Annotated in this window: 418 protein-coding genes, 3 tRNA genes, 10 pseudogenes and 1 riboswitch (1 of these 432 only partly in view); of the genes and pseudogenes, 234 read left to right on the top strand and 197 right to left on the bottom strand. The window is 70.9% G+C overall.

Annotated elements, in window-relative coordinates:
* The 4 genes from O7621_RS02145 to O7621_RS02130 all read left to right on the top strand — a co-directional run.
* Positions 1-1,413 carry the 3' portion of a radical SAM protein gene (locus tag O7621_RS02145; protein ID WP_282232489.1) on the top strand. It extends 762 nt beyond the left edge of the window, so only the last 1,413 of its 2,175 coding nucleotides appear in the window; its start codon lies off the left edge, out of view; it ends in the stop codon at positions 1,411-1,413.
* 88 nt (positions 1,414-1,501) lie between these two features.
* Positions 1,502-1,930 (top strand): hypothetical protein, encoded by a 429-nt coding sequence (locus O7621_RS02140; RefSeq protein ID WP_282232488.1) that lies wholly within the window; start codon positions 1,502-1,504, stop codon positions 1,928-1,930.
* A gap of 53 nt (positions 1,931-1,983) precedes the next feature.
* Positions 1,984-3,432, top strand: a complete 1,449-nt coding sequence (locus O7621_RS02135; RefSeq protein ID WP_282232487.1) for a class II fumarate hydratase — start codon at positions 1,984-1,986, stop codon at positions 3,430-3,432.
* 19 nt (positions 3,433-3,451) lie between these two features.
* Positions 3,452-4,132, top strand: a complete 681-nt coding sequence (locus O7621_RS02130) for an HAD family hydrolase (RefSeq protein WP_282232486.1) — start codon at positions 3,452-3,454, stop codon at positions 4,130-4,132.
* Between the two features lie 29 nt (positions 4,133-4,161).
* Here the strand turns inward: O7621_RS02130 and O7621_RS02125 are convergent, their stop codons facing one another.
* Entirely contained in the window at positions 4,162-4,812 is a 651-nt protein-coding gene (locus O7621_RS02125) for a helix-turn-helix domain-containing protein (protein WP_282232485.1), read from the bottom strand.
* A 42-nt stretch (positions 4,813-4,854) separates the two neighbouring features.
* Here O7621_RS02125 and cysS point away from each other — a divergent pair, with 42 nt between their 5' ends.
* From cysS to O7621_RS02110, 3 genes are all read left to right on the top strand, one after another.
* Entirely contained in the window at positions 4,855-6,270 is a 1,416-nt protein-coding gene (gene cysS / locus O7621_RS02120; protein WP_282232484.1) for a cysteine--tRNA ligase, read from the top strand.
* The gene (gene rlmB, locus O7621_RS02115; RefSeq protein ID WP_282232483.1) at positions 6,270-7,385 is read left to right on the top strand and encodes a 23S rRNA (guanosine(2251)-2'-O)-methyltransferase RlmB; all 1,116 of its coding nucleotides are present in this window, start codon (positions 6,270-6,272) and stop codon (positions 7,383-7,385) included. Before cysS ends, rlmB begins: the two co-directional genes overlap by 1 nt.
* Before the next feature lie 89 nt (positions 7,386-7,474).
* Positions 7,475-10,072, top strand: coding sequence for an Hsp70 family protein (locus O7621_RS02110; protein ID WP_282232482.1), 2,598 nt, complete (start codon positions 7,475-7,477; stop codon positions 10,070-10,072).
* Here the strand turns inward: O7621_RS02110 and O7621_RS02105 are convergent.
* From O7621_RS02105 to O7621_RS02085, 5 genes are all read right to left on the bottom strand, one after another.
* On the bottom strand, positions 10,047-10,670 hold the full coding sequence (locus tag O7621_RS02105) for a hypothetical protein (RefSeq protein ID WP_282232481.1): 624 nt from the start codon (positions 10,668-10,670) through the stop codon (positions 10,047-10,049). The genes O7621_RS02110 and O7621_RS02105 overlap by 26 nt on opposite strands.
* Positions 10,671-10,675: 5 nt before the next feature.
* A complete protein-coding gene (locus O7621_RS02100) occupies positions 10,676-11,575 on the bottom strand; it encodes a carbohydrate ABC transporter permease (protein WP_282232480.1) in 900 nt (299 codons plus the stop codon).
* A complete protein-coding gene (locus O7621_RS02095; protein ID WP_281555815.1) occupies positions 11,575-12,456 on the bottom strand; it encodes a sugar ABC transporter permease in 882 nt (293 codons plus the stop codon). Before O7621_RS02095 ends, O7621_RS02100 begins: the two co-directional genes overlap by 1 nt.
* 223 nt (positions 12,457-12,679) lie before the next feature.
* Complete coding sequence (locus O7621_RS02090; protein WP_282232479.1) at positions 12,680-14,029, bottom strand: ABC transporter substrate-binding protein; 1,350 nt, start codon at positions 14,027-14,029, stop codon at positions 12,680-12,682.
* Between the two features lie 18 nt (positions 14,030-14,047).
* Positions 14,048-15,082 (bottom strand): LacI family DNA-binding transcriptional regulator, encoded by a 1,035-nt coding sequence (locus O7621_RS02085; RefSeq protein ID WP_282232478.1) that lies wholly within the window; start codon positions 15,080-15,082, stop codon positions 14,048-14,050.
* A 269-nt stretch (positions 15,083-15,351) separates the two neighbouring features.
* Here O7621_RS02085 and O7621_RS02080 point away from each other — a divergent pair, with 269 nt between their 5' ends.
* The 7 genes from O7621_RS02080 to O7621_RS02050 all read left to right on the top strand — a co-directional run bounded on the left by O7621_RS02080 (position 15,352) and on the right by O7621_RS02050 (position 25,811).
* Positions 15,352-16,680: a Gfo/Idh/MocA family oxidoreductase gene (locus O7621_RS02080; RefSeq protein ID WP_282232477.1), complete on the top strand. Its 1,329-nt coding sequence runs from the start codon at positions 15,352-15,354 to the stop codon at positions 16,678-16,680.
* An 86-nt stretch (positions 16,681-16,766) separates the two neighbouring features.
* The gene (gene uxaC / locus O7621_RS02075) at positions 16,767-18,236 is read left to right on the top strand and encodes a glucuronate isomerase (RefSeq protein WP_282232476.1); all 1,470 of its coding nucleotides are present in this window, start codon (positions 16,767-16,769) and stop codon (positions 18,234-18,236) included.
* Positions 18,233-19,543: an enolase C-terminal domain-like protein gene (locus O7621_RS02070; protein WP_282232475.1), complete on the top strand. Its 1,311-nt coding sequence runs from the start codon at positions 18,233-18,235 to the stop codon at positions 19,541-19,543. The genes uxaC and O7621_RS02070 overlap by 4 nt, the downstream gene beginning before the upstream one ends.
* Entirely contained in the window at positions 19,540-21,030 is a 1,491-nt protein-coding gene (locus O7621_RS02065; RefSeq protein ID WP_282232474.1) for a mannitol dehydrogenase family protein, read from the top strand. Before O7621_RS02070 ends, O7621_RS02065 begins: the two co-directional genes overlap by 4 nt.
* Positions 21,031-21,061: 31 nt before the next feature.
* Positions 21,062-22,246 carry a Gfo/Idh/MocA family oxidoreductase gene (locus tag O7621_RS02060; protein WP_282232473.1) on the top strand — a complete coding sequence of 395 codons (1,185 nt, stop codon included), beginning with the start codon at positions 21,062-21,064 and terminating at the stop codon, positions 22,244-22,246.
* Between the two features lie 240 nt (positions 22,247-22,486).
* Positions 22,487-23,845: a pectate lyase gene (locus tag O7621_RS02055; RefSeq protein WP_348775282.1), complete on the top strand. Its 1,359-nt coding sequence runs from the start codon at positions 22,487-22,489 to the stop codon at positions 23,843-23,845.
* 130 nt (positions 23,846-23,975) lie between these two features.
* Positions 23,976-25,811 (top strand): right-handed parallel beta-helix repeat-containing protein, encoded by a 1,836-nt coding sequence (locus O7621_RS02050; RefSeq protein ID WP_282232472.1) that lies wholly within the window; start codon positions 23,976-23,978, stop codon positions 25,809-25,811.
* A 123-nt stretch (positions 25,812-25,934) separates the two neighbouring features.
* On the opposite strand, the gene ugpC is transcribed toward O7621_RS02050, so the two are convergent.
* A complete protein-coding gene (gene ugpC, locus O7621_RS02045; protein WP_282232471.1) occupies positions 25,935-27,026 on the bottom strand; it encodes a sn-glycerol-3-phosphate ABC transporter ATP-binding protein UgpC in 1,092 nt (363 codons plus the stop codon).
* A 364-nt stretch (positions 27,027-27,390) separates the two neighbouring features.
* Here ugpC and O7621_RS02040 point away from each other — a divergent pair.
* Positions 27,391-27,467: transfer RNA gene (locus O7621_RS02040), tRNA-Thr, on the top strand.
* A 320-nt stretch (positions 27,468-27,787) separates the two neighbouring features.
* Here O7621_RS02040 and O7621_RS02035 read toward each other — a convergent pair.
* The gene (locus tag O7621_RS02035; RefSeq protein WP_282232470.1) at positions 27,788-28,150 is read right to left on the bottom strand and encodes a hypothetical protein; all 363 of its coding nucleotides are present in this window, start codon (positions 28,148-28,150) and stop codon (positions 27,788-27,790) included.
* 579 nt (positions 28,151-28,729) lie between these two features.
* Between O7621_RS02035 and O7621_RS02030 the strand changes: the two genes are divergently transcribed.
* Entirely contained in the window at positions 28,730-29,434 is a 705-nt protein-coding gene (locus O7621_RS02030; RefSeq protein ID WP_282232469.1) for a hypothetical protein, read from the top strand.
* 36 nt (positions 29,435-29,470) lie between these two features.
* Here O7621_RS02030 and O7621_RS02025 read toward each other — a convergent pair whose 3' ends face one another.
* Positions 29,471-31,039, bottom strand: a complete 1,569-nt coding sequence (locus O7621_RS02025; protein WP_282232468.1) for an FAD-dependent oxidoreductase — start codon at positions 31,037-31,039, stop codon at positions 29,471-29,473.
* 121 nt (positions 31,040-31,160) lie between these two features.
* On the opposite strand from O7621_RS02025, the gene O7621_RS02020 reads away from it, so the two are divergent.
* Complete coding sequence (locus O7621_RS02020; RefSeq protein WP_282232467.1) at positions 31,161-32,912, top strand: NAD-binding protein; 1,752 nt, start codon at positions 31,161-31,163, stop codon at positions 32,910-32,912.
* Between the two features lie 46 nt (positions 32,913-32,958).
* On the opposite strand, the gene O7621_RS02015 is transcribed toward O7621_RS02020, so the two are convergent.
* Positions 32,959-34,179: a DUF4032 domain-containing protein gene (locus O7621_RS02015; RefSeq protein WP_282232466.1), complete on the bottom strand. Its 1,221-nt coding sequence runs from the start codon at positions 34,177-34,179 to the stop codon at positions 32,959-32,961.
* Between the two features lie 150 nt (positions 34,180-34,329).
* Between O7621_RS02015 and O7621_RS02010 the strand changes: the two genes are divergently transcribed.
* The 3 genes from O7621_RS02010 (at position 34,330) to O7621_RS02000 (ending at position 37,187) form a co-directional block, all read left to right on the top strand.
* Entirely contained in the window at positions 34,330-35,100 is a 771-nt protein-coding gene (locus O7621_RS02010; protein WP_282232465.1) for a phosphatase PAP2 family protein, read from the top strand.
* Between the two features lie 345 nt (positions 35,101-35,445).
* Complete coding sequence (locus O7621_RS02005) at positions 35,446-36,195, top strand: NYN domain-containing protein (RefSeq protein ID WP_282232464.1); 750 nt, start codon at positions 35,446-35,448, stop codon at positions 36,193-36,195.
* Positions 36,196-36,635: 440 nt separating this feature from the next.
* Positions 36,636-37,187, top strand: coding sequence for an HD domain-containing protein (locus O7621_RS02000; protein WP_282232463.1), 552 nt, complete (start codon positions 36,636-36,638; stop codon positions 37,185-37,187).
* Positions 37,188-37,271: 84 nt separating this feature from the next.
* Here the strand turns inward: O7621_RS02000 and O7621_RS01995 are convergent, their stop codons facing one another.
* Positions 37,272-37,730 carry an NUDIX hydrolase gene (locus O7621_RS01995; protein WP_282232462.1) on the bottom strand — a complete coding sequence of 153 codons (459 nt, stop codon included), beginning with the start codon at positions 37,728-37,730 and terminating at the stop codon, positions 37,272-37,274.
* A gap of 50 nt (positions 37,731-37,780) precedes the next feature.
* Here O7621_RS01995 and O7621_RS01990 point away from each other — a divergent pair, with 50 nt between their 5' ends.
* The 3 genes from O7621_RS01990 to O7621_RS01980 all read left to right on the top strand — a co-directional run bounded on the left by O7621_RS01990 (position 37,781) and on the right by O7621_RS01980 (position 39,401).
* On the top strand, positions 37,781-38,545 hold the full coding sequence (locus tag O7621_RS01990; protein ID WP_282232461.1) for a GntR family transcriptional regulator: 765 nt from the start codon (positions 37,781-37,783) through the stop codon (positions 38,543-38,545).
* Positions 38,546-38,864: 319 nt separating this feature from the next.
* Positions 38,865-39,122, top strand: a complete 258-nt coding sequence (locus O7621_RS01985; RefSeq protein WP_282232460.1) for a hypothetical protein — start codon at positions 38,865-38,867, stop codon at positions 39,120-39,122.
* A gap of 21 nt (positions 39,123-39,143) precedes the next feature.
* The gene (locus tag O7621_RS01980; RefSeq protein ID WP_282232458.1) at positions 39,144-39,401 is read left to right on the top strand and encodes a hypothetical protein; all 258 of its coding nucleotides are present in this window, start codon (positions 39,144-39,146) and stop codon (positions 39,399-39,401) included.
* 7 nt (positions 39,402-39,408) lie between these two features.
* Here the strand turns inward: O7621_RS01980 and nagA are convergent, their stop codons facing one another.
* Genes nagA through O7621_RS01965 form a run of 3 tightly spaced genes read right to left on the bottom strand, consistent with a single transcriptional unit; the run spans position 39,409 to position 42,454 of the window.
* Entirely contained in the window at positions 39,409-40,536 is a 1,128-nt protein-coding gene (gene nagA, locus O7621_RS01975; protein ID WP_282232457.1) for an N-acetylglucosamine-6-phosphate deacetylase, read from the bottom strand.
* The gene (locus O7621_RS01970; protein ID WP_282232456.1) at positions 40,533-41,525 is read right to left on the bottom strand and encodes an ROK family protein; all 993 of its coding nucleotides are present in this window, start codon (positions 41,523-41,525) and stop codon (positions 40,533-40,535) included. The genes nagA and O7621_RS01970 overlap by 4 nt, the downstream gene beginning before the upstream one ends.
* On the bottom strand, positions 41,522-42,454 hold the full coding sequence (locus O7621_RS01965) for a sugar isomerase (protein WP_282232455.1): 933 nt from the start codon (positions 42,452-42,454) through the stop codon (positions 41,522-41,524). Before O7621_RS01965 ends, O7621_RS01970 begins: the two co-directional genes overlap by 4 nt.
* Before the next feature lie 251 nt (positions 42,455-42,705).
* On the opposite strand from O7621_RS01965, the gene O7621_RS01960 reads away from it, so the two are divergent.
* From O7621_RS01960 to O7621_RS01945, 4 genes are all read left to right on the top strand, one after another.
* Positions 42,706-43,491: a DeoR/GlpR family DNA-binding transcription regulator gene (locus O7621_RS01960; RefSeq protein ID WP_282232454.1), complete on the top strand. Its 786-nt coding sequence runs from the start codon at positions 42,706-42,708 to the stop codon at positions 43,489-43,491.
* A 60-nt stretch (positions 43,492-43,551) separates the two neighbouring features.
* Complete coding sequence (locus O7621_RS01955; protein WP_282232453.1) at positions 43,552-44,550, top strand: ATP-binding cassette domain-containing protein; 999 nt, start codon at positions 43,552-43,554, stop codon at positions 44,548-44,550.
* Complete coding sequence (locus O7621_RS01950; protein ID WP_282232452.1) at positions 44,547-45,554, top strand: ABC transporter permease; 1,008 nt, start codon at positions 44,547-44,549, stop codon at positions 45,552-45,554. Before O7621_RS01955 ends, O7621_RS01950 begins: the two co-directional genes overlap by 4 nt.
* Positions 45,555-45,649: 95 nt before the next feature.
* Positions 45,650-46,108: a DUF3263 domain-containing protein gene (locus tag O7621_RS01945; RefSeq protein ID WP_282232451.1), complete on the top strand. Its 459-nt coding sequence runs from the start codon at positions 45,650-45,652 to the stop codon at positions 46,106-46,108.
* A gap of 60 nt (positions 46,109-46,168) precedes the next feature.
* Here O7621_RS01945 and O7621_RS01940 read toward each other — a convergent pair whose 3' ends face one another.
* Complete coding sequence (locus O7621_RS01940; RefSeq protein ID WP_282232450.1) at positions 46,169-46,381, bottom strand: hypothetical protein; 213 nt, start codon at positions 46,379-46,381, stop codon at positions 46,169-46,171.
* Between the two features lie 161 nt (positions 46,382-46,542).
* Between O7621_RS01940 and O7621_RS01935 the strand changes: the two genes are divergently transcribed.
* Both O7621_RS01935 and O7621_RS01930 read left to right on the top strand, forming a co-directional pair.
* Positions 46,543-47,409, top strand: a complete 867-nt coding sequence (locus O7621_RS01935) for a hypothetical protein (protein ID WP_282232449.1) — start codon at positions 46,543-46,545, stop codon at positions 47,407-47,409.
* Between the two features lie 203 nt (positions 47,410-47,612).
* Positions 47,613-48,134: a GNAT family N-acetyltransferase gene (locus tag O7621_RS01930; RefSeq protein ID WP_281555819.1), complete on the top strand. Its 522-nt coding sequence runs from the start codon at positions 47,613-47,615 to the stop codon at positions 48,132-48,134.
* A 71-nt stretch (positions 48,135-48,205) separates the two neighbouring features.
* On the opposite strand, the gene O7621_RS01925 is transcribed toward O7621_RS01930, so the two are convergent.
* Positions 48,206-50,446 (bottom strand): AAA family ATPase, encoded by a 2,241-nt coding sequence (locus O7621_RS01925; RefSeq protein WP_282232448.1) that lies wholly within the window; start codon positions 50,444-50,446, stop codon positions 48,206-48,208.
* Positions 50,447-50,521: 75 nt separating this feature from the next.
* On the opposite strand from O7621_RS01925, the gene O7621_RS01920 reads away from it, so the two are divergent.
* From O7621_RS01920 to O7621_RS01910, 3 genes are all read left to right on the top strand, one after another.
* Positions 50,522-53,389 carry an alpha/beta fold hydrolase gene (locus tag O7621_RS01920; protein WP_282232447.1) on the top strand — a complete coding sequence of 956 codons (2,868 nt, stop codon included), beginning with the start codon at positions 50,522-50,524 and terminating at the stop codon, positions 53,387-53,389.
* On the top strand, positions 53,389-54,291 hold the full coding sequence (locus O7621_RS01915; protein ID WP_282232446.1) for an ABC transporter permease subunit: 903 nt from the start codon (positions 53,389-53,391) through the stop codon (positions 54,289-54,291). The genes O7621_RS01920 and O7621_RS01915 overlap by 1 nt, the downstream gene beginning before the upstream one ends.
* A gap of 75 nt (positions 54,292-54,366) precedes the next feature.
* Complete coding sequence (locus O7621_RS01910) at positions 54,367-55,071, top strand: hypothetical protein (RefSeq protein WP_282232445.1); 705 nt, start codon at positions 54,367-54,369, stop codon at positions 55,069-55,071.
* Positions 55,072-55,075: 4 nt separating this feature from the next.
* Here the strand turns inward: O7621_RS01910 and O7621_RS01905 are convergent, their stop codons facing one another.
* The 3 genes from O7621_RS01905 to O7621_RS01895 form a co-directional block, all read right to left on the bottom strand.
* Positions 55,076-56,896, bottom strand: a complete 1,821-nt coding sequence (locus O7621_RS01905) for a dynamin family protein (RefSeq protein WP_282232444.1) — start codon at positions 56,894-56,896, stop codon at positions 55,076-55,078.
* A gap of 175 nt (positions 56,897-57,071) precedes the next feature.
* A complete protein-coding gene (locus tag O7621_RS01900; RefSeq protein ID WP_281552956.1) occupies positions 57,072-58,703 on the bottom strand; it encodes a hypothetical protein in 1,632 nt (543 codons plus the stop codon).
* A gap of 165 nt (positions 58,704-58,868) precedes the next feature.
* Positions 58,869-61,199, bottom strand: a complete 2,331-nt coding sequence (locus O7621_RS01895) for a helix-turn-helix transcriptional regulator (protein WP_282232443.1) — start codon at positions 61,197-61,199, stop codon at positions 58,869-58,871.
* A gap of 397 nt (positions 61,200-61,596) precedes the next feature.
* Here O7621_RS01895 and O7621_RS01890 point away from each other — a divergent pair, with 397 nt between their 5' ends.
* Entirely contained in the window at positions 61,597-63,066 is a 1,470-nt protein-coding gene (locus O7621_RS01890) for a dynamin family protein (RefSeq protein WP_282232442.1), read from the top strand.
* A gap of 166 nt (positions 63,067-63,232) precedes the next feature.
* Positions 63,233-65,227, top strand: a complete 1,995-nt coding sequence (locus O7621_RS01885) for an Hsp70 family protein (protein WP_282232441.1) — start codon at positions 63,233-63,235, stop codon at positions 65,225-65,227.
* A gap of 123 nt (positions 65,228-65,350) precedes the next feature.
* On the opposite strand, the gene O7621_RS01880 is transcribed toward O7621_RS01885, so the two are convergent.
* Both O7621_RS01880 and O7621_RS01875 read right to left on the bottom strand, forming a co-directional pair.
* Positions 65,351-66,181: a DUF817 domain-containing protein gene (locus O7621_RS01880; RefSeq protein ID WP_282232440.1), complete on the bottom strand. Its 831-nt coding sequence runs from the start codon at positions 66,179-66,181 to the stop codon at positions 65,351-65,353.
* Between the two features lie 46 nt (positions 66,182-66,227).
* The gene (locus O7621_RS01875) at positions 66,228-66,449 is read right to left on the bottom strand and encodes a hypothetical protein (RefSeq protein ID WP_282232439.1); all 222 of its coding nucleotides are present in this window, start codon (positions 66,447-66,449) and stop codon (positions 66,228-66,230) included.
* A 284-nt stretch (positions 66,450-66,733) separates the two neighbouring features.
* Here O7621_RS01875 and O7621_RS01870 point away from each other — a divergent pair, with 284 nt between their 5' ends.
* The 5 genes from O7621_RS01870 (at position 66,734) to paaN (ending at position 72,485) form a co-directional block, all read left to right on the top strand.
* Positions 66,734-66,994 (top strand): hypothetical protein, encoded by a 261-nt coding sequence (locus O7621_RS01870; RefSeq protein ID WP_278171781.1) that lies wholly within the window; start codon positions 66,734-66,736, stop codon positions 66,992-66,994.
* Between the two features lie 50 nt (positions 66,995-67,044).
* Positions 67,045-67,863 carry an inositol monophosphatase family protein gene (locus O7621_RS01865; protein WP_282232438.1) on the top strand — a complete coding sequence of 273 codons (819 nt, stop codon included), beginning with the start codon at positions 67,045-67,047 and terminating at the stop codon, positions 67,861-67,863.
* Positions 67,864-67,997: 134 nt separating this feature from the next.
* Positions 67,998-68,139: riboswitch (SAM riboswitch) on the top strand.
* A gap of 10 nt (positions 68,140-68,149) precedes the next feature.
* Complete coding sequence (gene thrC, locus O7621_RS01860) at positions 68,150-69,454, top strand: threonine synthase (RefSeq protein ID WP_282232437.1); 1,305 nt, start codon at positions 68,150-68,152, stop codon at positions 69,452-69,454.
* A gap of 326 nt (positions 69,455-69,780) precedes the next feature.
* The gene (locus O7621_RS01855) at positions 69,781-70,794 is read left to right on the top strand and encodes a GNAT family N-acetyltransferase (protein ID WP_282232436.1); all 1,014 of its coding nucleotides are present in this window, start codon (positions 69,781-69,783) and stop codon (positions 70,792-70,794) included.
* Positions 70,795-70,808: 14 nt separating this feature from the next.
* Complete coding sequence (paaN, locus tag O7621_RS01850; RefSeq protein ID WP_282232435.1) at positions 70,809-72,485, top strand: phenylacetic acid degradation protein PaaN; 1,677 nt, start codon at positions 70,809-70,811, stop codon at positions 72,483-72,485.
* Between the two features lie 85 nt (positions 72,486-72,570).
* On the opposite strand, the gene O7621_RS01845 is transcribed toward paaN, so the two are convergent.
* Together O7621_RS01845 and O7621_RS01840 are read right to left on the bottom strand one after the other, a co-directional pair.
* Positions 72,571-73,110: a GNAT family N-acetyltransferase gene (locus O7621_RS01845; RefSeq protein WP_282232434.1), complete on the bottom strand. Its 540-nt coding sequence runs from the start codon at positions 73,108-73,110 to the stop codon at positions 72,571-72,573.
* Positions 73,111-73,222: 112 nt separating this feature from the next.
* Positions 73,223-74,149 carry a serine hydrolase gene (locus O7621_RS01840; protein WP_282232433.1) on the bottom strand — a complete coding sequence of 309 codons (927 nt, stop codon included), beginning with the start codon at positions 74,147-74,149 and terminating at the stop codon, positions 73,223-73,225.
* Positions 74,150-74,385: 236 nt separating this feature from the next.
* On the opposite strand from O7621_RS01840, the gene O7621_RS01835 reads away from it, so the two are divergent.
* Together O7621_RS01835 and groL are read left to right on the top strand one after the other, a co-directional pair.
* Positions 74,386-74,589: a cold-shock protein gene (locus O7621_RS01835; protein WP_067305333.1), complete on the top strand. Its 204-nt coding sequence runs from the start codon at positions 74,386-74,388 to the stop codon at positions 74,587-74,589.
* Positions 74,590-74,985: 396 nt separating this feature from the next.
* Positions 74,986-76,608, top strand: coding sequence for a chaperonin GroEL (gene groL / locus O7621_RS01830; RefSeq protein ID WP_278171770.1), 1,623 nt, complete (start codon positions 74,986-74,988; stop codon positions 76,606-76,608).
* 92 nt (positions 76,609-76,700) lie between these two features.
* Here groL and O7621_RS01825 read toward each other — a convergent pair whose 3' ends face one another.
* The gene (locus tag O7621_RS01825) at positions 76,701-79,172 is read right to left on the bottom strand and encodes a S8 family serine peptidase (RefSeq protein ID WP_282234826.1); all 2,472 of its coding nucleotides are present in this window, start codon (positions 79,170-79,172) and stop codon (positions 76,701-76,703) included.
* A 107-nt stretch (positions 79,173-79,279) separates the two neighbouring features.
* Between O7621_RS01825 and O7621_RS01820 the strand changes: the two genes are divergently transcribed.
* Positions 79,280-81,115, top strand: a complete 1,836-nt coding sequence (locus O7621_RS01820; RefSeq protein ID WP_282232432.1) for a glycerol-3-phosphate dehydrogenase/oxidase — start codon at positions 79,280-79,282, stop codon at positions 81,113-81,115.
* A gap of 39 nt (positions 81,116-81,154) precedes the next feature.
* On the opposite strand, the gene O7621_RS01815 is transcribed toward O7621_RS01820, so the two are convergent.
* Positions 81,155-82,549 (bottom strand): FAD-linked oxidase C-terminal domain-containing protein, encoded by a 1,395-nt coding sequence (locus O7621_RS01815; protein WP_282232431.1) that lies wholly within the window; start codon positions 82,547-82,549, stop codon positions 81,155-81,157.
* A gap of 99 nt (positions 82,550-82,648) precedes the next feature.
* Here O7621_RS01815 and O7621_RS01810 point away from each other — a divergent pair, with 99 nt between their 5' ends.
* Positions 82,649-83,815: an FUSC family protein gene (locus tag O7621_RS01810; protein ID WP_282232430.1), complete on the top strand. Its 1,167-nt coding sequence runs from the start codon at positions 82,649-82,651 to the stop codon at positions 83,813-83,815.
* A gap of 53 nt (positions 83,816-83,868) precedes the next feature.
* Positions 83,869-85,602: a PrsW family intramembrane metalloprotease gene (locus O7621_RS01805; RefSeq protein WP_282232429.1), complete on the top strand. Its 1,734-nt coding sequence runs from the start codon at positions 83,869-83,871 to the stop codon at positions 85,600-85,602.
* A gap of 7 nt (positions 85,603-85,609) precedes the next feature.
* Here the strand turns inward: O7621_RS01805 and O7621_RS01800 are convergent, their stop codons facing one another.
* The 3 genes from O7621_RS01800 to O7621_RS01790 form a co-directional block, all read right to left on the bottom strand.
* Positions 85,610-86,818, bottom strand: coding sequence for a helix-turn-helix domain-containing protein (locus O7621_RS01800; RefSeq protein WP_282232428.1), 1,209 nt, complete (start codon positions 86,816-86,818; stop codon positions 85,610-85,612).
* Between the two features lie 497 nt (positions 86,819-87,315).
* Positions 87,316-88,470, bottom strand: a complete 1,155-nt coding sequence (locus tag O7621_RS01795; protein ID WP_282232427.1) for a helix-turn-helix transcriptional regulator — start codon at positions 88,468-88,470, stop codon at positions 87,316-87,318.
* A gap of 396 nt (positions 88,471-88,866) precedes the next feature.
* Entirely contained in the window at positions 88,867-90,093 is a 1,227-nt protein-coding gene (locus O7621_RS01790) for a helix-turn-helix transcriptional regulator (protein ID WP_282232426.1), read from the bottom strand.
* 418 nt (positions 90,094-90,511) lie between these two features.
* On the opposite strand from O7621_RS01790, the gene O7621_RS01785 reads away from it, so the two are divergent.
* A complete protein-coding gene (locus tag O7621_RS01785) occupies positions 90,512-91,054 on the top strand; it encodes a tetratricopeptide repeat protein (protein WP_282232425.1) in 543 nt (180 codons plus the stop codon).
* Between the two features lie 112 nt (positions 91,055-91,166).
* Here the strand turns inward: O7621_RS01785 and O7621_RS01780 are convergent, their stop codons facing one another.
* The 3 genes from O7621_RS01780 to O7621_RS01770 all read right to left on the bottom strand — a co-directional run bounded on the left by O7621_RS01780 (position 91,167) and on the right by O7621_RS01770 (position 92,088).
* A complete protein-coding gene (locus O7621_RS01780; RefSeq protein ID WP_282234828.1) occupies positions 91,167-91,367 on the bottom strand; it encodes a hypothetical protein in 201 nt (66 codons plus the stop codon).
* A 125-nt stretch (positions 91,368-91,492) separates the two neighbouring features.
* Positions 91,493-91,627 (bottom strand): hypothetical protein, encoded by a 135-nt coding sequence (locus O7621_RS01775; protein WP_282232424.1) that lies wholly within the window; start codon positions 91,625-91,627, stop codon positions 91,493-91,495.
* Positions 91,628-91,749: 122 nt separating this feature from the next.
* Positions 91,750-92,088: a co-chaperone GroES gene (locus O7621_RS01770; RefSeq protein WP_123605868.1), complete on the bottom strand. Its 339-nt coding sequence runs from the start codon at positions 92,086-92,088 to the stop codon at positions 91,750-91,752.
* Positions 92,089-92,209: 121 nt separating this feature from the next.
* On the opposite strand from O7621_RS01770, the gene O7621_RS01765 reads away from it, so the two are divergent.
* Complete coding sequence (locus O7621_RS01765) at positions 92,210-93,553, top strand: AI-2E family transporter (RefSeq protein ID WP_348775281.1); 1,344 nt, start codon at positions 92,210-92,212, stop codon at positions 93,551-93,553.
* 55 nt (positions 93,554-93,608) lie between these two features.
* On the opposite strand, the gene O7621_RS01760 is transcribed toward O7621_RS01765, so the two are convergent.
* A complete protein-coding gene (locus tag O7621_RS01760) occupies positions 93,609-95,756 on the bottom strand; it encodes an ATP-dependent DNA helicase (RefSeq protein ID WP_348775280.1) in 2,148 nt (715 codons plus the stop codon).
* A gap of 111 nt (positions 95,757-95,867) precedes the next feature.
* On the opposite strand from O7621_RS01760, the gene O7621_RS01755 reads away from it, so the two are divergent.
* From O7621_RS01755 to O7621_RS01740, 4 genes are all read left to right on the top strand, one after another.
* Positions 95,868-96,374 (top strand): DUF402 domain-containing protein, encoded by a 507-nt coding sequence (locus O7621_RS01755; protein WP_281552984.1) that lies wholly within the window; start codon positions 95,868-95,870, stop codon positions 96,372-96,374.
* A 77-nt stretch (positions 96,375-96,451) separates the two neighbouring features.
* Complete coding sequence (locus tag O7621_RS01750) at positions 96,452-97,360, top strand: PPK2 family polyphosphate kinase (protein WP_282232422.1); 909 nt, start codon at positions 96,452-96,454, stop codon at positions 97,358-97,360.
* A 138-nt stretch (positions 97,361-97,498) separates the two neighbouring features.
* Complete coding sequence (locus O7621_RS01745; RefSeq protein ID WP_282232421.1) at positions 97,499-98,125, top strand: DUF47 family protein; 627 nt, start codon at positions 97,499-97,501, stop codon at positions 98,123-98,125.
* Between the two features lie 5 nt (positions 98,126-98,130).
* Positions 98,131-99,135: an inorganic phosphate transporter gene (locus O7621_RS01740; RefSeq protein WP_282232420.1), complete on the top strand. Its 1,005-nt coding sequence runs from the start codon at positions 98,131-98,133 to the stop codon at positions 99,133-99,135.
* 20 nt (positions 99,136-99,155) lie between these two features.
* Here O7621_RS01740 and O7621_RS01735 read toward each other — a convergent pair whose 3' ends face one another.
* The 5 genes from O7621_RS01735 to O7621_RS01715 form a co-directional block, all read right to left on the bottom strand.
* The gene (locus O7621_RS01735) at positions 99,156-99,509 is read right to left on the bottom strand and encodes an arsenate reductase ArsC (protein ID WP_282234824.1); all 354 of its coding nucleotides are present in this window, start codon (positions 99,507-99,509) and stop codon (positions 99,156-99,158) included.
* 85 nt (positions 99,510-99,594) lie between these two features.
* On the bottom strand, positions 99,595-100,410 hold the full coding sequence (locus tag O7621_RS01730) for an MIP/aquaporin family protein (protein WP_282232419.1): 816 nt from the start codon (positions 100,408-100,410) through the stop codon (positions 99,595-99,597).
* The gene (locus O7621_RS01725; protein WP_348775279.1) at positions 100,407-101,069 is read right to left on the bottom strand and encodes an arsenate reductase ArsC; all 663 of its coding nucleotides are present in this window, start codon (positions 101,067-101,069) and stop codon (positions 100,407-100,409) included. The genes O7621_RS01730 and O7621_RS01725 overlap by 4 nt, the downstream gene beginning before the upstream one ends.
* Positions 101,062-101,808, bottom strand: coding sequence for a helix-turn-helix domain-containing protein (locus O7621_RS01720; RefSeq protein WP_282232418.1), 747 nt, complete (start codon positions 101,806-101,808; stop codon positions 101,062-101,064). The genes O7621_RS01725 and O7621_RS01720 overlap by 8 nt, the downstream gene beginning before the upstream one ends.
* 91 nt (positions 101,809-101,899) lie before the next feature.
* Entirely contained in the window at positions 101,900-102,871 is a 972-nt protein-coding gene (locus O7621_RS01715; RefSeq protein WP_282232417.1) for a Gfo/Idh/MocA family oxidoreductase, read from the bottom strand.
* A 133-nt stretch (positions 102,872-103,004) separates the two neighbouring features.
* Here O7621_RS01715 and O7621_RS01710 point away from each other — a divergent pair, with 133 nt between their 5' ends.
* The 6 genes from O7621_RS01710 (at position 103,005) to pstB (ending at position 108,852) form a co-directional block, all read left to right on the top strand.
* Entirely contained in the window at positions 103,005-103,877 is an 873-nt protein-coding gene (locus tag O7621_RS01710; protein WP_282234822.1) for an NUDIX hydrolase, read from the top strand.
* Between the two features lie 104 nt (positions 103,878-103,981).
* Positions 103,982-104,506, top strand: coding sequence for a hypothetical protein (locus O7621_RS01705; protein WP_282232416.1), 525 nt, complete (start codon positions 103,982-103,984; stop codon positions 104,504-104,506).
* 229 nt (positions 104,507-104,735) lie between these two features.
* Complete coding sequence (gene pstS / locus O7621_RS01700) at positions 104,736-105,839, top strand: phosphate ABC transporter substrate-binding protein PstS (RefSeq protein WP_282232415.1); 1,104 nt, start codon at positions 104,736-104,738, stop codon at positions 105,837-105,839.
* Between the two features lie 117 nt (positions 105,840-105,956).
* On the top strand, positions 105,957-106,991 hold the full coding sequence (pstC, locus tag O7621_RS01695) for a phosphate ABC transporter permease subunit PstC (RefSeq protein ID WP_282232414.1): 1,035 nt from the start codon (positions 105,957-105,959) through the stop codon (positions 106,989-106,991).
* Entirely contained in the window at positions 106,988-108,052 is a 1,065-nt protein-coding gene (gene pstA / locus O7621_RS01690; RefSeq protein ID WP_282232413.1) for a phosphate ABC transporter permease PstA, read from the top strand. The genes pstC and pstA overlap by 4 nt, the downstream gene beginning before the upstream one ends.
* A gap of 20 nt (positions 108,053-108,072) precedes the next feature.
* Positions 108,073-108,852 carry a phosphate ABC transporter ATP-binding protein PstB gene (gene pstB, locus O7621_RS01685; RefSeq protein ID WP_282232412.1) on the top strand — a complete coding sequence of 260 codons (780 nt, stop codon included), beginning with the start codon at positions 108,073-108,075 and terminating at the stop codon, positions 108,850-108,852.
* A 38-nt stretch (positions 108,853-108,890) separates the two neighbouring features.
* Here pstB and mshD read toward each other — a convergent pair whose 3' ends face one another.
* The 3 genes from mshD to O7621_RS01670 all read right to left on the bottom strand — a co-directional run bounded on the left by mshD (position 108,891) and on the right by O7621_RS01670 (position 111,850).
* On the bottom strand, positions 108,891-109,805 hold the full coding sequence (mshD, locus tag O7621_RS01680; protein WP_282232411.1) for a mycothiol synthase: 915 nt from the start codon (positions 109,803-109,805) through the stop codon (positions 108,891-108,893).
* Between the two features lie 105 nt (positions 109,806-109,910).
* Positions 109,911-110,867, bottom strand: coding sequence for a polysaccharide deacetylase family protein (locus O7621_RS01675; RefSeq protein WP_282232410.1), 957 nt, complete (start codon positions 110,865-110,867; stop codon positions 109,911-109,913).
* A 266-nt stretch (positions 110,868-111,133) separates the two neighbouring features.
* Complete coding sequence (locus O7621_RS01670; RefSeq protein ID WP_278171736.1) at positions 111,134-111,850, bottom strand: response regulator transcription factor; 717 nt, start codon at positions 111,848-111,850, stop codon at positions 111,134-111,136.
* Between the two features lie 665 nt (positions 111,851-112,515).
* Between O7621_RS01670 and O7621_RS01665 the strand changes: the two genes are divergently transcribed.
* From O7621_RS01665 to O7621_RS01645, 6 genes and pseudogenes are all read left to right on the top strand, one after another.
* A complete protein-coding gene (locus O7621_RS01665; protein WP_282232409.1) occupies positions 112,516-113,346 on the top strand; it encodes a hypothetical protein in 831 nt (276 codons plus the stop codon).
* A gap of 108 nt (positions 113,347-113,454) precedes the next feature.
* Complete coding sequence (locus O7621_RS01660) at positions 113,455-114,267, top strand: DUF2993 domain-containing protein (RefSeq protein WP_282232408.1); 813 nt, start codon at positions 113,455-113,457, stop codon at positions 114,265-114,267.
* Between the two features lie 113 nt (positions 114,268-114,380).
* Positions 114,381-114,461, top strand: a pseudogene (locus tag O7621_RS29135) (Ms5788A family Cys-rich leader peptide); the annotation flags it as partial.
* A gap of 224 nt (positions 114,462-114,685) precedes the next feature.
* Positions 114,686-115,534: a sulfurtransferase gene (locus tag O7621_RS01655; RefSeq protein WP_278171731.1), complete on the top strand. Its 849-nt coding sequence runs from the start codon at positions 114,686-114,688 to the stop codon at positions 115,532-115,534.
* A gap of 2 nt (positions 115,535-115,536) precedes the next feature.
* A complete protein-coding gene (locus O7621_RS01650; RefSeq protein ID WP_282232407.1) occupies positions 115,537-115,878 on the top strand; it encodes a DUF1416 domain-containing protein in 342 nt (113 codons plus the stop codon).
* 361 nt (positions 115,879-116,239) lie between these two features.
* The gene (locus O7621_RS01645; protein ID WP_282232406.1) at positions 116,240-116,707 is read left to right on the top strand and encodes a lamin tail domain-containing protein; all 468 of its coding nucleotides are present in this window, start codon (positions 116,240-116,242) and stop codon (positions 116,705-116,707) included.
* Positions 116,708-116,812: 105 nt separating this feature from the next.
* Here O7621_RS01645 and O7621_RS01640 read toward each other — a convergent pair whose 3' ends face one another.
* The gene (locus O7621_RS01640) at positions 116,813-121,249 is read right to left on the bottom strand and encodes a S8 family serine peptidase (RefSeq protein ID WP_282234821.1); all 4,437 of its coding nucleotides are present in this window, start codon (positions 121,247-121,249) and stop codon (positions 116,813-116,815) included.
* A 404-nt stretch (positions 121,250-121,653) separates the two neighbouring features.
* Between O7621_RS01640 and O7621_RS01635 the strand changes: the two are divergent.
* Both O7621_RS01635 and O7621_RS01630 read left to right on the top strand, forming a co-directional pair.
* Positions 121,654-122,112: pseudogene (locus O7621_RS01635) on the top strand (winged helix-turn-helix domain-containing protein); the annotation flags it as partial.
* 309 nt (positions 122,113-122,421) lie between these two features.
* Positions 122,422-123,405: a hypothetical protein gene (locus O7621_RS01630; RefSeq protein ID WP_282232405.1), complete on the top strand. Its 984-nt coding sequence runs from the start codon at positions 122,422-122,424 to the stop codon at positions 123,403-123,405.
* Positions 123,406-123,466: 61 nt separating this feature from the next.
* Here the strand turns inward: O7621_RS01630 and O7621_RS01625 are convergent, their stop codons facing one another.
* Entirely contained in the window at positions 123,467-123,832 is a 366-nt protein-coding gene (locus O7621_RS01625; RefSeq protein ID WP_282232404.1) for a DsrE family protein, read from the bottom strand.
* A 25-nt stretch (positions 123,833-123,857) separates the two neighbouring features.
* On the opposite strand from O7621_RS01625, the gene mtfM reads away from it, so the two are divergent.
* From mtfM to O7621_RS01600, 5 genes are all read left to right on the top strand, one after another.
* On the top strand, positions 123,858-123,962 hold the full coding sequence (gene mtfM / locus O7621_RS01620; RefSeq protein ID WP_278171721.1) for a small membrane protein MtfM: 105 nt from the start codon (positions 123,858-123,860) through the stop codon (positions 123,960-123,962).
* Between the two features lie 15 nt (positions 123,963-123,977).
* Complete coding sequence (locus O7621_RS01615; RefSeq protein WP_123605847.1) at positions 123,978-124,607, top strand: FABP family protein; 630 nt, start codon at positions 123,978-123,980, stop codon at positions 124,605-124,607.
* Between the two features lie 75 nt (positions 124,608-124,682).
* Positions 124,683-125,105, top strand: coding sequence for a Fur family transcriptional regulator (locus O7621_RS01610; protein WP_278171720.1), 423 nt, complete (start codon positions 124,683-124,685; stop codon positions 125,103-125,105).
* Positions 125,105-126,193 (top strand): folate-binding protein, encoded by a 1,089-nt coding sequence (locus O7621_RS01605; protein WP_348775338.1) that lies wholly within the window; start codon positions 125,105-125,107, stop codon positions 126,191-126,193. The genes O7621_RS01610 and O7621_RS01605 overlap by 1 nt, the downstream gene beginning before the upstream one ends.
* 53 nt (positions 126,194-126,246) lie before the next feature.
* Complete coding sequence (locus tag O7621_RS01600; RefSeq protein WP_282234820.1) at positions 126,247-127,203, top strand: asparaginase; 957 nt, start codon at positions 126,247-126,249, stop codon at positions 127,201-127,203.
* An 81-nt stretch (positions 127,204-127,284) separates the two neighbouring features.
* Here the strand turns inward: O7621_RS01600 and O7621_RS01595 are convergent, their stop codons facing one another.
* Positions 127,285-128,094: an alpha/beta hydrolase gene (locus tag O7621_RS01595; protein ID WP_282232403.1), complete on the bottom strand. Its 810-nt coding sequence runs from the start codon at positions 128,092-128,094 to the stop codon at positions 127,285-127,287.
* A 142-nt stretch (positions 128,095-128,236) separates the two neighbouring features.
* Here O7621_RS01595 and O7621_RS01590 point away from each other — a divergent pair, with 142 nt between their 5' ends.
* The 4 genes and pseudogenes from O7621_RS01590 (at position 128,237) to O7621_RS01575 (ending at position 130,564) form a co-directional block, all read left to right on the top strand.
* The gene (locus O7621_RS01590; protein ID WP_282232402.1) at positions 128,237-128,830 is read left to right on the top strand and encodes a helix-turn-helix domain-containing protein; all 594 of its coding nucleotides are present in this window, start codon (positions 128,237-128,239) and stop codon (positions 128,828-128,830) included.
* Positions 128,827-129,219 (top strand): annotated as a pseudogene (locus O7621_RS01585) (hypothetical protein); the annotation flags it as partial. The gene O7621_RS01590 and the pseudogene O7621_RS01585, both read left to right, overlap by 4 nt.
* Before the next feature lie 146 nt (positions 129,220-129,365).
* Positions 129,366-129,674, top strand: a complete 309-nt coding sequence (locus O7621_RS01580) for a DUF2516 family protein (protein WP_281553011.1) — start codon at positions 129,366-129,368, stop codon at positions 129,672-129,674.
* Positions 129,671-130,564, top strand: a complete 894-nt coding sequence (locus O7621_RS01575; protein ID WP_282232401.1) for an alpha/beta hydrolase — start codon at positions 129,671-129,673, stop codon at positions 130,562-130,564. The genes O7621_RS01580 and O7621_RS01575 overlap by 4 nt, the downstream gene beginning before the upstream one ends.
* Before the next feature lie 50 nt (positions 130,565-130,614).
* On the opposite strand, the gene O7621_RS01570 is transcribed toward O7621_RS01575, so the two are convergent.
* A complete protein-coding gene (locus O7621_RS01570; RefSeq protein WP_282232400.1) occupies positions 130,615-131,901 on the bottom strand; it encodes an NAD(P)-binding domain-containing protein in 1,287 nt (428 codons plus the stop codon).
* 255 nt (positions 131,902-132,156) lie between these two features.
* On the opposite strand from O7621_RS01570, the gene O7621_RS01565 reads away from it, so the two are divergent.
* The gene (locus tag O7621_RS01565; protein ID WP_282234819.1) at positions 132,157-132,933 is read left to right on the top strand and encodes an EI24 domain-containing protein; all 777 of its coding nucleotides are present in this window, start codon (positions 132,157-132,159) and stop codon (positions 132,931-132,933) included.
* A gap of 22 nt (positions 132,934-132,955) precedes the next feature.
* Here the strand turns inward: O7621_RS01565 and O7621_RS01560 are convergent, their stop codons facing one another.
* Together O7621_RS01560 and O7621_RS01555 are read right to left on the bottom strand one after the other, a co-directional pair.
* The gene (locus O7621_RS01560) at positions 132,956-134,002 is read right to left on the bottom strand and encodes a hemolysin family protein (RefSeq protein ID WP_282232399.1); all 1,047 of its coding nucleotides are present in this window, start codon (positions 134,000-134,002) and stop codon (positions 132,956-132,958) included.
* Entirely contained in the window at positions 133,999-135,414 is a 1,416-nt protein-coding gene (locus O7621_RS01555) for a hemolysin family protein (protein ID WP_282234818.1), read from the bottom strand. Before O7621_RS01555 ends, O7621_RS01560 begins: the two co-directional genes overlap by 4 nt.
* 308 nt (positions 135,415-135,722) lie before the next feature.
* Between O7621_RS01555 and O7621_RS01550 the strand changes: the two genes are divergently transcribed.
* The 4 genes from O7621_RS01550 (at position 135,723) to O7621_RS01535 (ending at position 139,323) form a co-directional block, all read left to right on the top strand.
* On the top strand, positions 135,723-136,712 hold the full coding sequence (locus O7621_RS01550; protein WP_282232398.1) for a sporulation protein: 990 nt from the start codon (positions 135,723-135,725) through the stop codon (positions 136,710-136,712).
* A 104-nt stretch (positions 136,713-136,816) separates the two neighbouring features.
* Positions 136,817-137,035 carry a hypothetical protein gene (locus O7621_RS01545; protein WP_123605794.1) on the top strand — a complete coding sequence of 73 codons (219 nt, stop codon included), beginning with the start codon at positions 136,817-136,819 and terminating at the stop codon, positions 137,033-137,035.
* A 198-nt stretch (positions 137,036-137,233) separates the two neighbouring features.
* A complete protein-coding gene (locus tag O7621_RS01540) occupies positions 137,234-138,697 on the top strand; it encodes a family 43 glycosylhydrolase (protein ID WP_282232397.1) in 1,464 nt (487 codons plus the stop codon).
* Positions 138,698-138,759: 62 nt separating this feature from the next.
* Positions 138,760-139,323 carry an exonuclease gene (locus tag O7621_RS01535; RefSeq protein ID WP_281553018.1) on the top strand — a complete coding sequence of 188 codons (564 nt, stop codon included), beginning with the start codon at positions 138,760-138,762 and terminating at the stop codon, positions 139,321-139,323.
* A gap of 20 nt (positions 139,324-139,343) precedes the next feature.
* On the opposite strand, the gene O7621_RS01530 is transcribed toward O7621_RS01535, so the two are convergent.
* The 4 genes from O7621_RS01530 to O7621_RS01515 all read right to left on the bottom strand — a co-directional run bounded on the left by O7621_RS01530 (position 139,344) and on the right by O7621_RS01515 (position 141,068).
* On the bottom strand, positions 139,344-139,772 hold the full coding sequence (locus O7621_RS01530) for a PIN domain-containing protein (protein ID WP_282232396.1): 429 nt from the start codon (positions 139,770-139,772) through the stop codon (positions 139,344-139,346).
* A complete protein-coding gene (locus O7621_RS01525) occupies positions 139,769-139,978 on the bottom strand; it encodes a type II toxin-antitoxin system VapB family antitoxin (RefSeq protein WP_233606701.1) in 210 nt (69 codons plus the stop codon). Before O7621_RS01525 ends, O7621_RS01530 begins: the two co-directional genes overlap by 4 nt.
* Before the next feature lie 312 nt (positions 139,979-140,290).
* The gene (locus tag O7621_RS01520; protein ID WP_282232395.1) at positions 140,291-140,626 is read right to left on the bottom strand and encodes an HIT domain-containing protein; all 336 of its coding nucleotides are present in this window, start codon (positions 140,624-140,626) and stop codon (positions 140,291-140,293) included.
* A gap of 64 nt (positions 140,627-140,690) precedes the next feature.
* Positions 140,691-141,068 carry a DivIVA domain-containing protein gene (locus O7621_RS01515; protein WP_282232394.1) on the bottom strand — a complete coding sequence of 126 codons (378 nt, stop codon included), beginning with the start codon at positions 141,066-141,068 and terminating at the stop codon, positions 140,691-140,693.
* A 452-nt stretch (positions 141,069-141,520) separates the two neighbouring features.
* Here O7621_RS01515 and O7621_RS01510 point away from each other — a divergent pair, with 452 nt between their 5' ends.
* A complete protein-coding gene (locus tag O7621_RS01510) occupies positions 141,521-142,297 on the top strand; it encodes a helix-turn-helix transcriptional regulator (RefSeq protein WP_282232393.1) in 777 nt (258 codons plus the stop codon).
* Positions 142,288-142,485 (top strand): DUF397 domain-containing protein, encoded by a 198-nt coding sequence (locus O7621_RS01505; protein WP_282232392.1) that lies wholly within the window; start codon positions 142,288-142,290, stop codon positions 142,483-142,485. The genes O7621_RS01510 and O7621_RS01505 overlap by 10 nt, the downstream gene beginning before the upstream one ends.
* Before the next feature lie 87 nt (positions 142,486-142,572).
* Here O7621_RS01505 and O7621_RS01500 read toward each other — a convergent pair whose 3' ends face one another.
* The 4 genes from O7621_RS01500 to O7621_RS01485 all read right to left on the bottom strand — a co-directional run bounded on the left by O7621_RS01500 (position 142,573) and on the right by O7621_RS01485 (position 144,297).
* Positions 142,573-143,181 carry a PIN domain-containing protein gene (locus O7621_RS01500; RefSeq protein WP_282232391.1) on the bottom strand — a complete coding sequence of 203 codons (609 nt, stop codon included), beginning with the start codon at positions 143,179-143,181 and terminating at the stop codon, positions 142,573-142,575.
* Positions 143,178-143,561 (bottom strand): helix-turn-helix domain-containing protein, encoded by a 384-nt coding sequence (locus tag O7621_RS01495; protein ID WP_282232390.1) that lies wholly within the window; start codon positions 143,559-143,561, stop codon positions 143,178-143,180. Before O7621_RS01495 ends, O7621_RS01500 begins: the two co-directional genes overlap by 4 nt.
* A 146-nt stretch (positions 143,562-143,707) precedes the next feature.
* Positions 143,708-144,133: a type II toxin-antitoxin system VapC family toxin gene (locus O7621_RS01490; RefSeq protein ID WP_282232389.1), complete on the bottom strand. Its 426-nt coding sequence runs from the start codon at positions 144,131-144,133 to the stop codon at positions 143,708-143,710.
* Positions 144,130-144,297, bottom strand: a complete 168-nt coding sequence (locus tag O7621_RS01485; protein ID WP_282232388.1) for a hypothetical protein — start codon at positions 144,295-144,297, stop codon at positions 144,130-144,132. Before O7621_RS01485 ends, O7621_RS01490 begins: the two co-directional genes overlap by 4 nt.
* Positions 144,298-144,583: 286 nt before the next feature.
* Between O7621_RS01485 and O7621_RS01480 the strand changes: the two genes are divergently transcribed.
* Positions 144,584-145,081 carry a TetR family transcriptional regulator gene (locus O7621_RS01480; protein WP_348775278.1) on the top strand — a complete coding sequence of 166 codons (498 nt, stop codon included), beginning with the start codon at positions 144,584-144,586 and terminating at the stop codon, positions 145,079-145,081.
* A 326-nt stretch (positions 145,082-145,407) separates the two neighbouring features.
* Here the strand turns inward: O7621_RS01480 and O7621_RS01475 are convergent, their stop codons facing one another.
* The 7 genes from O7621_RS01475 to O7621_RS01445 all read right to left on the bottom strand — a co-directional run bounded on the left by O7621_RS01475 (position 145,408) and on the right by O7621_RS01445 (position 152,614).
* Complete coding sequence (locus O7621_RS01475; RefSeq protein ID WP_282232386.1) at positions 145,408-145,734, bottom strand: hypothetical protein; 327 nt, start codon at positions 145,732-145,734, stop codon at positions 145,408-145,410.
* A gap of 279 nt (positions 145,735-146,013) precedes the next feature.
* Positions 146,014-147,024 (bottom strand): LacI family DNA-binding transcriptional regulator, encoded by a 1,011-nt coding sequence (locus O7621_RS01470; RefSeq protein ID WP_282234817.1) that lies wholly within the window; start codon positions 147,022-147,024, stop codon positions 146,014-146,016.
* Positions 147,025-147,083: 59 nt separating this feature from the next.
* Positions 147,084-148,466 carry a GH1 family beta-glucosidase gene (locus O7621_RS01465; RefSeq protein WP_282232385.1) on the bottom strand — a complete coding sequence of 461 codons (1,383 nt, stop codon included), beginning with the start codon at positions 148,464-148,466 and terminating at the stop codon, positions 147,084-147,086.
* A complete protein-coding gene (locus O7621_RS01460) occupies positions 148,463-149,236 on the bottom strand; it encodes a carbohydrate ABC transporter permease (RefSeq protein ID WP_282234816.1) in 774 nt (257 codons plus the stop codon). Before O7621_RS01460 ends, O7621_RS01465 begins: the two co-directional genes overlap by 4 nt.
* A gap of 74 nt (positions 149,237-149,310) precedes the next feature.
* Positions 149,311-150,225: a sugar ABC transporter permease gene (locus O7621_RS01455; protein WP_282234815.1), complete on the bottom strand. Its 915-nt coding sequence runs from the start codon at positions 150,223-150,225 to the stop codon at positions 149,311-149,313.
* Between the two features lie 98 nt (positions 150,226-150,323).
* Complete coding sequence (locus O7621_RS01450) at positions 150,324-151,628, bottom strand: ABC transporter substrate-binding protein (protein WP_282232384.1); 1,305 nt, start codon at positions 151,626-151,628, stop codon at positions 150,324-150,326.
* A gap of 224 nt (positions 151,629-151,852) precedes the next feature.
* Complete coding sequence (locus O7621_RS01445; protein WP_282232383.1) at positions 151,853-152,614, bottom strand: maleylpyruvate isomerase family mycothiol-dependent enzyme; 762 nt, start codon at positions 152,612-152,614, stop codon at positions 151,853-151,855.
* 69 nt (positions 152,615-152,683) lie between these two features.
* On the opposite strand from O7621_RS01445, the gene O7621_RS01440 reads away from it, so the two are divergent.
* On the top strand, positions 152,684-153,805 hold the full coding sequence (locus tag O7621_RS01440; protein WP_282232382.1) for a UDP-N-acetylmuramate dehydrogenase: 1,122 nt from the start codon (positions 152,684-152,686) through the stop codon (positions 153,803-153,805).
* Here O7621_RS01440 and O7621_RS01435 read toward each other — a convergent pair.
* Together O7621_RS01435 and O7621_RS01430 are read right to left on the bottom strand one after the other, a co-directional pair.
* Positions 153,802-154,683, bottom strand: coding sequence for a class I SAM-dependent methyltransferase (locus O7621_RS01435; RefSeq protein ID WP_282232381.1), 882 nt, complete (start codon positions 154,681-154,683; stop codon positions 153,802-153,804). The two genes, O7621_RS01440 and O7621_RS01435, sit on opposite strands and share 4 nt — an antisense overlap.
* Positions 154,680-155,468 (bottom strand): SDR family oxidoreductase, encoded by a 789-nt coding sequence (locus O7621_RS01430; RefSeq protein WP_282232380.1) that lies wholly within the window; start codon positions 155,466-155,468, stop codon positions 154,680-154,682. The genes O7621_RS01435 and O7621_RS01430 overlap by 4 nt, the downstream gene beginning before the upstream one ends.
* Before the next feature lie 186 nt (positions 155,469-155,654).
* On the opposite strand from O7621_RS01430, the gene mshA reads away from it, so the two are divergent.
* The 3 genes from mshA to O7621_RS01415 all read left to right on the top strand — a co-directional run bounded on the left by mshA (position 155,655) and on the right by O7621_RS01415 (position 158,569).
* Positions 155,655-157,019, top strand: coding sequence for a D-inositol-3-phosphate glycosyltransferase (mshA, locus tag O7621_RS01425; protein WP_282232379.1), 1,365 nt, complete (start codon positions 155,655-155,657; stop codon positions 157,017-157,019).
* 11 nt (positions 157,020-157,030) lie between these two features.
* Positions 157,031-157,546 carry a YbjN domain-containing protein gene (locus O7621_RS01420; protein WP_282232378.1) on the top strand — a complete coding sequence of 172 codons (516 nt, stop codon included), beginning with the start codon at positions 157,031-157,033 and terminating at the stop codon, positions 157,544-157,546.
* A gap of 87 nt (positions 157,547-157,633) precedes the next feature.
* The gene (locus O7621_RS01415; RefSeq protein ID WP_282232377.1) at positions 157,634-158,569 is read left to right on the top strand and encodes a hypothetical protein; all 936 of its coding nucleotides are present in this window, start codon (positions 157,634-157,636) and stop codon (positions 158,567-158,569) included.
* Between the two features lie 321 nt (positions 158,570-158,890).
* Here O7621_RS01415 and O7621_RS01410 read toward each other — a convergent pair whose 3' ends face one another.
* Positions 158,891-160,231: an MFS transporter gene (locus O7621_RS01410; RefSeq protein WP_282232376.1), complete on the bottom strand. Its 1,341-nt coding sequence runs from the start codon at positions 160,229-160,231 to the stop codon at positions 158,891-158,893.
* A gap of 160 nt (positions 160,232-160,391) precedes the next feature.
* Here O7621_RS01410 and O7621_RS01405 point away from each other — a divergent pair, with 160 nt between their 5' ends.
* On the top strand, positions 160,392-161,150 hold the full coding sequence (locus O7621_RS01405) for a phosphoglyceromutase (protein WP_123605757.1): 759 nt from the start codon (positions 160,392-160,394) through the stop codon (positions 161,148-161,150).
* A 66-nt stretch (positions 161,151-161,216) separates the two neighbouring features.
* On the opposite strand, the gene phoU is transcribed toward O7621_RS01405, so the two are convergent.
* Positions 161,217-161,864: a phosphate signaling complex protein PhoU gene (phoU, locus tag O7621_RS01400; protein WP_123605756.1), complete on the bottom strand. Its 648-nt coding sequence runs from the start codon at positions 161,862-161,864 to the stop codon at positions 161,217-161,219.
* A 197-nt stretch (positions 161,865-162,061) separates the two neighbouring features.
* On the opposite strand from phoU, the gene O7621_RS01395 reads away from it, so the two are divergent.
* Positions 162,062-163,387 carry an ATP-binding protein gene (locus O7621_RS01395; RefSeq protein ID WP_282232375.1) on the top strand — a complete coding sequence of 442 codons (1,326 nt, stop codon included), beginning with the start codon at positions 162,062-162,064 and terminating at the stop codon, positions 163,385-163,387.
* Between the two features lie 34 nt (positions 163,388-163,421).
* Positions 163,422-164,105 (top strand): response regulator transcription factor, encoded by a 684-nt coding sequence (locus O7621_RS01390; protein ID WP_281553047.1) that lies wholly within the window; start codon positions 163,422-163,424, stop codon positions 164,103-164,105.
* Positions 164,106-164,154: 49 nt separating this feature from the next.
* On the opposite strand, the gene O7621_RS01385 is transcribed toward O7621_RS01390, so the two are convergent.
* Complete coding sequence (locus tag O7621_RS01385; protein WP_282232374.1) at positions 164,155-164,994, bottom strand: hypothetical protein; 840 nt, start codon at positions 164,992-164,994, stop codon at positions 164,155-164,157.
* Positions 164,995-165,070: 76 nt separating this feature from the next.
* Here O7621_RS01385 and O7621_RS01380 point away from each other — a divergent pair, with 76 nt between their 5' ends.
* Together O7621_RS01380 and O7621_RS01375 are read left to right on the top strand one after the other, a co-directional pair.
* Entirely contained in the window at positions 165,071-166,069 is a 999-nt protein-coding gene (locus tag O7621_RS01380) for a Ppx/GppA phosphatase family protein (protein WP_282232373.1), read from the top strand.
* A gap of 10 nt (positions 166,070-166,079) precedes the next feature.
* A complete protein-coding gene (locus O7621_RS01375; protein ID WP_281553050.1) occupies positions 166,080-166,919 on the top strand; it encodes a sugar phosphate isomerase/epimerase in 840 nt (279 codons plus the stop codon).
* A gap of 61 nt (positions 166,920-166,980) precedes the next feature.
* Here O7621_RS01375 and O7621_RS01370 read toward each other — a convergent pair whose 3' ends face one another.
* From O7621_RS01370 to O7621_RS01360, 3 genes are read right to left on the bottom strand one after another with little or no spacing between them, the layout of a single operon-like run.
* Positions 166,981-167,532, bottom strand: a complete 552-nt coding sequence (locus tag O7621_RS01370) for a CGNR zinc finger domain-containing protein (RefSeq protein ID WP_281553051.1) — start codon at positions 167,530-167,532, stop codon at positions 166,981-166,983.
* 18 nt (positions 167,533-167,550) lie between these two features.
* Positions 167,551-168,717 carry a glutathionylspermidine synthase family protein gene (locus O7621_RS01365; RefSeq protein ID WP_282232372.1) on the bottom strand — a complete coding sequence of 389 codons (1,167 nt, stop codon included), beginning with the start codon at positions 168,715-168,717 and terminating at the stop codon, positions 167,551-167,553.
* 2 nt (positions 168,718-168,719) lie between these two features.
* Positions 168,720-169,007, bottom strand: coding sequence for a hypothetical protein (locus O7621_RS01360; RefSeq protein ID WP_282232371.1), 288 nt, complete (start codon positions 169,005-169,007; stop codon positions 168,720-168,722).
* A gap of 110 nt (positions 169,008-169,117) precedes the next feature.
* Here O7621_RS01360 and O7621_RS01355 point away from each other — a divergent pair, with 110 nt between their 5' ends.
* The 6 genes from O7621_RS01355 to O7621_RS01330 all read left to right on the top strand — a co-directional run bounded on the left by O7621_RS01355 (position 169,118) and on the right by O7621_RS01330 (position 174,449).
* Entirely contained in the window at positions 169,118-170,038 is a 921-nt protein-coding gene (locus O7621_RS01355; RefSeq protein ID WP_282232370.1) for a proline dehydrogenase family protein, read from the top strand.
* 71 nt (positions 170,039-170,109) lie between these two features.
* On the top strand, positions 170,110-171,726 hold the full coding sequence (locus O7621_RS01350) for a hypothetical protein (RefSeq protein ID WP_282232369.1): 1,617 nt from the start codon (positions 170,110-170,112) through the stop codon (positions 171,724-171,726).
* Positions 171,727-171,921: 195 nt separating this feature from the next.
* A complete protein-coding gene (locus tag O7621_RS01345) occupies positions 171,922-172,134 on the top strand; it encodes a helix-turn-helix domain-containing protein (protein ID WP_123605749.1) in 213 nt (70 codons plus the stop codon).
* A gap of 221 nt (positions 172,135-172,355) precedes the next feature.
* The gene (locus O7621_RS01340) at positions 172,356-172,457 is read left to right on the top strand and encodes an AURKAIP1/COX24 domain-containing protein (RefSeq protein ID WP_007465623.1); all 102 of its coding nucleotides are present in this window, start codon (positions 172,356-172,358) and stop codon (positions 172,455-172,457) included.
* A 64-nt stretch (positions 172,458-172,521) separates the two neighbouring features.
* Positions 172,522-173,589, top strand: a complete 1,068-nt coding sequence (locus tag O7621_RS01335) for an NAD-dependent epimerase/dehydratase family protein (protein ID WP_282232368.1) — start codon at positions 172,522-172,524, stop codon at positions 173,587-173,589.
* Positions 173,586-174,449 carry a lysophospholipid acyltransferase family protein gene (locus O7621_RS01330; protein WP_282232367.1) on the top strand — a complete coding sequence of 288 codons (864 nt, stop codon included), beginning with the start codon at positions 173,586-173,588 and terminating at the stop codon, positions 174,447-174,449. The genes O7621_RS01335 and O7621_RS01330 overlap by 4 nt, the downstream gene beginning before the upstream one ends.
* 5 nt (positions 174,450-174,454) lie before the next feature.
* Here the strand turns inward: O7621_RS01330 and O7621_RS01325 are convergent, their stop codons facing one another.
* The 5 genes and pseudogenes from O7621_RS01325 to O7621_RS01305 form a co-directional block, all read right to left on the bottom strand.
* The gene (locus O7621_RS01325; protein ID WP_282232366.1) at positions 174,455-175,624 is read right to left on the bottom strand and encodes a hypothetical protein; all 1,170 of its coding nucleotides are present in this window, start codon (positions 175,622-175,624) and stop codon (positions 174,455-174,457) included.
* Between the two features lie 87 nt (positions 175,625-175,711).
* Positions 175,712-176,587 carry an HAD-IB family hydrolase gene (locus tag O7621_RS01320; RefSeq protein WP_282232365.1) on the bottom strand — a complete coding sequence of 292 codons (876 nt, stop codon included), beginning with the start codon at positions 176,585-176,587 and terminating at the stop codon, positions 175,712-175,714.
* 315 nt (positions 176,588-176,902) lie between these two features.
* Positions 176,903-177,787 (bottom strand): annotated as a pseudogene (locus tag O7621_RS01315) (DUF5667 domain-containing protein); the annotation flags it as partial.
* Between the two features lie 243 nt (positions 177,788-178,030).
* Positions 178,031-178,969 (bottom strand): ECF subfamily RNA polymerase sigma factor, BldN family, encoded by a 939-nt coding sequence (locus tag O7621_RS01310; protein WP_348775277.1) that lies wholly within the window; start codon positions 178,967-178,969, stop codon positions 178,031-178,033.
* Positions 178,966-179,097, bottom strand: coding sequence for a hypothetical protein (locus O7621_RS01305; RefSeq protein ID WP_278171633.1), 132 nt, complete (start codon positions 179,095-179,097; stop codon positions 178,966-178,968). The genes O7621_RS01310 and O7621_RS01305 overlap by 4 nt, the downstream gene beginning before the upstream one ends.
* A 255-nt stretch (positions 179,098-179,352) precedes the next feature.
* On the opposite strand from O7621_RS01305, the gene O7621_RS01300 reads away from it, so the two are divergent.
* Entirely contained in the window at positions 179,353-179,610 is a 258-nt protein-coding gene (locus O7621_RS01300) for a glutaredoxin family protein (protein ID WP_282232364.1), read from the top strand.
* An 84-nt stretch (positions 179,611-179,694) separates the two neighbouring features.
* Positions 179,695-180,342 (top strand): HAD hydrolase-like protein, encoded by a 648-nt coding sequence (locus tag O7621_RS01295; protein WP_282232363.1) that lies wholly within the window; start codon positions 179,695-179,697, stop codon positions 180,340-180,342.
* A 5-nt stretch (positions 180,343-180,347) separates the two neighbouring features.
* Here O7621_RS01295 and O7621_RS01290 read toward each other — a convergent pair whose 3' ends face one another.
* Positions 180,348-180,992, bottom strand: coding sequence for a response regulator transcription factor (locus O7621_RS01290; protein WP_282234813.1), 645 nt, complete (start codon positions 180,990-180,992; stop codon positions 180,348-180,350).
* Positions 180,993-181,016: 24 nt separating this feature from the next.
* Complete coding sequence (locus O7621_RS01285) at positions 181,017-182,315, bottom strand: sensor histidine kinase (RefSeq protein ID WP_282232362.1); 1,299 nt, start codon at positions 182,313-182,315, stop codon at positions 181,017-181,019.
* Positions 182,316-183,013: 698 nt separating this feature from the next.
* Between O7621_RS01285 and O7621_RS01280 the strand changes: the two are divergent.
* The 5 genes and pseudogenes from O7621_RS01280 to hemB all read left to right on the top strand — a co-directional run.
* Positions 183,014-183,691 (top strand): annotated as a pseudogene (locus O7621_RS01280) (redox-sensing transcriptional repressor Rex); the annotation flags it as partial.
* A gap of 155 nt (positions 183,692-183,846) precedes the next feature.
* On the top strand, positions 183,847-185,166 hold the full coding sequence (locus O7621_RS01275) for a glutamyl-tRNA reductase (RefSeq protein WP_282232361.1): 1,320 nt from the start codon (positions 183,847-183,849) through the stop codon (positions 185,164-185,166).
* A pseudogene (hemC, locus tag O7621_RS01270) lies at positions 185,163-186,074 on the top strand (hydroxymethylbilane synthase); the annotation flags it as partial. The gene O7621_RS01275 and the pseudogene hemC, both read left to right, overlap by 4 nt.
* Positions 186,075-186,189: 115 nt before the next feature.
* Positions 186,190-187,770, top strand: a complete 1,581-nt coding sequence (locus tag O7621_RS01265) for a uroporphyrinogen-III synthase (protein ID WP_282232360.1) — start codon at positions 186,190-186,192, stop codon at positions 187,768-187,770.
* 76 nt (positions 187,771-187,846) lie between these two features.
* Positions 187,847-188,818 carry a porphobilinogen synthase gene (gene hemB / locus O7621_RS01260; protein ID WP_282232359.1) on the top strand — a complete coding sequence of 324 codons (972 nt, stop codon included), beginning with the start codon at positions 187,847-187,849 and terminating at the stop codon, positions 188,816-188,818.
* A 61-nt stretch (positions 188,819-188,879) separates the two neighbouring features.
* On the opposite strand, the gene O7621_RS01255 is transcribed toward hemB, so the two are convergent.
* Both O7621_RS01255 and O7621_RS01250 read right to left on the bottom strand, forming a co-directional pair.
* Positions 188,880-189,899, bottom strand: coding sequence for a GNAT family N-acetyltransferase (locus O7621_RS01255; protein ID WP_282234812.1), 1,020 nt, complete (start codon positions 189,897-189,899; stop codon positions 188,880-188,882).
* Positions 189,900-189,972: 73 nt separating this feature from the next.
* Positions 189,973-191,193, bottom strand: coding sequence for a lytic murein transglycosylase (locus tag O7621_RS01250; RefSeq protein ID WP_282232358.1), 1,221 nt, complete (start codon positions 191,191-191,193; stop codon positions 189,973-189,975).
* Between the two features lie 108 nt (positions 191,194-191,301).
* On the opposite strand from O7621_RS01250, the gene O7621_RS01245 reads away from it, so the two are divergent.
* Together O7621_RS01245 and O7621_RS01240 are read left to right on the top strand one after the other, a co-directional pair.
* Positions 191,302-191,538 carry a zinc ribbon domain-containing protein gene (locus tag O7621_RS01245; RefSeq protein ID WP_278171620.1) on the top strand — a complete coding sequence of 79 codons (237 nt, stop codon included), beginning with the start codon at positions 191,302-191,304 and terminating at the stop codon, positions 191,536-191,538.
* A gap of 92 nt (positions 191,539-191,630) precedes the next feature.
* Complete coding sequence (locus O7621_RS01240; protein ID WP_282232357.1) at positions 191,631-194,414, top strand: adenylate/guanylate cyclase domain-containing protein; 2,784 nt, start codon at positions 191,631-191,633, stop codon at positions 194,412-194,414.
* Positions 194,415-194,484: 70 nt separating this feature from the next.
* Here the strand turns inward: O7621_RS01240 and O7621_RS01235 are convergent, their stop codons facing one another.
* Positions 194,485-195,015, bottom strand: a complete 531-nt coding sequence (locus tag O7621_RS01235) for a phospholipase (protein WP_282232356.1) — start codon at positions 195,013-195,015, stop codon at positions 194,485-194,487.
* Positions 195,016-195,246: 231 nt separating this feature from the next.
* A complete protein-coding gene (locus O7621_RS01230; RefSeq protein WP_282232355.1) occupies positions 195,247-195,405 on the bottom strand; it encodes a hypothetical protein in 159 nt (52 codons plus the stop codon).
* 337 nt (positions 195,406-195,742) lie between these two features.
* Between O7621_RS01230 and O7621_RS01225 the strand changes: the two genes are divergently transcribed.
* A complete protein-coding gene (locus O7621_RS01225; protein WP_282232354.1) occupies positions 195,743-196,762 on the top strand; it encodes a potassium channel family protein in 1,020 nt (339 codons plus the stop codon).
* A 22-nt stretch (positions 196,763-196,784) separates the two neighbouring features.
* Here the strand turns inward: O7621_RS01225 and O7621_RS01220 are convergent, their stop codons facing one another.
* Positions 196,785-197,849 (bottom strand): 2-oxoacid:ferredoxin oxidoreductase subunit beta, encoded by a 1,065-nt coding sequence (locus tag O7621_RS01220; RefSeq protein WP_278171615.1) that lies wholly within the window; start codon positions 197,847-197,849, stop codon positions 196,785-196,787.
* The gene (locus tag O7621_RS01215; RefSeq protein ID WP_282232353.1) at positions 197,842-199,689 is read right to left on the bottom strand and encodes a 2-oxoacid:acceptor oxidoreductase subunit alpha; all 1,848 of its coding nucleotides are present in this window, start codon (positions 199,687-199,689) and stop codon (positions 197,842-197,844) included. Before O7621_RS01215 ends, O7621_RS01220 begins: the two co-directional genes overlap by 8 nt.
* A 303-nt stretch (positions 199,690-199,992) precedes the next feature.
* On the opposite strand from O7621_RS01215, the gene O7621_RS01210 reads away from it, so the two are divergent.
* Positions 199,993-200,370, top strand: a complete 378-nt coding sequence (locus tag O7621_RS01210; RefSeq protein WP_123605728.1) for an NADH-quinone oxidoreductase subunit A — start codon at positions 199,993-199,995, stop codon at positions 200,368-200,370.
* A gap of 35 nt (positions 200,371-200,405) precedes the next feature.
* Here O7621_RS01210 and folP read toward each other — a convergent pair whose 3' ends face one another.
* Complete coding sequence (gene folP, locus O7621_RS01205; protein ID WP_278171609.1) at positions 200,406-201,275, bottom strand: dihydropteroate synthase; 870 nt, start codon at positions 201,273-201,275, stop codon at positions 200,406-200,408.
* A gap of 149 nt (positions 201,276-201,424) precedes the next feature.
* On the opposite strand from folP, the gene O7621_RS01200 reads away from it, so the two are divergent.
* From O7621_RS01200 to O7621_RS01185, 4 genes are read left to right on the top strand one after another with little or no spacing between them, the layout of a single operon-like run.
* On the top strand, positions 201,425-202,003 hold the full coding sequence (locus O7621_RS01200) for a DivIVA domain-containing protein (protein ID WP_282232352.1): 579 nt from the start codon (positions 201,425-201,427) through the stop codon (positions 202,001-202,003).
* Positions 202,000-202,485, top strand: a complete 486-nt coding sequence (locus O7621_RS01195; protein ID WP_282232351.1) for an SRPBCC family protein — start codon at positions 202,000-202,002, stop codon at positions 202,483-202,485. Before O7621_RS01200 ends, O7621_RS01195 begins: the two co-directional genes overlap by 4 nt.
* Positions 202,482-203,084, top strand: coding sequence for a DNA-3-methyladenine glycosylase I (locus tag O7621_RS01190; RefSeq protein WP_282232350.1), 603 nt, complete (start codon positions 202,482-202,484; stop codon positions 203,082-203,084). The genes O7621_RS01195 and O7621_RS01190 overlap by 4 nt, the downstream gene beginning before the upstream one ends.
* Positions 203,085-203,116: 32 nt before the next feature.
* A complete protein-coding gene (locus O7621_RS01185; RefSeq protein ID WP_282232349.1) occupies positions 203,117-203,743 on the top strand; it encodes a hypothetical protein in 627 nt (208 codons plus the stop codon).
* 52 nt (positions 203,744-203,795) lie between these two features.
* On the opposite strand, the gene O7621_RS01180 is transcribed toward O7621_RS01185, so the two are convergent.
* Positions 203,796-204,587, bottom strand: coding sequence for an enoyl-CoA hydratase-related protein (locus O7621_RS01180; RefSeq protein WP_282232348.1), 792 nt, complete (start codon positions 204,585-204,587; stop codon positions 203,796-203,798).
* Positions 204,588-204,635: 48 nt separating this feature from the next.
* Positions 204,636-205,448 carry a PaaX family transcriptional regulator C-terminal domain-containing protein gene (locus O7621_RS01175; protein ID WP_282232347.1) on the bottom strand — a complete coding sequence of 271 codons (813 nt, stop codon included), beginning with the start codon at positions 205,446-205,448 and terminating at the stop codon, positions 204,636-204,638.
* A gap of 190 nt (positions 205,449-205,638) precedes the next feature.
* On the opposite strand from O7621_RS01175, the gene O7621_RS01170 reads away from it, so the two are divergent.
* Both O7621_RS01170 and O7621_RS01165 read left to right on the top strand, forming a co-directional pair.
* Positions 205,639-205,806 carry a DUF3117 domain-containing protein gene (locus O7621_RS01170; RefSeq protein ID WP_007455245.1) on the top strand — a complete coding sequence of 56 codons (168 nt, stop codon included), beginning with the start codon at positions 205,639-205,641 and terminating at the stop codon, positions 205,804-205,806.
* 141 nt (positions 205,807-205,947) lie between these two features.
* Positions 205,948-207,501: a leucyl aminopeptidase family protein gene (locus tag O7621_RS01165; protein WP_282232346.1), complete on the top strand. Its 1,554-nt coding sequence runs from the start codon at positions 205,948-205,950 to the stop codon at positions 207,499-207,501.
* A 14-nt stretch (positions 207,502-207,515) separates the two neighbouring features.
* Here the strand turns inward: O7621_RS01165 and O7621_RS01160 are convergent, their stop codons facing one another.
* The gene (locus O7621_RS01160) at positions 207,516-208,088 is read right to left on the bottom strand and encodes an O-methyltransferase (protein ID WP_282232345.1); all 573 of its coding nucleotides are present in this window, start codon (positions 208,086-208,088) and stop codon (positions 207,516-207,518) included.
* Positions 208,089-208,489: 401 nt separating this feature from the next.
* On the opposite strand from O7621_RS01160, the gene O7621_RS01155 reads away from it, so the two are divergent.
* Together O7621_RS01155 and O7621_RS01150 are read left to right on the top strand one after the other, a co-directional pair.
* Entirely contained in the window at positions 208,490-209,752 is a 1,263-nt protein-coding gene (locus O7621_RS01155) for a trypsin-like peptidase domain-containing protein (RefSeq protein WP_282234810.1), read from the top strand.
* Positions 209,753-209,829: 77 nt separating this feature from the next.
* Positions 209,830-210,294 (top strand): preprotein translocase subunit TatB, encoded by a 465-nt coding sequence (locus tag O7621_RS01150; protein ID WP_282232344.1) that lies wholly within the window; start codon positions 209,830-209,832, stop codon positions 210,292-210,294.
* Between the two features lie 28 nt (positions 210,295-210,322).
* Here the strand turns inward: O7621_RS01150 and O7621_RS01145 are convergent, their stop codons facing one another.
* From O7621_RS01145 to O7621_RS01135, 3 genes are read right to left on the bottom strand one after another with little or no spacing between them, the layout of a single operon-like run.
* Positions 210,323-211,471 carry an Mrp/NBP35 family ATP-binding protein gene (locus O7621_RS01145; RefSeq protein WP_282232343.1) on the bottom strand — a complete coding sequence of 383 codons (1,149 nt, stop codon included), beginning with the start codon at positions 211,469-211,471 and terminating at the stop codon, positions 210,323-210,325.
* 38 nt (positions 211,472-211,509) lie between these two features.
* The gene (locus tag O7621_RS01140; RefSeq protein WP_282232342.1) at positions 211,510-212,112 is read right to left on the bottom strand and encodes a DUF1003 domain-containing protein; all 603 of its coding nucleotides are present in this window, start codon (positions 212,110-212,112) and stop codon (positions 211,510-211,512) included.
* The gene (locus tag O7621_RS01135; protein WP_278171595.1) at positions 212,105-213,370 is read right to left on the bottom strand and encodes a CBS domain-containing protein; all 1,266 of its coding nucleotides are present in this window, start codon (positions 213,368-213,370) and stop codon (positions 212,105-212,107) included. Before O7621_RS01135 ends, O7621_RS01140 begins: the two co-directional genes overlap by 8 nt.
* 32 nt (positions 213,371-213,402) lie before the next feature.
* Between O7621_RS01135 and O7621_RS01130 the strand changes: the two genes are divergently transcribed.
* Positions 213,403-214,299, top strand: coding sequence for a PhzF family phenazine biosynthesis protein (locus tag O7621_RS01130; RefSeq protein WP_282232341.1), 897 nt, complete (start codon positions 213,403-213,405; stop codon positions 214,297-214,299).
* Between the two features lie 28 nt (positions 214,300-214,327).
* Here the strand turns inward: O7621_RS01130 and O7621_RS01125 are convergent, their stop codons facing one another.
* Positions 214,328-214,843, bottom strand: coding sequence for a hypothetical protein (locus O7621_RS01125; protein WP_282232340.1), 516 nt, complete (start codon positions 214,841-214,843; stop codon positions 214,328-214,330).
* 147 nt (positions 214,844-214,990) lie between these two features.
* Here O7621_RS01125 and O7621_RS01120 point away from each other — a divergent pair, with 147 nt between their 5' ends.
* On the top strand, positions 214,991-215,947 hold the full coding sequence (locus O7621_RS01120) for a DMT family transporter (protein WP_282232339.1): 957 nt from the start codon (positions 214,991-214,993) through the stop codon (positions 215,945-215,947).
* Between the two features lie 49 nt (positions 215,948-215,996).
* On the opposite strand, the gene O7621_RS01115 is transcribed toward O7621_RS01120, so the two are convergent.
* Positions 215,997-216,458 carry a DUF4190 domain-containing protein gene (locus O7621_RS01115; protein WP_282232338.1) on the bottom strand — a complete coding sequence of 154 codons (462 nt, stop codon included), beginning with the start codon at positions 216,456-216,458 and terminating at the stop codon, positions 215,997-215,999.
* Positions 216,459-216,488: 30 nt separating this feature from the next.
* A complete protein-coding gene (locus tag O7621_RS01110; protein WP_282232337.1) occupies positions 216,489-216,968 on the bottom strand; it encodes a DUF4190 domain-containing protein in 480 nt (159 codons plus the stop codon).
* A gap of 133 nt (positions 216,969-217,101) precedes the next feature.
* On the opposite strand from O7621_RS01110, the gene O7621_RS01105 reads away from it, so the two are divergent.
* A complete protein-coding gene (locus O7621_RS01105; protein ID WP_282234809.1) occupies positions 217,102-218,031 on the top strand; it encodes an SDR family NAD(P)-dependent oxidoreductase in 930 nt (309 codons plus the stop codon).
* A gap of 5 nt (positions 218,032-218,036) precedes the next feature.
* Here O7621_RS01105 and O7621_RS01100 read toward each other — a convergent pair whose 3' ends face one another.
* The 3 genes from O7621_RS01100 to O7621_RS01090 are packed head-to-tail and all read right to left on the bottom strand — an operon-like array spanning position 218,037 to position 220,563.
* Positions 218,037-218,444, bottom strand: coding sequence for a CoA-binding protein (locus tag O7621_RS01100; RefSeq protein ID WP_282232336.1), 408 nt, complete (start codon positions 218,442-218,444; stop codon positions 218,037-218,039).
* A gap of 9 nt (positions 218,445-218,453) precedes the next feature.
* On the bottom strand, positions 218,454-219,482 hold the full coding sequence (locus tag O7621_RS01095) for an Rv2578c family radical SAM protein (protein ID WP_282234808.1): 1,029 nt from the start codon (positions 219,480-219,482) through the stop codon (positions 218,454-218,456).
* Positions 219,483-219,531: 49 nt separating this feature from the next.
* Positions 219,532-220,563, bottom strand: coding sequence for a LacI family DNA-binding transcriptional regulator (locus O7621_RS01090; RefSeq protein ID WP_282232335.1), 1,032 nt, complete (start codon positions 220,561-220,563; stop codon positions 219,532-219,534).
* A gap of 316 nt (positions 220,564-220,879) precedes the next feature.
* Between O7621_RS01090 and O7621_RS01085 the strand changes: the two genes are divergently transcribed.
* Together O7621_RS01085 and O7621_RS01080 are read left to right on the top strand one after the other, a co-directional pair.
* A complete protein-coding gene (locus tag O7621_RS01085; protein WP_282232334.1) occupies positions 220,880-222,052 on the top strand; it encodes a Gfo/Idh/MocA family oxidoreductase in 1,173 nt (390 codons plus the stop codon).
* Between the two features lie 91 nt (positions 222,053-222,143).
* Positions 222,144-222,902 (top strand): sugar phosphate isomerase/epimerase family protein, encoded by a 759-nt coding sequence (locus O7621_RS01080; RefSeq protein ID WP_282234807.1) that lies wholly within the window; start codon positions 222,144-222,146, stop codon positions 222,900-222,902.
* Between the two features lie 20 nt (positions 222,903-222,922).
* Here the strand turns inward: O7621_RS01080 and trxA are convergent, their stop codons facing one another.
* On the bottom strand, positions 222,923-223,285 hold the full coding sequence (gene trxA, locus O7621_RS01075; protein ID WP_278171577.1) for a thioredoxin: 363 nt from the start codon (positions 223,283-223,285) through the stop codon (positions 222,923-222,925).
* 552 nt (positions 223,286-223,837) lie between these two features.
* On the opposite strand from trxA, the gene O7621_RS01070 reads away from it, so the two are divergent.
* From O7621_RS01070 to O7621_RS01030, 9 genes are all read left to right on the top strand, one after another.
* Complete coding sequence (locus O7621_RS01070) at positions 223,838-224,521, top strand: RNA methyltransferase (RefSeq protein WP_282232333.1); 684 nt, start codon at positions 223,838-223,840, stop codon at positions 224,519-224,521.
* 140 nt (positions 224,522-224,661) lie between these two features.
* A complete protein-coding gene (locus O7621_RS01065; protein WP_348775337.1) occupies positions 224,662-225,360 on the top strand; it encodes a DUF6758 family protein in 699 nt (232 codons plus the stop codon).
* Positions 225,361-225,466: 106 nt separating this feature from the next.
* Positions 225,467-225,625, top strand: a complete 159-nt coding sequence (locus O7621_RS01060) for a hypothetical protein (protein ID WP_199757972.1) — start codon at positions 225,467-225,469, stop codon at positions 225,623-225,625.
* 6 nt (positions 225,626-225,631) lie between these two features.
* Complete coding sequence (locus O7621_RS01055; protein WP_282232331.1) at positions 225,632-226,516, top strand: PH domain-containing protein; 885 nt, start codon at positions 225,632-225,634, stop codon at positions 226,514-226,516.
* A gap of 103 nt (positions 226,517-226,619) precedes the next feature.
* Entirely contained in the window at positions 226,620-227,255 is a 636-nt protein-coding gene (locus O7621_RS01050; protein WP_282232330.1) for a SigE family RNA polymerase sigma factor, read from the top strand.
* Positions 227,256-227,373: 118 nt separating this feature from the next.
* Positions 227,374-228,660: a hypothetical protein gene (locus tag O7621_RS01045; RefSeq protein WP_282232329.1), complete on the top strand. Its 1,287-nt coding sequence runs from the start codon at positions 227,374-227,376 to the stop codon at positions 228,658-228,660.
* On the top strand, positions 228,657-229,514 hold the full coding sequence (locus O7621_RS01040) for a PHP domain-containing protein (protein WP_282232328.1): 858 nt from the start codon (positions 228,657-228,659) through the stop codon (positions 229,512-229,514). The genes O7621_RS01045 and O7621_RS01040 overlap by 4 nt, the downstream gene beginning before the upstream one ends.
* A 65-nt stretch (positions 229,515-229,579) precedes the next feature.
* Positions 229,580-230,194 (top strand): MarC family protein, encoded by a 615-nt coding sequence (locus O7621_RS01035; protein ID WP_282232327.1) that lies wholly within the window; start codon positions 229,580-229,582, stop codon positions 230,192-230,194.
* Positions 230,195-230,327: 133 nt separating this feature from the next.
* On the top strand, positions 230,328-231,182 hold the full coding sequence (locus O7621_RS01030) for a PD-(D/E)XK nuclease family protein (RefSeq protein ID WP_282234806.1): 855 nt from the start codon (positions 230,328-230,330) through the stop codon (positions 231,180-231,182).
* Here the strand turns inward: O7621_RS01030 and O7621_RS01025 are convergent.
* From O7621_RS01025 to O7621_RS01015, 3 genes are all read right to left on the bottom strand, one after another.
* On the bottom strand, positions 231,145-232,065 hold the full coding sequence (locus O7621_RS01025) for an oxygenase MpaB family protein (protein WP_282232326.1): 921 nt from the start codon (positions 232,063-232,065) through the stop codon (positions 231,145-231,147). The genes O7621_RS01030 and O7621_RS01025 overlap by 38 nt on opposite strands.
* Positions 232,032-232,451 carry a Fur family transcriptional regulator gene (locus O7621_RS01020; protein WP_282232325.1) on the bottom strand — a complete coding sequence of 140 codons (420 nt, stop codon included), beginning with the start codon at positions 232,449-232,451 and terminating at the stop codon, positions 232,032-232,034. Before O7621_RS01020 ends, O7621_RS01025 begins: the two co-directional genes overlap by 34 nt.
* Before the next feature lie 142 nt (positions 232,452-232,593).
* Positions 232,594-232,965 (bottom strand): translation initiation factor 2, encoded by a 372-nt coding sequence (locus tag O7621_RS01015; protein WP_282232324.1) that lies wholly within the window; start codon positions 232,963-232,965, stop codon positions 232,594-232,596.
* 118 nt (positions 232,966-233,083) lie between these two features.
* Here O7621_RS01015 and O7621_RS01010 point away from each other — a divergent pair, with 118 nt between their 5' ends.
* On the top strand, positions 233,084-233,266 hold the full coding sequence (locus O7621_RS01010; protein ID WP_282232323.1) for a hypothetical protein: 183 nt from the start codon (positions 233,084-233,086) through the stop codon (positions 233,264-233,266).
* A gap of 29 nt (positions 233,267-233,295) precedes the next feature.
* Here O7621_RS01010 and O7621_RS01005 read toward each other — a convergent pair whose 3' ends face one another.
* Positions 233,296-233,682: an FmdB family zinc ribbon protein gene (locus O7621_RS01005; protein ID WP_282232322.1), complete on the bottom strand. Its 387-nt coding sequence runs from the start codon at positions 233,680-233,682 to the stop codon at positions 233,296-233,298.
* A gap of 101 nt (positions 233,683-233,783) precedes the next feature.
* Positions 233,784-234,470 carry a 5-formyltetrahydrofolate cyclo-ligase gene (locus tag O7621_RS01000; protein WP_282232321.1) on the bottom strand — a complete coding sequence of 229 codons (687 nt, stop codon included), beginning with the start codon at positions 234,468-234,470 and terminating at the stop codon, positions 233,784-233,786.
* Between the two features lie 84 nt (positions 234,471-234,554).
* Here O7621_RS01000 and O7621_RS00995 point away from each other — a divergent pair, with 84 nt between their 5' ends.
* The 6 genes from O7621_RS00995 to O7621_RS00970 all read left to right on the top strand — a co-directional run bounded on the left by O7621_RS00995 (position 234,555) and on the right by O7621_RS00970 (position 241,061).
* Positions 234,555-236,942: a diguanylate cyclase gene (locus tag O7621_RS00995; RefSeq protein ID WP_282232320.1), complete on the top strand. Its 2,388-nt coding sequence runs from the start codon at positions 234,555-234,557 to the stop codon at positions 236,940-236,942.
* A gap of 9 nt (positions 236,943-236,951) precedes the next feature.
* Positions 236,952-237,911, top strand: coding sequence for a UTP--glucose-1-phosphate uridylyltransferase (locus tag O7621_RS00990; RefSeq protein ID WP_281553111.1), 960 nt, complete (start codon positions 236,952-236,954; stop codon positions 237,909-237,911).
* The gene (gene glp / locus O7621_RS00985; protein ID WP_282232319.1) at positions 237,908-239,227 is read left to right on the top strand and encodes a gephyrin-like molybdotransferase Glp; all 1,320 of its coding nucleotides are present in this window, start codon (positions 237,908-237,910) and stop codon (positions 239,225-239,227) included. The genes O7621_RS00990 and glp overlap by 4 nt, the downstream gene beginning before the upstream one ends.
* Positions 239,224-239,865 (top strand): GNAT family protein, encoded by a 642-nt coding sequence (locus tag O7621_RS00980; protein ID WP_282232318.1) that lies wholly within the window; start codon positions 239,224-239,226, stop codon positions 239,863-239,865. The genes glp and O7621_RS00980 overlap by 4 nt, the downstream gene beginning before the upstream one ends.
* A gap of 143 nt (positions 239,866-240,008) precedes the next feature.
* Positions 240,009-240,842, top strand: coding sequence for a hypothetical protein (locus O7621_RS00975; protein WP_282232317.1), 834 nt, complete (start codon positions 240,009-240,011; stop codon positions 240,840-240,842).
* Positions 240,843-240,984: 142 nt separating this feature from the next.
* A tRNA-Ala gene (locus O7621_RS00970) sits at positions 240,985-241,061 on the top strand.
* A gap of 14 nt (positions 241,062-241,075) precedes the next feature.
* On the opposite strand, the gene O7621_RS00965 is transcribed toward O7621_RS00970, so the two are convergent.
* The 6 genes from O7621_RS00965 to O7621_RS00940 form a co-directional block, all read right to left on the bottom strand.
* On the bottom strand, positions 241,076-241,915 hold the full coding sequence (locus O7621_RS00965) for an MOSC N-terminal beta barrel domain-containing protein (RefSeq protein ID WP_282232316.1): 840 nt from the start codon (positions 241,913-241,915) through the stop codon (positions 241,076-241,078).
* 77 nt (positions 241,916-241,992) lie between these two features.
* A complete protein-coding gene (locus tag O7621_RS00960; protein WP_282232315.1) occupies positions 241,993-242,742 on the bottom strand; it encodes an alpha/beta fold hydrolase in 750 nt (249 codons plus the stop codon).
* Positions 242,739-245,702 carry a type I polyketide synthase gene (locus O7621_RS00955; RefSeq protein ID WP_282232314.1) on the bottom strand — a complete coding sequence of 988 codons (2,964 nt, stop codon included), beginning with the start codon at positions 245,700-245,702 and terminating at the stop codon, positions 242,739-242,741. Before O7621_RS00955 ends, O7621_RS00960 begins: the two co-directional genes overlap by 4 nt.
* Positions 245,692-247,638 carry a non-ribosomal peptide synthetase gene (locus tag O7621_RS00950; protein WP_282232313.1) on the bottom strand — a complete coding sequence of 649 codons (1,947 nt, stop codon included), beginning with the start codon at positions 247,636-247,638 and terminating at the stop codon, positions 245,692-245,694. The genes O7621_RS00955 and O7621_RS00950 overlap by 11 nt, the downstream gene beginning before the upstream one ends.
* A 39-nt stretch (positions 247,639-247,677) precedes the next feature.
* The gene (locus O7621_RS00945; protein WP_282232312.1) at positions 247,678-249,246 is read right to left on the bottom strand and encodes an MFS transporter; all 1,569 of its coding nucleotides are present in this window, start codon (positions 249,244-249,246) and stop codon (positions 247,678-247,680) included.
* A gap of 97 nt (positions 249,247-249,343) precedes the next feature.
* Positions 249,344-249,940: a helix-turn-helix domain-containing protein gene (locus O7621_RS00940; protein ID WP_282232311.1), complete on the bottom strand. Its 597-nt coding sequence runs from the start codon at positions 249,938-249,940 to the stop codon at positions 249,344-249,346.
* A gap of 268 nt (positions 249,941-250,208) precedes the next feature.
* On the opposite strand from O7621_RS00940, the gene def reads away from it, so the two are divergent.
* On the top strand, positions 250,209-250,757 hold the full coding sequence (gene def, locus O7621_RS00935; protein WP_282232310.1) for a peptide deformylase: 549 nt from the start codon (positions 250,209-250,211) through the stop codon (positions 250,755-250,757).
* 53 nt (positions 250,758-250,810) lie between these two features.
* Here def and O7621_RS00930 read toward each other — a convergent pair whose 3' ends face one another.
* The 14 genes from O7621_RS00930 to O7621_RS00865 form a co-directional block, all read right to left on the bottom strand.
* Positions 250,811-253,048, bottom strand: a complete 2,238-nt coding sequence (locus tag O7621_RS00930; protein ID WP_282232309.1) for a condensation domain-containing protein — start codon at positions 253,046-253,048, stop codon at positions 250,811-250,813.
* A complete protein-coding gene (locus tag O7621_RS00925; RefSeq protein WP_282232307.1) occupies positions 253,045-254,667 on the bottom strand; it encodes an amino acid adenylation domain-containing protein in 1,623 nt (540 codons plus the stop codon). Before O7621_RS00925 ends, O7621_RS00930 begins: the two co-directional genes overlap by 4 nt.
* The gene (locus O7621_RS00920) at positions 254,664-254,939 is read right to left on the bottom strand and encodes an acyl carrier protein (protein ID WP_282232306.1); all 276 of its coding nucleotides are present in this window, start codon (positions 254,937-254,939) and stop codon (positions 254,664-254,666) included. The genes O7621_RS00925 and O7621_RS00920 overlap by 4 nt, the downstream gene beginning before the upstream one ends.
* A complete protein-coding gene (locus O7621_RS00915) occupies positions 254,939-256,285 on the bottom strand; it encodes a condensation domain-containing protein (protein ID WP_282232305.1) in 1,347 nt (448 codons plus the stop codon). Before O7621_RS00915 ends, O7621_RS00920 begins: the two co-directional genes overlap by 1 nt.
* Positions 256,282-258,033 carry an acyl-CoA dehydrogenase family protein gene (locus O7621_RS00910; protein ID WP_282232304.1) on the bottom strand — a complete coding sequence of 584 codons (1,752 nt, stop codon included), beginning with the start codon at positions 258,031-258,033 and terminating at the stop codon, positions 256,282-256,284. Before O7621_RS00910 ends, O7621_RS00915 begins: the two co-directional genes overlap by 4 nt.
* Positions 258,030-258,698 carry an FMN-binding negative transcriptional regulator gene (locus tag O7621_RS00905; RefSeq protein ID WP_282232303.1) on the bottom strand — a complete coding sequence of 223 codons (669 nt, stop codon included), beginning with the start codon at positions 258,696-258,698 and terminating at the stop codon, positions 258,030-258,032. Before O7621_RS00905 ends, O7621_RS00910 begins: the two co-directional genes overlap by 4 nt.
* A gap of 110 nt (positions 258,699-258,808) precedes the next feature.
* Positions 258,809-260,140: a SidA/IucD/PvdA family monooxygenase gene (locus O7621_RS00900; protein ID WP_282232302.1), complete on the bottom strand. Its 1,332-nt coding sequence runs from the start codon at positions 260,138-260,140 to the stop codon at positions 258,809-258,811.
* Between the two features lie 41 nt (positions 260,141-260,181).
* Complete coding sequence (gene asnB / locus O7621_RS00895; RefSeq protein WP_282232301.1) at positions 260,182-262,041, bottom strand: asparagine synthase (glutamine-hydrolyzing); 1,860 nt, start codon at positions 262,039-262,041, stop codon at positions 260,182-260,184.
* Positions 262,042-262,119: 78 nt separating this feature from the next.
* Positions 262,120-263,691: a 3-isopropylmalate dehydratase small subunit gene (gene leuD / locus O7621_RS00890; protein WP_282232300.1), complete on the bottom strand. Its 1,572-nt coding sequence runs from the start codon at positions 263,689-263,691 to the stop codon at positions 262,120-262,122.
* Positions 263,688-265,070, bottom strand: coding sequence for an aconitase family protein (locus O7621_RS00885; protein WP_282232299.1), 1,383 nt, complete (start codon positions 265,068-265,070; stop codon positions 263,688-263,690). Before O7621_RS00885 ends, leuD begins: the two co-directional genes overlap by 4 nt.
* Entirely contained in the window at positions 265,067-266,218 is a 1,152-nt protein-coding gene (locus tag O7621_RS00880) for a CoA transferase (protein ID WP_282232298.1), read from the bottom strand. The genes O7621_RS00885 and O7621_RS00880 overlap by 4 nt, the downstream gene beginning before the upstream one ends.
* Positions 266,215-267,195, bottom strand: coding sequence for an LLM class flavin-dependent oxidoreductase (locus O7621_RS00875; protein ID WP_282232297.1), 981 nt, complete (start codon positions 267,193-267,195; stop codon positions 266,215-266,217). The genes O7621_RS00880 and O7621_RS00875 overlap by 4 nt, the downstream gene beginning before the upstream one ends.
* Positions 267,192-268,334 carry a LeuA family protein gene (locus O7621_RS00870; RefSeq protein ID WP_282232296.1) on the bottom strand — a complete coding sequence of 381 codons (1,143 nt, stop codon included), beginning with the start codon at positions 268,332-268,334 and terminating at the stop codon, positions 267,192-267,194. Before O7621_RS00870 ends, O7621_RS00875 begins: the two co-directional genes overlap by 4 nt.
* A gap of 668 nt (positions 268,335-269,002) precedes the next feature.
* Positions 269,003-269,500 carry a VOC family protein gene (locus O7621_RS00865; RefSeq protein WP_282232295.1) on the bottom strand — a complete coding sequence of 166 codons (498 nt, stop codon included), beginning with the start codon at positions 269,498-269,500 and terminating at the stop codon, positions 269,003-269,005.
* Positions 269,501-269,647: 147 nt separating this feature from the next.
* Between O7621_RS00865 and O7621_RS00860 the strand changes: the two genes are divergently transcribed.
* From O7621_RS00860 to O7621_RS00850, 3 genes are all read left to right on the top strand, one after another.
* On the top strand, positions 269,648-270,382 hold the full coding sequence (locus tag O7621_RS00860; protein ID WP_282234805.1) for a helix-turn-helix domain-containing protein: 735 nt from the start codon (positions 269,648-269,650) through the stop codon (positions 270,380-270,382).
* A 188-nt stretch (positions 270,383-270,570) separates the two neighbouring features.
* On the top strand, positions 270,571-271,611 hold the full coding sequence (locus tag O7621_RS00855) for a MoxR family ATPase (RefSeq protein ID WP_347403735.1): 1,041 nt from the start codon (positions 270,571-270,573) through the stop codon (positions 271,609-271,611).
* Positions 271,612-271,619: 8 nt separating this feature from the next.
* Complete coding sequence (locus O7621_RS00850; protein WP_282232293.1) at positions 271,620-273,440, top strand: hypothetical protein; 1,821 nt, start codon at positions 271,620-271,622, stop codon at positions 273,438-273,440.
* A 30-nt stretch (positions 273,441-273,470) separates the two neighbouring features.
* On the opposite strand, the gene O7621_RS00845 is transcribed toward O7621_RS00850, so the two are convergent.
* The gene (locus tag O7621_RS00845) at positions 273,471-274,100 is read right to left on the bottom strand and encodes a TetR/AcrR family transcriptional regulator (RefSeq protein WP_282232292.1); all 630 of its coding nucleotides are present in this window, start codon (positions 274,098-274,100) and stop codon (positions 273,471-273,473) included.
* 124 nt (positions 274,101-274,224) lie between these two features.
* On the opposite strand from O7621_RS00845, the gene O7621_RS00840 reads away from it, so the two are divergent.
* Positions 274,225-275,244: an aldo/keto reductase gene (locus O7621_RS00840; RefSeq protein WP_282232291.1), complete on the top strand. Its 1,020-nt coding sequence runs from the start codon at positions 274,225-274,227 to the stop codon at positions 275,242-275,244.
* A 229-nt stretch (positions 275,245-275,473) separates the two neighbouring features.
* Here the strand turns inward: O7621_RS00840 and O7621_RS00835 are convergent, their stop codons facing one another.
* Positions 275,474-276,313 (bottom strand): alpha/beta hydrolase, encoded by an 840-nt coding sequence (locus O7621_RS00835; RefSeq protein ID WP_282232290.1) that lies wholly within the window; start codon positions 276,311-276,313, stop codon positions 275,474-275,476.
* A 106-nt stretch (positions 276,314-276,419) separates the two neighbouring features.
* On the opposite strand from O7621_RS00835, the gene O7621_RS00830 reads away from it, so the two are divergent.
* Together O7621_RS00830 and O7621_RS00825 are read left to right on the top strand one after the other, a co-directional pair.
* On the top strand, positions 276,420-276,770 hold the full coding sequence (locus O7621_RS00830) for a hypothetical protein (protein ID WP_282232289.1): 351 nt from the start codon (positions 276,420-276,422) through the stop codon (positions 276,768-276,770).
* Positions 276,767-277,174 (top strand): hypothetical protein, encoded by a 408-nt coding sequence (locus tag O7621_RS00825; protein ID WP_282232288.1) that lies wholly within the window; start codon positions 276,767-276,769, stop codon positions 277,172-277,174. Before O7621_RS00830 ends, O7621_RS00825 begins: the two co-directional genes overlap by 4 nt.
* A gap of 167 nt (positions 277,175-277,341) precedes the next feature.
* On the opposite strand, the gene O7621_RS00820 is transcribed toward O7621_RS00825, so the two are convergent.
* The 11 genes from O7621_RS00820 to O7621_RS00770 form a co-directional block, all read right to left on the bottom strand.
* Positions 277,342-278,877, bottom strand: a complete 1,536-nt coding sequence (locus O7621_RS00820; RefSeq protein ID WP_282232287.1) for a non-reducing end alpha-L-arabinofuranosidase family hydrolase — start codon at positions 278,875-278,877, stop codon at positions 277,342-277,344.
* A gap of 378 nt (positions 278,878-279,255) precedes the next feature.
* Positions 279,256-280,155 carry a sulfotransferase domain-containing protein gene (locus O7621_RS00815; RefSeq protein WP_282232286.1) on the bottom strand — a complete coding sequence of 300 codons (900 nt, stop codon included), beginning with the start codon at positions 280,153-280,155 and terminating at the stop codon, positions 279,256-279,258.
* 200 nt (positions 280,156-280,355) lie between these two features.
* Positions 280,356-280,889: a hypothetical protein gene (locus O7621_RS00810; protein WP_282232285.1), complete on the bottom strand. Its 534-nt coding sequence runs from the start codon at positions 280,887-280,889 to the stop codon at positions 280,356-280,358.
* Positions 280,890-280,983: 94 nt separating this feature from the next.
* Complete coding sequence (locus O7621_RS00805) at positions 280,984-286,785, bottom strand: ThuA domain-containing protein (RefSeq protein ID WP_348775276.1); 5,802 nt, start codon at positions 286,783-286,785, stop codon at positions 280,984-280,986.
* A 249-nt stretch (positions 286,786-287,034) separates the two neighbouring features.
* Positions 287,035-287,652, bottom strand: a complete 618-nt coding sequence (locus O7621_RS00800; RefSeq protein WP_282232283.1) for a hypothetical protein — start codon at positions 287,650-287,652, stop codon at positions 287,035-287,037.
* Positions 287,649-288,245, bottom strand: a complete 597-nt coding sequence (locus tag O7621_RS00795; RefSeq protein ID WP_282232282.1) for a CDP-alcohol phosphatidyltransferase family protein — start codon at positions 288,243-288,245, stop codon at positions 287,649-287,651. Before O7621_RS00795 ends, O7621_RS00800 begins: the two co-directional genes overlap by 4 nt.
* Positions 288,246-288,392: 147 nt before the next feature.
* The gene (locus O7621_RS00790) at positions 288,393-291,371 is read right to left on the bottom strand and encodes a glycine--tRNA ligase (RefSeq protein ID WP_282234804.1); all 2,979 of its coding nucleotides are present in this window, start codon (positions 291,369-291,371) and stop codon (positions 288,393-288,395) included.
* 154 nt (positions 291,372-291,525) lie between these two features.
* Positions 291,526-291,924 carry a PPOX class F420-dependent oxidoreductase gene (locus O7621_RS00785; RefSeq protein ID WP_282232281.1) on the bottom strand — a complete coding sequence of 133 codons (399 nt, stop codon included), beginning with the start codon at positions 291,922-291,924 and terminating at the stop codon, positions 291,526-291,528.
* A 76-nt stretch (positions 291,925-292,000) separates the two neighbouring features.
* The gene (locus O7621_RS00780; protein ID WP_282232280.1) at positions 292,001-293,626 is read right to left on the bottom strand and encodes a CotH kinase family protein; all 1,626 of its coding nucleotides are present in this window, start codon (positions 293,624-293,626) and stop codon (positions 292,001-292,003) included.
* Positions 293,626-294,303 (bottom strand): DUF4956 domain-containing protein, encoded by a 678-nt coding sequence (locus O7621_RS00775; RefSeq protein ID WP_282232279.1) that lies wholly within the window; start codon positions 294,301-294,303, stop codon positions 293,626-293,628. The genes O7621_RS00780 and O7621_RS00775 overlap by 1 nt, the downstream gene beginning before the upstream one ends.
* Position 294,304: 1 nt before the next feature.
* Positions 294,305-295,222 carry a polyphosphate polymerase domain-containing protein gene (locus tag O7621_RS00770; protein ID WP_281553138.1) on the bottom strand — a complete coding sequence of 306 codons (918 nt, stop codon included), beginning with the start codon at positions 295,220-295,222 and terminating at the stop codon, positions 294,305-294,307.
* Between the two features lie 201 nt (positions 295,223-295,423).
* Here O7621_RS00770 and O7621_RS00765 point away from each other — a divergent pair, with 201 nt between their 5' ends.
* Genes O7621_RS00765 through O7621_RS00755 form a run of 3 tightly spaced genes read left to right on the top strand, consistent with a single transcriptional unit; the run spans position 295,424 to position 299,717 of the window.
* Positions 295,424-296,179, top strand: a complete 756-nt coding sequence (locus tag O7621_RS00765; RefSeq protein ID WP_282232278.1) for a response regulator transcription factor — start codon at positions 295,424-295,426, stop codon at positions 296,177-296,179.
* Positions 296,179-297,780 carry a HAMP domain-containing sensor histidine kinase gene (locus O7621_RS00760; protein WP_282232277.1) on the top strand — a complete coding sequence of 534 codons (1,602 nt, stop codon included), beginning with the start codon at positions 296,179-296,181 and terminating at the stop codon, positions 297,778-297,780. The genes O7621_RS00765 and O7621_RS00760 overlap by 1 nt, the downstream gene beginning before the upstream one ends.
* A gap of 59 nt (positions 297,781-297,839) precedes the next feature.
* Positions 297,840-299,717, top strand: a complete 1,878-nt coding sequence (locus O7621_RS00755; RefSeq protein WP_282232276.1) for a PAS domain-containing protein — start codon at positions 297,840-297,842, stop codon at positions 299,715-299,717.
* Positions 299,718-300,036: 319 nt separating this feature from the next.
* On the opposite strand, the gene O7621_RS00750 is transcribed toward O7621_RS00755, so the two are convergent.
* Together O7621_RS00750 and O7621_RS00745 are read right to left on the bottom strand one after the other, a co-directional pair.
* A complete protein-coding gene (locus tag O7621_RS00750) occupies positions 300,037-301,545 on the bottom strand; it encodes a phospholipid carrier-dependent glycosyltransferase (protein ID WP_282234803.1) in 1,509 nt (502 codons plus the stop codon).
* A gap of 261 nt (positions 301,546-301,806) precedes the next feature.
* Positions 301,807-302,652 carry a hypothetical protein gene (locus O7621_RS00745; protein ID WP_282232275.1) on the bottom strand — a complete coding sequence of 282 codons (846 nt, stop codon included), beginning with the start codon at positions 302,650-302,652 and terminating at the stop codon, positions 301,807-301,809.
* Between the two features lie 138 nt (positions 302,653-302,790).
* On the opposite strand from O7621_RS00745, the gene metG reads away from it, so the two are divergent.
* Both metG and O7621_RS00735 read left to right on the top strand, forming a co-directional pair.
* On the top strand, positions 302,791-304,593 hold the full coding sequence (metG, locus tag O7621_RS00740) for a methionine--tRNA ligase (protein WP_282232274.1): 1,803 nt from the start codon (positions 302,791-302,793) through the stop codon (positions 304,591-304,593).
* 4 nt (positions 304,594-304,597) lie between these two features.
* A complete protein-coding gene (locus O7621_RS00735; RefSeq protein WP_282232273.1) occupies positions 304,598-305,236 on the top strand; it encodes a LysE family transporter in 639 nt (212 codons plus the stop codon).
* 58 nt (positions 305,237-305,294) lie between these two features.
* On the opposite strand, the gene O7621_RS00730 is transcribed toward O7621_RS00735, so the two are convergent.
* Entirely contained in the window at positions 305,295-306,581 is a 1,287-nt protein-coding gene (locus tag O7621_RS00730; protein WP_282232272.1) for a hypothetical protein, read from the bottom strand.
* 127 nt (positions 306,582-306,708) lie between these two features.
* Between O7621_RS00730 and O7621_RS00725 the strand changes: the two genes are divergently transcribed.
* From O7621_RS00725 to O7621_RS00700, 6 genes are all read left to right on the top strand, one after another.
* Positions 306,709-307,593, top strand: coding sequence for a TatD family hydrolase (locus tag O7621_RS00725; protein ID WP_282232271.1), 885 nt, complete (start codon positions 306,709-306,711; stop codon positions 307,591-307,593).
* Between the two features lie 4 nt (positions 307,594-307,597).
* Positions 307,598-308,482 (top strand): 16S rRNA (adenine(1518)-N(6)/adenine(1519)-N(6))-dimethyltransferase RsmA, encoded by an 885-nt coding sequence (gene rsmA / locus O7621_RS00720; RefSeq protein WP_282232270.1) that lies wholly within the window; start codon positions 307,598-307,600, stop codon positions 308,480-308,482.
* Positions 308,483-308,545: 63 nt separating this feature from the next.
* Positions 308,546-309,502, top strand: coding sequence for a 4-(cytidine 5'-diphospho)-2-C-methyl-D-erythritol kinase (locus tag O7621_RS00715; RefSeq protein WP_282232269.1), 957 nt, complete (start codon positions 308,546-308,548; stop codon positions 309,500-309,502).
* A complete protein-coding gene (locus O7621_RS00710; RefSeq protein ID WP_282232268.1) occupies positions 309,502-311,352 on the top strand; it encodes an ABC-F family ATP-binding cassette domain-containing protein in 1,851 nt (616 codons plus the stop codon). Before O7621_RS00715 ends, O7621_RS00710 begins: the two co-directional genes overlap by 1 nt.
* Before the next feature lie 91 nt (positions 311,353-311,443).
* Entirely contained in the window at positions 311,444-311,896 is a 453-nt protein-coding gene (locus O7621_RS00705) for a DUF4383 domain-containing protein (RefSeq protein WP_282232267.1), read from the top strand.
* Positions 311,897-312,056: 160 nt separating this feature from the next.
* Positions 312,057-312,539 (top strand): DUF4383 domain-containing protein, encoded by a 483-nt coding sequence (locus tag O7621_RS00700; RefSeq protein ID WP_282232266.1) that lies wholly within the window; start codon positions 312,057-312,059, stop codon positions 312,537-312,539.
* 29 nt (positions 312,540-312,568) lie between these two features.
* On the opposite strand, the gene O7621_RS00695 is transcribed toward O7621_RS00700, so the two are convergent.
* Entirely contained in the window at positions 312,569-313,174 is a 606-nt protein-coding gene (locus O7621_RS00695) for a TetR/AcrR family transcriptional regulator (protein ID WP_281555416.1), read from the bottom strand.
* 183 nt (positions 313,175-313,357) lie between these two features.
* Positions 313,358-314,323 (bottom strand): acyl-CoA desaturase, encoded by a 966-nt coding sequence (locus tag O7621_RS00690; RefSeq protein WP_282232265.1) that lies wholly within the window; start codon positions 314,321-314,323, stop codon positions 313,358-313,360.
* A gap of 237 nt (positions 314,324-314,560) precedes the next feature.
* Between O7621_RS00690 and O7621_RS00685 the strand changes: the two genes are divergently transcribed.
* The 8 genes from O7621_RS00685 (at position 314,561) to O7621_RS00650 (ending at position 322,172) form a co-directional block, all read left to right on the top strand.
* Positions 314,561-314,632: transfer RNA gene (locus tag O7621_RS00685), tRNA-Gln, on the top strand.
* Positions 314,633-314,722: 90 nt separating this feature from the next.
* Entirely contained in the window at positions 314,723-316,270 is a 1,548-nt protein-coding gene (gene glmU, locus O7621_RS00680; protein WP_348775275.1) for a bifunctional UDP-N-acetylglucosamine diphosphorylase/glucosamine-1-phosphate N-acetyltransferase GlmU, read from the top strand.
* Positions 316,271-316,334: 64 nt separating this feature from the next.
* The gene (locus O7621_RS00675; protein WP_282232264.1) at positions 316,335-317,315 is read left to right on the top strand and encodes a ribose-phosphate diphosphokinase; all 981 of its coding nucleotides are present in this window, start codon (positions 316,335-316,337) and stop codon (positions 317,313-317,315) included.
* A 325-nt stretch (positions 317,316-317,640) separates the two neighbouring features.
* Positions 317,641-318,267, top strand: coding sequence for a 50S ribosomal protein L25/general stress protein Ctc (locus tag O7621_RS00670; protein WP_282232263.1), 627 nt, complete (start codon positions 317,641-317,643; stop codon positions 318,265-318,267).
* A gap of 75 nt (positions 318,268-318,342) precedes the next feature.
* Complete coding sequence (pth, locus tag O7621_RS00665) at positions 318,343-318,930, top strand: aminoacyl-tRNA hydrolase (protein ID WP_282232262.1); 588 nt, start codon at positions 318,343-318,345, stop codon at positions 318,928-318,930.
* A 114-nt stretch (positions 318,931-319,044) separates the two neighbouring features.
* The gene (locus tag O7621_RS00660) at positions 319,045-319,887 is read left to right on the top strand and encodes a 3'(2'),5'-bisphosphate nucleotidase CysQ (RefSeq protein WP_282232261.1); all 843 of its coding nucleotides are present in this window, start codon (positions 319,045-319,047) and stop codon (positions 319,885-319,887) included.
* An 84-nt stretch (positions 319,888-319,971) separates the two neighbouring features.
* On the top strand, positions 319,972-320,883 hold the full coding sequence (gene cysD, locus O7621_RS00655) for a sulfate adenylyltransferase subunit CysD (protein WP_278171461.1): 912 nt from the start codon (positions 319,972-319,974) through the stop codon (positions 320,881-320,883).
* Entirely contained in the window at positions 320,883-322,172 is a 1,290-nt protein-coding gene (locus O7621_RS00650; RefSeq protein WP_282232260.1) for a GTP-binding protein, read from the top strand. Before cysD ends, O7621_RS00650 begins: the two co-directional genes overlap by 1 nt.
* Positions 322,173-322,247: 75 nt before the next feature.
* Here the strand turns inward: O7621_RS00650 and O7621_RS00645 are convergent, their stop codons facing one another.
* Both O7621_RS00645 and galK read right to left on the bottom strand, forming a co-directional pair.
* Complete coding sequence (locus O7621_RS00645; RefSeq protein ID WP_282232259.1) at positions 322,248-322,817, bottom strand: hypothetical protein; 570 nt, start codon at positions 322,815-322,817, stop codon at positions 322,248-322,250.
* A 23-nt stretch (positions 322,818-322,840) separates the two neighbouring features.
* Positions 322,841-324,010 carry a galactokinase gene (galK, locus tag O7621_RS00640; RefSeq protein WP_282234801.1) on the bottom strand — a complete coding sequence of 390 codons (1,170 nt, stop codon included), beginning with the start codon at positions 324,008-324,010 and terminating at the stop codon, positions 322,841-322,843.
* A gap of 225 nt (positions 324,011-324,235) precedes the next feature.
* On the opposite strand from galK, the gene trpS reads away from it, so the two are divergent.
* From trpS to O7621_RS00620, 4 genes and pseudogenes are all read left to right on the top strand, one after another.
* On the top strand, positions 324,236-325,261 hold the full coding sequence (gene trpS / locus O7621_RS00635; protein ID WP_282232258.1) for a tryptophan--tRNA ligase: 1,026 nt from the start codon (positions 324,236-324,238) through the stop codon (positions 325,259-325,261).
* A 2-nt stretch (positions 325,262-325,263) separates the two neighbouring features.
* On the top strand, positions 325,264-325,812 hold the full coding sequence (locus O7621_RS00630) for a 2'-5' RNA ligase family protein (RefSeq protein WP_282232257.1): 549 nt from the start codon (positions 325,264-325,266) through the stop codon (positions 325,810-325,812).
* A 119-nt stretch (positions 325,813-325,931) separates the two neighbouring features.
* Positions 325,932-326,747, top strand: a pseudogene (locus O7621_RS00625) (YhjD/YihY/BrkB family envelope integrity protein); the annotation flags it as partial.
* Positions 326,748-326,858: 111 nt separating this feature from the next.
* Positions 326,859-327,278, top strand: a complete 420-nt coding sequence (locus O7621_RS00620) for a hypothetical protein (RefSeq protein ID WP_282234800.1) — start codon at positions 326,859-326,861, stop codon at positions 327,276-327,278.
* 205 nt (positions 327,279-327,483) lie between these two features.
* Here the strand turns inward: O7621_RS00620 and O7621_RS00615 are convergent, their stop codons facing one another.
* Positions 327,484-329,178 carry a glycoside hydrolase family 13 protein gene (locus tag O7621_RS00615; protein ID WP_282234799.1) on the bottom strand — a complete coding sequence of 565 codons (1,695 nt, stop codon included), beginning with the start codon at positions 329,176-329,178 and terminating at the stop codon, positions 327,484-327,486.
* A gap of 96 nt (positions 329,179-329,274) precedes the next feature.
* Positions 329,275-330,330, bottom strand: coding sequence for a LacI family DNA-binding transcriptional regulator (locus O7621_RS00610; protein WP_282232256.1), 1,056 nt, complete (start codon positions 330,328-330,330; stop codon positions 329,275-329,277).
* 154 nt (positions 330,331-330,484) lie between these two features.
* On the opposite strand from O7621_RS00610, the gene O7621_RS00605 reads away from it, so the two are divergent.
* The 4 genes from O7621_RS00605 to O7621_RS00590 all read left to right on the top strand — a co-directional run bounded on the left by O7621_RS00605 (position 330,485) and on the right by O7621_RS00590 (position 336,131).
* Positions 330,485-331,741 (top strand): maltose ABC transporter substrate-binding protein, encoded by a 1,257-nt coding sequence (locus O7621_RS00605; protein WP_282232255.1) that lies wholly within the window; start codon positions 330,485-330,487, stop codon positions 331,739-331,741.
* On the top strand, positions 331,741-333,363 hold the full coding sequence (locus tag O7621_RS00600; RefSeq protein WP_282232254.1) for an ABC transporter permease subunit: 1,623 nt from the start codon (positions 331,741-331,743) through the stop codon (positions 333,361-333,363). Before O7621_RS00605 ends, O7621_RS00600 begins: the two co-directional genes overlap by 1 nt.
* A complete protein-coding gene (locus tag O7621_RS00595; RefSeq protein ID WP_282232253.1) occupies positions 333,360-334,220 on the top strand; it encodes a sugar ABC transporter permease in 861 nt (286 codons plus the stop codon). Before O7621_RS00600 ends, O7621_RS00595 begins: the two co-directional genes overlap by 4 nt.
* 69 nt (positions 334,221-334,289) lie before the next feature.
* Positions 334,290-336,131, top strand: coding sequence for a glycoside hydrolase family 13 protein (locus O7621_RS00590; protein ID WP_282234798.1), 1,842 nt, complete (start codon positions 334,290-334,292; stop codon positions 336,129-336,131).
* A gap of 221 nt (positions 336,132-336,352) precedes the next feature.
* Here O7621_RS00590 and O7621_RS00585 read toward each other — a convergent pair whose 3' ends face one another.
* Positions 336,353-337,549, bottom strand: a complete 1,197-nt coding sequence (locus O7621_RS00585; RefSeq protein ID WP_282232252.1) for a hypothetical protein — start codon at positions 337,547-337,549, stop codon at positions 336,353-336,355.
* 680 nt (positions 337,550-338,229) lie between these two features.
* Here O7621_RS00585 and O7621_RS00580 point away from each other — a divergent pair.
* Together O7621_RS00580 and O7621_RS00575 are read left to right on the top strand one after the other, a co-directional pair.
* Positions 338,230-340,320 carry a hypothetical protein gene (locus tag O7621_RS00580; protein WP_282232251.1) on the top strand — a complete coding sequence of 697 codons (2,091 nt, stop codon included), beginning with the start codon at positions 338,230-338,232 and terminating at the stop codon, positions 340,318-340,320.
* A 517-nt stretch (positions 340,321-340,837) separates the two neighbouring features.
* The gene (locus O7621_RS00575) at positions 340,838-342,667 is read left to right on the top strand and encodes a hypothetical protein (RefSeq protein WP_282232250.1); all 1,830 of its coding nucleotides are present in this window, start codon (positions 340,838-340,840) and stop codon (positions 342,665-342,667) included.
* Between the two features lie 139 nt (positions 342,668-342,806).
* Here the strand turns inward: O7621_RS00575 and O7621_RS00570 are convergent, their stop codons facing one another.
* Entirely contained in the window at positions 342,807-343,502 is a 696-nt protein-coding gene (locus O7621_RS00570; protein WP_282232249.1) for a 2'-5' RNA ligase family protein, read from the bottom strand.
* The gene (locus tag O7621_RS00565) at positions 343,499-344,830 is read right to left on the bottom strand and encodes a hypothetical protein (RefSeq protein ID WP_282232248.1); all 1,332 of its coding nucleotides are present in this window, start codon (positions 344,828-344,830) and stop codon (positions 343,499-343,501) included. Before O7621_RS00565 ends, O7621_RS00570 begins: the two co-directional genes overlap by 4 nt.
* 940 nt (positions 344,831-345,770) lie before the next feature.
* On the opposite strand from O7621_RS00565, the gene O7621_RS00560 reads away from it, so the two are divergent.
* From O7621_RS00560 to O7621_RS00535, 6 genes are all read left to right on the top strand, one after another.
* The gene (locus tag O7621_RS00560) at positions 345,771-346,184 is read left to right on the top strand and encodes a DivIVA domain-containing protein (RefSeq protein ID WP_282232247.1); all 414 of its coding nucleotides are present in this window, start codon (positions 345,771-345,773) and stop codon (positions 346,182-346,184) included.
* Positions 346,185-346,218: 34 nt separating this feature from the next.
* Positions 346,219-346,476, top strand: coding sequence for a hypothetical protein (locus O7621_RS00555; protein WP_282232246.1), 258 nt, complete (start codon positions 346,219-346,221; stop codon positions 346,474-346,476).
* The gene (locus O7621_RS00550; protein WP_282232245.1) at positions 346,473-346,730 is read left to right on the top strand and encodes a flavin reductase; all 258 of its coding nucleotides are present in this window, start codon (positions 346,473-346,475) and stop codon (positions 346,728-346,730) included. Before O7621_RS00555 ends, O7621_RS00550 begins: the two co-directional genes overlap by 4 nt.
* Entirely contained in the window at positions 346,727-347,455 is a 729-nt protein-coding gene (locus tag O7621_RS00545) for a GPP34 family phosphoprotein (protein WP_282232244.1), read from the top strand. The genes O7621_RS00550 and O7621_RS00545 overlap by 4 nt, the downstream gene beginning before the upstream one ends.
* A gap of 275 nt (positions 347,456-347,730) precedes the next feature.
* Entirely contained in the window at positions 347,731-347,988 is a 258-nt protein-coding gene (locus O7621_RS00540; RefSeq protein ID WP_282232243.1) for a hypothetical protein, read from the top strand.
* Between the two features lie 306 nt (positions 347,989-348,294).
* On the top strand, positions 348,295-348,759 hold the full coding sequence (locus tag O7621_RS00535; protein WP_282232242.1) for a hypothetical protein: 465 nt from the start codon (positions 348,295-348,297) through the stop codon (positions 348,757-348,759).
* A 39-nt stretch (positions 348,760-348,798) separates the two neighbouring features.
* On the opposite strand, the gene O7621_RS00530 is transcribed toward O7621_RS00535, so the two are convergent.
* A complete protein-coding gene (locus O7621_RS00530) occupies positions 348,799-349,641 on the bottom strand; it encodes a serine hydrolase domain-containing protein (RefSeq protein ID WP_282232241.1) in 843 nt (280 codons plus the stop codon).
* Positions 349,642-349,792: 151 nt separating this feature from the next.
* On the opposite strand from O7621_RS00530, the gene O7621_RS00525 reads away from it, so the two are divergent.
* Together O7621_RS00525 and coaD are read left to right on the top strand one after the other, a co-directional pair.
* Positions 349,793-350,476: an HD domain-containing protein gene (locus O7621_RS00525; protein ID WP_282232240.1), complete on the top strand. Its 684-nt coding sequence runs from the start codon at positions 349,793-349,795 to the stop codon at positions 350,474-350,476.
* Between the two features lie 5 nt (positions 350,477-350,481).
* Positions 350,482-350,991, top strand: a complete 510-nt coding sequence (gene coaD / locus O7621_RS00520) for a pantetheine-phosphate adenylyltransferase (protein ID WP_282232239.1) — start codon at positions 350,482-350,484, stop codon at positions 350,989-350,991.
* Here coaD and O7621_RS00515 read toward each other — a convergent pair.
* Positions 350,933-351,370, bottom strand: coding sequence for a MarR family transcriptional regulator (locus tag O7621_RS00515; RefSeq protein ID WP_282232238.1), 438 nt, complete (start codon positions 351,368-351,370; stop codon positions 350,933-350,935). The two genes, coaD and O7621_RS00515, sit on opposite strands and share 59 nt — an antisense overlap.
* Before the next feature lie 70 nt (positions 351,371-351,440).
* Here O7621_RS00515 and O7621_RS00510 point away from each other — a divergent pair, with 70 nt between their 5' ends.
* A complete protein-coding gene (locus O7621_RS00510; protein WP_282232237.1) occupies positions 351,441-352,385 on the top strand; it encodes an NAD(P)-dependent oxidoreductase in 945 nt (314 codons plus the stop codon).
* A 65-nt stretch (positions 352,386-352,450) separates the two neighbouring features.
* Here O7621_RS00510 and O7621_RS00505 read toward each other — a convergent pair whose 3' ends face one another.
* Both O7621_RS00505 and O7621_RS00500 read right to left on the bottom strand, forming a co-directional pair.
* On the bottom strand, positions 352,451-353,593 hold the full coding sequence (locus O7621_RS00505; RefSeq protein WP_282232236.1) for a hypothetical protein: 1,143 nt from the start codon (positions 353,591-353,593) through the stop codon (positions 352,451-352,453).
* 47 nt (positions 353,594-353,640) lie between these two features.
* Entirely contained in the window at positions 353,641-354,600 is a 960-nt protein-coding gene (locus O7621_RS00500) for an alpha/beta hydrolase (RefSeq protein WP_282232235.1), read from the bottom strand.
* Between the two features lie 63 nt (positions 354,601-354,663).
* On the opposite strand from O7621_RS00500, the gene O7621_RS00495 reads away from it, so the two are divergent.
* Entirely contained in the window at positions 354,664-355,611 is a 948-nt protein-coding gene (locus O7621_RS00495; protein ID WP_282232234.1) for a WYL domain-containing protein, read from the top strand.
* A gap of 7 nt (positions 355,612-355,618) precedes the next feature.
* Here O7621_RS00495 and O7621_RS00490 read toward each other — a convergent pair whose 3' ends face one another.
* Entirely contained in the window at positions 355,619-356,116 is a 498-nt protein-coding gene (locus O7621_RS00490; RefSeq protein WP_282232233.1) for a YcxB family protein, read from the bottom strand.
* A 44-nt stretch (positions 356,117-356,160) separates the two neighbouring features.
* The gene (locus O7621_RS00485) at positions 356,161-356,844 is read right to left on the bottom strand and encodes an alpha/beta hydrolase (RefSeq protein WP_282232232.1); all 684 of its coding nucleotides are present in this window, start codon (positions 356,842-356,844) and stop codon (positions 356,161-356,163) included.
* 104 nt (positions 356,845-356,948) lie between these two features.
* Here O7621_RS00485 and O7621_RS00480 point away from each other — a divergent pair.
* From O7621_RS00480 to O7621_RS29130, 5 genes and pseudogenes are all read left to right on the top strand, one after another.
* Positions 356,949-357,854 (top strand): annotated as a pseudogene (locus tag O7621_RS00480) (WYL domain-containing protein); the annotation flags it as partial.
* Between the two features lie 51 nt (positions 357,855-357,905).
* On the top strand, positions 357,906-358,661 hold the full coding sequence (locus O7621_RS00475; protein ID WP_348775336.1) for a DinB family protein: 756 nt from the start codon (positions 357,906-357,908) through the stop codon (positions 358,659-358,661).
* A gap of 171 nt (positions 358,662-358,832) precedes the next feature.
* Positions 358,833-359,006 (top strand): hypothetical protein, encoded by a 174-nt coding sequence (locus O7621_RS00470; RefSeq protein WP_282232231.1) that lies wholly within the window; start codon positions 358,833-358,835, stop codon positions 359,004-359,006.
* Between the two features lie 3 nt (positions 359,007-359,009).
* Positions 359,010-359,270, top strand: a complete 261-nt coding sequence (locus O7621_RS00465; RefSeq protein WP_348775335.1) for a response regulator transcription factor — start codon at positions 359,010-359,012, stop codon at positions 359,268-359,270.
* Positions 359,255-359,374 (top strand): hypothetical protein, encoded by a 120-nt coding sequence (locus O7621_RS29130; protein WP_348775274.1) that lies wholly within the window; start codon positions 359,255-359,257, stop codon positions 359,372-359,374. Before O7621_RS00465 ends, O7621_RS29130 begins: the two co-directional genes overlap by 16 nt.
* On the opposite strand, the gene O7621_RS00460 is transcribed toward O7621_RS29130, so the two are convergent.
* The 5 genes from O7621_RS00460 to O7621_RS00440 all read right to left on the bottom strand — a co-directional run bounded on the left by O7621_RS00460 (position 359,355) and on the right by O7621_RS00440 (position 362,130).
* Complete coding sequence (locus O7621_RS00460; RefSeq protein ID WP_282232230.1) at positions 359,355-359,954, bottom strand: NADAR family protein; 600 nt, start codon at positions 359,952-359,954, stop codon at positions 359,355-359,357. The two genes, O7621_RS29130 and O7621_RS00460, sit on opposite strands and share 20 nt — an antisense overlap.
* 90 nt (positions 359,955-360,044) lie before the next feature.
* Entirely contained in the window at positions 360,045-360,479 is a 435-nt protein-coding gene (locus tag O7621_RS00455; protein WP_282232229.1) for a VOC family protein, read from the bottom strand.
* 82 nt (positions 360,480-360,561) lie between these two features.
* The gene (locus tag O7621_RS00450; protein ID WP_282232228.1) at positions 360,562-361,071 is read right to left on the bottom strand and encodes a macro domain-containing protein; all 510 of its coding nucleotides are present in this window, start codon (positions 361,069-361,071) and stop codon (positions 360,562-360,564) included.
* A 45-nt stretch (positions 361,072-361,116) separates the two neighbouring features.
* Complete coding sequence (locus O7621_RS00445) at positions 361,117-361,470, bottom strand: SIMPL domain-containing protein (protein ID WP_282232227.1); 354 nt, start codon at positions 361,468-361,470, stop codon at positions 361,117-361,119.
* 123 nt (positions 361,471-361,593) lie between these two features.
* Complete coding sequence (locus tag O7621_RS00440; protein WP_282234794.1) at positions 361,594-362,130, bottom strand: helix-turn-helix transcriptional regulator; 537 nt, start codon at positions 362,128-362,130, stop codon at positions 361,594-361,596.
* A gap of 141 nt (positions 362,131-362,271) precedes the next feature.
* Between O7621_RS00440 and O7621_RS00435 the strand changes: the two are divergent.
* The 4 genes and pseudogenes from O7621_RS00435 (at position 362,272) to O7621_RS00420 (ending at position 367,174) form a co-directional block, all read left to right on the top strand.
* A pseudogene (locus O7621_RS00435) lies at positions 362,272-362,959 on the top strand (class I SAM-dependent methyltransferase).
* A gap of 243 nt (positions 362,960-363,202) precedes the next feature.
* Positions 363,203-364,510 (top strand): CehA/McbA family metallohydrolase, encoded by a 1,308-nt coding sequence (locus O7621_RS00430; protein WP_282232225.1) that lies wholly within the window; start codon positions 363,203-363,205, stop codon positions 364,508-364,510.
* An 85-nt stretch (positions 364,511-364,595) separates the two neighbouring features.
* On the top strand, positions 364,596-364,952 hold the full coding sequence (locus O7621_RS00425; protein ID WP_282232224.1) for a helix-turn-helix transcriptional regulator: 357 nt from the start codon (positions 364,596-364,598) through the stop codon (positions 364,950-364,952).
* Positions 364,949-367,174 carry a hypothetical protein gene (locus tag O7621_RS00420; RefSeq protein WP_282232223.1) on the top strand — a complete coding sequence of 742 codons (2,226 nt, stop codon included), beginning with the start codon at positions 364,949-364,951 and terminating at the stop codon, positions 367,172-367,174. The genes O7621_RS00425 and O7621_RS00420 overlap by 4 nt, the downstream gene beginning before the upstream one ends.
* 160 nt (positions 367,175-367,334) lie before the next feature.
* On the opposite strand, the gene O7621_RS00415 is transcribed toward O7621_RS00420, so the two are convergent.
* On the bottom strand, positions 367,335-368,372 hold the full coding sequence (locus O7621_RS00415; RefSeq protein ID WP_282232222.1) for an NAD(P)-dependent alcohol dehydrogenase: 1,038 nt from the start codon (positions 368,370-368,372) through the stop codon (positions 367,335-367,337).
* 357 nt (positions 368,373-368,729) lie between these two features.
* Here O7621_RS00415 and O7621_RS00410 point away from each other — a divergent pair, with 357 nt between their 5' ends.
* The 9 genes from O7621_RS00410 to O7621_RS00370 all read left to right on the top strand — a co-directional run bounded on the left by O7621_RS00410 (position 368,730) and on the right by O7621_RS00370 (position 378,819).
* Complete coding sequence (locus O7621_RS00410) at positions 368,730-369,554, top strand: alpha/beta hydrolase (protein ID WP_282234793.1); 825 nt, start codon at positions 368,730-368,732, stop codon at positions 369,552-369,554.
* 62 nt (positions 369,555-369,616) lie between these two features.
* Positions 369,617-369,958 (top strand): hypothetical protein, encoded by a 342-nt coding sequence (locus O7621_RS00405; RefSeq protein ID WP_282232221.1) that lies wholly within the window; start codon positions 369,617-369,619, stop codon positions 369,956-369,958.
* Between the two features lie 320 nt (positions 369,959-370,278).
* Positions 370,279-371,355, top strand: a complete 1,077-nt coding sequence (locus O7621_RS00400; protein WP_282234792.1) for a BMP family ABC transporter substrate-binding protein — start codon at positions 370,279-370,281, stop codon at positions 371,353-371,355.
* 155 nt (positions 371,356-371,510) lie between these two features.
* Positions 371,511-373,040, top strand: coding sequence for an ABC transporter ATP-binding protein (locus O7621_RS00395; protein ID WP_282234791.1), 1,530 nt, complete (start codon positions 371,511-371,513; stop codon positions 373,038-373,040).
* Positions 373,037-374,404, top strand: a complete 1,368-nt coding sequence (locus O7621_RS00390) for an ABC transporter permease (protein WP_282232220.1) — start codon at positions 373,037-373,039, stop codon at positions 374,402-374,404. The genes O7621_RS00395 and O7621_RS00390 overlap by 4 nt, the downstream gene beginning before the upstream one ends.
* A gap of 14 nt (positions 374,405-374,418) precedes the next feature.
* Positions 374,419-375,687 carry an ABC transporter permease gene (locus tag O7621_RS00385; protein ID WP_282234790.1) on the top strand — a complete coding sequence of 423 codons (1,269 nt, stop codon included), beginning with the start codon at positions 374,419-374,421 and terminating at the stop codon, positions 375,685-375,687.
* A 100-nt stretch (positions 375,688-375,787) separates the two neighbouring features.
* On the top strand, positions 375,788-376,579 hold the full coding sequence (locus O7621_RS00380; protein ID WP_282232219.1) for a cytidine deaminase: 792 nt from the start codon (positions 375,788-375,790) through the stop codon (positions 376,577-376,579).
* A gap of 114 nt (positions 376,580-376,693) precedes the next feature.
* The gene (locus tag O7621_RS00375) at positions 376,694-378,016 is read left to right on the top strand and encodes a thymidine phosphorylase (RefSeq protein WP_348775273.1); all 1,323 of its coding nucleotides are present in this window, start codon (positions 376,694-376,696) and stop codon (positions 378,014-378,016) included.
* A 122-nt stretch (positions 378,017-378,138) separates the two neighbouring features.
* Entirely contained in the window at positions 378,139-378,819 is a 681-nt protein-coding gene (locus O7621_RS00370; protein ID WP_282232218.1) for a DUF4272 domain-containing protein, read from the top strand.
* Between the two features lie 12 nt (positions 378,820-378,831).
* Here the strand turns inward: O7621_RS00370 and O7621_RS00365 are convergent, their stop codons facing one another.
* The gene (locus O7621_RS00365; RefSeq protein WP_282232217.1) at positions 378,832-379,779 is read right to left on the bottom strand and encodes a putative RNA methyltransferase; all 948 of its coding nucleotides are present in this window, start codon (positions 379,777-379,779) and stop codon (positions 378,832-378,834) included.
* A gap of 101 nt (positions 379,780-379,880) precedes the next feature.
* On the opposite strand from O7621_RS00365, the gene O7621_RS00360 reads away from it, so the two are divergent.
* From O7621_RS00360 to O7621_RS00340, 5 genes are all read left to right on the top strand, one after another.
* The gene (locus tag O7621_RS00360; protein WP_278171353.1) at positions 379,881-380,960 is read left to right on the top strand and encodes an adenosine deaminase; all 1,080 of its coding nucleotides are present in this window, start codon (positions 379,881-379,883) and stop codon (positions 380,958-380,960) included.
* A gap of 405 nt (positions 380,961-381,365) precedes the next feature.
* Positions 381,366-384,869: a nitrate- and nitrite sensing domain-containing protein gene (locus O7621_RS00355; RefSeq protein ID WP_282232216.1), complete on the top strand. Its 3,504-nt coding sequence runs from the start codon at positions 381,366-381,368 to the stop codon at positions 384,867-384,869.
* Complete coding sequence (locus O7621_RS00350) at positions 384,866-385,270, top strand: roadblock/LC7 domain-containing protein (protein WP_278171351.1); 405 nt, start codon at positions 384,866-384,868, stop codon at positions 385,268-385,270. Before O7621_RS00355 ends, O7621_RS00350 begins: the two co-directional genes overlap by 4 nt.
* Positions 385,271-385,387: 117 nt before the next feature.
* On the top strand, positions 385,388-385,765 hold the full coding sequence (locus O7621_RS00345) for a DUF742 domain-containing protein (protein WP_123605492.1): 378 nt from the start codon (positions 385,388-385,390) through the stop codon (positions 385,763-385,765).
* 1 nt (position 385,766) lies between these two features.
* A complete protein-coding gene (locus O7621_RS00340; protein ID WP_282232215.1) occupies positions 385,767-386,354 on the top strand; it encodes an ATP/GTP-binding protein in 588 nt (195 codons plus the stop codon).
* 271 nt (positions 386,355-386,625) lie between these two features.
* On the opposite strand, the gene O7621_RS00335 is transcribed toward O7621_RS00340, so the two are convergent.
* From O7621_RS00335 to O7621_RS00255, 17 genes are all read right to left on the bottom strand, one after another.
* A complete protein-coding gene (locus O7621_RS00335; protein WP_282232214.1) occupies positions 386,626-389,073 on the bottom strand; it encodes a transposase in 2,448 nt (815 codons plus the stop codon).
* 29 nt (positions 389,074-389,102) lie between these two features.
* Positions 389,103-390,128, bottom strand: a complete 1,026-nt coding sequence (locus O7621_RS00330) for a DNA primase (protein ID WP_282234788.1) — start codon at positions 390,126-390,128, stop codon at positions 389,103-389,105.
* 80 nt (positions 390,129-390,208) lie between these two features.
* Complete coding sequence (cydC, locus tag O7621_RS00325) at positions 390,209-391,975, bottom strand: thiol reductant ABC exporter subunit CydC (RefSeq protein WP_282232213.1); 1,767 nt, start codon at positions 391,973-391,975, stop codon at positions 390,209-390,211.
* Entirely contained in the window at positions 391,972-393,741 is a 1,770-nt protein-coding gene (gene cydD / locus O7621_RS00320; protein ID WP_282232212.1) for a thiol reductant ABC exporter subunit CydD, read from the bottom strand. Before cydD ends, cydC begins: the two co-directional genes overlap by 4 nt.
* Positions 393,738-394,700 carry a M56 family metallopeptidase gene (locus O7621_RS00315; protein ID WP_278171344.1) on the bottom strand — a complete coding sequence of 321 codons (963 nt, stop codon included), beginning with the start codon at positions 394,698-394,700 and terminating at the stop codon, positions 393,738-393,740. The genes cydD and O7621_RS00315 overlap by 4 nt, the downstream gene beginning before the upstream one ends.
* 7 nt (positions 394,701-394,707) lie before the next feature.
* Positions 394,708-395,088: a BlaI/MecI/CopY family transcriptional regulator gene (locus O7621_RS00310; RefSeq protein WP_282232211.1), complete on the bottom strand. Its 381-nt coding sequence runs from the start codon at positions 395,086-395,088 to the stop codon at positions 394,708-394,710.
* 85 nt (positions 395,089-395,173) lie between these two features.
* Entirely contained in the window at positions 395,174-396,040 is an 867-nt protein-coding gene (locus tag O7621_RS00305; protein ID WP_282232210.1) for a TylF/MycF family methyltransferase, read from the bottom strand.
* Positions 396,041-396,146: 106 nt separating this feature from the next.
* Positions 396,147-397,601 carry a hypothetical protein gene (locus O7621_RS00300; RefSeq protein WP_282232209.1) on the bottom strand — a complete coding sequence of 485 codons (1,455 nt, stop codon included), beginning with the start codon at positions 397,599-397,601 and terminating at the stop codon, positions 396,147-396,149.
* Positions 397,598-398,842, bottom strand: coding sequence for a glycosyltransferase family 4 protein (locus tag O7621_RS00295; RefSeq protein WP_282232208.1), 1,245 nt, complete (start codon positions 398,840-398,842; stop codon positions 397,598-397,600). Before O7621_RS00295 ends, O7621_RS00300 begins: the two co-directional genes overlap by 4 nt.
* Positions 398,821-399,783 (bottom strand): glycosyltransferase family 2 protein, encoded by a 963-nt coding sequence (locus tag O7621_RS00290; protein ID WP_282232207.1) that lies wholly within the window; start codon positions 399,781-399,783, stop codon positions 398,821-398,823. Before O7621_RS00290 ends, O7621_RS00295 begins: the two co-directional genes overlap by 22 nt.
* Positions 399,780-401,051 (bottom strand): O-antigen ligase family protein, encoded by a 1,272-nt coding sequence (locus O7621_RS00285; protein WP_282232206.1) that lies wholly within the window; start codon positions 401,049-401,051, stop codon positions 399,780-399,782. The genes O7621_RS00290 and O7621_RS00285 overlap by 4 nt, the downstream gene beginning before the upstream one ends.
* 2 nt (positions 401,052-401,053) lie before the next feature.
* On the bottom strand, positions 401,054-402,145 hold the full coding sequence (locus O7621_RS00280; protein WP_282232205.1) for a glycosyltransferase: 1,092 nt from the start codon (positions 402,143-402,145) through the stop codon (positions 401,054-401,056).
* 121 nt (positions 402,146-402,266) lie between these two features.
* Complete coding sequence (locus O7621_RS00275) at positions 402,267-403,610, bottom strand: glycosyltransferase family 2 protein (protein WP_282232204.1); 1,344 nt, start codon at positions 403,608-403,610, stop codon at positions 402,267-402,269.
* A complete protein-coding gene (locus O7621_RS00270; RefSeq protein WP_282232203.1) occupies positions 403,607-404,449 on the bottom strand; it encodes a class I SAM-dependent methyltransferase in 843 nt (280 codons plus the stop codon). Before O7621_RS00270 ends, O7621_RS00275 begins: the two co-directional genes overlap by 4 nt.
* An 11-nt stretch (positions 404,450-404,460) precedes the next feature.
* Positions 404,461-405,294 (bottom strand): class I SAM-dependent methyltransferase, encoded by an 834-nt coding sequence (locus O7621_RS00265; protein WP_282232202.1) that lies wholly within the window; start codon positions 405,292-405,294, stop codon positions 404,461-404,463.
* The gene (locus tag O7621_RS00260) at positions 405,291-406,895 is read right to left on the bottom strand and encodes an oligosaccharide flippase family protein (protein WP_282232201.1); all 1,605 of its coding nucleotides are present in this window, start codon (positions 406,893-406,895) and stop codon (positions 405,291-405,293) included. The genes O7621_RS00265 and O7621_RS00260 overlap by 4 nt, the downstream gene beginning before the upstream one ends.
* The gene (locus O7621_RS00255) at positions 406,888-407,661 is read right to left on the bottom strand and encodes a sugar transferase (protein WP_282232200.1); all 774 of its coding nucleotides are present in this window, start codon (positions 407,659-407,661) and stop codon (positions 406,888-406,890) included. Before O7621_RS00255 ends, O7621_RS00260 begins: the two co-directional genes overlap by 8 nt.
* A gap of 358 nt (positions 407,662-408,019) precedes the next feature.
* Between O7621_RS00255 and O7621_RS00250 the strand changes: the two genes are divergently transcribed.
* Positions 408,020-408,817 (top strand): peptidase E, encoded by a 798-nt coding sequence (locus tag O7621_RS00250; RefSeq protein WP_282232199.1) that lies wholly within the window; start codon positions 408,020-408,022, stop codon positions 408,815-408,817.
* 57 nt (positions 408,818-408,874) lie between these two features.
* On the opposite strand, the gene O7621_RS00245 is transcribed toward O7621_RS00250, so the two are convergent.
* The gene (locus tag O7621_RS00245) at positions 408,875-409,054 is read right to left on the bottom strand and encodes a DUF6767 domain-containing protein (RefSeq protein ID WP_282232198.1); all 180 of its coding nucleotides are present in this window, start codon (positions 409,052-409,054) and stop codon (positions 408,875-408,877) included.
* A 419-nt stretch (positions 409,055-409,473) separates the two neighbouring features.
* Here O7621_RS00245 and O7621_RS00240 point away from each other — a divergent pair, with 419 nt between their 5' ends.
* The 3 genes from O7621_RS00240 to O7621_RS00230 all read left to right on the top strand — a co-directional run bounded on the left by O7621_RS00240 (position 409,474) and on the right by O7621_RS00230 (position 411,541).
* Positions 409,474-410,142, top strand: a complete 669-nt coding sequence (locus O7621_RS00240) for an SRPBCC family protein (protein WP_282232197.1) — start codon at positions 409,474-409,476, stop codon at positions 410,140-410,142.
* Complete coding sequence (locus tag O7621_RS00235) at positions 410,139-410,810, top strand: DUF4166 domain-containing protein (RefSeq protein ID WP_282232196.1); 672 nt, start codon at positions 410,139-410,141, stop codon at positions 410,808-410,810. Before O7621_RS00240 ends, O7621_RS00235 begins: the two co-directional genes overlap by 4 nt.
* A 101-nt stretch (positions 410,811-410,911) precedes the next feature.
* The gene (locus O7621_RS00230) at positions 410,912-411,541 is read left to right on the top strand and encodes a TetR family transcriptional regulator (RefSeq protein WP_282234787.1); all 630 of its coding nucleotides are present in this window, start codon (positions 410,912-410,914) and stop codon (positions 411,539-411,541) included.
* 25 nt (positions 411,542-411,566) lie between these two features.
* Here O7621_RS00230 and O7621_RS00225 read toward each other — a convergent pair whose 3' ends face one another.
* From O7621_RS00225 to O7621_RS00205, 5 genes are all read right to left on the bottom strand, one after another.
* The gene (locus O7621_RS00225) at positions 411,567-412,037 is read right to left on the bottom strand and encodes a hemerythrin domain-containing protein (RefSeq protein ID WP_282232195.1); all 471 of its coding nucleotides are present in this window, start codon (positions 412,035-412,037) and stop codon (positions 411,567-411,569) included.
* A 759-nt stretch (positions 412,038-412,796) separates the two neighbouring features.
* Entirely contained in the window at positions 412,797-413,762 is a 966-nt protein-coding gene (locus tag O7621_RS00220) for a hypothetical protein (RefSeq protein ID WP_282232194.1), read from the bottom strand.
* A 309-nt stretch (positions 413,763-414,071) separates the two neighbouring features.
* Positions 414,072-414,632 carry a hypothetical protein gene (locus tag O7621_RS00215; RefSeq protein WP_282232193.1) on the bottom strand — a complete coding sequence of 187 codons (561 nt, stop codon included), beginning with the start codon at positions 414,630-414,632 and terminating at the stop codon, positions 414,072-414,074.
* Positions 414,629-415,399, bottom strand: a complete 771-nt coding sequence (locus tag O7621_RS00210; RefSeq protein ID WP_282232192.1) for an alpha/beta hydrolase family protein — start codon at positions 415,397-415,399, stop codon at positions 414,629-414,631. Before O7621_RS00210 ends, O7621_RS00215 begins: the two co-directional genes overlap by 4 nt.
* A gap of 43 nt (positions 415,400-415,442) precedes the next feature.
* Complete coding sequence (locus tag O7621_RS00205) at positions 415,443-416,327, bottom strand: AraC family transcriptional regulator (RefSeq protein ID WP_282232191.1); 885 nt, start codon at positions 416,325-416,327, stop codon at positions 415,443-415,445.
* Positions 416,328-416,330: 3 nt separating this feature from the next.
* Between O7621_RS00205 and O7621_RS00200 the strand changes: the two genes are divergently transcribed.
* Both O7621_RS00200 and O7621_RS00195 read left to right on the top strand, forming a co-directional pair.
* Positions 416,331-417,152: an NAD(P)H-binding protein gene (locus tag O7621_RS00200; RefSeq protein WP_282232190.1), complete on the top strand. Its 822-nt coding sequence runs from the start codon at positions 416,331-416,333 to the stop codon at positions 417,150-417,152.
* A complete protein-coding gene (locus tag O7621_RS00195; protein ID WP_282232189.1) occupies positions 417,149-417,595 on the top strand; it encodes a DUF4345 domain-containing protein in 447 nt (148 codons plus the stop codon). Before O7621_RS00200 ends, O7621_RS00195 begins: the two co-directional genes overlap by 4 nt.
* Positions 417,596-417,618: 23 nt before the next feature.
* Here O7621_RS00195 and O7621_RS00190 read toward each other — a convergent pair whose 3' ends face one another.
* Together O7621_RS00190 and O7621_RS00185 are read right to left on the bottom strand one after the other, a co-directional pair.
* Positions 417,619-418,221 (bottom strand): hypothetical protein, encoded by a 603-nt coding sequence (locus O7621_RS00190; RefSeq protein ID WP_282232188.1) that lies wholly within the window; start codon positions 418,219-418,221, stop codon positions 417,619-417,621.
* Complete coding sequence (locus O7621_RS00185) at positions 418,218-418,820, bottom strand: DUF1349 domain-containing protein (protein WP_282232187.1); 603 nt, start codon at positions 418,818-418,820, stop codon at positions 418,218-418,220. Before O7621_RS00185 ends, O7621_RS00190 begins: the two co-directional genes overlap by 4 nt.
* A 176-nt stretch (positions 418,821-418,996) precedes the next feature.
* Between O7621_RS00185 and O7621_RS00180 the strand changes: the two are divergent.
* From O7621_RS00180 to O7621_RS00165, 4 genes and pseudogenes are all read left to right on the top strand, one after another.
* Positions 418,997-419,738: pseudogene (locus O7621_RS00180) on the top strand (MerR family DNA-binding transcriptional regulator).
* An 84-nt stretch (positions 419,739-419,822) separates the two neighbouring features.
* Positions 419,823-420,413, top strand: a complete 591-nt coding sequence (locus tag O7621_RS00175) for a DUF1707 domain-containing protein (protein WP_282232186.1) — start codon at positions 419,823-419,825, stop codon at positions 420,411-420,413.
* Between the two features lie 400 nt (positions 420,414-420,813).
* Positions 420,814-422,922, top strand: coding sequence for a family 43 glycosylhydrolase (locus O7621_RS00170; RefSeq protein ID WP_282232185.1), 2,109 nt, complete (start codon positions 420,814-420,816; stop codon positions 422,920-422,922).
* 18 nt (positions 422,923-422,940) lie between these two features.
* On the top strand, positions 422,941-425,697 hold the full coding sequence (locus tag O7621_RS00165; RefSeq protein WP_282232184.1) for a beta-L-arabinofuranosidase domain-containing protein: 2,757 nt from the start codon (positions 422,941-422,943) through the stop codon (positions 425,695-425,697).
* Between the two features lie 89 nt (positions 425,698-425,786).
* On the opposite strand, the gene O7621_RS00160 is transcribed toward O7621_RS00165, so the two are convergent.
* From O7621_RS00160 to O7621_RS00150, 3 genes are all read right to left on the bottom strand, one after another.
* Entirely contained in the window at positions 425,787-426,716 is a 930-nt protein-coding gene (locus O7621_RS00160; RefSeq protein WP_282232183.1) for a YegS/Rv2252/BmrU family lipid kinase, read from the bottom strand.
* A gap of 84 nt (positions 426,717-426,800) precedes the next feature.
* Positions 426,801-431,105, bottom strand: a complete 4,305-nt coding sequence (locus tag O7621_RS00155; protein WP_282232182.1) for a S8 family serine peptidase — start codon at positions 431,103-431,105, stop codon at positions 426,801-426,803.
* Between the two features lie 141 nt (positions 431,106-431,246).
* The gene (locus O7621_RS00150) at positions 431,247-432,566 is read right to left on the bottom strand and encodes a hypothetical protein (protein ID WP_282232181.1); all 1,320 of its coding nucleotides are present in this window, start codon (positions 432,564-432,566) and stop codon (positions 431,247-431,249) included.
* A gap of 198 nt (positions 432,567-432,764) precedes the next feature.
* On the opposite strand from O7621_RS00150, the gene O7621_RS00145 reads away from it, so the two are divergent.
* From O7621_RS00145 to O7621_RS00135, 3 genes are read left to right on the top strand one after another with little or no spacing between them, the layout of a single operon-like run.
* Complete coding sequence (locus O7621_RS00145) at positions 432,765-433,400, top strand: GNAT family N-acetyltransferase (protein WP_282232180.1); 636 nt, start codon at positions 432,765-432,767, stop codon at positions 433,398-433,400.
* Positions 433,401-433,439: 39 nt separating this feature from the next.
* Positions 433,440-434,222: a trans-aconitate 2-methyltransferase gene (locus tag O7621_RS00140; protein ID WP_282232179.1), complete on the top strand. Its 783-nt coding sequence runs from the start codon at positions 433,440-433,442 to the stop codon at positions 434,220-434,222.
* A gap of 40 nt (positions 434,223-434,262) precedes the next feature.
* On the top strand, positions 434,263-434,625 hold the full coding sequence (locus tag O7621_RS00135; RefSeq protein ID WP_282232178.1) for a hypothetical protein: 363 nt from the start codon (positions 434,263-434,265) through the stop codon (positions 434,623-434,625).
* A 16-nt stretch (positions 434,626-434,641) separates the two neighbouring features.
* Here the strand turns inward: O7621_RS00135 and O7621_RS00130 are convergent, their stop codons facing one another.
* The 5 genes from O7621_RS00130 to O7621_RS00110 all read right to left on the bottom strand — a co-directional run bounded on the left by O7621_RS00130 (position 434,642) and on the right by O7621_RS00110 (position 438,530).
* Positions 434,642-435,490 carry an ABC transporter permease subunit gene (locus O7621_RS00130; protein ID WP_282232177.1) on the bottom strand — a complete coding sequence of 283 codons (849 nt, stop codon included), beginning with the start codon at positions 435,488-435,490 and terminating at the stop codon, positions 434,642-434,644.
* Positions 435,487-436,473 carry an ABC transporter ATP-binding protein gene (locus O7621_RS00125; RefSeq protein ID WP_282232176.1) on the bottom strand — a complete coding sequence of 329 codons (987 nt, stop codon included), beginning with the start codon at positions 436,471-436,473 and terminating at the stop codon, positions 435,487-435,489. Before O7621_RS00125 ends, O7621_RS00130 begins: the two co-directional genes overlap by 4 nt.
* Positions 436,470-437,576, bottom strand: coding sequence for a hypothetical protein (locus O7621_RS00120; protein ID WP_282232175.1), 1,107 nt, complete (start codon positions 437,574-437,576; stop codon positions 436,470-436,472). The genes O7621_RS00125 and O7621_RS00120 overlap by 4 nt, the downstream gene beginning before the upstream one ends.
* Positions 437,576-438,115 (bottom strand): sigma-70 family RNA polymerase sigma factor, encoded by a 540-nt coding sequence (locus tag O7621_RS00115; RefSeq protein ID WP_282232174.1) that lies wholly within the window; start codon positions 438,113-438,115, stop codon positions 437,576-437,578. Before O7621_RS00115 ends, O7621_RS00120 begins: the two co-directional genes overlap by 1 nt.
* Before the next feature lie 61 nt (positions 438,116-438,176).
* Positions 438,177-438,530, bottom strand: a complete 354-nt coding sequence (locus tag O7621_RS00110; RefSeq protein WP_282232173.1) for a nitroreductase/quinone reductase family protein — start codon at positions 438,528-438,530, stop codon at positions 438,177-438,179.
* Between the two features lie 565 nt (positions 438,531-439,095).
* On the opposite strand from O7621_RS00110, the gene O7621_RS00105 reads away from it, so the two are divergent.
* Positions 439,096-440,145 carry a hypothetical protein gene (locus O7621_RS00105; RefSeq protein WP_282232172.1) on the top strand — a complete coding sequence of 350 codons (1,050 nt, stop codon included), beginning with the start codon at positions 439,096-439,098 and terminating at the stop codon, positions 440,143-440,145.
* Positions 440,146-440,223: 78 nt separating this feature from the next.
* Here the strand turns inward: O7621_RS00105 and O7621_RS00100 are convergent, their stop codons facing one another.
* Together O7621_RS00100 and O7621_RS00095 are read right to left on the bottom strand one after the other, a co-directional pair.
* Positions 440,224-440,688, bottom strand: coding sequence for a hypothetical protein (locus tag O7621_RS00100; protein WP_282232171.1), 465 nt, complete (start codon positions 440,686-440,688; stop codon positions 440,224-440,226).
* Positions 440,689-440,947: 259 nt separating this feature from the next.
* Positions 440,948-441,436 carry a hypothetical protein gene (locus O7621_RS00095; RefSeq protein WP_282232170.1) on the bottom strand — a complete coding sequence of 163 codons (489 nt, stop codon included), beginning with the start codon at positions 441,434-441,436 and terminating at the stop codon, positions 440,948-440,950.
* Between the two features lie 182 nt (positions 441,437-441,618).
* Here O7621_RS00095 and O7621_RS00090 point away from each other — a divergent pair, with 182 nt between their 5' ends.
* The gene (locus O7621_RS00090) at positions 441,619-442,218 is read left to right on the top strand and encodes a TIGR03086 family metal-binding protein (protein ID WP_282232169.1); all 600 of its coding nucleotides are present in this window, start codon (positions 441,619-441,621) and stop codon (positions 442,216-442,218) included.
* A 152-nt stretch (positions 442,219-442,370) separates the two neighbouring features.
* Here O7621_RS00090 and O7621_RS00085 read toward each other — a convergent pair whose 3' ends face one another.
* A complete protein-coding gene (locus O7621_RS00085; protein WP_282232168.1) occupies positions 442,371-444,437 on the bottom strand; it encodes an alpha-glucuronidase in 2,067 nt (688 codons plus the stop codon).
* Positions 444,438-444,543: 106 nt separating this feature from the next.
* On the opposite strand from O7621_RS00085, the gene O7621_RS00080 reads away from it, so the two are divergent.
* Positions 444,544-445,044, top strand: coding sequence for a DUF456 domain-containing protein (locus O7621_RS00080; protein WP_282232167.1), 501 nt, complete (start codon positions 444,544-444,546; stop codon positions 445,042-445,044).
* A 31-nt stretch (positions 445,045-445,075) separates the two neighbouring features.
* On the opposite strand, the gene O7621_RS00075 is transcribed toward O7621_RS00080, so the two are convergent.
* Positions 445,076-446,089, bottom strand: coding sequence for an aldo/keto reductase (locus O7621_RS00075; RefSeq protein ID WP_282232166.1), 1,014 nt, complete (start codon positions 446,087-446,089; stop codon positions 445,076-445,078).
* 90 nt (positions 446,090-446,179) lie between these two features.
* On the opposite strand from O7621_RS00075, the gene O7621_RS00070 reads away from it, so the two are divergent.
* Positions 446,180-447,091, top strand: a complete 912-nt coding sequence (locus O7621_RS00070; RefSeq protein WP_282232165.1) for an AraC family transcriptional regulator — start codon at positions 446,180-446,182, stop codon at positions 447,089-447,091.
* 22 nt (positions 447,092-447,113) lie between these two features.
* Here O7621_RS00070 and O7621_RS00065 read toward each other — a convergent pair whose 3' ends face one another.
* Complete coding sequence (locus O7621_RS00065) at positions 447,114-449,021, bottom strand: heavy metal translocating P-type ATPase (RefSeq protein ID WP_282234785.1); 1,908 nt, start codon at positions 449,019-449,021, stop codon at positions 447,114-447,116.
* A gap of 114 nt (positions 449,022-449,135) precedes the next feature.
* On the opposite strand from O7621_RS00065, the gene O7621_RS00060 reads away from it, so the two are divergent.
* The 12 genes from O7621_RS00060 to O7621_RS00005 all read left to right on the top strand — a co-directional run.
* Complete coding sequence (locus O7621_RS00060; RefSeq protein ID WP_281551430.1) at positions 449,136-449,504, top strand: metalloregulator ArsR/SmtB family transcription factor; 369 nt, start codon at positions 449,136-449,138, stop codon at positions 449,502-449,504.
* A gap of 110 nt (positions 449,505-449,614) precedes the next feature.
* Positions 449,615-449,794, top strand: a complete 180-nt coding sequence (rpmF, locus tag O7621_RS00055) for a 50S ribosomal protein L32 (RefSeq protein WP_282232161.1) — start codon at positions 449,615-449,617, stop codon at positions 449,792-449,794.
* A complete protein-coding gene (locus O7621_RS00050) occupies positions 449,791-451,116 on the top strand; it encodes a GTP-binding protein (RefSeq protein WP_282232160.1) in 1,326 nt (441 codons plus the stop codon). The genes rpmF and O7621_RS00050 overlap by 4 nt, the downstream gene beginning before the upstream one ends.
* A 59-nt stretch (positions 451,117-451,175) precedes the next feature.
* Positions 451,176-451,862: a choice-of-anchor M domain-containing protein gene (locus O7621_RS00045; RefSeq protein WP_282232159.1), complete on the top strand. Its 687-nt coding sequence runs from the start codon at positions 451,176-451,178 to the stop codon at positions 451,860-451,862.
* A 31-nt stretch (positions 451,863-451,893) separates the two neighbouring features.
* Positions 451,894-452,547, top strand: a complete 654-nt coding sequence (locus tag O7621_RS00040) for a choice-of-anchor M domain-containing protein (protein WP_282232158.1) — start codon at positions 451,894-451,896, stop codon at positions 452,545-452,547.
* A gap of 177 nt (positions 452,548-452,724) precedes the next feature.
* Positions 452,725-454,308, top strand: coding sequence for an anchored repeat ABC transporter, substrate-binding protein (locus O7621_RS00035; RefSeq protein ID WP_348775272.1), 1,584 nt, complete (start codon positions 452,725-452,727; stop codon positions 454,306-454,308).
* Between the two features lie 55 nt (positions 454,309-454,363).
* Positions 454,364-455,242: a choice-of-anchor M domain-containing protein gene (locus O7621_RS00030; protein ID WP_282234784.1), complete on the top strand. Its 879-nt coding sequence runs from the start codon at positions 454,364-454,366 to the stop codon at positions 455,240-455,242.
* Positions 455,239-456,015: an anchored repeat-type ABC transporter ATP-binding subunit gene (locus O7621_RS00025; protein WP_282232157.1), complete on the top strand. Its 777-nt coding sequence runs from the start codon at positions 455,239-455,241 to the stop codon at positions 456,013-456,015. The genes O7621_RS00030 and O7621_RS00025 overlap by 4 nt, the downstream gene beginning before the upstream one ends.
* On the top strand, positions 456,015-456,932 hold the full coding sequence (locus O7621_RS00020; RefSeq protein ID WP_281551424.1) for an anchored repeat-type ABC transporter permease subunit: 918 nt from the start codon (positions 456,015-456,017) through the stop codon (positions 456,930-456,932). The genes O7621_RS00025 and O7621_RS00020 overlap by 1 nt, the downstream gene beginning before the upstream one ends.
* A gap of 95 nt (positions 456,933-457,027) precedes the next feature.
* A complete protein-coding gene (locus O7621_RS00015; RefSeq protein WP_282232156.1) occupies positions 457,028-458,497 on the top strand; it encodes a choice-of-anchor M domain-containing protein in 1,470 nt (489 codons plus the stop codon).
* A 90-nt stretch (positions 458,498-458,587) separates the two neighbouring features.
* Entirely contained in the window at positions 458,588-459,709 is a 1,122-nt protein-coding gene (locus tag O7621_RS00010) for a DUF916 domain-containing protein (RefSeq protein ID WP_282232155.1), read from the top strand.
* A partial coding sequence (locus O7621_RS00005) for a TIGR03773 family transporter-associated surface protein (protein ID WP_282232164.1) occupies positions 459,706-461,373 on the top strand: 1,668 nt, incomplete at its 3' end. The genes O7621_RS00010 and O7621_RS00005, both read left to right, overlap by 4 nt.

The raw sequence follows: 461,373 nt of genomic DNA, 5'->3' as shown, positions 1-461,373 counted from the left end.
GAGATCCTCACCGATTTCGACGCGATCGTCGTGGGCGAGGGCGAAACGGCGTACACCGAGATCCTGGACGCGGTGGCGGTCGGCACCCTGCCGGCGGGGCACCCGAACGTCCGGCTGCATCCGCGGTTCGGGGCGCAGCGGCTGCTGCCGCTGCGTTACGAGCGGCTGGCGCAGATTCCCACCCCGGACTTCTCCGGGCTGCCGTGGGATCTCTACCTCAGCCCCGAGCGGTTCGTCTACTACGCCCCGAGCCGGGGCTGCTACTGGAACAAGTGCACGTTCTGTGACTACGGGCTGAACACCGACGGTCCGACGAGCCCTTGGCGGCAGGACACTGCGGACACGATGGTGCGGGATGTCGCGCAGCTGTCGAAATTCGCGAAGTTCATTTATTTTTCGGTGGACGTGTTGGCTCCTGCGACCATCCTGCGTTTCGCCGAGAAAGTCATCGAACAGGACCTGGACTTCCGCTGGGGAGCCGAAATCAGGTTGGAGAAATACTGGTCCGACCAGCGGTGCGCGACGCTGCGGCGCAGCGGGTGCGTGGCGGTGTCGGTCGGTTTCGAGTCCGGCAACCAACGTGTTCTCGACCTCATCGACAAGGGCACCCGTCCCGCACAGGTACGTCAGACGATGCAGGCGATGGCCGGGGCCGGCATCGGGGTGCAGATGATGGGCTTCACCGGCTTCCCGACCGAAACCAGCGCCGAGGCGCTGGAGAGCATCGATTTCCTGGTCGACAACCGCGACCTGTGGACCTTCGGTGGACTGGGGGAGTTCAAGCTCACCCCGGGAGCGATCATCGCGAAGGACCCGGACCGGTTTGGCATCACCAATGTCCGGTCGCTGCCCGAATCCGACGTGGTACGGGTGCTCGACTACGACGAGCCGATCTCGGCGGCCGCCCGCGACGAGGTGACGGCCGCCAAACGTCAGCTCGATGGCGCCCACTACCAGCGGCCATGGCTGGGCAGCACGGACACTCCCCATTCGTTCTTCTACCACGACCGGTACGGCACTTCCGTCCGCGAGGTGATGGACGCCGAACGCCGACGCCGCCGATCCGACGACGAGCAGTTGTTCATCGCCAACGGCACCTTCGTCGAACCGCCTGAGGACGCGGAGCTGTGGCGGTTGTACCGGCGGATGGTGGCGATGCAACACGGTCTGGGCTCGGACGGCGAGGTGCCACTCAGCCGTCAACTGTTCCGTAGGGCGGACGCGGAAGTCTTCACCCTCAATCGCAGCAGCCGGTTGTTCCTGGACATCTTCGGCGAGCCGGTGACGCTGGCCGCCGCCCAGCAGCGGTCCTGGATGGTGCCGTCGACGGTCGCGGACCGACTCTGGGACACCTTCATCAGTCAGCGGCTGATCCGTCGATACCGGGACCCCGCAGACCGTCCTTCCCAGTGACCGACCGGCGGCTGTCGGCCGGCGCGGGTTTCGCCGCCGCTGATCGGGGCATCCGACCCGGGACGGGACGGACGGGAGAGGTGGCGACATGGCGCGTCGAGACGGTGACACCCGATGGGCCGGCGACGAGGGGCAGGCGTTCGTTGACGACCTGGAGCAGCGGTCGGCGTACCGCCAGGAGATCCTGGACGACGTCGTCGCGCCGCCGAACGACCCGGTCCGGGAGGTGAAGGAGCGCGACCTTGACGACCCGGCCGACGTGCCGATCCCGGCCGAGACGCTGCGCGACGGCGGCCCGACCCGCTCCGGTGGCGGCCTGACCACCACCGGTGGTACCGCCGGCCCGGCCAGCACCCGCCGCGCCACCGGCCCCGGTCGGGCCAAAGAGCCCGGCCGGGGGAAGAAGAGCCGCGGTCGGGGCAAGGTGGCGCCGACCACGACCGGTGACGCCACCAGCGGCGGCATGGGTACGCCGGCCGGCGGCACGACCAGCGACGCCACCACCCGCGAGGGGTAGCCCGCCGCCACCCGCGAGTAACCGCCCTGCGGGGTGCCGCCGGTCGGGGCAGGATGGGAAGGGTGACTGACGAGGGCATCAGCGACGGCGGGATCAGCGAGGACGGCGTCCGGGACAAGGGCTACCGGATCGAACGCGACACGATGGGCGAGGTGCGCGTCCCCGCCGACGCGCTGTGGCGGGCGCAGACCCAACGCGCGGTGCACAACTTCCCGGTCTCCGGCCGTACGCTCGAATCCGCCCAGATCCGCGCGCTCGCCCAGATCAAGGGTGCGGCCGCGCAGGTCAACGCCGACCTCGGGGTGATCCCGGCCGGGATCGCCGAGGCGATCGTCACCGCAGCCGCGCACGTCGCCTCCGGCGGCTACGACGACCAGTTCCCGGTCGACGTGTTCCAGACCGGTTCGGGCACCTCGTCGAACATGAACACCAACGAGGTGCTGGCCACCCTCGCCGCCCGTGAACTGGACCGGCCGGTGCACCCCAACGACCATGTCAACGCCTCGCAGTCCAGCAACGACGTCTTCCCGACCTCGATCCACCTGGCCGCCTCGCATCAGGTGGTGCACGAGCTGATCCCGGCCCTCGACGAGCTGGCGACCGCGCTGGAAGGCAAGGTCGACGAGTTCGCGACCGTGGTCAAGGCCGGGCGTACCCACCTGATGGACGCCACCCCGGTCACCCTCGGCCAGGAGTTCTCCGGCTACGCCGCACAGGTCCGCTACGGCCAGGAACGGCTGCGCTCGATCCTGCCCCGGCTGGCCGAGCTGCCGCTGGGCGGCACCGCCGTCGGCACCGGGGTGAACACCCCGCCCGGCTTCGCCGCCGCCGTCATCGCCAGGCTGGCCGACGCGACCGGGCTGCCGTTGACCGAGGCCCGCAACCACTTCGAGGCCCAGGGCGCCCGCGACGCCCTGGTGGAGACGTCCGGGCAGCTGCGCACCATCGCCGTCGGCCTCTACAAGATCGCCAACGACATCCGGTGGATGGGTTCCGGCCCGCGCGCCGGCCTCGGCGAGCTGCGCATCCCCGACCTGCAACCCGGGTCGTCGATCATGCCGGGCAAGGTCAACCCGGTGGTCTGCGAGTCGGTACGCCAGGTCTGCGCCCAGGTGATCGGCAACGACGCGACGATCGCGTTCGCCGGCAGCCAGGGCGACTTCGAGCTGAACGTGATGCTGCCGGTGATGGGCAGCAACCTGATCGAAGCGGTCCGGCTGCTGGCCGCCGCCAGCCGGCTGCTGGCCCAGCGCTGCGTCGCCGACCTCGCCGCCGACCCGGAGACCTGTCTGGCGTACGCCGAAGGGTCGCCGTCGATCGTCACCCCGCTCAACCGCCACCTCGGCTACGACGAGGCCGCCTCGATCGCCAAGCAGGCGCTCGCCGAGAACAAGTCGATCCGCGCGGTGGTGCTGGAACGCGGCCACGTCGACGCCGGCACGCTGACCGCCGCCGAGCTGGATGCGGCGCTGGACGTTCTGCGGATGACCCGGCCCAGCTGAGTCGGCATACCCTGGTGGGGTGATTACCACCGTGGTGTTCGACGTCGACGAGACCCTCGTCGACCTGCGGCCCGCGGTCACCGGCGCGCTGCAGACCGTCCTCACCGAGCTGCGCCGGCTGACCCCGCGCGCCGCCGAGCTGACCCTCGGCGACATGGCCGACGACTGGGCGGCCGCGTTCGCCGCCGACCCGTCCGCGCCGGTGATGCAGATCCGCCGGGGCGCCCTGGCCCGGTCGCTGGACCGGGTCGGCCTGCCCGAGCAGCTGGACCGGATCACCGCGATCTTCTTCGAGCGCCGGTTCGCGCTCAGCCGGCCGTACGCCGACACGCTGCCCGCCCTGGACCGGCTGCGCCGCCGGTACGCGGTCGGCCTGGCCACCAACGGCAACAGCCGCGCCGACCGGTGCGGGCTGCGCGGCCAGTTCGCCTTCGAGGTGTACGCCCACGTCGACGGCCTGCCGAAAAAGCCGGACCAGCGGTTCTACGACGCCGTACTGACCGCCGCCGGGGTCACCGCCGCCGACCGGGTGGTCTACGTCGGCGACTCGATCCCGCACGACGTGGTCGGCCCCCAGGCGGCCGGGCTGCGGGCCGTCTGGCTGAACCGGCGCGGCGAGTCGTGCCCGCCCGAGGTGCGTCCGGACGCGCAGGTCACCAGTCTGGCGCAGCTGCCCGACGCCCTCGCCGACCTGTTCTGAACGGCCCCGCGCATCCTCGGAGGAAGCGGTCACAGCTCGCTGGCGAGCAGCTGGGACACCGCCTCGGCGGTCGCCTGCACCTGCGCGCCGATCGCCGGCATGTCCAGGGTGCCCATCGTCACCACCCCGACGCTGGCCTCCAGGCCGGGCACGCCGAGCACCGGGGCGGCGACCCCGTACGCGCCGGGCTGCAACTCGCCGCTGCTGGTCACCGGTCCGGGCGTACCGTCACGGCCGGCCAGGATCGCGCGGCCGGCGGCACCGCGACCGACCGGGTGCCGCGACCCGGCCCGGTACGCCACGTGGAACGCCGTCCAGCTCGGCTCGACGACGGTCAGCGCCACCGCCTCCACTCCGTCGGCGACGGTCAGGTGGGCGGTGGCGCCGGAGGACTCGGCGAGCCGGCGCAGCGCCGGCAGCGCGGCATCGGCCAGCAGCGGCTGTGCCCGCCGGGCCAGCTGCAGCAGCCCGGCACCGAGCCGCAACCGGCCGGCGGCGTCGCGGCGCAGCATGCCGTGCGCGGCCAGGGTGGTGGCCAGCCGGTAGACGGCGGCCCGACCGATGCCGAGCCGGCCGGCGGCCTCGGTGACGGTGATCCCGCCGGTCGCCTCGGCGACCAGGCCCAGCAGGCGCAGCCCCCGGTCCAGGGTCTGCGCCGTCTCCGCCCCTCGCGCGTGCACACCGACAGAGTACGGACGGGTGCCAGTCGGTACCCTCGTAGCGTGACGCTCCGCTTGTACGACACCGCGACCCGGTCCGTGCGGGACTTCGTGCCCCGCCAGCCCGGCGAGGTCAGCGTCTACCTGTGTGGCGTCACCGTCCAGTCCGCCCCGCACATCGGTCACCTTCGCTCCGGTGTCAACTACGACGTGCTCCGTCGCTGGCTGACCCACCAGGGGCTGCGGGTCACCTTCATCCGCAACATCACCGACGTCGACGACAAGGTGCTGGACAAGGCAGCCGCCGCCGGTCAGCCGTTCTGGTCGATCGCGTACGCCAACGAACTGTTGCTGGCCGCCGCGTACCGCAGCCTGAACGTGCTGCCGCCGACGTACGAGCCGCGCGCCACCGGGCACATCCCGGAGATGCACCAGCTGATCGAGCGGCTGATCGACCGCGGCCACGCCTACCCGGCCGGTGACGGCAGCGGCGACGTCTACTTCGACGTCGCCTCGTACGCCGACTACGGCGCGCTGTCCGGGCAGCGCCCCGACGCGATGCAGCCGGCCGGCGACGGCGCCGACCGGGCCAAACGCGACCCGCGCGATTTCGCACTCTGGAAGGGCGTCAAGCCGGGGGAGCCCGCCGACGCGGCCTGGCGCTCGCCGTGGGGTCCGGGCCGGCCCGGCTGGCACATCGAGTGCTCGGCGATGTGCTGGCGTTACCTCGGCCCCGAATTCGACATCCACGGCGGCGGGCTGGATCTGACCTTCCCGCACCACGAGAACGAGGTCGCCCAGTCCAGGGCGGCCGGGTTGCCGTTCGCCCGCTACTGGGTGCACCACGGGCTACTCAACCTGGGCGCGGCGAAGATGAGCAAGTCACTGGGCAACGTCATCGACCTCGATCACGTCGCCCGGCTCGGGGTGCGTCCGGTCGAGCTGCGCTACTACCTGACTGCGGCGCACTACCGGTCCCGCATCGACTACTCCGACGACGTCCTACTGGAGAGTTCCACCGCGTACCGGCGGATCGAGGGTTTCGTCCGGCGGGCGGCGGAGCAGGTCGGCGCGGTCGCCGCCACCGGCATGCCGGCGGGGTTCGCCGCCGCGATGGATGACGACCTGAACACGTCGGCCGCGTTCGCCGTGCTGCACGACGAGATCCGCGACGGCAACAACCTGCTGGCCGGCGGTGATGATGACGCGGTCCGGGCCAGCCTGGGCCGGGTCCGCGCCATGCTGGGCGTGCTCGGCCTCGACCCGCTCGACCCGTCGTGGGGCGACGCCGCCCCGCGCGACGAACTGCGTGGCGCGGTCGACGCGCTGATCGCCCTCGCCCTCGACCAGCGGGCGCAGGCCCGCGCCCGCCGCGACTGGGCCGCCGCCGACGCGGTGCGTGACCAGCTCAAGCAGGCCGGCGTCACGGTCGAGGACACCCCGCACGGCCCCCGTTGGACCATTGGAGAGCAGACCTGATGCCCGGCAACTCGCAACGACGTGGCCGGCGGGTCACCCCCAAGAAGGGCACCACCCAGGGCTCCGGCGGCAAGAACCGGTCCGGCCTGGCCGGCAAGGGCCGCACCCTGCCGGCCGACGAACGGCCGTGGCACAAGGGCTACTCCGGCACCGAGAAGCTGCCGAACAAGACCGCCTGGAAGCAGGAGAAGGAACGCCGGGCGGCGGCCGCCGAGGGGCGCGCGCCGAAGATCGGCGTACCCGGGACGAAGGACACCACCTGGGGCGGCGGTGGCCGCAGCCGGGGCGGCCCGGCCACCGGCCGGTTGGCCCGCGGCGGTGCCCGGTCCGGGCCGCGGGTCTCCCCGGGCCGTAAGGCGCACCCGCCGAAGGACGCCCCGGAGCTGCTGGTCGGCCGCAACCCGGTGGTCGAGGCGCTGCGGGCCAACGTTCCGGCCACCGCGCTCTACGTCGCCCAGGGCATCGACGTCGACGACCGGGTCACCGAGCTGGTACGGACCGCCGGTGACCGGGGCATCGCGATCCTGGAGATCACCCGGGCCGAGCTGGACCGGATGACCGGCGGCGTGCTGCACCAGGGCGTCGGGCTGCAGGTACCGGCGTACGCGTACGAGCCGTTCGAGGACCTGCTGGCCGCCGCCGCCGAGCAGCCGGAGCCGCTGCTGGTCGCGCTGGACGGGGTGACCGATCCGCGTAACCTCGGCGCGGTGGTGCGCTCGGCGGCCGCGTTCGGCGCGCACGGCGTGTTCGTGCCGGAGCGGCGGGCCGCCGGGATGACCGCCACCGCGTGGCGGACCAGCGCCGGTGCGGCCGCCCGGACCCCGGTCAGCCAGGTGGTCAACATGACCCGGGCGGTGAAGAAGTGCCAGGCCGAGGGGTTCGTCGTGGTCGGCCTGGACGCCGACGGCGAGACCGACCTGTATGACCTGGAGGCTGCGGTGGGTCCGCTGGTCGTGGTGGTCGGTTCCGAGGGTCGCGGGCTGTCCCGGCTCGTCGGCGAGACCTGCGATCTGCGGGTACGCATCCCGATGCACTCCGACGTCGAGTCGCTCAACGCCAGTGTGGCCGCTGCGGTCACCCTCGCCGAGGTCGCCCGCCGCCGTTTGGTCGGCTGACCGGCCGATCGCTGATCAGCGGGTCAGTCACCCGTAGCATGCCCGGGGTCGGTGTCGGGCGGGTTCGGGGTGCGGTGGAGGAACAGCTGATGACCGGGCAGGACGAGGGCTTCGCCCTCGGTGTCGACCTGGGCACCTCCAACACGGTCGCGGTGCTGCGTTGGCCGGACGGGCGGACCCGACCGCTGCTCTTCGACGGCGTGCCGGTCCTGCCGTCCGGGGTGTTTCTCGGCGACCGGCTGCACGTCGGTCGGGACGCGCAGCGGCTCGCCCAGGCCGACCCGGCCCGGTTCGAGCCGAACCCGAAACGCCGGGTCGACGAGCCGACGGTGCTGCTCGGCGCGCATGACGTGCCCACCGCTGACCTACTGGCCGCGGTGCTCGCGGCGGTGGCCCGGTCGGCGGTGGAGGCGGTCGGCTTCCTGCCGCCGGCGGCGCTGACCTACCCGGCCGGCTGGGGGGCCCGTCGCCGGGAGGTGCTGGCGCACGCGGTGGCCCGTGCCGGCTGGCCGCCGGTCATCCCCGGCGGGCCGGCCACCTCCGGCCCGCCGCCCGTCGGGTCCGGCGCGCCCGCGACCCGGCTGGTGCCGGAGCCGGTCGCCGCGGCCCGCTACTTCGCCGACGTGCTACGCCGACCGGTGCCGGTCGGGCAGGCCCTCGCCGTGTTCGACTTCGGCGGCGGCACCCTCGACATCGCCGTGGTTCGCAACGACGGAGTCGACCCGCACGGGCGGGCCCGGTTCGCGGTGATCGGCTCCGGCGGCCTCACCGAACTCGGCGGTCTCGACCTGGACGCGGCGCTGGTCGAACAGCTCGGCGCGGTGCTCGATCCGCAGGTACGGCAGCAGTTGGCCGCTCCGGCCACCCCGGCGCAGTGGCGCAACCGCCGGCAGTTCTGGGACGACGTACGCGGGGCGAAGGAGATGCTGTCCCGGGCGTCGTCGGCGCCGGTCGCCGTGCCCGGCGTCGACCGGGCGGTACACCTGACCCGTGACGAGTTGGAGCGGGTCGCCACCCCGCTGATCGGCCGTGGCGTACGGGAGACGGCCCGGTTGGTCGCGGCCTGCGGGCTCGGGGTCGACCAGCTTGCCGGACTGTTCCTGGTCGGCGGCTCGTCGCGGGTGCCGCTGGTGGCCCGGATGCTGCACAGCGAGCTGGGGATCGCACCGACCGTGCTGGAGCAGCCGGAACTGCCGGTCGCCGAAGGCGCGCTGGCCGACCTGCCTGCGTCGGCATCCGTTCCGGCCGCGCCGTCCGCCGTCGCGTCACCCGTACCGCCGGTTGCAGCCGCACCATCCCCGGTCTCACCCGCACCGTCCGGCCCGGCGCGGCGGCGGCTGCCGTGGCTGGTCGGCGGCGCCGCCCTGGCCGTGGTCGCGGTGACCGTCGCCAGCGTCGTCTACCTGCTGCGGGATCCGGCCCGGCCGATCGAGTTCCGGGCGTTCAGCCAGGTGGGCAAGGCGATCACGGTGCCCGAGGACGCGGACGCCGACTTCACCCAACTGGTCGACGGCCGGGCGTACGGCGGCTACGTCCGCGACGACGGCCGGCTCGGCGTCGTCGCCGTCGACCCGGCGACCGGCGACGAGCGGTGGGACGAGGCGACGACCGTGCGCGCCGACCGGTGGTTCGGCGTGCGGGCCACCCCGGACGCGGTGATCGCCGTCGCCGACGCCTACAGCAGCGCCACCCGGCCGGTCGCGGTGCTCGACCCGACCGACGGCCGGCAGCTGTGGCACTTCGAGATTCTCGGCGAGGACCAGTTGTTCGTCTTCGACGACGTCCTCGTCTGGTCCGACGTGGATGGTGCCCGGCTGGTCGGGCTGGACCTGCGGGACGGCACCGAACGCTGGGCGCACGACAACCCGGCCGACCAGTACGACGACACCGACACCGCGGTGTACCCGGCGGTGAGCGCCGCCGACCTGACCGGCCCGGCCGGCTTCGACGGCGCCCCCACCACGCCCGACCTGGCCGACGACCGACGGATCGTGCAGCTCACCTCGACCCGGCACGCCCGGGTGTTCGACGCGGGCTCCGGCGAACTGCTCGGCGACCGGTCGAACGTGGCCGCGCCGACCGACCCGGCGCTGGTCTACGCGGGCCGGTTGGTGATCGCGCCGTCGGACAGCAGCGGGTACCGGCTGGCGTCGTACGACCTGTCGACGACCGGCGAGTCGGTCAACCTCTACACCCCGGCCGACGACCAGCGGCGGCTGCAGAGCCTCACCCCGTGCGGCGGCACCCGGATCTGCCTGCTGGAATCGACCGGCTTCGGTTCCGACACCAACGAACTCGTGGTGATCGACCCGGCCGAGGACGGCGTGCAGTGGCGGGTGCCGGCCGCCGACTTCGAGGTGGTCGTGCCGGTCGGCGACCAGATCCTGCTACGCCGTACGACGACTCCCTACCTGTCGCTGCTGCTCGACTCCGACGGCGAGGAACTGCTGCGTCGTGACGGGGTGGCGGTCCGGATCGACCGGGCGAACCTGCTGTGGTTCCTGGACGACCCGGGCAGCTACCCGGAGGACGCCAGCGTCGCCGGCGTACCGGCTGCCGCACCGGCCGACCGGCTCGAACTCGGCGTACTGCAGGGCGTACGTACCGTGGCCTGCTCGTGGGACCGTGCGGTGGTCTTCTGCCCGACGGCCGACGGTTTCGTCACGCACCGGTTCGTCGCCGGTTGAGCCGGCGTAGCACGGCGTGCAGGGCGAACAGGGTGTAGCCGAGCAGGATCGGCGCGAGGATCGGCATGACCAGCACGGTCAGTACGGCGGCGAGACCGACCACCCCGGCGGCGGCCGGCACCGCCAGCGGTCGCCGTTCGGCGATCCGCCAGCTGGCCCGCACCGCCGCCCGCCAGCCGCCGCCGGCCCGGCCGATCTCGACCACGACGAGGCCGGCGAAGCCGGCCACCAGCGCGGCAAGCAGCACGGTGCCGACCAGCAGCACGGTGCCGCCGGGCACCACCTCGGCCGAGATCAGCACGGCGTTGCCGGCGAGCAGGAGTGTGCCGACCACGGCGACCACGGTGGCGACGGCTCCGGGCAGCAGCCCGCGCCAGAATCGCCCGGCCAGGTCCCGCAGGTCCGGCCAGTGGCCGTCGACCGTCCACTGGTGGATCGCGGCGCTGGCGGTGGCCAGCGCCGCGCCGGCGGTCAGTACGGCCGCCGACGCGAGCGCGGTGACGATGCCGAGCAGCGCCAGGTCTGTGGCGGACCGCAGAGTGTCGCGCCAGTCGGCGCGGGCCGGTGCCGGGTTGTCCGGCCACTCTGCGGGAGCCATCGACGTCACCCCTTGAGGCCGCTGGTGTTGATGCCCTGTACCAGCATCTTCTGGAACGCCAGGAAGAAGAGGAAGACCGGCAGCAGCGACAGTACCGACATGGCGAACATCGGGCCGAGCGAGGTCTGCCCGGTGGAGTCGATGAACAGCCGCAGCCCGATCGGCACCGTGTAGCTCTCCACACTCGGCAGGTAGATCAGCTGGGTCAGGAAGTCGTTCCAGGTCCAGATGAACGAGAAGATCGCCGTGGTGACCAGCGCCGGCCGGGCCAGCGGCACGATGACGTACCGGAACACCCCGAACGGCGAACACCCGTCGATCTTGGCCGCGTCGTCCAGCTCCCGGGGGATGCCCCGCATGAACTGCACCATCAGGAAGACGAAGAACGCCTCGGTGGCCAGCAGCTTCGGCACGATCAACGGCAGCGGGGTGTCGATCCAGCCGAACGAGTTGAACATGATGTACTGCGGCACGATCAGCACGTGGCTGGGCAGCAGCAGCGTACCGATCATGATGGCGAACCAGAACCTGCGGGCCCGGAACCGCAGCCGGGCGAAGGCGTACGCCGCCAGCAGGCAGGAGACCGCGTTGGCGACCACGGTCGCCATCGAGATCACCGTGCTGTTCCAGAAGAACCGGCCGAACGAGATGTTGCTCAGGTAGTTCCAGCCGTCCGGGTAGTTCGCCCAGGTCGGGTCCTGCGGGATGACCGACAGGTTGCTGGCCACCTCGGTCGGTGACTTGAGTGACGAGCCCAGCACCCAGATCAGCGGGTAGAGGACCACGACCAGGATGGCGACCAGCACCGCCACCCGGGCGACGCCTCGGGCGGTGCCGCCGGCGGCCCGGCGGCGTGCGGCGCTGCCGCCGTCCGCCGTCGACATCGGAGCAGCTTCGGTAGCCATCAGTCGTTGTCTCCGTCCGAGTAGTGCACCCAGAACCGGCCGGTGCTGAAGAACAGCACCGTGATCAGGCCGATCGCGATCAGGAAGACCCAGGCCAGCGCGGACGCGTATCCCATCTGGAACTCGGTGAAGCCCTTGGTGTAGAGGTACAGCGTGTAGAGCATGGTCGAGTCGACCGGCCCGCCGGTGCCGTTGCTGATCACGAACGCGGCGGTGAAGCCCTGGAATCCGTTGATCGTCTCCAGCACCAGGTTGAAGAAGATCACCGGGGAGAGCATCGGCAGGGTGACGTTGAAGAACTGCCGGATCTTGCCGGCGCCGTCGACCGAGGCCGCCTCGTACAGCTCGGTCGGCACCTGCTTCAGCCCGGCCAGGAAGATCACCATCGGAGCGCCGAACTGCCAGATGGCCAGCACCATCAGGGTCTCCAACGCCCAGTCCGGGTCGTTGACCCACGGCTGTCCGGTGATGCCGAACAGCCCGAGGAAGTCGTTGAACGCGCCGTCGCCGCTGAACATCGCCCGCCAGATCAGCGCCAGCGCGACGCTGCCGCCGAGCAGCGACGGCAGGTAGAACAGGCTGCGGAACAGCCCGACCCCGCGGGTCTCCCGGTTGAGCAGCAGCGCGACGCCGAGAGCGGCGGCCAACTTCAGCGGTACGGCGACGAACGCGAAGATCAGCGTGACCTGCACCGAGTGGCGGAAGGTCTGGTCGTTGACGAACAGGTCCCAGTAGTTCTCGAAGCCGACCCACTCGACGAACTCCCAGGAGGACAGGATGTCGTAGTTGGTGAAGCTGAGGTAGAGCGAGAACAGCATGGGGAAGGCGGTGATTGCCATCAGCCCCAGCAGCCACGGGGACAGGAAGACGTACCCGGCCAACCCTTCGCCGTGCCGCCGGCTGCCGCCCTTGGCGCTGCCCCGCCGCCTGTTCGTGTCCGCCGGGGCAGTGTCGGTACTCGTGGCCGGGACGGGTTTCGTGGTCAGGGCCACGATCTGGCTCCTTTCTCGGATCACGGGTCGTGGTGCCCACGACCCGGATCACGGGTCGTGGTGCCCACGGCTGGCGCCGTGGGCACCACGACCGCGCAACGTCCGGCCCGGACTACTCGAGGGTGGCTTCGGCCTGTCGGAAGAACTCCGCGGCGGCGTCGGCCGGGCTGGCCTGGCCGTAGGTGACGCTCTCGGCGACCGTGGTCAGGGTCGACCGCAGCGGTCCGTGGCCCTGTGGCGGCGGTGCCGGTGCCGGGCCCATCTGCGGGATCAGCGCGTTCTCGAACTCGACCGTCGCGGTCATGTACGGGTCGTCGAGACCCGCCTGGACCGTCTCCCGGTTGTCGATGTTGGATGGCAGGCCCCGGTCGACGCCGAGGATCTGCGCCGCCTCCGGGTCGTTGGCCAGGAAGTTGATGACGTCGGCGACGACCTCCGGGTGCTCGGTGGAGCGCGACCCGGCCCAGTACAGCGACGCCCGCGCCCACTGGCCCTTCGGGTCACCGGGGTAGGCCACCATGCCGAGTTCGCTCTCGGTGGACTTGCCCAGCTCGGAGAGCTGGTTGGACCACATGAACGAGGTGGCGCCCCGGCCGGTCACCACCAGCTGGTCGGAGACGCCGCCGCCGACCGCCTCGTGCACCACGTCGGCCGGCGGGGTGGCCCCGGCCTCCCGGGCGTCCAGCCAGAACTGGAACCACTCGGTGAGGTCGGCCTCGGTGAAGGCGAGCTGCGGCCCGTCGTAGAACTCCTTGCCCTGTGAGCGCAGCCACAGCCAGAGCGCCTTGTAGTCGGAGCTGGGGTCCATCGCGCCCCAGTAACCGTCGCCGGCCGCCTCGGTCACCTGGGTGCCCCAGGCGATGAACTCGTCGTAGGTCCAGCCGGTCTCCGGCTCCGGCAGGCCGAGCTCGGTGATCTTCGTCTTGTCGTACACCAGGGCCGGGGTGTTCTCGCCGGCGGCTACGGCGACCTGCTTGCCGTCGATCTGCCCGTACTGGGTCAGGCTCTCCGGGTGGTTGCTCAGGTCGATGTCGCCGGATTCGACGAACGGGGTGAGATCCAGGGTGACGTTGCGGCCGGCGTACTCGGCCAGGCCGTTGTCGTCGATCTGGAAGATGTCCGGCGCGTTACCGCCGGCCGAGATGGTGGCCAGCTTGTCGTAGTAGCCGGTGAACGCCTGCCAGGTCGGGTTGATGGTGACGTTGGGGTTCTTCTCCTCGTACAGGTCGAGGGCCTGCTCGGTGAGTTCGGCGCGGGACTCGCCGCCCCACCAGAAGAACTCGATGGTGACCGGCGCGTCCGGGTCGCTCGACGCGTCGTCGTCGCCGCAGGCGGCGGCGCCGAGGACCAGCGGCACGACGGCGGTGGCGGCGATGCCGCGCAGCAGGCGGCGCCGGCCGAAGGGGGTACGGTGAGCACGCGTGGCAGGCGTGTTCGCCGTCGGTGATGTTGCGGGGTGCATTGCGCTCACTCCTTGGGGTTAGGAGGCGACATCGGCCGGCGCGGCGGCAGCCGCGTCGCCCGGGTCCGCATGGCTGTGCGGCCCCGGGCCCGTCGAGTCGCGGATGACCAACTCGGTCTGGAGCGTTACCTGGGCGGTGGTGCGACGGTCGTCGCCATGCTGGAGCAGCATGTCGACGGCCGCCCGACCGGCGGCCGCGTTCGGTGTGGCCACCGTCGTCAATTTGGGTCGGGTGAGCCGGCTCAGCGCGATGTCGTCGATGCCGACCACGCTGATGTCCCGGGGCACCGCGACCCCGTGTGCGTCGAGCCCTTCGATCAGGCCGATCGCCATCAGGTCGTTGTAGGCGAGCACGGCGGTCACCTCTGCCCGGCGGACCTGATCCGCCGCGGCGATGCCGCCGCCCTCGGTGGGCGGGTTGGGGCCGATCACGGTCAACGTGACGTCCGCCGAGCGGGCCGCCGAGGTGGCGGTCCGCCGGATCTCCCGGTTGGTCCACGATCCGCGCGGGCCGCCGAGCAGCGCGATCCGCCGGTGGCCGAGGCCGATCAGGTGCTCGACGGCGAGCCGGGCACCCTGGCCGACGTCGATCACCACGTTCGGCAGTCCGGTCACCTGCCGGTTGATCACCACCAGCGGTACGTCCCGGCTGAGCTGCTCGATCAGGCTGTTGCTCATCCGGGGGCTGCACAGCAGCACCCCGTCGACCTGCTTTGCGAGGGCGTGGACCAACTCCTCCTCGACCGCCGGGTCCTCGTTCGTGTCGGTGACGAAGATGTGGTAGTCGCGGTGCCGGGCCTGGCTTTCCGCCGCCTTGATCAGGGGCGGGAAGAACGGGTTGGCGATGTCGGCGACGATCAGCCCGATGTTGTGGGTCCGGCCGGTGATCAGCGCGCGGGCCGCCCGGTTGGGGCGGTAGCCGAGATGCTCCGCGCAGGCCAGCACCCGGCTGCGGGTCTCCGGGTTGACCAGATGCGGTGCCGAGAACGTACGGGACACGGTGGAGATGTGCACTCCGCAGGCCCGTGCGACGTCTCGAATGGTGGCTGGCACGCGTCGTCCTTCATCGATGTGGTCGCCGTCCGGTACGGGCGGCGACCGGTGTGGCTGGGGTCACGTTGGTTCGCCAATTAATGCAAACGGTTGCTCAGGTGTCAACGGTCTTCGATTGCGGATTTGTTGCGGCCGTGGGCATGTCAGGTGTTCGCAACCTCGCGTAACCTCTTAAACCGGGCGAGATGGTCCCCGGGCATTGACGAAGGTGTCCGTCTCATGGCAGCTTCTGCTGCAAACCTTTGCAGCCAACCCGGAGGCGGAGCAGGATGTCCCCAGAACCCGATCGGCGGCTGCGCTACGCGCTCGTCGGCACCGGCGCCCGCGCCGAGATGTTCGTCCGGTCCCTGGTCCTCGACTACCGGGACAGCACCGAACTCGTCGCCTTCGCCGACAGCAACCAGGCCCGGATGGACGCGCACAACGCCTGGCTGGAGGAGCTCGGTCGCGACGCAGTGCCCACCTACCCGGCCAGCGAGTTCGTGACCATGCTGAGCAAGGAACGGGTGGACGTCGTCCTGGTCACCACCGTAGACCGGGTGCACGACGAGTACATCGTCGCCGCCCTGGACGCCGGCTGCGACGTGATCACCGAGAAGCCGATGACCGTGGATGTGCCCCGTTGCCAGCGGATCCTCGACGCGGTGGCACGGACCGGGCGCACCGTACGGGTCGCCTTCAACTACCGGTACAACCCGCTGCACGAACGGGTCCGCCAGGTGCTCGCCGACGGCGAGATCGGCGAGATCGGCTCGGTGCACTTCGAGTGGCTGCTCGACGTGCGCCACGGTGCCGACTACTTCCGCCGCTGGCACCGCGACAAGGCCAACTCCGGCGGCCTGATGGTGCACAAGGCCAGCCACCACTTCGACCTGGTCAACTGGTGGCTGGACGCGGTCCCGGTGCAGGTCTACGCGGCCGGCCGGCTGTTCTTCTACGGCGAGCCCGGCCGCCGCCACGGCTACGCCCGCGACTACGACCGGGCACACGGCGAGGTCGCCGCCGCCGGCGACCCGTTCGCCCTGCAGTTGGCCGCCCACCCCCGGCTGCGCGCGCTCTACCTGGAGGCCGAGGCCGAGGACGGCTACCACCGTGACCAGAACGTCTTCGCCCCCGGCGTGACCATCGAGGACGACATGTCGGTGCTGGCCAGCTACTCCACCGGGGCCACGATGACGTACCACCTCACCGCGTACGCCCCCTGGGAGGGCTACCGGGTGATGTTCAATGGCAGCAGGGGTCGGCTCGAGCTGGAGGTGGTGGAGAGCGACTTCGTCAGCCCGTACGCCGCCGGCGAACTCAAGGGCGCCGCCCTGCACGGCGTCCAGGCGGCGGTGGAGGAGGGCTGGGCCAAGATCACCGTCCGGCCGTTCTGGGAGCAGCCCCGTCAGGTGCCGGTCGCCGGCTACACCCGGTCCGGGCACGGCGGTGCGGACGCCAAGATGACCGCAGTGCTGTTCGGCGGCGAGACCGACCCGATGGGCCGGGCCGCCACCGCCCGTGACGGTGCGCTCGCGCTGCTCACCGGGCTGGCCGCCAACCGGTCCTTCGAGACCGGCCAGCCGGTCCGGGTAGCCGACCTGCTCACCGTCGACTGACCGGCGGTCTGGCCACGGTGTACCGGCCGGCACCACCCACCGCACAGCGACGACCCCGATCCCGTACTCACGAGGAGCCTGCTTCCGTGTCCCCGCAACCCGACCGGTCGGACCAGCTGTTCCCGGCCGAACCCACCCAGCGGGCCATCGCCCGCGAGCTGTACGCGCACGCCCGGGACCTGCCGGTCATCTCGCCGCACGGCCACGTCGACCCGGCGTTGCTCGCCGACGACGAGCCGTTCCCCGACCCGGCGCGGCTGCTCGTCGTGCCGGATCACTACGTCACCCGGATGCTGCTCAGCCAGGGCGTCCCACCCGGCGAACTCGGCGTACCCGTGCGTGCCGGGGTCCGGCCTCGGCCACCGGCCGGCGACGGCGACTACGCCACCGAGGCCGACGGGCGGGCGATCTGGCGTCGGCTGGCCGCCAACTGGCACCTGTTCCGGGGCACCCCGTCGCGGCTGTGGCTGGAGAAGACGTTCGCCGAGGTGTTCGGGGTGACCGTCGGGCTGAGCGCGCAGACCGCCGACGAGGTCTACGACACCATCGCGGCACGGCTGGCCGAACCGGCGTACCGGCCCCGGGCGCTGTTCGAGCGCTTCAACATCGAGGTGCTGGCCACCACCGAGTCACCCCTGGACGACCTCGGCCGGCACGCCAAGCTGGCCGCGGACGGCTGGGGCGGCCCCGGCGGGCGGGTGATCACCACGTTCCGGCCGGACAACGTCGTCGACTTCGAGTTTGACGGCTGGTCCGACAACATCGCCGCCCTCGGGGCGATCACCGGCGCCGACACCGGCACGTACGCCGGCTTCCTCGACGCGCTGCGGTCCCGGCGGCAGGCCTTCATCGCTGCCGGAGCGACCAGCTCCGACCACGGTCACCTGACCGCGCTCACCCTGCGGCTGGACCGGCGCGAGGCCGCCGAACTGTACGACCGGGGGCTGCGCGGCGTCGCCACCGCCGCCGACGCCGAGGCGTTCCGGGCCCACATGCTGGTCGAGTTCGCCCGCATGTCCATCGAGGACGGCATGGTGATGCAGTTGCATCCAGGTTCGGTGCGCAACCACAACAAGTGGCTGTACGCCACCCACGGCCGCGACGTCGGCGGCGACATCCCGCAGGCCACCGAGTACCTGCACGCGCTGACCGCGTTGCTCGACGCGTACGGCAACGACCCCCGGCTACGGATCGTCGTCTACACCCTCGACGAGTACACCTTCACCCGCGAGCTGGCCCCGCTCGCCGGCGGGTACGCCGCCCTCTACCTCGGCGCACCCTGGTGGTTCCTGGACTCCCCGGAGGTGCTGCGCCGGTTCCGGGAAGCGGTCACCGAGACCGCCGGCTTCTACAACACCGCCGGCTTCGTCGACGACACCCGGGCGTTCTGCTCCATCCCGGCGCGCCACGACGTGGCCCGCCGGATCGACGCCGGCTTCCTCGCCCGGCTCGTCGCCGAGCACCGGCTCGGCCTCGACGAGGCGGCCGAGACCATCGTCGACCTGGCGTACCGGCTGCCCAAGCGGGTCTTCAAGATCGGGGAGAAGCTGCGATGACCGTCACCATCACCGGCGTCGACGTGCACGACGTACGGTTCCCGACCGCCGCGGCCGGCGACGGCTCCGACGCGATCAACCGGGGCGACTACTCGGCCACCTACGTCGAGCTGCGCACCGACTCGCCGAACGGACTCTTCGGCGCCGGCTTCACCTTCACCAACGGCCGGGGCAACGAGATCACCTGCGCGGCGGTACGCGCGTTGGCCCACCACGTCACCGGCCGGACCGTCGCCGGCATCGTCGCCGAACCGGTCGCCTTCTGGCGGTCGCTCACCGCCGACGTACAGCTGCGCTGGCTCGGCCCGGAGAAGGGCGTCATCCACATGGCGTCCGGCGCGCTGGTCAACGCCGTCTGGGACCTGCGGGCCAAACTGGAGGGCAAGCCGCTGTGGCGGCTGCTCGCCGAGATGCCGACCGACGAACTCGTCGCCAACATCGACTTCCACCACATCAGCGACGCGATCACCGCCGACGAGGCCGCCGCGATCCTCGACAAAGGGCTGACCGGTCAGGCCGATCGGCTCGCCGAGCTGCAGCGCGACGGCTTCCCGTCGTACACCACCTCGGTCGGCTGGCTCGGCTACCCCGACGACAAGGTCCGGGCGTTGACCCGGGCGGCGTACGCCGACGGCTGGCGGGCGATGAAGATGAAAGTCGGCGGCCCGATCGACGACGACGTCCGCCGCGCCCGGATCATCCGCGCCGAGATCGGCCCGGACGCGCTGCTGATGATGGACGCCAACCAGGTGTGGGACGTCGACGAGGCGATCACCAACATGGCCCGGCTGGTCGAGGTCGACCCGTACTGGATCGAGGAGCCGACGCACGCCGACGACGTGCTCGGCCACGCCCGGATCGCCGCCGCCGTCACCGAACTGTCCGACGGGCGCTGCCGGGTCGCCACCGGCGAGGTCGCCGCCAACCGGGTGATCTTCAAGCAGCTGATGCAGGCCGAGGCGATCCGGGTGTGCCAGATCGACTCCTGCCGGATCGCCGGGGTCAACGAGGTGCTGTCGGTGATCCTGATGGCCGCCAAGTTCGGTGTGCCGATCTGCCCGCACGCCGGCGGCGTCGGCCTCTGCGAGTACGTGCAGCACCTGGCGATCTTCGACTACCTGCGGGTCGGCACCTCGCTGGACGGGCGGATGGTCGAGTACGTCGACCACCTGCACGAGCACTTCGTCGACCCGGTCCGCACCCGGGGCGGCCGCTACCTGGTGCCCGAACAGCCCGGTTACAGCGCCACGATGAAGCCGGCGTCGATCGCCGAGTTCTCCTTCCCGGACGGGCCGGTGTGGCGGTGAACGACGACATCGCGCTGCTCGGCCTGGACACCCTGGGCCGGGTGCCGGCCGACGCCCGACCGGTGGTCCGCCCCGGCGACGTCGGCGCCGGCATCGTCCACCTCGGACTAGGTGCGTTCCACCGGGCCCACCAGGCGGTCTACACCGAGCAGGCGGTCGCCACCGCCGGCGGTGACTGGGGCATCATCGGCGTCGCACCGCGCAACATCGACGTGGTGCGGCGGCTCACCGACCAGGACTGCCTGTTCAGCGTCACCACGCTGTCCGCCGAAGCGGCCAGGACCCGGGTCGTCGGTGCGCTCACCGGGGTCCGGCACGCCGCCAGCGACCCGGCGGCGGTCGTGGCCCTGCTGGCCGACCCGGCGATCCGGGTGGTCACGCTGACCGTCACCGAGAAGGCGTACCAGCTGGACCCGGTCACCGGGCGGCTGCGGCCGGACGAAGCGGTCGCCGCCGACCTGACCACCGACCGGGCGCCGACGACCGTACCGGGCCTGCTGCTACGCGGGCTGGCCGCCCGCGCCGCCGCCGACGCCGGCCCGCTCGCCCTGGTCAGCTGCGACAACCTGCCGTCGAACGGACGCCGGCTTCACGGGCTGGTCACCGAGGCCCTGGCGTACGCGAAGGTGCCCGACGGGACCGCCGACTGGGTGCAGGCCAACGTCACCTTCCCCGGCACCATGGTCGACCGGATCGTGCCGGCCGCCACCGCGCAGACCCTGGCCGCCGCCCGGTCCGCGCTCGGCGTCAGCGACCTGGCGGCGATCGCCGGGGAGCCGTACACGCAGTGGGTGATCGAGGACGACTTCCCCGGCGGCCGGCCGGCCTGGCAGACCGCCGGGGCGGTGCTGACCAGCGACGCCGGCCCGTGGGAGCGGCTCAAGCTGCGCGGGCTCAACGGGGTTCACTCGGCCATCGCCTACCTCGGGGCGCTGGCCGGGCACGACACCATCGCCGAGGCGCTGGCCGGTATCCCCGGCCTGCCCGAGGTGCTGCGCCGGCTGATCGCCGAGGACGTCGCGACCAGCTTCACCCCGCCGGACGGGGTGTCGGTCGTCGGGTACGGCGAGTCGGTGCTGGAGCGGTTCGCCAACCCGGCGATCCGACACCGCACCATCCAGGTGGCGATGGACGGCTCGCAGAAGCTGCCGCAGCGGGTCCTGCACACGATCGCCGACCGGCGGGCGGCCGGCGACCGGCCGTACTGGTCGGCGTTGGTGGTCGCCGCCTGGATGCGGTTCGTCCAGGGGCGGGCCGACGACGGGGCCGAGTTGCCGCTGGCCGACCCACTCGCCGCGCAGATCCGGGCGACGCTGGCCGGGTCCGGGGGCACCCCGGCCGGTGTGGTGGCCGCGCTGCTCGGGCTCACCGAGGTGTTCCCACCCGAGCTGGCGGCCGACCCGGAGGTCCGCGAGATGATCACGACCTGGCTGACCGCGCTGGACCGGCACGGGGTGGTCGGCGCACTGACCGGCGCGGCCGGCTGACCGCGGTCGTCGACAGTTGGAGGTTCCCGACGTGAGGAACACCCCGCCCCGGGTGGCCCTGATCGGTGCCAACGGGCACGGACTGTGGCACCGGCGCCAGATCGCCCCGCTGCACGCCGCCGGCGAACTGCGCCTGGTCGGCCTGGTCGACGTACGGCCGGTCGAGCCGGCCCCCGACGCTCCGGTCCCGGACGGGGTGCAGGTCGAAACCGACCACCGGCGGATACTGGCGGACACCCGGCCGGACGTGGTGGTGATCTGCACGCCGCCGTACACCCATCTGCCGATCGCGCTGGACGCGCTGGCCGCCGGCGCGGACCTGCTGCTGGAGAAGCCGCCGGTGCTGTCGCTGGACGAGCACCGGCGGCTGACCGCGGCGCTGGCCGAGCACGGCCGGGTCTGCCAGGTCGGTTTCCAGGCGCTCGGGTCGGCCGCGCTGGCCAACCTGATCGCGGCAGCCGCCGGCGGTCGGCTCGGCCGGGTCACCGGTATCTCGACGGTCGCTTCCTGGCAGCGCGACGACGCGTACTACCGGCGGTCGCCGTGGGCCGGGCGGCGTACGGTTGACGGCCGCCCGTCGTTGGACGGTGCGCTGGCCAACCCGTTGGCGCATGCCACCATGCAGTGCCTGGCGGTGGCGGCGGCGGTGGATCCCAGCCCGCCGGTGCTGGTCGAGCTGGAACGTTACCGGGTGCGGCCGATCGAGGTGGACGACACCGCGTCGATGCGGGTCACCCTGGATTCGGGGCTGGCGATCGTGGTCGCGGTGACCCTGGCCGGGGAGGAGTTCATCCCCGGTGAGGTGCTGGTGCACGGCACGGCCGGCGCTGCGGTGCTGGAGTATCCGACGGACCGGCTGCGGCTGCCCGGCGAGCGATCGATGCGGCCGGTGCCGGGGCGGACCGGTCTGCTGGAGAACCTGCTGGCGCACCGGCGGGATCCGGTCGGCGTACCGCTGATCGCCCCGCTGGCCCGGACTGAGGCGTTCACCGCGCTGCTGGAGGTGGTGCAGGACGCCCCGGAGCCGTGTCTGCTCGGTCCGGACCGGACGGTCGCGGCCGGGGTGGCCGGAGCGGACCGGGTGCTGACGATCGAGGGCGTGAACGCGGTCGTCCGGCGCGGCGCGGCCGAGCTGGCGCTCTTTTCCGAGCAGGAGGTGCCATGGGCGGTCCGGCCGCACCGGGCCCGGCTGGCGCGGGGGGTGGTGGGCCGCTGACCGGGGTAGCGGAAAACGTACTGCAAATCGACGGCCGCCGCCGGTGTCGCGAAGTCGGACAGATCAGTCGTCCCCTCGGCAAACTGATGCCGGGTAAATAGGTCTCGCCCGAATGCAATGCAAACAATCTGCAAACAACTTGCATTGACACATTTCGTGATGAAATTTATCGTTTGGGTTCAGGAAGATTGCGTCAGTGTTACGTGATCGAGTCCAGACAATAGTTTGCGGAGTGTGGTAATGCGACTGAGGAGATTGACTGCCGCTGTTGCCGGAATCGCGATCGTGGCGGTGCTGCCGGCCCCGGCCGCCGCCGGCCGGGACACCAACTCCGACCGGCTGTCCTGGACGGCCCGGTCGCTGGGCCGGCAGGCGTTGCCGCCGAACGACGGCTGGGCGGCCGCCGGTGCCGGCACCACCGGAGGATCGGCGGCCAGCCAGGACAACGTTCACGTGGTCGACAGCCGAGCCGAGTTGATCGACGCCCTCGGCGGCGACAACGCCACCAACCGGAACAACGACACCCCGAAGATCATCTACATCAAGGGCACGGTCAACGGCTTCGAAGGCCCGGACGGCAACCTGCTGACCTGCGCCGACCTCGCCGACCCCGAGTACGACTTCGACGAGTTCCTGGTCACCTACGACCCGGCCGTCTGGGGATACGAGAACGACCCGAGTGGCCCGCTGGAGGACGCCCGTCGACGGTCGGTCACCAACCAGACCCGGTACACCCAGATCAACGTCGGAGCCAACACCACCATCATCGGGCTGCGCGGAGCCCGGCTGGAGAACCTGACCCTGATGGTGGACAGCGTCCGGAACGTCATCGTCCGCAACGTCGTCTTCGACGACGCGTACGACTGCTTTCCCGCCTGGTCGCCGGATGACGGCGACGCCGGCAACTGGAACTCCCAGTTCGACCTGATGTCGGTGCGTCGCTCGGAGAATGTCTGGGTCGACCACAACACCTTCACCGACGGCGACAACCCGGACAGCGCCCAACCGATCTACTTCGGCCGGCCGCTGCAGGTGCACGACGGAGCGCTCGACATCACCCACACAGCCAGCCTGGTGACCGTGTCCTACAACCGGTTCGACGGCCGGGACAAGGTCATGCTGATCGGCTCGTCGAACACTGTCGGCCCGGACGTCGGCCGACTCAACGTCACCCTGCACCACAACGTCTTCGACGGCAGCCTGCAACGGCTGCCCCGGATCCGGTTCGGTCAGGTCGACGTCTACAACAACCACTACGACCTGTCCGGCGACGATTTCGAGTACGCCGTCGGAGTAGGCGTACAGGGCGCACCGTACCTGGAGAACAACTCGTTCCGGCTGGGCTCCGGGATCGACACCGCCGACCTGCTGCACGACTGGGGCGGCACCGTGCTGACCGAGAAGGGCAGCTGGGTCGGGCAGGGTCACCGGCCGCTGCGCCCGGCCAGCCTGCTCGACGCGTACAACGCGGCGAACGAGCCGGACCTGGGCGACGACGCTGGCTGGACCCCGACCCTGCGGCACGGGGCGGCGCTGCCCACCGCGGTCGTCCCGATCTACACCCGGCTCACCGCGGGCGCCGGCAAGCTCCCGGTCTGACCTGTCGGCAGGCTACCGGTCTGACCGACCAGCCCGGCCGGGTCACAAGCGGGGTGGGCCGGCGAGACGCCCGCCGGCCCACCCCTTTCCCCGCACCGCCACCGGCGCGGTGCCAACCGAAGGAGTGCACGTGCAGCGCAGCACGAGTAGACGCCGTCGTGGCCTGTTGGCCACGCTCGGCGCGAGCGCGGTCGCCGCGACGCTGGTCCTCGCGGCGACCAGCGGCAACGCCCACGCCGCGACGTTGTTCCAGGCCGACTTCGAAAGCGGCGGCACCAGCGGCTGGTCCAAGTCCGGCGGCAGTTGGGAGGTCGTCTCCGACGGCAGCCAGGTGCTGCGGCAGGACAACACCGGCAGCAACCTGGCCCGGTTCTTCGCCGGCAGCACCAGTTGGACCGACTACCAACTGCAGGCCCGGGTCAAGCCGTTGTCGTTCAACGGTTCCGACCGATTCGTCGGCATCGCCTCCCGGGTCACCAGCAACACCAGGATGTACCGGTTGGCGCTGACCAGCAGCAACCGCGCCGAGCTGCAGGTGGTCAACGGCAGCCAGATCACTGTGCTCGGCTCGGCGGCACTGAGCGTGGCCACCGGCACCTGGTACACCCTGCGGATCGAGTCGAGCGGTAGCACCGTCCGCGGCTACGTCGACGGCAGCCAGATCGGCTCCGGCAGCGACGACTCATACGACTCCGGCCGGATAGCCCTGGTCACCGGCTACGCCGGGGCCAGCTACGACGACGTCAGGGTGGACACTCTCGGCTCCGTACCGGAACCGACGACCCCCGCGCCGACCACCGCACCCCCGACCAGCCCGCCCCCGACCACCGCACCCCCGACGAGCCCGCCGCCGACCACCGCGCCGCCGACCAGCCCGCCGCCGTCCGGTGACACCCTGTACGTTGCACCGAACGGTAGCGACAGTGCGTCCGGGACGGTGTCCAACCCGACGACGCTCACCTCGGCGATCACCCGGATCGCCCCCGGCGGCACGATCTACCTGCGTGGCGGCACCTACCGATACTCGCAGACCATCACCATCGCTCAGGGCAACAGCGGTACGTCCAGTGCCCGTAAGAACCTGTACGCCTACCCGGGCGAGACGCCGATCCTGAACTTCTCGGCACAGAGCGAGGACTCGGCCAACCGCGGGCTGGCGATCGGCGGGTCCTACTGGCACGTCTACGGCATCATCGTCGAACGGGCCGGCGACAACGGGATCCTGCTCGCTGGCAACCACAACATCATCGAACGGGTGGTCACCCGGCACAACCGGGACACCGGCCTGCAGCTGTCGCGGCTCATCGCCGGAGCACCGCGCGACCAGTGGCCGTCCAACAACCTGGTGTTGAGCTCGGTGTCGCACGACAATGTCGACTCCGACGGTGAGGACGCCGACGGATTCGCCCCGAAGCTCACCGTCGGTTCCGGCAACGTCTTCCGCTACACCGTGGCGCACAACAATATCGACGACGGCTACGACCTGTACACCAAGAGCGATACCGGGCCGATCGGCGCGGTGACGATCGAGCACTCCCTGGCGTACGACAACGGCACGCTCAGCAACGGTGGTCAGGCCGGCGACGGCGACCGCAACGGCTACAAACTCGGCGGCGAGGACATCGGCGTCAACCACACCATCCGGAGCAACATCGCCTACCGCAACGGCAAGCACGGGTTCACGTACAACCGCAACCTCGGCACGATGACGGTGTCGAACAACGTCAGCATCGGCAACGAGGAACGCAACTTCAACTTCGACGGCGGCAGCTCGGTGTTCCGTGGCAACACGTCGTGTGACAGCGGCTCGAACGACCGGATCATCGGCAACTCAGACAGCTCGAACCAGTTCTGGTCCGGCTCGAACGGCTCCCGGTGCTCGACATACTCGGGCTCGTTTGGCTGGTCGTTCGCCTTGGACGGTCGTCTCGTGGTCACCTTCGGGGGACGGGTCGTTACACCGTGACCGGCTTCGTCCACTGACCAGGACCGTCCACCAGAAAGCGGTGCGGCCGGTCTTCCCGGTAGGGAAGACCGGCCGCACGCGACGAACCAAATGTCGTGACTCGCCAGCCGGGGCGGCGGTCGGTCAGAGCCGTCGGCCGTTGGCGGCGTGGAACGCGTGGTGCTGGCCCGGCCGGGGTCGGACGAACACGGTGTCGTTCATCCGCGGCATGTGCCGGCGGTCGGTCCGCACCACGAACCGCTCCGAACTGCCGTCGAGCGTCGCGTAGCCGTAGACGTTGGCGTCCGAGCCGAGGTCCTCGACCAGCTCGACCGACATCGGCATGCCGCCCTCGGAGGCGCCGACCAGGTCGCAATCCTCGGGACGGAACCCGACGGTGACCTTGTTGCCGCCGCCGTTGGCCTTGGCCGCCTCGACCTGCTCGCGGCTCAGCTCGACGACCAGGTCGGCGAAGACGGCACCCTGCTCGGTCAGCGGGACGGTCTTGATGTTCATGGCGGGGGAGCCCATGAAGCCGGCGACGAAGACGTTCGCCGGTACGTCGTACAGGTTCCGCGGGGTGTCGACCTGCTGCAGCACGCCGTCGAGCAGCACCGCCACCCGGTGGCCCATCGTCATCGCCTCGACCTGGTCGTGGGTGACGTAGACGGTGGTGACCCCCAGCTTGGCCTGCAGCGAGGCGATCTGGGTACGGGTCTGCACCCGCAGCTTCGCGTCGAGGTTCGACAGCGGCTCGTCCATCAGGAAGACCTGCGGCTCCCGGACGATCGCCCGACCCATCGCGACCCGCTGGCGCTGACCACCGGAGAGCGCCTTCGGCTTGCGGTTGAGGTACTCCTCCAGCTGCAGCAGAGCGGCGGCTTCCTTGACCCGGCGGTCGATCTCCGACTTCGAGGTCCGGCGCAGCTTCAGCGCGAAGGCCATGTTCTCGTACACCGTCATGTGCGGGTATAGCGCGTAGTTCTGGAAGACCATCGCGATGTCGCGGGCCTTCGGCGGCAGGTGCGTGACGTCGCGGTCGTCAATGAGGATGCGGCCCTCGTCGACGTCCTCCAAACCGGCGAGCATCCGCAGGCTGGTGGACTTACCGCAACCGGAGGGGCCGACCAGTACGAGGAATTCGCCGTCGCCGATCTCGAGGTCGAGCTTGTTGACAGCGGGTCGCTCGGTGCCCGCGTAGATGCGGGACGCCTGGTCGTAGGTGACCGTAGCCATGGTCAGTGCTTCCTTTCACCGGCAGGAACGTGCCGGACGATCCGAGTGAAGGAGCGACCGGCGCTCTGAGCGCCGGCCCACGCGTACTCGCAGCCGCCAGGGCGACGTGTCGCACGTGTCACGCCACGGTAAACGGGATTTGCCTGGCTGCCAAGACCGGGACGGCCCGCAACTACCTCCGATAACCGACCAAAACGGACACAGGGGTGGGGTATGCCACTGTTTGTCACCCTCGGCCGGAGGTCGACGGCGACCGCCGGAGCGGCGGACACCCGTACGCAGAACGGGAAAGATCGATTGGACAGACCGGCCGATGCAGCGGTATCGCCACGTCAGTGGCTATGCTGACGCTGAACGAAGCGCTGCCCCTGTAGCTCAGTTGGCCAGAGCACTCGCCTTGTAAGCGAGATGTCGCCGGTTCGAGCCCGGCCGGGGGCTCCAGCACCGCCCCGCAGGTCCCGCCGTGTGACGCACGGCGGGACACGGCGAGAGCAACGCTGGTGACGACAGCAGTCCGCTGAGCTTGCCGGTGGCTTGGCGCATCACACGGCTGTCTGCTGGTGGTGCTGCAGGCAGAGGCCCTGCCTGCGACGTCCGGGCAGTACCAGATTCTCCCGCCGCTCGTTACCTCGTACTGCCATTGCTCCAGACCGTCGCCCTGGACCATGCGGCTTCCTGGCTCACCCTTTAGCCGATGCTGTCGGTGTGGCTTGTCCGGATCTGCTGGGCCGTAGGTCAGAGCCTCCCACGCCTGCCACAAGTTACCCGGCGTCCTCGGACACCATCGGCGCAGGTACAGGACCGAGGTCGGAGTCTACCGCGCGGGACAGTTCTTGGGCGAGCGCCGGGTCAGCGTGAATCGCCGCAGTCTGCTGCCATTCGTGAATCATCCACCCGAATGGAGTCCATACATCAAGATCGCTGCATGCTTCAAGGGTCCACATGAACTCCTTGACGAAGGTAATGCGATCTTTTTCGGGAAGGAAGTTGGTCCATGGGAAGGCGTCTACCAAGGCCTCCGTGATCAGCTCCTCGCCGCCAAGCTGGAAGAGATTGCGGAGTAACCGCGTGCTCGTCTCGATCCCCTGACGTGCCTGCTGGGCGCGATCTTCCCGCATGATCACGAAGGGAACGCCGTCCCCTCGGCGCTCCAGCCGAACTTCGCCTGACGACTCGACCGCAGATGCAACATCACGTGGTGCGCGTGCCGAGTCACTCCACTGCATGGTCTGCGTAGAGTCAATGCTGAACTAATTCAGCCCTGGTGCGCAATGCATTGAAAGTGATTTAGCTCACATCGAGCAGTGCCAGACTTGATCTGTCGCGACTGGTGCTGTAATGGCAGCGGCGGCAGCGTCGCTGCTGACTGTAAGGTGCTTCCGCAGAGCTGATGCCACAGGTGCATCCTGATTCGTGTCCGGCATCAAGCTGCACGAGTGCCTCGACCCCATATGTTGGCACCGCATACAGACCCGAGTCCGTCCGGCGACTGCGCCCCGGCCCCGGCTCCGGCCGTCGTGGGGTGGCTCCTGCCCCGGGTAACGGTTCGGTGGTGATTCCATCCCGTCGGTTCCTGTCGGGGGACTCAGTTGTCGCCGCCCACCGTTACGATCGGCCGGCCCCGCGTACAGCGGGTTGCCAGGAAAGCTCCGAGCCGCCTGCCGGTCAGGAGTCACGGGGCCCTCATCAGAAGTAGGTAGAACATGTCTGACCCCTCTCAGCCGCAGTACCCGGGCGCGCCCGCCGGGCAGCCGGTGCCGCCGGCTGGAGCCGCTCCCGGGCCGGCCTACGCCGGCCAGCCCGGCGTTCCGATGGCCCCGCCGCCCAAGAAGTCCAAGGCCGGCCGGATCATCCTGATCGTGATCGCCGCCGTGCTGGTGCTCTGCCTCGGCGGGGCGGCTGTCACCTTCTTCCTCGTCCGGGACACCGTCGGTGAGGTCATCGAAGCGACCCAGACCCGGCTGGTCGCCCCGGACACCCTCGCCGGCCGTGAGCTGAACACCGACCCGACCTTCCAGGGACTCGCCGAGGAGGTGGCCACCGGGCTGGCCGCCGACGTGCCCGAGTCGACCAGCAGCATCGGCGCCTTCTACGGCGACATCGAGCAGGAGAACCTGGTCATGATCGCCGGCGTCTCCGGCGTGATGGCCGACCCCGACCAGGAACTGGCCGACGCCACCGAAGGCGACGCGACGGGCCTCGGGATGACCAACGTCACCGACGTCGACGCCGGTCCAAAGGGCGGGTCGGCGCGGTGCGGCGACGCCGACCTCGAAGGCATCCCCGGCGGGGTCTGCGTCTGGGCGAGCCGCGGCGCGCTGGTGATGTACGTGTTCTACTTCAGCACCGGCGAGGAAGCCGCCGGCTCGCTCGTCGAGATCCGCGACGCGGTCGAGCAGACCAGCTGACGGACAACTGACCGACGTCGGCCCGCCGCACTACCACTACTGCGGCGGGCCGACGTCGGCCGGCGTTGACGGGTGTCGCTCCCGCGCCAACAGCCCGTACCGCCGAATTGTCCGCAGCGGCTCGGTGGCTGCGCCCTCCCGACGCAGGATGTGGTTCGCGGCCAGGATCCCGGTCACCGCTGCCCGTTCCATCAGAGCGCTCGGCAGATCAGTGTCGATCCCGTCGCCGGCCAGGAACAACCCGTCCGCGTCGGTGACCACGCCGGGCCGCCCCGCCGCCGCCCCGGGCGGAAACGCCGGGGCCTGCGCCTCGACCCGCGCCCGTGACTCCAGTACCGGCAGGTCGGCCACCTCCGGCCACAGCGCCGCCAACTCGGCACGCATCCGGTCGGCCAGCACCTCCGCCGGCACCTGCTCCGGGCAGGCGTACGCGTGGAGTTCGAGCACCGCGCCCCGGCTGCGCTGCGCCCACTGCCGCGCCTGACGCTCCAGCCGGTGGTAGAGGGTGACCGAGTCCAGGGTCGGCTGGCGGGAGACGCCGCTGAACACCGGCCGGTCAGGGGCGACATCGCCGCCCAACCAGAGCCGGGCCACCGCGTACGGAGGAGCGTCGACCAGCGAGCCGACCCGCTCGGCCAACGTCGGCGCGGCCTCGGCCAGCCGGGGCGAGTCAGCTAGCAGCGTGCGCAACGCCGGCGGGTCGACGGCCAGCACCACGTACCGGGCGGTGTGCGCGGCTCCGGAGGCGGACCGCACCTGCCACCCGTTGGCCCGCCGGGGGATGACGGTGTGCACCACGTCGCCGGTGACCACCCGGCCACCGTGCCGGCGCAGATGTTCGTGCAGCGGTTGCCAGATCGCGGCGTCGTAGTCCTGCTCCGGTGCGTCGAAGCCGAGCCCTTCTGGACTGCCCAGGAAGTAGAAGTGAAAGTTGGCCACCAGCTCGGCGGCGGACATCTCCCGCTCGTGGTTGAAGAACGAGTGGGAGAAGACCTCGAACAGCATGGCGCGGGCCCGGTCCGGCAGCCGCAGCGAGTCCAGCAGCTCGGCGGCGGACCGCTGGTCGAGCTCGGCGTACGTCCGGTCCGGATGGTAGGCCAGCAGCGGCATCGCCGCCCCACGGTCCATCTCGCGTAGTTCGCGCAGCCGCAGACTCGGGCTGCGCAGCAGCAGCGCGAGCAGGTTCAGCGGCGGTGTGGTCGGCAACCGGCCGAACTCCTCCGGCGGCCACTGCGCCGACCACACCGGATAGCCGTCGACCGGGCGCAGCATGCCGAGTGTCGGGTCGGCCCGGCGCAGGATCGCCCGCCAGTTGTAGTACTGGCGGAAGAACGCGTGGAAACCGTGGTCGACCGGCTGGACCGTACCGTCGGTCAGCGTCTCCGGCCAGGCGGCCAGCCGTCCGCCGAGCTGGGCGGCGCCTTCCAGCACGGTGACCCGTACGCCGCGTTCGGCGAGGACGATCGCCGCGCACATGCCGGCGATGCCGCCGCCGACGACCAGCGCGTCGGTGCCGGCGGCCACCCGGTCGGTGCCGGCCGGATCCGCCCGGACCAGCTCGGACCGTACGCCGAAGAGCCGGCCGACCGTTCGGGACAGTCCCAAGAGTTCGTCCTCCCAATCGCGATGATGGGCCGGGTGCCGGGTCCAGTGTGCCGGTCCGGTCGGGTGGGGAGGCGACTTTGGGGTCACCCCGCGCGTGCCGTCGGTGGCTACCATCCGGACCATGGCTGTCGACCCGTGGCGTGACCGCGCCCGCCGCGCCGTCGGCGGTCGGCTGCGCAGCAACGGCGACAACCAGCCGCACTACGTCGTCTGCGGACACGACCCGCTGGCCTATCGGCTGGTCGGCGAGCTGGTAGCGGCGGCCGCCACAGTCACGGTCATCGTGCCGACCCGGCCCCGACCGGACGGTCCGGACATGCGGTCGATCAAAGGCATCCGGCTGCTGCGGGCCGACCGGCTGACCGAGCAGACGTTCCGCAGCGCCGGGCTGGCCGGCGCGCGCGGCCTGGCGCTGCTCAACCAGGACGACGTCGGCAACATCAACGCCGCGCTGTGCGCCCAGGAGGTCGAGCCAGACCTGCGGGTGGTGATGCGGATGTTCAACACCCGGCTGGGCAGCCGGGTGAAGCGGCTTTTCGTCGACTGCGAGGTGTTGTCCGACGCGTCGATGGCGGCACCCGCCTTTGTCGCGGCCGCCCTCGGGGTGGTGTCGCCGACCCACTTCCGCCACGGCGGCCGGACGCTGCATGTGGCGCAGCGCGAAGAGGTCCGCCCCGAGCACGTCATCTGCGGGCTGGCCGACCTGAGCGACGCCGGCCGCCCCCGGGTGCTGCCGGCCGACCAGCACACCGCCGATCTGGTGTTGGCAGAGGCGGCCGGCAGCCAGCTGGCGCCGGTCCGAGCGGCCCGGCGGATCGTCCGCGCCCGCCAGCGCGCCCGGCTGTGGCGGGATCCGATGAGGGCGTTGCGGTCCTTCGCCACCCGCAAGATCGGGATGGCTACGCTCGGCGTACTGGCGGTGGTGGTGGTCTTCGGCATGCTGCTGTCACGTGCCGAGGGGGTGAGCGTCGTTGAGGCGGTCTACCTGACCGTGGTGATGACGCTCAGCGGAGCCGATCCGGACCTGGGCAAGTCGGCAGCCGTACAGGTGATGCAGGTGGTGCTCAGCCTGGCCGGGCTGGCGTTGATCCCGCTGCTCACCGCCGCCGTGGTGGACGGTCTGGTGAACGCCCGGCTGGCGATCGCCGACCGGCAGGCCCGGCCGGAGCGGGCCGGGCACGTGGTGGTCGTCGGACTCGGCAACGTCGGCACCCGGGTGATGTGGCAGCTGCACGACCTCGGCGTCGAGGTGGTCGGGGTCGACAAGGACCCGGACGCGCGGGGCGTGCCGGTCGCGCGGGAGCTGGACATCCCGTTGATCATCGGCGACGGCTCCCAGGAGGAGACGCTGCGCGCCGCCTCGGTGGCGACCTGCCGGGCGCTGGTGATCGTCTCCACCGACGACGTGACGAACCTGCAGGCGGCGCTGTACGCCCGGGAGATCCACAGCGACGTGCACGTCGTGCTGCGGCTGTTCGACGGCGATTTCGCCAGCCGGATCCAGCGCACCTTCAACATCGGCATATCCCGCAGCGTGTCGTACCTGGCCGCGCCGGCGTTCGCCGCCGCGCTGATGGACCGGGAGGTGATCGCCACCATCCCGGTCGGTCGGCACGTGCTGCTGGTCGCCGAGGTGATCGTCGCCGCCGGGTCGGCGCTGGACGGCGGGTCGCTCGCCGCCGCCGGCGACAATCCGGGCGTACGGGTGATTGCGTTCGCGCAGTTCGGCGAGCCCGGACCGGTCTGGCTGCCGGCGTCGGGTTTCCGGCTGCGGGCCCGGGACCGGATCACCGTGGTGGCCCGCCGGTCCGGGCTGAGTTGGCTGCTCAAGCAGGCCACGGAGCCGGTCGACGAGGCCGAGCCGGCGACCTGAACCGGGTCGGCGATCCGGGCCTACCCGTTGATCCCGGCCGGGCCGGTCAGGCGACCGGCACCTCGGTGCCGAGTACCGCCTGCTCGTCGGGGTAGTGCACCAGCACATCCGCCAGGAACGACTGGACCGCCGGGGCCAGCCCGACGTCCCGGCCGGCCTCCTCGGACAGCCGCCACCGGTGTTCGATGACCTGGGCGAACAGCTCCGACGGCTCGACCTTGCGGCGTAGGTGGGCCGGGACTGCCCGGACCACCGGCTCGAAAACCTCGGTCAGCCAGCGGTGCGCCGCCTGCTGCTCGTCGGTCAGGTCGCTCTCCGCCCGGTGCGCATCGAGGTCGTTGAGCAGCCGGCGGGCCTGGTTCTCCTCGGCGTCGAGGCCGGTCAGCCGCAGCAGCCGCCGACTGTGGTAGCCGGCGTCGACCACCTTTGGCCGGACCAGGTAGGAGCCGCGGTCGACGACCGACATCGCCACCTCGGCGACGTCGAAGCCGAGCTCGTTGAGCCGTCGGATCCGCCGTTCGATGTCGTGCCGGGACTCCCGTTCGATGTGCTGCTCGTAGGTGATCTCATGCCACAGCCGTTCGTAGCGGGCGACGACCTCGTCGGCGACCGTCTCCGGGTCGATCGACTCGTGCAGCAGGCCGGCGGCCTGCAGGTCGAGGGCCTCACCGAAGATGTTCACCCGGGCGATCTCCAGGTCCTCGCCGCGCTGCCCGTTGGACAGGCCCGGCCGCAGTGCGCCGGTCTCGGCGTCGACCAGGTACGCGGCGAACGCACCGGCGTCGCGGCGGAACAGCGTGTTGGACAGCGAGCAGTCACCCCAGAAGAAGCCGGTCAGGTGCATCCTGACGATCAGCGCGGCGAGCGCGTCGAGCAGTCGGGCCAGGGTCTCCGGGCGCAGCTGGTTGGAGAACAGCGCCCGGTACGGCAGCGAGAACTGCAGATGCCGGGTGATCAGCACCGGGTCGAGCGGTTCGCCGTCGGCGTCGGTGCGGTCGGCGACGATCGCCACCGCTTCGACGGCCGGGAAGTCGATGCGCTCCAGGGCGCGCAGCAGGTCGTACTCGCGTTCGGCGACCCGTTCGCCGGTCTCCTTCACGGCGTAGACGGTGCCGGCGAGTTTGACGAACCGGACGACGTGCCGGGAGATGCCCTGCGGCAGCGCCACCAGGTGGTCGGCAGGCCACTGCTCCAGCGGTGTCGACCAGGGCAGGTCGAGCAGCGCCGGGTCCACAAGGGCCGAGGTGATCCGCACGGGATCAAGCATGACGGGTACGACGCCCGGATGCCGCCTGCCGTGGCTCGGCTAACACTGTTGATTTGATCCATATTCAGCGTCTTCGTGGTGGTCCCGCCGTCAAGCTGTCGCCGCCCCGACACGACATCGTCACCGCACCGGTTCGGTAACCTGGCCGGCGTGCCCGAGCCGACCGCCACCTGCCCGTCCGCGCCGCCGGCCGACGCGCCGCGGCGACCCGGGCCGACGCCGGCCGGCTGGTGGTTCGACGCGGTGCTGCTGGCCGCGCTGGCCGGGCTGACCGGGTCGCTCGCCGCCGGGGTGTTCCTCGACACCGACCTGGCGGTACGGGACTGGGTCGACGCGCACCGGCCGCCGGTGGCCTACTGGGTGGCCCGGGTGCTCAACTTCTTCGGCCAGGGCGGCTGGGTGCTGATCCCGGTCTCCACCGTGCTGGCGCTCTGGCTGGCCCGGCGGGTCCGTTCGGTGCGTCCGCTGCTGCCGGTGCTCGGCGCGGTGGTGGCGACCTACCTCAGCGTCGGCGCGATGAAGGTGCTGCTGCCCCGGGGCTACCCGCACGACTTCGACGACCCGTTCCCGGAGCGGCTGTTCACCGAGGCGACCCCGGCGATGGCGTACCCGTCCGGGCACGTGACCAACGCGATCGTCTGGTACGCGGTGATCGCCCTGCTGATCACCGGTCTGCTACGGGCGTACGGCCGGCCGGTCCCGGCCCGGCGGCCGTTCCCCGGCTACCTGGCGCTGCGCTTGCTGCCGGCGGCGGTCCTGTTCTGCAGCACGGTCTACCTCGGCTACCACTGGCTGACCGACTCGGTCGCCGGGCTGCTGCTCGGCTGGCTGCTGCTGCGCCTGCTGCAGCGGGTGCCGTGGGACACCGTACGGCTACCGTGGGTGCGCGGCGGCCTGGACCGCCCCGCCGGGCTCTTCTAACCAGTAAGCCCCCGCTGTTCGGTGCCGCGTCGAGTTGCAGGCTGCACGCCTCACCCGGCCCCTGACTTGCACCGTTGGCGGGCTAGGGACGACGCCGTACGCTCCGGGGTATGTCGGGTCTGTCGCTTCCGCGTGGAGCCCCTGGCCGGACTCGAAGCGGCGACATCTCACTTTACAAGCTCTGCACACTCCGCCCGGCTTAGCCTTGTCTGTCTTTGATCGCCTACGATCGGAGTAGGCACCTTCACCACGGGGCATCGTATTGACCTCTGCTAGCCCACCGATCGGGCACGCAACGGGCACCGCAGAGTCGAAAGTCTTGCTCGTTACTGGCACCGTTCGCCGGTGCGCGTTGGTGTGTATGTCGATGGGTACAACCTCTACTACGGTGGAAGAGGGCTGTGCGGACAGGGAACTCCCGGCTGGCGCTGGCTCGACGTCCGGGCTCTTGCAGAGCGCTTGCTAGCGAACGTACCGAGCTGGGCAGGTGCCCAGGTTCACCGAATCGTTTACTGCACTGCTGTAATCGATGCTGCGAGCAATCCCTCAGGCTTCCGCGATCAAGACATCTACCTCAAGGCCCTCACGGCATCATCGAGCGTCGACCTCATCGAGTACGGCAGCTACGTCTCTCGCGTGAAGTACGCCCCGCTGGCAGTGCAGGCTCAGAGTCGTAGGGCTGGACCCCAGCTCGTAACCTCCCAGTGGCCGATAATGGTTCAGGACGCGCAGGGCAATCCGGTAGAGGATGCGACATTCATGGTGTCGTACGCCCATCGAGAGGAAAAGGGCTCCGATGTCAACGTGGCTTCTCACCTCCTGGTTGACGTCCTCACATCCCAGGTAGACGCAGCCCTCGTACTCTCCAACGACAGTGATCTTAAGTTTCCTGTGTCCTACGCGAGGACAAAGGTCCCTGTCGGCACGATCAACCCATTGCGGAACTACCTGGCAGGGGCGTTGAAGGGACAGCGAGGCGGGGGTGTAGGCGGGCACTGGTGGAGGCAGCTCACAGCTGCGGACTTCCAAACCTGCCAGCTCAGCGACCCGGTCGTCGGCCCCGCCGGGACCTACGTACGCCCGTCCGGCTGGTAAGAGCCCTGTCGCCAGTTTCAGTTGCAGGTCGGACCTGGCTGCGCTAGAGTTCACTACATATACCACCCGGTTCCCCTAGAGGGGCCGGGTTTTCTTTTGGATCGAGGCAGCAGGCGTCTTGGCACCTCCATACCGGTTTCCGGGTAGCCCACTGCGGAGGACGAGCCAAGATCACCGTCTCGGGGCATCCCTCTCTGCACCGCGAGAAGCGATAGGGGGCATCCACCTCTCGGCCACGCCGCGCCCCGGCCGGCGGCCGGCCCACACCACACGTTCGGAACGCTGACAGTCGGCAGCGGCCCGGTTGGTATCCGCTGTCCGCGCCAGCCGCCAGCCGCCGGGCGTGCTGCGCCGGAGCGGAGCGGTAGCGGAGTACAGGCCGCGCGCCCAGGCGGCGGCGCGTGCGGCCCGTTTCGCCAGGGACGCCGTACGCTCCGGGTATGTCGGGGCTGGTGGCGCGAGCGGCTGAGCTTGCCGAGGAACAGTTAGCGGCGGCTTTGCCTCGGCGTTGGCGTCATGTGCAGGCTGTTGCCGGGAAGGCCGGCGAGGTCAGTCACGTCCTGGACCCGACGGACGCTGAGGTTCTCGTCGCTGCTGCGTGGCTGCACGATGTCGGGTACGCCCCCGGGGTGGCCGAAACCGGCCTGCATGCTCTGGACGGCGGGCGGTGGCTACGTCGTGTTGGGGTGTTTGACCGAGTGGCCGCTCTGGTGGCTCATCACTCGTGCGCGCTGTTTGAGGCGGAGGAACGTGGCCTTCGGGACGAGTTGGCCGCTGAGTTCTCGCAGGAACAGTCGCTGACGGCTGATGCCCTCTGGTACGCGGACATGACGACCGGTCCGGACGGTCACGACGTCGCCGTGCTGGACCGTCTGGCGGAGATCGAGCAACGCTACGGCCCGGATCACCTGGTCACCAGGTTCCGGGGACGGGCCAGACCGACACTGCTGGAAGCCGTCGGGCGCACCCTGGATCGGCTCGCGGTGTCCTAACCGATGTACGGCTTCGAGAGTCTCTCGTAGCCGTGATCGATGCGCAGCCGCATGGCATCCAACTGCTGGCGGCTGTCGAAGGGGTCAGCGGGGCAGGGCGGCAACACCGGTAAGAAGCGCAACACCATCGTGGGCGCGGACGGCCGGGCCGTCCTCGCGCAGCGCGTCGAGCACCCGGACTGCGTAGGCGGGGTCCATCCGCTCTGCCACCGTTTCGGGTGTCCACCAGTCGATTTGGCTCGTCTCGTCGGACGTCGAGAGAGTTCCCCCGGTGACCTTGGCGCGGAACATCAGCGCGAGGATGCCACGGGGCATGTTCTTGTAGACGCCGGTGAGCCGAGTCGGCTCGACGACAAGGCCTGTCTCCTCCCAGACCTCGCGGCGTACGCCGTCCAGCACGGATTCCTCAAGCTCGAGCACCCCGCCGGGCGGTTCCCAGTGAGCGTTGTCGCGACGTTGCGTCACCAGCACTCGCCCGGCTGGATCGACGATCACGGCAGCGACGCTGACGGAGTGTCTCGGGCTGCCGGTGGCATCGGTCATGGACGCAGGTTAACATGTTGTCGACACATGTATACCTCGTGGAGTTTACGATGAGCATCCGCAGGATCGACCCTGCCAGTGACCGAGCGGTCTACCGGCAGATCGCGGACCATCTCCGCGAGGCGATCGAGCGGCATGATCTCGCACCGGGCGCACAGCTTCCCTCGGAAAGCGCCCTGGTCAACGACTACGGGGTCAGCAGGGTGACCGCGCGCAGGGCGTTGTCGGTCCTCGTTACTGACGGCCTGGTAGTAGCCGAGCACGGCAAGGGCTGGTTCGTCCGGCGTCGGCCGCCGGTCAAGCGGCTCTCGTCGGACCGGTTTGCCCGGCGGAAGGAAGGCAAAGCGGCTTTCACCGTCGATATGGAGGCGAACCAGCGCAGGTTCAGTGTCGAAGTGCTGCACGTCGGGACTGGTCAAGCACCGACTGAGGTGCTGGATCGGCTAGGGCTCCCACGCGGCAGTGAGGTGGTGGTCCGGCGCCGCCGGTACCTGGCCGAGGGTCAACCCATCGAGTACGCCACGTCCTACATTCCGACGGATATCGGTGCCGGTACACCGATCGCGGAGCCGAACCCTGGTCCTGGCGGAATCTACGCCCGCATGGAGGACCAGGGCTTTGTCTTCGAGCGGTACGACGAGGAGACAACCGCACGGATGCCCACTGAGGAAGAGGCAAGGATTCTCGCGTTGCCCGCCGGGTCGCCGGTTTTGCACCTCGTACGGACGGCGGTGGCATCCGGTAGGCCTGTCGAGGTCTGCGACACGGTGCTGGACAGCGCCGCATTCGTGCTCTTCTACTCTCTTCCGGCTTAACGGTAGAAATTGGACGACGTGCGAGACATCGTTGACCGCCTACGTAGACTCGTGTACACATGTATTTGAGTGCTTGATGCTTCGAGTTGTCGCCCGCAGGGGGTGCGCCCTGAACGGGAGGTCCATTGTGAACCCAACCAACTCGGAAGCCTGATGGTGGAGATCGGCGCGATGGTCGGGGCGGCGCTGCTCGGCTTCTGCGCGGGGCTGTGGTCGTTCCGAGTGAAGTCCAGATGGTGCCCCAGCTGCGGACGTACCACCTGGCCGATGGAGCGAGGCGCCGACGGTGTGGAAAGGCCATGTGGCGACGGATGACCCGGTGAACAACCGGCTGCTCCGGACCCCGGAACCGAGCCCAGGAGATGTGCTGCTGATTGGGCGGGAGGCGAGCGTCCAGTTCGCCGACGACCGCGGCATCCGATTCCGGGTGATCGCGGTGGACCGGAAATGGACGTACGACGGCTGGATCTGGCTCACCGGCTACGTGCTGGACCGCCACGGCAACGCCACCGATCGACGCGAGATCTTCGTCCAGCGTCACGGACTCTACCGATTTCCCAAACGTACCGCGACCTGACTGTTGACCAAGGAGAACAAATTGATCATCGACGTACTGCATGACTGGTGGCTGCGCTGGCTCGACTGGCGTTCCGGCCGGTCCACGGCTTCCCGGCGACTGCGCGCGCTACGGCTGAGGCAGACGACATCCGCCCGGCACCGCCGCCTCGACGGCAACCGGGGACACCACTGGCGATCGGAGACCACCACCCTGCTGCCGACCCTGCGCCCCCTGATGACCTACGGCCAGCAACTCGGCTATCGACTGCCGCCCACCAGCATTCTGACCAGCCGGTGACCGTGGCTCACTGCCAGACGCCGGCGCGCATCACTCGGCGTACCCGCAGGTCGTCGTCGAGCTCGACCAGGTCGGCCCGGTGACCGGGGGCGAGCGCGCCGACCGTGCCGGCCAGGCCGATCGTCGCCGCCGGGGTGGTGGCCGCCATCCGTACGGCGTCGACGATGTCGATGCCGGCGGTGACCGCCCGGCGCAGCGCCGCGTCCATGGTCAGCGTGCTGCCGGCGATCGACCCGTCGCGGGCCAGCCGGGCCACGGAGTCGGACACCGTCACCGCCTGCCCGCCGAGTTCGTACGCGCCGTCGGGCATTCCGGCGGCGGCCATCGCGTCGGTGACCAGCGCGGTCCGACCGGGGCCGCCGACCGACGCGGCGAAGGTGAGGGTGCCGTCGTGCAGGTGCACCCCGTCGGCGATCAGCTCACAGGTCACCCGGTCGTCGCCGAGCAGGGCGAACACCGGGCCGGGTTCGCGGTGGTGTGGTGGCCGCATGCCGTTGAACAGGTGCGTACCGGCGGTGGCTCCGGCGTCGATCGCCGCCCGGGTCTGGTCGTAGCCGGCGTCGGTGTGGCCGATCGCGGCGACCACCCCGGCGTCGACCAGCCGGGCGATCGCGGCCAGCGCGCCGGTCCGTTCCGGGGCCAGGGTGACCATCCGGATCACGCCGTCGCCGAGGTCGAGCAGCCCGGCCAGTTCGTCCGGCCCCGGGTCGCGCAGGTACGCCGGGTTCTGTGCCCCGCACCGCACGACCGACAGGTAGGGGCCCTCGAAGTGCAGTCCGGCGAGGGTGCCGTCGGCGACCAGCGGGGCGAACCGGGTGACGGCGTCGCGCATCAGCTCGACCGGCGAGCTGACCAGGCTGGCCAGCAGGGTGGTGGTGCCGTGGGCCAGGTGGAAGGCGGCGGTCCGCCGGGCCGAGTCGGGGTCGCCGGTGGTGAAGGTGTGTCCGCCGCCGCCGTGGTTGTGGATGTCGACGAAGCCCGGCACGATCCAGCCCGCCGCCGCCGACGCCGACGAGGGTGCCTCGGGCCGTCCGCCGTCCGCCGTCGTCACCTCGGTGATCGTGTCGCCGTCGACCGTCAGGCGGCCGTGGTCGCGTACCCCGTCGGGGGTGACCAGCCGGCCCTCGACCATCATCGGGCGGCCCGCTCGGCAGGCTCGGCGACCCGCTCGATCAGGTCCGACGCGAGCAGCGCGGCACCGAGGCAGCCGGCCTCGTCGCCGAGCGCAGCCCGGACCAGCCGGGGCAGCCGGTGGAAGGTGGCCCGGCGGCGGACGGCGGCGTCCAGTGGGACGAGCAGCTGGTCGCCGGCCTCGGCCAGCCCGCCGCCCAGCACCACCAGTTCGGGGTCGAACATCGCCTGACCGATCAGCAGGCCGTCGGCGAGCGCGTCGACCGCATCGGCCCAGATCCGGCCGGCGGTCGGGTCGCCGGTGGCGGCCAACCGGGCCACCTCGGCGGCACCGTCGGGCCGGTGGCCGGTCTGGTCGGCGTACCGGCTGGTGATCGCCGACGCCGACGCGACCGCCTCCAGGCAGCCGGTCTGCCGGCAGCCGCAGGCCGGCCCGTCGGGGCGGACCACCACGTGGCCGAGTTCGCCGGCCGCGCCGTGCGCGCCGCGGTAGCCGGTGCCGTCGACGACGGCGGCGGCCGCTATGCCGGTGCCGATCGCCACGAACAGCACGTGCCGGCTGCCCTGGCCGGCGCCGATCCGGGCCTCGGCGACCCCGCCGGCCCGTACGTCGTGGCCGAGCGCCGTCGGCAGCCCGACCCGGGCGGCCACCAGGTCACGCAGCGGTACGTCGCGGAAGCCGACGTTGGCCGACCAGACCGCGACGCCGGCCGACTCGTCGACGACCCCGGGTACGGCGACGCCGACCGCGACCGGGGTGAGCCCGTCGGCGCGGGCGGTGTCGGCGAGCTGCCCGGCGAGGTCGCAGATGGTGTCGACGACGGCGGCCGGTCCCCGGGCCGCCGCGGTCGGGCGCCGTTCGGTGTGCCGCACCGCCCGGTCGGTCAGCCCGACCAGGGCGCTCTTGATGCCGGTGCCGCCGACGTCCAACGCGATGACGACCTCGTCGGACGGTCCGGGCGTTGACGGGCCGGCTCCGCCGGGCAGCGTCACGTCAGCACGACCGACCGGGTCAGATGGCGCGGGTTGTCCGGGTCGAGCCCACGGCTTGCTGCGAGAGCCACCGCGAACCGTTGGGCGAGGATCAGGTCGGCCATCGGGTCGAGCGGGCGGCGTCCGGCGGCCCACCGGTCGAGGACGGCGTACACGCCGTTGGTCCGGCTGTGCACGAACGCCGCGCCCGTCGCCGCCACGTCGTCGGCCAGGTGGTCGGGGATCTCGCCGAACGCCCACACCATCCGGCCCGGCCCGGCGATCGCGATCGGCCCGTGCCGGTAGTCCATCGCCGGGTACGCCTCGGACCAGAAGACGGCGGCCTCGCGGCACTTCAGCGCCGCCTCGTGGGCCAGGCCGACGGTCCAGCCCCGGCCGAGGAAGGTGGCCTGGTCGATCAGCGCCGGGTCGATCGGCAGCCGGGCCCGGACGGCGACCTCGGCGTCGGCGGCGATCGCCGCGACGTCCGCGCCGAGGTGGGCCCGCAGCAGCGCCAGCACGCTGGTGGCGAAGCGGGTCTGCACCACGGACCGCTCGTCGGCGTACGGCAGCGCGACGACGTGGCCGGCGAGCTGGGCGGCGGGGGAGCCGGGGTCGCCGACGAGCACCGTTGTGCGCTGCGGGTCGTCGACGGCGGCGAGCAAATCGGTGATCTCGGTGGTGGTGCCGGATCGACTGATCGCGATGATCCGGTCGTAGTGCCGGCCGGCGGGGAACTCGGAGGCCTGGAAGGCGTCGGTCTCACCGTGGCCGGCCCGCTCCCGCAGCCCGGCGTACGCCATCGCCATGAACCAGGAGGTGCCGCAGCCGACCACGGCGACCCGCTCGCCGGTGCGGGGCAGCGCCCGGGCGGGGGTGTCAGCGGCCTGTGCGGCCGCCCGGCGCCAGCACTCCGGCTGGCTGGCGATCTCGGCGTCGACGTAGCTCATCGCGACACTCCTCGCTGACCACAAGCAGCGGTGCTCGTTCGGGCTCGAACTGGCACCTTTTCGCGCGTCATTGTGCGCGTTCTCGTGACCGGGTGGCAACAACCGGGCTGGGGTGATGCCCGATCGCGCAGCCGGTGGTTTTGCCTGGCGGGCGTTTCGCGCATTAGTGTGCAGCAAACTGGTCACGATCTGCGCAGCGAGGCGTGGTAAGCAGCGAGGCGCGGTAGCAGCGAAGCGTGGGAAGGGGCGGCATGGATCGGTACGCACGCTGGAACGCTCTGCTGGAACTGCTCACCGACAGCGGCCGGATCACCGTCGAGGACGCCGCCACCCGCCTCGACGTCTCCCAGGCCACCATTCGCCGCGACTTCGACCAGCTCGCCCAGCAACAGATGATCACCCGCACCCGGGGCGGGGCGGTCGCCAACGGCGTCTCCTACGACCTGCCGCTGCGCTACAAGACCGCCAAGCACTCGGCGGAGAAGCAGCGCATCGGCACGGCCGCCGCCGCACTCGTCGAACCCGGCATGGTCGTCGGGCTCAACGGCGGCACCACCACCACCGAGGTGGCCCGCGCGCTCGCCGTACGCCCGGATCTGAACACCAGCGCGGACGGCGCCCAACTGACCGTGGTCACCAACGCGCTGAACATCGCCAACGAGCTGCTGGTCCGTTCCCGGATGAAGATCGTCGTCGCCGGCGGCGTGGTCCGACCTCAGTCGTTCGAACTGGTCGGACCGCTCGGCGGCGCGCTGCTGCGGGAGGTCACCCTGGACGTCGCGCTGCTCGGTGTCGACGCGATCGACCCGCAGCTCGGGGCCGCCGCCCACCACGAGGGCGAGGCGTCGATGAACGCGCTGATGGTGGCCCGCGCCAAACGGGTGGTGATCATCGCCGACGGTTCGAAGCTGGGCGGACACGCCTTCGCCCGGATCTGCCCGATCGACCGGGTGGAGACCCTGATCACCGACTCCGGCGCCGAGTCCGGCACGGTCGCCGCCTTCCGCGAACTCGGCGTGACGGTGGTCACCGCCTGAGCGGTCGGTCCCGTATGGTGTGTCCGGGTTTCGACGGCGGGCGCGCGGCGGAGGTGGCGGATGACGGCCGTACTGGAGATCTCCGGGCTGCGTAAGACCTACCGCAGCCGTCGACGTGGGATCCGGCATGCCGTCGACGGCTTCGACATGCGGGTCGAGGCCGGCCAGGTGCACGGCTTCCTGGGCCCGAACGGATCCGGCAAGACCACCACACTGCGTACCCTGCTCGGCCTGGTCGCGCCGAGCGGCGGCCGGATGGCGATCCTCGGCCAGCCGGTCCCGCAGCAGCTGCCGGAGGTGATCGGCCGGGTCGGCGCCATCGTGGAGAGTCCACAGTTCTTTCCGCACTTCACCGCCCGGGACACGCTGTCGCTGCTCGCTCAGGCCGGCGGCTTGGCGCCGCACCGGGTGCCGGCGGTGCTGGACCTCGTCGGCCTCGCCGACCGGGCCGGCGAGCGGGTCCGCACCTACTCGCTCGGCATGCGTCAACGGCTGGCCGTCGCGTCGGCGCTGCTCAAGGAACCGGCACTGCTGATCCTCGACGAGCCGGCCAACGGCCTGGACCCGGCTGGCATCCGGGAAATGCGCACCCTGATGCGTGACCTGGTCGCCGCCGGCACCACCGTGGTGCTGTCCAGCCACATTCTCGGCGAGATCCAGCTGATCTGCGACTCGGTGACGATCATCTCGCGGGGCCGCCGGGTCACCGCCGGACCGGTCGCCGAGGTGCTGGCCGCGCACTCCGCCGGCGGTCTGCGGGTGCGCCTGGAGGCCGCCGCCGACCTGCCGGCCGCCGAGACGGCCCTGAGCGCCGTTGACGGCTCACCGGTCACTGTCACCCGGCACGCCGACCATCTGCTGGTGCACGGGGTCGACCAGCCAGCCCGGGTCACCCGTACTCTCGCCGCCGCCGGCCTGTACGTCAGCGAACTGACCCCGGTCACCGCCGACCTGGAAAGTGTCTTCCTTCAGCTGACCTCCGAGGCCGACCGCACCGAGGCCGACCGCACCGAGGCCGACCTGACGGCCGATGCCGACCAGACGGGAGCCGGGCGATGAATCTGTACCGGGCCGAGCTGCGCCGCCTCGGCAAACGGCGCTTCGTCCGCTACCTGGTGGCCGCCGCGCTGCTGCTGCTGGTCGCGATCGCCGTCGGGACGTTCCTCGGCAACCAGAAGATCGGCCCGGCGGCGTACGCCGAAGCCGAACGCACCGCCGAGGCCGAGTACCGGGCCGGGGTCGAATGGGCCGAGCAGTGGCGGGCCGAATGCGAGCGCAGCCAGAGCAGCGGCGCCGATACGAACCGGTTCCCACCGAACTGCGCCGACATCGTGGCACCGACCCGGGACATGTACCCGGCCGAGCCGTACCTGCCGGCGACGTTCACCTACCACAGCGATTTTCCAGCCACCCTGTACGTCTTCGCGACCCTGTCCACCCTGGTCTTCTTCGCAGCCGGGGCGTCGTTCATCGGAGCCGAGTGGACCTCCGGCGCGATGATGAACCTGCTGCTGTGGCGGCCACGCCGGCTCCGTGTCCTGTTCACCAAGCTGGCCGCGCTGCTGACCGGCGTACTGGCGGTGACCGTGCCCGCCGTGCTGATGTGGACGGCGGCGCACTGGGCGACCGCCGTGTGGCGCGGTTCGACCGCCGAGATGACCGCCGATGCCTGGCGGTCCGTCGCGTTGACTGAGCTACGGGTGGTGGTGCTGGTCGTCGCGGCGGCCACGGTCGGCTTCGGGCTGGCCGCGATCGGCCGGCACACCGCGTTGGCGCTCGGCGGCGTCCTCGCCGTACTGGTGCTGGGCCAGTCCGCGATGAGTTTCCTTGCCGACGTGACCGACGCCACCTTCACCGAGGCGTGGGTGCTGCCGGTGTACTGGATCGCCTGGATGGACTCGTCGATCGAGCTGACCAGCTGGCAGGCGTGCGACGGGCAGCCCGGCTGCGTACCGCCGACCACGGAACTGACCTGGCTGCACACCGGCGTGCTGATGGCGGCGGTGGTACTGCTGGTGTTGGTTGTCGCGGCGTGGACCGTGCGCCGGCGTGACGTCAGCTGAGTCGGCCGGGCCAGCTGACGGCGTCGTCGCCGACACACCGCAACGGCGCAAACCGGCGGATGCGTACCCGTGGGGTCGGCGATTACCCTGGTGAGGTGCCGGCTGCTGACGAACCCCGGACCGGACCCGGCGCTGGGCCGGTCCCCCGGACGACGGCCGGCGTTCCCCGGCAACGCAGCGAGCCGGCCGATTTCCGGGGCTCCGACGACGCCGGCACCGAGCCGCTCGACGCCGCCGGCCGCGACGTCGATGGGTCCGACGCCGGCACCGGACCGGGCGGTGCGGACACCGTCAGCGGTACGCCTGCAGCCGGTCCGGCCGCGACCGGGTTGACCGAGCGTGAGCAGCAGATTCTCGATTTCGAACGGCAGTGGTGGAAACACGCCGGTGCCAAGGAACAGTCAATCCGGGACACCTTCGGTCTCTCCGCCACCCGCTACTACCAGCTGCTCAACCAGTTACTGGACAACCCGGTCGCGCTGGCCGTCGAACCGGTGCTGGTGGCCCGGCTCCGCCGGCTGCGGGCGGCCAGGTCGCGGGCCCGGCGCGGCTGAACCGGTCCGCCGGTGGCGGGCCGGTAAGGATCGGCCCGTCGGCCCGTCGGCGCGGGCCGGTCACTTCTCGTACATCTTGAGCCCGTTGCCGAGCGCGATGAACGTCGGTGCCCATTCGCCGACGAAGATGCCCCACCGGTCGGCCCGGTCGACGCCCGCCGCCTCGAACCGCTTGGACAGCACCCAGCTGGTCAGCGAGATCCCGATGCTGACGATGCCGGCGACGTACATGTGTTCGGCCCGCAGGCCCTTTTCGTGCAGTTGACGCAACATCTGTGGTCCCCCCTGTGTCCCGGGCGCCGTTGTCACGTGCGCCGCGCGGCTCGCGATCCTCGACACCCACCTACCGGTCAAGCTACCGTCGGTGACGGACTGGATTCCGAGAGTTGGTGAGAGATGCTCAGGGTGATTCCCGGCCGACTCCGGCGCCGGCGGTGACGAGCCGGTCGTCGGCCCCGCCGGCCGACCTGCCGACGATGCGGGTGGACGCCTGCTCGGTCGCCGCGCCCGGACAATCGGACAACGAGGACCAGATCCTGCAGTACGGAGACCTGGTCGGAGTGCTGGACGGTGCCACCGCTCCCGCCGGCTTCGACACCGGCTGCAGCCACGGGCCGGCCTGGTACGTACGCCGGCTAGCCGCCCGGCTCGGGTTGGCCAGCGCCGCTACGCCGGCCGCGTCGCTGGCCGGGTTGCTCGCCGAGGCGATCCGGGCGGTCCGCGACGACCACGCGGCCACCTGCGACGTGGACCACCCGGGCACCCCGTCGGCCACGGTGTGCCTGCTGCGCCGCTCCGGTGGACACCTGGACTACCTGGTGCTGTGCGACAGTCCACTGGTCTTCGAAGCGGCCGGGCAGGTCGGTGTGGTGGCCGACAACCGGTTGGCCGACACCATGGCCAGGCTGCGCGGACAGCACGATCCGCCGGCCACCGACGACCCGCGGCACCGCTACCACCGGGCCGTACGGTGGCAGCGGCAGTGGATGAACCAGCCGGACGGATACTGGGTGGCCGCCGCCGACCCGGCCGCGGCCGACCGGGCGCTCTGCGGCACCCTGCCACTGACCGGACCGGGCCGGATCACCCGGGCGGCGCTGCTCAGCGACGGGGCGACCCGGGCCGTCGAACGGTTCGAGCTGTACAGCTGGCCGCAGCTCATGGATCTGCTCGCCGAAGCCGGGTCGGCCGAGTTGATCCGCCAGGTACGGGCCGCCGAGACCGCCGAGCCGGATCGGGCGACCGGGCACAAGCGGCACGACGACGCCACGGCGATATTTTGTCTTTTCGATACCCGCTGACTCGGTCTGTCGATGCGTACTGAGCTGGGACAACAGCTGGCGGGCTGGACCGGGGCCGCCAGCCGACGGGTGACCGGTGTCCCGAAGGCCGTTTCGGCAGCGCTGGAACTGAGCAAATATCCGTCCCAGGGGCCGGTAGCTGGGTAGACGGGAGGTGCGGAATGAGTAAGGCAGAGTCGGCACCGGCCTGGGAGACTACCGCCGTGCGGCACGACGTGCGGTTGACCCCGATGAGCGACGACCTGTTGGAGCCGTTGCTCTCCGCCGCCGTGGCTGAAGCCGAGCCGGGTGAGGTGATGCCGCCGGTGCCCGGCCCGGCCGGTTGGACCGCCGCCCGCCGGGACGCCTTTCGCACGTTCTACCGGTCCCACTTCGGCGGCGGGCAGTTCGGGCCCGCCGGCACCATCGTCTACGCGGTCACCGTCGGCGGGGACGTGGTCGGCGGCATCCGGCTCAGCCGGCTCGACACCCCTTCCGTCGTGGAGACCGGCATCTGGCTCGGCCGGTCCGCCCGTGGGCGGGGGGTCGGCTCCGCCGCGCTACGCGCGGTGCTGGACGAAGCGGTCCGGCTCGGTGCCCACCTGGTCATCGCCCGGACCACACCGGCCAACCGGTCGGCGATCAACCTGCTGCGGCGGTGCGGCGCGATCATCGGGGTCGAGCAGGGCCAGGTGCACGCCCGGTTCTGGCTGGACGAGGCGTTCACCACCGACCTGGCCGGCTGATCCGGGCGCGCCGATCCGGGTATACCGGCGCGTCTGGCGCGCAGCGGCACTTCAGGGGCGCGACGCCGTCCCTACCGGGCGGACTGCTGTTCGGCGTACGCGGCCAGCCAGGCCACCTGCGCCGGGTCCAGCGACGGCCGGATCCGGTCCCGGGCCGCCGCGACGTGCGCGGCGGTCACCGATGACGCCTCCAACGACTCCCGCATCGCGGCCAGCGCCGACTCGCGGACCAGCGCGGCGCAGTCCGCCGCCGAGAACCCGTCCAACGACGCGGCGAGCTCGGCCAGCTCCACATCGTCGGCGAGCGGCACCGATTTCGCCGCCGCCTTGAGGATCTCGGTGCGCGCGGCACCGTCCGGCGGCGGTACGTACACCAACCGTTCCAGCCGGCCCGGCCGTAGCAGGGCCGGGTCGACCAGGTCCGGCCGGTTCGTCGCACCGATCACCACGACGTTGCGCAGCGCCTCGACCCCGTCCAGTTCGGTGAGCAGCGCGGCGACCACCCGGTCGGTGGTGCCGCCGTCGGACGCCTGCCCGCGTACCGGGGCCAGGGCGTCCACCTCGTCCAGGAACACCAGGGTCGGCGCTGCCTCGCGGGCCCGACGGAACAGTTCGCGGACCGCCCGTTCGCTCTCTCCGACCCACTTCGACAGCAGCTCGGCGCCCTTGACCGACAGCACGTTCGCCTTGCCGGTGCCGGCCAGCGCGGTCACCAGGAACGTCTTGCCGCAGCCCGGCGGACCGTAGAGCAGCACCCCGCGCGGCGGCTGCACGCCCAACCGGGCGAAGGTGTCCGGGTAGGTCAACGGCCAGAGCACCGACTCGGTCAGCATCTGCTTGACCTCGGCCATGTCGCCGACGTCGTCCAGTGTCACCCGCGCCAGCTCCAGCGTGGACGTCGCCATCGAGGTGGGCCGGACCACCTCCAGCGCGGCCTCGAAGTCGGTGGCGGCCACCATCGGCGTCTCCGCCGACTTCTGCCGCAGCGCCGCCCGTACCCCGGCCTCGCGGGCCAGCGCGGCCAGGTCGGCGGCGACGAACCCGGGGGTACGCCCGGCGACGTCGTCGAGCCGGACGTCGTCCTCCAACGGCATGCCCCGGGTCAGCACGGCCAACTGTTCCCGGCGCATCGCGGCGTCCGGCAGCGGCACCGCGATCTGCACGGCCAGCAGGTCCGGGCCGCGCAGCCCGGGGTCCAGCGCCTCCGGGTGGCTGGTGGTGCAGACCACTGCCGCGCCGGCGGCCACCGTCTCGGCCAGCACCTGCCGGAAAACGGTCGACAACGGACCCGGCTCGTCGCGGGGCGCGACCGCGTCCACGTCGGCGATCAGCAGCACCGCGGCGTCACCACGGCGTACCGACTCGGCGGCCCGCCGCAGCCGCTGCGCCGCCGCGTCGTTGGTGAGCGCGGCGAGCTCCGGCGCCCAGAGCGTCTCCACCCGGGCGTCCAGGTCGGCGGCGACCGCACGGACCAGCGCCGACTTGCCGGACCCGGCCGGTCCGCTGAGCAGTACGCCGAGCGAGACCGTGGTGCCCAGCCGGTCCAGTACCTCCCGATGGTGGAAGCCGAGGTCGAGCAGCTCGGTCAACTCGTGTGCCTGGGCCCGCAGGCCGGGCAGGTCGTCCAGGCTGGGTGCCGGCTCGTCGACGAAGTCCGGTGCCGGTGCCGGCGACACCGGCCCGGCCGGGCGGACCTCCTCCCCGGACGACCCGTGGGTGGCCGGCCCGTGCCGCCAGGCCACCACGGTGTCCATCGTGACCAGCACCGGGTCCCCGGTCCCGGCCGGGCCGGCCGGCTCGGCGTCGGCGACCGTCAGCAGGGTGCTGGTCCAGGCGTACCCGACGACGTTGGCCAGACTGCGCCGGGCCGCCTCCATCAGGCCACGGTGCGCCGAGTCGGAGAAGACGTCCTGCGGCAGCAGCGATACGTCGTCACCGGCGGTGACCACCTTGCCGAGCAGGGCCAGCCGCAGCATCTCCGGGCTGACCACCGCGACGATCTCGACCGGTCCATCCAGGGTCAGCCGGCGGGCGGCGACCTCCGGTGCCGGGGCCACGGTCACCTGACCGCCGTCGCGGACACCGAGGTTGCCCAGGGTCAGGTCGTCGGCGTACAGCAGGGCGCGGCTGGCGCCGGCCTCGGCGTGGGCCGCGACCCCGGCGGTGCTGCGTCGCCCGGTCAGCCGCACCGGCGTGCCGGCGGTGACGCCGAGCGCGGCCAGCACCTCCGGGTGCAGTCGGACGATGCCCCGGCGGGCGTCCAATGCGGCGGGCCGTAGGCTCGCGGTCAAGGTCAGTTCGGGGTCGGCCACCCGCCGAGCCTATCCACTGCCGCGGCTGAGAGGGTTCACAGCTGGCCGGCGGGCGGTGGCCGTACCGTGTGGCACATGCCGACTCCCTTGTCCACGCGGCTGCGTCGGGTCCTGCCCGGGCCGAACCAGCGGCGGCTGACCGGCGGACTGCTCGCGCTCGCCCTGGTCGCCGGCGTGGTCACCTGGGCGGTCTGGCCCGAGTCGGTGCCGTACTCGGTGACCGAGCAGCGGCTCACGGTCCGCTCCGGCCCGGACGGTGACCAGCCGGTCGACCTGGACACCACGTTCTACCTGCCGGAGACGGCCTCGGCGGCCGATCCGGTGCCGGCGGTGCTGCTCGCCCACGGCTTCGGCGGATCCAAGCAGTCGGTGGCTGCCGACGCCGAGGAGCTGGCCACCCTCGGGTACGCGGTGCTGGCGTACTCGGCGCGCGGGTTCGGGGCCAGCGGCGGACAGATCCACTTGAACAGCCCCGACCACGAGGTGCGCGACGCCGCCCGGCTGCTCGACTGGCTGGCGCAGCGCCCCGAGGTACGCACCGACGCCGACGGCGACCCGCAGGTCGGGGTGGTGGGCGGCTCGTACGGTGGCGCGTTGGCGCTGCTGCTGGCCGCTGCCGACGACCGGGTCGACGCGATCGTGCCGATGATCACCTGGAACGACCTGGCCGGTGCGTTCCTGCCGGAGTCGACCGGCGGTGACCCGGTCGACGGGGTGTTCAAGAAGGGCTGGGCCGGGCTGTTCTTCGGCAGCGCCGGGGCTCCCGCCGGCGGGCCGGGGATGCCGGCCGACCCGGCTGGCCCGGGGGCGCCGACCGGCGTCGGCGGGCCGGGGGTGCCGGCGGATCTGGGTGGGCTCGATCCGCAGTGCGGAAGGTTCGCCGCCGACGTGTGCGCCGCGTACCTGCGGATCGCCACCGCCGGCCGGGGGGACCCGGCGGCGGTGGCGTTGCTGCAGCGGTCCAGCCCGGCCCGGGTGCTGGACCGGATCACCGCGCCGACGCTGCTGATCCAGGGCACGGCGGACACGCTGTTCCCGCTGGCCCAGGCCGACGCGAACGCCCGGGGCATCGCTGCGAACGGCACCCCGGTGCGGGTCGCCTGGTTCACGGGCGGTCATGACGGCGGCAGCGGTCCGCTGACCGACCAGGACCGGGTCAAGTTCCTCACCGCGCAGTGGCTGGACCACCACGTCGCCGGGGACGGCGAGGCTCCGGGCGGCAGCTTCACCTGGTCGCGGATCGCCGGCTTCGACGCGATGGACCGGGGACTGGTCGCCACCGGCTACCGGGTCACCGACTACCCCGGCACCGCCGGCACGGCAACGACGACGGTGACCGTCGACGGTTCGCCGCAGCCGATCGTCAACCCGCCGGCCGGTAACCCGGCGGCGGTCTCCTCGCTGCCGATGGCCGGCGGGCTGGCCGGTGCGCTCGGTGGCGTCGCCGGTGGCTTGGTCAGTGAGCTGCCCGGCCAGCACGGACACTTCGACTCGGCGCCGTTGGCCGACCCGGCCGATGTGGTCGGCGCGCCGACGGTGACGGTCCGGGCCGCGTCGCCGACCGGCGAGGCGGTGCTGTTCGTCAAGCTGTACGACGTCGACCCGGACGGCGCGATGAGCCTGCCCGGTGGGCTGGTCGCGCCGGTCCGGCTGACCGGCCTGCCGGCGGACATCGCGCAGGCACAACCGGTCGAGGTGACCCTGCCGGCGATCGTGCACCGGTTCGAGGCCGGCAACCGGCTGCGGATCGTGGTCGCCACCTCGGACCAGGGGTACGCCACCCCGGCCGAACCGACCGTCTACACGGTCGCGGTCGGCGACGGCACCGCGGCCGGGGGCACCGACGGCGCGCCGGTCGTCCTGCCGCAGGTGGCCGGTGAGCCGATCGCCACCTCGGCAGCGCTGTGGCGCTGGGTGCTCGCCGGGCTGGTCGCCGCGATCGTCGTCGGACTGGTCGTGGTCCTCGCCGTGGTGCGGCTCCGGCAGCGGCGCACCGACCACACCGTCGACGCCGCGCACGCGCAGACCCCGCTGGTGGTGCGGGATCTGCGTAAGGAGTACGCCGACGGGTTCGTCGCGGTCGAGCGGGTCGACTTCACCGTCGAACGCGGCCAGGTCGTCGGCCTGCTCGGGCCGAACGGTGCCGGCAAGACCACCACCCTGCGGGTGCTGATGGGGCTGACCCAGCCGACCCGTGGTGAGATCCTGGTCTTCGGTCACCGGCTGGTGCCCGGCGCGCCGGTGCTGTCCCGGATCGGGTCCCTCGTCGAAGGGCCCGGGTTCCTGCCGCACCTGTCCGGCATCGACAACCTGCGGGCGTACTGGCGGGCCACCGGACGCCCGGCGGCCGACGCGCACTTCGACGAGGCCCTGGCGATCGCCGGCCTGGGAGATTCGGTTCACCGCAGGATCCGCAACTACAGCCATGGGATGCGTCAGCGGCTGGCCATCGCCCAGGCCATGCTCGGGCTGCCGGAGCTGCTGGTGCTCGACGAACCGACCGACGGGCTGGACCCGCCGCAGATCGCCGAGATGCGCCGGGTGCTCAAGCGGTACGCCACCGGTGGGCGGGCGGTGCTGGTCTCCAGCCATCTGCTGGCCGAGGTCGAGCAGACCTGTACCCACGCGGTGGTGGTCAACAAGGGCCGGATCGTGGCCGCCGGGCCGGTCGACGACATCGTCGGGGATTCGCCGAGCGTGCAGTTCGACGTCTCGGACGTGACCGCCGCCGAAGCGGTGCTGAAGCGGCTGGCCGGGGTGCGTACCGTCGCCGCCGACAACGGCGGGCTGATCGTCGACGTCGATGGCACGTCGCGCAGCGAGGTGGTCGCGGAGCTGGTCCGGGCCGGGGTGGCGGTGGACCGGGTGGTGCCCCGCCGCCGGCTGGAGGACGCCTTCCTCGCCCTGGTCGGCGAGAACTCACGGGGAAGCGGGGACCGCTGATGGCTACCGTCGAATCACCGGGCGTGCGACAGCCGGACCGGCCGGCAGACCTGTCAGGCGCCGCCGCCGGCTACCGGGCCCGCGCCACCTTGCCGTTCTGGGCCGAGGTACGCCGCCAGGCGGCCCGCCGTCGCACCCAGCTGACCCTGGGCTTCATGGTGCTGCTGCCGTTGATCGTGCTGATCGCCTTCGAGTTCGACGACGGTGACGACGACAACGGCGGCGGCGAGTTCGCCAGCCTGGTCGAGCTGGCCACCACCGGCGGGTTGAACTTCGCCCTGTTCACCATCTTCGTGTCGTCGACGTTCCTGCTGGTGGTGGCGGTGGCGTTGTTCTGTGGCGACACGGTGGCCAGCGAGGCGAGCTGGGGGAGCCTGCGCTATCTGCTGGCCGTGCCGGTGCCCCGGGGCCGGCTGCTGGCGGTGAAGCTGGTCGCCGCGTTGGCGTACTCCGGGTTGTCGATCCTGGTCCTTGCCGCGACCGCGCTGCTGGTCGGCACCCTGCGGTACGGCTGGTCGCCGCTGCGTTCGACGGTGGCTGCCGAGATCCCGGCCGGGGAGGGCACGCTGCGGCTGCTCGGCATCCTCGGCTACCTGGCGGTGGTGCTGCTGATCGTGGCGTCGCTGGCGTTCCTGCTGTCGGTGTCGACCGACGCGGCGCTCGGCGCGGTCGGCGGCGCGGTGCTGCTGTGGATCCTGTCCAGCATCCTGGACCAGATCACCGCGCTGGGCGTGCTGCGGGACTTTCTGCCGACCCATTTCAGCACCGCCTGGCTGGGGCTGCTGTCGACCCCGATGCAGACCGACGACGTGGTACGCGGCTGCGTGTCGGCGTTGGCGTACGCCACGGTCTTCCTGTCGTTGGCGTTCTGGCGGTTCACCCGCAAGGACGTCACGTCCTGACCGTGGCAGGGTTAGGGGGCGGGGCGGGGATGTCCCCCTTGCCGGTCCGGGTGGTGCTCTTCTTACAGTGGTTACATGGCACCGGCGCGATCCCTGCATGAGATCTTCGCTGGGCTGCCCGGCGACGCCGCAGCCCACAGCGACGTCGCTGCCGTGCTCGATGCCAACGGCTACGCGGACCTTTCCCCGGAGTTGCTGGCACAGGCAGTGGTCAGCTTCGCGGACACCGCCCCGGCTGAGGTGGCCGAACATCTGGCCCCGTTCGTCACGGCGCACAGCCAGGTCGGCGGCGACGGCACCGTACCGGACGATCTGGCCTCGCCGCTCGACCTGCTCGCCACGGCTCCCGCCCCGGCGTTCGACGCTCCGACGCCGGATGATCCGGCGTTCGACCGGCTGGATCTGGACGGTCCGGGGTTCGACGCCGTGCCGCCGGACGGTCCGGGGTTCGACGACCCCGCCGGTTTCGACACCCCCGGGTTCGACACCCCAGCCGGGTTCGACGACCCGGGTTTCGCGGCCGGCCCGGAGATCGACGCGGCGTTCGGTCGCGGCGACGGCCCGACCGTCGACGATCGTGAGTCGGCAACGGTCGACCCGTCCCCGGCCGGCCCGACCGGGGACGACGTCGAACCGGCCAGCCACGACAGCCAACCGGACGCGGCGGATCTCCTGGACGGTCCGCTACCGTCGGGTGACCCGTGGGCGATGCCGTCGATCTCCGAGGGCACCGCCGGGGTGGACGGTGCCGCGGAGATCGACGACCTCGGGGCCGGCTGACCGGTCAGGCGCCGACGATCGCGGTGGCGTGTTCGCGCAGCTGACGCAGCCGGTCCAGCTCAGCGTTCAGATCGCGGAGCCGGCTCTCCCGCTCGGCCTTGGTGCGCTGGGCCGCTTCCGACGCTGCGGACAGCGCCTTGGCGTTCGATCGGGACAGCTCCTCGGCCAGCGCGCTGTAGTGGTCGCGGAGCTGGCGCTGAATCCGGCGCAGGGTGTCCCGGGAGTCCTTGGTCATCACGAAACTGACCTCGTCGCAGTACCGCCGGACGGCGTTCTTCGCCTGGTTCTGCCGGTTGACGCGTTGCCGCTTCTTCTCCTCGCGCAGGCCCTTGCGGCCCATCACCAGCCCGATCCCGATGCCGATCGGGCCGAGCGCGATCCCGGTCAACGAACCGAGCATGACGAACATGAGCGCGCCGCCGTAGGCGCTCTTGAGCGCCACCATCGCCTGCTTGCCCAGCTTCATCTTGGCCAGCTCGATCTTGTGGTCCACCTGTGCGGTGCCGACCAACGGGACCGGGTCGGGGATCGCGACGTGGCGTAGCACCTCGCCGGCGGCCTCCTGGAAGTGCAGGGCCACGTCGTCGCTGAGGTTCATCGCCCGGTCACGCAGCATCATGTAGTTGGCCAGCAGTTCGTTGGACACCCTGGCCTGCAACCAGCGTTCGGTCTCGTCCCAGGCGTCAGCGGGGTCGATCTCCTCGATCGCGGCGTCGGCCTCTTCGAGGATGCGCCGGAGCCGGCTGCGCAGGTCGTAGTCGACGTCGGCGTTGAGGTCGGAGATCCCGTCGCTCAGCGTCTGTTGCCACTTCGCCGCGGCCGCCTTGAGCGACTCGACCCGCTGCTTCACCGCGTTGAGCTCGGCCACCACCGTGGCGGCGGCCTCCGGGTCGGCGAGCGCGGCGTGCTCGGCCTTGAACTGGTTCTCCATCTGCTCGCAGATGCCGACGACCGACGCGGCGGCCTGTGTGGCGACCCGGGTCGCCGCTCCGCCGGCGACCCGCTGCGTCACGAACTTGACCAGATCCGGGAACCCGGACTCGGCGTTGAGTTCCTTGTCGTTGCCGGCGACTGCCCGCAGCCGCAGTGCGGACGACACCGGGATGATCGGCATTTCGACTTCGCGGCGCAGGTGGCCCTCGTCCAGGTCCCGGATCTTCCGCCAGTGTGGATAGAAGTCCGTCTTGGTGATCACGCACACCACCGTCGGGCACACCTCGTGGGCCTGCCGCAGAAAGTCCAGCTCGCTGCGGGTCAACTCCTGGGCGGCGTCGGTGACGAACAGCAGCGCGTCGGCCATTGAGGCGGCGGCCAGGCTGGCTGCAGCGTGGACCGAGCCCAGACCGCCGACTCCCGGGGTGTCGACCATGACGAGGCCGTTCGACAGGATGTTGCGCGGCAGCCGGACCTCCACCCCGGCGATCCCGGGTGGGGTGGCGTCGCCGGTGGCCCGTTCCAGCACCACATCCTGCACCTGGTCGATGGGCAGCGGCTCCCGCCGCGCGGGGTCGTCGCTGAACAGCAGCTGCGCTGACGGCTGCGGTCCGTGCCGGATGTAGGTCGGCAGGACGGTGGCCACGTCGTCGTCGACCGGGCAGATCTTCGTCCCGACCAGCGCGTTGACCAGTGAGCTCTTGCCCTGTTTGAACTCGCCGACGACCACGACGTGCACCACCGGGTCGGACAGGGTGTGCCGGATGGTGGCCAGCCGACCACCGAGGTCGGGGCGCTCGTACGCCTCGCAGGCGCGTACCGCGAGATCGACGATCTGTGTCGCCCGTTGCAGCGTGCCGTCAGCGTCAGGGGGTGTCGTTTTCGCGGTCAACGTCGCTCCTCGATCGAGGTTGGTGTCGGCAGGCGGTGATCAGCAGGCGGTGGTCAGCGGGGAAACGTGCGAGCGCCAACATGGCGTGGCAGGCCCCGGCCGGACCTGCCACGCCATGTTGGCGCTCACCGGGCCGGACGCCGTGCGACGTCCGGTCCGCTCTGTGGTTGTCCGGTCACGCTCCGAGGGTCGGGTCCGCAGTGGTGTCCGCCTCGGCGGTGCTGTTGTTGTTGAACGAGTCGTCGGTGGTGAACGAGTCCTCCGTGTTGAAGGAGTCCTCCTGGTTGAACGAGTCGTCGGTGTTCACCGAGTTGTCGGTCGACTGGTCGTTGAACGAGTCGTTGGTCGACTGGTCGTTGAACGAGTCCTGGGTGCTGGCCGAGTCGCCCCCGGAGGCCAGCGACGAGTCCTCGATCCTCGAGTCGGTGGTGTTCTGCTGGCTGCCGCCCCCGAAGTTGATGTTGATCGGCCCCAGCGCGCCGCCGTCGCCGCCGCTGGCGTTGCCGCCGGTGCCGGCGCCACCGGCACCGCTGCCCCCGGTCGCGGTGCCGCCGGCCCCGCCGGCCCCGCCGTCGCCGCCCTCGCCGTCACCCTCGCCCTTGCCTTCGCCCTTGCCGCGCAGCCCGACACCGACGCCGGCACCGACGCCGGCACCCGTCCCGCCGTCGCCGCCGTTGCCCCCGTCGGCGTCGGCGTCGCCACCGACGCCGCCGGCCCCTCCGGTGCCGCTGGCGTCGCCACCGGCCGCCCCGCTGGTGTCGATGTCGAACTGGGCAGCCTGGTTGTTGTCGCCGACCACGGCCTTGTCGACGTCGTCAGCGACGATCCCGGTGTTGTCGCCCAGCACCGTCCGGTCGACGTCTCCATCGGCGATCACGCCGGAGTTGGTGCCGGTGTTGACCACGCCGTCGATGTCGTCGCCTGCGGTGACGGCGTTGTCGCCGGTGTTGCCGACCACGTCGCCGGACTCGGAGTTGCCGAGGAACGCGCCGTCACCGGTCGCACCGAGCACGTCGCCGCCGCCGGTGCCGACCACCGCGCCGTCGTCGGCGATCACCTTGTCGCCGTCGACGAACTCCAGCGACGAGTTGTCGCCGGTGACGCCGAACGCATCGTCGCCGGCCGCCACCGACCCGCCGGTCGCGGCGACCTGGTCGCCGTCGCCCTGCTGCGCCACCGCCCCGTCGCCGGTGGCCGCGTTGACGTCCCCGTCACCGGTGTTGGCGACGTTGCCGTCCCCGGTCTGGTTGAGGTTCTCGGAGTCGACGTCGATGTCGCCCAGCACCGGACCGTCCACGTCGACGTCCACCGAGTTGTCGATTTCCGTGGAGTTGTCGGTGAAGGTCTGCGAGTTGTCGATGAAGTTCTGGTTGGTGAAGTTCTGCGTCACCTGGGTCACCTGCTGCACGACCTCCGGGGTCGGTACGTTGGCGGCGGCGCCGGCACCGAAGCCCCCACCGGCGCCGCCGCCCCCTCCAGCGAAGCCGCCGCCCCCTCCGGCGCCTCCACCGGCCCCCCCGCCAGCGAAGCCCCCGCCGCTGCCGCCGCCACCGGGCCCGCCGCCGGCGAAGCCGCCGCCCCCTCCGGCGCCCCCACCGGACGGGCTTGCGCTGCTGCCGAACGCCGCGTCGTTGACGATCTGGTCGACGTCGAGCTCGTTGAGCGTCTCTGCCTCGATCCCGTTGGCGGCGAACGCGCCCTCCGGGTCGGCCAGGAACTTGGCGGTCTCCTCTTCGCTGCTGAACACCTTGTCGAACAGCGCCTTGACCTTCTCGACGATCAACGGGGTGACTTCTACCGCGGCCATGATGTCTCCTGAATTCGTGGTTCGTAGGGGTTTTTGGTCCGTCCCGATCGGCCGGACAGGTACAAGACTGCGGGTCGACGCCCGCCCCTCGCATCGGGGCTTCCCCCCTGCCAGGTTCGGGGGTCTAGGGGGGTGCCACCAAGCTCAGGTCAGCTAACCGACAAGTCAGGACTCCTCGGGGAGCAGACTTCGCAGCGTAGCGACCATCTCGGCCCGGGTGGTAACCCCCAATTTGCCGCGGATCCGGGCCACATGGTGCTCGACCGTCTTGGGGGACAGGAAGAGTTGCGTCCCGATCTCCCGGTGGGTCCGGCCGGCCAGCACGAGCCGGGCCACCTCGACCTCCCGGTCCGACAGGCCACCGTGCGAAACCCCTGGCCGCGACTCGTCCGGCACCGGGTCCATCCGGGTCAGTTCCCGGGCCCGTTCCAGGAGCCGGCGGGCAGCCGACGCGTCGGTGGTACGGACCGCTGCCTGACCGATCAGTCTGGACGACTCCCAGGGCAGTTCGGCGGCGGCCAGTTCGGCGGCGTCCGCCAACACCGCCTCCGGGTCGACCTCGCCGGCGAGTACGGCGGCCCACCGGCCGGCGGCCCGGCACTGCGCCTGTTGCCGGAATCCGCCCGGGTCGAGTGAACCCAGCTCGTCGGCCGCTGCCGCAGCCGCCGCCGGCTCCTCACCCACGACCGCGATCTGCAACCGGATCCAGCTCAGCGACACCGTCCACGCCGTCGGTCGACCCAGCTGGTCGATGATGCCGGCCAGGTCGGCCAGGACCGGTGCGATCCGCTGGTGGTGGCGCAGCCGGGCGGCGGCGACCAGCAGTTCCTCGACCACTTCCAGCTGGGACAGGTCCACGGCCCGCCGGGCCAGCACCGGCTCGGCGACGGACCAGGCCGCCCGCAGCTGGCCGATGTCCCCGCTGCGGCGGGCGATCCCGGCGGTGAGGCCGGCGTAGGTCAGCCGTTCCCGGCCGGGCAGCATGGCACCGGACAGCCGGCGCAGTTCGGCGACGGCCGAGTCGTACCGGCCGGTGCGCATCCGGACCCAGGCCAGCAACGTCCGGTGCCGGTCCAGTGCGACGGGACCACCGGCCCCGCTGGTCGACGCCCGCTCCAGCAGATGCTCGGCGGTCGCGGAGTCACCGGCGACCACCGCGACCAGCGCCCCGACCGCGTGCGGCAGATCCGGTACGGCAACCGGGGGCGGTGCCTTTTCGAAGCTTTCGGCGGCCTCGATCAGCAACGGCAGCGCCGCCGCCGGATCCGTCATCGCCAGCGCGGCGTCGGCGAGTCGCCGCACCGGCAGCGGAGCCGATCCGGTCGCCGCCGTCCGCGCGGCGGCCAGCTGACCGGTGACCACCAGGGCCGGTACCGCGAGGACCGGGCCGGGGGCGTCGGCGCCCAGCAACGCCTCCGCCGCTCGAGCGGCGCGGCCGTCGTACGCCGCCGCCGCCCCGGCGACCAGCGCGATCCGGCCGGTGTCGGCCGGTGCCGCAGCTGGCCCGTCCAGGTCGACCGGCACCCCCAGCAGGGTGGCCGCCTCGGCCCGCCCGGCGGCCACGGTGGATGGCTCGGCGCCGGCGTCCAGCGCGTCGTCGTACCAGGTCAGCGCGCTGCCCGGGTCGGTGAACCGCAACCGGTCGCCGGCCTGTCGGTAGACGTCGGCGGCGGTCGGGGTCCGGGCCCGCGCGGCGCGTAGCTGTCCGGCGGCGCGGACTGGGTCGGCACCGGTGGCCAGCAGCGCCGTGGCCACGGTCTCGTGCAGCCGACGGCGCTCCGACGGGGGCAGGTCGAACAGCAACGCCCGGGCGACCGCCGGGATCATCCGTTCTCCGTCGGGGGTGAGCAGTCCCTCGTCGCGCAGCGACCGCATCGTGGCGGCCGCCTCGGCCGGGTCCAGGCCGGTCGCGGCGCAGACCACGTCGTCGGCCAGGTCCAGACCGAGAGCCAGGACCGCGGCCAGTCCGGCGACACCGCGTCCGGCGGTGGCGAATCGACGTTGTAGCCGGGCGACCAGGGCGGGCGGCGTGCCGGCCGGGTCGGCGGCGACCGCGACGGCGACTGCGGCCAGCCCGGCGGAGGCAACCTGGAGTGCGTCCAGCTGTTCCGCTGTGGCCGGTCGGCCGAGGACCTCCTCTGCCAGCTCGGCCAGGGCGGCCGGTGCGAGTGGGCCGAGCTGCTCGACCGGGCCCTGCCGGGAGACCGCCTCGTCCAGGTCGGCGAGTTCCGCAGCGGTGATCGTGGGACGCCGGGCGATCGCCATCGACACCCCGCCGTGAGCAGCCACGGTCAGTGACCGTAAGGTTGCCGGGTCCAGGTGGTGCGCGTCGTCGACCAGGACCAGGGCGTCGTCAGCTCGGGCCTGGTCGAGAAGAACCTGCAGGTCGTCGGTTGTCGCGGGCGTCACGCGTACGGCCGGTCGGCCGGCGGCTGCGGCGATCTCGCCTAGCCGCCGCGATCGCCCGGAACCGTCCACACCCACCACGACAGTCACCGGTGCAGCCCCTCCTTGCCCGCGTCAGTGAGGCAGTGTACGGACGGCTCCGCAGGCCGACGCATGGCCTGACCCCGTTCGCGTGTACCGTGTAGTCTCGGCACGACCTGGGCGCTGAGTGTGCCGTATCCCGTACGTGCGTTCCGCCGGCCGCCGAACGTGCGCTTGGTCAGCTGTGCTGTGCCTCCCGGCTGGGCTGTTCAGCCGGTCAGCAACTCGTTGATCGACAGGGTCGCCCGGGTGGATCCGTGGGCCGGTCCGATACCGATGACCGACTCCGACGAGCGAGACAAACACGACACATCCCCGGCGGACTAGAAAGTAGCGGTGTGACAAATGTGGAGTCCGAGTTGGTCTGTAGCCATATCCGCAGGCTGCGGTCACCGGCGGTGACCAGATGAGTCTGATCGACCGGACCCGCAGCGTGCTCGGCCACGCCGTCGAGGTCTACCGCGGCACCGCGTACGAGCGGCGGCTCAGCGCCGTCCGCGACCGGCTCGACGAGCCACTGCGAGTGGCCATCGCTGGTCGGGTCAAAGCGGGCAAGTCCACCTTGCTCAATGCGCTGGTCGGTGACCGGCTGGCCCCGACCGACGCCGGGGAGTGCACCCGGATAGTCACCTGGTACCAGGACGGACATACCTACCGGGTGCTGGCGACGCCCACCCAGGGCGAGCCACGACAGCTCCGGTTCACCCGCGAGGACGGCGCGATCGATGTCGACCTGGGCGATCTGTCCGTCGACGACGTCGCGCAGCTGGACATCACCTGGCCTTCGCAGGCCCTGCGTAACGTGACGCTCATCGATACCCCCGGTATCGGTTCGCTCTCCGAGCAGACTTCCCGGCGCGCCTGGGACCTGCTCGTCCCGGACGAGGAGGAGACCCCGGCAGACGCGGTCGTCTACCTGATGCGCCACCTGCACTCCAACGACGTCGACTTCCTGCGGGCCTTCCACGACGTGGAGGTGTCCCGGCCCAACCCGGTCAACGCCATCGGCATCCTGTCCCGGGCCGACGAGATCGGCGTCGGCCGCCTCGACGCGATGGCATCCGCGCGGCGAATCGCCGAACGGCTGAGCACCGACGCGAACGTGCGACGTCTGGTGCAGTCGGTCGTCCCGGTTGCCGGTCTGCTCGCCGAGACCGCCGCGACGTTGACCGAAGTGGAGGTCGCGCAACTACGCCGGGTCGCCGAACTGCCGGTGGCCCAGGCCGAACAGCTGCTGCTCTCCGCCGACCGGTTCGTGCAGAACATGCCCGAACTCGGGCTGACCACGATCGAACGGGAAGCACTGCTGGCCCGGCTCGGCATGTTCGGCCTGCGGCTGTCCGTCGCGATGCTGCGCCACAACGGCGCGGCGACCGCCACCGAACTTTCCCAGGAGTTGACCGAGCGCAGCGGGCTCACCCAGTTGCGCGAGGTCCTCGGCTCACTGTTCTTCGAGCGTCGGGACGTGCTCAAGTCCCGGTCGGCGCTGCTGGCACTCGCCGACGTCACCCGGCTCTGTGACCGACCCGGCAGTGAACAGGTAGCCGGCGCGGTCGAGGAGATCATCGCATCGGCGCACCCGTTCAACGAGCTGCGCGTGCTGTCCAGCCTGCGGGCCGGCTGGATCACCGGCAAGCCTGCGGTCGTCGCCGAGCTCGAGCAGGTGATCGGCGGCTCCGGCGCGGCGGCGCATCAACGGCTGCGGCTGCCGGCCGACGCGACCACCGCCGAGGTGACCGAGGGCGCGGTCGAAGCGCTGGGCCGTTGGCAGCGGCGCGCCGAGAGCCCGATGACCCCGTATGAGCTGGCGGTGGCCGCCCGGGTGGCGGTCCGGTCCTGCGAGGGCATCATCGCCGACCAGCGGCGATCCCGGTGACCGGGTGCCTGGCCGGGGTCAGCCGGCCCAGCGGTGCCGCCGGACGGTCGCCTCGTACCACTACCGTTTTCAGCAGTGATCCGACCCTGTGGTGTGCGGCACACCGCCGGTCGGCTACCCAGACCCGGCCATACCTGTCTCCACACACTTCATCGGAGCAACCCTGATGTACGCACTCGGCATTGACCTCGGCACAACGTTCACGGCGGCAGCGATCTGGCGGGAAGGCCGGGTGGAGACCGTCTCACTCGGCGGCCGGAGCTCCGCGATCCCATCCGTGGTGCTGCTACGGCAGGACGAAACGTTCCTCACCGGCGAGGCGGCGCACCGTCGTGGGCTCTCCGAGCCGCAGCGGGTGGCCCGCGAGTTCAAGCGGCGGCTCGGCGACACCACCCCGATCCTGCTGGGCGGCGTACCGCAGTCGGCCGAAGCGTTGATGTCCCGGCTGCTACGGTCGGTGGTGGAGGAGGTGGCCCGCCGAGAGGGTAGCTTCCCTGCGGCGATCTGCGTCTCGCACCCGGCCAACTGGGGGCCGTACAAGCTCGACCTGCTGCGCCAAGCGGTGCGGATGGCCAACCTCGATGTGCCGGTGACCTACACCACCGAGCCCGCCGCCGCAGCGATCAACTATGCCGAGCAGCAGCGGATCGAGCCGGGCTCCATCGTCGCCGTCTACGACCTGGGTGGTGGCACCTTCGACGCGGCGATGCTGCGTAAGACCCCCACCGGCTTCGAGATCATGGGCCAGCCGGAGGGCATCGAACGCCTCGGCGGCATCGACTTCGACGCAGCGGTGTTCAACCATGTCCGGGCAACGCTCGGCGGAAAACTTGAAGAGCTCGACGAGGAGGATCCGGCGGCGATCGCCGCCGTCGCCCGGCTGCGCGACGAGTGCATCCAGGCCAAGGAGGCGCTGTCGTCGGACACCGACACCTCGATCCCGGTGCTGCTGCCCAACATCTCCACCGAGATCCGGCTCACCCGAGCCGAGCTCGAGGCGATGGTCCGCCCGGTACTGCACGGCTCGATCGAGGCGCTGCACCGGGCCGTACGGTCCGCCGGCTGCTCGCCGGAACAGGTGCACTCGGTGCTGCTGGTCGGTGGCTCGTCGCGGATGCCGATCGTCTCCCAGCTGGTCGGCTCCGAGCTGGGCCGGCCGGTGGCGGTCGACGCGCACCCCAAGTACTCGGTCTCGCTCGGCGCCGCCTGGCTGGCCGCCGCGGAGCTGACCGGCCAGACGATGCCGGCCGGGCCCGCCCCGACCCCGACCCCGGCTCCGCCGGCTGCGACGACCGGCACCTACCGGGTGCCGCCGACCGCGCCGGTCCCGTCGACCGCGTCGACCGCACCGGTCTCCGCGGCGGGCTACCGCACGTCGTCGCCGCCGGCTGGCGTCACTGGCGTCGCTTCCGTCGGACGCGGCAGCCCGGACGCCGGCAGCGGCTATCCGTCCCGTACCGAGACGTTCGCTTCGGCGAACTCCATCGGCGCTGAAGACTCCCCGGGGCGCCGCGGTGGGGAGAAGTCGTCGGCGAAGCGGGGCCGAGGGCCGCTGATCGTGGCCGCCGCCGTGTTGGTGGTGCTGCTCACCGGCGGCGGGGTCACCTACGCGCTGACCAGCGGACAGGGCGACGACGGCCGGGAGGTCGCCAGCGGCCTGGACACGCCCGGCCCGGACCAGGACGACGGAGCGGAACAGCCGCAGGGCCAGCAGCCGGAGCAGACCGGCGAGCCGGAGCCGGAAACCCCGGACATTCCGGCCGACGAACAGTGCACTGACGAGATCAAGAGCAACTGGACCTGGGTCTGCCTCACCTCGGCCCGGGTCGCTGGCGGCAAACTGACCGTGGAGTACGAGGCCGAGTTCGGCGGGAACCAGCCGTCCACCAACGGCGGATGGCACCTGCACATCTACGGCAGCGACGGCACCAACCCGCCGGACCACGTGATGGGCAGCCACGTCCCCGACGGCCAGCGGGGATCCTGGTACGTCGAGGACCAGAACCCGTCGGTGGTCTGGACGAACGACCGGGCGTTCATCAACGCGATCGGCGACCAGCCGAAGGTGTGTGCCCGGATCGCGAACTCGGCCCACGAACTGGCGCAGCACGACAACGGCAGCTACACCACCGGCAACTGCGTCAAGATTCACTGGGAGTGACCCGGTAGCCGATCCGGACCGCGCGGGTGTTCCTGTGTGGAAGTGCTGTTAGGCACGGGAACACTCGCCGGGTGGCTGTCCGATGCCGGCGGGTCTGCCGGTGACCCTGGGACCGGGCGCCGGTCAGTCCGACCGGGTCGTGACGCTCGGCCGAGGGCGGTCGCCGTACAGCCGCCCCTCGGTCGCCTTCACCGACGCGACCAGGACGAACGACAGCGTCACCAGCAGCGACCAGGAGCCGAACTTGCCGGCGTGCACGAACGTCCAGACGTGCTGCTGGTCCGGGTAGGTCCAGGCGCCGAGGAACGTGGCGATGTTCTCGGCGACCCACAGGAAGAAGCCGATCAGCACGAACGCCAGAGCCAGTGGCATCCTTAGCCGGGCGTCGCCGACGGTGTAGTGCACCCAGGTCCGGCGGAGCGCGATCAGCAGCAGCACCGCGATCACCCAGCGGGCGTCGGGCAGGACGTGGTGGGTGAAGAAGTTGACGTAGACCGCGAGGGCGAGCCCGGTCACCGCCATCGCCGGGTAGCGGGTCACCCGCAGGTCGAAGCGGCGCCACGCCTGACAGATATAGGAGCCGACCGCCGCGTACATGAAACCGGAGTAGAGCGGCACCCCGGCGACCTTGGTCAGCGCATCCTCCGGGTACGACCAGGAGCCGACCTGCACCTTGAACAGCTCCAGGGCCAGCCCGATCAGGTGGAAGCCGGCGATCACGGCGACCTCACGGCCGGTCTCCCAGCCGATGCGCCACAACCCGATCGTCAGCGCGACCATGCAGATCAGCAGCGCGTCGTAGCGGGGGACCGGCGGCGGGACCACCGATGTCAGCGCCAGACAGGTGAAGACCGCGACCGCGAAGCCGCACGACTTCGCCTCGGTCCAGCCGAACCGCAGCAACAGGACGGCGCGTCGGCGCAGGTCCGCGCGGGCCCCAACGGCCGCCGTCATGCCGGTCACCCCGGAGCCGGGCCGCCTGGACCGGCTCCGGCGCTCGTCAGCGGCGGCCGACCCGGGACAGTCCCGGGTCGGTGTCGTGGTCGTCGATCTCGACCGAACCCAGCTGCATGAACCGCCGCAGCGCGTGTTCGACAGTCGCCCCGGTGTACGCGGCGACGTCGCGCCTGCGCAGCACCGGCCCGACCGGACGGACCGGCCCGACCGGGCGTCGGTGATCCGACTCGATCAGCGCGGATACCTGACTGTGACCCTGTCCCACAGCGACTCCATACCTTCGAGTGTGACCTTTGAGCGTGGTCTGCCCCACACGGCCGGGCCTACCCTACCGTTGCCGTCGGTGATCATCGAATGGTGCACCGGCGGGTCGGATGGGTGGCCGGGACCAGCGCCCACCGGCTGTTACTACGCCTTCACCGCTGCTACATCTTGACTTGTTGCGACAACTCTCCGTGATTACATCGTCTGGTCGGTGGACTTCGACAGTGGCTCAGCTCCGGTAGCGTCGTACCGGTCCGGTGGTCGTCCGATGGGGAGGGTTCAGGCATGAGCTCGGTCGAAGAGGTCAAGGCGGGAGTCGCCCGGTTCGGTGACGAGCTCGGCCAGCAGGTGGGGGCGATCCGGGCGAGTGCGGAGGCGCTGAGCACCAGCGGGGCCGCGCTACGGGCGATCACCAGCGGGTCCAGCCACTCGCAGGTGGCCGAGACGATCGCCAAGGTCGAGCAGGCCAAGCAGAAGCTGGCTGAAGCGGCCGCCCTCGCGCAGAGCGCGATCGAGTCGAGCCGCGGGTACGCGTCGAGCTTCTGACCAGCGGTCGACCGGCTGTCCCGGTTGGTGGTGTGTCTAGGGTTGGCGGCATGGCTGACGATTCGCTTGCCCTGGGCGACCTGCTCACGATCGCGACACAGGCCACCGCACGCGGTGCCGAGCTGATCCGTACCCGTGAGCCCGGACACCTGGCCGGCAAGGGCGACCGGGACTACGCGTCCGAGGTGGATCTCGCTGTCGAACGGGAACTGCGCGCCTTCCTGGCCGACGCCACCCCGCACGTCGGGTTCCTCGGCGAGGAGGAAGGTGTTTCCGGGGTCGGCGACGGGCCCCAGTGGGTGCTGGATCCGGTCGACGGCACGGTCAACTTCGCGCACGGCGTACCGCTGTGCGGGGTGTCGTTGGCCCTGGTCCGGGACCGGCGTCCGGTGGTCGGGGTGATCGAGTTGCCGCTACTGGGCAGCCGGTACACCGCGACCCTCGGCGGCGGCGCGTGGCGCGACGGCCAGCCGATCCGGGTGCGGGGCACGACGCGGCTGCCCGACGCATTGGTCAACCTCGGCGACTTCGCGGTCGGCGACGAAGCTGCGGAGCGTAACGCCGCCCGGCTCGCGCTCACCCAGCGGATGGCCCGGGGCGCGCTGCGGGTGCGGATGCTGGGCTCCGCCGCGATCGACCTGGTCTGGGTGGCCGACGGCCGTACCGATGTGTCGATCGCCCTGTCGAACAAGCCGTGGGACATGGCCGCCGGCACGTTGATCGCCCGCGAGGCAGGCGCCGCCGTCGTCGACATCGACGGTACGCCGCACAGCCTCGACTCGTTCGCGACGATTGCCGCGGCTCCACCGCTGCTCGACGAGGTGCTCGCGCAGGTGCGGGCGGCGGCTGACGACGGCGGGCTCACCTGACGACGACGGGCTCACCGACGGCGGGCTATCCGGTCGACGTTCGGTGGCGGCCGGTGCGGGCTTGCTCACACCCTGGGATCGCCGGGTGCCCGGTCCGACCAGCGCCCGTACACTCGCTGGAAACACAACTTCATACCTCATCCAGAGGGGCAGAGGGACACGGCCCGATGAAGCCCCGGCAACCACCCCCACCCGTCGCGCCGGTCGCAATCGGCCAGCCGGGGCAGGTGCCAATTCCGTCCCCGTCGCACCGCGCGGCGCAGGGAAAGATGAGAGGACAGCCGCCATGACGTCGCTGATCGACGCGAGCACCACCAGCCCTGACTCCGCCCCGGTGAGCACCACCAGCCCGGCCCGTGTCCTGGTCTGTCGCGGCTGTGGTGCCGAGTACCCGCTCGCCGCACAGCACGCCTGTTACGAGTGTTTCGGGCCGCTGGAGGTCGGCTACGACCCGGCGGCCCTCGCCCGCGTCACCCGGGCCGACATCGAGGCGGGCCCGGCCAACATCTGGCGGTACGCCCCGCTGCTGCCCGCCGGCCAGGACCCGGCCACCCGGGTCAGCCTGGATCCCGGCTTCACCCCGCTCGTCCCGGCCGCCGCGCTCGCCGCCGAGCTCGGCATCCGGGCGCCGCTGTGGGTCAAGGACGACAGCGCCAACCCGACCCACTCGTTCAAGGACCGGGTCGTTTCGGTTGCGCTCACCGCCGCCCGTACGCTCGGTTTCTCCCGGTTTGCCTGCGCCTCCACCGGTAACCTGGCCAACTCGGTCGCTGCGCACGCCGCCCGCGCCGGCGTACCGTCGATCGTCTTCATCCCCGGCGACCTGGAGCCCGGCAAGATCGTCACGACCGCGGTGTACGGCGGTGAGCTGGTCGCGATCGAGGGCTCCTACGACGACGTGAACCGGCTGTGCAGCGAACTGGTGGAAACCGACGAGTTCGAGGACACCGCGTTCGTCAACGTCAACGTGCGGCCGTACTACGCGGAGGGGTCCAAGACGCTCGGCTACGAGGTGGCCGAGCAGCTTGGCTGGCGGATCCCCGAGCAGGTGGTGATCCCGATGGCCAGCGGTGAACTGCTCACCAAGGTGGACAAGGCGTTCACCGAGCTGGTCGAGATCGGCCTGGTCGACGCGCCGGCGAACGGCTGGCGGGTGTTCGGCGCTCAGTCCGCCGGCTGCAACCCGATCGCGACCGCGCTGCACCGCGACACCGACCAGATCGTGCCGGTGAAGCCGACCGGGATCGCCAAGTCGCTCAACATCGGTGACCCGGCCGCCGGCCTGTATGCGTTGGAGGCGGTGCGGCGCACCGGTGGCTGGATGGACTACGCCGACGACGACGAGATCCGGGCGGGGATCCGGCTGCTGGCCCGGACCACCGGGGTGTTCGCCGAGACGGCCGGCGGGGTGACCACGGCGGTGCTGAAGAAGCTGGTCGGCAGCGGACGGCTGGACCCGGCCGCCGAGACGGTCGTCTACAACACCGGCGAAGGTCTGAAGACCATCGACGCGGTCGCCGGGCAGGTCGGCCCTACTCATCGGGTGAAACCGTCGTTGCGTTCGGTTCGTGAGGCAGGGCTGCTCGGCTGACCTTCTGAGCAGCGCACCCTCCACTGAATCGGCTGATCGGCCTACGCCGATCAGCCGATGTTCATGTGCGGTCCGTAGTCGGTGTTTTGCCGTAGGTCGAGAAAATTCGCCGGTGGGGTCTTGACGACTGCACTTGCACGGCGCAGGATGCTCCGTGCGGGAGGACGACTCGCCGTAAGGGCCCCGACCGAGCTTGGCAACAATCTCAACCCCGGGTCCCAACGACCGACAGCGCCGGAGGCGCTGTGCGAGCGTCCTCCCGACCAACCTTCCCCGACCGGTAATTCGGTCGCGCAGGGTGGCTTGGCCCCGTCACGCTCGACGGCATGGACATCACCATCACCCCGCTGGATCCGGCCGACGAGGCCGCCTTCGAGCAGGCGTACCAGATCAGGCGGTCGGCCCCCTTCGTCCCGGACATGCCGCCGACACCCCGGCAGTGGTTCGAGGCCCTGCTGCGGCATCAGCGGCACAGCGTACGGTTCGAGGCCGCGTTGGCCAGTGTGGACGGCGCGCCGGTCGGGTTGGTCGCCATGGAGTTCCCGCTGCTCGACAACCTCGACAACGTCGGCGTGGACATCCAGGTGGCCCCCGGGCACCGGCGGCGCGGCATCGGCCGAGCACTGTACGCGTACGCCGTGCGGCGGGCCCGGGAGACCGGCCGCACCCGGATCATGGGGCACTCGGCGGACACCATGCCCGGCGGCGTCGCCCGCGACCCGGCGCCGACCGCCTTCGCCCTCGCCATGGGGGTCAAATCGGCCCTGGTCGAAGCGCGCCGTCGGCTCGAGATCGACACCGTCGACCAGCCGGCGCTCGACGTGATGCTCGCCGAGGACTGGCGCCGCGCCCCCGGCTACGAGGTGCTGACCTGGGTCGGACCCTGCCCTGAGGAGTACCGCGCCGATCTCGCCTACCTGGACGGGCGGATGGTGACCGACTCGCCAATGGGTGACCTGGAGTGGGAGCCGGAAAAGGTCGACGCCGACCGGATCCACGAAGCGGATCTGGCCCGGGAGGCGGCCGGCACCCGCAGCTACCACACGGTGACCCGGCATCTGGACAGCGGCCGGATCGTCGCCTGGAGCAACATCACCCGGCAGGCCGAACCGGACTGGCACGCCTATCAACAGATCACCATCGTCGCCCCGGATCATCGCGGCCACCGGCTGGGCACCATCGTCAAGATCGAGAACCTGCGGTTCACCTTGCGCCACGAACCGGCGCTGCGGGTGATCGACACCTGGAACGCCGACAGCAACCAGCACATGATCGCGATCAACGAGGCGATCGGCTTCCGGGCGGTCGACATCTGGCAGAACTGGCAGCAGACCATCTGAGGCATGATGACGGCATGACGGAGACCCCGCACCCGCTGTACGTCACGCACGCCGACACCCTGGCCCGCGCGCTGACCGCGATCGCCGAACGCGACTACTGGTCGGCCTACCCCGAGTCGCCGAGCCCTCGGATCTACGGCGAGCACGCCGCCGCCGAGGGCGCGGCGGCTTTCCGCGCCTACCTGGGCAAGGATTTCCCCCTCGACCAGCCCACCGCCACCGGCGAACCGATCGCCACCGACGACAGCCCGTTCGGCATCGAACTCGGCGTCCGGTACCCCCGCGCCGACGCCGACCAGATGATCGCCGCCGCCCGGGCCGCGCTGCCCGCCTGGCGTGACGCCGGCCCGCGCAGTCGGGCCGGCGTCTGCCTGGAGATCCTCGCCCGGCTGCACGAGCACAGCTTCGAGCTGGCCAACGCGGTGCAGTTCACCACCGGCCAGGCGTTCGTGATGGCGTTCCAGGCAGGCGGGGCGCACGCGCTGGACCGCGCGCTGGAAGCCGTCGCCTACGCGTACGCCGAGATGACCCGCCACCCGCGGACCGCCGGTTGGGAGAAGCCGACCGGTCGGGGCGAGCCGCTGCGGATGACCAAGACGTTCCATGTGGTGCCGCGCGGCGTCGCCCTGGTGATCGGCTGCCACACCTTCCCGACCTGGAACTCCTACCCGGGGCTGTTCGCCTCCCTGGTCACCGGGAACCCGGTGCTGGTCAAGCCGCACCCGGGCGCGGTGCTGCCGCTGGCGATCACCGTCCGCTACGCCCGCGAGGTGCTCAGCGAGGCCGGCTTCGACCCGAACCTGGTGCAGCTCGCGGCCGAGGCGCCGGGCGAGCGCCTGGCGACCGTCCTCGCCGGCCGCCCCGAGGTGCGGATCATCGACTTCACCGGCTCCACCGAGTACGGCGACTGGTTGGAGGCGAACGCCCGGCACGCCACCGTCTACACCGAGAAGGCCGGTGTCAACACGATCATCGTCGACTCCACGGCGGACTTCGCCGGCATGTGCCGCAACATTGCCTTCTCCTTGTCACTCTACAGCGGACAGATGTGCACCACGCCGCAGAACATCCTGGTGCCGGCCGGCGGCATCGAAACCGATCAGGGGCGCAAGAGCCCGGACGAGGTGGCCGCTGGCATTGCCGCCGCGATCGGCAGACTGACCGGCGACCCGGCGCGGGCGGTCGAGCTCATCGGCGCGATCGTCGACGACGCGGTCCTCGACCGGCTCGCCGCAGCGGCCAAGCTCGGCGAACCGGTGCTGGAGTCGCGGGAGATCAGCCATCCGGCGTACCCGGACGCGGTGGTGCGTACCCCGCTGGTCGTCAAGCTCGACGCGGACGCCGACGACGGCTACGGCCGGGAGTGGTTCGGGCCGGTCACCTTCGTCGTCGCCACGGCGTCCACCGCGCACAGCGTCGAGATATTCCGGCGTACGGTGACAGCCCGCGGTGCGCTGACCGCCGGTGTGTACTCGACCGACCAGCGGGTACTCGCCGACGTGGAGGCCGCCGCGCTGGACGTCGGTGTGCACCTGTCGGCGAACCTCACCGGCGGCGTGTTCGTCAACCAGTCGGCGGCCTTCTCCGACTTCCACGCCAGCGGTGCCAACGCCGCGGCGAACTCGGCGTTGACCGACGGCGCGTACGTCGCCGGCCGGTTCCGGATCGTCCAGTCCCGCCGGCACGTCTGACCCGGCGCGGCACGGGAGCCGGGTCGGCTCCCGTGCCTGCCCGGTGTCGGGTCGGCTTCCGTGCCGGCTTGCGCCGGCCCGCCGGTCACGCCGGCCGGCGCATCTGCAACTCGGTCAGGTCCGGCCGGGTCGGGTGCGGCAGTCGTACGCCGGTGTCGGCGAAGCCGAGCCGCTGGTACGCCCGTATCGCCCGGTCGTTGCCGACCACCACTTCCAGCAGCAGCTCCGGCCGCCCGGCCGCGCGTGACCAGGCGGCGACCGCGTCGACCAGTTCGGCGAGCAGGTTCCGGCCGCGCCAGGCCGGGCTGATGTAGACGGCGAACAGGACGGATACCGACGGGTCGTCCCGCCAGACGTGTGCTCCCGCGTGCGCCACGAACGATGTCGGACCGGTCTCAGCCACGAACTGGGCGATCAGGTCACCGACGGCGGACCGGGCCGCCCGCTCGGCGTACTCGTGCAGCGGGCGGGCCGCCGCGTCGGCGAGCCGTTCGATGAACGCCAGCGGCGAATCGGCGAGCATCTCCAGCCGCAGCGCGCGCATCCGGGCGGCGTCGTCGGCCCGGATCCGCCGGACGGCGGCTACCGGCGGTACGACGTGGTCGGTGTCGGTCCCAGTTCCCATGCCGGCATGCTCGCCCGGCGTGGCCCGGCCGACAACCGGAATCCCGCCTTCGGCCCGGCCCGTACCGGTCACGCCACCAGCCGCCGACGTCATGCCCTCGCCGGCAGCGGGGTCACGCCACCAGCAGCAGGGCGGTGCCGAGTTGCCGGCAGTAGTCGACGCCGTGGTCGAGCCCGTGCCGCCCGGGGTAGCGGGCCAGCGCGCCGATCACCCAGGTCTCCCCGATCGCGAGGCAGCTGATGTGCCAGAGCCCGTCCTCGTCGCGCAGCAGCCAGCCGTTCTTGATGGCGATGGTGGCCGCGTACTCGGCGGTGAGCGCGTCCCGTGGGCCGAAGTCGCCCGCACCGCGGACGGCGCGCATCTCGGACAGCAGCCACGGCGTCCACTGCGGCCCGGCCGCCCGCCCGTCGGCGAGGCAGCGCCCCAGCCTGGTCAGATCACGGGCGGAGACGACCGTGTTGCTCCACCGGTCGCGCTCCGGGGCCGAGTCGGTCAGCCCGCAGAGCCGTACCATCCGCTCGATGGACTCCCGGCCACCGACCCGGTCGTAGGTGGCGTCCGCGCCGGGATTGTCGCTGTCCCGGATGATCGACGACAGCTGGGCCAGCTGAGGTGTCCGGAGCATGTGGCCCTGTTCGTCGGCGCGGCGCAGGTCGTCGGCGGCCAGCCACACCTTGATCAACGACATGGTGTCGCTCTGCGCGGTGAAGTTCGGTGACCCGGTGATCAGCCCGGTACGCCGGTTCAGCGCCGCCCAGGAGAAGAATCCGTCGGTCGGTGTCGGTACCGGGCCGGCGCGCAGCAACACGCTGCGCTGCTGGTGGTCGTGGTCCTGGTCGGTGACGGTCCAGCCCGGCTCGCGCGGCGGTGGTTTACCGGCGTCCCCGGGCAGGCCGCCGGTGAACGCCGACAGCACGATGAGTAGCCCGACGGCGGCGGCCGCAGGGTGGCGTTGGCGGACGCGGTCGTGTCGGGGCGCGGTGCGGTCCGACCGTCGGACGGCCCGGCTGCCAGGCGCGCGATGCCGTCCGGACTTCACGTTCTGCGGTGTACGGGACACACGTGGTCAACGAAATGTGGTGCCAGGGAGACTTGACTGGGGGTTGATGTCCCCTTTTGGGATAGTGCGGTGCCGTCAGACCTCGTGTAGCGTGCGATTCCGGCTGCTGTACTCGGGCAACCCGCACGGGAGTCCCGATCGGTGGCTCCGGCCGGCGAACACGCCGGTCAGAGGGCCGGCAGAGGCCCGGCACGACAGAAGTGAGGTAGTGCACCGTGGCGCAGGGCACCGTGAAGTGGTTCAACAGCGAGAAGGGCTACGGTTTCATCGCGGTCGACGGGGGTCAGGACGTCTTCGTCCACTTCTCCGCGATCGAGATGGACGGCTACAAGGCGCTCGACGACGGGCAGCGCGTCGAGTTCGAGATCGCTCAGGGGCAGAAGGGTCCTCAGGCGGAGAGGGTCCGGGTCATCGCATAGTCGACACAGTCTGCGTACCCGCAAGGCGTCGGTTCTCCTCGAGGAGCCGGCGCCTTTCATCGTCTCACCTGATCTTGACCGTGACGGCAGTCTGCGGCCGCGCGGCCCGAAGGAGTACGTCGGGCCGGCAAGTTGCTGTTCGCTTGCACTCGACAGGGGAGAGTGCTAAACAAGGATTGGCACTCGCCAACCGGGAGTGCCAAAGGTCGGGGCGGTGGGGCCACCGCCGTCGTCCCGCTTCGCGGGGTGGCGGAGATGGCCGGTCGTCGCGGGCTATCCGGCCCGGCCGGCGGACGTCACTGTCGTTAGGTAGCGACGTCCGAAGGTGCGTAGAGCAGGCGGCATGGCGGAGCTGACCGGCTCCGGTGCTGCGAGCGTCCAGGAGGACAACGCCGTATGGCCAAGATGATCGCGTTCGACGAAGAGGCGCGCCGCGGTCTCGAGCGGGGCATGAACACCCTCGCCGACGCCGTCAAGGTGACGCTGGGCCCGAAGGGCCGCAACGTCGTGCTCGAAAAGAAGTGGGGCGCTCCCACCATCACCAACGATGGTGTGAGCATCGCCAAGGAGATCGAGCTCGAGGACCCGTACGAGAAGATCGGCGCCGAGCTGGTCAAGGAGGTCGCCAAGAAGACCGACGACGTGGCCGGTGACGGCACGACGACGGCGACCGTCCTGGCCCAGGCCCTGGTCCGCGAGGGCCTGCGCAACGTCGCGGCCGGCGCGAACCCGATGGCCCTGAAGCGGGGCATCGAGGCCGCCGTCGCCAACGTCGCGGAGGAGCTGAGCAAGCTCGCCAAGGACGTGGAGACCAAGGAGCAGATCGCGTCCACCGCGTCGATCTCCGCCGGGGACTCCAGCGTCGGCGAGATCATCGCCGAGGCGATGGACAAGGTCGGCAAGGAAGGCGTCATCACCGTCGAGGAGAGCAACACCTTCGGCCTGGAGCTGGAGCTCACCGAGGGTATGCGCTTCGACAAGGGCTACATCTCGCCCTACTTCTGGACCGACCCGGAGCGGATGGAGGCCGTCCTCGACGACCCCTACATCCTGATCGTCAACAGCAAGATCTCCTCGGTCAAGGACCTGCTCCCGATCCTGGAGAAGATCATGCAGTCGGGCAAGCCGCTGCTGATCATCGCCGAGGACGTCGAGGGCGAGGCGCTGGCCACCCTGATCGTCAACAAGGTGCGCGGCACCTTCAAGTCGGTTGCCGTCAAGGCTCCCGGCTTCGGTGACCGCCGCAAGGCGATGCTGACCGACATCTCGATCCTCACCGGCGGCCAGGTCGTCAGCGAGGAGCTCGGCCTGAAGCTCGACGCGGTGACCATCGACATGCTGGGCCGGGCCCGCAAGGTCCAGGTGACCAAGGACGAGACCACGGTCGTCGACGGTGCCGGCGACGCCGAGCAGATCCAGGGCCGGGTCAACCAGATCCGGGCCGAGATCGAGAAGAGCGACTCCGACTACGACCGCGAGAAGCTGCAGGAGCGGCTGGCCAAGCTGGCCGGTGGCGTCGCGGTGATCAAGGTCGGCGCGGCCACCGAGGTGGAGCTCAAGGAGCGCAAGCACCGCATCGAGGACGCGGTGCGCAACGCCAAGGCAGCCGTCGAGGAGGGCATCGTCCCTGGTGGTGGCGTCGCCCTGGTGCAGGCCGGCAAGACCGCCTTCGACAAGCTCGACCTGGTCGGCGACGAGGCGACCGGCGCGCAGATCGTGAAGATCGCGCTGGACGCCCCGCTGCGGCAGATCGCCGTCAACGCCGGCCTCGAAGGCGGCGTCGTGGTGGAGAAGGTCCGCAACCTGGAGGCCGGCCACGGCCTCAACGCCGCCAACGGCGACTACGTGGACCTGCTGCAGGCGGGCATCATCGACCCGGCCAAGGTGACCCGGTCGGCGCTGCAGAACGCCTCGTCGATCGCGGCGCTGTTCCTGACCACCGAGGCCGTGGTGGCGGACAAGCCGGAGAAGACCCCGGCTCCGGCGGGTGCGCCGGGCGGCGGCGAGATGGACTTCTGAGTCCAGCCACGCCGCAGTAGCGACAAGACCGCAGGGCGGTTACCGGGCAGCTTCCCGGTAACCGCCCTGCGGCGTCTCCGGTCCCGCGCCGATCAGGCGGTGGACCGGGCGGCCTGCACCGCCGCGTACGCGTCGACCAGCCCGGCGCCGGTGAGGTTCGCCGGGTCACCGCAGGTGTCACCGCCCCCGGTGCCGGCCTCGGCGGCGGTCTGCCGCAGGATCCGCGCCGTGCCGTCCAGATCGCCGATCAGCTCCGGTTGCGCCGACCACAGCAGCGCCACCACCCCGGCCACCTGCGGGGTCGCCATCGACGTACCGTCCAGCGCCGCGTACCCGCCGCCCGGCATCGCCGACAGCACGTCGGCGCCCGGCGCCACCAGGTCCGGCTTGACGGTGCCGTCCGGTGCCGGGCCCCGGCTGGAGAAGTCGGTGACCTTCCGGTCGGCGTCCACCGCGCCGACGGTCAGCACATCGGTGTACGGGGCCGGTGGGTCGTCGACCGAGCTGCAGAACGGTCCGGTGTTGCCGGCGGCGGCCACCATCATCAGCCCGGCGGCGGCCAGCGCCTCGGTGGCCGGCCGCAGCGAACCCAGGTCGCAGCCTTCCAGCTCCGGGCAGCCCCAGGAGTTGGTGAGTACGTGCGGGGCGCGCTCCGGTCGGCCGTCGGCGAACGGGTCGCCCCCGGTCGGGAACGGGGCCAGCATGAACTGCAGGCAGTCCAGGTAGCGTGCCGGGTTGCCGAGGTTGCGGTCCAGGTTGACACACCCGACCCAGGACGCGCCCGGCGCGACCCCGATCGAGGTGTCGCCGACGGCCGAGCCGAGCGTGTGGGTGCCGTGCCCGTTGTTGTCGGTCGGGGTACCGGTGCCGTTCCACGGGTCGAACCAGGAGTCGCCGCCGCCCCGGAACCCGTCCGCGAGCGCCGGATGGTCGCCGTCCACCCCGGAGTCCGAGGCGCCGACCACGATGCCGGCGCCGTCGACACCAAGCTCCGTCCAGACCCGTTCGGCACCGACCATGGTGATGTTCCACGGCGGGGTACGCGGAGCGGGCTGGTCGCCCCGTTCGGGCTCGACCGTGGCCGGCAGCGGCCGCAGTTGCTGACTGATCAGCACCCGGTCGACGTCGTCCCGCCGGGTCAGCCATGGCCGCAGCGCCGGCCCGGCGTCCACCTCGATCGCGTTGACCAGGTAGTACGGCGTGTAGGACAGCCCCCACCCGTCCAGATCGTCGCGCAGGTCGGCCTGGCTGGCCTCGGCGGTGTCGACCAGCCGTTGGAAAACCGTACGGACCCGTTCGTCGCGGGCCTCCGGCCCGGTGCCGCGCGGCACGTCGGACAGGTCGGCCTGCTCCCGCAACACCACGAACAGCCGTTCGCCGTGCAGGCCCGGCTGCCCGACGGCGAGGTGCACGGCGGCACCGGCCACCGCCAGCACCACGACGGTGGCCACCGCCACCCACCGCAGTGGTCGACCTGCCAGCCGTGGTGGTCGACCCGCCCGCCGCAGACCGAGACCGAAGCCGAGGCCGACACCCGACGCGAGCGCCAGCGCCAGCCCGACGCCGGCACCGACCGACGCCCAGAACGGCAGGTCACGGCCGATGGCCAGGAGCAGCGAGACCTCTTCCGGGTCGAGCAGGGCCAGCGGTCCGCCGACGGACAGCCCGGCCAGTACGCCGAGCGGCGCGCTGGACCGGTCGGCGGCCCAGCCGATCGCCGCGGCCGCGTACCCGATCGGCGGCAGCACCAGGATGACGGCCAGGTGCCCGCCGGGTTGGCCGATGCCGGCGGCGAGCAGCAGCAGCCCGACCCCGGCGACCGTCCCGCCGAGCAGGATGGTGCGCACCGCCGAGCGCCCCTGCGGGCCGGCGCCGATCGCCGTCCAGAACCGGCGGGGCAGCAGTTCGGCGGCGTACCAGCCGATCGCGGCCGCTGCGGCGACGGCGAGTGCCGTCTCCGCCGCGCCGCCCAGCGCGCCGACCCACCACCAGGGCAGCAGCATGACCAGCCCGGCCGCGACGGCGAGCAGGACAGCCACCATCCGGTCCGCCTTGCCAGACTGAGCGTGAGCTGGCTCAGTGTGAGCTGGCTCGGCCTGAGCTGGCTCAGCCTGAGCTGACTGAAGCTGACCTGGTTCGGCCTCGCTCGGTTCGGCCCGGCGCCGTAGCGCCCGCAGCCCGGCGGCGCCGCCGGCGGCGAGCACGGTGAGCGTGGCCAGGTACAGCTCATGGTGGACGGTGGGTACGGCCCGCAGCAGCCCGAAACCGCCGAGGGCGAACGCGGCGACCAGCCAGGCCCGGCCGGTCGCCCGTACCGCCGGTGACCGGGGCACCAGCGCCAGCAGCATGGTGGGTACGCCGACCAGCAGTGCGTTGCCGAACGCGATCAGCGGCCAGACCACCGCCGGGGTGGGCAGCCCACTGGCCTGCAGGACCTGGTCGGTCAGCCAGCCGCCGGCCTGCGCGAACACCGTCACACCGACCGACCAGATCGCGATCGCCACCGCAGCGACCGTCGGCCACACGCTGGCCGGCGGCGGCCCGGCGGCGGCGGACGGCTGCATCGGGTACGGCGGCTGCATCGGATAGGGCTGACCGGGGTACGGGTAGCCGGGATGACCGGGCGGCTGCGTCATGTCCGCCACCCTAGGCGGCCGGATACGGTGGAGAGGTGCGTGACCCTGCCGTCTCCCGGTACGCCGCCGGCCAACTGTCCGTGACCCGCCGCGCCGCCGATCTGCGCCGCCTCCGTGGCGAGCGGTTCGACGTACTGGTGATCGGGGGTGGGGTGACCGGCGTCGGCGCCGCCCTCGACGCCGCGTCGCGTGGTCTGAAGGTGGCGCTGGTCGAGGCCCGCGACTACGCCGCCGGCACGTCCAGCCGGTCCAGCAAACTGATCCACGGCGGGCTGCGCTATCTGGAGCAGCTCGAGTTCGGGCTGGTGCACGAGGCGTTGACCGAGCGTGGCCTGCTGGCCACCCGGATCGCCCCGCACCTGGTCCGGCCGGTGCCGATCCTGGTTCCACTGCCGCAGGGCGGCGCCAGCGGGCCACGGGCGCTGCCCGGTCGGGTCTGGCGGCGGGCCTACTACGGCACCGGGGTCGCCGCGTACGACGCGTTCGCCGGGGTGTTCGGCGGCGGCCGGGGGATGCCGCTGCACCGGCACCTGTCCCGCGAAGGCGCCCGGCGGATCTTCCCCAGTCTGCGGCCTGACGTCGTCGCCGGCGCCGTGCGCTACTACGACGGTCAGGTCGACGACGCCCGGCTGGTGGTCACCCTGGCGCGGACCGCGGCCAGCCTCGGCGCGGCCGTGGTGACCAGCGCCCGCGCCGTCGGCCTGCTGCGCCAGGCCCGCGAGGTGACCGGGGTGCGGGTCCGCGACATGGAGGCCCGGCCCGGTGACCCGGACGCCGAGTTCGAGGTACGCGCCCGCACCGTGATCGCGGCCACCGGCGTGTGGAGCGACGACGTGTCGCGCATGCTCGGCGACGTCGGGGTCCGGCCCGGCCTGCGGGTACGCGCGTCGAAGGGCGTGCATCTGGTGGTGCCCCGGTCGGCGATCACCGGTGAGGCCGGGCTGATCCTGCGTACCGCCACCTCGGTGCTGTTCGTGCTGCCCTGGGGCGGGCACTGGATCATCGGCACCACGGACACCGACTGGCGGCTCGACCGCGCCCACCCGGCCGCCTCCGAGCGAGACATCGGCTACCTGCTCGACCAGGTGAACACGGTGCTGGACCGGCCGTTGACGCCGCGCGACATCGAAGGGGTGTACGCCGGGCTGCGGCCGCTGCTGTCCGGTGAGGCGGACTCGACGTCGCGGCTGTCCCGGGAGCACGCCGTGGTGGAGCCGATGCTGGGTCTGCTGCTGGTGGCTGGCGGCAAGTACACGACGTACCGGGTGATGGCCGCGGACGTGGTGGACCGGGCAGCGGCCCGGCTCGGGGTGAACCGGCCGTCGCGGACCGCCGACCTGCCGCTGCTCGGTGCCGACGGGTTCGCCGCGATGTGGCGGGACCGCGCCGACGTGGCCCGCCGGCACGGCGTACCGGGTGGGGTGCTGGAGCATCTGCTGGAGCGGTACGGCACCCTCGCGGTGGAGCTGCTGGCGATGCTCGACGACGATCCGCTGCTGGCCAGCCCGGTGCCCGGTGCACCCGAGTACCTGGCCGTCGAGATCGCGTACGCGGCCCGCGCCGAGGGTGCGCTGCACCTCGACGACGCGCTGACCCGGCGGACCCGCATCTCGATCGAGACGCCGCACCGGGGCAACGACTCGGCCGGGCACGCCGCCGAGGTGATGGGCCGGGTGCTCGGCTGGGACGACGCGGTGCGGGACCGCGAGGTGGAGCACTACCGGGCCCGGGTGGCGGCGGAGCTGCAGTCGCAGCGGATGCCGGACGACGCGACCGCCGACGCGGCGCGCCTCGGTGCGGCGGATGTCCGCGGCTTCGCCGCCGACCGGGGCGTGGACTGGCCGTCGGACTCCGACGTCACCGCCGGCTAACATCCGGCTGGCCGGCAGAGCCCGCCGGCCGGCTGCAGGTCAGAGCAGTTTCCCGGGGTTCAGCAGGTTCGTCGGGTCCAGCGCCTGCTTGATGGCGCGGTGCACCCGCATGCCGACCGGGCCGATTTCCTCGGCCAACCAGTCGCGTTTGAGCAGGCCGACGCCGTGCTCGCCGGTGCAGGTGCCGCCCAGGTCCAGCCCGAGTCGCATGATCGCGTCGAAGGCGGCCCGGCCGCGGGTCAGGCTGTCCGGGTCGGCCCGGTCGACCACGATGTTCGGGTGCAGGTTGCCGTCGCCGGCGTGCCCGACGACGCCGATCGGCACGGCGTGTTCGGCGGCGATCGCCTCGACGCCGTCGAGCATCCGGGCCAGCGCCGACCGGGGCACCGCCACGTCGTCGATGATCAGCCCGCCGTTGCCGGCGGGGAAGGTCCGCGCGGCGAGGCGTTCCATCGCCGGGTGAGCCAGGCGGCGGGCCTGCAGCAGGGCGGCGGCCTCGACCGCGTCGCTGGCGGCGTACACCTCGGCTGCGCCGGCGGAGGTGCACACCTGCGCGATCCGGTCCAGGTCGGTGCCGGCGGCGGCGCCGGTGTCGACCGAGGCGAGCAGCAGCGCGGCGGCGTCGGTGCGCAACCCCATCGGCCGGTACGCCTCGATGGCCTGCAGGTGGGTGCGGTCCAGCAGTTCCAGCAGGCTGGGGCTGAGCCCGCCGGAGGCGATGCCGGCGACGGCGGTGCCGGCGGCGGCGGTGGAGTCGAAGACGGCGACCAGGGTGAGCGAGGCGTCGGCGGCCGGCCGCAACGCGACGGTCACCTCGGTGATCACCCCGAGGGTGCCTTCGGAGCCGACGAACAGCCGGGTCAGGTCGTAGCCGGCGACCCCCTTGGCGGTGCGCCGACCGGTGCGCAGCACCTCGCCGCTGGCCAGCACCACTTCGAGCCCGATGACGTACTCGCCGGTGACGCCGTACTTGACGCAGCACATGCCGCCGGCGTTGGTGGCCACGTTGCCGCCGATGGTGGACGACTCCCACGAGCCGGGATCCGGCGGGTAGCGCAGCCCGTGCCGGCTCACCTCGGCGGCCAGGGTGGCGTTGACCACGCCGGGCTGGACGACGGCGGTGCGGTTGACTGGGTCGACGTCGACGATCCGGTCCATCGCGGCGGTGGAGAGCACCACCGCGCCGTCGACCGCGTTCGCCGCGCCGGCCAGCCCGGTCCGCGCCCCCTGCGGCACCACGGGTACGCCGTACCGCGCGGCGACCTTGACGGTGGCGACCACCTCGGCGGGCGTGCGGGGTCGGACCACGACGGCCGGGGTGCCGGCGGCGCACAGGTCGGCCTCGTCGCGCTGGTGGCCGCGCAGCAGGTCGGGGTCGGTGAGCACCGCGGCGTCGGGCAGTGCCGCGCGGAGCGCCTCGATGAGATCGGACATCTTCGCAGGCTAGCCAGCTCGTCGCCGGACCGGCCACCTCGGGCGTGACCGGATGGGCAATACCGCTTTAAGCCGCAAATTGCTCGGTACGCTGCCCGCATGGCCGACGCCGGGAAGCCACCACGTGCGGCGGCGGCACCCCGTCTCACCGGGCTGCTCACGCTGACCCGCAGCCGGGTCGGAACCGAGTTGCGGGAACGGTCGGACCGGGTCCGCGCCAACCTCGTACTCGCCCTGCAGGCCGGCCTGGCGGCGGCGCTCGCCTGGTTCATCGCCCGCCGGGTGATCGGCCACCCGGTGCCCTTCTTCGCCCCGATCGCGGCGGTGATCATCCTCAGCGCCTCGATCGGGCAACGGCTCAAACGCGCCGCCGAACTGGTGGTCGGGGTGGCGGTCGGGATCGCCATCGGCGACCTGATCGTCATCACCATCGGCACCGGCACCTGGCAGTTGCTGCTGATCGTGCCGCTCGCGGTGATGGTCGCCGTCTTTCTGGGCAGCGGTGCGGCCCTGGTCACCCAGGCCGCGTCGTCCGGAGTGCTGGTCGCCACCCTGACGTCGCAGTCGGAAAACCTCTACCCCGACCGGTTCATCGATGCCCTGGTCGGCGGATTGGTCGGGCTGGTGGTGCTGATCCTGCTGCTGCCGCTCAACCCGCTGGTCATCGTGCGCCGGGCCGCCGATCCGGCGCTGGACGTCCTGTCCGACATGCTGATCCTCAGCGGCAAGGCGTTGGCTGGGCGGGACCGCCGCCGGGCCGAGGCCGCATCGAAGCGGCTGCACGATGCGGAGAAGGAGTTGTCCGAGTTCCGGGAGGCGGTCGAGGCGGGACACGAGACGGCGGTCCTGGCGCCGGCGCGCTGGCGGGCCCGCGGCCCACTGGCCCAGTACGCCGAGAGCGCCGAGTACGTCACCCGAGGGCTGCGTAACTCGCGGGTGCTCACCCGGCGGGTGGTCTCCCTGCTGACCGAGGACGAGCCGGTGCCGTCCGCCCTGGCGGAGGCGGTCTGCCACCTCGGCGACGCGGTGCGCATCCTGCGCCACGAACTTGACGCGGGTACCGACCCGGTGCGCACCCGGCGGCGGGCGCTGGACGCCGCCCGGTGCGCCGGTGCGGCGTACGAGGCCGGGGTGGGGTTCAACGGCAGCGTGGTGGTCGCCCAGATCAGGGCTACCGCGAGCGACCTGGTCCGGGCCAGCGGCACCGAAGCGGGCGCGGTCGAGGAGATGGTCAGTGAGGCGTTCGGGCGCGACGGCCCGGAATGACCGGCCGGGCGACACGCTGCCCGCCGTTGGTCGGTGCTGGCTACGCTAGCCCAATGTCCGACACTGTCCCCGGTGGTCCATCCGGCTCCCGCCCTGCGGCGGATTCGACCGATCCGGCCGAACCGGTGGATGCGGTGTCTCTGCCCGAGCCGCCAGCTCCGGAGACGTCGGCGGAGCCGGCAGCTGCGGCGGACCCGCCAACCGCGGCGGAGTCGGTGGACGAAGTCGTGCCGGCCGGTCGGCTGCGCCGTAGCGTCTGGCTGCGCTGGCTGGCGTTGGCCGGCATCGTGGTGCTGATCGCCGGCTGCGGCGTCGCCATCCTGGTCTACCTCGGCACCGCGCTCGGCCCAGTCGCGTTGACCGTCGGCGTCATCGCGGCGGTGCTGCCCGTACCGGTGCTGGTCGCCTGTTTCCTGTGGCTGGACCGGTACGAACCGGAGCCGGTGCGCTACCTCGCCTTCTGCTTCGCCTGGGGGGCGTTCGTCTCCACGTACGCCTCGCTGAACGTGAACAACTTCTCGGCGGATCTGCTCTACAACCTGGGTTACTCGGAAGCGCTGGTGGCGGTGCTGGTGGCGCCGTTCATCGAGGAGCTGACCAAGACCCTCGGCCCGATCCTGCTGCTGCTGACCCGCCGCCGCGAATGGTCCGGCATCACCGACGGGATCGTCTACTGCGGCATGTCCGCGATCGGCTTCGCGATGGTGGAGAACATCCTCTACCTCGGCGGATACGGCTACGCCGCCGGCGCCGAGCAGTACGGCCCGGCGACCGGCGCGCAGAACGTCTTCGCCATCTTCATCGTCCGGATCCTGTTCACCGGCTTCGCCCACCCGCTGTTCACCTCGATGGCCGGTGTCGGTCTCGGGGTGGCCGCGCGCAGCGCCGACCGGCGGATCCGGGTGCTCGCGCCGACCGCCGGGCTGCTGCTGGCGATGATGCTGCACGGGGCCTGGAACCTGATCCCGACGCTGGTCGAGGCGACCGGCCAGACCCTGATCCTGCTGTACGGCTACATCGGCCTGATGGTGCCGATCTTCTTCGGCATGGTCGGCCTGGCGGTGTGGCTGCGCAGCTGGGAAGGGCGGCTGACCGAGCGGGTGCTGCCCGACTACGTCCGGGCCGGCTGGTTCACCCCGCCGGAGGTGGCGGCGTTGGGCAGCCTGGGCCGGCGGCACTCGGCGCGTCGCTGGGCCAGCCGGGTGGCCGGCGAGCCGGGCGTACGGGCGATGCGCGACTTTCAGGCCGCCGCCACCAAGCTGGCGCTGCTGCGCGACGGCCTGCTGCGCGGCCTGGAGAGCAAACCGAAGGAGCTGGCCCGGCACGCCAAGGAGGAGCAGCGGCTGCTGACCGCGCTGGCCGGCTACCGGCAGGCGTTCGTCGGCCGGGACCCGCAGGCGCCGCACGCGCTGTGGAACGGGGCGGACTACCAGATCACCTTCCCGGACGGCAGCCAGCGGCAGGTGCCCGCGCCGGATGAGCCGGTGGTGCCGATCCCGGTGGTGCTCACCGCGCCACCGCCGCCTCCGCCACCGACGTTCGCCGGCTACCCGGGCTGGCCCGGAGCCGGGCCGGGCACCCCGCCCGGTTACGGCCCACCCCCGTTCTCCGGCTACGGCCCCCCGCCCCCCGGTTACGGTCCACCGCCCCCGCCGGGCTATGGCGCTCCGCCTCCGCCTGGGTACGGCGCTCCGCCTCCGCCGGGCTACGGTCCGCCGTCCGGATATCAGTTCCGGCCCGGCTACTACAACCCACCGCCGCCCGGCTACGGCCCGCCCCCGGGCTAACGGGAGGTCAGCAGCGGGTCAACCCGAGCGCCGTCGCCAGCCGGGCGATGCCGGCGACCTGCGGTCCGTGGCGGGCAATCTCGACCACGAGGGTACGGGCGGAAGGCCGGGAGCGGATTTCAGCCGGTGCAACGCGGTCCGCCTCGACCACCCACCGTCCCGCCGCCGTGAAGTCGCCGACGTCGAGGTACGCGCGTGCGGCGTCCACCAGGTACGCCGCCCGGTGTTCGGCGGGCAGCCCGCGCCATGCCTGCTGCCTGCTGGCTGTCTCGTGTCGGCGTACCGCCTGCCCGGCATCGCCCGACTCCACCGCCGCCACGATGTGCGCCAGCTCGACGGCCGCCGGGCTGAAGCTCGCCGTCCGGTAGTCCTGCCCGTCGCCGATCCGCGCGGCGACGCCTTCGGCCTGCCGGAGCAGCTCACCGACACTGTGAGTGTCGCCGCAGCCGGCGGCGGCCAACCCGGCCTGCAGCAGCAACGTCCCGTACACCGCCCGGGAACCCGGTCTCGCCTGCCCATCGGTGGATGCGGCGACCCGGTCGGCGGCGGCGATCGTCGTGATCATCGCCAGCCGGCCTTGGCCCAGCCCGCGCAGCGCCTGCGCGAGCGGCGCCGCCGCCGACCCGGCCAGTAGCGGATCGCTGCCAGCCGTGGCGAGTGCCCGATCGGCGGCCAGCCAGGCCAGCTCCGACTCTCCCACTTTCACGAGCACGAGCGCGGTGACCCGGTACGCCTGCACCAGCAGATCCGTCCCACGTTCTGGTTGCGCGCTGTGCAGTCGCCGTGCGGCGTCCAGCAGCTCCGGCACCGTCCGCAGCAGCCGGGGATGGTCCCCGTGCCGGTACGTCGACCAGGCGTGCTCCACCCGCTGCGACACCTCCCCGGCATCGGGTGCCTGCCCGGCCGGGCCGGTGGCGAACACCTCGTAACGCGCGAGTGCCGCCCGGACCGCGTCGACACCGGCCACCGGGCCGCCGATCTGTGGCTGGCCGGTGTCGCCCAGCAACTCCGTCGGGTCGACCCGCAGCACGTCGGCAACCTGCTGGATCAGCGAGAACCGGTCCAACCGCCGGACCCCGCGCTCGACCTTCTCCACCCAGCTCTTCGACCGGCCGATCCGGTCGGCGAGCACCTGCTGGGTCATCCGCCGCCGGACCCGCCACAGGGCAACCCGACGCCCGACCGCCACACTCACGGTGCACGGCCGGGTGGGCACGGCCACGGCGTACCCACCGGGCACACCGCACAACACCACGACGGACGCACCGGCTCGTGCACCGGCCCACCGCCACCGGCCTGGGGCTTTCTCACCGCAGGTAGTGCCGGCCGGCGTTACCGCCCCGCCGCTCCGCGCGATCGGTCCGGGTCGCCGGCCGCCGGTCCGGTGGCGGCACAGTCCGGTCGGCGTACCGCCGCCGACCCGGCACCGGATACACCACATCGACCGGTATGTCCGCACGCTGAAATCACTTCCCGAACACAGACGTCCCCCTCGACGAGTGTGGAGGGCGGCGACCCGAGGTGGCTCTCCGTGTCGACCCCGGGCCGCCGCCGTAGACGGGCCCGACGCGCGAAAGGGCGATCACGGGTACGGCGTCGGGCCCAGCTGGCAGGTCGCTGATCCACAGGTGATGCGACCTGGTCTTAGCCTGACCGGCGCTCGGCCGACGGTCTACAGTGTCGCCGTCCGCCAGCGCTGGCTACTGTCCGCCGTCACATCGATGGCTGATGGTTCGCGCACAGCTCATCCAACTCGGCCGCCGGCACCCCTACCTCGGCCAGACCTCGGCGTACCCGGTCGACCCGCCACCAGTTCGACGCCGCGACCCGGCCCGAGGCGACCGCCGCCGCGACCTGCGCTATCGACTCGTGCGGGTCAATTGGCAGCGCGGCCTGGCCGAGATCCAACCGGGCCGACGCGATCCGCCGGGGGCGGCTGCCCTCGGCGAGTAGCCGGGCCAGGACATCGCTGGCCTCGGTGGCGGCGGCCGGATCACCGACCCACGCCAAGGTGGTCGCCACGTACGCTCGGGCTTTGCCCGGGTCGTAGCGGTAGTGGTGCTCGGGCCGCTCCGGCTGGCTCAGCGGCGACACCATCCGCTCCAGCTGGGCCAGTCGTTGTCCGGTGGCCGGTCGGTCGCCGAGCAGTGCCAGCGCCCGCCCGGTCTGCGCGGTCGCTTGCAGTTTGGCGCTGCTGCCGGTCGGAGCGATGTTCTGCGCGCCCTCGGCCAGGCCGAGCGCGGTCGCGGGGTCGCCGGCAGTGAGGGCCTCCCACGCGCGCGTTTCCAGGCACCATGCGCGAATTTCAGCGTGCTCGGTGTGGGCGGCCATCTCGCTGGCCGTGTGCAGGTGCCCGGCAGCGGCGCCGTTTCGGCGTAGATCGATCAGCACGGTAGCAGTCAGCAGCGACAGCCATCCTCCGGCGACGAGGATCCGTCGGTGCTGGTCCAGTGTCATTCGGCGGCCGGAGCTGATTAGGGTGGTGACGTAGGTCAGGTGTCGGCGGATGCGTGGCAGGAGGACGTGCGACGTGGTGGTTGGGTAGGCGACGGCAAGCTCGTCAACGGCTGCTTCCAGGCCGGCGAGGGTGCTACTGCTGATGTCCGTGGCCGCGACCCGGCGGGCCAGCTCGACGGAATCGTGTGCCCCGTCGTCGGTGAGCATCGCGGAGAGCACTCCGCCGGATTCGAGTACGTCGTCGAGCCGACCGGCGATCTCAGGCGTCGGTGTCTTGCGACCGGTTTCCAGATCATGCAGGTACGACTTGGCGTAGTGCGCCTTCGCGGCGAGATCACGCAGCGAGAGCCCGGCTTGCTGACGCAACCGGCGCAAGGTCGAAGGCCATCGTGGGTCGATGATGCGGGTCATGCGCGTCACCACCTTGTCTGCTGCCGGGTGGCACCGACCGAAATACTTCCGGCTCTTGCCGCCACACCAGACGTTACTCCGCGTATCCATCACCACACAGGCTCCCTCTCGACATAGAGCGTGGAGGGCGGCGACCCGAGGTGGCTCTCCGTGTCGACCCCGGGCCGCCGCCCAGCGGGCGGGCCCGACGCGCGAAAGGGGCGATCGCGGGATGCGACGTCGGGCCCAGCTGAGCGGACGGCGGGCCGGGCGGTGTTCCGCTGTGTGATGATGCGCGACCCGGCACCGCCGTCCTACGTAGAAGGATGCCGAGTTGATCACTGAGAGTGAATGCATGGGTTGTGCCCGTTGTCCGACAGACCCCAAAACCGGTACTCCCGGTACCGGTTGTGCAGGTCAGGCGGCCTGGCCGTCCATCAACGCGGCGAGCTTCGCCAGCTCCTGGCCCATCGCCCGACGTCGACTGGTGGTGATCATGCGGACGGTGTCGCGGGCGTACCGCTGGTGTCGCAGCCACACTGGAGCGTCGGCGGCCAGCTCGCTGAGCACCGCCGTCGCCTCCGACCAGTCCCGCAGCTCGGCGTGGGCACGGGCGACATCGAGCCGGTGTCGCCGCCACGTCGTCTTCTCGACACCACCACGACGGACGTTGGCCGCCAAGTCGAGCACCCGGCGAGGCTCGCCAGCGACCGCCGCCGCTTCGGCCCGCATCATGTCGACCATGCTCGACCGCATTCCACCGACGATGGTCAGATGATCAGCGCTCACCGGCCGGCTGCCCAGCCGGGCCGCCGCAGCCGCCGCCGCGTCGAGCTGGGCGGCGGCGTCGTCCGGCCGGTTGTCCCGCGCGGAAGCGGCGGCTGCCGCCACCAGCAGCCAGCCCCACACCGCGAGCTCATCCGGTGTGGCGCGGGAGAACCGTGGTTCGACGCTGTCAGCGGTGGCGATCGCCAGCCGCTCCGCGTCGGTCAGCCGGCCCTGGCGCAGCAGCAACCACGACATGCGCTTGACCGTCGTCGCGCTGAGCAGCTCGTCGCCGGCAGATGCGGCAGCGCCCTGGGCGGCGTTCACAGCCTGGTAGGCGAGGTCGACCGCGCGTACCTGGATCAACAGGCTGCTGGTCAGGTCATAGGTGCGGGCTAAGGTCCGGTACGCGGCAGGCCTGTTGGCGTCGTCGGCGTTCTCAGCGGCGTGCCGGGCTCCGGCGATCAGCGGCGGCAGCACGGCCAACGCGGCGGCGTGGTCGCCCCGGTGGTAGGCGCGGTCCGCCTCGGCCAGCCGACCCGGCACGCCCGCCGCCGGCAACGCCGGCACCTCGTCAGCTATGTAGCCGGCCGGGCCACGGGCAGGGATCAACACCCGACGCAGATCGAGCAACGCCAACGGACGATGACCGGGCTCCCGGCGGGCCGCCCCGGTGCTCGCATCGCCGAGCAGAGTCGTCGTCGGCACGCCCAGCGCCCGCGCGATCGCATGCAACGTCGCGATCCGAGGCGTCGTACGCTGATTCGTCTCCAGCTTCCGAATGGTCTCCGTACTCACCCCGGCCGCCGCCGCGAGCTGCTCCTGAGTGAGCGACTGCCGGCGCCTGACCTGCGCGATGTTGTCGCCGATGGTGGCCATCCGTGGTCCCTCCCCGTCAACGGTCTGGACAGCGGCACACCAGCCCGCGATCCCCGGCACACCACCACATCAGACCGTACTCCGCCCACCTGCTGCCATCCAGAATCGCCGATAGTCAGGCAAGCCTGATCAACTTCCTCCTGGTTGCAGTCATGGTCAACTCGCGATGTCAGATCATGGTCATTTCTGGCCGCCGGATCGGTGCCGCCCATATCCTGCTGGCCGTTGTAGAGGGTCTCGCCTTGCTGGCGACCAGTGGTGGTATCGAGACGATCGCCCTACACGGGACAGGGAGGGTGCCGGGTTGAAAGATCCAGCCTCAGTGGCGTCGGCCGGTCGTCTCGGGAACCTGGAAACGCCGGTACGCGGCAGGTCGACGACAACCGTCAGCCAGTTGGTGGAGGTGCACCGACTCGCGGTGGCTGGCCGGGAGGCGGCGATCGCCCGGAACGTCGGGCACCGGGTGGCGATGGGGTGGCTGCGTATGTCCCGGTTTGTCGACGTGGTGACCTTGGCGATAGCGACCTTGGCGCTCGGCGAGGACGCGAGCGCCTTTCACTATCTGGGCTGGGCCCAAAGGGCTACCGGGCAGCCTCGGCAGGCACTGGCCAGTTACGAGCAGGCGCTGCGTCTGTACCGGGAGGCCGGCAACCGTGGCAACGAAGCTGCGTCGCTTAACAACATTGGCGAGGTGTACGACGGGTTGGGGGATCGGCGGCGGGCGTTGGTGTTTTATGGGGAGGCGTTGCCGATTCGGCGGGAGGTGGGTGATCGGGCTGGTGAGGCGGTCACCCGGTACAACATCGCGATGGTTCACCGGGCGGAAGGGGACCTCGACAAGGCGATCGACGAACTCGAAATCGTCGTCGAGCTCGACCGTCAGGTGGAGCATCCGGACCTCGCCTCAGACACCGCCATGTTGGAACAGGTTCGCCAGGAACGAGCCGCAGCGCACGAGTGACCTGACCAGTGGAAAGCGAGTCGGCGCGGGATCGGATGCGGGTGATCTGAGGTGGCGTCGGCGTGTCGAGTTGATGGGGCGCATTGGATCAACGCAGAGCGGCGGTGTCAGGTCAGGCGGTCTGGCCGTCCATCAACGTGGCGAGCTTCGCCAACTCCTGGCCCATCGTCCGACGTCGACTGGTGGTGATCATGCGTACGGTGTCGCGGGCGTACCGCTGGTGCCGCAGCCACACTGGAGCGTCGGCGGCCACCGCGTGCCGCCGCAGCCTCGTGCACGACGTGCCGAGCGGGCAGACTTCCTGGCCAGCCACCGATCTCGATCGCGGTGTGCTCGGTCAGCCGGACTCGGCCTGGTCGAGCAGCTCGCCAAGCTCCCGGTAGCCGTTAAAGAGATCAATCAGCGCCGAGCCGTCGAAGACCCGTGGTGGGCGTAGCCTCACGCCGCTGCCTGCCCCCGTACGCCCCAGATCCGCTCAGCGTCGGCGTCCGCGCGGTCCTGCGCCGCTTCCAACTCCGCAAGCTCATCCGCGCTCAGCGGCAAGGGCGCCGCCTGACCCAGGGCAGCTGCCAAGGGCTGCACCGCCGTCAGCGGCTCAGGAGTGGTCTCATCTGGCGTCACACGCCGATCCTACTATCGGATGCCGCCGCAACGGGCCCCGCCGCTGGCGTGCAGAGACGGCGTGGGCTATTGAGCTACAGGTACAGGCCGGTGGAGTCTTCCTCGACCCGCTGGGCGGCCACCGCGTGCACGTCGCGTTCGCGGAGCAGGACGTAGCCCCGGCCGTGCAGCTCGACCTCGGAGCGGTCCTCCGGGTCGAACAGCACCCGGTCACCGGTGACGATCGAGCGTACGTTCGGTCCGACCCCGACCGTGGTTGCCCAGGACAGTCGCCGGCCCACCGACGCGGTGGCCGGGATCACGATGCCGGCGGTGGAGCGGCGTTCGCCCTCGCCGCCTTCGAGTTTGACCAGCACCCGGTCGTGCAGCAGGCGGATCGGCAAACCGTTGTCGTGTGGTGGGTCGGCGGTCACGACCGAACCGTACCGCGTGGGTGTGCCGGCCGGTCGCGGGTGGGTCGGCCGGATGGTTGCCCGATGCCCGTACGGGGCACATCGGGGAGAGTCCAGGGAGGTAGCGGCAGCAACGACGCACATGTGCCCGCTACCGTGTACGCACCGATACTCGACTCCGGGGGTTCGCTTGAGCCGGCTGCAACAAATGAGAGGGCGGCTACGCCAGGCGTACGAGGCCGGGCGGGAGTCGGTGCGGGCCGCCCGGGAGCGGGAACGGTCCCGCCGGGCCGCCGCGGCCGGTGCCGCCGACGAGCTGACCGGCGCGGGTGCCGACCCGGGCGCGGAGACCCCGCCGCCGGGTGACGGACATCTGTCGACCACGAGCCGCGACGACGCGGACGTGCCGCACGCGCTACGGATCGCCGCAGCCTGGTCGTGGCGGCTGATCGTGATCGGCATCGTCGGTTGGGCCTTGCTGCGGGTCATCGGCAACGTCCGGATCGTCATCATCCCGGTGCTGGTGGCGTTGTTGCTCGCCGCGCTGCTCGCCCCGGCGGTCGGCTGGCTGCTGCGGGCCCATGTGCCCCGCACCCTGGCCACGGCGGTGGTGCTGATCACCGGGCTGGCCGGGGTGGTCGGCACGCTGACCCTGGTGGTCAACGAGTTCATCACCGGCCTGCCCGACCTGAGCGAGAAGGCGGCCAGCGGCATCGGGGAGATTCAGAAGTGGCTGCGCACCGGGCCGCTGAAGCTCGACGACGGCCAGCTCGACCAGTACGTCGAGGCCGGTCAGAACTGGATTACCGAGAACACCCAGACGTTGACCAGCGGCGCGGTCTCCACCGCCGGTACGGTCGTGGAGCTGTTCACCGGTGCGCTGCTGGTGCTGTTCTCGACGTTCTTCTTTCTCCGGGACGGGCAGCGGATCTGGCGGTTCATCGTCGGCATGTTCCCGGTCGCCGCGCGCTGGCGGGTGGACGACGCCGGTAGCGCGGCCTGGACGACCCTGGTCGCCTATGTTCGGGCGACCGTGCTGGTGGCGTTCATTGATGCCGTGGGCATCGGGATCTTCCTGGTGCTGTTCGACATCCCGTTCGCGTTCGCGCTGGCCGCGCTGGTGTTCCTGGGGGCGTTCATCCCGATCGTCGGCGCGACCCTGTCCGGCGCGGTGGCCATCCTGGTGGCCCTGGTGGACAGCGGCTGGGTCACCGCGTTGATCATCCTGGGTGCGGTGATCGCGGTTCAGCAGCTGGAGGGCAACGTCCTGCAGCCGTTGATCATGGGGCGGGCGGTTGCGATCCACCCGCTGGCCGTGGTGCTCGCGGTGACCTCCGGTGTGGTGCTGGCCGGCATCGTCGGCGCGCTGGTCGCCGTACCGCTGATCGCGGTGCTGAACACGGCGGTACGCCGGCTGGCCCGCCGCCGCCACGTCCCGCCGCCGCCACCGCCGGAGTCCGTGGTGATCGGCACCAGCCCACCGTGATCTGAACGCTGCCGGCCGGCGGCCGACCCGCCTGACTCGCGGCGTTCGCGGCGGGTCAGCTGGCGGCGAGTCGACGCAGCGCGCCCTGCACCACCTCGGGCCGGGTGGTGTACCAGAACGGCGGCAGCGAGCGGCGCAGGAACGCACCGTAGCCGCGGGCGGTCTCCAGCCGGGAGTCCAGCACCGCCACGACACCCCGGTCACCGGTGGACCGGATCAGCCGACCGGCGCCCTGCGCCAGGCGTACCGCCGCGACCGGCACGCTGACCGCCGCGAACCCGGAGCCGCCGGCGGCGTCCACGGCGGCGGCGCGGGCGGCGGCCAGCGGTTCGTCCGGCCGGGGGAACGGCAGCCGGTCGATCACCACCAGCTGGCAGGCATCGCCGGGCACGTCGACCCCCTGCCACAGCGACATCACGCCGAACAGGCAGCTCGCCCGGTCCTCCCGGAACCGGCGGACCAGCAGCGGCAACGCCTGCTCGCCCTGCACGTGCACGGTCAGCCCGGTCCGCGCCCGGACCAGCTCCGCCGCCTGCTGCGCGGCCCGCCGGGACGAAAACAACCCGAGGGTACGGCCACCGAGTGTGCCGATCAGCGACAGCAGCTCCTCGCCGGCCTGGGCGGGCAGCCCGGAGACGGTCGGCCGGGGCAGATGCGCGGCGACGTACAGGATGCCCTGTTTGGGGTAGTCGAACGGGGAACCGACGTCGAGTGACCGCCAGCTGAGATCGTCGGCCGTGACCGCCTCGGTCTGCTCGGTGGCCGGGGCGGCGGTCTCCAGACCCAGCGACCGGGCCACCGTGTCGAACCGGCCGCCGAGGGTCAGGGTGGCGGAGGTGGCCACCACGGTCCGCTCCTCGTAGAGGTGGCTGGACAGGGTGCCGGCCACCGACAGCGGTGCCACCACCAGCGCCCGGCGGTTGGCGGCCGGAGCGTCCGGCTTCTCCACCCAGGCGACGTCGTGTTCGGCCTCGTCGAGCAGCCGTTGGGCGGTCGTGGAGAGCTCGTCCAGCACCGACTTGGCCTGCTGTTTGCGCACCGGGTCCGGGTCGTCGGCCTTGATGTCGCCGATCTTGTCCAGCGCGGCCCGGGTCGCCGACTCCAGCAGGGTGCACGCCTCGTGCAGCGCTGGCGGCAGACCGCTGGTCAGCCGCCCGGCCGGGGACTCGCCCAGCCCAACGGCGAGGGCGTCACCGGCCTCGGTGAGCTGCTCGGCGGTCTCCGGCGGCAGCAGCGGCCGGGCCCGCCGGGCGGCCCGGTCGATCACGTCCGGGGTGAGCTCGGCCTGGGCGGCCGAGGAGACCCGGTCGGCCAGCTCGTGGGCCTCGTCGACGATCAGCAGCTTGTGCGGCGGCACGATGTGCCGGCCGGCGAGCATGTCGACGGCGAGCAGGCTGTGGTTGGTGACGACCACGTCGGCTTCGCGGGCCCGGAACCGGGACGCCTCGGCGAAGCACTCTTCGCCGTACGGACAGCGGGCCGCCCCGACGCATTCCCGGGCCGGCATCGACACCTGCCGCCACACCTGGTCGTCGACGCCGGGGTCCAGCTCGTCGCGGTCGCCGGTGTCGGTCTCCATCGCCCAGTCGCGCAACCGTTGCACCTGCTTGCCTAGCCGGTTCGCGGCACCCAACCAGCGGGTGCCGCCGCCGCTGCCACCGTTGCTACCGCCGCTGTCGCCGTTGTCGCCGGCGGCGTCGAACAGGTCCGTCGGCTCCTCCTCGGCCGAGTCCTCCAGCCGGGCCAGGCACAGGTAGTGGTGCCGGCCCTTGAGGACGGCGAAGGTGGGCCGGCGGCGCAGGATCGGCTCGACCGCGTCGGCGAGCCGGGGCAGGTCGTGCTCGACCAGCTGCGATTGCAGCGCCAGGGTGGCGGTGGAGACCACCACCGGGCCGTCGACGGTCAGCGCGGGCGCCAGGTAGGCCAGCGATTTACCGGTGCCGGTGCCGGCCTGCACGAGCAGGTGGTGCCGGCTGCGGATGGCATCGGCGATCGCCGACGTCATCTCCTGCTGGCCGGGCCGAGCCGCACCGCCGGGGACCGCGCCGACCGCAGCGGCGAGCAACTGGGCGGCGCTCGGCCGACCGGTGCCGGAGCGGCCGGCCGGGCGCGGCGGGGCCGCCGGAGCGGACGCGGTGCTGGTGGTCGTCGCAGGGGTCACCCGGTGACAGTACCGATCACCACCGTCGTCCTCGGCGGTCATCCACAGCGTGCCGGCCGGTGTCGCCCGGTGACGCCCGGGTGCTGGCGCCGGCACTGGGGCGTCACCTGCACGTTGCCTTGCGGTGGGCGGCCATCCGTTAAGGTGCGACACATGTCCAGCGATGTCGTACGGGTGGTCTATCGCAAGTACGACGGTTCGGCCCACCGGGACTATCCGGCCCGCCGGTTGACTGAGGACGAGGTCGGCGTGTGGCTCGGCGTGCCCCGGGGCACCGAGTCGATCTATCACGGTCGCCCGTCGGTGGAGCAGATCCCGTTCGTCCTGCTGGTGCCGCGTGAGCAGTGGTGGACCTGCATGTTCAACCCGCCGCCGCGCACCAGTGAGGTCTACTGCGACATCGCCAGCCCGGCCCGCTGGGAGGACGAGTCCACCGTACACCTCATAGATCTTGATCTTGATGTGGTGCGGCGCCGGGCAACCGGCCTCGTGGAGCTGCGCGACGAGGACGAGTTTGCCGAGCACCGGGTGCGGTACGGCTACCCGGAGGACGTGGTGGAGTCGGCCTGGGCCGCCGCCCGCTGGTTGCAGGACGCGCTCGGCGACGGCACCGAGCCGTTCGCCTCGGCCTACCGGAAGTGGCTGGCGCTGGTCTGCTGACCCGGCTGGCTCGCCGGTCGGCTGGTCGGGGAGTGGTCGGCTGGTCGGCCGGGGGCCGGCTGGGCGATGATCGGCTGATGACTGCTGACCTGTACGAGCCACCTGTCCGGGAACTGCTACGGGTCGGCGCCGGCCGGCCGGTCGACCTCTCCGCGATCGACCCGAGGTCGACGCCAGGGCTGCCGGCGCTGTCGGTGACCGGGCCGGACCGCAAGTCGTGGGCCCGCGCCGAGGTCCGCCGCATCGGTGACGAACTGGCCGAGCAGCAGGAGATGCTGCACGCCCAGGCGGTCGCCGGCAGCGCGGCCGGTCGGCGGGTGCTGCTGGTGCTGCAGGCCATGGACTGCGGCGGCAAGGGCGGCGCGGTGAAGCGGGTGGCCGGCGCGATGAACCCGCTCGGCCTGCGGATCCGGGCCTTCGGGCCGCCTACCGAGGAGGAGCTGGCGCACCACTTCCTGTGGCGGATCCGCCGGGCGTTGCCGGACGCCGGCCAGGTCGGGGTGTTCGATCGGTCACACTACGAGGACGTGCTGGTCGTACGGGTCGAGTCGCTGGTGCCGGAGGAGACCTGGCGGGCCCGCTACGACGAGATCAACGAATTCGAGGCCGGGCTGGTCGACGAGGGGTTCGTGCTGATCAAGGTGTTCCTGCACATCTCGTACGCGGAGCAGCGGGAGCGGCTGTTGTCCCGGTTGACCGATCCGACCAAGCACTGGAAGTACCACCCGGGGGATGTGGACGCGCGCAGCAAGTGGCCGGACTACCAGGCCGCGTACACGGAGGCGTTGAGCCGGTGCGCCACGGACGCCGCGCCCTGGTTCGTGGTGCCGGCCGACCGCAAGTGGTACCGGGACTGGGCGCTGGCGCACCTGCTCCGGGAGCACTTCGCGGATCTGGACCTGAGCTACCCGCCAGCTCGTTTCGACCTGCGCAAGGAGCACGCCCGGCTGCTCGCCGGGGACGGACCGAAAGTGAACGGTGGATGAACAAAGACTGACCTGTAGGTGTACAGGGGTGGGCCGCGAGCAGACGCGATTCGCTGTTACCTAGCATTCCCTGCAGAGCGCGCGGGCGTTTCCCGTGGCCAGCCCCTGTTCCCCACCGTCTCCGACGAGGTCTGCGCTGTGAAGTTCTCCTTCCGCCCGGTCGAGGGCGCCTTCTATGAACTGTTCACCAAGGCCGCGCAGAACCTCGTGCGGGGCACCGAGCTGCTCAACGAACTCGCCCTGCCCGGAGTCGACGTCCAGTCGGTCAGTGATCGGCTCACCGAGGTCGAGCATGACAGCGACCAGATCACCCACGACCTCTACAAGAAGATCAACTCGGCGTTCATCACCCCGTTCGACCGGGAGGACATCTACCGGCTGGGCAGCCAGCTCGACGACGTGATGGACCACCTGGAGGCGGTCGGCAACCTGCTCTACCTCTACGGGCTGACCCAGCTGCCGTCGCTGCCCCGGGAGATGCACGAGCTGATCGCGGTGCTCGACCAGCAGGCCCGGGTGACCGCCGATGCGATGCCCCGGCTGCGGGCGATGAAGGACCTCGACGACTACTGGATCGAGTGCAACCGGCTGGAGAACGAGGGCGACCGGGCGTACCGGATGCTGCTGGTCCGGCTCTTCTCCGGCGAGTACGACGCGCTCACCGTGCTGAAGATGAAGGAGGTCGCCGACGAGCTGGAGGCCGCCTGCGACGCCTTCGAGCACGTGGCCAACACAGTCGAGACCATCGCGGTCAAGGAGTCCTGAGCCGGGTGAGCGCCGAACTCATCGCCGTCCTCGCGGTGATCACCGTTGCCATGGTCTTCGACTACACCAACGGGTTCCACGACGCGGCCAACGCCATCGCCACCAGCATCTCCACCCGGGCACTCACCCCACGGGTCGCCCTGATCATGGCCGCGGTCGGCAACTTCATCGGCGCCCACTTCGGCGCCGAGGTGGCCAAGACCGTCGGCAGCGGCCTGGTCGAGCTGCCGGCCGGCGTCTCCAGCCTCGGCATCGTCTTCGCCGGCGTGGTCGGCGCGATCACCTGGAACCTGATCACCTGGTACTTCGGGCTGCCCTCGTCGTCGTCGCACGCGTTGATCGGCGGCCTGGTCGGCGCCACCATCGCCGCCTCCGGCACCGTGCTGTGGGGCGGCATCGCCGGCGACGTGGTGGCACCGATGGTGCTCTCCCCGCTGGTCGGCTTCGCCCTCGGCTTCCTGGTCATGCTCGCCGTGCAGTGGATCTTCCGCAACGGCCAGCCCGGCAAGCTCAACCGGGGCTTCCGGATCGCCCAGTCCATCTCGGCGGCGGCGATGTCGGTCGGGCACGGCATGCAGGACGCCGCGAAGACCATCGGCATCGTGGTGCTGGCGCTGTTCGTCGGCGGGTTCCAGTCCGACGCCGAGACCATCCCGGAATGGGTCTTCTGGACCTCGGCGACCGTGCTGGCGCTGGGCACCTACGCCGGTGGCTGGCGGATCATCCGTACTCTCGGTCGCAAGATCATCGACCTGCGGCCGCCCGAGGGGTTCGCCGCCGAGACCGTCGCCAGCTCGGTGCTCTACTTCAACGCCCTGGTGCTCGGCGCGCCGATCTCCACCACACACACCATCACCTCGGCGATCATGGGCGTCGGGGTGACCAAGCGATTGTCGGCCGTACGGTGGAACGTCGCCGGCAACATCGTCGGTGCCTGGATCCTGACCTTCCCGGCGGCCGGCAGCATCGGCGCGGTGATGTACTTCGTCGTCCGTCCGCTGTTCAGCTGACCTGCTGACCGGTCAGCAGGTCAGCTGCTCGCCGGCACCAGGTCGGCGAGCAGTGCCTCGACCCGGCGGCGGATCTCGTCGCGGATCGGCCGGACCGCCTCGACGCCCTTGCCGGCCGGGTCGGTCAACTGCCAGTCCTCGTACCGCTTGCCGGGGAAGGTCGGGCAGGCGTCGCCGCAGCCCATCGTGACGATCACGTCCGAGGACTCGGCCGTGGCCCAGGCCAGCAGCTTCGGGGTCTGGTCGGTGATGTCGATGCCGACCTCGCGCATCGCCTCGACCGCCGCCGGGTTGACCGTCTCAGCCGGCGCGGAGCCGGCCGAGCGGACCTCGACCGCGTCGCCGCCGAGGTGACGCAGCCAGCCGGCGGCCATCTGGGACCGGCCCGCGTTGTGTACGCAGACGAACAGCACACTGGGCTTGCTCACGGTGTCTCCTTCGAGGGGTGGGTGCGGCGGGTCAGGGGCGGGCGGTCGCCAGGTCGTCGACCTCGTCGGTCGCCGATCCGCCCGGCCGGGCGGGATCTGCCGGCTCGGCGGAATCTGCCGGCCGAGCCGGCTCTGCCGGCACTACGACCTGGTCGGCGGCGCGTCCCGCCCCCGGGTAGAGCGCCAGCAGCAGGGCGACTCCGACGGCGAGACCGACGACCTGGGCGACCAGGAACGCCGGAATCGAGGCGGGCTGGATGCCGGCGAAGGTGTCGGTGAAGCCCCGGCCGATCGTCACCGCCGGGTTGGCGAACGACGTCGACGAGGTGAACCAGTAGGCGGCACCGATGTAGGCACCGACCGCGGCCGGTGCCGCGCCGGCCCGGCCCGACCTGGCCAGCGCGAAGACCAGCAGGACCAGACCGGCGGTGGCGACCACCTCACCGAGCCACAGGTTGCCCGCCGACCGCTCCTTGGTGGACCAGGCCACCGCTGGTAGGGCGAACATCAGGTTGGCCAGGATCGCCCCGGCGACGCCGCCGGTCACCTGCGCGGCGACGTAGCCGGTCAGATCCGGCAGGGTCAGCCCGGTGCGGCTGCGTCGCCCGAGGAACCAGTCGGCGGCCGAGACGACCGGGTTGAAGTGCCCGCCGGAGACGGGGCCGAAGATCAGGATCAGCGCGCCGAGCGCGAAGGCGGTGGCGATCGAATTCTGCAGCAGCTGCAGCCCGACGTCGTCCGGCGACAACGACTGAGCCATCACCCCGGAACCGACCACCGAGGTGACCAGCAGGGCGGTGCCGGCGAACTCGGCCAGCAGCCGTCGCCAGAGTGCGATCGGGTTCACGTGTTCCCCACTTTCTGTAGGTCGTCCAGCAGCCGGCGGACCCGGCGCTCGATCTCGTCGCGGATCGGCCGTACGCCGTCGACGTCCTGCCCGGCCGGGTCGTCCAGCTCCCAGTTCTCGTACCGGGTGCCGGGGAAGACCGGGCAGGCGTCACCGCAGCCCATGGTGACCACCACGTCGGCGGCGCGGACCACCTCGTCGGTCCACGGCTTCGGGTACTCGCCGGAGATGTCGATGCCGCGTTCGGCCATCGCCGCGATCGCCGCCCGGTTGACCTCGTGGCCCGGCTCGCTGCCGCCGGACCAGGCGACCACCGTGTCCCCGGCCAGGTGGGTGAGGAAGCCGAGCGCCATCTGGCTGCGGCCGGCGTTGTGGGTGCAGAGGAAGAGCACCACCGGGCGGCCGTCGGAGTGCCGGCCCTCGACCCGGGCCAGGGCCTGCAGCCGCTGCCGGGCGAACCGCTCGGCGAGCAGCGGCAGATAGTTGGGGATGGTGCTGCCGGTGGCGAACTGGTCGTAGCTGGATGCCAGGAACCGTTCGATGGTCTCGGTGTTGTAGGTGCCGTCGAACTCCCGGGCCAGCCGGGCGGCCGCGGTACGCAGCGCCACCTGCTGGTCGATGGACAGGTCGGGGCGGACGGCGTCGGTGACGTCAGACATGGTCGGCTCCGGGGGACGTGGGGGCGGTGGCCCGGCTGGTGATGACGGGGGCCAGCCGGTGGACCCGGCCGGCGAGTTCGGCGTACGCGGCTTCGAAGGCGGCGTCGGTGTCCACCCGGACCGGGTCCGGCACCGACCAGTGCAGGTCGGGCGCGCCGGCCCCGGTCAGCTCCTCGTGGGCGTTGTCGCAGACTGCGACGACCAGGTCGCCGTCGCCGACGACGGCCGACACGTGTGCGGTGCGGGCCGGGTCGAGGTCGAGGTCGAGCCGGCGGGCCAGCGCCACCGCCCGGGGGTGCACCCGGGTCGCTGGTCGGGTGCCGGCTGAGGCGGCCGGGGTCGGGCCGGTGCGTTGCCAGAGCGCTGCGGCGAGCTGGGAACGGGCCGAGTTGTGGGTGCAGACGAAGACCACCCGCTCGACGTCGGCCAGCGGCGGTGGTGCCAGCCCGGCGAGGACGTCCGGCACCAGTTGCAGGTAGCTGCGGCGGCGGTCACCCTCGGACCGGACGCGGCGCAGCAGGCCTGCTTCCTGCAGGACCTTGACGTGGTGGGCGACCAGGTTGCTCGGCAGCCCGAGCCGTCGACCCAACTCGCCGGGGGCGGCGTCGCCGAGGTGCAGCAGGTCGACCATGGCCAGCCGGGCCGGGTCGCCGAGCGCGGCGTGCACCCGGGCGCGTCGCTCCAGCGGGTGGGCGGGCGTCGGCCCGTCGCCGGCGCGGTGACTTACCTCAGCGTTCATTGACTCAATGATTACTGAGGTAAGTGATGGAGTCAAGCCGGCCGAGGGTTCGGAGCCGGCCGGCAGACCGGGTCAGCCCTCGACCGGAGGATCAGTCGTAGCTGACGCCGATCTGACCGCGGATCGTGTCGAGCAGCTCCATGACCTCGAGAGTCACCGCGTGTGGCACCAGCGGACTCTCCCGCAGACCGGCGGCCAGGCAGCGGTGCACCTCGGCCGCCTCGTACTGGTAGCCGTTGCCGGCCGGCTCGACCACCCGCACCACCTCCGGGTCCCCGGTGCCCCGGCGGAGCGTGAACTCGCTCGGGCAGATGAACGGGTCCGGCAAGGCGATCCGGCCGGTGCTGCCGGTGATCGTCGCCACCACCGGAGTGGCCCCGACGATGCCGCAGGTCAACGCGGCCACCGCGCCCGACTCGTAGCCCAGCAGCACGCCGGTGTTCTGGTCCACGCCCTCCGGGGTGAGTTTCGCCCAGGAGTGCACCGAGTCCGGCCGGCCGAGCACCAGATGCGCCAGGCTTACCGGGTAGATGCCCAGGTCGAGCAGAGCGCCGCCGCCGAGCGCGCGGTCGCGCATCCGGCTCTCCGGCCCGAACGGCCCGGCCAGGCCGAAGTCGGCGTGCACCGAGACGACCTCACCGATCGCGCCGTCGTCGACCAGCTCACACACCCGGCGTACGGTCGGATTGCACCGCATCCACATGGCCTCCATCAGGAACACGTCCCGGGTCCGGGCGGTCTCCACCAGTTCGGTGCTGCTGGCCAGATCAAGGGTGAACGGCTTCTCGCACAGCACCGCCCGGCCGGCGGCCAGGCAGGTCATGGTCGCGGCGTGGTGCGCCGAGTGCGGTGTCGCCACGTAGACGACGTCGACGTCACCGTCCGCAGCGAGCTCGTCCCACGATCCGTACGCCCGCGGAATGCCGTAGCGGTCGGCGAACGCCTGCGCGCTGGCCACCGAGCGGGAGCCGACCGCGAGCACCTCGGCGTCGGGCAACAACTGCAGGTCTTCGACGAAGCGGGCGGCGATGCCGCCGGTGGCGAGGATTCCCCAACGAGTCATGCCAGGCACGCTAGCCAGCGAGTCCGTGCGCGGCGACGGCGGGGCGTGCTGGCCGGTCTGCCGGGTCACGACCTACGCTCGGCGCGTGCCCACCGACGACGCCGTCGCAGCTTCCGCCGCGCCACCCGATCCAATGCTGTTCGCCGTGCCCGAGGCAATGGTCGAGCACGCCAGCCGGTTCTACGCGGCGGGCCGGGAACCGGTGCGACCACGGGTCGCCGCGACCGTGCTGCTGCTGCGCCCGACAACGGAACCCGGGCCGACAACGGATCCGGGGCCGACGGGGGCGCCCGGCAGCCCCGGGTTCGAGGTCTACCTGATCCGGCGGGTGGCGGCCGTCGCCTTCGGCGGGGTGTACGCGTTCCCCGGCGGCGGGGTGGATCCCTCCGACGCCGTCGGCGAGCTGGACTGGGCCGGGCCGGACCCGGAGCACTGGGCGGCGCGGCTGGGGTGTCCACCGGACCAGGCGCGGGCGGTGGTCTGCGCCGCCGCCCGGGAGGTGTTCGAGGAGTCCGGGGTGCTGCTGGCCGGCCCGGACGAGACCACTGTGGTCGACGCGGTGGACAGTCCGGAGTGGGAGGTCGACCGGCAGGCCCTGCTCGCCCGGACGTTGAGCTTCGCGGAGCTGCTGCGCCGTCGGCGGCTGACCCTGCGGTCGGACCTGCTGGCCGCGTGGAGCAGGTGGATCACCCCGGACTTCGAGCCACGCCGGTTCGACGCCCACTTCTTCGTGGCCCGGCTGCCGGTCGGGCAGGCGACCCGGGACGTGTCCGGTGAGGCGGATGAGACGCTGTGGGTCCGGCCGAGGCTCGCCCTGGACCGGGCGGAGACCGGCGACTGGCAGCTGCTGCCACCCACCCGGGTGACGCTCGACGAGGTCGCCGGCTGCGCCGACCCGGGTGCCGTCTTCGCGGCCGCCGCCAGCCGGGATCCGGCCGTACCGGTCACCCCTCAGCTGTACGTCGATCCGGACGGGACGGTCAGTTTCGCGGTTGTCAAGCCCTGATCCGGATAGATGATCTTGCGTTACCAAGCGGTGATACTTTGGCGCGCACAAACGCGACAGGGTGCCGGGCGGTCCTCGCCCGCCATCGCTACCGGACGGGACAGATGGCTCCACGACCAGGGACCTCAGCCGCGCGGGGTGCGCCGACGGACGCCGACGACCTCGTGCATCTTGCCGTGCCCGCCGAGTACGTCTCGCACATCGCCCGGCTGATCGAGGAGCTCGACCAACGGCCCAGACCGATCCCGAAGCCAGCCCGGCGGGCCCGGTCCACGGCCCGCGCCGCCAAGGAGTGGCCGGTCGAGGAGCTGCGCCGGTTCGCCCAGGGTCGGTCCCGGACGCACCAGACCGTGTTCGCGATCCTCGACCTGCTCGCCGAGCACCCCGGCGAGACCATGTCGGTCGGCGACCTCGCGGCGCGGCTCGGCAGCCCGGTCGACAAGGTGATCGGCGCGCTCGGTGGGCTGACCCGGATCGTCAAGGCGTACCACGACTATCCGAGGTGGGGGCTGCCGTTGCAGCGGATGGCCCGGACCGGTTCGGGCCGCTCCGGTGCGGTCGGCTACCAGCTCCCGGCCGAGCAGGCCCGCCGCTGGCGGCTGGTGCGGCGCGACCGGCCCGAAAGCTGATCACCGACGTAGGCGGCGAAACGCGTCGGCCGAGGTGCGACGTCGGTCACAGTCGAGCGTCGGCTCAGCTCGGACGGCGACCATACAATCCCCGTTCACCTTCTGTTCACCATGCTCCGGTCGGCAGTTTAGCCACGGCTCGTACCGTCCTCGGCGTTCGAGACGGTGAACTCGCCCCCGCGACCCCTGGGCGGCGACTCGCCACCCGACCTCAGAGAGGCAACGCACCGTGAATCGTAAGTCCCTCCGGCTGGCCGCCCTGCCGGTCGCCGTCATGCTTACCCTCGGCGTGGCCGCGTGCGGCGACGACGGTGAAACCGGCACGGATCCCAACGGCGGTTCCGATAACCCGGTCAGCGGCGACCTCGCTGGCGCCGGCGCCTCCTCGCAGGGCGCCGCGATGGAGGCGTGGATCGCCGGATTCACCTCCGTCGCCCCCAACGCGACCGTCACCTACGACCCGATCGGCTCCGGCGGCGGCCGCGAGCAGTTCACCAGCGGCGGTTCCGACTTCGCCGGCTCTGACGCGTACCTCGACGAGGAAGAGGTCGCGGCGGCCCTGGAGACCTGCGGCGAGCAGGGCTTCATCGAGTTCCCCGGCTACATCAGCCCGATCGCCGTGGCGTACAACCTGCCGGGCGTGGAGACGCTGAACCTGTCGCCGTCGGCGATCGCCCAGATCTTCGACAACAAGATCACCAACTGGAACGACCCGGCGCTCGCCGAGCTCAACCCGGACGCCGAACTGCCCGACCTGGCGATCACCGCCGTGCACCGCTCGGACGAGTCCGGCACCACCGAGAACTTCGTCGACTACCTGGCCAAGGCCGCCCCGGCCGACTGGCCGTACGAGGTCTCCGGCGACTGGCCGACCACCGGTGGCGAGGCCGCCGCGCAGACCCAGGGTGTCGCTGCCGCGCTGCGCGGCGGTGAGGGCACCATCGGCTACATCGACGCCTCCCAGGCCACCGACCTCGGCGTCGCCGCGGTCCAGGTCGGCGAGGAGTTCGTCGAGTACTCGGCCGAGGCGGCCGCCGCCGTCGTCGACGCCGCCGAGACCGTCGCCGGTCGCCCCGAGTTCAGCTTCGCCATCGACCTGCCCCGGGACACCACCGAGGCCGGCGTCTACCCGATCGTGCTGGTCTCCTACCAGCTGGCCTGCGTCAACTACGACAGCCAGGAGAAGGTCGACCTGGTCAAGGCGTTCTTCAACCACGTGATCAGCGAGGAGGGCCAGCAGGCCGCCGCCGAGAACGCCGGCTCCGCGCCGATCTCCGCGACGCTGCGCAGCCAGGCACAGCAGGCCATCGACGCGATCACCGTCGCCGGCTGAGTCCAGCACCACGTCCAGCCCCTGCGACCCAGGTCCGGACGGTCACCCGGTGGCCGTCCGGACCTGCGGCGTATCCCCGCACCGCCCGTCACGACACGGCCTGAGGAGGCGTAATCCGTGACAAAGCCCGCCACCGCGCAGAGCGGTACCCCATCGAGTGATCCGCCGCCCGGCGGCGACTCGCCGCGCGGCACGTCGACGGGCGAGCCGCCGAACGCCGAGACCCGTCGCCGGGGCCGGTCCGGCAAACGGATCGGTGACCAGATTTTCTCCGGCACCGCCGTCGGCGCCGGCGTACTCATCCTGGTCACCCTCGCCGCGGTCGCGGCCTTCCTGCTCTACGAGGGACTCCCCGCCCTGGTCGCCGACCCGGAGGACCTGCCCGGCGGTGAAGGCTTCATCGCGTACGTCACCCCGCTGCTGTTCGGCACGGTCCTCGCCGCGGTGATCGCGCTGGTGTTCGCCACCCCACTCGCGATCGGCATCGCGCTGTTCATCTCGCACTACGCGCCGCGCCGGATCGCCGCCGGTCTGGGCTACCTGGTCGACCTGCTGGCCGCCGTACCCAGCGTCGTGTACGGACTGTGGGGCATCTTCTTCCTCGCCCCGAACATCGTTCCGGTCTACCAGTGGCTGGAGGAGTACCTGGGCTTCATCCCGTTCTTCGCCGGCCCCGCGTCGGCCACCGGCCGGACCATGCTGACCGCCGGTCTGGTGCTGGCGGTGATGATCCTGCCGATCATGACCGCGGTCAACCGGGAGGTCTTCCTGCAGACACCCCGGCTGCAGGAGGAAGCCTCCCTGGCGCTCGGTGCCACCCGCTGGGAGATGATCCGGATGACCGTGCTGCCGTTCGGTCGCTCCGGGATCATCAGCGGCAGCATGCTCGGGCTGGGCCGGGCGCTCGGCGAGACCCTCGCGGTCGCGATGGTGCTCTCCGCCTCCGACGTGATCACCATCAACCTGATCGACTCGGTCAACAGCAGCACCATCGCCGCCAACATCGCGTTGGACTTCCCCGAGTCCAGCGGGCTGGCGGTGAACGCGCTGATCGCCACCGGCCTGGTGCTGTTCGCACTGACCTTCGTCGTCAACTTCGCCGCCCGGGCCGTCGTCGCCCGTCGGCGCGACTTCTCGGGAGCGAACGCATGACCACCATCACCCCGCCCCGGGCACCCGCCACGAGCCCGCTGACCAGCGGCGTACTGCCGAATTGGGCACCGTGGGCGGTGGTCAGCGGCAGCCTGTCGGTCGGCCTGGTCGGCGGCCTCAGCCTCGGGCTTGCCATCCCGCTCTCGCTGGCCATCGGCGTACTGCTCGTGATGGTGGCCCTGCCGGCTGTCTCCTGGCAGGTCGAAGGCGGTCGTCGGGCCAAGGACCGGTTCGTCACCGTGCTGGTCAGCCTCGCCTTCACCCTCGCGATGCTGCCGCTGCTGTCGTTGATGATCACCGTCACGCAGAACGGCATCCACCGGTTCGACGGGACCTTTCTCAGCAGCGACATGCGGGGCGTGCTGGGTGAGGGCGGCGGGGCGCTGCACGCCATCGTCGGCACCCTGATGATCACCGGCGCGGCCACCCTCATCTCGGTGCCGGTCGGCGTGATGTGCGCCGTCTACCTGGTCGAGTACGGCAAAGGCCGGCTGGCCCGGTGGGTCACCCTGCTGGTCGACGTGATGACCGGTATCCCGTCCATCGTGGCAGGTCTGTTCGCGTTCGCCTTCTTTGCGATCTTCTTCGGCCCGAGCATCCGGTTCGGCCTCGGTGGTGCCATCGCCCTGTCGGTGCTGATGGTGCCGGTGGTGGTCCGTTCGGTCGAGGAGATGCTCAAGCTGGTGCCGAACGAACTGCGCGAGGCGTCGTACGCGCTCGGCGTGCCGAAGTGGCGCACCGTGTTGCGGGTGGTGCTGCGGACCGCCGCTCCGGGCATCGCCACCGGCGTGACCATCGCCATCGCCCGGGTGATCGGCGAAACCGCCCCGCTGCTGATCATCACCGGCAGCACCACGGCAACCAACTGGAACCTGTTCGACGGCCGGATGTCCTCGCTGCCGATCTTCACCTACTACTCGTACAGCATCCCCGGCGCCCGGCCGGAGTTCGGTGTGGAACGCGCGTGGGCGGCGGCGCTCACCCTGTTCGTCATCGTCATGGGCCTCAACCTGGTGGCCCGGCTGATCTCCCGCTTCTTCTCCCTGCCGACCAGCCGCTGACCGCGGAAAGGACCCCTCAAGTGGCCAAGCGCATCGAAGTCTCCGACCTCGACATCTTCTACGGCAACTTCAAGGCCGTGGAGCAGGTCGACATGACCATCGAGCCGCGTTCCGTGACGGCGCTGATCGGCCCGTCCGGCTGCGGCAAGTCGACCTTCCTCCGCTCGCTGAACCGGATGCACGAAGTGGTGCCCGGCGGTCGGGTGACCGGCAAGGTCGCCATGGACGGCGACGACCTGTACGGCATCGGCGTCGACCCGGTCGCGGTACGGCGGCAGGTCGGCATGGTGTTCCAGCGTCCCAACCCGTTCCCGACGATGTCGATCTACGACAACGTGGCGGCCGGGGTGAAGCTCAACGGCGGTCGGATGCGCAAGGCCGACCTCGACGAACTGGTCGAGCAGACGCTGCGCGGCGCCAACCTGTGGGAGGAGGTCAAGGACCGGCTGGGCCGGCCCGGCTCCAGCCTCTCCGGCGGGCAGCAGCAGCGGCTGTGCATCGCCCGGGCGATCGCCGTCAAGCCGGCGGTGCTGCTGATGGACGAGCCGTGCTCCGCGCTGGACCCGATCTCCACCCTCGCCATCGAGGACCTGATGCACCAGCTGAAGGCCGAGTTCACCATCGTCATCGTCACGCACAACATGCAGCAGGCGGCCCGGGTCAGCGACCGCACCGGCTTTTTCAACATCGCCGGCACCGGCCACCCCGGCAAGCTGATCGAAATGGACGACACGCAGCGGATCTTCAGCAATCCGAAGGTCAAGGCGACCGAGGACTACATCACCGGTCGGTTCGGCTGACCCGCGCGGGCATCAACCGGTCGGCCGGGGCCGGCCGGTCAGCGCCGGCGGTAGGTCACGTCGGCCGACCAGCGCAAGAAGCCGAGCCGGGTGTAGAGCCGTACCGCGGCGGTGTTCGACTCGTCGACGTAGAGCATCGCCCGGTGCAGCCCGGTAGCGGCCAGGTGGCGTAGTCCGGCCAGGGTCAACGCGCGGCCGAGACCGCCGCCGTGCGCGTCCGGGTCGACTCCGAGTACGTAGACCTCGCCGACCGCCGGCCCAGTGTGCACCTTGGTCCAGTGGAAGCCGAGCAGCCGGCCGGCCGGATCCTCGGCGAGCAGGAAACCGGCCGGGTCGAACCACGGCTGCGCGATCCGGGCATGCAGCTGCGGCAACCCCCAGCGGCCCTGCTCGGGGTGGTCGGCGAACGCCTTCGCGTTGAGTGCCACCCAGGCCGCGTCGTCCTGACCCGGCACAAACGATCGCATCCGTACCCCGGTCGGCAGGTCCGGCTCGGGCAGCGGGTCGGCCAGCTTTCGGCGCAGCTGCAACAGCACCCGGTCGCGGACCAGGTCGTGGTCGAGAGCGAGGGCGGCAGCCGACGGATGGTCGCCGTGCGCCCACACGCGCAGCGGGACGGCGGGGTCGACGGCGTCTAGCAGCCCGGTGAGCAGTCGACGACCGTACCCGCGTCGCCGGTGCGTCGGGTGGACCACCAGTTCGGCGACCGGGCCGGCCGGATCGGTCGGGTCGAGGTTCGCGTACCCGATCATCTCGCCGGTCGGGGCGGTCAGCGTGAGGTGCCGGGCGCAGGCCGCGTTCCGCAGTCCGATGACGACCTGCTCCGGCAGCGGGTCGGCGCCGTCGGTGTCGGCAGCGGCCGCAGCCAGCTTCAGTACCTGGTCGACCTGGGTAGGGTCGAGCCGGTCGGACCGCTCGACGGTCGTGATCGTCTGGGTCACCCGCTCAGCCACGTGCCCCACCGTATCTCCCGCCGGGTCCGCCCGTCGCGGCGCGGTGGATCAGCGGGCCGGTGGATCAGCGGGCCGGTGGGTTCGCCGGCGCGGCGGGTTCGCAGGTCAGAGCTGACCGGTGCGCAGGTGCAGCCGGCGGCTGCGCTGGTCGGCGGGTTCGGCCATCGGCGGCAACGCGTCGACCAGGAGACGCTGCCGCAGGTTCGGCAGGATCGAGCGCAGCGCCAGCACCGTACCGGTCCGGTTGCCACCGGCGTCGTGCAGCAGCACGATCGACCCGGGTACGGCCTGCGCGGTCACCGTCGCGGTGATGCTGCCCGCACCGGGCTGGAAGTAGTCGGCCGGGTCGATGGTCCAGTGGATCGAGGTCATGCCCAGTTCCCGCGCCACCTCGACCACGGCGGGAGTCCAGAAGCCACCGGGTTGGCGATAGTAGGAGACGGGGTGGCCGGGGGCGGCGACCCGGATCGCCTCGGAGGTGCGGATCAGATCGGCGCGGATCGCGGCGGTGGGGTAGCCGCCGAGGTCGAAGTCGTGGCTCCACGAGTGGTTGCACAGGGTGTGCCCATCGGCTGCGATGGCCCGGACCAGCTCGGGATAAGCGACCACGTTCCGGCCGACCAGGCAGAAGGTCGCCTTCACCCCGAACTGGCGGAGCACGTCGAGGGTCTGCCGGGTGTGCACGGGGTGCGGGCCGTCGTCGAAGGTGAGGGCGACTGCGGCGCTGCCGCTGGTCCGCCGGGTGCCGTGCGGTCCGCTGCGGTCGGGGGCCAGTGGGGCGTACGCCGGCAGCCGGGCCGCCGGATGGTCGGGGTCCGGCTGCTCAGGGTCCGGTCGGTCCGGGTCCGGCTGTGCGCCGTCCAGCTGGTCCGGATCCGGTGCCCCGGCGGGCGACGACGGCGCCGCCGTGGACCGGGCCGGCGGCGGCATCAGGTCGGGGTCGGGTCCGCTGCGGGTCGGCTCCGGTGCTGGCGCGGGCGTGGGGCCCGGGTCCGCCCGTTCGGCCGGCGCACTGCTGGAACCCAGCAGGTACGCGCTGGTCGCGACGGCCGTCACAGTCACTGCGGCGATGGTCAGCCCACGTAGACCCGCCAGCACCGTCACTGCAGCCCTCCCACCGTCGGTCGGTCGTGTCTGCCCGACGCTAGGAGGCTGCCGCTGGCTGGTTACATGAAACGGTCGATAACCGATATAAACGATCTATTCGGACGAAAGACTGAGGCGCCATCCGGACAGATCCGGATGGCGCCTCAGTTGATGTTTCGGTGTTGCGCCACGGTAGGTGGCAGAATCCGCTAGACCGACAGTCGTCCGGCTGGACCTGCCGGCTACACCGGCAGCGGTGCCGGCTCGGTGTCCGGCAGCGACGAGCGGCTCGGCGGCACCACGAACTTGTAGCCGACCTGGCGCACCGTGCCGATCATCGACTCGTACTCCGAGCCGAGCTTGGCCCGCAGCCGCCGCACGTGCACGTCGACCGTCCGCGTACCGCCGAAGTAGTCGTAGCCCCAGACCTCGCGCAGCAGCTGGTCGCGGGTGAAGACCCGCCCCGGGTGCTGGGCGAGGAACTTGAGCAGCTCGAACTCCTTGTAGGTCAGGTCGAGCGGACGGCCCTTGAGCTTTGCCGCGTAGGTGTCCGGGTCGATGGTCAGCTCGCCGGCCCGGATCAGCCCGCCCGCGCCTGAGGTGGCGTTGGTCAGCCGACCTACCGCCAACCGCAGCCGCGCCTCCACCTCGGCCGGGCCGGCGCTGGCCAGGATGACGTCGTCGACGCCCCAGTCGGCGTTCAGCGCGATCAGGCCGGCCTCGGTGACCACCGCGACCAGCGGGACGCCCAGACCAGTGGCATGCAGCATCCGGCAGGTCGCACGGGCCTCGGACAGCTCCGACCGGGCGTCGACCAGGACCGCGTCCGGGCTCGGCCCGGAAACCAGGGTGCGGACGTCGCGGGGCGCGGTCCGCACCGAGTGGGGGAGCAGGTCGAGTGCGGGCAGTACGGCCGACGGCTCGCCCGCACGGGCCGTTACCAGCAGCAGGATTTCCACACATCACCTCCGTCCTCGCGGCCTGTCCCGGCCGCGCGTGGTGACCGCGGACGCCGGCCACGTGGCCGTCACCGCAGACAGTGGCGTCGAACCCCGGCTTCGCTGACGGGTGGTTAAGCCATGAGCTTAACCGATTAGGTGCCGGAAACAGCGGGGCGGTGAGCTGTTCATCTGTGCAGTCGGCCATAGCGGCCCCGCGCCGTCGCCAGCGGACCACCCGTCGCGTCTGGCACCATCAGGGCGTGCATCCCTCCACGCCATCCGAGGCCGGTCGCGGACAGTGGCCTGACGGTAGCCGGGAGTCGCTGGCCGGGTCACCGCCCGGCGGGCGGCCCGGCGGCATGCGGGGCGGCCCCGGTCGCGCCGTCGTCCCGGGACCGCCGGACCCCGGCCCCCCGGTGCCGGGCCGGGCACCGGCCCCAGGTCGGGCGTCCGCCCCCGGCCGGGCACCCGGTCCCGGTCGGGCGTCCGCGCCGGTACCGGGTCGGGCACCTGCTCCCGGCCCGGCCCCTGGCCGGGCTCCGGCGCCTGCCCCGGGCCACGCGCCCGCTCCCGGTGGTGCGCCCGCTGCGGCCGGCGAGGACGCCGCTCCGTCGGGCGCGACTGACCGGCCGGACCGCACCGGGGAACAGGAGACCGTCAGCAGCCGGTCCACGTCGGCGCCGGTGCCGGTCAGCCGGACCATCTCGCTCACCGTGGCCGGATTCTCCGTGCTGCTGGCCCTGGGGCTGATCTTCGGTGGGCAGACCGCCGGGCCAGGGCTGGCCCGGACCCCGTTCACCATCGTCGTCTTCGGCGTACAACTGCTCTTCGTGATTTCCTGGACGTTGGCGATCCGGCCACCGGCGATGCCGGTCATCGGCGGGGTGAGCCTGCTGGCCGCGGCCGCCGCCGACATCGGAGCGTTGCTGCCGACCGTCGCGTCGCTGGCCCCGGTCGGGTACGCCGCGGCAGGCGGCTTCGTCGTCGCGGTGCTCGCCCAGCTGATCCGGCCGGCAGACCGCACCAGGGTCACCGAGTCGCTCGGTGCCACGTTGCAGATCGTCGTCGGAGTGGTCGCCTTCGCCACCCTGATCGTGCTCAGCCGGCTGCAGCTCGGTGGTACCCAGACCATCGTGGTGGCGCTGGCGGGCACCGGCATCGCCCTGATGACCGCCCGGCTCACCGACGCGGTGGTGGCCCGGCCGCGGCTTGCCCCGCAGGTGCCCCGGGGCGCCACCGGCGTGGTGCTCGGTGCGATGGTCGGCACGCTGGCCAGCGCGGTGCTCGGCATCTACGTGGTCGGCTTCACCCCGGTCACCGCGGCCCTGGTCGGCCTGGTCGCGGCCAGCGCGGCGGTCCTGGTCGATCTGGCCACCGGCTACGCCGAGGCCAGCCGGCAGATGGCCGGGGAACCGCCGACCATGTGGGTGGCCCGCCACATGCAGGGACCGCTCGGCGGGTTCGCCCTCGCCGCGCCGCTGTCCTACGCCCTCGGTGTGCTGATCTTCAACTGAGGCGCCGGGTCGGTCAGGTGAGGCGCCTGGTCGGGCCGGTGCCGGGTGAGCCGTATTCAGGTTGGGTAGATACGGTACGGCGCATTCGTCCGCAGCCGAGGAGGAACCGTGTCGACCTATCCGGCGTACCAGGAGGAACCGGTCCGCCGGTCGCGTCCTCGGCGGCAACCGGGCCGACGAGCGCGCCGGCTGCTGGCTGTCGTCGCGGTGCTGCTGCTCGTTCTGGCGCTGGTCCTGGTCGTCGCCGACCGGGTCGCCGTCGCCTACGCCGAACGGGCGGTCGCTGACCAGGTTCGCCAGCAGGTTGCCGGGCAGAACATCGAATCCTCCGAGCCGGAGGTCTCGATCGGCGGGTTCCCGTTCCTCAGCCAGGTCGCCACCGGCCGCTACCAGTCGGTCTCGATCGTGCTGCGCGACGTGTCGGCGCCGGTCAACGGCAACAGCGTGCGGCTGCCCACCCTCGACGTCGACGCGCGGGGCGTACAGGCGCCGTTGGAGACGCTGCGTACCGGCCAGGGTGAGGTCACCGCAGAGACCGTGCAGGGCACCGCCACGGTCTCCTACGACAGTATCGTCCAGTTGATCGACCAGCCCGGCGTGGAGTTGTCCGAACAGGACGGGCGGCTCGGCGTCACCGCCCCAGTGGACATCCTCGGCCAGCAGGTCACCCTGACCGGTACCGCGGACCTGGAGGTCGCCCAGGGCGAGGTGCTGCTGCGCTTCGACGAACTCACCGCCGAAGGGCTGCCCGGCGACGAGGCGGCCCGCGGGTTCGTCGAGGCCTACGCCCAGCAGTTGTCCATCGCGGTGCCGCTGCCCGCCCTGCCGTTCCAGCTCGACCTGCAGGAGGTGGCGGTGACGCCGGCCGGTCTCGCCGTCACCGCCACTGCCACCGACGTGCCGCTGAGCGCATTCGGCTGATCAGCCTGCTCGGCCGACTGTCTCCGGCGGGGATGGCGTAGGTCTCAACCCGCGAATGTCCCATTGAGTGGTCGGATCGGTGACCGTCCGGAAACAGGCTGGTAAGCTTCGGCCCCATGGGGAAGTTCCTCACCAAGCGGCGCGCGGTCGACCTGTGCCGTGTGGCCACCTGCCTGTGTCGCCCGGTCCTCTGACGGCGGGCTGACCCGGCGGGCTGTCGTCGACCCATTCTGTGGTCGGTGACCAGCGCCGAAGAATTCTCACCATCGCCCGGCAGTGGCGCCGTCGCACGTCCGTAATCCGTCCTCCAGGGTCCCGCACAGGTGCGACAACCTGCGGCATGGACTCGCCACCGATCCGCTTTCCTCCGCACCGGCGGCCCGCCGGGCAAGGGGGAGACCAACCAGGGAGTGATCTGATGAGTCGCGACACCGCACTCGTTTCGGCCGACTGGGCCGAGAAGAACCTCGACGCCCCGGGCGTCGTCTTCGTCGAGGTCGACGAGGACACCTCCGCGTACGACGGCGGGCACATCGCCGGCGCGGTCAAGATCGACTGGAAGACCGACCTGCAGGACCCGGTACGCCGCGACTTCATCAACAAGTCGCAGTTCGAAGCGCTGCTGTCCGAGCGGGGCATCGGCAACGACGACGTCGTGGTGCTCTACGGCGGCAACAACAACTGGTTCGCCGCGTACGCGTACTGGTACTTCAAGCTGTACGGCCACCGCGACGTCAAGCTGCTCGACGGTGGCCGCAAGAAGTGGGAGCTCGACGCCCGACCGCTGACCACCGAGGTGGTCGCCCGCCCGGCCACCCAGTACGTCGCCCAGGAGCCGGACAGCTCCATCCGGGCGTTCCGCGACGAGGTGGTGGCCGCGATCGGCACGCAGAACCTGGTCGACGTCCGCTCGCCCGACGAATTCGCCGGCCGGCTGCTCGCCCCCGCCCACCTGCCGCAGGAGCAGGCGCAGCGGGCCGGGCACATCCCGACCGCGGTCAACGTGCCCTGGTCCAAGGCCGCCAACGAGGACGGCACCTTCAAGTCCGACGACGAGCTGCGCGCCCTGTACGCCGAGGCCGGCCTCGAAGACGGCAAGGACACCATCGCGTACTGCCGGATCGGCGAGCGTTCCTCGCACACCTGGTTCGTGCTCAAGGAGCTGCTCGGCCACTCCAACGTGAAGAACTACGACGGATCCTGGACCGAGTACGGCTCGCTGATCGGCGTGCCGGTGGTGCTCGGCGACGAGCCCGGGAAGGCGTGACGATGACCGCTGCGACCACACCGAACGCCGCGAATGCGGCGGGCTGCGCCGCCCCGGACCAGGCGGCACCGCTGCCGGCCAGCGTCGACTTGGCCAAAGAAACCGTGATCACCGGGACCGTGCGGTCCGCCGACGGCGAAGCCGTGGCCGGCGCGTACGTTCGGCTGCTGGACGCCACCGGCGAGTTCACCGCCGAGGTGGTGACCTCGCCGGCCGGCCAGTTCCGGTTCTTCGCCGCACCGGGCAGCTGGACCCTGCGGGCCCTGTCCCGGCACGGCAACGGTGACACCGCGGTGACCGCCGCCCAGGGAGTCAACGAGGTCTCGGTGACCGTCGGCAGCTGACGCCCGGCCCGACCCCGACGACAGGCCGTCGCCCCGGAAAAAGTTCCGGGGCGACGGCCTGTCTGCTTCGTGACCGACACCGGCGGCGCATTCCCCGCCGTCGGTACTTCCTGTCGCCTCGTGGACAGTGGAAACGGCCGACCGACGGCGTCACCCTGGTCGCTCCGGCGGGTGGCCGCGCCGACAAGTCAACAGCGCCCGACATGACGGTGCAGCAGGACGAACTGACTTGATGACGTCACTCTCTGGTGAATTGGGCGGCCCATCGCCCACAATTTTCCATGGCGGTAGCGGGCGGACGGCGAATCGGATTTCGGTTCATCCGAAGCCTGCGAAAATTGCTCATCCCATGGGGGGAATCATGCGAAAGACTGTCGGTGTCCTGGCTGCGGCGATGCTCGGGCTGGTCACCTCGATGACCGTCGCCGCACCTGCGAGTGCTGCACCCAGCCTGCGGGTGCACAGCGTCCAGTACCACCCGAACGGCGTCAACGACGGCAGCGGAACGTTCGCCAACCGGGAATGGCTGCAACTGGTCAACCGGGGTAAGGAAGCAATCAACCTGCGGGGCTACACGGTGCACAACAAGAACGGCCGGACTTACCGGTTCGGCGACGTCGTCATTCCCGGGAAAGGTGGCCGGGTGTGGCTGCGTTCCGGTGCCGGTGACGACACCGCACGGACCGTCTACTGGAACACGGCTGGTTTCGTGTGGGATGTCGAAGGTGACAAGGCATTCCTGCGGAACCGTAAAGGCCACTCTGTGCACACCTGCTCCTGGTCGTATGTGAAGGGCCGGGACTGGGTGCGATGCCCGGTCAACCCGTGACGATTCCGGGTTGACCGCCGGCGGGTGCCGGGCCAGAGCTGGGCTGGCCCGGCACCCGTTCTCACCATCGGTCAGACACGCCGCCGGACGGTCCGGTCACCCCGGTCAGATCCCACCGAGGCGGGCCGGGCAGGGATCGACCGGTTCGAGCACGCTGTCGACCGTGGTGACGATCCCGGCCGGCAGCCGTTCCTGTCGGGCCTGCGGCACCCAGCCGTCCTTCGCGGTGATGATCTCGTACTGTCCGCGTGGCAGCCAGTACCCGTACCCACCATCGGCGCCGGTGCGCAGTGTGTAGCCGGTGCCCGGATCGGTCAGCGAGTTCAGCCGGATCGTCGCCCCGGCCACCCCGACCTCGACCCCTGCGCAGCTGACCCCGGTGACCGTGCCCTGCACCTTCGCCCAGGACGCCGGCGGCGAGACGTTCATCTGCACGTCCACCTGACCCACCGGGTACGGGGTGTCGGACCGCAGCCCGAGGGTCGCGGCGTACCGGCCGGGCTGGTCCACGCCGGCCTCGGCGGTCGCCGCCAGCGTGACGGTGACCGTCCGGGAGGCACCGGGGGCCAGGGTGAAACTGCCTGGATCGGTGACCAGCCACGGCAGATCGGCCGCGGCGTCGCACAGTTCCAGCCCGGCGAGCACCTCCACCTGTGCCGAACCGACGAACGAGCTCGGTGATCCACCGACCTTGTACGCCCCGCAGGCACCGGCGCCCCGGTACCGGGCGAACTCGGTGTTCGGCAGGTCCCGCCACTCACCGGCGGCCGGGTCGAAGCCGACCGTACGGTTCGTCACCGTGGTGGACGCCCCGGTGACGCCGCCGGCGATCACCAGCAGGCCACCGGCCGCTGCGTACTGCCCGCCCCACAGGTCGAGCGGCAGGTCCGGCAACGGGCTCCAGGCGTCGGTGGCCGGGTCGTAGGCGTACGTCGACCGGTACTCGACGGTGCCGGCACCGCCGGCGCAGTACGCCAGCTCACCGATCCCGCCGCAGGCCAGCCAGGACGCGGCGACCGGATAGTCGGCCCGGGACCGGAACGTGCCGGTGCCGGTGTCGAACGCCAGCACCGTACGCGAGTCGGTGCAGGTGCCGTCGATGCAGCCGCCGATCAGGTAGATCGTGCCGCCGATGACAGCGGACCCGGCCGCGGCCCGTGGCGCGGGGCTGGTCACCCCGGACAGCGTGGCCCACGTCCCGGCAGCCGGGTCGAACACGTCGACGCTCGCCACCGGAGTCCCACCGGCACCCCAACCGCCGAACAGGTACAGCTTGCCGCCGGCTGCGGCGAGCACCGGCTTGCTGCGGGCCGTCGGCAGGTCGGGCAGGGCGCTCCAGGCGTCGGTGACCGGGTCGTAGACCCAGGCGTCCTGTTCGGTGCCGGTGGTGCTGCCGCCGCCGACCGAGTAGACCATGCCGTCGAGCGTGGCGGCCGCGTTGTCGAAGACCGCGGTCGGGTGGTCCGGTGCCCGCGTCCAGGCGTCGGCGGCCGCTCCGGCACCGGCTGCAGCCGACGCGGCGGTGATCCGGGTCGGCGCGGCGCCGGCCGGGGCACCGTACGCCGGGCCCTGCCAGGCCCTGCTGACCCCCTTCACCTTGTGTTCGACCAGCGGGGCCCCGTCACCGGCCAGCAGGCTGAAGCCACCGTCGCCGGCCAGCATCTCGACTTCGGCCGGTGCGCTGCCGGTGTTGGTCACCGTCACCTTGGCCTTGCGGGTGCTGCCGTACGGCTGATGGGACACGACCGGGCTGGTCGGGCTGATCGTGAGCCGGCCGGCCTTGACCGAGAAGTCGGCCCGGCGGGCCCGGTCGGCGACCACCGTCACCGTCCGGCTCCGCACCTGGTACGGCGCCCGCGTCGCGGTGAACTCCTGCTCGCCGACCAGCGGCGAGAAGAGCTGGTAGAAGCCGTCGGGCAGGGCCGGGTCGTCCGGCGTGGCGGCGGAGACCGCCCGTACCGTCGGGTCGGTGGCGCTGGCCACCGTGACCCCGTTCAGCGCGGCCCCGGTGTTGTGGTCGGTGGTGTTGCCGACCAGCAGGCCACCGGGCAGCGGGGTGCAGCTTCGGTCGACCACCTCGACGTCGTCGACCTGCCACCACCAGGCGTAGCTGCCCTGGAAGCGGAACCGGATCAGCACCTCGTCGGCACCGGCCACCGAGGTCAGCGGGATCTCCTCGGTGCGCGGCCCGCGCCGGCTGGTGGTGTGCCGCCACACGTTGGTCCAGCTGGCGCCGCCGTCGACCGAGACACCGATCTCGGCGCTGTCGCTGAGCCCCACCGCCCGCCAGTCGCTGGCGAACCGCAGGTACGGCGCGTCCGCTCCGGACAGGTCCAGCATCGGGGTGACCAGGTCGGTGTCCTGGACCTCACCGACGCCGAGCGCGTCACTGTCGATGTTGGCGAAGCCGCCGTCGCCACCGGTCAGGTTGCCCCGGGAGCCGATGTCGGAGAACTCCCAACCGCCGCCGTCGGCGCGGTTCACCACCGACCAGCCGTCCGGGGTGTCGGCGGTCGGGAAGCTCTCGGCGAGCAGCGGGTCGCCGAAGCTGGCCACGTATCCGGGTGCGATGCACTCGGCGGTGACCGGCACCGCCAGGTGCACGGTGCGGTCGGTCTCCCCGGCCGGCACCTCCACCCGGGCCGGCTGGTACCCGGCGAGCGTCGCCGTGGCGACCAGCGTCACGGCGGTGCCGCCGGGCACGGTCAGCGTGTAGCGGCCGGACGCCGGGTCGGTGTAGGTGACCGTCTCCGGCCGTCCGTCGACCTCGACCCGGGCGTAGAGCGGCCAGCCGTGGCCGGACGCGTCGGTGACCCGGCCGCTGAGCGTGACCAGGGTGGTGGCGGCCAGGTCGAAGTCCTGCTCGACGGTGCCGTCCTCGGCGACCGTGACCGTGGCGCTGTCCGGCTGGTAGCCGAACGCGCTGGCGGTGACGGTGTACTCACCGGTCGGCAGGGTCAGCGAGTAGCCGCCGTCGGTGCCGGTGGTGACGCTGCGGTCGCCGGCGGCGACGGTGGCCCCGGGCAGCGGGTCGCCGTCGCCGGTGACCACGCCGGTCACCCGGCCGGCGGGTCCGCGCGGGGCGGCCTCGACGGCGGCGTACGCGTCGAGCCGTCCCTCACCGAAGTTGTTGTTGTTGGCGGCGGTGCCGCCACAACTGGTGTCGTCGGTGTCGATCGCGGTGCCGTCCAGCAGGGCCCGGGTGGCGGCGATGTCGCCGTGCAGGGTCGGCGCCGCCGACCAGGCCAGCGCGACGGTGGCGGCGACGTGCGGGGAGGCCATCGAGGTGCCGCTGTACGCCGCGTACCCGCCACCGGGGACGCTGGAGCGGACCGCGGTGCCGGGCGCGGCGATGTTCGGCTTGACCGATCCGTCGACCAGCGAGGCGCCCCGGCTGGACCGGGTGGCGATCCGGTGGTCGGCGTCGTAGTTGCCGGTTGCGTACGCCTGCGGGTAGTCGCCGGGGGAGCTGGCGGTGCCGCAGCCCGGTCCCTCATTGCCGATGGCGAAGGCCGGGAAGATGCCGGCGGCGATCCAGGCGTCGACGGTCTGCCGGTACCACGGGTCGGCCTGTCCGCCGCCCCACGAGTTGTTGACCACGTCGGGGCGCAGCTCCGGCCGGGGGTTCGCGCCCGAGGTGTCGGTCGGGGCGAGCACCCACTGGCCGGCGGCCAGCAGCGACGCGTCGGAGCAGTTGGTGACCTCGCAGCCCTTGGCAGCGATCCAGCGGGCACCGGGTGCCACCCCGGTCTGGTTGTCGCCGCCATCGTCGCCGGTCATGGTGCCGGTGACGTGGGTGCCGTGACCGTTGTTGTCACAGGGGGTCCCGGCCGGGCAGATGCCGGTCGGGTCGAACCAGTTGTAGTCGTGGTCGTAGCCGCCGGCGCCGGCTCCCCGGTAGCTGGCCGCCAGCGCCGGGTGGTCGAACTCGACGCCGCTGTCGATGGTGGCCACGACGATCCCGTCGCCGCTGGTGCCAAATTCGGACCAGACCTGTGGCGCCCGGACGTCGTCGATGTTCCACTCGACGGCGGTGGTGCCGGCGTCGTCGCCGACCGGCGGTACCGGTTCGGCTGGTTCCGGGGTGAGCAGCGGGTAGCTGCGAGCTGGTTCGAGCTGCTGCACCTCGGGCAGGGCGGCGATCCGGTCGGCCAGGTCCCGGTCGCCGGTGACCCGGACCGCGTTGGCGATCCAGTACGCGGTGTAGCCGGCCTTGCGCCCGTCGAGCAGTTTGCGCAGGCTCTGCTGGCTGCGCTGGGCTGTGGTGGTCAACTCGTGGTACACAGCCTCGGCCCGGGCGTCGGCGCGACGGTCACCGGCCGGCATTCGGGCGCTGACGGCATCAACCGCACCGGCCAGGTCGGCGCGGTCCCGCAGGTAGACCATGAAGTCGACGGTGCCGTCCCGGTCCAGTTCGGCGGCGAGTTCGGCACTGATCGGCGCGGTGGCCGACCCGTCGACCGGGCCGGCACCGGGTGCGGCGGTCGCGGCGGCGGGTTGGGCGGTCACCGCGAGCAGGGTGATCAGCCCAGCGGTGAACATCCGGTGCAGCAGCCGGCCCGGGCCGCCGTGGACGCGGCGGCGGGCGGTGCTGCGATCACTATGGTGTCGTCCGGTTCGGCGGCGGGGCAGGTCGACCACGCGGTCCCCCCATGCTCGTAGGCGGTCCGTACTCGCCGGACCGCGGGGTCAGCGGACCGGAAAGCCCGAATCCGCCCAAGTCGCGTGCGGGTAGTGCTCTACGGATAGTTTCCGCACGGCGGCTACGAGTCATGCTTTAGTGGGCGACGTTGGTGATCAATGGGGTCTGTTGGGCAGTTTTCAGGCAGTACCCGGGCAACACGTGGTCGAGCGTCGGGCTGCAGTGGTATCGGTGACTGTCGCTGTTGACTCCGGCGACTAAACGGCGTTGTCTGATGACACGCAGCAACCTGGGGAGGAGTGCGGTGGTCAACGGTGAGGTGCCACTGGTCGTGTGTGTCACCGCTGACGTAGCCGTCCGTGAGCGCGTCGTGAGACGGCTCGACGACTGCGGCACGGTAGTCATCTGTACTGATCTGGCCGAGTTACGGGCGATGCTGTTCCCGCCCGTGCCGGCGGAGGACCCGGAGCCGGCGGCGCCGGTCGTGCTCGGCGACCTCGTCGTCGACGTGCCCGGCCACCTCGTCACCTGGCGGGGTAAGCCGTTGGCGCTGACCCGACTGGAACGGGAGTTGCTGGCCCGGCTGGCCACCCCGCCGGTGGTGGTCTGGACCTACGAACGGCTCTTCGGCTCGGTCTGGGGTGGGGCCTATCTCGGCGACACGGCCATCCTGCATTCGGCCGTGAAACGGCTGCGCCGCAAGTTGCGCGGTGCCGGCGGCGGCCTGGAGATCCAGACCGTACGGGGCGTCGGGTACCGGCTCGCGTCGAGCGCACCGGACAATTTCGGCGCGTCGGCGGCGGGACCGGACCCGGCCGGTTACCGGCGGGACGACCCAGCCCGCGACGACGTGGCCGTTCGCGACGAGCTGGTCCGCGACCAGTTGGTCCACGAGGATGCGGTGCCGAGCGAGCCCGGCTGGGACGGGTCGGATCGGGAGCTGCCGGAGCAGCGGATCGGCCGGCCCGTCGAGGTCGGCTGCTGACCGCTGCCGGGGCGGCCGGGGCGGCCGGGGCGCTGACGGCTGCCGGGCCGGCCGGCTGCCCCGGCCGGTGCCTGGCACGATGGCCGGGTGACTGACGACCCGCCCGCGACCCCGGCCGTCCCGCCGGCACACCCGGCAGCAGCGGTCCCGCCGCCGTCGTCGTCGGGACCGCCATCTGCCAAGGTGCCGTCATCTGCCGCCACGCCGCCGAGCGCCGCTGGTCAGAGCCCGGTGCGTCGGTGGTGGTGGCGGTGGTGGCTGGCGGCCGCCGCAGTGGCCTGGATCGTCCTGCTGCTCGGCCTGGCCGTGCAGTCCCAGCGGGACGACAGCCCGACCGTCCGCGAGCAGCGCGACATCGGGCAGGCCCGCCCGGTCGTAGACCGGGCGGCGATCGACCTGACCGCTGCGGTCGGCGACGCCGGCGTGGTGGTGCTGGCCGAGGAACAGATCAGCGCCGGCTGCCGGATCACGCCGATGCGCCCCGGCGCCGAACTGACCCGGGTGCTCACCGCCTACACGGCGCCCGACTCCGGCCCGGCGTTGCTCGACCGGATCGCCCGCCGGCTCCCGGCCAGCTACGCCGCGATAGCCCGGCACGACGCAACCACCGGCCGGTCGCGGCTCGGTGCCGACGCCGGTGATTTCGTCGCGGTCCGCGGCGAACTGATCCGCGCCGGCGTGGTGCAGTTGTGGATCAGCACCGGCTGCCGACCGGCATCCGACCGGTCCCGGCCCGCACCCGCCGACCCCCGACCGGGCACCACCGCCGCCCCGACCCCGCGCAGCCACGCCGAGTTGCTGACGGGCGCCTTCGGGGTGGCCGACGTACAGGCCGCATCGTCGGTCGAACTGCCCTGTCCCGACGGCGACGGACAGCTCAGCAGCTACGCGCTGACCGCGGTCAGCACAGCGGAGTCCGACGAGTGGGCTTCGATCGGCTTCACCCTGCCGCGCGCCACCGTCGTCTCCGACCAGGCACCGCTGTTCGTCCACCGGTACGGCACCAAGGGCACCGTGGTGCGGCTCGACGGCGACGACGTCTGGGTCGCCGCCACCGACTTCGCCTGCTGATCCCGCCGTCCAACCGCTGATCCGTCGTCGGCTGCCGACCCGGTCAGTAGGGGAAGCCCGGTCAGTAGACGAGTGCCTGGACGCCGTCGGCCATGATCTCCTCGACGAAGACCGCCGCCCCGGCGATCCGTACCCCCGGCAGCACATCGTCCGGGCCGAACCCGCGGCGGGCCGCGCACTGCGTACAGACCGTCACCTGACCACCGCTGGCCAGCACCGCGTCCAGCAGGTCGGGCAGCGGCGCCGAATGCGGCAGGTCGAACTCGGCGGCCCGGCCGGGCAGCCCGAACCACGCCGACTCACCGGTCAGCCAGAGGGAGACCTCGACGCCGGCCGCGGCGGCGGTGCCCGCTACGGTGAACGCCTGGGCGCACCGCTCCGGCTCGTCCGAGCCGGCGGTCGCCTTCACGACGAGAGTGCGAGCCATGCGGCCAGCATAGGATGGCCTTGTCATGGTTACCGAGATCGGGTTCGTCAGCCTGCTGGTGGCAGGCTTCGGCGCGCTCGCCGGTGGCCTGGTCTACCTCGCGGTCCGCATCTGCCGTGGACGCTGGTGAGAAAGCGGAGGATCGATGAGCGCGAGCAGCGCGTCCGGAGCGGGACAGCCGAGCACCGAGGAGAACCCGGTCCGGCCGCCGTGGCTGGACGCCCCGCCGGTCGACCCGTACCCGTTCGAGGAGAGTCACGACCTGCGGGTCGGCCCGAAGCTGCACCCGGCGTTGAACGCGCTGCTGCCGTACATCGGGGTGTGGCGTGGGCGGGGGCGCGGCGGCTACCCGACGATCGAGGACTTCGACTACGCGCAGGAAATCCGGATCAGTCACGACGGCCGGCCGTTCCTGCAGTACGAGTCGCGGGCCTGGCTGCTCGACGAGCAGTCCCGCCCGGTGCGCCCGGCCGGTCGCGAACTCGGCTGGTGGCGGGCGGTGACCGACGCCGATGGCCGGGCCACCGGTGAGCTGGAGGCGACGATGATGACCCCGACCGGAGTGATGGAGCTCTACCTGGGCCGGGTCACCGGGGTGCAGGTCGAGCTGGCCACCGACGCCGTGGTGCGTACCGGTACCGCCAAGGAGGTCACCGGAGGTCACCGGCTGTTCGGCATTGTCGAAGGGGCGCTGCTGTACGCCCAGGAGATGGCCGCGGTCGGTCAGCCGCTTTCCCCGCACCTGTCCGCCCGGCTGATCCGGGTCGGCGGCTGATCCGGGTCGGCTACGGAGACGGGTCGGCCACGGAGACGGGCCGGCCACGGAGACGGCGGCGATAGGATGGCGACGGTGGCTGAATCTTCCCTGGCAGAGATGCTGCGCTCGCGCGGGCTACGGCTGACCGCGCAGCGTCAGCTGATCCTGGAAGCGGTGCACGAGCTGGGACACGCCACCCCGGAGCAGGTGCTCAACGCGGTGCGCGAGGTCGCCGCCGGGGTCAACATCACCACCATCTACCGCACTTTGGAGCTGTTCGAAGAGCTGGGCCTGGTCACCCACACCCACCTGTCGCACGGTTCACCGACGTTCCACTCGGTCGGCGAGGACCAGCATGTCCATCTGGTCTGCCGATCCTGCAAGTCGGTCTCGGAGATGGACCCGGCGCTGGCCGAGCCGCTGATCACCGCGCTCGCCGAACAGCGCGGCTTCCAAGTCGACATCGGCCACATGGCGTTGTTCGGCACCTGCGAGCGGTGCGGAGGAAAACAGTGATCGACGTAGCCGGCGCGGTGGACATCGCCGACGTGGCCACCGGATCCCCCGACGCCGGGGTCGCCGCCCACTACGGCGACCCGATGCGTGAGCAGCGTCGGCTCGCCACCGAGGTCGGCCTCGTCGACCGGAGCAACCGGGGCGTGCTGGCGGTGCCCGGTGCCGAACGGATCGGCTGGCTGCACACCCTGACCACCCAGCACCTGGCGACGCTGCGCGCCGGTCAGGGCACCGAGCTGCTGGTGCTCTCCCCGCACGGCCACGTGGAGCAGCACGCGATGGTCGCCGAGGACGGCACGACCACCTGGCTGGACACCGAGCCACAGATGGTCGGCGAGCTGCTGGCGTACCTGCTGAAAATGCGGTTCTTCACTCAGGTCGACCCGGCGGAGGTGACCGCCGACTGGGCGGTGCTGTCGCTGGTCGGCCCGGCTGCGGTCGACGCGGCGGCGGCGCTGGGCGTGACCGGGCTGGCCGACCCGGACCTGCTGCCGGTGCCCCCGTCGAAGTTCGCCGCCGGGTCGATCCCCGACCGGCCCACCGTGCTCTACCCGGTGGCCGCGCTGCCGACGGACGGGCCGTACCGGGGTGGCTGGGCCCGTCGGGTGCCACTCGGCGTCGATTTGCTGGTACCCCGGGCCGCGACGGCACAGCTGGTGGCCGAGGCGACTGCGGCCGGCGCCGCCCCGGCCGGGCTCTGGGCGTACGAGGCGATGCGGGTCGCCTCGCGTACCCCCCGGGTCGGTCTGGAGACCGACCACCGGGCGATCCCGGCGGAGGTCGATCTGCTCGGACCGGCGGTCCACCTCGACAAGGGCTGCTACCGGGGGCAGGAGACGGTGGCCCGGGTGCACAACCTGGGCCGGCCACCGCGCCGGCTGGTGCTGCTGCACCTCGACGGGGTGGCCAGCGACACCCCGCCGGACGCCGGCACCCCGCTGACCCTGGAGGGCCGGACGGTCGGCTTCGTCGGCACCGCGCTGCGCCACCACGAGCTCGGCATGATCGCTCTGGCGGTGGTGAAACGCAACGTGCCGGACGACGCCGATCTGCGTGCCGGTGAGTTCACCGCCGCGATCGAGCCCTGAGCCGGGATGTCGCAGAGTTGACCAGGTACGCCGGCGGGGTGCCGCTGGTCGAGATGGCCCGCTCCGGCTTCGTGGAGAGCCGGCATCACGGCTCACTGGTGGTGCTGGCCGCCGACGGCGGTCTGCGAGAGCGGTTCGGCGACGTGGAGTCGCCGGTGTTTCCCCGGTCGGCGAACAAGCCGTTGCAGGCGATCGGCATGCTGTGGGCCGGGCTGAGGCTGGCCGATCCAGCCGATCTGGCGGTGGTCTGTGCCAGCCACAGTGGCGAGGACTTCCACCTGGCCCGGGTGGCCGCGCTGCTGCGTACCGCCGGACTCACCGAGGCGGCGCTGCGCTGCCCGCCGGAGCTGCCGGTCGGCGCGGCCGCCGCAGCCGACGTGCTGCGAGCCGGTGGCGGGCCGAGTCGGCTGCAGATGAACTGCTCCGGCAAGCACGCCGGGATGCTGCTGACCTGCCGGGCGGCCGGCTGGCCGGTGGAGGAGTACTGGCATCCGGAGCATCCGTTGCAGGAACGGATCCGGGCCGCCGTCGAGGAGTACGCCGGTGAGCCGGCCGCCGCCGTCGGGGTGGACGGCTGCGGCGCGCCGGTGCTGGCGCTGTCGCTGACTGCGGTGGCGCGGGCGTTCCTGCGCCTGGTACACGGCCTTGCCGGGTCGGTGGAGCGGACCGTGGCGGACGCGATGCGGGCGTACCCGGAGCTGGTGGCCGGCACCGGACGGGCCGACACCCGACTGATGCGGGCCGTGCCCGGGCTGCTGGCCAAGGTCGGTGCGGAGGGTGTGCTGGCGGTGGCGGTCCCCGGCGTCGGGGCGATCGCGGTGAAGATCGACGACGGCGCGCAGCGGGCGACGGTGCCGCCGGTGGTCGCCGCGCTGCGTCGGCTCGGCGTCGGCACTGGCGCCGACGCCGAAGGCCTGGATCTGGTGGCTCTGGCCGAACTCGGTGAGCCGCCGGTGCTCGGTGGCGGCCAGCCGGTCGGCACGCTGCGCGCCCTGTGCCGGCCGTCCTGACGAGACTGGACGTCCTGACGAGACTGGCCGGCGGACGAGTTGGCTATCGCACGGTGATCGGCTATCGCACGGTGTGATCGGCTATCGCGCGGTGTCGGCGAGGAACTCACTCAGCGCGGCGTCGACCGGCCCGGGGCACTCCAGCGGCAGCAGGTGGGCCGCGTCGGGCACGTCCGGCAGCCGCCGGGCGGTCGGGATGCCGGTGCTGATCAGGTCGGCCAGGGCAAGGATGTCCGGCACGTCGAGCGCACCGGCGCCGACCAGCACCGGCACGCCGATCTCACCGAGCCGGCGGGCCGCCGGTGGATCGAGTTCGCGGTGGGTGACGTCGCCGAGCGCGGCTTCGGCGGCGAGCGCCCGACGGTCCATTTCGCGGGCGAAGGCGATCAGCTCCGGGTCGACGTCGGCGGGCTGCCGGTGCGGGCCGACGACCCAGAACCGCACCTCGGCGTCGGCCATCGCGTCCAGATCCTCCGGGTCCACCGCGCCGACCAGGTCGTCCCAGAGCTGTTCGGTGGCGTCGGACCAGTCGTGGCCGCCCAGTGCGGACCCGAACAGGGCGAGGGCGGTGACCCGGTCGGGGTGGGCGAGGGCGACGTCGATGGCGACCGCGCCGCCGAACGAACAGCCGACCAGCGCGGCGCGGGCGACGCCGAGCGCGTCCAGTAGGCCGATCACGTCGTCGTGGTGGGCGAACGCGGTGGCCGGCAGGTCGGACTCGCCGTAGCCGCGCAGATCCATGGCGATCACCCGGTGCCGGTCACGCAGCGCGGCGACCTGCGCCCGCCACATCCGGCGGTCGGCGATGCCGGCGTGGATCAGCAGTACGGGTGGCCCGGTGCCGACGTCGTCGTAGCTGATCGTCGCGTCGCCTACCCGGATCGTCGTCATCGGCGGGCAGCCTAGCGACTCGGGACGGCTGGCCGCCAACGACTTTCCCGGCTGCTCCTGCGACGGTTCTTCCGGGTGACTCCGCTAACTTCCGTTAGCGTTTCGCTAGCAGTTGCAAGCAGATCGGGGCTACCGTCGAGACATGGCCACACCGAAGGACCTGCCTCGCGACATCGGGGGCTTCATCCGGGACCTGCGGCACAACGCCCGCATCTCGCTGCGGCAGCTCGCCGAGCAGGCCGGCGTCAGCAACCCGTACCTGAGCCAGGTGGAGCGCGGCCTGCGCAAACCGAGCGCGGAGGTGCTCCAGCAGTTGGCCAGCGCGCTGCGGGTCTCCACACCGGTGATGTACCTGCGGGCCGGGCTGCTCGACGACAAGGACGGCCAGGGCGTGCTTGCCGCGATCGCTTCGGACCCTGACCTGACCATGGCGCAGAAGCAGTCGCTGAGCCAGATCTACGAGACGTTCCGCCGGGAGAACGCCCGGCACGCCGGACCGGACGCCGACGCGGACGCAGCTACCGCCGCCGAAGCCGCCGAAGAAGTTGAGGAGCAGACCCTGCAGTCGGTCGCCGTCACCGAGGCCGGGGCCGCACCTGGCCCGGCGGGCGAGGACCCGCCGCCGACCGCGCCGACCAGGACCACTTCCCGGCAGAAGACCACCCCCCGGCGTCGTACGCCCCGGGCCGGGGAAACCGAGCAGGCCGCCGCAGCGGCCGAGGAGGAGCAACGATGAGCCAGCCGAAGACCAAGCGGATCCCAGCACCTCTGTACGCCGTCGCAGGCGCCGGTGACCTGGCCTACCAGCAGCTGCGCAAGCTACCGGTGGCCGTCACCCAGCTGACCGGCAAGGCCACCCTCGGCACCGTCGGCCTGCGGGAGAAGGCCGCCCAGGGCACGGCCGAGCTGCGTGAGCGGGCCAACACCGGTGCCGACCTGGAGCGCCTGCGGGCGATCGCGGTGCGCAACCGCGACGCGGTGCTCGCCGGTGCCCAGTCGGCCGGGCAGCGGGCCGTGGCGATCTACGGCACGCTGGTGGCGCACGGCGAGCGGGTCGTCGGCACCGGGGTGGTCCGGGCCGCCGACACCGTCAACGCCGACATGGCGACCACCGAGGCTCCGGCCCAGGTCACCGCGGCACCGGAAGCCGACTCGACCGAGCCGGCCAAGCCCACCCAGGCCAAGGCCGAGTAGTTCCGGCGGGTCCGGGTGATCCGCGGGCCCCGGATGCAGGTGGCACGCATCCGGGGCCCGCGGCATAAGCTTTGGGCATGGACTCTGCCGCGCCGCTGTTCTATGCCGACGTCCGGTACATCCTCAACCTGGCGCTGTTCGTGTTCGCCCTCGTCGTGCAGGCTGTCGCGCTGGTGCACTGCGTCACCCAGAAGGGCGAGGCGTTCCCGGCGATCGGCACCCTGCCGAAAGGCGCGTGGCTGGCCATCCTCGGCGTCTGCCTGCTGCTCACCCTGCTGTTCCAGGTCAGCCTGTTCGGTCTGATCGGGATCGCCGCCGGGCTGATCTACCTGCTCGACGTGCGGGTCGGGCTGCGGGACATCGCCGACGGCCGAGGCTCCTGGTGAGAGATTTTCGTTGGCCACCGCCGCCGGACGGCGGGCCGCGGACCTACGGGCCCGGCCCGTCCGGTCCCCGTACCGGCCGACCCGCGCTGCCTGAGCCGGAGACCGAGGTGATCACCACGCCGCACGGCGTGGAGCTGGAACGGCTGGTCACCGGGTCCGGTGAGCCGACCACCGTCTTCGCCCACGGTATAGCGCACGGGATCGCCACCACCCGGCCGTTGGGCAGCGGAGTCGTCGGGCGCAAGGTGTTCTTCCAGTTCCGGGGGCATGGCCGCTCCGCCGCGCCGGCCGGCCCGTGGGGCTACCCCGACCTGGCCCGGGACCTGCGGGCCGTGGCCGATCTGACCGGTGCCGGCCGGGCGGTCGGGATGAGCCTCGGTGCCGGGGCGTTGGCCCGGTTGCTGACCGACAGCCCGCAGCGGTTCGACCGGGCGGTGTTTTTCCTACCGTCGGCCTTCGACGCGGCCCGGCCGGCCTCGGCCCGCCAGCGGATCGCCGAGCTGGTCACCGCGGTCAACGACAGCGACGTCTCCGGGGTGGCCGAGCTGATCGCGGCGGAGACCCCGGTGCCGGTACGCAACACCCCGGCCGCGTGGGCGTACCTGCGTACCAGGATCGACCAGCTGCTGCGCGACGGCCTCGCAGCCGAACTGGTCGACCTGGCCGACGCACTGCCGGTGCCCGACCCGGCGGCGCTCGCTGCGGTCACCGCCCGGGTCCTGGTGATCGGCTGCGTCGGCGACGACCTGCACCCGGCCGAGACCGCCGAGCGGCTGGCCGCCGCCATCCCGGGCGCCGCCCTGCACGTCTACGACCGCCCCGGTGTGCTCTGGAACCAGCGCACCGATCTGCGGCAGCGGGTCTCCGGCTTTCTCAACGAGCCGGCCTGAGCAGCGGCATGCGCCGTGGCTCCGGCCGTCTCCTGACACGTCGACGACGGTCAACCGCAGCAGCCGCCGGAGGCGGCGGACGGCGTGGTGGACTGGTCGCTGGGCGTCACTGAGCAGACGCCGGTCTCCGGCAGATCCAGCTGTACGTCCCGGGCGGCGGTCCAGTCACCGGCCAGCGCCGCGGTGACCGAGCGGACCTGCTCGTAGCCGGTGGCCAGCAGGAACGTCGGTGCCCGGCCGTAGCTTTTCATGCCGACGACGTAGTACCCCGGCTCCGGCTGGGTGAGCTCGTCCACCCCGTGTGGCGGTACGGTGCCGCAGGAATGCTCGTTCGGGTCGATCAGCGGGGCCAGCCTCCGGGTGCAGCCCAGCGCTGGGTCCAGGTCCAGCCGTAGCTCGTCGGCGATCCGGTGGTCGGGGCGGAAACCGGTGGCCGACACGATCCGGTCGGCGGCCAGCGTCCGGCCGTCGGTCGCGACCAGTTCGGCCTGGCCGCTGGCGGTGACCCGTACGGTGTGCACGCCGAATCCACTGACCAGCTCGACTCGGCCGGAGTCGACCAGCAACCGCAGTCCGGTACCCAACTTGCCGCGGCCAGGCAGAGCGTCGGCGTCGCCGCCGCCGAGAGCCCGGTCGATGGTCGCGCCCCGGGTGACCCAGCTGACCCGGGTGCCCGGCTCCTGAGTAGCCAGCTCGGCGAGGGCCAGCAGGGTGTTGGCGGCGGAGTGGCCGGCACCGACGACGATGGTGTGCCGGCCGGTGTGGTCGGCCCGGTGGGCACCGAGCACGTCCGGCAGAGCGGTGCTGATCAGGTGGGCTGCCTGCGGTTCGCCGTGGGCGGGCAGCCCGTTGACGCCCAGCACGTTCGGCGTACCCCAGGTGCCGGAGGCGTCGATGACGGCACCGGCGCTGAGCTCCGTACCGTCGGCGAGCCGGACCACGAACGGTGCCTGCTCCCGGCCGTCGGTGCGGACCCGGTCGATGCCGGTGCGGCTCAGCGCGACGACCCGCGCGCCGTACCGGATTTGACCGGCCAGGTCGGGCAGCTTGGCCAGGGGTTCGAGGTAGTCGCCGACCAGCTCGGCGCCGGTCGGCAGGTGCTCGGGGTCGGGGGCGGCCCAGCCGGCGGCGTCGAGCAGTCGGCGGGCGGCGGTGTCGACGTTGTAACGCCAGGGGGAGAAGAGCTGAACGTGCCCCCACCTGCCGACCGCCGCGCCGGCACTGCCACCAGCCTCGAGCAGGACCCAGGGCAGGCCGCGTTCGTGCAGGTGGGCGGCGGCGGCCAGGCCGACCGGTCCGGCCCCGATGACGACGGCCGGTTGCTCTTCGTTGATCATGGATCCCTCCGTGCTGGTAGTCTTGATGATCGTCGAATCAGCCATACGATGCCCGCTGTTTCGACGATGGTCAAGTTTGACACTCATCAAATCAGCTGGTTGGGTGATTCCATCTGGTCGGCGGTAACCTGCCACCCGTGGGTGTCACCAGTCACGGCCGTACCGACCGACTCGACCTGCGCGACCCGCCCCTGCGTGAGTGGCAGAGCAAAGGTCGGGCCAACCGCCGGGTACGGCTGCGCCTGGCCGGCTGAGATGATCCGCGCCTTCCTCGACGGTGTCCGGCTGTTCCTGCGCGGCTTCGGCACCTACGCCCGCAACCCGAAGATGGTGCTGCTCGGGTTGATCCCGGCGGTGATCGCCGGGGTGCTGTTCGTGGCCGCGTTCGTCGGCTGGACAGCCGTTGTGGTCGACGTCGCCGGCTGGGTAACCCCATTCGCCGACGACTGGTCGGCGGGCACCCGGGACGCGGTACGCGGTGCGGTCGCCGTCGCGTTGCTGGCCCTCGGCGGGCTGATCGGTGTACTCACCTTCACCGCCGTGACCCTGTTCATCGGAGATCCGTTCTACGAGAAGATTTCCGAATGGGTGGAGGAGCAGCACGGCGGGGTGCCGAACGGGGTCGACGTACCGTGGTGGCGGTCGCTGTGGCACAGCCTGCTCGACTCGGCCCGGCTGATCGCGTTCGGCATCGTCATCGGGATACCGCTGTTCCTCTGCGGGTTCATCCCGATCGTCGGGCAGACCGTGGTGCCGGTGGTCGCCGCCCTGTTCGGCGGCTGGCGGCTCGCACTTGAGCTGGTCGGGTCCGCGTTCTACCGCCGTGGGCTGCGGCTGCCGGACCGGCGGGTGGCACTGCGCACCAACCGGCCGAAGGCGCTCGGCTTCGGGGTGGCGGTCTTCTGCTGCTGCCTGATCCCGTTCGGCGCGGTACTGGTCATGCCGGCGGCGGTGGCCGGCGCGACGCTGCTCGCCCGCCAGTCGCTCGACCAGCCCACCGACGGGCCACCCCAGCTTGCTCCGCCCGCCTAGCGGCTGGCGGCCTGGGCGGCGTTTAGCGGCTGGCGGCCTGGGCGGCGTCGCGGACCTCACCGACCAGCTCCTCGATCACGTCCTCCAACGCGGCCAGGCCGGTCAACCGGCCGTCGGTGTCCACCACCCGGGCCAGGTGCGCGCCCCGCTGCTGCATGATTGTCAGAGTGTCCCGCATCGGCTGGGTGGCCCGGACCGTGACCAGTGGCCGGATCAGCCGGGAGTCGACCGCCCGGTCCCGGTCCTGCGCCGAGGCCCCGAGCACGTCCTTGACGTGCAGGTAGCCGGTGACCTGTGCGGCGCCGTCAACGACCGGGAAGCGGGAGTAGCCGGTGTCGGCGCAGCGCTTCTCCAGCTCGGCCGGCGTGCTGGTGGCGGAGACCGTGACCAGCGAATCCAGCGGAATCGCCACCCGGGCGGTCGGCTGGTCGCTGAACGCCAGCGCCCCGGTCAGCAGCCGGTGCTCGTGCTCGTCGATCAGGCCCTCACGGCGGGACTGGGCGATGAACCCGGAAACCTCCTCCCGGGTGAAGGTGGAGGTCACCTCGTCCTTCGGCTGCACCCGCAGCAGGCGCAGGACGATGTTGGCGAGCTGGTTGAGCAGCCAGATCAGTGGCCGTAGCACGGTGACCACGCCGTACAGCACCGGGCCCAGGACCATCGCGGACCGCTCCGGACCGGCGAGGGCGATGTTCTTCGGCACCATCTCGCCGATCACCATGTGCAGGAAGACCACGATCGCCAGGGCGATGGCGAACGTGATCGGGTGCACCAGCGCGTCCGGCACCCCGGCGGCGGCGAAGGCCGGCTCCATCAGGTGCGCCACGGCCGGCTCGCCGATGGCACCCAGGCCGAGCGAACAGACGGTGATGCCGAGCTGGGCACCGGCCATCATCAGTGACACGGACTCCATGGCCCGCAGCGTGACGCGGGCCAGCCGGGACCCGGCGGCGGCCCGCGGCTCGATCTGTGTCCGGCGGGCCGAGATCAGTGCGAACTCGGCACCGACGAAGAACGCGTTGCCGGCGAGCAGCAGCACTCCGACGAGGATCGCCAACCAGTCACTCATGACGCGGTCTCCTCCGGGTGCCCGGCTGAGTGGCCGTTCCGGCGTCCGTCAGGAGACCCGGCTGCCGCGGTGGCGTCGGCGCGGCGCAGCAGCAGCCGGTCGGCGCGGCGGCCGTCGACCCGGGTCACGGTCAGTTCCACCGGTACGGGCGTGGGTAGTCCGTCCGGGTCCGGGTGTTCGCGGTCGTCGGCGACGACCGTGACGGTGTCACCGACCCGGGGCAGCCGGCCGAGCTCTTCGATGATCACCCCACCGAGGGTGTCGGAGATCCGGCCCTCCGGCAGGTCGAGCCCGGTCAGCCGGGCCGCCTCGTCGGGCCGCAGCAGGCCGGAGAGCTGCCACGAACCGTCGGCGGCGCGCTGGTGTCGGCCGGTCGGCCGGTCCTGCTCGTCGGCGATCTCCCCGACGATCTCCTCGACCAGGTCCTCCAGGGTGACGATGCCGGCGGTGCCGCCGTACTCGTCGACCACCACCGCCATCTGCAGTCCCCGGCTGCGCAGCGTGCCGAGCAGCGGGTCCAGCTCGGCGGTCTCCGGGACCTCGGGCAGCTCGACCATCACCGACCGCACAGGCAGGGTGTCGCGTTCCCCGGTTGGTACGGCGAGGGCGTGCTTGAAATGCACGGCGCCGAGCACCTCGTCGACTCCGGCGCCGGTGACCGGGAAGCGGGCGTGTCCGGTGGCGGCGGCCAGCCGCAGCACCTCGGCCACCGGTGCGTCGGCGGTGACGAACCGTACCCGGGGTCGGGGGGTCATCACGTCGGCGGCGGTCCGTTCGCCGAAGTCGATCGACCGGGAGACCAGCTCGGCGGTCTCCGCGTCCAGGGTGCCTTCCTCGCCGGACCGGCTGACCAGCGAGGCCAGCTCCTGAGGCGTACGGGCGGACGCCAGCTCCTCGGTGGGCTCGATGCCGAACGCCCGCAGGATCCGGTTGGCCGTACCGTTGAGAAACCGGATCAACGGGCCGGTGGCGGCGGTGAAGCCGCGCTGCGCGCCGGCGACCGCCCGGCCGACCCGCAGCGGCTCGGCGATGGCCCAGTTCTTCGGCACCAGCTCGCCGAAGGTCATTTGAAAACCGGTGGCCAGGACCAGCGCCAGCGTCAGCGAGAGCGCGGTGGTCGCGCCGTCCGGCAGGTCAATGAGCCCGAGCGGGCCGCGTAGCAGGGTGGCCAGTGACGGCTCGGCGAGGAAACCGACGACCAGGCTGGTCATGGTGATGCCGAGCTGGGCGCCGGACAGCTGGGTGGACAGCGTCCGCAGGCCGCGCAGCAGGCCCGCCGAGCGGCGGTCACCGGCGGCGGCCTGCCGTTCCACGGTCGCCCGGTCGACCGTCACGAAGGCGAACTCGGCGGCGACGAACACGGCGTTGGCGGCGACCAGCAGCACCGCGACGCCCAGCAGCGCCCACTCCATCACCGCCCGGTCACTCCTTCGACGGTGACGGGGCGGCCGGGACTGGGAGGGTCGCTGGTGGTGGACATGGTCATCAGCATAGACAGGCGGACGCTGCGCCAACCTGCGAGTTCACTGAGAACAGTGGCGAGAAGTATTCATGTAGTTACTTTGCGTACCTGATATCTGCTGTTCAGCAACCTCTCAGGCTGCCCCGCTAGCATCGTCGACAGCCCCGGCTCCAAAATAGACATGCCTGATCATGTTGTGCGGCAACGATCGGCGCGCCCGGGGGCCGCGCCAGCAAACCGCCAGGGAGAGATAGCCACGTGGTCTTCAAACGGATGCTCCGAGCCTTCGGAGTCGGTGGACCGACTGTCGACACCGTCCTGTCCAATGCCAGCACCCGCCCCGGCCTTACCCTGGCCGGTCAGGTCGACATCACCGGCGGCGACCACGAGGTGGAGATCGACCAGATCACCGTCGCGCTGGTCACCCGGGTCGAGATGGAGACCGACGACGAGGAGTACGACGGTACGGTCGAGTTCCATCGGGTGCCGGTCTGCGGCGAGCTGCGTCTTGCCGCCGGGCAGCAACTGTCGCTGCCGTTCGAGATCGACGTGCCGTGGGAGACGCCGGTCACCGACATGTACGGTCAGCGGCTGCCTGGCATGACCATGGGCCTGCGTACCAAGATCTGGGTCCGCGGGGCCATCGACCCCGGTGACCTCGACGACGTGCACGTCTATCCGCTGCCGGTGCAGGAGCGGATCCTGGAGGCGTTCGCTGCGCTCGGGCTGCCGTTCACCGGTGCCGACCTGGAACACGGCCAGCTGGCCGGCCTGCCCCAGACCATGCCGTTCTACCAGGAGATCGAGTACGCGTCGGCACCGCAGTACCCGGGGGTCAGCCAGGTTGAGCTGACGTTCGTCGCCGACCCGTACGGAGTGACCGTGGTCCTGGAGTTCGACAAGAAGTCCGGGTTGTTCACCCCCGGCCACGACGCGTACGGCCACTACCGGATCGAGCACGCGGCCGCCGAGAACATCGACTGGATCAGCCTGGTCGACTCCTGGCTGCGGCAGTCGCTGGAGCAGCGACACGCGCTGCTCGGCGGTCATGGCGGTTACGGCGGCCATCATGGCGGCGGTTACGGCGAGCACGAGGACCGCGGCTCGGGAATGGGTGGCGTGCTCGCCGGTGCGGCCGGCGGCGCCGTTGCCGGTTTCGCCGCCGGCATGGTCGCCGAGGAGATCTTCGACGTCATCGGCGGCGACGACGAGGAAGACGAACCCGAGGAAGAAGAGTCCGAGGAGTAGCCGCCGGCCCGCGTACCCCGAGTCAGTGCTGCAGACAGCCGGACTCGTCGGCTCGGCCCGCCGTGGGCCGGGTCATACCCCACCGAGTAAGGAGAACAAACAGGATGCCGGTCACCGCTGACCTGACCACGCTGGTCGACAAGGCCTACCAGGACAAGTCCCTGGCCGAGATCGTCGCCGCGCCGGTCGCCGCGCTGAAGGGCGTCAGTGAGAGCGACGCCAAGCTGCTCAAGGACGCTTTCGGCATCGTCACCGTCGGCGACCTCGGGCGGAACCCGTACTTTCGGACCGCGCAGGCGCTGGTGAATCTCGGCGGCGAGTAGCCGGAGCGGGCGGCCTCGGCCGAGTCTCCAGCGGCAGGCCTTGCTGGAGCCAGTCTGGACAGTGTCCCGGCGGGGCGGCGGGAAAATTCCCGCCGCCCCGCCGGATTGTTTCGTGAAGATGACGCATCCTCTTGACCTGGATTGTGTGAGCGCTAACACTGTTTGCATCGAAGATGATGACTGCGAAGGGTGTCGGTTATGAGGCGATCGCGATCCACGGTCAACTGGCTGGCGGCGACAACCGCCGCCCTGGTGACTGCGGCCACCACCACCGCCGTGGTCGCCGCCGCCCCGGCTGCTGTCGCGGCTGCTGTCCCGCCCGCCGTCCAGTTCACCAACCCGATCGTCGAACAGCGGGCCGACCCGCACGTGCACCGGCACACCGACGGCTACTACTACTTCGTCGCCACCGTCCCCGAGTACGACCGGATCGTCATGCGCCGGGCCACCACCCTGCAGGGCCTGGCCGCCGCCACCGAGCGGGTGATCTGGCGCAAGCACTCGACCGGCGAGATGGGCGCGCACATCTGGGCACCCGAGCTGCACCACATCGACGGCAAGTGGTACATCCACTTCGCCGCCGGTCGGGCCGAGGACATCTGGGCCATCCGCCCGTACGTGCTGGAGTCCTCTGCCGCCAACCCGCTCGACGGACCGTGGATCGAACGCGGCCAGATCCAGCCCCCGCGCCCCGGCTTCTCACTGGACGCCACCACGTTCGTCCACAACGGAGTGCGCTACCTGGCCTGGGCCGAGTACGCCGGCAGCAACTCCAACATCTACCTGGCGCGGATGGTCAACCCGTGGACGTACACCGGCACCCCGGTCATGATCAGCACACCGACGTACGCCTGGGAGACCCGCGGCTACCGGGTCAACGAAGGCCCGGCGGTGATCATCCGCAACGGCCGGGTCTTCATGACCTACTCGGCCAGCGCCACCGACGCCAACTACGCCGTCGGGCTGCTCACCGCCTCGGCCGGCAGCAACCTGCTGAACGCGTCATCGTGGATCAAGAGCCCCAACCCGGTGCTGGCCAGCAACAGCCGGACCGGCCAGTGGGGGCCCGGCCACAATTCGTTCACCGTCGCCGAGGACGGCAGCGACGTGATCGTCTACCACTCGCGCAACTACGAGCGCTACCTCGGCAACGGCTACGACCCGCTGAACGATCCCAACCGGCGTACCCGGGTGCAGAAGATCTACTGGAACGCCGACGGCACACCGAACTTCGGCGTACCGGTGCCGGACGGTGCCACCCCGGTCCGGCTCAGCGCCCACGACCAGCCGGACCGCTACCTGCGGCACTGGGAGTACCGGGTCCGCCTTGAGGCGAATGTGACGAATTTGGCCGACTCGCAGTTCCGGGTCGTCCCCGGGCTGGCCAACTCGGCCGGCGTCTCGCTGGAGTCGACCAACTTCCCCGGCTACTACCTGCGGCACCGCAACCACGAGATCTGGGTGGAGGCCAACGACGGGTCGAACCTGTTCCGGCAGGACGCCACCTTCATGGCGCGCGCCGGGCTGGCCGACGCCGGCAAACTGTCGCTGGAGTCGGTCAACTTCCCCGGTCAGTACGTCCGCCACCGCGACGGCCTGCTCTACCTGGAAGCCGTACCGGACGCCGCCGGCCGCGCCTCGGCCACCTTCACCGTCAGCTGACCCGACCGCCAACACCCGGCACCGTACGACAGCGCGCCACCAGCTGGGCGTACGGTGCGGGGGTGGCACAAGCGGAGATCTACGTCAGCACGGACGTCGAGGCGGACGGGCCGATCCCCGGCCCGCACTCGATGTTGAGCTTCGCCTCGGCGGCGTACACGGCCGGCAAGGAGCTGGTCGGCACGTTCAGCGCCAACCTGGTCACGCTGCCCGGTGCCAGCGGCGCGCCGCAGACCATGGCGTGGTGGGAGACACAGCCGGAGGCGTGGGCGGCGTGCCGGGCAGACCAGGAGGAGCCGGCGGCGGCGATGGCCCGCTACACCGAATGGCTCGCCCAGCTGCCGGGGCGGCCGGTGTTCATCGGCTACCCGGCGGCGTACGACTTCATGTTCGTCTACTGGTACCTGATCCGCTTCACCGGATCGAGCCCGTTCTCCCACTCGGCACTGGACATCAAGACGTACGCCATGGCGCTGCTGGGCACCGGCTACCGGACGACGTCGAAACGGACCATGCCCCGCGAGTGGTTCGGCGAGCACGACCATGAGCATGTCGCTTTGGACGACGCGATCGAGCAGGGAGCCCTGTTCTGCGCCATGCTCGCCGCCAACCCGGCGACCCGCTGACGCGGCGCGAGCCGGTGTAACTACCGAAGTGTCCCGGCGGGCGCGATCCACTCACTGCGCGGTCCACCAGCCTCGGTGATCAGGTCGAAGTCACGGTCGTAGTGCAGGACTGTCGCGCCGTGCTCAGCCGCTGCTGCGGCGGCGATCAGATCGGCCTGGCTGGCCGCCCGGTGGTACCCGCGTCTGGTCAGCGCTACCTGGATGTCCCGGGCCCGAGTAGCGACTGCCGAGTTGATCGGCAGATCAGTCATGATTTCGGCCCGGCGGGCGCGGATTGCCATCGCGTCCCGGAAGTTGCGAGCGCTGCGACCGTCTTCGAGGTCCAGCGGGAGACAGGTCGCTGCTGCCCCTTCCTGCAGGATCATGACGAGCCGCTTGTTCACTGCCGGTGCGGACATCCGGGCCCAGGCCGAGGTATCGATCAGGTACAGCCCTCGGGGGATGTTCACGCCGCGTCTCGGCCGCTGGTGGGCGTCTTGTCGTCATCGACGATGCCGTCCCAGTCCCGGTCGATGGACATGAGCTCCTGGATCGCAGCCAGTCGGGCCCCGCGTTCGGCGACCAGACGCAGCGCCTCGTGGATCGTCTCCTTCTTGGTGCTGGTCCCGAGTTCACGACGGGCGCGGTCGAGCAACTCCTCGTCCAGGTCGATCACCGTCTTCAACGTCTACCTCCTTGTGAATACTAGATGCTCCCAAATATATATACCTCTACCGGCCTCGGTGCTGATCCCCACGACCATTCCCCGTTCGTCGTCGGCCGGCGCTTCCAGCATGCAGCTGCCGCGCCGGAAGTCGATGTTGATCGAGCCGGCGAACTCGGGTCGAAGGCGGGACCCGGTCGTCTCCGCAGCCGCCAGCGCGGACACCGAGGACGCCGACAGGCTGCGAGTCGCCCCGCCAGATGCTCGGCGATCAGGCAGGTTCGCAACGCGGGTCAGCGATGACTGCGCTGGCGGTGGTGTTCATCAGCCGTGACGCAACGGCTCGCCGCTGTTCACGTGGAAGTGCAGGTGTTTGGAGTCCTGGTATGCGCCGAGGTTTGTAAGGACGCGAGCTGCGCCGTGTTCGGCGGTGACCTGTGCCGCGATATCGCGGACGACGGCCAGCACTTGGTGAACCTCGGAGATGTCGGCGTCGCCCAGGTCCACCAGTGACGGGACATGGCGTTTGGGGACGACTACGATATGGACGGGCCAGAAGGGCCGGGTGTGATGGAAGGCGAGCACGTGGGCGGTCTCGGCCACGACCTGGATCGGGGTCTTGCCGCTGAGCGCCTGTTCGCAGTAGAAGTCGTCGGTCATTGGACCGATGGTAGTGGTGTCCACAGACGAACATGGTTATTCGCGCCGACGACGTCTTTGCCGGTCAGCGGTAGCCGGACGGGGTGGCGGTCGCGGTGTGGTTGCTCTGCCAGCGGCGCAGCGCGTCCTTGATCCGGTCGTTCTGTTCGTACGTGCGGTCGAGCTCGGCGTAGAGGATGCCGAGGTCGTGGGCGACCCGTTCGAGGAACGCGGCGACGTCGCCCGGGTCGAGGCCACGTCCGTGGGCGCGTCGGCTGGCGGGGCGGAAGTGCTGGCTGCGGACCTGCCAGGGCCGGATCGGCCGGTACGCGGTCGGCCGCTGGTTGCGGCCATTCGCGGGTACGCGGTACACGCCGCTGCCGTTCGGCCAGTCACGCGGCGGCAGGGACACCATCCGCCGCCGCTGCCAGCGGACCCGCCACCGTCGCCACAGTTCTCGCATCGCGTTTTCCTCCCCTTGCGTGTCGGGTGTCTGGAAGGGGTGGCCCTGCCGCTTGCCGATCGGCAGGGCCACCCCGCCCCAATCGCCGCAGCCCTCCTTGGCAGTACGGCAACCAGGGCAGTCTTCGATACACGGCGGATCGATCGGATAGGGGCCCGGGGCGCGTGCGTACTCCATCTCGGTGTTACTTGCGGGAACGCGGTGTCGGCCGCGTTTCGGCCACGGACCAGCACCGGAGCGGCCATGGCACGGGGGTTCCTGGCTGTTCCGGTGTTGACGGCCGTGGCCGTGAAATGGTTTTCTCGCACGCGCCCCGGGGGCTCGGTCCTCCGTGGATCTTGCTTTTTCAACTTCCTACCCCTCCACCCTGGACTACCCACCCCATGCGATGGAAGATGTGGGAGTCGGAGGGTTCTCGGAGAGTTCCTACGGATCTGATAAGGGGGCCGATAATGATCGACTTGCAGGAGGCCATCCGTAAGGAGCGGACCGCGCGAGGGCTGTCGCAGGAGCAGCTCGGCGCGCTGGTCGGGGTGAGTGGGTCGTCGATCGGCAGCTACGAGGCGGGGCGGCTCATCCCGGTGCCGGCGATCGCCAAGGCACTCGACGGCGTCTTCGAGACCGGCGACCGGATCCAGCGGCTGGCGGCTCAGGCGCGCGGGCAGTCGATCGCCCCGTTCCTGCGCTCGTGGGCCGAGAACGAGGCGCAGGCGAGCATCCTGCGCTACTTCGAACTCTCCGTCGTGCCGGGGCTGTTGCAGACCGAGGCGTACGCCCGACATGTGCTCACCGACATCGGCCCGGTCGACGATGTCGAGACGTCGCTGGCCAACCGACTGGCCCGGCAGGAGGTCATCACCCGGGCGGAGAGTCCGGCGCACTTCGTCGCGGTGCTGGACCGGTCGGTGCTGCATCGGCAGGTCGGCTCGCCGGACGTGATGGTGGAGCAGTTGACCGCGCTCGCCGCCGCCTGTGACCGGCCCAACGTGCGGGTGCACGTCGTGCCGGCGACCGCCGGGGCGTACGCCGGGCTCAACGGTCCGTTCGTGCTGGGCACGGTGCACGACCGGAGAGTGGGCTACCTGGACACCCACTTCGGCGGCGAGCCCATCGACGATCCGCAACGGGTGCGTCGGCTCGAACAGGTGTGGGAAGATGTCCGCAGCCACGCCCTGCCCATCGCGGAGTCCCGTGAGATGATCGAGAAAGCGGCGCTGACATGGAGCTGACCGGCACCCCGCGTTTCCGCAAGTCGACCCGGTCCAACGGTGCCGGCGGCGCGTGTGTCGAGGTCGCCGACAACCTGCCCGGCGCGGTGCTGGTACGCGACAGCAAGGACCAGGCCGGCCCGGTGCTCACCTTCGCCCCCGCCGCCTGGTCCACCTTCGTCACCCACCTCCCCACCACCCACCACTGACTACCAGTCGACCAACTGCCGCTGCACACGCTTACCTGCGTGATCAGTACGCCTGTTCTGACCCGGCCCAAGCCGGTTGGTTGCCTGTCAGGAAGCAGCCTGTTCGGTTGCGAGTAGCCGCGTGATCATACTGGCCGTTGTTGGTGCGCCGGCTCTGCGTAGCGCCGCGACGGTCGACTCGTCGGTAGCGCCTTTGAGTGAGCCGACAGCCGTCCGATGCACGGCGAGCATCTGCGGCTCGTAGTCGACCATAAGCCGACTGAGCAACTGGTCGGGAGTAAGCACCTCGAAGCCGAGAGCTTCGACCAGATGTCCCGGGAAGTCCTTGACGTTCGAGGTACACAAGACGGTTGCCTCAGCGGCGAGTGACGCAGCAATGACGTGGCGGTCGTCGTCGTCGGGCAGCGGCACCTCAGCCAGGATCTGCCAATGTTCCTCGTCCGGTTCCACGTCGGCATAAGGAAAGGCGCGGTTCATCGCAGCGACCAGCCGCTGGGCTGCCGCCTCGTCGAAGCCCTCCAGGTTGGCCATGAGGTGCTCAGCGACCTCGGCGAGGATCTGCGCACTCCAGGCTATGGAGATGATCTCCTGGTCGGCCGCGTAGAGGAGAAAGTCGCGCAGGACCCGAGAGTAGAGCACGTTCGCGTCGGCGAGGACGACCCGGATCAGATCGTTCTCGCCAGTGGTTTCGCTCATCCGGTCAGACCGAGTTCGTTCTGCACGGCAGCCAGCTCGATCATCGCCTCGCGCCTTCGCTCACGCTCTGCCTCAAGGAACGATCTGATCGAGGAGACGCGGATGCGATGGTGGGTACCGACCTTACGGGAGTCCAGCAGTCCCCGGTCAATCAGCTTTCGGACCTGGGGACGTGACATCGCCAGTAGGACTGCGGCCTCGGTCGGGCTGACTTCGGTGTTCGCCGGGGAAACGACGATCTCTTCGCCCCGCGCTCGGGCGTCGACGAGCCTCGACACCAATTCGGCCGTCTCCCTCGACAACGCCACGTTCACCTCGTTGCCAGGTTCGGCCAGGGCGCGATGGAGAGCCTCGGCGTCACGCATCAGCAGGTCTGTCACGGTAACTCCCCTCAGCTGATCCATCTGCTCTAACTGAAACAAGTGTAGGTGGGTGGGCGCTGGTGGCAACCGGCTTCACCCGACGAGGGCTGCTCGGCCTCGATCGCGGTGGGCGGCTACTGAGCCTGAGGCTCGCCGGGACCATCTCAGCTTCCTGTCTCCTGCCACGGGTCGACGACTGTGATGCCGGTGTCGAGGAAGTCGTTGGCGTTGCGGGTGGCGAGGGTCGCTGCCTGGGATCGGCAGATGGCGGCGACCTGGGCGTCGAAGCCGTCGATCGGGTTACCGAGCCTTTCCCGACCGGAGACGATGTCGGCGTACGCGTTGGCGGCGGCCAGGTCGAAAGGGAGGACCTGGCGGGGGAACGCCGCGAAGATCTCGTTGGCGGCCTGGTGGAGTGACTCGCGGCGGCGGCCCTCCGGCAGCCGGGCGATGCCGTAGCGGATCTCGGCAACGGTGACGGTTGTGCTGTCCAGGCCGCCGGCCGGGTTCCGCCGTAGCCACCGAAGAACGGCGGGTGCCGGCTCGGCGCGCATGAGCTCGGAGACGACGTTGGTGTCAAGGGCGATCATTGTGCGGTGAAGTCGGCCGCGCGGGGTCGGGTGGCTCGAGCCGGGATGTTCAGATCGGCGCCGCCGAGCTGCGCGAACCGTTCGGTGAGCGCGCTGAAGAGATCCGGGTGGGTCGGCTCCTCAGTGACGACTGCGGTCAGGATCGCGCGGACCTCCGCCTCCATCGACCGACCGTGCCGAGCTGCGCGGATACGGAGCCTTTCCTTCACAGAATCATCCAGATCCCGGATGCTCAGAGCCGCCGTGCTCCAGATCGCTGCGTCGTCCGTGGTCTGACAGCAATGCTGGCACCGGCTCTGACGACGTGATTACAGTTCCGGGACGACGAACTCAGCGCCACCTCGGCGACGGCGTCGGCGTTGAACGTCATGCCCTCGCCGCTACGAAGCCAGCCCTCGCATACCCGGCCGGACGGCCATTCGACCCGGGCGCGGCCCCAGGACGACCGGCGTGGGCGCTCCCTGGCCCTGTGAGGCAGGGAACCGTGGCGTGGGCGCTCCGGGTCGGGAACGGAAGAAGGCGGCGACCAGGGCGGCGCTCAGCTGGGCGGCGATCCGGCTGCCCGTCGAGCGCGGCTTCGACAACGTGCTGGTCGATGACATCGCGCAGGCCGTCGGGGCGTCCGCGCGTACGTTCAACAACTACTTTTCCAGCGAGGCCGAGGCGATCGCGTCCCGGCACCTCGACCGCAGTCTGCGGCTGGCCGATGGGCTACGAGCCCGCCCAGCCGATGAGGTCGGACCGGTCCGTCGTGGGTGTCCACGGCCTTGGGGCAGACCATGTTGCTCGCCCTCGGGACCTGGGTCGTGTATCGGGCCAACCGCCGAACTGACCGGATTCTTGATCCACGTACCGGAGCCGACATGGCGCCGTCCGTACCGTGGCTGGCGGTCGCGGTCATCGTCGCTGGCCCGGCGGCATCCATTCTGGTCGCGGTCGTCATGTTGACATCCGGGACGTGAACGACGGGTAGCCGGCTGCGTGGTACCGGGCATTGGCTCGTCCGCTGCGCCCTGTCTGATCGCGTTGAGTAACGTCGTATCTGCTCAAAGTCACCTCTTGGGGTCGGGGTGGCGGTTGAGCCTGATGCCACAGGTGCATCAAGATGCACCTGTGGCATCACGTCGTCGGAAGCACCATGAGGTGTCGGGGATTTGTCGGCACGAGGTGCATAGGCGTACTGCTGACCTGCAGAATGGCGTGCGCTCGAGAGGATGCGCCGGCCCACGTCGAGGTGGGCCGGCGCATTTCGTTGCAGTCCTCGGAAATGCGGGTCAGTAACAGAGCAGGGTGACGTTGGCGGTGTAGTAGTAGTCGCTGATTTGGTTCACGTACGAGTTGACGACGAAGCAGTCGATGAAGGGGTTGTAGCCGTCAATCTGCGCCCAGATCTCGGCCTGGTACCTGGCGTTGTACACTGCGCTGCTCGCGCTGCTTCCGCTGCCGTAGCCGTAGTAGTAGCCGACCGCAGCCGTGCTGGCGGACGTGGTGCTGGCCTGGGCGTTGGACGACGACTCGGCGGCGACCGCGGCGGTCCCGGTGGCGGCCATCGCGCCCACGACCATCGCCGCGGTGACGGCGACTCTTGCGAGAGTACGCACGGATGTCCCCTTCCTGTTGCGGATTTGATTTCACGGTAACAGCGGCATTCGTGTTCGGCAATGCCTTGTCGTTATTCGGCTCGCGGCGGCGGGGCTGGGGCGACCTGCGACAACTACGAAAAGTCGAAATTGAATTGCGGTTGACCAGTGGTTTTGTGAACTGCATTCATCTGCATGATCTCGCAAACCGCGCGTACCCAGTCAGGCGAGGGCAGGCGAGGTCAGTCAGGGTCAGAGCGGGACCGGGGCGCGGACCGGGAGCGCACCGGGAGCCGGACCTCAGGCGGAGTCGCGCCGGACGAGTTCGGTGGGCAGCACCACAGCCGGTTCGACGGCCTCGCCGTCGGCCAGCCGCAGCAGCAATCGGGCCAGCGTCCGGCCGATCTCCTGGATCGGCTGGCGGACGGTGGTCAGCGCCGGGTCCAGGTAGCCGGCCATCTCGATGTCGTCGAAGCCGATGATCGCGACGTCGTCGGGCACCCGGCGGCCGGCTTCCCGCAGCGTACGGATGGCACCGTGGGCCATCAGGTCGGAGGCGACGAAGACGGCGTCCAACGCCGGGTCGTCCTCGAGGAGCTGACGCATCGCGACCGCGCCCGACTCGCGGGTGAAGTCGCCGGCGGCGACCAGCGACCGCCCACCGGTCTCCCGGATCACCGTACGGTAGCCGGCCAGCCGGTCCACCCCGGCAATCATGTCCTGTGGGCCGGCGATCGTCGCGACCCGCCGCCGGCCCGTCTCCAGCAGGTAGCGGACCGCCCGCTCGGCGCCGGCCTCGTTCTCCACGTCCACGTACGGCACCCCGGCGCTTACCTGGCCCATCGGTCGGCCGCTGCACACCACCGGCAGGCCGCTGCGGGCCAGGGTGCCGGGCATCGGGTCGACGCCGTGGATCGAGGCGAACATGACTCCGTCGACGTGTCGGCCCAGGGCGTACCGCTCGACCCGGTCGTGGCTGCCGACCGAGCCGGACATCATCAGCACCAGCTGCTTGTCGGCCGCCTCCAGCTCCTGGCTGACGCCGTGGATGATGCCGGGGAAGACCTGGTCGTCGGAGAAGACCCGGGTGGCGGTCTCCGGCAGGATCAGCCCCATCGAGTCGGTGCGCTGGGTGACCAGGCTGCGGGCGGCCAGGTTGGGGACGTACCCCAGCTCCTGGACCGCCCGTCGAACCGCGTCCTGGATCGGTTCGGCGACGGTGGTGGAGCCGTTCACGACGCGTGAGACGGTGGCCCGGGATACGCCGGCCCGTCGGGCCACTGCCTCCAGCGTCGGACGTTCCCTGGCCATGCTCACGCCTGTGCTCCCCGTCTGTGAAATGTCCCACCACCTCGGTAAACGCCAGCGGCTCAGCCGATGCCGTTGCGGCGGATCACCTCTTGGTACCACCGTGCGCTGGCCTTTGGCACCCGCCGCTGGGTCAGGTAGTCCACGTACACGATGCCGAATCGCTTGTCGTAGCCGTACGACCACTCGAAGTTGTCGAGGAGCGACCACACCAGGTAGCCGCGCAGGTCGACCCCGGCGGCGATTGCGGCGTGCGCGGCCCGCAGATGCCCGTCCAGGTAGGCGACCCGGTCGCTGTCGTCGACCCGGTCGCCGGCGGGGTGCAGCTGGTCGGGGAAGGCGGCGCCGTTCTCCGTGATGATCATCGGTACGCCCGGGTAGTCCCGTCCCAGTTTACTCAACAGCGCGGTCAGCCCGGACGGCTGGATCTGCCAGCCCATGTCGGTCAGCGGCGGCTCCGGGGCGATGAACTCGATGCCCTCGGTGCCGGGGAAGGCCCCGCCACCACCGGGCGCGCCGTCGCGGGCGGCCAGGTAGGTGGGGGAGTAGTAGTTGATTCCGAGCAGGTCGATCGGCTCACCGATGATCTTCTCGTCGCCGTCGCGGATGTGGTCCAGACTGGTGAACCGACTGACGTGGTCGAGGATGCGCTGCGGGTAGCCGCCGCGCAGGATCGGGTCGAGGAAGATCCGGTTTTGCAGGTCCTCGACCAGCTCGACCGCCTTGGCGTCGGCTTCGCTGGCCGGGTCGGCGGGGAACGCCGAGGTCGGATTGACCGTGATCCCGACGGTGGACGCGCCGGCGGCGCGCAGCGCCTGGTTGGCCAGCCCGTGGCCGAGCAGCAGGTGGTGCACGGTCTGGAAGGTGGCGGCCGGGTCGGTGCGGCCCGGGGCGTGCACCCCGGCGCCGTAACCGAGGTACGCCGAGCACCACGGCTCGTTGAGCGTGGTCCAGGTCTGGACCCGGTCGCCGAGCCGGGCGTACACGGCCCGCGCGTACTCGGCGAAGGCCTCGGCCGTCTCCCGGTTGGTCCAGCCGCCCCGGTCCTCCAGGGTCTGCGGCAGGTCCCAGTGGTACAGGGTGATGATCGGCTCGATGCCGCGCCCGCGCAGCTCGTCGACGAGCCGGTCGTAGAAGTCCAGCCCGTACGGGTTGACCGGGCCGGTGCCGTCCGGCTGCACGCGCGGCCAGGCGATCGAGAACCGGTAGGTGTGCAGTCCCAGTTCGGCCATCAGCGCCACGTCGTCGCGGTAGCGGTGGTAGTGGTCGCAGGCCACGTCCCCGGTGTGCCCGGCGTGCACCTTGCCCGGCGTACGGCTGAACGTGTCCCAGATCGACGGGCCGCGACCGGCTTCCCGGGCGGCGCCTTCGATCTGGTACGACGCGGTCGCCGCGCCCCAGATGAACGAGTCGGGGAATCGTACGGGCTCGTTGGAGTTCGTCACGCCTTGACAGCACCTTCCATGATGCCGCCGATGATCTGACGGCCGAAAATGATGAACACGATCAGTAGTGGCAGCGTAGCGAGTGCCGTACCGGTGAAGACCTGCGACATGTCGTTGTAGTAGCCGTTCGACAGCGCCCGCAGCGACAGTTGGACGGTCGGGTTCTCCGGGTCGTTGAGCACCGCGTACGGCCAGAGGAAGTCGTTCCACATGGTCATGAAGGTGAGCAGGCCGAGCACGGCGGCGGCGGGGCGCAGCGCCGGCAGCACCACGTTCCAGTAGATCCGTAGCGTGGAGCAGCCGTCGACCCGGGCTGCCTCGATCAGTTCGGTGCTGACCGCCTGGCTGGCGTACTGCCGCATCAGGAACACCCCGAAGCCGGTGACCAGCGCCGGCACGATGACCGCGGCGAGCCGGTCGTTCCAGTCCAGCTGGCTCATCAGCATGTACAGCGGGATGACGCCGAGCTGGGTCGGCACCATCATCGTCGCGATGATCACCAGCAGCAGGGCGTTGGAGCCCTTGAACCGCAGTTTGGCGAAGGCGAACCCGGCCAGCGACGAGAACAGCACCACGGAGAAGGTGACGGTACCGGCGACGATCGCCGAGTTGATCATGCCGGTGAGGAAGTACGCGTCCGGATTGTCGAACAGCCGCTCGATGTTGCCCGGCAGGTTGCCGCCCGGGGTCAGCGGCGGCGGGATCTGCCCCATCGCGTCGCTGGACCGGGTGGCGACCACGAACATCCAGTAGATCGGGAAGATCGACATCAGCCCGGCGACGATCAGCGTCGCGTACGTCAGTTTGCTGGCGCTCCACAGGTGCTGACTGGCTTTCACGGTGCTCACCCCTGCTTCCGGGTGCTGTTGCCGAGCCGGCGGATCACCAGCACGTTGATCAGCGAGATGACGACGATCAGGGCGAACAGCATCCAGGCGATCGCCGAGCCGTAGCCGAAGTTGAAGTGCGGCGCGAACGCGTTCTCGAACATGTACATGGTCATGGTCTGCGACTCGCGCAGCGGCCCACCCCGGATCGGGTTGGGGCCGGAGTTGAACAGCAGCGGCTCGGTGAACAACTGCAGCCCGCCGATGGTGGAGATGATGACGCAGAAGACGATCGTCGGCCGCAGCATCGGCACGGTGATCGACCAGAACTGCCGGGCGGGTCGCGCGCCGTCGATCGCCGCCGACTCGTACAGGTCCTTCGGAATGGACTGCATCGCGGCCAGGAAGATCAGCGCGTTGTAGCCGGTCCACCGCCAGTCGACCATCGTCGAGATCGCCACCCAGGCGCCGAACCGGGTGTTGCGCCAGTCGATGGCGTCGACGCCGACCAGGTCCAGCGCCCAGTTGATCATGCCGAACTCGCGGCTGAACAGCTGGCCGAAGACGATCGCGACGGCCGCCGTCGAGGTGATGTTCGGGATCAGGATGCTCATCCGGAACGAGGTACGGGCCCGCAGTTGCCGGTTCAACAGATGGGCCAACCAGAGCGCCAGCAGCAACTGCGGCACGGTGGAGATGACGAAGATGCCCAGGGTGTTGAGCACCGAGTTCCAGAAGTCGCTGTCGCCGAGCAGCCGGCTGTAGTTGTCGAAGCCGACGAACGGATGCTCGGCGGCGAGCAGGTCCCAGTCGTGCAGCGACACCCAGAAGGTGTAGCCCAGCGGGTAGGCGCCGAAGATCGCGAACAGCACGAAGAACGGCGCGATGTACAGGTACGGGGATGCTTTGGTGTCCAGCCGGGCCAGCCACAGCCGGGGCCGCCGGTGCGGCGGCTCGGGCTGTCGCCGGGCCGGCCGGGTGGCGTCGGCGGCCGGCTGCCCCGGCTCGACCTGCGCCACCCGGCCCGCGGTCACTTCTCGGCCGCCGTCTTGGCGTTGTTCACCGCGTCGGTCCAGCCCTCGTCGGGCGTACGCTGACCCAGCTCGACCGTACGGACGGCGTTCTCCACCTCGGTGCGGACCGCCTGGTTCTTCGGTCCCATGTAGACCGGCTTGAGGTTCTTGGCGCCCTCACCGAAGATCTGCCCGATCGGGGCGTCGTTGAAGTACTCGCTGGTCGCCTCCAGGATCGCCGGGTCGTCGAGCGCCTGCGGCGACGACGGCAGCGGGCCCTTGGCCTTGAACGCCCCGATGTGCCCCTCCGGGCTGGTCAGGAACTTGACCAGCTTGACGGCCTCCTCCTGGTGCTCGCTCTGCGCCGGCACCGCCAGGTGCGATCCGCCCCAGTTGCCGCCGTCACCGGGCACCTTGGCGATGTCCCACTTGCCGGCCGCCTCCGGGCCGGCGTTGCCCTCGATGACCCCGGTCATCCAGGCGGGGCAGGCGATGGTGGCGAACTTGGCCTGCTTGAACGCGGCCACCCACTCGTCGGACCAGGCACCGTACTTGCCGCTCAGATCGGAGTCGATGATGTCCATGGTGATGTCCCAGGCCTGCTTGACGGCCGGGTTGGTGTCGACGACGAGGTTGTCGTCGAGGTCGTAGTAGTGGTAGCCCTCGGCGGCACCGGCGGTCTGCAGCACGATCGTGTTGAATGTCTGGGTCGCCGCGTCCAGGAACGACGCGCCGGTGTCGGCCTCGACGAACTGCTCGCCGACGGAGATGTAGTCCTGCCAGGTCGGCCAGAGCGCGGAGACCTCGTCGCGGTCGGTCGGCAGCCCGGCGGCCTCGAACAGGTCGGTGCGGTAGCACATCGCCATGCCGCCGACGTCGGTGCCGAGCCCGATCAACTGGCTGCCGTCGGCGGTCAGCGCCTGGTCCCACTTCCACGGCATGAAGTTGCCTTCGAGCTCGGCGGCGCCGTGGTCGAGCAGGTTCACGAAGTTCTGCGGGTTGGCCTTGTACTCGATGAGCAGGCCCTCCTCGATGGCGACGACGTCGCCGGCGCCCTTGCCGGCGGCCAGCCACTGGGTCAGCTTGGGGGAGTACTCGTCGAGGTTGGTACCGGTGCCCCGTTCGACGATCTTGATCCCGGGGTTCTCGGCCTCGTACTGCTTGTACAGCTCCTCATAGCCGAACTGGCCGAAGACGTCGACGGTCAGGGTGATGGTGCCGTCGTCGGCGGCTTCGTCGCCGCCGCAGCCGGTAGCTGCGGCGAGCACGGTGACCGCGGCGGCGGTCGCGGTGACCAGCCGGCGGCGTGAATTGGTGCCCATGGATTGACCCCTCTCGGATCCAGGCATGGTGGGGTGCGGAAACTGCGTGTCTGCTGGCTGGCTCCCTGTCGACCCTGGCGACCTGGCCGACTGGCCGGGCGTGGTCGGTGAGAGCGCTCTCACGAGAGTGGGACGTCAATCACTGCCCTGTCAAGAGAGCGTTCTCAGAACGTTGCCGGCGCGTTACCTACCCCAGAGCCGGCGGACTAAAGAGCGGGCAGTGGTCAGCCGACCCGCAGCGAGTCCAGCAGTGCTGCGTCGCCGGAGACGTCCAGCACGTCGAACTGCACCCGACCCCAGAGTGCGAGGAGCAGGTCACTCGCGGTGCCGGTGGCCAGGGTCCGGGTGTGGTGATCATCGGAGTCGAGGATCGTGTCGGTGTCCAGCAGCGCCATACCCTCGCCCCGCAACCGGACGTACCACTCCTGTTCGGCGTCGGTCGCCACCAGATGCGCCACCCCGTACGCTGGCTGGCTCCTGCGCCGCCGGCCCGCCGGCAGCCAGGAGTCCAGCACCTCGCTGATCCCGTCGGCGGCCAGCTTCGCCTCCACCGGCTCCACCCCGGCGATCGCCGTCTGCGCGTCCCAGCGGTGCACCGCGGTCTCGTGCGCCATCCGCCGGACCCAGAAGCTCACCTTCTTGGTCTGCGGCGCCCAGTTCCATGCCGGCATCTCCGGGTCGAGCCCGTCCAGCAGGGTGACCAGCGCGTCGAACTCCTGCTGCCACCAGACGAGCGCCTCGGCCCCGTCGGGTTTGGCAACCAGCGGCGGCCGCTCCTCCCGCGGATCGGCGACACCGCGCGACACGGTCTCCCGCACCCACATGTACACGATGCCGAGATGGTGCACCAGGTCGACGACCGTCCAGTCCGGGCAGGACGGCACCGGCGCGTCCAGCGGCACCTCAGCGACGGCGGCCCGGAACGCCGGACCGTCCGCCCGTAGCGCGCCGAGCCAGAAGTCCTTGGAGCCGTGCAGCCTGCTCATCATGATCCTCCGGGTCGAGCCGACAGCCAGTGGCGTGGCGCGGGTGGAATCCAGCCTAGGGTGAGGGGCGTGCCTGACGTTAGTGCCCACGCGCCATCTGCTGAAGACCCGACGGCCCTTGCGCCGTTGGCACGCTATACCACGCTCGCCCTCGGCGGCCCGGCCGACCGGCTGGTCACCGCGTCCACCGCCGACGAGTTGACCGAGGCGGTCCGTGACGCCGGTCGGCGCGGCGAGCGGATTCTGCTGCTCAGCGGCGGCAGCAACGTGGTCATCGGCGACGACGGCTTCCCCGGCACGGTGATCCTGGTCCGCTCCACCGGTTTCCAGGTGATCGCCGAGGAACCGGCGGCGGTCGGCCATCCGGCCACCGTCACCATCCGGGTCGAGGCCGGCGAGCCGTGGGACGACCTGGTCGCGGCGACCGTCGCCGCCGGCTGGTCCGGGGTGGAATGCCTGTCCGGTATCCCGGGCGCAGCCGGTGCCACCCCGATCCAGAACGTCGGCGCCTACGGTCAGGAGATCGCCGAGACCGTGCAGGCCGTGCACGTGCACGACCGGCTAACCGATGAGCGGTACGCGTTGCCCGCCGCCGACTGCCGGTTCGCCTACCGCGACAGCCTGTTCAAACGCAACGACCGCTACCTGGTGCTGGCGGTGGACTTCCGACTGGCCCGCAGCGAGCTGTCCACCCCGGTGCGCTACGCCGAGCTGGCCCGCAGCCTCGGCGTCGCCGTCGGTGACCGGGTGCCGCTGGCCGACGCCCGTGCCGCCGTGCTGCGGTTACGGGCCGGCAAGGGAATGGTGCTCGACGCCACCGACCCGGACACCCGCTCGGTGGGCTCGTTCTTCACCAACCCGGTGCTGGACGCCGCCGCCGCGCGGCGGTTCCACGCCCGGGTCGCCGTCGCCGGGACGGGTGAGCCGGCGACCTGGCCGGTCGCCGGTGGCGACGCGGTCAAGGTCAGCGCGGCGTGGCTGATCGACAAGGCCGGGTACGGCAAGGGCTACCCGGACGGCGACGCGCCGGTCGCCATCTCCAGCAAGCACACCCTGGCGCTCACCCACCGGGGCGGCGGCAGCACCGCCGCGCTGCTCGACCTGGCCGGCACCATCAGGGACGGGGTCCGCGACCGGTTCGGCGTCGCCCTGCATCCGGAGCCGGTCCTGGTCAACTGCTCCTTCGACTAGCTGACCCGCCGGCCGGATTCGAACGTTGCGCCGCCGGGCGGGGCCACCGCCGACCAGGGCACGGTCAACTCGCCGAGCCGCCACCGCGCCGGTCGGTCCAGCACCGGCCAGCCGCCGTCCCGCAGCGCCGCCACCGTGCGCAGCCAGCGCTGCCGTGGCCCGTACGGCGCATAGCCGGCTGCCGCCCGCCAACTCTCGTCGAGCGCCCGCAGCAGCGCGTGCACCCGCTCGCCCGGTACGTTGCGGTGGATCAGCGCCTTCGGTAGCCGTTCGGCGAGCACCGCCGGCCCGCCACCGGCCGGGCCGGCCAGGGTGGCCAACCGGCCGGCCAGGGTCAGCGAGACCGGCCCGGTGGCGTCGAGCAGCACCCAGGAGCAGACCCGGCCCGGCTCGTCGCAGGTCCCCTCGACCAGCAACCCGCCGGGGGCGAGCGCGGCGCGCATCGTCGCCCACGCCGCCGCGACGTCGGACTCGGCGTACTGGCGCAGCACGTTGAACGCGCGGACCAGCACCGGCCGGAGCCCGGCCAGCTCGAATCCACCCCGGCCGAAGATCAGTTGTGGCGGCGCGGCAGCCGGAGCCGCCGCCGCGACCCGGTCCGGGTCGATCTCCAGGCCGACCACCCGCACGTCCGGTCGCACCGACCGCAGCCGGGTGGCCAGTTCGACGGTGGTCACCGGATGGGCGCCGAAACCGAGGTCGACCACCAGCGGTGGCCGGGCCGCGTCCGTCAGTGCCGGCCCGCAGCGGTACGCGATCCACCGGTCGGCCCGGCGCAGTCGGTTCGGTGCGGTGGTGCCCCGGGTGACCTCGCCGACCGGTCGGGCCGCGTCGGGCGCGCGGGCTCCAACCGGTCGGGCCGCCCGACCCCGGCTCACCCGGGCAGCACCCGGTGCACCTTGTGCTGCGCTGCCTGGGCCAACGGGCGGACCACCAGCCGGTCCACGTTGACGTGCTGCGGCCGGGTGGCGCACCAGGCGACGCAGTCCGCGATGTCGTCGGCGACCAGCGGCTCGGCCACCCCGGCGTAGACCGCGTCGGCCCGTGCGGTGTCCCCGCCAAACCGGTTCACGCTGAACTCATCGGTACGCACCATGCCCGGATCGATCTCGACCACCCGGACCGGCCGGCCGCACAACTCCAGCCGTAGCGTCTCGGTCAGCGCGGTCTGTCCGTGCTTGGCTGCGGTGTAGCCGCCACCGCCCTCGTAGACCACCTGCCCGGCGGTGGAGCCGATCACCACGACGGTGCCGGCCCCGCTGGCGGTCAGCGCCGGTAGCAGAGCCTGGGTGACCCGCAGCGTGCCGAGCACGTTGACCTCGTACATCCACCGCCAGTCGGCCACCGGTGCGGACTCGACCGGGTCCAGCCCGCGCGCCCCGCCGGCGTTGTTCACCAGCAGGGTGACCCGTCCGGGCAGGTCACCCTGCTGGGCCAACCCGCTGACCGCCTGCACCAGCCCGGCCACCGATTCATCGTCGGTGACGTCGCAGGTCACTGCGGTGGCGGCCCCGCCGTTGTCACGAATCGAGTCGACCAGGTCGGCGAGCCGGTCGCCGCGGCGGGCGGCGGCGACCACGTGGAAGCCCTCGGCGGCCAGCCGGCGGGCGGTGGCCGCGCCGATTCCACTGGACGCTCCGGTGACGATGGCGATCGGTGTCATCCAGCCATTGTTGCCGCTCGGCGGGCCCGGGTCGTCGCCGCCGGTCGGTCCCGGGCGTCTCCGTCGGCGAGAGGTGGGTCACCTCCACCCGCTGTAGTGCGGCATGTCGCTGCCAGTACCGGGAAGATGTGACGGGTCGTCCTGGTTGGTGGCGTTGGCTGCGATCAGGCGAGCGGAGGGAGCGACGTGGTGCAGGTGGGTCAGGCCGGGTTGGGTGACAACCCGCCGGCGCGTCCCCGTCGGGTCGCGACACTGTCGGTGCACACCTCTCCGCTGGACTCGCCGGGCACCGGCGACGCCGGCGGCATGAACGTCTACATCGTCGAGGTGTCCCGGCGGCTGGCCGAGGCCGGCGTGGAGGTCGAGATATTCACCCGGGCGACGGCGGGTGGCGTACCGCCGGTGGTGGAGATGGCACCCGGCGTACGGGTGCGGCAGGTGATCTCCGGCCCGCTGGAGCCGCTGCCGAAGGAGGACCTGCCGGCCCAGCTCTGCGCGTTCACCGCCGGAGTGCTGCGGGCAGAGGCCGCCCGGGCACCCGGCTACTACGACCTGATCCACTCACACTACTGGCTCTCCGGGCAGGTCGGGTGGCTGGCAAAGGAGCGCTGGGGGGTGCCGCTGGTGCACACCGCGCACACGCTCGCCAAGGTCAAGAACGCCCAGCTGGCGGCCGGTGACCGGCCGGAGCCGGCCCCCCGGATCATCGGCGAGGAACAGGTGGTCACCGAGGCGGACCGTCTGGTGGCGAACACCACGACCGAGGCCGGCGAGCTGATCGACTGGTACGGCGCCGAGGCGGACCGGGTCTCCGTGGTCGAACCGGGCGTTGACCTGGACCGGTTTCGGCCCGGCCCGCCCGGCCGGGAACAGGCCACCCGGGCGGCCGCCCGACGGCGGTTCGGCCTGCCGGTCCGTGGCCATCTGGTGGCGTTCGCCGGTCGGATCCAGCCGCTGAAGGCGCCGGACGTGCTGCTGCGCGCGGTGGCCGCGCTGCGTCGGCGGGATCCGGGTGCGATCGCCGATCTCACGGTGGTGGTCGCCGGCGGCCCGAGCGGCACCGGTCTGGACCAGCCGGGTGCCCTGATCGACCTGGCCAAGTCGCTGGGAGTCGACGATCTGGTGCGGTTCATGCCGCCGCTGGGCCATGCCGACCTGCCGGCACTGTTCCGGGCCGCCGACCTGGTCGCGGTGCCGTCGTACAACGAATCGTTCGGCCTGGTCGCCCTCGAGGCGCAGGCCTGCGGCACGCCGGTGCTGGCCGCCTCAGTCGGTGGCCTGGTCACCGCGGTCCGCGACGGGCACAGCGGAGTGCTGGTCGACGGGCACCACCCGGACGACTGGGGCCGGGCGATCGGCGATCTGCTTGCCGCTCCGGCGTTGCGGGACCGGCTCGGTCGGGGCGCGGTGGAGCACGCCCGGCAGTTCTCCTGGACACGCACTGCGGCCGGGCTGCTCGACGTTTACGGTGAGGCGGTGCGGGCGTACCGCGCGGCGACCGCCGCCGGGATGTCCCGGGACGCCGACGCCCTGTCGGCGAGCGTGGGCTGACCAGGAGTGCGATGAGCGGACGAGCCGAGGTGGCGGCGCTGATCGAGGCGGTCTGCGCCGATCGCGAGCTGAGCTGGGAACCGACCGGTGACCTGTCGTACGCGGTGACGTTGCCGGGCACCCACAAGCTGAAGACGGTGTGCAATCTGATCGTCGGCGAGCAGGCGCTGCGAGTAGAAGCATTTGTGATGCGGCAGCCCGATGAACGGCGTACCGAGTTGTGGACCTGGCTGCTGCGACGCAATGCCCAGATGTACGGTGTCGCCTTTTCGATCGACGCGGTCGGCGACATCTACCTCACCGGTCGTGTCGGGCTGGCCGGAATCACCGAAGATGAACTGGACCGGATACTCGGCTCGGTGCTCACCTATGCCGACGAGTCGTTCGACGCGATGCTGGAGATTGGCTTCGGTTCGGCGATCCGCCGCGAGTGGGAATGGCGGGTCAAGAGGGGTGAATCTGTGGCGAACCTGCGCGCCTTCGCGCACCTTTTCGACGACAAGACGCCGGAGGATCCAGGTTTGTAGGGAGCCAGCAGGGTACTGCTCGCATGGTGGCGCAACCGTCGCCCACTGCCCCCCCGCAGGGACACTGTCAAAGGGAGTGAGCAGACCATGCCGCAACAGACCAGTACCCGGCGCCGCAGCCCGGCGTCGGACGGACGGTCCAAGGCCGGCCGTAGCTCCACCTCGGCCCGCAGCTCCACCTCGGCCCGCAGCTCCAGCCCGGCCCGCAGCTCCAGCCCGGCCCGCAGCTCCAGCCCGGCCCGCAGCTCCAGCCCGGCCCGCAAGTCCAGCCCGGCCCGCAAGTCCAGCTCGGCGACCATCGGCCGGGCCGGCGGCGCGGTACGGGAGAGCGACCTTGCCGACCTTCGCGTCGACGAATTGCGAGACCAGCTGCGCAAGCGTGGGGTGACCGGCACGTCCAACCTGCGCAAGCCCGATCTGATCAAGTCGTTGGCGCGGGCGATGCGACGGGGTACTCCGGCGCGGGCGAAGCAGGCGTCCCGGCCGAAGGCCGGTTCGCCGACCTCCCAGCGTTCGGCACCGGCCGGCAAGAGCACCGGTGCGGCCGGCAAGAGCACCGGCGCTGCCCGCAAGAGCGCCGGTGCGGCCCGCAAGAGCGCCAGTTCGACGGGGCGGAACACCTCTGGCGCCGGCGGCGGCGGACGGTCCGGCGGGGGCAAGATCCGGTCCGGAGCCAAGTCGTCCAGTTCGCTGAAGTACGCCCAGCGTATCGACGATCCGCAGCAGCATGCCGAACGTGCCGGGCGTAGCCTGGTCACCACCGATCACCGGACGATCCGGCAGTGGGCCGACGCCCGGGGCGGTACACCGGCGACCGTCAGTGCCCCTCGCGATGGCCGGCCCAGCGTGCTGCGGATCGACTTTCCCGGCTACGGCGGCGGCAATCTACGAAAGATCTCCTGGGATGAGTGGTTTGGGACGTTTGATCAGCGTCGGTTGAACTTCATCTACCAGGAACAGCGCACGGACGGTACGCCGAGCAATTTTTTCCGGCTCGAATCCCCCGACCGTGAAGATGCCTGAGCGTGTATTCGCCATCACTCGTCGGTGTTGTCGCGGGCGTAAACCCGTTCGGCACCTCGGATGGTGTGATTGGGCGTACAACCGAATCGCCTTGTCCACCGGAAGTGTCAGGAACTACGGTTGAGTCACGCGCCGAGCCCGGGATTGGCTGGGGGCCGTCGGACCGGTTCGGTCCGAACAACCGGGCTGGGTGCCGGGGGACCGGTGGCATTGGGCCGTTGGGGGACGGCGCCACCCGAAACCGGCGGCGAGGGGGAGCGACGCTTACGGGGGTGAGTGTCGCTCCCCGCCGCCGGCTATCCGTTTCCGCCTGCCCGGCAACTACTGCGGATGATGAGCCGCTGCCAGCGGCTGTTGGGACCCCTCCGGCGTCCGGGCCCGGTCCGGCGTCGCCAGCTGGGACCGGGTCGGCCGGGTCACGGCCGAAGCGGCGGTCCGCAGTTCGGCGGCCCGTCGCTCGCGGGCCGGACCGGCGATCAGCTGACCCACCGCGACCACCCCGCCGATCGCGGCGCAGCCGAGCCACAGCGCGGCGTTTCCCGCGTACTGCCAGACGAAGCCGCCGGTGATCGGCGCGGCGAAGGCGGCGACCGACCAGGACAGCGAGAAAACACCCTGGTAGCGGCCGCGCAGTGCGGCCGGGGTCAGCTCGGCGATCAGCGTCGCGTTCGATGGCGAGTTGAGCATTTCGCCAGCGGTCCAGATCAGCACTGTCACCGCGTACAACCAGGCGACGTCGGCGACGGCGGTCAGGCCGAAGCCGACCCCGACGATCACCGCCGCCAGAGCCAGCACGTGCGAGCGGTTGCGGCCGGTGATCAGCCGGGGGACGAAGAGCTGCCCGATCACGATGAGTACGCCGTTGAGCGCCATCACCGCGCCGAACGTGGTGGGCGACAGCCCGTCGTCGGCCATCGCGATCGGCAACATCGAGCCGTGCTGCATGAACACCATGGCCAGCAGCACGTTCAGCCCGACGAAGCCGAGGAAGACCCGGTCGGTGACGACAACCAGCAACCCGGCCGGTCGGGCCGCGACCACGGCCGCGCCGAGCGGTGCCGCCGCCTGGGTCGCCGGCCGGGTCTCACCGACCTTGACGAAGACCAGCGCGGCGGTGGCCAGGGTGGTGCTCGCGTTCACCGCGAACAGCAGGAAGTAGTCGACCTGCGCGGCGAGTCCGGCGAGCACCGCTGCGAACGCGTACCCCAGGTTGATGGCCCAGTAGTTCAGCGAGAAGGCCCGCAGCCGGTCGGCGGCCGGGACCACGTCGATCATCATCGCCCCGTACGCCGGCCGGGCGCCCTCGTTGAACAGGCCGAGCAGTGCGGCGCCCACCAGGAGCAGCCACCACCGGTCGGCCAACCCGAGGACGATCAGCATGGTGGCAGCGCCCAGGTGCGCGGTGAGCAGCGTCGGGCGTCGCCCCCAGCGGTCGGCGAGCGTCCCGCCGAGCAGGGTGCCGACGGCTCCGCCGGCGCCCCAGGCGCCGAGCACCAGGCCGGCCTGGGAGCCGGTCAGGCCGCGCCCGGCGGTCAGGTAGATGGCCAGGAAGATCACGACGAACGAGCCGAGCCGGTTGATCAGACTGCCGGTCCACAGGTACCAGAAGGCCCGGGGCAGGCCGCTGGTGGTCTGCTGTAGCCATCCCCGCGCACCCGACATCGGCTAGCTACCCCCGTGCAGTAATGAACAGTGCAACACCTGTGCCTTACACGCTAGGCGGCGGGCGGCGTACCGAGCATGCGAATTTCCGCGTGGCGGTCGTCACCCCGGCCGGCCGGTGCCCCGGGCCGGTGAACCTCCGGGCACCGGGTCCGGCAGGATGGACGACATGACTGTGGGGACACTGGTGCTGCTCCGGCACGGCGAGAGCGAGTGGAACGCGAAGAACCTCTTCACCGGTTGGGTCGACGTGGATCTGACCGCCAAGGGCGAGGCCGAGGCGCGGCGTGGCGGTGAGCTGCTGGCGCAGCACAACCTGCTGCCGGACGTCGTGCACACCAGCGTGCTGCGGCGGGCGATCCGGACCAGCGAACTGGCGCTGCACACCGCGGACCGGGGCTGGATCCCGGTGCGCCGGTCGTGGCGGCTCAACGAGCGGCACTACGGTGCGCTGCAGGGCAAGAACAAGAAGCAGACTCTGGAGGAGTACGGCGAGGAGCAGTTCATGCTCTGGCGTCGCTCCTACGACACCCCGCCGCCGCCGATCGCCGACGACGACGACTGGTCGCAGGTCGGCGAGCCGCGGTACCGGGAGCTGCCGCCCGAGCTGATGCCCCGGACGGAATGCCTGGCCGACGTGGTGCGGCGGATGCTGCCGTACTGGTATGACGCGATCGTGCCGGACCTGCTCGCCGGCAAGCAGGTGCTGGTCGCGGCGCACGGCAACTCGCTGCGGGCGCTGGTGAAGCACCTCGACGGGATCTCCGACGAGGCGATCGCCAAGCTGAACATCCCGACCGGTATCCCGCTGCGCTACGACCTCGACGGCGCGCTGCGGCCGGTCAACGTCGGCGGTGACTACCTGGACCCGGACGCCGCCGCTGCCGCGGCCGCCGCGGTCGCCAACCAGGGCCGCTGAGCCGTCGGACCAGGGGTACGGGACGTTGCCCGCCCCGTACCCCTGGCCCCGGCCCGGCCCTGGTGCTCAGTCGTTCGGGTTCACCCCGGTCACGTGGTAGACGACCCGCCGGCCGGCATTGACCGCGTGGTCGGCGTACCGCTCGTAGAACCGGCCCAGCAGCGCGCCGTCGATGGCGGTCTCCGCACCGTACGGCCAGTCCTTGCCCAGCAGCACCCGGAACAGCTTGCGGTGCAGCTCGTCCATCGCGTCGTCGTCGCTGTCGAGCTCGGCGGCGGTCTTCGCGTCCGGGGTACGCAGCACCCCGACCACCTTCGCGATCATGCGGTCGGCGACCTCGGCCATCTCCGAGAACACTCCGCGTAGCTCGGCCGGGACCGCTGGTGACGGGTGTCGCCGCAGGGCGGTCTTGGCCACGTGGTCGGCGAGGTCGCCCATCCGCTCCAACCCGGAGGCCACGTGCAGCGCGGTGATCGCCATCCGCAGGTCGGAGGCGACCGGCGCCTGCCGGGCCAGTAGATCGCTGACCCGTTCCTCCACCGTGCGGTAGAGGGCATCGATCTCGGCATCGTTGACCAGTACCAGCTCGCCGGCTTCGCGGTCGGCGGTGAGCAACGCGCCGGTCGCCCGGCGCAGCGCCGTCTGAGCGGCTTCCGCCATCGATACCAGCAGCTCGCTGATTTCCTGCAGCTCGGCCTGGAACTCCTCGCGCATGGTGGCCTTCCGTCGTCGTGGTGGGAGGTCTCGGTCCTGGTCCCGCCCGGTGTCGCCCACACCGTATGGCGGCTTGCCGGCACCCAGATGAACAGGGGTGAACAGAGTAGGGCGGCAGTATGAACATCTGGCGATTGCGGTGAGATATGTCCTGTTCGGGTGGCTGACCAGGTTAACAATGACCCTACGATCGCCCCGTGGATTGGGCGGTTCTGGCCGGCGGTGCGGCCGTCGGCACTGGCGGCGGGCTCGTCGCCGGTCTGCTCCTGGCGCGAGCCCGGGCACGACAACTGGCATCCGCCCCGGTCGAACACCGGGGCGGGCAGCGTACGTCCAGCAACGGGAGGCCGCAGATCGTCGCGAACGACGCCGCTGCGGCACCCCCGACGACCCCGGACCGCAGCCTCATCGACTCGTTGGCCCGCCGGAGCCTGGACTCGTTGCGGGTCGGCGTGGTGGTGCTCGACGACACCGACGTGCCGGTGCTGGTCAACCCGGCGGCCCGGGCGATGGGCATGCTCCGGGCCGGGCCGACGCCGGGCAGCGTCACCGCGCACCCGATCATCCGTACCCTGGCCGGGCAGGTCCGCCGCACCGGTGTGCGTCGCGAAGTGGAGCTTGACCTGCCCCGGGGCCGCGAAGGTGGCACCCAGGACCCGCTCGGGGTGCATCTGCGGGCCGTCGGCCTGCGCGGCAACCACGTGGCGGTCGAAGCCGCCGACGTCACCGAGTCGCACCGGGTGGCCCGGGTCCGCCGGGACTTCGTCGCCAACGTCAGCCATGAGCTGAAGACCCCGATCGGCGCCCTGCAGCTGCTCGCCGAGGCGTTGCTGGACGCCACCGACCCGGACAGCGCGGTCACCGACCCGACCGAGGACGTGGCCGCCGCCCGCCGGTTCGCCGAACGGATTCAGCACGAGTCGACCCGGCTCGGCCGGCTGGTCAACGAGCTGCTCGAACTCACCCGGCTACAGGGAGCCGAGCCGCTGCCGGCCCCCGATCCGATTGCTGTCGACTGGGTGCTGGCCGAGGTCGTGGACCGGACCCGCACCCCGGCTGCGGCCCGCCGGATCGAAGTGACGGTGACGGGCGAGCGCGGGCTGACCGTGTACGGTCGCGACAGCCAGGTAGCCACCGCGGTGGCGAACCTGGTGGAGAACGCGATCGCCTACTCCGGCGAGGACACCCGGGTCACGGTGACCGCCTCCCGGGCCGACGAATACGTCGACATCGCCGTCGCGGACCAGGGCATCGGCATCGCCCCCGACGAGGTCGACCGGATCTTTGAACGGTTCTACCGGGCCGACCAGGCACGCTCGCGCAGCACCGGCGGCACCGGGCTGGGCCTGGCCATCGTCAAGCACATCGTCACCAACCATGGCGGTCGGGTCGAGGTGTCCAGCACGCTGGGTGGAGGGTCGACGTTCACGCTGCGGCTGCCTGCCAGCCCGCCGGACGCCGCACTGCCGCTACCCGAATCGGTTGAGATCGACACCGGTCCGGCCGCGCACGAGCAGGTCTGAGCGGATCAGGCCGGACACAGGGAAGGAACGACAAGTGGCCCGGGTACTCGTGGTGGAGGACGAGGAGTCCTTCTCCGACGCGCTCTCCTACATGCTGCGTAAAGAGGGGTTCGAGGTGTCGGTGGCGCCAACCGGCACCGACGCGCTCACCGAGTTCGACCGCACCGGAGCGGACATCGTGCTGCTCGACCTGATGCTGCCCGAGATGTCCGGCACCGAGGTCTGCCGTGAACTACGGCAACGCTCCCGGGTACCGATCATCATGGTGACTGCCCGGGACAGCGAGATCGACAAGGTGGTGGGCCTGGAGATCGGCGCCGACGACTACGTCACCAAGCCGTACTCGCCTCGGGAACTGGTCGCCCGGATCCGGGCGGTGCTGCGCAGACAGAGCACCGAGGTGATTGAGCCGTCCACCGCGACGCTGACCGCCGGACCGGTCCGGATGGATGTCGAGCGGCACGTGGTGACCGTCGGCGGGGACTCGGTCCAGCTGCCGCTGAAGGAGTTCGAGCTGCTCGAGCTGCTGCTGCGCAACGCCGGCCGGGTGCTCACCCGGGGGCAGCTGATCGACCGGGTGTGGGGTGCCGACTACGTCGGTGACACCAAGACCCTCGATGTGCACGTCAAGCGGCTGCGTTCCAAGATCGAACCGGAGCCGTCGGCGCCGCGCTTCATCGTCACCGTGCGCGGGCTGGGCTACAAGTTCGAGTCCTGACCAAATGTTGGGGCCGGGGCCGGGGCCGGGGCCGGCGGTCGCGTCGGTGTCACTCCGACCGACGGGCGTTCGGCGTCCGCCGACGCGGCGTGGCCGGGTGCGCTGCCACCAGGCCGCGCCGGGCCCGTGCCGCGCACAGCTCGGCCAGGCGGGCGTACGCCGCCTTGCCGACCAGCGCGGTCAGCTCCGGCTCGTACGACCGGTACATCGGCTCGCCCCCGACGTGCGCTTCCGGCGACGAGGTGCACCACCAGTCCAGGTCGTGCCCACCGGCACCCCAGCCCCGCCGGTCGAACTCGGTCAGCGTGGAGACCAGCACCTTGCTGCCGTCCGGACGCTTGGTCCACTCCTGGTCCCGGCGGATCGGCAACTGCCAGCAGACGTCCGGCTTGTACTCCAGCGGATGCACCCCGTCGCGCAGCGCCTGGGCGTGCAGCGCGCAGCCCCCGCCGCCGGGGAAGTCGGCGTCGTTGTGGAACACGCACGGCCCGTCGGCGCTGCGGGTGGCGGTCCGCCGCGCCGGATTCCTACCGTCGACGGTGTCCATCTCGGTGTAGTTCTTGAACCCGCGCCGGTAGTGCTGCCAGGTCTGCGGGGTGAGCCGCTTCGCAGCCGCCTTGACCCGGTTCTCGTCGTCGCTGTCGGTGAAGAAGGCACCGTGCGAACAGCAGCCGTCCCGGGCCCGCCCGGCGATGATGCCGTGGCAGGACCCACCGAACACACAGGTCCAGCGGGACAGCAACCAGGTCAGGTCGGCCCGGACCAGATGCGCGGCGTCGGCCGGGTCGACGAACTCGATCCACTCACGGGGAAAGTCCAGCTCGACCTCCCGACTGCGGGGGTCGGCCGGGGTCTCGACCAGGATCCGGAGCTCGTCACGGGGTGCCACCCGGCCAGCGTACGCCTGCCACCTGCGGCGGACCGGGCAAGCGGGTCGGTACGCCGGGTTGGCCTAGGGTGATCACATGCGACTGGGTGTGCTCGACGTCGGTTCCAACACCGTGCATCTGCTCGTGGTGGACGCACACCCCGGCGCCCACCCGTGGCCGGCACACTCGGAGAAGTCGCTGCTGCGGCTCGCCGAACAGATCGGACCGGACGGCGCGCTCACCCCGGCCGGGGCGGACGCCCTGGTCGAAGCGGTGGCCGCCGCGCGGGCCGCAGCCGACCACTGGCAGACCAGCGACCTGATCGCGTTCGCCACCTCGGCGGTGCGCGACGCCACCAATTCGGCGGCGGTGCTGGCCCGGGTCCGCGCCGAGACCGGCGTGCACCTGCAGGTGCTCTCCGGCGCCGACGAGGCCCGGATGACCTTCCTCGCGGTCCGCCGCTGGTTCGGCTGGTCCGCCGGCCGGCTGCTGGTGCTGGACATCGGCGGCGGCTCCCTGGAACTGGCCGCCGGGGTCGACGAGGAGCCGCACCTGGCCCAGTCGCTGCCGCTCGGGGCCGGCCGGTTGACCCGGGAACGACTCGGGGTCACCCCGTTCACTGTCAGCCCACCGGCCGCACAGTTCGTCACCGACCTGCGGGAGTACGTCGACGCCCAGGTGCAGACGATGGTTCCGCTGCTGCAGGCGCAGGGCTGGGACCGGGCGGTCGGCACCTCCAAGACGTTCCGCACCCTGGCCCGGCTGACCGGGGCCGCGCCGTCCAGCGCCGGGCTGTGGGCACCCCGGCGGCTGACCCGTACCGGGCTGCGTCAGGTGACCGGGTTCATCCGCCACATCCCGCCCGCCGAGTTGCACGAACTCGAAGGGGTCAGCGCCAGCCGGGGGCATCAGTTGCTGGCGGGGGCGGTGGTGGCCGAGTCGGTCATGCGGCAGTTGGGCATCGAGTCGCTGGACATCTGTCCGTGGGCGCTGCGGGAAGGGGTGATCCTGCGCCGGATGGCACAATTGGAGCTTATCTCTGCCGGTGACCTTGGCGTGGTCACCGATCCGGCAGGTCTGCGCCGGCCGGGCTAGGCTGGGCGACGTGACCTCCGCGGTACCCGTGCTGCTCTCCAGCTCATCGGTGTTTCCCGAGCCGACGGCGGCCGCCTTCGAGCTGGCCGCCGCGCTCGGCTACGACGGCATCGAGGTGATGGTCTGGACCGATGCGGTCAGCCAGGACGCTGGCGCGCTGCGTGGGCTCGCCGCGCACTACGGTGTGCCGGTACTCGCTGTGCATGCCCCCTGCCTGCTGGTCACCCAGCGGGTCTGGAGCTCCGACCCGTGGGAACGACTGCGCCGCTCGGCCGTACTGGCCGAGACGCTCGGCGCGCCGACCGTCGTGGTGCATCCACCGTTCAGCTGGCAACGCGACTACGCCCGTACCTTCGCCGACGGGCTGCGTACCCTGCGCGACGCCCACCCACAGGTGCGGTTCGCGGTGGAGAACATGTTCCCGGTCCGGATGGCCGGCCGTGAGTTCGTCCCGTATCAGCCCGGCTGGGATCCGACCGAGGTCGGCTACGACGCGTACACCCTCGACCTGTCGCACTGCGCCGCGTCGCGGGCCGACGCACTGGCCCTCGCCGCCGCGATGGGCGACCGCCTGGAGCACGTGCACCTCGGCGACGGCAGCGGCCTCGGCCGCGACGAGCATCTGGTCCCCGGCCGGGGCAACCAGCCGTGCGGCGAGCTGCTCAGCTCGCTGGCCGGCAACGGCTTCCGGGGCGCGGTGGCGGTCGAGGTCGCCACCCGCGGCGCCCGCAGCCGTACGGTGCGCGAGGCCGACCTGCGCGAGTCGTTGGCGTTCGCCCGCCGGCACCTGGCCACCATCGACGGCGGCAGCCCCGGCTGGTCGGCGACCGTCGACCAGCCGGCCGGCTGAGCCGGAAAGACTGGCCGGCCGGGCCGGAGGAAACTGGCCGGCTGGAGTCGGGGAAAACCGGTCAACTGACCGGCAGCAGCGGCTTGTCCTCGACGGCGGCGCGCTTGCGGGCCCGGTGCGCGGCCACGTGCGAACGGGTGGCGCAGCGCTCCGAGCAGAACCGCCGGCAGCAGTTCGACGACGTGTCCAGGTAGACGTTGCCGCAGCGGGCGTCAGCGCAGACGCCGAAGCGGGCACTGCCGTACTCGCACAGCCAGACCGACAGCCCCCACACCGCCCCGGCCAGATACTCGGCGCTGACCGAGGCTCCCCGGCCGGTCACGTGCATGTGCCAGTCGTTGGAGTCGTGGCCGGAGATTCGCGGCTGCACCGGAAACGCCGCGAGCAGCGAGTTGAGCTCGGCGACCGCGTCGGCATCGCGCCCGGTGGTGCCGTACTCGAAGACATCCCGCAGGCGTCTAGCGGCCCGCCGGAACACCGTCAGGTCGCGGTCACAGACCTCGTCGCACATCCAGACGTGGTCGCCGTGGAACAGCGCCCTCAGGTCGTCGAGGTCAGCCAACGGGGAGTTGACCAGATCAACTGCGGTCCGCGCGTAGGCGTCGAAGTCCACCTGACAACCGTAGACGATTCAGATCGCCCGGTGGGCGGCCACGTAGTGCGGCAGAAACCGGGCGTACCCGTCGGTTATCAATCCGGAACTCTCCCGCAGCCCGGCGCCGGCCGACTCGCCGGCCACCACCCAGCTGCCCAGCACCAGATGGTTGCCGTCGAACGCCGGCAGCGCCCGGAACTCCTGGTAACACCAGCCTTCGGCACCGTAGTCGCCCGGATTCTCGATCTCACCGCCAGCGGTCACGATCCGTACCGCCGCGCCTTCCCGGCCGAGCAGCGGCTTGGCGACGTACTCCGGCATCCCACGCGGTCCGTCCAGGTACGCCGGCAGCAGGTACGGGTGGTCCGGAAACAGCTCCCAGAGCACCGCCAGCAGCGCCTTGTTCGACAGCAGCAGCTTCCACGCCGGCTCGATCCAGGTGGTCGGGGTGCCCGGTTCGAGCGCCAACCGCCCGTACGGCTCGGCCAGCATCCACTCCCACGGGTAGAGCTTGAAACAGGTGGTGATCGGCTGGTCGGCGGCGTCGACGAAGCGCCGGCCGTCCCAGCCGACGTCCAGCATCGGTAGCAGCTCGGCGGTCAGCCCGGCCTGGCGGGCGGTCTCGGCGAGGTAGCCGGCGGTCATCAGATCCTCGCCGGTCTCCTCCTCGCTCGACCAGGTGACGTGCACCCCCGGGTGGTACATCCCGGCCTTGATCTGCCCCCAGCCCGCCACCAGCCGTTCGTGGAGGCTGTTCCACTGGTCGAGCTGCGGTCGGGTGTCCTCCAGCCAGTACCACTGCACGATCGCGGCTTCGACCAGGGCGGTGGGGGTGTCGGCGTTGTACTCCAGCAGCTTCGGCGGCCAGGAGCCGTCGTACCAGAGGTCGAACCGGCCGTACAGACTCGGTGGCCGCTCGCGCAACGACCGGGCGACGGCGTCGGTGGCCCACGCCGGGATGCCGAAATCGGCGTACCGTCGGTGCGTCACCACGTGCTCGGCCGCCGTCACCGCCATCCGGTGCAGCTCCTCGGTCGCCTCCTCCAGCCGCAGCACTTCCGGTAGGTCGAAGGCGTAGCAGGCGGATTCGTCCCAGTAGGACATCACCGAGCCGTTGGGCAGTTCGGTGTCGGCGTACACCAGACCCTGCTGCCGTACCGTCGCGTCCCAGTCCGGCCGGGGTCGACAGGTTTCGCGCCGCACGCTCAGCCGCCGCAGGAGGCGAGGTGAGTGCCGAATCCGCCTCGGTCGGGCATGGCCGCTGTGGTGTCGGCCGGAGCTTCCGGCGTGGTACGGGCGACGAACGCCCCGGCGCCGCCGGCGGCCATCGCCAGCACCGTCGTGCCGCCGCCGGAGCCGGTACCCATCGACCGGTCGTCGTCGCAGTCGTCGTCCGGGACGAGGTTGCAGCCGGAGAGGGAGAGCGCCAGCGCGGTGAGCGCACCGAGCTGGACACTGGTCGACCGGAGCCGGCGCGGGGAGATCTTGTCCACAGCACTGTTGTAGCTCACCGACGCACGCCCGGCGTCGGTGGACCTCCGCCAGCAGCCGGACCTCGGCTACTGGCCGGGCCGGTCGTGGTCAAGGGCGATACGCTCGCCCTATGCTTCGCTCGGTCATCCTCGCCGCGTCCCGGTCGACCACGATCGAACGGCTGGTCGCCGCTGCCCCGTTCAGCCGTGACGTGGTACGCCGATTCGTCGGCGGCACCACCATCGACGAGGCGTTGACCGCCGCGGCCGAGCTCACCGGTACCGGTCTGGTGATCAGCATCGACCACCTCGGTGAGGACACCACCACCGCCGAGCAGGCCAGCGCGGTGCGGGCGGAGTACCTGGCCCTGCTGGACGCGCTGGACCGGGCCGGTCTCGCCGCCGGCGCCGATGTCAGCGTGAAGCTCTCCGCGCTCGGGCAGCGGTTCGACGAGCCGGCGGCGACCGGGCACGCCCAGGCGATCTGCGCGGCGGCGGCCGCCGTCGGTGGCACCGTCACCCTCGACATGGAGGACCACACCACCACCGACTCGACCCTGGACATTCTGCAGACGCTGCGTGCCGACCATCCATCCACCGGGGCGGTGCTGCAGGCTTACCTGCGGCGTACCGAGACGGACTGCCGGGAGCTGGCCACCGCCGGTTCCCGGGTGCGGCTGTGCAAGGGGGCGTATGCGGAGCCGGAGTCGGTCGCCTACCAGTCGGCGATCGACGTCGACAAGTCCTTCGTGCGGTGCCTCAACATCCTGTTCTCCGGCGCCGGCTACCCGATGCTGGCCACTCACGACCCGCGCCTGATCGCGATCGCCGAGGACCGGGCCCGCTGGTTCGACCGGGCGCCGGAGGAGTTCGAGTTCCAGATGCTGTACGGGGTCCGACCGGCCGAACAGGCCCGGCTCGCGGGGGAGGGCTACACCATGCGGGTCTACCTGCCCTACGGCACCGACTGGTACGGCTACCTGATGCGCCGGCTGGCCGAGCGTCCAGCCAACGTGGCATTTCTCGGCCGGGCGCTGCGCTCCCGCGACTGACGCCGGCACGCTGTGTCGCCGCTCAACCCGGGCTGGACCGGGATGGTTCCGGTCCCCGTATCATTCGCCGGGTGACCGACCGGCAGGACTCCGTACCGACCGATCAGCCGGACCCGGACGGATCGGCGGACCGGCCGGAGTCCGATGGATCGGACGAATCGGACTCGTCTCCGACGGACCAGCCGGAGCGGCCGGATCCTGCGCCGGTCCCGGTGACCCCGCCGCCGGAGCGCCGCTGGTCGCTCTGGCCGGTGCTCGGCATCGTCGCGACGGTGTTGTTCTGCGCCGTGCCGGTGGTCGGCGCGGTGGCGCTGATCGACCGGTTGCCCAGTCCCGAACCGCCGGTGATCGAGCCGACGGTCACCCCGCAGACCGGCCCGCCGGCCAGCCCGGTGCCGGGTGACCCGCCGGCCGCTGCCCAGGCCTGGCTGCGTGCCCAGATCAACGCCCTGCTCGACCAGCAGGCCGCCGCGCTGATCGCCGGCGACGAACGGGGCTTCCTCGCGGTCGCCGAGCCCGGCTCGGCCGCCCACGACGATCTGACCCGTCAGTTCCAGACCCTGCGCGCGATGCAGGTGACGGCGTGGCGTCCGTCGGTCAGTACGCTGCCGGTCGAGTTCGACCCGACCGCCAGCGCCACGCTCACGCCGGCGGCCACCGGGTCGGCCGCGCCGACCGCGACGACGACCACTGCCCCGACGGCCACGGTCACCGCCGCGCCGACGCCGACCGCGACGACGACCACTGCCCCGACGGCGACCGCGACGGTCACCGCAGGCCCGCCACCGACCGGCACCGAATGGCGGCTGCTGGTCAGCTACCAGCACTGCTTCGTGGTGCCCTCCTGCGAGACCAGCGAGGTGGTGGTCGGTCAGCGCTGGAGCACCGAGGGCGGACGGCTGCGCCTCGTAGCGGTCGAGCCGTCGCTGACCCTGCAGGACGGGCCCCGGCCCTGGGAAGTCAGTGAACTGGTCGTCGCGACCGGCAACCGGACCTTGGTGGCGACCACCCCGCAGTACCGGGACCTGCTGCCCGACCTGCTGCGTGACGCCGAGGAGGCGGCGGCGGTCGCGGACCGGTACGCGGTCTCCGGTGCCGCCCCGGACCGGTACCGGGTCTTCTACGCCGGTGCCGACGAATGGGGCAGCTGGTACGGCGGCAACCGTCCGGACTGGACCGCCGGGTACGCGGTGGCGGTCGGCGGCGGACACTACGAGATCGTGCTCAACGGCACCAGTCTGCGCGACGTGGTCCGGCCGGACCTGCTGCGTCACGAGTTGACCCACGCCGCGTCCCTGCCGGACGGCGGGAACCGGGAGCGGGCCGCCTGGTGGCTGATCGAGGGACTCGCGGAGCACGCGGCGGCCGGCGGCCGGCCGGTGGTCCGCTACGAAGGGCTGGACGACGTCCGCCGGCTGGTCCTGGAACAGGACTGGCAGGGGCCGCTGAGCAGCGTCGAGCCGACCGCGGACGCCGAGGACTGGCAGGTAGGTGCCGGGTACGGGGTGGGCTACCTGGCGGTCCGGCACCTGGTCGACCGGTTCGGTGAGGAGCGGACGTTGGCGTTCTTCCGGTCGGTGGTGCACGACGGCGTGGGTCTCGACGAGGCCGCCCGGACGCACTTCGGTGAAGCCTGGGAGGGCCTGCAGGAGGCGTGCGTCGACTACGTCCGGCGGGCGGTCGGCTGAGCTGTCACCCGCCGCCGTCGTGCCGGTAGCTCGTACGGGTGTCGGCCGCCCCGCCGTCGGGATCAAATGACGGAACGGATCGCGCCGGTCACAGTGACCCCGTTACCGTACTGGTAACACGTGCGTTGTCCGTCGCGGCGCGGAAGGGTCCCGCCGGGCGGCACGCGCCGGGGAAATGGGATGGATTGGTGAACCATGGCAGGATCACCACAGTCCGAGGACAGGCTGTCGGAGGTCAAGTTCCTGACCGTCGCCGAGGTGGCGAGGGTGATGCGGGTGTCCAAGATGACCGTCTATCGACTCGTGCACTCCGGTGAGCTCTCCGCGGTACGGGTCGGCCGGTCGTTCCGGGTGCCGGAACACGCGGTGCACGAGTACCTGCGAGGGGCTTTCCGGGAAACCGCCTAGCGGGTATCCGGAGACGCCCGGCACCGACGCGTCCCCCGGCTGGCGCCGGGGCCGCGTTGGTGCTGATGACACGCGCGGGCTAGGCTTGACGCCGGCCGTGCCGACGCATGCGCGGGTGAGTCCGCCCGCCGGCCCGGCCGGTTGTCCAGTTCGGTCCACGCGTCAGCCTCACCGCACGCTGCGCACGGGCCGACCCGAACGTTCGTTGGAAAGGCTTTCGTATGGGCTCGGTGGTCAAGAAGCGCCGCAAGCGTATGGCCAAGAAGAAGCACCGCAAGCTGCTGCGCAAGACCCGCGTCCAGCGTCGACGTCTCGGCAAGTGACCGTGGCCGGGCCCAGGCCCGGCTCAGCAACGCTCCGGTCACCCGCCGGCACTTGGAGGGCCCTATGGTGAGGTCCCCGACCGTGGTGGTAACCGGAACGAGCCGATTCATCGGTGCCCGGGTCGCCGGTCGACTCGCCGCCGACCCCCGGGTCGGCCGGGTCGTCGGGCTGGACACCGCCACACCGGCGCCGGACTTCGCGGATCTGTTGCGCGACGTCGACCAGGTCCGCGCCGACGCTGGTGCGGCCAGTGGCATCATCGCGGACCTCGATGCGTCAGCCGTCGTGCACCTGGCCGTGGTCAGCGGACCGGATCAACAGTACGGCGGCCGCGCCGCGATGAAGGAACAGAACGTCATCGGCACCATGCAGTTGCTCGCCGCCTGCCAGCGGGCGTCTGGTCTGCGTAAGCTGGTGGTGCGTTCGTCGACGGCGGCGTACGGTGCCTCGTTCCGCGATCCGGCGGTCTTCACCGAGGACACCGAGCCCCGTGAGGTGCCGCGCGGCGGGTTCGCCCGCGACATTCTGGACATCGAGGCGTACGTGCGCGGCTTCCGCCGCCGCCGGCCTGACGTCACCGCCACCGTGCTGCGGTTCGCCCCGTTCATCGGCTCGACCGCCGAGACCAGTCTGACCCGCTACTTCGCCCAGCCGCTGGTGCCGACCGTCTTCGGTCGGGACCCCCGGCTGCAGTTCGTGCACGTCGACGACGCGCTTGAGGTGCTGCACCGGGCCGTGGTGGAGGACCGTCCGGGCACGTTCAACGTCGCCGGTCCGGGCGTACTCACCCTCTCCCAGGCGATCCGGCGGGCCGGCCGGGTCGCCGTACCGGTGCTGGAGCCGGGGCTGTCCGGCGCCGCTGGCGTCACCCGGGCCTTCGGTGTCGGGCGCTACGGGTTCGACCAGATAGACCTGTTCGTCCACGGCCGGGTGGTCGACACCTCCCGGTTGATCCGCGAGTTCGGGTTCGAGCCGCGGTCGACGCAGGCCGCCTTCGACGATTTCCTGCGCGCCCACCCGGACCGGGCGCTGCTCGCCCGCGACCGGCTGGCCGCCGCCGAGCAGGCGATCCTGGACGGCATCCGCCGGGTCCGCGCAGCCCACGCCGGCGATCAGCGAGAGCTGGCATGAGCGTGCCGGACCGACCCGGCGACGTCTGGGATCAGCGGGTGGCCGCCGGCCTGGCGTTTCTGCGCCGCCGGTTGACCGGTGAGTACGAGGTGGACGAGTTCGGCTTCGATCCCGATCTCACCGAAGGCGTGTTCCTGCCGGTGCTGCGGGCGCTGTACCGCGAGTGGTTCCGCACCGAGGTGTCCGGGATCGAACACCTGCCGGTGGACGGTGCCGGGCTCGTGGTCGGCAACCACTCCGGCACGGTCGCGCTGGACGCGGCCGTGCTCACCGCGATCCTGCACGACGAGCATCCGCGGCACCGGCACCTGCGGCTGCTCAGCGCCGACCTGGTCTTCCGGCTGCCGTTGCTGTCCGAACTGACCCGTAAGTTCGGCGGTACGGTGGCCTGCAACCCGGACGCCGAGCGGTTGCTCGGTGGTGGGGAACTGGTCGGGGTCTTCCCGGAGGGCTTCAAAGGAGTCGGAAAACCGTACTCGCAGCGCTACAAGCTGCAACGGTTCGGTCGGGGTGGGTTCGTCTCGGCGGCCATCCGGACCGGATCGCCGATCGTTCCGGTGGCGATCGTCGGCGCCGAGGAGACCTACCCGATGCTGGCGAACATCGCCCCGCTCGCCCGGATCCTCGGCCTGCCGTACTTCCCGGTGACGCCGACGTTTCCGTGGCTGGGGCCGCTCGGCCTGGTGCCGTTGCCGAGTAAATGGCTGATCGAGTTCTGCCCGCCGATCCCGACCACCCAGTTCGCCGACCACGCCGATGACCCGTTGGTCGTGTTCAACCTGGCTGATCAGGTGCGGGAGACGATCCAGCAGGCCCTGCACCGGCTGCTGGACCGTCGGCCGGACCCGTTCGGCCGCTGAGCCGGTCAGTCCGTCAAGCTACGCAGATCCAGCACCTGCCAGGAGGCGGCGCTGTCGTCGCCGACCGACCACCACAGCACACCGCCCCGGCAGAGCACCATGCCCACGTCGTCGCTCACCACGATCGCCTCGTCGAGCTGCAGATCGTAAATGATCAACTGCTGCGAGTTGGTCAGTGAGGTGGGTGCCGACGACAGCGACAGCACCTCGAACCGGTCCAGCACGGCGACGTCGATGGTGCTTGCGGTCACCGAGCCGTCGCCGATGCGCCGACGGTCCGTACCGTCCGGGCGCATCAGGTCGATGCGGCCTGGGCCGTCCGCCGCCAGCACCAGCACCCGGCACCAGGTGGGACCGCAGGTGACCAGCTCGGTCGGGCCGGCGGGCACGTCGGTGATCCGGCGTTCGACCACATCACGGATCCGGATCGGGCCGGTCTCGCCGCTGCCGGCGCTGACCATCGTCGGCCACCTGGACAACGCCCAGGCACCCGGATCGGTGCGTACGGTCACCTCGCCGCCGGCCAACGGGACCGACCGCAGTTCGGTCGCCGGTTCGGTCCCGGGTGCCACGGCGACCCAGTACAGACTGCCTTCGTTGATCACCATGTCGTACTGGGAGTTGAAGAAGACCACGTCGCCGGTGTCGGTAGTGAGCCGGCGTGGCTCGGCGTCGTCGACCCAGCCGGCGGCCCACATCTCGGTCCGCCCCCGGCCGTCCTCGTCCGCGACCGACTCGGACCAGGCCAACGTGTCCCCGTTGGCGGTGAACCCACCGAACTGCGGGGTAGCGCCGAGCGGGAGCCGACGCAGTTCCCGTACCGATCCGTCGGCGGCCCGTACGACCAGCCGCAGCGCGGTGCCGTCCGGGCTCGGCGCGGTGCCGACCGAGGTGCCGCCGTCGAGGAACAGCACCGGGCTGTACGCCGGCCCGTCGGCGAGGTTGGCGGGTACCTCGGTGATCTCGGCCGCCGGCCAGACCTCGGCGACGGTACGCAGCCGGCCCGGCTCGTCCGCGCTGGTCGTCGGGCCGGCCTGCGGCAACACGACCAGCAGGACCGCGGCTGCCAGCGCGCCGGCCAGTCCGGCCAGATGCCACGGACGGTGGCGGCGGTGCCGGCCTGGCGGGTGGCTGGGCGCCCCGGTCGACTCGACCGGGCGTGCGGTGACGGTCACACCGATGCCTTCCTGATCCGATGCCGGCGTCGCCGGCCGGGGTGGGCCGGATACCCGGCCCGAGTGAGCCGGATGTCTGCGTCCTGGTCAGCCTGTCACCCGGCGGCGGCGGATGGCCAGGCCGGCCGTCACCGCGCCGGCCAGGAAACCGGCGGCGACCGTCGACGGTACCGCGATCCGCGCCGCCTTGCGACCGGTCCGGAAGTCCCGGACCTGCCAGCCCTGCTCCCGTGCCTGGCGGCGCAGCGCGGTGTCCGGGTTGACCGCGACCGGGTGTCCGACGGCGGTGAGCATCGGCAGGTCGTTGGCGGAGTCGCTGTACGCGCTGCAGCGGGCGAGCTCGAGCCCTTCGACTGCGGCGAGCTGCACGATCGCCTCGGCCTTGGCCGGGCCGTGCATCAGTTCGCCAGCCAGCCGACCGGTGTACGTTCCATCGACTACCTCGGCGACGGTACCGAGCGCACCGGTCAACCCGAGACGCTGGGCGATCACCCGGCCGACCTCGACCGGAGCTGCGCTGACCAGCCACACCCGTTGTCCGGCGTCGAGGTGCACCTGCGCCAGGGCCCGGCTGCCGGGCCAGATCCGAGACGCCATCAACTCGTCGAAGATCTCCTCGGTGAGGCGTTCCACGTCGCTGACCCGCCAACCGGCGACGAACGCCAGGGCCGCTTCCCGGGCGTGTGACATGTCCCCGGCGTGTTCCGCGGCGAGCAGCCGGAACCGCGCCTGCCGCCAGGCGAACTGGGCGAGGTCGGCGGTGGTGAAGTAGTTGCGGGCGGCGAGGCCGCGCGCCAGCCAGTAAATTGACGCGCCACGCAGCATGGTGTTGTCGACGTCGAAGAAGGCCGCTGCCCGTTGGTCCGGGGCCACCGGTGTCGCGGCTGCCAGCCCGGTGGTCGCCCAGCCCGTGGTGTGACCGGCACCGTCCGTACTGATGGTCACCTTGCGGGTGCGGGGCACGCCGGCATCACTCTCCCGTCGGGCGGCGCCACCGGCCCGGTCAGGTCACCGGTCAGCGGCCGGGTTGTCCTTGACCGCCGGGCGCGGGCCCGGCAGATCCGTCTCGGTGGCCTCGCCGACCTGTGGCTCGGCGAGGCTCGGCTGCTGCGGACTGGTCGACGGCCGGTCGTCGAACTCCGGGCCGATCGACGAGTCGGCACCTGCGGCGGGGGCGGGTGCGACGTCAGCGCGGCCCCGGTCGCCCGGCGACTCGACGACGGGCGGCCCGACCAGGCCGCCCGGGACACGGATGCTACCGGCCGGCTCGGCCGATACGCAGCGGGCCGGCAGCGGGCCGAGTTCGTCGCTGTCGCTGGTCGCCGGAGCCGAGCAGGTCAGCTCGTCGCGCAACGCCGTGGTCCGGGCCCGGACCCGGTCGAGGAGGGTGAGTGATTCGCCGACCCTGTCCCGGTTCGCCGCCGACCCGTCGGCGAGTTGCCGCAACGTGGGACGCTGCGTGGACACGAAAGAGTCGATCACGTCCAGTGGGCTCTCGTCACCGCCGAGCGCGGCGGCGGAGGTGAGCAGCCGGACGCCTTCCCGGGTCTGGCCGTCCATGTCGTCCAGCACTGCGCTGAACGCGGTGGGCTCGTCGTACACGATGAGCGCTTCGCCCATCCGTACTTCTGCGAAGCTGAGGAGCAGTTGTCCGCGGGAGGAGTCGGACTGGGCCAGGGCGAGCTGGGCCCGTTCGGTGGATCGTTTCATCCCGTACAGGGTGTCGCCCGGCACCGCCTGCTCGGTGGCGGCGGACATGCCGGAGACGGTGATCGCCCCGAACGCGACGGTGGCGATGATGACCGCGCGGGTCCGGGCCCGGCCCGCGGTCGTCGCCGCGCGGGCCCCCGCCGCCCGACCGGCGAACCAGCGGGACCGGGGCCGTTCGGGCAGGCGGCGGTACGGAGCCGTCGGTGCGCCGGCGCCGATGCCTTCGCGCTCGGCGGTGGCGATCAGCACGGCGCGCAGGTGTGCCCGGTAGTCCGGGTCCACGCCGTTGTCCGGTGATTTCGGCATCTCGGACATTCGGCGCCCGAGTGCCGTGAGCCCGGCCAGCTCGTCGTCCAGCGGATCGCGGACATGGTGCCGCCCTGCGCCCTCGGCGCGGTCGAGAAGTTGTGCGAATCGTTCGGCGCGTCGGCGGAAGAGATTGAGCTTGCTCATCGCGGACACCTCCCTTCGCAGGTCACGGCTTCAGCGGCGGGTGTCGCCACTATCCGGTGCGACCACGGCCAGGGTCGCTGGGGAGGTGACCCGTTGCGGGTCCTGGCACGCTGCCTGATGGCTGGCGAGGTGCTGGCATCATCGGTCGCACCCCAAGAAACGCCTGAGTGGTCAGTTGGGTTACGGGCCGGTGGCGAGATTCATCACTACGCGTGACTGTGGTTGCCTTCTGTCCGGACTCAGTCACGGTTGGAAACCGTCGGGCAGGAGTCGGGCCAGTGCCCGTACCGCCCGGTACTGCAGGGCCTTGATCGCCCCCTCGTTCTTGCCCATCGCCCGGGCGGTCTCGGCGACCGAGAAGCCTTGCAGGAAACGGAGAACGATGCACTCCTGCTGCTCCGGGTTGAGCTGCTTGACGGCGGTCAGCAGGGCGACGTTGGTGATGTGGTCGACGACCGCTGCCTCGGGGCTTCCCTCCGGGCCGCGATCCTCGCGCTCTGCATCCATTACGTCACCCGTAGTAACTTCCAGTCGGTACCGTCCCGACTTGAAGTGGTCCGCGACCAGGTTGCGGGCGATGGTCACCAGCCAGGCCCCGAGGTCCCGGCCCTGCCAGGTGAAGCTGCCGATCCGCTTCAGGGCGCGCAGGAAGGTATCCGAGGTGAGGTCCTCGGCGAGTTGCCGGTTGCCCACCCGGAAATAGACGAACCGGAATACGGTGTCCACGTACCGGTCGTAGATCAGACCGAACGCCTCGGTCTCGCCCGCCTGGGCCCGTTCCACCAGCGCCCAGACCTCGCGGGCGGGATCGGACGGGTCTGGCCGGTCCGGATAGCCGCCTGGTGGTGCGCCGGACCGACTGCCCTGGTCGGGGATGACCGGCAGCACGGTGGTCTCCGCCTCGTTGCCGTCCGGCTGGGTCGGCATGGTCGGCCGGGCCGGGGCGGCCACCGCGCCACCCATCGGCTTGCTGTTGGTGCCGGGCTGGCGTCGGCTCGGCCCTTCGTTGGGCTGGGTGCGTGGCCGGGTCCCTCGGGTGCCGCCGTCGCCGCGCATCGTGATGCTGAGCATCTCGTGCATCGACGCACGTAGCAGCGACAACCCTTCGGCGAGGGCGATCCGGGCGGCAGTCACCTCGCGGCTGGCCGACGGGAGAACGATCTGCGGGGAGTAGACACTCATTGGGCGTCCTCCGTTCGTGCCTGCGGCGACCCGGCGTGTTGCTGGGCCCGGGCACCTGGGTCGGTGAGCTGGGTGCTGATACCGGCGCTGATGCCGGCGCAGTCCGGCAGGTCGGTGGTGAGCGTCATGGACCGGCGAACCCTCCTGAGGTGCTGGTGCGGTGCGACAACGGGCACGGCGGCCTCCTCGGGCTGAGGGGTGGCGACTCACGGCAAAACGGGTGAGTCGACCCAAGGCGATGATAGGGCCAACGTCACCCACGCGTGTGGAGTCCGTTACACAACGACGAAGTATTTCCGCAGGGCGGCGTGCCCATGTCGCACTGGCTGTCCGCTGTCGGTTACCCGACGCTTTGGTTGTCGGGAAGCGGTAAGCTCCCTGGCGTGTCGCACCGCCAGCCCAGAATCACCTTGATCACCCGCCCCGGCTGCCACCTCTGCGACGACGCCCGCGCGGCGATCGCCCGGGTGACGGGGCAGACCGGCGACGAATGGGTTGAGCAGGACGTCACCGCTGACATCGAGCTGGAGCGTGACTACGGCGAACGGCTCCCGGTGGTGCTGCTCGACGGCCGGGAGCACGGGTACTGGCGCGTCGAGGAGCAGCGGCTGCTCGACGATCTGCGCCGACCGGTCGGCTGACCGGCTGACCGGTCGAGTGGCCTGCGGCCGATCGGTCGGCTGACCTGCTGGTCCGGTGACGCCGGTGGCCGGTATCGTGCCGCCGTGGCCCCGCTTGACACCCATCTGGTCTGGGACTGGAACGGCACCCTGCTCAACGACCTGGCGCTGGTCGTCACCTCGACCAACCACGCGATCGCCACCGTCGACGGCCCGGTGCTCACCCCCGAACAACACCGGGTGGCCTTCCGCCGGCCGGTCGCGGACTACTACGCAGACGTTCTCGGCCGGGCGGTCGACGCCGAGGAGTTCGGCCGGCTGGACCAGATCTTCCACGCCGCGTACCGGGCCGGTCTGACCACCTGCGGACTCGCCGAGGACGCCGAACGGGCGCTGCTCAGCTGGTCGGGCAGCCAGTCGCTGCTCTCGATGTGGTTCCATGACGAGCTGGTCCCGTTGGTCGACACGTACGGCCTGACCCGGACCTTCCGGCGCATCGACGGGCTGCGGACGGCGGTCGGCGGCGACCGCAAGGCCGGTCACCTCGACCGGCACCTGACCGCGCTGGGTGTGGACCCGGCCCGAGCCGTGCTGATCGGCGACTCGATCGACGATGCGGACGCCGCCGAGGCGGTCGGTGCAAGTTGCATCCTGTACACCGGCGGCTTCACCGACCCGGACCGGCTCCGGGCCCGTGGCGTGCCGGTCGCGGAGTCCCTCACCGAGGCGGTACGACTGGCGGCCGATCACTGATCCGGTCAGCCTCGCAGGTAGGTCAGTACGGCGAGCACCCGGCGGTGCTGTTCGGTGTCCGGCGCCAGCTGGAGCTTGTTGAAGATGTTGCGGATATGCTTTTCGACGGCCCCGTCGGTGACCACCAGCAGCCGGGCGATGGCGGTGTTCGACCGCCCCTCGGCCATCAGCCCGAGCACCTGCCGTTCCCGCGGGGTGAGCTGGCGCAGTGGGTCGTCGCGGCGGCGCCGGACCAGCAACTGACCGACCACCTCCGGGTCGAGCACCGTGCCCCCGCCGGCCACCCGGGCGACGGCGTCGAGGAACTCGGCGATCGCGGCGACCCGGTCCTTGAGCAGATAGCCGACGGCGCCGGCGCGGTCGGCGAGCAGATCGTCGGCGTACGACACCTCGACGTACTGGGACAGCACCAGCACCGGCGCTCCCGGGACCAGTTCGCGGATCCGCACCGCCGCCCGTAACCCTTCGTCGGTGTGCGTCGGCGGCATGCGTACGTCGACGATCGAGACGTCCGGACGGTGTTCGGTGACCGCCTCGACCAGGGCCGGGCCGTCGCCGACCGCGGCCACCACCCGGTGGCCGTGCTCGCTCAGCAGCCGGACCAGGCCCTCCCGCAGCAGTACGGCGTCGTCGGCGATCACCACTCGCATGGGTGCCATGTCTACCACCTCGGCTCAGCCGGGCAGCTCGGCGCGGATCTCGGTAGGCCCGCCCGGTGGGCTGTGCACCGCGAGAGTGCCGCCGTGCGCCCGCACCCGGTCGGCGAGTCCGGCCAGTCCGTGCCCCTTGGCGAGGTGGGCACCGCCGGTTCCGTCGTCGGCCACCACGATTGTCAACCCGCCGTCGTGGCGGTGTACCCCGACACTGCAGGCGGTTGCCCCGCTGTGCTTGGCGACGTTGGTCAGCGCCTCGGCCACCACGAAGTAGGCACTGCTCTCCACGGCCGGGTCGGGCCGTGTCGCGGCCGTGCCGAGCCGGGGGTCGACCGACAGGTCGACCGGTACCACGCCGCGTCCGGCCAGGGCGGCGAGCGCACTGGGCAACCCCCGGTCGACCAGGATCGGCGGTGCGATGCCACGGGACAGGGCACGTAGCTCGGCCAGCGTCTCCCGGGTCTGGTCCAGCGCCTCGTCCAGGGTACGCCGGGCGGCGTCCGGGTCGGCCGCCAACTGCTCGCGGGCCCGCCCCAGGTCCATCGCGAGCCGGACGAGTCGCTGCTGCGGCCCGTCGTGGATGTCGCGTTCCAGCCGGCGCAGTGCGGTCGCCTCCGCGCTGACCGCGGCCTGCCGCTGCTCCTCCAGGTCGGTGATCCGGTCGCGCATCTGCGCCACCCCGGTGAGCAGGCCGCGGGCGAGGCCGGCTTGCAGCAACGCGCAACCGCGTACCACGATCGGCAGGGTGACCAGGAAGAACAGCCCGATCGCGGTGTACAACGCGATCCGGGTCCCTGACGCGTCGCCGAGGCCGAGCAGCGGCGCCAGGCCGTCCTCCGGGTCGGCGGGCAGTAACCAGTCGTACGTCCAGTAGAGCGAGCCGGCCAGCGCCCCGGCCCACCAGGTGACGGTGACCGGCACGGCGATCAGGGCCACCGGTAGGCGCAGCACACCGAACGCCAGATCGAGCCAGGACTGGGGGTCGGTGAGCGGGGCGAGGATCCGTCGCCAGGTGCCGGCGTCCGGTCCCGGCGTCACGTATCGCGGCTGCACCCGGGCGGCGGCCAGGACCCCGGCCATCCGGTGCCGTTCGAGCTGGGCGAACGCGCGGACGGTGGCCAGCGTGCCGCTGAGCACCGGCAGGCCGACGACGGTGACCACCAGGCCGACGCCGAGTGCGAAACCGACGACGCCGACGACGAAGTTCGCCAACGCGAGCGGCAGGCTGGTGAGTACGTACAGGGAGTCGTTGGCGAGCCGACGCAACGTCGTCTGCCGGCTGGCCGGTGCGAGGGCGGGCGGAATGCCGACTGCGGTCATCAGAGTCCTTCCGGGGAGGAGACGGAACCCCTGCGCAGCAGGGCAGGGAAAGCCGCCGGGACCTGGTGGTCGTGGACCGCTGGATCCCGTCGACCCGAGGGTGCTCCACCTGCGGCGAACTGGCCGACCGGATGCCGTTGGCCGTCCGGTCGTGGACCTGCCGGTGCGGGCAGGCCCACGACCGGGACGTCGACGCGGCCCGCAACATCCTCGCGGAGGGGCTCTCCGTGACTGCCTGTGGAGGCGGCGTGCGACCTCACCGGGAGTCCTCCTCTCGGACAGGGCGGTCGTCGGTGAAACGGGAACCCCCTGGGGCAACCCAGGGAATCCCCGTCCCTTAGGCGGGGAGGAAGTCAAGGCAGTGACGCTAGGTGCCAGGTGGCGGGCCGGTCACTCCTGCCGGCCCGCCGATCGCGGTGGGGTTGTCCCCCCCCCTGTCGGAGCGGCGCGCGGCAAAAAGCCGGAAATTGGTAATAATGGTGCTGCTGTCGCCGGATGAAACCGGTGTGACGGGTAGCGTGGATCCAGTGGCTCGTCCATCACCGTCGATCAAGATCGCGATTTGTGCACGCGTTCACAAGCGCCTACGCTGTAATCCTGACGAGCCCCGATAGCACAACAGGTGACGGCGGTTGCCACAGGGGCACCGGACTGACCGGCCGGGCCGGCGGGTCAATGATCGCATCGCACGGAGACACATGAGTCAGCACCGCCAGCCAGGCGCGTCCGGCCGGGTCGACGCCGTTCCGGCGCTGCCGGACCTCCCTGAGGCGACGGTCGCGCGACTCCCGGAGTATCTCCGTGCCCTGCACACTCTCGCCGACGCCGGTCACGAGACCGTTTCCAGTGAAGGGCTGGCCAGCGCGGCCGGAGTCAACTCCGCCAAGCTGCGCAAGGACCTGTCCCAACTCGGCTCGTACGGTACCCGTGGCGTGGGCTACGACATCGCGTTGCTGATCGAGCAGATCGAGTACGTGCTCGGGCTCACCCATCGGCGGGCCGTCGCGCTCGTCGGGGTCGGCAACCTCGGCCACGCGCTGGCCGGCTACGCCGGCTTCGCCAGCCGGGGGTTCCGCATCGCCGCGCTCTTCGACGCCGACACCGACCGGGTCGGTGAACAGATCAACGGACTGGTGGTCCGGCACATCGACGACCTGCCGGCGGTGGCCGCCGAGGAGTCGATCGCCATCGGGGTGATCGCCACCCCGGCCGCGGCCGCGCAGCAGGTCGCCGACCAGTTGGTGGCCGCCGGAGTCACCAGCATCCTCAACTTCGCGCCGTGCGTACTGGTGGTGCCCGCCGGAGTCGACGTCCGCAAGGTCGACCTGGCGATCGAGTTGCAGATCCTCTCCTTCCACGAGCACCGCAAGTCGGCCTCCGGTCACGACCACGGCGTGCCGGGGCTGACGGCGCTGCCAGGTGGGCTGGGCGGCGGGCCCGCCGCCGCGGCATCCTTTGACGCCGCCGCGGCCAGCTTCGACGCGTCCGGTGCCAGCTTCGACTCGGCCGGCCCGGCGGAGGCGGTCGGCTCATGAACCTTCTCGTCGTCGGCGCGTCCTACCGGACCACGCCGGTCGCCACCCTGGAGCGGTTGGCCGTCGCCCCGACCGACGTGCCCGAGACGCTGCGCCGGCTGCTCGCCCAGCCGTACGTTGACGCCGCCGTCGTGCTCTCCACCTGCAACCGGGTCGAGGTTTACGCGGCGGTCACCGGATTCCACGGCGGTCTCGCCGACATCTGCGGCGTGCTGGGTGACCGGGTCGGCAGCGCCCCCGGCGAGCTGGCCGACCACCTGTACGTGCACTACGGCCAGGCCGCCGTCGAACACACGTTCCGGGTGGCTGCCGGGCTCGACTCGATGGTGGTCGGTGAGGCGCAGATCCTCGGCCAGTTGCGCGACGCCTACCACGTCGCCAACGAGGCCGACGCCACCGGCCGGCTGCTGCACGAGCTCATGCAGCAGGCGCTGCGGGTCGGCAAGCGGGCGCACGCCGAGACCGGGATCGACCGGGCCGGCCAGAGCGTGGTCAGCGCGGCCCTGCGGGTCGGCGGCGAACTGCTGCCCGGTGGGCTGCCCGGCCGGCCGGTGCTGGTCCTCGGCGCGGGCGCGATGGGCGCCCTGGCGGTCGCCACCCTGGCCCGGCTGGGAGTCGAGTCGATCCGGGTGGTCAACCGCCGGGACGACCGGGCGGTCCGGCTGGCCGGTGCGTACGGTGCCACCGCGGTGCCGTACGACCAGTTGCCGGCTGCGCTCAGCCAGGTCGACCTGGTGATCAGCGCCACCGCCTCGGCCGAGCCGGTGCTCACCCGCGACGCCGTCACCGGGGTGCTGGCCGCCCGCCCGGGCGACCGGACCGGTCCGCTGGTCCTGCTCGACCTCGCCGTACCCCGGGACGTGGAGCCGGCCGCCGCAGCGCTGCCCGGCGTCGCGGTGATCGACATCGACGGCCTGGCCGGCGCACTCACCGACGCGCCCGCCGCGACCGACACGGCGGCCGTCACCCGGATCGTCGACACCGAGGTGGAGTCGTTCCTCAGCTGGATGCGCGGCGCGGACGTGGCCCCCACCGTGGCCGCGCTACGCGGCCGCGCCGACGACGTGGTCGGCGCCGAGCTGCGCCGACTCGCGCAGCGTCGGCCTGACCTCACCGACGACCAGCGCGCCGAGGTCGCGCACACCGTGCACCGGGTGGTCCAGCGGCTGCTGCACTCGCCGACCGTACGGGTGCGTCAGCTCGCCGCCGAGCCCGGTGGTGACCAGTACGCCGCGCTGCTGCGCCAACTGTTCGACCTGGAGGTGCCGGGCACCTCCACCGCCGGCGACGTGCCGGACCTGGAGGCCGACCGATGAGTGTGTTGCGCCTGGGCACCCGGGGCAGCGCCCTGGCCACCGCCCAGTCCGGTCGGGTCGCCGCCGCGCTGCGCTCCGCCACCGGCCGCGACGTCGAACTGGTGGAGATCGTCACCGCCGGGGACCGGTCCACCGCGCCGGTCGCCGCGCTCGGCGTCGGCGTGTTCGTATCCGCGCTGCGCGACGCGCTGCTGGCCAAGGAGATCGACTTCGCGGTCCACTCGTACAAGGACCTGCCCACCGCCGGCCAGGCGGAGCTGCTGGTCGCGGCGGTGCCGCCCCGGGAGGATCCGCGTGACGCGTTGATCAGCCGGGACGGCCGGATGCTCGCCGAGCTCGCGCCGGGGGCCACCGTCGGCACCGGGGCACTGCGCCGGATCGCCCAGCTGAACGCCCTCGGCCGTCAGCTCGTGGTCACCCCGATCCGGGGCAACGTCGACACCCGGATCGGCCGGGTGCGCGGCCCGCAGCCCGATCTCGACGCGATCGTGCTGGCCCGGGCCGGCCTGGCCCGGCTCGGCCGGACCGCCGAGATCACCGAGACTCTCGACCCGATGCTGATGCTGCCGGCGCCCGCCCAGGGCGCCCTGGCCGTCGAATGCCGGGCCGACGACACCGACCTGGTCGAGCTGCTCGGCACGCTCGACCATGCACCGACCCGGGCCGCGGTCGCCGCGGAACGGTCGTTGCTCGCGACGCTGGAGGCCGGCTGCAGCGCACCGGTCGCGGCGTACGCGGAAGTCGCCGAGGGGGATGACGGCGACGAGATCTACCTGCGCGGGGCGGTGATCAGCCCGGACGGACTCCGGGAGATCAGACTGTCGCGCACCGGTCCCCCGGCCACCGCCGTCGAGATCGGCGCGGCGCTCGCCGCCGAGCTGCTCGACGCCGGAGCCGACACGATCCTTCCGGGGGCCACGCCCGGCGGTCCGTCCAGGACCGCGGATGGCGACGGCGTGGTACCCCAGCGACCTTCAGCGCCCAATCCGTCCGGCGCGACGACCCAGAACATGGGGAGCATAAATGACCCGCACCCGTAAGCTCGCCGGCCACATCGCGTTCGTGGGCGCCGGCCCCGGCGACCCGGGCCTGCTGACCCGCCGGGCGCACGACGCCCTGGCCGAGGCGGACCAGGTCGTCTACGACCGGGGCGTCCCGGAGACGCTGCTCGCCGCGGTCCGCGCCAGCGCCAAAACGGACACCCAGCTCAGCCCGGCCGAGGGCGCGCCAGGTGACGTGGCAAAGGTGCTGATCTCCGCCGCCCGGTCCGGGCAGGCCGCGGTTCGGTTGGTCTGCGGCGACCCGTTCGGTCACCACGCGGTGGTGACCGAGGTGCAGGCCGTCGCGCGTACCGCAGTGCCGTTCGAGGTGGTCCCCGGGGTCAGCCAGGCCGAAGGGGTGGCCGGCTACGCCGGGGTGCCGCTGCCCGGCATCCGTACGGTGGCCGACGTCGACGACACCGCCTGCCTCGACTTCGAGGCGCTCGCCGCGGCGGTCGGCCGGGGCTCGCTCGCCCTCGCGGTCGACGCCGGGGAGCTCGCCGCGGTCCGCGACGGACTGCTCGCCGCCGGCGTCGACGGTGCCACCTCGGTCGCGGTGACCGGGGACGGGACCGGCGAGACCCAGTACACCACCACCTCGACGGTGGACAGCTTCGTCGCCGCCGCGCTCGGTTTCACCGGTCGGGTGGTGCTCACCCTCGGTGCCGGGGTAGCCGAGCGGGACAAGCTGAGCTGGTGGGAGAACCGGCCGCTGTACGGCTGGAAGGTGCTCGTGCCGCGGACCAAGGAGCAGGCCGGCGTGATGAGCGCCCAGCTGCGCGCCTACGGCGCCATCCCGTGCGAGGTGCCGACCATCGCGGTCGAGCCGCCGCGTACCCCGGCGCAGATGGAGCGGGCGGTCAAGGGCCTGGTCGACGGCCGGTACGCCTGGGTCGTCTTCACCTCGGTCAACGCCGTACGGGCGGTGTGGGAGAAGTTCGCTGAGCACGGACTGGACGCCCGGCACTTCGGCGGGGTCAAGATCGCCTGCATCGGCGAGGCGACCGCGGACGCGGTCCGCGCCTTCGGAATCCAGCCCGAGCTGGTGCCGGCCGGTGAGCAGTCCTCCGAAGGGCTGCTGGCCGAGTTCTCGCCGCACGACGAGATCCTCGACCCGGTGGGCCGGGTGCTGCTGCCCCGGGCGGACATCGCCACCGAGACCCTCGCCGCCGGGCTGACCGAGCGCGGCTGGGAGGTCGACGACGTCACCGCGTACCGGACGGTGCGGGCCGCGCCGCCGCCGGCCGAGATCCGCGACGCGATCAAGTCCGGCGGCTTCGACGCGGTGCTGTTCACCTCCTCGTCCACCGTTCGCAACCTGGTCGGTATCGCCGGCAAGCCGCACGCCCGGACGGTGGTCGCGGTGATCGGCCCGAAGACCGCCGAGACCGCCACCGAGTTCGGCCTGCGGGTGGACGTGCAGCCGGCGCACGCGTCGGTGCCGGAGCTGGTCGAGGCGCTGGCGGGCTATGCGGTCGAGCTGCGGGAGAAGCTGGTGGCGATGCCGGCCAAGCAACGGCGCGGTTCCAAGGTGCAGGGTCCGACGGCGCTGCGGTTCCGCTGAGCCGGCGACCAGTGCGCAGGCTGACCGTTGCGCGGCCACCGAGTCGGCGACCGCCTGAGCCAGGAGACGATGGGCGATGACGTACCCGCAGAGCCGGCCACGCCGGCTGCGCCGCACCGCCGCGGTGCGGCGGCTGGTCGAGGAGACCCGGCTGTCCCCGGCCGAGCTGGTGCTGCCGATGTTCGTCAAGGAAGGGCTCACCGGGCCGCGACCGATCCCGTCGCTGCCCGGTGTGGTCCAGCACAGCCGGGACTCGTTGCGCAAGGCCGCCGCCGAGGCGGTGGCGGCCGGGGTCGGCGGGATCATGCTGTTCGGCGTGCCGCAGCGCCGGGACGCGACCGGTTCCGCCGGTGTCGACCCGGCCGGGGTGCTGAACGTCGCCATCCGGGACGTGGTCGCCGAGGTCGGTGACGCCACCGTGGTGATGAGCGACCTCTGCCTCGACGAGTTCACCTCGCACGGGCACTGTGGCCTGCTCGCCGCCGACGGGACGGTGGACAACGACGCGACGCTCGCCGCGTACGCGCAGCTGGCTGTCGCGCAGGCCGAAGCCGGCGCGGACATGCTCGGCCCGTCCGGGATGATGGACGGCCAGGTCGGGGTGGTGCGCCGGGCGTTGGACGCGGCCGGGTACACCGACACAGCACTGCTCGCGTACGCGGCGAAGTACGCCTCGGCGTTCTACGGGCCGTTCCGCGAGGCGGTGGAGTCGGCGCTGGTCGGTGACCGGCGGACCTACCAGCAGGATCCGGCGAATCTGCGGGAGTCGCTGCGCGAGGTCGAGCTGGATGTCGCCGAGGGCGCCGACCTGGTGATGGTCAAGCCGGCGCTGCCGTACCTGGACGTGATCGCGGCGGTCCGCCAGCGGGTGCACGTCCCGGTCGCCGCCTACCAGGTCTCCGGCGAGTACGCGATGGTCGAGGCTGCCGCCGCGAACGGCTGGATCGACCGGGACCGGGTGATCCTGGAGACGTTGACGTCGATCCGGCGGGCCGGCGCGCAGATCATCCTCACCTACTGGGCGACGGAGGTCGCGAACGCCCTCTGACCGGGGGTGTCGACGGCACCCGCCAGCCCGGGTCGATGGCGCATCCACCGACCCGGGTCGTTCAGCTGCGCACGCCGAGCCGGTGCATCAGGGTCGGGATGTCGGCTCCGTAGTCCCACCAGTCCCGGTCGGGCTGGTAGCCGAGTTCCGCGTTGATCGCGATCAGATCCTCGTCGCCCTCGGCGTTCCAGGTCTGCACCTCGGCCAGCCGCGGCTCGACGGTACGCAGCTCCAGCAGCATCCGTGCCTTGATCGCCCGGTCTATGCCGTGCCCCAGGTGGGCCTGGGCGACGATGGTGTCGTACTGGTCGGCCCGGGTCGGGTGCTGAGCCGGCACCACCACCTCGGTCAGCCCGGCCACCGCGCCGCTGGCCAGGTGCCGGGCCAGCACGATGTACGGCGTCATGCCGCGGCGACGTAGGCAGTCGAGGCTGTCCCGGAGCCGGTCCGGGTCGTAGGAGCTGGGCCGCAGGTCCAGGTCGCCGTCCTCCGGCACGCTCTGCTCGGCCTTGGTCCGGGCGTACGCATCGACCAGGCCCTCCGGCGGCCCGCCCGGGTGAAACTCGATCTGGTACCCGGGGACCGGGTCCTGCGCCGTCTTCTCGATCGCGGTCCAGTCGACCGCCGGCAGTCGGAGCACGCTGCGGATCTCCCGGAACTGGCGGGCGAACCCCAGTGACTCGTAGAAGTCGACGGCGCAGGTGCCCCCGATGACCTCGACACCGACCGAGCTGAACCCCTCGTGGTAGGCGCGGCGTACGGCGAGCGCCAGCAGTTCCCGGCCCAGGCCGTTGCGCCGGGCGTTGGGCCGGACCAGGATCTCGAGCACTCCGATGTCGCCGAGGAGCAGCACGTTGACGTGCCCGTTGACCGGCCCCGGCCGGCCGTCGTCGGTGGTTTCCTCGGCCAGCCAGCAGATCCGTCGGACCCCGGGCATGGTTTCGGTCAGGTACTCCCGCAGGAAGTCCGGCCGCCAGTACGGATCACCTGGCAGGTCAGCCTCGAATACCCGGTTGAGACAGTCCAGCAGAGATGAGATCTCGGCGGACGACGCGGTTCGGGGGTCCCACTCGCGTACCATCACGCGTCTAGCTTGCCGCCAAGTCGCCAGTTGCGAAAGTGGCCGGGCCGGAAATTGTGGCTATCTGATTGCACTAAGTACGGCTACGGACACCGTAGTCGTTGGCGGTGTCGAAGACCGCCTGGGCGTACGGCTGCACGTTGTTGTACGACAGGATCGCGCTCCACCAATCAGAAGCTGTGGACAGATCGCGCCCGTTCCGGCACAAGTAGTTAGCAGCAGCGAGGCTGGCGTCATCAATATCCTGCGGATCGATGACACCGTCGTTGTCCGCGTCCACCGCGAATTCCGCCCAGGTGGTCGGGATGAACTGCATCGGGCCGACCGCCCGGTCGTACACCGGGTCGTTGTCCAACTCGCCGTTGTCGGTGTCGGTGATCCGCTGACGTCCGCCGGCACCGTCCAACGGCAGCCCGGTGATCGGCGGTACGGCGCGGCCGTCGGCGTCCAACCGTGACCCGTTCGCCCGGCCGTGGGCCGACTCGATCATGCCGATCGCGGCCAGCGTGGTCCACGACAGCCGGCAGTCCGGCGTGGTGGTGGCCAGCACCAACTCGGCGTAGCCGTACGCCTCCATCGCCACCACCGGTATGTCGACCCGGCTGGCGGTGCGGGTCGCCCAGGCGGCGAGGACCGTGGCCGGCCGGGTCGGGGCACCCGGGTTCAGCCCGCCGTCGAGCGGGGGATCCGCCGGTGGCTCGAGCAGGTCAGGGTCCGTGGACTCGGGCATCTGCGGTACGGCGGTGGTGCCGAGCGCCGTGGGCGAGGCGGCCGGTTGCCGGTTGCCGGCGGCCGCTGGGACCAGCACCGCACCGGCGGCACCGCTGCCGGCGACCAGAGCGAGCAGGAGCAGCCCGGGCAGGGCCAGCCGCCCGGCCGGCCGGCGACTCCACGCTCCGGCCGCTCGGGCCGCCCGGCGGAGGCCGCGCCGGACCGGTCGCAGCCGAGCCGGGTGCAGCCAGCCGATCCGGGTGCCGAACGGCGCGTCCTCTCGCCGGTGCCGACCGACCCCGGCAAGCGTGGTGGCCGGTGTCGATGCCGGTGCCGGCCCGGGCGGATCGGTCGCCGGTCGCGCCTGCTCGTCCGCGCAGGCCCCGGTCGGCTGGGTGCCGCTGCCAGCGGTCGGCCGGGTGTCGTCGCCGGCGGGTTCGCTGTCGCCGGGTGGTCGGGGCTCGCTGGTCGGTCCGGTGTCGCTGCCTGGTCCGATATCGCCGGTCGACGCGGCGTCGGTCGACCGTACCGGGTCCGGTTCCGGGATGCTCTCCTGCCGCGGCGGCCGGGCAGGCGTCGGCACCGCCGGACGCAACCGATGTGGTGCTGGCGTGCCCGACCCGTCCTCGACCATGCCGTCGAGTATCACCCATCCGGCCGGAAGCGTCAGTTCCCGCCGTACCCTATCCACATGCCCCGGTACGAGTTCCGCTGTCGCGCGTGCGGCGACACCTTCGAGGTCAACCGTCCGATGACCCAGGCCGGCGATCCGGCGTCCTGCCCGCAGGGACATTCCGACACGGTCAAACTGTTGTCCACCGTTGCGATCACCGGCCGTGGTGCCGGGACCTCCGGTGGGCTGCCGGTCATGCCGCCAGCCCCGGCCGGCGGCGGTGGCGGCTGCTGCGGTGGCGGGTGCGGATGCTAGTTGACCCACAGCGCTGACCGGTTCGCGATGAGCTGGGTTGTCTGACTGCGGCAGCATGAACGCGACTTCCCAGCGGGGCGGAGGTTCCACGGGTGTCGGCACCGATCGCACTGCCGAGCGGACTGGTCACCTTCATGTTCACCGACATCGAAGGATCGACGAGGCTGGCCCGACTGCTCGGCCGCGACTACCGCCCGGTGCTCAGCGAACACCGACGGTTGGTTCGGCGCACCTTGTCGGCCAGCGACGGCACGGAGTTGTTCACCGAAGGGGATTCGTTCTTCGTGGCGTTCGCCGACGCGTCCGCCGCACTGGACGCCTGCCGGCGTGCGCAGCGGGCGCTGGCCGCGCACGAGTGGCCGACCCCGGATGTCGCACCCCGGGTGCGGATGGGGCTGCACACCGGGCACGCCGAGCCGGTCGGGGGTGAGTACGCCAGCCCGGAGGTGCACCGCGCGGCGCGGATCGCGGCGGCGGCGCACGGTGGCCAGGTCCTCTGTTCCGCCGCGACCGCCCAGGCCGCCGACCCGTTGCCGGTCGGCGTCTCGCTGCTCGACCTCGGCCTGCACCGGCTGCGCGGGTTCGACGACCGGGAGCGGCTGTTCCAGTTGATCGCCGCCGGGCTGGAGCGCCAGTTCCCCAGGCCGCGTACGGCCGACTCGGCCAGCCACAATCTGCCCAATCAGATCAGCTCCTTTGTCGGTCGCCGGACCGAACGCCAGGAGCTGCGCCAGCTGGTCGCCGAACACCGGCTGGTCACCGTGGTGGGTGCCGGCGGTGCCGGCAAGACCCGGCTGGCGATCGAGGTCGCGGCCGACGCCAGCGGCGGTGCCGCCGCGGAACCACCGGCAGCGGACCCGGCCAGGGCCGGCCACCCGGACGGCGTGTGGTTCGTCGATGTTGCCACGGTGACCGATCCCGGCCTGGTCGCGTTCGCCGTCGCCGCGGTGTTCGGCCTGCGGCCGGAGCCGGGCCGGCCGATCCTGGACACCGTCGTCGAGTATGCGGCCGCCCGCCGGCTGCTGCTGGTGCTCGACACCTGCGACGCCCAGCCGGCGGCGTGTGCCGAGGTGATCGCCCGGCTGCTCGGGGGTGGCCGGCAGGTCCGGGTGCTGACGACCAGCAGGGAGCCGCTGGGGGTGCCCGGCGAGGTGGTGTGGCGGATACCGCCGATGTCGGCCGAACCGGGGCCGGCGGGCGGCCCCAGCGACGCCGTGGCACTGTTGCTGGACCGCACGGCGGCGGCCCGTGGTGGTCACCCGCCGGGTCCGACCGAGACCGCCCAGCTGCACCGGGTGGCGGCCCGGCTGGACGGGTTGCCGCTGGCGATCGAGCTCGCCGCCGCCCGGCTGCGGGTGCTCTCCGTCGGGCAGCTCGTGGACCGCCTCGACGATGTCCTGGGGGTGCTGGACGCGGGGCAGGAGGAGCCGGTCGACGCGCAGCGCCCTGCCGGGCGGCGGCACGGCACGCTACAGGCGACGGTCACCTGGTCCTACCGGACGCTGGCCCCCCGGGCGGCCCGCCTGTTGCGCTGGATGTCGGTCTTTGCCGGACCGATCGATCTGGCCACCGTGGAGTGGCTGCTCGAGGACGATCCGCTGGGGCCGTTGGCGGTGCTGGTCGACAAGTCGATGATCCAGGCCGAGCCGGCGGCCGGCGGCACCAGCTACCGGATGCTCGACCCGATCCGGGCGTACGCGGCACGGCGGCTGGTCGAAGCGGGTGAGGAGCAGGCTGCCCGGGACCGGCACGTGGCCTGGGCCCTGCACGCGTTGCAACGTGCCTACCTGGGCCCGGACGGCAAGCCGGTCACCCTTTCGCTGTACACCCTCGATCCGTTGGCCGACGAGCTGCGGGCCGCGCTGCGGTGGAGCACCACCGGTGGCAGTGCCCGGCGTGGCCTGCAGCTCGCCAGCGGGCTCGACCAGTGGTGGCGCGAACGCGGCCTGGCCCGGGAAGGCCGACTGTGGCTGTTCCGGCTGTACGGGCGGATCGCCGAGACCGGCGAGGCGATTCCCGAGGCGGAGCTGGCGGCCGCGTACCACATGCATTCGCAGCACGCGGGCGCGGACGGCGAGTTCGGCGAGGAGATGCGGTTCTCACACCGGGCGGAGGCCGCCGCCCGACAGGCTGGCGACGCGGGCCTGCTGGCCCGGGTGCTGGCCGGTCGGGGCGCCTCGCTCATCGATCTCGGGCAGTTCGTCGAGGCCGAGCAGGTGTGCCGGCGGGTGATCGACTGGGCAGCGGCGAACGGCGCGGTCGGCGACGCGCTGTTCGCCGTGTACAGCCTGGCCGAGCTGCTCTGCCGGCGAGGGGCGTTGGACGAGGCCGCCGAGGTGCTGGCCACCGCCCGGCCGGCGGAGGCCGCCCGGCCGGCGGAGCGCGGCCGGCGGACCGTGGACATGCTGCTCGGGCTGGTGGCGTTGGGTCGCCGGGACCTGGTCGCCGCGCACGACCATCTGGTGGTGGCGCTGCGCTCCCGGATGCGGTACGGGTTCCACCGACGGGCCTGCGACACGTTGAACGCGATGGCGGTCCGGTGCGCGCTGGGCGGTGACCCGTCGACCGCTGCTCGCCTGTTCGGTGCCGCTCAGGCGACCCGCTCGGCGCTGCGCAGCACGGCCGGCATGTTCGGCGGCTACTGGGCGCAGGAGCAGGCCAAGGTACGGTCGGCGATCGGCGACAGGGCGTTCGACGCCGGGTACGCGCAGGGCAGCCGGATGAGTCTGGTCGAGGCGGCGGCATTGGCGCTCGCCGTTGAGCATCCGGACCTGACGACCGTCGCCCGGTGGCTCGCCGACGAGTCCGCCGGCGCAGTCGGTGACGCCGACCCGCTCGGCGGCCGTGGCGACCGGCGGCCGGCCCGGCCGTGGTGACCGGCGGCCGGCCCGGCCCTGGGAGGGCGGGCCGGCCGATGCGGCACAATGCGGCGCGCGGCGGTGCCGGTCAGTCGGTGCCGGCCAGCCGTGGCCCGGCGGCCTGCAGTTGCCGGGCCCGCTCCAGGTCGGCGGCGGTCACCACCGGAGCGCCGAAGATGCGTACCGCCTGGTAGTACGTCCAGGCCAGGCTCAGGCAGGCTGGCCGGACGAAGCTGCTGTAGCGGGCACACGCCCGCTTGAGGTCCTCGTAGAAGGCGCTGTCCACCCGTGCCTTGTTGGCGGAGAACTGGCCGATCGCCTTGTAGTTGCGGTAGCCGAAGTCGTGCCGGTGGCAGGAGAGCCGGAAGTCGAAGCCGAGCGGGTTGTCCGGGCTGGACGAGCAGTAGTCGGTCGACCAGTCGAACTGATAGGTGGTCCAGGCTCCCTGATTGAGTCGGGCCGAGTTCCAGGCGCTGTAGCTGCTCGCGCTGGTCTGGGTCCAGCTGGACAGCACTGCAGGCTTGTCGGCGGGCACGGCGGCGACCGGGCCGGCCGAGCCGAGGGCGGCGGTGAGGCCGAGCAGTGCGGCGGTGAGCAGGGTGGTCAGGCGTCGGGACATCGCGATACCTCCGGTGGACGGTCCGTGGGTGGCGTCGGCGTGCTTGTTACCGGTGGGTCACAAGCGTGTCCACAGTCTCGCGGTATCAGCTGGAGTCGATCTTTAGTTGGCCTGATTGTTTGTCGACCAGCGTGTAAACAGACGAGACGGCCGGACCGGTCACATCGCCCGGCCGTCTCGGCTGTTCGGCCCTCCCTGTCACCTGGTCCCGGTCGGCCGGCCGGCCTGTGGTCAGCCGACGTCGGTGGTGTCGGCCCGGGGTGCACCGGGCAACGCGGCGACCCGGACCAGAGCGACCACGCGGCCGAGCCCGCCGCCGTCCGTTCCGAGGGACCGTCCGACGATCCACACCCACCGATTGTCGTAATAGACCGACAGATCGGGTCGCATCTGCTCCACCTGGAGTATGAGATTGTGTCCGCCGTACCGCCAGTCGTCCTTGCTGAGTCGTAATACCGTCCCCGGGGCGATGACGGGAATGGCGCTCGGTCGTGGTGGATGCACAGACTGCTCCGAAAACTGGCGGATGGATGGCTCGCTGGGTGAGCATCGACAACACTGCGTCCCGATGCAATGTCTCTAAGCAAGATTTGAGGCGGCGGGATACGACCGGATCGGTCCCGGACGCACCTGGCACAAGGTGTTGTCCAGGCGATCAAGATCAAGCAGCCCGGAACAGCTATGTTGTGGGCGTGTACGGGGACATGAAGGCGGAGGCGGGCCGGCGGTGATTCACTTTCCCGCCGTTCGGCAGGGGCCGCTTCGGGCACTGAGTCTGCGGCTGATGGCGGCGGTCGGACTGGTGCTCGGCGTGGTGGCCGTGGTGTACGCCGACCGCGACGGCTACCGGGACGCCAACGGCGACGGCGTCTCGCTGCTCGACAGCTTCTACTACGCGGTGGTCAGTCTCTCCACCACCGGGTACGGCGACATCGCTCCGGTCACCGAGGCGGCCCGGCTGGTCAACGTCCTGATCATCACGCCCGCCCGAGTGGTCTTCCTGATCATCCTGGTCGGCACCACCCTGGAGGTGCTCACCGAGCAGTACCGGACGAACCTTCGACTGACCCGGTGGAGAAAGAACGTGAAGGACCACGTGATCATCTGCGGCTACGGCACCAAGGGCCGTAGCGCCGTCTCCGCGCTGCTGGAGAACGGCTTCGACAAGCAGCACATCGTCGTCGTGGAGAGCAGCGGGATCGCCTTGCGGCAGGCGACCTCCGCCGGGCTGGTAGCCATCGAAGGATCGGCCACCCGGTCGTCGGTGCTCAACGAGGCGCACGTCAAGCACGCCAAGGCGGTGATCATCGCGACCGACAGCGACGACGCCTCGGTCCTGGTCACGCTGACCGTCCGGCAGTTGACCGCTGGGAAGGTACGGATCATCGCCGCCGCTCGGGAAGCGGAGAACGCGCCGCTGCTGCGGCAGAGCGGCGCGCACCATGTCATCGTCTCGTCCGCCACCGCGGGCCGGCTGCTCGGCCTGTCCACCTCGGCACCGCCGCTGATCGACGTGGTCGAGGATCTGCTCACCCCGGGACAGGGGATGGCGCTGGCGATGCGTTCGGCGAACCGCGACGAGGTGGGCACCTCACCACGACAACTGGCCAACCTGGTGATCGCGCTGATCCGGCGCGGCCGGGTGGTGTCACTCGCCGACCCGGACAGCGTCAAGATCGAGACAGGTGACCTGCTGGTCTATGTCCGCGACGACCGGACCTCGGCCAGCACGCCGTCGATCGGCTGAGATCCGAACCGACTGCCACCGATCAGTTGATCGACCAGGTGTCGCCGCTGCGCAGCAGCCCGGCCAACTGCTCCTCCGGGGTGCCCTCGGCCGCCGCCCGGGCCTGTTCGACCTGGGTCTGGATCAAGCTGTCGTAGCTGGGCCGCGACACGCTGCGGAACACCCCGATGGGCGTGTTGCGAAGATCGGCAGCGGGCAGCCGGGACAGCGCGAACGCGTAGGCGGGCTCGGCGATCGTGGCGTCGTGCACCACGATCTGCTCGGCCGGCACCGACGCGGTCTCGCGGACCTCCAACCCGAAGCCGCCGGGCGGGTGGACCACGCAGAACTGCCCGTCGGCCCCGAACGTGATCGGCTGGCCGTGCTCCAGCCGGATCAGGTAGTCGTCCCGGGTCGCCGGCTCCTTCAACTGCTCGAACGCGCCGTCGTTGAAGATGTTGCAGTTCTGGTAGATCTCCACGAACGCCGAACCCTGGTGCTCGGCGGCGGCGCGCAGCACCGACTGCAGATGCTTACGGTCGGAGTCGATGGTCCGGGCGACGAACGTCGCCTCGGCGCCGAGGGCCAGCGACAGCGGGTTGAACGGCGAGTCGGCCGAGCCGACCGGCGTCGACTTGGTGATCTTCCCCAGCTCCGACGTCGGCGAGTACTGCCCCTTGGTCAGCCCGTAGATCCGGTTGTTGAACAGCAGGATCTTGAGGTTGACATTGCGGCGCAGCGCGTGGATCAGGTGGTTGCCGCCGATCGACAGCGCGTCACCGTCCCCGGTCACCACCCAGACCGACAAATCCGGGCGGGACACCGACAGGCCGGTGGCGATCGCCGGCGCCCGGCCGTGGATGGAGTGCATACCGTACGTGTTCATGTAGTACGGGAAGCGCGACGAGCAGCCGATGCCGGAGACGAAGACGATCCGCTCCCGGGGCATGTTCAGCTCCGGCATGAATGACTGCACCGCGGCGAGGATCGCGTAGTCACCGCACCCGGGGCACCAGCGCACCTCCTGGTCGGACTTGAAGTCCTTGGCGGTGAGCTTGACCGCCACCGGCGTACCGCCGGGGCGTCCGTTGCGGGCGGGCTCAGACATTCTTCACGACCTCTTCCAGCATGGTTTCCAGCTCCGTGGCGGTGAACGGCAGACCACGGACCTGGTTGTAACCGATCGCGTCGACCAGGTAACGGGCCCGGATCACGTGGGCCAGTTGACCGAGGTTCATCTCCGGGATCACCACCCGGTCGTAGTTGCGCAGCACCTCGCCGAGGTTGGCCGGCAGCGGTGCCAGGTGCCGTAGATGCGCCTGGGCGACCGACAGGCCACGCTGGCGCAACGCCCGGCAGGCGGCGCCGATCGGCCCGTACGTCGAGCCCCAGCCGAGCACCAGCGTCCGGGCGTCGCCGTCCGGATCCTCCACCTCGACGTCCGGCACCGGGATCGCGTCGATCCGGGCCTGCCTGGTCCGCACCATGAAGTCGTGGTTCGCCGGGTCGTAGGAGATGTCGCCGGTGCGGTCGGCCTTCTCCAGACCGCCGATGCGGTGCTCCAGGCCGGGGGTGCCGGGGATCGCCCACGGCCGGGCCAGCGTCTGCGGGTCGCGCAGGTACGGCAGGAAGGTCTTGCCGTCGTCGTCGTTGGCCTCGGTGGCGAACTCGACCTGCAGGTCGGGCAGGGAGTCGACCTCGGGCAGCAGCCACGGCTCGGAACCGTTGGCCACGTAGTTGTCGGACAGCAGCAGCACCGGGGTGCGGTAGGTGAGCGCGATCCGGGCCGCCTCGATGGCGGCGTGGAAGCAGTCCGACGGCGAGCGCGGCGCGATCACCGCGACCGGTGCCTCGCCGTGCCGGCCGAACAGCGCCATGTTCAGGTCGGCCTGCTCGGTCTTGGTCGGCATGCCGGTGGACGGCCCGGCCCGCTGCACGTCGACGATCACCAGCGGCAGCTCCAACGCGACGGCGAGCGAGATGGTCTCGCCCTTGAGCGCCACGCCGGGCCCGGAGGTGGTGGTGATGCCGAGGGCGCCGCCGTACGCCGCGCCGAGCGCCGCGCCGACCGCGGCGATCTCGTCCTCGGCCTGCATGGTGACCACACCGAACCGCTTGTGCTTGCTCAACTCGTGCAGGATGTCCGAGGCCGGTGTGATCGGGTAGGCGCCGAGGAAGACCGGCAGCTTGGCCCGGACCCCGGCGGCCACCAGCCCGAGCGACAGTGCCGCGTTGCCGGTGATGTTGCGGTACGTGCCCGGGCGCATCCGGGCCGGGTTGACCTCGTAACGTACCGAGAAGTCCTCGGTGGTCTCGCCGAAGTTCCAGCCGGCCTTGAACGCGGCGATGTTCGCCGCTACCAGGTCCGGACGCTTGGCGAACTTGCGCTCCAGGAACCGGATGGTGGACTCGTACGGCCGGGAGTACATCCAGGAGAGCAGGCCCAGCGCGAACATGTTCTTCGCCCGCTCGGCGTCCTTCTTCGAAACGGACAACTCGGCGAGCGCGCCGATGGTCATCGAGGTCAGCGCCACCGGGTGTACGGCGTAACCGTCGAGCGAGCCGTCGTCCAGTGGGCTGGTGGCGTACCCGACCTTCGCCAGGTTGCGGCGGGTGAACTCGTCGGTGTTGACGATGATGTCCGCGCCGCGCGGCAGGTCACCGAGGTTGGCCTTCAGCGCCGCCGGGTTCATGGCGACCAGGACGTTGGGCGAGTCACCGGGGGTGAGGATGTCGTAGTCGGCGAAGTGCACCTGGAAGCTGGACACCCCGGGCAGGGTGCCGGCGGGAGCCCGGATCTCGGCCGGGAAGTTCGGCAACGTGGAGATGTCGTTGCCGAGCTGTGCGGTCTCCGAGGTGAACCGGTCGCCGGTCAGCTGCATGCCGTCACCGGAGTCGCCAGCGAAACGGATGACCACCCGATCCAGTTGACGGACCTGCTTGGTCACGTGAGCTGACCTCCTCGTTTTCTGCCGGCGGCGTGGATCGCCGGCCGTGCTGGGGCGGTTGCCGGCGGTCCTGCGGCTGTTGCCGGCCGTGGCGCTGCCGTTGCCCGGTGCCACGATGGGGTGTCCGGTAAGGGCGTCCTAACCATGGTGACACTCTCAGCAAAGCCTACGTCGGATCGGGTCGGATACCCGGCTCGGGTCCGCCCGGTGGGACTGGAATCACCCGACGGTCACGGGGCGGCGACGCCGGTCTCCACCGCTCGGCCCACGCCGACCCGACGACCGGACGGTACGCTGCCGGACATGCAGGGCTACCTCGGCTCGTACGCGACGTTGGGGCTGTTGCTGCTGGTCGGCGTCGCCTTCTTCACAGTCGGCTACGGCGCCAACCGGTTGCTGCGGCCGGGTCACCCGGCTGACCCGGTCGGTAAACGGGCCAGCTACGAGTGCGGCCTCGACCCGGTGGGCGGCGACTGGGCCCAGGCGCAGATCCGCTACTACGTGTACGCGTTCCTGTACGTGCTCTTCGCGGTGGAGGCGGTCTTCCTCTTCCCCTGGGCGGTGATCTTCGACCGGCCGGGGTTCGGCCTGGTCACCGTCGCTGAGATGGGCGTCTTCGTGGCCGTCCTGGCGCTGGGCATCCTTTACGCCTGGCGCAAGAACGTGCTCCGCTGGACCTGACCGCGACCTGACCTGCACCCGCTACCCGAACCCGGTCAGGCCAACGCCCGGCGGGACACCGCCGGCGGGCGGTCGCCCCGGATCGACGCCACCATGTCCAGCGCCCGCCGGGTCGCCGCCACCTGGTGCGCCCGGAACACCCGGGCACCCAACCAGGCGGAGACCGCCGTCGCCGCCAGGGTGCCCTCCAGCCGCTGGTCGACCGGCAGATCCAGGGTCTCGCCGATGAAGTCCTTGTTCGAGAGGGCGACCAGGACCGGCCAGCCGGTGTCGACCAGTTCGGCGAGCCGCCGGGTGACCTCCAGCGAGTGCCGGGTGTTCTTGCCGAAGTCATGCGCCGGGTCGATCAGGATGCCGTCCGGTCGTACCCCGAGACCGACCGCGCGCTCGGCGAGGCCGGTCACGGTACCCACCACGTCGGCCACCACGTCGTCGAACGCGGCCCGATGCGGTCGGGTGCGCGGCGTGGTGCCGCCGGTGTGCGAGCAGATCAGCCCCGCCCCGGTCGCCGCCGCGACCTCGGCGAGCCGGGGATCCGCACCGGCCCAGGTGTCGTTGAGCAGGTCGGCGCCGGCCGCGACCGCCTCCCTGGCCACCTCGGCCCGCCAGGTGTCAATCGAGATGACCAGGTCCGGGAAGGCGGCCCGGACCGCCGCGATCGTGCCGACCGTACGGTCGATCTCCTCGGCCACGTCGACGGCGGTCCCGGGCCCGGCCTTCACCCCGCCGATGTCGACGATGTCCGCGCCAGCGTCAACCGCGGCGGCGACCGCGTGCAGCGCGGCGTCCGCGGCGAAGGTCGCGCCGCGGTCGAAGAACGAATCGGGCGTACGGTTGACGATCGCCATGACCGCGAGGTCCCCGGGTGCCAGGGACCGTCGGCCGAGCCGCAGCGTACGCCCCATCCGTGCCTCCGTTCCCGTCCGCCTGCCAGGAGGCTAACCGGCTGCGGTACGCCGACTGCCGGCGGTCGCCGGGGCGGGAGAGCCCGCCGCCGACCGACGACGCGCCGCAGGGGGTCGCCCTTGCCGCGCCGGCATGCCACGATTCGGTCATGGATCAGTTTCTCCTCGTTCTGGTCGCCGCGTTGACCGTCGCCGCAGTCGTCTTCGGGGTCACCGTGCTCGTCACCGGCAACGACCCGGGGCTGGTCCCGGTCGAGCCGGACGGGCGGGCGGTCCCGCTGCCCGGCACCCGGCCGTTGCTGGAGCACGACGTCAGCCAGGTCCGGTTCGACACCGCGCTGCGCGGGTACCGGATGGCGCAGGTCGACCAGGCACTGCGCCGGGCGGCGTACGACATCGGGTACAAGGACGAGTTGATCGAGGTGCTGCAGGCCGAGGTGGCCGCGCTGCGGGAGGGGCGTACCGAGGACGCCGACCAGTTGCGGCGGGCCCGGGACGCGGCCCTCGTGCCGGCCGTCGACCTGGCGGGGACTCCGGTGGCCGGCACGTCCGCGACCGAGTCCGGGCCTGCCGACGCGACCGAGTCCGGGCCTGCCGACGGGGCGGAGTCCGGGCCTGTCAACGCGACCGAGTCCGGGCCTGCCGACGGGGCGGAGTCCGCCCCGTCGCCGACGGCCGACGCAGCCGCCGGGCCGGAGGTCCGCCCGGCGGACGGTGCTGCCAGGTGAGAGGTCCAAACGAGGCTGCCGCCGGTACCCCCGGAGCCGGGGAGGTGACCGCGACGGTCATCATCCGGGCCCCAGCGGAGCGGGTCTTCGCCGCCTTCACCGCCTGGGAGCGGCAGTCCGAGTGGATTCCCTTCACCGACGTGAAGGTCGTCTCGGGCGACGGCGGCGAGGGCAGTCTGATCGCGGCGGTCACCGCGGTCGGCCCGGTGGCGTTGCGCGACGAGATGCGGGTCGTCCGGGTCGACGCTCCCTATGAGGTCCGAGTGGTGCACTGCGGCACCCTCCTGCGTGGCCCGGGGGTGCTGCGCTGCACCCAGATGGACAACGACCGCACCCAGGTCGTCTGGCACGAGTGGTTCCACCTGCCCGGCGGCGTCGCGGGCCGGATGGCCTGGCCGTTGCTCTGGCCCGGATCCAAGGTGAGCCTGACCCAGGCGTTGAAGAAGTTCGGCCGGCTGGTCGAGACCGGGGCACTGCCGTGACCGGCCTGAGCGTCGGGGCGGACGGCCTGGCCCGGTGCGGCTGGAGCGCCGGTTCGGCGGACTACCGCCGGTATCACGACCAGGAGTGGGGTCGACCGGTCCGCGACGACGACGCGCTGTACGAACGGTTGACCCTGGAAGCCTTCCAGTCCGGTCTGTCCTGGCTGACGATCCTGCGCAAGCGGGAGGCGTTCCGGGCTGCCTTCGACGGTTTCCGGATCGAGAAGGTCGCCGGGTACGGACCGGCCGACGTCGAGCGGCTGCTCGCCGACGCCGGCATCGTCCGCAACCGGGCCAAGATCGAGGCCGCCGTGTCGAACGCGCGGGCCGTGCTCGATTTGCCCACCGGCCTGTCCGAGCTGCTCTGGCGACACGCCCCGCCGCCCCGGTCCGCCCGGCTCGCCTCGATGGACCAGGTGCCTGCGGTAACCGCCGAGTCGACCGCGCTGGCCCGGGCGCTCAAACGGCACGGCCTCCGGTTCGTCGGACCCACCACCGCGTACGCGTTGATGCAGGCGACCGGGATGGTCGACGACCATGTCGCCGGCTGCCACGTGCCGCCGCCGACGCGGCCCGGTGGTCCGGTCGTGGTCCGGTGATCCGCCGCCCCGCGTCGTGATGAGATAGGAGCATGCGCGAGATCAGCCAGCTCGACGATCAGCCCGCGACGCCCGGCCCGGCCCGGCCCGGCACCGGTGCCTGGGCGGTGGTCATCCCGGCCCAGCGCTACGAGGCGGAGCGGCTGTTCCACCACGACACACTGGAGGTGACCGGCCTCGACGGTGACCCCCGGCCGCCGTACGGCGCGCCAGTGCTGGTCGTCACCGACGGTGACCCCCGGTTCGTCGTCGCGCTCGGCCGGATCGGTGGTGCCGGCGGCGGCGTCGAGGGCGGGGAGACCCGGGCGGCCGAGCCCGAACCGCTGGTGGTGCACTACACCTGCCGGGCCTTTGACGAGCCGGTGCCGGCGGCCGCCCTGCGGCTGACCGGGACGGTGACCCCGGTGGACGTGACCACCTACCGGTCGTTGGCCAGCCGGCTCTCCCCGGCCGGTGATCGTCGTGCCTGGCTGGTCAGCCTCGACCTGCCGATCGAGGCACCGACGGCGGCGGAGGCGGTCCGGCTGTTCTGGTCGTACGTGCGTGAGCTCGGCCCCCGCGAACTGCCGGCCTTCGTCTATCCGAGCGGCAACGAGCTGGCCATGCAGGCGTTCGTGCTCGGTGCCGAGGCAAACCAGGACCCGGAGGAGGACGACTGACGGCTGCGGCCCGGTCAGCGGGCACGCGGCTCCTGGTCAAGCCGTGCCGGCTTCAGTGCCCGTCGAACACCGGCCGCTGCTTGGCGACGAACGCCGCTGTCGCCTGCCGGTGGTCGGTGGTGGCACCACAGATCGACTGGGCCTGCGTCTCCGCAGCCAGCGCGTCGGCCAGCGAACCGGAAGCGCCGACGGACAGCGCCCGCTTGATCGCCCCGTACGCGACGGTCGGCCCGGCCGCCAACCGCTCGGCGAGTTCGTGGGCTACCGGCAGGATCTGCTCGTCGTCGTCGACCAGTTGGTTGAGCAGCCCGATCCGGTGTGCCTCGGCGGCCGGCACCGGCTGTGCCAGCAGCAGCAGTTCGGTCGCCTTCGGGTAGCCGACCAGCCGGGGCAACGCCCACGAGGCGCCGGTGTCCATCGCCAGCCCGACGTTGGCGAACGCCATCAGGAAGCTGGTCCGTGGCCCGCCGATCCGCAGATCGGCCAGCATGGCCAGCGATGCGCCGGCACCGGCCGCCGCGCCCCGGACCGCGGCGACCACCGGCTTGGACAGCCCGGCCAGCCGGGTGGCGATCGGGTTGTAGTGCTCCCGTACGGTGTCCAGCGGCTCAGCCGTCCCGGATTCCAGCGTCTCGACGTGTTCGCGCAGGTCCTGCCCCACGCAGAAGGCCCGTCCGGCGCCGGTCAGCAGCACCGCCCGGCAGCCGGGGTCGGTCTCCACCTCGGCCAGCGCGTCGCGCAGCGCCTCCTTGAGCTCGACGTTCAGCGAGTTGAGCGAATCAGGTCGGTTCAGGGTCAACGTGACGACCGCACCCCGACGGTCGACGATCAGTGCCTCGGTCACCTCGGATGCCCCTTTCGTCTGGCTGGCTGGAGTTTGCGTCGGTGCGGCTCAGCGCGGGCCGCCGTCGCGCTGGCCGAGCTCCAGGCACTTGTCGACGTACCGGTCGGCGGCCGGGCGCAGCCGGGTGGCGTGCCGGTCGAAGAAGGTCGCCGCGCTCGTCCCAGGCCAGCGTTCCGGCAGAAGCGCCGGAGGGAGTTGCGGATCCCGGAACAGAAACCCGCGCCAGGCGTGGACCAACTGGAACCGGGCGGCGTACGCCTCCTCGTCGTCGCTGCGTACGGTCACCTTCGCCAATTTCGGTCGCTGCCCGGCGACGAACCGCTCGTAGGCCTGTCCGATCTCGGTCAGATCCCAGGCGCGGCGGACCAGCGCGGCGGCCCCGGCGGTGCCGGCGGTGTGCGCGGCGGTGAACCGCTCGAAACGTACGCCGGCCTCGGTCAGCATGCCGTCGACCTCGCCAGCGGCCCGGGTCGCCACCCAGGTGCGCTCGTCCAACATTCCGTAGCCGAGATAGCTCAGGTTGGCACACAGCCGTTGCCGGTCCCGCCGACCGCCGGGCGGGTCGAGCACCAGCAGGTCGAACTTGCCGTCCCAGCTGATTCTGCCGGTGCGGTAGATCCGGGCGGCCGCCTCGTCCAGCCGTCGGGCGGCTTTCGGGGTCAACAGATAACCCGGGCCAGCGGCCAGCCGAGACGGTTGCAGCCATCCCTGCCGGACCATCCGGGAGACGGCGGTGCGTACGGCGGGTGGCGCGATCCCGAGCGGGGCCAGCAGCTTGACCAGGGCAGCAACGGGCGCGCGACCACCTCGTGGCCGAAGATGGTCACCGAACAGGTCGAAGAGCGCCGACCGTGCCTGCATGACCGCACATTGTGACAGCCCACTTCAAGATAAGCTAGACGCTGTCACAGCATTGTGGCCTCGGTTTGGGTCCGGCGGTGTTCATCAGGGAAAATCGTTGGTCGGCACCGTGGCAGTGGGATGCGGTGAGACTTACGAGGTGGCTGGGGTGCTCCCCAGCGGCCCTGGGGCAAGTCTGAGGGGAGACAACATGGCGGCGATGAAGCCGCGGACGGGCGACGGTCCGCTGGAGGTCACCAAGGAGGGCCGGGGCATCGTCATGCGGGTTCCGCTGGAGGGCGGGGGTCGACTCGTCGTCGAGATGACACCGGACGAGGCCAACGCGCTCGGTGATGCGCTGAAGGCCGCCGCAGGCTGATCGAGCCGGACCCGGGGGCGACGCTGGCCCACGGGTCGACATAGCGACGGTTGACGAGTCCGCCGACCCGGCCCCCGCCGGGTCGGCGGACTCGGTACGCCGTGGGCAGCACCCAATCCCGTACCTGGAGGTAACCCCGGCGTGTTCGCCATCCGTCTGCTGGCGGAGACCACCGCCGCCGGCACCATCGTCCTGCCCGTCGAGCCGGACCCCGGGTCGGCCGGCGCACGGCTCGGACCAGTGCCCGACCAGTTGGCGCTCGACGGCGACCGCGCGAAGCTCGTCGAGTCGGCCGCCGCGTTGCTGACCCGCACCGGGCACGACGGCAGCGCCGGCGAGACGCAGGTCCTGCACCGGCCCCGGTCCTCGCCGTACCAGGTGATCCTGGTCGGAATCGGCGCGGCAGACGAGGCCGGCTGGCGGACGGCGGGCGCGGCCGTCGGCGGGCTGCTGCGCCGGGCTGCCCAACCGGCTGCCGGGCCGGCCGCTGCCCAACCGGTCGTCGAGCCGTGCCTGGTCGCCGTACCACCGTCGGCGGGCCCGGCGGCGATCCGTGGCTTCGCTGAAGGTTGCTGGCTGGCCGGCTACCGGTTCACCGCGCCGGGCGAGTCCCGCCCGGCCGCAGACACCGACGAGGCGCACGACAGGCTGCCGGTGGTGCTGCTCGCCCATCCGCCCACCGAGGCGGCCGAACAGGCGTTGCGGTACGCCCGGGTGACCGCCGCCGCCACCTGCCTGGCCCGGGACCTGACCAACATGCCGTCCTCGGTCAAGAACCCGGCCTGGTTCGCCGATCAGGTCGCCGCAGCGGCGGCCGACCGACCCGGGCTGACCGTCTCGGTCCGCGGCCCGGCGGAGCTGACCGCCGAGGGGTTCGGCGCGCTGCTGGCGGTCGGCGGCGGTTCGGCGGCCGGTTCCCGCCTGGTGGAGATCGACTGGTCCCCGCCGCGCGCCGGGCGGCACGTGGTGCTCGCCGGCAAGGGCATCACGTTCGACACCGGCGGGATCTCGATCAAGCCGGTGGACGGGATGAAGCTGATGCGCAAGGACATGGGCGGGGCCGCCGCAGTGGTCGCCACCGCCGTCGCTGCCGCCGACCTGGAGCTGCCGGTCCGGCTGACCGTGCTGGTTCCGCTCGCCGAGAACATGGTCAGCGGGGCGGCGTTCCGCCCGGGTGACGTGGTGCGGCACTACGGCGGGCGGACCAGCGAGACCACCAACTCCGACGCCGAGGGCCGGTTGGTGCTGGCCGACGCGATCAGCTACGCGGTCAGCAGGTTCACCCCGGACTATCTGGTCGACCTGGCCACCCTCACCGGGGCTAACGCGATCGCCCTGGGCCGGCGTACCGCCGCGCTGTACAGCGAGGACGACGACCTGGCCGCAGCGCTGCTCGACGCCTCGGCGGCGGCCGGCGAGGGGGCGTGGCGGATGCCGCTGCACGCCGACTACGTCGAGTACCTGGGTAGCGAGATCGCCGACCTGTTCAGTGCCCCGGACCGGGGGGCCGGCTCAGTGGTGGCCGCGCTCTACCTGCGCGAGTTCACCGGGCCGTTGCGCGACCGCTGGGCACACTACGACATGTCCGCCCCGGCCTGGTCCGACGACGAGCACGCCGAGCTGACCCGGGGCGCGACCGGCTGGGGGGTCCGGACGTTGGTGCGCTGGCTGACCGCGCTCGACCCGGCGGCATGACGGCCGGTCGCAGGTCAGCGCCGTACCGCCGCCAGCAGCCCGTCGCCGGCCGGCAGCAGCGCCGGCACCCACTCCTCGGTCTCCCGGATCGACTTGACCAGTTCGCGGATGGCGACCGTATCGGGGTCGCGCGCCGCCGGGTCGCCGATCCGGCCACCGGCAAGCGCGCCGTGTACCGCCAGGATGCCGCCGGGGCGCAGCAGCCGCAGCGCCGCGTCGACGATCGCGCCGAACTCGGCGCTGTCGCCGTCGACGAAGATCATGTCGTACACCGAATCGGCCAGCCGGGGGAGCACGTCGAGCGCCCGGCCGGTGATGATCCGGGTCCGCGACGTCGGGTAGCCGGCCTCGACGAAGATCCGCCGGGCCATCCGCTGGTGCTCGTTCTCCACGTCGATCGTGGTCAGTACCCCGTCGGGGCGCATCCCGCGCAGCAGCCACACGCCGCTCACCCCGGTCCCGGTGCCGATCTCGACGACCGCGCGTGCATTGCCGGCAGCGGCGAGCAGTCGCAGCGTCGCGCCGGCGTCCGGCGAGACCGGGCGCAGCCCGACCTCCTCGGCCAGGCTACGGGCGGTACGCAGCACCAGGTCCTCGGCGGCGTATCCGGTGACGAACTGGAGGGCCTGGGGCGCCGTCCAGGCAGGGGGTCGGGTGACCGGGTGGATGGCGCACCTCCAGCGGGGGGTCGGGCGGCGGTTGCCGGTACGAGCCTAGAGCGCCGCTGGTCGACCGGCTGGGCGGGCACCGGGGCACCCCGCTCTTCGGCGACCACTGAATGTTCTTCGATTATCCGTGCAATCCTGGACGCGGAGCGATGTCGCCGATCGGACCGGTGCCGTCGCGCTGGGGGATGGACTGGGAGGCAACCGTGACCGACGGCGGAGACTGGCGCCAGGCCGACGGGATCGCACCGCCGGGGCACCAGCTGCCGGTCGGCGGGTGGGTCAGGCCGCACGGCCCCGCACCGGCTACGCCGTACCCACCGGTGGCCGGTCCGCCGCCCTATTCGCCGTCGTACGGCGCGTCGGCGCAGCCGTCGCCGTGGTGGTCGGACGCGCTGCGGGATCCCTGGCGTGATCCGTACGCGCCGGCCGCAGTCGTGGTCGACGTCCCGCCGGGTGCCGCCGGAACCGGCGAAGGTCCGGAACCGGTCGTCGAGCCGGAGCCGGCGGTACGCCGTGGGTTCATGCCGTACGTGGTCGTGTCGGTGATCGCCGCGCTGCTCGCCGGAAGCCTCGGCGGTGCCCTGGGGTTCGCCTTTGCGGTCCGAGGCGGCGTGGCCGGTGCCGGGACCGTGCTCGGCGGCGCGCCGGCCAATCCGCCCGGGGGGGTGCAGCGGCCGGCCGACTCGCTGGCCGGGGTGGCCCAACGGGTCCTGCCGAGCGTGGTGACCGTGCAGGTGAGCGGGCCGGGCGGGCAGAGCGTCGGCTCCGGCTTCGTCGCCACCGCCGACGGCTATGTGATCACCAACGACCACGTGGTCGGGGTGGGGGCCGAGGAAGCGATGGTGCTGTTCAACGACGGCTCGACCGCGCGAGCCTCGATCGTCGGCCAGGAGCCGGAATCGGACGTGGCGGTGATCAAGGTCGACCGGACCGGGCTGACGCCGGTCGAGTTCGGCGACTCCGAGGCGATCGCGGTCGGCGATCCGGTGCTTGCCTTCGGCTCGCCGCTCGCGTTGACCAACACGGTCACCTCGGGGATCGTCAGCGCTCTCGACCGCACCATCCAGGCCGGTGAGCCCGGCGGCCAGGTGCGCTACTACGCGGCGATCCAGACCGATGCGGCGGTGAACCAGGGCAACTCGGGCGGTCCGCTGGTGGACGCCGCCGGCCGGGTGATCGGTGTCAACTCGGTGATCAAGTCGCTGGCCGCCGACGAGGAGACGGCCGGCAACATCGGTCTCGCCTTCGCCATCCCGATCAACCACGCGAAGCGGATCACCCAGGAGATCATCGACACCGGAACGGCCCGGCGGACGATCTTCGGTGCTCAGGTGACCGACGCCGCCCGTACCCCCGGTGCCGGTGTCCGGCTCAGTGAGGTGGTCGACGGCGGGCCGGCGGACGCCGCCGGCCTGCGGGCCGGCGACGTGGTGCTGCGAATCGACGGTCGGCCCCTGGACCAGGCGACCGACCTGATCGCGTTGGTGCGCAAGTACGCCCCCGGGTCGGTCGTGACGGTCGACTACCGCCGGGGCAGCGAGGCCAGGTCGGCCTCGGTGACTTTGGCCGCCGACGCCAAGTAACACCCGGTCGGCCCTCCCGGACCGGCTGGTGACGTGCGTACCCTTGCCTTCGACGGCGGCACAGGGAGGCCCGGAGCATGTTCGACAACCTGAACTGGTGGGAGATCGGGCTGCTCCTGCTGCTAGCTTTGTTGATCTTCGGCGACCGGTTGCCGCAGGTCATCTCCGACGGCCTGCGGATGCTGCGCAACCTGCGCAACATGGCCCGCAACGCGACCTCCGACCTCAGCCGCGAACTGGGCACCGACATCCAGCTCGAGGACCTGCACCCCAAGGCGTTCATCCGCAAGCACCTGCTCAGCGAGGAGGACGAGGCCGCGCTGCGCAAGCCGTTGCAGGGCGTCTACGACGACCTGCGATCCGACGTCAGCGGGGTCCGCGACGAGTTGCGTGAGGTCGCCGACGCGGCCGATCTGAAGTCGGCCGCGAAGCCGACGACGGTGACCGGTGGCGCCAGCAGGTCGGCTGTCCCGACCAGCCCGGCAGCCGATACCAGCCCGTCCGCCGTCCCGCCCAAGCCGCTGGACGCCGACGCGACCTGACGGTTGTCAGCCGGACGCCATCTGACGGTCAGCCGGCGGACGGTCGCAGGCCCAAGGGCTTGCCCAGCAGCGACTCACGGCGGACCGCGAGCCGGTCGGCGACCGCGTCGAGCGCCCGGGCCGCCGGGGCCTGTGGATCGGCCAGCACGATCGGGGTGCCGCGGTCACCGGTCTCCCGTACCCGGGTGTCCAGCGGAATCTGGCCGAGCAGCGGCACCTGGGCGCCGACGGTGCGGGTCAGCGACTCGGCGACGGTGCCGCCGCCGCCGCTGCCGAAGATCTCCATCCGCTCCCCGGTGGGCAGCTCCAGCCAGGACATGTTCTCGACCACGCCGACCAGCCGCTGGTGGGTCTGCAGAGCGATGGCACCGGCCCGTTCGGCCACCTCGGCGGCGGCCGCCTGCGGCGTGGTCACCACCAGGATCTCGGCGTTGGGCAGCAGCTGGGCCAGGGAGATCGCCACGTCCCCGGTGCCCGGCGGCAGGTCCAGCAGCAGTACGTCCAGGTCGCCCCAGTAAACGTCGGCGAGGAACTGCTGCAGCGCCCGGTGCAGCATCGGCCCACGCCAGACCACCGCCGCGTTGCCGGCGGTGAACATGCCGATCGAGATGACCTTCACGCCGTGCGACTGCGGCGGCATGATCATTTCCTCGACCCGGGTCGGCCGTCCCTCCGCACCGAGCATCCGGGGCACCGAATGTCCGTAGATGTCGGCGTCGATCACCCCGACCGACAGCCCGCGCGCGGCGAGCGCGGCCGCCAGGTTCACCGTCACGCTGGACTTGCCGACCCCACCCTTGCCGCTGGCTACCGCGTACACCCGGGTGCGGGACCCGGGCTGGGCGAACGGGATGACCGGTTCGGCGCCAGCGGAACCGCCGCGCAGCTGCTCCTGCAGCGACTTGCGCTGCTCCGGGCTCATCACCCCGAAGTCGACATCCACCCCGGTGATGCCGGGCACCCGGGTCACCGCCTCGGTGATGTCGGTGCGAAGTTTGTCCTTCAACGGGCAGCCGGCGACCGTCAGCAGCAACTCGACCCGTACCCGGCCGGCGGCGTCGACCGTCGCGGAGCGCACCATCCCGAGCTCGGTGATGGGGCGGCGGATCTCCGGGTCGTTGACCGTGGCCAGGGCGGCGTTGATGGCATCGTTGACGGTGCTGGTCGGTGCGGACATGCTCGCCATGCTACGTCGCGTGTGCAGGCCACCGCCGCTCACTGTCCGGGCGGCCGCGGTCCCTTCGACGGCAGGTCCGCTCGGCTGTCCGGCAGGTCCGCTCGGCTGTCCGGCGGCTGAGGCCCCTCCACCGGGCGGCGGTCCAGCCGGTGCCGGCGGTACGCCTGCTCGTCGAGCTCCTCGGCCAGCCGGCTCAGCTCCGACCGCAGGAAGTCCCGGGTGGCCACCTCACCGACCGCCACCCGCAGCGACGCGATCTCCCGGGCCAGGTATTCGGTGTCCGCCTTCTGCATCGCGGCCCGCCGCCGGTCCTCATCCAGAGAGAGCCGGTCCCGGTCCGCCTGCCGGTTCTGCGCGAGCAGGATCAGCGGCGCCGCGTACGACGCCTGAACCGACAGCAACAGGGTCAGGAACGTGAAGGTGTACGGGTCGAAGCGCAGACTCACCGGGGCGAGGGTGTTCCAGGCGATCCAGCCGACCACCGCCACGGTCATGTAGACGAGGAACCGGGCGGTACCCATGAACCGGGCGATCGCCTCGGCCCACTGTCCGAACGCCTCCGGGTCGTAGCGGGGCAGCGAAATTCGCCCCGGTTCGCGGGGCTGGTCCAGCCGGCCGGTGCTCCGGCGCAGGTCAGCCATGCCCGTCCCCACCCTCCAGCGGTGTGTCCCGGTCCCGCCAGTCCGGCGGCAGCGAGTGGTCCAGCACGTCGTCCACGGTCACCGCGCCGACCAGCCGGTTCGCCGGGTCGACCACCGGCATCGCGACCAGGTCGTAGGTGGCCATCCGGCGGGTGATCTCCAACAGCGGTGTCTCCGGCTGCAACGGGTCGATACCGCTGTCCACCACTCCGCCGAGCAGCTCCGCCGGCGGCTCCCGCAGCAGCCGCTGGAAGTGCACCACGCCCAGGTACTTACCGGTCGGGGTGGCCATCGGCGCCCGCGCGACGAAGACCTGGGCGGCGATCGCCGGCGGCAGCTGCGGCTCCCGGATCCGGGCCAGCGCCTCGGCGACCGTGGCGTCCGGGGTCAGGATGACCGGCTCGGAGGTCATCACGCTACCGGCGGTCCCCGCCTGGTACTGCAGCAGCTGGCGTACCGAATCGGCCTCGTCCGGCTCCATCAGGTCCAGCAGCACGTCCTGCTCCGGCGGCGGCAACTCGGCCAACAGGTCCGCCGCGTCGTCCGGGTCCATCTCCTCCAGCACGTCGGCGGCGCGTTCCCGGTCCAGGGCGGTCAGGATCGACACCTGGTCGTGTTCGGGCAGCTCCTCCAGCACGTCGGCGAGCCGTTCGTCGTCCAGCGCCGCGGCGATCTCCTGCCGTCGGCTGTCCGGCAGATCCTGCAGAGCGTTCGCCAGGTCCGCCGCGCGCATCTGGTCGAGTACGGAGAGCAGCCCGGCCGTGCCCTGGGTGTCCGGCAGCCCGATCAGCCCGCGTACCCGGTGCCAGTCGAGCTGGTGCAGGTGCCCACGTCGGGTCAGCCGTCCGGTGATCTCCCGGACCGCGACCCGGGTCAACGACCACTCGCCGACCCGGTTCGCCTCCATGGCGACGTCCACCACCGAACCGGGCTGGTCCTCGGGATCGAACCGGACCCGCCGGTCCAGCAGGTCCTCCAGCACCAGCAACTCGTTCGGCCGTTTTTCGAACCGCCGCAGGTTCAAGGTGCCGGTGCTGAGCAGCACCGACTCCGGGTCGATCGCGGTCACCCGGCCCATCGGAAGGAAGATCCGCCGACGCATCGGCATCTCCGCTACCAGTCCGACCACCTGAGGCGGCCGGTTGGTGGTTCGTAGCCGTACCACCGCGTCCCGGACCCGCCCGACCTGGTCGCCGTTGGGGTCGAAGACGGCGAGCCCGGCAAGCCGGGCGACGTACACCCTGGTCGCCGTAGTCACGGCCACAGCGTACGGGCCGTAGGGTTTGTTTCATGTCCAGCCTCGGGTACGAGATCGTCGACGTCTTCACCGACCGGCCGTTCACCGGGAATCCGCTCGCCGTGGTGTTCGGTGCCGATGCGCTGGCCGTCGACCAGATGCAGTCGATCGCGCGGGAGTTCAACCTGTCCGAGACGGTGTTCGTCCTACCGCCCGGCACCCCGGACGCCAGCTACCGGGTGAGGATCTTCACACCGGAGAAGGAACTACCGTTCGCCGGGCATCCGAGTATCGGCGCGGCGGTCACCGCCGGCCGGCGAGGCCTGGTCAAAGCCGGGATGGTGACCCAGCAGTGCGGTGCCGGGTTGCTACCGGTCGAGCTGACCGAGCACGGGTACGCCACACTGCGCGGCGGCGAGCCGACTCTCGGGGCGCCGGTGGACCCGGCCCCGCTGCTGGCCGCGGTCAACCTGACCGCGCAGGACCACTGCGGTCCGGCACCCCGCCGGGCCGGCTGTGGTCTGGAGTTCGACTACCTGTGCGTGAGTCCCGATGCTCTGGCCCGGGCCAGGCTGGACGTGGCGGCCGCGGCCCGGGCCGGCGTCGGGATGGTCAGCGTGCTGACCTGGGCGATGGCCGGCTCCCCGGCGGGGGAGCCGGGGCGGTCGACGGCGCACTGCCGGGTCTTCTGCCCGGGAGCCGGGGTGACCGAGGACCCGGCTACCGGGTCCGCCGCCCTCGGCCTCGGCGTCTGGGCGGTGGGCAGCGGTCTGCTGCCGCCCAACGGCCAGTCACGGTATCTCGTCCGGCAGGGGGCCGAGCTGGGCCGTCCGTCGATGTTGGACTGTACGGTGACCGCGCTGGGCGGCCGGGCGCGGAGCGCCACCGTCGCCGGTCAGGTGGTGCCGATAGCCAGCGGGCAGATCGCCGTACCGCCGTTCGTCGGCTGACCGTCGACCCGGCGTGGCCTGGCGTGCTTCAGCGTCGGCGGACCCGGTGCAGGCGGAACGGAGGACGGGTCGGCCGGGCGACCGTACTGGGGCGAGGCGGCGCAGCGAGCGATCCGTCCGGCAGTGACGAACCGGCCGCCACCGGCGGACCGGCCGGGGTCAGGCGGTACAGCTGGCACTCGTCGGCCCACCGCCGCACCAGGTCGGCCGGGCTGCCCGGGGCGTTCAGCCGTTTGGCGGCCACCTGGGCCGCGATCGACTCCCAGCCGGGGTGGGCCGGCTCGATCAGGGTCACCTCGGCGGGCCAGGTCACGATTTGGCCGCCGTGATCGCCCCGCAGCGTCACCGTCGCCGGTACGCCGGCCGCCAGCCCGGCGGCGGACTGCTCGCCGGTACCGGTCACCACGTGCAGCGAGCCGTCGGCCGGCACGCACCACAGGGCGCGGGCGGGCGCGCCGTCGACCGAGACCCACGCGACTGCGGCCTTCTTGCCGGCTTCGTCGACCAGTGGGGCGGGCCCGCCGGTTTCTGCTGGGTCGGTCATGCCGACCATCCTGCCGTAGTCCCGACGCGGTGTCGCGCCGCAGCCGGCCCGCAGATGACGCCATGGCCTGTCGACGGTCTGTCGCCCGGCCCGTCGACGCGGTCCCGGTGCACGGACCCGGTCGGTGGTCTGTGAGGATCAGGTCCCGTGTCCTCCGGTGCCCACCCCTGCGGTCCGGGCGGCCGGGGTGAGCTGCTCGCCACCGGTGCCACCGCGATCGCCGTACTCGCCGTGTCCACCTCGGCGCCGCTGATCGCCTTCGCCGCCGCGCCCGCCCTCGCCGTCGCCTTCTGGCGCAACGTGCTGGCCACCGGTGCGGTCGCGCCCTTCGTCCTGGCCCGGCGCCGGCCCGAGCTGCGGCTGCTGGCCCGACCGGGCGGCCGTAGCCAGGCCGGCTGGAGCGCGTTGGCCGGTGTCGCCCTCGCCGCGCACTTCGGTACCTGGATGCCGAGCGCACAGCTCACCTCGGTGGCGACCGCCACCGCGCTGGTCGCCACCCAGCCGGTCTGGCAGGGCCTGATCGCCCTGGCTCAGGGCCGGCGACTGCCGCTGATCACCTGGGGCGGGATCGGTCTCGCGGTGCTCGGCGCGGTGCTCGCCACCGGGGCCGACGTCGGGTTCGACGCGCAGGCGGTCCTCGGTGACCTGCTGGCCCTGGCCGGGGCGGTCTTCGCCGCCTGCTACACCGCGCTCGGCGAGCAGGCCAGGCAGACGATCAGCACCACCACGTACACCACGATCTGTTACGGAATCTGCGCCGCCGTGCTGCTCGTGGTCTGCCTGGCCGGCGGGATCCAACTGACCGGATTCCCCGGCTCGGCCTGGTTGGCGGTGCTCGGCCTGGTGGTCGGTGCCCAACTGCTCGGCCATTCGATGTTCAGCTACGCCCTGCACAAGATCCCCGCGACCACGGTCAGCGTGCTCATCCTGCTGGAGGTGCCCGGTGCCGCGCTGATCGCCTGGCTGTGGCTGGGCCAGGTGCCCCGTACCGCCGCGTTGCCCGGGCTCGGGCTGTTGCTGGTCGGCGTCGCGGTGGTCGTACTCGGTGGGACCCGCAGTCGCACGCCGCCGCCGCTGCCGCCGGAGGCCGGTCCACCGGCCTGACCCGGACCTCGTCCGCGCACCGCCCTGCCCGACGGCGCGGCCGCCAAGCTCAGTAGCCGGTCGTGGTGCTGTTGAGCATGGTGATGATGAATCCAAAATAGACCACCATGAACAGCGCCATCAGCAGCCCGAAGCCGACCCCGCACCAACCGATGATCACGCCGGCCTGGGCGAGCCCGTCGCCCTGCTGGCCGGTCCGACGAATCTCCTCGCGGGACCGGCGCCCGAGGTAGACCGCGATCCCACCGAGCAGCGGACAGCTGAACAGGCTGACCAGCGACACGATGAACGACGCGAGTGCCATGCCGTTCGTCGGTTGCGGCGGGGCGTAGCCGTACGGGTACCCGCCGTACTGGGATCCGTCGGCCGGATAGCCCGGCGGCGGGTACTGGACCGGCGGCGAAAGCTCGCCGCGCTGCGGTTGCCAGTCGGCCGGTGTCGGCCCGGCACCGGTCTGCGGGGACTGCGGCGATGGCGGGCGGATCTGGCCGCCGACGTCTGGCTCCTTCACCCGGATCTCCTTCTGTGGGCCCGGCCGCTGCTAGCCCTGGCTGATGCTGGCCGCGATCGCGACCGTGACGAGAACCGCCCCGACCAGCCCGAGGCCAAACGCGATCCAGCCGGTGATCATCCCGGCCAGTGCCATCCCGTCGCCCTGCTCCGGACGACCCTGCTCGGCTGCGGTGCGGATCTGACGCCGGGCGGAGTGCCCGAGCAGCGCGCCGACGATGCCGATCAACCCGGGCACCAGGTAGCCGCAGAGCCCGAGGATGCCGAGGACGCCGAGGACCAGCGCGGCGATCGCCCGGCCGTTCATCGGCATCGGGGCGGGCGGCGGATACGGGTAGCCGGGCGCGGCGTACCCGGCCGGCGGGTAGGCGGGCACCGGATAGCCGGTTGGCGGCTGGCCGGGCACGCCGTACCCGGTTGGCGGCTGGTTGGTCGCCGGGTAGCCCGCCGGCGACTGGTGGCTCGGCCAGGAAGGATCGCTCCAGTTGCCCGGCTGCTGGGGTTGGCTCATCGGCGGTGGTCTCTCTGCGGGGCGGGTTCGCCCGATCAGCGTAGTCGGTACTGGCGAACCGCTCACGGGCAGCGTCGTTGCCCGCGACGGCACCAGCAGGCAGGATCAGCCCATGGTTTCTGACGTACGAGCCGTGGTCGGCAGCGCTGGACAGGACGCCGGCCCACCCCCGTCCCCGGTAGCCACCCTGCACCCCGGTCCGGACCAGCGGCCAACCGCCGTCCCGTCCGGTCCGGACCGGGATGCAACCGATTCGGACCGGACGGCTCCGGACCGTGCGGCCGGGCCGGCACCCGAGCTCGGCACGTTGCGTCTGGACGGCCGGGTCGCACTGGTGACCGGTGCCGGCAGCTCGGACGGGATCGGCTACGCCACGGCCAGAAGGCTCGGCGAGCTCGGTGCCCGGGTGGCGATCGTCTCCACCACCCGGCGGATCCACGAGCGGGCGGCGGAGCTCGGCGCGACCGGGTTCGTCGCGGACCTGACCGACGAGGCCGAGGTCGGCGCGTTGGCGGACGCGGTGTCCGAACAGTTGGGCGACGTGGAGGTGCTGGTCAACAACGCCGGACTGGCCAGTCGGGCCAGCCCGGAGGTGTTGCGGCCGGTGGCCCAGCTCACCTTCGAGGAGTGGCGGGCGGAGATCGACCGCAACCTCACCACCGCGTTCCTGTGCAGCCGGGCCTTCATCGGCGGGATGTCGGAGCGTGGCTGGGGCCGGATCGTCAACCTGGCAGCCACTGCCGGGCCGGTCAACGCACTGCCCACCGAGGCGGGGTACGCGGCCGCGAAGGCCGGCGTGGTCGGGCTCACCCGGGCGCTGGCGATGGAGATGGTGGCCGACGGCGTGACCGTCAACGCGGTCGCACCGGGCACGATCTACACGGCCGCGTCGACGGTCACCGAGCTCAAGCAGGGCATGGGTACGCCGATCGGCCGTCCCGGCACCCCGGACGAGGTGGCCGCCGCCATCGCCTTCTTCTGCTCGCCGGCCGCCTCCTACATCACCGGCCAGATGCTCGTCGTCGACGGGGGCAACAGCGTCCGGGAGGCCGAGTACCGCTGATCGGGTCAGGCGGCCCGGGTGAGGCCACCGAGGGCTCGTTCGACGGCCGTACACCGGTCCTCGACGTAGTCGATGCCGGCTGCGGCGGCGATGTCGCGGGCGACCGGCGAGGCGATCCCGCTCTGCAGCCACACGGCGGGGGCGCCGACCCGCACCGCGGCACGCACCACCTCGACGGCCTCCGGTACCGGCCGGAAGACGTTGACCAGATCGACTGGCACGTCGAGCTCGGCGAGGCTCGGGTAGGTCGGCTGGCCGAAGATCTCGGCGACGTGCGGGTTGACCGGGATGACCCGCCAGCCGTACCGGATGAGCTGCGCCGGCACGCTGTGCGCCGACTTCGCCGGGTCGCGTGACGCGCCGACGACGGCGATGGTCTGCGCGTCGGCCAGAATCTGTTGCGGAGTCCTCACCCGTCGAGCCTAGTTCCCGGTGGCACCGCCCGCCTCGTCGAGCCGCCGGGCGGCACCCGGCCCGGTGGGGGACAGGCCGTGCCGGCGAGCGGTCATCCGCACCCGGCCCACGACCTCCCGCTGGTACGCCTGCGGCAGGTAGGACCCGGAGCGGAACAGCGCCCGGTAACGCGGGACCAGATCGGGGCGGGTCCGGCCGAGCCAGGCTGCGTACCACTCGCGGGCGCCGGGGCGTAGATGCAGCGGCAGTGGGGTGACGCTGACCGCGCCGGCTCTGGCGATCGCACCGACGGTGGCCTCGATCGACTCCGCGTCGTCGGTCAGCCCGGGCAGGATCGGCGCCATCAGCACCCCGACGTCGAAGCCGGCGTCGGTCAACGCGCGGACCGTGTCGAGTCGTCGGGACGGGCTCGGTGCGCCGGGCTCGACCGCCCGCCACAGGGGCTCGTCGACGAATCCGACCGACATGGCCAGGCTGACCCGGGTGACCTGGGCGGCCCGGCGCAGCAGCGGCAGATCGCGCAGGATCAACATGCCCTTGGTGAGGATGGAGAACGGATTGGCGGCGGCACTCAGGGCGTCGATGATCCCGGGCATCAGCCGGTAGCGTCCCTCGGCACGTTGGTAGCAGTCGACGTTGGTGCCCATCGCGATCGGCCCGCCCGACCAGCTGGGCGCGGCCAGCTCCCGGCGGAGCAGCGTCGCGGCGTTGACCTTCACGACGATCTTCGTGTCGAAGTCGTGACCGGCGTCGAGGTCCAGGTAGGTGTGGGTGTTGCGGGCGAAGCAGTACGTGCAGGCGTGGCCGCAGCCGCGGTACGGATTGACCGTCCACTCGAACGGTACGCGGCCGGAGCCGCGTACCCGGTTGATAATCGACCGGGCGTGAATCTCGTAGAAGGTCATCCCGGCGAAGCCGGGCGTGTCGAAGGTTCGCTGCACGGCTTCGGGCAGCGCCAGCGGCAGGGGCGGGGCCGCCGGCGCTGCCTTGGAGGGGACCTGCTGGTCGGGGGGAGCCGACAAGGTGTCCCAACGCATGGCCATCATTCGAACATACGTACGACGCCGGAGCAAGCCGGCGCGCCGGCTAGATCACGCCCGTCCGGGGTGGCCCGGCGCTGTCCCGGCGGACGAGCTCGGCGCCGACTTCCTCGATGAGCGGTGGGTGTGCCCCGCCCGGCGACTGCAGCGCCAGCGTCATCGCCCGGGCGCCCATCTCGGCCAGCGGCAGCCGTACGGTGGTCAGCGCCGGCGTCACATCCCGGGCGACCGGCATGTCGTCGAAGCCGACCACGCTGAACTGGTCGGGCACGACGATGCCGCGGGAGCGCAGCAACGCCAGCACGCCGATCGCCATCGAGTCGTTCAGTGCCGCGATCGCGGTCAATCCGGGCTCGGCGTCCAGCAGGCTGGCCGCGGTCGCGGCGCCACTGGCCCGGTCGAAGTCGGCGTACGCCACCCGCCGCGCCGGCAGCTTCTGGCCGTGTTCGCGGGCGGCCCGACGCAGTCCGGCGAGCCGGTCGGTGGTGGTGGTCAGCACCTTCGGCCCGGCGACGACCCCGAAGTCGGTGTGCCCGAGGGAGTAGAGCTCGGCGCCGAGCAGGTAGCCGCCCATCTCGTTGTCCGGCACCACGGCGTCGCCGGCATGCTCGTGCCGACCGATCACCGCCACCCGTCCGCCGGTGCGCTCGTACACCCGCAGCTTGCCGGCGAGGGTCGCGGTGAACGCCTCGTCGTGGTAGCCGGATCCGGCGAGAACGATCGCCGCCACCTGGTGGGCGCGGAGCAGCTCGACGTACTGCAGCTCCTTGTCCGGGTCCCGGTAGCTGTTGCAGATGATCACCAGCCGGCCGTGTTCGGTCGCCACCCGCTGCAGGCCGCGGGTGATCTCCGCGAAGTAGGGGTCGGACACGTCGTGCACGATGACGCCGATTGCGCTGCGGTGCGACCGGGCCAGCGACTGCGCGTGGGCGTTTGGGACGTACTGCAGCTCCTCGACTGCGGCCAGCACCCGTTCGCGCAGGGCCTCGGTGACCGGCTTGCTGCTGCCGTTGATGATCCGCGAGGCGGTGGCCGGGGACACGCCGGCGCGTTTCGCGACATCGGCCAGTGTGGCCACGACCCGCTCCTTTCCCGGGCTCCCGCAGCGGAGTGGGAGCCGGCCAGGCCGGATGCTCGCGGCATTGCGCGCGGTCCGGAATGCTTGCGGTGAGGATAGCGTGACTAGCCCGTGGTGAGCTGGGAAAGCCCTTGCCGAACGCTGCGGAGAGGCAGTAGCGTACGCCGGAAAGCGCTTACCTCGCCCGCATGCACTACCTCGCTGACCTGCGCCAGACACCCAGGCTCCCGCCAGCACAACTTCCCGTCGACACAACCTCTCGTCAGCACAGCACGCTAGGACAGATTCGCCACCACCACTTCGAAGGAGGCGAGGCATGGCCCGCACCACCATCGGGATCATCCTCAACGGCGTCACCGGTCGGATGGGATACCGGCAGCACCTGGTCCGGTCCCTGCTCGCCATCCGGGACCAGGGTGGACTGTCGCTGGCCGACGGCACCCGGCTGTGGCCGGAACCAGTACTGGTCGGGCGGAACGAGAACAAGCTGCGCGAACTCGCCGACCGGCACGGCCTCACCGAGTGGACCACCGACCTCGCCGCCGCGCTGGCCCGTCCTGACCTGCAGATCTACTTCGACGCGCAGGTCACCGCGCAGCGGGAGAAGTCGTTGCGGCTGGCAATCGAAGCCGGCAAGCACATCTACACCGAGAAGCCCACCGCCGATGATCTGGCTGGTGCGGTCGACCTGGCCCGGCTGGCCGACGCGGCCGGGATCAAGCACGGCGTCGTGCAGGACAAGCTCTTCCTGCCCGGCCTGCGTAAGCTCGATCGGCTGGTCAAGGGCGGCTTTTTCGGCCGTATCCTGTCGGTACGCGGTGAATTCGGGTACTGGGTGTTCGAGGGGGACTGGCAGTCCGCGCAGCGGCCGTCGTGGAACTACCGCGCGGCGGACGGCGGCGGGATCACCGTGGACATGTTCCCGCACTGGCATTACGTACTGGAGCAGATCTTCGGCCGAGTGACCTCGGTGACCGCGCAGGTGGCCACCCACGTCGACCGCCGCTGGGACGAGTCGGGTGAACCGTACGACGCCACGGCGGACGACGCCGCGTACGGCATCTTCGAGATCGACCGGCCGGGGCCCGACGGCGGCCGGATCATCGCCCAGATCAACTCGTCCTGGGCGGTCCGGGTGTACCGCGACGAACTGGTGGAGTTCCAGGTGGACGGCACCGAGGGCAGCGCGGTCGCCGGGTTGCGCAACTGCCGGGTCCAGCACCGCTCGACCACGCCGAAACCAGTGTGGAACCCGGACCTGCCGGTCACCGAGGAGTTCCGTGCGCAATGGCAGACGGTGCCCGACAACGAGGAGTTCGACAACGGGTTCAAGGCGCAGTGGGAGCTTTTCCTGCGGCACGTCGCCGAGGACGCCCCGTACGGCTGGGACCTGTGGGCCGGCGCGCGCGGGGTGCAGCTCGCCGAGCTCGGCCTGCGGTCGGCGCGCGAGGGCCGGCGAATCGAGGTGCCGGAGCTGACCGGTGAGTGATCCGTTCGCCGGGATCGAGGTACCGGCGGCCGGTGTCGGGCCGGCGCCGCACCGGTTCGCGCTCAACGCGGCGACCACCCGACGCTGGCCGATGCCGGAGCTGGTCGCCGGCTGCGTCGCCGCCGGGGTTCGCGGGGTCGGCCTGTGGCGCGAGGAGACCGCCGCGTACGGACTGCGCCGCACCGCCGAACTGTGCCGGAGTGCCGGTCTGCCGGTCACCTCGCTGTGCCGGGGCGGCTTCTTCGGCGCCGACGACTGGTACGACGACAACCGGCGCGCCATCGACGAGGCCGCCGAACTCGGTGCTCCGGTCCTGGTGCTGGTCTCGGGTGGCCAGGACGGCCGAGATCTGGACGGTGCCCGGGCCCGGGTCGGTGACGCGGTGGGCCGGCTGGTTCCGTACGCGTTGCAGGCCGGGGTGACCCTGGCGATCGAACCGTTGCATCCGATGTTCTGCGCCGACCGGTGCGTGGTGTCGACGCTCGGCCAGGCACTGGATCTCGCTGAGCCGTACCCGGCGCAGGCGGTCGGCGTGGTGGTCGACACCTACCACGTGTGGTGGGACGACCAGGTGTGGGCGCAGATCGAGCGGGCCGGTCGGGCCGGTCGGATCGCCTGCTTCCAACTCGCCGACTGGATCACTCCGCTGCCGGCGGGGGTCCTGCTCGGGCGAGGTCTGCCGGGCTCCGGCTGCATCGACCTCGGCAGGTTCGCCACCGCGGTGGACGCGGCCGGCTACACCGGGCCGGTCGAGGTCGAGGTGTTCCACGAGCTGGTGTGGCAGCGACCGGGAGCCCAGGTACTGGCGGCCACGGTCGCGGGCTACCGGTCAGCGGTCGGCGACCGGTAGCCCGCCCTGGCCGGGCACGATCAGTGGTTGTGCGACGCCAGCTGCTTGCGAACATCGTCCATGTCGAGCGCCCTGACCTGCTCGATCAGCGACTCCAACGCGGACTCCGGGAGCGCGCCGGGCTGCGCGAAGACGACGACGCCGTCGCGGATGGCCATGATCGTCGGGATCGACCGGATGTCGAACTTGGCGGCGAGCGCCTGCTGTGCCTCGGTGTCCACCTTGCCGAAGGTGATGTCGGTGTGCTTGTCGGATGAGCGCTCGTAGACGGGAGCGAACCGTACGCAGGGTCCGCACCAACTCGCCCAGAAATCCACCAGGACGATGCCGTCGCCGGACGTCACCTCGTCGAAGTTCTCGGCGGTTAGCTCAGCGGTTGCCATCGATGTCTCCGATCGCCAGATGTGGGGCCGTGATTCCCCGGTCTACCGTGGGAAACCGCTCTGCCTGCTACGGCATTCCCGATCGATACCTTGCGAAACGTGCCAGCTGGCGGTCACTCATAGTGATGGGAGCGTTTCCAGTCGTTTTCGCAGGTGGTGCGCGGTTTCGTCGAGAAGTGGTGGGGTGACTAGGGCAAACGCCCCCGCTGGCGGGTCGGTTGGATCTTCGATCTAACTACGCATCGTGATGTAACAAAACGATAACTGTGACTTCCGTCTCCGCTCCTGCCCTTCCCGAGCCGGGGTGGGTCCGGCAGAATCTCTAGGCATCAGAGCGTGGACGGCGGGTGCCGGGGAGGGCCCCGCCGTTCATTGCGTCCGGGCCCGGAGACGAGGCCGTCCAGCAAGCGTGCGGACCCGCGGCCGGCAGCCAGACGGCGCCCCTGGGCAGTGATGTCCCGCATCCTGGCCCCGGCAACCGGTCCGTAGGCTCTGCAGAGTGTGGAACAGTGGCAGAGCGCGGCGCGGTCGGGTCCGCCGGTCGGTGACGGAGTGAGTGACGACGCCCGGACCGGCGTGGCGCAGATCGGCGTCGGGCCGTGGCCCGGTGACTGGCCCTCGGACCCGCGATACGACCCCGAACTGCTCGCCGCCGGGGACCGCCGCAACGTCGTCGACCGTTACCGGTACTGGCGCCGCGAGTCGATCGTCGCGGACCTCGACCAGCGCCGGCACACGTTTCACGTGGCGATCGAGAACTGGCAGCACGACCTGAACATCGGCACGGTGGTCCGCAACGCGAACGCCTTTCTCGCCGCCGAGGTGCACATCGTCGGGCGGCGTCGGTGGAACCGCCGGGGTGCCATGGTCACCGACCGGTACCAGCACGTCCGCCACCACGCCGACATCGCCGGCCTGCTGGCCTGGGCAGGTGGGCGCCGACTGCCGGTCGTCGGGATCGACAACCTGGCCGGTTCCCGACCGATCGAGACGGTACGGTTGCCGCGCCGCTGCATCCTGCTGTTCGGACAGGAGGGCCCCGGTTTGTCCGACGACGCCCGGGCCGGCTGTGAGCTGCTGTTCTCGATCGCCCAGTACGGTTCCACCCGGTCGATCAACGCCGGGGTGGCGAGCGGCATCGCGATGCACGCGTGGATCCAGGCGCACGCCGGGCCGCCGCCGGACCCCGCCGAGACGCCGGCGGCGACCGGGCGGTGGCCGCGGCGACCGGGCTGAGGCGGCGTGGACGGCCGGTAGTGGTGAACGTCCTGGCCAGGTGGGGCGTACCGACCGCGACAGAGGGAAAGAACGACCGAAAAAGCCGGTTCGCTTGACGGGGGAGCGGCACGGCGAGCAACGTGGGTGGCGTGGGTGTGATGGTGAGCTGTCCTCGTTGCGGAGGCCCGGTACGGCCGCCCGACCTGATGCACACCGAGTCCCGCTGCGACGGTTGCGGGCCGGTGCCCCCGCTGCACGTCGCCGAGCACATCGGGGCTGAGATCGTCGCGAGTGTGGCGCACCGGCTGCTGGCCACCGCCGGGCCGGGCCGGGCCGCGCCGGTGCCACTGTGGGCGATCTGGCCGCTGCTGGCGGGCTGGACGTTGACCGGTGTCGGCTGGGTCGGCGACGACCGCGAGGCGGTCCGGGCGACGGTCACCGCGTTCAGTGGCCCCGCTCCGGTCTCCGGTGGGCCGGCCGATCTGGTGCTGGTGGCCGAGGAACCCGGGGTGGGTCTGGGCACCCGGTTCGCCGGACTGCCCGGCCCGGATCCCGGGCAGCTACTGACCGGGGTGCTCGGTGACCAGCAGACCCCCGGCGGCGGTCCGGGCGGGGGCGGTCCGCACGCCAAGTTGCGGGCTGGCGGACATCCAACTCCCTTGTGGTCGATCCCGGCCGAGCCGGACCGCTGTGCCTACGTCGGCGAGGCGCGCGGCCTGTGGCTGTACGCAGTGGCCTGGCCGGCGAACGCCGGCTACCTGCTGGCCGAGGAGATCGTCCTGCACGACCTGTCCGAGGAGGTGCCGACCGGGATCGTGTACGGCGCGCCGTCGCCGTACCTGCACGGGAAAGCGTGAACACCTTTTCCCACGATCAACTACACCACCGCGGGACGATGGGCTGATATTCTAGTATCGCCGGGACGAGCGTCGCGGCGCGCCACACGGAGGGGGATGGCCCGCAATGGTCAAGAAGGTCCTCACCTGGGGCGGAATCGCGTTCCTGATTTTCTTCGTCGCGTTCCGGCCCGACTCGGCGGCCGACGTGTTCAAGTCGGTGGGCGGCGGCATCGTCGACATTGCGCAGGGGTTCGGCGACTTCTTCACCAGCCTCGTGGCCTAGTCGTCCATGGGCAACCCCTCCGAGCCCCCCGACGCTGACGACGAGGCCGCCCGCCGGCGCCGTCAACGCGACACCGAGCCGATTCCGCAGATCCGCCCGGAGGACGGCCCCCACTTCGGTGCGGGGCCGTCCTACGGGGACGGTCCGGCGTACTCGGATGGCCCCGCGTACGCCAGCAGCGCCGGCTACGGCGGCCGGTCCGGCGGCGGCACCCGCCAGGTGCCCGACGAGCCGATCATCAGCTACTCGCCGCCGGACATCTCCGCCGACGAGCTCGCCGGCCTCCAGGTCGACGCCTCCGGCATGCCGGTGCAGCCACGCCGGGTGCTGCCTCTCGAGGACGAGCCCACCTCGCTGGTCGCGCGGTATCTCTTCCCCACCGAACGCTACCGGGGCGAGTGGAAACGGCACTGGATCCACCTGTCCACCCCACTGCTGATCGGGGTGGTCGCGACCTTCGTCCTCGGCTACCTCTCCGGCTTTCTCGCCGGTCAGGACGTCGGCGGCCTGACCACGGTGGCGGTGCTGCTCTGGCTCGGTGTGCTCGGCTGGGTCGGCTGGAAGATCGCGGACTGGTGGTTCGACCGCTTCATCCTCACCAACAAGCGGGTGATGGTGGTCAACGGCATCGTCACCCGTAACGTGGCGATGATGCCGCTGCTGCGGGTGACCGACATGAAGTACGAGCAGTCACCGCTTGGCCGCTTTCTCAACTACGGCACGTTCATCCTCGAATCGGCCGGCCAGGAGCAGGCGCTGCGCGAGGTCAAGCACCTGCCGAACCCGAACGAGCTCTACCTCCGGGTGGTCGAGGAGATGTACGAGCCGCAAGCTGTCGAGGCACGGTTGAGCAAGGACGAAGCCGCCGCCAAAGCGGAAGACGGAGCGTGACCGCGTCGCGATTGTGTCCTTCCGCCCGGCCCCACCACCGGTCGGTCCGACGCCGACAGTGTCCCGTTCGGCGTACCGTGTCCGGTGACGGGGGAGGTAGCCGATGACGCCCAGCAACTCCGTGGAGGAGGAATTCCGCGAGTTCGTCGCATCCCGCTCCGGGGCGCTGCTGCGTACCGCCTATCTGCTCGCCGGTGACTGGGCGACCGCCGAGGATCTGCTGCAGACCGCGCTGACCAAGACGTACCTGGCCTGGAAGCGGCTCGGCCAGATCGAGGCGGTGGAGCCGTACGCCCGCCGGGTGCTGGTCAACACCGCGACCAGCTGGTGGCGTCGGCGCTGGCACGGTGAACGTCCCACGGAGACGCTGCCGGAACGGGCCGGCCCGGATCTCATCCAACAGCAGCTGGACCGAGACGTGCTCTGGCGCCATGTCAAGGCGTTGCCCGCCCGACAACGTGCGGTGCTGGTGCTGCGCTACTACGAAGACCTCTCCGAGGCCCAGACCGCGGCCCTGTTGAACATCTCACCGGGCACGGTGAAGAGTCAGACCTCCCGGGCGCTCGGCACGCTGCGCAAGCGGCTCGCCGCCGAGGAACCACACCTCGTCCCGGCCACAGTCGCCCCGGTCGCCGCACCCCGCTCGGCCCGGCCCGCCGTGGCGGTGCCGACCACCGCACGCCCGCTGCCGGCACCGACCCAGGCGGCACCGGCGCGATCCACCAGAGTAGTGGTGTAGCGAACCGGTGACTTCCTTCTCCAGGCCGCCCAGTGACGGTTGCTCCGGGCCGCGCAGCGACGGTTGCTCCGGGCCGCCAGGCGACAACCTTCCACCGACACTGCGGCGTCCATCTGTCGTGGCGACCGACGACCTTGAGCGAGCGCTGCGGCAGTGTCTGAGCGACCAGGCCGTCGACCCGCCTGTGGTCGCCGATCTCGCCGACCGTGCGATGCGCCGGGCCCGCCGGACTCGTCGGGCCCGCAACGGAGCTGCTGCGGCGTTCTGTCTCTGCCTGTTCGCCGCTGCCGGCGTCGCTGGTGGCCATCTGCTGCTCGTTGACAGCTCGGAACCACCGGCCCTTGCTGAACCGCTGATGGTGACCAGCGGGGACGTCGCAGCGAGCACCCCGGCAGCTCCGGCTGCCCCGCTGCCGTTCAGTGAGGACCTGCGCAGTCAACCGCTGGCCGCCACCCAGGCGCCCCCGGTCGACCTCGTGTTGGCCGGCGAACTGCGCACCGTCGACGGCCAACGGATGGACCTCGCCCCGGTCGGTGGCGTCGCCCAGGCCAGCCGGTTGACGGACGGTTGGCTCGTCGTTACCGAGACATCGGCCGACGGTGCGGCCGGAGTGTGGTTCGTGGCGCCCGACACCACCCCGCAAGTGGTGCTGACCGGTGTCGACGCGGTCGCGGTCGATCCGGTCGGAACCCGAATCGCCTGGCTGCACGGCGCCGAGCTGGCGGTGGCTTCGGTGATGCACGGCGAGCTGGCCGGCACCAGACGCGGTCGAGCACCGGAGCAGAGCCGGCCGGTCGGCTTCGCCGGCGACGCCGTACTGCTGGAACGCGACGGAGTTGGCGAGCGGCGCCGCGGTTACGGCGTCTGGCGGCCCGGCCAGGCTGAGTCCCGGACCAGCTGGAGTGAGACCGCCAGCGTCGTGTACGGCGTGTTGCCGGACGGGCAGACCGTCGTCGCCCAGGTGCACGACGCGTCCGGCGGTCCCTGCCTGGCCCTGCTGGACGTCGAACAAGACCTCACTGCGGTGAAGACCGCCTGCACGGTGCCGTTGACCGGCGACGGCCGGGGAGCGGTCTCCGCGGACGGCAGGTGGCTGGTGGCCAACGGGGTCGCGGACGCGCGGGTGGCCAGCGAGCCCGAGCTGGCCCTGCTCGTCGACCTGAACCAGGTCTTCGACGACCAGATCGGCGCGGTGCGGGAAGCCGGGCAGCGGCTCGCCGGCAGCACCGTCTGGGTGGATCATGACAGCGTGGTGCACGCTGCCGGGACCGACCAGTTGGTCCAGATCAACGTGGACCGGATCAGCGCCGGCCAGGGTGGTGCGGTGGAGCACATCGCCGTACCAGCCTCGACCGCCGTCGACGCCGAACCGGTGCTGGTCGCCGGTGCCCCGGACCGTCGATGACCGTCGACAGCCGGATCGACCTGCACACCCATTCCACCGCCAGCGACGGCACGGTCGACCCGGCGGACCTGGTCCGGCAGGCCGCCGCCGCAGGTCTCACGGTGCTGGCACTCACCGACCATGACACCACCGCCGGCTGGGCACCGGCGGCTGCGGCCCGCCCGCCCGGGCTCACGCTGATCCGCGGCGCCGAGATCTCCTGCCGGTGGTACGGGACCGGGCCGTCCATCCCGCTGCACCTGCTCGGCTACCTGTTCGATCCGACCTACGGCCCGTTGACCGCCGAGCTGGACCGGGTCCGGGCAGCCCGGACGGTACGCGGCGAGCGCATCGTCGATCAGCTGCGCGCCGACGGCTTCGACATCAGCTGGGACGTGGTGCTCGGCTACGCCGCCGGCGGCTCCGTCGGCCGGCCGCACATCGCCCAGGCCCTGATCCGGGCCGGCCTGGTCGCCGACACCGACGAGGCGTTCCGGCCGGAATGGCTCGGCCGGCGTTACCGGCTGCCCAAGGACGACCTCGACGTCTTCACCGCCGTCCGGCTGGTCCACGAGGCAGGCGGGGTCACGGTCTTCGCCCACCCGGCCGCGACCAAGCGAGGGAGGACCGTGCCGGACAGCATGATCGCCGACCTGGCTGCGGCCGGGCTGACCGGCCTGGAGGCCGACCACGCCGATCACCGGCCGGACCAGCGGGCACACGTACGCCGGCTCGCCGGTGAGCTCGGGCTGGTCGCAACCGGTTCCTCCGACTACCACGGCAGCCACAAGAGGGTCCGGCTGGGCGAGTACACCACCGCCCCGGCAGCGTACGAACGGCTGGTCGCGGCGGCACACGGCGTACCACCGATCTGACCCCGACCAGGACCCCGGTCCGGACCCGTCCGGGCCGGCGATCCATCGGTCACTAGGTTGACCTGGTGGACTTCAAGCTGTTCGGCGAGGTCTTCGTGACCCTGCTGGTGATCACCGATCCGCCCGGCATGGTGCCGATCTTCCTCGCACTCACCGGAGCGTTGCCGGTCCGGGAACGCCGTCGGGCCGCCTGGCAAGCGGTGGCGCTGGCCCTCGGCGTGATCGTGGTCTTCGCGGTCGCCGGGCAGACGCTGCTCGCCTACCTGCACATCGAGTTGCCGGCGCTGCAGGCCGCGGGCGGACTGTTGCTCATCCTGGTGGCGCTGGAACTGCTCACCGGCAAGGCCGACGACCCGGGCCAGCAGGCGACGTCCAACATCGCGTTGGTCCCGCTGGGCACCCCGCTGCTGGCTGGTCCGGGTGCGATCGTGGCGACCATGCTGTTCGTGCAGCGTGCCGAGACCGTCGCCGACCATCTGGCGATCGCGCTCGGCATCGTCGCGGTGATGGTGGTGGTCTGGCTGACGTTGCGGTTCTCCGGCGGCATCGTCAAGGTGCTCCGGCCGGGCGGCATCGAGGTGCTGACCCGGATCGCCGGCCTGCTGCTCGCCGCGATCGCCGTCCAGCTGATCGCCGACGCCGTCGCCGCCTTTGTCCGCTCCTATGTGGCCGCCGGCTGACCGTCGGCGGTCCCGTGGCAGGATCGGGGACGTGTCCCGACCTTCCTCCCCGTCGGGCCGGCGGCCCTCCGGCGCCGCCCGTCCGGCCAAGGGTGCCCGTCCAGCCCAGGCCGAGCAGCTCGGTTTCGACGGTATGCCCGAGCGGCTCTTCGTCTGTACGCCGAGCAAGCTGGCCGCGTTCGCGGACTGTCCCCGTCGCTACCGCTACAGCTACGTCGACCGGCCGGCGCCGCCCAAGGGCCCGCCGTGGGCGCACAACTCACTCGGCGCCAGCGTGCACACCGCGCTGCGGGCCTGGTTCGCCCGCCCGGTGGAGCAGCGCCGCCCAGAGGCGGCGGCAGCCCTGCTCAAGGGCACCTGGGTGCGTGACGGGTACCGCGACGAGGAGCAGGAACGCGCCGCGTACCGGCAGGCCCTGCAGTGGCTGGAGGCGTACCTGGACCAGCTCGACCCGACCGTCGAGCCGCTCGGTGTCGAACGGGTGGTGGCGGCGAAGACGTCGGTGCTGGCCTTCAACGGTCGGGCCGACCGGATCGACGCCCGGACCGGCCCGGACGGTCCGGAGGCGGTGATCGTCGACTACAAGACCGGCCGGGCGGGGCTGACGTCCGACGACGCGCGTGGCTCGCAGGCGCTCGCGCTCTACGCGTACGCCGCGCAGCGGGTCTTCCGCCGGCCCTGCCGGCAGGTGGAGCTGCACCATCTGCCGACCGGTACGGTGAGCTCCTTCGAACACAGCAGCGAGTCGCTGGACCGGCAGGTCACCCGGGCGGAGGCGACGGCCCGGGACATCACCGGTGCGGAGCGGGCCGTCGCCGACGGCGCAGACCCGGACGAGGCGTTTCCGGCGTCGCCGGGCACGCTCTGCGGCTGGTGCGACTACCGGCGGGTGTGCCCGGCCGGCGACGGCTACCCGGAGCAGCAGCAGTGGGCCGCCGTCGAGCGGCTGCTCACGGCACCACCGCAGCCGCGTACGCCGCAGGAGTGACCGGGGCGGTGGCCCGTTCTGCCCGGTCGCGCGCGGCGGCGCGAATCGGTCCCTCCACCAGGTTGCGCGGCACCGCCCGCAACGCCAACCGCAGGCCCCGGGCGGCGACCGCCGCGCAGCGGTCGGTGGTCGGCAGGCCAAGGCCGCCGTACATGCGCCGGGCCCAGGCCGGCAGCAGGCCGATCGCGGTGGCCGCTACACCCAGGTACGCCAGCCGGGGCGGGCCGAAACCCAACCCGAGCCGCCACGGCAGACTGAGCTGACCGGGTACCGGCGGGGCGGTGAGGAACAGCGCGGTGTCGGCCGCCTCGCGGGTCATCCGCAGGTCCGGTCGGACCGCCCGGTAGTACGCGTCGACATCGGCCGCGCTGCCGGGGACGCTGTCCGGGTCGAGCCCGACCAGTGCCGCGCTGCGCCGCTGCTCGGCGTAGTAGCGGTCCACCTCGGCCGGGGTCAGCCGCAGGCCGGCGCGGGTGGCGGTGTCCAGGAACGACTCGACCTCGGCGACGTGTACCCAGCGCAGCAGGTCGGGCTCGTCGACGCGGAACTCGGTGCCGGTGGACGGGTCGGTGGCCCGCAGGCGGGCGTGCAGCCGGCGGATCCGGGCGGCGGCGGCGTCCGCCTCGGCGGTGGTGCCCCAGACCGTGGTCGCAACGTAGGTGGACGTGCGCGTCAGCCGGCCGAACGGGTCGCTTCGGTAACTCGAGTTCTGCACCACCCCGGCGATCGCCCTCGGGTGCAGCGCCTGCAGGTACAGGCTGCGTAGCCCGGCGACGACGAGAATCGGCTCGTCGTGCACCCGCCAGGTGACCGATCCGGGCCCGAACAGCCCGAGGTCGTCCTCGGCAGTCACCCGGCGGCCCTCGCCTGACAGTCGGGACACGACCCCCAGAAGGTGACTTCCGCCTCGTCGATCACGAATCCGTGATCGACGGTCGGCTCCAGGCATGGCGCGGCGCCGACCGCGCAGTCGACGTCGGCGACCACGCCGCACTCGCGGCAGACCACGTGATGGTGGTTGTCCCCTGTGCGTCGCTCGTAGCGGGCCGCGCCACCGGCCGGCTCGATTCGCCGGGCCAGACCGGCTTCGGCGAAGACGTTCAGCACGTCGTAGACCGCCTGGGTGGAGACCGAGTCGATGCGGCTGCGCACCTGGCGGGCAATTTCGTCCACGCCGAGATGCCCGCCTTGCGCGAGCACGTCGAGGACGGCGAGCCGTGGCCGGGTGACCCGCAGACCCCGGCTGCGCAACTCCTCCTCGGCCGGCATCTGTCCATCGAAACACGCAGGTGGGCGCGGTACAAGATAGAACCATGGGCATCGTGGCGGTGGCCACAGCGGGTTCGGGTGGTTGCCGCGCGGTGCGTCTGTGCCGGGTCCGCCGGTCGGAACGTCAGCCGGGAGCAGGCGGTCAGAACACCAGTCGGGAGCAGAGCAGACAAGTCAGGATGATCATGACAGCAGCGGCGATCATGCCGACGCCGTAGGTGACCGTACGGGCGTTGCGCTCCGCACCGTCGAGCGCCGCCAGGTCCTGCGGCGGCAGCGTGCCGGGCGGAGCCGGATTGACCACCACCGGCGGACGCCAGCTGGGCGGCGGCGGACTGCCGACCGGTGGCCCGCTGTAGCCGACCGGCCCGGCACCGGCCGACCCGTCCGGTCCGGTCGACTCATCAGGGATCCCCGGACCGCTCGCCCGTGGCGGCCCGGAGACACCGCCGGGAGCGTCCGGGTCCGGGCGCCGCCAGTACGCGTCGTCGCCCGCGCCGTCATCTGTGGTCACGACAGACGACGCTATCAATTCACCGGCCCGCTCCGACGGCTCGGCCAGCGCGGTGCCGGGCTCCGGCGGCTCACCGGCCGGGGCGCTAACCTGGTGGGGTGCGAACAACGGATGAGCGGTGACCGGCCGCACCGTGCCGGACGGCCGTGGTGACGACGATCGTCTCGTCGACCTGAGCGACGACGACGCGCCGCTGCTGCCCGAGCAGACCAGCGACGACACCGACCTGGGCTGGGGCGAGCGGACCACCAGCTCGGACGACGCCTGGCTGTTGGCCGAGCGTCCACCGCACTGGAGCTGACGAGTCGCTCTGCCCGCCGTCGGTCCGGGTCAGCTGTTCGTCGATCCCGCTGCGGCAGGTGCCTTGGTCGAGCCGCTGGACGTCGAGGTGCCGCCGGAACTGTTCGACGAGCTGCCACCGCTGTCGGTCTTGCCGCCGCTGTCGGTCTTGCCGCTGGAGGACGCCGCGGCGTCCTTCTTCTCCGCGGGCTTGTCCGACGAAGGCGCAGAGGAACCGTTGGTCGAGCCGCCGCCCTGGCCGCTGCGCGAGTCGGTCCGGTAGAAGCCGGAGCCCTTGAAGACGATGCCCACCGAGTTGAACACCTTGCGAAGTCGCCCGGTGCACGACGGGCAGTCGCGCAGCGGCTCGTCGGTGAACGACTGCACCGCCTCGAGCTGGTGTCCGCACGCGGTGCAGGCGTACTGGTACGTAGGCACGGTCTCCTCCGACACTGGCTAGGCCGATCTGGCACTCAACCCATTCGAGTGCCAATGATCCGCCATCGGACCCCACTACGTCCAGCGGGAAGCGGCAGAGCTCACCGTGCGGGAGTGAACCAGCGCACCTCCGACGGGGTGATCACCGCTGACACCGGTCGGTCGTGCGGCTCGGCCGGGACCTGCGGCAGCAGCTCGCCGTCGTGCAGCAGGGCGACCACCGGTACGCCACCGGGCACCCGGGCGAGCGCCCGGTCGTAGGAGCCGCCACCACGACCCAGCCGTACGCCGTGGTGGTCGACGGCGAGGGCCGGCACCACGACGAGCTCGACGTCGGCCACCGCCGCGCGGCCCAGCCGGGGACCGGCCGGTTGACGCAGTCCAGCGGTGCCGGTCCGGTCGGAGGTGCCGGTCCGGTCGGAGGTGCCGGTCCGGTCGGAGGTGCCGGCCTGACCCGACGTACCGGTCGGGTCCGGCCCGTCGAACCGGGCCCAGTCGAGGTCCCGGTCGGGCAGCAGGACCGGCAGCAGCACCCGGTCTGGTCCGCCGACCGCCTCGGCGAGCAGGCCGGCGAGCCCCGATCCACCAGGTTCGTTGCCGATCGGTAGGTACCCGGCGACCTGCGCCGGCCTGACCAGATCGATCAGCTGACGTACGGTGGCCCTGACCCGGCTACCGGCCAGGGTGAGCTGACCGGACGTCAGCTTGCGCCGCTGGGCGAGAATGTCAGCACGGAGTCTGTCCTTGATCGATGGACAGGCGTTCGCTCCATCGGGAAAATCCGACACTCAACACTCCTGGTGGCAACCGCTGCGGAATATCTGGCTTGTGTCAGCATCGCACCATCAGGTGCAGAATCCTCTGGGGGAAGCGTGACCCTGCGCGGACGGTTGACCACCGCTTTCCTCACGGTCGTGCTCGGGCCGGTCCTGCTCGGGGCGTTCTTCGTCGGCGCGACCGTCGCGGCGGTCGGGCAGAGCCGGTCCACCGAGCGCCTCGACCTGGCCACCGCCAGCGTCGGCACTTCGGTCAACGCGCTGTGCAGCCAGCTGGAGGCCGCTGCGGGCGCGATGGCTCTGCTACTGCCCGATCCGGCCCGGCTGGCCGTTGCCGCAGACCAGGCGGTATCTCGCGGCCTCGCCTCCGCAGTCCAGGTGACCGGCCCGGACGGTGCGTCGATCGTGGCCACCGCCGACCCGCCGTCGGCGCCCTGGGTCGACTGTGCGAGTGGGCAGAACGACAACGGTGGAAGTGGTAGCACCGGTAGTGGACACTCGTGGCAGGCGCCATCGGCGGACACCGGCGCCGGGTCGCCGGATGGCACCGGGTCGGCGACGGTACCCGCGCCGGACGGCACCGGCGGCAGCGGGGCGATGCCGACCCTCGCGGCCTTCGCCGAGGTCCGGGACGAGAGCGGTGCCCTCGTCGGTCAGGTGTCAGCGGTCAAGCTGCTGGACGCCGACCTCGTCGCCCGGCTCGCCGCGTCGACCGGCGTGGGCATCACCCTGCTCGCCGACACCGACCGGGCCACGGTGGTGCACAGCACCGAGCCGTCCGAGGTGCGGGGCAACGTGGTGGCCACCGCCGGCCGGCTCGCCGACGGCGGGACCAGCTGGACCGACGGCGGCCGGCAGGTGCGCCGGCTCGGCCCGGACGACGGCCAACTGTTGCCGATGGTGCTGTCCACCCCCCGGGACCAGCTGTCCGGTCTGTACGCGGTGCTGGTGGCGACGGTCGTCCTGGCAGGACTGCTCGCGGTGGTCGCCGCCTGGTGGCTGGCCCGGTCCACCACGCAGCCACTGGCCGAGCTCGCCGACGCCGCGAGCCGGGTGGTCGACGGTGACCTGGCCGCCCGGGTCCCGGTACGCGGCTCGGACGAGGTGAGCGAGCTCGCCACCATCTTCAACCGGATGACCCGCGAGGCGCAGGCGTACGTGCAGGCCCTGACCGCAAGCCGGGACCAGCTGCGCGGCCAGCTGACGATCCTGGGCGACACCCTGTCGAGCACCCACGATCTGCAGCGCATCCTGCGGGTGATTCTGCAGACCGCGCTGGCCGCGACCGGGGCGCGGGACGGTGCCGTCCTGGTGCTCGACCCGGCGGCCGGGGTACTGGTCGGCCAGTCGTCCAACCGGTCGACCCCGGCCGACACCGGCCCGGCCACCACGTCGTCCGGCACCGGCCCGGCGGTCGATCAGCCGGCGGGACCGGACACAGCCGCCAGCCAGGCGGGGCCGGACGGGACGCTGCACGTGCCGCTCGGCAGTGGGCTGCTCGGCACGGTGGCCGTCAGTGGTCAGCCGAAACGGGGACGGATCGAACGCGACGGTCCGGCCCTGTCGGCGTACGAGCCGGCCTGCCGGACCTATGTCGCGGTGCCCTTCTCGGTGCCGAACTGGACCGATGAGCTCGGCGTGGGGGCGCCCGGGGCGGGGGGGCAGCGTGCCCCCGGCCGGCACGGTCCGGGCGCGCCCGCCGCGTTCGGGGTGCTGGCCGTCTACGACCGGCTCGGCGGCGACGAGTTCGACGACGCCGATCTGATGACGCTGCGAACCTTCGCCGGGCATGCGGCGGTGGCGGTCAACAACGTACGGATGCACAAGGAGGCCGAGCGGCTGTCGGTGACCGACCCGCTGACCGGGCTGTGGAACTACCGGCACCTGCGGGAGTCGATCCACCGGGAGATCGAACGGGCCAACCGGTTCGGTCGGATGCTCGCCGTACTCGTGCTCGACCTGGACCGGTTCAAGGACATCAACGACACGTACGGGCACGCGGCCGGGGACAGCGTCCTGGTCGAGTTCGCCCGCCGGATCCGCGCCGAGATCCGTGAGGTGGACCTGGCCTTCCGACAGGGCGGCGAGGAGTTCGTGGTGCTGCTGCCGGAGACCGACGTCCGTGGCGCGGCCACCGTCGCGGAGCGGCTCTGCGCCGCGATCCGCGACCGCCCGATCCGGGTCGAGCCGTACGCCGGGGCCGGCCGGCGCGCACACGCCACCGTGTCGGTAACGGTATCGATCGGCATTGCCGTCTACCCGGACCACGCCGGCGACGGCGAGGAGGTCCTCGACGCCGCCGACGACGCGCTGTACGCCGCGAAAGCAGCTGGCCGGGACACTTTTCATGTCGCTGACCGGGCGCCGGCCCGGTCGACCCGGGTACCGGCAGGCGGCGGCGCGGCCACCCCGGAGGGCGGACCGTCGCGCGGTGGCGGCGCGTCTTTCGGGCCACACCCGCCGAGACAGACCCGTGGCCGATAGTCTCGCGGCATGTCGGAGCATGCAGCCACCCCAGCAACGACCCCCACCGCAAACGCGGATCAGCGGGCGGTGAAGGCGGTCATCCCTGCCGCCGGGCTCGCCACCCGGTTCCTGCCGGCCACCAAGGCCGTGCCGAAGGAACTCCTCCCGCTGGTCGACCGGCCGGTCCTGCAGTACATCGTCGAGGAGGCCACCGCCGCCGGGATCAACGACGTACTGTTGATCACCGGCCGTGGCAAGACCTCCATGGTCGACCACTTCGACCGGCAGCCCTACCTGGAAGGCCGGCTCGCCGACAAGGGCGACCAGGAGCGGCTGGCCGCGATCCGGCGGCCGAGCGAGCTGGCCGAGATCTATACCTGCCGTCAGCACGAGCCGCTCGGGCTGGGCCATGCGGTGGGCTGCGCGCAGAGCCACGTCGGCAACGAACCGTTCGCGGTGCTGCTCGGCGACGAGTTCGTCGACGAGAACGACCCGCTGCTGCCGGCCATGATCGACCTGCAGGCCCGAGCCGGCGGGATCGTGCTGGCCTTCATGGAGGTGCCGCCGGCCGAAACCAAGCGGTACGGCATCGCGTCGGTCGAACCGGCCGCCGAGTCGGTGCAGAACGGCGCCGACATCGTCCGGGTGACCGGACTGGTGGAGAAGCCGTCGGCCGAGGACGCTCCGAGCAACCTCGCGGTGCTGGGCCGCTACGTGCTGCCACCGAGCATCTTCGAGGCGATCAAGCGGACCAAGCCGGGCAGCGGCGGTGAGATCCAGCTGACCGACGCGATGGCGATGCTGCTGGCCGAGGGGACACCGGTGCACGGCATCGTCTACCGGGGCACCCGCTACGACACCGGGGCGCCGCTGGGCTACCTGCAGGCCGTGGTGCAGATCGCCTGTCAGCGGGAAGGGCTTGGTGACGAGTTCCGGGCGTGGCTGAAGGAGTTCGTGGCCGACGCGCCAGGGGTGCCCTCTACATGACCGCGACGGCCGGTGCCGAGGCGGCCTTCAACGAGCTGACGCCGCTCGCCGAATACCTGGGCAGTGTGCTGCGCAGGATTCGGCCGCTGCCGCCGCTCGACCTCGACCTGACCCAGGCGCACGGCAACCTCCTCGCTGAGGATGTCGTGGCGCCGCACGCCTTTCCCGCGTTCGACCAGGCCGTCATCGACGGCTACGCGGCACGCTGGGAGGACATCGCCTCGGCCGGCCGGGGGAGCAGGGTGATCCCGGCCAGCCGGTCGGCGACCCCGGGCGTACCCCGCTCGGTGCGCCTCAACGTGGTGGGCGACCTTGGCGCGGCGAGCTGGCGGCCGGTCCGGCTGACCCCGGGCACCTGCTTCTCGGTGGCGGCCGGGGCGCCGTTGCCGATCGCCGCCGACGTGGTGGTGCCGATCGACTGGACCGATCAGGGCATGGCCGCGGTGGAGATCTTCCAGGTGCCCCGGCGCGGGTCAGGGTTGCGGCGGGCCGGCGACGAACTGCCGGCCGGGGCGGTCCTGGCCCGCGCCGGCTCCTACGTGACGCCGGCGATGGTGGCGGTCTTCGCCGCCACCGGGATCGGGCACGTGGTGGTCCGGCCCAGCCCGCGGGTGGTGATCGTGGCAACCGGTGACGAGTTGGTCGACGTGGGCCGCAGCAGTCAGCCGGGGCAGGTGGTGGACGCGAACTCGCACGCGCTCACCGCCGCCGTCGCCGAGGTGGGCGCGCTGGCGTACCGGGTGGGTATCTGCGACGACGATCCGGAGGGGCTGCGGGGGCTGCTCGAGGATCAGGCGATGCGGGCCGATCTGATCATCACCACCGGCGGCACCGGCACCGGGCCCGGCGACATGGTCCGGCGGATCTTCAGCCGACGGGAAGGAGGCCGCGCTGGGCCGGTCACCTTCACCGAGGTCGCGCTCTATCCCGGAACAGCCCTCGGATTCGGTACGGTCGGAGCCGAGGAGGTGCCCGTGGTCTGCCTGCCCGGAGAGCCCGGCTCCGCACTGGTCGGGTTCGAGGTGCTGGCCCGGCCGGTGATCCAGTTGCTGGCCGGTGCCGAGCCGGTGTTCCGGCCGAGTGTGCGTGCCCATCTGCTGGAGACCGTGTCGTCGCCGGTCGGCCTGCGGGAGTTCCGTCCGGCCAACGTCGCGGAGCGGCGCGGCGGCGGCTACACCGTGCAGCCGTTGCCCGGCGGGCCGTTCACCCTGTCCGGGCTGGCCGAGGCGAACGGCCTGCTGGTGCTCGGTGAGCGGGTGACCACTGCCGCCGCCGGGTCCACCGTCGACGTGTTGCTGCTGGACCGGCAGCGGTGATCGGGGACGAGGCTCCGGGCTGGCCGGTGGTGCTCACCGACGGTCCGGTGCTGCTGCGCCCGTACCGTCGCAGTGACGCCGCCGACTGGTCGGCGGTCCGGCGGCGTAACCAGCCCTGGCTGGCCCCGTGGGAGCCGGCGCCGCCCGGGCCGTGGCATGAGCTGAACTCGCCGGACGCGTTCCGCTACCTTTACCGTGACCAGCGTCGACAGTCGCGACGCGGTGAGAGTATGCCGTTCGCGGTATGTCTGGTCGAGACGGGTGCCGAACGGCTGGTGGGCCACCTGAACATCGGCAACATCGTGCGCCGGGCGTTCTGCTCCGGCTACGCCGGCTACTGGGTGGACGTGTCGGTCGCCGGACGGGGGGTGATCCCGACCGCGTTGGCCCTGGCAGTGGACCACGCCTTCGCCGCCGGCGGACTGCACCGGATCGAGGTCAACGTCCGACCGGAGAACACTCCGTCACGGCGTGTAGTCGAGAAGCTGGGTTTCCGTGAGGAGTCATATCATCATCGTTACATGCACATCGACGGTGCCTGGCGTGACCACATCGGATATGCCCTGACCAGCGAGGATGTGCTGGTCGAAGGGGGACTGCTGGCCCGCTGGCGACGGCTGCAGGCCAGCGCCCACTGAACACAACCGCCGGCCATGGTCGGCGCGGCGTACAAAATTACTGGTCGGACGCCCGTAACCTCAAGTAACGAGAAGGTACGGCAACCTATCAAGCCTTTCATGTCCGTGCATGGGTGGCGGGTTGCCTCGGGGTGACGGGAGGGGTGAGGGTGCCGACCTCGGTGCTCCTCGCCGTCCTCGCCGCCGCCGGGCTGCTCGCCCTCGCACCGGCGTTGGTCCGCCGGTACGACGCTACCGAGCGCCTGGTGGCGGAGCGGGCGCAGTCGACGGCGCGGGTGCTGCAACGCCGCCGCCGTCGCCGCACCGTGCCCGGGAAGCGGCCGGTCAACCCGCCCCGCCGGCTCACCGTGCGCCGCGCTGCCGGTCCGGAAGGTGGTACGGCGCCCGACGCCGGGTCGTTCAACGTTCCGTCCGCTCCGCTGCCGGCCGGCGGTCGACCAGGTGCCGGTCGACGGGGTGGCCGGCTGCGGCTCGTCCCGACTGCCGGCGTCCGACCGCGCCGTGCCCCAGTCCGTCGGCACACCCCGGCGGTGGTTCGCCGTCGGCGGGTCTTCGCCGCTCTGCTGCTGCTCAACCTGGTCGAGCTGATCGGGGTACTGGTGGTCGGCCCCGGCTTCTGGATCAGCTTCGCGGTCACTGCGGTGCTGCTCGCCGTGTACCTCGTGCATCTGCGCAACCGGGCGATCGCCGACCGCCGTCGCCGCCGGCACCGCGCCCGGGAAGCGGCCTGGCTGGCCGCCCGGCAGGCCGAGGTGCGCCGTGAGCAGGCCCGACGGGCCGCTGCCCGCCGGGAGCAGCAGCGCCGGCTCGCCGCCCAGCGGGAGGTGATGCGTCGCGCCGCGATGGGCCTGGACCGGCCGCGTGACCTGCCGGCGGCGGCCAGCGGTGGGGTCGGCGGGTCGGTCTCCTACCGCCGCACGGGCGGCCTGCGGGGCCGCGCCTACGAGGCCGGCCGCAGCTACGACGGCCGGTCCTGACCGGCGTCGAGGTGTGGTGGGAGCCGGGGTGCGTGCCGGGTAGACCCGCGCGCCCGGGCGGGATCGATTCGCGCGTCGGGTGCCCGACCTGTTAGCCTTGTCGCCGGTCCACTGCTGGTCTGGCAGCGGATCACCCGATTCTGGGGCTGTGGCGCAGTCCGGTAGCGCACCTCGTTCGCATCGAGGGGGTCAGGGGTTCGAATCCCCTCAGCTCCACCACCGTACGTGTAAGGTCAGCAGAATTCGACCGGGTCGTCGGAGCGGATGACGCCGAACTCCAGCGGGCGCGCGTACACCCCGGCGCACGGCAGGGATCCGACGGCCTGCAGCCGGTTGTGCCGGCTCAGCACCTGCAGCAGCGCGATGTCCGGCTCGTCGTCACCGTGCCGCAGCGCCGGAACCACGCACCGCGGGGTCGGGATGACGACCTCCGCGACCACGTCGGGGCCGATCCGCAGCCGACGGCCCGGCCAGAGGTTCTCGACGAAGCCGGCGTTCGCGTCGGGCACCTCGACGACGATGTTGGGTCGGAAGCGCTGGCCGTGAACGGGCCGACCCGAGTGGGTCGCGAGGCCGGCCAGCGTCGCGGTCGTTATCAGGTGCAGGGGTGCGAAGTCGAAGAACGTGCCCGGTGGAGAGCCGGCAGCCAGACCAGAGCTGCCGGTCTCCGCGCGGCGCAGATCGTCCTCGGTGCGCACCTGGGTCGGGTCCATCCGCTCGATGCACGCGCCCGGTGCGGCCCGGTCGATCAGGCGCACATCCCGGCCCAGCAGCTTGGACAGCGCCGGATCGCGGTGGCCGGTCACCGTCGCGGTCTCGGTCGTACCGTCCGCCATGGTCAACCGGACCGCCGGGGCGCCGGTGGAGCCGGGGGGCGTCAGCGTGGACCGGACCGTCAGCATGTCCCGCCACAGGCGCGGGTTCTTCGCACTGGCGACCTTGCCGGTGAGACAGTCGAGTACGGCGAAGGCCCGGTCGCCGGCGATGCCAGCCTCGTCCACGTACGCCTGGTCCAGATCCTCGCCCAGCATCGACTTGACCGGATAGCGCGACAGCTGCCGAACCCTGCCCACCTGACCATCGTGGCTCATGCCTGTGGAACCTAGCGGACCTGCTTCGGTGCTGGGTGGCCGTTCGCCCGGCCGCGCTCTCACCTCGCCTTTTCCAGGTGACGGGCCAAGACCCGCAGCAACTGTTCCTGCGCCGGCTCATCCCGCAGGTAGAAGTGTCCGCCGGGAAGGGTGTACAGGTCGAAGCCGCCGGTGGTGTACTGCTGCCAATCGGCCAGCAGGGCAGGCGGGATGTAGTCGTCGGCGCCGCCGACCACCGTCATCGGGCACGGCAACGGCTCGCCCGGCACATACTCGTAACGCTCGAACATCTCCAGATCGGCGCGGTACGCGGGCAGCACCAGCCCGAGCAGCTCAGGTTCGGACCGGATAGCCGGGGGCAACCCACCGAACTGCTCGCTCAACGCGTCGATGAACTCCTCGTCCGGCAGCACGTGCAGTGGGGCACGTTGCAGGCCGTGGTGCGGCGGGGTGCACGCCGACAGCACCAGCCGGCGCGGGCCGGGAAGGCCACGGGCGCGCAGCTCCCGGGCGGTGTCGAACGCTACCAGCGCGCCGAGGCTGTGCCCGAAGAACACGAAGGGCTCAGTGAAGGTGAATTCGCTGACCAGCGCACTGACCAGGTCGGGCACGGCGGTGAAGAGCTTCTCGGTCAGCCGGGGACCGCGGCCGGGCAACTGGATGCCCAAAACCTCCGTGCTCGGCAACCGCTGTGCCCAGCGGATGTACTCGCCAGGCGATCCTCCGCTGTGTGGGAAGCAGTACAGGCGTGTCGGGGCATCCGGGCGTCGGGCCCGGAGCAACGCCCACGGTGATGTCGTGCCGGTCATCGAGAGCTCACCTCTCCGATCGCGCTCATCCGTTCCTCCACCAAATCTGCGATCCGGGCGGCGGTGGGGTTCGTCAGGACCTCCTTGGCGGAGAACTCCACGCCGAACGCCGTCCTGGTCCAGGCCGCCAGACGTGTCGCGATCAGGGAGTCTCCGCCCAGATCGAAGAAACTCTCGTGCTCGCCCACGTCGTTGATGCCCAGGACGTCGCCGATTGCCCGGCTCACTCGCCCGGCCACGCTCTCCTCGGTCCGGGTGTCGCCGGCAGACGTTTCGGTAGCCGGCTCGTCGGGGGTGACGATGACTTGCCCCGCGTCGGCCTGCTGGGCCGCGGCTGGCGGCTCCACCAGGTACGGCCGGCGGTCGAACGGATAGAGCGGCAGTCGGACCAGTCGAGGCGTCCGATCCTGATGCAGGCTCGCCCAGTCCAGGGTGACCCCGGCAGCCCAGAGCCGGCCGGCGGCGTGCAGCAGGCTATGGGTGTCGGCAGTCCGGTCGGCGGGGTGCGGCAGCGAGCTGAGAATCGTGTGGGCCCCGTTGGCGGCCGGATGCTGACGCGCGAGGCTGCTCAGCACCCGGCCGGGTCCGACCTCGACGAGGATCTGGCCGGGATCGTCGAGCAGGTGCTGCAGCGCGGCACCGAAGCGCACCGGGCGGCGCAGGTGTGCCGACCAGTACGCCGCAGCGGCGGCCTCGTCACCGGTCGCCCATCGGCCGAGAGTGTCGGAAAGGAAACGCACCTGCGGCGGTTGTGGTTTCACGGCGCTGACCGCAGCCTCGAACTCGGCCATGATCGGTTCCACCAGTGCGGAATGGCCAGCGGTCGAGATCCGCAGGAGGCGCGCGTCGACGTCGCGGTCACGCAGCTCGGCGGTGAATGCCTCTACCGAGGCGGCGGGGCCGGTCACCGTGCACTGACCGGGTCCGTTGACCGATCCCACGGAAAGGTCGTCCGGAAGCAGCGCCATCAGTTCCTCTTCGTGGAGCGGCACTGCGGCCATCCGGCCGGCCGGCAGTCCCTGCAACAGCCGGCCCCTGGTGACGACCAGACTGATCGCCTCGGCCAACGGCAGGATCGCGGCCGCGCACGCCGCCGCGTACGCCCCGAGACTGTGGCCGACGACTGCCGAGGGGGTGACACCCCAGGACTGCCAGAGCCGGGTCAAGGCGTACTCGACGACGAAGACCGCCGGCTGCCCGACACCAATCGTCGCCATCTGCTCGGTGGCCTTCTCGACGTCACCGGCCTCCGGGAACAGGATCGTGCGCAGGTCAGTGCCGAGAAGCGGCGCAGCGTAGTCGCAGGCGGCATCGAGTGCCTCCCGGTACGCGGGTTCGCGCTCGTAGAGCTCCCGGGTCATGCCGACGTGCTGGCCGCCCTGCCCGGGGTACATGAACACGACAGGCCGGGCGGCTGGCCTTCCGTCGTTGGTGATCAGGCGTTCGGGATCCTCGCCGGCGAACACTCCGGCGGCGTCGGCAGCGCCGTCGCACACCGCGAACCGGCGGATCGGCTGCGCGGGCCGGCCCACCTGCAACGTCCTCGCCACATCGGCCAGGTCGAGCGCCGGGTCCTCGCGTAACCGCGCGGCGAGGGTCCGACTCAGGGTGTCCAGCGCCGCAGGAGTGCGGGCGGAGAGGACGACGAGCTGCGGCGTGCCGGTCCGGCGGGCCGTGGGTGCGGGAACCGGCGGCTGCTCCAGGATGACGTGGGCGTTGGTGCCACCGATGCCGAGGGCGTTGACTCCGGCCAGTCGGGGACGCCCGTCAGGCTGCCACGGAACGAGGGCAGTGGCGACGGAGAACGGGCTGGTCGCGAAGTCGATTTCCGGATTGGCTTCCTCGAAGTGCAGGCTGGGCGGGATGAACCCGTGCTCGACGGCGAAGACCGCCTTGATGAAGCTGGTGACGCCGGCCGCCGCGTCGGTGTGCCCGACGTTGGTCTTGACCGAGCCGATACGGCAGAAGCCACTGTCGTCGGTATCGGCCCGGAACGCCCGGGTCAGCGCGGCGACCTCGATCGGATCACCCAGCGGCGTCCCGGTGCCGTGTGTCTCGACGTAGGTGACGTCACGCGCGTTCACCCCGGCGACCAGCTGGGCGGTGCGGATCACCTGGGCTTGCCCGTCGATGCTCGGCGCGGTGAAGCCGACCTTCCCACCCCCGTCGTTGTTGACGGCGGTGCCGCGCAGAACCGCGTGGATGTGATTGCCGGCGCGAAGCGCGTCGCCGAGCGGGCGCAGCACCACTAGGCCCACGGCGCTGCCGCCGACGGCACCCGTGGCCTTGGCGTCGAAGGCTCGGCAGTGCCCGTCGGCAGCCAGGATGCCGCCCTCGGTGTAACCGCTCGACGGCCGGGGCACGTGCACAGTGGCGCCGCCAGCGAGCGCGATGTCGCACTCGCCCGCCAGGAGCGCCTGAGCCGCGAGGTGGATGGCTACCAGCGAGGTCGAGCAGGCCGTCTGCACCGTCATCGCGGGACCACGTAGGCCGAGTTTGTGAGCGGTCCGGGTGGCCAGGAAGTCCGGTCCGGTGGCGATGCGGATCTGCCAGTCGTCGAGGAACGGCAGCCGGCTCCGGGCCGCATGCAGGGCTGCGGCGTATCCGGTGGTGCTACCGCCGGCGTACACGCCGATGAGCCCGTCATAGGTGGCCGGGTCGCAGGCCGCGTCTTCCAGGGCGTGATAGGCGCTCTCCAGGAAGACCCGCTGCTGGGGATCGATGACCAGGGCTTCCCCTGGCGGATACCCGAAGAACGCGGCGTCGAACATCTCGGCGTCGTCGAGCACGCCGTACCCGGAGTAGTGCTCGCCGGTCCCGTCGGCCGTTGTCGCGGTGTGGATCTGTACCGACTCGACGCCGTCGCAGACGTTGCGCCAGAACCAGTCGACGTCGGGCGCCCCGGGAAAGCGTCCAGCCAAGCCGACGACAGCTACCAGGGCATCGATGTCAGCGTCCATCACGGCCTCCGTCTCCGTCCCCGGTCCCGTCGACCGGCGCGGCCGGCCGGGCCGGCGTCTCCATCGCTTGCGCCGCCGTACGCCGCAGCGCTCTCTGGCGCGGGGCATTGCGGACGCGCCGGGTGTCCTCGCGCAGTTTCGCCGCCGGCTGCTCGCTGGAGCGGGTGAGATGATCCGCGAGGGCCTGGATCGTGTGATGCTCGAACAGGGCCATCAGAGGCAGCTCGTGCGCCAGCTCGCGGGTGATCCGGCGGTGCACGTCGGCCAGTTGCAGCGAGTGCCCGCCCAGATCGAAGAAGCTGTCCGTGGTGCCGACCTCCGCGACCCCGAGGACTTCCCGCCAGATCTCTGCCAGCCGACGCTGCAGTGCGGTGCTGGGTGCCGCCGGCGGATTCGGCAGGTCCGTCCGCGCGGCGGTGACCGGCGGCAGGGCCGCCCGGTCCACCTTGCCGTTCGTGGTGATCGGCAGCGAGCCGAGTGCCACGAAATGCCGGGGTACGAGGGCTGCCGGCAGCCGCGCGGCGAGGTAGCGGTGCAGTTCTCTTGTTCGCGGGGGATCGGCCGGGTCGGCGGCCGTCACGTAGGCGATCAGGAACGCGTCGCCGGCCGCGTCCCCCGACTGCGCGATCACGTGCGCGGCACCCAGCGCTGGATGTTCCTGCAGGACCGCTGCCACCTCGCCGGGCTCCACCCGGTTCCCGCGGATCTTGACCTGGTCGTCGGCGCGACCGAGGAAGTCGAGACTGCCGTCGGCGCGGCGGCGGGCGAGGTCACCGGTCCGGTACATCCGAGCGCCGGACCGGTCCGCGAAGGGGTCGGGTAGGAACCGCTCCTCGGTCAGGTCGGGGCGGTTCAGGTACCCACGGGCGACGCCGGGACCACCGATGAAGATCTCACCCGACTCGTCATCGGCGACCGGCCGCAGACCGTCGGCGAGCAGGTACACGTCAGCGTCCGGCAACGGACGGCCGATGGACGGTAACCGGGGAACGCCTTCTCCGGCCGGGCGGACCGGACCGGAGGTGACGATCACGGTGGTCTCGGTCGGACCGTAGTTGTTGACCAGACGGAACGGCAGGCCGGGTGCGGGCCGGACGTGCAGCTGTTCGCCGCCGGTGAGTAGCAGCCGAAGCCGGCACGACGCCGGCCAGGAGAGCCGGAGCAGCCGCTCTGCGATCGCCGTGGTGAAGAACCCTACGGTGATGCCGGTTTCCACGATGAAGTCACGCAACGTCTCCGGCGACAGCACGGTCGCCGGTTCCACGGTCTGCAGGCAGGCGCCGACCGCCAAGGTGGGCCAGATGTCCCACACCGAGGCGTCGAAGCCGGGTGACGCCACCAGTGCGACCGTGTCGGACGCGGTAAGTTCGAACTCTTCGATGTCGCATCGGATGAAACTCGCGAGCGAGGCGTGTTCGATCTGCACGCCTTTAGGGGCGCCGGTGGAGCCGGAGGTGAAGACGACGTACGCGAGGTTCTCCGGGCCGGCGTCGGCGGCCGGCACCGGCGTCGGCTCGTCGGTGCTGACCCCGCCGTCGAGTTCGACGATCGGAACGCCCGCAAGCTCGGGGCAGTCCAGGTCACCGGCGTGGTGCTTGCTGGTGACGACCGCTACCGGACCGGCCATCGAGAGGGTCTGACGGATCCGCAGCGCCGGCTGCTGTGGATCGACCGGAAGATAGCCGGCGCCGGACTTCAGCGCCGCGACGGCCGCGACCACCTGGTCGATACCGCGTGGCAGGCAGATGCCGACCAGGGCCTCCGGCTTCGCGCCGTACGCCCGCAACAGCGCCGCGAGCCGGTCACCGTACTCGTTGAGCGTGCCGTAGGACAGGGTACGGTCGCCGTCGCGGATCGCCGGACGCTCAGCGACGGCGGCTGCCTGCTTCTCGAAGAGGTGATGGGCCAAGGGTGACGGCTGGTCGTGATTGCTCACAGCGGCCTCCGGTCGAGGGTCAGGGCGTCAGACCTGTGTTCACGGTGTGGTGGAAACTGTTGAAAGCTCCGCAGGCGAGGATTCGCCGCCGTCGGGAGCGGGCCGGGTGCGCCGGGGCAGACCCACCAGAGCGACCAGGGCGGACAGGCCGACGACGACCGCGCCGAGCACGAAGGCCAGGTGCAGCCCGTGGGCGAACGCCTCGGCGGTGACGCGTTCCAGGTCGCCGGTGAAGCTGGACAGGTCCGGTGACTGGCCGGCGGCGATCTGGTCGGCGGCGTCGCCGCTCAGCTGCTCGGGGAGCCCAGCGTCGGCGAGCCGGCCCCGCAGATCGGAGGTCAGCCCGATCGCCTGCACGGTGCCGAGAACAGCGATGCCGACGACCGTGCCGAACTGCAGCGCGGTCTCCACCGTGCCGGACGCGGCACCGGCCTGCTGTGGCGGCACGGATCCCAGGGCCACCGCGTTGGTGGGCGGCAGCGCCAGTCCCCAGCCGACCCCGATCAGCGCCACTGCCCAGGAAAGATGCAGGTAGGGGGTGTCCACGCCGCCGAGGGTGAGGCCGAACAGACCGACTGCGCCCAGCAGCAGCCCGCCGGTGACGAGCAGGGCGGCACCGAGCCGGGCGAACAGCCACCCGGCGAGGGGTGCCATCACGGTGAGCGCGATGGCCGCGGGAAGGAAACCGAGGCCGGCGCCGAGCGGGCCGTACCCGAGCACCTCCTGCAGGAGAAGTGAGAGGAAGTAGAACGACGAGGAGAGTGCGAAACCCATGACGAACGAGATGACGCTGGCTGCGGCGAACGCGCGTTGCCCGAGCAGCCGTACCGGCATCATCGGGTGCGTCTGCCGCAACTCCACGACCAGGAACGCGACCAGTGCCACCGCCGCGACCACAAAGGCACCCACGATCACCGGCGAGGTCCAGCCCTGGACGTTCCCCTCGATCACGGCGTAGGCGAGGGCGGCCGACCACAGCGCGCCCAGCACCAGGCCCGGCACGTCGATCCGGCCCTGCCGGTTGCGGGCCGCTGCCGGCACCACCGTGACGAGCAGCACTATGACGGCGACCCCGACCGGCAGGTTGATTCCGAAGATGCTGCGCCAGCCAAGGGTCTCCACGAGCCAGCCACCGACGACCGGTCCGAGCGCGATCGCCGCGCCCGTCAGGCCGCTCCAGATGCCCACCAGGCGGGCCCGGTGCGCCGCGTCCCTGGAGATCTGCGCGATCATCGCCAAGCTGCCCGGGACCAGCATCGCCGCGGCCGCGCCCTGCAGCGCGCGGCCGGCGATCAGCGTGCCGACGCTGGGGGCGAAGGCACACAACGCCGATCCGGCGACGAACAGGCCGAGGCTGATGATCAGCCCGGTGCGGTGCCCGAGCCGGTCGCTGATGAGCCCGCCGACCAGCAGCAGGCTCGCGAAGGAGATCGCGTAGGCGTCGAAGATCCATTGCAGCCCGGCGAGCGACGCGTTCAGGTCCTCGCGGATGGCCGGCATCGCGACGGCGCTGATCGACAGGTCCAGCATCGCCAGGAAGGCGGCGGTGAAGACGGCGATGGTGGATAGCAGGCCGTGTTTAGGCCGCCCAGGCGCGGAGGCAGTCATTGGTGTCCTCTAGATGTTCGTTCTCGGGCACGGAACATGGCGGTACGTCGACGTGGAGGGCGGCGAGGTACCGAAGGGGGATCGGGCGTGGACCGGATCAGTGATCTGGGTCGAGCAGCGGGAACAGTCGGGCGATCGCCGCGACCGGCGCGGACCCCGGTGGGCGGGTCTCGGGCCGGGTCTCGCGGTGGCGATACTCGGCCAGGAGATCGCGGATCTTCGTGCCGAGAGCGGTGAGTTCCTTCGGCGTGAGGTAGATGACCTCGCTGAATGCCTGGTCGTTGCGCCAGCGCGGCGGTGCCTGCTCGCGTAGCGCCAGCCAACGTCGGTAGCTTTCGTCCTCGAGCCCACGGGCGAGGCAGCTCATCGGCTCGTCGGCCACCTGCGCCACGCCCGGACGGATCAGCCGCCAGGGCCGGATCCGTCCCCGCGTCGTGGGCACCGGTTCGATCAGCCGGTACCGCGCCAGCTGACGCAGGTGGAACGAATAGGTCCCCGTGTTGCCACCCAGTTCCCGGGCGGCCTCGGTGGCAGTGAGCGTCTCCCGGGTGCGCAGCAGCTCCATGAGAGCGGCCCGGACCGGGTGCTGCAGCACGGTGACCACCACGCCGTCGCGGATCGGGTGAGCCGGGTTGGATCCGCCGGACGCGACGTCGCCTTCTGCCGGCGAGCTCTCGTGAAGCTGATTCGCCATCGCCCCAGGGCCGTCGTCGGCCACCCGATCGGATGGGTCGGGTTTGTCGTGGGCTTGTCCATCCGTCACTTTGCAAAGTATTCTTCTCTGCAAAGTGGATGTCAAGCCGGGCTCGCCCGACCGTCCACTCGTCGCCACCGTCCGAAAACGATGGCGGTCTCGCAGGTACGCCACGCCACACACCCGGGCACCGGTGCACGCGACGGACCCTGCCGGGAGGCAGCCACCGGCGTCCGCGTGCACCGTCCGACTTGGAGAGGAACCAGCTATGTCCGTACTGCCCATCCGGCTCTTCGGAGACCCAGTGCTCACCACGCCGGCGCAGGAGGTGACCACGTTCGACGCGGAGCTGCGCCGGCTCGTGAGAGATCTGGACGACACGCTGACTGATGAACGCGGCGCCGGGCTCGCCGCCCCGCAACTCGGCATCAGCCTGCGCGTCTTCGCGTTTCACGTCGAAGACATGCATGGACACCTGGTCAATCCGGTGCTGAACTTTCCCGATGAGGAGGAGCAGGACGGCCCAGAGGGCTGCTTGTCGATGCCAGGGTTGTACTTCGACACCAAACGCCGGCAGAACGTCGTTGCCAAGGGCTTCAACCAGCACGGCGACCCGCTGCAGATCGTCGGCTCCGGCTATCTGGCCCGCTGCCTGCAGCACGAGACCGACCACCTCGACGGCGTACTGTTCATCGACCGGATGGACAGCGAGCGCCGCAAGGCGGCGATGAGGGAGATCCGGCGTGCCGAGTGGAACACCGGTACGGACCTCCGTGTCAAGATCAGCCCGCACGCTGTCTTCGGCCGGCTGGCCTGACCCCCCGGCCCGGCAGCCGGCTCGCGGCCGTACCGGGGCACGCCATTCGGTCGTCATCGGGAATCCATCGCCGGTCGGTCGATCGAGCCGTACCGGTCGCGGGGCATGCTGACCCGGACCTCGATCTGTCCGGGCAGGTCGAGTCCCGCGAGCCGGTCGTGCAGGAAGGCCCGCACCTCGGCCACGCTGGGCGCGCGCTCGCCAGGGTGCCCGGTGACGACCGCCACGACTGTGGGCCCACGGCGGGTCCGGCGTCGCACCACCGCCGCGTCGAGCACTTGCGGGCACGTGTGCAGAACCCGGTCGACGAGGGCCACGTCGATGAATCCACGGTGGCGCAGCAACCGTTCCCGGCGCGGGCCGAGGTAACGCAGCACGCCCGTGGCGCCCACCATCGCGCAGTCGGACGTTGACTCCGACCGGCCGTCGGGTGTGGTGACCACCAGCGTGCCGGGCACGTTCGCGGGCAGGCAGGCCCCTGCGGCGTCGCGCACCGACGCGGGGTACGACCCGAACAACTCCAGTTCCGGCGGTTCCAGCGGATCCGGAGCCGGCGTCAGGATCCCGGCCACCCGACCGCCCCACTGGTGGTAGGCGCTGATCGTGAACGCCGAGCCGGCGTCCTGCGCCAGGTGCGCCAGAGCAGGCAACTGGTCACCCGGCACCACGAGGTCCAGCGCCCGACCACGTCGGAGCCGAGCCGCCGCCCGTACGATGTCGGCCGGCCCCACCAGGCGGCGGGCCGTATCGGGTATCTCGCCGGGGTCGGCGGCGAACAGGAGCTCCGCGGCACGCATCCGCGCGGCGCTGGTTTCGACTGCGAGGATCTCATCCGCTACGGAACCGAGCACCACGACGTCGTTGTCCGGGCCGGCGTGCGACCGGCCGGCGACAACGGCGGCGGCCACCGCCAACTCGCTGTCCGGGTCCTGCCCTAGCCGCGTATCGGTACGGTCCGGCGGCACGGCCACGGCGGCCGCCGGACGGAACCGGGTCGCGTCAGCGGTGGCTAGCGACGCCACGGCCGCAGTGAAGTGCTGGAGCATCGCGTCGGCGCCCGCACCGTCCAGGTTCTCCGCCCGGTAATCCAGCCGAATCCGGCAGACCGGCCAGTCAGCGCGGATGTGCAGGGTCCGCTCGAAGGTCGAGGACGTGTTGGGCGTGAAGAAGTCCCAATGGGCGGTCGTTCCCGGCACGTCCAGCGCCAGCCCGGCCGGGGGCCGTGGGAAGGACATTCCGCACTGGGTCATCAGCCGGGAGGCGCTGTCGTCCGGCAGACCACGCAGCAGGCTCCGGAACGGCACCCGGCGGTACCGGCGCATCCGGCCCAGCGCGGCCCGCGCCTCGCGCACCGCGGCGGCCGGCGTAGCGCAGTCCCCGGCGCGCACCAGCATCGGTACGACGTTGACCTGAACGCCCGCGACCGCCCGGGTCCGCTCATCGCTGATGTCAGCGGCGACGGCGAGGATCGGCGCTGGCTCGCCGTACCAGGCGAGCTGCTGGGCAAACGTGGCGACCAGGCAGGTGAACGTGCTGACCTCGTGGCGGTTGGCGAGATTGCGCAGCGCCCTCACGTGGGCGATGTCCAGCTCCACGGTGCGGGTGGTCCGGATCCCGCGCACACCAGGGGCGTGCCCCGACGGCAGCGGCATCGGCTCCCGACCGTCGCTCAGTTCCCCGGCCCAGTAGCGGACCGCCTCGTCGGTCAGCGCCGGCTCCGCCTCCGGGATCATGACGTGGGGCAAGGGTTCGACGTCGACCGGAGCCCCGGTGACGAGTCCGGCCAGGTACTCGGTGAAGTCCCGGGCGACGAGGAACTTGCTGCGCCCGTCGAAGCCGGCGTGATGCACGGCGAAGACGATCGTCCTGCGGCCGGGCCCGTGCCGTAGGTCGTGGAACCGGATCGGAGGTTCAACCGACAGGTCCCACCGGCGCCGGCTTTCGTGGCGGGCGGCCCACTCCCGCGCGGTGGCGCGTTCCGCCCCGGGCTCGCACGCGACATCGGTGGTGGTGAAGCGCAGGGCGTCGGCGGCGACATGGACGACCTGCCGCAGCGCGCCGTCGTCGTACCGCAGCACCGAGCGCAGCGGCGGGTGCCGGTGCAGGACCGCCTGGGCGGCCGCGCGCAGTCGCCGGCCGGTGGGCCCGGCACCCGCGTCGTGCGTGGTGAGCGTCACCGCGAAATAGCCGGTGCTGCTCAGGTTCGCGTCGACCTGTTCCTCGGCCCAGAGCGCAAGCTGGGCCTGCGAGACCGGCAGGCTCGCCACCGGCGGTGCCGTCGTCACGCTCATGGCGCCGTGACCCGCGCCGGGCTCGTTGCGCGGGCCCGGCGGCCGACCAGCTCCTCGCAGATGAGGGTGGCGACCGCATCCCGGTCGATCTTGCCGCTCGGCGTCCGGGGCAGGGCCGGCACAACCATGACGGAGACCGGCACAAAGACTGCGGGCAGCACCCGGCGTAGCGCGCTGATCAAGTCGTCGGCAGTCGTGGGGCCGGCGGTACCGGCCAACACGACGGCGGATCGCAGACTGCGGTTCCCCGAGCGGGTACGCACGACGACGGTGGCGGCGGCCTGGACCGTCGGATGGGCGAGCAGTTGCGCGTCGACTTCGAGCAGATTCACCCGTACGCCGCGAAGTTTGACCTCGTCGTCCACCCGGGTGAGGAAGCGCAGCTCGCCGTCGACCAGCTCCACCAGATCACCGGTCCGGAAGGCACGGGTGTGCCCGTGTGGCGACAGTGGGATGTCGATGTAGCGTTCGGCCGTCAGTTCGGGCTGGTTGCGGTATCCACGAGACATCGGCAGGCCGGCCACCAGGAGCTCGCCCACCTCGGGCTGGTCCGCGGAAACCGGATCGATCAGCACCTCGCAGTTCGGCAACGGGACCCCGATCGGCGGCAGGGCGGGCCAGTCGGCGCTCGGGCCGGTCAGGATGTGGGAGGTGACCATCGCCGACTCGCTCTGGCCGTAATGGTTGACCAGGCGGGCACCGGGCAGCCGGGCGAACATGCGCCGGATCTCGTCGGTACACACCACCTGCTCTCCCGCTGTGTTGACCTCCACCAGCTCCAGCCGGGCCGCCGCGTCGACGTCCGCGACGGCGGCCACGGCGAGCATCTGCAGGGCCACGTAGGGCAGGAAGAGCCGTTGCACCCGGTGTTCGGTCAGCCAGGCCAGCAGCTGCCCCGGCTCCCGGCGCAGGCTTTCCGGCACGATGTGCAGGGTGCCGCCACCACAGAGGGTGCCGAGGATCTCCTGGAACGACACGTCGAAGTTGAGCGGCGCGAACTGCGCGGTGCGCAGGTCGGGGGCCGGCGAGTGGGCGGACTGCCAGGCGACCATGTTGTCCAGACAGCTGTGCGGAATCGCGACACCCTTCGGCCAGCCGGTGGAGCCCGAGGTGTAGATGAGGTAGACGTCCCGGTCTGGGTCGTGCGCCACGCTGCGGGCCCGCGGGGTGGCGGGGGCGGCACCGGGCTGCGGGATGCGCTGGGCGATCTCCGCGGTCCCCAGATCCGGCCGGTCACCGAGATGCAGCAGCACTGCCGGCTCGCTGTCCCGGAGCATGTGCTCCAGCCGGGCGTGGGGATACTCGATGTCAAGGGGTACGTAAGCAGCTCCGCACCCGGCGACGGCGAGCAGCGCAACGACCGCCTCGGCGCTGCGGGGGCAGGCTACCGCCACCCGGTCCCCGGGCACCACGCCTCTGGCCCGCAGCAGCTCCTGTACCTCCCAGGTCCACGCCGCCAGCTCGGCGTACGAGAGGCGCCGGTCGCCGTCGACCACCGCGGCTCGGTCCGGGTATCGCTCGACCGAGCGATGGATAGAGTTGAGCAGACACGGCGGATCGGCCTCGCCGCCCCACATGGAGAGATAGGGGTAGCCGACGGTCGCACTGCCGTTCTTCATCGGTCCTCCTTCAGCGCAGACCCGGCGGCCACGGCGGAGGGTCGGGCGGCCGCCACCACCTCGGCCAGTTCAGCGACGGTCGGATGGTCGAACAGGGCACGCAGTGGCAGCGCGACGCCGAACTCACCGCGGATCCCCGCGATCACCGTCGTGGCGGTCATCGAGTCGCCGCCGAGGTCGAGGAAGTTTTCCGAGGGCTCGATGTCGTCGAGCCCCAGGGCCGACTCCCAGATCCGGGTCAGCCGGGCGGTGAGGGTGCCGTCGCTTGTCATCACGTTCCTTTCGAAACAGCGCGGATCGGGATCAGGTCAGCCAGTGCCCGCTCGGGCTCGGCGGTCCACCGGTTGAGCAGGTCGACGAAGGTGTCCCGGTGACCCCGGACGGTGTCCGGCTCGAACAGGTCCGCTGCGGCCAGCAGGATCCCGTCGGCGGCGCTCCGGTCGTACGTGACATGCAGCTCCAACTCGAACCGCAGGGTGCGGGCCGTAATGGGCCACTCACTGCAACGCAACCCCGGCAGCGTCGGCACCGCAGCTCGGGGGTGCAGGTCGAAAAGGACCTGCGCGAGCGCGGGCCGGTTCGGCAGGCGGGGTGCCCGACTGGCGGCAACGATCCGCTCGTACGGCAGTTCGTTGTGCTCCGACGCGGTCAGGCAGGCGTCGCGCACCCTGGCCAGCAGCTGTGTCAGCGACAGTTCCGAGGTGCAGGCGATGCGGATCGGGACCACGTTGACCAGGAATCCGACCAGCCCGTGGTCCTCTGGCCGCCACCGCCCGGACGAGGCGGTCGCGACGGTGATCTCGGCGGCCCCGCTGTCCGTGGTCAGCAGTCCGCTCCAGACCGCCAGGACGGTCATGAACGGCGTACAGCGCTGCCGCCGGCTCAGCTCGGCGATCCGTGCGGTCAGCTCGGCGGGTAGGTTGAACGCTGCGCAGAGAGCCTCATCGGTGCGCCGCCACTCGGCCGGGTACTCGAGCAGACCAGGGCCGGGCACGCCGGCTCCGGCAAGTTGGGCGCGCCAGAACCGCTCGTGCTCGGCCATCTCGTCGGCACGGGCCCGCTCAGCGTGCACGTAGTCCCGGTACGCCCGCGCGGGCGGCAGGGCCGGTTCCTCACCGCGGATCAGCGCGGCATAGGCGGTGGCCAGCTCACCGAGCAGCACGGACATCGACCAGCCGTCCATCGCGATGTGGTGCACGGTGATCAGCAGGACGTGGTCGTCCGCGCCGAGGCGCGCGAGACCGGTCCGCAGCGGCGGCTCGGCCCGCAGGTCGAAGGAGCGTCCCCGGGCAGCGGCGATCCAGCTGTTCACCGCCTCGGCGCTGTCGTCTGCCCGGTCGCCCAGGTCCGTGAGCTCCAGAGCGAACTCACTGCCGAGTGACACGGGCTCGACGATCTGTTCGGGGTACGGCCCGTCGTCGCTGTAGATGGTGCGCAGGATCTCGTGCCGGCCGACGAGCAGCTGCATCGAGGTCTGCAGGGCGGGTACGTCGAGGTCGCCGATGAGCCGGACGGCCCGTTGGATGACGTATCCGCCGCTGTCCGGTCGCAGCAGCTCACTGAAGAACAACCGGCTCTGCCCGGCGGAGAGCGGCGCACGGTGCGACGGCCCGGTCATGACGCCCCGGCGAGCACGTCAGCGCCGGTGTGGCTGGGCTCGGTGTCGTCCAGCAGCCGCCCGGCGGCCCGCCCGTACGCCGGCATGTCGTCGGCGAGAGCGTCCGCCAGTTCCTGCCGCCAGACCGCGATGCGGCTGAGCGCGCCGGTGCAATAGATGTCGGCCAGGTCCTGATCGCCGGAATCCATGTCGTCGGTCGCGGCCCGGGCGAGCACCAGCGACACCGTGACCAGCTCCTCGGCGAGTTGGCCGAACAGCACCAGCGCACGGCTACGGGCCAGCAGCTCGGCCCGGTCGGGAAACCGGCGGGCCGTGGCCAGGCAGGTCCGTGCGTACTCCTGGATACCCGCCGCGAGGGCGCGGCGGTGGCCGCGGTTGCGGTCGGACAGGGCACCCGCCGGCAGGTCCGCCGGTACGGTCGCAGGGCCGGTCAGCTCGTCGGCGTTGTCCGGGGGTGGGTAGAAGTAGGAGAAGACGAGGTTGCTGGCAAGACGCATCTGCAACAGCACCTCGGTGCCACCGGCGATGCGGGTGCCACGGGCGTCGCGGAAAAGCCGCTCCAGTGGGATCGCGGGGGCACCCCGGTCACCTTTGCCCCGGGCAGTCTCGAAGCCCTCACCGGCGAGCAGCGTCATCGTGCGTTCCGCGACCCGCCAGCAGAGCAACGACGTGATGTCCTTGGCGGCGACCTGATCCGGCATGAGGTTGACGGTCGGGCCGTCGCCGTGCCCGCCGAGCATCGTCCACCGCGCTACGGTCTCCAGCGCATACGTATCCGCCTGTGACTCTGCGGTCATCCGGCGGACCTCGGGATAGTCGGCGAGCACCCGCCCGTCGACGGTGCGGCGGCGGGCGTACGCGCGAGAGTGGTCCAGGCAGGCCCGGGCGATCGCCAATGCTGGCGCGGCCACGATGTAGAGCCGGCCGCGGGACAGCACCGTGGCGCGTTCCGCGGTGAGCCACTCGCCTTCGCGTTCGTCGAGCAGATGGTGCGCCGGGACGTGAACGTCGCGCAGTGACAGCGCGCCGTTGGGGAAACCGCGGAACCCCATGAAGCGCAGTCGTGCGCTGACCGAGAAGCCGGGCGTGTCGGTGTCCACGAAAAACACCCGGGTGCGGTCTCCGTCGTGGCCGCGCAGGGTTGCGGTGACCGCGACGAGGTCAGCGATGGGGCCGTTGCCGATGTAGAGCTTGTCGCCGTTGAGCAGATATCCCGTGCCGTCGTGGACCGGCACGGCGGTAGTGCCCCGGGCGCGGTTCGCGGCGCCGGTGGGCTCGGTGTCGGCCATGGCGGTGACCGCGCCGGCCGCCATCCGGCGGGAAATGTGTTCGCGTAGCGGGCCGTCGGGCAGCACCGGCAGGTACGCCGCGGCACCGATGCCGTTGTGGATGCCGAGCAGCATGCCGGCGGGAACGGACCAGCGGGCAGCGGCCTCAACCACCCGGAATGCGTTGATCGGCGACAGGGCACGGCCGCCTTGTTCGGCGCCGGCCAACAGGTGCAGACAGTTCTCGGCGTGCATCGCCGCGGGCAGGTCCGGCGGCAGCTGCCGGCTGGTGTCCACGGCCTCCGGGTCGACGGTGCGTTCGAGGATCTGCTGGATGTCCTCAACGGCTCGGTCGCCGACGGCCCGGTCGTCGCCGCGCTGCCGGGGGAATGGATGGATCGCCTGCCAGGGCAGCCGCCCGGCGCAGATCTCCTCGAGCAGGCTGACCGTGCCGGGGACGCTGAGCATGTTGCGCTTCATCGGGTCACGCCCGCCGGGTCGGCATTGTTGCGCACCACCCTCATCAGCTCGGCGAGTTCACGCAGGCAGCCCTCCTCGGAGGCGGCAAAGCTCGCGGCGACCCGGTCCTGCCGCTCGGCACTCTGTTCCTGGCTCAGCTTGTACATGGCGTCGACGCCGGTGATCTCGAACCGGAAGGCGCCGACGTCGCCGACGATTGATCTGAAATAGCCCAGTGACGGTTGCGGGTCCCAGCCGGAGCCGAACGAGCGTTCGAACGCCTCCACGGTCCAGCGCACCACGTCGAGCGTTTCGTCCCCGGCGGGGATGGGGTGCACCGTGCCGTGTACGTGGACGGTAACGAAGTTCCAGGTCGGCGCGGCCGGGGTGGCGTTATACAGGACCGGTGTGACATAGCCGTGCGGGCCGAGGAAGACCAGCGTCGCGGACGACCCGGCGGTCAAGCCGGCCCAGTGCGGGTTGGCCCGGTTCATGTGTCCGAGCAGTACCGAGCCGGGCAGCGGCGCGTCGGCGGCGCCGCCCTCGTCGGGGTGCGGGATGACCGGCAGGTGGGTCAGCATCGGCGCCGGCTCGCCATTGCTGGCGAGAACCGCCAGCGGATTGCGGCGCATCTCGTCACGCAGCTGCGCAGGGTCGTGGTTCTGATAGACGCCAGGTACGAACATTCGGGTCTCCAAGTGATTCGACGGGTGCGGCGCGGGTTCGCGGTCACGATCTCGACGAACTCCCGGTGGCAGTCCGGAGCGGACAGGTGGCGGAACGTGTCGGTCGTCGATCATCTCGCTGCGGCAGTCAGGGGCTCACCCTGCTCGCGCAGCGCCTCTGCGAGAGACTCGGCGATCTCTCCCGCCCGAACTGCCACGTTGGACAGCAGCCCCGAGGACAGCCCATGGCTGTCCTCGGTGGCACCCTGCACGAAGATCCTGGAACGTATCCGTGGCGAAGTGAGCACCCGGTAGTCCCTGGCCAGTGCGACGCCGCCGCCGACATCAAGTTGGCAGTGCTCGAGCAGGGGGCCGAGGAAGCAACGCGGGTCCACCGGCCGGTACCCGGTGGCGAAGACCACGAGATCGCAAGTCATCGACTCGATATGGCCTTCGACCAGGTCGTGCACAGTGACGTCGGCGCCCGCCGGTGTCGGCACGCAGCGCGTGACGCGCGACAGGTTGTGAAAGTGCAGCCGCTGGTCGTGGACTACCTTCTCCTGGTAACTGCGCTCGAACAAATCAGAGATGAGGTCGAGATCAACTACGGAGTAGTTCGTGCCGTCGTGGTACCGCCGCAACATCTGGCGGATATCGGGCGCCGCACGAAAATGCACGTCCACTGCCTCGGGATCAAAGATTCGGTTGGCGAAAGGGCTGTCGTCGGCGACCGAGTAACCGAATCGGGCGAAGACCGAGTGGACCTGCGCGTTGGGGCACACCTGGTGTAGGTGGCTGGTCACCTCCGCGGCACTCTGCCCGGCCCCGATGACGAGGGCCTTGCGAATCCCTGCCACATTGATCTCGCGGAGCCGGTGCAGAAGTTCGGAGCTGTGCCAGATTCGGTCCGACAGCGTAATGCCCTCCGGTATCCACGGCTGCAGGCCGGCGGCGAAAACGATGTTGCGGGCACGGTGCCGGCGGATGCCGTCCGCCCGCTGCACCGCGACGTCAACCTCCTGGACGACGTCCCCCGTGTACACCGGCTCGATGCCAATGACCTCGGAGCCGTATTCAACAACCCCCGAGAATCGCGCCGCCGCCCATTCGAGATAATCGTGGAACTCGATCCGGCTGGGAAAAAACGTCTTTCCGTTGATGAAGTCGACGAGTCGCCCTCGATCCTGCAGGTAATGTAGGAAAGTGTAAGGGCTGCTCGGGCTTCGCATGGTGGCGAGATCCTTGAGGAACGAGATCTGCATCCGCGCCCCGTCGAGCAGCATTCCCTGGTGCCAGCCGAACTGGTTCTGCCGCTCCATAAACCGCAGCCGGCCGCTTCCGCCGGTTGCGGAGCCAAACAAACCCTGCTCCTGAAGCGCGATGGCTAGTGCGAGGTTCGACGGCCCGAACCCGATGCCGAGCACGTCCACTGGTGCATCGTCATAGTCCGCGTTGCTGCTCAATGCTAAACTCCCGTCAATGCTGCTCTTTGCGAAGGCGCCGCTCAGAAAGCGAGTCGAACCTGGTACCGCCCCAACCAGTCATTGAGGTATAGGGCCATCTCCATGCTGAAACGGTTGACGACCGCTGCGGCCGGACCGTCCGGATCCTGGAGGTAGGCCCGGACGACATCGAGATCGAGCAGTTCGCGCACGGGTGCCGAGCTATCGCTGAGCATCTCGGACACGCGCTGACGCAGGACGTCGTTGTACCGCGGATCGGTGGTAGGCGGGTATCCGGCCTTCTGGCGGAAGAGCACCGACGGCGGCAGAAGGTCACGTACCGCCGCACGAAGCAGACTCTTCTCCCGGCCGTCGAAAGACTTCATGGCCCAAGGGACGTTGAAGACGTAGTCCACCAGACGATGGTCGAGGAACGGCACGCGCCCCTCCAGCGCGGCCGCCATTCCGACGCGATCTTTGCGGTCAAGGATGATCCGTAGATAGCCTGTCAAGTTGAGGTGGGTCATCACCCTGGCGGCGCGGTCCTGCTCGCTCTCTCCCGCGAGGACAGGTACCTGGGCGACCATGTCGGAATACAGATCCCGCTCGAATGTCTCACTGTCCAGGTCCTTGACCAGGTCCTCGCGCAACAGCGCGGTGTTGCGCAGCTGGTTACGCCCGACCATACGGCGGGCGAACTCCAGCCACGGCAACGTTCCCGCGTCGTAGTAGTGCCGGTCCAGGAACCAGGCGTACCCGCCGAACAGCTCATCTGCCGCGTCACCGGTCAACGACACCTTGCAGGAGCGCCGGAATTCCCGGCACAGCAAGAGCAGTGAGGTGTCGAGGTCACCGAGGGACGTCGGGTAGTCCCGTGCGATGAGCACCTCGGATCGGGTGGCCGGGTCCATCAACTCATCCGTCCCCACCACCACGCGCGTGTGGTCGGCACCCAGGTGCTCCACCATACGTGCCACGAACGGGTGGTCCGGAGTGGCGCGGACTTCGTCGGGCGTAAAGTTCTCCGAGTGACCGGCGTAGTCCACTGAGAACGTCCGCAACGAACCGGTGTCCTTTTCGCGTATGACCTTCGCCGACAAGGCAGCGATCGCGCTGGAGTCCAGACCGCCCGAAAGGAACACGCCCAGCGGCACATCAGATACGAGCTGGCTTCGCACACTCTGCTCGAGTAGCTCGCGCACCGTCGCCACCGTGGTGTCGAGGTCGTCGGTGTGTTCCCGCGCCGTCAGAGTCCAGTATGTGCTCTGCCGGGAGCCGCTCCGGCCCATCCGGCGCACCGTGCCCGGCACCATCTCGTGGATGCCCCTGAAAATTCCGTTTTCGGGACGCTTGACGAACGTGATGACCGCACGGAAGCCCTCCATGTCGACTTCCGGCACGACTGCGGGGTGCTCCAGGATCGCCTTGAGCTCCGAGCCGAAGACAACGCCGCCGTCGACCTCCGCGTAGTAGAGCGGGTAGATCCCGAATCGGTCCCGAATGAGGACGAGTTCCTCGGTGCGTCCGTCCCATACTGCAAAGGCGAACATCCCCACCAGCCGCTCAGCGCAGGCAGCTCCCCATTGCAGGTACGAACGCAGTACAACCTCGGTGTCGCTGGAGGTTTCGAACGTGTGTCCGTGCCCGGTCAGTTCGCTCCTGAGCGCGGCGTAGTTGAAGACCTCGCCGGTATAGGCCAGGGCGACGGAGCTCCCGTCGGCAGCCGTGTGCACCATCGGCTGTCGACCACCGGCAAGGTCGATGACGGACAACCGGCGAACGCCCATACCGACGCCGGAGCCGACCCAGCTGCCCTGCTCGTCGGGTCCGCGGCGGTGCAGGGCTGCGCACATCCGGTCAAGAACATCCTCGATATCGGGTCGCTGCTGTCGGAAGTCGACCATTCCGGCGATGCCGCACATCGATGGCTCTCCATTCTGTAATCCTGCATGAAACACCCCTGGTGGGTGGCAAGGGCCGGCTGCGAGAGATGTGTGTTTTCAGCGGTCGTCGGGCAGTAGCAGCCCGGCGGATTCGAACGCCTCTGCGGCCCCTGGAAAATTGAAAACCTCGTGTGCCTGAAACATCCGAATGGTCTTGCGGGCCGACCGGCGGATGTCCTCCCGAACTCGCTCCTGCGGATAGGTCTGTTGAATGACCTGCGTCGCGTCGGATTCGGTCAGTCCCGCGGCCGACAAGCTGCGCCGTACGGCGCTGATGTCCGGGCTCAGGCAGGCTGTGACTATATTCGGCAGGCTCCGCGCGACAAGCTCGCGCTGCGTACCGTCCAACTTGCCCCATAATTCGGTATAGAAGACCGTGTAGAAGGCGTGGTGCACGCGCTCGTCCGCAGCGTGGTCGGCGACGACCTGTCGGATAACCGGGACCACCGTCTCGTCGTTCGGAATATCCTTCAGCAGCTCGGTGACCACGGTCTCGAAGACGATCACCTCGAGCAGATGGTCGAGCCCTGGCATGGTCGCACCGACCTCACGGCCGGCATCACGTAACGCTTCCATGACCGGCGTGAAGTCATACGGCAAGGCAGCGATACCACTCGCGCGCTCCACCTGCTGGAGCAGGTCCATGCCAGACAGGGCGTGGTATGCCTCGTCGCAGTAGATTTTCCAGCCGTCGGTGCGCAGCTGCGATGGCAGGCCGAGCCCGAGCTCGTCGAGGGCGACGATGCGGGTGCCCCGGTTGACGACCTTTGCCTCGAGATGCACCACGAAGGACAGGTAGTCGTAGAGACGGCGCGCGATCAGCACCCTCTGCTGCTCGGGGCCGAGTCCAGTGACCAGCGGGTGATCAAGGTAGGGCATGAGCTTGCGCGGAAACAGCGTCAACCCTCGGTCGAGCTCACCAAGCAGTCGCCGCTCGGTCGACCGGACCCCGGCCCGCTCGTGCCACGAGGTCAGGCCCTTCGACGGTGTTGCCTGCCATTCGCCAGCGAGTGCCGTCCCAGCACCCGCCCTGCCGGCCGGCGCTGGTGGCGCGCCGTCGGCGGCCGCCGACGGCGCGCTCGTCGAAGCGGCCAGGATGCCAAGGGTCTCGTAGATCTCATCGTGGCCGTCCACGATGAAACGCCGTGCGTCCTTCGACAACGTGCCCTTGTGGAGGACACCGGCCGCCGACACGGTCTCCTCGGCGAAGTCGATGGTGAGCACCTCGTCGGGCCTGCTCCGTACCACGTCGAGGAGTTGGTCGAGCGACTCTCTCGACACGACGATCGGGGCGAGGCCGTTACGCGCCGCGTTCCGCTCGAAGATCTCGCCGAACCCCACCGCCAGTACGGCCTCGTACCCGAGTCCCTGCAACGCCCAGACCGCATGCTCCCGGCTTGAGCCGCACCCGAAGGAGTCACCGGTGAGCAGAATCCGGGCGCCCTGGTACCGCGTGTCGTTCAGCACAGAGTCCGTGAGCGTGCCGTCCGGATGTCGGCGCCAGGTCAGGAATGCGGCATCGGCCAGGCCGGCGTTGTCCACGACGAGCAGTTCGGACTGTGGCGCGATCACGTCCGTGTCGACGGAGTCGCGACCCAGTGGAAGAGCGCGCCCCTGGAGGCTGTTCATCCGGTCACCTCGACAGGATGCGTCAGTCGTCCCGTGACGGCCGAGGCCGCCACGGTGGCGGGGCTGGCTACGTGGGTGATCGCGCCCGCACCCTGCCGGCCTTCGAAGTTGCGGTTGGAACTGGAGACGCACCGCTCGCCGCGGGGAACTGTGTCACCGTTGATCGCAACGCAGGAGGAGCAGCCGGGTTCACGCCACAGGAAGCCCGCGTCGGTCAGTGCTGCCCGGACGCCCTCGCGCTCCGCCAACTCGGCGACCCGCCGCGAACCCGGCACCACCACCGCCCGTACCCCTGGTGCCACACGGTGTCCGGCCACGACCCTTGCGGCGGCCCGCAGATCCTCGATTCTGCCGTTGGTGCAGGATCCGAGGAACGCATGCTGCACCTGCACCGTCTGTAGCTCCTGCCCCGGTACGAGATTCGCGTACGCCAGTGCCGCCTCGAAGGCAGACCGCTGGTTGTCCTGAACGCTGGTCGGAACTCGTCCGTCCACGGCCGCCACGTGTGACAGGTTCGTGCCCCAGGTCACCTGCGGGGCGATGCTGTCAATGTCCACAGTAGCTTCACGAGGCGCTTCCACGGCACGGCGCAGGAGGTCAGCGCTGCGACGGCGCGCGGCGGCCAGGCGTTGCGGCGACAGTCGTTCGGCCAGGTAGCTCCAGGTGACCTCGTCGGGGGGGATCAGTGCCGAACGGGCGCCCAACTCGGCCGACATATTGCACAAGGTGAACCGCTCGGCCATGGTGGTCGCGTCGATGTACGGTCCGCTCCACTCGATCCGCCGGCCAACCCCCCAGCGCGGCGACAGTTCACCACACACCCGCAGTACGACGTCCTTCGCGCCTGCGCCCGGCCCCGGCACGCCCGTCACCCGCAGACCGACGACCGGTTGCACCGACGTCCAGGCGGCCTGGGTGGCCAGCACGTGTGCCACCTCTGACGTACCGATTCCCCAGGCGAGCGCGCCCAGCGCGCCGAGGGTGGTGGTATGGCTGTCACCGCAGACGACGACCTGCCCTGGCAACACGCGGCCTGACTCACTGACCGACACGTGCACGATGCCGTGATCACTGCTGTCCAGCGTCACCTGCTCGATGCCCGCGGTGTCCAGGTTCGTGGAGAAGACGTCGAGCATGTGCTGGGCCCGCGGATCATCGCTGCCGCTGCGTCCGGGCGCGGTGGAGACGACGTGGTCGGGGATGCCGACCGTACGGGACGGGTCCCGCACCTGCAGTCCCCGGTTGGCAAGCATGGTGAATGCCTGGGGCGAGGAGACTTCGTGCAGTACGTGGAGGTCGACCGCCAGGAGGATCCGTGATCCGTCCCGGTGAAGCTCCGCCGATTGCAGGAGGGCGTCCGTATACGTCGTCGATGTCATCGCGGCACCTCCAAACTGTGATCTGGGGCGAACTCGGCCATGACATGCTCCCGATCGTCGTTTCGCGGTTTGCCGGTATGACGAATTGTGTGTTCGCTGCGGGAGAAGTCCATGGCGATGCCGGGCATGCGTACGGCATCAGTTCCCTGTGTGACGGCTGGCAAAGATTCGCGTGCGATGACGTGCGGATCGTGACTGAGCTGCCCGGGTGTCAGCACGGGGACCGCTGGAATGCCGGCCGCCAGCAGATGGGTGAGCGCATCGTCTCGCGATTTTCCACCGATCCACGCCACCAGTCGGCGATGCACGTCATCCGGATCGTCAACTGCGCCGCGATCGAGTCCCTCCGAGCCTGCCATCCCCAGCAGTCCGGCAATCGCGCTGCCGGTCGCGGCGCTGTGGGCGGACAAGGCGATCCAGTCACCGTCCGCGGTGGCGAAGAGCCCGCGGACATGGCTGCGGGCGGACACGCCCGGGTCCTCCTCGCGGGCGGCGTCACGCACGACATGTCCACCAAGGACGCCAAGTAGCGGCTCGTACAGGTTGACCTCGACCAGCTGTCCTCGCCCGCTGCGCTGCCGCTCGTGCAGGGCCGCCAGTACCGCCACGGTGCCCTGCAGGCCGGCGATCGAGTCGGCCAGCCCCGTGGGCGGCAGGCGCGGCCCGTCGGCGTCGCCGTTCAATGCGGCGAAACCGCTGAACGCCTCTGCCAGCGTGCCGAATCCCAACCAACTCTCGCGCGGACCACCCGCACCGAAGCCGGAGATGCGCAGGACTACCAGGCGGGGATTGACCGCGGCGAGAGCTTCGTAATCCAGGCCCCACCGCGCCATCGTCCCCGGCCGGAAGCTCTCGACCAGTACGTCGGCGCGGCAGACCATCCGCATGAGGTGCGTGCGTTCGGCCGAATCTTCGAGATCCAGGCTGACCGTCTCCTTGTTCCGCCCGACAAAGGCCCACCAGGCCCCTTCGCCGCCACCGACGGACCGACCCATGGATCGCACCGGATCGCCAGGCCCGGGCCGCTCGACCTTCACCACCCGGGCGCCCAGATCGGCGAAGATGCGGCCCACGGTGGGGCCGGCGAGGATTGCGGACAGGTCAAGAACAAAAAGTCCCGCCAGGGCTCCGCACGACGTGCCGCTCACCAGCGCACCTTCAAGCCGTACGCGGCAGCCAGCGGGAAGACCGCTTCCTGAAGGCGGGTGAGCTGCTCATCCGGATCACCGACCGGGAGCACGTACAGTCGCTGCACGCCGGCCCGTGCGAACGCTGCGAGCCGCTCAGCGCAGTGCGCGGGCGAGCCCACCAGCGTGCGTCGGCGCAGGTCGTCGGGCGACACCTTGAGGAAGTCCGCGAGGATGGTACCGGTCAACAGTTCGGCGACGGGAGCGTCCTCGGTGATGTGTACGAAGCACGTCGATGCGGCAAATTCGAAGTCGGTGTTCGGTGCGGGGTCGGTGAGTTCCGCTCGAAGCTGCCGGGCCAGCCGCACCGCACGAGCCATCGCGTCCGAGTCGGCCATGTACGCCGAGAAGAGAAGTCCGTCGCCACGCTCTGCCGCGCGCCGGACACCGGCCGGGGAACCCCACGATGCAATCCACAGTCTCGTTCCGAGCACCGGGCCGGGTGTCAGCGGGTCATCCAGCCGATAGTGTTTTCCGTGGTAGGCCGTGGGTTCATCACCGCACAGGCTCGCTCTCAGGAGTCCTAAGGCATCATCGAAACGCGCCCAGCGTTCGCTTGCGGGCACGCCCGCGAGATCGAGGTCTCGCAACGAGGAACCTGCTGCCACCCCGGCCCGCACCGGGGTCCCCGCCAAACGGCTGATCCCAGCCAGTGCCTTGGCGGTTACCGCCGGACCGCGGACTGTCGGGAGACATGCTGCCGTCACCAGCCGCCGACCCGGAAGGCGGGCGGCCACGAATGCGAGTGCGGCTAGTCCGTCCAGCCAGGGGACGGGGAAGGCGACGTGGTCGCTCGCCGCCACCTCCTGGATATTCAGCCGCTCGGCGACCTCCAACAGGTTGTGCAGATCCTGTCCCGTGAGCGTCGGATGGCCAAATCCGAAGTCGAATAACGGCAGGTGCAGGCCGATCGTTAAGTCGGCCGTGTCACCGATCACTGCGCAATCCCATTCAGTGCGTCCCGGTAGAGTCCCTCAAAAGCCTCCAGCGAGTTGTACCGGGCCGGGCTGGGGTCCAACACAAATCGCTGGTACATCTGATCGAGCACGTCTTCTGGGATCGACATACCGAGGGTCGCCGCGAAATGCCGGATGTTGGCACGACCGGACGCCCCGCCCAGGAGAATGCGACGTTCCCTCCCGACCAGTTCGGGCTCGACAAACTCATAGCAGATCGGATTGTTCATCATCCCTGCGGCATGTATGCCGGCAGCCGTCGAGAAGGCCAGGTCACCGAGCAGTGGCTTGTGCTTCCAGGGTCGTTCACCGATTGCTTCGAGGACGGCATTGGCCGCCTCGACGCACTTGCGGGGGTTCAGCGCCGTTCGGAATCCTAGCGACTCACCGCGGTAATGAGTCAGAACAGCAAGTTCCTCCAGCGGCGTGTTGCCGGTTCGTTCGCCGATACCGGCCAGCGTGCCCTGCACGCCGGCGGCACCGGCCTGCATGCCGGCCACGGCGTTCGCGAGACTCAATCCAAGGTCGTTGTGGCAGTGCAGCGTCACATCGGCCGCCCCGTCGACCCAGTGCAGGGCCGCGCGTACCTTGGCCTCGATCTCCTGCGGAACGCAGGATCCCACGGTGTCGGCCAGGACAAACAGGTTCGCGCCGGAATCCAGTCCGGCCTGCATCATGGGACGCAGGTACTCGGGCGATGCCCGAAGTGAATCCTCCAACCCGATTGATAGGTCGCGCACTCCTGCCTTCAGGCTGTAACTACACGCCTCTACCAATTCCGTTCGGGCTTGCTCCCAGGTCTGTCCGCGCTTATGCTCGGCGTGGATTTCTGATCCGGTGATGAGCAGCTGGAGCTGGAAGCGATCGGCATCCCGGACGGCCTCGAGTGCGGTGTCGATGTCCTTTGGTGTCGCACGAGCGAAAACAGTGAGCGCTGCATTGCGCGACTTGCGCGAAATCTCGCGTACGAATTCGAAGGTCGCAGGCGAAGATGCTGGAAATCCCACCTCGATGTAGTCTGGGCCGGCGGCGTCGATCAGCTCGAGGAGGCGCGTCTTGTCTTCGATGGTCATTTCATTGCCAGGCGCCTGTTCACCATCCCGAAGCGTGGTGTCGAGCACTGATTTGAGAGTCACAACTATCCCCTCATAGCGATTCGCGACATCGGCCATGCAGGACGGCAGGCGAGTCGGCTCGATCAATGGTTAAGCGACCATCTTGGCCGGCGACGCGGCGTGCGTCCACGGCGTCGGTACGCTGATCAAGACGGTTCCCTCGAACAGGAAGCAACGTACCTGAGATTCCTTACGCAAGGCAACCCTTTATCTACGGCTAGCAATGTGCTACGAGCCACAAGCTCACCCGGGCTGCCACGATGCTGTTCTGGCTGCACAGGGATCGTTCGATCGGCATTGAGCGAGATGCAGCCCACTTTTGCAAGCTCAAGATCGAAAGTCGAAGCTATGGGTTGAAGGTAAGCGATGGTGCCATTATCTGCGGGTTTACGAACCAATCTGATCTCAGCAATACATAAGTCATGATCGACGCGACACGGACAAAGGGCGATGGGTCGGACGGTGGAGGAAAAGTGCGTGGAGCTATCAATGAGTCGACTTTCGGCATAGAAGGGCGACGCTGAAGAGGCGTCGCGTCTTCGCTGATCGTGCGGGTTGGGGCGATCTGATCCCGCTCGTTATAGTGTGTCGACTATGCCCTGGTGGGGCGCCAACCTGTGACAGTTGGCCGGCTGCCGGTGCGGGGGCCTCCTCAGCTCTACCGCAGGCAGATGTCAGCCCTGCTGGGCGGCCCATTCAGCGATCCGGCGGGCGCTTTCGGACTCGGAGAGGTCCTCGATCCGGGTCATGATCGACCAGCGCACCCCGTACGGGTCGCGGAGGCTGGCGAACCGGTCACCGGAGACAAAGGTTGTTGCCGGCTCCCGCACCGTTGCGCCGGCCGCGACCGCGCGGGTGAGCGTGGCATCGACGTCCGGGCAGTACAGGCCGATCGAGTAGCAGTCCTCGTCGCCAGCCGGCGGGGCAACCAGCCCGTACGCCGGGGACGGCTCGCCGAGCTGCAGCTGGCCGTTGCCGAAGTCGAGCACCGCGTGCACCACGGCGCCGCCCATCTCAGTCACGTCCACCACCCGGGCACCGAACACGTCCCGGTAGAAGGCGATCGCGCCGCGCGCGTCCGGAATGGCCAGGAACGGGGTGAGGCTGGTGACGCCGTGCGGCGTACCGTTGGTGGTGTATCGGCCGTCGGCGGCCGGGAAAGTGTCGGACATGTCCCGACCCTAGGCAGCGTGCCGGTGTGCTGACTTGAAGATTCGCGACAGCCGCCGGCCGTCGGTGCCGCAGGCCGTAGCCTGGCTGCCGTGGACCCGGCGCAGCGCGGCATCCTGTACCCGTCCCGGCTGCCGACCTTCGCCCGGCTGCCGCCGCCGGAGCAGGTCGCGTCGCTGGTCCGCTGGTTCTGGATCCCCGAGTGGCGGATCGCGCCGGGCCGTACCTCCCGGCAGCAGATCCTGTCGTTCCCGGCCTGCAATCTGGTGGTCGGCCCGGACGGTGTGGAGCTGGCCGGTCCGACGACCCGGGTCTCCTACCGGGACCTCACCGGCACCGGCTGGGCGGTCGGGGCACTGCTGCGCCCGGCGGCGGTGCCGCACTTCACCCCGGAGCCGGCGGTGCTGCGGGACGCCTCCCGCCGGCTGGACCTGCCCGATCTGCGGTCGCCGGTGGTCGACGCGATGACTGGTGCCGTTGACGCGCCGCAGCGGCACGCCGGTGCGGTGGCGGCGTTCGCCGACTGGCTGAGCGCCACGGCCGGGCCGCCCGGTCCGGAGGCGCTGCTGGCCAACACTCTTGCGGAGCTCGTCGACACCGACCACACGGTGCTGCGGGTCGAGGACGTCGCCGCCCGGCTGCACGTGTCGGCCCGTACGGTGCAGCGGCTGGCCCGCCGCCACGTCGGCCTGCCGCCGTTGATGATGATCCGCCGACGGCGGTTGCAGGAGGCGGCGCAGCTGCTGCGGACCGATCCGGCCACCGACCTGGCGGGTCTGGCGGTCCAACTCGGGTACGCCGACCAGGCCCACCTGGCCAACGAGTTCCGGACGGTGCTCGGCTACACCCCGAGCGCGTACCGTCGGGAGTCCACGCCGTCCTGACGACGCAGCCTCCGCGTGACGACGAGTATCGCGTCCCTCGTAGCCAGGCGGCGCTGGACCGTAGTCTCCGGACCAACCAGCCAGGATGAAACGCATGTCGCTGAGCCGCTCACCCGGCTGACCCGAAATCGGGATGAACAGCGGCACCGCTGCCCGGCAGGATGGACGGCGTGCATTCCGCGTCCGCCGTGACCCCAGCCGAACTGCCGGACCTGCTGCTGCACGTGGCGGTGGTCCGGCCGGTGTTCGTCTGGGGTGCCCCGGGCATCGGCAAGAGCTCGCTGGTGCGCCAGTTCGCCGCTTCGCTCGGCCTGGACTGCGTGACCCTGGTCGGCACCCAGCTCGCCGCCGAGGACCTGATCGGGGTGCCGGAGCTGCGCGACGGCCGCAGCCGGTTCGCCCCACCCGAGTCGATCGCCCGCGACGAGCCGTACTGCCTGTTCCTCGACGAGCTGAACGCCTCCACCCCGGAGGTGCAGAAGGCGTTCTACTCGCTGATCCTGGACCGCCGCATCGGTGCGTACGAGCTGCCGGCCGGGTCGATCGTGATCGGCGCGGGCAACCGGGCCACCGACAACGCGCTCGCTCGGCCGATGGCCTCCGCACTGGTCAACCGGCTGGTCCATGTCCACCTGCGGGCCAGCGTCGACGACTGGCTGGCCTGGGCGCAGGGAGCCGGCATCCACCAGTGGGTAGTCGACTACCTGTCGGAGCGCCCCGACCAGCTGTGGGTGAATCCGCCCAAAGTGGAGGAGACGTTTTCGACTCCGCGCAGTTGGCACATGCTTTCCGACGCGCTGCGCTCCTACGGCGACGAGATCGCCGACCAGACGCTGCGGCTGCTGGCCACCGGCACGCTGAGCCCGGCCCACGCCGCCGGGTTCTGCGGGTACGTGAAGATCGTGCGGCACCGGTACGGGCTCGACGCCGTCGTTCGTGGCGACGTTGGCTGGCCGGCTGCCGCCGCCGACCGCGACCTGCTCTACTTCCTGGCGGAGGCGTTCCGGGCCAGGCTGGTCAAGGAGCTGCCGGCCAGCAAGGAACACGCTTCGCCGGCGATGCGCCAGTTCGCCCACCGGGCCAAGGCGCTGCTGGTCGAGCTGGCGGAGATCTCCCTCGAATGCGCCCAGCTGGTCATCGCCACCGACGACGGCGCACCGGTGCTGCCCGCCTGGTTCCTGGTCGAGGTGAGCCGGGACCTGCCCCGGCTGGTCGCCGCCCGCACCTGACACCGACGATGGCTAGGAAGAAGAAGGAGCAGGTCGACCCGAACGCCGCCGCGTTCTCGGCAGCTTGGCGGCGGCTGGCCGGCCACCCGATGTTCGCCCCCATGGGCAGCTTCCCGGTCGGGCCGTGGCAGACCGCCGGCGCACAGGCGGCGCTGGTCGACGACGGCCAGCTGACGGCGGCCAAGGCGATCGCCGTGGTCGACGCGCGCGGCCAGATCCGGGCCAGCATGGCGCACCGGCTCGACGAGGAACAGTGGTTGTGGGTGTTGGCGCACTGCCTGCTGCACCTGGGCTTTGGCCATCTCAGCGCCGACCGCTACGCCACCGATCCGGCGTACGCCAATGTGGCCTGTCTGGCGGTCACCCGGTTCCAGCGGGCGGTCAAGCTCGGCACCGAGCCGCTGCTGCTGCCGGCCGAGTTGCCCAACACCGACGAGCAGGTGCTGCTGCGGCAGTGGCGGCAGGCCGGCGTACCGGCCGAGTATGTCGGCTGTGGCACCGGCGGCAACGCTTCGGACCTGGCCGCGTCGCCGGTCGGGATGATGGCGGTCGGCTGGGACTGGCCGGCCCAGTTCGCGGTCGGCCTGTCCGCGGCCGCGACGGCAGCGGTCGACGTGGCCGGCGGGGCACGCCGTTCACTGACCGACCCGGCCGTCCGCCGGCAGCCGTGGCAGCTGGCGATGAGCTGGTTTCTTTCGTCGTACCCGCTGCTCGGTGCGCTGGCGGCGCGGTTCACTCTGGTCGCCGACGCCGACCTGGCCCGCAGCTGGCACATCACGATCGCAGCGGTGTCGCCGTCCGCCGGAGAGATCTACCTCAACCCGCTGCGGAAGTTGTCGAGCACGCAGTGGCGGTTCGTGTTGGCACACGAGATGCTGCATGCGGCGCTGCGGCACGGTGACCGGGTCGGCGGGCGTGACCCGTACCTGTGGAACGTGGCCGCCGACTACGTCATCAACGGCTGGTTGATCGAGATGGGCGTGGGTGAGCCGCCGGACGGACTGCTGCACGACCCGCAGTTGGCCGGCCTGTCCGCCGAGGCGGTCTACGACCAGGTCGCCAAGGACCTGCGCCGGCTGCGCAAGCTGGCCACCCTGCGCGGCACCGGGCTCGGTGACGTACTCGGCGAACCGTTGCCGTATGCGGGCCGCCCTGGCCAGGGCGTCGACCTGGACGACTTTTACCGGCGGGCGCTGCTCGACGGCTACGCCTACCACCAGCGGGAGGGTCGGGGTCATCTGCCGGCCGGGCTGGTCGCCGAGATCCAGGTCCTGCAGCAGCCGCCGCTGCCGTGGGACGCCCGGCTGGCCCACTGGTTCGACGAGTACGTCCCGTCGCCGCGACGGGTCCGCTCCTACGCCCGCCCGTCGCGGCGACAGGCCAGCACCCCGGGTATTCCGCGACCGGGCTGGCGGTGGCCGGACGAGTCGGTGTCCCGGTGCACCTTCGGTGTGGTGCTGGACACCTCCGGCTCGATGAATCACGAACTGCTCGGCAAGGCGCTCGGCGCCATCGCCTCGTATGCCACCGCCCGGGACGTGCCGGCCGCCCGGGTGGTGTTCTGCGACGCCCACCCGTACGACGCCGGGTATCTGCCGGTGGAGCAGATCGCCGGCCGGGTACAGGTGCGGGGCCGGGGCGGCACGGTACTGCAGCCCGGTATCCGGCTGCTGGAGTACGCCACCGACTATCCCACCGACGCGCCGATCCTGGTCATCACCGACGGGTACTGCGACGTGGTGCGTATCCGCCGGGAGCACGCCTTTCTCGTCCCGGACGCTGCCCGGCTACCCTTCACCCCGCGCGGACCGGTCTTCCGCCTGCGTTGACGGCTGGACCTGACGTCTGCGCTGACTGCGTCAGGTGTCGCTGCGGCGCAGGCCGGCGATGAGCAGACCGACCAGGCGGCGGGCGTCGTAGCGGGGGTCGGTGTCGGCGCCGACACAGAGGTTTCCGACGCCGCGCATCAGTTGGTAGGCGTCGATCTCCGGGCGGATCTCGCCAGCGGCGACGGCGGCGTCGAGCAGTTCGGTGCAGACCGGCACCAGTCGGCCGAGGAAGTAGTCGTGCAGCGTCTGGAAGACGGTGGCGTCGGACTGTAGCGCCCCGGCGAGACCGTGCTTGGTGACCAGAAAGTCGACGAACAGGTCGACCCACCGGGTCAGGGCGTCGTGCGCGGTGGCGCTCTCCGCCAGCAGGGTCGGGCCGGCATCGGCGCAGGCTTCGACCTGGTGCCGGAAGACCGCGACGATCAGATCGGACCGGGTGGGGAAGTGGCGGTAGATCGTGCCGACCCCGACGCCGGCCCGGGTGGCGATGTCGCGTACCGGGACCTCGACGCCGGATGCGACGAACGCCGCCGCCGCCGCGTCCAGCAGGGCCTGCTCGTTGCGCCGGGCATCGGCCCGTTGCCGGCGCGGCCGGGCCGGTCCTGCTTTCGTTCCCTCCGGTCCCTGCGAGCTGCTGCTGTCGCCGCCGGTGTCGAACATCTGCGGTCGCCTCCGTTGCCAGTTGCTAAACGGAACAGTGTTCCGTATCGTCTTAGCGGAACGCTGCTCCGCTTCGGTGTCAGCGTGCCAGACCAGGTGACCCCGCTCAAGGAGAAACACAACCATGCAGTACCGCACCATCGGCCGCACCGGCGTGCAGGCCAGCACCCTCGCCCTCGGCGCGATGAACTTCGGCGCGATCGGCGACACCGACCAGGACGAGGCAACCGCCATCGTCGACGCCGCCCTCGACGCCGGGATCAACCTCATCGACACCGCCGACTGGTACAGCCAGGGCCAGTCGGAGGAGATGCTCGGCAAGGCCATCGCCGGCCGCCGCGATGACATCGTGCTCGCCACCAAGGCCAACATGCCGATGAGCGACGAGCGCAACCACCAGGGCAGCTCCCGCCGCTGGCTGGTCACCGCCCTGGACGACAGCCTGCGCCGGCTCGGCGTCGACCACGTCGACCTCTACCAGATCCACCGCTGGGATCCGGCGACCAGCGACGAGGAGACCCTGTCCGCGCTGACCGACCTGCAACGGGCCGGCAAGATCCGCTACTTCGGCTCGTCGACCTTCCCCGCCTACCGGATCGTCCAGGCCCAGTGGGCCGCCCGGGAGAACAGGACCAGCCGGTACGTGACCGAGCAGCCCGGGTACTCGATCCTGCAACGCGGCATCGAGGCCCACGTCCTACCGGTGACCCAGGAGTACGGCATGGGGGTGCTCGCCTGGAGCCCGCTCGCCTCCGGCTGGCTGTCCGGTGCGATCCGCGCCGACCGGGAGATCAGCACCAGCCGGTCCGGCAAGATGCCACAGTGGTACGACCTGGACATCCCCACCAACCGGGCCAAGCTCGACGCGGTCGAGAAACTGGCCGCCGTCGCCGACTCCGCCGGCCTGACGATGATCCAGCTCGCGCTCGGCTTCGTCACCTCGCACCCCGGCGTGACCAGCGCGATCATCGGACCACGCACCATCGACCACCTGCGTTCGCAGTTGGCTGCCGCGGACACCGTACTGACCGCCGACGTGCTCGACGCCGTCGACGCGATCGTCGCCCCCGGTGTCGACCTGGCCCCGCACGAGAAGCACGACGCCCCGCCCGCTCTGCTCGACCCGGCGCTACGCCGCCGCTGACCGCGTACTGGATGGACTGACGCCACCGACACCCCGGCCCAGCTTCGGGGATGAGCCGTATCTGACGAGCCGCTCGACCTGGGTGGCCGGGTGACTCCTTGCGGCCGGGGAGGAAACGGAACCCCTGCGGAGCGGGACAGGGATAGCCGATCCGCCGCCAGGGCGGATCGGCGTACCGCTTCCAGGCAGCTTCAAGAGCGCCATAGATGCCCGCAGCGCCAACAGTCAGCTACCCTCTCAGGGAGGTCGTTACCGCTAGGCGGAAGTCGTGCGGACGCTCTACCCACGGCAGGTGGCCGGACCCGATGAGGATCACGCGCTGACTGTTGGGCAGCGTCCGGTGCAGCGAGTCCACAGCCCAGCGAGGGCGGATGTCCTCGGAGCCGTCGATGATCAACACTGGTAGATCGAGCGCCCGGCAGCGTACGGCTATCTCGGTCTTGGCGAGTTCCCGCTTGACCTCGGCGTTGATGGCCCGGCTGCAGTCGTAGCTGATGCCCAACCATGGTTCGGCCATGCGTTGGGCGTGACTGAGCGCGGTGTCCTGGTCGGCGAAGTCGGCCGACCACTGCAGGACCGCCCACTCACGTTCCTCGGCGAGCGTACGGGCGCGGGAGTCGAGAGACTCCCATCGGTGCAGACGATCCCCGAGCCGTAACCGCAGGCTCCGCTCGTAGTGCGGATGCCAGTCCCGCCCAGGGTCGATGCCGGTCCCGGACACGTAGATCAGCTGACTGACCCGCTCGGGGTGCGCGATGGCGTACCGCAACGCCAGGTGGGCCCCCCAGGAGTGGCCGAGCAGGGCCATGCGCGGCCCGACCAGCTGGTCGCGTACCGCGTCGAGGTCGGCGACGAAGCGGCCAATGGTGTACGGCCCGCGTCGCTGCGATCGCCCGCAGCCGCGCTGGTCCCACCGGATGGTGCGGGCACGATCTTCGAGGAGCCGGGCGAGCGGGTCGAAGTAGTCCCACAGACCCGGACCGCCGTGACAGAGCACCAGCGGCGGTCCGGTGCCCGACTGCTCGGCCCACAACCGACAGCCGTCGTCGCTGCGGACATCCAGGCTCATCGGGTCATTGTCGCGGTGGCGGTGGCCGTCGGGCACGAGGTGCCGACCCGCCGAATGAGTACGGCGACGGATGTACCGCCGTGCGGCTCGTGGCAGATTGCCGTACATGGATGTCGTTGACGCCCCGCGCCGGGCACCGTACGGGCGCAGCCTTCTCGTCGCGCTCGGCTGGTACGCCACGGTGATCACTGCGGTTGTCGTCGGACAGTCAGGGATACCGGCTGCGCCGCGCACCGACTGCTCGGTGATGTTCAGCTGCCTGACACCACAGGAGGAGATCGGTCTGCTGCTGCTCGTCGGCAGTCCGGTCCTCCTCGGCCTGCTGGTCTGCACACTGGTGGTCACCGGTCTGCTGGCCCGCCTGATTCCCTCGCCGATCGTCGTCGGCACCCTGTCGGTGCTGGGCAGCGTCGCTGTCGTGGCGGTGGTCGTCGCGGTCTGGCAAGGTGCCCGGTGAAGCGCCTCGGACTCGGCATGTTGCTCCTCGGTTGGCTCTACGGCGTGCCGTTCCTGCTCATCGTCGGGTTGATCCGACGTACGTCGTCGCCCTACCTCGACACCCGGGCACAGGCGCAGGCGTTCGGCGCGACCACCGACACCATCCTGACCACGGCCCTGGTGCTCAACCTGGCTCTCCCGGCGGCGGGGATGTTGCTCGCCTGGCTCATCAGCGACCGGTACTGGATTCGCCACTTCGTCGGGGCTCTGGTGGGGGCGGCGCTGATCTACTGTGCTGTCGCGATAGCCGGGCAGGCGGCCACGACACCGCTGATCGGTTGGACGCCGACCGACAACGAGCCGGAGCCGCGAGTCACGCGGTGCATCCCGACCAGCGGCGGTCGTAGCTGCCCTGGCGGCTGATCCCGGGGGACGGCTGTCGTTCGGGGTTGATCGACTTCGCCTCATCGACTCGACACGCCGAGACTGAGTCGGCTGGGCCGCATCCGATCACGCCTGACCGTGCGGCATGACGGGCGGGCCCGGCGTGGTGCCGGGCCCGCCTTGTCATGGTGTGGTGTGGGGTTCGGTCAGCGTTGCAGGGTGAGGACGCCGGGGCGGTAGGGCAGGAGGCCGTAGTCGCCGCCGGAGTTGGGGTCGCGTCCTTGGTAGAGCATTTGGAGGTTGCAGGGGTCGATGGTCATGGTCTGGTCGGCGTTGGTGCGGATGAGTTCGCCGTGGCTGATGTCGTTGGTCCAGGTGGCGCCGCTGTTGGCTTTGCCTGCGAAGGGGTTGTTCTCGCTGGTGGCGTTCGGGGTCCAGGTGCCGCTGAGGTTGGTGGTGGTGAAGGAGCGGAAGTAGCGGCCCTGGGAGCCGATGGCTTCGACGATCATGAGGTAGCGCTGTTGGCCTTGGAGTTTGTAGACCTGGACGCCTTCGAAGAGGTTGTTGGTGGTGTCGGTCATGATGGTGGTGTAGTTGGAGCCGAAGTTGCCGGGGAAGTTGCCGATGGGCATGCTGGCGCGGTAGATGCGGCCGTTGTCGCCGGCGAAGAAGAGGTACATGTTCTGGTCGTCGCCGATGAGTGCCTGGTCGATGGGTCCGGTGCCGGAGTTGCTGATGTTGCCGGTGAAGAGGGTTTGGTGGGCGGACCAGCTGTTGACGTCGGCGGGGTTGGTGGAGGTGCGGTACGAGAAGGCGGGGCCGCCCCACTGGTAGGCGAGGACCCAGACGTTACGCGGCGCGAAGTAGAACAGTGATGGTGCGACGGCGGAGAAGGGCATGGCGTTCTGGCTGGCGGAGCCCATCTGGTTCCAGTTGGAGAAGAGGCCGAAGTTCATTGAGCCCCAGCTGGTGCCGTGGTCGTGGTTGGTGGCGTAGACGAGGTGTTGGCCGTTGTAGGGGGCGTGGGTGAAGTCCTTCAACGACACCCAGCCGGAGCGGGGTTGGGCGAGTGCGCCGGTGGAGGTCCAGCGGTACGTCGACGGCAGATTGCAGGTGCCACCCGGCGGCGGTGTCGTCGGGTTGGGGGTCGGGTTGGCGCCGCCGTCGACGCGGACGAGTTGCCACTGCTGGTTGGCGCCGCCCCAGTCGTCGTACTGGACGATGTTGCCGCCGTCGGCGGTCGACGCGCCCTGGACTTCGAGGGCCTTGTTGCTGTGTCGGCTGATCAGCCGGATGTGACCGCCGTCGGAGTCGGCGAGGCGCCACTGCTGGTTGGTGCCGTTGTGGTCGCTCCATTGGACGATGGCCGCGCCGTTGGCGGTGGACCACTCGTAGACGTCGAGGACCTTGCCGGACAGGCGGGACTTCAGCCGGTAGTAGCCGCCGCCGGAGTCGACGAACTGCCACTGCTGCTGGTTGCCGTTGTTGCGGGACCACTGGGTGATCCGGGCGCCGTCGTTGGTGGCGAGGTTGTACACGTCGAGGGCTTTGCCGCTGTTGCGGTTGAGCAGCACGTACCACGCGCTGGTGTCGATCGTCGCCGCGGCTGCGGGTGGCTGCGCTACCGCGACGGCTGCGCCGCCGACCACCAGTGCGGTCGCGCTGGCCATGGCGACGCGTGGCAGCCAACCGCGCCGACGGGACCGTGGTGCGGTCGATGCTGATCTGCCAAGGGCAAACATGATCCTCCTTCAGGGCCGAAGCTGACCGGTTCAGCTGGAAGCGGGCGCACCGAACCGCATCCACCGGCGCTGCCGGAGGATGTCAGCGTTAACAGAGCTACCGCTCGCCCTGGCGGTACGCCTGATTCACGGTCCGACGAGGCGGGCTCGCCCGGTGAGCCGCAGGCGTTCGTCGTCCTTGGATATAGACTGTGAGCGATAACATGCCGTTCGTCAAGCCGTAACATGCCGCGATCGGGCCACCGGTAGCGCCGGCCGGTGCCCCCAAGATCAGGTGAGCGCCATGGACCTCACCTCACGGTCTTGAGGTCCATGGCGCTCACCTGATCTTGACGAGGCCGCCGCCGGTTCTGCGGCCCCGGGTCAACGGTGGGTCACTCAGCGGCCCGCTGTCGTCGCGGTGGCGGTGATCGGGCCGTGGTGCAGCCAGTCGACCAGCTCCGGTACGGCGAGCTTGGCGACCTGCTCCTCGTAGCGCCGCAGGTCGTCGTCGTCGAGCAGGTCACGCCACTGACCGGTGGCGCCCCGGTTGAAAAATTGCTTCGGGTCCCGCCACATCGCCAGGACGGGGGCGAACTCCTTGGCGCGGTTGCGCATGGAATCGAAGGTGGCCGCCCGCACCAGCTCCGGCCAGCGCTGTTCGGGCACCTCGATGTCGAGATGTTTGGCGATTGCCCGCATCTGGCCAGCCAGGTCGGCCTTCAGCTCGTCGTAGTGCAGCAGCAGGACGTTCGACCGCTCACGCTCCGCCCAGAAACCCGACATGTGGTGCAGCATCGACGGCAGACCGATCTGCACGTCGGGGTGTTCCATCCAGGCCCAGAACCGGTCGTACTCGGATTCCAGCTGCGGTGGCGCGTCGTCGGTGAGCTCGCCGGTCAGGTCGTCGTTGCCGACCGCCGCGTCGCGTAGCTTCAGGACCACGTCGTAGTCGGTGTTCTGGAAGTGTGCGTCCCAGGACAAAGCGACGTCGCGCGGGTCTCGGCCGACCGCGATGTAGGTGACCCCGTCGTGGATCGGCAGGCCGTCGAACGGGGTGTGGGTCTTGATGATGCGTCGGTGCTGCTGCGCCTCGTAGAACGCGAACACGTCGGCCTGGCTGCGCGTCTTCATGTCGGGCCAGAGGGTGATGTCGTCCAGTGGGCGGGGCAGCTCCGGCGTCTGAAAGATCAACAGAGCGCAGATCGTCTGGGTCCACGTCGTCCCGCACTTGGCGGGCGTCGAGATCACGATGTCGCCGTCGCGGAAGGGGAACCCCTCCCATCGGGCGCTGTCCATGATCGCATTGTGGTACCGAACCGTGGGTTGGCGCACCGGCCCTCCAGCCTGAGTTGGTTGACTCGTCCAATCCAGACCGTAATCTCCACAGTGTAGCGATGTCCAGAGCCGGGTGGAGAACACGGCACCTGACCAGACAGCGACGGGGCCAGCCGAACCCGGCTGGCCCCGTCGCTGTCCGTGCCCTGGCCCCGTTGAGATCAGGGCTGTCTGGACCGTGGCCGGCGTACGGCCACCGCCAGAGCGGCCACCGCCAGGGCGGCGAGGCCGATCGGCCATGCCCAGCGCCACCAACCGGCTCCGGCCGTACCGCCAGATTCGTCCTCGGCCGCTGCGGCGGCCAGATCGGCGACCGGCGGCGCCTGACCCTCCACTGCCTGTACGTCGACCGTCGCCGTACTGTCGTACGGCGCCGGAGCGCTCACCGTCACCTGCCAGGCACCCGGGCTGAGCACCGGGCCACTGGCATAGAAGCCCTGCCCCTCCCCGGCCGGTTCGAGCTGCAACGGCCCGACCGAACGGCCACCGTCAGCGGTGGCGGTCAGCACCAGCCGGACCGGAAGGTCCAGCCGGTGCCCATCGTCATGGAAGGCCTGCACGGTCACCCCGGTGGCGCCGTCGCCGGCCACCTCCAGATCGAGTTTGCCGTTGTGCGCCTGCGCGGGACCGGCCGCCGGCAGCACCGCCAGCAACAGGCCGAACAGAACGGCGGCCGATCCACGCGTACGACGCATGGTGTCTTCCTTCCTGTCTCGTCGACGGGTCGGTGACCCGTCGATAGGACGGTGGCCCCGCCCGGCACCGAGGACCGGGCGGGGCCACCGCGGATCAGAGTTGCTGGTCGGGGTCGATCCGGGTGGGGTCCTCCGCCAGCCGACCGGCACCGGTGACCGGCTTTCCGCCGTTCGCCTTCACCCCGGCCGAGCTCGCCGTGCCACCGAGCCGTTCGATCATGGCGTCGGCGTCACGGATCAGGGTGTCCCGCACGTCGGCGTCGGTGACCAGATCCGGGTCGGCGGCGAGGGCCTTGAACGCGGTCAGCTGCTGGATCGCCCGCTTGTCCTTGCCGGCCGCCTCCGACAGCCGGACCGCGTCCAGCTTGTTGGACAGCTTGCGGTCCGCCTTCTTGGACAACCGTCCGGTCGACTTGAACCTGTCGATCAGGTTCTGCATGTCCCGGAACGACGTGGTGACGAAGAACCGAACCGTCGAGGTGGTGTCGTTGCCCGCCTTGTCGGTCGCGGTCACGGTCAGCTCGTGCAGGCCGAGCGGCAGGTCGTACATCACCTGGAGGGTGTCGTTCGCGTACGGCTGCCCGTCCAGCGTGCCGACGACGGTGTCGATGCCGGAGGTCGGGTCGACCGCCTGCCACGACACCCGTACGTCCTGGCTGTCGCCGTACAGCTGGCCGTCGGCCAGCCCGGAGATCAGCAGGGTCGGCTTGCTGCCGTCGATCTTCACCACGGCCGACTTCAGCGCCTCGACGTTGCCGGCGAGGTCGGTGGCCCGGTAGAGCAGCTCGTGGTCACCGTCGCCGGTCACCTCGACCGGCTCGTCGTACGGCGTCCAGTCACCGCCGTCGAGCGACCACTCCAGCAGCTCGACCCCGGAACCGTCGTCGGTCGAGGAGAGCACCACCGGGATGGTGCCGTCGTGCCAGCCGTTGTCGTTCGCCGGGGCGAACTCCGCCGAGCTGACCGGTGCCGTGGCGTCGATCTGGAAGGTGACGGACCGGGTCTGCTCCACGTTGCCGGCGGCGTCGGTGGACCGGAACCGCAGCTCGTGGCTGCCGTCCCCACTCACCGCTACCGGCTCGGTGTACGCCGTCCACCCGGTCTCGTCGTCGAGCGAGTACTCGGTACCCGCCACCCCGCTGCCACCGTCTTCGTCGGTGGCGGTCAGAGTGACCGCGACCGGCCCCGGGTACCAGCCCTCGACCGGACCAGCCGGCTCGCCGGTCCCGGCGACCTCGGCCTCGGTCACCGGCGCCGTGGTGTCCTCCTCCGAAACCTCCGTGGTCAACCGGAAGTAGTCGAACGACACGGTCTTCGACTCCGTCTGGTTGGCGCCGAGGCTGAACAGCCCGACCTTCGGGTTGGCCCCGACAGCCGCGTTGGTCAGCGACTCGAACTCCGTCCAGTCGGTGCCGTCAGCCGAGTACGCGGCGGTGTAGGTGTCGCCGACGCGGGCCAGCCGCAGGTGCCACACCGCCGAGGTCAGCTCGCTGACCTGCGGCTGCGGGTTCTGCACCGCCGCACCGATCTCGCTGCGGTACTCGATGCGCCGACTGACCGGGCTGCCGACGGTGTTGTCGGCGATGAAGTCCAACTTGAGATAGTTGTCGTCATCGGCGTACACCAGCAGCCCGGCCTGTTGGTACTGCTCGTCCAGCAGGCTGCCGTCGACCTTCGTCTGCAGGGTCCAGTCGCCGTCCGGCGCGGTCTGCAGGATGAAGTTCGTCGGCCCGGAGTTGTCCGCACCGTAGATGTCACCGTTCGACACGTCGATGTGCAGCGACCCGTCGGCGACCCGGTAGGCCGCCGCGTCCTCCCGGACGATGGCGTCCCAGCGGCACACGTCCAGCGAGCTGCCGTCGAACTCGTCGGACGGCTCGACCGGACCGGCCGGCTCATCCGGTGTCACCTGGAACCAGTCGAAGGCGGCGTCGACCACCGGAGCCTCGGTCCCACCGTTGAGCGCGAACACGCCGAACTGCGGGTTCTCGATGCCAGCCAGCGCAGCCTCGCGGCCGACCGGGGTGAAGGTCTGCCCGTCGGCCGACATGGCCGCCGTCAGGTTCGTCCCGTCGCTGGTCACCCGCAGGTAGATGGTGTCACCTGTGGGCGCGTCGGTGGCGTCGGCACCCTCGTTGCGCGGGGTGCCGGCGGTCTCCCGGATGAACTCCACCCGGCGACTGCCGTTGTACAGCAGATCCAGCTTGGCGTAGTTGTCGTCATCGCCGTAGACCAGCAGACCAGCCTGCTGGTAGTTGGCGGTCACCGGCAACGTGACCTTGGTGGTGGCCTGCCAGGCGCCGTCCGGCGCGGGCTGCAGGACCAGGTTGGTGGCGTCGTTACGGTCGCCGTACAGGTCACCGACGCCGGTCGGCAGCAGCAGCGTGCCGTCGGCCACCGAGTACACCTGGCTCTCCCGGACCACCGTCCACCGGTCGCGGTCCAGTTCGTTGCCGAGGAAGTCGTCCGACCGTGCCCCGAAGCAGGACGTGTTCGGCGCCTCGACCCGCACCGACGTGTACGCCGATGCCGTCGCGCCCCGGGCGTCGGTCACCACCAGGGTGGCGACGAAGGTGCCCGGTGCGGTGTAGGTGTGGCTGGCGTCCAGGGTGTCAGCGGTACCGCCGTCACCGAAGTCCCAGGCGTACGTCAACGGGGTGTCGCCCTCGGCGTCGGTGGCCGTGCCGTCGAACGCCACGGTGAGCGGCGCGGTGCCGGACGTCGGCGTCGCGGTGACGCTGACCTGCGGCGGCGCGTTCTCGGTGACGCCTCGGCCGAGGAAGTCCATCCAGTTGACGTTGAACAGCGAATCGGCGCCGCCACCCGGATCCCGGGCGACGAAGTACAGCACCGCCGCGTCGGCACCGCCGGTGACCGGCGCGGTCACGTCGGTCCAGCTCTGCCAGTCGCCGGTACCCGCGATGTCAGCGGAGGCGACCACCGGACCGTCGACGGCGTCGGCGCGGACCTCGATCCGGCCGCCGGCCGTCGCCGACGCGACCCGGAACCGGATCGAGTCGACGTTGGTCAGGTTGGCCGGGTCGACCGACCACCAGTCGCCGTCCTCGATGAAGCCGATGTTCTCGCCGCCACCGGCCGGGTCGCTGGTGGTCTCAATCTGTACGCCCGGCTCGTCGTCGCCGGTGGCGCCGTCCACCCGCCCGGTCGAGCTGAAGTACTCGGCCTGCTTGCGCTTGGGCTGCAGCAGCTCGATCGCCCGGCCGGTCAGTGGCGCGGCACCGCCGACCCCGCCGTCGTCGGTGTAGGTGGCCTCGAACACGCCGAAGACGTTCGCCTCGGCGCCGTGGCCGGCGGCGAGCTGGGTCTGCACCGTGCCGGAGCAGCCGGTGTGCTGCTCCAACGGGTGGGCGTGCTCGTCGTGGCCGAGCAGCACCTGCAGCTCCACCCGGTCACAGTCGATCTCGCCGTCCTCCGGGTCGGTCACGGTGATCGTGTACTCGACCTGGTCGCCCCAGTCGAAGAAGCCGCCGGCCGGCGGGAAGTCGATGGTCACCGTCGGTGCGGTGTTACCGACTGTCACCGGTACGTTGGCAACCGCCGTACGCTCGTTGGGGTTGGTCACGGTCAACTGCGCGGTGTAGTTGCCGGCCTCGGTGTAGGTGTGGGTCGGGTTGGCCTCGGTGGAGGTCCCGCCGTCACCGAACGCCCAGGCGTAGGTCAGCGTGCCGCCGTCCGGGTCGCGCGAGCCCGCGCTGGAGAACTGCACGGTCAGCGGTGCCTGGCCGGAGGTCGGGGTGGCGCTGGCCTGCGCGATCGGTGCCCGGCTACCGGCGATGTAGTCGATCCGGTAGACCCCCGAGTCGTCGTTGTTGCCGCCGAAGCCGCTGCCCCACTCGATCAGGTACAGGGCGCCGTCGGGGCCGAACTCGAAGTCCATCGGGCGGACGAAGCTCATCCCGGTCAGCAACTGGTTGATGTCCACCAGGTCGGTGCCGTCGGCACCGACCTGCATGGTGTACATCTTCGACTGGTTCCACTCGCCCAGCAGCGCCTTGCCGTCGTAGTACGCCGGCCACTTGCGGTCGGAGGCCAGCTCGGCGTCGTAGCGGTAGACCGGCCCGCCCATCGGCGCACCGCCGCCACCGATCTCGGGGTAGCGCGGGTCACCGCTGTAGCCGTAGTCGACGGTGGCGGGGATCGCCGGCGGCAACTCGGTCAGGCCGGTGTTGTTGGGGGAGTCGTTCACCGGTGCCGAGCAGTCGAACTTCGCGCCGCTGGGGCCGGACGGGAACTGGTAGTCGTTGTACGCCTCGTTCGTCCCGGTGCAGTACGGCCAGCCGTAGTTGCCGGGGGTGTCGACGATGTTCCACTCGACCAGGCCCCGGGGGCCCCGGTTGGGGTTGTCCGAGTTGGCGTCCGGGCCGTAGTCCGCCACGTAGAGCGTGTCGGTGGCCAGGTCCACGCCGATCCGGAACGGGTTGCGGAAGCCCATCGCGTAGATTTCCGGGCGGGTCTGCGCGGTGCCCGGTGCGAACAGGTTGCCGTCCGGGATGGTGTACGTCCCGTCGTCCTCCGGGTGGATCCGGATCACCTTGCCGCGCAGGTCGTTGGTGTTACCGGAGGTGCGCTGCGCGTCGTAGTCCTGCCGCCCGGCCCGCTCGTCGATCGGGGTGTAGGCGCTCGACTCGAACGGGTTGGTGTTGTCCCCGGTCGCCAGGTAGAGGTTGCCCTGGCTGTCGAAGGTCATGGTGCCGCCGGCGTGGCAGCAGGTGTTGCGCTGCGTGTCGACCTGCAGCACGGCCTTCTCGCTGGCCGGGTCGATGCTGTCGCCGACCACGGTGAACCGGGACAGCAGGTTGCGGGCCACGCCGTCGTTAGGGGCGTAGTAGAGGTACACCCAGCCGTTGTCGGCGAAGTCCGGGTCGAGCCGGATACCGATCAGGCCGTCCTCGTTGCCGGTGAACACGTCGAGGTCGATCGCGGTGACCGTGTTGCCGGTGTCCGGCTTGACGATCTGCACCCGGCCGTCCCGCTCGATGTAGAACACCCGCCCGTCCGGGGCGATGTCCAGCTCCATCGGGTTGCTGGTGTTGCTGTCCAGGGTGATCTTCTCGAAGCTCTCGGTCAGCGAGGCGCCGCAGTCGGAGTCGACGACCCCGGCGGCGGACTGGATGCCGCCGAGCAGGTGGTCGAGGAACTCCGGCTCGGCGAACGACTCGTTGGTGTGGCCGCCGCCGGTGTACCAGGCCCGGCCACCGTCGTAGTCGCTGCACCAGGCGATCGGGTGGTCGGCACCCATCGCGCCGGCACCTGGGGTGTAGGTGGTCTCATCCAGGCTGGCCAGCACGTGCACGTCGCCGCGCGGGTTGGTCTGGAAGTTGTACCACTCGTCGTAGCGGACCCACTCGGCGGGCAGTCCGTCGGTGGACGGGTGGGCCGGGTCCTCGACCTTGACCGTGGCGTTCTGGTTGGCGGGGTGGCCGGAGAAGTAGGCACCGACCAGTTCGCCGTACCAGGGCCAGCTGTACTCGGTGTCGGAGGCGGCGTGGATTCCGACGTACCCGCCACCGGCCTGGACGTAGCGCTCGAAGGCGGCCTGCTGGGCGGTGTCGAGGACGTCGCCGGTGGTGGACAGCCAGATGACCGCCCGGTAGTTGGCCAGGTTGGCGTCGGTGAAGTCGGCGCCGTCCTCGGTGGTGTCGACGGTGAAGCCGTTGTCGGCACCGAGCTGCTCGATCGCGGCGATGCCAGCCGGGATGGAGCCGTGCCGGAAGCCGGCGGTCTTGGAGAAGACGAGCACCGAGTACGGCTCGTCGGCGGCCGCCTCGAAATCGCCCGGGCCGGCCTGCACCGCAGGGCCCGGATCGACCGGGTTGCCCGGGTTGCCCGGTGCGGCCTGCGCGGCAGGGGCGCCGAGCAGGGCAGTAGACAACATTGAGAGCGAAAGTATTGCAGCGGTTAGCGGGCCACGTCGAAGGTGGCGTCGGCGGGTTCGGGACACGTGGTCTCCTAGTCCTGGTGAACACACTGTCGGGTGGGCCGACCCGCCGATGGTCGTCCCGTCTGGCCCGGTGAACGCGCTGCCACGACGCGGTCACCGAGGTTTTGTTAAGCCGTTGGACAAATTAGGGACTGCCGGCTCTGTTTCCGGCAAGGGCTATGCGTGTAACGGTTTGATAAACGCTCAGCCGATGAACCAGCTGGGAACCATCGCAAGTGCGACGAATCGGATTGATCTGCCGACGAAGCAGACCACTGTGAACACACTGGCCGGCATCCGGGTGCCACCGGCCACCACCGTCGTGACCAGCAGCGGAGGCACGCCGATCACGCTGCTCGCGAACAGGGTCGGTACGACGAACGCCGGCTCGTACAGTCGGCGGTGCTCCCGGGCCACCCAGCCCGCCCAGCCGGACAACCTGCTGCGCAGCCCCTGCGGCAGTCGGTCGCCGATCGCCGGACCGATCCGGCGCAACCACAGGGCCCGCGACCTGCCGTCCGCCGTCGTCGGGTCCGCTGCCGTCGTGCCGTCGGCCGCTACCGCGCTGGCCGTGGCCGCCGCCTTCGGCGCGGTCCGCTTGTCCAGCCACCGGCGCAGCCACGGCGACCGGATCACCCCCCGCGATGCCAGGAACATGGCGAGCTTGGCGGCGGTCTGGCCGAACGCCGCAGCGACGCCCAACGCGACCGGCTGATGGGACGTGGTGGCGGTCAACGCGATCAGGTACGGCTCGATCGGAGTCACCGGCGACACCGCCGACAACGCACCCACCGCGACGGTGGCCAGCAGAACCGCGATCACGAGGAGGCGGCGCGCAGACCCGGAAGGTCGACAGCGAGCGGGATCCGGGCCACCACGACGAGCGAAGCGAGCTTCACCGCGGCGATCGCCAAGGTGAAAGCCACCGGAAGCACCGGCGACGGTGCCAGCACCACCAGCAGCACCAGGCCGCCGGTGTTCAACGCCTTCGCCACCGGCGACCAGTTGAACCGGTACACCTGGGTGTGCACAAGATTGAAGTAGTTCGGGCTCAACAGCGGCCACCGCAGGAAACTCAGGCTCAGCACCAAATCCACCACGACGAACTGCACGACGAAGATGACCAGCGGCACGCCCATCGACGGCAGCAGCGGGATCAACGCGGCGGCGACCGCCAGGCAACAGACCCGGTCGCAGACGATGTCGTAGACGGCGCCGAACCGGGTCTCCTGCCGCAGCAGCCGGGCGGCCAGACCGTCCGCCATGTCACCGATCCAGTAGCAGGCGATCGCGACGCCGGTGAGCACCGCGCTGTCGCCGACGACGGCCAGCACGGCCAGCCCGACGGCGACCACGGTCCGGACCGTGGTGATCAGATTCGGTACGTTGCGGACCGGCCCGGCAGGCCCGTCCACCCAGCCGTGCGGCGCGGCCGTGGCGGCACCGGCGGACGGGTGCGTGTCGCAGGCTCCCGGAGACGTGATGGCCGGCCCCCGCCTTCCTCGTCGACACCGAGTGTGGACTGACAGACGGTAGCACGGCCGGCGGACCCCGCCTCCGCGTCACATCCGTAGCTGTGGCCAGTCCAGCACGTCGGCGGCGAGCGCCGCGACCGTGGCGAGCAGACCCAGTCGGGCCTGACGCAGCTGCGGATCCTCGGCCATCACGAAGACGTCGTCGAAGAAGGCGTTCACCGGCGCGGTCAGCTGCCCGGCGATTCCGGTGAACCGGTCGAGGTCCGCACTGTGGTCGAGATCGGCCCGCACCTGCTTGACCACCTCGTGCAGCCGCACCTCGGCCGGCTCGGTGAGCAGCGCCGGGTCGTACTCGGCGGGCACGTCGGCCGGGACGATCCGCCGGGCCCGCTGCAGCGCCTCGGCGAGTGCCCGGAACTGCTCGTCGGCCAGTAGCCGGTCCAGCTGGGTCAGCAGCCGGTCGACCAGCTGCGGCCGGTCGGCGTGCGCCAGCACCGCGCGGACCCGGTCCACCGGCTGGCCCTCCTCGGTCAGCAGCTGCTCCACCCGGCGGGTCAGGAACTCGACGATCTCGGCCAGCACCGCATCGTCGACCGGCACCGGCTGCCGCCGGGCGGCAGCCGCGAGCCCGGTGGCCAGCGAAATCCCGGCCAGCCCTGGCTGACTCCGGTGCACCGCCAGCAGCCCCAGCACCGCCCGCCGGATCGCGAACGGGTCGCTGCTGCCGGTCGGCATGCCGACCGTGGCGGCCAGCCCGGTCACCAGATCCAGCCGGTCGGCCAGCGAGAGCAGCGCCCCCGGCAGCGACTGCGGCAACTGGTCACCGGTGCTGCGCGGCAACTCGGCCTCGAACACCGCCTGCGCGACCGCCGCCGGCTCTCCGGCGTGCCCGGCGTAGTCACGGGCCATCACCCCGGCGAGACTGGTCATCTCGGTGACCATCTGCGAGCCGAGGTCGAACTTGACCAGCTCGGCCGCGCGGTCCAAGGTCGCCCGGTCCGTATCGGACAGTGCGATCGTCTCGGCCAGGTCACCGGCCAGCCCGGCGATCCGGTCAGCCCGGTCCGCCATCGACCCCAGCTTGTCGGTGAAGGTCAACCGGTTCAGTCGGGACCGCAGCTCGGCCAGCGGGGTCGCCCGGTCCGCGCGGTAGAAGAACGCCGCGTCCTCGTACCGGGCCCGCAGCACCGCCTCGTTGCCGGCCCGTACCAGATCGGTGTCGATCGCGCCGTTGGCGACCGCCACGAAGTGCGGCAACAGGGCACTGTCCGCACCACGCACCGGCAGGTACCGCTGATGCTTGCGCATCACCGTGGCCAGCACCGCCTCAGGTAGCTCCAGGTAGCGTTCCTCGAACCCGCCGAGCAGCGGCGTGGGCTGCTCGATCAGGTCCACCACCTGGGTGAGCAGACCGGCTTCGGCGGCCAGGTCGACCTGACCGCCGACGCCAGCGGCCAGCTCACCGGCGGCGGCGGTGACGATCGCCCGGCGTTCCTCCGGGTCCACCACGATGCCGGCGTCACGGACCGTCGCCAGGTAGCTCTCCGCGTCGGCCACCTCGACGGTCGACGTCGCGGCGGTCCGATGCACCCGGGTGGTCCGGCCGGCGGCCAGCGTGGACACCTCGACCGGCACCACCACGTCACCCCAGAGCGCCAGCAGCCACCGGACCGGACGGGTGAACGCCAGCTGCGGATCCCGCCAGCGCATGTTCTTCGCCGAGCGCAGGCCGGTGACCACCCCGGCGAGCACCTCGGTGAGGACCTCCGTCGCGGTGCGGCCGGGCTCGTCGCGCAGCATCGCCAGATGCGGTACGCCGCCGATCTCCACCCGGGCCAGGTCGGTCACCTCGACCCCCTGGGAACGGGCGAAGCCCGCCGCAGCCGGGGTGGGTGTGCCGTCCGGGCGGAACCCGGCGGCGACCTTCGGGCCGCGTACCGTGCGGGTGTGGTCGGGCTCGCGGGCGGCGACCGCGTCGACGACGGCGACCAGCCGGCGTGGGGTGGCCAGCACCCGGACGTCGCCGTGCGTCAGCCGGGTGGCGGCCAGCCGGTCGGCGACCAGCTTGGCGACCTGCTGGCGGGCCGAGCGGACCTCCGACGGCGGCATCTCCTCGGTGCCGATCTCGAACACCAGCTGCCGGGCCGGGGCCGATTCACCGGGCTGCGCGGCCGCTGCGTCGGCCTGCCCGGCCGGCGCCGGTGGCACCACGCCGAGCGGGTGGCCCAGCTCGTCGCGGCGGCGCACCCACAGCTGCGCCACCTCGCCGGCCAGCCGGCGCATCCGGGCGAACTCGGTGGCCCGCTCGGCGGTGGAGACCGCGCCCCGCGCGTCCAGCACGTTGAACGCCTGCGAGCACTTGAGCACGAAGCTGTGCGCCGGGACCGGCAGCCCGGCGTCGATCATCCGCTGCGCCTCGGCTGCGTACAGGTCGAGCAGCTGCCGGTTGGTGGCGACGTCGGCGTCGTCGAGGTAGTAGCGGGACATCTCGTACTCGCCGGGGCCGAAGATCTCGCCGTAGGAGATGCCCGGCGCGTACGCGATCTCCTTGAAGTGACGGACCCCCTGCAACGCCATCATGATCCGCTCGATGCCGTAGGTGATCTCCACCGACGGCACCTCGAGGTTGATCCCACCGGCCTGCTGGAAGTAGGTGAACTGGGTGATCTCCAGCCCGTCCAGCCAGACCTCCCAGCCCAGACCCCAGGCGCCGAGCGCCGGTGAGGCCCAGTTGTCCTCGACGAACCGGACGTCGTGCGCGGCCACGTCGATGCCGAGCGCGGCCAGGCTGCCGAGGTAGAGCTCCTGCGCGTCGCCCGGCTCCGGCTTGAGGATCACCTGGAACTGGGTGTGGGTCTGGATCCGGTTCGGGTTCTCGCCGTACCGGGCGTCGTCCGGACGCACCGACGGCTCTACGTAGGCGACCCGCCACGGCTCGGGACCGAGCACCCGCAGGAACGTGGCCGGGTTCAGCGTGCCGGCGCCGACCTCGGTGTTCATCGGCTGGACCGTCAGGCAACCCTGCTCGGCCCAGTACGCCGCGAGGCGGGCCAGCGCGTCCTGCATCGTCAGCACGAATTGCTCCCAAGGTCGGTGACGGCCGGTACGTGGGGTACCGGCCGGCGGCGGTTGATTCCGGGCCATTCTATTTGCCCGGCTGCGACCGGCCTGAACGGGCCGTGACCCGTGCACCGGTGGGCGGTCCGCTGGGAGCGGAGGTTCAGCGGTCGAAGCCCCAGGCGTGGTAGGACTCCACGGTCAGCCAGGCGGACACCCGGGGACGCTCCCGGTTCGGGTAGCGGTCCCCGGTGTAGTGCCGGGCGAGTCGGTCGATCCCGGCCAGCTCGGGGTCCGGCTCGATGGTCACCCTGCCGTGCAGACTGACATGCCGGTACCAGGAGTCGCCGTCCAGCACGGTCAGCGACACCCGTGGGTCGGCCCGCAGATGCTCCAGCCGCTTGCGTCCGGCGTCCAGGTTGAGCAGCACCCGGCCGTCGTCCCACAGGTACCAGGTGGCGACGGTCACCGGCGTGCCGCTCGGGCTCACCGTACCCATCACCGACGGGTTCGGCCGGCCCAGCATTTCGACCAGGTGTTGCGGCATCGGCGGCTTGGCCATCGACGGAGCTCCTTCCAGCGGGCGACGGGTCGATTGGTCGCCTACGGTCACCGACTCTACGGCCGTCAGGCGCCACTCACACCTGATCGCGCAGGCTTTCCGTCCGTTGCTCGACCGTGGTCCGCAGCTGTTCCAGCTCGGTCGCGACCGCCGAGCCGTCCTGACCGTCGACGGTTGCCAGGACGGCGGCCAGGCCGTCCAGCGCGGCCGTCGCCGCGCCGCTGGCGAACATCCGCTGATAGAGATCGCGGTACGCGGCCTCGTACACTTCGGTGAACGCGTCGCTGGCCAGGAACCGTTCCTTGAGCGGGTGCCCGGCCGACCGGCCGGGACCGCCGCCCTGCGGCGCCGGCCCGGAGCCGGCCCTGTCGGGTGGCTGGAATCCGTCGGGTGGCTGGAACCTGTCCTGTGGTGCCGTGCCGTTCTGCGGCGTGGCACCGCCGTCGCCACCACCGAACCGGCCGCCGCCCATGGTCACCGCGTCCTGCGGCCCGAGGGTGGCGTCGCCACTGAAGGTCAGGTTGTGGTCCCAGCTGACCACCGTGAACTTCCGGGTGGCCAGGTCGTACCAAAGGTAGTAGTTGCGGCCGGGACCGGCCATGTCGTCGAAGTTGAGCAGCAGGTTCTGGGCGGCGACGTAGCGGGCGAACGACTCGACGTCGACGTGATCGGCCAGCTCGTCGTCGAACTCGTCGTCGGACGCCTCGGACACCCAGCGGATCAGGTTGATCACCGGCTGCAGGTCCTGGCTTCCGGTGAGGTTGATCTGCTTGAAGTCGTCCTGGTACTCGACCGGATCCTCGCCCCGGTAGGTGAACGAACCGCCGGCCAACGACTTGTAGAGCACGCCACTGTCACCCAGCCCGGCGGCGTAGTGCTCGTCGGGGTGTTCCACCACGAGGCGGGCGGTGGTGGGCCGGTCGTTGACCGTGAACGCGCTGTACGCGTACCGCTGGGTGGCCATCCCGGCGGTATCGAGCAACGACAGGGCGAGGGCCTCGTTGGCCACGGCGCTACCGCCACCCATTCCGCCGACCCGCACTGCGATCTCCTGTAGTCCCTGGTAGCGCCGTCCCTCGACAAACGTGTCGAAGCTGATCAGCCAGGGCAGGTTCTCCGGTTCCTCGGCGGCCAGCCCGGCCCGGCCCATGCCGCCGCCCGGCCCGCCTGCGCCCTGCTGCTGTCCCTGCCCACCGTCGGGTCGCTGCCCTGCACCGAACTGTCCGCCGTCGGGGGCGGCCCCGCCGCGTTGCGCGGTCTCACCGTCGCGGGTCAGACCGGACAGGGTGGAGTTGCCTTTGAGCCGGATTCCCACGCTCGGGATCGTGGTCGAGTCGACCACCAGGTCCGCCTCGAGGTACTCCTTCTCGCCGTCGTCGAAGTAGGCGTCGAGCATCCGCTGGTAGTCGGCGTCGGCGAAGACCAGCGAGATCTCGTGGGCCACCGTTGGGTCGAACAGGTCAATGGTGCCGGCGATGTCGACCGTCACCAGGTCGGTCGCGGCGTCGGCCGCGCTGGTGACGTACGGCCGGATCCGGGTGCTGCCCAGCACGACCGTGACCACCAGCAGGAATACCGCGCAGCTGGCCAGCAGCCGGTAGTTGTGCCGGATGCGCAGCGGGATCCGGTGCCGTAACCGGTGCTTCGGCACAGCGCCCGGCGGCACGGCCGGTGGATTCGGGGTGGACGGTGTACCGCTCATCACAGGTCCGTCTGGTCGTAGCCGGTGAGCACCGTGACCCGCTGGCCGCCGGTCAGTTCGCTCAACGCCGCGATCAGTTCGCCCGGCTCGGTGCCCTTGCTCAACCTGACCGTGTACATCAGCTCGGTCAGCGCTCCGCCCCGGATCGACTCGATGCTGACCAGCTCGAACTCGGTGGTCAGCCGCAGCAGCACGTCCTGTACGGCGTGCGTGTGGTCGCGGTCCGGTGGCACCTGCACCTTCACCACCTGGCGTTGCACGTTGAGCGCGAACCAGTTGAAGCGGTACATCACCCCGATGATCAGGCAGATCGCGACCGTGGCGATCACCGCGAGCAGGTAGAACCGGGTGCCGCAGGCCATGCCGACGCCCATCACCAGGAAGATGAAGCCGACGTCGCGGGTCTCCTTGATCGCGTTGCGGAACCGGACCACGGACAGCGCGCCGACCAGGGCGAAGGCCCGGGCGATGTTGGAGCCGACGACCAGCATGATCAACGAGATCAGCATGCCGAGGATGATCAGTGTCTGAACGTACGACTGGCTGTACGACACGTTGCGGTGGGTGGCCCGGTAGACCCAGCCGATGACTGCGCTGAGCACGAAGGACAGCGCCAGCGACGCGGCGATGTCGCCGAGGCTGAACGTGCTGGACAGGTCCTGGAAGGTGATGTCCATGTCAGGCCCGCCCGCCGCTCGCGCCGACGGCCAGCAGTTCGCCGGCCGGCCGGTCCGGAGGCGGTGGTGGCGCGTCGGCCGGCAGATGGAACACCGACCGCGGGGCCCGCCCGAACGCCTCGACACACTGGCAGTACTTGCTGACCCGCACGACCGACAGGTCGGCCTGCGCAGCGAGGTCGGTCAGCCAGTACGGGACCCGTTCGTTCGCCTTCACCTCCATGATCGAACGCCACGGCGGGACGATGAACCGATTTTCGGCGTCGACGCCCAGGTGCAGATCACGGTCCCGACCCCGGACCCGGGTGTCCAGGGTGACCCGCAGGCCGAGATCGGCACCGGTGCCGACGAACGCCTGCCGGTGGTAGCCGGTGATCGCCACCGGGCGCAGGTCCAGGCCGCTGACCAGGCCGAGGACCTCCTGCACGAAGCCCCGCTGCGGCTCGGTGTGGTCGATCATGGCGCGGCCGTCGCACAGTTGACGGGCCAGTCGGTACGGCAGCGCGATCCGCCGTTTCTGGGTGACCCGGTTGACCCGCTGCTTGATCTCGACGTGGACGGTGGTGTCGTCGTCGATGCCGGTCCGGTCGCCGTAGTGCCGGATCCGCAGTTTGCGGCGGAACCGCAGCCCCTCGATCTTCTCCCAGTAGAACCGCAGGTCGTCGGTGTCGTAGTAGAGGCTCCACACCCCGTACCCGGTGGTCCCGGCATGGCTGTCCCGGTCGAGTCGGCGGGCGAGTTGGTCACGCAGTGCCGGTACCGCCGCGTTGTCGACCAGGTACTTGATCTCGTACCGGTTGAACGCGTGCAGCCGGGTGACGCCCCGCAGCGCGTGACCGGCCCGGTCGTCCGTACCGTGGCCGGCCCGGTCGTCCGGTCCTGGTCCGGTCGTCGTCGGCGGTGCCGATTCGGGTCGCATGGGCAGGTCCTCACCTTCAGGTAGGGCGGATTCGGTGCGAAGGTGAGGAAACACCGCGCAGATCAAAACAACCTCGGAACGGGATGTGAAGTTGAGGCGAACGGCCGATGACCGAAGCGCGTCCGTTGGTGCCTGTGCTTGCCCGGCCACCCCACAGCCGGCTCCCAGCCGGCTCCGAGACTGCGCCGGTATGCATGGCGGATGACCTCACCCGCCGAGATCGGCCAGGTAGCCGACGCCGGACCGGACCGGGCTCCCCGGATCCTGGTCGTCGACGACGAGCCGAACATCTGCGCCCTGCTCGCCGCCACGTTGCGGCTGATCCGGTTCGACGTCCGAGCGGTGGACGGCGGCCGCGCCGCCCTGGTGGCGATCGAGGAGTTCGAGCCGGATCTGGTGGTCCTCGACGTGATGATGCCGGATCTGGACGGCTTCGAGGTGGCCCGGACGATGCGCCGGGGCGGCCGCCGGCACGTACCCGTGCTGTTCCTGACCGCGCGGGACGCGGTGCAGGACCGGATCGCCGGGCTGACCGTCGGAGCCGACGACTACGTCGCCAAGCCGTTCAGCCTGGAGGAGGTGGTGCTGCGGATCCGGGCGATCCTGCGGCGCAGCGGCGTCGTCGACGAGCCCGAGCCGACCGACCGGGTGCTGCGCTACGCCGATCTGGAGCTCGACGAGGACGCCCACGAGGTACGCCGGGCCGGCCAGCGCGTCGATCTGTCGCCGACCGAGTTCAACCTGCTGCGGTATCTGCTGGTCAACGCCGGCCGGGTGGTCAGCAAGAGCCAGATTCTGGACCGGGTGTGGAGCTACGACTTCGACGGCGACGGCCGGATCGTCGAGTCGTACGTCTACTACCTGCGTAAGAAGATCGACCAGCATGAGCCGGCGCTGATCCACACCGTCCGGGGGGTCGGCTACACGCTGCGACTGCCCCGGTCGGGCGGTGTCTGATGCGGCACCTGAACCGGTTCCGATCCCGGATCACCGTACGGCGGTGGTCGCACTGGACGCTGCGGTCCCGGCTGGTGCTGGCCACCGCGGTCCTCACCGCCGTCGCCCTGCTGCTGGCCAACACGGCCGGTCTGGTCCTGCTGCGGCAGAGCCTGACCGACCGGCTCGACGAACAGTTGCGGCTGATGAGCCGACCGTACGCCGGGCCCGCGCCGCCCACCATCGACCAGGACGGTCCCCGACCCCGGTTGTTCCCCGGCGCCTCCCTGCAACCGGCCCAGTCGGTCCTGCTGTACGCCGCCGACGGGACCCTCACCCAGCAGTTCTCCTCCGACCCGGACGCCGCCCTGCCCGAGTTGGACGACTATCCGGCGCTGGTCGAGCGGGCCGCTGTCCGGCGCCCGTTCACGGTGCCCGCCGCCGACGGTGACGGGTCCTGGCGGGTGCTCGCGGTGCCGCGCGCCGACGGCGGGCTCGCGGTGGTCGGCGTCTCGCTGCGCCAGGTCGACGCGACCGCCGACACGCTGCTCATGATCGACGCCGTGGTGGTGCTGCTGATCCTGGTGCTGCTCGGTCTGGTCGCCGCCGCGACGGTCCGGCTCGGGCTGCGCCCGCTGACCCGGATGGAACGCATCGCCGCCGAGATCACCGGCGGCAACCTGGCCCGGCGGGTGCTCGACGCCGACCCGCACACCGAGGTCGGCCGGCTCGGCGGCGCGCTGAACTCGATGCTCGACCGGATCGGGGCCGAGGTCGCCGCCCGGACCGCCTCGGAGCAGCGACTCCGGCAGTTCGTCGCGGACGCGTCGCACGAACTGCGCACCCCGCTCACCTCGATCCGGGGATTCGCCGAACTGTACCGGCGGGGCGGGGCGACGCCCGGCCCGGAACTCGACGAGGCGATGCGCCGGATCGAGGCGGAGGCGGCCCGGATGGGGCTGCTGGTGGAGGACCTGCTGCTGCTGGCCCGGCTCGACCAGCGTCGGCAGCCGGTGCGTCGACCGGTGGATCTGCTCGCGGTCGCCGCCGACACGATCCGCGACGCCTCCGCCCGGGCTCCCGACCGTCGGGTCCGGATGGCACCGGCCGGACCGGTCGGCTCCACCGCACCCGACCTGCAGCCGGTCGCACCCGAACTGCAGCCGGTCTCGGTGCCGGGGGACGAGCCGGCGCTGCGCCAGGTGGCCGTCAACCTGGTGGCGAACGCGCTGCAGCACACCCCGCCGGCGGCCGAGATCACCGTACGGGTGGGGTATCTGCCGGCCGGCGCTGGCGGTGCCCCGTCGGACCGGCCGCTCGCGGCGGTCGGGCGGGACCTGCCGGCGGACGCGCCGGTTGCGGTGATCGAGGTGACCGACACCGGTCCCGGCGTGCCGGCGGCGCATGCCGGGCGGGTCTTCGAGCGGCTGTACCGGGTGGATCCCAGTCGTACCCGGGCGCGGGGCGGCGGCTCCGGCCTCGGGCTGGCGATCGTCGCGGCGATCGTGGACGGTCACGCCGGCCGGATCGAGCTGTACGACCGGCCGGGCGGTGGTGCCGTGTTCCGCGTACTGCTGCCCGAGCCGATGTTGTGCCGGCCCGCGCCGGCCCTCATGCTGTAGCCGGGGGTCGGCGCGGTCTGCGGTCCGGGCGGCCGGCCGATCTTGTTGGAGGAGTCCCGGTGCCACGGCGCGTCCTGACCGGTTACCTCGCGGTGCAGGCTGTTCTTGGCGCGGCGGTCTTCGAGGCCCCGGCTGCCGCCGCCGTCTGGTGGGGGGCGATCGGCGTGGTCAGCGTGGCCGCGGTCGGTTGGGGAATCCACCGGCACCGGCCGCCTCGCCGGCTTCCCTGGCTGCTGCTGGCCGGCGGCGCCGGGGCGCTGGCGGTCGGCGACGTCCACTACGAGTTGTCGCGGCGTACGGCGGGTGCTGTCGGCGAGGTTCTGTCGTTGATCGCCGACGCCGCCTACCTGGCGACCTTCGGCCTGCTCGCGGCCGGGGTGCTCAGTCTGACCCGGACCACGGTGTCGTTGCGGGACCGGTCCGCTCTGCTGGACACGCTGGTGCTGGTCGTGGTGACCGGTCTGGTCACCTGGACCCTGGTGGTCGGCCCGGCGGTGACCGATGTGGATCTGCCGGCGGTGGAGAAGGCGCTGCTGGCCGTACACGGCCTCGGTGGGGTGCTGGTCGTCGTGGTGATGCTGCGCCTGGCGGTCGCCGCCTGGCGGGATCCGACGGTGATCGGGCTGGCGGTCGGCGCGGCCGGCATGCTGACCGCCGACGTCTGGTACGCGGCCGCCGAACTCAACGCCGGCTGGCAGCCGGGGCACCCGGCCGAACTCGGCTGGTACGTGTTCTACGTCAGCTGGGGTGTCGCCGCCCTGCACCCGAACATGGCTCGGCTCGCCACCCGGTCCGACCCGGGCCCGGACGACGTCGCCGCGATGCGGGTAGGTCTGTTGACGATCACCTGCCTGACGGTGCCGTTCCTGTTGGTGATCCAGGCGTTCGCCGCAGAGCCGGCCGAGCTGCCCGACGGGTTGGTGACCGCTGCGGCGGCCGGTCTCACCACGATGCTCGCGGTGACCCGGGTGGTCGATTCGGTGGCCGGGCACCGGGCCGCGGTGCACCGGGAACGGTCGCTGCGCAGGGTCGGGACGCGGCTGCTGTCGGCCACCACGATCGCGCAGGTGGCCGAGATGGTCCGCCGGTCGGTCGGAGAGCTGCTGCCGGCCGGGACCGATCACCAGGTCCTGTTCGCCGTGCGCCGCCCGGTGGCGGGGGCCGGCGGCGAGCCGCCCGACCCGGAGCCGGTGGCCGACTGGCAGCCACAGGTCGTCGTTGACGACCCGTTGCCGGTGGCTGCGGCGCGACGGCGTACCCGGATCATGCCGATCCGGCTGTTGCATCCCGATTTGGCCGACCGGCTCGCCCCGGCACCGGCCGCCCTGGTGGCCGGCCTGGCCGCGCCGACCCCGTCCGGCGGGACCGGTACCGCGCTGCTGGTCGGGGCGGCTGACGGGGTGCTGGCCGCCAGCCGGGACGCGATCGAGGTGGTTGCCGCTCAGGCGGCGCTGGCCCTGCACCGGATCGCCGCGACCGAGGACGCCGCCCGGCGGGACCGGGACCGGTACTTCAATCTGGTCGCGGGCACCGTCGGCGACGCGGTGGTGATCGTCGGAGCTGACGACCGGATCCGGTACGCGAGTCCGCCGTGCAGCCGGTTGTTCGGGGTCGAGCCGGCGGTCCTCGCCGACTGGCGGGATTTGGTGCACCCCGCCGATCAGGCGCAGGTGTCCCGGACCCTCGGCGCGGCCGGTGACCGGGACGACGGTTCGGCGGTGGGTGACCGGTGGGTGCTGCGCCGGCCGGACGGCAGTCACGTGCTGCTCGAGGTACGGTGCCGGGATCTGCGGCGGGTGCCGGGGGTACGCGGCCTGGTGCTGACTTTCAGTGATCTGGCTGATCAGCGTCACCGTGACTCGGAGCTGGCGCTTCGCCGGATCGACCGCAGCGCGCCGGGGCAGAACCGACGCAGCCTCCGCCGCCGCTTTCGCTGACTATGACAGTGGATGTCGCTTTTGGTGGTTGTTCCGTTCCGTGCTGAACCGCAAACTAGCCTTGCCTGGCCCGTTGTGCGGCAGGGGTCGACCTGGTTAAGCTTTTCATGCGCGCCCCTATCGCCCGCTTCCCCCGTGGCAGGCGATCGGGGCGCGCTTCTTTTGTCTTCCAACGCTCTCCGGCACCCTCGCCCACCTGCTGTCTCAGTCGACGCTGCTGATCACAGTGGAGACCTGGGTCAGGTGAGTCCACGATCGGCTGACGGCACCCGTCCGGCGGTCGTCGACCGCCGGACGGGGAGCGGGCCGGCCGTGATGGTCAGATCCAGCGTCCGCCGAGCCACATCCGCGCCGACCAGTCCTCGTACGGCAGCGGCTCACCGACGAAGATCGGGTAGAAGTATGCAAAGCAGACGGCGACCAGCAGAACGTAGGTGCCGGCGACCACCGCGCCGACCAGCCGTCGGTCGTTGCCGGCCGGATCGCCGACCGCAGTCCCACCCGACGGTGTGACGATCGCGCCGAGCACATAGGTCACCGCGAGGATCAGGAACGGCAGCGCTGGCGCGGTGTAGAAGGAGAACATCGTCCGGCCCTCGGTGGCGTAGTAGAACCAGGGCAGCAGCCCGGCGGCCACTCCGGCGAGGATCGCACCGGCCCGCCAGTCCCGCCGGGCGATACCGAGCCAGACCAGCGCCGCCAGGGCCGGCAGGAACGACCACCAGAGCAGCGGAGTGCCGAGCAGCAGTACCTCCTCGGCGCAGCTGGGTGCTCCGCAGGCGGTTTGATCGGTCCAGTGGAAGGCGACCGGGCGGCCCAGCAGCAGCCACTGCCACGGCCACGACTGGTAGCGGTGCTCCGTCTCCAATGTGCTGTGGAAGCCGTACGCCTGGGTGTGGTAATGCCAGAGGTTCTGCAGGGCGCCGATGACCGGCGCCTCGGACATGCCGTTGTCCGCCCGCCAGTGCCGCAGGTAGCCGCCGTCGGTCGCCAGCCAGCCCGACCAGCTGGCGAGGTAGGTGCCGAGGATCAGCACCCCGCCGAGGACCAGCCAACCGATCTCGCCGAGCGCCGCGTCCAGCCACGGCCGGCGGACCCCTGCGGACCGGCGGGCACCGGCCTCCCACCAGATCACCAGCAGGCCGAACACCGGGATGAACCACAGCGCGCTCCACTTGACGGCGAGACCGCAGCCGAGCAGCAGCGCCGCGATCAGCCGCCACCACGGTACGGCGAACGGCGGTCGGCCGGCGCGGCCCGGCAGAGTCGGATCGAGCCCGTCGTCGACCGCCCGCAGCCACCGTCGCCGGCTCCAGTCCCGGTCGACGACCAGCGCGGCGAAGGCGGCGAGCACGAAGAACGCGAGGAAGATGTCGAGCAGGGCGGTCCGGGACAGCACCAGATGGAAGCCGTCCAGGGCGAGCAGCAGCCCGGCTACGCAGCCGAGGACGGTGGAGCGGAACAACCGCCGGGCCGTCCGGGTGATGATCAGCACCATCAGGATGCCGGCGACCGCCGCCGAGATTCGCCAACCGAACTCGGTGAAGTCGAACAAGCGGACGCCCAGCGAGATGATCCACTTGCCGAGCGGCGGATGCACCACGTACGCCGGGGTGTTGTTGGTCTCGTCCCACTCGAAGCCGTACTGGCGCAGCTCGTTGGCCTCGTTGGCGTAGTAGAGCTCGTCGAAGATCTGGCCCGGCGGGTGACTCAGGTTGACCAGCCGCAGTACGCCGGCGATGGTCACCACCACGGCGGTGGCCAGCCATGACCACGGCTCCAGCCAGTTGTCCAGCGGTGCCAGCCGGCGGCGGACCACGGCCGGCAGCCCGACCCCGCCGGTCGGCCCCGACGCTCCGGCGCCGCCCGGGTGGGGGCCCGTCGGGCCGGCGTCCGGTGGACGGACCGGCCGGTCCGCTGTCACCGTCACCGCTGGTTCACCGCTTGCCGCGTCCGAATCTGCCGCCGAGATCACCCCGTGATCGTAGGCCGCCGCCCTACGTCGCGGGACCTCCCCGCCGAAGAATATATTTCGGGTCGTCGATGCGCTGCGCTACGGGTGGTCGATGCCTGCTCCGGTTGGTCGATGTCAGACGCTCCAGGCGGCGGCCAGGAACCCGGCGGCCAGCAGGACCGGTGCCAGCAACGCGGCGACCGTGGCGCCCCGGCGGGCCGCCGCGCTGGCCAGCCGGCGGGCACCGCTGCCCCAGATCAGCAGTACGCCGAGCAGCACGGTCAGCCCCCAGCCGACCGACCACCGCAGGTGCAGCACGACCAGGTCAGCCACGACGTACGCGGTGTCCCGTTCGCGGTGCAACATCCGGGCGGTCAGCTCGGCGCCGACGGCCTGGTCCACCGGTGGTACGCCGAACAGCCGTACCCGGTCGACGGTGAAGCCGGTCTGTGCGGCGAACTCGCCGAGGCACCGTCGGCCCAACCCGTCGCCGGTGCAGTCGGTGACCGTGGCGGTGCCGGGGACGCCCCGGCCGACGGCCAGCCACAGCGGTTCGGCGCTGACCCAGCCGAGGAACGCCGCCGCCGCCGCGACGACCAGGATCCAGGCGATGCCGGTCGCCGGCCGGCGGGTCCGCCGGATCCGCGTCCGCCGTCGACGGGCGACCGGGCGGCCCGGCGGCTGCTCCGCTACCGGTGCCACGGTTCGCACCGGTCCGCCGTCACGGGTCGCTGCGACGGCACTCGGTTCGCCGGTGCCGGCTGGTGCATTGGCGTCGGCTGGTGCGCCGGGGTCGGCCGGCTCGTCGGCGTCCGGGGTCACCGGCGTGGCCGGTTGGGCGGCGGCTGATTCGCCGCCGTGCCACCAGGTGCCCTCCGGTCCGGCGGTCGCCCAGGGGCTCGGCCGCCGCCGACGCTGCCCGGGAGCGCCCGCCGGCTCCCGGGTGGGTCGGGCGGTCGTCGGCCCGTCGGACTCCGGCATGCTGGGTTCCCCGGTCACCCCGCCATTTGACACCCCGGTACGTGGAGCCGGGGCGAACCCCCCCAGGCGTGTCGCGCTCCGTGGGGCGGCTCGGCAACCCGTTCGCGTACGCCTGGTGACACTAACTAGGCTGGTCGCATGAGTCACGTTCTCGCGGCGGTCGCCTGGCCCTACGCCAACGGGCCCCGCCACATCGGCCACGTCTCCGGTTTCGGGGTGCCCTCCGACGTGTTCAGCCGGTACATGCGGATGGCCGGTCACGACGTGCTCATGATCTCCGGCACCGACGAGCACGGCACGCCGATCCAGGTGCAGGCCGACAGCGAAGGGCTCAAGCCGCGCGAGCTGGCCGACCGGTACAACCGGGTGATCGTCGAGGACCTGCACGGGCTCGGCCTGTCCTACGACCTGTTCACCCGGACCACCACCGGCAACCACTACCGGGTGGTCCAGGAGCTGTTCGAGACGTTGCACCGCAACGGCTACATCGTTGCGAAGACCACCCTCGGCGCGATCTCCCCGTCGACCGGTCGCACCCTGCCGGACCGCTACATCGAGGGCACCTGCCCGATCTGTGGCTACGACGCCGCCCGGGGCGACCAGTGCGACAACTGCGGCAACCAGCTCGACCCGGTCCAGCTGCTCGACCCGCGCTCCAAGATCAATGGGGAGACGCCGAACTTCGTCGAGACCGAGCATTTCTTCCTCGACCTGCCGGCGTTCGCCCAGGCACTCGGCAAGTGGCTGGACACCCGCGACGGCTGGCGGCCCAACGTGCTGCGGTTCTCCCGTAACCTGCTCGACGACCTGCAGCCCCGGGCGATCACCCGGGACCTGGAGTGGGGCGTGCCGATCCCGCTGGACGGCTGGCGCGAGCGCGGCGACAAGCGGATCTACGTCTGGTTCGACGCGGTGATCGGCTACCTGTCGGCCTCGATCGAGTGGGCCCGGCGGTCCGGTGACCCGGACGCCTGGCGCCGCTGGTGGATCGCGGACACCGACGGAGAGGAGGCCCGTGGCTACTACTTCATGGGCAAGGACAACATCGTCTTCCACTCGGTGATCTGGCCGTCGCTGCTGCTCGGCTACTCCGGCGAGGGCGACCACGGCGGTGAGCCCGGTCGGCTCGGCCGGCTCAACCTGCCCACCGAGGTGGTCTCCAGCGAGTTTCTGACCATGGAGGGGCGCAAGTTCTCCTCCTCCCGCCAGGTGGTCATCTACGTGCGGGACTTCCTGGCCCGCTACGACGCCGACGCGCTGCGCTACTTCATCGCCGTGGCCGGGCCGGAGAGCCAGGACACCGACTTCACCTGGGCGGAGTTCCGGCGCCGCAACAACGACGAGCTGGTCAACGACTGGGGCAACCTGGTCAACCGGTCGATCTCGATGGCCGCGAAGAACTTCGGCGAGATCCCGCCGGTCGACCCGGCCGGGCTGACCGCCGCCGACGAGGCGCTGCTGGCGACCAGCCGGGCCGCGTTCGGCACGGTCGGCGCGCTGATCGAACGGCACCGGCAGAAGCAGGCCATCGGTGAGGCGATGCGGGTGGTCGCCGAGGCCAACCGGTACCTGTCCGACCAGGCCCCGTGGAAGCTCAAGGGCGAGGCGGACAAGCCCCGGATGGGCACCGTCCTGCACGTCGCCCTGCAGGTGGTCGCCGACGCGAACACCCTGCTCACCCCGTTCCTGCCGCACTCGGCGCAGAAGATCCACGAGCTGCTCGGCGGCACCGGCGTACACGCGCCGATGCCCCGGATCGTCGAGGTCGACGACCTTGACGCCGGGCCGGCGTACCCGATCCTCACCGGCGACTACCGCGACGGTGCCCGGTGGGAGTCCACTGCGGTCGAGGTCGGTCGGCCGCTGGCCGCGCCGAAACCGGTGTTCCGCAAGCTCGACGAGTCGATCGTCGACGAGGAGCTGGCCCGGCTCTCCGCCTGACCGGGTGACCGACTACCTCGCCGGGTTGCTGCTCGGCCTCGGCCTGATCATGCCGATCGGGCCGCAGAACGTCTTCGTGGTCAGCCAGGGGTTGGCGGCCGGCCTGCCGCGTGCGCTGTGGGCGGTGCTGGCCGCCGGCTGCTGCGACACGCTGCTGATCGTCGCCGGGGTCGCTGGCGTGTCCGGCCTGATCGCCACCGTGCCGGGCGTGCGGCCGGCGCTGCTCGTCTTCGGCGTGGTCTTCCTCACCTACCTGGGCGTGCGGTCCATCCGTACCGCCGGCGGGCACCTCACCGTCGGCCCGCCGGGCGGGCCGGGGCCGGAGCCGGCGGCCGGGTCGGTCCGTCAGGTCGTCGGGCGTACGGTCAGCGTCTCGCTGCTCAACCCGCACGCCATCCTCGACATGGTCGGGGTGATCGGGGCAGCGGTGATCGCCCAGCCGGCGGACTCCCGGGCGACGTTCGCCGCCGGGACGCTCTCCGCGTCGTGGACCTGGTTTCTGGTCCTGGCGGTCGGTGCCGCCCAGGCGCGTCGCTTCCTGACGCCGCGGGTGATCGCCTGGTTCGACCGGGTGTCCGGCGCGATCATGCTGGTCTTCGCCGGCCACTTCGCCTTCGAGCTGACCCACCTGGCCGCCGGGTGAGCGCGGCGCTCCCGCCGGGCCCACGACTGACACAGCCGGTTGCAACTGGCAGTCCGGTTCACAGCTGGTACGGCAGGTCGGTCGGGCCTTCGTCGGAAATCTCCACGCTCGGTGCCCACACCTCGTACACGCCGCGTTCGTAGCACTGCGCGCCGAGTGACGCGACCGCCTCCGGGGTGGGCCGGCACAGCCGCAGCCGGCTCCACCCGGAATCCTGCCGCAGCACCTGACAGCGGGCGTCGCGCCAGGTGGCGAGCCGCACCCGGCGGGCCAGCGAGTCGACCGGGTAGCGAGCGGCCCGGGTCATCGCCAGCACCCGGAACTCGTGCGGCGGGTCGGCGACCGCCTCGTAGGTCTGGCCGTCGTGGGTGCCGACCAGCTGGGTCGACTGCGGCAGGTCGCCGGTGCGCAGGTACTCCTGGTCGGACGGGACGTCGGGGATCCCGTCGAGCAGGTGTCGTCGCTGCGGCCCGGCCATCCGGATCCAGCCGCGCTGCTCCGGCTGGTAGGTGTACAGCACCACCTCGGCACCGTCCGGGGTGTACGCCAGCAGGGCGGCGTTGGCCGGCATCGGCAGGTCGGTGCAGCCGGCGGTGACGAACTCGGGGATCAGATGGCGCTCGCTCGGGGTGAACCCGGTGCCGAGCACCGGCGGGCCGATCCGGTCCCGCGGCGGCATGGCCACCAGCCCCTGGTACGCCGGCACGGTCGGGATCTCGTAGTCGTCTGCGCCGATGGCCCGCCAGCGCAGCGCGTACGCCACCTCCAGGCTGTCCCGCCCGCCCTCGTCGTCGGTGCGCAGCAGGGCCAGGTCGGCCGGGGTACGCAGGTGCGCGATGTCGTACTCGCGGTAGCAGAAACCGGCCGGTGCCCAGCCACGCAGGAAGCCGGCCACCTGTCGGCCGGAAAGTACCTTCATCATCCGGGTGCCGCGTCGGACCGTCGCGGTACGCCGGACCACGGTGATCGCCGGATGGTCGGCGGCCGACGGCGTCTGACTCAGCTGATGTACGTCCGCCCAGCTGGCGGCCCGGGTCAACGGGGCCATCAGCGGGCTGTCGCCCGGATCGTCGGTGCGGTCGTCGGCACCCGCGCCGCCACCGGAGGCACCCGTGCCGCCGGCGGAGATACCCACGCCGGAGACCGGGCCGACCTCGCTGGCATGCACGTGGCGGAACCAGCGGCCCCGGCCGTCGCGCTGGAAGCCGGCTACCGGGTCCATGCTGACCAGCCGATAGGCGGCGCCCCGGGCGATCTCCTCAGCCGGGTAGACCGCACCCTCGAAGCGGACGTGCAGGCCGGCCGGGGCATCGGCGACGCCGCCACGCGCAGAGCTCAGAGTCACGTCGCCGAAGGTAGTTGCCGGGTCACTGCTTCGGGTGAACGCGCGGTGGCCGCCGCATGTCCATTGGCGGTGCCGCCCGGGTGGCCCGGTGCACCGGCCGGAGCGGGACGTGTGATGCTGTCCGATGATGACGCAGCCAGCCGAGACCCGCCGGCAACGGGCCGCCCGCCGGGCCGGGGAGTTCCCGCCGCCACCCGATCCGCTGCCCGTACCGGTGATCGACAGCCACACCCACCTGGACCTGACCGTCGCCGAACCGGCGGTGCCCGGCCGGGCCACCGGCGACCCGGTAGCCACCCTGATCGCCCAGGCCGGAGCGGTCGGCGTCGACCGGCTGGTCCAGGTCGGTGTCGACCTGGAGTCGTCGCGCTGGGGCGCCGAACTGGCGGCCGGCAGCCCGGCGGTGGTCGCCACGGTCGCCCTGCACCCCAACGAGGCACCCCGACTGACCGACCTGGACGAGGCGCTGCGCGAAATCGAGGAGCTGGCCGCCGCCGATCGGGTACGCGGCATCGGCGAGACCGGGCTGGACCACTTCCGGACCGGGCCGGACGGACTCGCCGCGCAGCAGGCCAGCTTCCGGGCGCACATCGCGATCGCCAAGCGGTACGGCAAGCCGCTGGTGATCCACGACCGGGACGCGCACGCCGACGTGCTGCGGGTGCTCGATTCCGAAGGCGCCCCGCAGACCGTGGTGATGCACTGCTTCTCCGGCGACGCGGATTTCGCCGCCGACTGCGTGCGGCGCGGTTTCGTGCTCAGCTTCGCCGGTACGGTGACCTTCGGCAACGCCGCCGGGCTGCGCGCCGCGGCCGCCGTGACGCCGGTCGAGCAGATGCTGGTGGAGACCGACGCGCCGTACCTGACGCCGATGCCGCACCGGGGCCGGCCCAACGCCTCCTATCTGATCCCGCACACTGTCCGGCTGCTGGCCGAGGTCACCGGGACCGACCTGGCCGAGCTGTGCGCCGCGATCTCGGCCACCGGTGACCGGGTGTTCGGGCCGTGGTGAGCCGGTGACCGAGCTGCTCGGTCCGGCGCAGATCCGGGAGCTGGCCGGCCGGCTGGCGGTGGCACCCACCAAACGGCTCGGGCAGAACTTCGTGCACGACCCGAACACGGTCCGGCGGATCGTGTCCGCCGCCGATCTGCCACCGGACGCGGTGGTGCTGGAGGTCGGCCCCGGGCTCGGCTCGCTGACCCTTGGCCTGCTCGACCAGGTACGCCACCTGCACGCGGTGGAGATCGATCCGGTGCTGGCCGGCGCGCTGCCGCAGACCGTCGCCGGCTGCGGCGGTGACCTCGCCAGATTGACCGTGCACACCGCCGACGCGCTGCGGACCACCGCCGCCGGGCTCGGCGGGCCGGAACCGACCGCGCTGGTGGCCAACCTGCCGTACAACGTGGCGGTGCCGGTGGTGCTGCACCTGCTCGCCGAGCTGCCCAGCCTGCGGCAGGGGCTGGTGATGGTGCAGAAGGAGGTGGCCGACCGGCTGGTCGCCGGTCCGGGCTCGCGCACGTACGGCGTACCGTCGGTGAAGTTGGCCTGGTATGCCGCCGCCCGCACCGTCGGTCGGGTCCCGCCGAGCGTGTTCTGGCCGGTGCCCAACGTCGACTCCGGGCTGGTCGCGTTCACCCGCCGCGAGCCACCGGCGGTGCCGGCGGGTCAGCCGGTGGACCGGTTCCGGCGGCAGGTCTTCGCCGTGGTGGACGCCGCGTTCGCACAGCGCCGCAAGACGCTGCGGGCGGCGCTGGCCGGCTGGGCCGGCGGCGCGGACCGGGCGGCGGCGGTGCTGGCCACGGCCGGGGTCGACCCGGGCGCGCGGGGCGAGGCGTTGACCGTGGCCCAGTTCGCGGCGATCGCTGCGGCGGCGCCGCTGGCCGAAACGGTGGCCGAGTAGGCTGGCGGCCGTGATCGTGACGAGAGGTACCCGCGCGGCCCACCTCAGCCGGGGTATTTCCCGGTGACCGAGGCGTGGCGGCCGGGCGACGAGGACGACGGTTTCCGTCGCGGTGCGCGCAACTCGGTAAAAGTGCGGGTGCCAGCCAAGATCAACCTGCGGTTGGCCGTCGGCCCGCTCCGGCCCGACGGTTACCACGAGGTGAGCACCGTCTACCACGCGATCGCGCTCTACGACGAGCTGACCGCCCGGCGGGCCGACACCCTGATCCTGACCATGGACGGTGAGGGCACCGGCGAGTTGGCACTGGACGACTCCAACCTGGTGCTGCGCGCCGCACGGGCGCTGGCCGCGCACGCCCGGGTCCCCGCGCACGCCCGACTGCACCTGCGCAAGCAGATCCCGCTCGCGGCCGGCCTGGCCGGCGGCAGCGCGGACGCCGCCGCCGCGCTGGTCGCCTGCGACGAACTGTGGGGGACCGGGCTGTCCCGTGACGACCTGGCCGGGCTGGCCGCCGGCCTCGGCTCGGACGTGCCGTTCCTGCTGCACGGCGGCACCGCGCTGGGCACCGGCCGGGGCGAGGCGATCAGCCCGGTGCTGGCCCGACCCACCACCTGGCACTGGGTCGTCGCGGTGGCCGACGGCGGCCTGTCCACCCCCGAGGTGTACGCCGAGCTGGACCGGCTGCGGGCGGCCGGTGCGGCGCCGCCACCGGTCGGCGCCGCCGACGAGCTGCTGGCCGCGCTGCGCCAGCGAGATCCGCAGGTGCTGGCCGGCGCGCTCGGCAACGATCTCGAACCGGCCGCGCTGTCCATGCGTCCGGCGATCAAGCAGGTGCTGGACACCGGGGTGGCCGCCGGGGCGTTGGCCGGTATGGTCTCCGGGTCCGGCCCGACCTGTGTTTTCCTGGCGGCGGACGCGGCCGGTGCGGCGACCGTCGCGGCCGCGCTCGACGACGCCGGCGTCTGCCGTGACGTGCACCTGGCGCACGGCGCCGTCGCCGGTGCCAGGCTGGTCTGATGGTGAACATCGTCAATCTGGACCGGGTGTCCAAGGGCTACGGCGCCGCCGGGCAGCTGCTCACCGAGGTCTCGCTCGGCCTGGACGACAGCGACCGGATCGGCGTCGTCGGTCTCAACGGCGCCGGCAAGTCGACCCTGCTGCGGCTGCTCACCAAGGCCGAGGAACCCGACGCCGGGCGGGTCACCCACCGCCGGGACCTGCGGGTCGCCGCGCTGCCCCAGACGCTCGACCTGGCCGGTGACGCCACCGTACGCGACGTGGTGCTCGGCACCGCGTGGCTGGCCGAGGGGTTCGGCGCCGAGCACGAGTGGGCCGGCGACGCCGGGGTGCGTACCGTCCTGGACGGTCTCGGCATGCCACACCTCGGTCTGGACCAGCCGGTCGGGCCGATGTCCGGCGGCGAGCGGCGCCGGATCGCCCTGGCCGCGTTGCTGATCCGCCCGGCTGAGCTGCTGATCCTGGACGAACCGACCAACCATCTGGACGTGGCCGGGGTGGCCTGGCTCGCCGCGTACCTGGTGCAGCGTCGCCGGGGCGCGCTGGTGGTGGTCACCCACGACCGGTGGTTCCTCGACGAGGTCTGCACCGACACCTGGGAGGTCGCCGACCAGACGGTCCGCGCCTACGAGGGCGGGTTCGCCGCCTGGACGCTGGCCCGCGCCGAACGGGAGCGGGTCGCGGCGGCCACCGAGGCCCGCCGGCAGAACCTGCTGCGCAAGGAGATTGCCTGGCTGCGCCGTGGCCCGCCGGCCCGTACCTCCAAGCCGCGGTTCCGGATCGAGGCGGCCAACGCGCTGATCGCCGACGTGCCGCCGCCGCGCGACACCGTGTCACTGCACCGGCTGGCCACCGCCCGGCTCGGCAAGCAGGTCTACGAGCTGGACGAGGTCACCGCGTACGCCGGGGACAAGCTGATCCTCGACGGGCTGACCTGGCAGATCGGTCCGGGGGACCGGATCGCGATCGTCGGTGCCAACGGTGCCGGCAAGACCACGCTGCTGCGGCTGCTGGCCGGAGTCCGCGCCCCGCAGCAGGGCCGGGTGGTCACCGGGGCGACGGTCCGGCCGGCGTTCCTGTCCCAGGAGTTGGCCGAGCTCCCCGGTGAGCTGCGGGTGCTGGAGGCGGTGGAGGAGGTCGCCCGCCGGGTGGTGTTCGGCGACCGGGAGTTGGCCGCCACCCAGTTCGCGGAGATGTTCGGCTTCACCGACCGGCGGCTGTGGACCCCGGTCGGTGACCTGTCCGGTGGCGAGCGTCGTCGGCTGCAGCTGCTGAGACTGCTGGCCGGCGAGCCGAACGTGCTGCTGCTCGACGAGCCCACCAACGACCTGGACACCGACACCCTGGCGGCGCTGGAGGACCTGCTCGACTCGTGGCCGGGCACGCTGATCGTGGCCAGCCACGACCGGTACCTGATCGAGCGGGTCACCGACGAGGCGTACGGCATGTTCGGCGACGGCCGGCTGGTGCACCTGCCGGGCGGGGTCGACGAGTACCTGGCCCGCGCTGGCGGCGCCGCTGGCTCCGGTGCGGCGCGGGCCGCCGGGGCCGGTCCCGGGGCCGACCGGCCGGCGGGTTCCCGTGCTGCGTCCGGCGACCGGTCGGTGGGTGACGCCGCCGGCGGCGGGCTGTCCGCCGGTGACCTGCGGGCGGCCCGCAAGGAGCTGGCCCGGCTGGAGCGCCAGGTCGGCAAGCTGGAGCAGCAAGAGGCGGCGCTGCACGAGGAGTTGGCCCGGCACGCCACCGACTTCGCCCGGCTCGCCGAGCTGGACGCCCGACTGCGTGAGGTGCAGGCGCAGCGCAGCCGGACCGAGGAGGAGTGGCTCGCCCTGGCCGAGCAGGTGAGCTAGGCGGCAGGTGGCCGGGGCCACCCCTCGCTGGTCGCGGGCGATGAGCGACAATCGTCGGCGACCACCCCCCGTCGGCGTTGGAGCAGACCCCATGCACACCCCCGTCAACCACCCCGCCCGGCCGATCTACCGGGCGGTCGCCGCGCTGACCGGCCTCTACCTGGTGATCTTCGGTGTCGTCGGGATCATCGTCACCAGCGGCGACGCCCTCTTCGCGCAGAACGACAGCCGGGTGCTCGGCCAGGGTGCCAACCTCGGCTTCTCCGGGCTGTGTCTGGTGCTGGGCGTGGCCGTGCTGGCCGGCGTAGGGCTCGGCCGCAACATCGACACGGCGATCAACAAGGCGCTGGCGTACGGCCTGATGGCGTTGAGCCTGGCCGAGTTGGCGGTGCTGCGCACCGACGCCAACTTCCTCAACTTCACGGTGAGCACCTGCCTGGTCGTGATGGTCATCGGCCTGGTGCTGCTGATGGCCGCCATGTACGGCCGGACCGGCACCGAGCAGGAGGCCCAGGCGTGGCGGGACGGCCGGCTGGTGCTCTGACCTGGTCCGGCGCTCTGGTCCGGGCGGCTGATTCAGCTGATCCCGCAGCCGCCTACTGGTCGGTTCGGCTGCGCGCCACCCGCCCGCGGCGGGAGAATCCGGGTAAGGACGCCCACGTCGCCGCGACGCGGGCCCTGGATCGGCGACAGGAGCGGCAGCCATGGCGCACATCCCGGTCAACCACCCGCTGCGGCCGGTCTACCGGACGATCGCCGGGCTCACCGGCCTGTACGTGCTGATCTTCGGCATCGCCGGAACGGTCGCCACCTGGGGCGAGCCGCTGTTCGCCCGGGACGACGTCTGGGTGCTCGGGCTGCGGACCAACCTCGCGTTCTCGATCTCCTCGATCGTCTACGGCGGGCTGATCCTGATCGGGGCGATCATCGGCGGCCGGGCCGGGCACCTCGCCAACCTCACCATCGCGGTGGTCTTCATGGTCACCGGCCTGCTGATGATGGCCCTGCTGCAGACCGACGCCAACTTCCTCAACTTTTCGATGTCGACCGTGATCGTGTCGCTGATCTTCGGTCTGATCTTCCTGGCCACCGGCCTGTACGACAAGGTGGGGCCGACCGAGGCGGCCGGCGACGAGGAACGCTACCGGCGTGGCGCGCACCGACCGGCCGAGCGGGCCCGGCGGTGAGCGTACCCAGACCCGACCCGACCCCGCGGTCAGTGGTTGCGGCGCCGGGTCAACAGGGTGGGTTTCGCTTCCAGATGGGACAGTCCGTTCCAGGCCAGGTTGACCAGGTGCGCGGCGACCGTCTCCTTGCGCGGCTTGCGTACCTCCAGCCACCAGCGCCCGGTCAGTGCCACCATCCCGACCAGCGCCTGGGAGTACAGCTCGGCGAGCTTCGGGTCGTACCCCCGGCTCTTGAACTCGGCACCGAGGATGTGCTCCACCTGATGCGCCACGTCGTTCATCACGCTGGAGAAGTTGCCGGCGGCCGACAGCAGCGGTGATTCGCGGACCAGCACCCGGAAGCCGTTCGTCTCCGCCTCGATGTAGTCCAGTAGCGCCAGCGCGGCCTGCTCCAGCAGCTCCCGTGGGTGCCCGGCGGTCAGCGCGTTGGTGATCCGGTCGAGCAGGGCGCGGACCTCCCGGTCCACCACGACCGCGTACAGCCCTTCCTTGCCGCCGAAGTGCTCGTACACCACCGGCTTGGAGACCTTCGCCCGGGAGGCGACCTCCTCTATGGAGGTGGCGTCGAACCCCCGTTCGGCGAAGAGCTGCCGCCCGATGGTGATCAGCTGCTCCCGCCGTTGCGCGGCCGACATGCGGACCCGGGAGTTCGGTTTGGCCGGCACCGCCGGTGGTGGCGGCGGTGCCGGTATGCCGCCCGGTGCAGGGTCACCGTTGGTGGTTGGGTTGTCCGTCACTTGGCTCATCCTGCCAGTGCCGGGCCGCCGGGTCGGTGCCCGCACCGACCCGGCGGGTAGCCGTACCGGGCGCGGTCCGGCTCAGCCGGCCGGCTTGACCAGCTTGGCCGCGATCCGATCGGGCTTCGGCCAGCGGACGTTCGACGCGGCGCCGGACTTCTCCAGCAGCCAGATGACCCGGGCGGAGATGTCAATCTGCCCGCGCAGTACGCCGTGCCGGGCGCAGGTCGGGTCGGCGTGGTGCAGGTTGTGCCAGCTCTCGCCGAAGGACAGGATGGCCAGCGGCCAGAAGTTCGACGCCTTGTCGCCCTGCCGCACCTCGAACGGCCGTTCGCCGTAGACGTGGCAGACGGAGTTGATCGACCAGGTGATGTGGTGCAGCAGCGCCACCCGGACCAGGCCGGCCCAGAAGAACGCGGTCAGCGCGCCCTGCCAGGACCAGGTGGCCAGGCCGCCGATCGCCGCCGGGGCGAGCATGGTGAACACGACCAGCGCCGGGAAGAGCTGGTCGATGCGCCGGATGTCCTTGTCGGCGAGCAGGTCCGGGGTGAACCGCTCCTGGTTGGTCAGGTCGCGGTGGAACAACCAGCCGACGTGGGCGTAGAGCAGGCCCTTGGTCAGCCCCCAGACGCTGGTGCCGAAGCGCCACGGCGAGTGCGGGTCGCCCTCGATGTCGCTGAAGGCGTGGTGCCGGCGGTGGTCGGCGACCCACTGGATCACGTTGCCCTCGATCGCCAGCGAGCCGGCGAGCGCCAGGGTGATCCGCAGCCACCGCTTCGCCTTGAACGAGCCGTGGGTGAAGTACCGGTGGAACCCGACGGTGATGCCCAGTCCGGCTACCACGTAGAAGACCAGCCCGATGGCGACGTCGGTCCAGCCCAGCCAGCCGCCCCAGGCAACCGGTACGGCGGCGATCAGCGCCAGGAACGGGACGGTCACGAAGGCGCCGAGGGCGATCAGCACGCCGATCGACTGTTTGCCGACGGTCAGCGGCTTGGGGGCGGGTCCGGGGTTGGTCTGTGGCGGCTCGAGTAGGGCGGTTGACATGGCACCTCGCAGCGGTGACGGTTCGACCGCGGTGCGCCGGGGCGTTCCAGCCGGTGCGGCGGCCAGCGGTGAAAGAACGGGAACTTACGCCTACGTCACCGTAACCTACGGAGCCGTAGTTTTCTACGGTCGAGTTCCGGAGTCGGGTCGGTGTGCGCGCCCGCCCGGCCCGCCCGTGCCGGGCGACGGGAGTACGCCGGAATCCGCCCGGCACGCTAGGCTGTGTCCGTAGCACGATCGGCCGTGGTGTAATTGGCAACACCTCGGGTTTTGGTCCCGATATTCTAGGTTCGAGTCCTAGCGGCCGAGCTTCCCGTGACATTGAGCCTCGCTGTCGTGACGCTGAGTGTCTCGTCTGGTCAAGTAGAACGTGCCGCCGCCCTGACGGGAGCATTTCTCGTGATCCAGCCCCGGTCCCGTACCGTGGTCGTCCTCGCTGCCGGCGAAGGCAAGCGGATGAAATCGGCGCTACCCAAGGTGCTGCACCCGCTGCTCGGCCGGACCCTGGTCGGGCACGTGCTCACCGCAGCCACGGCCGCCGCCGCCGAACGCACCCTGGTCGTCGTCGGACACCGCGCCGAGCAGGTCACCGCCCACCTGTCGGAGATCGCCCCGGCGGCCGTACCGGTGCTGCAGGCCGAGCAGCACGGCACCGGGCACGCGGTCCGGCTGGCGATGGCGGCCGCACCCGACGCCACCGGCACCGTCGTGGTGCTCAACGGCGACGTACCGCTGCTGCGTCCGGAGACGGTCGCCGAGCTGATCGAGGCACACGAGTCGGCCGGGGCGGCGGCGACCGTACTGACCGCCGAGGTCGCCGACCCGACCGGTCTGGGCCGGATCGTCCGTGACCCGGCCGGCGGCCTGGAGCGCATCGTGGAGGAGCGCGACGCCAGCCCGGAGCAGCGCCGGATCCGCGAGATCAACGCCGGGATCTACGCCTTCGACGCGGCCGGGCTGCGCGACGCTCTCGGCAAGCTCACCACCGACAACGACCAGGGCGAGGAGTACCTGACCGACGCCGTCGGCCTGCTCGCCGCCGCCGGAGCGCCGGTCGGCGTGCACGTCGCCACCGACGTGACCGAGACCCTGGGCTGCAACGACCGGGTGGAGCTGGCCCGGCTGCGCCGGCTGCTCGCCGACCGGGTCAACGAGGGCTGGATGCGCGCCGGGGTGAGCATCCTCGACCCGGCCACCACCTGGATCGACGTGACGGTGCACCTGGAACGCGACGCCGTCGTCGAGCAGAACACCCAGCTGTACGGCACCAGCACGGTCGGTGCCGAGGCCACTGTCGGGCCGGACGTCACGCTGATCGACACCGCCGTCGGCGCGGGAGCGACCGTGCTCCGGTCACACGCCGTGCAGGCCCGGATCGGCGCCGGCGCGAGCGTCGGCCCGTACGCCTATCTGCGCCCGGACGCCCACCTGGACGAGCGGGCCAAGGTCGGCACCTTCGTCGAGGTGAAGAAGTCGCAGATCGGCGCGGGCGCCAAGGTGCCGCATCTGAGCTACGTCGGGGACGCCACGATCGGCGCCCGGGCCAACATCGGTGCGGCGACGATCTTCGTCAACTACGACGGGGTGCACAAGAGCCACACCACGGTGGGGGAGTCCGCCTTCGTCGGCTGCGACAGCAGCCTGATCGCCCCGGTCGAGATCGGCGCCGGTGCCTATGTCGGGGCAGGCAGCGTGGTGAACCGGGACGTGCCGCCCGGCGCGCTCGCCGTCACCCGGGCCCAGCAGCGCACGGTCGACGGCTGGGTGCGGTCCCGCCGGCCGGGCACCGCCGCCGCGGCGGCCGCCGAACGCGCCACGGCCGGTACGGTCAGTGCCGGGAACAGGCCGGCCGATGCCGGGAACGGGCAGGTCGGGGCTGGTAACGGTGAAGCGGCCCACCATCACGGTGCCACTGACCCGGTTCCGGGAGATACTGCGACTGACTAGTCCAGCGGCGTACGGCCCAGCCAGGTCGGCGTCCGCAACCACCCTGACGGGAGCAGACGTCTCGATGGGCAGCATCGTCGCCGAGAACCGCAAGAGCCTGATGCTTTTCACCGGCCGGGGTTTCCCCGAGCTCGCCGAGGAGATCGGTGAAGTGCTCGGCATCGCACCCACCCCGGCCGACTCGTACGAGTTCTCCAACGGTGAGATCTTCGTCCGGTTCAAGGAGTCGGTCCGCGGCTCGGACGCGTTCGTCGTCCAGTCGGTCACCCACGGCGTCAACCGCTGGGTGATGGAGACCCTGATCATGATCGACGCACTGAAGCGTGGTTCGGCCAAACGGATCACCGTGGTGCTGCCGTTCTACCCGTACTCGCGTCAGGACAAGAAGCACCGCGGCCGGGAGCCGATCTCCGCCCGGCTGATCGCCGACCTGCTGCGCACCGCCGGCGCGGACCGGATCCTCACCGTCGATCTGCACACCGCACAGATCCAGGGCTTCTTCGACGGCCCGGTCGACCACCTCTTCGCGATGGACATCCTGGCCGGCTACGTCGAGAGCCGGTTCGCCGGGCGGCCGATGACCGTGGTCGCGCCGGACTCGGGCCGGGTCCGGGTGGCCGAGCGCTGGACCGACCGGCTCGGTGGCTGCCCGCTGGCCTTCATCCACAAGACCCGGGACCCGCTCAAGCCGAACCAGGTAGTGGCGAACCGGGTGGTCGGCGACGTCGAGGGCCGGGTCTGCCTGATCGTCGACGACATGATCGACACCGGTGGGACGATCACCAAGGCGGCGGAGATCCTCTACGACGCGGGTGCGTCGGACATCGCGGTCGCGGCCACCCACGCGTTGCTGTCCGACCCGGCCACCGAGCGGTTGAAGAACAGCCGGATCAGCGAGGTGGTGGTGACGAACACCCTGCCGCTGCCGGCGGAGAAACAATTGGACAAGCTCACCGTGCTGTCCATCGCGCCGCTGCTGGCCCGGGCGATCCGCGAAGTCTTCGACGACGGCTCGGTGACGACGCTGTTCGGCGGGCTGAGCTAATCTACGGCCCGCGCTCGCGCGGGCTGAGCTGATTTACGGCCCGCGCTCGCGCGGGAAGATCCGCCCGCACAAGGGGTACTGCCTGAACCAGTTCACCAGCCTCGGGTAGACTGGTGCGGTTGCCACGGCGAGGGTGCCCTGCGGGCCGCTGCTGACGAAGCGCTGCCGCCCGGAAGCACCGTGATCGACGCGGTGCTCCGGGCACTGCCCAGTTGGACGAGCGCCCAGCGTGCCCCTTCGCCCGGCACCGCCGACATCGCGTCCGTCTCTCCGGAGCCGGATCAGGTTCCCCCGCACGCACTGCCGAAACTCCAGGAGTACTCCCGTGTCCGAGGTAAAGATCAGCGCCGAGCCCCGCACCGAGTTCGGTAAGGGTGGTGCCCGCCGTACCCGCCGGGCCGGCAAGGTGCCCGCCGTGCTGTACGGCCACGGCGAGAAGCCCAAGCACATCGCGCTGCCCGCCCGTGAGTTCGCCGCCGCGATCCGGCACGGCGGCGCCAACCAGTTGTTCGCCATCGAGATCACCGACGGCACCCAGGCGTTGGCGTTGACCAAGGCGATTCAGCGTGACCCGGTCAAGGACACCTTCGAGCACGTCGACCTGCTGCTGGTCCGCCGGGGCGAGAAGGTCACCGTGGACATCTCGGTGCAGCTGGTCGGTGAGCCGGCCAAGGGCACCCTGGTGATGCACGAGCACGACACGCTGTCGGTCAGCGCCGAGGCGACCCGGGTGCCGGAGTCGCTGGAAGTGTCGATCGAGGGCCTGGAGGCCGGCTCGCACGTCACCGCCGGCGACGTTCAGCTGCCGGGCGGGGTCGAGCTGACCGGCGACCCGGCGACCGTGCTCGTGGTGGTCTCCGCTGCGCCGACCGCCGCCCAGCTCGGCGAGGAGACCGGCGAGGAGGCAGCCGAGGAGCCCGTCGCCGAAAGTGCCGCCGAGCAGCCGGTCTGACCCGCCGTTCGACGATCCGGGCGTCCCGCTGCCGGCCCTGCCGCGGCGGTGACGCCTTGATCCGTTTCAGGAGGTGTGGTGGAGACGGCACCGTGGCTGGTTGTGGGGCTGGGCAACCCGGGCCGGGAGTACGCCCGTAACCGGCACAACGTCGGGTTCATGGTCGCGGACCTGCTCGCCGGCCGGCTCGGTGTCCGGTTGAGCCGGCACCGGCGGGCGACGGCCGAGTCCGGCGAGGGTCGGCTCGGCCTGGGCGGGCCGAAGCTGGTGCTGGCGAAGCCGCTGACGTACATGAACCTTTCCGGTGGCCCGGTGGCCGCGTTGGCGAAGTTCTACAAGGTGCCGGTCGAGCAGATCGTCACGGTGCACGACGAGCTGGACATCGACTACGGTCGACTGCGGGTGAAGCAGGGCGGTGGAGAGGGCGGCCACAACGGGTTGCGCTCCATGTCCCGGTCGCTCGGCAGCAAGGATTACCTGCGGGTCAGGTTCGGGATCGGGCGTCCGCCCGGTCGGCAGGATCCAGCAGATTATGTTTTGTCAGATTTCTCGACAACTGAACGCAAGGAACTCGACTTTCTCGTCGATCGGGCCGCTGACCTGGTGGAAGCGGTGGTCGTCCGAGGGCTCGAGTGGGCCCAGAACACGTACCACAGCACCTGAGAGGCGGCTGTGGCGTTACGTCTGGGACAGCTGGATCGTGAACCGGGCAGAACACCGCCCGTGGATTCCGGGTGGACGGCCCGGTTTCCGCCGGGCAGGTAGGAGAGGAGCCAGATGAGCACGCCGCCGGTAACCGATGCCGCATTCGCCCGATGGCTCGCCGGGCGCGCCGGCGAGTCGCTGCTGCGGGTCCGTGAGGAGCTGGGGTACGCCGACCCGACCGCGCTCAAGGCGGCCGGTGACAAGGTCTCCCACGACCTGCTCCGTACCGAACTGGCCCGCTGGCGGCCGGCGGACGCGGTGCTGTCGGAGGAGGACGACGGCGCCCGCCAGGCGCTGCCGGACCCGGACGCCGAGACATCGACGGACGCCGGGCCGTCCCGGCTCACCGCCGACCGGGTATGGATCATCGACCCGCTCGACGGCACCCGGGAGTTCTCCGAGGAGGGCCGCGCCGACTGGGCGGTGCACGTGGCGCTCTGGTCACGCAGCGGCTCCACCCCGCACCGGCTGGTCGCCGGCGCGGTGGGACTGCCCGCCCAGCACCGCACGATCAGCACCGAGCACCCGCCGCCGTACCCGCCGATGCCGGCGGCGGCGTCGGCTGGCGGCGCGATCCGGCTGGCCGCCAGCCGCAGCCGGCCACCGGCCTTCGTCACCGCGCTCGCCGAGCAGCTCGGTGCCGAGCTGGTGCCGATGGGCTCGGCCGGCGCCAAGATCGCCGCGGTGATCGCCGGCGACGCCGACGCCTACGTGCACGCTGGCGGCCAGTACGAATGGGACTCGGCCGCGCCGGTCGCCGTGGCGACCGCCACCGGTCTGCACGCTTCCCGGATCGACGGAACCGCGCTGCAGTACAACGAGGCCAACCCGCGGCTGCCAGATCTGGTGGTCTGCCGACGAGATCTTGCCAGCAAACTGCTCGCAGCGTTGCGGCAGCATCTGCAGGTATCCTGACCCCCTATCTCCAGCTTGCCAACCGGAAAGGTCTGGTATTCGGATGACCAAGCTTCGGATGACCCACAACCAGGGGTGGGTGTGATGACCAACGCGACCGCGTACCGCGTCTCCCACCTCGACGCGCTGGAGGCGGAGAGCATCTTCGTCATGCGCGAGGTCGTCGCCGAGCTGGAGCGGCCGGTGCTGCTCTTCTCCGGCGGCAAGGACTCGATCGTCATGCTGCGCCTGGCGCAGAAGGCGTTCGCCCCGGCCCGGATCCCGTTCCCGGTGATGCACGTCGACACCGGGCACAACTTCCAGGAGGTGCTCGACTACCGGGACCGCCGGGTCGACGAACTCGGCCTGCAACTGGTCGTCGCCAGCGTGCCGGAAGCCCTGGAATCGGGGCTGGTCCGCGAGTCGCCGGACGGGATGCGCAACCGCATCCAGACCCCGGTGCTGCTGGCCGCGGTCGAGAAGTACCGGTTCGACGCCCTGTTCGGCGGGGCCCGCCGGGACGAGGAGAAGGCCCGCGCCAAGGAGCGGGTCTTCTCGTTCCGCGACGAGTTCGGCCAGTGGGACCCGAAGAATCAGCGCCCCGAGCTGTGGTCGCTGTACAACGGCCGGCACCATCCCGGCGAGTCGATCCGGGTCTTCCCGCTGTCCAACTGGACCGAATTGGACGTCTGGCACTACATCGCCCGGGAGCGGATCGAGCTGCCGCCGATCTACTTCGCCCACGAGCGCGAGGTGATCGAGCGCGACGGCATGCTCTACGCCGTCAACGAGTTCATCCAGCCCCGCTCCGGCGAGACGCCGTTCATCGAGCAGGTGCGCTACCGCACCGTCGGCGACGCCTCCTGCACGGCGGCGGTCCGCTCCCCGGCGGACACCGTCGAGAAGGTGATCGACGAGGTCGCCGCGACCCGGGTCACCGAGCGCGGGGCCACCCGGGGCGACGACCGGGTCAGTGAGGCCGCCATGGAGGACCGCAAGCGGGAGGGCTACTTCTGATGACGGTGACGGCTGACGCCCCCACCACCCGGGCCATGGACCTGCTGCGGTTCGCCACCGCCGGCAGCGTCGACGACGGCAAGTCGACCCTGATCGGTCGGCTGCTCTACGACACCAAGTCGCTCTTCACCGACCAGCTGGAAGCGGTCGAAGCGGTCAGCGCGGCCCGGGGTGACGAGTACACCAACCTGGCGCTGCTCACCGACGGCCTGCGCGCCGAACGGGAGCAGGGCATCACCATCGACGTGGCGTACCGCTACTTCGCCACGCCGCGGCGGAAGTTCATCATCGCCGACACCCCCGGGCACATCCAGTACACCCGCAACATGGTCACCGGTGCCTCCACCGCCGATCTGGCGCTGATCCTGGTCGACGCCCGCAAGGGTCTGGTCGAGCAGTCCCGCCGACACGCGTTCCTCTGCTCGTTGCTGCGGGTGCCGCACCTGGTGCTCTGCGTCAACAAGATGGACCTGGTCGACTGGGACCAGTCGGTCTACGAGACGATCGCCGACGAGTTCACCACCTTCGCCGCCAAGCTCGAGGTGCCCGACCTGTCGGTCATCCCGATCTCGGCGTTGAACGGCGACAACATCGCCACCCGCTCCGAGCGCAGCCCCTGGTACGAAGGCCCGTCGCTGCTGCACCACCTGGAGCACGTGCACATCGCCTCCGACCGCAACCTGGTCGACGTGCGGTTCCCGGTGCAGTACGTGATCCGGCCGCAGTCGACCACCGTCACCGACTACCGGGGCTACGCCGGCCAGGTCGCCTCCGGGGTGCTCAAGCCCGGCGACGAGGTGATGGTGCTGCCCTCCGGGCTGACCAGCACGATCGCCAGCATCGAGACGGCCGACGGCCCGGTCGACGAGGCGTTCCCGCCGATGTCGGTGACCGTGCGGCTCACCGACGAGCTGGACATCTCCCGGGGCGACCTGATCTGCCGGCCGCACAACGCGCCCACTCCGGCCCAGGACGTCGAGGCGATGATCTGCTGGATGGACGAGACGCGGCCGCTGCAGGTGGGCGGCAAGTACGCCATCAAGCACACCACCCGCGGCGCCCGCGCCGTGGTCCGTGGCGTGCAGTACCGGCTGGACGTCAACACGTTGCACCGCGACGAGTCGGCCAGCCAGCTCGGCCTCAACGACATCGGTCGGGTCACCTTCCGGACCACGGTCCCGCTGCTCACCGACGAGTACCGGCGCAACCGGACCACCGGCGGGTTCATCCTGATCGACGAGTCGACGAACCGGACCGCCGCCGCCGGCATGATCATCGAAGCCGGCTGATCCTGGGCTGACGGGTCGGGTCCGCTGTCACCGGCGGGCCCGACCCTGCGGCTGAGTCACCAGCGCCGGCTGAGTTCACCAGCGTCCGTAGACCGGGGCCCGGCCGGCGGCCAGCGCGCCGAGCGCCGCCACGATCTGGGTGCTGCCGCAGTCCAGCAGCATGGTCGGCACCATCAGCCGGGCACCCGGCGGCACCGCCGGGTGCGGCGTCTGCGCGTCGATGAAGATCAAATCCTCGATCCCGGTCCGGCGGACCTGCACCGCCGACACCGCGTCCCACGGCAGCCAGACCGGGTTGGCGCGGAAACTGCCGTTCGCCACCCAGACCCCGGTCCGGTCGGCGGCCAGCACCGGGCCACGGCCGGTGAACCGGCCGTGCCACATGGTCACCGTCGCGGCCAGCAACCCGCCGAGCAGCAGCACCGGCAGGCCGGCCAGCGCCATCGTCGCCGGTCGGCCGACCGCCGCCTCCCTCGCGACCAGGTACGCCACCCCGCCGAGCAGCCCACCGGCCAGCAACCAGCAGACGGCGGCCAGCCCGCCGGCCCAGATCAGGAACCGGCGTCCGTCGATCCGGACCAGGAACGGGATGTCCTCCGCCGGCCGGTCGGTCATCTCCTGCACCACGGGCACCTCCGCCGCCACTGGTCTAATGTGTCGCGGCGAGGTTAGTGGATCCGTTCGGCTCCCGCGCAGGGCAGGGCGGTGAAGAACGTCGGTGGCGGGAAACCGTGGTTGGCGTACGCCGCGCCCACTGTGGCCGCGACCCGGTCGGCGGCGTCTGCATCGACCAGCGCCAACACGCAACCACCGAAGCCGCCGCCGGTCATCCGGGCACCGTACGCGCCGCCGGCCAGCGCTGCGGTCACCGCGACGTCCACCTCCGGGACGGTGATCTCGAAGTCGTCACGCATCGACGCGTGCGAGGCGGTCAGCAGCGGACCGATCTCCCGGATCCGGCCGGACCGCAGCAGCGCCACCGTCTCGCGGACCCGGTGGTTCTCGGTGACCACGTGCCGGACCCGGCGGCGCGTCGGGTCGTCCGGCAGCCGGTCCAGGGCGGCCGGCAGGCCGTCGGCCGGCACGTCACGCAGCGCCGGCACGCCGAGCAGCCCGGCCGCCCGCTCGCAGGCGGCCCGGCGGGCGGCGTACTCGCCGGAGACGTGCCGGTGCGGGGCCCGGGTGTCGATCACCAGGACGGCCAGCCCGGCTTCGGCCAGGTCGAACGGGACGTGCTCGACGTCGAGCGACCGGCAGTCCAGGAACAGTGCGTGCCCGGCCCGGCAGCGGATCGACGCCGACTGGTCCATGATCCCGCAGGGCACGCCGGCGTAGCCGTTCTCCGCCCGCTGGGCCAGCGCCGGCCGCCGGTCCACCGGCAGCCGGTCGGTGCCGATGCCGCCGAGGTCGGCCAGGGCGGTCAGCACCGCAGCCTCCAGCGCCGCCGACGACGACAGGCCGGCACCGAGTGGTACGTCGGACGCGATCGCCAACCGGGCGGCCGGGACGGCGTACCCGGCGTCGCGCAGCGCCCACACCACCCCGGCGACGTAGCCGCCCCAGCCGTCGACCGCGCCGGGCCGGTCCGCTTCGGCGACGCCGAACGCGATCTCCTCGCCGGACTGCTCCGACCAGACGGTCCAGCCGGGCTCTGCCTCTCCGGCTGCCTTTGCCGGGCCGGCCGCGACGACGGTGCGGTGCGGCAGGGCGAACGGCAGCACGAAGCCGTCGTTGTAGTCGGTGTGCTCGCCGATCAGGTTGACCCGCCCGGGTGCCGCCCACACGCCGGCCGGCGGTACGCCGTACCGCTGCTGGAAGCCGTCGTGGGCGCGGCGGATGACCGGCCCCGCGTCGCTGCCGTGCGCGCCGCCGTCGGCTACCGGGAGTGTCACTGTGTCGATGTCCCTTCACGCCGCCGGTCGTCCGGGGAAGATTCCATCACACCCGGCCAGGAATCAACAGTGGTGACGGATGAATCAAACAGAGTCGAACATTGCCGACCGGCGGCGGCCGGTCGGATACCGGCGAGACATCGATCCACCGGTGCTGTCAGAATTGTCGACATGTCCGAGCCCGCCTCCCGCCCCCGGGTGCTCTCCGGCATCCAGCCCACCGCCGACTCGTTCCACCTCGGCAACTACCTCGGCGCGGTGCGCAACTGGGTGGCGATGCAGGACAGCCACGACACCTTCTACTGCGTGGTCGACCTGCACGCGATCACCGCCGGCCACGACCCGCAGGTGCTGCGCCAGCGGACCCGGGTGGCCGCCGCCCAGCTGCTCGCCGCCGGTCTCGACCCGGGCCGGTGCACCCTGTTCGTCCAGTCCCAGGTGCCGCAGCACGCCCAGCTCGCCTGGGTGATGGGCTGCATCACCGGGTTCGGCGAGGCGAGCCGGATGACCCAGTTCAAGGACAAGTCCGCCAAGCAGGGCGCCGAGCGGGCCAGCGTCGGGCTGTTCACCTACCCGGTGCTGCAGGCCGCCGACATCCTGCTCTACCAGGCCGACGCGGTCCCGGTCGGCGAGGACCAGCGGCAGCACCTGGAGCTCACCCGGGACCTGGCGCAGCGGTTCAACACCCGGTTCGGCGCCACCTTCACCGTGCCGGCCCCGTACATCGTCCGGGACACCGCCAAGATCCTCGACCTGCAGGACCCGACCGCCAAGATGTCCAAGTCGTCGTCCTCCCCGGCCGGCATCATCGACCTGCTGGACGAGCCGGCGAAATCGGCCAAGAAGATCCGCTCGGCGGTCACCGACACCGGCCGCGAGATCATCTACGATCCGGAGAGCAAGCCCGGCATCAGCAACCTGCTCACCATCTACGCCGCGCTCAGCGGCCGGACGCTCGACGAGCTGACCGCCGCGTACCAGGGCAAAGGCTACGGTGACCTGAAGAAGGACCTGGCGGAGGTGGTGGTGGAGTTCGTCCGGCCGATCCAGGAGCGCACCCGCGGCTACCTCGACGACCCGGCCCAGCTGGACAAGATCCTGGCGATCGGCGCCGCCAAGGCCGAGGCGGTGGCGGCCGCGACGCTAGCCGCCGTGTACGACCGAATCGGCTTCCTGGCACCCGCGGGGACTGTCTGACAGTGTCCGTCATCGGCGCGCAACCAGCTCCCGGTCAGGTGCGGATCGGCGTCGCCATCGACATCCCGCAGCCGTGGGGTGAGGAGCTGACCCGCCGCCGGGCCGAGGCCGGCGACCCGGCCGCCGAGTACGTGCCCGCGCACATCACCCTGCTCGGCCCGACCGACATCGTCGAAGATCAGCTGGCCGAGGTGGAGGCGCACCTGGCGGCGGTGGCCGCCGCGCATCCGCCGTACCCGTTGCACCTGCGCGGGACCGGGACGTTCCGGCCGATCACCGAGGTGGTCTTCGTCGCGGTGGCGGCCGGGATCAGCGAGTGCGAGCTGCTGGCCTCGGCGATCGGCACCGCCGACCAGCTCGTCCGGGAGAGCCGGTTCGCGTACCACCCGCACGTGACCGTCGCCCAGGACGTGCCGACCGACGCGATGGACAAGGTGTACGACGACCTCGCCGGCTTCGAGGCACAGTTCGAGGTCGACTCGTTCACGCTCTTCTCGCACAGCGGTGAAGGGCGGTGGCGTCCGCGCCGGGATTTTCCACTCGGCGGCTGACCCGCTCGGCGGCTGACCGCTCGCGGTGCCCGCCCGGCTGACCACCTGACGCTGCCCCGATGCACCAGGATGACGGGGTGAACGTATTCGACCGGGCCTGGTCCGGCACCCAGTGGGCCCTGGACCGGTCCCGGCGGCGGTACCCGCGCCTGAACCACCTCTGGCGGGCGGTCGAACGCTACAACCAGGTGCTGGGCGGGCGGCTGGCCGCCGCGATCGCGTACTACGGGTTCTTCGCCGTCTTCGCCCTCGGTCTGGTCGCGTACTGGGTGTTCGGCGCCCTGGTGGAGGCCAACGCCGAGGTCAGCGCGGCGGTCGCCGACTTCCTGCTGCAGAACCTGCCGTTCCTGGACCTGGCCCAGATCCAGCGCAACAGTGGCCAGGTCGGTGTCGTCGGTCTGGTGCTGCTCGGGCTGACCGGCATCGGCTGGGTGGAGGCGATCCGCTCCTCGCAGCGGTTGGTCTACCGGCTTGACCAGCAGCCCGGCTACTTCGGCGTACGGCAGGTCGTCGACCTGGCCGTACTCGTCGGGGTGTTCCTGCTGATCGGCGTCTCGGTCGGCGCGGTCGACGCGCTGCGGTCGCTGCTGGGTTGGCTGCTCGGCGAGAGCTCGGTCGCCGCGGCCGTCGCTAGCGTGCTGCTCGCCTTCGTGATCAACCTGGTGCTCGCCGCGGCGCTGCTGGTCGCGGTGCCCCGGCTGCGGATGTCCGCCCGGCGGCTGGTCGCCCCGATTGTCGTGGTGGCGTTCGGGCTGACCGTGCTGAACACCGCCGGGCGGTTCTACGTCGGCCGGTTCGAGCGCAATCCGGCGTACACCGTGGTGGCCGGCGCGGTCGGGTTGCTGATCTATCTCTACCTGCTCAACCAGCTGCTGCTGTTCGGCGCGGCGCTGGCCGCGACCAGCCGGCACGGCCGGGTGGTCGACCTGACCGCCCGGCGGACAGTCGGGCGTACGCCCCGCCGGACAGCCGGAACGGCACCGTCAAAAGCAGTAAAAGCCGCAAAAGCCGCCGACGGTCTCCGGTGTACGACGATGATCGGTCAGGTGGGGGCATTAGTCACGCTTGAGCTGCCGGACGACTCACCGGCACACACGATGCCGTGGATCGTCACCTTCGGGCCGCTCGGCGACCAGGACGGCGAGTGGGAACCGGTGGTGTGCGGGCCGTACGAACGGGCGCACGCGCTGGCCCTGGCCGAGACGGTGGTCGCCGACGAGGAGCTGATGGCGGTGGTCGAACCGCTGCTGACCCTGGTCACCGTCGAGGAGATCCGCGGCGAGCTGGCCGCCGCTCAGGCCTCCGCCGACGAAGACGTCGCCGAGTACGACGACTTCGAGGACCTGGTCGGCGGCAACGACGCCGAACCGCAGGAGCGGCACGTCGAGCCGTCGCCGCCGCCGTCACCGGACGAGGTGCGCGCCGGCATGGCCCGCATCGCCAACATGCTGACCGCCGGGAGCTGACCATCAGTGGTGGTGCCCCGGGACCATCCCTGGTCCCGGGGCACCGTCACCACCTTCGCCCCCCACCACAAGGGGTCCTTGCCCAGCCGCCCGGCGGCGCTTCCGGCTCGACGAACGACCGGTGTTTCCTGCTCCGAGCCGTACCCGGCGCCGGGCCGTCGTAAACCTGGCCGCACCCTGCCAGCCGGCCGCGGCGAAACGGGCGTCAGGCCGGCCGGAACCAGGCGGCGGCGTCGACCGGCAGCAGCCGGCCACGGGGCGGTCCGTCCAACGGCGCGCTGGTGATCAGCGGTACGCCGTACCCGTCGACCGGCACCGGCGCACCACTGAGGTTGACCACGCAGATCAGCGCGTGCGCGCCGCCGTCCGCGCCGCCGGCGGCACCGCCGTCCGTGTCGGTCCCGCCGTCGTCACCGCGTCGGAACGCCAGCACGCCCGGCCCGGCCTCCAACCAGGTCAGCCCGGTGCCGTCGCCGGCCGGGGCGTCGCGCAGCGCCGGGTGCTCGGCCCGGATGGCGAGGGCCCGCCGGTACAGCTCCAGCGTCGAGTCCGGGTCGCCGTCCTGGGCCTGTGCGGTCAGCGGCGCCCAGCCGGCCGGGGCCGGCAGCCAGGATTCGACCGAGCCGGCCGGGCCGAAGCCGTACGGCGGGTCCTCACCGCTCCACGGCAGCGGCACCCGGCAGCCGTCGCGGCTATGCCCGGTGCGGCCGAACGCCGGGTCCTGCCGCAGATGGTCGGGCAGGTCGAGGACCTCCGGCAGGCCCAACTCCTCACCCTGGTAGAGGTAGGTGCTGCCGGGCAGGGCGAACATCAGCAGCGCGGCGGCGCGGGCCCGACGCAGCCCGACCTCGCCGTCGCCGTACCGGGTGACGTGCCGCTGCTTGTCGTGGTTGGACAGCACCCAGGTGGTCGGTGCCCCGACGATCGCCGCTTCGGCGAGCGCGGTGTCGATCACCTTGTGGAACGAGTCGGCCGACCAGGTGGCGTCGAGGAAGTCGAAGTTGAACGCCTGGTGCAGCTCGTCCGGGCCGATGTAGCGGGCCAGCCGCTGCGGCGTCTCCGCCCATGCCTCGGCGACGGCCATCCGCCCGCCGGGGTAGCTGTCCAGGATCGGTCGCCAGGCGCGGTAGATGTCGTGCACCTCGTCCTGGTCGAAGTAGGGCAGCCGGCCCTTGCCGAGCAGTTCGATCTGCCGGCGTCCGGTGGTGGCCGAGGTCCAGCCGATGTCCGGCAGCCCGTCGGCCTTGATCATCCCGTGGGCGACGTCGATGCGGAACCCGTCGACGCCCCGGTCCAGCCAGAAGCGCAGGATCTGCTCGAACTCGGCGCGCACCTCGGGGTGGCGCCAGTTGAGGTCGGGTTGGGCCGGGTCGAACAGGTGCAGGTACCACTGGCCGTCGGGCAGCCGGGTCCAGGCCGGCCCGCCGAAGATCGACTCCCAGTCGTTGGGCGGCTCCTCGCCATGCTCGCCCCGGCCGTCGCGGAACATGTACCGGTCACGCTCCGCCGACCCGGGCGCGGCGGCGAGCGCCGCGACGAACCACGGGTGTACGTCGGAGGTGTGGTTCGGCACGATGTCGACGATGATCCGCAGACCGAGCCCGTGCGCGTCGGTGATCATCTCGTCGAAGTCGGTGAGGTCGCCGAACATCGGGTCGACCTCGCGGTAGTCGGCGACGTCGTAGCCGCCGTCGACCATCGGGGAGCGGTAGAACGGGGTCAGCCAGAGCGCGTCGACGCCGAGGTCGCGCAGGTACGGCAGGCGGCTGCGGATGCCCTGCAGGTCACCGATGCCGTCGCCGTCGGAGTCGGCGAAGCTGCGCACGTACACCTGGTAGACGGCGGCGGTGCGCCACCAGTCGTCCCTGGCGGTGCGCGGGTTGGCCTGGGCAGGATCGATCGTCACGGGTTCCCCGTCCTGTCGGTGTGGTGCTGGGCCTGTCATCGAGGATGCCTGCCGGTTCTTGCAAGAGTCAAGCAACCCTTGCGCAAGCTCTCAGCTGGCGGGCGCGGCCGCTGCGGCAGCGAGGTGGGTGACCTGCGGGGCGATGCCGGTGGAGCCACGGGCCACCAGCTCGGGGCGGAACACGTACTCCGAGTTGGGGGCGGCGTGCCCGTTGATCTCGTCGACCAGGGCGCGGACCGCCGCGACCGCCATCGCGATCACCGGCTGGCGCAGCGTGGTCAGCGGCGGATCGGTGAACGCCATCAGCGGCGAGTCGTCGTAGCCGACCACCGACACGTCACCGGGCACCGACAGGCCACGCTGCCGGGCGGCCCGGATCGCGCCGAGCGCCATCAGATCGGATCCGCAGGTGATGCCGGTGACGCCCTTGTCGAGCAGCCGGTTCGCGGCTGCCTTGCCACCCTCCACCCCGAACAGTGAGAGCGCGATCAGCTCGTCGATCTCGGCGTCGCTGGCACCGATCAGCCGGCGCATCGCCGCCCGGAAGCCGGCCAGTTTGCGCTGCACCGGCAGGAACCGGTCCGGGCCGGTGATCAGCCCGATCCGCCGGTGGCCGAGGGCGACCAGATGCTCCACGGCCAGCTCGCCGGCCTCCCGGTCGTCGCAGGAGACGAAGGGCGCTTCGATGCCTTCGGCGTACCCGTTGATCAGCACGATCGGCAGCGGCCGGGCGATCAGCGTGCGGTAGCGCTCGTGGTCGGCGGCGGTGTCGGCGTGCAGGCCGGAGACGAAGACGATGCCGGCGACCTGGCGGTCCAGCAGCATCTCCACGTACTCGTCCTCGGTGACCCCGCCGGGGGTCTGGGTGCACAGCACCGGGGTGTAGCCGGACTGGGCGAGGGCCGACTCGATGGTCTGCGCGAACGCCGGGAAGATCGGGTTGTCCAGCTCCGGCACCACGAGGCCGACCAGGCCGGCGCTGCGTTTGCGCAGCCGGGCCGGGCGTTCGTAGCCGAGGACGTCGAGCGCGGTCAGCACCGCCTGGCGGGTTTCGGCGGCCACCCCGGGGCGGTCGTTGAGCACCCGGGACACCGTGGCCTCGCTGACTTCGGCCTGGCGGGCGATGTCGGACAGTCGTGCGCGCATGGCCTTCACGGTAGCGCACCGGCAAGTTCTTGCGACGAAGCCTGCAAGGCCTTCCATTGATTGCAACGCCTTGCTAACGTCCCGGCAACACGCGACGAAACCTGTGCCGTGAACGCGGCACCGTACCGCAATAACTTCCACGACAGGAGTCCCGATGCGCGTCCGTACCACGTCGGTGGCCGCCGGGCTGGCCGCCGCGCTCGCGCTGGCCGCCGCCGGCTGCGGCAGCAGCGACGGCGAACCCGCCACCACCGACAGCCCCGACGCCGCCACCGGCGGCACCCTGGTCATCTGGGCCGACGACAAGCGCAGCGCCGCCCTCGCCCCGTTCGCCGAGAAGTTCGGCGCCGACAACGGCGTCACCGTCGAGGTCCAGGCGATCTCCAAGGACCAGCAGACCACCTTCGTCACCGCGTCACAGCAGGGCAGCGGCCCGGACGTGATGGTCGGCGCGCACGACTGGATCGGCAACCTGGTGCAGAACGGCGCCATCGAGCCGGTCCAGCTCACCGCCGACCAGACCGCCGGCTTCGCCGACGTCGCCATCAAAGCCGTCACCTTCAACGGCCAGGTCTACGGCGTCCCGTACGCCATGGAGAACGTCGCCCTGATCCGCAACACCGCGCTCGCCCCCGACGTCCCCGCCACGATCGAAGAGCTGGTCGCCACCGGCGAGCAGCTCAAGGCCGACGGCAAGGTCTCGGAGATCCTCTGCCTGCAGGTCGGGCAGAACGGCGACGCCTACCACCTGTACCCGCTCTACACCTCGGCCGGCGGCAGTCTCTTCGGCACCACCGCCGAAGGCGACTACGACCCGACGCAGCTCGGCGTCGGCACGCCCGAGTCGATCGCCGCGTTCGAGAAAATCGCCACTCTCGGCGAGAAGGGCAAAGGCGCGCTGAAGCGCTCCATCACCCCGGAGAACTCGATCGCCACCTTCACCAGCGGCAAATGCGCCTTCCTGGTCTCCGGGCCGTGGGCGATCACCGACGCCAAGGGCGCCGACATCGCGTACGACATCAGCCCGGTCCCCGGCTTCGCTGGTGGCGCGCCCGCGCAGCCGTTCGTCGGCGTGCAGACCTTCTACGTCGCCGCCAAGGGCAAGAACAAGGCCCTCGCTCAGGAGTTCGTCGCCAACTACACCACCCAGACCGACCTGGCCGTCGCCCTGTACGAGGCCGAGCCACGCCCGCCGGCGCTGACCGCCGCCCTCGACCAGGTCGCCGGGGCCGACCCGGATCTGGCGAAGTTCCAGCAGGCCGGGCAGGGCGGTGCGGTGCTGCCGGCGATCCCCGAGATGGCTGCCATCTGGGACCCGTTCGGCAAGGCCGAGGCCGCGATCGTCGGCGGTGCCGACGTGGCGAGCACGATCACCGCCGCCGGCCAGACGATCGCCGAACAGATCACGTAATGCGCGACACCGGACCAACCGGAGCGGGGCCCGCCGAGCAGCGGGCCCCGCGCCCGGGCCGCAGCAGCCGGCTGCGCGCCGACGAGCCGGTCACGGCCGGCGGTCTGCTGGCCAAGGCGCTGCTGCTCGGCCTGGTTGCGGCGATCGCGATCTGGGCGGCGTTCCCGCTGATCGACGCCGAAGCCTGGGTCGGGCTCGGCATCCTGGTCGCCACGACCGCCGGCCTCGGCTACCTCTACCTGGGTCGGCGACACGTGCCGGCGAAGTACCTGATCCCCGGCACCCTGTTCCTGATCGCCTTCCAGATCTTCCCGGTGCTCTACACCGCCTCCACCGCGTTCACCAACTTCGGCGACGGACACCGGGGCAGCAAGACTGAGGCGATCGCGGCCATCCAGGCCACGTCGGTGGTCCAGGTCCCAGGATCCATCGAGTACGCGATGACCGTCGCCACGGTCGGCGACCCGGCCACCGGTGACCTGGTGCTGCTGGTCGTCGACCCGGCCGACGGGGTCGTCTACGCCGGTGACGCCGACGGGTTGACCGAGCTGCCGGCCGGCGACGTCACCGTCACCGACGCCGGCAAAGTGACGTCGGCCGACGGCTACACGCTGCTCAACGCCGGCCAGGCCAGTGCCCGCAGCCAGGAGATCACCGACCTGGCGGTGCCGACCGACGACGGGGCGATCCGCTCCATCGGGCTGTCGAGGGCGTACGAAGGGGTCGCCGTCCGGGCGTACGACGAAGATTGTGACTGTGTCACCGACACCGTGACGGGCACGGTGTGGACGGCCGACGACGACGCCGGCTCGTTCGTCTCCGCCGACGGCGACCGGCTGCTGCAGGGCTGGCGGGTCGGCGTCGGCCTGGACAACTTCACCCGGGTGCTGACCGACCGCAACATCTCCGGGCCGTTCCTCGGCACCCTGGTCTGGAACTTCGCCTTCGCGATCGGCTCCACCGGCGGCACCTTCGTCCTCGGGCTGCTCTGCGCCCTGGCCCTGCACTCCGACCGGGTCCGGGGGCGCAACCTCTACCGGGTGCTGCTGATCCTGCCGTACGCGATGCCGTCGTTCGCGATGCTGCTGGTCTGGCGGGACATGTTCAACACCGACTTCGGGCTGATCAACCAGTTCTTCGGGTTGACTGTGGACTGGTTCGGGCAGGACTGGTCGGCCCGGCTGGCGGTGATCGGCGTACAGCTGTGGCTCGGGTACCCGTACATGTTCCTGGTCGCCACCGGCGCGTTGCAGGCCATCCCGAAGGAGCTGACCGAGGCCAGCTCGATCGACGGCGCGAACCCGTGGCAGGCGTTCCGCCGGGTCACGCTGCCGCTGCTGCTGGTGGCGTTGACGCCGCTGCTGATCGCCTCGTTCGCGTTCAACTTCAACAACTTCAACGCGATCTATCTGACGACCGAGGGTGGGCCGTTCCCGGCGGACAATCCGAGCGTCGGCGCGACGGACCTGCTGATCACCTACACGTACCGGTTGGCGTTCGGCGCGGCCGGCGCCCAGTACGGCTTCGCCGCCGCCATCTCGATCTTCATTTTCACGCTCGTCGCGGTGATCTCCGCGGTCAGCTTCCGGCGCACCCGGCAACAGGAAGAGGTGTACGGATGAAGCAGCGCTCGCTGACCCGCTGGCTGGGTCGGGTCGGCTGGCGGCACCTGGTGGCGCTGCTGGCGGTGGCGTTCTCGCTGTTCCCGATCGTGTTCGTGCTGTCGGCGGCGGTGAACCCGCTGGGCACCCTGTCGTCGACCGACCTGTTCCCGACCGGGGCGTCGGGCAACAACTTCCGGCGGCTGTTCGCCGACACGGCGTTCGGCCGCTGGTTCGGCAACTCGCTGCTGATCGCCGGGCTGGCGTCGTTCGCGTCGGTGTTCCTGTCGTCGCTGGCGGCGTACGCCTTCTCCCGGATGCGGTTCCGCGGCCGGCGGGTCGGGCTGTTGTCGCTGCTGCTGATCCAGATGTTCCCGCAGTTCCTGGCGATCGTGGCGATCTTCCTGATCTTCTCGACGATCACCGACCTGTGGCCGACGATCGGGTTCAACACCCCGTGGGGGCTGATGCTGCTCTACCTCGGTGGCGCGCTCGGGGTGAACACCTGGCTGATGAAAGGCTTCTTCGACACCCTGCCGAGGGAGCTGGACGAGTCGGCCACCATGGACGGGGCGTCGCACGCCCAGGTGTTCTTCCGGATCATGTTGCCGCTGGTGGCGCCGATCCTGGCGGTCACCGGGCTGCTGGCGTTCATCAACACCATCAACGAGTTCCTGATCGCCAACGTCTTCCTCACCAACCCGGAGGCGAAGACGCTGGCGGTCGGCATGTACGGCCTGGTGGCGGGGGAGCGGAACAACAACTTCGGGATCTTCGCCGCCGGCACGCTGCTGACGGCGATCCCGACGGTGCTGGTGTTTCAGCTGCTCAGCCGCTACATCGTTTCCGGTCTCACCTCCGGGTCTGTGAAGGGTTAACTTGTGGGCCAGCTGTTCGAGGCGCACCATGACGGATCGTCGTTGTATGCGCCGGGTGCCGCCGCCGGGGTGAACCTGGGTGATCGGGTGTCGGTCTTCGTCCGGGTGCCGGCGGGTGCGCGGCCGGTCGACAACCTGTGGGTACGCTCCACAGCCGACGGTGAGCCACGCTTCACCGAGGCGGTGGTCGACCGGCAGGATCCGAACGGGGACGTGTGGTGGCGGGGCGAGGTGGAGGCCCGTAACCCGGTCACGCCGTACCGTTTCCTGCTGGCCGGCGGCGACGGCGCTGCCGGCCCGGCCGGGTCTGCTGCTGCCGGCGGCTCTGCTGGTGGCGGGGGTGGGCGGCGCTGGTTGACCGGGGTCGGCGAGGTCGACCACGACGTGCCGGACGCCACCGACTTCCGGCTCGTCACCCACGATGCGCCGCCGGCCTGGGCCGCCGACGCGGTGATCTACCAGATCTTCCCAGACCGGTTCGCCCGGTCGGCTGCCGCTGACGGGCGGGAGGTGCCGGAGTGGGCGATCCCGTGTGACTGGGACACCCCGGTCGTCGGGCGCGGGCCGGAGACGCCGGCCCAGTTCTACGGCGGCGACCTGGACGGCATCCGGGAGCGGCTCGACCACTTGGAGCGGCTCGGCGTCAACACCGTCTACCTGACGCCGATCTTCCCGGCCCGGTCCAATCATCGGTACGACGCCGCCGCGTTCGACCACGTCGACCCGCTGCTCGGCGGCGACGAGGCGTTGGCGCGGCTGTCGGCGGCGGTGCACGCTCGCGGGTGGCGGCTGCTCGGCGACATCACCAGCAACCACACCGGTGATGCCCACCCGTGGTTCACCGACGCCGTGTCGGACGTGTCGTCGCCGGAGCGGGAGCTGTACTACTTCGGCGACGACGGCGACTACGAGTCGTGGCTGGGTGTGAAGTCGCTGCCCAAACTCAACTGGGGCAGCGCTGAGCTGCGGCGACGTTTCGTCGATGGGCCAGCCTCGGTGGCGCGGCGGTGGCTGCTGCCGCCGTACGGGTTGGACGGTTGGCGGATCGACGTGGCCAACATGACCGGCCGGCGCGGGGCCGACGCGCTCACCCTGGAGGTGGCCGCCTTGCTGCGTCGGGCGGTCGCCGAGACGCGGTCGGACGGGCTGATCGTGGCCGAGCATGGGCACGATTTCACCCGTGACCTGGACGCCGATGGTTGGCACGGCACGATGAACTATGCCGGGTTCACCCGGCCGGTGTGGAGCTGGCTGCGGTCATCATCGTTGGAGTTGCCGGACTTCCTCGGCGTACCGGGTGGGGTGCCGGCCCGGTCCGGGTCGGCGGCGTTGGCGACGATGCGGGCCTTCGGGGCGTTGGTGTCGTGGCGGTCGTTGGTGCATTCGTGGCAGCTGCTCGGCTCGCATGATTCGGCCCGGATCCGGACGGTGGTGGGGGACGCGGCGCGGCAGGAGGTGGCGGCCGGGTTGCAGTTCACGTTGCCGGGGACGCCGATGGTGTTCGCCGGGGACGAGTTGGGGTTGCGGGGCGACAATGGGGAGGGTTCGCGGACGCCGATGCCGTGGGACCGGCCAGACTCGTGGGACGGGGCGACGTTCGGGGTGTACCGGGCGTTGGTGGCGTTGCGTCGGGAGGTGCCGGAGCTGCGGCACGGCGGCCTGCGTTGGGTGTACGCCGATGACGACGCCCTGGTCTACTTGCGGGAGTCGCCGTCTGGGGCGGTGTTGGCGTTGGCCCGGCGGGCGTCGGGTGCTCCGGTGCGGTTGACCGGTCTGGTGGCCCCGCCGGACGCTGCTGCTCCGGCCCTGGTCAACCTGTACGGCGGCGCACCACCGCTACGCCCGGCCGCTGACGGCACCCTGACCCTGCCCGCCGCCGGCCCCACCTTCCAACTCTGGCGCCTCCCCTGACGGCTCGCCCGCCCACCGGAACGATCGAGCTGTACGACGCAAGCCACGTCCACGCGGAGTCAGTGGTGGCTGGCGTACAGCTAAGCACGCTACGAGCGGCACCAGCTGGCCGTCGTCACGCGGTGACTCATATCGAGCCGATAGCGGCGTAATGGTCCACGCCGTCAGCTCCGGTGGTCCGTGACCACGGATTCCCAACGCCTTGCGTAAAGGTTGGCTGCTTAGGGCTGACGAGGAAAAGGCTCGCCTAGGGGCCAGGGGTTGCCGAGGCCGAACCAGTCGGCCTGAGCACGCGGCGGGTCGATGAACTCCATCCGACCGTCGGCGCCGAGGATAGCCCGGCGCCACATCGGCAGCGCTTCAACAGCGTGCTCTGGGTCCGGGTGCTCCCAGATCGTGTGCTGCTGGTTGCCGACGAACGCAGGGTGGAGCTGCTTGACAACGAGCACGGCCGACACCCCGCAGTGGTCCCAGTTGCCGCCTGCATACCAGTAGCCGTTGGCATTGCGGACGACGGCATACGATTCGGTCCCATCCGGCGCAGTTGTGATCTGCAACATCTCGTTGCCGTAGAGGGCGTCGCATACGGCGTGATCGTCCAAAGACATGCTGCTCGAGGCGACCGCTACGATGAACGGTGCGCCGAGCGGGCCGTAGGCCGTGCCCTTGTCGCTCAGCGCTCCGAGGATGCCGCCCTCGTCGTTTACCCACGCTGCGTTCCCACCGTAGATCGCCAGCGGCTGGACTCCTTCTCTTCCGCGCACCTCGGAGGGCTTGGGGATGGCCCAAAATTTAATGATCCAGGCCACGTCGTCGCCCTCGGTCTGCTCCTCGTAGAGGTGAGAGGGGAGGTCGTCGCGGCGTCCACCCAGCGTGACTGTGTCGGGGTCCAGTCCGCTGAGCCATCTGTCCAGACAGCCGCGCCGCGGTTTGGCCCGGAGCGGACGAAGCCCTTGCCGCACGACCTCGATCCAGAGGAAAAAGTTGGGGCTGTTCAGTCTGTCGAGTGACTTGTACACCGCGTTGATCCGCTCCGTCGCACCGACAGCGATGTTGCTCGGGGATGCCGACCGCGCTTCGACGTAGATCGACCGTCCGTCCTTCTCAGCCAGGAAGTCTGGTCGGCGAGCCGTCCCTTCCAGCACCGGATGGCACGTCACGGTGTATCCCATCCGAAGCAGGCACTCGTGTAGGTACAACTCGAAGAAGGCCCCGTTGAACTGTCTGTCGTCCTTCGATCTCAACCGGCCCCTGACGTCGGCTTGGGCATCAGGGCTCAGGCGGCTGAACCAATCCTCGATCACGTCACGAACTTGGTCCCAGTACGCCCCTGAGACGCGGTCCAAGAACTTGAACCGCCCATCTCCGTGAGCCGCCGGGGACGGATCGGTCCGAGTGATCGCAGAGAAGATGGTCACCACGACAGCATAGCTCGGCGACGCTTACCGTCCACATGCGACACATTGCTGTACCGATCATCAAGCAGAAGGGTACAAGCTGAGCGAGCATTCCCGTCGCCGGGATGCCGATGGCGACGCCCTGGTCTACCTGTGGGAGTCGCCCTCCGGGTCGGTGTTGGCGTTTGCCCGCCGTGCGTCGGGTGCTCCGGTGCGCCTGTCCGGACTGGTGGCCCCGCCTCCGCTGCTGCTCCGGCACTGGACAACCTGTACGGCGGTGCACCACAACTACGCCCGGAGGCTGACGGCACCCTGACCCTGCCCACAGCCGGCCCCACCTTCCAAGTGTGGCGCCTCCCCTGACGCCTGTACCGACCGCCGGAGCGGGGAACTGCAGTGTGGAACTGTTGGGGTCGCCCGCCGAGCTCTACAGGCGATATCATGCGGCCATGACGTTCAGCCGGCACACGGTGCACCTACCTGTCCAGAATGCCTCGCAGACCCAATTGGTTGGGTGCGGGTCGTGGTGTCGGAATTCTGATCGGCCGGGGCGACGGTAGTGGCTCAACCGACTCTCATCTGACCATCGATGGTCTACGGCTGCCCAACGGTTCAATAATCCATATCTTCGATCTTTACGCTACCCGAATTCGATTGACAAGGTCATGTTGCGAGCTCTGATAGCGCGGTATCAACTTCGCATGATGGGGTGGCTGCTGTTCGCCGTTGGGCTGATCGCTCTAGCAATCGGATTGCCGGCATTCGGGCTTTCGGCAGGTGAAGATTCCGAAGCTTTCAATAGGCAAGTTGGATGGGCGAATATATGGGCCGGGTCGATCGCGGCTGTTGGTCTTCTCCTAATGCTATCTGGGAGAAGCCAAGACCAATCGAGTGAACTTAACCGCCGAGTAATCTCACTCGCGAAAGCTCAGCGCGACTCGCATAGCAAGCAGCTCGCTCAACTCCTTGGTACCGACTCCTTTGAATCCAGGTCCGCCAAGTTAGAATTTGTGGTCGCGGATGCTCGGACCGGCAGGGCGGCACCTCGTGCGCGAACTGCGGGCGACATCAATACGATCGCAGAGTATTACCGGAAGAACACCTCTGGTCGGTTGTTGATACTTGGGGCTGCAGGTGCCGGCAAGAGCGTGCTGGGAATTACCCTGCTACTTGAGTTGATAGGTGACGTTCTTAGTTCCCAGCCTGCGGACGGTGTAGACCTTAGAGTCCCAGTAATCTTCAATCTGACGTCATGGCCGAGGGCAACTGAATTTCGTGACTGGCTAGTTGATGAGATATCAGTGCGGTTTCGCCTAAGTCCAGCTGCTGCCCGTGAGCTTGTGCGAGATAAGCGCATTTTGCCTATACTCGACGGTCTCGATGAGATGGACAACGAGGCAGAGCTGCCGGATCGCGCAGAATGGGCTGTTGGACAGCTGAACGAGTACATTGCGACGGGTTGGCAGGAGCCCCTGGTGGTGATCGGTAGATCTGGAACTCAATACTACTTTCGATTGCGATCAAGATTTCGTAATATGCAGGCTATCTCGATTAAAGCGATCGGGGTGCGGGAAGTTGAAAAATACCTAGCTGAGCACTGCGGTGCCGAGATAATGGGTTCAATAAGAGATGAACTTAGGCGAGAGTCGAGGAGGCAAAGCGATATGTTCTTCGCGGCAGTCTCCACCCCATGGCGGCTCGCCATGACTGTCGGCTACATCAACAGCGGCAACGACCTTCGGAAGCTGCTACCGACGGCAAATGAGAATCGAATGGCATTCTCGGACCGACTTGACTCAGAACTCTACGAGACATTCCTGTCGACACGAATTCGTCTCAGTGGGCGCAATGCGCAACACCAAGAGGATCGAGCCCGGCGCCATTTGGCAATGATAGCGCACTTGCTGAACTCGCCTAAGGACGACGAGAAGTCAAGCGACATCGTGCTACATGATTGGTGGAGGCGATTCGGTTTTAGGGTCCCGGCATGGCAATCTCGGGTGGCCTTCGTCGCTGTTGCGGTTCAATTCAACCTTCCTTTCGACAAGCTACCTGTGGAAGACTACTCACCAGATCCGAATGCTGGTTGGCGCTCATGGGCGATACCATTGGCAAATCTCCTCATGTTAATTACGATAGCTATCGTCACTCCAACTCAAGTGGCCCGGCCAAAAGGGGTGCAAATATCGCGCTTTATGTCAGCGGCAGGATTTACTCGTACGTCTTTAGCGCTAGTGTTTGCCGGGGGATTCGGGTATACCTTTTCCCAGGTAGCTTCGAGTAATGCTTTGGGATTAGCCGGTGGTATGGGCCTCCTCATCTTATTTGCTGCGGCCCTAGGGCGCCGCACTGAGGCCACCAAGGATGCCGCGAGTCCGCACGATCCTATACGTCGAGATTTCATTGCATCCGTGATGTTTGGTCTGGGCATGGGGATATTTATGGGCGCATACATTGCCGACCTCATGGGTCCGATAGCGGGCCTACACTTCGGGTTCGCATACTTCTTGGCTATGACCATTGGTTATGCTTCTGGTCGTTACTTCGTAGCCACCGTTCTGGGTTCGCGAGTTGGTCTCCCCCTTCGATTCTCGTCCTATCTCAAGTGGGCGACCCGCGCAGGGATCCTTCGTGTCTCAGGGATCAGCTATCAGTTTCGCCATCGTGAGCTCATGAAGTATTTGTCTGCAACCGTCCCTCCGCCACCTCCGCTCCCGCTTCCGGGACCATTTGGGATACCGGTTCAGCGGCTACCTACTTGGCTGGGAGGTAAGACTGAAATCAAGCCATAGATCGGTGAATGAGTTCAGGCAAATAGGCGTTATTGACTGCCGTCGAAAGACGTCTGACGGTACGGTCGTTAATTATTTCGGGAGTGGTGTTATGGCTGTCGCCAGCCCGATTTCGTTCGCTTCGTCCATGTCCATGTATTCCTCGGCCGTTGCAACCGCCGGCTACCGGAATCAATTAGCTGGATTGATCCGCCTGGACAGTAATGAATTGCGCCACCGGTTCCATTTCCTGAGCATTGAACCCCTCCGTCGACCTAACAGATGTGCATTATGTGATGTAGACGGACTTGGTGTATCCGGCGGCAACTGCTGCAATGTCCGTTACGGGGATGTATGTCCGAGTGTCGGCTTGACTCGGCTGCGGCTTCGGAGACTGTCAGAGGCTGCTGGGAGAATCGGCCAGTAAGCTTCAGTTCTGATCCGAGAGAGTTCAGATGGCCGCGTACACGTTAGAAGCCAGGACGCTGTGTGCTCGCGCCCTGACATGGTGGGTCGAGTCCAGAGGCATGGGTAAACTGTGACCGCCGAGGAGCAGGGCGAACGGCTTGAGGTCCAAGCCGAGACGTCCGCAGGCGAGGGCGACGCTCCTGTTGAGGTCCAAGCCGAGACGTCCGCAGGCGAGGGCGACGCTCCTGTTGAGGCCCAAGCCGAGACGTCCGCAGGCGAGGGCGACACTCCAGTAGGCGTGGAGCCATCCCCCCAACGGGACCCAATCTCCGAGAGGGTCTCAGCTGCCTACGAGAAGGTGCCAGCGATTGGCGATCGGTGGACCCGCTGGTACGATCTCCCATACAAAATGTTGTGGTTTCTTCAGACCAGGTGGCGACGCAAGGTTATTCCCAATTTGGTGCTCCGTGCGTTCCAGCGCTGGTCCCTTGATCTCAGCCAGTTCAACGCCCTTGAGCGATTTAGAATTTGGGACCCAACGGATCGGTTGCACGATTTTCAAGTGCCCGCTGATGAGCACGTGAACATGCCGAGTATCTGGGTGGTTGAACTGTTCCCGCCGAGCGCTTTTTCTCAACTGGAGCGGGCAATCGATAGGAATGGCTGGGACCGGAATCGCTGGATGTCTGGCGTCGACGAAACCAATGCCAACTTGCTGCTGAAGTACCGTGCCCGCATGGGATGGAGTTGGTGGCGAATTGCCTCGATTCAGGGTGACAGTGGTACGTACCTGGTTCCCGATGCAGTGCATGCTCAGTTGCCGCCTGAATTCGGCTACATCGAACTGAAGGCCATACAGGTCGGCGTCGGCCTAACTGCCGTTGTTGCCTACATCGAACTCTCCGAGTTGGGTGCCACACAACTCGATGAGGTGTGGCATGAACCTCACGAGCCGATGTTGACTTGTCGAGACGGGCGGCTTCATGCGCTTGATCGGATGTGGGCTGGATTCCAGGTTACACAGGCGGCCCGAGAACGGCTGCACCAGTTGGCGCGGAAGTGGATGAATGAAAGCTGCGGCGGTGCCTTTGCTGAATTTGAAAGTCCCCAGACGCTGGTTGACATGCTAATTCTAGACCGGCACGACCCGACTGATGTTGGCGAGGATGGCGATCGTGACCAGTTCGATATGTTTCGAGCGCTCGGAATCACTGAGACGACGGTCCGCCACTACACCTCCGCCGACATTCCCAAAATGCACTTGGTCCCGACTTTGCCGCCAATGGTGCGAGGGATTAGTACTGACCGGACGTGGGCACTTTGGGGCCAGCGTCAGGCTGTCACGGACATCGCCACCCACCTGGCTGGCTATGGCAACGATCCGAATCGTGCGATAGCGCATCGCTACCGAGACGAAGTCGAAAGCTTCCTGATTTCGCTGGCCGTATCTGACTGGCTTGAGATGGTCGAGGCCCGCTACGCGCTGATTCGGGACCGCGCTCGGGCGCAGCATGGCCGATTCAGCGCCAAGGTCACCGATGGCCTCCGCGAGCAGTTGTTGACCCTCAGCATCGACGTAGCGACGCTCCGGCGCGACTTGGAAAGGTCCTGGAAACTCCGACCTCGGTTTGAGGGTGAGGTGGAGTTCAGCATCGAGTACTCGCCACGCCTCCGGATCATCTCCGACTCGGCGGGCGAGTCGATCCACATGAATGCCGAGCTACGGAGGCGTCAGAAAGAATGGTTTGAGGAACTGACCGCAGCTGACCGTGATTACCGTGACATCCTTTCGACGGTGGCCTCGCTGGGTGCGTCGGTCGATGCCGCCAAAACTGGTCGCCGTGCCTTGGGGGTTGCCTTCGTATCGCTAATGGTTGCCTTCGCAACCGTTGTGGTAACCGACATCGGTGACAGCAGTTTGCTCAATGAGGTATTGGAATTCCTGCAGAGTCGGCTCTGAAGTCGGCTCGCGCAGGGTCCCTCGGGCCGAGAGCGATGCCAAAGACAGGGCTTGATCCGTCGTCCAGCCAAGGTCAACATCTCCGGCTGAAGTGTCGTATCGGTCGCCTGCTCGGTGGACTGTGCGGCCGATCCGGCCGTTAGCTGATCAATAAGACTTCGGCGTACTTTGACGCGATGTACTGGTGGCCATCGCGGTGTAACTCGACTAGGTCCACGGACTGGATGACTGTGGCGACCGGGGGGAGGTTTCGAAGGCTGGCTGCCCGCTGGATGAGCGGCTGCGCGTCGGCGGGGGTGTTGTGGTACGCGATGCTGACATGCGGGACGAATCGGCTTGCCCGTTCGGGTAGGGCTGCTGCGCCAAGTACCTCGGCGATGGACTCGCGGATGAGGTCACGGAGCCTGCGGATTGGCTCCAGAGGACCGACACTGAATCGGATTGCTCCCGGCGATCCGGTGAGCGGCCCGATCTCGACGGGGATGGCGGGCAGGTCGATGCAGCGTTGCCGCACGTGGTCGGCCACTGCTGCGGCCAGGTCGGGTGAGACTTCGTCGGTGAAGGCGAGTCGCTGCATCGTGATGTGCAGGCTGGCCGTTGGGACCAGGTCGAGGTGGGGTAGGTCGCGCAGCTGCTCTTGACAGTGGGCCGCCATGGCGGTGAGGGCTGGGACGTGGCCGAGCATCACCATCCAGTGGTAGGAGCGCCGGCCAGGCGTCCACCCCGGGCGGTCCCAGTGGTTGACCATCCGTTGAACCTGCTGGAAGCGGGTCCACTCCTGGTCGGCCCAGGGGCGTTCGCGGTAGTGGGCCGGCGCTTCAGGCTGGGCCGTCATCGGTTCCCTCGGCCTTCGCCGAGCCACGTGTAGACCTCGTCGATGAACGACTCGGCGCAAGGATCGTCGAACTTCTCCCTGACCATCGTGGCGAGGTCGCGGGTCCGCTGACGTATCGACTCGATCTGGTTGTCCTGGCAGGCATGCATGGCTTGGCGGGCGATGTCGGCGGCCTGCTCGACGTCGGGTCGGTCTCCGCCTGCCAGCGCGGTCGCCAGGTCCAGCCGGACCAGGGCCTGGCTCCACACGGAAGGCGACGCGTCGACGATCGTGACCGCGCGGCCGGCCAGGTCGAGAACCTGCTCGGGGCGTCCCAACGCCAGGTACGCCGTCGCCGCGTTCGACGCCACCCGTGCCTCGCTGTAGAGGCCGAACGAGACACATGAACTCATGCCGGGCTCGGGCGACAGGTCCGAGAGCATCTCGTACGCGGTGCCGATCGCCTGTTCTGCCTCCTGCGTCTGGCCGAGCTTCGCGTGCGCGCGTGCCTCGCCGTTGACGGCGAGACGGACCGCCTGTGCTCCACGGCCGGCGAACCGGCGGCCGTCCACGGCGTAGCCGAGCGCCTTGCGGTACTGCCCGTCGTAGAACTCGGCGAAACTCTGCGTGCCCCGCACCCACGCCTTCAGTTCCCGGTCCTCCGCGTAGTCGGCGAGCTGGAACGCCTCGATCCCGTAGGCCCGCGCCGAGCTGAACCGGCCGAGATTGACCGACATGTAGCTGAGCAGCCCGGAGAGCTGCCCGGCGATGCCGAGCAGCCGCGCGCTGTACCGGGGCTGCATCCGCAGCGGGATGAGGCTCTGCACCCAGCGTCGCTGCCGCACCACGTCGGCGGCCAGCGTGAGCGGCCCTTCCTCCTCGTAGCGCGCGACGACATCCGAAACGTAGAGATCCAGAGTGTCCAGTAGAGCATGGTTGACGCTCGCGTCGTTGTTCTCGCGAATCCGGGCCAGGATGACCGAGGGCTGCTCGACCAGCCCGCCGGCACTACCGACGCTACGGGCAGCGGGTACGACCCTCCTGTTGTCGGAGACGGCACTGCTTTCGGAACCGACAACAGCAGTATCCTGCCGCGCTACCGTGCGGTGGTTGCGGAATCCGAGTTCGTCGTCGGTGTCGGCGTTGAGGACGATGCGCAGGGCGGTGCGGTAGTCCTCGGCGGGATAGCGGATCTTGCCGTTTTCGAGTTTGCCCAGGTAGTTGGCGGTGAAGGCGCTGTGGGCGGCTTGTCCGGGATCGGGGTAGAGGATCTTGTTGACGGCGTCGGCGAGCTGCCGGCGGGTCAGGCCCAGGCGTTCGCGTGCTGCGGTGAGCGGATGGTTCTGCATGACACCCCCGAAGTGTGGCGCTCAACTGATGCGCGGTGGCGCGAACTGCCTGTGGCGGTAATCGATTTTGGACAGTATCTCACCTGCTGAATGCCACCTTCAACCATCTGCGTCGAGCAATTCCTGACCCTGCCAGGGAATACGTCAACGACGGAATGTCAAGAGGGGAGGCAGGGGATGGTTTCCCGCAACGGGAAGCATCCCTTCCAGTGATGGGGGAGCGTCACCCCGTCCCGGCCGGGACGCCTACCGCAGCCGGTCAGTCATCGGCCACGGTGTGTGCGGGGTTCGGCACAGATGCCGTACCGCTGACGTTGCCGGACCCCGACGCGGCCTGCCGCCGCTGGAAGCCCCCGTGACCGGCGGCGGCAGGCCCCGCGAGGAAACCCAGGCCGACCGGCCAACACAGTGGACGTACCCGGAAAGGGGTTGTGATGCTGGTAGCGGTGCGTGCCGCCCCGGTTGCCCGACGACCAGGCCCCGGTCGTGCCGGAGGATGCGCTGCCGGATGTCGGCCATGATGCGCCGGTAGTGCGGCTCGAACTGACGTGCGGGCATGCCGAAATCGTGCCCCAGCTCGGCCTTTGCGGGAGACCCGCCGGGGTGGCGTCGATCCCGTGGAGCGGCGCTCAGCTGCTTCTTCGACGGTCGGCGCTACCTCGGCGAACCCCATCGACGCCCCGGCCGGCCGGTGCACGCGGCACCGTCAGCCACTGCACACAACCCAGGAGGAACCCGACCTCCGGCGTTCGGCGGCACGTGAGCCGCCGGACGCCCGTACCAGCAGCCCTGTGCGCGTACTTGCCGTTTGTGGCTGCGTGCGCAGGGCGGGCGGCCCGACCTCCGCGCCCCCGTTCGGGGTCGGGCCGCCCATCCCACCTTCCCCACCGAACCGCGATGTAGCGGCGATCCCGTGACCTTCGAAAGGGCGGTCCCACCCGTGCGCAGACTCCTCGACCTTGTCCTGTTCCCTCGGCGTACTCGGCGGCAGTCCCGGCTGCTCGCCAGCCTCGCCAACCAGACCCGGCCGGCCGCCTGGCCTCCCGCCGCTGCTGCCGGCGGCGGGTCGCGTCCGCCGGCCCGGCGCGGCGGCAACGCCGGCACCCACCTCTACTACGGCGCCAGTGTGGTGCGGCCGTCGATCAGCCCCGGACTGGTCCGCGACCGGCGGTTCGCGGTCCGCACCCGGCGCGGTTGCGACCCGATCGAGGTACGCGCCTTCCTGCACCTGGTCGCCGACGAGTTGGCGGCGGTGCGGGCCGAGTTGGCGGCCACCCGGGACGAGAACGTGCGGATCAAGCAGGCGTTGCGGGACTGGCAGTCGCAGCAGTTCCAGGCCCGGCCGGTCGGTTGAACACTGTGGACGATGCAGGGAGAGGGGTGCGTTGATGCTGGATGTGGTGCTCGCCGCCACCATCGCGGTGCTGGTCGGCGCGGTGGTCGGGTTCAGTCTGTGCCGGCATCGGCACCGCTGGTGTCCCGGCTGCGGCCGTACCCTGACCTGCCCGGCGTGTCCGACCGGCGGGCTGCTGCCCGCGCAGGTCGAGGCGGCCGGGCGTCGGTGGGCGCCGCAGCCGGCGCGGACCGTGACCCTGCGGCGGACCTGGGTGTGGCCCGGCCGGGCCCGGCGGCGGGCCGGCCGGTGACCGCGCGGGTGGTGGCGGTGGTGGGCAGGGTGGGGCATGTGGCGTGCCGTCCGTCGTGGCGGTGCCGGGCCTGCCGCCGGCCGTGGCCGTGCGAGCCGGCCCGCGCGGAGCTGATGGCGAGCTTCGACCGGATCGGCCGCTGCATGTACGTCGCCGAGCTCGCCGCCGAAGCCGCCCGTGACCTGCCCGGCCTGACTCCGGCGCAGACGTACGCGCGGTTCATCGCGTGGGCGCGGCGGCGGGAGCCGGCATGACGGTCTACCGCACCCGGACCACCACGGCCGCCGCCGCTGTAGCTTCCGGTGGTGGGGTGCCGGTGCCGGCTGCGGCGGTACGGGGCCGGTCGCCGCTGCTGGCGGACGAGTTCTTCCTACTGGCGCATGATGATGTGACGGGTCGGCCGCGTCTGCCGGCCGGGCCGGTCGGGTACGGTCTGGCCGCCGCGCTGCTGGCCGACCTGGTCGACGCGGGCGCGTTGCGAGTGCACGACGGCCGGTTGTGGCTGGCCGCGCGGCACGTACCGGTGGACGCGCTCGGCGGCTGGATCCTGCGCTGGCTGGGAGCGGAGCCGCGACACCGGCGGGTAGGAACGTGGTTGGCGTTGCTGGCGCCGCGGGCCCACGGCCAGGTCGCGCGGCGGCTGACCGCGGCGGGCGTGGTCCGGCCCCGGACGGTACGCCGCCGGCTGCTGACCACCGCCGTGGTCCATGTGCCGGCGGATGCGAACCGGGCCGTCTGGGCCTGGGCCCGTCTGACCGTACGCCTACAGCGCGGCGAACCGCTGCCGGATCTTGAGGCGCGGCTGGGCGGGTTGTGTCTGGTGACCGGGCTGGACGACTTCCTGCTTACTGGCCTGCCGGCGGCGGCCCGCCGTCATCTGCACCGGGAGACCGCCGCCCGGTTGCCGGCCGAGATCGCCGAACTGTTCACCATCGCCCGCCACCGCCTCGACGGCGCCGCCCACCGCCGCCGCCACTGACCATCCCCACCACATCCCTGCTATATCTCTTGGCCGCAGGCGCTGCCGGTCCACGATGTCGGAATGGTCACTGACGAAGTGAGCGAGACTGACATCGTCGAGGATTCGCCGGACCTGACCGTGGCCGGCGTCCGTAAGGCGGTGCTCCCCTCGGAAGTTCCCGACCCGCCCGGCCGGCGGATGCTCGCTGCACGGGCGGCCGGTCGGAGCGGGCGCGACGATATCTCCGAGCGCGACGAGGAGTTGCTACGTAACGCAACGCCGGAGAGGCATCGGTGCTGGCCTGGGCCGAAGCACACGGAGCCGCCGCGTACGTCGATGACCAGGTTGCCTGCAACGTCGGACGCTCGCGCGGTGTGCGGGTGCACCGGACGCTGCAGCTCGTCGTCGCGGCCTACCGTGACGGCGTGCTGAGCGAGTCGAAGGCACAGGAGCTGATCAGCAACCTCGCGGACATGGACGCCCGCTTCCCGGTGGCGGCCCGCGAGAACCTGTTCGAGTGGGCCCGCTCGCGTAACCCACCGCTGATCTAATGCAACGGGCTACCGGCAAAAGCCCGCGCCAGGCTGGTCGAGCGAACTCGGCTGGTCTGGCGTCGCGAAGTCGTGGAGTCTGCGTGGGTGAGCCCGGTGGCGACCTCATCCAGGTCGGCAGGACGCGCGATTACGGCGGCCGAGGACTTAGCCACGGGACCAGGTGGCGGTCGCACAGTGGGAGGATGGCCGATAGCGCCGACCTTCCATGCTGGGCCTGAGGTGGTGAGGTCGAATGGACGGGACGTTACTGATGACCGGCCGGCGCGGTGGCGGCCGGTCGGTCAGCGTCGCGGGCAGCGAGAAGTGAGCGCCGATGTCGGGCTTCTGCTGGCCCGTCTCCTGGCTGGCCCGGTCAGCAGGATGCTCGACGTTGTCCCGGACGAGGGGCAGAGCAGGGCACAGACTTTCCTGATGGAGGTCGCGGCACCCTGGGAGGACGCCGCTGACCTGCTGCTGCGGCAGCTCAGCCGGTCAGTGGTGTGGTTTGTCGCATTCTGTGTGACCGGGTTGGCCGAGCTTCTGCTGGTGGTTGTCGTATCGATCGTGTTCGGTGATCTGCCGGACGTGGTGTTCCAGGCGATCGCGCTTCCCGCTGCGTTCATGTTCGCTGTCTCGATGGTGCACCTGCTGAAGTTGGCTCTGGTCCACTACACGCCGGAGGCGTGGTGGACCGCGCCGGCCGGGCTGAAGAAGTGGCTGATGTTGGCCCAGCTTCCGGAACTCGTCGTCGCGGGCATTGCGGCGGTACTTGTCGCATCCACCGTCTGAAGCTGGAAGGTGCGGCGGTCCGCCGTCGAGCGGCGCGGGTCAGCCGAAGTCGCGGGCGACGATGTTGGCGGCGGCGACCCGGGCGGGGTCGGGGTTGGCCCAGCTCCAGTTGGGGTGGGCGCGGTTGGTGAGCAGGGCGAAGACGAGGTTGCGGTCCGGGTCGACCACCAGTGAGGTGCCGGAGAATCCGGTGTGGCCGAAGCTGCGGGGACCGGCGAGGTTGCCCATGAACCAGGGCTGGTTGAGCACGACGCCGAGGCCGTGGTCGGAGGTGCGTTGCGGGCGTTCGGGGTCGATCGCCGGCAGCCCGGTGTTGGCGTTGGTGAGCATCCGCTGGCAGGTGGCCTGGCTGAGGATCCGTACGCCGTTGTGGCTGCCGCCGCCGAGCAGGCCGCGTGAGGATCGGGCGTCGGTGGCGGCCATCCGGGCGGCGATGTCGGCGGCGGAGTGCCGGTCGGTCGGAGTGAAGCCGGTGTCGGCCAGGCCGAGGGGTCCGGTCAGGCCGGTACGCAGCGCGTCGGCGAGGCCCTGCCCGGTGACCTTCTCGATGATGCGGCCGAGGACCATCAGTCCGACGCTGGAGTAGCGGAACCTGTCGCCGGGGGTGGCGCCGTTGACGAGCCCGGTGGACAGGACGGCCCGCCAGCGGGCGTCGCGTCCGCTGATCTGGCTGATGTTAGCGCCGGCCGGGAGGCCGCTGGTGTGGGTGAGGAGCATCGCGACGGTGATCGCGGCGACCGCGCCGGCGTACGTGGGGTGGCCGGGGTTCTCGCTGGTCGGCTTGAGGTACTTGCGCAGGACGTAGGCGAGCGGCGGGTGCGGGACCTCGCCGCAGGCGGAGGTGCCGGCACCTCCGCCTGCGAAGACGGAGGCGTGCGCCATCGGCTGACTCAGAGTGACTGATCGGTGTGCTGGAAAGCCGTCGCGCGGACTCGCCGACTCCCGCTCCATCAGCCGGGCCGTTGCCAGGTCGGATCTCACAGTTCGGAAGTGGCCATCGAGCCATCGCAGGCGTCCGTGGACTGACAGACCGATGAGCCGGCTGTGCACTACGGGCGGCAATGGGCATGCTGTTCGGCCGCACTACGATGTGCTTGTCGGGCCCCTGCACATCAGGCAGGACGGAGCACGCATGCCTTTGACGCTGCACGACGCCTTGGACGACCCACCGCTGCGGCCGCTGCCGGCTCCGGTCGGTGACCTTCTGCTCAGGCTCGATGCGCCACCACGCTTGGTCGCGCATCTGCGCGCGGTACACGACGTCGCCGCCCAGCTCACGGGCTGGCTGGCCGTCCACTACCCGGCCCTGGTCTTCGACCGCGACGCCGTACTCTTCGGTGCCGCCACCCACGACATCGGCAAGACCGTCCACGTGGCGGAGTTGTCCGGGCCGGGTTCGCGGCACGAGCCGGCCGGTCAACAGCTTCTGCTCGACGCCGGGATCGACCCGGACCTGGCACGCTTCGCCGCGACGCACGCCAGTTGGCAGTCGCCCGGCATCGAGCGCGAAGACCTGCTCGTCAGCCTCGCCGACAAGATCTGGAAAGCCAAAAGGGTCGTCGACCTCGAACAACTCGTCGTCGACCGTCTCGCTGCCGCCTCCGGGCAGGAACCCTGGCAGGCCTTCGTCAACCTCGACGATCACCTTGACGGCATCGCGGCGGACGCTGACCAGCGGCTCGCCTTCCAGAACAGCTACCCCGTCACGGCCGGCTGACACCGGTGCGCGGTTCGTTGGCGGTCTATCCCGGTACGTTCGACCCGTTCACCCCGGGACACGGCGACCTGGTGGCCCGTGCCCGGATGATGTTCGACCGGATCGTCGTGCTGCTGGCGGTGAACGCCGACAAGCAACCGACCGCCGAGGCCACGGCCAGAGCGGTACGCGTGCGCGACGCCATGCCGGCGGACTGGGGCAACGTCGAGGTCGACACCTGGACCGGCCTGACCGCCACCTACTGCCTGCGCCGTGGCGCCACGGCCATCGTCCGTGGCGTGCGTACGGCTGCGGACCTCCACTACGAGCACCAGCTCGCCGCGATGAACGAGCGGCTCGGTGTCCAGACCGTCTGGTTGCCGACCCGTCCGCAGCTGGCCGCCACCTCGTCCACCATCGCACGAGCACAGGATGCGGCGAAGTCGGCCCGTGCGTCGTACGACGCTGGGGGTCGGGTCAGTTCTCCACGAGGGTCCGCAGTGTCTGGCGAAGCTGACTTGTCGCACTCGGACTGATCCCGGCCAGGAACGCGCTCTCGGCCTTCCCGTACGCCACCTGTGCCGCGTCGTAGGTCTGCAACCCCTGTTCGGTGAGCTCAACGACGTTCCGGCGCCGGTCTGTGGGGTCCGGTCGGCGCGTGATGATGCCCTTGCGCTCAAGTACATCCAGCAAGGCGACCATCGTGGTGCGGTCGATGCCGAGGGTCTGCGCCACCTGCAGCTGCGAGGTCGGTTCCCGGTGGGCCAGGACCCGGAGCGCTCCGAAGTCCTTGCTGTCGATCCCCAGCGGCTCGAGCGCTGCGTCGGTCAACGCGGTGAGCTTCAGGGCCGCGTGCTTGAGGAGGTACCCCAGGACCTCGTGCGGGTCAGCGGTGGCGCTCGGCTCGGTGGACACGGCTCCCATCTTAGGGCATAGTCTGATCGTCAGTATCACTGACGATCAGACTTACTGCGAAAGGCTTGTCATGATCATCGTCACCGGAGGGGTCGGTTTCATCGGCTCCCACACCGTCCGCGCCCTCGCCGAGGCCGGCGAGGAGTGCGTCCTGCTCCAGCGCCGCACCCCCCGAATCCCCCCACACCTGGCGGACCTGCCCATCCACGTCGTCCAGGCCGACGTCGCCGACCTCGACGCGCTGCTCGCCGTCGGCCGGCGGTACCCGATAACCGGAATCGTGCACCTCGCCCTCGCCCTGCCCTGGCCGGCGACCGACGTCGACCCGATCGGAGCGACGGGAGGAGCCCTGGAGGCGTTCCTCAACATCGTCCGCGTCGCGCGGACCTGGGGTGTGCGCCGCGTCGTCACCGCCAGCACCATCGGCGTCTACGGCTTCACCTCTGAAGGCGCGCTGACCGAGGACGCGCCGATCCCCTTGGGGCACGTCCACGCCATCCCGACGTTCAAGAAGATCACCGAACTCCTCGCCGGTCACCTCTCGGACGTGACCGACGTCGACATCGTCAACGCACGCATCTGCGGCACCTGGGGTCCCGGCGGACACCTGCCCGACCCGTTCTTCGCCGCGCCCTCCCTGGCCCATGCCGCAGCCCGGCACGCGGAACCAGACCTGTCCGGACTCCTCGCACCACCGCACGCCGAAGACGCTCTCGACCTGCTCTACGTCAAGGACACCGGTCGCGCACTCGCGTTGCTGCAGCTCGCCGGGAAGCTGACCCACTCGACATACAACGTCGCCTCTGGCCGTGCCACGAGCAACGCCGACGTCGTCACCGCGATCGCATCCGTCGAGCCCGGCTTCCGTTGCGAACTTCCCTCGGGCGGAGACCGCCCGGTGAGCTGGCTCGACATCACCCGCCTGCGCGAGGACACCGGATTCAACCCCCGGTACGACACCGCTGCGGCTGCCGCTGACTACATCGCCTGGCTGCGCGCGGGAAACCAGCGGTAACTTCGGCCACTGTGTGGGTGAGGGGGTGTGGTCCGGCCTGGCCGGGATGCCCGGCAGCGTTGCTCCTACCTCATTCGGCCCCGGTAGCCGACAGGGCCTGATCCGACCCCCTGGCGGATCCCCAGGAACGTGCCGTCGTCAAAGGCGATCGTGCCGGTTCCGCCCCGGTTGTCGCGCCAGGCCAACCGGGTGAGCGGGCGACCACCCACCCCCACCGCGAGCAGGAGGTCGTGCGAGGGGTACCAGCCACCACCCCAGCCTTCCTGGGCCACGTATCGCGAGGCATCGCTGGTGGCGGGACTACGTTCGATGAGCTGGCCGCGGAACTCCTTCGGTCGCTTGCCCGGCCGGCGACACCAGCCGTAGAAGGCAGCCTGCTGGGCCTCGAAGGTGACGGCGTACTCGGCGCCGGAATCGTCGGCCCAGGCCACGTGCTCGAGAAGGCAATGCTCGCCCCGGTCGATGAAGATAGTGACCTCCCCCCGACTGGTGGCGTACCTCAGCACCGGTTCCGCGGTCAGCTGGCTCTCGAGCGCCGACCTGGCCTGGTCGTGCGCGTGCATCGGGTCGATCGTGACCCGGTACAGCCACAGCATGCTCTCGGCGTCGTTACCGCTCTCCACCCGCAACGTGTTGCGCCCGACCAGCAGATCTTCAGCCGGGACCGCGAAAATCAGCCGCTGCGGCAGCCCGCCACCGTTCGGGATCCGCAGCCGGTCCGCCAGTGGCCTGCCGTTGAGACGAACGGTGAGCGGGGCGTATCCGGGCGAGTCGAAGAGCATCGAGGCAAGTGCCACGACTGCGACGCACGCCTCACCGACGACCTCCGGGTCGGGTACGTCGAACTCCAGCTCGACCGAGCCGCCGGCATCGATCTCCAGGTGACCGTCAGCGTCCTCCACCCCGTCGACGTCGGTGATGGTGACGTTGCCGGTGCGTGCCGGGTCGGTGCCGAAGTCGGCGTAGGTGGGCTCCATCTGGACCCCGGTGCGGCGTGGGGCAGGAGCCGGCTGCGGGTCCAGCGGCACCTCGTACGTCGCGACCGTGCACTCGTTCCTGTCGTACCCGATGTTGGCCGCGCCGAAATCGGGCCGCACCTTGCCGACGTGCAGCGCGCCGTTCTCCTCGTTGCCGTGGGGAACCGCACCGGGCGGGATCTGTCCTGCGCTGGCGGTCTCCCAACGGTATCCGCTTTCGGATTTTTCCATCCATGAAGGATAGATCAACTCATCGGACCGACGGCCACCCTGGATCGTCAGGACTCCGTCAGGACCTGTTCGCCCTGGGAGACATCCTGCTGTGCCAGCCACGTCAGGATCGCGCGGTTCGTCTCTTCCGGCTTCTCCTGCTGGATCCAGTGCCCGCAGTCCAGGGTGACCACGTCCACGTCGGGCACGAACTCCGCCAGCCTGGCGGACTTGGCGATCGTGTCCCGGTCGCCGTAGATCATGAGGGTGGGCTGTCGGATGATCGGGTCGACGTCCGCCAGCAGATGCCAGTTGCGGTCGAGGTTGCGGTACCAGTTGATGCTGCCGGTGAACCCGGTCGACTCGAAGGCCGAGACGAAGACGGCCAGCTCGTCGTCGCTCATCACCGGCTCGCCGAGTGGTGTATCCGCCCTGGCCAGCTCAATGAACGCCATACCCGGCTGAGGCTGTCTGAACGGCACGTTCTTCCGGTACAGGTTGCGCAGGAACCGGTACGTGTGTTCGTCGAACACGGCGTCCGCGACGCCCGGCTTCCGGTTGAAGTGGACGAAGTAGAAGTCGCCGCCGAGTACGGCTTCCATCAGCTCGATCCAGGGCGTCTCCCCACGCTCCTGGTACGGCAGGCTCAGGTTGATCACCTTGTTGACCCGGTCCGGATGCAGCAGGGTCAGCCCCCAGACGACCATCGCGCCCCAGTCGTGGCCGACGAAGGTGGCATCGTCGTACCCGTAGTGGTCGAGCAGCGCGACGAGATCCCCCGACAGATGCGCGATGTCGTAGTCGGTCACCTCGGTCGGGCGCGACGAATTGCCGTAGCCCCGCTGGTTCGGAACGATCACGTGGTAGCCCGCCTCGGCCAGGGCAGCCATCTGATGACGCCACGAGAAGGCGTGCTCCGGCCAGCCGTGACAGAGCACGATCGGCTTTCCGGCGTTGCGCCGACCGGCTTCGAAGACTTCGAGCTGCACACCGTTGACGGGGACAAGACTTGGTTCGGGAAAGTTCATGCCGCCATCCTGCCGACCATAACCGGTCACCTCATGACCGGTTTATCTGACAATCTTGGCGGCATGCGAACCGACCGGCTGGTGGCCGTACTCCTGCTGCTGCAGCAGCGCGAGCAGGTGACCGCGGCGGAGGTCGCCCGGGAGCTGGAGGTCTCCGAGCGCACCGCCCGCCGCGACCTCGACGCCCTGGCCATGGCCGGGGTGCCCGTGTACGCCACGCAGGGGCGTGGCGGCGGCTGGCGCCTCGTCGGCGGTGCCCGTACCGACCTGTCCGGGTTGACCGCGAGTGAGGCCCGCGCCCTGTTCCTGGTCGCCGGCCCGGCCTCGGCCGCGACACCGGAGGTCAAGGCAGCGCTGCGCAAGCTCGTCCAGGCCCTGCCGGAGCCCTTCCGGGCCCAGGCGCAGGCAGCGGCGTCGTCGATCGTCGTGGACCCGCAACGGTGGGGGACCAGCCGGGCCGACCGCCCGCCGCCACGCTTCCTCGACGAACTCCAGGACGCGGTGATCCGTGGCGTCCAGGTGCGGCTCGGCTACGTCGACAGCACCGGCACCGTGACCGAGCGGACCGTCCACCCGCTGGGCGTCGTCGCCAAGAATCCGTGGTGGTACCTCGTCGCCACCACCGGGTCTGGCCGACGGACCTTCCGGATCGACCGCGTCTCGTCCGTCGACCCCACCGACGATCCGGTGCACCGACCCGTGGACTTCGACCTTGCCGAGAGCTGGCGGGAGATCGCCGACGAGGTCGACCGCAGGCGGATGCCCGTCGAGATTCAGGCGGTCTGCGCGCCCGACGGGATCGGCACGCTCCGGATGGCGCTCGGCGACCGGCTCGAGGTGGGTGGCCCCACAGCCGACGGCCGCGTCGAGGTCGTGATCCGTGGCTACAGCGAGTACACGCTCGCCGGCGAACTCGCCTGGCAGGTCGACTGGCTGGAGGTGACCGGCCCCGCCGGTGTGCGGGACCACCTGGCCGCGATCGGCACCGGGCTCGTCGAGCGGTACGGCTGAGGCGCCTTCACCCGGTCTGGAGCAGGCCGCGGTTGACCATGAAGTCCCGCAACGTCTCGACGTCGTCGGCGGACATCAACTCACGGGGGATCACGGTCGCCGGCATCCGGCCCACGTACACGATCCAGAATCCGGGGGTGTCGAGCACCTTGCTGACCCTGTCCCAGGCGATGTCGCCGAACTCCGTACCGCTGCGCATCGTGATGGTGTCGTCGGTGATGTCGTAGCCGCCGTCGACCGCGTACTCGCCGGACCGGCGCCGGGCCCGCGAACGCACCCACGGCCCGTACAGCATCGACAGCACACCGGCGGTGACCAGCGACATCCACAGCAGCGAGAACTGCTCGCCCCAGCCGTACTCCCGCGCGGCGACGAAAGCGGCCACCCCGGTCGTCGCCAGGACCGCGCCGATGTAGCCGAACTTGGCCAGCCGCACCCGGCTGAGCGCGGCGGCCGCCCTGCCCGGGTAGTCGGGATCGGCGGGGACATCGAAACGGATACGCACCCCAGCACGATAGTGCCCACACCCGCCGACGCCGCTGCCCGCAGCTAGACCTCGGCGAGGATCCGGGCCAGATCCGCGGGTCGGGTGAGCATCGGCCAGTGCCCGGAGTCGATGTCGACCAGGTCGAGGTCCTTGGCCCGGGCCAGCTCGGGGACCTGCCCGGCGGTGATCATCTCCTGCGCCTGGGCCGGCGTGAACTCCGGACACACCAGCACGACCGGTACGTCGAACCGCCGCTCGTCGGTCAGCCGTACCACGCCTTTGGCCACGCCCTCGGGGACCGGGACCGCCGCCGCCGCGAAGTCCCGCCGGGCCTGCTCGTCCAGGTCGGCCGCATCCGCGCCGTCGAACGGCTCCCAGCCCGGAAACGGCATGACACCGGCGTCGACCTCGAAGAAGTCTGCGTACGTGTCTCCGTCGACCGCCGGGACGCCACCGATCAGCACGACCTTCGCCACCCGCTCGGGCCGGGCGTCGGCCGCCATCCAGGCCAGGGTGCAGGCCGCCGAATGACCCACCACCACCGACCTGCCCGGTCCCGCGTCCACGGCGGCGAGCACCGCGGCCAGCTGGTCGGCGAGCGTCGCCGACGTGTTCCCGTCGCCCTGACCCGGCAGGGTCACCGGCACCGGACGCCGGTCCACCTTCTCCAACTCGGCGGCGACGTCGGTCCACGCCGACCCGTCGAGCCACAAGCCACCGATGAGCACGATCTGTTCTGCGGTCATGATCTCAACCTAACGGCGATTCCGGACGTTCTACTTCCGGTACTGTCTGCGTCGTGCGCACCGGACCGAGCCCGACCGCCCGCGCCGTCCGGACGCTCGAGATCCTGCGGGAACGCCCCGGCACCACCGCCGACCAGCTCGCCGCCGCCCTGGGCGTGACCGAACGGGCCGCGCGACGCTACGTCGGCATCCTCCGGGAGGCCGGCATCGAGGTCGAATCGGTGCGCGGCCCGTACGGCGGCTACCGGCTCGGCCGGGGCACCCGGCTGCCGCCGGTGGTCTTCACCCAGGAACAGGCCCTCGGCCTGGTCATGGCCGTACTCGACGGGCAGCCCGCCGCGATCGACCCCGACGACCCGATCGGCGCGGCACTCAGCAAGGTCATCCGGGCTTTACCCGACAGCGTCGGACGGCAGGCGGCGGCCCTTCGGGGGTACGCCTCGGCCACCCCTGACCGGCATCCGGCCCGTACTGATCCCACCATCACGAACGCCCTGGTCAGCGCCGTCGCCGACCGGTGTCGTGTCACGATCACCTATCGCGGCGGCAGCGGCGAGCAGTACGACGCCGAGGTCGACCCGTGGGCGGTCGTGGTCCGGCACCGACGCTGGTACCTGCTGTGCCACTCGCACCGCGCCGACGCGGTACGCACGTACCGGATCGACCGGGTCCGGGCCGTACGGCAGCTGCCGCACGGCTTCACCCCGCCCGACGACCTGGATCCGGTCGCCGCCCTCGAAGCGCATCTCGGCGTGGGCTGGCAGTACCCCACCCGGGTCGTGTTCCACGCGCCGTACGAGCAGGTGGCACCGTGGATCCGGCCGCCGATGGGCCGCCTCACTCCGGACGGCGACCGGTGCGTCCTGGTCGGCAGCACCCGCAACCCCACGATGTACGCCCAGGAATGGCTGGCTGTCGTCCCGTTCGACTTCACTGTGGAGCAAGGCCCCGAACTGCGGGCGGCGGTCGCCACGGTCGCGGCCCGCTTCAGCGCGGCACTCCCGCCTGCCGATGTGCCGCTAGCACCGCCGGATCGCCGGATCGCCGAGGAAAGGTGTGCCATGGCTCAGGAGGACGTCACACGTTTCGTAGACCGGGACCTGCGAGGTGCGCGGTTCGACAGGTCGACGTTGGCCGGCGCGGTGATGCGCGGCGTCGACGTACGCGGGCTCGACATCGACGCGCCGTGGCTGGCCGACGGCGCCCTGCTGGTCAACGGGGTCGACGTCGTGCCGTTCGTCGAGGCGGAACTCGACCGGCGGTTTCCCGGACGGGAGCTGAAACGGGCCGGCGATCCCGCTGGCCTGCGTACGGCGTGGGCGGCGCTCGAACAGGCGTGGGCGGCCGTGGTCGATCGGATCCCAGCCCTGCCCGAGGGCGCCACCGACGTGTCGGTCGACGGCGAATGGTCGTTCGCGCAGACGCTGCGCCACCTCGCGTTCGCTACCGACGCCTGGCTCGGCAAGGCGGTCCTGCGTCTGCCGCGACCCTTCCATCCGCTGGGCCAGCCGCACGCCGAGTACGAGACGGACGGCTTCGACATGTCGATCTTCGCGACGGAGAAGCCGACGCTCGCGGCGGTACTCCAGGTGCGTGCCGAGCGCCAGGCCATGGTCCGGGACTTCCTCGCGACCGTCACAGCGGATGTGCTCGCCGAGCCACGTCCGAGCGCCTGGTCGCCCGAGCACACCGTGTCCGTACTGCACTGCCTGCACGTGATCCTGGACGAGGAGTGGGAACACCTCCGCTTCGCTCTGCGGGACCTCGACGCCCAGCCGGCACTCGATGACCCGGGCGACGTCGAAGACAACAGCTGACGGCCGTGCTGCCCGAACGAGTCTCTCCGAGACCGTCGTACAGTCCGCGCGCCCGCGGGTGCGCCGGCGCACCCGGACAGACGACCGTGGCCTGGCCGGGCCGCCTGGCCGCCTGGCCGCCGGTCCTCGGCGTAGCTGCCGGCCGTACGTCGTGGGAGCCTACGCATCCACATGGGCCCGGACGGCAACCTCCGGACCACCCCGCCCCGCGACCAGGGCTTCGGCCTACGGAGCATGGTGCAGCGGGTCCGCAGCGTCGGAGGTGCGATGGAGCTCGAGACCGCACCGGGTGAGGGCACCGCGATCAGCGTACGGGTGCCGGCGATCCCGATGGTGGCGTCATGATCGATTCTGATCGCCGACGACCATCCGATCGTCCGCGACGGGCTCCGGGGGGCCTTCGCGGAGCCGCCCGACATCGAGGTGGTCGGCGAGGCCGCCAACGGCCGGGACGCGGTGACCGAGGCGCTACGGCTGCGGGTCGACGTGGTGCTGATGGACCTGCGGATGCCGCAGGTGTCCGGTGTCGAGGCGATCACCGCCCTCGCCGGCGCCGCGCCGTCGACGAGGGCGCGGTACGGCCGGACGTCGCCATGGCCGACCTGGTGACCCTCGTCAACGCGATCGCGCTGGCCACGGAGTCGGCCACCGCCACCGAGGCGCAACGGCTGACGCGTCTCGCCCTGAAGGGAGTCAGCCCGACCCGGCGGTAAATCCGTCGACCCGGCCGTGGCTACCGCCGATCTGCTCCCGCAGCGTGTCCCGGACCTGCATCAGGGCGAAGCCGAGCAGGTTGAGGCCGCGCCACCGGGTGGGGTCGGTGGCGGCCGGGTCGTCGCGGGTCAGGCCGATGCCCCAGATCCGGTCCATCGGGCTGGCCTCGACCAGCACGCGTTGCCCGGTGGCGAGCAAGTACGCGCGCAGGTCGGGGTGCTGGCTGAACTTGGCCAGGTTCCCGGCGACCACGATCGGGACGCGATGGGCGTTCCACGTTCGCTGGTCGAACCCGGCGACCCAGCCGCCGAGCACCTTGGCGGCGCGAGGGTGGGGTGCGACGAGGATCCTTTCGGCCATGAGCGGGTCGTCGAACAGGACCGCCTTTCGCCACATCATGTAGTGCTCGGCGGTGGCGAACGTGACACCGTCCACAGTGAATTCTATTGACGACCACTGGCTGAGGCAACCCGCGCCGACGCTGCCGTCCGCCTCCGGCTGATGGCCCCAGAAGAACAGGAACTTCACCGGGTGGCCGGCGGCCACCAGATCGGCGACGTCTCGTACCTGTGCCAGCATGGCCGCCAGTGTGCCGCCGAGGTCTTCACGGCGCCATCGATTTGACCGCCGTACGGCCAGCGACGGCAGCGGTCACCTGTCTTCTACTGTTCAGTCGAGGCAGAACTCGTTGCCCTCGACGTCCTGCATGACGAGGCACGACTCGCTGACACCGTCGGCGCGCAGCAGCCGTACGCGTACCGCGCCGAGCGCGACCAGTCGGGCGCATTCGGCCTCGAGCGCGGCCACCCGCTCGTCACCGACGAGACCAGTGCCGACCCGTACGTCGAGGTGCAGCCGGTTCTTGACGGTCTTGCCTTCGGGCACGCGCTGGAAGAACAGCCGTGGACCCACCCCGGTGGGATCGACGCAGGCGAACGCCGAGCCCTGACGTTCGGGCGGCAGTGCGCGGTCGAAGTCGTCCCAACTGGCGAACCCCTTCGGAGGCGGCGGTACGGCGTACCCCAGCACCTCGCACCAGAAGCGGGCGACGCGCTCAGGTTGTGCGCAGTCGAAGGTGACCTGGAACTGCTTGACCGACGCCATCAGCCCACCATAGAGGTGTTTCCCTCCTCGTCCGCCCTGGGCACGCCCCCGGCGGTACATCGGCTTGATGCCTCTCGTCGGATCAGCAGCTGAAGGCCAGCGCGGCATGGAGGTGCCCTGCGGTGTCCTCGTCGAACGCTACGAGCCGGATCCGTTCGACGGTGGTCGGGGTGGCCGCGAGGGTCACGGCAGCGATCCGGGCGGCCTGGTCGGCGGGGAAGCCGTACACGCCGGTGGCGATCGCGGGGAAGGCGATCGCCCGCACGCCGAGTCCGTCGGCGACCCGCAGACTGCGCCGGTAGCAGGAGGCCAGGATGTCGGCTTCGCCGTGGCCGCCGCCTTCCCAGACCGGCCCGACAGTGTGGATGACGTGCCGTACCGGCGGGTCGAGGTCGAACGCCGGCGTAGCCTTGGCGTCGCCAGGCTCGCAGGGGGCGATCGCGCCGCCGGCCCGCGCCAGGCGAGGGCCGGCCGCACGGTGGACGGCCCCGTCGACTCCACCGCCGCCGAGCAGCGACTCGTTGGCGGCTGTGACGATGGCGTCCACTGCTTCTCGCGTGATGTCGCCGACGACGACCTCGATGACTGCCACGACGCGATCCTGCCACGACCTGCCGGGCCCCATCGGGCCGTCGCCTCAGTCGTGGGTGATCGAGAAGCCGAGAACCACCGCAGCCGAGACGACCACATGCCCGGGTGCGAGGTGCAGAGCGGAAGCTTGCCCGCCGGATCCGTGCCCACGGTACCGCTCGTGCCCCACATTCTCCGGATCGACATCATCGATGTGTATGGCCGCGCCGAGCCGGACACCGGCCGCTTCGGCGTACAGCTCGGCCTTGCGCCGGGCGGCGGCGACCGCCTGACGCCGAGCCTCCGCGCGCATCTCGCCCTTTGTCGTCACGTCGAAGTCCACCGCCTCGATCTCGTTCGCGCCGGCGGCTACGACGTCATCGAGCAGTTGCTGGACGATGTCCAGGCGGTCCGACTCCATGGCGAACGTTCAGTCAGGCGGTGGTGCGGCGGGCCGTCGTCGACGAGCTGAAGCAGCTGCCGTAACGACTGGATCAGCGACAGATCAGCGGCAGGGCGCGCCACTCGACCGGGGCGGCGCGCCCTACCGTCGGGACCCGGCGGCCCGCCACTGTGCCGGGGTCACCGAATGCTCAGAGCGAAACCGTTTGATGAAGTAGCTGATGTCGGGGTATCCGACCCGGCGGCTGATCGCCGCCACGGTCAGCGCGGTTTCGGCGAGCAGCGTACGGGCCTGCTGCATGCGTCGCTGGGCGATCCACTGCTGGACGGTGCGGCCGGTCCGGCGGCGTACCACGGTGGTGAGGTGACCGGCGGTGAGCGCGAGTTCCGCGGCGACGTCGGCCAGCGAGATCGGCTCGTCCGAGGCGCGCAGCTGGTCGGCGACGCTGGTCGACAACCGGGCCGCGGCCACCAGCAGCAGGGTCAGGTGGGCGAGTGCGGCGTCCTGATGGCCGTCGCGTCGCACCGTCGCGTCGGCCCGTTCGGCGTAGCAGAGCGCGACGAAGTCGTGGGTGTGCGCGTCGGCGGGGATCGCGGCGCTGCTCGGCATGCGCCGCTGGATCCGGGCCACCGCCACCGGGGCAAGGCCGGGCACGCGGGGAAAGCCGACCACCGGCACACCCCGCCCGGCGATGCCGACCACCCGGGAAGCCGGATCCGAACTTTGTCGCATCGTCTCCACACCCTCACCGATGTCGCGCTGCGAGCAGCGGACAACGCTGGATCCGTGACCGAATCTCGTCTGATACCGGAGGGTGACATGACCGGACCACGCGCTGCCAGTCGTCCGCACCAGCACTACCTGCCCGCGATGGGGCGGCAGTGGCTGCTACCGCTCTACGACCCGTTCAGCCGGCTGGTCGGCGCTGGGCGGGTGCACCAGCAGTTGCTCGACCGGGCCGAGATCCGGCCCGGGCTGCGCGTGCTGGGGATCGGCTGTGGCACCGGCAACCTGCTGCGGGCGCTGCTGTGCCGGCAGTCGGACGTCGACGCTGTCGGCATCGACCCGGACCAGGGCGCGCTGCGGCTGGCCCGGCGCAAGGCCGCCCGCGCCAAGCTGCCGATCGGCTACGAGGTCGCCTTCGCCGGCGACCTGCCGCTGCCCGACGCCAGCGTGGACCGGGTGCTGTCCGCCTTCATGCTGCACCACCTGACCGACGAGGAGCGGGCCAGCGCGTTGCGGGAGGTCCGCCGGGTGCTGCGCCCCGGCGGTCAGTTCCACGTCGTCTCCACGTCGTCGACATCGACGGTACGGCCCCGGGCCACGGAGCCGGACGTCTGCACAACGACCCCCGGGTGGTGGCCAGCCGGCCCGAGCGGGTGCTGGCCGCGCTGCCGAGGCCGGCCTGACCGGCGGTACGGAGAACGGCCGCAGCCGCGGTCGGCTCGGTCGACTCGCCAGCTTCGTCTTCTACCGCGCCACCGGCCCTGCAGAGCACGGCAAATAGGGTCGGCGGCGCGGTGGCACCCTGCCCTGGCGCCAAGTGGGTCGCGCCAGTCAGGCACCTTGCCCGCATGATCACTTGACGTTCTGCTGGGCGACACGCCGACGCTCTTCCAGCTGCAGGTCAAGTGATCATGCCGAACCACAGTCGGCGGGTGGGGCCCCGTCGGGTGAGACGCGTGGTGTTCGCCCGCCGGTCAGCTCGACGCAGCGTTCCGGAAAGACTTATATCGATCTAATGATTGGCATGAGTGGATCACACCCCCACCACTGCCATCACACACCCGACGACCACCAGACGGGCCAGCAGCCGTACGGCCAGATCGACCCCGCCACGCACCCGGCCGGTGGCCTCGGTCGCAGATCGATGCTGGCCGCTGCCGGCGGCATGCTGATGCTCGCCGCCGTCCCCGGCACCGCCCGGGCCGCCACCGCCATGACAGCCGGTGCGGCGTCGGCCGGCGCGACGGCAATGGGCGCACCCGGCGCGTCCCGGGCGTCGCGGATCAGTCAGGGGACCACCCTGGTCCACGCCGACCTGCACAACCACACTGTGATGTCCGACGGGGACGGCAGCGCCGACGACGCGTTCGCCTCGATGCGCGAGGCCGGGCTCGACGTCGCCGCGCTCACCGACCACGCGACGATGTTCGCCATCAGCGGGCTCAGCCAGTCAGAGTGGCGGGCCACCGGTGACCTCGCCAATGCGGCCGACGACCCCGGTCAGTTCACCGCGATCCGTGGCTTCGAGTGGTCGCACCCGTTGCAGGGTCACATCAACGTGTGGAACACCTCGGACTTCGCCGACCTGCTGCGGGCCGGCAGCCCCGGCAGCCTCTACCGGTGGCTGACCGGTCGGCCCGGCGGCCTGGCCAGCTTCAACCACCCGGGCCGGGAGATCGGCCGGTTCGACAACTTCTCGTACGACGCCTCGGCGCGGCAGCAGCTCGTCGGCCTGGAGATGTTCAACCGAACCGACGACTACCTGTTCGAGGGCTGGTCGTCCTGGGTGGCATCGCCGCTGGTGGCCTGCCTCAACGCCGGCTGGCGGCCCGGTCTGACCGGGGTCACCGACGAGCACGGCACCACCTGGGGCTTCCACGAAGGCAAGGGCCGCAGCGGTCTGTGGGTCGCCGAGAACACCCGCGCGGCGGTGTTCGAGGCGATGGCGGCCCGCCGCTGTTTCGCCACCCGGGTGTCCGGCCTGCGGCTCGATGCGACCGCCAACGGCGTACGGATGGGTGGGGTCATCGGGCTGACCTCCGGTGACGTCCGGTTCCGGGTGGACCTGGACCGGGGTGCGGTCTGGGACGGCAAGCCGCTGCGGGTCCAGGTGCTGCGCCCCGGGACATCGGTGCCGACCGTCGTCGACGTCGTCGACACCGTCTCCGGGTCGGTCGCCGACTTCACGGTGCCGCTGGACGTCGCCGACGGCGACTGGATCGTGCTGCGGGTCTCCGACCCGGAGCTGGCCAACCCGACGCCCGGCCCGGCCGGGCACCCGTGCAACGACTTCGGGGTGGCGTACAGCAGTCCATGGTGGCTGCAGCCCTGAGCAGAGGTTGCGGAGGCAACGTCGGCGGGCACCCGGGCCAGGTTGAGGGATAGCCCCTATGTAGAGGACCGAGTATGGTCCACGTATGACCGAACGTGTCCGGGTCACCACCAGTGTGGCTCAGGTGTTGGCGGTACTACTCGACGATCCGCAGGCCGGCCGGTACGGCCTGGAGCTCATGCAGGCCACCGGCCAGCCCAGCGGCACCTTGTATCCGATCCTGGCCCGGCTGCAGGAGGCGGGCTGGCTACGGGCCGACTGGGAGGACATCGACCCCCGTGCAGAAGGACGGCCTGCCCGGCGCTACCACCGCCTGACGCCGGACGGAGTCGTGGCGGCCCGCGCCGAGCTCGCCGCCCTGCGGGCGAAACTGCGCCCGCGGGGCGCCGGTGGCGCTCGGGCCGCCGACGCCGCGACCTTCACATCGGCGCCGGGGTGGTGAGCACCTTGACCCAGCGGATCGCCGATTGGCTGCTGGCTGCGGCGGCGCGGCGTTGGCCGGCACACCTGCGCGAGGAGATGAGCCGGGAGTGGGCCGGCGAGTTGTACGCACTCGGCCATGAGCAAGGCGCTGTCGCTGTGCTGCGGAAGTGGCGGCAGCTCCGCTTCGCGGCCAGTCTCGCGCTCGCCCGCCCGCCGGGCGCGGAACCGGTACCGCTGCCCCGGCTGCCCAGACCCTCACCCACCCAGATACACGCGGGATGGCTGTTCCTTGCGCCGCTGTTCGTGCTGGTCACGGCAGCGATGGCGGTGTCCTCCCTGGCCTGGCTGATCGACGCGGTGGCGCGTACACCGATGGCCTCGGTCATTACCTTCTTCGCCGTGAGCTATGCGGCTTACATCCTTGTCGCGGCAGCCGTCGGCACGCTGCTCGCCCGGCGGCTGCTGCGACGACGTGCCGGCCGGCCGGTCAGCCCGGCAGGCTGTGGGTGGGCGACCCTACCCGTGACAGCCGGCCTGCTCACCCTCGATGTGCTGGCCCGTAGCGCGAACAGGGTCTGGGACGGCTCCTGGTTCGCCGTCGTCGTGGCACTGTGTCTGTCGGTGCTGCTCCCGCCGGTGGCGGCGGGCGTCGCGGCGCTGTCCCGCCGCAGGCGTCTGGTGTCGGCCGTCGGCTCGGCCGTGCTGGCCGCTCCCGCCCTGATGCTGGTCAGCGCCTACACGATGGTGCTGGTGGCACCCCAGACACCGGCCGAAGCGGCGGGTCAGCCCTGGTGGTGGCTCACCGATCTGGTACGCGAACCGATCCTGCTGTTGACGTACGACGCCTTCGGCACCTCGTTGCCGATAGAGGCCGCCCTGGCGATCCTGCCCAATCTGACCCTCGTCTCGGTGGTGCTTGCCCTGGCCCATGCGATCAGACTCGCCCGGCCGATCGAGGCCGCCGCGACCAGCACGTCGACGGCACCCGATCCCGGCCGGGGTATCTCCGGTCAGCGTGGGTCCGAACGGACCAGCCCGACCGTGACCAGCCCGACCGTGACCGGCGCAGGTTTGACCGGCGCAGGTTTGACCGGCCAGACCCCGGCTGTCGCACGTGGCCCGTGGTGGCACCGCACCGCCCTCGCCGGTGCGGTCTACTCGGTCCTGGCCTGGGCGGTCACCTTGGCCTACCTGACCCCCAACATCGGGGTACAGAACTCCTGGACGGGCCCTCTACCGAACGGCTCATGGCCGTCCTCGGAGCCCGCCGGCTGGCAGGGGTGGTCGACCCAGGAGGGGCGGGTGTGGATGCACGAGTTGCAACTGTGCGGCATCGTGTGTGCCGCGCTGTGCCTGTTGTGCGCCGCCGCCTACCGAGGCCGACCACTGCGACCGACGCTTGCCGGCTCGGTCGTACTGCTGGGAGTCAACATGGTGGTGGTGCGCGGCGGTTGGGCGGATCCTCGGCTGCTGCCCTGGCTCGCTGCGGGTGGGCTCGTTGTCGGCATCGTGGTCTGGGCGGCCTCGACCCGTCCGGCCATGACCGGACGGCCGCCTGCGCGACCACGTCGCCTCGTCGTCACCATCACGGTGCTGGCCGCGTTCCTCGTCCCGGGCGGCTTCCTGGCCCGGCTCTACATCGTGCCCGGGGTATCGGCTCCCCCGTCCCTGCTGCTGGTCGCGGTGGGCCTGCCCACCGTACTGACGGTGATCGCCGTCATGGGTGTCCTGGCCACGTCGAGGCGCCGGCCGCGCCGGCCGTTCTGGCGGCTGCCAACCGCTCTCGCCCTCACCACGGCAGTCGGTGGTGTCCTCTTCTTCCAGTACACGCCCGAACCCACTTTGAACGGGCAACGTCCTTTGATCGATTTCCTGGTCGTCACCCTGCCCGTAGCCTTCGCGGTCCCCGCAGCGGCCTGGGCCGTCGTCGGGATACACAGCCGGTCATCCTCCCCGCGACGCGTCGGCCTGCACCTGCTTCTCACCGTGCCACTGTTGATCGTCGGGTTCCTCATCACGCCCGGCACGGTCTTTGCCGCACTTGCCCTGTCCCGGCTCGCGCTCTTCCCGATGGAGTACGGGCGAGCCTACGACGGCATCACCTACCTGCCCGGCGCGATCGCCGTCGGGCTGCTGCTCGGATACGTCGCCGCCACCCGCCTCGACCGCGCTCGGTCGGCACCGGCAACCGCGCCGGACACCCACGACAGCCTGGCACCCGCTCAGCATCCGTCGGTCTGAACCGGGCGCTGATGCCCGGTCAGGACCTGCCGCGGATCGGCGGGCCTCCGGCCGGGGGTAACGACGACGCCGGCCCGGGTTGTCGTCCGCCACCTCGACGCAGTGTCACGCCATCGGTCCGGGGTTGATGCCACAGGTGCATTTTGATGCACCTGTGGCATCAACCCTGCGGAGACACCTTGGGTTCCCGAGCCGTGTGCCCGGCGCGGCGCGACTCAGGCGGGGCGTCGCCGTCCACGACGGTGATCACGACGTTGCCGACCTTGTGTCCGCTGTCGACGTACCGGTGGGCCTCGACGATCTCGGCCAACGGGTAGCTGCGGTCGATGACGACCCGGAGCCGGCCGTCGCCGAGCAGGTCCCGCAGCGCGGCCAGGGCGGCGTGCTTGCGTACCGACATCCCGGTCCGGACCCGCCGGCCGCGGGTGACGGCCGTGCCGCCTGTCAGCAGGCTGTTCGTCACCAGCCTGGTCGTCGGCAGATAGCAGCCGCGCCGGGCGAGCACCGGCCGGCACCGGGCGAACGAGCTGCGACCGACCGTGTCGAAGACCACGTCGTAGCGTTCGCCGCTGGCGGTGAAATCCTCGGCGGTGTAGTCGAACACCCGGTGTGCGCCGAGCGAGCCGACCAACTCGACGTTGCGGCCGCTGCACACGCCGTGCACCTCGGCGCCGAGGTGCTTCGCGAGCTGGACGGCGTACGTGCCGATGCTGCCGGAGGCGCCGACGACCAGCACCTTCTGGCCCGGCCGCAGGTCGGCCAGGTCATGCAGGAAGTGCCAGGCGGTGGTGAAGCCGTCCACGGTCGCGGCAGCCTGCGGGTACGTCACGTTCGCCGGCATCGTCGTCATCGACGCCCGCTCAGACAGGCACTTGTACTCGGCGTTCGCCCCGACGCCGAAGCCGGTGAAGCCGAAAACCCGGTCGCCGACCCGGAACCGGCTGGCCGCCGGCCCGGTGGCGGTGACCTCGCCGGCGAACTCCAGCCCGAGCACCCGGATCCCGTTGCGCGGGCGTCGCAAGCCGATGATCGCCCGGCCCCAGCGGGGTTCGCCCCGGCGCATCCCGCACTCGGCGGAGGTCACCGTGGTGGCGTGCACCCGGACCAGCACCTGGTCGCCACGGGGTACGGGTGTCGGCAGATCGACCTGGGTGAGCACGTCGGGCGGGCCGTACGCGTCGAACATCACCGCTCGCATGCCGGCGATGATGCTGCAGACGCGCTGTGAGCATGCTGAGAGGGGGCGGGACCACCTCCGATCACCAGGACAGCAGCGGTACCTGGCTGTCCGTACCGAGGTGTTCAGACGTTCGGCCAATCCCATGATCCGCCGGTGTCCGACCGCCGTACCCCGAGTTGCGACAGGTGCAGGACAGCCCTATTGACCTGCGTAAACATCCCTGTCGCGACGAGGAAGGGCAGCAGGATCGTGACAGGACAGACAGCATCGACGGCGGCCTACCGGTCGCCGCGCGGGCGGCGGCGCCGCCCGCGCAACTGGCCGGGCTGGCTCCGGCTGCGGAACCTCTTCGTGGGCGGCGCGGCGGCGGCGGCGATCTCCGCCGGCGTCGTACTGGCGCCGACCGCGCAGGCGGCGGAGAGCCCGTTCGAGCGGGGACCGGCGCCGTCGGCGGCCAGCATCGCGGCGGCCAACGGTCCGTTCGACATCGACGAGACGGTGGTACGTCGTTCCCAGGCCTCGGGCTTCGGGGGTGGGACCATCTTCTTCCCGACGTCGACCACGGAGGGCACCTTCGGCGGGGTGGTGATCGCGCCCGGTTTCACTGCCCGGCAGTCGTCGATGGCGTGGCTGGCACCGAGGCTGGCGTCGCAGGGCTTCGTGGTGTTCAACATCGACACGAACACGACGACCGACCAGCCGGCCAGTCGGGGCCGGCAGATGCTCGCCGCGCTGGACTTCCTCACTGAGGACAGTTCGGTGCAGGACCGGGTCGACGCCGACCGGTTGGCAGTGATCGGACACTCAATGGGTGGGGGAGGAGCCCTGGAAGCGGCGGACGCCCGGCCCGAACTGCGGGCAGCCATCCCGTTGACCCCGTGGAACCTCACCAAGAACTGGTCCGACCTGCAGGTGCCGACGATGATCATCGGCGCAGAGCGGGACGGCATCGCTTCGGTACGGCGCCACTCGGAACGGTTCCACGCGAGCTTCCCGGACGACCTCGAGTCGGCGTATCTGGAACTGCGGGGTGCCAGCCACTTCGCGCCCAACATCCCGAATGCCACGATCGCCTCGTCCAGTGTCGCCTGGTTGAAGCGGTTCGTCGACGACGATCTGCGGTACGAGCAGTTCCTCTGCCCGCCGCCGGCCGACGACCGCGCCTTCTCCGAGTACATCGACAGCTGCCCGCTGCTCTGAGCGGGTAGGACGTGCCGGACCCGGGGGCGGCCGGGCACGGCACGGTGCGCGAGGATGAGCAGGTGGAAGCTCTCAGACTCGTACTGCTCTACGCCCACCTGATCGGGTTCGCGCTGCTGCTCGGTGGTGCCGCCGTCCAGTGGTTCAGCGGTCACATCCGGGTCAACCCGGCCATGCTCTGGGGCGCGGTGATCCAGGTCGTCACCGGCATCGGGCTGTCCGCGCCGCTGCGCGACGGCGCCGAACCGGCCCCGGCGAAACTCGTTACCAAACTGGTGCTCGGGCTCGCCATCCTGGCGATGGTCTTCTTCTCCCGTAAGCGCGAATCGGTCAACAAGGGGCATTTCCTGGCGATCATCGTGCTGACGTTGGTCAACGCCGCCGTCGCCGTCTTCTGGCGCTGACGCCACGCCACCGTACCGCGACCGACCGTGCCGTCACCTGCCCCGGTCACGACCGGGTGAACCGCCGACGACCCGCTGCCGCCCCTTATAGGGTCGGCGGCGGGAGCGATCCTGCGGATCCGCGGGTGATCTCCCGCGCGGGAGAGTTACGCGAGGGTAACGGCGGCTCAACAGTCGTGCACGATTGTCGGCCGGTGGACGGGACCGCGCGTACGCTCCCGTCCAAAGTACGTCCGGTCCGACCGGCCGGGTGGGGACGCGATGCCGCGACAGTCTGCGGTGTGCAATGGAAGGAGACCGTCTTGCGCGCTACGCGTGGGATGCGGATCGTCTCGATGTTCGCGGCGGGTGGGCTGGCGCTCACCGCTGCCGCGTGCGGCGAGGCACCCGATAATGAAGGCACGGACGGCACCGGTGGCGAGCCCACCGAGGCGTACAAGGCGTGCATGGTGACCGACGTCGGCGGCATCGACGACCGGTCCTTCAACGCCTCGGCCTGGGCCGGGATCGAGGCGGCACAGAGCGAGAACGACGCGGTCGACGGCGACTACGTCGCCTCCAGCGCCGAGGCCGACTACGAGCCGAACCTGACCGGCTACGTCACCGGGGACTGCGACTTCATCCTCGCCGTCGGCGGCCTGATGGGCGACGCCACCACCGCGGTCGCCGAGGCCAACCCGGACCAGCAGTTCGGCATCGTCGACGCCACGACCGGCCAGGCCAACGTATACCCGATGCAGTTCGACACCGCCCAGGCCGCGTTCCTCGCCGGCTACCTGGCGGCCGGCTTCTCCGAGAGCGGCATCGTCGGCACCTACGGCGGCCTGCCGATCCCGCCGGTGACCATCTTCATGGACGGCTTCGTCGACGGCGTCGCCCACTACAACGAGGTGAAGAGCGCCGACGTGCAGGTGCTGGGCTGGGACAAGGCGACCCAGAACGGCTCGTTCACCAACGACTTCGTCAAGCAGGACGAGGGCAAGAAGGTCGGCGACAGCCTGGTCGCCCAGGGCGCCGACGTGATCATGCCGGTCGCCGGTGGCGCCGGGCTCGGCACCGCCGCCGCCGCGCAGGCCGCCGGTGGCGCGTACAGCGTCATCTGGGTCGACGTCGACGGCTGCGAGAGCGCCGCGCAGTACTGCGACACCTTCCTGACCACCGTGGTCAAGAACATCCCGGACGCGGTGAAGCAGGCCGTGCTGGCCGGCGCGAACGGCGACGAGCTCGCCGCCGACCCGGGCTACCTGGGGAACCTGGAGAACAACGGCGTCTCGCTGGCCCCGTACAACGAGTTCGACGACCGCGTCTCCGACGAGCTGAAGGCCGAGGTCGAGCAGCTCAAGGCGGACATCATCGCCGGCACCATCGAGGTCACCTCCGACGCGCAGCCGGAGTAACCGGCGGCTGGCGCGCCGGGGCTGCCCCGGCACGCCTCGCGAGCGACACCCCGCCCCTGTCACCGGGGTCCACAGACCCCGGTGACAGGGGCGGCCTCAGCCATCGACCCCTCCGGGCACCCGCCGGTGGCCCGGAGTCTCCCCGGGAGGCTCCGCTGAGACTCGAACTGCGCGGCATCACCAAACGCTTCGGCGACCTGGTCGCCAACGACCACATCGACCTGACCGTCGAGCCCGGCGAGATCCACGCCCTGCTGGGCGAGAACGGCGCCGGCAAGTCGACCCTGATGAACGTCCTCTACGGGCTGCTGCAGCCGGACGAGGGCGAGATCCTGGTGGACGGCACCCCGATCAAGATCCGCAGCCCACGGGACGCCATCACCGCCGGCATCGGCATGGTGCACCAGCACTTCATGCTGGTGCCGGTGCTCACCGTGGCGGAGAACGTCATGCTCGGTGCCGAACGCACCCGGGGCGGGCTGCTCGGCTTCCTCGACCAGCGCCGGGCCCGCGCCGAGGTGGTCGACGTCTCCAACCGGTACGGCCTGGCGGTCGAGCCGGACGCGGTGATCGAGGACCTGCCGGTCGGCATCCAGCAGCGGGTGGAGATCGTCAAGGCGCTGACCCGCGACGTCGACCTGCTGATCCTCGACGAGCCGACCGCCGTGCTCACCCCACAGGAGACCGAGGACCTGCTCACCGTCATGCGGTCGCTGAAGGCGGCCGGCAAGTCGATCGTCTTCATCACCCACAAGCTCGGCGAGGTGAAGGCGATCGCCGACCGGATCACGGTGATCCGGCGAGGCCGTACCGTCGCCACCGCCGAGCCGACCGCCAGCCGCGACGAGTTGGCCGCGCTGATGGTCGGCCGCAGCGTCAGCCTCACCGTGGACAAGACCCCGGCACAGCCGGGGGAGCCGGTGCTCGAAGTGGCCGGCCTGGTCGTCGACGACGAGCGCGGCGTACGGGTGGTCGACGGCGTCGACCTGACCGTACGGGCCGGCGAGGTGCTCGGCATCGCCGGAGTGCAGGGCAACGGCCAGACCGAACTCGTCGAGGCGATCATGGGCCTGCTGCCGTCGGCGGCGGGCACGGTCACCCTCAACGGCGAGCGCATCGACGGCTGGAGCACCAAACGGGTGCTGCGCGCCGGGGTCGGCTACGTGCCGGAGGACCGCAGCATCGACGGCGTGGTCAAGGAGTTCAGCGTCGCCGAGAACCTGGTGCTCGACCTGTACGACCAACCGCCGTTCGGCTCCGGTCTGGCGCTGCGGCCGGCGGCCATCGCCGCGTCCGCGACCGAGCGGATCGCCCAGTTCGACATCCGTACGTCCTCGGGACAGGCGGCGGTCGGCACCCTGTCCGGCGGCAACCAGCAGAAGGTGATCGTGGCCCGGGAGCTGAGCCGGCCGCTGAAGCTGTTCATCGCCGCCCAGCCGACCCGGGGCGTCGACGTCGGCTCCATCGAGTTCATCCACGGCCGGATCGTCGACGAACGCGACGCCGGCACCGGCGTCCTGGTCGTCTCCAGCGAACTGGACGAGGTGATCGGGCTGGCCGACCGGATCGCGGTGATGTACCGCGGCCGGATCATCGCCGTGGTCGGACCGGACACCCCACGGGAACGGATCGGCCTGCTGATGGCCGGGGTCACCGGCGGGACCGAGCAAGAAGGGACGCAATGAGCAGCGACAACGGCTCGTCGGCCGGTTCGCCGGACAAGCCGCCCGCCGACGCCGAGCCGGCGGCCGCCGCGCACGCCGCCGTCGACGCCAGCACCGCGGCCGACGCCGAGCCGCCCGCCGGCACCGGCCCGCCCGCCCCCGGCGGTGACTCCCTCGGCCAGCGCTTCCTGCACAACCTGTGGGCCGCCAACACCGTCACCGTGACGGTGCTCGCGCTCCTGCTGGCCGTGGTCATCGGCGGCGTACTGATGATCATCTCCGACCCGGAGGTGCTCGCCACCTACACCTACTTCTTCGCCCGCCCGGGCGACGCGCTGTCCGCCAGCTGGACCCTGGTCAGCGAGGCGTACGCCAACCTGTTCAAGGGCTCGGTGATCGACCCGTCGGCGGTACGGTCCTTCTTCGCCGGAGACGCCGAGTGGTCGACGGTGTTCCGGCCGATCTCCGAGACGCTGACCTACACCGCGCCGCTGGTCTTCACCGGGCTGTCGGTGGCGTTGGCCTTCCGGGGCGGCCTGTTCAACATCGGCGCTCAAGGGCAGGCGATCATCGGCGTCGTGGTGGCCGCGCTGGCCGGCTTCCTGCTGCCGCTGCCGCTGGTGCTGCACGTGGTCGTCGCGGTGCTGGCCGGGGCGCTCGGCGGCGCGCTGTGGGGCTTCTTCCCCGGATTCCTCAAGGCCCGTACCGGCGCCCACGAGGTGATCACCACGATCATGCTCAACTACGTGGCGCTGTACTTCCTCACCTGGATCATCGTGCAGCCCGGGGTGCAGAACCCGGACCGGCCGGACGCGATCAGCCGGCCGGTGGACACCACCGCCCAGCTGCCCCGGCTGCTCGGCGACGGGCTGCGGGTGCACGCCGGCATCCTGCTGGCGGTCGTCGTCACCGCCGCCGTCGCGTGGCTGCTCAACCGGTCCACGTTCGGCTTCGAACTGCGCGCCGTCGGCGCCAACCCGGACGCCGCGCGGACCGCCGGGATCAGCGTCACCGGCACCTACGTACTGCTGATGGTGGTCGCCGGCGGGCTCGCCGGGCTGGGCGGCGCCAACATGGTGCTCGGCAGCACGGCGAACGCGTTGACCCCGCTGGTCGCGGCCCAGATCGGCTTCGACGGCATCCTGGTCGCCCTGCTCGGCCGGGTCAAACCGTGGGGTGTCGCGCTGGCGGCGCTGCTGTTCGGGGCGCTGCGGGCCGGTGGCAACGCGATGCAGTCGGGTTCCGGCATCTCACTGGAACTGGTCACCGTGCTCCAGGCGTTGATCGTCATCTTCATCGCCGCCCCCGCCCTGGTGAAGGCGATCTTCCAGCTCCGGGCGGCCCGGTCCGCCCGGTTGCAGACCAGCATGGCGAAGGGCTGGTGACCGCGTTGTCCACCATGATCGCAACTGACGCCCCGGTGGCGGTGGTGCAACGGTTCTGGAACCGTACCCGGATCAGCGGCGCTGTCCTGGTCGCCGCCGGTGTGGTCGCGGCCGCCGTCTTCGGCTCGCTCGCCGCCGAGCAGCAGGCCCGGTTCACGCTCAGCGAGACCGCCGGCGGGGCCGCGCTGCGGATCCCCGGCAACCTGGGCGCGGTGCTGTTCGGCCTGGCGACCCTCGCCGCCGGCGTGCTGCTGCTCAGCCCGTACGGTGCCCGCTGGTTCCGCTGGCTGCTCGGCGTCGGCATCGTCGGCTTCGTGGTCAGCTTCCTCTGCTGGCAGATCTCCACCGCGCCGACCGGGCAGAACTTCATGCCGATGGTCAACATCGTCCGGGGCACCTTCCTGCTGGCGTTGCCGCTGATCTTCGGCTCGCTGGCCGGGGTGCTCTGCGAACGCTCCGGGGTGGTCAACGTGGCCATCGAAGGACAGCTGCTGATGGGTGCGTTCGCCGGTGCGCTGATCGGCACCATGTCCGGCAACGTCTGGGTCGGGCTGATCGCCGCCGCGTTCGGCGGGGCGTTCATCTCGCTGCTGCTGGCCCTGTTCGCCATCCGCTACCTGGTCGACCAGGTGGTCATCGGCATCGTGCTGAACCTGTTCGCGATCGGCCTGACCGGCTTCCTCTACGAGCGGCTGATGCAGACCGACCAGCCGGCCTACAACCAGCCGCCGCACTTCGGCACCTGGGAGATCCCGCTGCTGTCCGACATCCCGGTGCTCGGGCCGGCGCTGTTCCGGGGCAGCATTTTCCTCTACCTGGCGCTGATCCTGGTCGTGGTGATCAATGTGGCGCTGTTCCGGACCCGGTGGGGGCTGCGGACCCGGTCGATCGGCGAACACCCGATCGCGGCGGACACCCTCGGCGTACGGGTGCTGGGATTGCGTTACCGCAACGTGCTGCTGGCCGGCATGGTGGCCGGGATCGGCGGCGGGTCGTACACCCTGCTGCTCTACTCGTTCACCAAGAACATGATCGGCGGCAAGGGCTTCATCGCCCTCGCCGCGATGATCTTCGGCCGGTGGAGTCCCACCGGGGCGCTGCTGGCGTCGCTGTTTTTCGGCTTCGCCGACCAGCTCGGTGCCTACCTGGGGGCGATCAGCAGCGCCATCCCGAGCCAGTTCCTGGCGATGCTGCCGTACCTGGCGACGCTGCTCGCGGTCGCCGGACTGGTCGGCCGGGTACGGGCACCGGCCGCCGACGGCAAGCCCTACATCAAAGCCTGATCAACGCCGGTTACCGTTTACTACTGGCCGGTCAGGTCCGGTCGAACGAACCGGACCGACCGGCCGGTGGCGGTGGCCGGTGCAGGTGAGGAGGGCAGTCGTGGAGATCGACTGGGTGGAGCTGCGGCGGGCCGCGACCGAGGCGATGCGGCACGCGTACGCGCCGTACTCGAACTTTCCGGTCGGCGCGGCTGGGCTGGTCGACGACGGCCGGGTGGTCGTCGGCTGCAACGTCGAGAACGCCGCGTACGGCGTGGTGCTCTGCGCCGAGTGTGGCGTCGTCTCGTCGCTGCACAGCACCGGCGGTGGCCGGCTGGTGGCGTTGTCCTGCGTCGGCGGGGACGGTCAGCCGCTGATGCCGTGCGGGCGCTGTCGCCAGCTGTTGTGGGAGCACGGCGGGCCGGAATGCCAGGTCGAAGCGCTGCCGGCGCCGTTGACCGTGGCAGAGCTGCTGCCGCACGCGTTCGGCCCGGCGGACCTCGCGGCCGCCGCGCTCGCCCCCGGCGTCGGTCGTGGCGCGGCGGAGCGGGACCGGGTCGGCCCCGAGCACGTCGGGCGGGCCGACGCCGCCGGCCGCCCGGTGGTGGCACCGGACACCGCGGTGCCGGCCCGGCTGGCCAAGTGGCGGGGCCGGGGCACCGTCTTCGTACATCCCGATTCGGCCGGCGGCGAGCTGGTCTGGACCGGCTACTGGGAACGGTCCGAATCCACCGGCGAGGCGGCCGGCTCGGGCATCCTGGAGGAGGCACCGAGCTGGCCGTCTGCCGAGTCGGTGGTGGCCTGGGGCCGGGCGCGCACCCACCGGGTGGTGGTGGTCGACGCCGACGGCGGGGTCTCCTGGGCCGGCGAAGGCGACCCGCCGACCGAGGTGAGCACCCGCTGGACCGGCTGATCGAGCGCGGTAGCACCGCGAGCACCCGGCAGCAGCACCGCGAGCATCCGGCAGCCGATTTTCCTACCCCGCCCTCTCCGGCGTCGCCCGCGACCCTGGAACCATTGTGAAGGTATGACCGATTTGTCTAGTGACAGCACCAAGATGGCCGGCGTCGTCGACGTGATCCGCACCAAACGCGACGGCGGCCGGCTCAGCGACGCCCAGATCGACTGGACCATCGCCGCGTACACCCGGGGTGAGATCGCCGACGAGCAGATGTCGGCGCTGGCCATGGCGATCCTGCTACGCGGCATGGACACCGCGGAGATCGCCCGGTGGACCGCCGCCATGATCGCCAGCGGCGAGCGGCTCGACCTGTCCGGCGTACCTCGGCCCACCGTCGACAAGCACTCCACCGGTGGCGTCGGCGACAAGATCACCCTGCCGTTGACCCCGCTGGTCGCCGCCTGCGGCGCCGCCGTACCGCAGCTGTCCGGCCGAGGGCTCGGCCACACCGGCGGCACCCTGGACAAGCTGGAGTCGATCCCCGGCTGGCGGGCGGACCTGACCAACGACCGCTTCGTCGACCAGCTGCGCGACGTCGGCGCGGTCATCTGCGCGGCCGGCGACGGCCTCGCCCCGGCCGACCGCAAGCTGTACGCGTTGCGCGACGTCACCGGCACCGTCGAAGCAATCCCGCTGATCGCCAGCTCGATCATGAGCAAGAAGATCGCCGAAGGCACCGGCGCGCTGGTCCTCGACGTCAAGGTGGGCAGCGGAGCCTTCATGGCGTCGGTCGCCGACGCCCGGCAGCTCGCCCGCACCATGGTCGACCTGGGCGCCGCACACGGCGTCCGCACGGTCGCCCTGCTCACCGACATGTCCACCCCGCTCGGCCGGGCGGTCGGCAACGCCGTCGAGGTGACCGAATCGGTCGAGGTGCTCGCCGGCGGTGGGCCGGCGGACGTCGTGGAGCTCACCCTCGCGCTGGCCCGCGAAATGCTCGACGCCGCCGGCCTGCCCGACGCCGACCCGGCCGCCGCGCTGCGCGACGGTCGGGCGATGGACACCTGGCGGGCGATGATCACCGCACAGGGCGGGAACCCGCACGCCCCGCTACCGGTCGCCGCCGAAACCGAACTGGTCCGCGCCGACCGGGACGGTCACGTCGCCGCAGTCGACGCCCGCGCGATCGGGGTGGCCGCCTGGCGGCTCGGTGCCGGCCGGGCCCGCAAGGAGGATCCGGTCAGCGCCGCCGCCGGGGTGATCCTGCACCGCCGTCCGGGGGAGTCGGTCCGGGCCGGTGATCCCCTCGTCGAGCTGCGCGCCGACGACCCCGACCGGATCGCCGACGTGCTGCCGGCCCTCTCCGGCGGGTTCGGCCCAACGGATCCCGTTCAGCTCACCGACGCGCCACCGGCGACCACCGAGCTGGTCGTCGACCGGATCGCCTGATCCGCCGCGACCGGCGCACCGACACCCCTTGTCGTGGTACCCGTGACACAGAGCGGATATCCTGCCTCGCCGGGGGTCCGTCCAGGAGAGAAGCCGCCGCCGACTAGCAGGGAACGAAGCCTGTGACCGTACTCGCTCCTGACCCCCGGGCCATCCGCGCGGAGAGTCTCGACGAGCTGCGCCGGCTCCGCCTACCGTTGCCTCCGGCCGGCTTCCCGCTGGTCTGGGAGCCGGGCGACGGGGTCGAGCTGCGGCCCACCCCGGAGATCGAGGCCCGCACCGCGATCCTGCATCTGGTGCTGGCGCGCTGCTTCGGGATGCCACCGCAGGCGGCGATGAGCTGGCTGCTCAACTCGCATCTGGTCGAGCTGGTCACCCCGCCGGAGTGGCAGTTCGTCATCGGGGGGCGCGGCGACCACCGCTCGTTCGTCCTGCACCACGACGCGATCTTCGCGTTGGCCTGGGTGCTGGGGCTGACCCGGCATCTCGACCCGGTCGCGGTCTCCGACGATCGGCTGATGGCGTTGCTGCCGAACCTGGCGGCCGGCGAAACCTTCGCCCAATGGCGCTCCCGGACCCTCGTCGCCCCCCGCGACGCGGCCGAGGCCGCCGTACTGCTCGACTTCTACTACTGCCTGGACTGGGGTTACCTGGAAGCGGAACGGCGGGGCGACCCGTTGCCCGGGGTGGTGGACGCCAACGCCATCGGACAACGGCGGTGGGCCCTGGAATGGGTGGTCATTTTCCGGGGCCCGTACCACGACGCGCCGCCCGGCTGGGAAGAGGTCGACCTGTCGACCTGATCCGGTCCTCGGTCAGCTGCCCGGCTGGCAGCGGTAGATCGCCAGTTGGACGGCGGCGCTGACGGTGACCGGTTCCGGCAGCGCGGCGATCGCCGAGGCCAGGTCGGCCGGGTCGGTGTGCCGGGCGCTCGGCCCCATCCGTACCAGCGCGGTGACGTCGCGGTGCGACAGGCGCAGCCGGCGGCGTAGGACGTGCAGCGCGACCCGGTCGAAATGGTGCCGTAGCGCCGCGCCGGTACGGTCGTCCTTCGCCGGGTCCACCCGGAGCAACCCGAGGGGGCCGATCACCTCGCCGAGATGGTCGGGCAGCGGGGTGACCACGACCAGCGCGCCGCGCGGGCGCAGGATCCGGGCGAACTCCCCGCCGTTGCGCGGAGCGAACACGTTCAGCACCAGATCGGCGCAGGCGTCGGCGACGGGCAACGGTCGCCAGGTGTCGCAGCGGACCGCGGCGGCCGACGGATGGGCGCGGGCGGCCCGGCGTACCGCCGCCTTGGACAGGTCCAGGGCGAGTCCGACGGCGCCGGGCAGCGCGTCGAGCACCGCCGCGAGGTAGGCCCCGGTCCCGGCGCCGGCATCGACCACGATCGGCCCGGCCCGGTCGTCCGGAGTCGGCCTGCCCGCGACCCGGTTGTCGGGGGCTCGGTCGTCGAGGGCCGGGCTGCCCACCGCCTCGACCAGCCCCGTGGCGACCACGTCGAAATGTCCGGCTCGAAGGAACTCGTCGCGGGCGGCGACCATCTCGGCGGAGTCGCCGGCGTGCCGGGCCCGGCCGGTCACCAGGTCCACGTAGCCCTGCCGGGCCACGTCGAAGCTGTGTCCAGCCGGGCAGCGCAGCGCCCGCACGGCGCCGTCGGCGTTGCCGTTGGTGCCGCCCGCGCGGGGGACGCCGCCGTCGCGGGCGGCGAGCGGCGCTCGGCAGACCGGGCAGCGCAGGTACGGCAGTACGTCGGTGAGCATCGTAGACATCCTGCCTGGCTGGTGACCGGCACCCGCGCGGGCATCGGCAATACCCGTGTCCCGTGCCGGAGCGCGACGTCGGAACCTACTACCCTCCACCCATGGTGGCTGTTTCGTTGGCGGAGATTGTTCGGGCGCCGAAGGTGCTGCTGCATGACCATCTGGATGGTGGGTTGCGGCCGGCGACGGTGGTGGAGTTGGCGGACGAGGTGGGTCATGTGTTGCCGGTGACGGATCCGTCGGAGTTGGGTCGGTGGTTCGTGTCGGCGGCGGATTCGGGGTCGTTGGAGCGGTATCTGGAGACGTTTGCGCACACGGTGGCGGTGATGCAGACGGAGGCGGGGTTGTTCCGGGTGGCGGCGGAGTGTGCGGTGGATCTGGCGGCGGACGGGGTGGTGTACGCGGAGGTGCGGTTCGCGCCGGAGCAGCATCTGTCGCGGGGGTTGGGGTTGGGTCAGGTGGTGGAGGCGGTGTTGGCGGGGTTCGCGGCGGGGTGTGCGGAGGCGGCGGAGGCGGGTCGGGTGATCCGGGTGGGGACGTTGTTGACGGCGATGCGGCATGCGGCGCGGTCGCAGGAGATCGCGGAGTTGGCGGTGCGGTACCGGGATGTGGGGGTGGTGGGGTTCGACATCGCGGGTGCGGAGGCGGGTTTTCCGCCGACGCGGCATCTGGACGCGTTCGAGTTTTTGCAGCGGGAGAATTTTCATTTCACGATTCATGCGGGTGAGGCGTTCGGGTTGCCGTCGATCTGGCAGGCGATTCAGTGGTGTGGTGCGGATCGGTTGGGGCATGGGGTGCGGATTGTGGATGACATCGAGGTGGGTGGGGGTGGGGTGCGGTTGGGGCGGTTGGCGTCGTATGTGCGGGACAAGCGGATTCCGTTGGAGTTGTGTCCGTCGTCGAATGTGCAGACGGGTGCGGTGGGTTCGATTGGTGAGCATCCGGTGGGGTTGTTGCGTGATCTGCGGTTCCGGGTGACGGTGAACACGGACAACCGGTTGATGAGTGGGACGTCGATGTCGCGGGAGATGTGGTTGTTGGTGGAGGCGTTCGGGTGGGGGTGGTCGGAGTTGCGGTGGTTGACGGTGAACGCGATGAAGAGTGCGTTCATCCCGTTCGACGAGCGGCTGGCGGTCATCGACGACGTCATCAAGCCTGCGTACGCCAAGCTGATCGGCTGACCTGGTAGCCGGCCCGCCGGTGGCCCATCGGCCGCCGACAGTGGTCCTCCGTTCGGGCCACCGGTAGCCAACCACCCGGTCGGTGGCTGGTCGCGGAGGGCCATGTCCGGCGGGTCCCATCGGTGGTGGCGGCTCGATGTGGTGGGCGTAAGATGCTCGTCGCGCTCCGAGAGCACAGTTGCCCTCGAAGCCGGCAACACGGACCGAAGTGTTTACTTTGCGTAATCAGGCAAGTGCTATTTGTCACATGTTGGGATAACCATCGCATCACACTCGCAGTGACGAGCCACCTGGGCTTTCTCTTTGCGTGGCGTCGTGATGGAATCTCGGGGGTCCGATCCGCCCGGGTCGGCCGATGGGCGGTGTCCGGTGCAACGAACCGGCACCGATGAGGAGGGCGGTGACGTGAGCGAGCGGCCGAAGACGGCAGATTCATTCCTGTCGCGTCTCCGCCGGCCGGTTGGCCGGCTCAACGATCTGCCGATCTGGTCCAAGCTCGGTCTGATCATGATCGTGCCGACCCTGGCGACGATCGTGGTCGGTACCAACGGCCTCATCGGGCACCTGGAGACCGCCGGGAACGCGTCTCAGGCACGCACACTTGCCACGTTGGCCGCCGCCTCCGGTGACCTGGTCCACGACCTGCAGAACGAGCGGGCCGCCGCAGTGCTCCTGCTCGGTACCGGCAACGAGCAGCGCCGGCAGGGCTACCTCGATGCGTACAACGCCCTGCACGGCACCGTCGACGAGGCCCGGACGCCGTACTCGCAGCGCCGCGCGGAACTGACCGACCTGCCGGTGAACTTCCGTAACCTGCTCTCCCGGATCGACCAGAACCTCGCTGATCTGCCCGGGGTACGCAGCCAGGTGGTCAACAGCGCCACCGCGGACGGCACCTACCGTCTCACCGAGGCCGCCCGCGCCTACGAGGTGCTGCTCAGCGACCTGCTCGACATCCGCGACTCGGCCGCCCAGCTGGCCAACGACACCGAGCTGAGCGACCACATGCGGGCCGCCGCTTCGCTGGCCCGCAACAAGGAGTTCCTCTCCCGTGAGCGGATCGTCGTGCTGCGGGCGTTCAGCCAGAACGCGTTGACCCCGTCACTGCGTACCGACTACATCAGTACCCGGGCCGGCCAGGCCCAGTCCCGGCAGAGCTTTGAGGCCGCCGCCGTCCAGGAAGACCTGGAGTTCTACAACCAGACGGTGGCCGGTCCGGCGCTGCGGGAAGCGGACACCTACGGCGGTTTCATCCGGGGCCAGAACGAAGAGTCGATGCGTGACACGCCGTTCGACGCCGACGCCTGGGACGCGGCGCTGACCGGACACGCGGACCTGATCCGCACCGTCGAGCAGAAGATCGACGGCGACGTGGTCAACGAGGCCACCATCCTGCGCGACGACGTACAGCAGCAGTTGTTGATCGAGACGATCCTGCTGCTCGTCGTGCTGCTGCTGGCGATCCTCTTCGCTGCTCTGGTCGCCCGGGCGATGGCGCGCTCGCTACGTGAACTGCGCCAGGGCGCGCTCGCTGTGGCCCAGCACGGTCTCCCGCATGCTGTTGCCCGACTGCGGGACCCGCAGGTCACCGCGCAGAGCTCGCCTATGCAACTGGCCAACCAGATCGCCGAGCCGCTGCCGGTCCGCAGCAAGGACGAGTTCGGTCAGGTGACCGAAGCGTTCAACGCGGTTCACCTGGAGGCGGTCAAGACCGCCGCCGAACAGGCCGCACTGCGTTCCTCGGTGTCGACGATGTTCGTCAACCTCGCCCGCCGGTCACAGATCCTGGTCGACCGGCTGATCGGCCACCTGGACCGGTTGGAGCGCGGCGAGGAGGACCCTGACCGGCTTGGCGAACTCTTCCAGCTCGATCACCTTGCCACCCGGATGCGGCGCAACGACGAGAACCTGCTGGTTCTCGCCGGCGCGGACTCCACCCGCGTGCAGCGTGAGCCGGCGGCACTGATCGACGTGCTGCGCGCCGCGCAGTCCGAGGTCGAGCACTACACCCGGATCGAATTCGGGATGGTCGACCGGGACATCGAGGTCGCCGCGCACGCTGTCAACGACCTGGTCCACCTGGTCGCCGAGCTGTTCGACAACGCCACGGCCTTCTCGCCGCCAGACTCGCAGGTGATGGTCGAGGCCCGCCGGGTCGGCGACCGTGCCGTGCTCTACGTCGAGGACCGCGGTATCGGCGTCAGCGCCGACCAGCTGCGGGAGCTCAACGACCGGTTGGCCAACCCGCCGATGGTCGACGTGGCAGTGTCCCGGATGATGGGTCTCGTCGTGGTCGCCCGGCTGGCCAAGCGGCACGGTGTCAAGGTCGAGCTGCGCCCGGCCGCCGACCGGGGCACGGTCGCCGACGTCACCCTGCCGACCTCGGTGCTGATTCCGCGGGCCCTCGCCGGCCGCAACGCCGCCCCGGCCGCGTTCGGCTCCGGTGGCGGCCAGGAGAAGCCCGCCGTCGCCCGGCCGTCGTTCGCCGCACCCCTTGCGTTGGAGGGCGCCAACGGGCCGTCGGGCGGTGGCTTCGGCGGCCGACCGGCCGAGCCACCGGCACCGGCCGGCCCCCCGCCACGACCGTTCGAACCGGCACCGATCAACGGTGGTGGCCCGGCGACCCCGCCGGCCGCCCCGGCCCGCCCGATGCCAGCCTGGTCGGACCTGACCGGAGCGACCAACGGCACGAACGGTGCCAACGGCTCCGACGTGCTGGGAGCCCCGGCGGCCAATGGTCAGCAGCGCACCGGTCCGCTGCCACAGCGCCGATCCAACGATCACTGGACAGTCGACGGCGAGGTGACCGGAACAGCACCTACCAGCGGCATTCCGCGTCAGGCCGCCACCCCGCCGGAGACCCACGGCGCGCCGACCGGACACCAACCGGTCAGCGGGCAGCCGTACGTCCCGCCGGTCTCCGCGCCCCCGGTGCGGCCGTTCTCGGCTCCGCCGGTGCCGCCGACAGCGGCCCCGCAGCCCACCGCGTTCCAGCAGCCGGCCAGCCCCCAACGCCCACCGCAGCCACCGCCGCACCAGCAGCGGTCGGCGACACCGCCGCCGGCCGCTGCGGCACCTTCGGCCGCGCCGCCGCCCAGCGCGGCACCACCGGCTTGGCCGCCGGTCGCGGCAGAGCAGCGGGACACTCCGGCGCCGCCGGTGCCGGAGAAGCTCGCTGCGGCGCTGGACATGACCGCCGAACTGCCGAGGGTGTCCCGGTCGGGTCCGGACAACGCGGCGACCGCCCAACACCCGACGGTCACCCCGCCAGCGGCACCCAAGCAGTTCGCCGACGAGACAATGGAACTGCCGATCTTCCGCGAGCTGGAGTCGGCCTGGTTCCGGACCCGGCGCCCCACTGCGGACGAAGCGCGGGCGGCGGCGGGGGCGATGATCAAGCAGTCCGGTGGTGCGGCCTCGACCGCCACCACCCAGCCGATCGCCAAGGTGGACGCCTCCCGGCCTTCCGCTCCGGCGTCGGAAGCCGGGACGACCACGGCCGGCAGGCCCGGTTCGTCGTTGCCGCGCCGGCCGGAGCCGGTGGCCGCCACCTCGCGGCCGGCTGCCGCCGGTGGTGGGGGTGGCGAGGGTCCGCCGGACAGCTGGCAGACTGCCGCAGACGACGGCTGGCGCGCGGCAAGCGCCGCGGCTGATGTCGAAGTAGCCGAAAAGACCCAGGCGGGCCTGCCGAAGCGGGTCCCGATGGCACAGCTAGTACCAGGTGGCGTAGACAAGGCGTCAAGTTCGGTACAGCGTCGCACACCGGAAGCGGTCCGTGGGCTATTGTCCGCGTACCACCGTGGTGTGCAACGCGGCCGTACTCAGCCCAAGGACGACCACTCGACCAACCCGGGGGCGACCCCGGGAGGGCAGCAATCCTCGCAGGCTGGCAAGGAGCATGAGGGATGACAACTACGCAGGATCTCGGTTGGCTGCTGGCCAACTTCGCCGATCGCGTGCCGGGGGTCGCTCACGCGATTGCGGTCTCAGCGGACGGTCTGCTCCTGGCGGCGTCCCGGGATCTTCCCCGGGACCGTGCGGACCAGCTCGCGGCCATCGCCTCCGGACTGGTCAGCCTCACCCAGGGCGCGGCGCGGTGTTTCGAGGGTGGTGCGGTGCTGCAGACAGTGGTTGAGATGGACAACGGCTTCCTCTTCCTCATGTCGATATCGGACGGTTCGTCGTTCGCGGTACTGGCCGCCCGAAGCTCCGACGTCGGCCAGGTGGGGTACGAGATGGCCCTGCTGGTGGACCGGGTTGGCGAGGCGCTGACGCCAGCGCCCCGCACGGCCGCTGGAATGCTGGGCTGACCACGCTGACGAGACCGGTGCCGGCGCCGACGACCGGCACCGGTCTGCAGAGAAGAACTGGACGCTACGAGCTCCGACAGGTGGAGCTGCGGGCAGGACGAGAGGGGGTGACGGCAGATGACCGAGCGCGATGAACCGACCGGTGCTCTGGTCAGGCCGTACGCCGTTACCCGTGGTCGTACCCGGCCGAAGCTGGAAATCGCCCTCGAGGCGCTCGTGGAAACGACGGTGCGCGGCCGGTCCTCAGGCGCTGTGAAAGGCGGCTCGGGCCGGGAGCACCAATACATTGCCGCGCTGTGTGACGGCCGGCTGCAGTCGCTCGCGGAGATCGCGGCGCGGATGCAGCTCCCACTCGGAGTAGCCCGGGTCATCATCGCGGACATGGCCTCCGACGGCCTGGTCGCGGTGTACGAGCCGACATCCCTGGACGACACGAACGACGCGGTGGGCACGGAACTGCTGGAGAGGGTGCTGAGTGGACTTCGCAGGCTCTGACATGGCGCACCGCCCCATGGCCGGGCGCGTGACATCGGCGAAGATTGTGATCGCCGGTGGGTTTGGCGTCGGCAAGACGACGCTGGTCGGCTCGGTCTCGGAGATCACGCCGTTGACCACCGAGGCGATCATGACCTCGGCCGGTGTCGGCGTGGACGACACGCGACAGGTGCCGGGAAAGACGACCACCACGGTCGCCATGGACTTCGGACGTATCTCGATCGACCGAGATCTGATCCTCTATCTGTTCGGTACGCCGGGCCAGACTCGATTCTGGTTCATGTGGGACGAACTGGTGCGGGGAGCGATCGGGGCGGTGGTGCTGGTCGACACCCGTCGACTGGCCGACTGCTTCGCGGCGATCGACTTCTTCGAGCATCGGCGGCTGCCCTACCTGGTGGCGATCAACTGCTTCGACGGCATGCAGTACCACGATCCGCAGGACGTGCGGGACGCGCTGGCCATCTCCAGCGATGTCCCGGTCGTCGCGTGTGACGCGCGGAACCGTGAGTCGACGAAGCACGTGCTGATCTCCCTGGTCGAGTACGTGCTGACCATGCGGCGTCAGCGTGCGGTGGCACCGGCCTGACCGCCAGTTCACCCGGCACAGACTCTCCCGATCTCCGACCTTGACCGGCGGCACCTGACCCAGGTGCCGCCGGTAGGCGTCGTTTGCGACCGGCCCACTTGTGGTGTCCGTCGACATGGCCGGGTGGGCATGGGCGGCAGTTGGTGCCTGCGGCACGACGGACGTGCCGCGACGGGCGGACGGAGCACGCCGGCACCGCACCAGGGCCCGGGCACACCAGCGCCGAGCCCGAGCACGCTGGCACCCCGTCAACGCCGGGTGGTGACCCCGGTCAGGAGTGGTGACCGGCCGGCCGGTACTCGTACTCGCGGCCGTCGCCCTGCCCGCTCTGGTCCCGGCTGAAGTCCCACCCGCCGGCGGCCTCCCGGCCGGGCCGCCCGCCGACGGCGTACCCGCCGATTTCCTGCCCTCGACGCCAGCCCCGGAAGTAGCCGTTGGTGTGCTCTGCGATGCTCGCCGCGTCCCGGACGATCCGCAGCGGGCGTTCGTCGCGCAGCGGTGAGCCCGGAACCAGGTTGGCCTGCGGCACCCGCTTCGGTAGCCCGGCGTTGGTCGCGGCACCGATGGACGGTTGCGCGGCCAACTCGGCGGCCCGCCAGCCGTTGTCCGCCTGCGTCGCGAACTCCGCACCGTCGGCCTCCGGTTGCCGGACGAACCAGGCCGACCGGGCCGCCGCGAAGATCAGCAGGTCGCCGTCGCCTTCATCGGGTACGGGCGGGGCGCTCAGCGGCTCCACGGCGGCCCGACGGCCGCGACCGTACTCAGGGGGGGGTGGCTGGGTAGCGTCCACGAGGCGCAGCGGCGGCGTCTCCACCGGCGCGTCGGGCCGGCTGTACTCCTCGGGCCGTCCGTAGCCGTCAGGGCGGAAGTCGTCGTGACGGACCTGGTCGGCGACCGGCGGCTCGACCAGACGCAGCATCGGTGGCTCCGGCGGCAGGTCGTCGGCCAGCCACGGTGGCTTGACCCGGCCGCTGTGCCCGTTGGAAGCGGCCGGCCGGTGCTCCTCGTGCCCTCCCGGGTAGCCCGGAGCGGATTCGTCGCCGCCGTCGGGACCCGGCGGCACCAGCGGCCAGTTGGACCGGGAACCGGGTGGTGACGACGTCGGTGGACCGGGCCGCGGGGCGGGAACAGGCAGGCTGTAATCGGTCGCGGAGAAACCTCCGGTCGGCGGCTCGGCAAGCGGTGAACCACTGGTCGGCGCTGCCGAGGCCGGTGCCCCGGAGATCGGTGCCCCCGACATCGGTGCCCCGGAAACCGGCGCCGTACCAGCCGGCGGCGCCGACCGTGGCGCGGCGGCTGGGGCCGGACCGGCCGGACCGGCACCTGCCCGGGTGTTGGGCCGAGGGGTGATCGGGGTCGGCCGGCGTTGTGCCCGCGCGTCGTTGATGGCAGCGGTGGTGAGCGTGGCGCGGAACGGCTCGCCGGCGTCCGCCGGCGCGATACCAGGACGTTGCGCCGGCATCGGGGTCATCCCGGGCGGTGGCGGAGGAGGGGCGGACACTGGTCGGTCGCTGTCCGGGTCGGCGGAACGCCTGGCCACCGGGGCGAGCGGGGTGAGCGGTGTCGGCGCGTTCGGCGGCGGTGCCACCGGGGCCGGTGCCACCGGCGGTGTGGTCATCGGCTGGGGGGAGGCGGGAACGCTGCCGCCGACCGGCTGTGGACGGGCCCGCCGGCCGCCAGCGGGGGTACGGCTCGGGCCGGCGTCCGGGGCCGGTGGTACCGCGTGCAGCCCGGGTGGCGGCGGACCGGTGGTCGGGTCGGCGGCCCGACGCGCGGCGTGCGGCCCGCCGATCGGTGTCGGGGTGACGACCCGGGCGGTCAGAGTGGCGACCAGAGCGTCGGCGGCGGCGTCGCAGGCCCGGACGGCGGCGACGGCGTGCCGCACCGTCTCGGCGGTGGCGGAGGTGAGCGCCTTGTTGACGGTGCTGCGGCGGGGCGACTCGACGATCGCCACCCGTAGGGCGGTCACCGCCGCGTCGATGGTCTGTGCGTCGGCCACCCCGTCGGAGGCGAGGTGGGCGGCGACCGCGTCAGCGGCGACGGTGAGCTCCCGGTTGCGTGAGCTGGTGCCGCTGAGCATGCCCGGCTCCGGCAGGGCGTCGAGCACCGCGAGCGCGACCGGCTCGGCGGGGTCGGGATAGGCCCGCAGTGCCGCTGGGTACAGCTCCCGGAGCACCTCGCGCAGTGCCACGGCGGCGGCCTGCCGCCCGTTGGCCAACGCGGCGTGCGCGGCCAGCACCGGCTTGTACGCGACGAGGTCGCGGGACACGGGCAGGGCCACCGCGGACATCGCCCCAGCCTGGAGCGCCCGGGCCAGCCCGACGGCGCGCCGCTGGGCCGGCGCGGAGGACATCTCGTCCAGCGACTCGTCGTCGGCGAACCGTTCGGCGTAGTCGTCCGCAGCGTCGTCGTCGGCCACCGCGAGTGGGCGACCGGCGGCGGTCAGCAGCGAGGTAACGACGTGGTCGTCGCTGTCAGCGGCGATGGCAGCTCCGCTCGCACCGCCCGACCGGTCGATGAGCATGCAGCTCAGCCGGGCGTAGCCGGCCGGGTCGTCGCCGATCTCGCAGACGTCGAGCAGCCGGCCGGCGTCGTCGACTATCGCGGCGGACAGGGCCGGACCGGTCGAAGCCGACCGGGCAGCCCGGTCCGCCGATGCCAGACCGCAGTACACCCGCACGAGCGCCACCGCGCCGTCCTCCTCCCGGACACCCGTCATGCCAAGGACTGATGGTCCCTGGTGAGGGGTCAGTCGCGCCAGTCCGCAGCGGCAGAGATCTTGCCGATAATCGTGCGCCAGCCGAGACTTGCCGTTTGTGCCCCGATTTTCTTCAACTTGCGGCGCGCCATGAAACCGCCGATGCCGCCGTCAACCGTCGACCTTAGCGCCTCGTCAAGATCGTCCAGCCTGGATCCGGTAGAGAGCATGTCCAGCACCGAGGGCATCCGCAGAGCGTACGCGAGGTCCCTCGCGACCTCGCCGGACTGGATCAGCAGCGCCGCGTCCCAGGCGTCGTGACCGCCCCGCAGGTTCTCCACCACGAGGTCGAGTTCGTAGGTGTCCTCCGGGAGTGCCGCCACGTCCGCCGGCTGCAGCCGGTCGACCAGATCCGGCCAGCTGTCCAGCTGCGCGAGGTCGTGCGACGCGCCGGACCGGACGAAGCTGACCAGCGCCTCGGGGTCGCGGAACAGCAGCAGCTTGCCCCGGTGGCTGAGAAAGATCGGCACCTCTTCACCGCTGTCGGCCGACTCGGTGTCGTCGACATCTGCGTCGGCGTCGGCGTCGTCGCTCCCACCGGCTGCGCCACCCTTGCCGGCCTTGTCACCCTTGCCGGCCTTGCTGGTCGACCCGTCCTGTTGCTCGTTCTCCTCCTCCGCGAGCGCCGCGGCGAACTCTTCGTCCAGGATGACCACGGACTCGTCGTCCTCGTCCTCCTCGGCGACCGCCCGCTGCCGAGCGGCGAACAGATCGTCCTCGTCGCGCTCGGAAATGTCGGTTGGGGTCAACGCGGCGGACGACCGGTAGGCGCGCAGTGTGTAGCCGACGCCAGCCGGCAACGCGATCTCGACCGGGTCGATCCGTACGTCCTGCCAGAGCGATCGGTCGGCGGTGAGCGCCGCGTCGTCGGGGTCGGCGGTCGCGTCGGCATCGGCCGTCGCGACGTCCGCCTCGTCGTCAGGACCGTCGGCTCCGGCCGTGCGCCGGTCGGCATCGGGCTGGTTCGGCAACTTGGCCACGCTGACCTCCGTGTGTTCTCCGGTGACGGCGCCCAGACCCGGACTGTCGGGTGGGTGACTCTGCGCACACCCTAGTGGGCTGCCCGCCGTGTGGCATGCCCGCACCCCGTCCCGCCTCAGTTGGCTGCCGTCAGGTAACCCTGTTCGGCGGCCCGCTGCATGATCCACTGTTCCTGGTACCAGCCGGGCCGTCCGGTCAGCTCGGCGTGGTCGCCCCGTTGGACGACCCGGCCAGCGTCCAACACCAGGATCTCATCCATCGCTTCGAGCCCGGTCAGCCGGTGGGTCACCAGCACCACGGTGCGGTCATCGGCGGCGGCCAGCGCCGACGCCAGCACTGTGTCCGCCGCCGCCGGGTCTAGCCCTTCGGTGGGTTCGTCGAGGACCAGCACCGATGGGCCGGCCAGCAGCGCCCGGGCGAGGGCGAGTCGCTGCCGCTGCCCACCGGAGATCCGGCTGCCGGCCGCCCCGACCAGGGTCTGCCAGCCGTCCGGCTGCTCGCGTACCCAGTCGAACAGGCCGGCGGCGGCCGCGGCGGCGGCGAGGTCGTCGTCCGTCGCCGTGGGCCGGGCCAGCAGCAGGTTGTCCCGGACTGTGGCGTTGAACACGTACGCCTCGGCGAGCAGCCCGCCGACCAACCGGTGCCGCGCGCCGGCCGGCACGTCGGTCAGGTCCACCTCGTCGACCGTCACCCGGCCGCCGTCCGGCGGCACCGCCCCGGTGAGTACGCCGAGCAGGGTGCTCTTGCCGGCACCGCTCGGCCCGACCACGGCGATCCGCCGTCCGGGCGGCAGCCACAGATCGACCCGGTCCAACGCTGGTGAGGTGCCGGCCCGGTACCGGACCGTGACGCCGTCGAGCACCATCGTCGGCCGCCGTCGGTCGTCGGCCGTCGCGGCACCGACCGGGTCGGCTGCGGCCCGTCCTGTCCCGGCCCGGGCCGATTCGGTCAGCAGGTCGGCGACTCGGCGCAGCCCGCCGCGTAGCTGCGCCCACTGCCGGGCGGCGGCGACCAGCGCCAGACTCATCTCGACGGCGGCCAGGGCGCCGACCGCGAGAACGCCGATCAGTACCCCGCCGACGCCGGCGCGCAGCGCGGTCACCGTCACCGCCGCCACGGTCAGCCCGGCGACGAGCACGCCGACACCGTCGACCGCCCAGCCGGTCGCCGCCAGCCGCCGCTCCAGCCGGGCGAGTTCCCGGGCCCGACGGGTGCTCTTGCGCAGGGCGGCGGCGGTGCCGCCGAACGCCGCCAGGTCGGCCGCCCCGTGGATCAGATCGGCGCTGTCCGCCGCGAGTTCGCCGCGCAACGGCGCCACCCGGTCGGCGGTACGCCGGGTGAGCAGCGCCGCGACCGCCGGCAGACCGGCACCGGCGACCGCCAGCCCGGCCGCCAGCGCGAGCGCCGCCGCCGGGCTGACCGTCGCGGCACCCGCGACCGCGAGCACCGCGACGGTGGCCGCGGCGGCACCGGGCACCAGCACCCGCAGCAGCAGGTCCTGCACGGCCTCGACGTCGGAGACCAACCGGCTGAGGGCGTCACCGGACCGGTCCTCGGTGGTCGGCCGTCGCGCGGCCAGCGCGGTGAAGATCCGGAACCGTACGTCGGTGACCACCCGCAACGTGGCGTCGTGGCCGGCCAACCGTTCCGTGTAGCGCAGCACGCCGCGGCCGATCGCCAACGCCCGTACGCAGACGATCGCCACGGTGACCGCGTCCAGCGGCGGCCGACCGGCGGCGGTGATCAGCAACCATACGGCGGTGGCCAGCAACGCGAGCGCCGCCGCCTCGGTTGCTGCGGCCAGCAGACCGGCACCGACCAGTCGGCCGAGGTACGGCCGGGCCAGCGACAGTACGGTCCGCTCCGGTCGGGCGCCGGTCACGGGGTGGCCGCCGCGAGGTCGCGTCCGGTGATTCGGCCGGCGTCGAGCCGGACGACTCGGTCGACACCGTCGAGCAGCGCCGGCCGGTGCGCCACGATCAATGCGGTCCGGCCGGTGACCAGTTGCCGTGAACCGGCCAGGACCGCCGCCTCCGAGACGCCGTCCAGCCGGGCGGTCGGCTCGTCGAGCAGGACCACCGGCGCGTCCCGGAGGAAGGCACGGGCCAGCGCGACACGTTGGCGCTGCCCGCTGGACAGGCCGTGGCCGCGTTCGCCGAGCCGGGTGTCGAGCCCGTCGGGCAGCGCCGCCACCACATCGGTGAGCGCGGCGGCGCGTACCGCGGCCGACAGCTCGGCCGGGTCGGCGTCCGGCGCGCCCAGTGCGATGTTGTCGGCGAGTGAGGCGGCGAACAGGTGTGCGTGTTGCGGCACCCAGGCGAGCCGTCGCCGCCACTGCACGATGTCGAGTTCGGCGAGGTCGACCCCGTCGACGGTGATCCGGCCGGCGGTCGGCGCGACAAAGCCGAGCAGCAGGTGCAGCAGGGTGCTCTTGCCGGCCCCGCTGGGACCGATCACGGCGATCCGTTCCCCGGCCCCGATCGTCAGGTCGACGTCCCGCAGCGCCGTGGTCCGGGGGTGGACCACGGTGACCGACTCGAATCTGATCTCCGCTGGCGGCGACCCGACGACCGCCGGTGTCGCGCGGCCCGCCGGCTCTCCGCCGCTGGCGTCGCGGACCGGCTCTCCGCCGCTGGCGTCGTGCGCCGGATCGTCCTCGCCGATCAGGGTGAGCGCTTCGTCCAGCACGGTCAGACCCTCCATGCTGGCGTGGAACCGGCTGCCCGCCGTGCGCAGCGGCAGGTACGCCTCCGGGGTGAGCAGCAGCACCAGCAACGCGGTGGACAGCGCCATCCCGCCGGTGAGCAGCCGCAGCCCGATCGGTACCGCGACCAGCGCCACCGCCAGGGTGGCGACCAGTTCGAGGACCAGCCCGGAGAGGAAGGCGATGCGCAGCGTACCCATGGTGGCGACCCGGTGCCGGTCGGCCATCCGGCGTACCACCTCGGCCTGCGCCCGCTGCCGCCCGAAGGCCCGCAGTGTCGCCAACCCCGCCACCATGTCCAGGAAGTGGCCGCCGAGCTGGGCCAACCGCCGCCACTGCCGTTCGGTCGCAGCCTGCGCGTGCCAGCCGAGCAGCGCGCCGAAGACCGGTATCAGCGGCAGGGTGACCGCGACGATCAGCGCGGAACTCCAGTCGGCGAACGCCAGCCGGGCGAGCACCGCCACCGGTACGGTCACGCTCAGCACCAGCTGCGGCAGGTAGCCGGTGAAGTAGCCGTCGAGCGCGTCGACGCCCCGACCGGTCAGGGTGGCGAGCTGGCCGGCGCGCTGACCGGACAACCAGGCGGGGCCACGTCGCTGGATCGCGGCCAGCAGGTCCGCCCGCAACTGCGCCTTGACCACGGCTGCGGCGTCGGCGGCGAGGTAACCCTGCGCCCAGAGCAGCGCGGCGCGGCCGGTGACCGCCAGGACGAAACCGCCGAGCGCGGCCCGGTCCAGCTCGCCACCGGCGGCCGCGGCCAGCACCAGGGCCAGCGTGGTGGCCTGGGCGATGATCAGGCCGGCGGCGACCACGCCGAGTACGCCGAGCAGCGCGAGCCGTACCCGCACCGCCGGCACCTGGCGCACCAGGCGGGGATCGAACGGTCGGCGGCGACCGGCCCGGTCGGCCGGTGCGGTGGCGGTGCCGGTGCCGGTGGTGCTCACCAGCTGAGGTACAGCGACGCGGGTAGCAGGAGCAGCGCGGCGGCGACCACACTCGCGGCCGCCGGCCGCAGCCGAGGTGCCGGACGGTCGAGCAGCAGTCGCTGCACCCGGGCGTCGAGCTCCAGGTCGGCGGCGCCGAGGGCACCGGCCGGGGTGATCCGGCTGCCGGCGCTGGCGAACCGGCGCAGCGCGGCGGCGAGCGGCTCGTCGGCGTGCTGACGCCGGGCCTTGTCGTCGGCGCGCATCTCGACCAGCAGAGCGACCGCGTCGTGCGCCGCCCGCAGCCAACGCACCCGGGGTAGGGCCCGGCACAGCGCGGTGAACGGCAGCAGCACCAGGTCGTGCCGTTCGTCGGCGTGCGCCCGCTCGTGGCTGAGTACGGCGGCGAGCTCGCCGGGGCCGAGCAGGTCGAGCGTGCCGGCACTGACGACCACCGTCGGCCGGACCCCGGGCAGGCAGTAGGCGGCCGCGCCGGGGTGGTCGAGCACCAGCGCGCCCGGTGCGGCCGGATCGGCGCGACCGACCAGAGCGAGCAGGTCGCGGTGGCGACGCTGGGCCCGTACGGCGGCGAGCAGGCTGCGTACGGTGGATCCGAGCAGGACAGCGGCGATCGCGGCGGCGACGCCGACCAGCGTCAGCCGGACCGGCCCCAGCCCGGCCGGGAGCACGCCCGTGGGCCAGCCGTGTCCGGCGGCCAGGCTGGTCACTCCGGCGGCCAGATCACCGACGAACAGTCCGGCGGCGCGGCCCGGCCCGGTGCCGTACGGGGCGAGCCCGACCGCCAGCGGAACGCCGATCGCGGCCAGTCCGACCGCCAAGCCGAGCGCCTGCCAGCAGAGGATCGCCACCCGGGGGCTGCGCCAGGTCCAGCCGGGGCCGAACCAGACCGAGCGGGTCAACGCCTGCGCGGTGAGGTAGCAGGCGAGGATCACCGCGGCGAAGTGCGCGCCGTGTGCCATGGCAGCGTCAACCCCGCCGGTCCGCCACCTGCGCCTGGTCGGTGAGCGCGGCCCGGAGCACTTCGGCTTCGGTGCCGGTGACCGACCTGGCGAACCGGACCAGGGCCGCGTCTCGGCTGCCGGCCAGGTCCAACGCGTCGAGCATCAACTGGGCGATGTACGCCTCACGGCTGGCTGCCGGCTGGTAGCGCCAGGCCCGGCCGGCCCGCTCCCGGCTGACCATGCCCTTGCCGGCCAGCCGGTCCAGCACCGTCATCACCGTCGTGTACGCCAGGTCGCGGTCCTGCAGAGCTTCGGCGACGTCGCGGACGGTGACCGGATCGGCCGCCGGGTCGCGGTCCCACAGCACGTCCATCACCGCGCGTTCGAGGTCACCCAGTCGCGTCACCGGTCAAGCCTACCGCCGGTAGTAGACGCCTGGACCAGTGACCTTCCTGCTGGGACCGACGTCGGAGTACTCGGCAGGTGAGCTGCTAGGGCGACTTGCGCCAGTACCGGCAGGTCCAGTCGACCTGGTGGAGCTCGTCGTTGATGCCGTGAGCGCGCCTGAAGTCGTCGACCGCCTGACGGCAGCCACGTACGGCGTGATAGTCGTCGATGATGACGTAGCCGCCGTCGGAGAGCTTTGGATACAGCGAGTCGAGCGCCACCATCGTCGAGTCGTACAGATCCCCGTCGAGTCGCATGACCGCGACCCGGTCGATCGCGGCTGTCGGCAAGGTCTCCTCGAACCAACCCGGCAGGAACCGGACCTGGTCGTCAAGCAGGCCGTACCGGCGGAAATTTGCCTGGACCCGATCCAGCGGCACGGCGAGGAACGGCTCTTTCCAGAGGGCGTCCTCTACGTCCTCGAGCCGCTCGGGGTCCGGTCGGGGCAGCCCTCGGAATGAGTCGGCCACCCAGACCACCCGATCGGTCTCCCCGTACGCCTTGAGTAGCGCGCGCATGAAGATGCAGGCACCGCCGCGCCACACTCCGGTCTCGATCAGGTCCCCAGGAACCTGGTCACCGATCACCTCAGTCACACATTTCTCAAGGTTGTCGAGTCGCCGTAGGCCAATCATCGTCTCGGCTTCTGGGGGCCAGTCGCGGCCGTTCGCGCGTTCGTCCGCATTGAATGGGAATCGCACCATGATGTCCATGTCCCGCCGGTTGAGCAGCCGCTGGCCCTGGCGGAGCAGGGTGCTGCGCAGTGAATTGCGGCGCGGGTGGTACCGAATCCATGATTCACCGAAGGTGTACCTTGTCAGGGTGCGCTTCATGAGGTCCAGGTACATGGCCCGTGGGTCGCCGGCGGCGGTGACGGTGGGTTCCGGGTCTATGGCCGGAATGACGCTCATCTGAACTCCTTCTGAGAAGTGGTTTCATCAATCGAGATTGGCCGGACGGACGCCGGTATCCATCATCTGCTGAAATAGGTTACTACTGACCGGCATCGAATGGCCGCTATTCGGTGCGAATCGCTGATCGTGAAGAGCCGGTCAGTGCTGCGGACTGTGCCGATCGGGGAGCGGTCGCCGTCGGCGTGGCTGCAGCGGCCGGAGTCTCGGGGCCAGACGGTGGATCCGTCCGTCGGTGTCGACCGCCGTCCGAGCCCGAGGCCGCGAATCGGTCGGGGCGACCGGACAACCGGTGGGACAGCATGGTCGCGCCGTCGACGACGACGACACCGACGAACGGCACACCGAGGTGCCGCATCAGCATCGCGGCCTGCTTGGCGTCGGCCATGTCGGTGTCACCTCGCCGGACCACCAGCACGACGGCGTCGACCTTTCTGGCGAGCGTGGCCGCCGTGGTTCCGGTCAGGATTGGCGGCGCGTGCAGCACCAGGTCGTCGTCCTTGCGGCCGATGGTCTCGTCGAGCTGCCCGTCGGTCGGCCACTGGCCCACCAGGTCCGCACCGACGACGGTCGGGACAGAGGCGATCGCCGGCCGGCCGAAGGTGCGTTCCATGAAGTTCAGCACGATGCGGTCGGCAACCGGCTGCGGGTCACCTTGACCGGCGCTCTGAGCTTCGACGAGAGTCACGTTGTCGCGGCCGCCGGCGATCCGAAGGGCCAGCAGGGCGGCCACCATGGCCTTCCCGTCGTCGTGCCGGGCGCTGGTGACCAAGATCCGCCGGCCAGGCAGCGAATCGACGAAGACGTTGAGGCCTGCGACCAGGGCGTCCGCCGCCACGGTCGCCGCACCGTGTCGCAGCATCCGGACATGTCGCGGCACGAAGCGTCGCGGCAGCTGCGGGAAGACTGCCAGCACCGGTAGACCCAGCTGGGCATCCACCGCCTGAACATCGCGTAGCCGGTTGTCGAACCGGTTGCGGGCGGTCGCCAGGGCGAGGCCGACGAGTAGGCCGGCTATCGCACCGAGCGCGCTGTTCAGCGTGGGTTTCGGTAGGACTGGCCGGGCCGGCGCAGTGGCTCGGTCCAGTACCCGCGCATCAACCTGCACCTGCTCCGCGAGCGCGAAGTCAGCGAGCCGCCCGATCACCGCGTCTGCGGCTTCGTTTGCGATCGCGGCCGCCTGGTCGGCCGAGCGGGCAGCCGCCGCCACGGTGACGATCTGCATGCCGGGCTCGAACTGTCCGGTCACCTGCCCGACGACCTCGTCCGCCGGCAACCGCAAACTGTCGGCGGCCCTGGTCGCGACCTCGCGTGTCTCGGCCATCCGGGCGATCGTCGGCGCCAGACTCTGCGCGAGGGTGATCGACGCCGTCTCCTGGCCGGCGACTTCCCCGTCGGCCTTCGCACTGATCAGCAGCGAAGTCGACGCCTGATAGGTGGGCGGGGTCCACTGGGTGACCAACTGCGCGGCGAGCAGCCCGAGGCACAGTCCGAAGACCGGAAGCCCGGCGAGCCGGGCGACGGCACCGACTGTCGATCGGCCACGGGACCACCGGGTCATGGTTTCGCCTCCAACTGCTGTGTTGCGGTGGCGCGCGGCGCACGGTGCGGCTCCCTGCGATGTCGGGGCAGACCCGTCGCCGAGCGCCGGTCCCCGGCGTCGCGAAGCCCGTTCCACGCATCGCACATCGCGTCAGCGATGCTCTCCCAGCTGAACAACCGGTGGACTCGGGCAAGTCCGTTGGCGGACAGCCTGGCTGCGAGCTCCGGATCGTCCCGGAGTCGGGAGAGACAGTTGGCAAGACTGACCCAGTCGCCAGCGGTGAAGGTCAGGCCGGCATCGCCGATCACGTGTGGTATCTCGCCGACGTCGCTGCCGACCACCGGCGTGCCACAGGCCATCGCCTCGACAAGTACCCGGCCGAACTGTTCGCGTAGCGGAATGCCCACCCACGGCAGGACGTTGCGCTGCACGACCTCGATGGAGGGCAGCGCCAGGGCATCCATCCGATTGAGGTGGCCTGGCAGGTCATGGTGATCTGCCCAGGAATGCAGCACGATCCGCCCTGGGCGGCGCTCGATCGCCTGCTCGACCAGGGGTCGGAGGGCACCTTCGCCGATGAATGCCACGTCACAGTCGACCGACTCGGCCGCGCGCAGCAGATCGGCGATACCCTTGTGGTGTTCGAGCCGACCGACGAATCCGACCGTGAAGCGACGGCCTGCGTCTCCGGTCGGTCCTGGCCGGAAGAGATTCGGGTCGACGCCCAGGGGCACGACCGAAGCGTTGCCGGCGTATCCCTTAACCCGAAGGACGTAGAGCGCCGCCGGGGTGATCGGAAACATGTGATCGACCTGACGGTAGGAGTACCGTTCAATGGTGGGAAAGGGCGCCGGAAATCCGATGACGATGTTTTGCGCGGCGTAGAGCGAGACCGGTACGCCCGGCCAGCGTCGCCGGCAGGTACGGATCACCTGCCAGGTCGACAGGTAGGCGGCCTCACCGATAATGTGAACCACGTCCGGACGGTGCTCCATAAATCGACTGACGTCAGTCCGGAAGAGGACCGATGCCATGTGCCCGGTCCGGCCTTCCCCCAACAGATGGGGGACGACGTGGTAACGGAACCTGGGGGATCTGCTGGACACGAGGTCGAGCTCGGTCCGGGTCAGCTCGGAAACATCGGCCGCGACAACCGTGACCGTGACATCAGGGCGGTTCGCCAGGGCGGCGAACAATTCGATCCAGTGTTCCGTCCGTGCGCCGACGACGGTGACCATCACGTGCACTTTTTCCTCCACGATTTCTCCGGCCGGCTGGACAACGCGATCCGTGAAATTTCTGACCATGCTCGAACGCGGGCCGCTCCGGTGCGAGGTTGGATGGGCAACCGCATCCCGGCGATACCTATACCGAGCATCGCGCGCAGCAGCACCACGGCACGGAGGGCCGCGAGCGTCGTGGGTCGGTGAAGCGCGAAGAAGCGCAGCATGCTCCGGTACAGGTGCGGCCAGGTGCGGGCAGGGTCGGCGCTGCTGCTGCCACCGCCCACATGCATCGCCTCCGCGGCGGGCAGGTACAGGACTGCGACATCGTTGCGCCATGCCTGAAGGCAGAGCTCTTCGTCCTCGTAGTAGAGGAAGTAGCCCTCGTCGAGGCCGCCGATTCGTCGCAGCAGATGGACGCGCACGGCCATGCATGCGCCGGAAATCCAGTCGACGGAGACCGGGCCGCCCGCCTCCCGGCACGCGTCGTACGTCGCCCGGCGGGTTCGTCCGGACACCAACCGGCGTAGTTGTACCGGTAGCAGACTGCCGCCGAACCGGGACGCGACGACCGTGGTCAACGATTCGAACGGGTGCGCACTGATGGCAATCTGCCCGTCCGGGCGGCGTATGCGTGGCCCTACGATCCCGGCATGAGGATGGTCACGCAAGGCGCTGAGGAGGGCGTCTACCGTAGCGGAAGGGCATACGCAGTCCGGGTTCACCAGCAGTACGACATCGGTCCGGACGGCCGTGACCGCCTGATTGACAGCAGCCGCGAACCCGACGTTGACGATGTTTGTCTGCAGCGTCACCTCGGGAAACTCTGATCGTACGATCGCTACTGTGTGGTCGCTGGAGGAATTGTCCACCACGATGACCGGTAGTCGGCTCCTCGCCAGTTCCGTCAGAGTGGCGCGGATATGATCTTGCGAGTTGTGCGTCACGATAACCGCGGTCGCGTTCGACTTGGTCATGTCCTCACCTCCTCGGGTACGGTCGGCTGGGGTGAATTGGCGGAACCCGTGATCATGGTCAGAGCTGGCAGCAGGCCGAGTTCCCAGTGGCCCGCCGTGGGTCCGGCGAATGCGGCTCCGACAAGGAATCCGCAGGTGAGCGCGGCGAACCCGAACGCCATGCCGTTACCGTACAGAAATCCGTTCCGTATCGTGCGGTAAAGCGGCCATAGCACGACGATCAGGCCGAGGATGCCGATGTTAGCCAGAACGGTCACGTAGAAGGCGTGGTAGACCGGGCCGACATCATCCCGGGTGAAGTCTGGTAGATAGATGTCCCGCACCGACTGCCCCAGCCCGCCGCCGGTGAGTGGGCGCTCCGCGAAGACGTTCATCCCGACAGCGGACTCGGGGCCCCGGTAGCCCGACGACTCCTGCAGTTCAAGGGCCACCACGTCGACGTGGTCGGCAAGATTCGACACCAGGGCCAGGAACGCGACACCGGCGACGGCGACGGCGACCGTCGCCGCCATGCCACGACGTAAGGTCCGTCCGCCCCAGACCAGCATCACCGTGAGAGCGACTGCCGCGGCCAACCACAGCGCCCGGTACATCGACACGGCGACATCCGCGAGGAGTAACCCGGCGAGTAAGGCGAAGCCGGCCCGGCTCCAACCTTCGGCGAGCCCGGCCAGGACGATCAGCGGTGGTACGGCGAGTAGCGCGATCAAGCCACCTGTCTGGGTTGCAGTGGCCAGCGCTGTCAGTGTGAGTGCCACGGTCGGCACCAGGTAGAGAACGGCTGCTGCGCGCAGCCGTCTCAGGTCGCCCAGTGTCTGGGCCGCGATCCAGAAGTAGACCGGAATGACCGCGATCTGGTAGGCACCGACCAGGACGTCCCGGGGTGGGTTGCCGAGCGAGAGGCCGTACACCGCCGCCAGCAGGACCAACAGCGTGAGACCCAGCATCGGCAGGTCCGCAGTGGTACGCCGAAGCTTCTCCATCCCGATCAGCACCCGGATCGCCAGTGCGATCCCCCCGGCGCCGAGTACGGCCGCGTGCATCGCGACGATCGTGGCGACGTCGCCGCCACCGATGGTCACGCCGGCAATCGTGCCGCCGATGATGGCGACTGGGAGTACCGCCCACGGCCAGAGCACGAACGCCGCACAGCAGACAGCCGAGGCTGCCAGGACGGTGCCGAGGGTGCCGGGTGAGACGGCCAGTGCCCCGACGACGGTCGCGGCGAACACCATCGGCAGCGGCGCGGTCCACAAGCCGTACGCCATTCTCATAGTGGCGGTCCGGCCAGATCCGTGAGCAGAGTACGCAGCTGGGCACCCCGTACCGCCCAGCTGTTGTCGTCCGCGACGGACCGGCGTAGCGACACCTCGGCCGGAACGTCCGCTGTCCGCAACGCCTCCTCGACCGCCGCGCCGAACTGCTGCGGCCCCGCCGCCAGCCGGATCGCAGCGCCGATGCCACGCAGCGCCGGTAGCGGTGTGGCGACGACGGGTTTGCCCATCGCGAGATACTCGTAGCACTTTTTGGGATGCACGTAGTCGATCAGCCCGCCGACCCGGTAAGGGATGATCGTTACGTCACAGCCGCGCAGAATTCCGGGGACGTCCGCGAAGGGAACCGGACCGGTGAGAACGATGTTGGGCAGCCTGGCGAGCGGACTCCGGCCGCCCCGGGTCGTCGGACCGGCGAGGACGAAGGTCCACTCGGGATGGTTTGTTGCCAGATGCGCCACCAGGTCGGCGTCGAACGCCCGGGTGTCGACCGCACCGACGTAGCCCAGCACCGGCCGGGGTAGTCGGGCCAGCCACGAGGAGACCGGCCCTGCTGGATCGAACTTCTCCGGATCACAGCCGTTCGGTAATACCACCACCGACCGGTGCCCGATGGGTAGCCGCGCGGGCAGCGCCGAGGACGAGGCCAAGACCACATCGGCGGCGGCCAGCGCCTTGCGCAGGGCCTGCCGTAGGTGCCATCGGTTCCACCGCCGGGTGAACGTCCAGTCCAGATCCGTCGCGTCGTAGACGACAGCCAGCTCTCCCAGGCGCCCCGCGACCGTCGCGGCCAGGTCCTCGTCGATCCACAGCAACCGGTGGCCCGGCCGGTCGTCCAACCATCGACGGATGAGTGACGCGCCGCACCGGCGGTTGACCAGGTTGGCCGGGGGAAGCTGCCGGCCGAGCGGTAGGAGGACGGGCACCTCGGCGCGCCACAGGTTGTGCTCCACCGGGGTGACCGACATCCGCCAACTCGGTAGCTGGCCAGGGGGGTCCACGTAGAGCACCCGACGGTCGACCGCGATCTGACGGGCCAACGCGTGCTGGCGGTGGGCCCCGCCACGCCATGGTGTGGCGCTGAACATCACCACCCACCCGCTGCCGGTGTCGGTGGACTGTCGGGACGCATCGGTGTCGCCGGCACGATGCCGCCGCGGCTGTGGCGTGGCAACGGACCGGGACGACGAGCGGACCGGGTGACCAGGCCTAGACATGAGCTGGTTCCGCCGCTGCCGGAAGGGGCGACGAGAGACTGTGTACTTCATCCTCGCCGAGGTATCCGATCACCGCGGTCACGCGCTCGTCGGTCAGGTACAGCACCCGGGCGCCGGCCTGCCGGTCCAGCCAGCGGCGTAGCCGGCCGGCGCCGAACCGCAGATTGACCCGATCGATCCAACGGACGTACCTGCCGAACGGCAGCGCCGACGGAAGGTCTGCGGACCAGACGGCCTGGTCCTGCGTCTGGATCGTCAACCGCCAACGTGACCGTGCGGCGGGTTCCGCGCGCAGCAGTAGGACCCGCTTGTCCTGCCGCCGGCTCGCCTCCGTCACCAGGGCTGCGGCCACCGTGCCTGACGGAGGGGAGTCGGCAGCTGCTGCGGACCGCCGCGAGTCGACGATCACCCACCAGTCCCGGATGTCACCATCAGGCAGCGGACCGACGTCGCCGCGTAGCGCCGCTCGTAGATCGCTCAGCCCCAGCGGCACGGGCCGGCCAAAGAGCCGTTTCAAACAATGATCGACGAGGCACACCGCGCGGAAGACGGCCAGCTTGTATCGCGGCTCGGTCAGGGACAGATAGCCGACCAGGCTGCCGAGTAGATGGCGCTGCCGGATGGTTGGCCCGAGCCGACGGCACGAGGCACCTCTACTGTGCGTCACCACAGCGTGTGGGATCATCCACAACTGGCGGCCGGCGTCCCGCAGCGTGCGGGCGAGCACGGCGTCGTTCCAGTAGATCGGGAACCGTTCGTCGAAGATGTGATCCGTCGGCAGCACCTGCCTCCTCAGCAGCATGCAACTGCCGGAGGCCAGCAACCGGGGTCGGCTGAAGTCCTCTCCGCGCATCTGAAATCTGTGCAGTGCCTGCCGGAAGACCGGGAGCTTGCGTAGCGCGGTGACCAGAGCGATTGTGGCAGCGAAACTCGGCAGATTGACATAGTGCTGCTGGAATGTCCCGTCCGGGTTCAGGTACAGCGGGCTGACCCCGGCTGCCTCGGGGTGCTGTCGCAGATGCTCGACCATTGTGCTCAATGCGCCCGGGTGAAACCGGACATCGCTGTTGAGCAGCAGGATCAGCCCGCCTCGGGCCTGCCGGTAGGCCTGGTTGACGGCGGCGGCGAACCCGACGTTGTGCTCGTTGCGTAACAGCCGTACCTGGGGATGGTTGGCCAGTAGCTCGGCCGACCCGTCGCACGACCCGTTGTCGACGGCGACGATCTCGAAACGTAGGTCGCCGCGGATCCCGGTGGGCAGCGACTCCAGGCACGCCCGCGTCTCCTCCCGGGTGTTCCAGCTCACCAGCAGGATCGACAGGTCCACGCTGTTCATCGGTCCTCCCTGCGCGCGAAGACCCGTAGCAGGTCGCCGAGGGTCGGGTGGCTCACCCGCAGCGACCGACAGGCCGCGAAGTCGGCGACCATCAGGTTGCGGGCCTGCCGCAGGCGGGCCGGAGCCCGCCAGTAGTATCGGGAGAAGATCGTGTCCTGACCGACCACCCGGAAGCCGGACTCGGCCAGCAGCCGGGCGAGCGAGTGCGGCGTGAAGTGCCAACGGTGGTAGTCGGGGGCGATCGCCGGCCACGCGCTACCAAGCCTGCGCGCGGCCGCCGAAGCGATGTTGGGCACCTCCAACGCCAGCCAGCCGTCCGGTCGCAGCGCAGCCCGGGCCGCCGCCAGGAACCGCCGCGGATCGGTCACGTGTTCGAGTACGTGGAAGGCGCAGACCGCCTCGACCGGGGCGCCGGGCGCATGATCCTCGAACCGGTCCGTGCGTACCGGCACACCAAGTTGCTCCCGGGCGAAGCTGGCAGCCGCCTCCGACACCTCGACGCCACGGGCGTCGATGCCGGCGTCGCGGGCGGCCCGCAGGAAGTAACCACCGGCCGACCCCGCCTCCAGCAGGGTCGCCGGGTGAACCCGTGACCGCAGCCAGCGGAGCCGCCGGGCGGACTCGTACCGTCGTTGTCCGGCGGACGCGAAGTAGTCCTGGTATCCGTCGGTTTCGTAGTAGGCGCGGTCATACAACTGCTCGGGTGGCGGCAGCTCGCTGGCCGTCCAGACGAACTGGCAGGTGTCGCAGCGCCGGAGCAGCCCGTCCGTGACGGGGCGACCGCCCGAGCCGTCGCCGCACAGCAGGCAGCCGGTCGCGACCTTCTCCGCAGATCTCATCGATTCTCCTGTCACTCGCCGTCCGTCGCTCTCGCCACCAGACGGACCAGGTCGCCCTGTCGTGGATGGACCAGCCGCAGCGAGCGGGTCGCCGACCAGTCCGATGGCAGCAGCCGGTGGGCGTGCCGTAGCTGATACCGGAGCGGCATGTAGTAGCGGAACACCGTGGTGTCCTGCCGGAGCACCCGGAACCCGGCCATCGTCACCAGATGCGCCAGCGAGCCGGGGGTGAAGTGCCAACGGTGGTACTCGGGCTGCAACCCGGGCCATTGCTCGCCGAGCAGCCGGGCCGCCGCCGAGGCGATGTTGGGAACCTCGAGCACCAACGCGCCCCCGGGACGCAGCGCCGCCCGTGCGGCGCAGAGGAACTGCCAGGGATCCGTGACGTGTTCGAGTACGTGGAAGGCACAGACCGCGTCGACTCGCTCGGGCAGCGTCGCGGATTCGAAGTTGCCCTGCTGGACTGGCAGGTTGAGGCGGTCGCGGGCGTAACGGGTCGCCGCCGCGGAGACCTCGACGCCGTACACGTCGATGCCGCATCTGCGGGCAGCTTCCAGGAAGAACCCGCCCGCTGGTCCGACCTCGAGCAGGGACTGCGGCCGTACCGTGGAGCGCAGCCAGCGCAACCGCCGGCTGGCTTCGAACCGGCGCGGCCCCGGCAGGAAGTAGTCCTCGTAACCGCCGCCTCCGAAGTACGTGTCGTCGTAGAGGTCCGGTGTCGGATCGGCTGCGCCGACCGTCCAGGCGAAGCCGCAGGCCAGACATTGCCGCAGCCGTCCTCCGAGGATGGCTTCGTCGACCGGTCCCGGACCGCAGACCAGGCAGGAGGCGCGACGGGGGCTCATCGGTTGCCAACTTCGTCGGTCAACGGTGCTCCGGTGCGAACGGCAATCTCCGCATCGACACATGGATGCACCTGGGCCGCCGTGCGGTCCGCCGGATCTGGTGCGCGACCGTCGAAGGTGGGGCGGAACCATCGCACGCCGGCCACCAGGAACGTCGCGACCAGCAGCGTGATGCCGGTTCTGCAGCACACCGCGAGCGCAGCGCCCAGCCGTCCGTCGCCGTCCGGCAGGTGCGGCGACACGAGACCGCCGACGGCCGCCGCGACGACAGCGGCGGTAGCCGTCCAGCCGAGAATCCGTAGCACCGGCGCCAGCGGCCGAGCCGTGGTGCGGTGGAAGTGCCACAGAAAGTAGCCCGACGAGAGCAGGATCGCGGCCGCGGTGGCGAGCGGTACGCCGACCGGGCCGTACAACCAGATGAGAGGGACCGTCGCACCAAGGTTGAGCAGGACCGACAGCATGACGTACCGCGTCTCGAGGCCCGGGCGTCCCTCCGCCCGGGCCACGATCGTCGCCGCGCCGAGCACCAGGTTGACCGCGTACGCGGGAGCCAGTACCGCGAGGTTCGTCGCCGCCCAGGGCACCTGGGCGCCGATCCAGAGTCGGACCAGCGGGTCGGCGGCCACCACGACGGCGGCGGTGCACGGTGCCAGAAAGACGGCGAGACGCCACGTCGTTCGCAGGTAGAAGCGGTCGAGCCAGCCAGGGTTGGCCGCGCCCGCGACAGCGACCGGAAAGAGCGCGAGGAGCGCGAACCCCGGGGGGAGTCGGAGCAGGTTCAGCAGCCGGGCACCCAGGTCGAAGTGCCCTGCGGTGGCCGGGGTGAAGAAGCCACTCAGTACGAACCGATCGAGCTCCGTGTTGACCACACCCGAGGCGCTCGTGGCCTGCACCCGGAGGCCGTAGCCGCGGACGACGCGCAGATCCTCGCGGCGGATTTCGGGCAGCCGCGGGGTGTAGGCCGGGCAGTACCGGTGGGCGGTCAGAATGGTCAGTCCGGTCCGCAGGCCGCTGGCCAGGGCGGTGACGGCGGCCAGGCCTACCAGCCCACCGCCGATTCGCAACAGACCGACCGTCAGCACACCGCCCACCAGCGCGGCTCCGGCACCGATCCAGGCCGCCGTGCCGTGCCGCTGGGTGCCCTCCAGAACCGCGCGCCACGGCAGTTCGACGCCGCCGAGGAACAGTGACAACAGCAACCACAACATCGCTCGACGTGCCTCACCGGCGAGCTCACCCAGCTGCAACAACCGACCGACCCAGGACCAGGAGACGGTCAGTAGGGCCGTTGCCAGTACGGCGAGGCACACCGCCCAGACCAGGCCAAGGGCCAGCGTGGCGCGTAGCCGCCGGGACGACGAGTCGCCGTCGTCCCGCGCGACTTCACGTACCATCGCCGAGCCGAGGCCCAGGTCGATGATGGCCAGGACGGCGACGACTGCGCAGAGCAACACCCAGACACCGAACTCCTGGCTGCCGAGGTGCCGATACACCAGGGGCAGCGTCAGCAACCCGACTGCGGTGACGATCAGTCGACCGCCCAGCAGACTGGCGGTGTTGCGGGCCACCCGGCGGCCGGTCCCGGTCGACAGGCTAACCACGGGGGAATCCCCGGCAGAGTTCCACGATGGTGAGCAGGAGCAGACCCAGGTCCAGCCGCAGCGACCGGCAGTGCAGGTACAGCAGGTCACACCGAAGCTTGTCCTCAGCCGTCGCTGCATAACCGCCGGTCAGCTGCGCGATGCCGGTCAGCCCTGGTCGGATGAGGTGACGCAGGTGGTAGTGCTGGAGCCGGCACAGCTCACCGACGAACTCGGGCCGTTCGGGCCGCGGCCCCACCAAACTCATCTCCCCCCGGACGACGTTCCACAACTGCGGGAGCTCGTCGAGGCGGGTACGCCGGAGCAATCGGCCGAGTCTGGTGATCCGGTCGTCGTCGGCAGCGGCCAATGTCGGCCCTGTGGCCGACTCGGCGTCGACGTGCATCGTTCGGAACTTGACCAGTCGGAAGAGCCGGCCACCGGCGCCCACTCTGGTCTGCACGTACAGTGGTGGGCCGGTCACGGCCACCGCCGCGCCGGCGAGTAGCAGCAGGGGAACGAGCAGCGGCGCCGCGAGCAAGATCAAGATGAGGTCGAGCCCTCTTTTCGCCCACATGTCTGCGGTCGTCAATGGACCGGAACGCAGCTGGAACCAGGGCAGCCCGCCGTACCGCCGCAGGCGAGCCGGCCGGAGGAGTCCGTACACCGGTCGGGCGAGCACGAGGATCGGCACCCGGTAGGCGCGACAGGCGGCGATCAGCCGTACATCGGCGGCGTCCAGGGAATGCTTCAACAGCAGCAGCTTCGGCTGGTATTGAGCGAGCACGGCCGGCAGTGCTTCCAGGTCTACCGGCCCACGCAGCCGGAGCGCGACGTCGAATTCCTGGTCGAGCCGGTCCGCCGGGCTCTCGGGTCCGTCGTTCTCGAGGACCAGAACCCGTCCGCCCCGGCTGCCGGCTGGTCTGTCGGAGTGCCGGCGGCCAGCTCTACCGTTCGGCGTCCGGGACGCGACACGCCGATCGGTGCCAGGCAGGACGGAAGCCGGCGCCGACGCGTCCCCGTGACTCGGCATGCGTGTACTCCAAACCAGCTCTGGGCCGTTAACTCCTCAAATCGGATGCAAGCACTGTATATCTCGCTCGACGGACTAGAGGCCGCATATAGCTAAAAAGGTGTAATAGATCTTGAGCCATTTCTGGCGGGCAGCGCTGTTCCTGCATGATGGGCAGGTGGCCCGGCCCAGTCGCCAGATCTTTGCCGTCTCCGGCATCCTGCATCCGCCGGTGGGTGAACCGGCTCCGCGACGCAGCGCACTGCTCGACCACGCGATCTCGTTGACCGGTGTGCCGGTGGCGAAGGTCTGCCTGGTGCCGACCGCCACCGGTGACCAGTCCCAGGTGATCGAGTCCTTCTACACGGCCGTCAGCGACACCGAGCAGGTCATCCCGTCCCACCTGCAGCTGTTTCCCCGGCCGAACGTCGACGACGTCGGGGCGTTCCTGCGTGATCAGCAGCTGATCTGGGTGACTGGCGGAAGCGTGGTGAATCTGCTCGCCGTGTGGCGGGCGCACCGGGTCGACGTCATCCTCCGCGAGTGCTGGGCGGCCGGCGTGGTGCTGGGCGGGGGCAGCGCCGGCAGCATCTGCTGGCACACCAGCGGGGTGACCGACTCGTTCTCCGAGCGGCTCGACCCGGTCACCGACGCGTTGGGGTTGTTGCCGTACAGCAACGGCGTGCACCACGACCTGGCGGACCAGCCGCGTCGGAGGCGGTACCTGGAGTGCGTCGCGTCAGGCGACCTGCCGGCCGGGCACGCGACCGACGACGGAGTCGGCCTGCACTACGTCGGTACCGAACTGGTCGAGGCGGTCAGCAGCCTGCCCGGCGCCGGGGCGTACCGGGTAGAGCCGGGCGAACGGCACGGGACAGTGGTGGAACGGTCGATCCCGACCCGGCTGATCGGTGCCGCCCGGCGGACGTGAGCCGGGACCGGCGGGATGCCCGACGCCGTCGGCGTCAACCCGCTAAGCCATGATCAATCATGCCGTGACCCGGCGGTTCGCGTGCAGCCCGGCACGGAGTTCGTCGTCGCTCATCACCAGGTAGACGAGGCCGCATTCGGCCGGACCGGTGGTGCCGGGCAGGCACAGCGTGCAGGGCTCGCCCGGCCGGATCGGGCATTTCGCCTCGGGGTGTGGGTGGTGCACTCGCGCTGTCATGCCATCACTGTCCCGGGTCGACGCGGTCGGCGGCAGGGCCGGACGGCACCCGGCGGGCCGGACCTCTGGCTCGGAACGGGGCGCCACGGAAGGTGCCCGGCCGTACTACCGTGCCGACGGTGGCGCGTGGCGGAAGAGCCGGGTGGCATGGGATCTGGGGCGTTGTGCTGGTCGGGCCGAACGGGGTCGGCAGGAGGGCGACGAGGCCTGGTGGCGGTGGAGCGACGAAGTCTGGCGTAACACAGTGGACGTTGTCCGGCCTCGACATCGGCACCACCGGTCGGGTCGCGGTCAGTCCGTGGGCCCCGGCCGACTGACCTGCGGCACGTCGGTCAGCCCACCTACCCGTCATTTGAGCGAATGCTCAAACTCGTGCTAGCCTCCCAGTTGAGCACTCGCTCAAATTTGGGAGGTTTGGTGTGCTTTACATCGAGACACTGATCCAGGCCCCGGTCGACCAGGTGTGGCGGTACACCCAGGACCCGGCCCGGCACGGCCGGTGGGACCTGCGCTTCACCCGGATCCAGCCGTACGGGTCGCCGGGGCAGTTCCGGTACGCCACCCGGCTGCTGCCCGGCCTGACCGTCGCCGGCACCGGACAGTCCACCGCCGAACGCTGTCGGCCGGACGGCTCCGCTACCTCCGCGTTGCGGTTCACCTGCGACCACCGGCTGTCGCTGATCCGTGCCGGCCACGGCTTCTGGCGATATCAGGCGACCCCCAACGGCGTCCGGTTCTGGACCGGCTACGACTACACGCCCGGGTGGGGTCGCCTCGGCCCGGTCGCCGACCGGATCTTTCGCCCCGCCTTCGGCTGGGCCACCGCTTGGTCGTTCGACCGGCTGCGACTGTGGCTGGAGTACGGCGTACCGCCGGAGCGCAGCCGCGACCGGGCACTCGTCGAGGTCGCCGTCCGGCTCACTCTGGTGGTCGCCGCCGCCGCGCTCGATCACCGGCTCGCGCTGCTGGCCGTACCACTGGTCGGGCTCGTGCCGCCGCTGCCCGGCACACCGGCGGCCCGACGGTGCCGGCCGCGTCGCTACCGGCGGACCACCACCGTCCACGCGACCCGGGCGGCGGCCCGGTGACCTCGATCTTCCAGCAGGCGCTCGGCGACGACTTCCACCGGCTGCACCCGCGTCTGCGGGAACGCTTCGGGATCAGCAGCGAGCAGTCCACCGGCTGCGTCGGCACCGGGGTGATGGACCGGATCTGGCACGGCCGGGCGGTCACCGTGCCGTTCCTGTACCTCGGCGCGACCCGCCACATCCTTTTTCCCGAGCAGGGCACCGACGTCCCGTTCAACATCGGCAACTACGCGTACCGGGACAGCTTCGGCCGGGAGGCGGTGAGCTTCGTCCGCACCTTCGACGTCGCGGCGCACCGCCGCCGTCGGTTCGACGCGACGATGGTCTACAACCCGGCCCGGTCAGCCATTGTGGACTATCTCGGCACCCGTCAGCATTACGCGGTGCTGCTGAGTCTCGCTGTCGACCGGCGCGGCGGGCTGGTGATCCGTACCGGCGAGCAGCGCTATGCCGGCCGGCGCTTTCCCCGCGCTCTGTCTGGCGGCGCCGAGGTGCACGAGTGGTGGGACGGCTCCGACGGGTGTTTCCGGATCGAGGTACGGGTGACCAACCGCTTTCTCGGCCCGATCTTCGGGTACCGGGGCCGGTTCACGGCACAGTACGTGGACACGGGGACGGCCCCGGTGCCCGCTGCGGTACGCCCGCTGCGGGAGAATGCACAGGTATGAACAGTGGTTCGTCGGCGCGGTCCGGCCCGTCCAAGCCTGCCCGCTCGGGAACCCGCGCCGGGGCCGGCACTGGTCACGGCTCTGCCACCCGGCAACGGCTGATGGACGGGGCGTTGCAGGCGATCCGCCGGTACGGCATCGCCGGAGTGTCCGCCCGCACCGTCGCCGGCTGCGCCGGGGTCAACCAGGCCCTGGTCTTCTACCACTTCGGGACCCTTGATGAACTGCTCGTCGCGGCCTGCCAGGCGGCGTCCGCCGAGCGGGTGGCCGACTACCGCGACCGGTTCGCTACCGTACGGTCCCTCAGTGAACTGCTCGACCTGGGCCGTGAACTGCACGAACAGGAACGTCAGGCCGGCAATCTCGCGGTGCTGGCCCAGATGCTCGCCGGTGCGCAGACCGACGAGCGGCTCGCTCCGGCTGCGGCGGCCGCGCTGCGGCTGTGGACCGACGAGATCGAGCTGGTGCTCCGCCGGGTGCTGGCCGGATCGCCGTTGGCCGTATTGGCGGACCCGTCCGGCCTGGCCCGCGTCGTCGCCGCCGGGTTCGTCGGCCTGGAGCTGTACGAAGGGGTCGACCGAATCGGTGCCGACGAGGCGTTGGCCGCGTTGGAACAGTTGGCGGTGCTGGTCGACGTCGTCGACGACCTGGGGCCGGTCGCCCGTCGGGCGTTGCAGGGCCGACTCTCTCGCCGTAACCGGGGTCGGGTCCCGCCGGGCGGCCGGGCCTGACGCGCGGCGGGGTGAACCGGTCGGGTCACAGCGGCCCCAGCACGGTGCCCGGGTCCGCGTCCAGCGTCAGCGTCTCCAGCACCGCCAGCAGCTGGCGTTCCTCGTACCTGAAATGGGACTCCATGATCGCGGCCAGGCCGTCCAGGTGCCGGTCCAGCTCGGCGGGCGGCGCGGCCCGCGCCACGGCGGCCTGTAGCCCGCTCAGCAGGTACGCGATCATCGAGTGATCCTGCCGCAGGTTGAGCAGCGTGTCGTGCAGCTCGGGATGCTGCGCGGCGATGGCCGGGAACAGTCGATCGTCCTCGCCCTCGTGGTGGGCGGTCAGGGCGGCGCAGAACCCGTGACAGAACAGCAGCAGATCCCGGGTCGCAGACTCTGCAGGCCGGCCGGCGGCCAACGCCTCCCGGGTAACGGTCAGCGCCTCCCGGAGCCGGTTGTGTACGCCGCGCAGTTCGCGGCTCCAGGCCACCAGCCTGGCTTCGTCGCCCTCACCCACAAATGAAGGGCGAAGGGGCGACGGTCGTCAACGTCGTGCTCCCTTCGGTCCGGTGCCTCCATGCCTGACACGGACTGCCACCGGCACGCGACGCTGCGGCAAGGCTATCAGATGTGGCCCCGGACCGACCGGCCTGTCCGGACCGGTCAGCCTTGTAGACAGAGGACTGTGACCAGGTTGTCGCCGTATTTACGATGGCAAACTTGGCGGGCGGTGATAAGGTTACTGTACGGCGACTCACGGGGAGACAGATCATGCTTCGACTTGAGCCATGTGCATTCATTGTCCGGTGACCCGGCCAGCGATTCGACGCTGTTTCGCTTGGCGGTAGACGGCCGCGCCGGCCGGCCCGCGCTGTCGTAGCACCGGTCAGCGGTACTGACCTATCGGTGGCCGGATTCCGGCCACGAGGAATGAGCGGCTCGTTGCGTTGTGCGACGTGCCTGATGTCCGCGCCCGCCAACCGGCCAAGCCGGTTCGCGGTGCAGTTCATCTGTGTGCAGTCCTTGGCCAGCGTCACACCCTGGCCGGGACCCGACCGCCTGTCGTCGGCTGCCGGCACTTGCCGGGCCGATGCCGGGTAACCGTTGTCGACCACTACCTGTCCCGTCTGATCGGCGCGATTCCCAACACCGTTCGGAGAGTCGCAGCTGATCGCTGTCTGCCAATGGCAGTTCCGTCGGATTCTGCCTGTCGACGTCAGCGGAGGTGATGCGTGATGGAGACCGACTGACCCGTTGCGACCGTTCCGATCCTGCGTCACGGCTGAAGTGCCGGAAACCACTGGATGCCGTACGCGAGATACAGTTCCGGATCGTCGAAATCCGTGTGCACCTCGCCGACCGCGTCCGGCTGCAGCAGTTCACTGCCGGGCTGCGGTGTGTCCAGTAACCGAACGGGCTCCCCGGTCACTCGCCGCACCCACTTGGGCAACCGGTCCGGGTCGAATCTCACTCGCAGCTCGAAGCGCCGGCACCGTCGGGTAGCCGTCAGCACGTAGTGCGGTGAGGCGATCTGACTCGGCCCCAGCCGGGTGACCACACTGAAGTCGCACGACTCACCGGCGGCGAGTGGCCGGGGCAGGCCCACGACCAACTGTGACCGCTGCGGCAGCGGTCGTTCGTGCCTGATCAGCCGCCCGCCCCAGTGCACGTCGGCCCGGATGTCGAGCCCGTCGCTGCCTGGTGGGCAGGGCAGCGACATACCGAGCACGACCTCGTCGACGCCGTCCCGGTCGGCGACGATCCGCCGTTCCTCGTACGCCTCCATCGTCGGGGTGTCCAGCCGGACCAGCACCCGCAGCCCGGCGACGTGCCAGCCGGCGCCGACCGGGCTGGAGCTGCGCCGGCCCAGCTCCTGGCCGATCGCCTCGGCCAGCAGCACTTCCGCTTCGTTGATTCGGCGCAGCGCGGTCCGGTCCTCGCGACCCAGCCGTTGGGCCAGCCAGGCGACCCGGCCACGGAAGTGCGCGTCCTGCGCCTGCGGGTGCAGCCCCAGCGCGACCCTCGCCGCCAGCGCCATGTCGTCCGGTAGGCGTCGGACCTGGCTGTTCAGTTCGGCTATCACCCGCTCGCGCAACTCGGCGGGCTCGTCGTCGCGGTTCACCGCACTGTTGCCGCAGAGCGTACGCAGGTGGTCGCCGAGCCGACCGGACAGATCGGGTGCCGACACGCCGCGACCGGCCCGCAGGGTGCGCAGCTCCGATTTGACCTCCACAGCGGACACGGATGTCACCGTCCTTCCTGGGCGAGTCACCTTGTCCTCGCCGTGACATCAGCACCAGATTCTGTCACGCGATGCGACTTCTGCGGACGTTCACCGTGGCCGAGACTGGTTACGCGAGATCCGGCGTGGTCCGCTCCTGCGCGGAAGGGCGTGAGCCGCCGTGCCTCCGTGTCCCGATCTGTGGGTGCCGGGACCGGTTCACGTGTGTCGACGCGTGGACAACGGGGATGGCTCCGGTACCCGCAGCGGGGACGGCTCCGACGCCCGCAGCGGGAAGAGTCGACCACCCGGCCCGCCCCCGCCGGACGGTCATCCACCGTCGGGCGGCTCCCCGTCGGCCGGGTCGAACAGGGACGAAGGAGGCCCGGCCGCAGCCACTGGGCCGGGCCGGTGACTGGGCGGCGCCAACGGCCGCTCCGGCTGCCGGCTGAACAACCGTACGCCAGATCGTGCCGTGGTCGTCCGGACGGTGACCGGCAGGGTGACCATCCGCACCGGCTCAGGCGGGGCGGTGAAGCCACGACTGCCCCATCGGACCCAGATCGCCACTCGACCAGCGGCAGCCTCGGCGAGCAGTTTCTCCACCGTACGGTGCCGGTCGGTGTGGTCCACCTCGACCACCAGCGGCGGTGCGTCTGGCCGGGCGCAGGCCACGTCGACGACCGAGTGCCGGCCCTGCATCGGCGGCGGCAGCGGCAGTACGCTGGCCGCCCGACGGTACACCCGCCAGCCCTGCCCGGCACCCCACCGCACCACGGTGTCGATGATCGTCCTGGTGACCTGTTCGGTGCCGAGATCGGTGAAGGTCAACGTGGCCAACTGGTCGCCCAGCCCGGCGGCCACTCGCGCCGCGTCGGCACCGTCGGTCACAACGGCAGCCAGGCGAGTACGTCCCGGATCTTGGCGTCCCAGTAGCTCCACACGTGGTCACCGGCTTCGAAGTCGACGGTGAGTGGAACGCCCCGGGCGGCGCATGCGTCGCGGAACCGGACGTTGTCCGGGTACAGCACGTCCTCGGTGCCGCAGCACAGCCAGAGCTGCGGCAACGCCGCCGGGTCGGCCCGGTCGAGCACCGCGAGCAGGTCGTCGTCGCTACCGGCGATGTCCTGCTCGCCGAAGACCCGCCGCATCAGCGGGTCGGTGGCGGACACCGACGGTCCGTGCTGGCGGGCGGCCACGTCGAGTACGCCGGACAGGCTGGCCGCCGCCGCGAACCGGTGCGGCTGGCGCAGCGCCCAGCGCAACGCCCCGTACCCGCCCATCGACAGGCCCGCGACGAAGGTGTCCTCCCGCCGTCGGGAGACCCGGAAGAACGAGTCGACCACGGCCGGCAGTTCGGTGGACAGGAAGGTCCAGAACGGTGCTCCGTGCACCTCGTCGGCGTACATGCTGCGGTGCACCTGGGGCATCACCACGGCCAGGCCACGCTCCTCGGCGTACCGCTCGACGGAGCTGTACCGGGTCCAGGCGGTGGCGTCGTCGGTGAGCCCGTGCAGCAGATAGAGCACCGGGGGATCGGTGTCGCCGGCCCGCGCCGGAGCGCCGATCCGGGTCCTGGTGTGCTGAGGTAGCAGGACGGTCATCGAGGTGGCCTGCTCCAGAACGTCGGAGTAGAAGTCGACCCGCAGGTGTGCCATCCGCCCAGTGTGCCGGTTCACCGGACGGCGGCCTCTGGTCGGGTCAGTCGTTCCCGGCGCTGCGCCGGTGCCGACGGACCTGGCCCGGCGGTACCCCGTACGCCCGTTTGAAGGCCCGGCAGAACGCCGCCTCCGACTGATAGCCGAACCGGCGGGCGACCACCGGCAGCGGGTCGGCGGACCGTTGCAGGTGGTCGTGGGCCAGCTGCAGCCGCCAGGTCGCCAGGTAGCGGATCACCGGTTCACCGACCAGCTCGGTGAACCGGGCGGCGAACGCCGACCGGGACATGCCGGCCTGCTGAGCCAGGGTGCTGACCGTCCAGTCCCGGTCCGGCTCGCGGTGCAGCGCGGTCAGCGCCCGGCCGATTTGGTCGTCGCGCAGCGCGGCCAGCCAACCCTGGCGCGCCTCCGGAGCAGCGTCCAACCAGGACCGGATCGCCTGGATCACCAGTACGTCAGCCAGCCGGGTCAGCATCGTCTCACCGCCCGGTCGCAGCGCCTGTGCCTCCCGGGTGATCAGCCGCAACGTGCTGTGCAGCCACCCCGACTCGTCGTCGTCGAACCGGTCGAGATGCAGCACCGGCGGCAGCTGGGCGATCAACCGCCGGGCGGCGACGTGGTCCGGGCGCAGCACCGCGTACGTCACCTGGGTGAGCTCGCCGCCGCCACCGTGCCGCATCATTTCGTACCGGTCGCTGAGCTGCTGCACCGGGATGTCGAACAGCGGCCGCGTCGATGCGGCCGGTGCGCTGCGGAACCGGTGCGGGACACCGTCCGGGATCAGCGTCAGACTGCCCGGCCCGATCAGGTACGGCCGGGCGTCACCCACCTCCAGCCAGCACCGTCCGGCGGTGACGACCTGCAACGTCATGCAGCCCGGCAGGGCGGGCACGTCGATGCCCCACCCAGACCGAACGGGAGTTCCCACGCCATGTCACGACCGTCAGTGCTCGTCACCGGGGCGACCGGCAAGACCGGCCGGCGCATCGCCGACCAGCTCACCGCGCTCGGCCTCCCCGTGATCCGGGCCAGCCGCCAGGGCGAGCAGCCGTTCCACTGGGCGGAGCCGGCCAGCTGGCCCGCCGCGCTGCGCGGGGTGGACGCCGTGTACCTGTCGTACTCGCCGGACCTAGCCGCGCCCGAAGCGCCCACCGTGGTCGAAAAGTTCTCCGCCGCCGCCCGCGACGCCGGTGTCCGCAAACTGGTCCTGCTCTCCGGTCGGGGCGAGACCAACGCCGGCCGCTGTGAGGCGATCGTCGCCAGTTCCGGGCTGACCTACGGCATCGTGCGGGCCAGCTGGTTCAACCAGAACTTCACCGAAGGACATCTGCTCGGGCCGGTCCTGGCCGGGACGGTGGCCCTGCCCGCCGGCGAGGTGGCCGAGCCGTTCGTGGACGTCGACGACGTCGCTGACGTCGCGGTGGCGGTGCTCACCGACCGCCGGCACGACGGCCGGACATACGACGTCACCGGGCCGCGCCTGCTCACCTTCGCGCAGGCGGCGGCGGAGATCGCCACGGCCAGCGGCCGGGCCGTGGGCTACCAGCCGGTCACCGCCGAGCAGTTCCATCTCGCCCTGGTCTCGCAGCTGGGGCCGGACTACGCGCGGCTGCTCACCGACCTGTGCGTGGAGGTGTTCGACGGGCGCAACGCGTCGCTCGGCGACGGCGTCGAGCGGGCGCTGGGCCGGGCCCCGCGGGACTTCGCCGACTTCTGCCGGCAGGCGGCCGCCGCCGGGGTGTGGCGGCGGTGACCACCGTCGCCGGCCCGGCAACCGACACGCCCCGTACCCGTACCCGCAGCCAGAAGGCGATCCTCGTCGTCGCCGGCCTGGTCGTGGTCGGTATCGGGGGCGCGGTCCTGACCGCACCGGACGCCTTCCACGCCGGCAACGGCATCGACTTCGCCGGCAACAGCAGCCTGCTCAGCGAGACCCGGGCAGCCGGCGGGGCCCTGCTGGCCACCGGGATCCTGGTCACCCTCGGGGCGTTCGTCCGCCGGCTGACCTTCACCGCGGCGCTGATCGGGGCGACCGTCTACCTGGCGTACGGACTGTCCCGGCTGCTCAGCATCGCTCTGGACGGGATGCCGGCCACCGGTCTGGTCGCCGCTGCCGTCGCCGAGCTGGTCCTCGGCACGGCCTGCGGGTACGTCCTGCACGGTAACCGCCACGCAGGTGGGAATCCGGCACGGTAACCGCCACGCAGGTGCGCGCCCGGTCACCCCAATCGGGCGCGCCATGCGTCGAGGTCGTCGGCAAGCGGGTGGTCACCGGCCGCCCGGCAGCTGCCGGTGGCCACCTCCAGCAGCCGCTGCCAGACCGGCAGGTACGCCGCCGGTTCCGGCGGTGGACCCATCTCCGGCGGGAACGGCACCGGGCCACCGGCCATCGACAGCAGCCCGTCGACCACCCGCAACTCGGCCTCCAGCGCCTGCCGGGCCTGGCCCGGCGGCAGGCCGGCGGCGATCACCGCCGCCGGTACGAAGCCCTCGACGCCCCGGCCGTCGACGAAGTTCAGCAACGCCGACACCACCGCTGCACTGTGTACGTACCCACTGTCGACGCTGTCGTCCGCGTCGTTGCCGTTCGCGTCGGGATGGCCGTAGTAGCCCAGTGCGGCGTTGGCCGAGCGGTAGCACAGGCCACCCAGCCCGGTCCGCCGTTGCGCGTCGTCGAGCAGCTCACCGGTCAGGTCGACGGCCTGCCGCTGGCAGCGGACCGCCGCCGACCAGTCACCCCGCCGGCTGCGGTCGGCCGACTCGCCGACCAGCTCGTCGATGCGTGACTCGGGCGGCCGGTCCGGGACCACCGTCCGGGTCACCGCCCACTGCGCAGATCGTCCGGAACCACGTCGTCCAGACTGATCTGCTCGAACGTGGCGGTGCAGCGGTCACCGGTGGGCGACTGGGCGAGGAAGCCGACCTGGGTCGGCGCATCGGCGGCACCGGTCAGCCGGAACAGTCGGGCGAACTGCCACGACATGCCGTCGACTGAGTAGTGGAACGCGTACGCCGACCCCTTGCGCAGCACCCGGAGGTGGACGCTGGACGCCTCGACGGTGACCGCGTTGGCGTCGTCGGAGGTGCCGTTGGTCACCACGGTCACCACCATTGGCCGACCCTGCGGTGAGTACTCGAAGCACAGCTTCGCCCAGTGTTCCTCGTCGATGCGCAGGCACAGCACGCCGGCGTCGAACGCGGCCGTGAAGTCGACCGTGACCCGGGCGGAGAGCGCGAACTCGCCGTCCGGGCAGGCGAACAGCAGCGCCGGGGCGTTGTGGGTGCGGTACTCGCCGACCGGGTCGACGAACCAGTCGGTGCCGGGGCCGGCGGTGAGCGAGAGGGCCTGCCGACCGGCGTGATGATCCGCTGCCACCGGCGTGTGCTGCCAGGCGAGCGGCGGAGGTGCCTGCGGGGTCATCCTGCCTCCCGGCGGGCATGTCGGTCTCGTTGGACGCGCACATCGATCTGGTCGGAACTGCAATGCTGCCACGGGCCGGCATCCCGCCGCTGGCCCGGCCCGTCGGCTCCGGTACCCGGCCGGCCTTGACCCTCGACCTGGTCGAGGCCGCAGAGTCCACGGACGTGGAGAGCGACATGCACAGCATCGGCGAGACGGCCCGCGCCAGCGGGCTGACCGTCAGCGCGCTGCGGTTCTACGACGCCGCCGGCGTGCTGGTGCCGGCTGCGGTGGATCCGCACACCGGCTACCGGTGGTACGCCGTGAGTCAGCTGCGCGCCGCCCGGCTGCTGGCCGGGCTGCGCCGGGTCGGCCTGCCGCTGGCCGAGATCACCGAGGCGGTCCGGGCGTTGCCCGACGTCACGGTGTCCCGGCGGCTGCTCGACGTGCACCTGCGCCGGCTGCAGGACGGCCTGGCCGACGCCCGTCGGGAGCTCTCCCGCATCCATGCCCTGCTCGATGCCGAGGAGAACCGAACCACCATGACCACAACCACAACCACAACCACGACCCGGGTCACCGTCGACGCCGCCGACCTGGCCGGCGCGCTGGACGCCGTACGGTTCGCCGTCGGCACCGACCCCGAGATTCCCGCCCTGGCCGGGGTGCACGTCGAGGTCTCGACCGACGCCGTACGGCTCGCCGCGACCGACCGTTACCGCATGGCGGTCGCCGAACTCGTCCCGACGGCGGTCGACGGCCCGGCGGGCCGCACCGGATCGGTACGTCGCGGTGAACCGGGAGTTCCTGCTCCAGGCGGTGGTGGCCGCCGGGGGCGGTCAGCTGGTGCTGGACCTGGACGGGCCGATCCGGCCGCTGGCCGTGCGACTGCCCGACGACGACCGGAGCTGTTCGCTGCTGATGCCGATCCGGCACTGACGTCGGCGCGGTCCGGCCCGGGCCCCGGGTCGGACCGCGCCGCACGCGGCCGGGGGGTGGGCGGACGCGTCGTAGAGTGGTCAGATGAGTGGCGAGGTCGTGCCGTCGCGGCGGGAACTGCGGATGTCCGATGCGGACCGGGAAGCGGTCGTCGCCCGGTTGAACGCGGCCGTCGCCGAGGGCCGACTGACGCTCGCCGAGTTCTCCGACCGGGTCGACGCGGTGTTGCGGGCGCGGACCTTCGGCGACGTGGAATCCCTCGTCGCCGACCTGCCTGCGGTCGATCCGGTCGCCCCGGTTGCCGCCGCCGACGTGGTCGAGTTGCGCAGCCAGGCGGGGCAGTTGCGGCGTACCGGTCGGTGGAGTGTGCCGCGGCGGCTCGTGGTGCTCGCGAAGGCGGGTTCGGTGCTGCTGGACATGCGGCACGCCGTCTTCGGCCACCGGGTGGTGGAGATCGAGTTGTTTACGCAGGCCGGGTCGGCGACCATCGTGCTGCCGCACGGGGCGACCGCGAACATCGACGGGGTGACCACGTCGGCGGGCTCGGCGCGGATGAAGGTGCCGGCGGTGCCGGAGCCGGTTGCGACGGCCCCACACGTCGTCATCACCGGCAGCACCGCGGCCGGCACCTTGTCGGTGCGGTACGAGTACCGGTTCTGGCGGTGGAGTTGGTAGCGGGCGGTCCGCCGCCAAGCTCCCGCCGGTATCGCCAGCGGGCGATGTTATCGATAACAGCGTTGGCCTGTGGGTACCGGCCGTCAGGCGCTGGGCTGGTGAAACGTTGCCGCCGTCCGAGCGAAACGTCAGCCGGGTGACGGCCACTGCATCGGCGCCACGAAACACGCCTGTTACCTCTTGACGCACGTGGTGTTATCGTTCACAGTCGATGGAACACCCGTTGGGGCGCGACCGGGAGTGAGTCGGCTGCCGCTGCCCCGAGAGGGTGCCAGCTCCGCCAACCGGGCTGGTGGGGCCACATGTTAACGCTCACTGGCTAGGCCCATAGCGGCCAGCGGGCCAAGTGGTGCCGCCAGGCGTGCGGCCGACCGCCTGGCCTGCGGTGACGGAGGAAGACATGGCAGGAACAGCCCAGGCCGGTCGGACCACCGACCGGAAATGGATCCGCCGCATCGCGGCGGCGACCGCAGCGGTCCTGGTCGGCGGCGGCCTCGTCGCGCTGACGACGACCGCGGCATCGGCGGCGACGGTCGACACCAGCGCGTGGTACGTGCTGCTCAACCGCAACAGCGGCAAAGCCCTCGACGTGTACAACCTCGCCACCAACGACGGCGCCCGGATCACCCAGTGGTCCCGCAACAACGGCAACCAGCAGCAGTGGCAGTTCGTCGACTCCGGCGGCGGCTACTACCGGCTGAAGTCCCGCCTGTCCGGCAAGGTCCTCGACGTCTACGAGTGGTCCACCGCCAACGGCGCGGCCATCGTCCAGTGGAGCGACCACAACGGCAACAACCAGCAGTGGCGCCTCGCCGACTCCGACGGCGGTCACATCCGGCTGATCAGCCGACACAGCAACAAGGCCCTCGAAGTGCAGAACGCGTCGACCGCCGACGGCGGCAACATCGTCCAGTACGACGACTGGGGCGGCGCCAACCAGCAGTGGCAACTCGTCCGCGTCGACGGCGGCGGCAACCCGACCCCCAACCCGACGACACCGCCGCCGTCGGGGGAGTACACGAATCCGGTGGTGTGGCAGGACTTCGCGGATGTGGAGGTGATCCGGGTCGACGACACGTACTACATGACGGCATCGACGATGCATTATTCGCCGGGTGCGCCGATTCTGCGGTCGTACGATCTGGTGAACTGGGAGTTCGCCGGGCATGCGGTGCCGAGGTTGGAGTTCGGGTCGAAGTACGACCTGTCGGGGGCGCAGCGGGGGTATGTGCGGGGAATCTGGGCGTCGACGTTGAACTACCGGCGCAGCAACGGGACGTACTACTGGGCGGGTTGTATCGATTTCAGTCAGACGCACATGTACACGTCGCGGTCGGTGGAGGGTCCGTGGACGAAGCATGCGACGTTGCCGTGTTACTACGACGCGGGGTTGTTGTTCGACGATGATGACACACCGTATGTGGCGTACGGCAACGGGACGATCAGTGTGGCGCAGTTGTCGGCGGACGGTCGGTCGCAGGTGCGGGCGCAGCAGGTGTTCCAGACGCCGTCGAGTGTCGGGACGCTGGAGGGGGCCCGATTCTACAAGCGTAACGGCAGCTACTACATCTGGTTGACGCGGCCGGCGAACGGTCAGTACGTGCTGCGGTCGACGAGCGGGCCGTTCGGGCCGTATGAGATGCGGCAGGTGTTGTTGGATCTGCCGGGGCCGATCTCGGGTGGTGGGGTGCCGCATCAGGGTGGTCTGGTGCAGACGCAGAACGGTGACTGGTACTACATGGCGTTCGTGGACGCGTATCCGGGTGGGCGGATGCCGGCGTTGGCGCCGATCAGTTGGACGGGTGACGGTTGGCCGCAGTTGCGGACGGTGAACGGTCGGTGGGGGGTGAACTATCCGCGGCCGAACCTGCCGGCGCCGCCGCGGGTGGTGAAGCCGTTGACCGGGGTGGACACGTTCGCGGGGTCGACGTTGGGGCCGCAGTGGGAGTGGAACCACAATCCGGACAATTCGCGGTGGTCGGTGAACGACGGGCTGCGGCTGTCGACCGCGACCGTGACGAATGATCTCTACAGTGCGCGGAACACGTTGACGCACCGGATTGCGGGGCCGACGTCGACGGCGACGGTGGAGTTGGACTATTCGTCGATGCGTGATGGTGACCGGTCGGGGTTGGTGATGTTGCGGCAGTCGTCGGCGTGGGTGGGGGTGCGTCGGGACAGTGGTTCGACCCGGGTGGTGGTGACGAACGGGTTGACGATGGACAGTAACTGGAACACGACGGGGACCGGGACTGAGGTGGCGGGTGCGCCGGTGTCGGGGGGTCGGATCTGGTTGCGGGCGAATGCTGACATCCGGCCGGGTGCGGGGCGGCAGGCGCGGTTCTCGTACAGCACGGACGGGGTGAACTTCACGTCGTTCGGGCCGGCGTTCACGCTGAACAACGAGTGGCAGTTCTTCATGGGTTACCGGTTCGGGATCTTCAATTACGCGACGCAGGCACTCGGCGGCGCCGTCACCGTCCGACGGTTCGAACTCTCGACCCCCTGATTTCTGGAGTAGACGATCATGAGCTCATCATCTCTCAGCCGTCGTCGCCTGCTGCAGGCCGCCGGCGCGACTGCGGTGGTCTCCGCCACCGGCGTCACCACCGGTGCGGTCGTCGGCGCCGCTCCGGCCGCCGCGGCCCTGCCGCCGGCGCGGCCCGACATCGGCGTGGGGGCCTACGGATTCGACGTCGGCCAGGCCCGGCTGAGCGCCAGCCGATGGTTGGACAACCAGAACCGCACCATCAACTACCTGCGCTTCGTCGACGTCGACCGGATGCTGCGCAACTTCCGGGCCAATCACCGGCTGTCCACCAACGGTGCCGCGTCCAACGGCGGCTGGGACAGCCCGACGTTTCCGTTCCGTACCCACATGCAGGGCCATTTCCTGAGCGCCTGGTCGTTCGCGTGGGCGGTGACCGGCGACAGCGTCTTCCGGGACAAGGCCAACTACATGGTGGCCGAACTCGCCAAGTGCCAGGCCAACAACGGGGCGGCCGGCTTCGCCGCCGGCTACCTGTCCGGGTTCCCCGAGTCCGACTTCAGCAGCCTAGAGGCCCGGACGTTGAACAACGGCAACGTGCCGTACTACTGCATCCACAAGACCCTCGCCGGCCTGCTCGACGTGTGGCGCTACCTCGGCAACAACCAGGCCCGCGACGTCCTGCTCTCGCTCGCCGGCTGGGTCGACTGGCGCACCGGCCGGCTCTCCACGAGCCAGATGCAGAACATGCTCGGCACCGAGTTCGGCGGGATGAACGCCGTCCTGGCCGACATCTATCAGCAGACCGGCGACAGCCGGTGGCTCACCACCGCCCAGCGGTTCGACCACGCAGCCGTGTTCAACCCGCTCGCCGCCAACTCCGACCAGCTCAACGGGCTGCACGCCAACACCCAGGTGCCGAAGTGGATCGGTGCCGCCCGCGAGTACAAGGCCACCGGCACCACCCGCTACCGGGACATCGCCAGCAACGCCTGGAACATCACCGTTGACGCGCACACCTACGTGATCGGCGGCAACAGCCAGGCCGAGCACTTCCGGGCACCCGATGCCATCGCCGGCTACCTGCGCAACGACACCTGCGAGGCGTGCAACACGTACAACATGCTCAAACTTACCCGGGAGCTGTGGCTGCTCGACCCGGGCCGGGCGGCGTACTTCGACTTCTACGAGCGGGCGCTGCTCAACCACGTGATGGGCATCCAGAACCCGACCAGCAGCCATGGACACATCACCTACTTCACCCCGCTGAACCCGGGCGGGCGGCGCGGCGTCGGCCCGGCCTGGGGCGGCGGGACCTACAGCACCGACTACGACTCCTTCTGGTGCTGCCAGGGCACCGGCCTGGAGGTCAACACCGCGCTGACCGACTCCATCTACTTCCACGACGGCAGCACGCTGACCGTCAACCTGTTCATGCCGTCGGTGCTGAACTGGTCGCAGCGGGGCATCACCGTCACCCAGACCACCAGCTACCCGGCCAGCGACACCACCACCCTCACGGTCACCGGCAACGTCGCCGGGTCGTGGACGATGCGGATCCGGATCCCGGCCTGGACCAGCGGGGCGACGGTCAGCGTCAACGGCGTCCAGCAGGGCATCGCCACCACACCGGGCAGCTACGCCGGCCTCACCCGGTCCTGGTCCGCCGGCGACACGGTCACCGTACAGCTGCCGATGCGGGTGGTCATGGTGCCGGCCAACGACAACCCCGACGTCGCCGCGATCACCTACGGTCCGGTGGTGCTCTCCGGTAACTACGGCAACAGCACCCTGAGCGGGCTTCCGTCGCTCGACACCGCGTCGATCACCCGGACCAGCGCCAGCTCCCTCGCCTTCACCGCCACCGCGAACGGCTCGTCGGTCGGCCTCGGCCCGTTCCACGACGCGCACGGGCACAACTACACCGTCTACTGGAGCGTCGGCTCCGGCGGCGGCAACCCCGGTACGGCCAGCTTCCGGTTGGTCAACGCCAGCAGCAACCTGGTGCTCGGGGTGCAGAACATGTCGACCGCCGACGGCGGCCTGGCCCTGCAGTGGGACGACAACGGCACCGCCGACCACGACTGGGAGATCATCGTCGACGGCGGCGCGATCCGGCTGCGCAACGTGCACAGCGGCAAGGTGCTCGGCGTGGAAAACATGTCCACCGCAGACGGTGCCCGCATCCTGCAATGGTCCGACACCGGCACCGCCGACCACCGCTGGACAGTGGTCGATGTCGGCGACGGCACCCACAAGCTACGCAACGTGCACACCGGCAAGCTGCTGGCCATCGCCGGCGGATCGACCGCCCTCGGCGCCCAGGCGGTGCAGGACCCGGACAACGGCAGCCTGGACAACCAGTGGCGGTTCCTGCCGAACGGCACCCGGCGGATCCAGAACCGGGCCAGCGGGCTGGTGCTGGGGGTGCAGAACATGTCCACCGCCAACGGCGGCCTGGCTATCCAGTGGGGCGACACCGGCACCGCCGACCATCTCTGGACGGCGGTCACCGACACCGGCGGCTACCTGCGGCTGCGCAACTCGCACAGCGGCAAGGTGCTCGGTGTGGAGAACATGTCGACGGCGACCGGGGCCCGGGTGCTGCAGTGGGACGACAACGGCACCGCCGACCACCGGTGGCGGCTGCGGTACCGCAGTGACGGCTACTTCCGACTGCAGTGCGCCAACGGCGGCAAGGTGCTCGGGGTCAGCGGCGGATCCACCGCGCAGGGGGCGCAGATCGTGACCTCGGACGACAACGGCCAGAACGACACGCTCTGGCGGTTCGTCTGACCCGTACCGGCTCGGGCCGGTCGCCCTCACCCGGCGGCCGGCCCACCCGGCGGCCGGCCGGACTCGCGCAACCGGCCGCGCGGTCTCCGTCAGTGGTCGACGGTCCCGGCCGCAGCCATCACCCGCAGCGCGTTGGCGTCGACCCGCAGCCTGATCGGGGTCTCCCCGCACACCTCACCGTCGATTTCCACCGGCGCCGGCCGGTCCGTCTCGACCAGCAGCTCGCCGACCGCGAGGAACGGGTCGTGCCGCAGGGTACGCCGGTGGCCGGTCGCCGCGTTGCGTACCGTCGCACCCAGCAGGCTGTGCCGGGTCGCACCACCCACCGGGTACGCGACCAGCAGCCGGTCGTCGGCGTTGGCGTCCGCAGTGATCGGCCGGCCGGCCTGGTGACCGCCGTTGGCGACGTACAACTGGTGGGTCTGGAAGTCCCGGTTGCTGCTGGCGGTGCGGACGCTGACCCGTAGCGGACGGTGCCGGGCCATCAACGCCGCCGCCGTCGCCGGATAGGCGAACTTGCCGACCATCCGCTTCAGCCGGGGCGGGGTGCGCAGCATCACCTCGGCGGACAACCCGATGCCGACGTGGTTGGCGAACGGCAGGTCACCGGCGAGGCCGAGATCGACGTCGATCACCTTGCCGGAGCTGATGACCCGGACCGCCGCGTCCAGGTCGATCGGGATCCCGAGGGTACGGGCGAAGTTGTTGGTGGTGCCCAACGGCAGCAGCCCGAGCGCGATGTCGCGGTGGGCGAGCAGCCGGGCGGCGGCCCCGATGGTGCCGTCCCCACCGCCGGCGATCAGCAGGTCCGGGGCCATTTGGACCGCCTCGTCCAGGCTGCGTTCCAGCTCACCCGGCTCGTCGACCGGGTAGCTGGCGATCAGCTCGAATCCGGCGTCGGTCAGCCGCCGGACGGCCTCGGCGTAGAACTGGCGGCCCCGGCGGGACTTGGCGTTGACGATCAGCACCGCCCGCCGTCGCTGCCGGATTGCGTCGCTCAACTCCTGCTTGGTCCGCACGGCCAGACCTTATCCTCACCGGCCGCGCGACGCCCTGGCCCGGGGGTCGCGCGGCCGGTGAGGATCCTTGCCTGCCGGACGTCGTCAGCCCACCGTCACCGCCGAGCTGGCGGTCACCGCCACCGCACCGCCGGTCAGCTGGTGGGTGAAGGTGAACTCGCCGGGCCGGCGGGTGCGTACGTGCAGTTCCCAGGTCAGGTCGGTGCCGGCGGTCAGCGCCACCGCCGGCGAGATCGTCCCGACCAGAGCACCGTCCTGCACCGACATCGGCACCCGGACCCAGGCCCCGTCGACCCGCAGCTGCACCGCGACATCGCGGGCCAACAGGTCACCGTCGGGGTGGGTGACCGTCAGCGTCGACTCGGCGGTGCCCTGGTCGACCCCGCTCGGGTTGACCACCCGGACCTCGGGATGGAACCAGCCGTCGACCTCGGCGGTCCGCGGGTAGGTCGAGGTGATCGTCGCCGCTTCGGCCAGCACCAGGGACGACTCGGCGTCGACCAGCCCGCTGTACCAGCCGGTGTCCAGCTCCAGCTGGAGCTGGTACCGACCGGGCTGCGGGTCGTCGACCTCGAACCCGTACGGCTGGGCCGCCCAGTCGAGGTAGCCGGCCCGGATCTCGGCCCCGGTCGGGTCGGACAGCCGCAGCACCGGCCGGGCCTCGTTGGGCGCCAACGCCCGTACCGCCGGCACGATGTCCTCCAGGCGGGTCACCGCCGGCAGGTCGGCGAACGGCCGTACATCGGTGGCGCGCACCGTCGCGAACGGGTGTCCGTGCGCGTCGGTCACCGACCAGTCCACCTCGACCGAGCCGGGCTCCGGGGTCGACGCGGCCAGTTCGACCTGCGCCGCACCGCCGAAGCCGAACGTGGCGTCGAACGGGTCGATCCAGTCCATCTCCGGCAGGATCTCGCTGACCAGCCACCAGTCACGTTCCAACCGGGGCAGTTGGTGCACGGTGACCGCCTGGTAGCTGTCCAGCGTCGCGACCAGCGGTCCGGGCCCGAACGAGTACGCCCATGGCGCGGTGCCGGCCGGGCGCAGGTAGACGGTCGCCTCATGGTTGCCGCCGACCAGGTCGGCGGCGAGGTCCACCCGGGTCGACAGATCCTGGGCCGCCTCGGCTCCGGCCGGCCCACCGGTCAGTACCCGGGGCGCGAACAGCACCTCGTCGTCGTCGAACACCGTGATCACCTTGTGCAGCAGGTACGACGTACCACCGTCGGCCGCGGCCCTGCGCACCACCAGGGTGTAGCGGTCGACGGCGGCCGGCGTCTCGAAGGTGAGGGTGCCGGCGTCGTCGGTCGCACCGACCGGGATCACCGCGCCGTCGTGGACCAGCTCGACCGAAGCGCCGGCCAGCGGGCCGGGCTCGGCGTCCGGAGCGTCGACGGTACGCGCGGTGAGGCTCACCCGGGGCGGACGCACCCGGAACGACCCGGTCAGGTACTCGAGCGTCACGGCGTAGTTGCCCAGCTCTGCCCGCTGGACCGTCCAGCTGACCGTCTGGTTGACGCCGGAGCCGAGGTTGACCGTGGTCGTCGCCGCCGACTCGCCGTCGACCCGCAGCACCGCCTGGTACGGCCCGGCGGCCGCGCCGATGTTCTTCACCTGGGCGGTGACCCGTACCGGTTCGTTGCTCTTCACCACCTCCGGGTCGACCGTCAACCCGTGCACGGCGAAGTACGGCTGCCCTTCCTCGGCCGGGCGGGCCGCCCAGTCGATGGCGTCGAGGAACACCTGGGTGGCCTGCTCGGTCCAGTCGACCGGGCCACGGGTCACCGACACGCCGTGGGTGGACAGCAGCACGTGCCGGTTGGTGGCCCGCTGGTCGACGCCGATGCCGCCGCCGTAGATCCCGGTGGTGTCGCTGCGGCCCAGGTCGGCGAGGGTCTGCCGGCCGTCGCCGGAGTAGTCGCCGAACCAGGCGATCCACTTGGCCTGGGTGCTGTCGTCCAGCGGGATCCGGTCACCGACGGCGTACCCGTCGAGGATCGGGTGTTCGGCGGTCACCTCGTAGTACGACTCGGCCACGCCGGTGCCGCCGGTGTTGGAGCCGGTCGAGACGGGCTGCCCGGTGTGCTGGGACAGCTGCCGGATGCCGTTGCCGGTGCTGTAGGCGTGGTCGGTGAAGATCACCCCGGTGCCGGCGGCGTCGGTGGCGTCCAGGAACGCCTGGAAGGTCGCCTCGTCGTAGTCGCTGCTCACCCCGTAGCCGAGCACCACGACCGGATGGTCGGCGGCGGCCACCAGCTCGTCCCAGTCGTAGATCACCGTCTCGATGCCGCGCGGGGCGAAGATCTCGTCGGCGTACGTGTCGACGTAGCTGCCGACCAGGGCGACCGTCTGCGGCGGCGGGCTGAGCGTGAAGTCGGCGGTGACCGCGCCGCCTTCCGGAATGGTCACCTCGATGGCCGGGGAGACGTCGAACCGGGGATGCTCGGCGGCGATCCGGTAGCTGCCGGCCGGCAGTTCGAGCCGGTAGCTACCGTCGGTGCCGGTGACCACCGGGCTGCCCTCGGGCGCGCCGTCGGCGGAGACCGTGACCGTCACCCCGGGTACGCCGTGACCGCTCTCGCTGAACGTCGCGGCACCGGTGACCACCCCGATCGGCAGCGGCACCATCGCCAGGTCGACGGTGGTGAACGACTCCTCGACCACGACGACGTCGGTGACGCTGGCGGTCTCGTGACCGAACGCGGTGGCGGTCAGCGTGTAGCTGCCGGGTGCCAGCCGCAGGGTGAAGCTGCCGTCGTCACCGGTACGCACCGAGGCCCCGCCCGGCGTGACGGTGACCGTGGCGTCGGCGACCGGGGCACCGGTGCCGGTGGTGGTGACCTGGCCGGTGACGCCGCTGTCGAGCGCCACCTGCACGGCGGCGGCGTACGCGTCGATCCGGCCGTGGCCGTAGCGGGTGTCCGGTGCCACGTCGGCGTACCGGTCGTCCCAGAACGCGGTGTCGATCAGCGCGGTACGGGTCGCGTCGACGGTGAGCTCCGGTGCGCCCTGCAGCAGCAGCGCGGCGACCGCGCTGGTGTGCGGGGTGGCCATCGAGGTGCCGCTGGCGTAGCGGTAGCTGCCGTCCGGGTGGGCCGACCACACCTCGTCGCCCGGGGCGGACAGGTCCGGGGTGACCCAGCTGTCCGGCCAGTCCGCGGGCGGGCTGGCCCAGCTGGACTTGTTGACCACGTTGCCGCAGGAGAAGTCGGCGACGTTGTCGTCGATGTCGGTGGCGCCGACGCCGACGGCCTCGTAGACGTTGCCGGGGCTGGACGAGCCGACGCCGCAGCTGCCGAAGATGTCCTCGTTGCCGATGGCGAACGACGGGAATGCGCCGGCGGCGACGATCGCCCGGGTCGGGGCGACCATCTCCGTCGCGTAGGTCGCCGCGCCGAGCGACATGCTGACCACGTCGGCCGGGCGGCCCGCCGGGGTGCCGGCCGAGTCGGTCGGTGCGACCGCCCACTGCATGCCGGCGGCGACCTGGGCGAAGGAGCCGCTTCCGCCGGGGATCACCAGGCCGTGTGCCATCTCGGCACCGGGCGCGCCGCCGATTGTCACGCCGGATGCCGCACCACCGTGGATGGTGCCGGAGACGTGCGTACCGTGGGTGGACGAGTCGTGCGGCTCGGAGGCCACCAGACCGCCGGCGGAGCTGAACTCCATCCAGCCACCCGGGTAGGTCGGGTCGGTCGGGTCGTCGGTGGCCATCTTGCCGACCAGGTCGGGGTGGTCGATGGCGACCCCGGTGTCCAGGGTGACCACCCGGACGCCGGCGCCGTCCAGACCGAGCTCGGTCCAGACCTTTTCGACGCCGATGCGGTCCATGCCCCAGGTGATCCGGTCGTCGATGATCGACGCGGCCGGGTCGGCGGCGGCGGTCATCTCGGTCTCCGGCACGCTCAGGGTGAAGTTCGGCAGCACCCGTTGCACACCGGGCAGGCTCGCCAGCGCCGACAGCCGGGCGGTGTCGGCGGTGAACTCGACGAGCAGCATGTTGGTGATCCAGAAACGGTTGACCACCCGTACGTCGCCAGCGGTCTCGGCGTGCTCCTCCAACGCCGTCTCGACCTCGGCCTGGATCTCCTCGGAGTGGGCGCGCAGCTGGTCGACGGCGGTGTCCGGGTTGGTCGGATAGCGCTGCGGGTTGGGCAGCATAAGCAGCGCCTGGACCCGGTCGCCGGTCGATCCGGCGACTGTGGCCTGTAGCTCCGCGGCGACTGCGGCGGTGCCGGCACCGGGTGCGTCGGCACCGCCGTCGGTGGGCGCGGCCGAGACGGGCAGTGGTACGCCGAGCAGCCCGCCGGCCAGCACGGCACCAGCGGTGACGGCCAGCAGGCGGCGTGCCCGGGGCAATAGTCGTGGTAGGAAGGGCTTGCGTCCTGACATCGATCGTCTCCTGGATCGCAGGGCCGGGATCAACCGGTTGGCATCGAAGATCGCTGAACGCCAATGGCGAACATGTTGATGTCGATGACTCCCCGCCGTCAACCCCTCACGATCCGGAACGGGGTCTACCGCCCATACGCGTCAGGTGGCGGTCAGCACCTCGTAGAGGTCGGGTCGACAGTTCAGCGCGGCCTCCCGAAGTGCGGCGACCCGGGCCAACTGTTCGTCCGCCGGCAGCGACCGCAACGTGGCCAGCGCCTCCTCGACCATGCCCTGTACGGGATCCCAGAACTCGTCCGGTGCCGCGTCCCGGCCCGCCAGCCAGAGGCCGGCCGCCGCCCGGGCCGCCTGGATCGGCTCCCAGCCCTCGACGTCGTCGAGAGCGGCGCCGCACGCGACGGTCCCGGCACCGTCGAGGAGTTCGGCTTCGAGCGTGGGCAGCCCGGTGGCGATCGTCCCGTCGCCGTAGATGAGCAGACGGAAATTGGCCGTCTTCCGGCGCTCCGAGATCGTGGCGCCGTGCGGGCCGACCTGTTGCACGACGGCGGTTGGCGGGTCGGGCAGCCTGGCCAGCAGAGCCAACGCCCGCCGGGCCGGCCCGACCAGCTCCGGCAGGGCCGAGGCGTCGACCCGGCTGACGCAGACCCGGGGTGTTCCGTCGGCACAGACCAGTTCGGTGGCCCGCAGGTCGGGGTGCGCAGCCTCATCGACCGGTGGCAGCACGATCAGGGCGACGAGCAGCCCGGCGACGCCCGGCAGCACGGCGAGCAGCCGGGACCGGCCAGTGGCGGCGGCGTACAACGCCCACCCGGTCGCCGCCAGGGCGACGTACCACACCATCATGCCCGCGACGGCTCGGTCGTCGATCGTGGAGTAACGGTCAACCGGCCCGAGGGATGCCGGGCTGAGCAGCAACGCCCGGTTGTCGCCGCTGTTGGAAAGCAACTGCAGTGCGACGACGGCGGCGAGCGCACCCACGGCGAGCAGCGGGGCGGTCAGCCGGGACGGCAGCAGCCGACCCAGGCCGAGGCCGAGCAGACCGGCCGCCGCGACGCTCGCCGCGCCGAGCAGCACCGGCCAGACCCAGCCGGCCGGCTGATGGTCTGCGGTCAGCACCGCGAGGGCCAGCACCTCGAGCACTCCGCCGGTGAATCCGCCGGCGAGGCAGCCGACGAGCGCGACCGCCCGGGGTGCCACCCGGGCCAGGCCTGGACGGGCGCTTGTCGCGATCAGCTCGGTCATCCTGCTGGCGTGCTCCCGGCGTCCGTGCCAGGCGCCGACCGCGAGCGCGAGCGGCCAGATCAGTTCCAGCGTGTTGTAATGGGCCAGCACCCCCGCCATCCAGTACCCGTCCCAGCGTTCCCCGTCGACGGCCAACGAGGCCGCCGCGAACGCCAGCCCGACACCGAACCACACCACCGCGGTACGGCGCAGTTCCACGAAGAGAATCCGACCCGTCACCTTCGTCGCACCGTCCTGTCTTCATCCCTGTCGTCGTTCACAACCGGCAAGACGGACCGGGCGACGGGCCCGGCTTCGCGTGCCGGTGTGAACTAGATCTCACCTCCGTCGGCCGGCTGGCCTGACTGCTGGACGACCCGGCCGATCGGATGGCGGCGGGTGTGGCAGCAGGCGATCGACGGTGGGCGTGGTGGCAGGATGAGCGGCGTGTCGACCGTGCAGCCGTCCGCCCTGCATCCCGGACATCCCGCCCTGCGTCCTGACTATCCGGTCCGCACCGAGCGGCTGCTGCTGCGACCGCTGACCAGCGACGACGTCGACGCGCTGCTCGCCTACCGCAGCCTGCCAGCCGTCTGCCGGTACGTGCCGTTCGAGCCGATGACCCGCGACGTCGTCGTCCAGCGGCTCGCCACCCAGTGGGCCGACACCGGCCTCACCGACGAAGGTCAGGCCCTCACTCTTGGCGTCGAGGTGGCGGCTACCGGTCGGCTGATCGGGGACGTCGTGCTCTTCTGGCGCAGCCGGGTCCATCGCGGCGGCGAGATCGGGTATGTCGTACATCCGGACGCCGCCGGCCAGGGCTACGCCACCGAGGCGGCACGGGCGCTGCTCTCGCTCGGCTTCGACCAGCTTGGCCTGCACCGGATCGTGGCCCGGGTGGACGAGCGCAACGAGTCGTCGGCCCGGCTGGCCCGACGCCTCGGAATGCGTCAGGAGGCCCGGCTGGTGCGCAACGAACTGTTCAAAGGCGAATGGAGTACGGAACTCGACTTCGCGATGCTCGCCGACGAGTGGGCGGCGTACCGTGACAGTCGGACGCCGGCCCGGCCGTGACGCCGGTCGGACATCGGCATCGGCCGGGAGGAGACAGCGATGTGGGATCCGGCCGTCTACCTGCGCTTCACCGACCACCGCTCCCGCCCGCTCGCTGATCTGCTGGCCCGGGTCGTCGCCGACCCGGCCGTGGTCGTCGACCTCGGCTGCGGGCCGGGCACCCTCACCGTCCACCTGGCCGACCGCTGGCCGGGAGCCAGCGTGACCGGGATCGACTCGTCGACCGAGATGATCGCCGCCGCCCGGGCGCTCGGGTCACCGGTCCGGTTCGACGTCGGCGACGTGACCGACTGGGAACCCGGCCCGGACGTCGACGTGGCGATCTGCAACGCCGTACTGCAATGGGTGCCCGGTCACCCCGCCCTGCTCGACCGGTGGGCGGCGCGGTTGCGGCCGGGGGCGGTGCTGGCCTTCCAGGTGCCGGGCAACTTCGACGCCCCGTCGCACCGGGCGATCCGCTCGGTCGCGGCGGACGCTCGGTGGCGGGACCGGCTGCCGGACATCCGCGGCGGCGACGTGGTGCTCGACCCGGCCGGCTACGCCACCCGACTGCTGCGGTCCGGCTGTACGGTCGACGCCTGGGAGTCCACGTACCTGCATCTGCTGCCGGCCGTGGACACCGACCCGGCGACGCATCCGGTGCTGGCCTGGGTCGAGGGGACCGCCGCCCGACCGGTCCGGGCCGCCCTCGACGACGCGGGGTGGGCCGCGTTCCGTCGGCGGCTCGGCGAGGAGCTGGCGGCCCGCTACCCGGTCCGGGACGGGCTAGTCGCGTTCCCGTTCCGACGGGTGTTCGTGGTGGCGACGAAGCCGGCTGGCTAACCTGTGGGTGTGCGGAGTGCGGTGCACTGTGGGCGCCTCGATGGCTGACGCGGACGACGTGCGCCGACTGGCGTCCGCGCTGCCGCAGGTCGTCGAGATCGACAGCGACGGCTTCGACTTCCGGGTCGCCGGTAAGGGCTTCGTCTGGTCCTATCCGGAGCGCCGGCCCGGCAGGCCACGGGTGATCCGGACCGACGTCGCCGTGCTGTACGTCGGCGACGAGGCGGAGAAGCAGGCGCTGCTGCTCGGCGAGCCGGAGCTCTTCTTCACCACACCCGGCTACGACGGGTTGCCGCTGGTGATGCTCCGGCTGGCGCGGGTCGACGTCGACCGGCTCGCCGAGCTGGTCACCGACGCCTGGCGGATGCGCGCGCCGGACGGGGTGGACCTGCCGTCGGGCTGAGCCGGTGCGGCGGCCGTCACTGGTCCCGCCGCTGGAACACCAGCACGGCAAGGCCGAGGACCAGCGCGATCCACAGGCCCACCCAGGCAAGGTACGTGGTCGTCGGAGCCGCCGCGCTCAGCAACGGGTGGCCCTCGAACGCCGGCCCGAACTGCGTCAGCAGGGTGGAGTCCTGAAAGGCGTTCATCGCCCCGCGCCACAGGCCGTCGGTCGGCAGCAGCATCTGTGACACGGCACCGACCCGAGCCACGCCGTCGTTGTCGAAGGCCTCGCCGACCCCACCGATGACGCCCGCGACCCACCCGGCACCGAACAGCCCGACCGCCACGATGCCCGACGCCATCGGCGAGACGGCAGTGGACAACAGCAGGCCGAGGGTGAGCAGCACGATGGCCTGGGCGGCGAGCAACGCCAGGCCGGCCAGCGGCCGGGGCGGCCAGTAGCCCACCGTGACCCAGACAATGCACAGCTGAGCGGAACCGGCGGCCGCCACGAAACCACTGCCGAATGCCACCAACCCGAGCCACTTGCCGACCAGTACCGCCGAGCGGCGTACCGGCCGGGCCAGGACGGCCAGCGCCATCCCGGATTCGGTCTCGCCGGCGAGGGTAGGGCCGGCGAGGAACGCCGTACCGAGCGCGGCGATCAGGCTCAGGCCGAACATCACCAGGTTGAGCACCATGGCTGCGGCCAACCGGGACTCACCGCTGGTCAGCCCGCCGAATGTGGCGTCGATCCGGGTGAAGCCCCAGGCACTCAGTCCGAGGAGCACCGCCGTCAGCACAGCCAGCGAGCGCAGCACCCGCCGCCGGGCGGCCTCCCGGAGGGTGAGCCCGGCGACGACAAGTACGGTCCGGAGCGTCAATGTCGGTCCTTCCCGCCCGGTTCGGTGCGGAGGATGGCCAGCAACCGTTCCTCCAAGCTGATCCGTGTCTGCTCCACGGCGTGCACCCGCACCCCGAGACCGACCAGGCCGGCGACCAGGTCGGGCACCGTACCGTCGTCGACCTCGGCTGGCGTGGTGGGCAGCGTCACGGTGAACTCGTCGCCGCTGCGGGTCAGCCGGCCGGCCGCGGCCAGCCGGGCCTGCGCCTGCGGATTGACCTCGGTCAGCCGGAGTCGCAGCTCCCGTTGGCCGAGCAGCTCGGCGAGCGTGCCGGCGGCGGCGACCTGGCCCTTGTCGAGGATGACGACCCGGTCGCAGACCCGCTCCACCTCGCCGATGAGATGCGAGTTGAGCAGGACGGCGACCCCACGGGCCCGGAGCGCCAGCAACAGGTCCCGTACGTCGGCCCTGCCGACCGGATCGAGGGCACTCGTCGGCTCGTCCAGCACGATCAGTTCCGGGCGGGCCACCAGGGCGACCGCCAGCCCCAGTCGCTGCTGCATGCCCTTTGAGAAGCCGCCGACCCGGTCGTCGGCTCGATCGGCGAGGCCGACCATGGCCAGGCAAGCCCGCCGCTCGCTGGCCGGCATCTTCTCGCCGGCGAGGCGTACGTGCAGGTCCAGCACCTCGGCGGCGGTGAGCCACGGCTGATAGCGGAAGAGTTCCGGCAGGTAGCCGACGCGTGCCCGGGACCGATGGTCCTGCGCCGGCCGTCCCAGCAGCATCACCTCACCGGCGTCGGGCCGGACCAGGCCCAGCAGCATCTTGATGACGGTGGTCTTGCCGGCACCGTTTGGACCTAACAAACCGACGACCTGGCCGCGGTCGACGGTGAAGGACACCCCGGTTACGACGGTCCGCCGTCGGTACCGCTTGCCTAGGCCGGAGCACCACACCGCTGGCGCCGGTGGCAGTTCGGCGAGCAGTTGCCGCGCGGCGTCCAGCGATGGCGTACCGGTCACCGTCGCCACCTCAGATTCCGAGCGACAGACAGCACCTCGTCGCTGCTCAGCGAGCCGGCCACGGCGCTGATGGTGCCGTCGTCCACCCAGACGACGCCGGCCATCGTGCCGGCCCGCGAGGCGAAGACGGTGGCCGGCGTTCCGTTGACGTCTGCGGTGGAGCTGATCAGCTTCTCGGTCGACATGAACAACGGCAACGTGGTGCCGTCGGCGGAGAATCCGCGCAACTGGGTCGCGACATTCTCCGGCAGGATCGGCAGCGAGAGCAGATAGTCCCGGGCCGTGTCGAACGGTACGCCTGCGGAGTGTGCGGTGGGGGCGCCGGCACGGGCCACGACCAACGCCGGCACGGGCCGGTCCTGCGACCAGAACGCCGCGTAACCGGGGCCGGCGATCAGCCGGAACTGGCTGCCGTCCAGGCCTGGTGGCGGTGGCGGCACCGTCTCGCCCGCCGCCGCTGCGGTTCGTGCGGTCTGCTCGGCCGAGAAGGTGAAGACCGCGCTCACCCGGCCGCTGACGTGATATCGGGGCTCACCCGTGACACCCCGGGGCAGCTCGCTCACCTGCGGGACGGAGAGTCCGGTTGCCTGCGCTGCGGCGGCCGCGTCGGCGACTGGGCGAACGTCGATCGGCTCGGTCACCACCAGCTCCCCGAAGTCGGACAGGTCGGGCATGCTGATCAGGTCGGCCTGGGGCGCGGTGACCGGGGCGATCCGCTCGGTGTGGAAGATCTGCAGCCAGTTCGTGGCGGCAGCGGTGCCGGCGCCGGCCAGCAGGGCGACGACCCCGGCCACAGCGACGATCGGACTGCGCCAGGCCCTCCACCGCCCGACCGGCCGCCGCCGGGCGCCGGAGCCGGCCGACGACACCGCCCGTCGGGTTCGCTCAGCGGTGACTGCGTGTGACAGCCGCTGCCAGCCCGAGTCCACGTCGGCGGCGGTCTCGATTTGCAGGGCTGCGTCGGCGAGCGCCGCATCCTGCTGCGTGGCGGCGAGGCGGGACAGGCATCCGGGACAGCCGGCCACGTGCGCCCGGTCGACGTCGGCGACACCTACCGGTTCGTCCAGCAGCCGGCGAAGTGTGCCGTCAGTTGGATGAGGCATCAGGATTCCAACTCCTCACGTAGGGCGGTCTCGGCACGACGTATCGTGGTCCCGACGCTGCCAAGGGAAAGATCGAGAGCAGCGGCGACCTCGGCGTAGCTGAGTCCGCTGTGCCGGAGCACGAGGGCAACGGCCTGCCTGCGGGGTAACCGTGCCAGCGCGGTCCGCACCCGGCGGCGGTCCTCGGAGGCCACCACCGTGTCGGCGACGTCCGGGGCCACCAGGCCGTCGACCCCGGCGGCCTCCTCGCGGTCAGCGCGCCGCCGGCCGGCGCGGATGTGGTTCAGCGCGGTGTGCGCGGCCGCGACGGACAACCACCCGGCCGCTGCCCCGGCCGGCACCGAGGACCGGCCGAAGGCCAGGAACACCTCCTGCGCGACGTCCTCAGCTTCGTTCTGGCAGCCGAGAACCTTGGCGGCCACCGCGACGACCCGTGGGTAACTGGCGCGGAAGACCTGTTCGAGGTCGGGTCGGACCGCACCCGGTGCCGAAGGTTTCGGCACGGTCGCGGTGTCCCGCTGCTCGGCTTGCCTGCTCACATCTTCTAAGCACCGCCGACACGCAGTTTGTGACGCCCGCCCGTCGGGAGTCGCCCGCCGGTCAGGAGCCCAGTTCGACGGTCACCGTGACCCGGCCGCGGTCGTCGCGGCGGGCGACGGCATGACCGGCTCGGTCGACCCCGTCCAAGTGCAGCGAGACCGGCCCACCAGCGCCGGTGAAGTTGCGCCACCACTTCTTGGCGTCCGGCATCTTGACGGCGATCGTGACGGTGCCACCGGTACGGCGGTAGCCGACCGGGGTGCTGAAGGTGCGCCCGGACCGGCGTCCGGTGTAGGTGACCACCGTGAGGTGCCGGCGGACCAGCCGCCCCCATCGCGGCGATGAACGCAGCGCCACGGCACAGGCGTTTACTCGGCCGACGAGTCGCTGCGGCAACGGTCCTCGATAGCCCACTCGGCCTCCATCGCTCGACGATTCCCATTGGAAGGTAGCAGTACCAGGCGACAGCTGCGCTGAGGTTGCCCGTCGGCGCGACCGCCCTCACCGCCGCGCGGTGACCGGTGGATGCGCCCAGCGGGCACCACGGCACCTGCGGCAGGTCCGCGTCCGGTGGGCCGGTGAGGTCCGCGACATCGTGCCGGTACAGCTGGGCCACCTCCAGTTGCTGGTAGCGCGGGATGCTGTCGGTCGCGCTGATGCCGCGCGGATCAGGTCACCCTACCGGCGGCGCCGGCGGCCCGTCCCGTCGCCCGGATCGGGACAGTACGCCGCAATTCTGGACGGCGAATGGCGCGTTCCGATCGCGGCGCGACAGGTTTCTTCGCTCGGCGATCAGGAACAAGTTGTTTCCAGTGGTCGCCGGCGATGTCGTAAATGAGAATGGTGTGTCACGTTCGCATCAGTGGATGTATGCGGACTGTCTCAACATTGACATATCGCTATTGATCTTGTTGGTTCGTCGACTCTTATTCGAGAAGCTGCGGTAACCGGCCGCAATGTATACGGAGGAATCATGTACGTGAGGAAGAGAACACTCGCCGGCGCCGTCGCGGCGGCAGCCGTCGCGATGGCCATGCTCTGCACCAGTGCGGCGTACGCCGCGCCGGAGGGCGGCAAGGAATCCACCGGCTCAGCCGTCGCCCGGCCCGACGACCGGCTGGCACCGGACCGGACCGCCCGCGCCACGGTCACCACCTCCGCTGCGGCGACGGCGACGCTGGAGACGATCCAACGCCGGATCGCCGACTACGTCGCCACCCACGGCACCAAGTACACGTTCGGCAGCTACCTCGACGCCACCACCGGCAGGATCATCGTCGACACCGACGCACCCGCCGACCTGGTGGCCACCCTGATCGAGCCGGCCGGCACCACGGCGGCGCATCTGCGGGCGGCCAGCGAGGTACAGGTGGGCCGGTCCACCATCAGCGACTTCTGGCACCGCCGGGACGACATCCAGCCGTACTGGGGCGGCGGTGGCATCACCCAGACCGCCGGGGTCGCCTGGTGCTCGGCCGGGTACGCGGTGCGCAACGGCGCCGGCACCCGGTTCTCGGTCACCGCCGGACACTGCTTCGCCAACGGCGTCAACGTGCTGACCGAGTCGGGTGCCAACCCGTACGGCGTGGTGTCGAACCGGCGGCTGCCCACGGTGAGCGGCCACGCCCAGGACATGGAGCTGATCGGCGGCCGGTCCTACTCGGGTCGGATCTTTACCGGTGGGGTCACCAGCACCTCCAGCGTCCCGGTGGTGGCGGCCGGCACCGCATACGTCGGCTTCACCGACTACTGCCACAGCGGCCGTACCACCGGTGAGCACTGCGGGCACACCGCGACCAGCATCACCGGGCAGGTGTGCACCTCGACCGGCTGCAAATCGCCGGTGATCGTCTTCACCGGCGGCACCCAGCCGGCGCCCGGCGACTCCGGCAGCCCGTTCTACGTGAAGGACTCCTCGGGCCGCGCCTGGATCCGGGGCAACGTGATCGCGGGCAACGGCGTCACCAGCTACGCGGAGCGCTACATCGACGTCGCTGCCGCGTACGGCGTCAGCATAGTCACTGGCTGACTCCGTACCGACCGCTGAAAGGGCCGGGGACCATCCAGCGGTCCCCGGCCCAGCCTCGCCCGGCCCTCGGCCGCGTCCTCAGGTGACCTGCAGTGGCCACGGGCCACCGAAGGACACCAGCCGGTCCGTGCCGCCGTCCGGGAAGATGACCACCCGCGCGTACAGCTCGTAGTCACCAGCCGGAACCGGTCCGCCGGCCGGTTCGCAGGAAACCAGCGGTACGTCGCCGGGCAACTGCTCGACGTCGCCGGTCGCCAGATCCCACTGGACACCGATCAGGTCCTGCGCCGCCGGCACCGCCGCCACCCTGCCCTGCCGGACCAGGAACACCTCGGCCCTCGGGCTGACCACGCCACGGACGGCGCGTCGACTGGTCACCTCGACGGTGCCGGTGACGGCGCGGTCGGTGCCGGACGCCGTCGACGGGAACCGCCCGTCGACGGTCAGCACGTCGTCGCCCGGCGTCTCGAACGGTTGTCCGCAGCCGAGCGGGTCGGTGCTGGCGCTCGGAGCAGGATCTATGGTCGCCCGCTCCTCGGGCACCGGTCCCGAGCTGGCCGGCCCGACCGGACCGAGAGTGTCAGCTGTGCCGGGTGATCTACCTGCGCCGGGGCCCGCGCAGCCAGCGGCGAAGAGCGCCACGACGAGCGGGAGAAGAGCGAGCCTTCCGGCGTACCTCCGATGGTGCTGCATGGCCACCTCCTTGGCGAGGGGCGTCGGATCAGACAGCGATTGGACGTGTACGCAGCGACTTCGGTTCCCTGGCCCGCGGCCGCAGCCCGGCGGCCTTGGTTTCAGCCGGTCAGGACGATCCCGACAGCGCGCCGATGAGCCCGAAGCCGCCGCAGCACAGCACCCCGACCACGACGAGCGCGACCAACGCGATCAGATAGTTCGACCACATCCCGAACTTCGTCACGTCGGTGCCGTACCCGTCGTGGACGCGGTTGCGCCAGCCGCCGAATCGGAACGACAGCGGATGCGCCGCGCCGGGGTGCGCAACGACCATCGCGGTTATCACCGGCACTCCCATGAAGTCGGTGTACCGGACGTCGTGCTGCCCGGCCGGCACCGCCACGTGCCAGGTGCCCGCACGGGGAATCGGGACATCACGGCCGTCGACCTTGAACCTGCCCGCCGCCGTCGCCGGCACCAGGTACGGTCCCCGGTTGACCGAGACGACCAGCACGGCGCAGCCCGGTGGCGGTGCGATCGGCTGCGGGTAGGCGACCAGGAGAGACACGGCACCAAGCATCGGCGGGTAGCCGGGATGGTGAGGGGGGTACGACATCGGCACATCCTGGCATGCGCTGTTGCATCGACGCGTCACTGCGGGAGCAGATCGGTCACCGGTGTGCAGGTGGGCCGGCGCGGCTATCGTCGTCGAGGCAGCGCTACGACCGAGCGATCTTAGACCCTTTGTGGACGGTCTCGGCGCGGTGCCGGTCCAGATCCGCGATGTGGAGGTACCACGTGACTACCGACTTCGTCATTCACTACGAACAGGCCAGCCGGTACTTCTGCGACCTCGTCGCGCAGATCGGCGCCGACCAGTGGAGCGCCCCGACGCCGTGCTCCGAGTGGGACGTACGGGCGCTGGTCGACCACGTGGTCCGCGGCAACCTCGCGGTGGTCCCGGTGCTTGACGGCATCGAACTTGCCGAACTCGGCAGGCTCGACATCGCCCGGCCAGACTTCGACGTACTGGGCCACGATCCGCTCACGGCGGTACGCCGTTCGGTCGACGTCGCAGTCGAGGCGTTCACCCGCCCCGGAGTGCTCGACACCGTCGTCCATCATCCGGCCGGTGACATGCGGGGCCGGCGGCTGGCCGGGCTGTGTTTCAACGACAACCTGGTGCACGGCTGGGATCTGGCCCAGGCAATCGGCGTCGACGCGGCCCTCGACCCGGTGCTGGTCGAAGCCGCCCTCGCGTATCTCGCACCGGTAGCGGACTCCCTGCCGAGGCGGTACTTCGCGACGGCGCCGGAGGTGGGTCCCACCACGGACCGCCAGATCCAACTGCTCGCCCTGCTGGGCCGTGACCCGCAAGCCTGGAACCGGTCAGCGTAGCGGTTCGTTCTCATGATCATTTGACGCCCTGCTGGGGACACGCCGGGATTCTCCCAGCAGCGCATCAAATGATCATGGCGCGGGGGAGCACCGCCGTCCGACTCCGGCGCACTGCTCGCCGGGTGACCGGGCCCGACCGGTGACGAGGCCGGTCAGTGGATCCGGCGGCCGTGCGCGTCGGGGATGCCGGACTTGCGGAAGAAGTAGGTGTTGATCTGGTCGCGCCACTCCCGCGCCGAGCGGACCTGCTCGTCGAGGCGGTCGGCGACCCGGGCGTACAGGGCCGGGTCGAGGCCGGCGTCGGCGATGTCCAGCCACCGCTCCCGCATAACGATCGCCTCGTCGACTCCAGCGAAGTGGGTGTCGTAGATGTGCTGGATTACCGTCGAGCCGCTGTGCAGCAGGTGGTCGTACGGCACGTGGTGGAAGAACAGCAGCAGCTCGTCGGGGCAGTCGGTCAACGACTCGTACACCTCCGACCAGGGCTTCGGGTACTGGCCGGTGTAGCCGGTGCCGGTGGCTCGGGTCCGGTCCACGCCGACGCCGTCGCGGTCGGCGAAGTGGTAGGTGCCCCATCGGGAGTACTCGTACCCGTCGACGGCCGGACCGTAGTGGTTGCCGGGGTTGACCATGAAGCCGACACCCAGCGGCGCGGTGTACCGCTCGTAGGTCCGCCACGAACCGTCCATCATCGCGTGCAGCGTCTGCCGCAACGTGGCCAGATCGTTGACGCTGCCGGTGGGGAAGGTCAGGTCGATCCACTCGTCGAGCAGCGCGGCCGGGTCGGCGCTCGGATCCCAGCTGAGCCGGCCGAACGCGTACAGGTTGGCCTGGGCGAGCGGATGCCCACACCAGAACGGGTCGTCGCCGACATTCGACACGGCGGCCAGGGTGCCGCCACGCCCGGCGATTGCGGCGACCGACGAACCCAGGTCACCGCTGACGTCACCGTCGGCTTCCAGGCTGTCGCCGTCGAACCGGAAGCCGAGTACCTCACTCCACAGCGGAGGTAGATAGCAGACGTGCAGCTGGTGCCCGGTGTACTCCTGGGTCACCTGCAGCTCCACGGCCAGCCGGGTGGCCGGCATCGCGCCGATCACCGGCGACACCGGCTCCCGGGGCTGGAAGTCGATCGGCCCGTACTTGACCTGCACGATCGCGTTGTCGCGGAACTGGCCGTCGAGCGGGGCGAAATGGTCGTACGCGGCCCGCGCCCGGTCGGTGGTGCGGTCCCGCCAGTCCTGCCGGTGGTTGTAGACGAACGCCCGCCAGTGCACCACCCCGCCGTGCGGGGCGAGGGCGTCGGCGAGCAGGTTGGCACCGTCGGCGTGACTGCGCCCGTACGCGAACGGGCCGGGCTGACCCTCCGAGTCGGCCTTCACCACGTACCCGCCGAAGTCGGGCACCTTGCCGTATACCTGCGCGGTGGTGGCCGCCCACCAGTCGCGTACCGCCTTGTCGAGCGGGTCGGCCGTGGCCAGGCCGCCAAGCACCATCGGCGCGGCGAAGGTCACCGACAGGTGCAACCGGATGCCGTACGGGCGGAAGATGTCGGCGAACGTGGCGACGTCGTCGAGCCGGTCGGTGAGCAGCCGCGCCTCGGTACGCCCCACGTTGACGTTGTTGATGGTGACCGCGTTGACGCCGCTGGCGGCGAGCAACCGGGCGTACGCCCGGACCCGGTCGGTGTCGTCGGTGATCGCGCCGTCCCGCCAGAAGATCGACCCGCCGGAGTAGCCCCGCTCCACCTGCCCCATCACCGGGTGCACGTCGACGTTGTCCCAGTGGTCGAGCATCCGCCGCCGGATCGCCGGCCGGTGCGTCCGCGCCGCCATGTCGTCGCCGAACGCCGACTCGCCGAGCCGGACCACGTGGAACAGTCCGTACAGCAGCCCTGCGGGAGCGTCGGCGGTGACCGTGGTGAGGCTGCCGGCCCGGCCGATCGTGTAGCCCTCCTCGCCGAGGTCGTCGACCGCACCGGCTGTCGCACCGGGACCGGCGGCACCGGTCAACGCCAGCATCAGGTCCGCCTCGCCGTCGACCGACAGCCGGGTCACCGATCCGCCGAACCGGGCGCAGGCCGCCCGCACCTCGGCGTACACGGTGGCGACGGACTCCTCGGCGCCGGAGACCAGGGTGTGCCGCGACCCGACAGCGCGCCACACCTGCGCCGGTAGCCAGGCCGGATGAACATCATTTGCCGGTGCAGCAGCGGCCACGCGATCCTCCCGAGGTTTCGGACATTGTTTCGGATCCGTACCCGAATCGCAGCCCTGCGACAACGCCGGGCTCGCCACGCTGGCGGTCGTCGGTCACCCTGTCGGTGTGGATCTCGACGACACACAGACGCTGGTCACCCTGCTCAGCGGCCTGGCAATCCTGATCGGGCTGATCGGCGTGCTAGTGCCGATCCTGCCCGGTCTGCTGCTCTGCTGGGCCGGCGTGCTCGGCTGGGCAATCTTCAGCGACGCCGGTGGCGGCCGGTGGCTGATCGTCGCCGTGGCGACCCTGATCGCGGTCGGTGGCACGGTGATCAAATATCTGTGGCCGGGGCGGGACCTGAAACGGGCCGGCGTACCCAACCGGTCACTGCTGGTCGGCGGCGCGCTGGGCCTGGTCGGCTTCTTCCTCGTCCCGGTGCTCGGCCTGGTGATCGGCTTCGTGCTCGGCGTCTGGCTGGCCGAGCGGCAGCGGCTCGGTGACTTCGCCGCCGCCTGGCCGGCCACCAAGCGGGCGGTGTTGGCGGTCGGGCTGGCGATGCTGATCGAGCTGGGTGCCGCGTGCGCGATTGCCGGGCTGTGGCTGCTCGGTCTGCTCGTGGCCTGAACCACGAGCGGACCGAGCGGCGCGTCGAATGTCACCAGACCGGCATCCGGGCGGCCGGGTAGCGGGAGCCGGCCGCGCCGTGCGGCAGGATCTCGCGGATCCGGTCGACCTCGGCCGGGCTGAGCACAACAGACGCGGCCGCCACGTTCTCGGCGAGCCGTTGCGGGTTGCGGGTGCCCGGGATCGGCACGATGTCGTCGCCCCGGGCGAGCAGCCAGGCCAGGGCGAGCTGGGTGACCGCGACGCCCTTGGCGGCGGCCATCGCGGTCAGTTCGCGCACCGCGGCCAGGTTCTGTTCGTAGTTGCCCGGCTGCCAGCGTTCGTCCCAGGTCCGCATGTCACCGTCCGGGTATTCGGCGGCGGGCCGGACCGCGCCGGTCAGGAAGCCGCGGCCGAGCGGCGAGTACGCAACGAACCCGATGCCCAGCTCGCGGACCGTCGGCAGCACCTGCGGCTCCACCGCCCGCTCGAACACCGAGTACTCGGTCTGCAGCACCGACACCGGGTGGACGGTGTGCGCCCGCCGGATGATGTCCGGGCCGGCTTCACTGAGCCCGAAGTAGCGCACCTTGCCTTCGGCGATCAGCTCACCGACGGTGCCGGCGACGTCCTCGATCGGCACGTTCGGGTCGACCCGGTGTTGGTAGAGCAGGTCGATGTGGTCGGTGCCGAGGTGGCGCAGACTGTTGTCGGTGACCTCGCGGATGTGTTCCGGCCGGCTGTCGAACGCGGTACCGAACCGGCTCGGGTCGGTCAGGTCGAGGCCGAACTTGGTGGCGAGCACCACCTCGTCACGGAAGCCGCGTACCGCCTTGCCGAGCAGTTGCTCGTTGCTGCCGGTGCCCATTCCATACAGCTCGGCGGTGTCGAACATGGTGACGCCGAGTTCGTACGCCCGACCGATGGTGGCGATGCCGCTGGCCGGGTCGGCCGGACCGTACGCCATGGTCATGCCCATCGTGCCGAGGCCGATCGCACCGACTTCGAGCCCCTGCGATCCGAGTCTGCGCCGGGGCAGCTGCCGGCCGTTCGTTGTCTGTGTCATGCCCCGACGCTATGTCCGCCCCGGGGGTGCCGGCGTGGGGCGCGATCCGCGTACTCTTGCCTGATCCTCTCACTGGCGGCGGAGCGATCGATGATGGACGAGCTGGCACGGGTCGTCGCCCGGCACTGCCGCCCGGTGCCGGCGGTCGAGACCGCCGTGCCCCGGCTGCGGCTGGTCCGCTTCGACGACGAGGGGGCCGGGCCGACCGATCTGCTGTACGAGCCGATGGTCTGCTTCGTGGCCCGGGGCGCGAAACGCAGCACCGCCGGTGAGCACAGCTGGCTGGTCGGCCGGGGGGCGATGTTCCTCAGCTCGGTGGAGCTGCCGGTGACCGCCGTGTTCGAGCAGGTGCCGTACCGGTCGGCGGTGCTGCGTCTGGACGGGCGGACGCTCGCCGATCTGCTGCTGGAGCTGGACGAGCCGCCGTCGCCGCCGGCCGGGTCGGCAGAGCCGGCCGCGTTGACCACGGCCGCGATGACCCCGGGGATCGTCGAGGCGGTCACCCGGTGGGTACGGCTGCTCGACGACCCGGCCGACATCCGGCCGCTCGCCGCCCGGATGGAGGGCGAAATTCTGTACCGGCTGCTGGGCAGCCCGCTCGGACCGGCGCTGCGTCAGCTCACCGTCGCCGAGTCCCGGTTGTCGCAGGTCCGGGCGGCGGCCGGGCTGATCCGGGCCCGGTACGCCGAGCCGTTGACGGTCGAGCAGATCGCGGCGGCGGCCCACCTGAGCGTGGCGACCCTGCACCGGCACTTCAAGGCGGTGACCGGGATGAGCCCGATGCGGTTCCAGAAGTCCTTGCGGCTGCAGCAGGCCCGGCGGCTGCTGGTCGCTGGCGCCGACACCGCCGCTGGAGTGGCCAGGACGGTCGGGTACGTCAGCGCGACCCAGTTCAACCGCGAGTACCGGCGGGCGTACGGCGTACCGCCAGGTCGCGATGCGGCCCGGCGGCGCGCCGGCGACCTGGCGTCGGCAGCTTCGGGGCGGTCGCCGACAGCCTGAGCGTCGCTGCGCGCCGGGGCCGTCACTGCTGCCAGGCCGAGCGGCGCAGCAGCCGCATGCCGTTGAGCGCGACCAGGATGGTGGAGCCCTCGTGCCCGGCGACGCCGAGCGGCAGCGGCAGGTGGCCGACGATGTCCCAGGTCGCCAGGACCACGATGACGGTGCCGGCGATGACCAGGTTGGCGACCACGCAGCGCCGGGCCCGCCGGGCGAGGGCGACGACCGCCGGGATGGTGGTCAGGTCGTCGCGGACGATGACGGTGTCCGCGGTTTCCAGAGCGAGGTCGGCACCGACGCCACCCATCGCGACGCCGGTGTGCGCGGTGGCCAGTGCGGGCGCGTCGTTGACCCCGTCGCCGACCACCAGCACCCGCCGGCCGTCGGCCTGCAGTTGCCGTACCGCGGCGACCTTGTCCTGCGGCAGCAGACCGGCCCGTACCTCGTCGATGCCGACCTCGGCGGCCAGCCCGCCGGCTGCCTGCGGGTTGTCGCCGGTGAGCAGCACCGGCGACCGCCCGGTCAGGGCACGCAGCGCGGCGGTGACCGGGGCCGCGCCGGGTCGCAACCGGTCGGTGAGCGCGAGGACGGCTGCCGGCGTGCCGTCGACGGCGACCACGACGGCGGTCTGGCCGGCGGACTCCACTTCGGCGACCAGCCGGCGGGCCCCGTCGTCGGTGGCGGTCAGCAGCTGGGCCGGGCTGGCCACGGCTACCTGCCGGTCACCGACGCGGGCCGTGACGCCGCGCCCTGGTAGTGCGGCGAACGTGTCGGTGGCGGCGATCGCCAACTGGCGGTCGCGGGCGGCGGCGACCACGGCGACACCGATCGGGTGTTCGCTGGGCAGTTCGGCGGCGGCGGCGAGAGCCAGCAGTTGGTCCGCGTCGCCGGTGGCCGGATCACCGGGTACGGGGTGGACGGCGGTGACTCGGGGCCGACCTTCGGTGAGGGTGCCGGTCTTGTCGAAGGCGACCAGGTCGGCACGGCCGAGGCGTTCGATCACCCCGGCGGATTTGACCAGTACGCCGTGTCTGCCGGCGGTGGCGATCGCGGCGAGCAGCGGCGGCATGGTCGCCAGCACCACGGCACAGGGGGAAGCGACGATCATGAAGGTCATCGCCCGCAGCAGGGCGTCGGTGAGGCTGTCGCCGAGGGCGAGCGGGATGCCGAACAGGGCGAGAGTCGCGACCACGACTCCGACCGAGTAGCGTTGCTCGATCCGTTCGATGAACAGCTGGGTGGGTGCCTTGCTGGCGGCGGCCTCCTCGACCATGGCGGCGATCCGGGCGACGACGGTCTCGCCTGCCGGGGTGGTCACCCGGACCCGTAGCGCTCCGGTGCCGTTGAGGGTGCCGGCGTACACGTCGTCGCCGTGGCTGCGGTCCACCGGTAGCGGCTCGCCGGTGATGGTGGCCTGGTCGACCTCGCTGGCGCCGTCGACAACCTGTCCGTCGGCGCCGATCCGCTCGCCGGGGCGGACCAGGATGACGTCGCCGACGCGCAGTGTGACGGTGTCGACCCGCTGTTCGGTGCCGTCGACGATCCGCGTCGCCTGGGGTGGGGCCAGGTCGAGCAGGCTGTGGACGGCGTCGGCGGTTCGTCGGGTGGCGAGCGCTTCCAGCGCGCCGGAGGTGGCGAAGATGACGATCAGCAGGGCGCCGTCGAAGACCTGGTTGACGGCGGCGGCACCGATCGCGGCGACCACCATCAGCAGGTCGACGTCGAGGGTGCGTTCGCGTAGTGCGCGCAGCCCGGACCAGCCCGGTTCCCAACCGCCGGCGACGTAGCAGGCCAGGTAGGCGGCCCACCAGCTCCACGCCGGGGCTCCGGCCAGGTGCAGCGTGCCGCCGAGGGCGAACAGCGCGGTCGCGGCGGTCGCCCAGCGGACCTCGGGCAGCGCCCAGATCGGGGTACGGCGGGTGGCGTCGGCCAGGCGCTCGGCGCGTTTCGGGGGCGCGTACGGCGGGGTATCGATGAGCACGGCCATTACAATAGCTGCGCAGATATGCAGGTATGCAAGTAGGCGGCCTCGACTAGTCTGACCGGCATGCACACCTCGATTCCGGATTTCCGGATGCCGGTCGAGGAGCAGGTGCACCTGGCCGCGGAGACGTTCCGCCTGCTCGCCGACCCCACCCGGATCAAGATTCTCTGGGCGCTGCTGCAGGGGGAGTCGTCGGTCGCCTGCCTGGCCGAGTTGGTCGGTGCCGCGCCGACGGCGGTCAGCCAGCACCTGGCCAAGCTGCGGCTCGCCGGGCTGGTGCGGGGGCGCCGGGAGGGCACATTCGTCTACTACTCGGCCGCAGACGTGCACGTCCGGCAGTTGCTGGCCGAGGCGCTGTTCCACGCCGACCATGCCGACCGCGAGCTGCCCGACCACGGGCCGGGGGAGCGGGTCTCCGATCACCACGGGTGAGCGCCTGGCTCGTGGCCGGTCACCTGTGGTGGAGTCGAAACCGGCCGCGTCGGTCCTACTTAATGAAAACGGCTTCCGTTATCGTCTGGGTAGACGAGAGGAGGCCGTCCATGGCCGTACCGAAGCGCCGCACCTCGCGGTCGAACACCCGCCACCGGCGCGCCCAGTGGAAGGCGGCGGTGCCGATGCTGGTGACCTGCCCCTGCCCGCGACAGGAGAAGGTCCTGCCGCACCGGGCCTGCGCACACTGCGGCCTGTACCGGGGCCGCCAGGTCGAGGATCCGCGATGACCGGTGCGGTGGCCAGCGAGGGGAACGGTGCGACGGCCGGCGCGGTGGCCAGTGACCGTCGGCTGCCGGTAACGGTGCTGTCCGGATTCCTCGGTGCGGGCAAGACCACCCTGCTCAACCACATTCTGGCCAACCGGGAAGGGCGGCGGGTCGCGGTCATTGTCAACGACATGAGCGAGATCAACATCGACGCCGCGCTGGTGCGCGACGGCGGTAGCCTGTCGCGTACCGAGGAACGCCTGGTCGAGATGACCAACGGCTGCATCTGCTGCACGCTGCGCGACGACCTGCTGGTGGAAATCGCCCGACTGGCTCGGCTGGGCCGCTTCGACTACCTGGTGATCGAGTCCAGCGGCATCTCCGAACCACTGCCGGTGGCGGCCACGTTCGCCTTCGGCACCGACGACGGTGGGGTGCTGGCCGACATCGCCCGGCTGGACACCATGGTCACTGTCGTCGACGCGCCGCACCTGATCGCCCAGTTGCGGGCCGGCGAGTCGTTGGAGCAGCGTGGGCTGGCCGCGTACGACGACGATGACCGCACCATCGCCGACCTGCTGGTCGACCAGATCGAGTTCGCCGACGTGATCCTGGTCAACAAGACCGACCTGGTCGGGTCGGCCGAGTTGGCGACAGTCGAGGCGCTGGTGACCAGGCTGAACCCGAAGGCCCGTCAGCTGCGGACCGTGCGGGCGCAGGTCCCGTTGGGCGAGGTGCTCGACACCGGGCGGTTCGATCTGGAGGCGGCCGAGACCGCTCCCGGTTGGGTCGCCGAACTCAACGGCGAGCACGTGCCGGAGACGATCGAGTACGGCATCAGCAGCATCGTCTACCGGGCGGTCGCGCCGTTTCATCCGCAGCGGCTCTGGGATCTGCTCGCCGAGCTGGACAGCTTCGGCGTCGTACGGTCGAAGGGCTTTCTCTGGCTGGCGACCCGGCCCGATGTGCAGGCACTGTGGTCGCAGGCCGGTCCGTCGGCGCGGTGCGACCCGGCGGGGGTGCCGGTGGCCAGCTCCGGTGAGTGGCCCGACGACCCGGCCGAGCGGGCCGACCTGGAGTCCCGGTGGGATCCGGTCTTCGGCGACCGGCACCAGGAGCTGGTGTTCATCGGCATCGGGCTCGATGGCGAGCGGCTACGGGCGGCGCTGGACGCCGCGCTGCTCACCGATGCCGAGCTCGCGGCGGCCGGAGCGGGGCTGGTCGCCGGGCTCGCGGCATGGCGCGAGCTGCCGGACCCGTTTCCCGACTGGGATGTCGGCGAGCTCGACGAACATGGACATGTGTCGACTCAGACAGGTCGCACCCCTACCGCGATAAGTTGAAAACGATTACCGTTAGCTTCCGGTGGTCCACCAGGGACCACCGGAAGGGAGTCTGTCCCATGTCGACCGCAACTCACCGGCGGGCCGCCGGTACGCTCGTCGCCAGCGCCGCGATGATTGCCGCTCTGGTGGTTTCGGCCACTCCGGCGCAGGCACACGGCACCGGCCTGCCCGTGGTCCTGCATGAAGGACACGTCGACGTCATCGAGGTCGAGTACGAGGACGGTGAGCTGGAGCTCGGCGTCCACGACGACACCGTCGAGCCGGGCGAGCACCGCCACCACGACGACGTGATCTTCGTCGTCAAGCCCCAGGCGAAGACCACCGTGCCCAGTGACCCGGCCTTCGCCTTCCTCGGCGCCGCCGGCTCGCCGGTGTGGATCCTGCCGCAGATCGAGGACGAGGAACTGCTCTTCGCCGGCCTCGCCACCGAGGAGCTCGAAGCGGGCGTCTTCGCCGGCGACTCGGTCGACCTGACCGTGCAGCAGCTGATCAGCGCCCCCAGCTCCGCCAAGATTGCGATCTACACCGAGGACCTGTTCGGGCAGCCGACCGTGCTGGCCAACAGCCGCGACGGGCTGCCGGACGTTGTCGACCTGGCGGTCGGTGAGCACCTGCACGTCAACTGGGCGTTCAGCAAGGCGGGCGCCTACCTGCTCAAGGTCAAGGCCAGTGCCACTCTGGCGGGCACCACGACCGTCGTCGAGTCCGACTCGGTCTACCTGCGATTCGTCGTCCTGCCCTGACGTGCGTCGGGAATCCGGAGGGAGCAGTGTGATGAAGACTCCTGGCCGCCGGCTGCTGGCCGGTATCGCGTCGAGTGCCCTCGCTGCGGTGCTCGCGGTCGCCGTACCCACCCCGGCGCAGGCCACGATCGTCGAACTGACCAGTGGCCACGTCGATGTCATCAATGTCGACCATGTCGCCGGTGGGCCGATCGAGGTCACCGTTGGCGACGACACCGGCGCTACCTTCGTCGAGCGTGACCCGTCCACCGTGGTCCTCGTGGTGCCTGCCGCCGCGCACACGGCGGTGCCGTCCGGTTCCGCCTGGTCGTTCCTCGGCAGCGGGGGGTACGCCTACGTGTTGCCGCAGACCAACACCGCCGGGCTGCTCTGGGCCGGCTGGGACACCACCGGGGTGGCCAGCGGGGCGTTGCAGTTCAACCGGGTCGTGTTCAAGCTGACCGGCGTGCAGGGGCCGGGCGGGTTCAGCATCTTCACCGCCTCGGGCGGCACGCCCACGGTGCTGTTCGACAGCGGCAACGGTTTGCCGGACAGCCTGAACGTCAACCGCAACACCCATGCCCACGTCAACTGGGGCTTCGACGTGGCCGGCACCTACGTGGCGACGTTCGAGGTAAGCGGCGTGCGTGCGTCGAACGGGCAGCCGGTGAGCAGCACCGAGGAGTTCACCTTCGAGGTCGGCTGACCCCCGTTCGACCGGAGTGGTTGATTCGTCGGTTGATCCGACCGCCGACCCGTGCAGCCGGTGCCGAACATCACCCGTTCGGCACCGGCTGCACGCGGATCGAGTATGACAACGGTTATCGTTTGCGTGCTAGCGTGCGGTGCGCGGGCGCAGGGCGTACGGAAGGTGGGGTGGATCATGCGCGCACGGTGGCTCATCGGGCCGGCGCTGCTCGCTGTCAGTCTTGGTAACCTGGCGGCCTGTGTCGTCCCCGAGACGCTGAGCGCCGCTGACGACCGTCTCCAGGTCGTCACCACCACCGGCATTCTGCGGGACCTGGTCGACAACGTCGGCGGGGACCGCGTCGCGGTCGCCTCGCTCGTCCCCGACGGTGCCGACCCCCACTCGTACGAGCCGTCGCTGCGCGACGTGCGCAACGTCGTCTACGCCGACGTCGCCTTCAGCAACTACCTGCTGCTGGAGGAGCACGCCATCATCAAGGCGCTCGACGCCAACCTGCCGGAGGGCGTACCGAACATCTCGCTCGCCGAGGGGGCGATCAAGTACGCCGCCGAGATCATCCCGCTGGTCGAGGACTTCTCGCTCGACACCATCTGGCTCGGCATGCGGGTACGCGGCACCGGCGGGACCTATGGTGCAGACCGGGTCTCCGACATCCTGCTGCAGAGCACCAACGTGACCGGCCCCGGCGCCATGGCCGCCTACCTCACCGAGTCGTTCGGCAACCCGGCCGTCTATCTCGACTCGGCCGACGGCTTCGACGCCGCCACCGGCTACCGGGACGACACCGCCACCCTCCCGCCCGACGCGCACACCCACATGAGCTGGGCATTCACCGAGCCGGGCGTCTACCGGCTCACCATGTCGGCACGGTTGGCGGTCACCACCGACAGTCGCCCCGTCGCCCTCGGGGAACAGACCTTCACGTTTGCCGTCGGCGTCGATCCGCACAGCCTGCCCGGGATGGCCGGGGCCGACGTACTGCGCGGCGGGCACGCCGACATCACCGTCGACCTCGACGCGGCGGCGCGCGGCGAGCCGTCGCTGTACCTGTTCGCCGACCCGCACGGCGCCGGTGACGCCCATCAGCATGTGCACGATCCGGCCGACACCGTCATCGAGGTGCCGAACAAGGCCCTCGCCCAGGTGCCGGCCGGTCGGGACTTCCGCTTCCTCGGCCGACCGGGCACCGAGATCTTCCAACTGCCGCAGGCGGTGCTCGGCAAGCACGTGCACGGCGAGATCGACCCGCACCTGTGGCAGAACGTCCGCAACGTCATCGCGTACACCGAACTGATCCGCGACACCCTGATCGGCGTCGACCCGGCCGGTGCCGCCGACTACCGGCGGCACGCGGCGGCGTACATCGCCGAGTTGACCACGCTGGACGACTACGTCCGCGACACGATCGCGCGGATCCCGCCCGCCCGGCGGCACCTGATCACTACTCACGACGCGTTCGGCTACCTCGGGGCCGCGTACGACGTGCAGATCTCCGGCTTCGTCAGCCCGCACCCGGCGGCCGAGCCGAGCCTGGCCGACCGGCGCCGGCTCACCGAGACCATCCGCAACCTGCGGGTACCGGCGGTCTTCCTGGAGCCGAACCTGCGGTCGAGGTCCTCGACATTGGCCGAACTCGCCGACGACCTCGACGTACGGGTCTGCGATATCTACGGCGACACCTTTGACGACCGGGTGACCAGCTACGTCGAGCTGATGCGGTTCAACGCCGAGTCGCTGCTCGACTGTCTGGCACCATGAGGAGGCATCAGTGAAGTCGATCGGCCTGTCGACGGCCGTCTCCGCGCTGCTGGCGATGACGCTGGCCGCCCAGCCGACATCGCCCGACCCGGCACTGGACCAGTCGATCGCTCCGGACCAGCCGGTCGCCGCGGACACGGCCGTGCTGGCGGCCGGCCATGTCGACATCGGACCGCGCTACGTCGACGACGAGTGGACCCTGCTGCTGCACGACGACGCGGCGCAGCCGGTGTGGCGGGATCCGGACCGGACCGTGCTGAGGGTCACCGACGCCGCGCTGCAGACCGTGCCGGATGATCCGGTGTACGGCTTCCTCGACGTGCCGGCCGGCACCGAGGTGCACGTGGTGCCGCAGGTGCAGCACCCCGACGTGGTGTGGGTCGGTTGGAACACCCAGGACCCCCGGGTGATGCAGACGATCGACCGGGGCGTGACGTTGGAGCTCGCCGGGGTCGAAGGACCTGGCGAGGTCACCATGTATCTGCAGGCCGGCACGTTCAGCGAACCGCAGGTGCTGTGGCGCTCCACCGAGCCGCCCGGCCAGCCGATGTGGGTGGAGGTCAACACTCACACCCACGCCAACTGGGTGTTCACCGCCCCCGGCGTGTACCTGGTCGCCGTCCGGGTCAGTGCCGACCTGGTCGGCGGCGAGCAGGTGAGCGCGGTACGGCACCTGCGGTTCGCGGTCGGCGACGCCGTCAGCACCGACGACGCGTTCGCCGCGCAACCCGACGAGGTCGCGGCCGCGCCGGTCGCCTCCGACGGTGCTGACGGCCAGGGGGCCGCAGCGGACGGCACCGGCGACGGCACCGGCCCCTGGCTGGTCGGCGGCCTTGTGCTGGCCGCGGTCGTGCTGGCGGTTGCGCTGGTCGTCGTGGTGCTGCGCGGCCGGGCGGTACGCCGACGGGTCGAGCAGGAGCGTGCCGCCTCATGACCGCGCTCGCCGTACACGATCTCGACGTCGACCTCGGCGGCCGCCCGGTGCTGCGCGGGGTGCGGTTGCACGTCGATCCGGGTGAGCTGGTCGGGCTGATCGGGCCGAACGGGGCCGGCAAGACCACGCTGCTGCGGTCGGTGCTCGGGCTGGTCCGGACCCGGTCCGGACAGGTGTTGGTCGACGGGGTGCCGAGCCGGCCGGGGCGGTGTGCGATCGGGTACGTGCCGCAGCGGCACGAGTTCGCCTGGGAGTTCCCGATCTCGGTGGAGCAGGCGGTGCTCAGCGGCCGGACCGGTCGGATCGGGCTGCTGCGCCGGCCGGGGCGGGCCGACTGGCGGGCCACCGCCGAGGCGATCGACCGGGTACGCCTGGGCGGCCTGCGCCGTCGGCCGGTCGCCGAGTTGTCCGGTGGCCAGCGCCAGCGGGTGCTGGTGGCCCGGGCATTGGCGCTGCAGCCGGCGTTGCTGCTGCTCGACGAGCCGTTCACCGGGCTGGACATGCCGACTCAGGAGCTGCTCGGTGAGCTGTTCGCCGGTCTGGCGGCCGAGGGTACGCCGCTGTTGATGACCACGCACGACCTGATCGGGGCGATGGATGCCTGTTCCCGGCTGGTGCTGCTGAACCGGCAGGTGATCGCCGAGGGCAAGCCGACCGAGCTGCGGGATCCGCAGCTGTGGATGCGTACGTTCGGGATCACGGAACGGTCGCCGTTGCTGCGGATCGTCGGCGCCGGCACCATGCCCGTCGGGGTCGGCGAGGGGAGCGGCTGATGCCGGTCACCGAGTTCGTCGCCGACCTGTTCAACCCGGATCTGGCCTTCCTGCCGAAGGCGCTGCTGATCGCCATCATGTCCAGTGTGGTCTGCGGGGTGGTCGGTTGCCACGTGGTGCTGCGGGGGATGGCGTTCATCGGTGACGCCGTGGCGCACGCGGTGTTCCCGGGGCTGGCGGTCGCCTTCGTGCTGCAGGGCAGCCTGGTGCTGGGCGGTGCGGTCGCCGGGATCGTGACCGCGCTGCTGATCGCGGTGTTCGCGCAGCGGCGGCGGGTCAAGGAGGACTCGTTGATCGGAGTGTTCTTCGTGGCCGCCTTCGCCCTGGGCATCGTGATCATCTCGCAGGCACCAGGGTACGCCGGTTCGCTGCAGCAGTTCCTGTTCGGTTCGATCACCGGCATTCCGGACCGGGATCTCTACACGGTCGGCTTCACCGGGCTGGCCATCCTGACCGCGTTGTTCCTGCTGCACAAGGAGCTGGTCGCGGTCAGTCTCGACCGGGAGTCGGCCCGGTCGGTCGGGTTGCCGGTGTTCTGGCTGGACATCGTGCTGTACGTGCTGGTCACCCTCGCCGTGGTGATCTCGCTGCAGACGATCGGCAACATCCTGGTACTGGCGTTGCTGATCACGCCGGCGGCGGCGGCGCGGCTGCTGACCGACCGGCTCGCGGTGATGATGCTGCTCGCCCCGCTGATCGGTGGCGGCTCGGCGCTGGTGGGGTTGTACCTGTCCTGGAGCTACGACCTACCGGTGGGCGGCACCATCGTGCTGGTCGCGACGGCGGTGTTCCTGCTGGCCTGGTTCCTGGCCCCGCGGCACGGTCTGGTCGCCCGCTGGCGGCGGCAGCCGGCAGGGCCCGACGAGGCGCAGGTCACACCGGTGCTGACAGAGGTGGCCGAACGGCCGATAGGTTAATGAAAATGATAGTCGTTACGTTGCGGTGGGGCTTCCGCCCCGTCACGACCACGTCCCGCACCGGTCCGCGGTACGGGCGAGGGGAGGAAACAACGATGAGAACGACAGGTGCCCGCAGGCTCGCGGCCCTGGCCGGTGCGGCGGTGATCGCCGGCGGCGTACTGCTGGTGCCGACCGCCGCGGCCGCAGCCGAGAAGGTGGTGCTCGCCAAGGGCCACACCGACGCGGTCGACGTCCACTACCACGATGGCGAACTGTCCCTGGAGGTCCACGACGACACGGTCAGCCCGTCGGTCAACCGTGATCCGGCGGACGTGACCTTCCAGGTGCTGCCCGAAGCGGCCATGACGGTGCCGGACGACCCCCGGTTCGCCTTCCTCGGGCCGGCCGGATCGCAGATCTGGCTGCTGCCGCTGACCCAGGACCCCGACCTGCTCTGGCCCGGTTGGAACACCACCACCCTCGGCTCCGGCGTCTTCGCCGGCGACAAGGTCCAGTTGAGCCTCGTCGAGGTCACCGGACCAGGAAACGTCTGGGTGTTCACCCAGGACAGCTTCGGCGGCCCGATCATGAAGTTCCGCAGCGACGACGGCCTGCCGGACGCCATCGACGTACCGATCCGCACCCACGCGCACGCCAACTGGGCGTTCAGCGCGCTGGGCGCCTACACGCTGACCTTCCAGGCCGACGCGACGCTGACCGACGGCACCACCGTCAGCACCGGCCCGGTCGACTACGCGTTCGTGGTCGGCGAGCTCGACGGCACCGGTCCCGAGACCGTGCTGAGCATCGCCGGCATGGCCGACGAGTACCAGCCCGGCGACACCGTCACACTGCAGGCGGTACAGACCCCGCAGACTGAGCTGGACCACTACCACTGGTTCAGCCGCTGCCCCGGCAGCGACGACTTCGCCATCATTGCCGGCGAGGCCGGCGCGTCCTACAGCTTCACCGCCACCCGTGAGCTCAACGCCTGCGAATACCAGGTGAAGCTCTACGACGACAACCACAGCGTCGTCGCGACCAGCGCGGAGGTCTGGCTCTGGGTGGCCTTCACCCCGACCGACCCGGAGGCCTCGCAGACCATCACCGCGTCGATCGATCCCACCCAGGGCGCGCTGGTGATCAGCGTCGACCCGGACGACCGCAGCGTCGTCCTGCCGCCGGCGCAGCTGACCAGCGGTGGTGACAGTTGGGAGAGCACCGGAAACCTGCGCCCGGTCACCGTCACCGACACCCGGGCCGGCACTCCCGGCTGGAGCGCCTCCGGTCAGCTGCCGGAGAACTTCACCGGACCCGACGGTGCCACCTTCAGCTCCGGCTACCTCGGCTGGACCCCGCAGGTGGTCGACCAGTCCGCCGGTCAGGGCGTCGTCGCGGGCCCGGTCGTCGAGCCGTACGTCGTCGGCGCCGGCGGTGGACTCGGCAGCAGTGCCGTGCTCGGCTCGGCACCGACCGGCGTGGGCCGGGGTACCGCGACCCTGTCGGCCGGCCTGCAGCTGCGCCTGCCGACCGAGACCGTGCCCGGCACCTACACCGCGACCCTCACCCTCACCGCGATCTGAGGATCGCACCAGGGAACGGTCCGGGCGACGACACCGTGCCGCGTCGTCGCCCGGACCGCCCCACACCCTCCGCGAAACGGACCACCCCGCATGCGTACGCCAGCAGCCCTGCTCGCCGGACTCCTCGCCGCCGCCGTCGTGTCGACGGGCCCGGTCACCGGCCCGGCGACGGTCGGATCGCCGAGCTACACGCCCCTCGCGGCGCAGTCCCTCACCTGGGGCGTCGCCCCGTCCAGCCCCGACGGGCCGAACGGACGGCCGGCGTTCGAGTACAAACTGGATCCGGGTGCCACGCTCACCGACTACGTGGCGATCACGAACCACTCCGACCAGCCGATCACCCTCGACGTGTACGCCAGCGACGCGTTCACCACCGACCAGGGCGGCTTCGACCTGCTGCCGGCGACCGGGGAACCGGTCGACGTCGGGTCCTGGGTCACGTTCGAGTCCGGCACCTTCACCGTGCCGTCGACGTCGCGGCTGGACGTGCCGTTCACCATCGCGGTGCCGGACAACGCCACCCCCGGCGACCACCCCGGCGGCATCGTCGCCTCGCTCGCCGCCACCGGCACCGACGGCGAGGGCAACCAGGTGGCGGTCGACCATCGGGTCGGCTCGCGGATCTATCTACGGGTCACCGGGGAACTGCAGCCGGGCCTGGACGTCGGGGACCTGTCGACGACGTACGACGGCACCTGGAACCCGGTCGGCGGTGGCTCCGTCACGACGAGTTTTACCGTGCGCAACACCGGCAACGTACGGCTCACCGGGCAGCCGCAGCTGACCGTCGCCGGACCGTTCGGGCTGGCCGGGCGCAAGGTCGACGGCGATCCGCTGCCGGAGATCCTGCCCGGCGACAGTTACCGGACCACTATCCGGGTCGACGGCGTGCCGCCGATGTTCCGGCTCGGTGCGCGGCTCACGGTCGCACCGACCGCCGTCGCCGACGAGCTGCTCGACCCGCCCCCAGCGACCGTGACCCGCGAAAGCGGCCTGTGGGCCGTCCCGTGGTCGCAGCTGGTGATCCTGCTGGTGATCGGGCTGGCCGGCTGGCTGGTCGTCGCCCGCCGCCGCCGCGCCCGGCGCCGGCAGGCCGCACAACTCGAACAGGCCGTCGCCGCCGCGCGCGAACAGGGCCGCGCCGAGGCCGTTCGCGACCGCGCGGTCACCGATGCCACTGACGACAAGACGACCCAGGGGACCTCAAGATGACGACGATCCACCGCCCCACCGGTGCGGCGACCCGTCGCCGGTGCGCCGCCGTGCTGGCGATCGGTGCACTGGCTGCGGCCCTGACCGCGCCGGCCCCGGTGACCGCCGCACCCGCGACCGCCGTGCCGCCGACGGCTGCGCCGCCTACCGTACCGCCGACGTCTCTGTCGGTGAGCGCCGCCGGGGCCGACCTGGTGGCGGTCGCGATCGACAGCGAGACGCTGTCAGTGGTCACCCGAGCGGCGGCCTGGCCGGCGGGTACGGAGTCGGCGACTGGTCGAGGAACTCCCGGCGTCGGCCGGCAGCCGGCGACGGTGGTCTTCGGACCGGCGGGCGGCGTGGCGGTGCGGACCCCTGACCATCCGGCATTGCGGTTCCTCGGCACGGCCGGTCGGCCGATGTGGGCACTGACCGGTGGCGACACCGATTTTCCGTACCTGGACACGAGCGCGGTGCCCCGCGGGGCGGTCCGCGGCGACACCATCGAGCTGTCGCTGCGTCAGGTCGACGGCCCGGGTGGATTCGCCGCCTACACCCTCGGTGGGCTCGGCCAGCCGACGCCGTTGTTCGGCACCCTCGACGCGATGCCGCGTACCGCCCGGCTGCCGGCAGCGACCAGGACCGGCGGTCTGGTCTGGCTTTTCGACGCCGCGGGCGAGTACCGGCTGACGCTGTCGGCGGCCGCGACGCTGGCCAACGGCACCGAGGTGACGGCCGACGCCGACTACCGGGTGCTGGTGCCGCAGTTCGACGAGGCACGGCCCGATCCCGCAGACACCCGGCCGGTGCCGGCCCCGGCTCCCGCTCCGGCGGCGGACCTGGCGAGGGCGTCCGGTGCCGCTCCGGGCGACGGTGTACCGCTCGGTGCCGATTCGCCGTCGGCCGGCGCCCCCGTGCGCGCCCTCGCGGCGGGTGCGGCCCCGGCGGCGACCGGCAGCGCGTCACCGCTCGTCGCAGCGGCTCAGCAGGACGGGTCACGGGTGGTGATCGACGACGGTCACGTCGACATGGGTCCGGAGCTCAGCGGTGCGAACTGGACGATCCGCCTCAAGGACGACACCGTCTCGCCCCCGGTGTGGCGCGACCTCACCGACGTGGTGCTGCACGTCAAGGACAACGCGAAGATCACCGTGCCGGACAACGCCGACTTCCTGGGCGCGCCGGGTGACGAGGTGTGGCTGTTGCCGCAGGGGCAGCGCGCCGGGATCGTCTGGCCGGGCTGGAACACCCAGCATCCGTCGGTCGTGGCCGGGGTTCGTGGCCCGGTCACCTGGACTTTCAAGGGTGTCGACGGCCCCGGCCGGTTCGCGCTGTTCCTGACCGGGTCGTTCGGTGAATCCGAGGTGCTGTTCGATTCGTCGGCCCGGCTGCCGCAGCAGCTCGACATCCCGATCAACACCCACGCCCACGGCAACTGGGCGTTCAGCGAGCCCGGGATCTACCGGCTGGCCTTCGAGATGTCGGCCACCACGTCGTCGGGATCGACGGTCACCGACTCCCGCTCGCTCACTGTGGCGGTCGGTGACGCGACGGACCCGGACACGGGCTTCGGACCCGGAGGCGACGACAACCCGGGTGGTGGCTCCGGCGACGGGAGACTGCCGCGGACCGGATCGTCGTGGCACCTGCCGGCCACCGGAGCCATCCTGGTGATCGCTGGCGCG

The organism is Solwaraspora sp. WMMD937, assembly GCF_029581175.1.
Lineage (GTDB): Bacteria > Actinomycetota > Actinomycetes > Mycobacteriales > Micromonosporaceae > Micromonospora_E.
The sequence above is the reverse complement of the archived record's forward strand: the minus strand, read 5'-3'. Positions and strand labels throughout refer to the sequence as shown.

Bases quoted from the DNA above. Each gene is read 5' to 3' on its own strand.
- O7621_RS00610 (WP_282232256.1), bottom strand. From the start codon at position 330,330: ATGCGCGCACGACTGTCCGACATCGCCCGCCAGGCCGAAGTCAGCGAG.
- O7621_RS01210 (WP_123605728.1), top strand. From the start codon at position 199,993: ATGCAGGGCTACCTCGGCTCGTACGCGACGTTGGGGCTGTTGCTGCTG.
- leuD (WP_282232300.1), bottom strand. From the start codon at position 263,691: ATGAACAGCCTCCAGGGGCGCGCTCTTCCACTGGGTCGCGACTCCGTC.
- O7621_RS00885 (WP_282232299.1), bottom strand. From the start codon at position 265,070: ATGACATCGACGACGTATACGGACGCCCTCCTGCAATCGGCGGAGCTT.
- O7621_RS01095 (WP_282234808.1), bottom strand. From the start codon at position 219,482: ATGCGTTGGGACACCTTGTCGGCTCCCCCCGACCAGCAGGTCCCCTCC.
- O7621_RS01330 (WP_282232367.1), top strand. From the start codon at position 173,586: ATGAGCGTGCCGGACCGACCCGGCGACGTCTGGGATCAGCGGGTGGCC.
- O7621_RS02015 (WP_282232466.1), bottom strand. From the start codon at position 34,179: ATGCTTGATCCCGTGCGGATCACCTCGGCCCTTGTGGACCCGGCGCTG.
- O7621_RS01560 (WP_282232399.1), bottom strand. From the start codon at position 134,002: ATGAGTGACTGGTTGGCGATCCTCGTCGGAGTGCTGCTGCTCGCCGGC.
- O7621_RS00940 (WP_282232311.1), bottom strand. From the start codon at position 249,940: ATGGCGAATCAGCTTCACGAGAGCTCGCCGGCAGAAGGCGACGTCGCG.
- O7621_RS00430 (WP_282232225.1), top strand. From the start codon at position 363,203: ATGAGTGGATCACACCCCCACCACTGCCATCACACACCCGACGACCAC.
- O7621_RS01880 (WP_282232440.1), bottom strand. From the start codon at position 66,181: ATGACGGCGGCCGTTGGGGCCCGCGCGGACCTGCGCCGACGCGCCGTC.
- O7621_RS00165 (WP_282232184.1), top strand. From the start codon at position 422,941: ATGAGCTCATCATCTCTCAGCCGTCGTCGCCTGCTGCAGGCCGCCGGC.
- O7621_RS01490 (WP_282232389.1), bottom strand. From the start codon at position 144,133: ATGATCGCCCTTGACACCAACGTCGTCTCCGAGCTCATGCGCGCCGAG.
- O7621_RS00820 (WP_282232287.1), bottom strand. From the start codon at position 278,877: ATGTTTGCCCTTGGCAGATCAGCATCGACCGCACCACGGTCCCGTCGG.
- O7621_RS01960 (WP_282232454.1), top strand. From the start codon at position 42,706: ATGGATCGGTACGCACGCTGGAACGCTCTGCTGGAACTGCTCACCGAC.
- rlmB (WP_282232483.1), top strand. From the start codon at position 6,270: ATGCCCGGCAACTCGCAACGACGTGGCCGGCGGGTCACCCCCAAGAAG.
- O7621_RS01845 (WP_282232434.1), bottom strand. From the start codon at position 73,110: ATGGGAACTGGGACCGACACCGACCACGTCGTACCGCCGGTAGCCGCC.
- O7621_RS01815 (WP_282232431.1), bottom strand. From the start codon at position 82,549: ATGTCCGATCTCATCGAGGCGCTCCGCGCGGCACTGCCCGACGCCGCG.
- O7621_RS01590 (WP_282232402.1), top strand. From the start codon at position 128,237: ATGGCCACACCGAAGGACCTGCCTCGCGACATCGGGGGCTTCATCCGG.
- O7621_RS01345 (WP_123605749.1), top strand. From the start codon at position 171,922: ATGGCAGGATCACCACAGTCCGAGGACAGGCTGTCGGAGGTCAAGTTC.
- O7621_RS00425 (WP_282232224.1), top strand. From the start codon at position 364,596: ATGACCGAACGTGTCCGGGTCACCACCAGTGTGGCTCAGGTGTTGGCG.
- O7621_RS00955 (WP_282232314.1), bottom strand. From the start codon at position 245,702: ATGGACGCTGACATCGATGCCCTGGTAGCTGTCGTCGGCTTGGCTGGA.
- hemB (WP_282232359.1), top strand. From the start codon at position 187,847: ATGACGTACCCGCAGAGCCGGCCACGCCGGCTGCGCCGCACCGCCGCG.
- O7621_RS00525 (WP_282232240.1), top strand. From the start codon at position 349,793: ATGAGCCGGCTGTGCACTACGGGCGGCAATGGGCATGCTGTTCGGCCG.
- O7621_RS02140 (WP_282232488.1), top strand. From the start codon at position 1,502: ATGGCGCGTCGAGACGGTGACACCCGATGGGCCGGCGACGAGGGGCAG.
- O7621_RS00690 (WP_282232265.1), bottom strand. From the start codon at position 314,323: ATGTCAACCGCCCTACTCGAGCCGCCACAGACCAACCCCGGACCCGCC.
- O7621_RS00345 (WP_123605492.1), top strand. From the start codon at position 385,388: ATGACCGAGCGCGATGAACCGACCGGTGCTCTGGTCAGGCCGTACGCC.
- O7621_RS00710 (WP_282232268.1), top strand. From the start codon at position 309,502: ATGGTGAACATCGTCAATCTGGACCGGGTGTCCAAGGGCTACGGCGCC.
- metG (WP_282232274.1), top strand. From the start codon at position 302,791: ATGAGTCACGTTCTCGCGGCGGTCGCCTGGCCCTACGCCAACGGGCCC.
- O7621_RS01870 (WP_278171781.1), top strand. From the start codon at position 66,734: ATGAGCTCGGTCGAAGAGGTCAAGGCGGGAGTCGCCCGGTTCGGTGAC.
- O7621_RS00385 (WP_282234790.1), top strand. From the start codon at position 374,419: ATGATCGCAACTGACGCCCCGGTGGCGGTGGTGCAACGGTTCTGGAAC.
- O7621_RS00580 (WP_282232251.1), top strand. From the start codon at position 338,230: ATGATGGGGTGGCTGCTGTTCGCCGTTGGGCTGATCGCTCTAGCAATC.
- O7621_RS01415 (WP_282232377.1), top strand. From the start codon at position 157,634: ATGCCGCAACAGACCAGTACCCGGCGCCGCAGCCCGGCGTCGGACGGA.
- O7621_RS02100 (WP_282232480.1), bottom strand. From the start codon at position 11,575: ATGGCTACCGAAGCTGCTCCGATGTCGACGGCGGACGGCGGCAGCGCC.
- O7621_RS01020 (WP_282232325.1), bottom strand. From the start codon at position 232,451: ATGCCGGCCGAGGAGGAGTTGCGCAGCCGGGGTCTGCGGGTCACCCGG.
- O7621_RS00305 (WP_282232210.1), bottom strand. From the start codon at position 396,040: ATGAGCGTCATTCCGGCCATAGACCCGGAACCCACCGTCACCGCCGCC.
- O7621_RS00510 (WP_282232237.1), top strand. From the start codon at position 351,441: ATGATCATCGTCACCGGAGGGGTCGGTTTCATCGGCTCCCACACCGTC.
- O7621_RS00390 (WP_282232220.1), top strand. From the start codon at position 373,037: ATGAGCAGCGACAACGGCTCGTCGGCCGGTTCGCCGGACAAGCCGCCC.
- O7621_RS00660 (WP_282232261.1), top strand. From the start codon at position 319,045: ATGAGCACGCCGCCGGTAACCGATGCCGCATTCGCCCGATGGCTCGCC.
- O7621_RS00915 (WP_282232305.1), bottom strand. From the start codon at position 256,285: ATGACCGGGCCGTCGCACCGTGCGCCGCTCTCCGCCGGGCAGAGCCGG.
- pstA (WP_282232413.1), top strand. From the start codon at position 106,988: ATGACCACCATCACCCCGCCCCGGGCACCCGCCACGAGCCCGCTGACC.
- O7621_RS00340 (WP_282232215.1), top strand. From the start codon at position 385,767: ATGGCGCACCGCCCCATGGCCGGGCGCGTGACATCGGCGAAGATTGTG.
- O7621_RS02055 (WP_348775282.1), top strand. From the start codon at position 22,487: ATGCGACTGAGGAGATTGACTGCCGCTGTTGCCGGAATCGCGATCGTG.
- O7621_RS00990 (WP_281553111.1), top strand. From the start codon at position 236,952: ATGTCGGAGCATGCAGCCACCCCAGCAACGACCCCCACCGCAAACGCG.
- O7621_RS00545 (WP_282232244.1), top strand. From the start codon at position 346,727: ATGACGGTCTACCGCACCCGGACCACCACGGCCGCCGCCGCTGTAGCT.
- O7621_RS01515 (WP_282232394.1), bottom strand. From the start codon at position 141,068: ATGCGAGAACTGTGGCGACGGTGGCGGGTCCGCTGGCAGCGGCGGCGG.
- O7621_RS00960 (WP_282232315.1), bottom strand. From the start codon at position 242,742: ATGACCGGCACGACATCACCGTGGGCGTTGCTCCGGGCCCGACGCCCG.
- O7621_RS01445 (WP_282232383.1), bottom strand. From the start codon at position 152,614: ATGAGCAGGCTGCACGGCTCCAAGGACTTCTGGCTCGGCGCGCTACGG.
- O7621_RS00765 (WP_282232278.1), top strand. From the start codon at position 295,424: ATGACCTCACCCGCCGAGATCGGCCAGGTAGCCGACGCCGGACCGGAC.
- O7621_RS00485 (WP_282232232.1), bottom strand. From the start codon at position 356,844: ATGACCGCAGAACAGATCGTGCTCATCGGTGGCTTGTGGCTCGACGGG.
- folP (WP_278171609.1), bottom strand. From the start codon at position 201,275: ATGGGGCGTACGCTGCGGCTCGGCCGACGGTCCCTGGCACCCGGGGAC.
- mtfM (WP_278171721.1), top strand. From the start codon at position 123,858: ATGGTTACCGAGATCGGGTTCGTCAGCCTGCTGGTGGCAGGCTTCGGC.
- O7621_RS00185 (WP_282232187.1), bottom strand. From the start codon at position 418,820: ATGACCCCGCAGGCACCTCCGCCGCTCGCCTGGCAGCACACGCCGGTG.
- O7621_RS01885 (WP_282232441.1), top strand. From the start codon at position 63,233: ATGTACGCACTCGGCATTGACCTCGGCACAACGTTCACGGCGGCAGCG.
- O7621_RS01310 (WP_348775277.1), bottom strand. From the start codon at position 178,969: ATGAGTGTCTACTCCCCGCAGATCGTTCTCCCGTCGGCCAGCCGCGAG.
- O7621_RS00035 (WP_348775272.1), top strand. From the start codon at position 452,725: ATGCGCGCACGGTGGCTCATCGGGCCGGCGCTGCTCGCTGTCAGTCTT.
- O7621_RS01710 (WP_282234822.1), top strand. From the start codon at position 103,005: ATGCTGTTCGCCGTGCCCGAGGCAATGGTCGAGCACGCCAGCCGGTTC.
- O7621_RS00365 (WP_282232217.1), bottom strand. From the start codon at position 379,779: ATGCTCACCGACGTACTGCCGTACCTGCGCTGCCCGGTCTGCCGAGCG.
- O7621_RS01290 (WP_282234813.1), bottom strand. From the start codon at position 180,992: ATGCGAGTGGTGATCGCCGACGACGCCGTACTGCTGCGGGAGGGCCTG.
- O7621_RS00605 (WP_282232255.1), top strand. From the start codon at position 330,485: ATGCGCGTCCGTACCACGTCGGTGGCCGCCGGGCTGGCCGCCGCGCTC.
- O7621_RS01725 (WP_348775279.1), bottom strand. From the start codon at position 101,069: ATGTCTGACGTCACCGACGCCGTCCGCCCCGACCTGTCCATCGACCAG.
- O7621_RS00290 (WP_282232207.1), bottom strand. From the start codon at position 399,783: ATGACCAAGTCGAACGCGACCGCGGTTATCGTGACGCACAACTCGCAA.
- O7621_RS00145 (WP_282232180.1), top strand. From the start codon at position 432,765: ATGAGCGGCGTGTCGACCGTGCAGCCGTCCGCCCTGCATCCCGGACAT.
- O7621_RS01470 (WP_282234817.1), bottom strand. From the start codon at position 147,024: ATGGCCAGGGAACGTCCGACGCTGGAGGCAGTGGCCCGACGGGCCGGC.
- O7621_RS01750 (WP_282232422.1), top strand. From the start codon at position 96,452: ATGACTGCTGACCTGTACGAGCCACCTGTCCGGGAACTGCTACGGGTC.
- O7621_RS00805 (WP_348775276.1), bottom strand. From the start codon at position 286,785: ATGTTGTCTACTGCCCTGCTCGGCGCCCCTGCCGCGCAGGCCGCACCG.
- O7621_RS01125 (WP_282232340.1), bottom strand. From the start codon at position 214,843: ATGACCGACCCAGCAGAAACCGGCGGGCCCGCCCCACTGGTCGACGAA.
- O7621_RS01765 (WP_348775281.1), top strand. From the start codon at position 92,210: ATGTGCCCGCTACCGTGTACGCACCGATACTCGACTCCGGGGGTTCGC.
- O7621_RS01050 (WP_282232330.1), top strand. From the start codon at position 226,620: ATGACGCCCAGCAACTCCGTGGAGGAGGAATTCCGCGAGTTCGTCGCA.
- ugpC (WP_282232471.1), bottom strand. From the start codon at position 27,026: ATGGCTACGGTCACCTACGACCAGGCGTCCCGCATCTACGCGGGCACC.
- O7621_RS00925 (WP_282232307.1), bottom strand. From the start codon at position 254,667: ATGAAGAACGGCAGTGCGACCGTCGGCTACCCCTATCTCTCCATGTGG.
- O7621_RS01485 (WP_282232388.1), bottom strand. From the start codon at position 144,297: ATGGAGGCGGAGGTCCGCGCGATCCTGACCGCAGTCGTCACTGAGGAG.
- O7621_RS01340 (WP_007465623.1), top strand. From the start codon at position 172,356: ATGGGCTCGGTGGTCAAGAAGCGCCGCAAGCGTATGGCCAAGAAGAAG.
- O7621_RS01265 (WP_282232360.1), top strand. From the start codon at position 186,190: ATGACCCGCACCCGTAAGCTCGCCGGCCACATCGCGTTCGTGGGCGCC.
- rpmF (WP_282232161.1), top strand. From the start codon at position 449,615: ATGGCCGTACCGAAGCGCCGCACCTCGCGGTCGAACACCCGCCACCGG.
- O7621_RS00495 (WP_282232234.1), top strand. From the start codon at position 354,664: ATGCGAACCGACCGGCTGGTGGCCGTACTCCTGCTGCTGCAGCAGCGC.
- groL (WP_278171770.1), top strand. From the start codon at position 74,986: ATGGCCAAGATGATCGCGTTCGACGAAGAGGCGCGCCGCGGTCTCGAG.
- O7621_RS00790 (WP_282234804.1), bottom strand. From the start codon at position 291,371: ATGCAGGACGCGCTGGCCCGCCTCGCGGCGTACTGGGCCGAGCAGGGT.
- O7621_RS01110 (WP_282232337.1), bottom strand. From the start codon at position 216,968: ATGAGCCAACCCCAGCAGCCGGGCAACTGGAGCGATCCTTCCTGGCCG.
- O7621_RS01140 (WP_282232342.1), bottom strand. From the start codon at position 212,112: ATGGCTGACCTGCGCCGGAGCACCGGCCGGCTGGACCAGCCCCGCGAA.
- O7621_RS00400 (WP_282234792.1), top strand. From the start codon at position 370,279: ATGCGGATCGTCTCGATGTTCGCGGCGGGTGGGCTGGCGCTCACCGCT.
- O7621_RS00285 (WP_282232206.1), bottom strand. From the start codon at position 401,051: ATGGCGTACGGCTTGTGGACCGCGCCGCTGCCGATGGTGTTCGCCGCG.
- O7621_RS00045 (WP_282232159.1), top strand. From the start codon at position 451,176: ATGTCGACCGCAACTCACCGGCGGGCCGCCGGTACGCTCGTCGCCAGC.
- O7621_RS00600 (WP_282232254.1), top strand. From the start codon at position 331,741: ATGCGCGACACCGGACCAACCGGAGCGGGGCCCGCCGAGCAGCGGGCC.
- O7621_RS01795 (WP_282232427.1), bottom strand. From the start codon at position 88,470: ATGACCCGCATCATCGACCCACGATGGCCTTCGACCTTGCGCCGGTTG.
- O7621_RS00015 (WP_282232156.1), top strand. From the start codon at position 457,028: ATGAGAACGACAGGTGCCCGCAGGCTCGCGGCCCTGGCCGGTGCGGCG.
- O7621_RS01040 (WP_282232328.1), top strand. From the start codon at position 228,657: ATGACCGTCGACAGCCGGATCGACCTGCACACCCATTCCACCGCCAGC.
- O7621_RS01920 (WP_282232447.1), top strand. From the start codon at position 50,522: ATGCCGACTCCCTTGTCCACGCGGCTGCGTCGGGTCCTGCCCGGGCCG.
- O7621_RS02000 (WP_282232463.1), top strand. From the start codon at position 36,636: ATGTCGGGGCTGGTGGCGCGAGCGGCTGAGCTTGCCGAGGAACAGTTA.
- O7621_RS00675 (WP_282232264.1), top strand. From the start codon at position 316,335: ATGGGCAGCATCGTCGCCGAGAACCGCAAGAGCCTGATGCTTTTCACC.
- O7621_RS01600 (WP_282234820.1), top strand. From the start codon at position 126,247: ATGGCCCGCTCCGGCTTCGTGGAGAGCCGGCATCACGGCTCACTGGTG.
- glp (WP_282232319.1), top strand. From the start codon at position 237,908: ATGACCGCGACGGCCGGTGCCGAGGCGGCCTTCAACGAGCTGACGCCG.
- O7621_RS00835 (WP_282232290.1), bottom strand. From the start codon at position 276,313: ATGAGCCTGGATGTCCGCAGCGACGACGGCTGTCGGTTGTGGGCCGAG.
- O7621_RS00705 (WP_282232267.1), top strand. From the start codon at position 311,444: ATGCACACCCCCGTCAACCACCCCGCCCGGCCGATCTACCGGGCGGTC.
- O7621_RS01655 (WP_278171731.1), top strand. From the start codon at position 114,686: ATGAGTCGCGACACCGCACTCGTTTCGGCCGACTGGGCCGAGAAGAAC.
- O7621_RS01565 (WP_282234819.1), top strand. From the start codon at position 132,157: ATGATCCGCGCCTTCCTCGACGGTGTCCGGCTGTTCCTGCGCGGCTTC.
- O7621_RS01405 (WP_123605757.1), top strand. From the start codon at position 160,392: ATGGACGACATGACTGTGGGGACACTGGTGCTGCTCCGGCACGGCGAG.
- O7621_RS00945 (WP_282232312.1), bottom strand. From the start codon at position 249,246: ATGACTGCCTCCGCGCCTGGGCGGCCTAAACACGGCCTGCTATCCACC.
- O7621_RS00455 (WP_282232229.1), bottom strand. From the start codon at position 360,479: ATGGCGTCGGTCAAGCAGTTCCAGGTCACCTTCGACTGCGCACAACCT.
- O7621_RS00930 (WP_282232309.1), bottom strand. From the start codon at position 253,048: ATGAGCGTGACGACGGCACCGCCGGTGGCGAGCCTGCCGGTCTCGCAG.
- asnB (WP_282232301.1), bottom strand. From the start codon at position 262,041: ATGTGCGGCATCGCCGGAATGGTCGACTTCCGACAGCAGCGACCCGAT.
- O7621_RS01650 (WP_282232407.1), top strand. From the start codon at position 115,537: ATGACCGCTGCGACCACACCGAACGCCGCGAATGCGGCGGGCTGCGCC.
- O7621_RS01625 (WP_282232404.1), bottom strand. From the start codon at position 123,832: ATGGCTCGCACTCTCGTCGTGAAGGCGACCGCCGGCTCGGACGAGCCG.
- O7621_RS02135 (WP_282232487.1), top strand. From the start codon at position 1,984: ATGGGAAGGGTGACTGACGAGGGCATCAGCGACGGCGGGATCAGCGAG.
- O7621_RS00175 (WP_282232186.1), top strand. From the start codon at position 419,823: ATGAGTGGCGAGGTCGTGCCGTCGCGGCGGGAACTGCGGATGTCCGAT.
- O7621_RS00760 (WP_282232277.1), top strand. From the start codon at position 296,179: ATGCGGCACCTGAACCGGTTCCGATCCCGGATCACCGTACGGCGGTGG.
- O7621_RS00445 (WP_282232227.1), bottom strand. From the start codon at position 361,470: ATGGAGTCGGACCGCCTGGACATCGTCCAGCAACTGCTCGATGACGTC.
- O7621_RS01220 (WP_278171615.1), bottom strand. From the start codon at position 197,849: ATGTCTGAGCCCGCCCGCAACGGACGCCCCGGCGGTACGCCGGTGGCG.
- O7621_RS00780 (WP_282232280.1), bottom strand. From the start codon at position 293,626: ATGAGCGGTACACCGTCCACCCCGAATCCACCGGCCGTGCCGCCGGGC.
- O7621_RS00745 (WP_282232275.1), bottom strand. From the start codon at position 302,652: ATGCCGGAGTCCGACGGGCCGACGACCGCCCGACCCACCCGGGAGCCG.
- O7621_RS01955 (WP_282232453.1), top strand. From the start codon at position 43,552: ATGACGGCCGTACTGGAGATCTCCGGGCTGCGTAAGACCTACCGCAGC.
- O7621_RS01460 (WP_282234816.1), bottom strand. From the start codon at position 149,236: ATGTCGATCTTCCCGATCTACTGGATGTTCGTGGTCGCCACCCGGTCC.
- O7621_RS00210 (WP_282232192.1), bottom strand. From the start codon at position 415,399: ATGGCACACCTGCGGGTCGACTTCTACTCCGACGTTCTGGAGCAGGCC.
- O7621_RS00315 (WP_278171344.1), bottom strand. From the start codon at position 394,700: ATGGCACACGGCGCGCACTTCGCCGCGGTGATCCTCGCCTGCTACCTC.
- O7621_RS00030 (WP_282234784.1), top strand. From the start codon at position 454,364: ATGACGCTGGCCGCCCAGCCGACATCGCCCGACCCGGCACTGGACCAG.
- O7621_RS00415 (WP_282232222.1), bottom strand. From the start codon at position 368,372: ATGCGAGCGGTGATGTTCGACGCGTACGGCCCGCCCGACGTGCTCACC.
- O7621_RS01335 (WP_282232368.1), top strand. From the start codon at position 172,522: ATGGTGAGGTCCCCGACCGTGGTGGTAACCGGAACGAGCCGATTCATC.
- O7621_RS01890 (WP_282232442.1), top strand. From the start codon at position 61,597: ATGAGTCTGATCGACCGGACCCGCAGCGTGCTCGGCCACGCCGTCGAG.
- O7621_RS01235 (WP_282232356.1), bottom strand. From the start codon at position 195,015: ATGTCCCGACGCCTGACCACCCTGCTCACCGCCGCACTGCTCGGCCTC.
- O7621_RS01055 (WP_282232331.1), top strand. From the start codon at position 225,632: ATGGGCAACCCCTCCGAGCCCCCCGACGCTGACGACGAGGCCGCCCGC.
- O7621_RS01275 (WP_282232361.1), top strand. From the start codon at position 183,847: ATGAACCTTCTCGTCGTCGGCGCGTCCTACCGGACCACGCCGGTCGCC.
- O7621_RS02105 (WP_282232481.1), bottom strand. From the start codon at position 10,670: ATGGCTCCCGCAGAGTGGCCGGACAACCCGGCACCGGCCCGCGCCGAC.
- O7621_RS00350 (WP_278171351.1), top strand. From the start codon at position 384,866: ATGACAACTACGCAGGATCTCGGTTGGCTGCTGGCCAACTTCGCCGAT.
- O7621_RS00595 (WP_282232253.1), top strand. From the start codon at position 333,360: ATGAAGCAGCGCTCGCTGACCCGCTGGCTGGGTCGGGTCGGCTGGCGG.
- O7621_RS00830 (WP_282232289.1), top strand. From the start codon at position 276,420: ATGGATGTCGTTGACGCCCCGCGCCGGGCACCGTACGGGCGCAGCCTT.
- O7621_RS02070 (WP_282232475.1), top strand. From the start codon at position 18,233: ATGACCGTCACCATCACCGGCGTCGACGTGCACGACGTACGGTTCCCG.
- O7621_RS01990 (WP_282232461.1), top strand. From the start codon at position 37,781: ATGAGCATCCGCAGGATCGACCCTGCCAGTGACCGAGCGGTCTACCGG.
- O7621_RS00845 (WP_282232292.1), bottom strand. From the start codon at position 274,100: ATGTTCGACACCGGCGGCGACAGCAGCAGCTCGCAGGGACCGGAGGGA.
- O7621_RS01450 (WP_282232384.1), bottom strand. From the start codon at position 151,628: ATGGGCACCAATTCACGCCGCCGGCTGGTCACCGCGACCGCCGCCGCG.
- O7621_RS01175 (WP_282232347.1), bottom strand. From the start codon at position 205,448: ATGCAGGCACGGTCGGCGCTCTTCGACCTGTTCGGTGACCATCTTCGG.
- O7621_RS01790 (WP_282232426.1), bottom strand. From the start codon at position 90,093: ATGGCCACCATCGGCGACAACATCGCGCAGGTCAGGCGCCGGCAGTCG.
- O7621_RS01805 (WP_282232429.1), top strand. From the start codon at position 83,869: ATGTCCGACACTGTCCCCGGTGGTCCATCCGGCTCCCGCCCTGCGGCG.
- trpS (WP_282232258.1), top strand. From the start codon at position 324,236: ATGTCCGAGCCCGCCTCCCGCCCCCGGGTGCTCTCCGGCATCCAGCCC.
- O7621_RS00785 (WP_282232281.1), bottom strand. From the start codon at position 291,924: ATGGCCAAGCCGCCGATGCCGCAACACCTGGTCGAAATGCTGGGCCGG.
- O7621_RS00120 (WP_282232175.1), bottom strand. From the start codon at position 437,576: ATGCCTCATCCAACTGACGGCACACTTCGCCGGCTGCTGGACGAACCG.
- O7621_RS01545 (WP_123605794.1), top strand. From the start codon at position 136,817: ATGCCGGTCACCGCTGACCTGACCACGCTGGTCGACAAGGCCTACCAG.
- O7621_RS00050 (WP_282232160.1), top strand. From the start codon at position 449,791: ATGACCGGTGCGGTGGCCAGCGAGGGGAACGGTGCGACGGCCGGCGCG.
- O7621_RS00200 (WP_282232190.1), top strand. From the start codon at position 416,331: ATGTCACGACCGTCAGTGCTCGTCACCGGGGCGACCGGCAAGACCGGC.
- O7621_RS00905 (WP_282232303.1), bottom strand. From the start codon at position 258,698: ATGTTCGTACCTGGCGTCTATCAGAACCACGACCCTGCGCAGCTGCGT.
- O7621_RS00040 (WP_282232158.1), top strand. From the start codon at position 451,894: ATGAAGACTCCTGGCCGCCGGCTGCTGGCCGGTATCGCGTCGAGTGCC.
- O7621_RS01285 (WP_282232362.1), bottom strand. From the start codon at position 182,315: ATGACCGCAGTCGGCATTCCGCCCGCCCTCGCACCGGCCAGCCGGCAG.
- O7621_RS01760 (WP_348775280.1), bottom strand. From the start codon at position 95,756: ATGACCGCCGAGGACGACGGTGGTGATCGGTACTGTCACCGGGTGACC.
- O7621_RS00140 (WP_282232179.1), top strand. From the start codon at position 433,440: ATGTGGGATCCGGCCGTCTACCTGCGCTTCACCGACCACCGCTCCCGC.
- O7621_RS01615 (WP_123605847.1), top strand. From the start codon at position 123,978: ATGAGCGCGAGCAGCGCGTCCGGAGCGGGACAGCCGAGCACCGAGGAG.
- O7621_RS00530 (WP_282232241.1), bottom strand. From the start codon at position 349,641: ATGGCGCACGCCTCCGTCTTCGCAGGCGGAGGTGCCGGCACCTCCGCC.
- O7621_RS00910 (WP_282232304.1), bottom strand. From the start codon at position 258,033: ATGAAGCGCAACATGCTCAGCGTCCCCGGCACGGTCAGCCTGCTCGAG.
- O7621_RS01645 (WP_282232406.1), top strand. From the start codon at position 116,240: ATGCGAAAGACTGTCGGTGTCCTGGCTGCGGCGATGCTCGGGCTGGTC.
- O7621_RS01595 (WP_282232403.1), bottom strand. From the start codon at position 128,094: ATGACGACGATCCGGGTAGGCGACGCGACGATCAGCTACGACGACGTC.
- O7621_RS01510 (WP_282232393.1), top strand. From the start codon at position 141,521: ATGATCGACTTGCAGGAGGCCATCCGTAAGGAGCGGACCGCGCGAGGG.
- O7621_RS00155 (WP_282232182.1), bottom strand. From the start codon at position 431,105: ATGTCAGGACGCAAGCCCTTCCTACCACGACTATTGCCCCGGGCACGC.
- O7621_RS01950 (WP_282232452.1), top strand. From the start codon at position 44,547: ATGAATCTGTACCGGGCCGAGCTGCGCCGCCTCGGCAAACGGCGCTTC.
- O7621_RS00070 (WP_282232165.1), top strand. From the start codon at position 446,180: ATGATGGACGAGCTGGCACGGGTCGTCGCCCGGCACTGCCGCCCGGTG.
- O7621_RS01900 (WP_281552956.1), bottom strand. From the start codon at position 58,703: ATGGCCGCGGTAGAAGTCACCCCGTTGATCGTCGAGAAGGTCAAGGCG.
- O7621_RS01130 (WP_282232341.1), top strand. From the start codon at position 213,403: ATGTCCAGCCTCGGGTACGAGATCGTCGACGTCTTCACCGACCGGCCG.
- O7621_RS01080 (WP_282234807.1), top strand. From the start codon at position 222,144: ATGCCGGAGCTGGTCGCCGGCTGCGTCGCCGCCGGGGTTCGCGGGGTC.
- O7621_RS01255 (WP_282234812.1), bottom strand. From the start codon at position 189,899: ATGGTACGCGAGTGGGACCCCCGAACCGCGTCGTCCGCCGAGATCTCA.
- O7621_RS01720 (WP_282232418.1), bottom strand. From the start codon at position 101,808: ATGAACGCTGAGGTAAGTCACCGCGCCGGCGACGGGCCGACGCCCGCC.
- O7621_RS29130 (WP_348775274.1), top strand. From the start codon at position 359,255: ATGGCCGACCTGGTGACCCTCGTCAACGCGATCGCGCTGGCCACGGAG.
- O7621_RS01305 (WP_278171633.1), bottom strand. From the start codon at position 179,097: ATGACGCTCACCACCGACCTGCCGGACTGCGCCGGCATCAGCGCCGGT.
- O7621_RS02030 (WP_282232469.1), top strand. From the start codon at position 28,730: ATGTCTGACCCCTCTCAGCCGCAGTACCCGGGCGCGCCCGCCGGGCAG.
- O7621_RS01755 (WP_281552984.1), top strand. From the start codon at position 95,868: ATGTCCAGCGATGTCGTACGGGTGGTCTATCGCAAGTACGACGGTTCG.
- O7621_RS01505 (WP_282232392.1), top strand. From the start codon at position 142,288: ATGGAGCTGACCGGCACCCCGCGTTTCCGCAAGTCGACCCGGTCCAAC.
- O7621_RS01865 (WP_282232438.1), top strand. From the start codon at position 67,045: ATGGCTGACGATTCGCTTGCCCTGGGCGACCTGCTCACGATCGCGACA.
- O7621_RS01520 (WP_282232395.1), bottom strand. From the start codon at position 140,626: ATGACCGACGACTTCTACTGCGAACAGGCGCTCAGCGGCAAGACCCCG.
- O7621_RS01855 (WP_282232436.1), top strand. From the start codon at position 69,781: ATGGACATCACCATCACCCCGCTGGATCCGGCCGACGAGGCCGCCTTC.
- O7621_RS00920 (WP_282232306.1), bottom strand. From the start codon at position 254,939: ATGACAAGCGACGGCACCCTCACCGCCCGGCTGACCCGGATCTGGGAG.
- O7621_RS01715 (WP_282232417.1), bottom strand. From the start codon at position 102,871: ATGACTCGTTGGGGAATCCTCGCCACCGGCGGCATCGCCGCCCGCTTC.
- O7621_RS01940 (WP_282232450.1), bottom strand. From the start codon at position 46,381: ATGTTGCGTCAACTGCACGAAAAGGGCCTGCGGGCCGAACACATGTAC.
- cysD (WP_278171461.1), top strand. From the start codon at position 319,972: ATGACCAACGCGACCGCGTACCGCGTCTCCCACCTCGACGCGCTGGAG.
- O7621_RS01030 (WP_282234806.1), top strand. From the start codon at position 230,328: ATGCCCGAGCGGCTCTTCGTCTGTACGCCGAGCAAGCTGGCCGCGTTC.
- O7621_RS00245 (WP_282232198.1), bottom strand. From the start codon at position 409,054: ATGACAGCGCGAGTGCACCACCCACACCCCGAGGCGAAATGCCCGATC.
- O7621_RS00335 (WP_282232214.1), bottom strand. From the start codon at position 389,073: ATGACGGGTGTCCGGGAGGAGGACGGCGCGGTGGCGCTCGTGCGGGTG.
- O7621_RS01555 (WP_282234818.1), bottom strand. From the start codon at position 135,414: ATGGAGTGGGCGCTGCTGGGCGTCGCGGTGCTGCTGGTCGCCGCCAAC.
- O7621_RS01150 (WP_282232344.1), top strand. From the start codon at position 209,830: ATGTTCGACAACCTGAACTGGTGGGAGATCGGGCTGCTCCTGCTGCTA.
- O7621_RS00850 (WP_282232293.1), top strand. From the start codon at position 271,620: ATGGCTAGGAAGAAGAAGGAGCAGGTCGACCCGAACGCCGCCGCGTTC.
- O7621_RS00695 (WP_281555416.1), bottom strand. From the start codon at position 313,174: ATGTCGGCCGCGCAACGGCGGGAGCAGCTGATCACCATCGGGCGGCAG.
- O7621_RS02020 (WP_282232467.1), top strand. From the start codon at position 31,161: ATGGCTGTCGACCCGTGGCGTGACCGCGCCCGCCGCGCCGTCGGCGGT.
- O7621_RS01915 (WP_282232446.1), top strand. From the start codon at position 53,389: ATGGCTACCGTCGAATCACCGGGCGTGCGACAGCCGGACCGGCCGGCA.
- O7621_RS02090 (WP_282232479.1), bottom strand. From the start codon at position 14,029: ATGCACCCCGCAACATCACCGACGGCGAACACGCCTGCCACGCGTGCT.
- O7621_RS00170 (WP_282232185.1), top strand. From the start codon at position 420,814: ATGGCAGGAACAGCCCAGGCCGGTCGGACCACCGACCGGAAATGGATC.
- O7621_RS01965 (WP_282232455.1), bottom strand. From the start codon at position 42,454: ATGAGCTACGTCGACGCCGAGATCGCCAGCCAGCCGGAGTGCTGGCGC.
- O7621_RS01910 (WP_282232445.1), top strand. From the start codon at position 54,367: ATGGCACCGGCGCGATCCCTGCATGAGATCTTCGCTGGGCTGCCCGGC.
- O7621_RS00470 (WP_282232231.1), top strand. From the start codon at position 358,833: ATGGGCCCGGACGGCAACCTCCGGACCACCCCGCCCCGCGACCAGGGC.
- O7621_RS01640 (WP_282234821.1), bottom strand. From the start codon at position 121,249: ATGTTCACCGCTGGGCTGATCACCCTGCTCGCGGTGACCGCCCAACCC.
- O7621_RS00840 (WP_282232291.1), top strand. From the start codon at position 274,225: ATGCAGTACCGCACCATCGGCCGCACCGGCGTGCAGGCCAGCACCCTC.
- O7621_RS01580 (WP_281553011.1), top strand. From the start codon at position 129,366: ATGGACTCTGCCGCGCCGCTGTTCTATGCCGACGTCCGGTACATCCTC.
- O7621_RS00810 (WP_282232285.1), bottom strand. From the start codon at position 280,889: ATGCGTCGTACGCGTGGATCGGCCGCCGTTCTGTTCGGCCTGTTGCTG.
- O7621_RS01825 (WP_282234826.1), bottom strand. From the start codon at position 79,172: ATGCAGCCGTCCGCCGCCGCCGGGCCGCCGCCGGCCAGCGTGTGGCCG.
- O7621_RS01355 (WP_282232370.1), top strand. From the start codon at position 169,118: ATGCTTCGCTCGGTCATCCTCGCCGCGTCCCGGTCGACCACGATCGAA.
- O7621_RS00815 (WP_282232286.1), bottom strand. From the start codon at position 280,155: ATGGACAGCGCCCGATGGGAGGGGTTCCCCTTCCGCGACGGCGACATC.
- O7621_RS01230 (WP_282232355.1), bottom strand. From the start codon at position 195,405: ATGCGACCCGATCTGTCGGTCTATTACGACAATCGGTGGGTGTGGATC.
- O7621_RS00650 (WP_282232260.1), top strand. From the start codon at position 320,883: ATGACGGTGACGGCTGACGCCCCCACCACCCGGGCCATGGACCTGCTG.
- O7621_RS00570 (WP_282232249.1), bottom strand. From the start codon at position 343,502: ATGACGGCCCAGCCTGAAGCGCCGGCCCACTACCGCGAACGCCCCTGG.
- O7621_RS00300 (WP_282232209.1), bottom strand. From the start codon at position 397,601: ATGACCCGGTGGTCCCGTGGCCGATCGACAGTCGGTGCCGTCGCCCGG.
- O7621_RS01245 (WP_278171620.1), top strand. From the start codon at position 191,302: ATGCCCCGGTACGAGTTCCGCTGTCGCGCGTGCGGCGACACCTTCGAG.
- O7621_RS00095 (WP_282232170.1), bottom strand. From the start codon at position 441,436: ATGTCGTACCCCCCTCACCATCCCGGCTACCCGCCGATGCTTGGTGCC.
- O7621_RS01500 (WP_282232391.1), bottom strand. From the start codon at position 143,181: ATGAGCGAAACCACTGGCGAGAACGATCTGATCCGGGTCGTCCTCGCC.
- O7621_RS00280 (WP_282232205.1), bottom strand. From the start codon at position 402,145: ATGTTCAGCGCCACACCATGGCGTGGCGGGGCCCACCGCCAGCACGCG.
- trxA (WP_278171577.1), bottom strand. From the start codon at position 223,285: ATGGCAACCGCTGAGCTAACCGCCGAGAACTTCGACGAGGTGACGTCC.
- O7621_RS02110 (WP_282232482.1), top strand. From the start codon at position 7,475: ATGACCGGGCAGGACGAGGGCTTCGCCCTCGGTGTCGACCTGGGCACC.
- O7621_RS01430 (WP_282232380.1), bottom strand. From the start codon at position 155,468: ATGACACCGATCGCCATCGTCACCGGAGCGTCCAGTGGAATCGGCGCG.
- O7621_RS00775 (WP_282232279.1), bottom strand. From the start codon at position 294,303: ATGGACATCACCTTCCAGGACCTGTCCAGCACGTTCAGCCTCGGCGAC.
- O7621_RS01810 (WP_282232430.1), top strand. From the start codon at position 82,649: ATGGCCGACGCCGGGAAGCCACCACGTGCGGCGGCGGCACCCCGTCTC.
- O7621_RS01065 (WP_348775337.1), top strand. From the start codon at position 224,662: ATGGTGAGCTGTCCTCGTTGCGGAGGCCCGGTACGGCCGCCCGACCTG.
- O7621_RS00500 (WP_282232235.1), bottom strand. From the start codon at position 354,600: ATGAACTTTCCCGAACCAAGTCTTGTCCCCGTCAACGGTGTGCAGCTC.
- O7621_RS00375 (WP_348775273.1), top strand. From the start codon at position 376,694: ATGACCGATTTGTCTAGTGACAGCACCAAGATGGCCGGCGTCGTCGAC.
- O7621_RS00265 (WP_282232202.1), bottom strand. From the start codon at position 405,294: ATGAGCCCCCGTCGCGCCTCCTGCCTGGTCTGCGGTCCGGGACCGGTC.
- O7621_RS00865 (WP_282232295.1), bottom strand. From the start codon at position 269,500: ATGTCCGACACTTTCCCGGCCGCCGACGGCCGATACACCACCAACGGT.
- O7621_RS01170 (WP_007455245.1), top strand. From the start codon at position 205,639: ATGGCGGCGATGAAGCCGCGGACGGGCGACGGTCCGCTGGAGGTCACC.
- O7621_RS00360 (WP_278171353.1), top strand. From the start codon at position 379,881: ATGGTGGCTGTTTCGTTGGCGGAGATTGTTCGGGCGCCGAAGGTGCTG.
- phoU (WP_123605756.1), bottom strand. From the start codon at position 161,864: ATGCGCGAGGAGTTCCAGGCCGAGCTGCAGGAAATCAGCGAGCTGCTG.
- thrC (WP_282232437.1), top strand. From the start codon at position 68,150: ATGACGTCGCTGATCGACGCGAGCACCACCAGCCCTGACTCCGCCCCG.
- O7621_RS02080 (WP_282232477.1), top strand. From the start codon at position 15,352: ATGTCCCCAGAACCCGATCGGCGGCTGCGCTACGCGCTCGTCGGCACC.
- O7621_RS00020 (WP_281551424.1), top strand. From the start codon at position 456,015: ATGCCGGTCACCGAGTTCGTCGCCGACCTGTTCAACCCGGATCTGGCC.
- O7621_RS01185 (WP_282232349.1), top strand. From the start codon at position 203,117: ATGCGCGAGATCAGCCAGCTCGACGATCAGCCCGCGACGCCCGGCCCG.
- O7621_RS00060 (WP_281551430.1), top strand. From the start codon at position 449,136: ATGCACACCTCGATTCCGGATTTCCGGATGCCGGTCGAGGAGCAGGTG.
- O7621_RS01085 (WP_282232334.1), top strand. From the start codon at position 220,880: ATGGCCCGCACCACCATCGGGATCATCCTCAACGGCGTCACCGGTCGG.
- O7621_RS00270 (WP_282232203.1), bottom strand. From the start codon at position 404,449: ATGAGATCTGCGGAGAAGGTCGCGACCGGCTGCCTGCTGTGCGGCGAC.
- O7621_RS01410 (WP_282232376.1), bottom strand. From the start codon at position 160,231: ATGTCGGGTGCGCGGGGATGGCTACAGCAGACCACCAGCGGCCTGCCC.
- O7621_RS01570 (WP_282232400.1), bottom strand. From the start codon at position 131,901: ATGATCAACGAAGAGCAACCGGCCGTCGTCATCGGGGCCGGACCGGTC.
- O7621_RS01200 (WP_282232352.1), top strand. From the start codon at position 201,425: ATGGATCAGTTTCTCCTCGTTCTGGTCGCCGCGTTGACCGTCGCCGCA.
- O7621_RS01735 (WP_282234824.1), bottom strand. From the start codon at position 99,509: ATGGCCGCCGGCTGGCTGCGTCACCTCGGCGGCGACGCGGTCGAGGTC.
- O7621_RS00010 (WP_282232155.1), top strand. From the start codon at position 458,588: ATGCGTACGCCAGCAGCCCTGCTCGCCGGACTCCTCGCCGCCGCCGTC.
- O7621_RS01060 (WP_199757972.1), top strand. From the start codon at position 225,467: ATGGTCAAGAAGGTCCTCACCTGGGGCGGAATCGCGTTCCTGATTTTC.
- O7621_RS00475 (WP_348775336.1), top strand. From the start codon at position 357,906: ATGGCTCAGGAGGACGTCACACGTTTCGTAGACCGGGACCTGCGAGGT.
- O7621_RS00460 (WP_282232230.1), bottom strand. From the start codon at position 359,954: ATGCTGGCACAGGTACGAGACGTCGCCGATCTGGTGGCCGCCGGCCAC.
- def (WP_282232310.1), top strand. From the start codon at position 250,209: ATGTCCGTACTGCCCATCCGGCTCTTCGGAGACCCAGTGCTCACCACG.
- O7621_RS01145 (WP_282232343.1), bottom strand. From the start codon at position 211,471: ATGTCCGCACCGACCAGCACCGTCAACGATGCCATCAACGCCGCCCTG.
- O7621_RS00075 (WP_282232166.1), bottom strand. From the start codon at position 446,089: ATGACACAGACAACGAACGGCCGGCAGCTGCCCCGGCGCAGACTCGGA.
- O7621_RS01540 (WP_282232397.1), top strand. From the start codon at position 137,234: ATGAGGCGATCGCGATCCACGGTCAACTGGCTGGCGGCGACAACCGCC.
- O7621_RS00275 (WP_282232204.1), bottom strand. From the start codon at position 403,610: ATGAACAGCGTGGACCTGTCGATCCTGCTGGTGAGCTGGAACACCCGG.
- O7621_RS00565 (WP_282232248.1), bottom strand. From the start codon at position 344,830: ATGCAGAACCATCCGCTCACCGCAGCACGCGAACGCCTGGGCCTGACC.
- O7621_RS00135 (WP_282232178.1), top strand. From the start codon at position 434,263: ATGGCTGACGCGGACGACGTGCGCCGACTGGCGTCCGCGCTGCCGCAG.
- nagA (WP_282232457.1), bottom strand. From the start codon at position 40,536: ATGATGGTCGAGGGCCGGCTGGTCACCCCCGACGGGGTACGCGACCAC.
- O7621_RS00025 (WP_282232157.1), top strand. From the start codon at position 455,239: ATGACCGCGCTCGCCGTACACGATCTCGACGTCGACCTCGGCGGCCGC.
- O7621_RS00770 (WP_281553138.1), bottom strand. From the start codon at position 295,222: ATGCGACCCGAATCGGCACCGCCGACGACGACCGGACCAGGACCGGAC.
- O7621_RS00700 (WP_282232266.1), top strand. From the start codon at position 312,057: ATGGCGCACATCCCGGTCAACCACCCGCTGCGGCCGGTCTACCGGACG.
- O7621_RS01420 (WP_282232378.1), top strand. From the start codon at position 157,031: ATGAGCGGACGAGCCGAGGTGGCGGCGCTGATCGAGGCGGTCTGCGCC.
- O7621_RS00725 (WP_282232271.1), top strand. From the start codon at position 306,709: ATGACGCAGCCAGCCGAGACCCGCCGGCAACGGGCCGCCCGCCGGGCC.
- O7621_RS00505 (WP_282232236.1), bottom strand. From the start codon at position 353,593: ATGGAAAAATCCGAAAGCGGATACCGTTGGGAGACCGCCAGCGCAGGA.
- O7621_RS01705 (WP_282232416.1), top strand. From the start codon at position 103,982: ATGGCTCCACGACCAGGGACCTCAGCCGCGCGGGGTGCGCCGACGGAC.
- O7621_RS00230 (WP_282234787.1), top strand. From the start codon at position 410,912: ATGGACGGGGCGTTGCAGGCGATCCGCCGGTACGGCATCGCCGGAGTG.
- O7621_RS01995 (WP_282232462.1), bottom strand. From the start codon at position 37,730: ATGACCGATGCCACCGGCAGCCCGAGACACTCCGTCAGCGTCGCTGCC.
- O7621_RS01380 (WP_282232373.1), top strand. From the start codon at position 165,071: ATGCGACTGGGTGTGCTCGACGTCGGTTCCAACACCGTGCATCTGCTC.
- paaN (WP_282232435.1), top strand. From the start codon at position 70,809: ATGACGGAGACCCCGCACCCGCTGTACGTCACGCACGCCGACACCCTG.
- O7621_RS00555 (WP_282232246.1), top strand. From the start codon at position 346,219: ATGCTGGATGTGGTGCTCGCCGCCACCATCGCGGTGCTGGTCGGCGCG.